The organism is Pedobacter jaeyakensis (assembly GCF_054461315.1).
The window spans coordinates 2,074,334-2,535,706 of sequence record NZ_CM136921.1; the positions used below are offsets into that span (position 1 = coordinate 2,074,334).

407 protein-coding genes, 5 tRNA genes and 2 riboswitches (2 of these 414 only partly in view) are annotated in these 461,373 nt (G+C 39.4%); of the genes, 234 read left to right on the plus strand and 178 right to left on the minus strand.

The features are described 5' to 3' along the window. Together guaB and ACXZ1K_RS09280 are read left to right on the plus strand one after the other, a co-directional pair. Positions 1 to 339, plus strand: the 3' portion of a protein-coding gene (guaB, locus tag ACXZ1K_RS09275) for an IMP dehydrogenase (protein WP_458973105.1). 1,131 nt of this gene lie to the left of the window's left edge; 339 of the gene's 1,470 nt are visible here — the last part of the coding sequence; its start codon lies off the left edge, out of view; its stop codon occupies positions 337 to 339. 3 nt (positions 340 to 342) lie between these two features. Beyond that, a complete protein-coding gene (locus ACXZ1K_RS09280; protein WP_458973106.1) occupies positions 343 to 927 on the plus strand; it encodes an LOG family protein in 585 nt (194 codons plus the stop codon). Position 928: 1 nt separating this feature from the next. Here ACXZ1K_RS09280 and ACXZ1K_RS09285 read toward each other — a convergent pair whose 3' ends face one another. Together ACXZ1K_RS09285 and ACXZ1K_RS09290 are read right to left on the minus strand one after the other, a co-directional pair. Continuing rightward, the gene (locus ACXZ1K_RS09285) at positions 929 to 1,636 is read right to left on the minus strand and encodes a hypothetical protein (RefSeq protein ID WP_458973107.1); all 708 of its coding nucleotides are present in this window, start codon (positions 1,634 to 1,636) and stop codon (positions 929 to 931) included. A gap of 378 nt (positions 1,637 to 2,014) precedes the next feature. Beyond that, positions 2,015 to 2,332 (minus strand): hypothetical protein, encoded by a 318-nt coding sequence (locus ACXZ1K_RS09290; protein WP_458973108.1) that lies wholly within the window; start codon positions 2,330 to 2,332, stop codon positions 2,015 to 2,017. A gap of 231 nt (positions 2,333 to 2,563) precedes the next feature. Between ACXZ1K_RS09290 and ACXZ1K_RS09295 the strand changes: the two genes are divergently transcribed. Next, positions 2,564 to 3,823: a prephenate dehydrogenase/arogenate dehydrogenase family protein gene (locus ACXZ1K_RS09295; protein WP_458973109.1), complete on the plus strand. Its 1,260-nt coding sequence runs from the start codon at positions 2,564 to 2,566 to the stop codon at positions 3,821 to 3,823. A gap of 32 nt (positions 3,824 to 3,855) precedes the next feature. On the opposite strand, the gene ACXZ1K_RS09300 is transcribed toward ACXZ1K_RS09295, so the two are convergent. Then, positions 3,856 to 4,839, minus strand: coding sequence for a glycoside hydrolase family 43 protein (locus ACXZ1K_RS09300; protein WP_458973110.1), 984 nt, complete (start codon positions 4,837 to 4,839; stop codon positions 3,856 to 3,858). Between the two features lie 106 nt (positions 4,840 to 4,945). Here ACXZ1K_RS09300 and ACXZ1K_RS09305 point away from each other — a divergent pair, with 106 nt between their 5' ends. From ACXZ1K_RS09305 to ACXZ1K_RS09330, 6 genes are all read left to right on the plus strand, one after another. Next, on the plus strand, positions 4,946 to 7,051 hold the full coding sequence (locus ACXZ1K_RS09305; RefSeq protein WP_458973111.1) for a family 43 glycosylhydrolase: 2,106 nt from the start codon (positions 4,946 to 4,948) through the stop codon (positions 7,049 to 7,051). 115 nt (positions 7,052 to 7,166) lie between these two features. Beyond that, the gene (gene fabF, locus ACXZ1K_RS09310) at positions 7,167 to 8,417 is read left to right on the plus strand and encodes a beta-ketoacyl-ACP synthase II (protein ID WP_458973112.1); all 1,251 of its coding nucleotides are present in this window, start codon (positions 7,167 to 7,169) and stop codon (positions 8,415 to 8,417) included. 189 nt (positions 8,418 to 8,606) lie between these two features. Beyond that, the gene (locus ACXZ1K_RS09315) at positions 8,607 to 10,235 is read left to right on the plus strand and encodes an acyl-CoA carboxylase subunit beta (protein ID WP_458973113.1); all 1,629 of its coding nucleotides are present in this window, start codon (positions 8,607 to 8,609) and stop codon (positions 10,233 to 10,235) included. 103 nt (positions 10,236 to 10,338) lie between these two features. After that, a complete protein-coding gene (gene trxB / locus ACXZ1K_RS09320) occupies positions 10,339 to 11,301 on the plus strand; it encodes a thioredoxin-disulfide reductase (RefSeq protein WP_458973114.1) in 963 nt (320 codons plus the stop codon). 59 nt (positions 11,302 to 11,360) lie between these two features. After that, a complete protein-coding gene (locus tag ACXZ1K_RS09325; protein WP_458973115.1) occupies positions 11,361 to 13,268 on the plus strand; it encodes a beta-N-acetylhexosaminidase in 1,908 nt (635 codons plus the stop codon). 7 nt (positions 13,269 to 13,275) lie between these two features. Further along, the gene (locus ACXZ1K_RS09330) at positions 13,276 to 13,890 is read left to right on the plus strand and encodes a hypothetical protein (RefSeq protein WP_458973116.1); all 615 of its coding nucleotides are present in this window, start codon (positions 13,276 to 13,278) and stop codon (positions 13,888 to 13,890) included. On the opposite strand, the gene ACXZ1K_RS09335 is transcribed toward ACXZ1K_RS09330, so the two are convergent. Beyond that, the gene (locus ACXZ1K_RS09335) at positions 13,891 to 14,490 is read right to left on the minus strand and encodes a hypothetical protein (RefSeq protein WP_458973117.1); all 600 of its coding nucleotides are present in this window, start codon (positions 14,488 to 14,490) and stop codon (positions 13,891 to 13,893) included. Next, entirely contained in the window at positions 14,477 to 14,974 is a 498-nt protein-coding gene (locus tag ACXZ1K_RS09340; RefSeq protein WP_458973118.1) for an RNA polymerase sigma factor, read from the minus strand. The genes ACXZ1K_RS09335 and ACXZ1K_RS09340 overlap by 14 nt, the downstream gene beginning before the upstream one ends. A gap of 142 nt (positions 14,975 to 15,116) precedes the next feature. Between ACXZ1K_RS09340 and ACXZ1K_RS09345 the strand changes: the two genes are divergently transcribed. The 4 genes from ACXZ1K_RS09345 (at position 15,117) to rpmA (ending at position 17,920) form a co-directional block, all read left to right on the plus strand. Then, positions 15,117 to 16,502, plus strand: coding sequence for a dicarboxylate/amino acid:cation symporter (locus ACXZ1K_RS09345; RefSeq protein ID WP_458973119.1), 1,386 nt, complete (start codon positions 15,117 to 15,119; stop codon positions 16,500 to 16,502). A gap of 26 nt (positions 16,503 to 16,528) precedes the next feature. After that, positions 16,529 to 17,035, plus strand: coding sequence for a hypothetical protein (locus tag ACXZ1K_RS09350; protein WP_458973120.1), 507 nt, complete (start codon positions 16,529 to 16,531; stop codon positions 17,033 to 17,035). Positions 17,036 to 17,121: 86 nt separating this feature from the next. Then, positions 17,122 to 17,433, plus strand: coding sequence for a 50S ribosomal protein L21 (rplU, locus tag ACXZ1K_RS09355; protein WP_457288126.1), 312 nt, complete (start codon positions 17,122 to 17,124; stop codon positions 17,431 to 17,433). A gap of 49 nt (positions 17,434 to 17,482) precedes the next feature. Further along, complete coding sequence (rpmA, locus tag ACXZ1K_RS09360) at positions 17,483 to 17,920, plus strand: 50S ribosomal protein L27 (RefSeq protein WP_458973121.1); 438 nt, start codon at positions 17,483 to 17,485, stop codon at positions 17,918 to 17,920. A 67-nt stretch (positions 17,921 to 17,987) separates the two neighbouring features. On the opposite strand, the gene ACXZ1K_RS09365 is transcribed toward rpmA, so the two are convergent. Further along, a complete protein-coding gene (locus ACXZ1K_RS09365; RefSeq protein ID WP_458973122.1) occupies positions 17,988 to 18,956 on the minus strand; it encodes a polyprenyl synthetase family protein in 969 nt (322 codons plus the stop codon). Between the two features lie 12 nt (positions 18,957 to 18,968). Then, on the minus strand, positions 18,969 to 21,101 hold the full coding sequence (gene rnr, locus ACXZ1K_RS09370) for a ribonuclease R (RefSeq protein WP_458973123.1): 2,133 nt from the start codon (positions 21,099 to 21,101) through the stop codon (positions 18,969 to 18,971). Between the two features lie 111 nt (positions 21,102 to 21,212). Between rnr and ACXZ1K_RS09375 the strand changes: the two genes are divergently transcribed. After that, a complete protein-coding gene (locus ACXZ1K_RS09375) occupies positions 21,213 to 22,160 on the plus strand; it encodes a mechanosensitive ion channel family protein (RefSeq protein ID WP_458973124.1) in 948 nt (315 codons plus the stop codon). On the opposite strand, the gene ACXZ1K_RS09380 is transcribed toward ACXZ1K_RS09375, so the two are convergent. Further along, positions 22,157 to 23,875 (minus strand): ABC transporter ATP-binding protein, encoded by a 1,719-nt coding sequence (locus ACXZ1K_RS09380; RefSeq protein ID WP_458973125.1) that lies wholly within the window; start codon positions 23,873 to 23,875, stop codon positions 22,157 to 22,159. The genes ACXZ1K_RS09375 and ACXZ1K_RS09380 overlap by 4 nt on opposite strands. Positions 23,876 to 23,934: 59 nt before the next feature. On the opposite strand from ACXZ1K_RS09380, the gene ACXZ1K_RS09385 reads away from it, so the two are divergent. Further along, a complete protein-coding gene (locus ACXZ1K_RS09385; RefSeq protein ID WP_458973126.1) occupies positions 23,935 to 25,248 on the plus strand; it encodes a nicotinamide mononucleotide adenylyltransferase in 1,314 nt (437 codons plus the stop codon). A gap of 2 nt (positions 25,249 to 25,250) precedes the next feature. Here the strand turns inward: ACXZ1K_RS09385 and ACXZ1K_RS09390 are convergent, their stop codons facing one another. Beyond that, complete coding sequence (locus ACXZ1K_RS09390; RefSeq protein ID WP_458973127.1) at positions 25,251 to 25,694, minus strand: GNAT family N-acetyltransferase; 444 nt, start codon at positions 25,692 to 25,694, stop codon at positions 25,251 to 25,253. Then, positions 25,694 to 26,185: a YajQ family cyclic di-GMP-binding protein gene (locus ACXZ1K_RS09395; RefSeq protein WP_458973128.1), complete on the minus strand. Its 492-nt coding sequence runs from the start codon at positions 26,183 to 26,185 to the stop codon at positions 25,694 to 25,696. The genes ACXZ1K_RS09390 and ACXZ1K_RS09395 overlap by 1 nt, the downstream gene beginning before the upstream one ends. A 91-nt stretch (positions 26,186 to 26,276) precedes the next feature. Here ACXZ1K_RS09395 and ACXZ1K_RS09400 point away from each other — a divergent pair, with 91 nt between their 5' ends. The 3 genes from ACXZ1K_RS09400 (at position 26,277) to ACXZ1K_RS09410 (ending at position 29,922) form a co-directional block, all read left to right on the plus strand. Beyond that, positions 26,277 to 26,861 (plus strand): hypothetical protein, encoded by a 585-nt coding sequence (locus ACXZ1K_RS09400; protein WP_458973129.1) that lies wholly within the window; start codon positions 26,277 to 26,279, stop codon positions 26,859 to 26,861. A gap of 102 nt (positions 26,862 to 26,963) precedes the next feature. Continuing rightward, on the plus strand, positions 26,964 to 29,021 hold the full coding sequence (gene ppk1 / locus ACXZ1K_RS09405) for a polyphosphate kinase 1 (RefSeq protein WP_458973130.1): 2,058 nt from the start codon (positions 26,964 to 26,966) through the stop codon (positions 29,019 to 29,021). A gap of 4 nt (positions 29,022 to 29,025) precedes the next feature. Then, the gene (locus ACXZ1K_RS09410; protein ID WP_458973131.1) at positions 29,026 to 29,922 is read left to right on the plus strand and encodes a Ppx/GppA phosphatase family protein; all 897 of its coding nucleotides are present in this window, start codon (positions 29,026 to 29,028) and stop codon (positions 29,920 to 29,922) included. Here the strand turns inward: ACXZ1K_RS09410 and ACXZ1K_RS09415 are convergent. The 12 genes from ACXZ1K_RS09415 to ACXZ1K_RS09470 are packed head-to-tail and all read right to left on the minus strand — an operon-like array spanning position 29,913 to position 40,834. Beyond that, positions 29,913 to 30,377 carry a 4'-phosphopantetheinyl transferase family protein gene (locus ACXZ1K_RS09415; RefSeq protein WP_458973132.1) on the minus strand — a complete coding sequence of 155 codons (465 nt, stop codon included), beginning with the start codon at positions 30,375 to 30,377 and terminating at the stop codon, positions 29,913 to 29,915. The two genes, ACXZ1K_RS09410 and ACXZ1K_RS09415, sit on opposite strands and share 10 nt — an antisense overlap. Next, positions 30,374 to 30,628 carry an acyl carrier protein gene (locus ACXZ1K_RS09420; protein WP_458973133.1) on the minus strand — a complete coding sequence of 85 codons (255 nt, stop codon included), beginning with the start codon at positions 30,626 to 30,628 and terminating at the stop codon, positions 30,374 to 30,376. Before ACXZ1K_RS09420 ends, ACXZ1K_RS09415 begins: the two co-directional genes overlap by 4 nt. After that, the gene (locus ACXZ1K_RS09425) at positions 30,621 to 31,892 is read right to left on the minus strand and encodes a beta-ketoacyl-[acyl-carrier-protein] synthase family protein (RefSeq protein ID WP_458973134.1); all 1,272 of its coding nucleotides are present in this window, start codon (positions 31,890 to 31,892) and stop codon (positions 30,621 to 30,623) included. The genes ACXZ1K_RS09420 and ACXZ1K_RS09425 overlap by 8 nt, the downstream gene beginning before the upstream one ends. Then, complete coding sequence (locus tag ACXZ1K_RS09430) at positions 31,885 to 32,331, minus strand: 3-hydroxyacyl-ACP dehydratase FabZ family protein (RefSeq protein ID WP_458973135.1); 447 nt, start codon at positions 32,329 to 32,331, stop codon at positions 31,885 to 31,887. The genes ACXZ1K_RS09425 and ACXZ1K_RS09430 overlap by 8 nt, the downstream gene beginning before the upstream one ends. Positions 32,332 to 32,359: 28 nt before the next feature. Then, entirely contained in the window at positions 32,360 to 33,157 is a 798-nt protein-coding gene (locus ACXZ1K_RS09435; protein ID WP_458973136.1) for an SDR family oxidoreductase, read from the minus strand. Then, a complete protein-coding gene (locus ACXZ1K_RS09440) occupies positions 33,151 to 34,233 on the minus strand; it encodes a type III polyketide synthase (protein WP_458973137.1) in 1,083 nt (360 codons plus the stop codon). The genes ACXZ1K_RS09435 and ACXZ1K_RS09440 overlap by 7 nt, the downstream gene beginning before the upstream one ends. After that, positions 34,212 to 34,925, minus strand: coding sequence for a methyltransferase domain-containing protein (locus ACXZ1K_RS09445; protein WP_458973138.1), 714 nt, complete (start codon positions 34,923 to 34,925; stop codon positions 34,212 to 34,214). The genes ACXZ1K_RS09440 and ACXZ1K_RS09445 overlap by 22 nt, the downstream gene beginning before the upstream one ends. Beyond that, positions 34,925 to 36,052, minus strand: coding sequence for an NAD(P)/FAD-dependent oxidoreductase (locus ACXZ1K_RS09450; RefSeq protein WP_458973139.1), 1,128 nt, complete (start codon positions 36,050 to 36,052; stop codon positions 34,925 to 34,927). Before ACXZ1K_RS09450 ends, ACXZ1K_RS09445 begins: the two co-directional genes overlap by 1 nt. A 45-nt stretch (positions 36,053 to 36,097) precedes the next feature. After that, positions 36,098 to 37,129: a PorP/SprF family type IX secretion system membrane protein gene (locus ACXZ1K_RS09455; protein ID WP_458973140.1), complete on the minus strand. Its 1,032-nt coding sequence runs from the start codon at positions 37,127 to 37,129 to the stop codon at positions 36,098 to 36,100. Next, a complete protein-coding gene (locus ACXZ1K_RS09460; RefSeq protein ID WP_458973141.1) occupies positions 37,081 to 38,028 on the minus strand; it encodes a T9SS type B sorting domain-containing protein in 948 nt (315 codons plus the stop codon). Before ACXZ1K_RS09460 ends, ACXZ1K_RS09455 begins: the two co-directional genes overlap by 49 nt. 42 nt (positions 38,029 to 38,070) lie before the next feature. Further along, positions 38,071 to 38,838, minus strand: a complete 768-nt coding sequence (locus ACXZ1K_RS09465; RefSeq protein ID WP_458973142.1) for a hypothetical protein — start codon at positions 38,836 to 38,838, stop codon at positions 38,071 to 38,073. 52 nt (positions 38,839 to 38,890) lie between these two features. Beyond that, positions 38,891 to 40,834 carry a hypothetical protein gene (locus ACXZ1K_RS09470; RefSeq protein ID WP_458973143.1) on the minus strand — a complete coding sequence of 648 codons (1,944 nt, stop codon included), beginning with the start codon at positions 40,832 to 40,834 and terminating at the stop codon, positions 38,891 to 38,893. Positions 40,835 to 41,260: 426 nt separating this feature from the next. On the opposite strand from ACXZ1K_RS09470, the gene ACXZ1K_RS09475 reads away from it, so the two are divergent. Then, positions 41,261 to 41,830: a DUF4833 domain-containing protein gene (locus ACXZ1K_RS09475; protein WP_458973144.1), complete on the plus strand. Its 570-nt coding sequence runs from the start codon at positions 41,261 to 41,263 to the stop codon at positions 41,828 to 41,830. A 67-nt stretch (positions 41,831 to 41,897) separates the two neighbouring features. Here the strand turns inward: ACXZ1K_RS09475 and ACXZ1K_RS09480 are convergent, their stop codons facing one another. The 6 genes from ACXZ1K_RS09480 to ACXZ1K_RS09505 all read right to left on the minus strand — a co-directional run bounded on the left by ACXZ1K_RS09480 (position 41,898) and on the right by ACXZ1K_RS09505 (position 47,434). Further along, positions 41,898 to 42,215: a hypothetical protein gene (locus ACXZ1K_RS09480; RefSeq protein WP_458973145.1), complete on the minus strand. Its 318-nt coding sequence runs from the start codon at positions 42,213 to 42,215 to the stop codon at positions 41,898 to 41,900. 3 nt (positions 42,216 to 42,218) lie between these two features. Next, positions 42,219 to 42,866 carry an AAA family ATPase gene (locus tag ACXZ1K_RS09485; RefSeq protein ID WP_458973146.1) on the minus strand — a complete coding sequence of 216 codons (648 nt, stop codon included), beginning with the start codon at positions 42,864 to 42,866 and terminating at the stop codon, positions 42,219 to 42,221. A 134-nt stretch (positions 42,867 to 43,000) separates the two neighbouring features. Beyond that, the gene (gene pgl, locus ACXZ1K_RS09490) at positions 43,001 to 43,726 is read right to left on the minus strand and encodes a 6-phosphogluconolactonase (RefSeq protein ID WP_458973147.1); all 726 of its coding nucleotides are present in this window, start codon (positions 43,724 to 43,726) and stop codon (positions 43,001 to 43,003) included. Then, complete coding sequence (gene zwf, locus ACXZ1K_RS09495; protein WP_458973148.1) at positions 43,727 to 45,238, minus strand: glucose-6-phosphate dehydrogenase; 1,512 nt, start codon at positions 45,236 to 45,238, stop codon at positions 43,727 to 43,729. Between the two features lie 18 nt (positions 45,239 to 45,256). Beyond that, positions 45,257 to 46,669 (minus strand): NADP-dependent phosphogluconate dehydrogenase, encoded by a 1,413-nt coding sequence (gene gndA, locus ACXZ1K_RS09500; protein WP_458973149.1) that lies wholly within the window; start codon positions 46,667 to 46,669, stop codon positions 45,257 to 45,259. 3 nt (positions 46,670 to 46,672) lie between these two features. Continuing rightward, a complete protein-coding gene (locus ACXZ1K_RS09505) occupies positions 46,673 to 47,434 on the minus strand; it encodes an ROK family protein (protein ID WP_458973150.1) in 762 nt (253 codons plus the stop codon). Positions 47,435 to 48,091: 657 nt separating this feature from the next. Here ACXZ1K_RS09505 and ACXZ1K_RS09510 point away from each other — a divergent pair. From ACXZ1K_RS09510 to ACXZ1K_RS09560, 11 genes are all read left to right on the plus strand, one after another. Beyond that, positions 48,092 to 51,091 (plus strand): SusC/RagA family TonB-linked outer membrane protein, encoded by a 3,000-nt coding sequence (locus ACXZ1K_RS09510; protein WP_458973151.1) that lies wholly within the window; start codon positions 48,092 to 48,094, stop codon positions 51,089 to 51,091. A 49-nt stretch (positions 51,092 to 51,140) separates the two neighbouring features. Next, complete coding sequence (locus ACXZ1K_RS09515; protein WP_458973152.1) at positions 51,141 to 52,691, plus strand: RagB/SusD family nutrient uptake outer membrane protein; 1,551 nt, start codon at positions 51,141 to 51,143, stop codon at positions 52,689 to 52,691. A gap of 16 nt (positions 52,692 to 52,707) precedes the next feature. Beyond that, positions 52,708 to 53,934, plus strand: a complete 1,227-nt coding sequence (locus ACXZ1K_RS09520; protein ID WP_458973153.1) for an ATP/GTP-binding protein — start codon at positions 52,708 to 52,710, stop codon at positions 53,932 to 53,934. A gap of 35 nt (positions 53,935 to 53,969) precedes the next feature. Then, the gene (locus ACXZ1K_RS09525; RefSeq protein WP_458973154.1) at positions 53,970 to 55,082 is read left to right on the plus strand and encodes a DUF5007 domain-containing protein; all 1,113 of its coding nucleotides are present in this window, start codon (positions 53,970 to 53,972) and stop codon (positions 55,080 to 55,082) included. 25 nt (positions 55,083 to 55,107) lie between these two features. Then, on the plus strand, positions 55,108 to 58,272 hold the full coding sequence (locus tag ACXZ1K_RS09530; protein ID WP_458973155.1) for a SusC/RagA family TonB-linked outer membrane protein: 3,165 nt from the start codon (positions 55,108 to 55,110) through the stop codon (positions 58,270 to 58,272). 24 nt (positions 58,273 to 58,296) lie between these two features. After that, positions 58,297 to 59,919 (plus strand): RagB/SusD family nutrient uptake outer membrane protein, encoded by a 1,623-nt coding sequence (locus ACXZ1K_RS09535; RefSeq protein ID WP_458973156.1) that lies wholly within the window; start codon positions 58,297 to 58,299, stop codon positions 59,917 to 59,919. 18 nt (positions 59,920 to 59,937) lie between these two features. Then, complete coding sequence (locus tag ACXZ1K_RS09540) at positions 59,938 to 60,714, plus strand: hypothetical protein (RefSeq protein WP_458973157.1); 777 nt, start codon at positions 59,938 to 59,940, stop codon at positions 60,712 to 60,714. 73 nt (positions 60,715 to 60,787) lie between these two features. After that, positions 60,788 to 62,407 (plus strand): DUF5008 domain-containing protein, encoded by a 1,620-nt coding sequence (locus tag ACXZ1K_RS09545; protein WP_458973158.1) that lies wholly within the window; start codon positions 60,788 to 60,790, stop codon positions 62,405 to 62,407. A gap of 50 nt (positions 62,408 to 62,457) precedes the next feature. Continuing rightward, positions 62,458 to 64,275: a DUF4983 domain-containing protein gene (locus tag ACXZ1K_RS09550; protein WP_458973159.1), complete on the plus strand. Its 1,818-nt coding sequence runs from the start codon at positions 62,458 to 62,460 to the stop codon at positions 64,273 to 64,275. Positions 64,276 to 64,353: 78 nt separating this feature from the next. After that, entirely contained in the window at positions 64,354 to 65,835 is a 1,482-nt protein-coding gene (locus ACXZ1K_RS09555) for a hypothetical protein (protein ID WP_458973160.1), read from the plus strand. A 44-nt stretch (positions 65,836 to 65,879) separates the two neighbouring features. Continuing rightward, positions 65,880 to 66,908: a PKD domain-containing protein gene (locus tag ACXZ1K_RS09560; protein WP_458973161.1), complete on the plus strand. Its 1,029-nt coding sequence runs from the start codon at positions 65,880 to 65,882 to the stop codon at positions 66,906 to 66,908. A 99-nt stretch (positions 66,909 to 67,007) separates the two neighbouring features. Here ACXZ1K_RS09560 and ACXZ1K_RS09565 read toward each other — a convergent pair whose 3' ends face one another. Then, positions 67,008 to 70,343: a VCBS repeat-containing protein gene (locus ACXZ1K_RS09565; RefSeq protein WP_458973162.1), complete on the minus strand. Its 3,336-nt coding sequence runs from the start codon at positions 70,341 to 70,343 to the stop codon at positions 67,008 to 67,010. A 174-nt stretch (positions 70,344 to 70,517) separates the two neighbouring features. On the opposite strand from ACXZ1K_RS09565, the gene ACXZ1K_RS09570 reads away from it, so the two are divergent. Further along, complete coding sequence (locus tag ACXZ1K_RS09570; RefSeq protein WP_458973163.1) at positions 70,518 to 71,549, plus strand: PKD domain-containing protein; 1,032 nt, start codon at positions 70,518 to 70,520, stop codon at positions 71,547 to 71,549. 273 nt (positions 71,550 to 71,822) lie between these two features. On the opposite strand, the gene ACXZ1K_RS09575 is transcribed toward ACXZ1K_RS09570, so the two are convergent. Then, positions 71,823 to 72,527 carry a class I SAM-dependent methyltransferase gene (locus ACXZ1K_RS09575; RefSeq protein WP_458973164.1) on the minus strand — a complete coding sequence of 235 codons (705 nt, stop codon included), beginning with the start codon at positions 72,525 to 72,527 and terminating at the stop codon, positions 71,823 to 71,825. Then, positions 72,514 to 73,860, minus strand: a complete 1,347-nt coding sequence (locus ACXZ1K_RS09580) for a DUF6734 family protein (RefSeq protein WP_458973165.1) — start codon at positions 73,858 to 73,860, stop codon at positions 72,514 to 72,516. Before ACXZ1K_RS09580 ends, ACXZ1K_RS09575 begins: the two co-directional genes overlap by 14 nt. Positions 73,861 to 74,390: 530 nt before the next feature. Here ACXZ1K_RS09580 and ACXZ1K_RS09585 point away from each other — a divergent pair. The 7 genes from ACXZ1K_RS09585 to glf all read left to right on the plus strand — a co-directional run bounded on the left by ACXZ1K_RS09585 (position 74,391) and on the right by glf (position 83,317). Beyond that, positions 74,391 to 74,720 (plus strand): hypothetical protein, encoded by a 330-nt coding sequence (locus ACXZ1K_RS09585; protein ID WP_458973166.1) that lies wholly within the window; start codon positions 74,391 to 74,393, stop codon positions 74,718 to 74,720. Positions 74,721 to 74,980: 260 nt separating this feature from the next. Continuing rightward, the gene (locus tag ACXZ1K_RS09590; RefSeq protein WP_458973167.1) at positions 74,981 to 75,313 is read left to right on the plus strand and encodes a hypothetical protein; all 333 of its coding nucleotides are present in this window, start codon (positions 74,981 to 74,983) and stop codon (positions 75,311 to 75,313) included. 84 nt (positions 75,314 to 75,397) lie between these two features. After that, on the plus strand, positions 75,398 to 76,981 hold the full coding sequence (locus ACXZ1K_RS09595; protein ID WP_458973168.1) for a vitamin K epoxide reductase family protein: 1,584 nt from the start codon (positions 75,398 to 75,400) through the stop codon (positions 76,979 to 76,981). Positions 76,982 to 77,120: 139 nt separating this feature from the next. Beyond that, complete coding sequence (locus tag ACXZ1K_RS09600) at positions 77,121 to 79,298, plus strand: peptidase domain-containing ABC transporter (RefSeq protein WP_458973169.1); 2,178 nt, start codon at positions 77,121 to 77,123, stop codon at positions 79,296 to 79,298. Positions 79,299 to 79,312: 14 nt separating this feature from the next. After that, entirely contained in the window at positions 79,313 to 80,311 is a 999-nt protein-coding gene (locus ACXZ1K_RS09605) for an HlyD family secretion protein (RefSeq protein ID WP_458973170.1), read from the plus strand. Then, positions 80,308 to 82,212 carry a glycosyltransferase family 2 protein gene (locus ACXZ1K_RS09610; RefSeq protein ID WP_458973171.1) on the plus strand — a complete coding sequence of 635 codons (1,905 nt, stop codon included), beginning with the start codon at positions 80,308 to 80,310 and terminating at the stop codon, positions 82,210 to 82,212. The genes ACXZ1K_RS09605 and ACXZ1K_RS09610 overlap by 4 nt, the downstream gene beginning before the upstream one ends. Continuing rightward, positions 82,199 to 83,317: a UDP-galactopyranose mutase gene (glf, locus tag ACXZ1K_RS09615; protein ID WP_458973172.1), complete on the plus strand. Its 1,119-nt coding sequence runs from the start codon at positions 82,199 to 82,201 to the stop codon at positions 83,315 to 83,317. The genes ACXZ1K_RS09610 and glf overlap by 14 nt, the downstream gene beginning before the upstream one ends. Here the strand turns inward: glf and ACXZ1K_RS09620 are convergent. After that, a complete protein-coding gene (locus ACXZ1K_RS09620; RefSeq protein ID WP_458973173.1) occupies positions 83,283 to 84,164 on the minus strand; it encodes a hypothetical protein in 882 nt (293 codons plus the stop codon). The genes glf and ACXZ1K_RS09620 overlap by 35 nt on opposite strands. Positions 84,165 to 84,209: 45 nt before the next feature. On the opposite strand from ACXZ1K_RS09620, the gene ACXZ1K_RS09625 reads away from it, so the two are divergent. The 5 genes from ACXZ1K_RS09625 to ACXZ1K_RS09645 all read left to right on the plus strand — a co-directional run bounded on the left by ACXZ1K_RS09625 (position 84,210) and on the right by ACXZ1K_RS09645 (position 93,558). Continuing rightward, positions 84,210 to 85,157 carry a hypothetical protein gene (locus ACXZ1K_RS09625; protein WP_458973174.1) on the plus strand — a complete coding sequence of 316 codons (948 nt, stop codon included), beginning with the start codon at positions 84,210 to 84,212 and terminating at the stop codon, positions 85,155 to 85,157. Positions 85,158 to 86,298: 1,141 nt separating this feature from the next. Next, on the plus strand, positions 86,299 to 88,932 hold the full coding sequence (locus tag ACXZ1K_RS09630; protein WP_458973175.1) for a carboxypeptidase-like regulatory domain-containing protein: 2,634 nt from the start codon (positions 86,299 to 86,301) through the stop codon (positions 88,930 to 88,932). Beyond that, positions 88,919 to 89,743 (plus strand): hypothetical protein, encoded by an 825-nt coding sequence (locus ACXZ1K_RS09635; protein ID WP_458973176.1) that lies wholly within the window; start codon positions 88,919 to 88,921, stop codon positions 89,741 to 89,743. The genes ACXZ1K_RS09630 and ACXZ1K_RS09635 overlap by 14 nt, the downstream gene beginning before the upstream one ends. Before the next feature lie 138 nt (positions 89,744 to 89,881). Next, the gene (locus ACXZ1K_RS09640; RefSeq protein WP_458973177.1) at positions 89,882 to 90,988 is read left to right on the plus strand and encodes a DUF5013 domain-containing protein; all 1,107 of its coding nucleotides are present in this window, start codon (positions 89,882 to 89,884) and stop codon (positions 90,986 to 90,988) included. A 104-nt stretch (positions 90,989 to 91,092) separates the two neighbouring features. Further along, on the plus strand, positions 91,093 to 93,558 hold the full coding sequence (locus ACXZ1K_RS09645; RefSeq protein ID WP_458973178.1) for a glutaminase family protein: 2,466 nt from the start codon (positions 91,093 to 91,095) through the stop codon (positions 93,556 to 93,558). Between the two features lie 182 nt (positions 93,559 to 93,740). Here ACXZ1K_RS09645 and ACXZ1K_RS09650 read toward each other — a convergent pair whose 3' ends face one another. Further along, complete coding sequence (locus ACXZ1K_RS09650; RefSeq protein ID WP_458973179.1) at positions 93,741 to 94,043, minus strand: hypothetical protein; 303 nt, start codon at positions 94,041 to 94,043, stop codon at positions 93,741 to 93,743. A 1-nt stretch (position 94,044) separates the two neighbouring features. Beyond that, entirely contained in the window at positions 94,045 to 94,761 is a 717-nt protein-coding gene (locus ACXZ1K_RS09655) for a pirin family protein (RefSeq protein WP_458973180.1), read from the minus strand. A 145-nt stretch (positions 94,762 to 94,906) separates the two neighbouring features. On the opposite strand from ACXZ1K_RS09655, the gene ACXZ1K_RS09660 reads away from it, so the two are divergent. Next, positions 94,907 to 95,509 carry a sterol desaturase family protein gene (locus ACXZ1K_RS09660; RefSeq protein ID WP_458973181.1) on the plus strand — a complete coding sequence of 201 codons (603 nt, stop codon included), beginning with the start codon at positions 94,907 to 94,909 and terminating at the stop codon, positions 95,507 to 95,509. A gap of 5 nt (positions 95,510 to 95,514) precedes the next feature. Here ACXZ1K_RS09660 and ACXZ1K_RS09665 read toward each other — a convergent pair whose 3' ends face one another. After that, positions 95,515 to 95,643, minus strand: a complete 129-nt coding sequence (locus tag ACXZ1K_RS09665; protein WP_458973182.1) for a hypothetical protein — start codon at positions 95,641 to 95,643, stop codon at positions 95,515 to 95,517. A gap of 121 nt (positions 95,644 to 95,764) precedes the next feature. On the opposite strand from ACXZ1K_RS09665, the gene ACXZ1K_RS09670 reads away from it, so the two are divergent. The 3 genes from ACXZ1K_RS09670 to ACXZ1K_RS09680 are packed head-to-tail and all read left to right on the plus strand — an operon-like array spanning position 95,765 to position 99,847. Beyond that, on the plus strand, positions 95,765 to 96,769 hold the full coding sequence (locus tag ACXZ1K_RS09670) for a hypothetical protein (protein ID WP_458973183.1): 1,005 nt from the start codon (positions 95,765 to 95,767) through the stop codon (positions 96,767 to 96,769). A gap of 1 nt (position 96,770) precedes the next feature. Beyond that, complete coding sequence (locus ACXZ1K_RS09675; RefSeq protein ID WP_458973184.1) at positions 96,771 to 97,763, plus strand: glycoside hydrolase family 5 protein; 993 nt, start codon at positions 96,771 to 96,773, stop codon at positions 97,761 to 97,763. Continuing rightward, complete coding sequence (locus ACXZ1K_RS09680; RefSeq protein WP_458973185.1) at positions 97,763 to 99,847, plus strand: glycoside hydrolase domain-containing protein; 2,085 nt, start codon at positions 97,763 to 97,765, stop codon at positions 99,845 to 99,847. Before ACXZ1K_RS09675 ends, ACXZ1K_RS09680 begins: the two co-directional genes overlap by 1 nt. On the opposite strand, the gene ACXZ1K_RS09685 is transcribed toward ACXZ1K_RS09680, so the two are convergent. Both ACXZ1K_RS09685 and ACXZ1K_RS09690 read right to left on the minus strand, forming a co-directional pair. Further along, positions 99,844 to 100,230: a DUF6370 family protein gene (locus ACXZ1K_RS09685; protein ID WP_458973186.1), complete on the minus strand. Its 387-nt coding sequence runs from the start codon at positions 100,228 to 100,230 to the stop codon at positions 99,844 to 99,846. The genes ACXZ1K_RS09680 and ACXZ1K_RS09685 overlap by 4 nt on opposite strands. Before the next feature lie 50 nt (positions 100,231 to 100,280). Further along, complete coding sequence (locus tag ACXZ1K_RS09690) at positions 100,281 to 103,118, minus strand: TonB-dependent receptor (RefSeq protein ID WP_458973187.1); 2,838 nt, start codon at positions 103,116 to 103,118, stop codon at positions 100,281 to 100,283. Between the two features lie 160 nt (positions 103,119 to 103,278). On the opposite strand from ACXZ1K_RS09690, the gene ACXZ1K_RS09695 reads away from it, so the two are divergent. Further along, on the plus strand, positions 103,279 to 106,554 hold the full coding sequence (locus ACXZ1K_RS09695; RefSeq protein WP_458973188.1) for a glycosyl hydrolase: 3,276 nt from the start codon (positions 103,279 to 103,281) through the stop codon (positions 106,552 to 106,554). Here ACXZ1K_RS09695 and ACXZ1K_RS09700 read toward each other — a convergent pair. The 6 genes from ACXZ1K_RS09700 to ACXZ1K_RS09725 form a co-directional block, all read right to left on the minus strand. Further along, on the minus strand, positions 106,513 to 107,718 hold the full coding sequence (locus tag ACXZ1K_RS09700; RefSeq protein WP_458973189.1) for a hypothetical protein: 1,206 nt from the start codon (positions 107,716 to 107,718) through the stop codon (positions 106,513 to 106,515). The two genes, ACXZ1K_RS09695 and ACXZ1K_RS09700, sit on opposite strands and share 42 nt — an antisense overlap. 192 nt (positions 107,719 to 107,910) lie before the next feature. Then, positions 107,911 to 107,997 (minus strand) — tRNA-Ser (locus tag ACXZ1K_RS09705). A gap of 98 nt (positions 107,998 to 108,095) precedes the next feature. Beyond that, positions 108,096 to 109,091, minus strand: a complete 996-nt coding sequence (locus ACXZ1K_RS09710) for a YihY/virulence factor BrkB family protein (protein WP_458973190.1) — start codon at positions 109,089 to 109,091, stop codon at positions 108,096 to 108,098. A gap of 9 nt (positions 109,092 to 109,100) precedes the next feature. Next, the gene (locus ACXZ1K_RS09715; protein WP_458973191.1) at positions 109,101 to 109,505 is read right to left on the minus strand and encodes an acyl-CoA thioesterase; all 405 of its coding nucleotides are present in this window, start codon (positions 109,503 to 109,505) and stop codon (positions 109,101 to 109,103) included. A gap of 1 nt (position 109,506) precedes the next feature. Next, positions 109,507 to 110,562 carry an endolytic transglycosylase MltG gene (gene mltG, locus ACXZ1K_RS09720; RefSeq protein ID WP_458973192.1) on the minus strand — a complete coding sequence of 352 codons (1,056 nt, stop codon included), beginning with the start codon at positions 110,560 to 110,562 and terminating at the stop codon, positions 109,507 to 109,509. A 14-nt stretch (positions 110,563 to 110,576) separates the two neighbouring features. Next, positions 110,577 to 111,347, minus strand: coding sequence for a PASTA domain-containing protein (locus ACXZ1K_RS09725; protein WP_458973193.1), 771 nt, complete (start codon positions 111,345 to 111,347; stop codon positions 110,577 to 110,579). Positions 111,348 to 111,448: 101 nt separating this feature from the next. Between ACXZ1K_RS09725 and ACXZ1K_RS09730 the strand changes: the two genes are divergently transcribed. Beyond that, on the plus strand, positions 111,449 to 112,435 hold the full coding sequence (locus ACXZ1K_RS09730; protein WP_458973194.1) for a D-alanine--D-alanine ligase: 987 nt from the start codon (positions 111,449 to 111,451) through the stop codon (positions 112,433 to 112,435). A gap of 13 nt (positions 112,436 to 112,448) precedes the next feature. On the opposite strand, the gene ACXZ1K_RS09735 is transcribed toward ACXZ1K_RS09730, so the two are convergent. Continuing rightward, the gene (locus ACXZ1K_RS09735; protein ID WP_458973195.1) at positions 112,449 to 113,204 is read right to left on the minus strand and encodes a DUF3575 domain-containing protein; all 756 of its coding nucleotides are present in this window, start codon (positions 113,202 to 113,204) and stop codon (positions 112,449 to 112,451) included. A gap of 128 nt (positions 113,205 to 113,332) precedes the next feature. Here ACXZ1K_RS09735 and ACXZ1K_RS09740 point away from each other — a divergent pair, with 128 nt between their 5' ends. Together ACXZ1K_RS09740 and ACXZ1K_RS09745 are read left to right on the plus strand one after the other, a co-directional pair. After that, positions 113,333 to 113,914 carry a Crp/Fnr family transcriptional regulator gene (locus ACXZ1K_RS09740; protein ID WP_458973196.1) on the plus strand — a complete coding sequence of 194 codons (582 nt, stop codon included), beginning with the start codon at positions 113,333 to 113,335 and terminating at the stop codon, positions 113,912 to 113,914. A gap of 95 nt (positions 113,915 to 114,009) precedes the next feature. After that, a complete protein-coding gene (locus ACXZ1K_RS09745; RefSeq protein WP_458973197.1) occupies positions 114,010 to 114,417 on the plus strand; it encodes a DUF983 domain-containing protein in 408 nt (135 codons plus the stop codon). On the opposite strand, the gene ACXZ1K_RS09750 is transcribed toward ACXZ1K_RS09745, so the two are convergent. Both ACXZ1K_RS09750 and ACXZ1K_RS09755 read right to left on the minus strand, forming a co-directional pair. Further along, positions 114,407 to 115,834, minus strand: coding sequence for an MATE family efflux transporter (locus ACXZ1K_RS09750; RefSeq protein WP_458973198.1), 1,428 nt, complete (start codon positions 115,832 to 115,834; stop codon positions 114,407 to 114,409). The genes ACXZ1K_RS09745 and ACXZ1K_RS09750 overlap by 11 nt on opposite strands. A gap of 381 nt (positions 115,835 to 116,215) precedes the next feature. Then, on the minus strand, positions 116,216 to 116,635 hold the full coding sequence (locus ACXZ1K_RS09755; protein ID WP_458973199.1) for an acyl-CoA thioesterase: 420 nt from the start codon (positions 116,633 to 116,635) through the stop codon (positions 116,216 to 116,218). Positions 116,636 to 116,762: 127 nt separating this feature from the next. Between ACXZ1K_RS09755 and rpsO the strand changes: the two genes are divergently transcribed. The 6 genes from rpsO (at position 116,763) to ACXZ1K_RS09785 (ending at position 124,600) form a co-directional block, all read left to right on the plus strand. After that, positions 116,763 to 117,065, plus strand: a complete 303-nt coding sequence (gene rpsO / locus ACXZ1K_RS09760) for a 30S ribosomal protein S15 (RefSeq protein WP_458973200.1) — start codon at positions 116,763 to 116,765, stop codon at positions 117,063 to 117,065. A 117-nt stretch (positions 117,066 to 117,182) separates the two neighbouring features. Then, positions 117,183 to 119,324, plus strand: coding sequence for a polyribonucleotide nucleotidyltransferase (gene pnp / locus ACXZ1K_RS09765; RefSeq protein ID WP_458973201.1), 2,142 nt, complete (start codon positions 117,183 to 117,185; stop codon positions 119,322 to 119,324). A gap of 125 nt (positions 119,325 to 119,449) precedes the next feature. Continuing rightward, positions 119,450 to 120,124 carry a ribulose-phosphate 3-epimerase gene (gene rpe / locus ACXZ1K_RS09770; protein WP_458973202.1) on the plus strand — a complete coding sequence of 225 codons (675 nt, stop codon included), beginning with the start codon at positions 119,450 to 119,452 and terminating at the stop codon, positions 120,122 to 120,124. 4 nt (positions 120,125 to 120,128) lie between these two features. Continuing rightward, positions 120,129 to 122,525 (plus strand): TonB-dependent receptor, encoded by a 2,397-nt coding sequence (locus tag ACXZ1K_RS09775; RefSeq protein ID WP_458973203.1) that lies wholly within the window; start codon positions 120,129 to 120,131, stop codon positions 122,523 to 122,525. Between the two features lie 48 nt (positions 122,526 to 122,573). Then, a complete protein-coding gene (serC, locus tag ACXZ1K_RS09780) occupies positions 122,574 to 123,638 on the plus strand; it encodes a 3-phosphoserine/phosphohydroxythreonine transaminase (protein ID WP_458973204.1) in 1,065 nt (354 codons plus the stop codon). Positions 123,639 to 123,649: 11 nt separating this feature from the next. Next, positions 123,650 to 124,600, plus strand: coding sequence for a D-2-hydroxyacid dehydrogenase (locus ACXZ1K_RS09785; RefSeq protein ID WP_458973205.1), 951 nt, complete (start codon positions 123,650 to 123,652; stop codon positions 124,598 to 124,600). A 52-nt stretch (positions 124,601 to 124,652) separates the two neighbouring features. On the opposite strand, the gene ACXZ1K_RS09790 is transcribed toward ACXZ1K_RS09785, so the two are convergent. Both ACXZ1K_RS09790 and ACXZ1K_RS09795 read right to left on the minus strand, forming a co-directional pair. Continuing rightward, a complete protein-coding gene (locus ACXZ1K_RS09790) occupies positions 124,653 to 125,180 on the minus strand; it encodes a hypothetical protein (RefSeq protein ID WP_458973206.1) in 528 nt (175 codons plus the stop codon). Positions 125,181 to 125,228: 48 nt separating this feature from the next. Further along, entirely contained in the window at positions 125,229 to 126,008 is a 780-nt protein-coding gene (locus ACXZ1K_RS09795; protein WP_458973207.1) for an SAM hydrolase/SAM-dependent halogenase family protein, read from the minus strand. Between the two features lie 101 nt (positions 126,009 to 126,109). Between ACXZ1K_RS09795 and ACXZ1K_RS09800 the strand changes: the two genes are divergently transcribed. The 4 genes from ACXZ1K_RS09800 to ACXZ1K_RS09815 all read left to right on the plus strand — a co-directional run bounded on the left by ACXZ1K_RS09800 (position 126,110) and on the right by ACXZ1K_RS09815 (position 129,484). Beyond that, on the plus strand, positions 126,110 to 127,081 hold the full coding sequence (locus ACXZ1K_RS09800; RefSeq protein ID WP_458973208.1) for a PhoH family protein: 972 nt from the start codon (positions 126,110 to 126,112) through the stop codon (positions 127,079 to 127,081). 131 nt (positions 127,082 to 127,212) lie between these two features. Then, positions 127,213 to 128,166, plus strand: coding sequence for a phosphoribosylaminoimidazolesuccinocarboxamide synthase (locus tag ACXZ1K_RS09805; RefSeq protein ID WP_458973209.1), 954 nt, complete (start codon positions 127,213 to 127,215; stop codon positions 128,164 to 128,166). Positions 128,167 to 128,185: 19 nt separating this feature from the next. After that, positions 128,186 to 128,572, plus strand: coding sequence for an STAS domain-containing protein (locus tag ACXZ1K_RS09810; RefSeq protein WP_458973210.1), 387 nt, complete (start codon positions 128,186 to 128,188; stop codon positions 128,570 to 128,572). Further along, positions 128,573 to 129,484 (plus strand): ribonuclease Z, encoded by a 912-nt coding sequence (locus ACXZ1K_RS09815; RefSeq protein WP_458973211.1) that lies wholly within the window; start codon positions 128,573 to 128,575, stop codon positions 129,482 to 129,484. On the opposite strand, the gene ACXZ1K_RS09820 is transcribed toward ACXZ1K_RS09815, so the two are convergent. The 3 genes from ACXZ1K_RS09820 to ACXZ1K_RS09830 are packed head-to-tail and all read right to left on the minus strand — an operon-like array spanning position 129,485 to position 132,174. Continuing rightward, positions 129,485 to 130,438, minus strand: coding sequence for an MlaD family protein (locus ACXZ1K_RS09820; RefSeq protein WP_458973212.1), 954 nt, complete (start codon positions 130,436 to 130,438; stop codon positions 129,485 to 129,487). A gap of 1 nt (position 130,439) precedes the next feature. After that, entirely contained in the window at positions 130,440 to 131,285 is an 846-nt protein-coding gene (locus ACXZ1K_RS09825) for an N-acetylmuramoyl-L-alanine amidase family protein (RefSeq protein ID WP_458973213.1), read from the minus strand. A gap of 10 nt (positions 131,286 to 131,295) precedes the next feature. Next, positions 131,296 to 132,174 carry an N-acetylmuramoyl-L-alanine amidase family protein gene (locus ACXZ1K_RS09830; protein ID WP_458969486.1) on the minus strand — a complete coding sequence of 293 codons (879 nt, stop codon included), beginning with the start codon at positions 132,172 to 132,174 and terminating at the stop codon, positions 131,296 to 131,298. 83 nt (positions 132,175 to 132,257) lie between these two features. Here ACXZ1K_RS09830 and ACXZ1K_RS09835 point away from each other — a divergent pair, with 83 nt between their 5' ends. From ACXZ1K_RS09835 to ACXZ1K_RS09845, 3 genes are read left to right on the plus strand one after another with little or no spacing between them, the layout of a single operon-like run. Then, on the plus strand, positions 132,258 to 134,936 hold the full coding sequence (locus ACXZ1K_RS09835) for a putative LPS assembly protein LptD (protein ID WP_458969487.1): 2,679 nt from the start codon (positions 132,258 to 132,260) through the stop codon (positions 134,934 to 134,936). 11 nt (positions 134,937 to 134,947) lie between these two features. After that, positions 134,948 to 136,195 (plus strand): competence/damage-inducible protein A, encoded by a 1,248-nt coding sequence (locus tag ACXZ1K_RS09840; protein ID WP_458969488.1) that lies wholly within the window; start codon positions 134,948 to 134,950, stop codon positions 136,193 to 136,195. Positions 136,196 to 136,245: 50 nt separating this feature from the next. Continuing rightward, the gene (locus ACXZ1K_RS09845) at positions 136,246 to 137,577 is read left to right on the plus strand and encodes a dihydrolipoamide acetyltransferase family protein (protein WP_458969489.1); all 1,332 of its coding nucleotides are present in this window, start codon (positions 136,246 to 136,248) and stop codon (positions 137,575 to 137,577) included. A 68-nt stretch (positions 137,578 to 137,645) separates the two neighbouring features. Here the strand turns inward: ACXZ1K_RS09845 and ACXZ1K_RS09850 are convergent, their stop codons facing one another. From ACXZ1K_RS09850 to ACXZ1K_RS09865, 4 genes are all read right to left on the minus strand, one after another. Then, positions 137,646 to 138,887: a homoserine dehydrogenase gene (locus tag ACXZ1K_RS09850; RefSeq protein WP_458969490.1), complete on the minus strand. Its 1,242-nt coding sequence runs from the start codon at positions 138,885 to 138,887 to the stop codon at positions 137,646 to 137,648. A gap of 7 nt (positions 138,888 to 138,894) precedes the next feature. Then, a complete protein-coding gene (locus ACXZ1K_RS09855) occupies positions 138,895 to 139,953 on the minus strand; it encodes a homoserine O-acetyltransferase family protein (RefSeq protein WP_458969491.1) in 1,059 nt (352 codons plus the stop codon). A gap of 22 nt (positions 139,954 to 139,975) precedes the next feature. Continuing rightward, on the minus strand, positions 139,976 to 141,280 hold the full coding sequence (locus tag ACXZ1K_RS09860) for an O-acetylhomoserine aminocarboxypropyltransferase/cysteine synthase family protein (protein WP_458969492.1): 1,305 nt from the start codon (positions 141,278 to 141,280) through the stop codon (positions 139,976 to 139,978). Positions 141,281 to 141,493: 213 nt separating this feature from the next. After that, positions 141,494 to 141,606, minus strand: a riboswitch (SAM riboswitch). A gap of 158 nt (positions 141,607 to 141,764) precedes the next feature. Further along, positions 141,765 to 142,892 (minus strand): trans-sulfuration enzyme family protein, encoded by a 1,128-nt coding sequence (locus tag ACXZ1K_RS09865; RefSeq protein WP_458969493.1) that lies wholly within the window; start codon positions 142,890 to 142,892, stop codon positions 141,765 to 141,767. Positions 142,893 to 143,007: 115 nt separating this feature from the next. On the opposite strand from ACXZ1K_RS09865, the gene ACXZ1K_RS09870 reads away from it, so the two are divergent. The 6 genes from ACXZ1K_RS09870 (at position 143,008) to ACXZ1K_RS09895 (ending at position 149,345) form a co-directional block, all read left to right on the plus strand. Next, on the plus strand, positions 143,008 to 143,496 hold the full coding sequence (locus ACXZ1K_RS09870) for a hypothetical protein (RefSeq protein WP_458969494.1): 489 nt from the start codon (positions 143,008 to 143,010) through the stop codon (positions 143,494 to 143,496). Between the two features lie 105 nt (positions 143,497 to 143,601). Continuing rightward, positions 143,602 to 144,795, plus strand: coding sequence for an aminofutalosine synthase MqnE (gene mqnE / locus ACXZ1K_RS09875; protein WP_458969495.1), 1,194 nt, complete (start codon positions 143,602 to 143,604; stop codon positions 144,793 to 144,795). Beyond that, positions 144,796 to 145,407: a histidine phosphatase family protein gene (locus ACXZ1K_RS09880; protein ID WP_458969496.1), complete on the plus strand. Its 612-nt coding sequence runs from the start codon at positions 144,796 to 144,798 to the stop codon at positions 145,405 to 145,407. 5 nt (positions 145,408 to 145,412) lie between these two features. Continuing rightward, a complete protein-coding gene (locus ACXZ1K_RS09885) occupies positions 145,413 to 146,138 on the plus strand; it encodes a menaquinone biosynthetic enzyme MqnA/MqnD family protein (protein WP_458969497.1) in 726 nt (241 codons plus the stop codon). Positions 146,139 to 146,224: 86 nt separating this feature from the next. Beyond that, the gene (mutS, locus tag ACXZ1K_RS09890) at positions 146,225 to 148,834 is read left to right on the plus strand and encodes a DNA mismatch repair protein MutS (protein ID WP_458969498.1); all 2,610 of its coding nucleotides are present in this window, start codon (positions 146,225 to 146,227) and stop codon (positions 148,832 to 148,834) included. Positions 148,835 to 148,838: 4 nt separating this feature from the next. Next, the gene (locus ACXZ1K_RS09895; RefSeq protein ID WP_458969499.1) at positions 148,839 to 149,345 is read left to right on the plus strand and encodes a C40 family peptidase; all 507 of its coding nucleotides are present in this window, start codon (positions 148,839 to 148,841) and stop codon (positions 149,343 to 149,345) included. Here ACXZ1K_RS09895 and ACXZ1K_RS09900 read toward each other — a convergent pair whose 3' ends face one another. Both ACXZ1K_RS09900 and ACXZ1K_RS09905 read right to left on the minus strand, forming a co-directional pair. Then, positions 149,346 to 151,316, minus strand: coding sequence for a transglutaminase domain-containing protein (locus ACXZ1K_RS09900; RefSeq protein ID WP_458969500.1), 1,971 nt, complete (start codon positions 151,314 to 151,316; stop codon positions 149,346 to 149,348). A 197-nt stretch (positions 151,317 to 151,513) separates the two neighbouring features. Continuing rightward, the gene (locus ACXZ1K_RS09905) at positions 151,514 to 153,472 is read right to left on the minus strand and encodes a DUF3857 domain-containing protein (RefSeq protein WP_458969501.1); all 1,959 of its coding nucleotides are present in this window, start codon (positions 153,470 to 153,472) and stop codon (positions 151,514 to 151,516) included. A 120-nt stretch (positions 153,473 to 153,592) separates the two neighbouring features. On the opposite strand from ACXZ1K_RS09905, the gene ACXZ1K_RS09910 reads away from it, so the two are divergent. Both ACXZ1K_RS09910 and ACXZ1K_RS09915 read left to right on the plus strand, forming a co-directional pair. After that, entirely contained in the window at positions 153,593 to 154,606 is a 1,014-nt protein-coding gene (locus tag ACXZ1K_RS09910; protein WP_458969502.1) for an exonuclease domain-containing protein, read from the plus strand. Between the two features lie 25 nt (positions 154,607 to 154,631). After that, positions 154,632 to 156,491, plus strand: coding sequence for a M1 family metallopeptidase (locus tag ACXZ1K_RS09915; protein WP_458969503.1), 1,860 nt, complete (start codon positions 154,632 to 154,634; stop codon positions 156,489 to 156,491). A gap of 3 nt (positions 156,492 to 156,494) precedes the next feature. On the opposite strand, the gene queG is transcribed toward ACXZ1K_RS09915, so the two are convergent. After that, the gene (queG, locus tag ACXZ1K_RS09920; RefSeq protein ID WP_458969504.1) at positions 156,495 to 157,424 is read right to left on the minus strand and encodes a tRNA epoxyqueuosine(34) reductase QueG; all 930 of its coding nucleotides are present in this window, start codon (positions 157,422 to 157,424) and stop codon (positions 156,495 to 156,497) included. Positions 157,425 to 157,518: 94 nt separating this feature from the next. Between queG and ACXZ1K_RS09925 the strand changes: the two genes are divergently transcribed. Further along, positions 157,519 to 157,764 (plus strand): hypothetical protein, encoded by a 246-nt coding sequence (locus ACXZ1K_RS09925; RefSeq protein WP_458969505.1) that lies wholly within the window; start codon positions 157,519 to 157,521, stop codon positions 157,762 to 157,764. Between the two features lie 2 nt (positions 157,765 to 157,766). Here the strand turns inward: ACXZ1K_RS09925 and ruvB are convergent, their stop codons facing one another. The 3 genes from ruvB to pdxH are packed head-to-tail and all read right to left on the minus strand — an operon-like array spanning position 157,767 to position 160,364. Beyond that, positions 157,767 to 158,789 (minus strand): Holliday junction branch migration DNA helicase RuvB, encoded by a 1,023-nt coding sequence (gene ruvB, locus ACXZ1K_RS09930; protein WP_458969506.1) that lies wholly within the window; start codon positions 158,787 to 158,789, stop codon positions 157,767 to 157,769. 29 nt (positions 158,790 to 158,818) lie between these two features. Next, complete coding sequence (locus ACXZ1K_RS09935; RefSeq protein WP_458969507.1) at positions 158,819 to 159,703, minus strand: 3-hydroxybutyryl-CoA dehydrogenase; 885 nt, start codon at positions 159,701 to 159,703, stop codon at positions 158,819 to 158,821. A 10-nt stretch (positions 159,704 to 159,713) separates the two neighbouring features. Then, positions 159,714 to 160,364 carry a pyridoxamine 5'-phosphate oxidase gene (gene pdxH / locus ACXZ1K_RS09940; RefSeq protein WP_458973247.1) on the minus strand — a complete coding sequence of 217 codons (651 nt, stop codon included), beginning with the start codon at positions 160,362 to 160,364 and terminating at the stop codon, positions 159,714 to 159,716. Positions 160,365 to 160,412: 48 nt separating this feature from the next. On the opposite strand from pdxH, the gene ACXZ1K_RS09945 reads away from it, so the two are divergent. Then, entirely contained in the window at positions 160,413 to 160,976 is a 564-nt protein-coding gene (locus ACXZ1K_RS09945) for a YqgE/AlgH family protein (protein ID WP_458969508.1), read from the plus strand. A 180-nt stretch (positions 160,977 to 161,156) separates the two neighbouring features. Here ACXZ1K_RS09945 and purE read toward each other — a convergent pair whose 3' ends face one another. Both purE and ACXZ1K_RS09955 read right to left on the minus strand, forming a co-directional pair. Continuing rightward, positions 161,157 to 161,645: a 5-(carboxyamino)imidazole ribonucleotide mutase gene (purE, locus tag ACXZ1K_RS09950; RefSeq protein WP_458969509.1), complete on the minus strand. Its 489-nt coding sequence runs from the start codon at positions 161,643 to 161,645 to the stop codon at positions 161,157 to 161,159. Then, positions 161,645 to 162,784, minus strand: a complete 1,140-nt coding sequence (locus ACXZ1K_RS09955) for a 5-(carboxyamino)imidazole ribonucleotide synthase (RefSeq protein WP_458969510.1) — start codon at positions 162,782 to 162,784, stop codon at positions 161,645 to 161,647. Before ACXZ1K_RS09955 ends, purE begins: the two co-directional genes overlap by 1 nt. A gap of 17 nt (positions 162,785 to 162,801) precedes the next feature. Here ACXZ1K_RS09955 and ACXZ1K_RS09960 point away from each other — a divergent pair, with 17 nt between their 5' ends. Together ACXZ1K_RS09960 and ACXZ1K_RS09965 are read left to right on the plus strand one after the other, a co-directional pair. Then, on the plus strand, positions 162,802 to 164,031 hold the full coding sequence (locus ACXZ1K_RS09960) for a BaiN/RdsA family NAD(P)/FAD-dependent oxidoreductase (protein ID WP_458969511.1): 1,230 nt from the start codon (positions 162,802 to 162,804) through the stop codon (positions 164,029 to 164,031). Positions 164,032 to 164,309: 278 nt separating this feature from the next. Beyond that, positions 164,310 to 164,771, plus strand: coding sequence for an SRPBCC family protein (locus tag ACXZ1K_RS09965; protein ID WP_458969512.1), 462 nt, complete (start codon positions 164,310 to 164,312; stop codon positions 164,769 to 164,771). A 2-nt stretch (positions 164,772 to 164,773) separates the two neighbouring features. On the opposite strand, the gene ACXZ1K_RS09970 is transcribed toward ACXZ1K_RS09965, so the two are convergent. Then, positions 164,774 to 168,010, minus strand: coding sequence for an amidohydrolase family protein (locus ACXZ1K_RS09970; RefSeq protein WP_458969513.1), 3,237 nt, complete (start codon positions 168,008 to 168,010; stop codon positions 164,774 to 164,776). A gap of 104 nt (positions 168,011 to 168,114) precedes the next feature. Between ACXZ1K_RS09970 and ACXZ1K_RS09975 the strand changes: the two genes are divergently transcribed. From ACXZ1K_RS09975 to rplT, 8 genes are all read left to right on the plus strand, one after another. Further along, complete coding sequence (locus ACXZ1K_RS09975) at positions 168,115 to 170,007, plus strand: RecQ family ATP-dependent DNA helicase (RefSeq protein ID WP_458969514.1); 1,893 nt, start codon at positions 168,115 to 168,117, stop codon at positions 170,005 to 170,007. A 3-nt stretch (positions 170,008 to 170,010) separates the two neighbouring features. After that, positions 170,011 to 170,721 carry a head GIN domain-containing protein gene (locus ACXZ1K_RS09980; RefSeq protein WP_458969515.1) on the plus strand — a complete coding sequence of 237 codons (711 nt, stop codon included), beginning with the start codon at positions 170,011 to 170,013 and terminating at the stop codon, positions 170,719 to 170,721. Between the two features lie 3 nt (positions 170,722 to 170,724). Continuing rightward, positions 170,725 to 172,014 carry an MFS transporter gene (locus ACXZ1K_RS09985; RefSeq protein ID WP_458969516.1) on the plus strand — a complete coding sequence of 430 codons (1,290 nt, stop codon included), beginning with the start codon at positions 170,725 to 170,727 and terminating at the stop codon, positions 172,012 to 172,014. A gap of 8 nt (positions 172,015 to 172,022) precedes the next feature. Continuing rightward, positions 172,023 to 172,760: a (Fe-S)-binding protein gene (locus ACXZ1K_RS09990; RefSeq protein ID WP_458969517.1), complete on the plus strand. Its 738-nt coding sequence runs from the start codon at positions 172,023 to 172,025 to the stop codon at positions 172,758 to 172,760. A 75-nt stretch (positions 172,761 to 172,835) separates the two neighbouring features. Next, on the plus strand, positions 172,836 to 174,761 hold the full coding sequence (gene thrS, locus ACXZ1K_RS09995) for a threonine--tRNA ligase (RefSeq protein ID WP_458969518.1): 1,926 nt from the start codon (positions 172,836 to 172,838) through the stop codon (positions 174,759 to 174,761). A gap of 13 nt (positions 174,762 to 174,774) precedes the next feature. Beyond that, the gene (gene infC, locus ACXZ1K_RS10000) at positions 174,775 to 175,344 is read left to right on the plus strand and encodes a translation initiation factor IF-3 (RefSeq protein WP_458969519.1); all 570 of its coding nucleotides are present in this window, start codon (positions 174,775 to 174,777) and stop codon (positions 175,342 to 175,344) included. A gap of 28 nt (positions 175,345 to 175,372) precedes the next feature. Further along, positions 175,373 to 175,573, plus strand: coding sequence for a 50S ribosomal protein L35 (gene rpmI / locus ACXZ1K_RS10005; RefSeq protein WP_090783772.1), 201 nt, complete (start codon positions 175,373 to 175,375; stop codon positions 175,571 to 175,573). A gap of 74 nt (positions 175,574 to 175,647) precedes the next feature. Further along, a complete protein-coding gene (gene rplT / locus ACXZ1K_RS10010) occupies positions 175,648 to 175,992 on the plus strand; it encodes a 50S ribosomal protein L20 (RefSeq protein ID WP_048905003.1) in 345 nt (114 codons plus the stop codon). Positions 175,993 to 176,047: 55 nt separating this feature from the next. Here the strand turns inward: rplT and bioD are convergent, their stop codons facing one another. From bioD to ACXZ1K_RS10025, 3 genes are read right to left on the minus strand one after another with little or no spacing between them, the layout of a single operon-like run. After that, positions 176,048 to 176,665 carry a dethiobiotin synthase gene (bioD, locus tag ACXZ1K_RS10015; RefSeq protein WP_458969520.1) on the minus strand — a complete coding sequence of 206 codons (618 nt, stop codon included), beginning with the start codon at positions 176,663 to 176,665 and terminating at the stop codon, positions 176,048 to 176,050. Between the two features lie 4 nt (positions 176,666 to 176,669). Next, positions 176,670 to 177,797 (minus strand): aminotransferase class I/II-fold pyridoxal phosphate-dependent enzyme, encoded by a 1,128-nt coding sequence (locus ACXZ1K_RS10020; protein WP_458969521.1) that lies wholly within the window; start codon positions 177,795 to 177,797, stop codon positions 176,670 to 176,672. A gap of 9 nt (positions 177,798 to 177,806) precedes the next feature. Next, a complete protein-coding gene (locus ACXZ1K_RS10025; protein WP_458969522.1) occupies positions 177,807 to 178,583 on the minus strand; it encodes an XRE family transcriptional regulator in 777 nt (258 codons plus the stop codon). Between the two features lie 134 nt (positions 178,584 to 178,717). Between ACXZ1K_RS10025 and ACXZ1K_RS10030 the strand changes: the two genes are divergently transcribed. Further along, on the plus strand, positions 178,718 to 179,068 hold the full coding sequence (locus tag ACXZ1K_RS10030) for a GIY-YIG nuclease family protein (protein ID WP_458969523.1): 351 nt from the start codon (positions 178,718 to 178,720) through the stop codon (positions 179,066 to 179,068). A 15-nt stretch (positions 179,069 to 179,083) separates the two neighbouring features. On the opposite strand, the gene ACXZ1K_RS10035 is transcribed toward ACXZ1K_RS10030, so the two are convergent. The 3 genes from ACXZ1K_RS10035 to ACXZ1K_RS10045 all read right to left on the minus strand — a co-directional run bounded on the left by ACXZ1K_RS10035 (position 179,084) and on the right by ACXZ1K_RS10045 (position 186,134). After that, complete coding sequence (locus tag ACXZ1K_RS10035; RefSeq protein WP_458969524.1) at positions 179,084 to 182,230, minus strand: basic secretory protein-like protein; 3,147 nt, start codon at positions 182,228 to 182,230, stop codon at positions 179,084 to 179,086. A 117-nt stretch (positions 182,231 to 182,347) separates the two neighbouring features. Continuing rightward, complete coding sequence (locus tag ACXZ1K_RS10040; RefSeq protein ID WP_458969525.1) at positions 182,348 to 184,795, minus strand: transglycosylase domain-containing protein; 2,448 nt, start codon at positions 184,793 to 184,795, stop codon at positions 182,348 to 182,350. Between the two features lie 94 nt (positions 184,796 to 184,889). Further along, positions 184,890 to 186,134, minus strand: coding sequence for a serine hydrolase (locus tag ACXZ1K_RS10045; protein WP_458969526.1), 1,245 nt, complete (start codon positions 186,132 to 186,134; stop codon positions 184,890 to 184,892). 58 nt (positions 186,135 to 186,192) lie between these two features. Then, a riboswitch (cobalamin riboswitch) is annotated at positions 186,193 to 186,378 on the plus strand. 97 nt (positions 186,379 to 186,475) lie between these two features. Between ACXZ1K_RS10045 and ACXZ1K_RS10050 the strand changes: the two genes are divergently transcribed. The 5 genes from ACXZ1K_RS10050 to ACXZ1K_RS10070 are packed head-to-tail and all read left to right on the plus strand — an operon-like array spanning position 186,476 to position 192,558. Further along, on the plus strand, positions 186,476 to 188,536 hold the full coding sequence (locus ACXZ1K_RS10050) for a TonB-dependent receptor plug domain-containing protein (RefSeq protein WP_458969527.1): 2,061 nt from the start codon (positions 186,476 to 186,478) through the stop codon (positions 188,534 to 188,536). A 1-nt stretch (position 188,537) separates the two neighbouring features. Then, on the plus strand, positions 188,538 to 189,680 hold the full coding sequence (locus ACXZ1K_RS10055) for a YncE family protein (RefSeq protein ID WP_458969528.1): 1,143 nt from the start codon (positions 188,538 to 188,540) through the stop codon (positions 189,678 to 189,680). 15 nt (positions 189,681 to 189,695) lie between these two features. After that, a complete protein-coding gene (locus tag ACXZ1K_RS10060; protein WP_458969529.1) occupies positions 189,696 to 190,808 on the plus strand; it encodes a DUF5074 domain-containing protein in 1,113 nt (370 codons plus the stop codon). Between the two features lie 8 nt (positions 190,809 to 190,816). Beyond that, positions 190,817 to 191,920: a cell surface protein gene (locus tag ACXZ1K_RS10065; protein ID WP_458969530.1), complete on the plus strand. Its 1,104-nt coding sequence runs from the start codon at positions 190,817 to 190,819 to the stop codon at positions 191,918 to 191,920. A gap of 56 nt (positions 191,921 to 191,976) precedes the next feature. Then, positions 191,977 to 192,558: a DUF6580 family putative transport protein gene (locus ACXZ1K_RS10070; RefSeq protein ID WP_458969531.1), complete on the plus strand. Its 582-nt coding sequence runs from the start codon at positions 191,977 to 191,979 to the stop codon at positions 192,556 to 192,558. Between the two features lie 59 nt (positions 192,559 to 192,617). Here the strand turns inward: ACXZ1K_RS10070 and ACXZ1K_RS10075 are convergent, their stop codons facing one another. Next, positions 192,618 to 193,802: a multidrug effflux MFS transporter gene (locus tag ACXZ1K_RS10075; RefSeq protein ID WP_458969532.1), complete on the minus strand. Its 1,185-nt coding sequence runs from the start codon at positions 193,800 to 193,802 to the stop codon at positions 192,618 to 192,620. 39 nt (positions 193,803 to 193,841) lie between these two features. Here ACXZ1K_RS10075 and ACXZ1K_RS10080 point away from each other — a divergent pair, with 39 nt between their 5' ends. The 16 genes from ACXZ1K_RS10080 to ACXZ1K_RS10155 all read left to right on the plus strand — a co-directional run bounded on the left by ACXZ1K_RS10080 (position 193,842) and on the right by ACXZ1K_RS10155 (position 206,819). Further along, complete coding sequence (locus ACXZ1K_RS10080) at positions 193,842 to 194,054, plus strand: heavy-metal-associated domain-containing protein (RefSeq protein WP_458969533.1); 213 nt, start codon at positions 193,842 to 193,844, stop codon at positions 194,052 to 194,054. Further along, on the plus strand, positions 194,051 to 194,620 hold the full coding sequence (locus ACXZ1K_RS10085; RefSeq protein ID WP_458969534.1) for an AraC family transcriptional regulator: 570 nt from the start codon (positions 194,051 to 194,053) through the stop codon (positions 194,618 to 194,620). The genes ACXZ1K_RS10080 and ACXZ1K_RS10085 overlap by 4 nt, the downstream gene beginning before the upstream one ends. A 102-nt stretch (positions 194,621 to 194,722) precedes the next feature. Continuing rightward, on the plus strand, positions 194,723 to 195,418 hold the full coding sequence (locus ACXZ1K_RS10090) for an HAD family hydrolase (protein ID WP_458969535.1): 696 nt from the start codon (positions 194,723 to 194,725) through the stop codon (positions 195,416 to 195,418). Continuing rightward, complete coding sequence (locus ACXZ1K_RS10095) at positions 195,415 to 196,251, plus strand: phosphoribosyltransferase family protein (RefSeq protein WP_458969536.1); 837 nt, start codon at positions 195,415 to 195,417, stop codon at positions 196,249 to 196,251. Before ACXZ1K_RS10090 ends, ACXZ1K_RS10095 begins: the two co-directional genes overlap by 4 nt. A 1-nt stretch (position 196,252) precedes the next feature. Then, positions 196,253 to 196,807, plus strand: coding sequence for a TerD family protein (locus ACXZ1K_RS10100; protein WP_458969537.1), 555 nt, complete (start codon positions 196,253 to 196,255; stop codon positions 196,805 to 196,807). A 6-nt stretch (positions 196,808 to 196,813) separates the two neighbouring features. After that, positions 196,814 to 197,428: a TerD family protein gene (locus ACXZ1K_RS10105; RefSeq protein WP_458969538.1), complete on the plus strand. Its 615-nt coding sequence runs from the start codon at positions 196,814 to 196,816 to the stop codon at positions 197,426 to 197,428. Between the two features lie 28 nt (positions 197,429 to 197,456). Beyond that, positions 197,457 to 198,554 carry a toxic anion resistance protein gene (locus ACXZ1K_RS10110; RefSeq protein WP_458969539.1) on the plus strand — a complete coding sequence of 366 codons (1,098 nt, stop codon included), beginning with the start codon at positions 197,457 to 197,459 and terminating at the stop codon, positions 198,552 to 198,554. Between the two features lie 9 nt (positions 198,555 to 198,563). Next, positions 198,564 to 199,526 carry a hypothetical protein gene (locus ACXZ1K_RS10115; RefSeq protein ID WP_458969540.1) on the plus strand — a complete coding sequence of 321 codons (963 nt, stop codon included), beginning with the start codon at positions 198,564 to 198,566 and terminating at the stop codon, positions 199,524 to 199,526. 39 nt (positions 199,527 to 199,565) lie between these two features. Beyond that, positions 199,566 to 200,558 carry a TerC/Alx family metal homeostasis membrane protein gene (locus ACXZ1K_RS10120; protein ID WP_458969541.1) on the plus strand — a complete coding sequence of 331 codons (993 nt, stop codon included), beginning with the start codon at positions 199,566 to 199,568 and terminating at the stop codon, positions 200,556 to 200,558. Positions 200,559 to 200,568: 10 nt separating this feature from the next. After that, positions 200,569 to 201,393 carry an SDR family oxidoreductase gene (locus ACXZ1K_RS10125; RefSeq protein ID WP_458969542.1) on the plus strand — a complete coding sequence of 275 codons (825 nt, stop codon included), beginning with the start codon at positions 200,569 to 200,571 and terminating at the stop codon, positions 201,391 to 201,393. Between the two features lie 59 nt (positions 201,394 to 201,452). Continuing rightward, positions 201,453 to 202,841, plus strand: a complete 1,389-nt coding sequence (locus ACXZ1K_RS10130) for an MBL fold metallo-hydrolase (RefSeq protein ID WP_458969543.1) — start codon at positions 201,453 to 201,455, stop codon at positions 202,839 to 202,841. A gap of 212 nt (positions 202,842 to 203,053) precedes the next feature. Further along, on the plus strand, positions 203,054 to 204,379 hold the full coding sequence (locus tag ACXZ1K_RS10135) for an OmpA family protein (RefSeq protein ID WP_458969544.1): 1,326 nt from the start codon (positions 203,054 to 203,056) through the stop codon (positions 204,377 to 204,379). A gap of 103 nt (positions 204,380 to 204,482) precedes the next feature. Then, a complete protein-coding gene (locus ACXZ1K_RS10140; protein ID WP_458969545.1) occupies positions 204,483 to 204,668 on the plus strand; it encodes a hypothetical protein in 186 nt (61 codons plus the stop codon). 56 nt (positions 204,669 to 204,724) lie between these two features. Beyond that, a complete protein-coding gene (locus tag ACXZ1K_RS10145) occupies positions 204,725 to 205,204 on the plus strand; it encodes a YMGG-like glycine zipper-containing protein (RefSeq protein WP_458969546.1) in 480 nt (159 codons plus the stop codon). Between the two features lie 162 nt (positions 205,205 to 205,366). Then, positions 205,367 to 205,756, plus strand: coding sequence for a response regulator (locus ACXZ1K_RS10150; protein ID WP_458969547.1), 390 nt, complete (start codon positions 205,367 to 205,369; stop codon positions 205,754 to 205,756). Continuing rightward, complete coding sequence (locus tag ACXZ1K_RS10155; RefSeq protein WP_458969548.1) at positions 205,737 to 206,819, plus strand: sugar transferase; 1,083 nt, start codon at positions 205,737 to 205,739, stop codon at positions 206,817 to 206,819. The genes ACXZ1K_RS10150 and ACXZ1K_RS10155 overlap by 20 nt, the downstream gene beginning before the upstream one ends. Before the next feature lie 72 nt (positions 206,820 to 206,891). On the opposite strand, the gene ACXZ1K_RS10160 is transcribed toward ACXZ1K_RS10155, so the two are convergent. The 4 genes from ACXZ1K_RS10160 to ACXZ1K_RS10175 all read right to left on the minus strand — a co-directional run bounded on the left by ACXZ1K_RS10160 (position 206,892) and on the right by ACXZ1K_RS10175 (position 216,134). After that, positions 206,892 to 209,030 carry an OmpA family protein gene (locus ACXZ1K_RS10160; RefSeq protein WP_458969549.1) on the minus strand — a complete coding sequence of 713 codons (2,139 nt, stop codon included), beginning with the start codon at positions 209,028 to 209,030 and terminating at the stop codon, positions 206,892 to 206,894. A gap of 2 nt (positions 209,031 to 209,032) precedes the next feature. After that, on the minus strand, positions 209,033 to 209,962 hold the full coding sequence (locus tag ACXZ1K_RS10165; protein WP_458969550.1) for a PorP/SprF family type IX secretion system membrane protein: 930 nt from the start codon (positions 209,960 to 209,962) through the stop codon (positions 209,033 to 209,035). A gap of 1 nt (position 209,963) precedes the next feature. Beyond that, positions 209,964 to 215,315, minus strand: coding sequence for an Ig-like domain-containing protein (locus ACXZ1K_RS10170; protein ID WP_458969551.1), 5,352 nt, complete (start codon positions 215,313 to 215,315; stop codon positions 209,964 to 209,966). A gap of 201 nt (positions 215,316 to 215,516) precedes the next feature. Continuing rightward, positions 215,517 to 216,134 (minus strand): acyltransferase, encoded by a 618-nt coding sequence (locus ACXZ1K_RS10175; RefSeq protein ID WP_458969552.1) that lies wholly within the window; start codon positions 216,132 to 216,134, stop codon positions 215,517 to 215,519. A gap of 75 nt (positions 216,135 to 216,209) precedes the next feature. Here ACXZ1K_RS10175 and ACXZ1K_RS10180 point away from each other — a divergent pair, with 75 nt between their 5' ends. The 7 genes from ACXZ1K_RS10180 to ACXZ1K_RS10210 all read left to right on the plus strand — a co-directional run bounded on the left by ACXZ1K_RS10180 (position 216,210) and on the right by ACXZ1K_RS10210 (position 225,192). After that, on the plus strand, positions 216,210 to 216,911 hold the full coding sequence (locus ACXZ1K_RS10180; RefSeq protein WP_458969553.1) for a TolC family protein: 702 nt from the start codon (positions 216,210 to 216,212) through the stop codon (positions 216,909 to 216,911). Beyond that, a complete protein-coding gene (locus ACXZ1K_RS10185; RefSeq protein ID WP_458969554.1) occupies positions 216,911 to 219,061 on the plus strand; it encodes an exopolysaccharide transport family protein in 2,151 nt (716 codons plus the stop codon). The genes ACXZ1K_RS10180 and ACXZ1K_RS10185 overlap by 1 nt, the downstream gene beginning before the upstream one ends. 2 nt (positions 219,062 to 219,063) lie before the next feature. Further along, positions 219,064 to 220,251 carry a glycosyltransferase gene (locus tag ACXZ1K_RS10190; protein ID WP_458969555.1) on the plus strand — a complete coding sequence of 396 codons (1,188 nt, stop codon included), beginning with the start codon at positions 219,064 to 219,066 and terminating at the stop codon, positions 220,249 to 220,251. 126 nt (positions 220,252 to 220,377) lie between these two features. Next, the gene (locus ACXZ1K_RS10195) at positions 220,378 to 221,844 is read left to right on the plus strand and encodes an O-antigen ligase family protein (RefSeq protein WP_458969556.1); all 1,467 of its coding nucleotides are present in this window, start codon (positions 220,378 to 220,380) and stop codon (positions 221,842 to 221,844) included. Next, positions 221,831 to 223,048: a glycosyltransferase gene (locus ACXZ1K_RS10200; protein ID WP_458969557.1), complete on the plus strand. Its 1,218-nt coding sequence runs from the start codon at positions 221,831 to 221,833 to the stop codon at positions 223,046 to 223,048. The genes ACXZ1K_RS10195 and ACXZ1K_RS10200 overlap by 14 nt, the downstream gene beginning before the upstream one ends. Positions 223,049 to 223,070: 22 nt before the next feature. Beyond that, complete coding sequence (locus tag ACXZ1K_RS10205; protein WP_458969558.1) at positions 223,071 to 224,171, plus strand: glycosyltransferase family 4 protein; 1,101 nt, start codon at positions 223,071 to 223,073, stop codon at positions 224,169 to 224,171. 103 nt (positions 224,172 to 224,274) lie between these two features. After that, entirely contained in the window at positions 224,275 to 225,192 is a 918-nt protein-coding gene (locus ACXZ1K_RS10210; protein WP_458969559.1) for a glycosyltransferase, read from the plus strand. A gap of 4 nt (positions 225,193 to 225,196) precedes the next feature. Here the strand turns inward: ACXZ1K_RS10210 and ACXZ1K_RS10215 are convergent, their stop codons facing one another. The 3 genes from ACXZ1K_RS10215 to ACXZ1K_RS10225 are packed head-to-tail and all read right to left on the minus strand — an operon-like array spanning position 225,197 to position 228,290. Next, positions 225,197 to 226,009: an alpha-1,2-fucosyltransferase gene (locus ACXZ1K_RS10215; protein ID WP_458969560.1), complete on the minus strand. Its 813-nt coding sequence runs from the start codon at positions 226,007 to 226,009 to the stop codon at positions 225,197 to 225,199. Between the two features lies 1 nt (position 226,010). Further along, entirely contained in the window at positions 226,011 to 227,339 is a 1,329-nt protein-coding gene (locus ACXZ1K_RS10220) for a flippase (RefSeq protein WP_458969561.1), read from the minus strand. Positions 227,340 to 227,342: 3 nt separating this feature from the next. Next, positions 227,343 to 228,290: a hypothetical protein gene (locus ACXZ1K_RS10225; RefSeq protein WP_458969562.1), complete on the minus strand. Its 948-nt coding sequence runs from the start codon at positions 228,288 to 228,290 to the stop codon at positions 227,343 to 227,345. A 257-nt stretch (positions 228,291 to 228,547) separates the two neighbouring features. Between ACXZ1K_RS10225 and ACXZ1K_RS10230 the strand changes: the two genes are divergently transcribed. From ACXZ1K_RS10230 to ACXZ1K_RS10245, 4 genes are read left to right on the plus strand one after another with little or no spacing between them, the layout of a single operon-like run. Then, positions 228,548 to 229,357 (plus strand): glycosyltransferase family 2 protein, encoded by an 810-nt coding sequence (locus ACXZ1K_RS10230; RefSeq protein WP_458969563.1) that lies wholly within the window; start codon positions 228,548 to 228,550, stop codon positions 229,355 to 229,357. A 2-nt stretch (positions 229,358 to 229,359) separates the two neighbouring features. Next, positions 229,360 to 229,944 carry an MBOAT family O-acyltransferase gene (locus ACXZ1K_RS10235; protein WP_458969564.1) on the plus strand — a complete coding sequence of 195 codons (585 nt, stop codon included), beginning with the start codon at positions 229,360 to 229,362 and terminating at the stop codon, positions 229,942 to 229,944. After that, the gene (locus ACXZ1K_RS10240) at positions 229,944 to 230,783 is read left to right on the plus strand and encodes an MBOAT family O-acyltransferase (RefSeq protein WP_458973248.1); all 840 of its coding nucleotides are present in this window, start codon (positions 229,944 to 229,946) and stop codon (positions 230,781 to 230,783) included. The genes ACXZ1K_RS10235 and ACXZ1K_RS10240 overlap by 1 nt, the downstream gene beginning before the upstream one ends. A gap of 3 nt (positions 230,784 to 230,786) precedes the next feature. Beyond that, positions 230,787 to 231,692, plus strand: a complete 906-nt coding sequence (locus tag ACXZ1K_RS10245) for a hypothetical protein (protein ID WP_458969565.1) — start codon at positions 230,787 to 230,789, stop codon at positions 231,690 to 231,692. Positions 231,693 to 231,696: 4 nt separating this feature from the next. On the opposite strand, the gene ACXZ1K_RS10250 is transcribed toward ACXZ1K_RS10245, so the two are convergent. Next, positions 231,697 to 232,473 (minus strand): glycosyltransferase family 2 protein, encoded by a 777-nt coding sequence (locus tag ACXZ1K_RS10250; RefSeq protein WP_458969566.1) that lies wholly within the window; start codon positions 232,471 to 232,473, stop codon positions 231,697 to 231,699. A gap of 128 nt (positions 232,474 to 232,601) precedes the next feature. Here ACXZ1K_RS10250 and ACXZ1K_RS10255 point away from each other — a divergent pair, with 128 nt between their 5' ends. Then, positions 232,602 to 233,486, plus strand: coding sequence for a glycosyltransferase family 8 protein (locus ACXZ1K_RS10255; RefSeq protein ID WP_458969567.1), 885 nt, complete (start codon positions 232,602 to 232,604; stop codon positions 233,484 to 233,486). A gap of 2 nt (positions 233,487 to 233,488) precedes the next feature. Here the strand turns inward: ACXZ1K_RS10255 and ACXZ1K_RS10260 are convergent, their stop codons facing one another. From ACXZ1K_RS10260 to ACXZ1K_RS10300, 9 genes are all read right to left on the minus strand, one after another. Beyond that, entirely contained in the window at positions 233,489 to 235,162 is a 1,674-nt protein-coding gene (locus ACXZ1K_RS10260) for a hypothetical protein (protein WP_458969568.1), read from the minus strand. 96 nt (positions 235,163 to 235,258) lie between these two features. Beyond that, positions 235,259 to 235,654, minus strand: coding sequence for a GtrA family protein (locus ACXZ1K_RS10265; protein WP_458969569.1), 396 nt, complete (start codon positions 235,652 to 235,654; stop codon positions 235,259 to 235,261). A gap of 104 nt (positions 235,655 to 235,758) precedes the next feature. Beyond that, positions 235,759 to 237,837: an LruC domain-containing protein gene (locus tag ACXZ1K_RS10270; RefSeq protein WP_458969570.1), complete on the minus strand. Its 2,079-nt coding sequence runs from the start codon at positions 237,835 to 237,837 to the stop codon at positions 235,759 to 235,761. Positions 237,838 to 238,012: 175 nt separating this feature from the next. Continuing rightward, positions 238,013 to 239,569, minus strand: a complete 1,557-nt coding sequence (locus tag ACXZ1K_RS10275; protein ID WP_458969571.1) for a glycosyltransferase family 39 protein — start codon at positions 239,567 to 239,569, stop codon at positions 238,013 to 238,015. 226 nt (positions 239,570 to 239,795) lie between these two features. Beyond that, positions 239,796 to 240,449 carry a DUF6266 family protein gene (locus ACXZ1K_RS10280; protein ID WP_458969572.1) on the minus strand — a complete coding sequence of 218 codons (654 nt, stop codon included), beginning with the start codon at positions 240,447 to 240,449 and terminating at the stop codon, positions 239,796 to 239,798. A 226-nt stretch (positions 240,450 to 240,675) separates the two neighbouring features. Continuing rightward, positions 240,676 to 241,203 carry a hypothetical protein gene (locus ACXZ1K_RS10285; RefSeq protein WP_458969573.1) on the minus strand — a complete coding sequence of 176 codons (528 nt, stop codon included), beginning with the start codon at positions 241,201 to 241,203 and terminating at the stop codon, positions 240,676 to 240,678. Continuing rightward, positions 241,200 to 241,538: an STAS domain-containing protein gene (locus ACXZ1K_RS10290; RefSeq protein ID WP_458969574.1), complete on the minus strand. Its 339-nt coding sequence runs from the start codon at positions 241,536 to 241,538 to the stop codon at positions 241,200 to 241,202. Before ACXZ1K_RS10290 ends, ACXZ1K_RS10285 begins: the two co-directional genes overlap by 4 nt. Beyond that, positions 241,539 to 242,663, minus strand: a complete 1,125-nt coding sequence (locus ACXZ1K_RS10295) for a SpoIIE family protein phosphatase (RefSeq protein ID WP_458969575.1) — start codon at positions 242,661 to 242,663, stop codon at positions 241,539 to 241,541. Next, the gene (locus ACXZ1K_RS10300; protein ID WP_458969576.1) at positions 242,656 to 243,198 is read right to left on the minus strand and encodes a hypothetical protein; all 543 of its coding nucleotides are present in this window, start codon (positions 243,196 to 243,198) and stop codon (positions 242,656 to 242,658) included. The genes ACXZ1K_RS10295 and ACXZ1K_RS10300 overlap by 8 nt, the downstream gene beginning before the upstream one ends. A gap of 44 nt (positions 243,199 to 243,242) precedes the next feature. Between ACXZ1K_RS10300 and ACXZ1K_RS10305 the strand changes: the two genes are divergently transcribed. Together ACXZ1K_RS10305 and ACXZ1K_RS10310 are read left to right on the plus strand one after the other, a co-directional pair. Beyond that, entirely contained in the window at positions 243,243 to 244,157 is a 915-nt protein-coding gene (locus ACXZ1K_RS10305) for a glycosyltransferase family 2 protein (protein ID WP_458969577.1), read from the plus strand. Between the two features lie 2 nt (positions 244,158 to 244,159). Continuing rightward, positions 244,160 to 245,332: a glycosyltransferase family 2 protein gene (locus ACXZ1K_RS10310; RefSeq protein WP_458969578.1), complete on the plus strand. Its 1,173-nt coding sequence runs from the start codon at positions 244,160 to 244,162 to the stop codon at positions 245,330 to 245,332. Here the strand turns inward: ACXZ1K_RS10310 and ACXZ1K_RS10315 are convergent. From ACXZ1K_RS10315 to ACXZ1K_RS10335, 5 genes are all read right to left on the minus strand, one after another. Then, entirely contained in the window at positions 245,322 to 245,987 is a 666-nt protein-coding gene (locus tag ACXZ1K_RS10315; protein WP_458969579.1) for a 4'-phosphopantetheinyl transferase family protein, read from the minus strand. The genes ACXZ1K_RS10310 and ACXZ1K_RS10315 overlap by 11 nt on opposite strands. Before the next feature lie 2 nt (positions 245,988 to 245,989). After that, positions 245,990 to 248,572, minus strand: coding sequence for a non-ribosomal peptide synthetase (locus ACXZ1K_RS10320; RefSeq protein ID WP_458969580.1), 2,583 nt, complete (start codon positions 248,570 to 248,572; stop codon positions 245,990 to 245,992). 191 nt (positions 248,573 to 248,763) lie between these two features. Further along, a complete protein-coding gene (locus ACXZ1K_RS10325) occupies positions 248,764 to 248,979 on the minus strand; it encodes a hypothetical protein (RefSeq protein ID WP_458969581.1) in 216 nt (71 codons plus the stop codon). A 112-nt stretch (positions 248,980 to 249,091) separates the two neighbouring features. Further along, the gene (locus ACXZ1K_RS10330; protein WP_458969582.1) at positions 249,092 to 249,685 is read right to left on the minus strand and encodes a hypothetical protein; all 594 of its coding nucleotides are present in this window, start codon (positions 249,683 to 249,685) and stop codon (positions 249,092 to 249,094) included. A 165-nt stretch (positions 249,686 to 249,850) separates the two neighbouring features. Next, positions 249,851 to 250,102 carry a hypothetical protein gene (locus ACXZ1K_RS10335; protein WP_458969583.1) on the minus strand — a complete coding sequence of 84 codons (252 nt, stop codon included), beginning with the start codon at positions 250,100 to 250,102 and terminating at the stop codon, positions 249,851 to 249,853. Between the two features lie 246 nt (positions 250,103 to 250,348). Between ACXZ1K_RS10335 and ACXZ1K_RS10340 the strand changes: the two genes are divergently transcribed. The 6 genes from ACXZ1K_RS10340 to ACXZ1K_RS10365 are packed head-to-tail and all read left to right on the plus strand — an operon-like array spanning position 250,349 to position 256,340. Continuing rightward, positions 250,349 to 250,825, plus strand: a complete 477-nt coding sequence (locus ACXZ1K_RS10340; RefSeq protein ID WP_458969584.1) for a GAF domain-containing protein — start codon at positions 250,349 to 250,351, stop codon at positions 250,823 to 250,825. Then, a complete protein-coding gene (locus ACXZ1K_RS10345; RefSeq protein WP_458969585.1) occupies positions 250,818 to 251,423 on the plus strand; it encodes a DNA-3-methyladenine glycosylase in 606 nt (201 codons plus the stop codon). The genes ACXZ1K_RS10340 and ACXZ1K_RS10345 overlap by 8 nt, the downstream gene beginning before the upstream one ends. A 25-nt stretch (positions 251,424 to 251,448) precedes the next feature. Then, the gene (kynU, locus tag ACXZ1K_RS10350; RefSeq protein ID WP_458969586.1) at positions 251,449 to 252,744 is read left to right on the plus strand and encodes a kynureninase; all 1,296 of its coding nucleotides are present in this window, start codon (positions 251,449 to 251,451) and stop codon (positions 252,742 to 252,744) included. 5 nt (positions 252,745 to 252,749) lie between these two features. After that, positions 252,750 to 253,616: a bestrophin family protein gene (locus tag ACXZ1K_RS10355; RefSeq protein WP_458969587.1), complete on the plus strand. Its 867-nt coding sequence runs from the start codon at positions 252,750 to 252,752 to the stop codon at positions 253,614 to 253,616. Position 253,617: 1 nt separating this feature from the next. Then, a complete protein-coding gene (locus tag ACXZ1K_RS10360) occupies positions 253,618 to 254,517 on the plus strand; it encodes a histone deacetylase family protein (protein ID WP_458969588.1) in 900 nt (299 codons plus the stop codon). A gap of 2 nt (positions 254,518 to 254,519) precedes the next feature. After that, the gene (locus tag ACXZ1K_RS10365) at positions 254,520 to 256,340 is read left to right on the plus strand and encodes a DNA topoisomerase 3 (RefSeq protein WP_458969589.1); all 1,821 of its coding nucleotides are present in this window, start codon (positions 254,520 to 254,522) and stop codon (positions 256,338 to 256,340) included. A gap of 1 nt (position 256,341) precedes the next feature. Here ACXZ1K_RS10365 and ACXZ1K_RS10370 read toward each other — a convergent pair whose 3' ends face one another. Beyond that, a complete protein-coding gene (locus ACXZ1K_RS10370; protein ID WP_458969590.1) occupies positions 256,342 to 257,763 on the minus strand; it encodes an alpha-L-fucosidase in 1,422 nt (473 codons plus the stop codon). A 94-nt stretch (positions 257,764 to 257,857) separates the two neighbouring features. On the opposite strand from ACXZ1K_RS10370, the gene ACXZ1K_RS10375 reads away from it, so the two are divergent. The 8 genes from ACXZ1K_RS10375 to ACXZ1K_RS10410 all read left to right on the plus strand — a co-directional run bounded on the left by ACXZ1K_RS10375 (position 257,858) and on the right by ACXZ1K_RS10410 (position 264,462). Further along, a complete protein-coding gene (locus tag ACXZ1K_RS10375; protein ID WP_458969591.1) occupies positions 257,858 to 258,952 on the plus strand; it encodes an MBL fold metallo-hydrolase in 1,095 nt (364 codons plus the stop codon). A 56-nt stretch (positions 258,953 to 259,008) separates the two neighbouring features. Further along, the gene (locus tag ACXZ1K_RS10380; RefSeq protein ID WP_458969592.1) at positions 259,009 to 259,386 is read left to right on the plus strand and encodes a hypothetical protein; all 378 of its coding nucleotides are present in this window, start codon (positions 259,009 to 259,011) and stop codon (positions 259,384 to 259,386) included. Next, positions 259,377 to 260,171 carry a hypothetical protein gene (locus ACXZ1K_RS10385; protein WP_458969593.1) on the plus strand — a complete coding sequence of 265 codons (795 nt, stop codon included), beginning with the start codon at positions 259,377 to 259,379 and terminating at the stop codon, positions 260,169 to 260,171. Before ACXZ1K_RS10380 ends, ACXZ1K_RS10385 begins: the two co-directional genes overlap by 10 nt. After that, entirely contained in the window at positions 260,171 to 261,112 is a 942-nt protein-coding gene (gene miaA, locus ACXZ1K_RS10390) for a tRNA (adenosine(37)-N6)-dimethylallyltransferase MiaA (RefSeq protein ID WP_458969594.1), read from the plus strand. Before ACXZ1K_RS10385 ends, miaA begins: the two co-directional genes overlap by 1 nt. Before the next feature lie 95 nt (positions 261,113 to 261,207). Next, positions 261,208 to 261,717, plus strand: coding sequence for a hypothetical protein (locus ACXZ1K_RS10395; protein ID WP_458969595.1), 510 nt, complete (start codon positions 261,208 to 261,210; stop codon positions 261,715 to 261,717). Positions 261,718 to 261,908: 191 nt separating this feature from the next. Continuing rightward, a complete protein-coding gene (locus tag ACXZ1K_RS10400) occupies positions 261,909 to 262,436 on the plus strand; it encodes a hypothetical protein (protein ID WP_458969596.1) in 528 nt (175 codons plus the stop codon). A 127-nt stretch (positions 262,437 to 262,563) separates the two neighbouring features. Next, a complete protein-coding gene (locus ACXZ1K_RS10405) occupies positions 262,564 to 263,091 on the plus strand; it encodes a DUF3347 domain-containing protein (protein WP_458969597.1) in 528 nt (175 codons plus the stop codon). Between the two features lie 84 nt (positions 263,092 to 263,175). After that, positions 263,176 to 264,462 (plus strand): citrate synthase, encoded by a 1,287-nt coding sequence (locus ACXZ1K_RS10410; RefSeq protein WP_458969598.1) that lies wholly within the window; start codon positions 263,176 to 263,178, stop codon positions 264,460 to 264,462. Between the two features lie 69 nt (positions 264,463 to 264,531). On the opposite strand, the gene ACXZ1K_RS10415 is transcribed toward ACXZ1K_RS10410, so the two are convergent. The 5 genes from ACXZ1K_RS10415 to ACXZ1K_RS10435 form a co-directional block, all read right to left on the minus strand. Continuing rightward, positions 264,532 to 265,596, minus strand: a complete 1,065-nt coding sequence (locus ACXZ1K_RS10415) for a DUF3667 domain-containing protein (protein ID WP_458969599.1) — start codon at positions 265,594 to 265,596, stop codon at positions 264,532 to 264,534. Between the two features lie 62 nt (positions 265,597 to 265,658). Further along, entirely contained in the window at positions 265,659 to 267,044 is a 1,386-nt protein-coding gene (locus ACXZ1K_RS10420) for a nucleoside permease (RefSeq protein WP_458969600.1), read from the minus strand. A 65-nt stretch (positions 267,045 to 267,109) separates the two neighbouring features. After that, complete coding sequence (locus ACXZ1K_RS10425; RefSeq protein ID WP_458969601.1) at positions 267,110 to 267,727, minus strand: bifunctional nuclease family protein; 618 nt, start codon at positions 267,725 to 267,727, stop codon at positions 267,110 to 267,112. A gap of 42 nt (positions 267,728 to 267,769) precedes the next feature. After that, positions 267,770 to 268,741 carry an electron transfer flavoprotein subunit alpha/FixB family protein gene (locus ACXZ1K_RS10430; RefSeq protein WP_458969602.1) on the minus strand — a complete coding sequence of 324 codons (972 nt, stop codon included), beginning with the start codon at positions 268,739 to 268,741 and terminating at the stop codon, positions 267,770 to 267,772. Positions 268,742 to 268,775: 34 nt separating this feature from the next. Next, positions 268,776 to 269,513 carry an electron transfer flavoprotein subunit beta/FixA family protein gene (locus tag ACXZ1K_RS10435; RefSeq protein ID WP_458969603.1) on the minus strand — a complete coding sequence of 246 codons (738 nt, stop codon included), beginning with the start codon at positions 269,511 to 269,513 and terminating at the stop codon, positions 268,776 to 268,778. Positions 269,514 to 269,612: 99 nt separating this feature from the next. Between ACXZ1K_RS10435 and ACXZ1K_RS10440 the strand changes: the two genes are divergently transcribed. Beyond that, complete coding sequence (locus tag ACXZ1K_RS10440; protein WP_458969604.1) at positions 269,613 to 269,948, plus strand: tetratricopeptide repeat protein; 336 nt, start codon at positions 269,613 to 269,615, stop codon at positions 269,946 to 269,948. An 11-nt stretch (positions 269,949 to 269,959) separates the two neighbouring features. After that, entirely contained in the window at positions 269,960 to 271,159 is a 1,200-nt protein-coding gene (chrA, locus tag ACXZ1K_RS10445) for a chromate efflux transporter (protein WP_458969605.1), read from the plus strand. On the opposite strand, the gene dnaB is transcribed toward chrA, so the two are convergent. Next, a complete protein-coding gene (dnaB, locus tag ACXZ1K_RS10450; protein ID WP_458969606.1) occupies positions 271,160 to 272,734 on the minus strand; it encodes a replicative DNA helicase in 1,575 nt (524 codons plus the stop codon). A gap of 206 nt (positions 272,735 to 272,940) precedes the next feature. Between dnaB and rlmB the strand changes: the two genes are divergently transcribed. Next, a complete protein-coding gene (gene rlmB / locus ACXZ1K_RS10455) occupies positions 272,941 to 273,708 on the plus strand; it encodes a 23S rRNA (guanosine(2251)-2'-O)-methyltransferase RlmB (RefSeq protein ID WP_458969607.1) in 768 nt (255 codons plus the stop codon). On the opposite strand, the gene ACXZ1K_RS10460 is transcribed toward rlmB, so the two are convergent. Further along, positions 273,705 to 274,796: a mannose-1-phosphate guanylyltransferase gene (locus ACXZ1K_RS10460; protein WP_458969608.1), complete on the minus strand. Its 1,092-nt coding sequence runs from the start codon at positions 274,794 to 274,796 to the stop codon at positions 273,705 to 273,707. The genes rlmB and ACXZ1K_RS10460 overlap by 4 nt on opposite strands. A gap of 15 nt (positions 274,797 to 274,811) precedes the next feature. Beyond that, the gene (locus tag ACXZ1K_RS10465; protein ID WP_458969609.1) at positions 274,812 to 275,777 is read right to left on the minus strand and encodes a KpsF/GutQ family sugar-phosphate isomerase; all 966 of its coding nucleotides are present in this window, start codon (positions 275,775 to 275,777) and stop codon (positions 274,812 to 274,814) included. 89 nt (positions 275,778 to 275,866) lie between these two features. Between ACXZ1K_RS10465 and recQ the strand changes: the two genes are divergently transcribed. Continuing rightward, positions 275,867 to 278,056, plus strand: coding sequence for a DNA helicase RecQ (recQ, locus tag ACXZ1K_RS10470; protein ID WP_458969610.1), 2,190 nt, complete (start codon positions 275,867 to 275,869; stop codon positions 278,054 to 278,056). Between the two features lie 9 nt (positions 278,057 to 278,065). After that, positions 278,066 to 278,881, plus strand: coding sequence for a 3-deoxy-8-phosphooctulonate synthase (kdsA, locus tag ACXZ1K_RS10475; protein WP_458969611.1), 816 nt, complete (start codon positions 278,066 to 278,068; stop codon positions 278,879 to 278,881). On the opposite strand, the gene ACXZ1K_RS10480 is transcribed toward kdsA, so the two are convergent. Beyond that, on the minus strand, positions 278,878 to 280,773 hold the full coding sequence (locus ACXZ1K_RS10480) for an OmpA family protein (protein WP_458969612.1): 1,896 nt from the start codon (positions 280,771 to 280,773) through the stop codon (positions 278,878 to 278,880). The two genes, kdsA and ACXZ1K_RS10480, sit on opposite strands and share 4 nt — an antisense overlap. Before the next feature lie 49 nt (positions 280,774 to 280,822). Beyond that, positions 280,823 to 281,446, minus strand: a complete 624-nt coding sequence (locus ACXZ1K_RS10485; RefSeq protein WP_458969613.1) for a 7-carboxy-7-deazaguanine synthase QueE — start codon at positions 281,444 to 281,446, stop codon at positions 280,823 to 280,825. Positions 281,447 to 281,560: 114 nt separating this feature from the next. Between ACXZ1K_RS10485 and ACXZ1K_RS10490 the strand changes: the two genes are divergently transcribed. Beyond that, on the plus strand, positions 281,561 to 281,890 hold the full coding sequence (locus ACXZ1K_RS10490) for a Rieske (2Fe-2S) protein (protein ID WP_458969614.1): 330 nt from the start codon (positions 281,561 to 281,563) through the stop codon (positions 281,888 to 281,890). 9 nt (positions 281,891 to 281,899) lie between these two features. Here the strand turns inward: ACXZ1K_RS10490 and ACXZ1K_RS10495 are convergent, their stop codons facing one another. The 6 genes from ACXZ1K_RS10495 to ACXZ1K_RS10520 are packed head-to-tail and all read right to left on the minus strand — an operon-like array spanning position 281,900 to position 288,367. Then, on the minus strand, positions 281,900 to 282,778 hold the full coding sequence (locus ACXZ1K_RS10495) for a bifunctional 5,10-methylenetetrahydrofolate dehydrogenase/5,10-methenyltetrahydrofolate cyclohydrolase (RefSeq protein ID WP_458969615.1): 879 nt from the start codon (positions 282,776 to 282,778) through the stop codon (positions 281,900 to 281,902). A 2-nt stretch (positions 282,779 to 282,780) separates the two neighbouring features. Further along, positions 282,781 to 284,568 (minus strand): translation elongation factor 4, encoded by a 1,788-nt coding sequence (gene lepA, locus ACXZ1K_RS10500; RefSeq protein WP_458969616.1) that lies wholly within the window; start codon positions 284,566 to 284,568, stop codon positions 282,781 to 282,783. 30 nt (positions 284,569 to 284,598) lie between these two features. Then, on the minus strand, positions 284,599 to 285,330 hold the full coding sequence (locus ACXZ1K_RS10505; protein WP_458969617.1) for a copper homeostasis protein CutC: 732 nt from the start codon (positions 285,328 to 285,330) through the stop codon (positions 284,599 to 284,601). A gap of 15 nt (positions 285,331 to 285,345) precedes the next feature. After that, the gene (locus ACXZ1K_RS10510) at positions 285,346 to 286,383 is read right to left on the minus strand and encodes a N(4)-(beta-N-acetylglucosaminyl)-L-asparaginase (protein ID WP_458969618.1); all 1,038 of its coding nucleotides are present in this window, start codon (positions 286,381 to 286,383) and stop codon (positions 285,346 to 285,348) included. Between the two features lie 9 nt (positions 286,384 to 286,392). Continuing rightward, positions 286,393 to 287,196: a nitrilase family protein gene (locus ACXZ1K_RS10515; RefSeq protein ID WP_458969619.1), complete on the minus strand. Its 804-nt coding sequence runs from the start codon at positions 287,194 to 287,196 to the stop codon at positions 286,393 to 286,395. Positions 287,197 to 287,221: 25 nt separating this feature from the next. Then, on the minus strand, positions 287,222 to 288,367 hold the full coding sequence (locus tag ACXZ1K_RS10520; protein ID WP_458969620.1) for a methionine aminotransferase: 1,146 nt from the start codon (positions 288,365 to 288,367) through the stop codon (positions 287,222 to 287,224). Between the two features lie 67 nt (positions 288,368 to 288,434). Here ACXZ1K_RS10520 and ACXZ1K_RS10525 point away from each other — a divergent pair, with 67 nt between their 5' ends. The 5 genes from ACXZ1K_RS10525 to ACXZ1K_RS10545 all read left to right on the plus strand — a co-directional run bounded on the left by ACXZ1K_RS10525 (position 288,435) and on the right by ACXZ1K_RS10545 (position 291,711). After that, on the plus strand, positions 288,435 to 289,205 hold the full coding sequence (locus ACXZ1K_RS10525; protein WP_458969621.1) for a queuosine precursor transporter: 771 nt from the start codon (positions 288,435 to 288,437) through the stop codon (positions 289,203 to 289,205). 62 nt (positions 289,206 to 289,267) lie between these two features. Continuing rightward, positions 289,268 to 289,447, plus strand: a complete 180-nt coding sequence (locus ACXZ1K_RS10530; RefSeq protein WP_458969622.1) for a histone H1 — start codon at positions 289,268 to 289,270, stop codon at positions 289,445 to 289,447. Between the two features lie 52 nt (positions 289,448 to 289,499). Further along, the gene (gene mgrA, locus ACXZ1K_RS10535) at positions 289,500 to 290,492 is read left to right on the plus strand and encodes an L-glyceraldehyde 3-phosphate reductase (protein WP_458969623.1); all 993 of its coding nucleotides are present in this window, start codon (positions 289,500 to 289,502) and stop codon (positions 290,490 to 290,492) included. 4 nt (positions 290,493 to 290,496) lie between these two features. Next, entirely contained in the window at positions 290,497 to 291,150 is a 654-nt protein-coding gene (locus tag ACXZ1K_RS10540) for a YceH family protein (protein ID WP_458969624.1), read from the plus strand. Between the two features lie 306 nt (positions 291,151 to 291,456). Further along, the gene (locus ACXZ1K_RS10545; RefSeq protein ID WP_458969625.1) at positions 291,457 to 291,711 is read left to right on the plus strand and encodes a hypothetical protein; all 255 of its coding nucleotides are present in this window, start codon (positions 291,457 to 291,459) and stop codon (positions 291,709 to 291,711) included. On the opposite strand, the gene ACXZ1K_RS10550 is transcribed toward ACXZ1K_RS10545, so the two are convergent. Further along, on the minus strand, positions 291,701 to 292,093 hold the full coding sequence (locus ACXZ1K_RS10550) for a hypothetical protein (RefSeq protein WP_458969626.1): 393 nt from the start codon (positions 292,091 to 292,093) through the stop codon (positions 291,701 to 291,703). The genes ACXZ1K_RS10545 and ACXZ1K_RS10550 overlap by 11 nt on opposite strands. 118 nt (positions 292,094 to 292,211) lie before the next feature. Here ACXZ1K_RS10550 and ACXZ1K_RS10555 point away from each other — a divergent pair, with 118 nt between their 5' ends. After that, complete coding sequence (locus ACXZ1K_RS10555; protein ID WP_458969627.1) at positions 292,212 to 292,670, plus strand: low affinity iron permease family protein; 459 nt, start codon at positions 292,212 to 292,214, stop codon at positions 292,668 to 292,670. Position 292,671: 1 nt separating this feature from the next. On the opposite strand, the gene ACXZ1K_RS10560 is transcribed toward ACXZ1K_RS10555, so the two are convergent. Beyond that, a complete protein-coding gene (locus tag ACXZ1K_RS10560; protein WP_458969628.1) occupies positions 292,672 to 293,001 on the minus strand; it encodes a helix-turn-helix domain-containing protein in 330 nt (109 codons plus the stop codon). Positions 293,002 to 293,378: 377 nt separating this feature from the next. Here ACXZ1K_RS10560 and ACXZ1K_RS10565 point away from each other — a divergent pair, with 377 nt between their 5' ends. The 4 genes from ACXZ1K_RS10565 to ACXZ1K_RS10580 all read left to right on the plus strand — a co-directional run bounded on the left by ACXZ1K_RS10565 (position 293,379) and on the right by ACXZ1K_RS10580 (position 296,980). Then, the gene (locus tag ACXZ1K_RS10565; protein ID WP_458969629.1) at positions 293,379 to 293,615 is read left to right on the plus strand and encodes a hypothetical protein; all 237 of its coding nucleotides are present in this window, start codon (positions 293,379 to 293,381) and stop codon (positions 293,613 to 293,615) included. Between the two features lie 68 nt (positions 293,616 to 293,683). Further along, complete coding sequence (locus ACXZ1K_RS10570; RefSeq protein ID WP_458969630.1) at positions 293,684 to 294,046, plus strand: AAA family ATPase; 363 nt, start codon at positions 293,684 to 293,686, stop codon at positions 294,044 to 294,046. A gap of 19 nt (positions 294,047 to 294,065) precedes the next feature. Next, entirely contained in the window at positions 294,066 to 295,775 is a 1,710-nt protein-coding gene (gene pta / locus ACXZ1K_RS10575; RefSeq protein ID WP_458969631.1) for a phosphate acetyltransferase, read from the plus strand. A gap of 8 nt (positions 295,776 to 295,783) precedes the next feature. Next, complete coding sequence (locus ACXZ1K_RS10580) at positions 295,784 to 296,980, plus strand: acetate/propionate family kinase (RefSeq protein ID WP_458969632.1); 1,197 nt, start codon at positions 295,784 to 295,786, stop codon at positions 296,978 to 296,980. Here ACXZ1K_RS10580 and ACXZ1K_RS10585 read toward each other — a convergent pair. The 4 genes from ACXZ1K_RS10585 to ACXZ1K_RS10600 form a co-directional block, all read right to left on the minus strand. Further along, positions 296,977 to 298,230, minus strand: a complete 1,254-nt coding sequence (locus ACXZ1K_RS10585; protein ID WP_458969633.1) for a hypothetical protein — start codon at positions 298,228 to 298,230, stop codon at positions 296,977 to 296,979. The genes ACXZ1K_RS10580 and ACXZ1K_RS10585 overlap by 4 nt on opposite strands. A 139-nt stretch (positions 298,231 to 298,369) precedes the next feature. After that, on the minus strand, positions 298,370 to 299,665 hold the full coding sequence (locus tag ACXZ1K_RS10590; protein WP_458969634.1) for an esterase-like activity of phytase family protein: 1,296 nt from the start codon (positions 299,663 to 299,665) through the stop codon (positions 298,370 to 298,372). Positions 299,666 to 299,728: 63 nt separating this feature from the next. Further along, entirely contained in the window at positions 299,729 to 300,598 is an 870-nt protein-coding gene (locus tag ACXZ1K_RS10595) for an AraC family transcriptional regulator (RefSeq protein ID WP_458969635.1), read from the minus strand. A gap of 48 nt (positions 300,599 to 300,646) precedes the next feature. Beyond that, the gene (locus tag ACXZ1K_RS10600; protein WP_458969636.1) at positions 300,647 to 301,663 is read right to left on the minus strand and encodes a zinc-binding alcohol dehydrogenase family protein; all 1,017 of its coding nucleotides are present in this window, start codon (positions 301,661 to 301,663) and stop codon (positions 300,647 to 300,649) included. A gap of 196 nt (positions 301,664 to 301,859) precedes the next feature. Between ACXZ1K_RS10600 and ACXZ1K_RS10605 the strand changes: the two genes are divergently transcribed. The 7 genes from ACXZ1K_RS10605 to ACXZ1K_RS10635 all read left to right on the plus strand — a co-directional run bounded on the left by ACXZ1K_RS10605 (position 301,860) and on the right by ACXZ1K_RS10635 (position 309,301). Continuing rightward, entirely contained in the window at positions 301,860 to 303,515 is a 1,656-nt protein-coding gene (locus ACXZ1K_RS10605; protein WP_458969637.1) for an alpha-L-fucosidase, read from the plus strand. 74 nt (positions 303,516 to 303,589) lie between these two features. Then, positions 303,590 to 304,870, plus strand: coding sequence for a DUF2851 family protein (locus ACXZ1K_RS10610; RefSeq protein ID WP_458969638.1), 1,281 nt, complete (start codon positions 303,590 to 303,592; stop codon positions 304,868 to 304,870). A 2-nt stretch (positions 304,871 to 304,872) separates the two neighbouring features. Beyond that, positions 304,873 to 305,094 (plus strand): PspC domain-containing protein, encoded by a 222-nt coding sequence (locus ACXZ1K_RS10615; RefSeq protein ID WP_458969639.1) that lies wholly within the window; start codon positions 304,873 to 304,875, stop codon positions 305,092 to 305,094. A 90-nt stretch (positions 305,095 to 305,184) separates the two neighbouring features. After that, positions 305,185 to 307,728 carry an FtsK/SpoIIIE family DNA translocase gene (locus ACXZ1K_RS10620; RefSeq protein WP_458969640.1) on the plus strand — a complete coding sequence of 848 codons (2,544 nt, stop codon included), beginning with the start codon at positions 305,185 to 305,187 and terminating at the stop codon, positions 307,726 to 307,728. A gap of 17 nt (positions 307,729 to 307,745) precedes the next feature. After that, positions 307,746 to 308,396, plus strand: coding sequence for a LolA family protein (locus ACXZ1K_RS10625; protein WP_458969641.1), 651 nt, complete (start codon positions 307,746 to 307,748; stop codon positions 308,394 to 308,396). A 32-nt stretch (positions 308,397 to 308,428) separates the two neighbouring features. Continuing rightward, on the plus strand, positions 308,429 to 309,193 hold the full coding sequence (locus tag ACXZ1K_RS10630; RefSeq protein WP_458969642.1) for an MBL fold metallo-hydrolase: 765 nt from the start codon (positions 308,429 to 308,431) through the stop codon (positions 309,191 to 309,193). Positions 309,194 to 309,217: 24 nt separating this feature from the next. After that, positions 309,218 to 309,301 (plus strand) — tRNA-Leu (locus ACXZ1K_RS10635). Between the two features lie 47 nt (positions 309,302 to 309,348). Here ACXZ1K_RS10635 and ACXZ1K_RS10640 read toward each other — a convergent pair. Beyond that, the gene (locus tag ACXZ1K_RS10640) at positions 309,349 to 309,603 is read right to left on the minus strand and encodes a DUF3072 domain-containing protein (RefSeq protein ID WP_458969643.1); all 255 of its coding nucleotides are present in this window, start codon (positions 309,601 to 309,603) and stop codon (positions 309,349 to 309,351) included. A gap of 254 nt (positions 309,604 to 309,857) precedes the next feature. Here ACXZ1K_RS10640 and ACXZ1K_RS10645 point away from each other — a divergent pair, with 254 nt between their 5' ends. Together ACXZ1K_RS10645 and ACXZ1K_RS10650 are read left to right on the plus strand one after the other, a co-directional pair. Further along, entirely contained in the window at positions 309,858 to 310,973 is a 1,116-nt protein-coding gene (locus ACXZ1K_RS10645) for a sensor histidine kinase (protein ID WP_458969644.1), read from the plus strand. A gap of 430 nt (positions 310,974 to 311,403) precedes the next feature. Beyond that, positions 311,404 to 312,270: an alpha/beta fold hydrolase gene (locus tag ACXZ1K_RS10650; RefSeq protein ID WP_458969645.1), complete on the plus strand. Its 867-nt coding sequence runs from the start codon at positions 311,404 to 311,406 to the stop codon at positions 312,268 to 312,270. 40 nt (positions 312,271 to 312,310) lie between these two features. Here ACXZ1K_RS10650 and ACXZ1K_RS10655 read toward each other — a convergent pair whose 3' ends face one another. The 3 genes from ACXZ1K_RS10655 to ACXZ1K_RS10665 form a co-directional block, all read right to left on the minus strand. Beyond that, positions 312,311 to 312,757, minus strand: coding sequence for a DUF1810 domain-containing protein (locus ACXZ1K_RS10655; RefSeq protein ID WP_458969646.1), 447 nt, complete (start codon positions 312,755 to 312,757; stop codon positions 312,311 to 312,313). Between the two features lie 397 nt (positions 312,758 to 313,154). After that, positions 313,155 to 313,652 (minus strand): hypothetical protein, encoded by a 498-nt coding sequence (locus ACXZ1K_RS10660; RefSeq protein ID WP_458969647.1) that lies wholly within the window; start codon positions 313,650 to 313,652, stop codon positions 313,155 to 313,157. Between the two features lie 138 nt (positions 313,653 to 313,790). Continuing rightward, on the minus strand, positions 313,791 to 314,570 hold the full coding sequence (locus ACXZ1K_RS10665) for a DNA-formamidopyrimidine glycosylase family protein (RefSeq protein WP_458969648.1): 780 nt from the start codon (positions 314,568 to 314,570) through the stop codon (positions 313,791 to 313,793). 182 nt (positions 314,571 to 314,752) lie between these two features. Here ACXZ1K_RS10665 and ACXZ1K_RS10670 point away from each other — a divergent pair, with 182 nt between their 5' ends. From ACXZ1K_RS10670 to ACXZ1K_RS10680, 3 genes are all read left to right on the plus strand, one after another. After that, the gene (locus ACXZ1K_RS10670) at positions 314,753 to 315,595 is read left to right on the plus strand and encodes a chromate resistance protein ChrB domain-containing protein (RefSeq protein ID WP_458969649.1); all 843 of its coding nucleotides are present in this window, start codon (positions 314,753 to 314,755) and stop codon (positions 315,593 to 315,595) included. Between the two features lie 107 nt (positions 315,596 to 315,702). Continuing rightward, positions 315,703 to 316,173, plus strand: a complete 471-nt coding sequence (locus ACXZ1K_RS10675; RefSeq protein ID WP_458969650.1) for a hypothetical protein — start codon at positions 315,703 to 315,705, stop codon at positions 316,171 to 316,173. A gap of 3 nt (positions 316,174 to 316,176) precedes the next feature. Then, the gene (locus tag ACXZ1K_RS10680; protein WP_458969651.1) at positions 316,177 to 317,346 is read left to right on the plus strand and encodes a chromate transporter; all 1,170 of its coding nucleotides are present in this window, start codon (positions 316,177 to 316,179) and stop codon (positions 317,344 to 317,346) included. 28 nt (positions 317,347 to 317,374) lie between these two features. Here the strand turns inward: ACXZ1K_RS10680 and ACXZ1K_RS10685 are convergent, their stop codons facing one another. Genes ACXZ1K_RS10685 through ACXZ1K_RS10695 form a run of 3 tightly spaced genes read right to left on the minus strand, consistent with a single transcriptional unit; the run spans position 317,375 to position 318,365 of the window. Beyond that, positions 317,375 to 317,485 (minus strand): DUF1398 family protein, encoded by a 111-nt coding sequence (locus ACXZ1K_RS10685; RefSeq protein WP_458969652.1) that lies wholly within the window; start codon positions 317,483 to 317,485, stop codon positions 317,375 to 317,377. A 25-nt stretch (positions 317,486 to 317,510) separates the two neighbouring features. Further along, on the minus strand, positions 317,511 to 318,089 hold the full coding sequence (locus ACXZ1K_RS10690) for a DUF6597 domain-containing transcriptional factor (RefSeq protein WP_458969653.1): 579 nt from the start codon (positions 318,087 to 318,089) through the stop codon (positions 317,511 to 317,513). 30 nt (positions 318,090 to 318,119) lie between these two features. Continuing rightward, positions 318,120 to 318,365: a hypothetical protein gene (locus ACXZ1K_RS10695; protein WP_458969654.1), complete on the minus strand. Its 246-nt coding sequence runs from the start codon at positions 318,363 to 318,365 to the stop codon at positions 318,120 to 318,122. 618 nt (positions 318,366 to 318,983) lie between these two features. Here ACXZ1K_RS10695 and ACXZ1K_RS10700 point away from each other — a divergent pair. After that, on the plus strand, positions 318,984 to 319,523 hold the full coding sequence (locus ACXZ1K_RS10700) for a sigma-70 family RNA polymerase sigma factor (protein WP_458969655.1): 540 nt from the start codon (positions 318,984 to 318,986) through the stop codon (positions 319,521 to 319,523). A gap of 88 nt (positions 319,524 to 319,611) precedes the next feature. Here ACXZ1K_RS10700 and ACXZ1K_RS10705 read toward each other — a convergent pair whose 3' ends face one another. Both ACXZ1K_RS10705 and ACXZ1K_RS10710 read right to left on the minus strand, forming a co-directional pair. Next, positions 319,612 to 320,196 (minus strand): DUF4142 domain-containing protein, encoded by a 585-nt coding sequence (locus ACXZ1K_RS10705; RefSeq protein ID WP_458969656.1) that lies wholly within the window; start codon positions 320,194 to 320,196, stop codon positions 319,612 to 319,614. A gap of 139 nt (positions 320,197 to 320,335) precedes the next feature. Next, positions 320,336 to 322,738 carry a PAS domain S-box protein gene (locus ACXZ1K_RS10710; RefSeq protein ID WP_458969657.1) on the minus strand — a complete coding sequence of 801 codons (2,403 nt, stop codon included), beginning with the start codon at positions 322,736 to 322,738 and terminating at the stop codon, positions 320,336 to 320,338. Positions 322,739 to 322,864: 126 nt separating this feature from the next. Between ACXZ1K_RS10710 and ACXZ1K_RS10715 the strand changes: the two genes are divergently transcribed. Both ACXZ1K_RS10715 and ACXZ1K_RS10720 read left to right on the plus strand, forming a co-directional pair. Next, positions 322,865 to 323,872, plus strand: coding sequence for an SDR family oxidoreductase (locus ACXZ1K_RS10715; RefSeq protein WP_458969658.1), 1,008 nt, complete (start codon positions 322,865 to 322,867; stop codon positions 323,870 to 323,872). A gap of 199 nt (positions 323,873 to 324,071) precedes the next feature. Next, complete coding sequence (locus ACXZ1K_RS10720) at positions 324,072 to 324,458, plus strand: response regulator (protein ID WP_458969659.1); 387 nt, start codon at positions 324,072 to 324,074, stop codon at positions 324,456 to 324,458. Between the two features lie 29 nt (positions 324,459 to 324,487). Here ACXZ1K_RS10720 and ACXZ1K_RS10725 read toward each other — a convergent pair whose 3' ends face one another. From ACXZ1K_RS10725 to ACXZ1K_RS10740, 4 genes are all read right to left on the minus strand, one after another. Beyond that, on the minus strand, positions 324,488 to 324,844 hold the full coding sequence (locus tag ACXZ1K_RS10725; RefSeq protein ID WP_458969660.1) for a response regulator transcription factor: 357 nt from the start codon (positions 324,842 to 324,844) through the stop codon (positions 324,488 to 324,490). A 63-nt stretch (positions 324,845 to 324,907) separates the two neighbouring features. Further along, positions 324,908 to 325,984: a spore photoproduct lyase family protein gene (locus ACXZ1K_RS10730; protein ID WP_458969661.1), complete on the minus strand. Its 1,077-nt coding sequence runs from the start codon at positions 325,982 to 325,984 to the stop codon at positions 324,908 to 324,910. Between the two features lie 21 nt (positions 325,985 to 326,005). Then, on the minus strand, positions 326,006 to 326,317 hold the full coding sequence (locus ACXZ1K_RS10735) for a hypothetical protein (RefSeq protein ID WP_458969662.1): 312 nt from the start codon (positions 326,315 to 326,317) through the stop codon (positions 326,006 to 326,008). A gap of 448 nt (positions 326,318 to 326,765) precedes the next feature. Further along, positions 326,766 to 327,098 (minus strand): TfoX/Sxy family protein, encoded by a 333-nt coding sequence (locus ACXZ1K_RS10740; protein ID WP_458969663.1) that lies wholly within the window; start codon positions 327,096 to 327,098, stop codon positions 326,766 to 326,768. Positions 327,099 to 327,300: 202 nt separating this feature from the next. On the opposite strand from ACXZ1K_RS10740, the gene ACXZ1K_RS10745 reads away from it, so the two are divergent. Then, positions 327,301 to 327,684, plus strand: coding sequence for a DUF7674 family protein (locus ACXZ1K_RS10745; protein WP_458969664.1), 384 nt, complete (start codon positions 327,301 to 327,303; stop codon positions 327,682 to 327,684). Between the two features lie 53 nt (positions 327,685 to 327,737). After that, positions 327,738 to 328,076, plus strand: coding sequence for a DUF1493 family protein (locus ACXZ1K_RS10750; protein ID WP_458969665.1), 339 nt, complete (start codon positions 327,738 to 327,740; stop codon positions 328,074 to 328,076). 16 nt (positions 328,077 to 328,092) lie between these two features. Here the strand turns inward: ACXZ1K_RS10750 and ACXZ1K_RS10755 are convergent, their stop codons facing one another. Continuing rightward, positions 328,093 to 328,542, minus strand: a complete 450-nt coding sequence (locus tag ACXZ1K_RS10755; RefSeq protein WP_458969666.1) for a GNAT family N-acetyltransferase — start codon at positions 328,540 to 328,542, stop codon at positions 328,093 to 328,095. Between the two features lie 147 nt (positions 328,543 to 328,689). Between ACXZ1K_RS10755 and ACXZ1K_RS10760 the strand changes: the two genes are divergently transcribed. Then, a complete protein-coding gene (locus ACXZ1K_RS10760; RefSeq protein ID WP_458969667.1) occupies positions 328,690 to 329,631 on the plus strand; it encodes an NADP-dependent oxidoreductase in 942 nt (313 codons plus the stop codon). Positions 329,632 to 329,654: 23 nt separating this feature from the next. On the opposite strand, the gene ACXZ1K_RS10765 is transcribed toward ACXZ1K_RS10760, so the two are convergent. The 3 genes from ACXZ1K_RS10765 to ACXZ1K_RS10775 all read right to left on the minus strand — a co-directional run bounded on the left by ACXZ1K_RS10765 (position 329,655) and on the right by ACXZ1K_RS10775 (position 333,675). After that, the gene (locus ACXZ1K_RS10765) at positions 329,655 to 330,965 is read right to left on the minus strand and encodes an alkaline phosphatase family protein (protein ID WP_458969668.1); all 1,311 of its coding nucleotides are present in this window, start codon (positions 330,963 to 330,965) and stop codon (positions 329,655 to 329,657) included. 85 nt (positions 330,966 to 331,050) lie between these two features. After that, positions 331,051 to 332,298 carry a carboxypeptidase-like regulatory domain-containing protein gene (locus ACXZ1K_RS10770; RefSeq protein WP_458969669.1) on the minus strand — a complete coding sequence of 416 codons (1,248 nt, stop codon included), beginning with the start codon at positions 332,296 to 332,298 and terminating at the stop codon, positions 331,051 to 331,053. Between the two features lie 93 nt (positions 332,299 to 332,391). Further along, positions 332,392 to 333,675 (minus strand): MFS transporter, encoded by a 1,284-nt coding sequence (locus ACXZ1K_RS10775; protein ID WP_458969670.1) that lies wholly within the window; start codon positions 333,673 to 333,675, stop codon positions 332,392 to 332,394. 62 nt (positions 333,676 to 333,737) lie between these two features. Here ACXZ1K_RS10775 and ACXZ1K_RS10780 point away from each other — a divergent pair, with 62 nt between their 5' ends. Further along, positions 333,738 to 335,384 carry an FAD-dependent oxidoreductase gene (locus ACXZ1K_RS10780; protein WP_458969671.1) on the plus strand — a complete coding sequence of 549 codons (1,647 nt, stop codon included), beginning with the start codon at positions 333,738 to 333,740 and terminating at the stop codon, positions 335,382 to 335,384. Between the two features lie 28 nt (positions 335,385 to 335,412). Here the strand turns inward: ACXZ1K_RS10780 and ACXZ1K_RS10785 are convergent, their stop codons facing one another. Next, a complete protein-coding gene (locus ACXZ1K_RS10785) occupies positions 335,413 to 335,928 on the minus strand; it encodes an Lrp/AsnC family transcriptional regulator (RefSeq protein WP_458969672.1) in 516 nt (171 codons plus the stop codon). 181 nt (positions 335,929 to 336,109) lie between these two features. After that, positions 336,110 to 336,994 carry an AraC family transcriptional regulator gene (locus tag ACXZ1K_RS10790; protein WP_458969673.1) on the minus strand — a complete coding sequence of 295 codons (885 nt, stop codon included), beginning with the start codon at positions 336,992 to 336,994 and terminating at the stop codon, positions 336,110 to 336,112. Positions 336,995 to 337,128: 134 nt separating this feature from the next. Between ACXZ1K_RS10790 and ACXZ1K_RS10795 the strand changes: the two genes are divergently transcribed. The 7 genes from ACXZ1K_RS10795 to ACXZ1K_RS10825 all read left to right on the plus strand — a co-directional run bounded on the left by ACXZ1K_RS10795 (position 337,129) and on the right by ACXZ1K_RS10825 (position 347,777). After that, positions 337,129 to 338,478 carry a sugar porter family MFS transporter gene (locus ACXZ1K_RS10795; RefSeq protein ID WP_458969674.1) on the plus strand — a complete coding sequence of 450 codons (1,350 nt, stop codon included), beginning with the start codon at positions 337,129 to 337,131 and terminating at the stop codon, positions 338,476 to 338,478. 7 nt (positions 338,479 to 338,485) lie between these two features. Further along, the gene (locus ACXZ1K_RS10800) at positions 338,486 to 339,376 is read left to right on the plus strand and encodes a phytanoyl-CoA dioxygenase family protein (RefSeq protein WP_458969675.1); all 891 of its coding nucleotides are present in this window, start codon (positions 338,486 to 338,488) and stop codon (positions 339,374 to 339,376) included. 1 nt (position 339,377) lies between these two features. After that, entirely contained in the window at positions 339,378 to 340,220 is an 843-nt protein-coding gene (locus ACXZ1K_RS10805) for a sugar phosphate isomerase/epimerase family protein (RefSeq protein ID WP_458969676.1), read from the plus strand. Then, positions 340,204 to 342,006, plus strand: coding sequence for a right-handed parallel beta-helix repeat-containing protein (locus ACXZ1K_RS10810; protein WP_458969677.1), 1,803 nt, complete (start codon positions 340,204 to 340,206; stop codon positions 342,004 to 342,006). The genes ACXZ1K_RS10805 and ACXZ1K_RS10810 overlap by 17 nt, the downstream gene beginning before the upstream one ends. A 26-nt stretch (positions 342,007 to 342,032) precedes the next feature. Then, complete coding sequence (locus ACXZ1K_RS10815; RefSeq protein WP_458969678.1) at positions 342,033 to 344,603, plus strand: glycoside hydrolase family 2 protein; 2,571 nt, start codon at positions 342,033 to 342,035, stop codon at positions 344,601 to 344,603. Between the two features lie 97 nt (positions 344,604 to 344,700). After that, the gene (locus ACXZ1K_RS10820; protein ID WP_458973249.1) at positions 344,701 to 346,044 is read left to right on the plus strand and encodes a sigma-54-dependent transcriptional regulator; all 1,344 of its coding nucleotides are present in this window, start codon (positions 344,701 to 344,703) and stop codon (positions 346,042 to 346,044) included. A 92-nt stretch (positions 346,045 to 346,136) separates the two neighbouring features. Next, positions 346,137 to 347,777: a GAF domain-containing sensor histidine kinase gene (locus tag ACXZ1K_RS10825; protein ID WP_458969679.1), complete on the plus strand. Its 1,641-nt coding sequence runs from the start codon at positions 346,137 to 346,139 to the stop codon at positions 347,775 to 347,777. Here the strand turns inward: ACXZ1K_RS10825 and ACXZ1K_RS10830 are convergent. Further along, entirely contained in the window at positions 347,755 to 349,206 is a 1,452-nt protein-coding gene (locus ACXZ1K_RS10830; protein WP_458969680.1) for an alpha-L-fucosidase, read from the minus strand. The two genes, ACXZ1K_RS10825 and ACXZ1K_RS10830, sit on opposite strands and share 23 nt — an antisense overlap. A 700-nt stretch (positions 349,207 to 349,906) precedes the next feature. On the opposite strand from ACXZ1K_RS10830, the gene ACXZ1K_RS10835 reads away from it, so the two are divergent. The 5 genes from ACXZ1K_RS10835 (at position 349,907) to gloA2 (ending at position 355,775) form a co-directional block, all read left to right on the plus strand. Continuing rightward, positions 349,907 to 352,495, plus strand: coding sequence for a phosphatidylglycerol lysyltransferase domain-containing protein (locus ACXZ1K_RS10835; protein ID WP_458969681.1), 2,589 nt, complete (start codon positions 349,907 to 349,909; stop codon positions 352,493 to 352,495). A gap of 5 nt (positions 352,496 to 352,500) precedes the next feature. Then, positions 352,501 to 353,886: an AcvB/VirJ family lysyl-phosphatidylglycerol hydrolase gene (locus tag ACXZ1K_RS10840; protein ID WP_458969682.1), complete on the plus strand. Its 1,386-nt coding sequence runs from the start codon at positions 352,501 to 352,503 to the stop codon at positions 353,884 to 353,886. Positions 353,887 to 353,935: 49 nt separating this feature from the next. Beyond that, positions 353,936 to 354,367, plus strand: a complete 432-nt coding sequence (locus tag ACXZ1K_RS10845) for a DUF2147 domain-containing protein (protein WP_458969683.1) — start codon at positions 353,936 to 353,938, stop codon at positions 354,365 to 354,367. 104 nt (positions 354,368 to 354,471) lie between these two features. Continuing rightward, positions 354,472 to 355,383, plus strand: a complete 912-nt coding sequence (locus ACXZ1K_RS10850; protein ID WP_458969684.1) for a WD40/YVTN/BNR-like repeat-containing protein — start codon at positions 354,472 to 354,474, stop codon at positions 355,381 to 355,383. Beyond that, on the plus strand, positions 355,383 to 355,775 hold the full coding sequence (gloA2, locus tag ACXZ1K_RS10855; protein ID WP_458969685.1) for an SMU1112c/YaeR family gloxylase I-like metalloprotein: 393 nt from the start codon (positions 355,383 to 355,385) through the stop codon (positions 355,773 to 355,775). Before ACXZ1K_RS10850 ends, gloA2 begins: the two co-directional genes overlap by 1 nt. Positions 355,776 to 355,860: 85 nt before the next feature. On the opposite strand, the gene ACXZ1K_RS10860 is transcribed toward gloA2, so the two are convergent. Together ACXZ1K_RS10860 and ACXZ1K_RS10865 are read right to left on the minus strand one after the other, a co-directional pair. Next, positions 355,861 to 355,931: transfer RNA gene (locus ACXZ1K_RS10860), tRNA-Cys, on the minus strand. A gap of 112 nt (positions 355,932 to 356,043) precedes the next feature. Then, entirely contained in the window at positions 356,044 to 356,334 is a 291-nt protein-coding gene (locus tag ACXZ1K_RS10865) for a hypothetical protein (RefSeq protein ID WP_458969686.1), read from the minus strand. Between the two features lie 89 nt (positions 356,335 to 356,423). Here ACXZ1K_RS10865 and ACXZ1K_RS10870 point away from each other — a divergent pair, with 89 nt between their 5' ends. The 3 genes from ACXZ1K_RS10870 to ACXZ1K_RS10880 all read left to right on the plus strand — a co-directional run bounded on the left by ACXZ1K_RS10870 (position 356,424) and on the right by ACXZ1K_RS10880 (position 361,958). After that, on the plus strand, positions 356,424 to 358,061 hold the full coding sequence (locus ACXZ1K_RS10870; RefSeq protein WP_458969687.1) for a TldD/PmbA family protein: 1,638 nt from the start codon (positions 356,424 to 356,426) through the stop codon (positions 358,059 to 358,061). 7 nt (positions 358,062 to 358,068) lie between these two features. Then, on the plus strand, positions 358,069 to 359,406 hold the full coding sequence (locus ACXZ1K_RS10875) for a TldD/PmbA family protein (RefSeq protein ID WP_458969688.1): 1,338 nt from the start codon (positions 358,069 to 358,071) through the stop codon (positions 359,404 to 359,406). A 92-nt stretch (positions 359,407 to 359,498) separates the two neighbouring features. Then, the gene (locus tag ACXZ1K_RS10880; RefSeq protein WP_458969689.1) at positions 359,499 to 361,958 is read left to right on the plus strand and encodes a glutaminase family protein; all 2,460 of its coding nucleotides are present in this window, start codon (positions 359,499 to 359,501) and stop codon (positions 361,956 to 361,958) included. Between the two features lie 50 nt (positions 361,959 to 362,008). On the opposite strand, the gene ACXZ1K_RS10885 is transcribed toward ACXZ1K_RS10880, so the two are convergent. After that, positions 362,009 to 362,695: a substrate-binding periplasmic protein gene (locus ACXZ1K_RS10885; RefSeq protein WP_458969690.1), complete on the minus strand. Its 687-nt coding sequence runs from the start codon at positions 362,693 to 362,695 to the stop codon at positions 362,009 to 362,011. A 382-nt stretch (positions 362,696 to 363,077) separates the two neighbouring features. Between ACXZ1K_RS10885 and ACXZ1K_RS10890 the strand changes: the two genes are divergently transcribed. From ACXZ1K_RS10890 to ACXZ1K_RS10900, 3 genes are all read left to right on the plus strand, one after another. Further along, positions 363,078 to 363,560, plus strand: a complete 483-nt coding sequence (locus ACXZ1K_RS10890) for a regulatory protein RecX (protein WP_458969691.1) — start codon at positions 363,078 to 363,080, stop codon at positions 363,558 to 363,560. Between the two features lie 137 nt (positions 363,561 to 363,697). Next, positions 363,698 to 363,770, plus strand: a tRNA-Gly gene (locus ACXZ1K_RS10895). Between the two features lie 49 nt (positions 363,771 to 363,819). Then, positions 363,820 to 363,904 (plus strand) — tRNA-Leu (locus ACXZ1K_RS10900). 74 nt (positions 363,905 to 363,978) lie between these two features. Here ACXZ1K_RS10900 and ACXZ1K_RS10905 read toward each other — a convergent pair. Together ACXZ1K_RS10905 and ACXZ1K_RS10910 are read right to left on the minus strand one after the other, a co-directional pair. Next, the gene (locus tag ACXZ1K_RS10905; protein ID WP_458969692.1) at positions 363,979 to 364,584 is read right to left on the minus strand and encodes a hypothetical protein; all 606 of its coding nucleotides are present in this window, start codon (positions 364,582 to 364,584) and stop codon (positions 363,979 to 363,981) included. Positions 364,585 to 364,664: 80 nt separating this feature from the next. Continuing rightward, entirely contained in the window at positions 364,665 to 365,024 is a 360-nt protein-coding gene (locus ACXZ1K_RS10910) for a hypothetical protein (protein ID WP_458969693.1), read from the minus strand. A 93-nt stretch (positions 365,025 to 365,117) separates the two neighbouring features. On the opposite strand from ACXZ1K_RS10910, the gene ACXZ1K_RS10915 reads away from it, so the two are divergent. From ACXZ1K_RS10915 to ACXZ1K_RS10925, 3 genes are read left to right on the plus strand one after another with little or no spacing between them, the layout of a single operon-like run. Beyond that, positions 365,118 to 367,307 carry an alpha-L-rhamnosidase-related protein gene (locus ACXZ1K_RS10915; protein ID WP_458969694.1) on the plus strand — a complete coding sequence of 730 codons (2,190 nt, stop codon included), beginning with the start codon at positions 365,118 to 365,120 and terminating at the stop codon, positions 367,305 to 367,307. 13 nt (positions 367,308 to 367,320) lie between these two features. After that, the gene (locus tag ACXZ1K_RS10920) at positions 367,321 to 369,780 is read left to right on the plus strand and encodes a bifunctional UDP-N-acetylmuramoyl-tripeptide:D-alanyl-D-alanine ligase/alanine racemase (protein WP_458969695.1); all 2,460 of its coding nucleotides are present in this window, start codon (positions 367,321 to 367,323) and stop codon (positions 369,778 to 369,780) included. A 38-nt stretch (positions 369,781 to 369,818) separates the two neighbouring features. Next, positions 369,819 to 370,409 (plus strand): DUF502 domain-containing protein, encoded by a 591-nt coding sequence (locus ACXZ1K_RS10925; protein WP_458969696.1) that lies wholly within the window; start codon positions 369,819 to 369,821, stop codon positions 370,407 to 370,409. A 1-nt stretch (position 370,410) separates the two neighbouring features. Here ACXZ1K_RS10925 and ACXZ1K_RS10930 read toward each other — a convergent pair whose 3' ends face one another. After that, complete coding sequence (locus ACXZ1K_RS10930; RefSeq protein WP_458969697.1) at positions 370,411 to 371,118, minus strand: LOG family protein; 708 nt, start codon at positions 371,116 to 371,118, stop codon at positions 370,411 to 370,413. Positions 371,119 to 371,134: 16 nt separating this feature from the next. Continuing rightward, the gene (locus ACXZ1K_RS10935) at positions 371,135 to 372,643 is read right to left on the minus strand and encodes a sodium:solute symporter (RefSeq protein WP_458969698.1); all 1,509 of its coding nucleotides are present in this window, start codon (positions 372,641 to 372,643) and stop codon (positions 371,135 to 371,137) included. A gap of 250 nt (positions 372,644 to 372,893) precedes the next feature. Between ACXZ1K_RS10935 and recR the strand changes: the two genes are divergently transcribed. The 7 genes from recR (at position 372,894) to trpA (ending at position 378,999) form a co-directional block, all read left to right on the plus strand. Beyond that, positions 372,894 to 373,511 (plus strand): recombination mediator RecR, encoded by a 618-nt coding sequence (gene recR, locus ACXZ1K_RS10940; RefSeq protein ID WP_458969699.1) that lies wholly within the window; start codon positions 372,894 to 372,896, stop codon positions 373,509 to 373,511. Positions 373,512 to 373,516: 5 nt separating this feature from the next. Beyond that, complete coding sequence (locus ACXZ1K_RS10945; RefSeq protein WP_458969700.1) at positions 373,517 to 374,332, plus strand: SDR family oxidoreductase; 816 nt, start codon at positions 373,517 to 373,519, stop codon at positions 374,330 to 374,332. A gap of 3 nt (positions 374,333 to 374,335) precedes the next feature. Then, on the plus strand, positions 374,336 to 375,178 hold the full coding sequence (locus tag ACXZ1K_RS10950) for an alpha/beta hydrolase (RefSeq protein WP_458969701.1): 843 nt from the start codon (positions 374,336 to 374,338) through the stop codon (positions 375,176 to 375,178). A 263-nt stretch (positions 375,179 to 375,441) separates the two neighbouring features. Next, entirely contained in the window at positions 375,442 to 376,428 is a 987-nt protein-coding gene (gene trpD / locus ACXZ1K_RS10955) for an anthranilate phosphoribosyltransferase (RefSeq protein ID WP_458969702.1), read from the plus strand. 26 nt (positions 376,429 to 376,454) lie between these two features. Further along, entirely contained in the window at positions 376,455 to 377,057 is a 603-nt protein-coding gene (locus ACXZ1K_RS10960) for a phosphoribosylanthranilate isomerase (RefSeq protein WP_458969703.1), read from the plus strand. Further along, positions 377,054 to 378,235, plus strand: coding sequence for a tryptophan synthase subunit beta (gene trpB / locus ACXZ1K_RS10965; protein ID WP_458969704.1), 1,182 nt, complete (start codon positions 377,054 to 377,056; stop codon positions 378,233 to 378,235). The genes ACXZ1K_RS10960 and trpB overlap by 4 nt, the downstream gene beginning before the upstream one ends. Further along, the gene (trpA, locus tag ACXZ1K_RS10970) at positions 378,232 to 378,999 is read left to right on the plus strand and encodes a tryptophan synthase subunit alpha (RefSeq protein WP_458969705.1); all 768 of its coding nucleotides are present in this window, start codon (positions 378,232 to 378,234) and stop codon (positions 378,997 to 378,999) included. The genes trpB and trpA overlap by 4 nt, the downstream gene beginning before the upstream one ends. Positions 379,000 to 379,010: 11 nt before the next feature. Here trpA and ACXZ1K_RS10975 read toward each other — a convergent pair whose 3' ends face one another. After that, on the minus strand, positions 379,011 to 379,634 hold the full coding sequence (locus ACXZ1K_RS10975) for an L-threonylcarbamoyladenylate synthase (RefSeq protein ID WP_458969706.1): 624 nt from the start codon (positions 379,632 to 379,634) through the stop codon (positions 379,011 to 379,013). A gap of 77 nt (positions 379,635 to 379,711) precedes the next feature. Between ACXZ1K_RS10975 and ACXZ1K_RS10980 the strand changes: the two genes are divergently transcribed. Continuing rightward, positions 379,712 to 381,379: an FMN-binding glutamate synthase family protein gene (locus tag ACXZ1K_RS10980; RefSeq protein ID WP_458969707.1), complete on the plus strand. Its 1,668-nt coding sequence runs from the start codon at positions 379,712 to 379,714 to the stop codon at positions 381,377 to 381,379. A gap of 96 nt (positions 381,380 to 381,475) precedes the next feature. Here ACXZ1K_RS10980 and asnS read toward each other — a convergent pair whose 3' ends face one another. Both asnS and sucC read right to left on the minus strand, forming a co-directional pair. Next, positions 381,476 to 382,924, minus strand: coding sequence for an asparagine--tRNA ligase (gene asnS / locus ACXZ1K_RS10985; RefSeq protein WP_458969708.1), 1,449 nt, complete (start codon positions 382,922 to 382,924; stop codon positions 381,476 to 381,478). Between the two features lie 537 nt (positions 382,925 to 383,461). Continuing rightward, complete coding sequence (gene sucC, locus ACXZ1K_RS10990) at positions 383,462 to 384,652, minus strand: ADP-forming succinate--CoA ligase subunit beta (protein ID WP_458969709.1); 1,191 nt, start codon at positions 384,650 to 384,652, stop codon at positions 383,462 to 383,464. Between the two features lie 65 nt (positions 384,653 to 384,717). Between sucC and ACXZ1K_RS10995 the strand changes: the two genes are divergently transcribed. From ACXZ1K_RS10995 to ACXZ1K_RS11015, 5 genes are all read left to right on the plus strand, one after another. Beyond that, the gene (locus tag ACXZ1K_RS10995; RefSeq protein WP_458969710.1) at positions 384,718 to 385,368 is read left to right on the plus strand and encodes an ABC transporter ATP-binding protein; all 651 of its coding nucleotides are present in this window, start codon (positions 384,718 to 384,720) and stop codon (positions 385,366 to 385,368) included. 4 nt (positions 385,369 to 385,372) lie between these two features. Then, positions 385,373 to 385,690 carry a hypothetical protein gene (locus tag ACXZ1K_RS11000; RefSeq protein WP_458969711.1) on the plus strand — a complete coding sequence of 106 codons (318 nt, stop codon included), beginning with the start codon at positions 385,373 to 385,375 and terminating at the stop codon, positions 385,688 to 385,690. Between the two features lie 6 nt (positions 385,691 to 385,696). Continuing rightward, positions 385,697 to 386,311 carry an HAD hydrolase-like protein gene (locus tag ACXZ1K_RS11005; RefSeq protein ID WP_458969712.1) on the plus strand — a complete coding sequence of 205 codons (615 nt, stop codon included), beginning with the start codon at positions 385,697 to 385,699 and terminating at the stop codon, positions 386,309 to 386,311. A gap of 101 nt (positions 386,312 to 386,412) precedes the next feature. After that, a complete protein-coding gene (locus ACXZ1K_RS11010; RefSeq protein WP_458969713.1) occupies positions 386,413 to 388,047 on the plus strand; it encodes a S41 family peptidase in 1,635 nt (544 codons plus the stop codon). A 120-nt stretch (positions 388,048 to 388,167) separates the two neighbouring features. Continuing rightward, complete coding sequence (locus tag ACXZ1K_RS11015; protein WP_458969714.1) at positions 388,168 to 388,434, plus strand: hypothetical protein; 267 nt, start codon at positions 388,168 to 388,170, stop codon at positions 388,432 to 388,434. Between the two features lie 2 nt (positions 388,435 to 388,436). Here ACXZ1K_RS11015 and ACXZ1K_RS11020 read toward each other — a convergent pair whose 3' ends face one another. The 4 genes from ACXZ1K_RS11020 to lpdA form a co-directional block, all read right to left on the minus strand. After that, positions 388,437 to 389,378, minus strand: a complete 942-nt coding sequence (locus tag ACXZ1K_RS11020; RefSeq protein ID WP_458969715.1) for a M28 family peptidase — start codon at positions 389,376 to 389,378, stop codon at positions 388,437 to 388,439. An 87-nt stretch (positions 389,379 to 389,465) separates the two neighbouring features. Continuing rightward, positions 389,466 to 390,326: a sigma-70 family RNA polymerase sigma factor gene (locus ACXZ1K_RS11025; protein ID WP_090992569.1), complete on the minus strand. Its 861-nt coding sequence runs from the start codon at positions 390,324 to 390,326 to the stop codon at positions 389,466 to 389,468. Positions 390,327 to 390,519: 193 nt separating this feature from the next. Next, positions 390,520 to 391,362 carry an MBL fold metallo-hydrolase gene (locus tag ACXZ1K_RS11030; protein ID WP_458969716.1) on the minus strand — a complete coding sequence of 281 codons (843 nt, stop codon included), beginning with the start codon at positions 391,360 to 391,362 and terminating at the stop codon, positions 390,520 to 390,522. Between the two features lie 237 nt (positions 391,363 to 391,599). Continuing rightward, the gene (gene lpdA, locus ACXZ1K_RS11035; RefSeq protein WP_458969717.1) at positions 391,600 to 392,988 is read right to left on the minus strand and encodes a dihydrolipoyl dehydrogenase; all 1,389 of its coding nucleotides are present in this window, start codon (positions 392,986 to 392,988) and stop codon (positions 391,600 to 391,602) included. Positions 392,989 to 393,325: 337 nt separating this feature from the next. On the opposite strand from lpdA, the gene ACXZ1K_RS11040 reads away from it, so the two are divergent. The 16 genes from ACXZ1K_RS11040 (at position 393,326) to ACXZ1K_RS11115 (ending at position 417,619) form a co-directional block, all read left to right on the plus strand. Continuing rightward, on the plus strand, positions 393,326 to 396,517 hold the full coding sequence (locus ACXZ1K_RS11040; RefSeq protein ID WP_458969718.1) for a TonB-dependent receptor: 3,192 nt from the start codon (positions 393,326 to 393,328) through the stop codon (positions 396,515 to 396,517). 560 nt (positions 396,518 to 397,077) lie between these two features. Continuing rightward, entirely contained in the window at positions 397,078 to 397,725 is a 648-nt protein-coding gene (locus ACXZ1K_RS11045) for a DUF6266 family protein (protein WP_458969719.1), read from the plus strand. A 2-nt stretch (positions 397,726 to 397,727) separates the two neighbouring features. Continuing rightward, a complete protein-coding gene (locus ACXZ1K_RS11050; protein ID WP_458969720.1) occupies positions 397,728 to 398,420 on the plus strand; it encodes a DUF6266 family protein in 693 nt (230 codons plus the stop codon). Positions 398,421 to 398,498: 78 nt separating this feature from the next. Beyond that, a complete protein-coding gene (locus ACXZ1K_RS11055) occupies positions 398,499 to 399,068 on the plus strand; it encodes an RNA polymerase sigma factor (RefSeq protein ID WP_458969721.1) in 570 nt (189 codons plus the stop codon). A gap of 83 nt (positions 399,069 to 399,151) precedes the next feature. Further along, positions 399,152 to 400,312: a FecR family protein gene (locus ACXZ1K_RS11060; RefSeq protein ID WP_458969722.1), complete on the plus strand. Its 1,161-nt coding sequence runs from the start codon at positions 399,152 to 399,154 to the stop codon at positions 400,310 to 400,312. 291 nt (positions 400,313 to 400,603) lie between these two features. Then, positions 400,604 to 403,984: a SusC/RagA family TonB-linked outer membrane protein gene (locus tag ACXZ1K_RS11065; RefSeq protein ID WP_458969723.1), complete on the plus strand. Its 3,381-nt coding sequence runs from the start codon at positions 400,604 to 400,606 to the stop codon at positions 403,982 to 403,984. An 11-nt stretch (positions 403,985 to 403,995) separates the two neighbouring features. Beyond that, positions 403,996 to 405,486, plus strand: a complete 1,491-nt coding sequence (locus ACXZ1K_RS11070; RefSeq protein WP_458969724.1) for a RagB/SusD family nutrient uptake outer membrane protein — start codon at positions 403,996 to 403,998, stop codon at positions 405,484 to 405,486. A gap of 13 nt (positions 405,487 to 405,499) precedes the next feature. Beyond that, complete coding sequence (locus ACXZ1K_RS11075) at positions 405,500 to 406,354, plus strand: DUF4843 domain-containing protein (protein ID WP_458969725.1); 855 nt, start codon at positions 405,500 to 405,502, stop codon at positions 406,352 to 406,354. A 10-nt stretch (positions 406,355 to 406,364) separates the two neighbouring features. Beyond that, positions 406,365 to 407,795, plus strand: coding sequence for a PKD-like family lipoprotein (locus ACXZ1K_RS11080; protein WP_458969726.1), 1,431 nt, complete (start codon positions 406,365 to 406,367; stop codon positions 407,793 to 407,795). A 10-nt stretch (positions 407,796 to 407,805) separates the two neighbouring features. Next, a complete protein-coding gene (locus ACXZ1K_RS11085) occupies positions 407,806 to 408,957 on the plus strand; it encodes a redoxin domain-containing protein (protein ID WP_458969727.1) in 1,152 nt (383 codons plus the stop codon). Between the two features lie 158 nt (positions 408,958 to 409,115). After that, on the plus strand, positions 409,116 to 409,466 hold the full coding sequence (locus tag ACXZ1K_RS11090; protein WP_458969728.1) for a hypothetical protein: 351 nt from the start codon (positions 409,116 to 409,118) through the stop codon (positions 409,464 to 409,466). Positions 409,467 to 409,551: 85 nt separating this feature from the next. After that, the gene (locus ACXZ1K_RS11095; protein ID WP_458969729.1) at positions 409,552 to 410,190 is read left to right on the plus strand and encodes a 3-keto-disaccharide hydrolase; all 639 of its coding nucleotides are present in this window, start codon (positions 409,552 to 409,554) and stop codon (positions 410,188 to 410,190) included. A gap of 103 nt (positions 410,191 to 410,293) precedes the next feature. Continuing rightward, the gene (locus ACXZ1K_RS11100) at positions 410,294 to 413,161 is read left to right on the plus strand and encodes a PVC-type heme-binding CxxCH protein (RefSeq protein WP_458969730.1); all 2,868 of its coding nucleotides are present in this window, start codon (positions 410,294 to 410,296) and stop codon (positions 413,159 to 413,161) included. 73 nt (positions 413,162 to 413,234) lie between these two features. Further along, positions 413,235 to 415,877 (plus strand): DNA ligase D, encoded by a 2,643-nt coding sequence (ligD, locus tag ACXZ1K_RS11105; protein ID WP_458969731.1) that lies wholly within the window; start codon positions 413,235 to 413,237, stop codon positions 415,875 to 415,877. Between the two features lie 44 nt (positions 415,878 to 415,921). Further along, positions 415,922 to 416,524, plus strand: coding sequence for an RNA polymerase sigma-70 factor (locus ACXZ1K_RS11110; RefSeq protein WP_458969732.1), 603 nt, complete (start codon positions 415,922 to 415,924; stop codon positions 416,522 to 416,524). Positions 416,525 to 416,590: 66 nt separating this feature from the next. Beyond that, positions 416,591 to 417,619 (plus strand): FecR family protein, encoded by a 1,029-nt coding sequence (locus ACXZ1K_RS11115; protein WP_458969733.1) that lies wholly within the window; start codon positions 416,591 to 416,593, stop codon positions 417,617 to 417,619. On the opposite strand, the gene ACXZ1K_RS11120 is transcribed toward ACXZ1K_RS11115, so the two are convergent. Together ACXZ1K_RS11120 and ACXZ1K_RS11125 are read right to left on the minus strand one after the other, a co-directional pair. Further along, positions 417,606 to 419,390 (minus strand): glycoside hydrolase family 15 protein, encoded by a 1,785-nt coding sequence (locus ACXZ1K_RS11120; protein WP_458969734.1) that lies wholly within the window; start codon positions 419,388 to 419,390, stop codon positions 417,606 to 417,608. The genes ACXZ1K_RS11115 and ACXZ1K_RS11120 overlap by 14 nt on opposite strands. A 2-nt stretch (positions 419,391 to 419,392) precedes the next feature. Further along, positions 419,393 to 421,597 (minus strand): bifunctional alpha,alpha-trehalose-phosphate synthase (UDP-forming)/trehalose-phosphatase, encoded by a 2,205-nt coding sequence (locus tag ACXZ1K_RS11125; protein ID WP_458969735.1) that lies wholly within the window; start codon positions 421,595 to 421,597, stop codon positions 419,393 to 419,395. A gap of 72 nt (positions 421,598 to 421,669) precedes the next feature. Between ACXZ1K_RS11125 and ACXZ1K_RS11130 the strand changes: the two genes are divergently transcribed. After that, a complete protein-coding gene (locus ACXZ1K_RS11130; protein WP_458969736.1) occupies positions 421,670 to 422,413 on the plus strand; it encodes a hypothetical protein in 744 nt (247 codons plus the stop codon). Here the strand turns inward: ACXZ1K_RS11130 and ACXZ1K_RS11135 are convergent, their stop codons facing one another. Next, complete coding sequence (locus ACXZ1K_RS11135; protein WP_458969737.1) at positions 422,414 to 424,204, minus strand: PQQ-dependent sugar dehydrogenase; 1,791 nt, start codon at positions 424,202 to 424,204, stop codon at positions 422,414 to 422,416. 156 nt (positions 424,205 to 424,360) lie between these two features. On the opposite strand from ACXZ1K_RS11135, the gene ACXZ1K_RS11140 reads away from it, so the two are divergent. The 3 genes from ACXZ1K_RS11140 to ACXZ1K_RS11150 all read left to right on the plus strand — a co-directional run bounded on the left by ACXZ1K_RS11140 (position 424,361) and on the right by ACXZ1K_RS11150 (position 429,584). Beyond that, positions 424,361 to 425,794: a 3-keto-disaccharide hydrolase gene (locus ACXZ1K_RS11140; RefSeq protein ID WP_458969738.1), complete on the plus strand. Its 1,434-nt coding sequence runs from the start codon at positions 424,361 to 424,363 to the stop codon at positions 425,792 to 425,794. Between the two features lie 13 nt (positions 425,795 to 425,807). Beyond that, entirely contained in the window at positions 425,808 to 427,781 is a 1,974-nt protein-coding gene (locus ACXZ1K_RS11145) for a hypothetical protein (RefSeq protein ID WP_458969739.1), read from the plus strand. Positions 427,782 to 427,898: 117 nt separating this feature from the next. Next, positions 427,899 to 429,584, plus strand: a complete 1,686-nt coding sequence (locus tag ACXZ1K_RS11150; protein ID WP_458969740.1) for a sodium:solute symporter family transporter — start codon at positions 427,899 to 427,901, stop codon at positions 429,582 to 429,584. A gap of 75 nt (positions 429,585 to 429,659) precedes the next feature. Here the strand turns inward: ACXZ1K_RS11150 and ACXZ1K_RS11155 are convergent, their stop codons facing one another. The 3 genes from ACXZ1K_RS11155 to ACXZ1K_RS11165 are packed head-to-tail and all read right to left on the minus strand — an operon-like array spanning position 429,660 to position 433,433. Further along, on the minus strand, positions 429,660 to 431,018 hold the full coding sequence (locus tag ACXZ1K_RS11155; RefSeq protein ID WP_458969741.1) for a Gfo/Idh/MocA family protein: 1,359 nt from the start codon (positions 431,016 to 431,018) through the stop codon (positions 429,660 to 429,662). A gap of 4 nt (positions 431,019 to 431,022) precedes the next feature. After that, positions 431,023 to 432,384, minus strand: a complete 1,362-nt coding sequence (locus ACXZ1K_RS11160; protein ID WP_458969742.1) for a 3-keto-disaccharide hydrolase — start codon at positions 432,382 to 432,384, stop codon at positions 431,023 to 431,025. Positions 432,385 to 432,407: 23 nt separating this feature from the next. Further along, entirely contained in the window at positions 432,408 to 433,433 is a 1,026-nt protein-coding gene (locus ACXZ1K_RS11165) for a DUF6807 domain-containing protein (RefSeq protein WP_458969743.1), read from the minus strand. Positions 433,434 to 433,607: 174 nt separating this feature from the next. Here ACXZ1K_RS11165 and ACXZ1K_RS11170 point away from each other — a divergent pair, with 174 nt between their 5' ends. Next, complete coding sequence (locus ACXZ1K_RS11170; protein ID WP_458969744.1) at positions 433,608 to 434,636, plus strand: S66 peptidase family protein; 1,029 nt, start codon at positions 433,608 to 433,610, stop codon at positions 434,634 to 434,636. Here the strand turns inward: ACXZ1K_RS11170 and ACXZ1K_RS11175 are convergent. The 3 genes from ACXZ1K_RS11175 to spt are packed head-to-tail and all read right to left on the minus strand — an operon-like array spanning position 434,631 to position 437,946. Beyond that, entirely contained in the window at positions 434,631 to 435,623 is a 993-nt protein-coding gene (locus ACXZ1K_RS11175; protein WP_458969745.1) for an NAD-dependent epimerase/dehydratase family protein, read from the minus strand. The two genes, ACXZ1K_RS11170 and ACXZ1K_RS11175, sit on opposite strands and share 6 nt — an antisense overlap. Next, a complete protein-coding gene (locus ACXZ1K_RS11180; RefSeq protein ID WP_458969746.1) occupies positions 435,620 to 436,738 on the minus strand; it encodes a hypothetical protein in 1,119 nt (372 codons plus the stop codon). Before ACXZ1K_RS11180 ends, ACXZ1K_RS11175 begins: the two co-directional genes overlap by 4 nt. After that, entirely contained in the window at positions 436,738 to 437,946 is a 1,209-nt protein-coding gene (spt, locus tag ACXZ1K_RS11185) for a serine palmitoyltransferase (RefSeq protein ID WP_458969747.1), read from the minus strand. The genes ACXZ1K_RS11180 and spt overlap by 1 nt, the downstream gene beginning before the upstream one ends. A 640-nt stretch (positions 437,947 to 438,586) precedes the next feature. Between spt and ACXZ1K_RS11190 the strand changes: the two genes are divergently transcribed. Together ACXZ1K_RS11190 and ACXZ1K_RS11195 are read left to right on the plus strand one after the other, a co-directional pair. Then, positions 438,587 to 439,435 carry a dienelactone hydrolase family protein gene (locus tag ACXZ1K_RS11190; RefSeq protein ID WP_458969748.1) on the plus strand — a complete coding sequence of 283 codons (849 nt, stop codon included), beginning with the start codon at positions 438,587 to 438,589 and terminating at the stop codon, positions 439,433 to 439,435. Then, entirely contained in the window at positions 439,432 to 441,267 is a 1,836-nt protein-coding gene (locus ACXZ1K_RS11195; RefSeq protein WP_458969749.1) for a glycoside hydrolase family 127 protein, read from the plus strand. Before ACXZ1K_RS11190 ends, ACXZ1K_RS11195 begins: the two co-directional genes overlap by 4 nt. A gap of 4 nt (positions 441,268 to 441,271) precedes the next feature. On the opposite strand, the gene ACXZ1K_RS11200 is transcribed toward ACXZ1K_RS11195, so the two are convergent. Continuing rightward, entirely contained in the window at positions 441,272 to 443,185 is a 1,914-nt protein-coding gene (locus ACXZ1K_RS11200; RefSeq protein ID WP_458969750.1) for an AAA domain-containing protein, read from the minus strand. 70 nt (positions 443,186 to 443,255) lie between these two features. On the opposite strand from ACXZ1K_RS11200, the gene ACXZ1K_RS11205 reads away from it, so the two are divergent. Beyond that, positions 443,256 to 443,627, plus strand: coding sequence for a hypothetical protein (locus ACXZ1K_RS11205; RefSeq protein WP_458969751.1), 372 nt, complete (start codon positions 443,256 to 443,258; stop codon positions 443,625 to 443,627). Here the strand turns inward: ACXZ1K_RS11205 and ACXZ1K_RS11210 are convergent. From ACXZ1K_RS11210 to ACXZ1K_RS11285, 16 genes are all read right to left on the minus strand, one after another. Next, complete coding sequence (locus tag ACXZ1K_RS11210) at positions 443,624 to 444,085, minus strand: DUF4268 domain-containing protein (RefSeq protein ID WP_458969752.1); 462 nt, start codon at positions 444,083 to 444,085, stop codon at positions 443,624 to 443,626. The two genes, ACXZ1K_RS11205 and ACXZ1K_RS11210, sit on opposite strands and share 4 nt — an antisense overlap. Before the next feature lie 73 nt (positions 444,086 to 444,158). Further along, on the minus strand, positions 444,159 to 444,743 hold the full coding sequence (locus tag ACXZ1K_RS11215; RefSeq protein ID WP_458969753.1) for an RNA polymerase sigma factor: 585 nt from the start codon (positions 444,741 to 444,743) through the stop codon (positions 444,159 to 444,161). 98 nt (positions 444,744 to 444,841) lie between these two features. Further along, positions 444,842 to 445,336, minus strand: coding sequence for a molybdenum cofactor synthesis domain-containing protein (locus ACXZ1K_RS11220; protein ID WP_458969754.1), 495 nt, complete (start codon positions 445,334 to 445,336; stop codon positions 444,842 to 444,844). Next, positions 445,333 to 445,749: a cyclic pyranopterin monophosphate synthase MoaC gene (moaC, locus tag ACXZ1K_RS11225; protein ID WP_458969755.1), complete on the minus strand. Its 417-nt coding sequence runs from the start codon at positions 445,747 to 445,749 to the stop codon at positions 445,333 to 445,335. The genes ACXZ1K_RS11220 and moaC overlap by 4 nt, the downstream gene beginning before the upstream one ends. Before the next feature lie 2 nt (positions 445,750 to 445,751). After that, a complete protein-coding gene (locus tag ACXZ1K_RS11230; RefSeq protein WP_458969756.1) occupies positions 445,752 to 446,195 on the minus strand; it encodes a molybdenum cofactor biosynthesis protein MoaE in 444 nt (147 codons plus the stop codon). Next, positions 446,192 to 447,307, minus strand: a complete 1,116-nt coding sequence (moeB, locus tag ACXZ1K_RS11235) for a molybdopterin-synthase adenylyltransferase MoeB (RefSeq protein WP_458969757.1) — start codon at positions 447,305 to 447,307, stop codon at positions 446,192 to 446,194. The genes ACXZ1K_RS11230 and moeB overlap by 4 nt, the downstream gene beginning before the upstream one ends. A 3-nt stretch (positions 447,308 to 447,310) precedes the next feature. After that, complete coding sequence (locus tag ACXZ1K_RS11240; protein WP_458969758.1) at positions 447,311 to 447,547, minus strand: MoaD/ThiS family protein; 237 nt, start codon at positions 447,545 to 447,547, stop codon at positions 447,311 to 447,313. Position 447,548: 1 nt separating this feature from the next. Further along, on the minus strand, positions 447,549 to 448,046 hold the full coding sequence (locus ACXZ1K_RS11245; protein WP_458969759.1) for a molybdopterin-binding protein: 498 nt from the start codon (positions 448,044 to 448,046) through the stop codon (positions 447,549 to 447,551). Position 448,047: 1 nt separating this feature from the next. Beyond that, positions 448,048 to 448,788 (minus strand): sulfite exporter TauE/SafE family protein, encoded by a 741-nt coding sequence (locus ACXZ1K_RS11250; protein ID WP_458969760.1) that lies wholly within the window; start codon positions 448,786 to 448,788, stop codon positions 448,048 to 448,050. Positions 448,789 to 448,791: 3 nt separating this feature from the next. Continuing rightward, entirely contained in the window at positions 448,792 to 449,970 is a 1,179-nt protein-coding gene (locus ACXZ1K_RS11255) for a molybdopterin molybdotransferase MoeA (protein ID WP_458969761.1), read from the minus strand. Positions 449,971 to 449,974: 4 nt separating this feature from the next. Beyond that, complete coding sequence (gene moaA / locus ACXZ1K_RS11260) at positions 449,975 to 450,988, minus strand: GTP 3',8-cyclase MoaA (protein WP_458969762.1); 1,014 nt, start codon at positions 450,986 to 450,988, stop codon at positions 449,975 to 449,977. A 253-nt stretch (positions 450,989 to 451,241) separates the two neighbouring features. Further along, positions 451,242 to 451,595 carry a hypothetical protein gene (locus tag ACXZ1K_RS11265; RefSeq protein WP_458969763.1) on the minus strand — a complete coding sequence of 118 codons (354 nt, stop codon included), beginning with the start codon at positions 451,593 to 451,595 and terminating at the stop codon, positions 451,242 to 451,244. 108 nt (positions 451,596 to 451,703) lie between these two features. After that, positions 451,704 to 452,648, minus strand: coding sequence for a DUF5777 family beta-barrel protein (locus ACXZ1K_RS11270; protein WP_458969764.1), 945 nt, complete (start codon positions 452,646 to 452,648; stop codon positions 451,704 to 451,706). A 10-nt stretch (positions 452,649 to 452,658) separates the two neighbouring features. After that, positions 452,659 to 453,204 (minus strand): YceI family protein, encoded by a 546-nt coding sequence (locus tag ACXZ1K_RS11275; protein ID WP_458969765.1) that lies wholly within the window; start codon positions 453,202 to 453,204, stop codon positions 452,659 to 452,661. Positions 453,205 to 453,214: 10 nt separating this feature from the next. Further along, positions 453,215 to 453,583, minus strand: a complete 369-nt coding sequence (locus ACXZ1K_RS11280) for a c-type cytochrome (RefSeq protein ID WP_458969766.1) — start codon at positions 453,581 to 453,583, stop codon at positions 453,215 to 453,217. Between the two features lie 10 nt (positions 453,584 to 453,593). After that, positions 453,594 to 454,469 carry a hypothetical protein gene (locus ACXZ1K_RS11285; protein ID WP_458969767.1) on the minus strand — a complete coding sequence of 292 codons (876 nt, stop codon included), beginning with the start codon at positions 454,467 to 454,469 and terminating at the stop codon, positions 453,594 to 453,596. A gap of 222 nt (positions 454,470 to 454,691) precedes the next feature. Here ACXZ1K_RS11285 and ACXZ1K_RS11290 point away from each other — a divergent pair, with 222 nt between their 5' ends. The 3 genes from ACXZ1K_RS11290 to ACXZ1K_RS11300 all read left to right on the plus strand — a co-directional run bounded on the left by ACXZ1K_RS11290 (position 454,692) and on the right by ACXZ1K_RS11300 (position 457,012). After that, a complete protein-coding gene (locus tag ACXZ1K_RS11290; RefSeq protein WP_458969768.1) occupies positions 454,692 to 455,261 on the plus strand; it encodes an RNA polymerase sigma factor in 570 nt (189 codons plus the stop codon). 24 nt (positions 455,262 to 455,285) lie between these two features. Then, positions 455,286 to 456,449, plus strand: coding sequence for a porin family protein (locus ACXZ1K_RS11295; RefSeq protein WP_458969769.1), 1,164 nt, complete (start codon positions 455,286 to 455,288; stop codon positions 456,447 to 456,449). Positions 456,450 to 456,652: 203 nt separating this feature from the next. Then, the gene (locus ACXZ1K_RS11300) at positions 456,653 to 457,012 is read left to right on the plus strand and encodes a YtxH domain-containing protein (protein WP_458969770.1); all 360 of its coding nucleotides are present in this window, start codon (positions 456,653 to 456,655) and stop codon (positions 457,010 to 457,012) included. A gap of 12 nt (positions 457,013 to 457,024) precedes the next feature. On the opposite strand, the gene ACXZ1K_RS11305 is transcribed toward ACXZ1K_RS11300, so the two are convergent. Next, positions 457,025 to 457,345 carry a hypothetical protein gene (locus ACXZ1K_RS11305; protein WP_458969771.1) on the minus strand — a complete coding sequence of 107 codons (321 nt, stop codon included), beginning with the start codon at positions 457,343 to 457,345 and terminating at the stop codon, positions 457,025 to 457,027. Positions 457,346 to 457,524: 179 nt separating this feature from the next. Here ACXZ1K_RS11305 and ACXZ1K_RS11310 point away from each other — a divergent pair, with 179 nt between their 5' ends. The 4 genes from ACXZ1K_RS11310 to ACXZ1K_RS11325 are packed head-to-tail and all read left to right on the plus strand — an operon-like array spanning position 457,525 to position 460,652. Further along, entirely contained in the window at positions 457,525 to 457,893 is a 369-nt protein-coding gene (locus ACXZ1K_RS11310; protein WP_458969772.1) for a hypothetical protein, read from the plus strand. Positions 457,894 to 457,928: 35 nt separating this feature from the next. Next, the gene (locus ACXZ1K_RS11315) at positions 457,929 to 458,699 is read left to right on the plus strand and encodes a phosphatase PAP2 family protein (protein WP_458969773.1); all 771 of its coding nucleotides are present in this window, start codon (positions 457,929 to 457,931) and stop codon (positions 458,697 to 458,699) included. A 1-nt stretch (position 458,700) separates the two neighbouring features. Beyond that, on the plus strand, positions 458,701 to 459,375 hold the full coding sequence (locus ACXZ1K_RS11320; protein WP_458969774.1) for a response regulator transcription factor: 675 nt from the start codon (positions 458,701 to 458,703) through the stop codon (positions 459,373 to 459,375). After that, a complete protein-coding gene (locus tag ACXZ1K_RS11325) occupies positions 459,372 to 460,652 on the plus strand; it encodes a sensor histidine kinase (protein ID WP_458969775.1) in 1,281 nt (426 codons plus the stop codon). Before ACXZ1K_RS11320 ends, ACXZ1K_RS11325 begins: the two co-directional genes overlap by 4 nt. 61 nt (positions 460,653 to 460,713) lie before the next feature. On the opposite strand, the gene ACXZ1K_RS11330 is transcribed toward ACXZ1K_RS11325, so the two are convergent. Then, positions 460,714 to 461,373, minus strand: partial view of a sensor histidine kinase gene (locus ACXZ1K_RS11330; RefSeq protein WP_458969776.1) — the 3' portion only. Its footprint extends 579 nt past the window's final position; 660 of the gene's 1,239 nt are visible here — the last part of the coding sequence; its start codon lies off the right edge, out of view; the stop codon is at positions 460,714 to 460,716.

Sequence of the window (461,373 nt, forward strand, 5' to 3'; positions counted from 1 at the left end):
ATCATTTACGAAGGTCGTAAATTTAAATCTTACCGTGGCATGGGTTCTGTAGAAGCCATGCAACAAGGTTCTAAAGACCGTTATTTCCAGGATGAGGAAGATGTAGTGACCAAATTGGTGCCAGAGGGAATCGTTGGTCGCGTACCTTACAAAGGCACCCTAGCCGAAGTGATTTACCAGTATGTAGGTGGCTTGAGAGCAGGTATGCATTATTGTGGCGCAGCTACTATTGCTGATCTTCAAAAAGCGAAATTCGTTCGCATTACCGCTGCCGGAATGAGAGAGAGCCACCCTCATGATATTTCCATCACTAAAGAAGCACCAAATTATTCAAGATAAGAGATGAAAGCAATATGTGTTTATTGCGGTTCTAATTTCAATGGCGATCCACAACTGCGGACCGCCATTGAAGTTTTAGCTGAAACCTTTACCAGTCAGAATATTAAATTAGTCTACGGTGGCGGAAGCGTAGGGGTAATGGGTGTAATTGCTGATGAGGTTATGCTGCGTGGTGGATCCGTAACCGGTATTATTCCTCAATTTTTATTAGATAAAGAGGTAGGGCATCAATCCATTACGGAAATGATCGTTGTGGAGAACATGCATGAGCGTAAGCAAAAGATGGCAGACCTCAGCGATGGCTTTATTGTGCTGCCTGGTGGGTTTGGTACTTTAGAAGAATTTTTTGAGGTATTGACCTGGCTGCAATTGGGCCTCCACAATAAACCAATTGGCGTGCTTAATGTTGGTGGTTTCTACGACCCGCTTTTTGCGCAAATGGAGGTAATGGTAGCACATCGTTTTTTAAAGCCCGCCAATAGAGATCTCGTTTTCAATGAATCTGATCCGGCCGTCTTGGTGGAAAAAATGAGCAAGTTTGATGCGGTGCCAGATGAGGTTTGGTTTAAGGATAGAAACCTAACCTAAGCTATAAAAACTCTCCCGGATCTATTTCCCAGGTCCAGGGCTTTTTAAATGTGGTAAAGGTCTTCAATTTAGCCAGTTTAATCGGCTTAGCGAATGAAGTGTTTGCCTTTTTGCGGTTATTAATGGTACCGGAAACAGTGGTCCTGGTCTTTGCAATAAAATCATAATCTTTATTATTCATTTCTCCGGAAGCATCGTGGAAAGTATAATTGCGTGCCGTAGTGAGCTGCCACTCCTGGTTGTAAAACCGAAAACTGTAGCTCAGCGACCATTTCCAATTGCTTCCTCCTTCAAAATTCAAACCTAGCTTTTCATCAGCAATGGATAGGGGCCTAAGTGGATCACCCATGCCTCCGCCTTCCTCAGACCGAAGTATGAAATTGTTATTTTGGAGTGCAAGTTTATAATTCTTACCAGATTTAAAGTATACGGCAAGTATTCTTGGCCGTTGGATTTCAGTGATGAGTTCAGTATCGTTATCGCCATAAGCCCTGCCTTCTTTAACAGGAGCATAGAACTCGAGCACCATAGCAAGGTCTGCTATTTTATCTCCATTCAAATCGCCGCTTACTGAATCAATGATTTTCCATTGGGAAGGGGGTAATGATTTGACCGACTTGGCTTGTTCCGTCATTTGTGGGTACTTGAAGTCTTGAGAAAATGTGGCTTTAGCGAAAAAACCTAACAGAACGAGGGGGAATATTTTCATAGGTATTTAAAGAACGTAAAAATAAAGCTAAAAGTTTATAACGTGGCTTTTATTATGTCGGCGGGAGATGCATCAGGATAAAATCGGGATGGTTTCGATTCGTGTTATTATAAAAATAGGACTTATAAAGAATTTAACTAGGACTTAACTCGAAGCAAATAAGGAAATTGTCCCTGTTATCTCCCTGCTAAGTCCCTGGTAAATCCCTGTTATCTCCCTACTTTTTATTACCAAATTATCTTCTTTTTTCAAAGTCATACCTTGTTTGTTTAATTAAAGGTTAAAGTTATCCGGCATATTGTAAAAATACAAATTCCTTAATAGCATACAAAAAAAGCCGGATTGCTCCGGCTTTTAGGGTACTCGATAATATAGGGATTATTGAATGATTTTACCGTCTTTATCAATTTTTAAAGAGCCGGTTTCTTGTTCTTTTTTAACATTGATCAGATAGTACGAAGTTTTATCCGCGTTGGTAATCAGGAATGCCGCAGTAGGCGTCCATACTTTCACCGGCTCGGAGGCAAGTGTTGCTTTTACGGAGTCTGGCAGGTCTTTCAACTCAACCGGAGTCTTGGTAGTACTATCTTGTTTCACAGCAACGTTATAATATGATGATGATTTGATTTCGTTCGCGTTTACTGTAGTGAATCCTGCTAATGCTAAAAATGCTGCTGATAAAATGATCTTTTTCATAACTTTTATTTTAATGTTTAATCAATATTTATTGTTAATACTGATTAGACTATAGTTCATAATGGTGCCAATGAAATGCTTTTTTGGCATATGGTTGGTTTTCAGTAAATTGTAGTTTTGTTGCAGATTTAAAGCTGTGGAATAGCGCTACACTATGTTGCATAAAGAAGCATTTTCTTTTTTTATATCGGTATATTTACAATCTTTAGATTCGAACTTTTAACCGAGATAATGAAAATTGGAATGATTGGGTTGGGAGATATGGGCTGTTTGTATGCCATATCTTTTGCAAAGGCGGGTTACCAGGTGTTTGGTTGCGATTTGCCCCAGCAGCTGGAGGCCTTAAGAGAGAAGCTAGCTCCTTACGATATAGAACTCATGGTCGATGGCAAAGAGGTTTCCCGACAATGTGATGTGATCTTCTATTCTGTAGAAGCGGAAAAGATCGCAGATGTAGTAAGACAATATGGTTCTTCGACCAAGTATGGAGCTATTGTTGCCGGTCAGACTTCTGTAAAGCATCCTGAAATAGAAGCCATGGAGAGATATCTCCCTAAGGATGTCCACATCATCCCGTGCCATTCTTTGCACGGGCCTGTAATCGATACAAAAGGACAAAAACTGATTGTAATTCCCCATCGTACTACTGATGATGCTTATCAGCGTATGCTTATTGTGCTTTCTGCATTAGATTCTGTTTTGGTGGAAATTGAAGATTATCATTACCATGATAAGATTGTAGCAGATACACAAGCTGTAACACACTTCGGTTTTGAAAGTATGGGCACAGCATGGAAGGAAGCGGGTTTCTTCCCATGGGAAAACGATTCCTATAATGGGGGTATAGACAACATTAAGATTTTGACCACGCTCAGGATATTTAGCAGTAAGGCGCATATTTATGGCGGACTGGCGATTCTTAATCCTTATGCTTCTGCACAGGTAAAGCAGTATGCACAGTCTGAATCTGAGTTGTTTAAACTGATGATCAAGGAAGAGGCTGATGAGTTTCGGGCCAGACTCTATAAAGCAAGGGATTTTGTTTTCGATAAACAAAACAAACAGATCATGCTAAGCAATGAGATCATTCAAGAATTCTCTTTGGCAGCGGATGGAGGTTTGAGAAAGCCAAACTCGCACCTAAGTTTGTTGAGCATGGTGGATGCCTGGTGTAAACTGGGAATCAATCCCTATCACAATTTGATTTGTGAGACGCCACCTTTTAAATTGAGGCTTGGTATTGCAGAGCTTTTGTTTCAAAACGAGGAATTGCTGGAAGAATCTATAGAGACTGCACTGTTTGATAAAAGTATTCGTGCCGATGATTTGGAATTCCACTCTGCAGTTCGGGAATGGTCCTCTTTAATCGGCTATGGCGATATGAATGGATACAAGCAGCATTTTGATGCTACTAAAGAGTTTTTTAAAGATAAATTGAGCCATGGTAAGCTACAGAGCACTGAACTGATCAGGAGGCTCGATTTAGCTTAACTAAATAATTATAGTTTATCTTAATGGCCTGGTTATTTGATAGGGCTTGGTGCAACGCCTTCAAAGGTGATTTTTACTGGCTTAATCAATCCGTTTTCATCAAATTCCATTTTATCAATACAAGTTACTCTATGGTTTCCGTTGGTTTCCGTTAATGGCCTGCGGTGATAGATGATGTAATATTCTTTGGTTTTTGGGTTTTGAACTACAGAATGGTGACCAGCCCCAGTTGCTACATCAGGATCTTGCTTTAAGATTTTATCGATCCTGGTAAATGGGCCCATTGGAGAATCTGCTATGGCGTAGGCTACAGAATAATCAGGACCTGTCCAGCCGCCTTCAGACCACATGAAATAGTATTTACCGTCTTTGATGAACATGAATGGACCTTCCACATAACCTTTAGGCGTAATTTCTTTGTAAGTGGTTCCATCTGGAAAAGGAACTACACTCTTGAAGTCGTCGCTTAATTTAACTACGTTGCAATGGCCCCAGCCACCATAATAAAGATAGTATTGACCGTCTTTATCTTTGAATACATATTGATCAATAGGTTGGGCTTTGTTATAAAATTTATCGATTAAGGGCTTGCCGATAAGGTCTTTAAACGGCCCATTGGGTTTATCAGAAACTGCGACACCGATACCACCAACTTCTTTGTCGTTCTGGATATCGTTAGCACCAAAGAACAGATAATATTTATTGCCTTTTTTTGTGATAGAAGGTGCCCACATGGCTTTATTTGCCCATTTGATATTTTCTTTTACCAATATGTTAGGGTGTTTTGTCCAGGTTACCAAATCCCTGGAACTGAAAGCATCCATATGAGTTTGCTCCTCGTACTTAGCAGAATAAGTAGGGTAAATCCAATATTCTTTGCCAAATATTGCGCCTTCAGGGTCTGCATACCAGCCGGTAAACAAAGGATTTCCAGAGGTTTTTTTCTCTGCTGGCTTTTGGGCGAAAAGTGAAACAGCCAAAAAAGGGAGGGCAAATAGTAAGGTAAGTTTCTTCATCACGTACTTCAATTATGTGTTAAATGCAGTATTGTCAGTTTCGAAGGTATCATTTTATTTATGTATTTCTATTAACTTGCATCCAAAATTTAAAGATCCCTTATCTGTGTTTAATAAAACGAGTGCAAGAGTATTTCTCTTAATAACGGTATGTTGCTTATTTTCATTTACCATTACCTCTCCAGTGATTCCTCCTGTGAAAGTTGTGAATAATTTTACGGCAGAATTGCCAGTTAAAAAAGATAAGCATATTGTTTGGGATCAGACTACACTAACTAAAATATCTTCTTCAAAAAAGGAAGCCCGGTATGCTAGTTATCCAAGGATGATCCAGTTGCATGATCAATCACTTTTTTGTGTTTATGAAGCGGCGGGCGAAATAGTAGCTGCGAAAAGTACAGACCTGGGGGAAACCTGGTCTGAGCCGGAGGTACTTGCAGCGAAAAGGAAACAAGTAAATATGTCTGTTCCGGATTTACTGGAATTGAAGGATCATACCTTATTGGTTTTTTATAATCCAAGACCGCGACGGGATAATGACGATCCGGAAAGCGGTAATTATGCTATAAACTACCTGCGAAGTGTGGATGGCGGTAAAAGCTGGTTGCCGAGCGAGACTCTTTATAAAGCCGACAGTAAATTTGAAAATGGTTGCTGGGAACCTTCTGCTGTGCAATTGCCAAATGGAGAAGTACAATTGTTTTTTGCCAATGAATCTGATTATCGCAGTTCTAATGAGCAAAATATTTCCATGCTGCGTTCTAAAGATGGGGGAAAGAGCTGGACAAAGAAGCCCGAGGTGGTTAGTTTTAGAAAAGGAGCAAGAGACGGAATGCCTGTTCCGCTCCTTCTAAAGAATAGGCAGGAGGTTGTTTTTGCAATAGAAGACAATGGTTTTAAGAATTTTAAGCCTTACATTATCAGGAATACCATTGGTGAAAATTGGAAAACTACTGTTGATGCCAATAGTACAAATAGAAGTTATGCATTGGCGGATAGGATTGACGAGCAGTTATACGCTGGCGCGCCTTACCTAAGGCAGCTAAGTACCGGTGAGACAATTCTTTCTTACCAGGGAACTGAGGGCAGGGCCAATCAGATGAATTATGCAGATATGAAAGTTGTGGTGGGGGATAGTGAGGCCAGGAATTTTGGCAGTAAATCAACCCCATTTGTCATCGCCGCCGGCAACTCTTGCCTTTGGAACAGTTTGGCTATTCTGGACGACGATACTATTGTTGCTTTGACCAGCACTTCTGCATTTGGTTCTCGTAGTGGAATTTGGATGATAAAGGGGCATCTGGTGGACGATCAGCAGGTGGACAGTACTTCCATTCCAATGGCTGATCCTACCATTTTTGCAGATAAAGGAAAGTATTACTTATATGGAACCAGCAGCAATAAAGGTTTTGAAGTCTATCAATCTTCAGATCTTAAAACCTGGAGCGGACCAGCGGGTAAGAACAATGGATTTGTGTTGAGCAAAGGGCAATCTTTTGGTACTGGAGGATTCTGGGCACCACAGGTATTTAAACGTAGAAGTAAATACTTTATGGCCTATACTGCGAATGAGCAAATCGCGATTGCCAGCAGCGATAGTCCGCTAGGCCCATTTAAACAAAAAGTATTGAAAGCATTGTCAGGCACCGGAAAGCAGATTGATCCATTCCTGTTATTTGACGATGATGGCAAAGTTTATTTGTACCATGTAAAACTGCAGAACGGGAACAGGATATTTGTTGCAGAGATGAAGCCCGATCTTTCTGATGTAGTGATGGGAACGGAAAAAGAGTGCCTAAGCGGTACCGAGCAATGGGAAAATACGCAAAGGACGGAATGGGCCGTAACTGAAGGGCCAACGATTATCAAACACAAATCACTGTATTATTTAATTTATTCGGCCAATGATTTTAGGAATAAAGATTATGCGGTTGGATATGCAACTTCGGCTTCTCCCTATGGTCCCTGGAAAAAATATTCAGGCAACCCGATTGTTAGTCGCGCCAACGTTGGCTTTAATGGTACAGGTCATGGAGATTTGTATGTAGATTTAAGCGGCAATATGCAGTATGTGATGCATGTACATCATTCAGATGTGAAAGTTTCGCCGAGGGTAGCGGGTAATGTCGGGCTAAAGTTTGTGAAAAAAGGGGATGAACCTGATGTTTTAACCGCAGATGCTGCAGGTTTTAAATTGCTGAGGTTGAAGTAATCAGCTAGCTGAACAACGTTAGGATCAATTGTTAATTGTATGTTATGGTTAAAAAGCCTTAATTTTATAAAATATTTAGAAACCTGGTAGCAGGATTAATCAATAAATAGTAAATATGAAAAGAGTAGTAGTAACAGGTTTAGGTGCCGTGACCCCCTTAGGTAATAGTGTAAATGAATTCTGGGAGAACATAGTTGCCGGCAAGAGTGGTGTTGCCGCAATTACAAAATTCGATACGTCAAAGTTTAAAACCAATTTTGCTGCTGAGGTTAAAGATTTTGATGCTACTGTTTATGTAGATAAAAAGGAATTAAAAAAATACGATCTGTACACGCAGTATGCGATTGCAGCAAGTGATCAGGCAATTAAAGATTCAGGTTTGGACTTTGAAACGATGCCTGAAACGGAACGTTATGAAGTAGGTGTGATCTGGGCATCCGGAAACGGCGGTATTAGCACTTTTGAGCAGCAATTAAAAGAGTATCATTTGGGAGATGGAACGCCAAGGTTTAGTCCGTATTTTATCCCTAAAATGATTGTCGACATTGCTGCTGGTGTAATCTCTATCCGCCATAAACTGCATGGCCCTAATTATGCAACGGTTTCTGCTTGTGCATCATCAAATACAGCAATCATCAGTGCGTTTGATACGATCAGGTTAGGAAAAGCGACCATTATGGTAGCTGGTGGATCTGAAGCGGCCATTACAGAATCATCTGTTGGTGGTTTCAACTCTGCACATGCACTTTCTAAAAGAAATGATGATCCGCAAACTGCTTCACGTCCATTTGATGTGGACAGAGATGGATTTGTAATAGGTGAAGGGGCTGGTGCATTGATCCTTGAAGATTTAGATCATGCGATAGCACGTGGTGCGCATATTTATGCAGAGATGGTAGGTGGTGGTATGGCAGCTGATGCTTATCACTTAACTGGCACTCCTCCAGATGGATTGGGTGCTTCTTTAGGTATTTCTAAGGCACTAGCTGATGCGGGAATTGGCCCTGATAAAATAGATTATATTAATGCGCATGCGACGTCAACCGGATTGGGTGATGTGGGTGAGCTTAACGGCATAAAGAAAATTTTTGGTGATCTGCCTGTCGCGATCAGTGCTACCAAGTCTATGACCGGTCACTTATTGGGTGGTGCAGGCGCGATTGAGAGTGTGATCAGCATCATGGCAATTGTGAATGATACGATTCCAGGTACCATCAATACGCAAACCCTTGATCCTGAAATTCCTGCAGGATTGAATATTATTATCGGTAAATCGATACACCAACCGGTTAATTATGTATTGAACAATACGTTTGGCTTTGGCGGGCATACGGCTACTTCAATCTTCAAGAAGTATACGGAGTAATACGGTCTTTTCGACAGTTGATTCGTCATTGTGAGTACGAAGCAATCTCAACATGTAAGAAGAGATTGCTTCGTACCTCGCAATGACGTTTTTTTTGTATATCGGTGTAGTATGCCAATGCCTGCTGATTGTGTACCAAAGTCCGTTCTGGACTTTTGTTAAGAAGAAAAATAGATTTAACTTGCTCAAATGGATATAGAATTTAACAAGAACGAGGATGTTAACAAGCAGTCTGTTTATGAGTTAAAGACAAAGCTTAAGACGATATTTAAAGGTGGCGGAGATAAGAATGCGGCTAAGCAAAAAGAAAAAGGTAAGTTATTGGCGCGGGAACGTATCGCGTATCTGATAGATAAAGAAACAAAATTTTTAGAGGTGGGCGATTTTGCCGCAGATGGCATGTATAAAGAGCAAGGTGGTTGCCCATCTGCAGGTGTGATTTGTGGTATTGGTTATGTTTCTGGCAGACAATGCATGATTGTTGCCAATGATGCTACGGTTAAGGCTGGCGCATGGTTTCCGATGACGGTAAAAAAGAACTTACGTGCTCAGGAGATTGCAATGGAAAACAGACTTCCCGTGATTTACCTTGTAGATAGCGCTGGAGTTTTTCTGCCGATGCAAGACGAAATATTTCCTGATAAGGAGCATTTTGGAAGGATGTTCAGGAACAATGCAATCATGTCTTCCGAAGGTATTGTACAGATATCGGCAATTATGGGATCTTGTGTTGCCGGAGGAGCTTATCTACCAATTATGAGCGATGAGGCGATGATTGTGGAAGGCACGGGCTCTGTGTTCTTGGCAGGTTCCTATCTTGTTAAATCTGCAATTGGTGAGGACATAGATAACGAGACGCTTGGAGGGGCTTCAACGCATTCAGAGATATCTGGGGTTACCGATTACAAGCATCCAAATGAAGAAGCTTGTCTGGACAGCATCAGAAATATCATGAGCATGCTGGGTGCACCTGAAAAAGCTGGGTTCGATCGCATTAAACCAGCACTGCCTAAAGCAAATCAGGAAGAGATTTATGGAATACTTCCTGAAAGCAGGGAGAAGCAATATGATATGCTGGAGATCATCCACAGATTGGTGGATGGTTCTGAATTTGAAGAATACAAACAACTTTACGGACAGAGTATTATTTGCGGATTAGGCCGAATAGATGGCTGGGCAGTCGGAATAGTTGCTAACCAGCGAAAAGTAGTTAAATCTAAAAAAGGCGAAATGCAATTTGGAGGCGTGATCTACTCTGATAGTGCAGATAAGGCTGCACGTTTCATCATGAACTGCAATCAGAAAAAAATCCCTTTGGTTTTTTTACAAGATGTTACCGGATTTATGGTTGGTAGCAGGTCTGAGCATGGCGGAATCATCAAAGACGGCGCCAAGATGGTGAATGCGGTAGCAAATTCTGTGGTCCCTAAGTTTACAATTGTGATCGGTAATTCCTATGGCGCAGGTAACTATGCCATGTGCGGAAAAGCATATGATCCAAGATTAATTTATGCCTGGCCTAGTGCTAAAATAGCGGTGATGGGGGGTGCACAGGCTGCTAACGTATTGGTTCAAATTCAAGAAGCATCGTTGATGGCAAAAGGAGAGACCATTACGCCAGAAAAAGAGGCAGAAATGTTAAAGGAGGTGATGGATCGTTACGATAGCCAGACTACGCCATACTATGCAGCATCAAGATTATGGGTAGATGGGATCATTGATCCTTTGGAGACCAGAAATGTGATTTCTATGGGAATAGAGGCAGCTAACCAGTCGCCAATTACAAAAAAGTTTAATGTTGGGATGATTCAAACCTGATTTGATTTATAATTATTGTATCACAATGTCATGTTGCTAATGATTTGACGCTTGATTGAGAACGGGATAAAGCTTAATTTTGCAGGGTAATATGATAAAAGATATGTCACAAGAAATAGAACATGTTCCCTGTTTAATTATTGGTTCTGGTCCGGCAGGTTATACTGCCGCAATATATGCTGCGCGCGCAGATCTTAAACCTGTAATGTATACAGGAATGGAACCTGGCGGTCAGCTTACGCAAACAACAGATGTTGATAATTTTCCGGGTTATCCGAGCGGTGTTATGGGTCCGGAGATGATGGAAGATTTTCGTAAGCAGGCGGAGCGTTTTGGAACAGATATACGTTTTGGATATGTGAGTTCGGTTGATTTCTCGTCTTTGCCACATAAAGTAGTTGTTGATGAGATTAAAACCATCACTGCTGATACGGTGATCATATCTACAGGAGCTACTGCAAAATGGTTGGGTTTACCTAGCGAGCAACAATACAATGGCTTTGGTGTTTCTGCTTGTGCAGTATGTGACGGATTCTTTTTTAAAGGACAAGATGTGGCTATTGTTGGTGCAGGAGACACTGCTGCTGAAGAAGCTACTTATTTGGCCAAGCTTTGTAAAAAGGTTTACATGCTGGTAAGACGTGATGAGTTCAGGGCATCAAAAGCAATGGTTCACCGTGTGTTGAATACGCCTAATATTGAAGTGGTTTACCATACAGAAACCAAAGAAATTTTGGGAAATGGAAAAAATGTGACCGCAATTAGGGTACTAAATAACGAGACCGGTGTTGAATCTGATATTCCAGTAGAAGGATTTTTCGTGGCTATTGGTCACAAACCAAATACCGACATCTTTAAAGGCTGGTTGGATATGGACGAAACAGGTTACCTTAAAACCATTCCAGGATCGACTAAGACTAATGTAGAAGGTGTTTTTGCAAGTGGTGATGTACAAGATCATTATTACAGGCAAGCAATTACTGCTGCGGGTTCTGGCTGTATGGCTGCTCTTGATGCAGAGCGCTATCTTGCTGCCAAGGAAGATCAGGTTGTTGCGATGCAATAGTATTTTTTCGAGGTTTTCTTTATATTGGGCTTGAATTAAATTTAAGCTTAACCATCCGTATGAGAAAACTACTTATACCTGTTGCGCTACTGGCAATTGTTTCTACATCCGTGCTAGGGCAGACTGACGCGAACATGGGAATAATTCCTGTGCCAGTTTCTGTTGTGAAAAAATCAGGATCATTTTTATTGGATAAGACTGTTGTTTTGGTAGCTGCGGACGCTGCCAATGCACGCATGGCCGACTTACTCAATGGATTTTTAGTGACAAAGGCTGGTTTCTCATTGCGAAAAGCTATTGTGTCAGATCCAAATGTTAGATCAATGGTATTGACCTCGAATGGTGCTGATCAACTTCCTGCTGAGGGTTACAAGATTGATATCACCACTAAGAAAATAACCATCACCGGTAAAGGGGCGGGGCTATTTTATGGTGTTCAATCTGCGATGCAACTGATGCCTGAAAAGAAAGGAAACACCATTGAGATTTCAGCGGCGTCCATTAATGATTATCCAAGATTCAAATACAGGGGATTGCATCTGGATGTGGGCCGTCATATTTTTCCCGTGGCCTTTGTAAAGAAATACATCGATATGATGTCTCAATACAAGCTGAATAATTTTCACTGGCACCTTACCGAGGATCAGGGCTGGCGAATTGAAATAAAGAAGTATCCAAAACTAACAAGTATAGGGTCTAGCAGAAATGGAACCATTATAGGGAACTATCCTGGGGTTGGTAACGACAATATAGTTTATAAGGGATTTTATACACAAGACGAGGTAAAAGAGATTGTGGCTTATGCAGCAGCCAAGTTTATCAATGTAATTCCTGAAATTGAACTTCCGGGGCACAGTTCTGCTGCCATTGCAGCCTATCCTGAATTGAGCTGTTTTCCTGATCGGGATACTTTTATAAGCGACAGGACACCGTGGGCCGGATCTAGAAAAGGCAAGCAAGTCCAACAACAATGGGGAGTATACCAGGATGTATTTGTTCCATCTGAAAATACTTTTAAATTCTTAGAGAATGTACTGGATGAGGTCATCGCTTTATTTCCCTCTAAATATATACATATAGGAGGGGATGAGAGTCCGAAGGAGTTCTGGAAAGAGAGCGAGTTTTGTCAGAACCTGATCAAACAACTTGGGTTAAAAGATGAGCATGAGTTGCAGAGTTATTTTATTCAAAGGATTGAAAAGTATATCAATTCTAAAGGAAGATCAATTATTGGTTGGGATGAAATATTGGAGGGTGGATTGGCGCCCAACGCAACAGTGATGTCCTGGCGAGGTGTAGAAGGTGGAATTGCGGCAGCCAAGCAAAATCACGATGTGATCATGACGCCTGGTGGTCCGATTGGTATGTATATTGACCATAAGCAATCCAATTCGCCGGATGAACCAACGAACATTGGCGGGTTCGCTCCTTATTCACTGACCTATTCCTATGATCCTGTGGCGAAGGAACTGACACCGGAACAGCAAGCCCATATTATAGGTGTACAGGCGAATTTGTGGACAGAATATATACGTACTCCAGAGAAGGTTGAATATATGTTATTGCCAAGGATGTACGCCTTGGCAGAGATTGCCTGGAGCCCGGTTTCGCGGAAAGATTTAAAGAATTTTTCTGAGGAAAGATTGCCGGTACATCTCGCCAGGTTAGATAAGACGCTTACCAATTATTGGGTTCCTACACCAATTGGGCAGACCGACGCCGTAATGAACGGAGAGAATTTTAGTTTAGATTATAAAGCTCCTATTCCGGGTTCAAAAATCTATTATACATTGGATTTGTCGCGCCCCTCGGTAAATGCAACTTTGTTTACCGGACCATTAAAAATTAATGTGCCAGCCGGGCAGAAACGTATATTAAAGACTATAGTAATTACACCCTCAAATAGAACTAGTGTAGTTACGGAAACTGTTTTGAACAATGGTGTGGCAGATGTTAAAACGAAATAATTATAGTATGAGATTTATAAAATATTTAAATAGAGGGATGGTTTTCGGTTTAATCGCGATTGCAGTTACATCGTGTGGTGACGGAGCCAAGGAAAAGCTCAGTGCAAACAGCAGCCCTGCTGTGCCGGTTAAAAGAGATCAGTTTCCTTTCTATAAAGATATTCAAATACGACCTGGGCTTAATTTTGAGGTAGTAAGCTGGGGTAAAGGTGTGGATAGCGTTGGTGGTTATCTTGTCCTGTTGTCCGACTCGTTGAAAAGTAATTTTAAATCGCTTTCAAATGAACGGGAAGGCATTATTACAGATGCCTGGAATATGGATTTGGATAACGATGGCAATCCGGAAATCTACATAGAATTGCTTAGTAAAAAGAATGTGTCGGATTTGAACGTTTTCGAATATTCAGGTGGTAGTTTTAATAAAATTACGTTTCCAAGTCTGAGCAGTAATATGAAAAAAATCTATGGAGGAAATGATAAGTATTTGATTAAAGAGGGAGATCTCTATCGTACTTTCCCAATCGTTAATCCCAGAGATACTACAGAAAAAGCAGGAGAAATTAAGAAAATAAAATACCGTTTATCAGGAAACAGCTTTTCAACTTCGGAAGTGAAAGAGTAGCTATTGCGTGTCTTTAAATTGCTCGCTGATGCGCTCGAATTTTTCGATTAGGAGATCAATACGTTCCTTTTCCTTTTTAATATAAGCACGGCGTAAAATTGTGCCACAGAATACCATCCAGAAAACCGTAAACGCAACGATACCAGCCTGTGTAAATAAAGTAAGATGATCCAGCATTTCATAGAAATACAGGATAAAGCCAACTGATATCGCAATGGCATAAAACCAATACAGTTTATTGTAAATAACCAGTTTATTAAGCTGGTAGGTTTTAAGATTATTTAGGAATGCATTAGGATGTTCTGTGAAGTCGTTATTTGCAATAAGTTTATAGTCCTTGTAAAGGATATAGGTGGAAACAGCAACAGCAAGCACGATGATACTTAAGCCGGCCAGGGTAGTCCAGGAGGCGAATTCAGCAAACAAAAGCAAACCTGCAATGGCTGTTAGAGAAAGTACCATTCCAAAAATATTTAGACGTGACTTGGTCTTAATGGCCGATACTTCTTTTTTTGCCTGCGTCAGCATTTCATCAGCTGAGATCTTTACCTCAACAGAATGGGATTGCCAAAGTGATTGTATATGATCAAATTCTTGCATGCTGATTGTATAGTTCTGTAAGTTTTGTTTTAATGCGGTGTATACGCACTCTTAAATTACCTTCGCTTATTCCAGAGATCTCTGCGATTTCATGATATGGGAGCTCGTCTAGTACCATCGTGATGATCAGACGATCATTCTCTTCCAGTTTCGCAATGGATTTATAAAGTAATGCCACCTGTTCATTTTTCTCAGAGAATTCTTCCGGGCGGTTTTCAATTATGCTTTCTGTAAGCTCGTCTTTAGCTTGTCTTTTTTCTGAGCGCAGATAAGTTAAACAGGTGTTGACAGCGATTCGGTATATCCAGGTGGAGATGAGCGATTTGTTCCTGAACTTATCCAGATTTTGCCAGACCTTAAGAAAGGTTTCCTGCAGCAGATCATTAGCGGAATCCTCATCACCTGTATAACCATAACACAAGTGGTAGATCTTCTTAGAATTGGTGTCAAAAATTTCTTTAAAAAGCTTTTCCTTATTCTCCACTGAGTATGCTTTGTTCTTTTTAGAGGCTGGTTTGAGATGATTGTTACGGCTAAGTTGCAAATTTAATTGCTTTATCAACAAAGTTTATAGAATAATTTAATTATTGTAGTTTTACACGCTAATTGACCCTAAATTAAGATCAATGTCGAAAAATAACCGCCTAACGTTCTTTATCTTCCTTGCACTCGTTCTTGGAGTTGCTTTAGGGTACTATTTAAATGTGCGCTCATTTACCACCTATAATGAGAATATTGCGAGTGCCGATTTACGGGTAAAGATTATCGATGGGCAGATTTTGAAGCTTAGTGATACCAATGCGGTAAATTATTCTGCGCTAAAGGCGGAGAAAGTTGAGGCGCAGAAAACAAGGAAGGACAATGAGACGCTAAGGGAAAAGAAGCTGGAGCCGCTTACCTTGTTAAGCGACATATTTCTTCGTTTAATAAAAATGATTGTTGCTCCATTGGTATTTACAACTTTGGTAGTAGGTGTGGCAAAAGTAGGCGACATTAAAGCGGTCGGTCGGATTGGTGGTAAAACCATGCTTTGGTTTTTGAGTGCGTCACTATTATCATTGGTATTGGGGATGATCATGGTAAATATCTTTAAGCCGGGGGAAGCGATGCATTTGCCATTGCCGCCAAGTAATGTTGATACAGGTATACATAAAGTTGCATTGTCACTAAAAGATTTTATCTCCCATATTTTCCCGAAGAGTATGGCTGAGGCGATGGCTACAAATGAGATCTTGCAGATTGTGGTTTTTTCTTTATTTTTTGGAGTTGCAACCGCCGCGATTGGAGAGAAGGGACAAGTGATCATTACTTTTTTTGATAGTGTTGCCCATGTGATTTTGAAAGTTACTGGGTATGTCATGAACTTTGCACCATTTGCTGTTTTTGGCGCCATGGCCGCTATTGTGGCTAAGCAAGGTTTAAGTGTATTGTCTACATATGCCTTATTTATAGGTGAGTTTTACACTACTATGCTCATGCTTTGGTTGTTGTTGATCCTGATTGGGTTTCTGGTTTTAAAAGGAAGAGTATTTACGCTGATCAATAGAATGAAACAGCCGGTGATGCTGGCTTTTAGCACTGCGAGCAGTGAAGCGGCATATCCAAAAACCATGTTGCAGTTAGAACGATTTGGCTGCAAAGATAAAATTGTAAGTTTTGTTTTGCCCTTGGGCTATTCTTTTAACCTGGATGGATCAATGTTATACATGACATTTGCTTCATTGTTTATTGCGCAGTCCTACGGCATCCACTTGTCATTTGAGCAACAAATTACGATGCTGTTGATTTTGATGCTGACCAGTAAAGGGATTGCGGGAGTGCCAAGGGCTTCATTGGTAGTAATTGCAGGGACGATAGCAACATTTAATATACCAGAAGCTGGATTGGCCTTGTTGATCGGTATTGACCCGTTATTGGATATGGGAAGATCTGCAACAAACGTTATTGGAAACAGCCTTGCTACTGCTGTGGTAAGCAAGTGGGAAGGCGAGTTAACGGAATCACTAGATTAAAATATTTCAAATTATATACTTATCAAATGACTTTTAAGGGTAAAAAAATCTTCCTTGCACTAACTATAGTTGTACCGTTTATCATTTACTGTGTGATCTATTACACACCAATGCTTAGAAATGCCAAGTTTAGATCTAAGGAGTTTGTATCTCTGCAATTTAAGTGGGGTGTAGGAAAAGATTTGCAGAACACTTACGATTCTGCAACCGGAAATTATCAATACGTAAATGACAAAGATTCTTTAGTTAAAACTAATGTTAAATTAAGGCATAATGACATTATTTATTTGCACAATAAGGCGAATGAGCTTGGCCTTTGGAACTTTCCTGAAGTAATTGCCAATGAAGGGGAAGACTTAAAATCTGATAAGGTTTTAAGGTACGAGATTCAATTTAACTATAAACGTAAATCTAAGAAGGTTATTTATATGACAGATTACAGCGAAATGCCGAAATTGAGAGATGTTGCCGGACAAATGCAGAAACTCATTACACAGAGCATTAATGATGCAGAGGAACGCTACGGGAAATAATAAGATTTGGTTTGTGTATTTAGAAAGTAAATTCTATATTTGCACCTCGTTAAAAATAAACAATTTAAAATAATAAATATTTAACAATGTACGCAATAGTAAATATAGCAGGACAGCAATTCAAAGTTGCAAAAGACCAGCACCTTTTTGTACACCGTTTACAAGGAGATGAAGGCGCTAGTATTGAATTTGACAATGTATTGTTGGTTGAAGATGGTGGTACCATTTCTGTAGGCGCTCCTTTATTAAAAGGTGCTACAGTTTCAGCTAAGATCGTGTCTCATTTGAAAGGTGACAAAGTGATCGTTTTCAAAAAGAAACGTAGAAAAGGTTACAAAAAGAAAAACGGACACCGTCAGTATTTCACTAAAATCCAGATCTCTGGTATCAGTTTATAATTATTGTTAAACTCAAGTTACCCAAAAGGTAGTTTATAAAATATAAAACATGGCACATAAAAAAGGAGCCGGTAGTTCGAGAAACGGACGCGAGTCGCATAGCAAACGTTTAGGTATCAAAATTTTTGGTGGACAAGAAGCTATCGCTGGAAACATTTTAGTACGTCAGCGCGGTACAAAACATCATCCTGATAAAGGAGTAGGTATTGGTAAAGACCATACTTTATTTGCTTTGGTTGATGGTACTGTAATCTTCAGAAAGAAGCAAGATAACAAATCTTATGTATCTGTTCTTCCTTCTACTGTAGCTAAAGAAGTTGTTGCTGAGCAGCCAGTTGCTGTTAAAGCTGCAAAAGCTGAAGCACCAGTTGCGGAGCCTGTAGTTGCTGAGGAAGCACCTGCGAAAAAAGCACCTGCTAAGAAAGCGGTTAAGGCAGAAGCAAAAGAAGCCGAAGCTACTGAGACTGAAGCTGCACCTGCAGAATAGTTAAAAAGCATTTATGAAAAAGCCCTTAACATTATATGTTAAGGGCTTTTTTGTTTTTTGTGTATAGTTAATATTCCCTGTTCATCAATTGATTGGCAATTGTTGTAAGCTCAGTTTTGCGACTCAACTCCACATTAATTTCATCCATAGCTTTGAAAGCTTTATCCAAATACTCTCTCATCACTGCCTCAGCTTGTTCCCGGATGTTGTATTGGTCATAAAGGGCGGTAATATTTGCAACTTTAAGGTTGTGATCTGCATTCAGTGACATTTCCTGCAATGTAGTTCGGCTTTCTTCGCTTGCAAGTTCCTGTAGTTTTAATCTGAGGTAAGTTTTTTTATCTGATATGATATCACCACCTACCTGCTTTCCAAATTTAGCAGGATCACCATATACATCCAGGATGTCGTCTTGCAATTGAAATGCAATCCCTAGATTTTCTCCAAATTGATAGATCAATTCCGCGTGCTCAACACTGGCATTCGATACTATCGCACCAAGTTTCATAGCACCACCAAGGAGTACTGCGGTTTTTAATCGGATCATATCAATATATTCCGGAATAATGACATCATCACGCTTTTCAAACTCCATGTCCAGTTGCTGACCTTCGCATACACCTTGTGCAGTAGCATTAAAGGTATCCAGTGCGGGTTTTAAGACGTCGACATTAACATTTGTCAAATGCTTATTGGCCTCAACCATCATGACATCGCCACTTAGAATGGCGGTATTATCGCCCCACTTTTCATGTACAGTTTGCTGACCTCTTCTCAATGGAGCATTATCCATGATGTCATCATGCACCAATGTGAAGTTGTGAAATGTTTCAATAGCGAGCGCTGCCGGTAAAGCTGCGGTGATAGAGCCTTCGAAAAGATCGACAGCCATAAGCAGCATTGTAGGTCTGATGCGTTTGCCACCTAAGCTCATTATATAGCTTATAGGTTCATATAATGAAGCTGGATATGTTGGATATTGTGTTTCTGTTATTGACTGCTCTATGTGCTTTAAAAGCTCTGATGGAGAATGCATTCTTTACTGTTACTAATCTTGGATTAAAGTGAAATCTATTTGTCTTTTGGCCAGGTCTACTTTTTTAACTTTAACTTTTACTTCATCGCCCAGCTGGTATTTTTTCTTTTTGCGCTGACCAACGATGCAATAATTCTTTTCATCCAGAACATAGAAATCGTCTGAAATGTCTCTTAGTCTGATCATTCCTTCACATTTGTTTTCAATAATCTCGACGTACATCCCCCATTCTGTAACCCCAGAAATGATGCCCAAGAAAATATTGCCTACGTTCTCTTCCAGGTATTCTGCCTGTTTATATTTAATGGAGGCGCGTTCTGCATCAGCAGCGCGTTTCTCCATAGCAGAGGAATGTGAGGCTGCATTTTCATATTCGTCCTCATCAGCAGATTTCTCATTGTTTAGATAGGCCGCCAGGAGACGATGAACCATTACATCGGGATAACGGCGGATAGGAGAGGTGAAATGTGTGTAGTAATCAAAAGCCAATCCATAATGGCTGGTTTTCTTAGTGGTATAGATGGCTTTTGCCATGGACCGGATGGCCAGTTGGGTAAGGACGTTCTGTTCTTTTTTGCCTTCTACATCCTCCATTAGGTAATTGAGTGATTTTGCGATTTCTTTATCGGTCTTCATATTGATCTTATAGCCGAATCTTGCTGCGAAAAGCGCAAAGTTACCCAAGTTCTCGAGGTTTGGGGAATCGTGCGACCGGTAAACGAAAGTCAACTTCTTTTTGCCTTTGCTTTTCTTCGCCACGAATTCTGCCACACGCCTGTTGGCGAGTAACATAAAGTCTTCAATTAGTTTATGCGCATCCTTTCGTTCCTTAACAAAAACACCTAATGGCTTTCCTTTTTCGTTCAGTTTGAATTTTACCTCTGTACTTTCAAAACTAATTGCGCCATTTTTGAACTTCCTGTCGCGCAGGATATAAGCCAGTTCATTGAGTTTAAGCAATTCTTCAGCATGATCCCCGGATTTATTTTCGATAACCTCCTGTGCTTCTTCATAGCTAAATCTTCTGTCTGAATGTATCGCTGTTCTTCCGAACCATTCCGTTACAATATTAGCCTGTTCATCAAGTTCAAATACGGCTGCGAAGCATAGCTTATCTTCGTTGGGGCGTAGCGAGCAAACTCCGTTACTTAATCTTTCCGGTAACATTGGAATCACCCTATCTACCAGATATACTGAGGTTGCCCTGGCATAGGCCTCTTTGTCCAGGTTGCTTTTTGGTGTAACGTAATGAGAAACGTCTGCGATGTGTACGCCAATTTCATAATTTCCGTTTGGAAGTTTTTTAAAGGAAATTGCATCATCAAAATCCTTTGCGTCAGCAGGGTCAATTGTAAATGTGATGGTCTCTCTGAAATCGCGCCTGCCTTCCATATCTTTTTCAGAAATTGTCTCCGGAATGGCTTCTGCTTCACGCTCTACTTCCTTTGGAAACTCCAATGGAAAGCCATACTGAGCAAGAATTGCATTCATCTCTGTATTGTTCTCGCCTTGTTCTCCGAGAATTGTAGAGACCTTTCCAATTGGATTTTTCGCACCTTCAGGCCAGTCTGTGATGCTTACCTGAACCTTTTGCCCATTCTTAGCACCATTTAAGTCACTTAGGGGAACGAAGATGTCATGAAGCATTTTGCGATCGTCTATATTTACAAAAGCAAATCTGTCTGATATTTTGATGACCCCAACAAAGTCTGTTTTTGCACGCTGGATAATCTCAATGACTTCTCCCTCGTTCTTTCTCCCGCTTTTTTTAGCAAAAATGTAGACCTTTACTTTATCACCATTCAAGGCATTGTGTAGTTTGCGCGCGCTTACGAATATGTCTTTCTCAAATTCATCATCTGGTATCACGAATGCTGATCCATCCGCTGTCATGTCCACCCTACCAGTAACAAATGTTTTGAGGTCTTTAAATTTGAACTTGCCTTTTTCAGGTTCTACAAAGACGCCTTTTTTTACTTGTTCTTTTAGGACCTCTAATATGGTTTCCCTTGATGCAGGGTCTGTAATATTTAATTTCGCCGAAACCTGCTTGTAATTTAAGGCTTCATTGTTGCTTTTCTCCAGAACGTCACTGATCAATTGAGTCAGTACGACTTCCAAATGAGAAGATTTCTTTTTTGCCATAGTTAAAATATGAATCAATCGAAGGTAACAAATTGAAGTGATAGATTGTTGTATTTTGTACCTTAGCTGGTGCAGAATCCAAATTTAGTTAACTAAATATTGATAGAATAAATGATTGAAGACAGAGAAAGAAAAACTGGAAAAGAATTGCTGATGATAGGATTTAAGGCGCTAATCTTCGGTATACTTGTCTATTTCTACATCAATCAGCAAGTGTTGTACGACTTCAATCCGGGCGTTGGAATGATAGCCAAAACAAGAATAGAAAGTATTGCCAAAGCACTTATGATTTTTCTTGGGCCTAGTTTAGCCGTTTCTACATTGAGATTGGTAGTTATCTACTGGTATATTCGAAAGCATAATTTTAAAAACAATATCAAAGACAATTTTATACTTGGAATAAACAGGATCGTGTCCATCTTTAACACCGTTTTTCTTGTTATTGCTGTGATTACACTTTTTCATGTTGACCCTAAAGAGTTCATTTTTAGTGTATCGATTGTAGCGGCAGCAATTGCGGTTACTTTTAAAGAGTATATCAACAATATGATCAATGGCTTAATTATCATGTTTTCCGATCGACTTTCCTTGGGTGATCATATCAAGTTGGGGAATAATGAGGGGAAAATACTAGATATCACCTTGATCAATATGATTCTTCAGAATGAGGATAGTGATATGGTCATCGTGCCCAATTCCATTGCGTTTAGTTCTGTGATCATTAACCAATCTAAACAAAACACGAAGAAATTATCTGTGGAGTTTGATATGGCTTTAGAGAATGGTTATACACCAGAGTATTTGGAAAATCATTTGAATAAGGTAATAGAAGGCTATACTGCAAACATTGTTCCTGGCGGTTTGTCTGTTAAGACGCTCGAGATCAATAAAGATGTGGTGATATTCAAAGCAATGGTGCTATTGAAGCATTACGATAAGATCAAAGAAAGGGAAATAAGGCGTGCAATAAATACTGCTCTGATCAGGTTATCTGCCACTTTAAAGAAAGCGAATAAAGAAGGAAGCGGCGAGGGAGCGGAAGCGACAATGACTGGTTAGTTGCCGCTTGGATTGTGGCCAGGAATTGCGGCGATCAATTTTTGTGTATAGGCAGTTTTGGGATTGTAGTAAACATCTTCTGGAAATCCTACCTCCTCAATCTTGCCGTTGTTCATGACCATCATCCTGTCTGATATGTGTTTTACTACAGATAAATCGTGAGAGATGAAGATGTAGGTAAGTCCTAATTCCAATTGCAGTTGTTTGAGCAAATTTAAAACCTGCGCTTGTACGGAGACATCGAGTGCAGAAACAGATTCATCACAAATGATGAATTTGGGTTGTAATGCGAGTGCCCTTGCGATGACAATCCGCTGGCGCTGCCCGCCCGAAAACTCGTGTGGATAACGGTTAAAATGATCGGCACTTAATCCCACGCGTTCCAATAGGTTTAGAATTACCAGTTTTCTTTTTTGGTCATTTTCAAACAGGTGGTGAACCTGCAAGGGCTCCATCAGTGCACTACCAATGCTAAGACGCGGATTTAAAGAAGAATAGGGATCTTGAAAAATGATTTGCACATCTCTTCTTAGTGCTTTAAGTTCCTTTTGGTCCAAGGACCTGATTTCTCTGTTTTCAAAAATTAATTCACCAGAGGTAGGTTCTACGAGACGTAAAATACTTCTTCCAAGTGTAGTCTTGCCGCAACCAGATTCGCCGACGAGTCCCAAAGTCTCACCAGGATAAACTTCAAATGAAACCTGGTCTACCGCCTTAACATGATCTGTAACCTTGCCAAATAATCCTTTTCTAATGGGATACCAAGTGCAAAGCTCAGCTACTTTGAGCAAGGGGTTCTGTGCGTAAAGCTGTTCCCTGCGTGTACTTATTTCAATATCAGAATAAGTATTTTCAGCAACGAGGTGACTTACTGACTGGTCTTTTTCATCATTTAAGAAATCTGCTACGACGGGTAATTTTTTTAATCGCCTGTCAGGTGTAGGCCTGCAGGCTAATAAACCTTTAGTATAAGGGTGTTGTGGGTTTTTAAACAGTGCGCTCGCGGAGCTATATTCCACGATCTCGCCTTTATACATCACGGCGACTTCATCTGCAATTTCGCTGATCACGCCTAAGTCATGCGAGATGAAAATCATCGCCATCCCACGTTCTTTTTTTAAACGTAATAGTAACTCCAAAATGGTTTTTTGAACTGTTACATCAAGAGCCGTTGTTGGTTCATCTGCTATTAGTAACTCAGGATTGCAACTTAAAGCCATAGCAATCATTACCCGTTGCTTTTGTCCGCCTGATAGCTCATGTGGATAGCTGGTGAAAATTTGATCCGGTCGCGGCAGCTGCACTTCATTAAAAAGTGCAATTGTCTTTTGAATCGATATTGATTTATTGACACGCTGGTGCAAGATGATCGCCTCCTTTACCTGCTCTCCGCAGGTAAAAACAGGGTTGAGTGAGGTCATTGGTTCCTGAAAGATCATGGCAATTTTGTTGCCCCTGTACTTCCTGATCTCTTCAGTTGAGATTTTCAGTAAGTCAATGTCTTCAAAGTCAATTTGTCCTGAAACATCTGCAGACGATGGGTCAAGCAGCCTCATGATAGAAAAGGAAGTGACGGATTTTCCTGAGCCGGATTCACCCACGATGCCAAGAACTTTACCTTTGCCAACATTAAAACTGATATCATTTACGGCAGTTAGCCATGACCTGTTTTCCTTGTTCAGGAATTGTATCTTGAGATTTTTTACTTCCAGCATCCGGATACTAAGATACGATCCAGAATAATAATATCCGCTGATTTTGCTATTTTTGCAGCATGGAAAGAGAAATCCTTGACACCAAACGCAAAGCCCTCAAAATAAACTTAAATCCCAAAATCTATGGAACATTTGCGGAGATTGGAGCAGGACAGGAAGTTGCTCGTAATTTTTTTACAGCAGGAGCAGCCTCAGGTACGGTGGCTAAAACGATGTCGGCCTACGATATGACGTTTAGCGACGCCATTTACGGTGTTGAGGAATCAGGGAGATATGTAAGCCAGTCGCGTTTATTGAAGATGTTAAATCATGAATTTGGCTTGCTTACTGAAAGATTAAGTGGGGAAAAGTATGATGACCGAACTTTTTTCGCATTTGCGGATACAGTAACTACGCTGAATTATAACAAGTCTAATGATCCGCATGGTTGGATTGGCTTGAAATTTCAGGTAGAGCCTGAAGGGGAGCCAAATGAAATATTTTTTCATGTTAGATTGCTTGATACCGATGCTGCTTTACAACAGAATGTATTGGGCATTATAGGAGTGAATCTTGTATATGCTGCATTCTATTATTACAACGATCCCAAAACGATGATCGAGTCGTTAGCGGATAACTTAACAATAGGTTCTGTGGAAATCGATTTGATCTCTGTTAACGGACCTGCATTTAAAAATATTAATAACATACTGCTAAACCTTTATCTGATCGTGAAGGATTTTTCTGATGCTGCTATATTTGACGCGAGCAGTAAACCAAGACTACCGAAAGACCTACTTTATAAGAAAGACATTATGATTTTGAGGACGAAATATCTTCAGAAATCCAACCCGAACTTTAGTATGCTTAATAAAGCGGTAGATCAATTTGAGCGCACGGAAAATGTGCAAAAAGAAAATCTAAGTGTTTTGATTGAAGTACTGATGTCTAACGTTTTATCCAGTGATGATGAATTGCCTGAAGATATCGATTTGGAGGCAGTAGCGAAGCGTGCAGAGGAAATGTGTAATACAGGAAACAAAGTTATTGTATCGAACTTTGCCAGGCACAATAAGCTTGCAAAATATCTTGACCGTTGTCGCCCAAAAAGTGTTGGAATCTCTACGAATATCAATAACCTGAAATTTGTGTTTAATTCTACCAATTTTGGTGAGAATTATTCCAGTCAGCTTTTGAGCTATGTAAGTGACATGTTTAGTAAAAACGTTAAACTGTTTGCGTATCCCTTTTTGGATAAAAAAACGAATGAGGTAATTACTACTGCGAATATGCCAGTAACTCCTGATGCCAGACCTTTGTTTGACTTTTTAATCATTAATGGATACATCACAGACATAAAGGACTACAGTGAGGATGATGTGAAAACCGTTTAAATTTAGTATTCCTTATAGGGGTCTTTAATGGCAATTCCCATTAATCTATCAGGATGTTCCATAGTTTCAAAACCAAATTGAGCGTAAAGTCCGTGAGCATCCAATGTTGCTAACATGTAACGTCTCAATCCCTGTAAATCCGGATGAAACAACATCAGAGACATCAACTTTTTAGATAGCCCTTGACCGCGGTAGATTTCTTCAACGTAAACATCCGCTAACCAGGCAAATGTTGCTTTGTCTGTTATCCATCTGGCAAATCCAATTTGTAGGGTATCTTTATAAATGCCAAAACATAGTGAATTATCTATAGAACGTCTCACCGTATCCATTGGAATATTTTGTGCCCAGTAGGATTGCATGCTTAGGTAATGGTGTACCGCAACTGCGTCTATTTTCTGTTTATCGTCAGAAAAAATAAATCCATTATCAGAAATCTCAACCATTAGTTTCTCATGTTAATGTATTGCAAGGGTTGGCCGAAATCTTCTTTTTTGCATAAAGAAATTACGGCTTGAAGATCGTCGATATTTTTGCTTTGAACCCTAACCTGGTCATCCATTATCGAGGCCTGTACTTTTAAACCACTGGCTTTAATTTTTGCTACGATTTTCTTTGCCGCCTCTTTGTCCAGACCTTCCTTTATGGAAATCTCCTTTCTTATCATATTTCCTGAAGCATATTGCTCTTTTCCAAAATCTAAACTTTTGGCATCAAGCCCTTGCTTAATCATCCGGGAAATAATAGCATCTTCGATAGCTTTCAATCTCATGTCATCTTCGGTTACGATGGTGATTTGATTCGTTTTTTTATCGTGATCAATGGTGCTTTTTGAAGTGTTGAAATCGTAGCGGTTAAGGATCTCTTTTTTCGCGTTATTCATCGCGTTATCAAACGTTTGTGCATCAACTTTGCTGACAATATCAAAAGTGGGCATGATTATAGCTTTATGGTAAAAATTATGTTAGATTTAGATGTAATTTGACCTAATTAAAAGTCTAATAATTTTAAAATTTAAATATACAAATATGAAAACCAATAAACCTAAAGCACAAAAAAAAGACGCGAAAAAGGCGGTAAAAAAGGAACTTGAACAAAGCCTTACTGCAAAGTTATTTGAGGTGGTGAAGCACTTTGGTCAGGACGCTGAAAAAGTAGGGAAGGAAATTGAATTGGTGAGTAAGTTTGTTGCAAAAAAATTGTCGAAGAAGTTTAAAGAAGTGAAAAGTGCGGTGGAAGAAAAGATTGAAGAAGTTACGACCAACCCAGAGGTAGAAAAAAAAGCAGCGGCAATTAAGAAGTCGGCCCTGAAGGGCACTAAGAATGCTAAAAAAGTAGTAGAGAAGGCTGTTAAGAAGGCAAAGCCGGTGGTTCAGAGTGTTAAAGTTGCTGCGATAGAAACAGAAGAGAAAGCAGCTAAGGCAATAGCGAAACCAGTCCAAAAAGCTGTTGATAAAGTTGTGAAGGTTGAGAAAGCTGCGGTTTCAGAAGCCAAAGAAGTTGTGAAAGAAGTTGTTAAGAAAGTGGTGCCTAAACCCGCAACTAAAGCAGCACCAGCTAAGACGACTCCAGTTAAAAAGCCAGCAACTAAAACTAACACGCAATCAAAATAACGGTATTAATTTCTGGGTAGTATTTTTGGTAATAATTAACAATTACTTAACAATAAATATCGCAGTTTTGATGCACAGGGTTTCCTGATCTTTAATTCATCAATGACGAAAAAAAAAGCACCTTTTTTAAATAGAGAAATCAGTTGGTTATATTTTAATGACCGGGTTTTGCAAGAAGCTGCGGATGAAACCGTCCCTTTAATTGAGCGGATTAAATTTTTGTCTATATTTTCTTCCAACCTGGAGGAATTTTATAGGGTGAGGGTAGCAACGATGAATAGGTTGGCTAACTTGAATGATAAGGCAAAGGAGCTTTTAGGTTTCAATCCAAAAAAAGTACTTAATGAGATTAAAAATATTGTTGTAAAACAAGAGCGGAAGTTCGAACAATTGTTTCAGGCGACACTAATTAATGAGCTTGCACAAAACAGGATATTTATTCTTAATGAAACACAACTCAATGTTTCAAGGGGAGAATTTGTAAGAAACCATTTTAGAGATAGGATACTTTCTAATCTCGTTCCAATCATGCTGGATATGGATAAACCCTTTCCAGAATTAAAGGACCGATACCTTTATTTTTTTGTTAGGCTCTCCAGATCTTCCTCAAAGAAAAATGAGAAGTACGCATTGATTGAACTGCCAAAGGATTTGCCAAGATTTCTTGTTTTACCGGAAACGAATGGTTTAAAGTTTATTATTCTGGCGGAGGACATCATTAAATATTGTCTTGATGATATTTTCTATGTTTTTAACTACGATGTGCTTGATGCTTACAGCATACAACTAACAAGGGATGCAGAACTGGATATTGATAAAAATGTAAGCGACAAATTTGTTGATGAGCTTAAGGCTAGTTTGGATAAACGAAGAAAGGGAAAACCCATGCGTTTGTTGTACGATACAGAGATGCCATTTGAGATGCTGACTGTACTTGTTAGCAAGATGAAAATAGAAGCAGAAAGTTTAATTCCGGGCAATAGGTATCATAAATTTGGCGACTTCATCGCTTTTCCAAATGTTGGTGGCAAGGAATTGGAATACGCACCTAATGTTCCATTAAAGGTTGCCGGTCTGCATCGGACCGAGAGTATTTTTAACAAATTACAAGCGCGAGATTATCTCATCAACTTACCTTACCAGTCATACGACTACATTATCCTTTTTCTCAGAGAAGCCGCGATAGATCCAAAGGTTACGGAGATTCATATTACGCTTTACCGTTTGGCAGAAAATTCAAGAGTGATCAATGCATTGATCAACGCTGCAAAAAATGGGAAAAAAGTACATTGCCTGGTAGAACTAAAAGCCAGGTTTGACGAACAGGCAAATATTTTCTGGACAAGTAGGCTACTTGAAGAAGGTGTAGCGGTCAATTATGGATTGACAGATTACAAAGTCCACTCAAAAATTTGCCTTGTTAAAAGAATGGAAAAAGGTAGGCCTAAATATTACGCTAACCTTGCTACTGGCAACTTCAATGAAAAAACCGCCAAGCTTTATTGTGATCATAGCATCTTCACAGCTAAAAAAGAGATTACCAATGATTTGATTAAACTTTTTGGAGCGCTCAATAAAAAGACAGTTACGAAAGGCTTTAAGCACCTGATCGTATCGCCATTGGAATCAAGAAATAAGATTTACGGGCTTATAGAACGTGAGATAAAAATAGCAAAGCAAGGCAAGCCGGCTTATATGATTTTGAAGGTAAATAGTTTGGCTGACGAGGGTATTGTAGAAAAGTTATACGAGGCCAGTAATGCAGGAGTTAAAATAAGACTCATTGTGAGAGGTATTTGCACCTTGGTACCAGGCATTGAAGGATTTAGTGAAAATATCACTGTAATTAGTATCATAGATAAGTTTCTTGAGCATGCCAGGGTTTTTATTTTTGGGAATGCAGGAAAAGAGGAAATGTTCCTTTCTTCCGCCGATTTAATGAGCCGTAACTTTGAACATAGAGTAGAAGTTGGTTTCCCAGTTTTAGATATCGATGCCCAACAGGAGATAAGAGATATTATTGAATTTCAGCTTCAGGATAACGTGAAAGCCAGAGATTTAACAAAGACAAATAGTAACAAATACCATAAGAACCGTTTGAGCACAAAGATTAGGGCACAGGTTCAAACCTATAACTACCTTAAAAATAAACACCAATAAAGTAATGCTAAGATACGCTGCGATAGATATAGGTTCAAATGCTGTTAGGCTGTTAATTGCCGATATTTCAAAAGACGATGAGGGTTTTAAGTTTAAAAAAAATACTTTAATCAGGGTGCCTCTGCGTTTGGGTGATGATGCTTTTCTTGACCATCATATATCCGATAGGAAGGTTGATGATTTGCAGAAGACGATGTTGGCGTTTAAAAATTTGATGGATGTGTATGGCGTGTCGAAATATCTTGCTTGTGCTACATCTGCCATGCGAGAAGCAGGTAATGGTGCAGAAATTATAAAGAAAGTAAAGGACTACGCTAATCTCGATCTCGAGATTATTGAAGGACAACGTGAGGCAAATATTATTTATGCCAATCATATTGAAGAAAACCTGGATGCGAAAAAGAGCTATTTGTATATAGATGTGGGTGGTGGTAGTACTGAACTGTCTGTATTTGTAAATAAAGTGCCGGTCGCATCTAAGTCATTCGATATCGGGACTATAAGGATTTTGGATAATCAGGATAAGGAAGAAACCTGGGACGAGATGAAACATTGGGTGAAAGAGCATACAAAAGACTTAAAGAATGTAGCCGGCATTGGAACCGGTGGTAATATCAATAAGCTGTTTAGAATGTCTGAAGAGAAAGAGGGATTGCCACTTCCTTATTTAAAACTAAAAGGCTTATATAATTCTCTGAACAGCCATTCCTTAAAGGAAAGAATTAGCATTTTCGGTTTAAATCCAGACCGTGCCGATGTAATTATTCCTGCATCCGAGATATTTATTACGTTAATGAAATGGACAGGTATTAAACAGATTTATGTACCTAAAGTTGGTATGGTTGATGGAATAATTAATTTGCTAATTGAAGAAAATCTTACAAACGCAAGTTACTCATAAGCAAGGGCAAGATACTTTCCATGGTGACTAATAGAAGATGGGTTAGTGACTCTGAAATTATCATTTACTGGTGTTGTGATAGCTATCCGCACCATATATAATTCTTCGCTTGTGAATGCGGCAATTGTATGAATGTACTCGTCTAAAATTACGCTATTGGTAAAGTAAATCTGATCGCCATATGTCACATTACCTGTGGCATTATTTTCATGAATAATGAGGTTGTTACAAACGAGCCTGACAGGTGCAAACTCTCTTAGTTTATTGCTTCTTGATTCTATTTTATAAGCAGATTCTTTCATCGTCCAAAGTAGCCATACCATGATTTCAGGTTGAATTGCAGAGGAAATTAGAAATTGTTCTTCCGTTGTAAATAGCTTATCGAGGTAGCCAGGACGTTTCCAGTTGCTTTCATGCGCTGCTTGTTGCAGATCAACGATATCATTTCCTATCATTTATCCTTTAATTTATCCTCTATAATTTCCACCGCCGCGCCAACACTAAGCATTTTTTCCATCGATTCATTGTCTATTACGATATCAAACTCTTCCTCTACGTCCAGAACTACATCTACCAAATTTGCAGAGTTAATTTTTAGGTCCTTAATGAAGTCTGTTTCCTGATTAATGTTTTCAAGCGCTGCCTTGTTTTGTGCATAGTTCGAAACAATTGGTTTTAGTCTTAGAATAAGTTCTTCGTTAGTCATATTTTTTAAAAATTACGCATGCATTTACATCACCAAAGCCAAAGTTTGCTTTAGCAATAATATTTAGGTCTTTCCTTATCAACACCTGAGGAATGGTATTGGCGTCGATAATTTTGGTTATTTCGGGATGAAGGTCTGAACAATTGATATTGGGGAATAGGAAGCCTTCTTTTAGTTGAAGTACACTGGCCACGCACTCTATGCTTCCTGCGGCACTTAAGCAATGTCCAGTAGTAGATTTTAATGAATTAATGTAAGGAAAATCTGTACCGTTTCTTTGGAGGGCTTTACTCCAATTTTCAATTTCTAATGAGTCTTTGGATGTTGCAGTCATATGGCCATTTATAGCATCGATATCAATAGCATTCACCTTAGCATCTTTTAACGCATTTGTGATACAGCGCTGAACTGCAATAGGATTTGGCGCTGTCATGCTACCAGTTCCAAGTTGTCCGCCACAGTTGATATTCCCACCAAGAATTTCCGCATAGATTTTTGCACCCCTTTGTAATGCGCTTTCCAGTGATTCCAATACCATTGCCCCGGCACCACTTCCCGGAACGAAGCCGCTGGCTGTTGCACTAAAAGGTCTGGATCCTTGATCAGGGTTTCCATTGTGTTTGTAGGTGCATACTTTCATTGCATCAAAACCACCCCAAATAAAGGGGCCAGAGTCGCTCGTACTGCCTGCAAGCATTGTTGTCGCCGCTCCGGCTTTTATTCGCTCATAACTCATCAAAATGCTTTCTGTGCCAGTAATGCAGGCTGATGAATTTGTGCTGACCTGATTGCCAAGGCCTAACTTGCCACCAAGATATGCACTGATACCACTGGCCATGGTTTGTGAAACAGCGGTACTCCCTAATCTTCTAACCTCCAGGCCGTCGATTTTATAGATGGATTCTCTAAATTTATCGATACCAGATGTACCCGCACCAAAGATAGTTCCGCTGAGCCAGTCGGGTTCCCGGTTTTGAGCAGGCTTGAGTCCTGCATCATTCCATGCTTCCATACCGGCGATAACACCATATAGTATTCCACTGCTATTGAAATTTCTGAGTTCCAATTCCGAAAAACAGGAGCTGATTTGTTCTGCCGTAAGAATGGGTTTGCCTGTAATCTGACAAGAAAAGCCAAGAGCCTCTAATTGTGGATCGCGTTTAATACCCGAACGGCCTTCTTTTATGGCTTTGGTAAAAGCGCTGATCCCCACACCATTTGGTGCTACCACACCCATTCCGGTAATGACAACCCTGCTAGTCATTCATTTTATCAGTAACCATACCAGCAATTATGCCTTTACAAACAACTTCTCCAGCTTGATTGATCATCTTGACGTTGCAGTTCAGTTTTTTGAAGCGGAAATATATTTTTTCTGCCTGGACCGTCACCTTTTCGCCTGGAAATACCGGTTTTAAAAAATCTATTGCTGTTGAAGTTAACATGATATGGCCGGGTAGTCTGTTTTCCGAACTTCCAGAGAGATAGATACCAAGACATACCAACCCAATTTGCGCCAGGGTTTCTGTCAAAATTACTCCAGGAGTGATGGGGTAGTTGATAAAGTGACCTTTATAGAAGTCCATGGACGGGTCATAGGTGAAAGTGCCGGACACACTATTTTCGTTTATATCCAGCAGCTCGTCCACAAATAAAAATGGGCTTCGGTATGGCAAATGTGTTAACACCTCATCTTTGTTCATTTGATAAATTTGATTAAAAATAGGTTTTTTAATTAATTTGTTCGCCTCCATCTACCGGAATTATAGCCCCGTTAATCCAGGAAGCTTCATCTTTGCACAATAAGAATACAACGTTTGCTACATCCTCAGGCAAGGTTAGTCTCTTAAAAGGATTTCTTTTTAGTGTAAAGTTCAGCAACTCTTGATTTCCAGGGATCATACGTAGCGATCTTGTATCTGTAACGCCGGGCTGGATGGTGTTGCTTCTAATACCAAGTGGCGCGAACTCCAACGCCATACTTCTGGTGAGTGTTTCGAGGGTTGCTTTTGCAGCCGATACCGCGGCATAATTATTCCATGCTTTTTTACTGCCTTCACTCGTGAATGAAAGTATTCTGGCATCGTTAGCAAAGAGCTGAAGAGTAATGATTTCCTTCGCCCAGTCGTACAAGCTGAGCGCCATATTTTGCAGGGTAATCGTGAAGTCGCTATTGTTCAATTCTAAACCATTAACATTTAGCATTTGTTTCAGGTTTCCTTTGGCAATACTGTGCAATATGCACCTTACCCGGCCTTTCTCACCCATTTCTTTTTTTAGCTGGGTTAACGCTTCAAATCTTTTTTCTGCCTGAAGGATATCTATGTTAAACGTAAGCAGTTTTACTCCAAGTGCCTGTATTTGGCTAAATGATGCGTCAATTAGCTCCATTTCGGAACGGGTATTTCTGTGGATAATGCAGATGTTCATACCATGACCAGCAAGCTTTATGGCAGAGGCAAGCCCTAATCCGCTACTCCCTCCAAGAATAACGGCCCAATATTGATGTGCTTCAAATTCCTTTACCATTTTATCAAAATTCGCTGAGCTGAGAATCCGGGGCCAAAACTAAGCATAAGGCCGTACTCATCTTTTTGCGGATTATTGTCGATGATCCGTTCCAGTACGTAGAACACTGTAGCACTGGACATATTACCATACAGATTTAATACTGCTTTAGTATCATCGATATTTTTACCGAGTGCCCCGAAGAGTGATTCAACAATTTGAACTATTTTTTTACCACCAGGATGAAAGATCAGATGGTCAATATCTGAGATAGATAAGTCGTGTTTCTTTAAAAACGGATGTATGATATCAGGAAAATGAGATTCTATTGTGTCAGGAACGGCAATATCCAAAACCATTTTTAGTCCGGAATTGGTTAGCTTAAATCCCATCATTTGTTCCGCGTTATAAAAGTGATACATCTCTCCTGCAATCAATTCCGGACCATCATCATCAATATGAGAAGACAACAATACACAAGCAATGCCATCTCCAAATATTGCGGCACTGACCATGTTTGCCATCGAGAAATCGTCAAGCTGTAAAGTTGCCGTTGGTGATTCATATGCGATGACGGCAGCCCGCTTGCCGGGATTCGACTTTAAAAAATTTAAGGCGTAGGTCATCCCAGAGACTCCAGCTGCACATCCCATTTCAGTTACAGGTAATCTCATGATGTCTTGCTTTAGGCCCAGAGTGTTGATCAGATAGGCGTCGAGCGAAGGAATCATGATGCCTGTACAGCTAACTGTAATTATATAGTCCAAATCTTGCGGCTTCCAACCGGCTTTTTGCAAACCTTTGGTGAGGCATTTTGCAGATAAATTTAGGCCTTCCTGAATATAGATGTCGTTACGTTCTTCAAATGAGGTTTTTGTAAAAACATCTGCAGGAGGCATGATGGAGTACCTCTTGCTAACACCTGCATTTTCAAATATTTTTTTTACTTTTCTAATGAACCTATCGTCTTGCCCTTTGAGCCATATGTCGATAAAAGGAAGTATTTCTTCAGTTGTTCTGGAGAATTCGGGAAGGACTTTTGAAACAGATTTAATTTTTACAGATGCACCAGGGCTCATAAAGTTGGAATTATCCATTGGTAACGGAATGCCCATCGCCAACGCAGAATGTGTTTATCAATATTTAAACGGTCTGCATATTGCATAATGTCGTTCATTTTAAATCCCCTTAAGATCGAAACCAGCCCATCATCTTTAGACATCTTATTTAGCCTGAAAACGCTACATATTATCATAAATAAATAATAGGCTAATCTGCTTCTGTGTAGGTCATTAATCACCACTCCCAAAATTGCCTGCTTTCTAAATCCGTTAATCAACCGTACAATCTCATCGTCCTTAAAATGATGAAGGGTTAATGTACATAAGATAACATCGAAATGGCGTTCTTGTTTAATCTGGTTGAAAATATCAGCACATGTATAACTAATGTTTTGGTAATCCTTAGAAAGTTCAATGGCATGATTGATGGTGTACTGATTGGCATCTATACCAATTAACTTAAATTTATAACCTTTTTCAAGCCCATAGTTTGCCAGCGCCCTTAACATGTCACCGTTACCACAACCTACATCAAGGATACTGATCTCGGAAAACTTGTGTTTATTTTTTATCAAATGTTCGACGCCTTCTATTGTAACCTTATTTCCACCAAGCAACCGATTGATGTCGGCAATCTTATTCAACGCGTCCTTTAAAACTTCACCTTCTAAAGAAAAATCGTCCATTAATTCGTCAGCATCACTTCTAAATCTGGTGTCTACAGGCATTATATATTTGGTTTTCCATGCGTATTTCTAATGACCATTCGCAATAGGGCAGGGAATGTAGCCATTAGACGTAACAAAATATTAAATAACTTTTCTTTTTTTATAATTGTGGATAAAATTCTTCCCATACGTAATCGATCTCGAAAGTTTGATTTCCAAATTGATTTATATTTCTGTTCAAGCAGACCTCTTGTTTTGATATTTCCGTCGAGGAACTGTGCGCAGAGGCCTGCGCAAATTTTTGCACTGTGAATGGCCATGGCCATTCCATTTCCGCACAGCGGGTGGATCAAACCCGCAGTATCGCCAATCATTAGTATATGTTCATTAACCTGTTCTTTTTTTGCGAATGAGATTTGACTAATGCTGAGCGGTTCAGGAAACATCGGTGTAAAGTTTTCAAATATGTTTTTCAGTTGCGGGTTTTGATACAAAACCTGCTGTTGAAAATCAGCTATGGATTTAAATTTTTTGAAATATTTATATTCAGCTAAATAACAGACGTTTATAATATTATTTTCGACCCTTGAAACTCCACAGTAGCCACCTCTAAAAAGATGTAGGGAAACGATGTCGTCTTTAATCTCTCCCTTGTAATGGCCTTTTACAGCAAGCCATGGGGATCTTTTGATGATAAAGTTTCTTTTAAGTTTCTGGTCAAGCTTGGCCCTCTTTCCAAACGCCCCAATTGCCAAAGTGGCTTGGATCACTCCGTTATGTTGGGTTTGTACAGCAAATCTGTTTTCTGAAAAAATGATGTTTTCTGCTTGATCATTTATGATCTTACAGCCCGCCAGCAAAGCTTTTTGGTAAAGGAAATGATCAATTGTAAATCTGCTAACACCAAAACCACCCAAAGGTAATTGGCAGCTTATTGTTTTTCCATTTTGAGTTGATAGGGTGAAATGTGAGATTTCAGCCGGTTTTAAGGTATAAATGTCAAGAGCTAATGAAGACAAATAAGCGCGTATTTCATTTGAAATAAATTCGCCACATACCTTATGATTTGGATATGTATTTTTTTCGATAAGGGTTACAGCTTTTCCTCTTTGAAGAAGATCTATTGCGCAAACTAACCCGGCAAGGCCGCCCCCAATAATTACAACCTCTTCTTCGGGTACCTCCATTTCATTATGAACATAGGGATTAAACTTTGCAAAGCCTAGAAATGTTTAAAAATCATAACATCTAAGTTGTCTGTCTTTCTTTAAGTGACGGTTGTTGTTGATATATATTCCTGCGGAGATTTCATGACTGCCGAAGTTGTAATTGCGCAGTGCATTTAGTGAGTAATCATAGGAATATCCAATTCTAAAATTTTGAGAAACAAATAGTTCGAACATTCCGCCTAAGGCACTTTTTTTTGTCAGGTTAGCCTGTAGGTTGTCCTTATTGTATATAGTAATAGCGGTTCTATAGAAAGTACCAATCCAGACTTTTTGACTTAATAGAACGAAAGCGTTAATATCTAATGAGGTAGGTCCTTTGATATCATCTTTAATTAATATGGTAGGTTTGATGTCTATACCCTCTGTTAGCGGAAATAATGCTCCAGCAGTAAAATAAAAATGGGGTTGTGGGACAGGGACTAGCAGATTGCTGATGTTGTTTCTTGCCGCATATTTTGCCAGCATATTTGTTGCAGAAAACCCAACAAAGAATGTTGGGTCGGTATATAGTACACCAAATCTGGCGTCAGGTAAAATTCTGTTTTGGTTGGTAGTTGCTATTGATTCATCATTTTCATCTATTGCTGACAGTTTATTTCCATCCAGGCCAAGTTGCATGAATCCAGCAGCAATTCCAAAACTGAGACGGGAGTCATCATTATATCCTAACCTTAACCGATAAGCATAATTTGCATACACGGAGAGGTTGCTCTGTGCCCCAAGCTGGTCGTTAGCAGCGATGAGTCCAAGGCCAACATTTCCTGAATTGGTTGCGAGATCTCCTGCTACAGAAAAGCTTTTAGGCGCTCCTTTAACGCCAACCCATTGTGATCTGAAAAACGATTGCAGAAACAGGTCCTCCTTGTTTCCTGCATATGCCGGGTTGATATGAATCCCGTTAAAAATATATTGGGTAAACTGACTGTCTTGTTGTGCGGTAGCACAGGTACAATACATTGCAAATATTAGTAAAAAGAACTTTTTCATCATTTTTTTGTCCTTAATAGCGTGACATAGCCCTTGTAAATTTCCCATTTTCCACCTGCTGGCCGTAGCTTGATTACGTAGTAATAGGTTCCTTCATTAAGGCCTTCACCTTTCCAGTCGTTTTTATAGGATTTGCTATAATAAACTGTTCCGCCCCACCTGTTTACTATTGTTACTTCATTTTCATAATTCTCAACTCCGGGTATTTCAAATGCATCATTTTTGTTGTCGCCATTGGGTGTGAATACATTTGGAATTACGATTCCAATGATTGATTTGTCCTCTTCTGAAGTATTGTTATTTTTATTCGGGTCTGTTTCGCTCGCTGAAACCGTAGCTGTATTTCTGATTATTCCCGGAGTGATTGCCCTAACCTGTATCTTCAACTCTGCACTTTGTCCGTTAACCAACGTATCTATCTGCCAAGAAACTGTTTTTGTACTGGTGTTATAGTTTGCATAGCCAAGTTTCGGCGTATTGAGTTTCTCAAAATTTAATGCGCCTGGCAAGACGTCGATCACATTAATTTTAGTAGCGTTATCAGCGCCATTATTGGTGACAGTTAACAAATACTCGAATGGATCATTTACAGTTACAGATCGTTTTTCAGCCGTTTTTTTGATCATGACATCGGCAACTAACGTGGTAATTGGCTCTGCAATAAATACAATTGGGTCAGATATTTCTGACTCACAGCCCTGGGCATTAAATGTGACTACCGCATAAGTTCCAGGGATTTTTACTTCATATGTATTTTGGTTGGCCTTCTCTAACATTTGCCCATCCTTTATCCATTGGTAGTTAACTGCATTGGAGGAATTTGCCTGCATTTTTATGGTCGAACCTGCTGGAAGCTTTATAATTTGCTGACTAGAAGATTGCGCAAAGCATGGCGCCGTAAACAACGACACCATGCCCAGCACAAGACTTTTTTTCCGGGATGTCATTTCAGCTAAATTCCGCTCTTAATAATTACTCGGTTTGAATTGCTAAGAGAAAGTAACTGATGGTTTTCCAGGCTTAGGTGTTACTACAATTGTTCGTGTACTTGATCCTGCTTGTACACAATCAAGTCCGTCTCCTGACTTTAATGTACTCCCTGCAGGTACTTTGTATTTAACACTTGCTGCAATTTCATAGGATCCAGCTACCGTTGTGTTGACTGTTAATGTGCCTGTAGTTGCATCAGAAGTAGCCGTGCCAATTGTAGTTCCATCAACCGCAGTTGCACCATTTTTAGAGGCGGTCCATGCATAAAGGTAAGTTACATCCTGAGGTAATGCAGCTCCGGGAGTTGGAGTAGCCACAATTGCTGATGAGGGTGAAGCCACACTCTCGCAATAAGTTGACGTAGTAGGTGCCGCAAGCGCTAAAGTCTTATTTGGTAGTACATAGAACTTGAATGGATCTGATACGTCTCCACTACAAGTAGTTGGATTTACGGCGGTCACAAAAACCTTCCAAATGTGCTCTCCTACAGTTGCCGCCGCACTTGTTTGTAACGCCGGAGCGGTACCGACAACCGCTACAGTGAGCACAGTTGCCGCGCCGATTGGGACATCAGCAGCCGTAAATTCCTGCCATGTTACCTTATCACCAACTAGCAAAGCTCCTTCAACAGTTGCGTCGGGTTTTAGATTAGCAATTGCACCTCCGCAGATGTAAAGCGGGTATGTTTCAGCCATTGCCAAGAATGGAGAAGCAAACAAGAATAGCATAATAGCTATCATTTTTGGGGTTGTAAAAATTGTTTTCATGTTATTGGGGATTTAGTGGTAAATAATATTGTTAGTTTAAATTGACAAGTGCCTATTCTACAGCTACATGAGGTGTTAGAGGTTTGGGCTGAACCACCAGACTGAAGAGTGCTGGAGAACTTTCACACCCTGATGCATTTTTGATGATCAGAGAACCGCTATATGATGCGGCAGGAATGCCGGTAGGAATGTTTATGGTAATTGGTGACGCCGGAAGGCTCTGGTTATTTACCCCAGTTAATAACGGTGAAACCCAAGTTATAGAGTAAGTCAGCGAAGTTCCCGTAACTGCTGTGTAACTTAAGTTTGTGCTTCCAATTCCTCGGCATACGATGGGATTGCTGCCAAGGGTAATTGTAGGAAGGGGCTGAACCGTTAATGGTACAGGGTTAGAGGTAATGTCCTGCAAACAACCAGCAACGCCTCCAGTTATTTTGACACGAAACAGCCTGTTGTTCATTGCTATTGTTGTAGCTGTTACGTTAAGTGTGGGTGAATTTGTGCCCATACTTATCCAATTGGTTCCATCGTAATATTGCCACTGATATCCTGTTATCGAGGCACCGGACGGCACTGTTGCTGTTACGGAAAAATTTGCACTAGCTCCTTCGCAAACATTGCTTGCAGCTAGCGTGGATGGCTGAACTGTAATTGTAGGAGCTGATGGGGCGAGACTTACATCATAGATCCTTAATGCATCTCCCAATACGCCAATGCCGAGCAGGCCCTTATCAAATTCAATCTTGAAGCGGTCGAAAGCAACACCTGGCTTTATGCTCAGGTCTAAGTCTTTATGCGTACTTCCGATATTGATGAGGTTAAGCACATCCAGTCCTAGCAGCGATATCAGGCTGCCAAGAGGTTGTGTGTATACCGGGGTTTCAGAAATACCGGAATATGCATAGAATTTAATGCCATTTAACTGGGCAAGTGAAAGACCGATCAGGCTTTTTTCTATTCCTAGATGTAGGTGAACGCCATCATTGGTTGTAGCTACGTGATCATAGAAGAACGATTGTGACACTTTACTTGCTACGCCCACGCTTGCCAGTCCACTTGAAAAGGAAGAATATTGGTTCGCAACTCCATTAATGGCATACTGAGGGTTGGCCACAAGTTGACTCAAGTCCAGGCCGCCAACTAAAGCACCCGAATTAATTGTGATGCCTGAAGCTTCCCCTGCGTTAGTGAATTGAGGTAGGGTGCTGCAGGCGTTGCCTGGCGACTGCGTAAATGCGTGATAGACATTTACCTCTAATTTACGGGCGACATCAGCGACTCGGAGGTCAGATGGTAAAGCAACATTTAGCCTAACGGAATTGTAAGCTGCATCTGGGGTCACTGAAAGATACCATTCGCCATCTTTGTCTATTAAAGTACGGGTGATTGTATTGGCAGAAGAGCCTGCTACAGTACCTACATTTTCCGTTCCGTTGTATGCGGCCCCTGCAGTTGTATTGGCTGTGTTTAGGGTATAATTTCCAGATGAAGAATAACCTCTTCCTATAATATTTTGGATTTCTACTAATCCCAATAAACCACCCACGGCTACCGACGCTCCACTTAGCGTTGGTTTTTCTTTTAATTTAAAGTATGTGGTTGTGCCAGATGAAATAATTGAGTTGCCGGTATTTCGAAACTGAATATAGACATCTGCTCCTGCGCCTAATAATCCAACAACTCCTAAGTCTTGTGCTGCAGTTAGTTTCACAGGTGTAGTGCTTACTCCTGTGAGCACTGTATTGTCACCATAGTAGAATCTGAAGGTAGTACCTAAACCAGCAAAGTTTGTAGTACTGTGGGAAGATAGGGGAGGTACGCTTACGGATGCGCTACCGGTACCTAATGAAATCGCAGCCCCACCACCAAAAAAGTTCCCTGTTTTTTGTCCTGTTAAGTATGTTTTTGATTGGGCAATCGCAATATACAAGTTACCAACTAACAACATACCTGTGAGGAGCAATAGTTTTACGGAAATCTTAATTTTTCCTGGCATTTCTGTAAGCGATAACAATATGTATATGCTCTACAACTGAATGATATCTTTGAATAATAATTTCTTACTTGTAGATTTTGTCAAAATTATTGCTCTAGTGGCAAATATTTTTATTCATAATGTTCATTTTTGTTTGATGAAAGAAAAAGATCAAGTTTCGATTTTCGCTTTTGAATAATGCGGGAAGTTGAGGTAATGTATTGACAATCAGGTAATTTTATCAAGATGTATTGAATGTTCATTTTGTTCATAAAAATGAACTGCAAGATGAATGTTTTTTGAGTCGATATTGTGAACAAGATTTGTTCACATAAGTTCGTAATCAGTATAGAACAGGAGGAAAATCAGCAATTTATCATTCACATAATGTCTGAACACTGACATTTTTCTTGTGCTAATTTTGTTTGTTGTTATTAACTTTGCTGTATGATTACGTTAAGTTTAAATAAAGTTCTTTTGGTGGGACTATTTGTAGCCTCTTTTGTTTCTTCAACTTTTGGTCAATCTGACAAGAGCAACCCGTCTCCGTTGAAATTTCCTGCGCCGAAAGGCATCAATAATCAACTTTTTTATTTACAGCGTGATCCAAACATAAATACACTCATTTATGCCTTAAATATTAAGGACAATGGAGATATAGATGAAAAAGAGCCGGTATCGGCCTATTGGATCAGATATACTGAAGGGGGTGATAAGAAAGACCTATCTTATGTTCAAAAGAAATTTGCTTATGGTGTGGATTCGAAGGTAATAGGAAAAGACCAGTTCGAGCTTCGATTTGTTTCTCATAAAAAGCTGCCATTATATCTACTTAAATCTATCGTAGATAAAAAATACCATGTTTACGTTACAGTGAATAATACAAAGCTACTGCTAGACCGTATTTTTGTCCGTATTGAAGGAGGGTCTTTTTGGATTCCTAATGTTAAGTATGTAGAACTTAGAGGAATTAATCAAGAAACTAATGCTTTGGTTACGGAACGTATTGCAGTTTAGTAATTAGTTTTAATTTAAAAAGCACCTGTTATTAGGTTTGTTTTTAGGTGTAAAAGCAAACCTAATTTTACACATTAAACTTCTTCCTCTCTTTGTCTATTTTCTCTTGTATCGCTTCAAGGAGCCAGTCTTTTTTGGAGAATCCGATGATTCTTCCTGGTTTTTTTGGTCGCCTGTCGCACAGTTCAGCTATAGTCTCAAGGTCACTTTCCAAAATTAGAATATTAAAATTTTTGACTTTATCTTCGGCGGGTCTGTCAACTTGTTTAGGGCTGCCACCTTTATTGATGATTTCTTTGATTTTTTTTTCACTTGCCCTTGAGGTTGGGCGTTCTTCTACCTTAATTTCAGGTGTTCTTTTCGGAGGTAATTGTATTTTTGACATGTTCTAAGCTAATTTCATCACTTCGTTAAACAATGCGTTTAGTTCACTAATGGCCTTATCATCTGCTGGCTCGTACTCGAATACTGAAATTCCTTTTCCTGCCGCATTCGAGAAACATTTGCGGTTAATTAGTGGCTGGTTAATATATGTTAATCCTTCAGCTTCTTCCAGAGCAGCAGCAGTATCTCTGTTGTCTGCACTTCTTAAATCCGCGCGATTTAGGAATGCAAATACCTTTAGCTCGTGATTTACTGATTTGATGTCTTCTATCAGTTGCTGAACTTTAGTTACCGTCCAGAAGTCGAAACTGCGCGGGTAGAAGGGAACCAAGTAGGTGTCTGCAACAATAAGTGCAGCACGCTGACTTTTAGTGTCTCTACCACCTGTATCAATTATGATGTCATCATACTTTTTTTTAAGATTTGGCATTTGAGACCGAATTGCATCGCCTGTGAGCTTTATTGCCGTAAACCCTAAGTTGCCCTCCAGCGTTGCGTCACGCCAGGCCGTGTAGTCTGTTGCCGTTTCCTGGTCGTCTGCATCGATCAGCAGGATGTCTCTTTTATGTTGTTCTGCCAAATACTGGATGAAGTTTACAGCTACAGTTGTTTTTCCAACTCCTCCTTTGATGCCTCCAAATACGTAGATCATATAATGCTAATGGTGTAAAATTGAACCTGTTTTATGGTGTAAATATACACCTTTTTTCAGTGTAAAATTGAACCTGTTTTTCAGTGCAAAATTGCACCTAATAATAAGGTGTAAAATTAGGTGCTTTTAAACACCTAATTATTTAGTAGATTTGCAGCCTCCTGATCAATGAAAAATGTCAACGTTCCCTCTATTGGTTCAATTAGTTGGGAAGGATACAGGCTGGTGTTCTTCTCCTGATCTTCTATGACATGCTTGATCGCATTCGCCTTCGATTCTCCGAAAACTAGAAATGCAATATTCTTAGATTTATTAATGAGTGGAGCAGTGAAACTGATGCGATACGTGGATAGTTTGTCGACATACACCGAATCAATAGTGACATTGTTGTTGGTGAGAATGGTCGTTTCAGGGAACAGGGAGGCAGTATGAGCATCATCACCCATTCCTAGAAGTATAAGATCAAATGACAGGTCTGCACCGTTGAAGTGTGCTGTAATTGCCTTGAAATATTCAATTGCGGCTTTCTCAGGTTCTATACTGGTATCCACATAGAAAATATGATCGGCAGCGATTTTAAGTGGTTCTAAAAGCGTAGTCTTAGCCATCAAACCGTTGTAGTTTTCATGTGTTGCCGGTACATTACGCTCATCTCCGAAAAAGAAAAATACCTTTGTCCAATCTGTTTTGTCATGGTAATTAGTAACCAATAATTCGTATAATTTCTTTGGCGAATTACCGCCAGTAAGCACGAAATTAAAATGGCCTTTTTCCTTGATTGATTGATTGGCGATATTGATAATATAATCGGCCAGGTCCCTGAACAATTCCTGGCCGGTATGATAGATCAAAAGATTCATCTAGTCTTTGTTTAGTGGTAAGGTAAACCAGTGAAAGCCGTCTCTCGCAATAAGCGCTTCGGCATCTTCAGGTCCCCATGAATCAGCAGTATAGTTAGGGAAACTCAAAGACTTTTTATTTGCCCATGCATTTACAACAGGCATAAGTAGTTCCCATGCACTTTCGACCTGATCCGCACGCATGAATTGCGTTTGGTCGCCCGTCATAACATCTAATAGGAGTGTTTCATAAGCCTCTGGTGTTTCAGTACTGTATGTACCCTTATAATCGAAAACCATATCGACAGGGTTAAGAACCATATCTAAGCCTGGTCTCTTACCTTGCACTTGCAAACGAATACTCATCTCTGGTTGTATGCTGATTATCAATCTGTTTTGTTGCCAATGCTCAGTAACTCCTGCCGGAAAAATATGATGTGGGACATCTTTAAACTGGATGGTGATCAAAGAAGAGGTCTGAAACAGGCGTTTACCGGTTCTGACATAAAATGGAACGCCCTGCCATCTCCAGTTGTCTACAAAAAATTTAATAGCTGCAAAGGTTTCGGTATTAGAATCCGGATCAACGCCGGTTTCATGACGATACCCAGGAACTTCTTTCCCTTCAACCCAACCTTTGGTATATTGCCCGCGAACAGTGCTAAAACGTATATCCTCCGGGCTAAATGGCCTCATCGCCTTTAATACGTCAACCTTCTTATTTCTGATCTCGTCAGCATCAAAGTTTACCGGTGTTTCCATACCAATCAGGCACAATAGCTGCAGTAGGTGGTTTTGGATCATGTCCCGCAATGCACCTGCTCCTTCGTAGTAACCACCTCTATCGCCAACGCCAAGTTGTTCAGTAACAGAAATTTGAATATGATCAATGTATGTTCTGTTCCAGAGTGGCTCCAAGAATGAATTAGCGAACCGGAAGGCCATAATATTTTGAACGGTCTCTTTACCCAGGTAATGATCTATGCGGTAGATTTGTTTTTCTGTAAATATGCCGGTAAGAATACAATTGAGGTCTTTAGCTGTCTGTAAATCGCGACCAAATGGCTTTTCGATTACGATTCGACAATTATCTTCGTTGCCAGCAAGTTCGTACTTGGAAAGACATTGTGCAATAAGGGGAAATAGATTGGGAGCAACAGCTAAGTAATACAATACTTGTGTTGTTGGGCCAAATTCTGCCTGATATTTTTCAATGTTTTTCTTGAGGTTGCCAAAAGTTTCTGGCGACTCTACGTCTACAGACGTGTAGTGGATATGCTCTGCAAATTTAGACCATTTGTCTTGTTTTACTTTACCAGATCTGGAGAAACTATTTACGCCGTCCATAAGTGCGGTGCGGAATTTCTCATCGTTAAGCGGCTTTCTTGCAGTACCTATAATGGCATATTTCTCAGGCATATAGCCATCTGCATAAAGGTTATAAAGCGCAGGAGCAAGTTTGCGCAAATTTAAATCGCCTGTTCCTCCAAAAATTACAATAATTGTGGGGTTTAGACTGATGCTAGTTTTCATCTGTTAAGGTTTGTAATGCTAATTATTGGTATTCCAGTTGGCATGAAAAATGCCTTCTTCATCAATGCGTTCAAAGGTATGCGCTCCAAAAAAGTCTCTTTGCGCCTGAGTTAAATTTAGTGGTGAATTTGCAGTTCTTAGCGAATCGTAATAAGTAAGCGCTGAAGCATAGCAAGGAATGGCGATGCCATTTGCTATGGCAGCTATAACTACTGATCTGGTGTCACCTATTATGTCTTTTAATTGATGCTGTATGCCCGAATCACTAAAAAGGTGAGGTAATTTCGGTTGTTTGGTATAAGCTTGGAAAATATCCTCCAATAATTCTGCTCTTATGATACATCCACCTCTCCAAATTTGAGATATTTCTTTTAGGTTAAGGTCATATTTAAATTCAGCAGATGCCTGTTCAAGCAAATGAAGTCCCTGTGCATATGAAGTGATCATTGCGAAGTAAAGTGCCTGCTCCAGCTGAATTTCGAAAGTTGCAGCATCTGAGATCGCAGCTTTCTCATGTGGAAGCGCTTCGGCCAGATTGATTCTGAGTGACTTAAATTTTGACAGATCTCTCGTGCTAACTGCTTCATTTATAGTTGGAATAGGTAGCTGTAAATCTACAGAAACTTGCGTAGTCCATTTTCCAGTGCCCTTTGATTTTGCTTCATCTTTAATAAAATCAATCAGCATCCCACCGGTTTTCTCATCTTTGACTTTAAAAATGTCTTTAGTAACTTCAAGCAGGAAGGACTTGAGTCTGCCTTGGTTCCATTTGTCAAAAAGGTTATAAATCTGTTCGTTATCGTATTTAAGACCATTTTTCAACAGATCATAAGTTTCTGCAAGGATTTGCATCATCGCATATTCTATTCCGTTGTGCACCATTTTAACAAAGTGGCCAGAGGCGCCAGGACCGATATAGGCGACACAAGGATCCCCATTGACTTTCGCAGAAACAGCCTCTAATATAGGTTTTACAGAATTATATGCCGTTTTATCTCCACCAGGCATCATACTTGGTCCAAAACGTGCGCCTTCTTCACCACCAGAAATTCCCATTCCGAAGAAATGGATCCCTTGTTCAGAAAGTTCTTTAGCCCTGCGGCTTGTATCGGTAAAGTGTGAGTTACCACTGTCAATAATCATATCATCTTTATCCAGGAGCGGAACAAGTTCGCTGATTACGCTGTCCACTATGGCGCCGGCTGGCACCAGAAGCATGATCCTTCTTGGTAGTTCCAAGCTGTTTATGAAGTCATTAAGCTCTTCAAAGCCCTTCAAGTTATGTTCAGCTCCGTCTTCGGCAAGTTTCTTCAACATTTTAGGATCCTTATCGTATCCGGTAACTCGAAATCCGTGGTCTGCCATGTTGAGCAATAGGTTGCGGCCCATTGTTCCCAGGCCAATCATTCCTAAAGTAAATTTATCATTCATTTTTTATTTTTTATCAGGATGGATAGTGTATACATGATATTTTTCAGCGGCTTGCCAAAGTTTAGCACCTCCTTTGATGCCATCTTTATTGGTAACCAGATGAATATTATGGTCCAACTCAAAACTAATATGCTTGGAATTACCACCGCCAATATATAACGTATCATAGTTAAATACTGTCTTGTAAATCTCAATGATTCTTTGGAGGCGTTCGTTCCATTTTTTTTCACCTATTTCTTCAAAAGCGGAGGTACCGATGTAAGCATCGTAATCCTTTTTCTTTGTTACAGGCAAGTGTGCAAGCTCTAGGTGGGGCAGGAGCTCGCCGTCATATACTAAAGCGGTTCCAAATCCTGTTCCTACAGTAAATACGATCTCGAATCCTTTGCCCTTTACAAGCCCCAGTGCTTGTTGGTCGGCATCGTTAATTAGTCTTACAGGCAGGTCCAGCAAATTGCTGATCTGTTGAGCAAGATTAACGTTTGCCCATTGATTTTTGGCAAGGTTTGGCGCAGTTTCAACCACACCTTTTTTTACGTATCCAGGAAAACCGACAGACACCCTATCAAAATCGTCGTCAAAAGAAGAAACCAGTTGTTTGATGATTTCTATAATGTTCTCAGGAGTTGATTTCTTTGGGGTAGGAATCTTTTTGAAATCGGTAAGAAGTTCACCTTCTTGAGTTAAAATACATGCTTTAACACTTGTGCCGCCAATATCTATAGATAGAATGTTGCTGCTCTTTTTTTTAGGATTAACTGGCATATTTGATTTTTTGTAAAATGGCCTGTTGTTATAAACAATCCAAAATAACAAATTTTAGTCCGATTACTGGCTAAGTAATTTTTTATAAGATGGAATAATTACTGATAAGAAACAATTGTCTGAAAAAGTATGCGCTATAAAAGTCGGATTTTAGCGTTGTGTATATATTGTGTATAGTTTTTAGTTCAAATTCAAAACCTTTGGGAGTAAAACAAATAAAATGATTTAGCTGTTAAAAATTGTTAAAAAAAAATCAGTTAAAACATTTGCAATTAATTTTTTCTTTCGTATCATTGTTAAGGGAATAATCGATTTAGCACAAATGGTCGGTTATTTAACAAACCAAGTATATAATTTTATAAACCAAGCTATGAATCGAACTTTTACAAAAAATCTAGGGAGTGATGCCTCACTTCAGCACTACAATCATTATCAGAAGCACAATAGAGCAGCCTTAGTTGAGTCTGTTTTGCTTATGACTAATTTTTAATAGTCCAAACAAGCTAAAACGATTTAACCTATATCTTAAATAACAGCTGATAGTTTCAAGCCTTCAATTTCCCAGGGCTAGGAGTTGTTTTCTTTGTTTACGGTATTTCCATTACATCAAACAATTAATAAACAGTTTTTTAATCAGTTAATACTTAATTATCTGTTATGCGCATTATTGCAACTATAACTTTTCTGGGTGTGCTGTGTACAACAACATACTCCTTCGGCAATACGGCTAGGTCTGCCTGTGTTTCGAATCACTTCTCGTTAGTGCGAAGCTTCCAACAGACGGATACGGCTAAGTCGGACACCGCTAAGAAGGACACTGCTACTGTAGGTATTAAGCCTTTGCCAAAGACTATTGCTAAAAAGCTTGAATCTAAAGGCAGTAATCTTGATCCTAAGAAGCTATCCACATTTCCGGCGATCTCTTTACAACAGTATTTAAAAGGAGAAGCTGCAGGTTTATATGTTACCGAACCATCTGGTGAGCCAGGTACCGTTCAAAACATGTACATTCATGGAACTTCACAACCATTATTATCACAACGTGAAGTTTTTCAAACACAACCATTAGTAATATTAGACGGTGTTCCATTAATTGGCGAGCATCCATTTGCATTTGACATCCAGCAGTACAAGTATGATAGACTGGGTCCGGCTACAAATCCTTTAGCTAATATCAATATGGCCAACATTCAATCTGTTCAGGTTTTAACAGGTTTAAATGCGACTGCCATATATGGACCTAAAGGAGCAAACGGTGTTATCTTATTGACAACTAATTCTCCAAGTACCAAAAGAAGAATTACTTTCGATAGTTACGTTGGCGTGGCTACCCCAAATGCGGTAACTACGGTTAATGGTAAATTTGAAAATGATTTCAGAAGACAGTTCTATAACAAGTATACTGCCAATGGTGTATATGGCGATAATGATGTTTATCCATTATACTTAAGTGATTCATTGAATAACGCATACTATGGTCCGGCTAACTGGAGTGAAAGCTACTATGGAAAAGAACTTCAGTATGGCATCAATGCAAGTATAGCTGGTGGTACTGATCGTGCTAACTTCCGTTTCTCTGTAGGTTCCCTTCGTAGCGCTGGTATTGCAGATGATACTAAAGCTGATCGGTATGACACGCGTTTCATCATCAATATGAAACCTGTGCAATGGTTAACTTTTAGCGCAATGGTAAATGCCAACCGTGTTCAGCGTGATCGCAACCGAAATGTGCGTGACCGTTTCGCAACTGTGAACTACATTCCGGATTTGACTTCACCTATCGCTCCAAATAAAGATAAGTATGACTCCTATTTGAGCGAGTTCAATAAAGGCTTTGACAACAATAGGTCAAATATTATCGAGGGCTATGCCAAGGTTGGTGTTGATCTGGGTAAATTTAAATTCATTACCACATTTGGACTAGATTATTACGAGGGTTATCGTGATATTTTCTATGCACGTACTTTGTTACAGACAACCAACTTTGCTTCCAATTATTTTGGGTACAATCAACGTTCGACTATTGATAACATTGCTACTTATGATTTGGATTTAAATGAAGATAACAAGTTTACTTTCACTGTAGGAAATACGATACAAAACGATTTATACCGTTATACTAATGCTTATGCATATAAAGGTAGTAATGACTTTATTAAGTTAAATTTATTGTATTCTGATCCTAACCAATCTAACTACTTAGAGCCTTATGTTTATTCAAAATTCTTGGTTTATAAGTTTTTAGATAGAACAAAAAATAATCAATTGTCATTCTACGGAAAGGCAGATTATAGCTTCAAAGATAAATACAATTTCTCAGCGATCTTACGTGCGGATGCTTCGTCCAATCAACAACCAACCAATCGCTGGTATTATTCACCTATTGTTTCAGCAGGATGGGATATGAAAAAGGAATTCTTTGCTGATGATGATACTTTCTCTGAGTTGAATCTTCGTGCAAGTGTAGGCAGGATGGGAAGATTTGAGAACTTTGACAATTATGGACAAGGTCCTCAATACACTGCTTTCATCGGGTTTACTGGTAACCTAATATCTCCGGGATACAATGGTATTGCTACTTTGACTCGTCCTTACAACTTCGGTTCTGTAGGTTATGATATTAAATGGGCTTATACCGATCAGGCAAATCTAGGTTTAGATGCTTCTTTCTTGGGTGACCGTGTTCATGGAAGTATTGATGGTTACTACAAACATGATAAAAACATGTTGTTAGGCGTTCCATCTGCAGCTGAGTATGGTTATACATCGGTGATCAAAAACGGTATGGCTATCCGCAATATGGGTCTAGATCTTGTATTGAGTGGAGATGTGTTTACTAAAGCTAATACAGTATCTTGGACATCAGCTGTTAATGTTAACCTTAACAGAAATGAGTTAACTGCATTACCTGGTGGTTTGAACCAAATCGTTATTGGCGACAGGATGCTTAAAGTTGGAGAGTCTGTTGATAGCTACTGGTTATTAACTAACCAAGGAATCTATAATACTGATGCTGAAGTTCCTTCAAATGGTGCAGGTGGCAAAATGGCTTATAATGGTATCACATTAAAGGCAGGTGATCCTAGATGGCTTGATGTAAACGGAGATGGCGCAATAAGTGATGCTGACAGAACTTTGCAAGGACATTCTTTACCAACACTTTCAGGTGGATGGAATAACGAATTTGGCTACAAAAACTGGTCATTGAACCTAAACTTCTATTACAATGTAGGTCGTGATTTAATCAATCAGGAAATGGCGAACAGATTTGATTTTGTTAACCGTGAAGGTCAAAATAGCATTAACTCTGTGAAGGAAATTACATTTTGGGAAAAAAGAGGAGATTATTCTAAATACCCAATTTATAACCCTTGGAGTTCAGTTTCACCTTATCAAGTTGGACAAGATTTATTCCTAGAAAATGCATCTTTTATCAAATTACGTACCGTGTCGATCGGTTACGATTTGACCAGCATGTTTAAGAAAAAATCTCCGAATGTTGAGCGATTCTATGTTTACGGTGCTGTTAACAATGTATTTACACTGACTAATTATACAGGTCAAGATCCTGAACTGGCTGGTTATTCAGGTTATGATACAGGTTATGGAATGCAGATTCCAAGAACGTATACAATTGGTGTTAAAATGGATTTTTAATTCCAGGAACGTAGACAAATAATATTGAGTACCATTTAAAATTGAGAAAATGAAAAAAATAATTTTGCTGAGTCTTGTCTTCTTTACCCTCCTTGCAGGAAGTTGTAAAAAAGCGCTGGACATCAACTCGACCCGTGTGGTAAGTGAGGAGAACTACTGGAACACCCTTGAGGATGCCAGGGCAGGAATCATGGGTGTATATGGCTTGACCAGAGCAGCTTTGGCTGATAATAATGGCCACTGGATCTACGGTGACGTGCGCATGGGTAATTTTGATTCCCCAGTTCGTCAGGATCTAAAAGCAGTGATCAAAAATGATTTAAATGCATCATATCCAGTTGTAAATGCACTTTCTAACTGGAGGAGATTTTATGCGATCGTTAATGCTGCAAATATCTTTTTGGAGCGTATTCCTGAAGTAAAAGCTAAAGATCAACGCTATACACAAAATAATATGGATGTAGATGTTGCACAAGTTCGTTTTTTAAGAGCTTATGCTTACTTCTACATGGTTAGGATTTGGGGTGATGTTCCATTTATCATTTCTTCTAGAGATGGTAGTTTTGAGAACCGTCCAAAATCAAGTAAAGATGCCATTTTGGAATTTGTTCAGTCTGAAATGCTGGCCGCTGCTGTAGTTTTACCTTACCGTTACAGTGTTAACGACATACAACAACCAGGCTTGTATTACAATGAGTATGAAAGCAGATGGAATGGGGCCTTGATCAGAAAACTAACTGCATACGGTATGCTGGCAAATGTTGCGGCATGGCAAGGAAAGTATACAGATGTTATTAAGTATGCAAACATTGTAATTACCGATTATGGTAAAGCAGCAATGAATTATACTTCCACATCGTTTTTAACTTCGAGGAACGGATTCTTTTACGATAAAAGAAACGAACACCTTCTGGCTTTCGGCTTTGTTTGGGGCCATCAAGATGCCACTTTTACCGGTAATATGGAATCACTAGCGTTGGCAGAACCTGTTGTTAATAAAGCTATACCTGATGTATATGTTCCAAAGGATTCAATTTTAACAATTTTCAAAGAGACCAACGATGGAAGGTTTAACATTGATACAACTGGTACAACACACTCCCAAGCTTATTTCACCAATTTCTTAGGCAGGTATCCAATCTTCAGTAAGATCAAAGTAATACAAGATGGCCAAGTGGATCCTACTTTCAGGATTTATTCTAGCGCTATTGTGGTGACCAGATTGGAAGACATCACCTTATTACGGGCTGAAGCTTACGCCGCTTTAGGTGAGAATAGTAATGCCATTAATGATTTGAATACCATCAGGCAATTAAGGTATAACGTAGATAATAAAGGTGTTCAAAACGAGAGTGCGAGTACTTATCTAGCGTATGATGCAAATAGAAACGGATCTGTATTGGATGCGATATTCTTAGAAAGACAAAAAGAATTTATGGGAGAGGGGATGCATTTCTATGATCAGGTTCGCTACAATAAGATCAAACAGACCAATGCTAAGTTCATGGACCTAATCAATAGAGGAGGTATTTACTGGCCGATTTCTCGTGATATTCTTGCTCAGAACCCGTTGTTAGTTCAAAATTCATATTGGAAGTAATTAAGGAAAGATAGACATGAAAAGATTAAATTTTTACGGAAAATTTTTAGGAGCAGCATTGTTTTCTGCACTAATGTTTCAGGTAGGGTGTAAAACCGAGGATACATATAAAAATGCACAACCGGTTAACAACACTACTTCACAGAATATATATGAGTATTTAAAAAGCAAACCAGGTGTTTATGATTCATTGGTTTTCTTGATCGACAAATTGAATTTGCAAAAGACTTTAACTGATAGTACTGTTACGCTGTTTGCACCTTCTAATTTGAGTTTCCAGATTGCGATAAAGAACTTAAATGAAATTCGCAGGTCACAAGGAAAGCCATCTGTTTACTTAAAGGACATTACTTCTGGTCAAGCATTGTTGCCAAAAGATATCTTGAAAGCTCAGGCAGACTTAGCACACATTGATACCATGACCTCCAGGTACATCATCCGTAAGGAGTTCTTATCTTCGGATTTTTCTGTGGGAGATGGGCAAACCATCACTAGTGTGAGAAGTGCTTATCCGATGCACGGTCAGCGTTTATATGCAGATGCTCAAGGCTGGCAAAATGGAGGTTCTGAGGTTATTGAATTTGCCAACACGAAACGTAGTGTTTTTGTCGCCAATTGGTCGAAAACAACTACTACTTCGGTTAACATTAAAGCTAAAAATGGTATCATCCATTTGTTGAGAGCAGATCACGTATTCGGGTTTGACGAGTTTGTGAGAAGGTTGACATTGGTTCCACCTCCTGTGAATTTAACTTTTGCAGACATGAATGCTTATAATGCTGCATTACCTAAGCCTACTACCCCACCTTATAGTGTTAAATTTAATGGCGATTACCAAGATGGTGGAGTTTCTGGTGGTGAGCGTATTGATAAGTTATTTGACAATAACGTATTAACCAAGTTTATTGCGCGTTTCACTGATGGTAATAATGCACCTACCATCATTACCTACAAACCTTTTACAGGACCATTTCTTGCAAACGTTTATACCGTTACCTCGGCAAATGATGCTGGAGGAAGGGACCCGAAAAGCTGGAGGTTAGAAGGTTCACTAGACGGTACAAATTATGTACAGTTAGATACACGTCAGGATATTGATTTTTCATCCAGGTTTGAAACTAAGATATTTGATTTCAAAAACACAGTATCTTATAGTTATTATCGATTGACGATTTTGAGCAATCATGGTGATGGTTTGTTCCAAATGGCTGAATGGACATTGAACTACAGACAAACCTTTTAATTAACGAGTAAGAGATTTTAAACCAAAAGACTATTATGCAAAACGCAATTAAATATAAGGCTTTGATACTGTTAACAGCAGTAATTGCTTTCTCCGGTTGCAGGAAGATTTTTAATCTGCCGGATGAGCGGGATTATCTAAGCACCCGAGCAGATTTCACCAGGAAGGATTTTGATCCGATTTTGGGCAGAACTAATGACTACAAAGACATTTTCAATGCTGATAATTCCACTTTTCCAATGACCTTTGAGATTTTAAATCCAAGGTTTGGAGATGGTAGACCAGCAACAGATATGTTGCAAGCTAAGCCGGTTCTGGTTTGGACAGGTGAATATACTGGTAAAGAAACCAGTTTAGCGGAAATTGAAGCAAAGAGAAAAATAGAGAATCATCCAATTTTGGAAATGAAGAACTCTGGGGAGCTGATATTTTGGAATTCAGCTACAAGAGACATTATTGCTCCGAGAGATTCGGTTGTTTATCCTCAGAATGTTCGTTATTTTGATGTTCGTGTTACCAATTCAGGTGGATCAAGGGTTATAAAGAATCTAACAGTTACGCCAAGAATTGATGTACCTTATGAGCCGGCTGACGACTATAATCAAATTACTGGATTACCAAATACTACTACTCCAGGAGGAAAGGCAAGAATATATAACTATCCAAATGTTTCAGGAATCATTAGAGGCGCTACCACAAATACACAGTTTGATGGCGCGAGAAATCCAAATACAGGTTTGATATATATGTATATCAGAAAGTACACTGGAGATGATGCAAATGGTAGTACATTAAGATTTAAATTCCTGGATAAGGATTCTGTTGCCATTGATCCTGTCAAATTTGGAGATACCAAGTGGGATCAATTGGTTCATGGATTTAACAAGAAGATGACTAAAACCTATGTTAAATATGACGTGGCTTACCCAATACCGTTGGCTAGGGTACCAAGTATGTACACAGCCGGTGGTGTAACAAGTACAACTGGTGGTGACCAGGCTTATGTTGAGTTTAGCTTTTCCCGCTTAGGATTTGGTAACGTCAGAGAGACAGGAAAGATCTCTACCAATTTCAAAATTTTTGAAAAAGGAGATTGGGAGATTGTATTCCATTTCAAAACTGTTAACCCGAAATTCGAGAACGATTAAATCCTAATGATAAAAAATTAATACGATGAGAAAACAAATTATTTTGCTATCAATTTTTTTCAGTTGCATTTTTATGTGCGTGGATTTGATAGCGCAAACTAAAAAGGTTACCGTTAGGGGAACCGTTATAGATGCGGCGTCCAAGGAACCGATGGTTGGAGCCTACGTATCGACGGGGTCGCCATTAAAGGTTGTAGCTACAGTTAACGCAAATGGTGCCTATTCAGTAACTGTGGATGACGGTGCTACACTAACATTCAGTTATATCAGCTATGATAATATACAGGTTAAATTAAAGCCTGGTCAAACTATTGCTAACGTTTCATTATCCGAAACCAAAAACCAGTTAAGTGATGAGGTTGTAATTCGGGGTTATGTTAAAAGAACCCGTGAAACTACAACTGGTTCATCTTATATCGTATCTGGTAAAGAGGTGCAGGATGTTCCGGTAGGTAACGTGGAGCAATTGCTACAGGGTAAGGTTGCGGGTTTGAACATTCAGAACAATACTGGTGCTCCAGGTATGCGTGGTAGTACCAATATTCGTGGTCTGTCTACCATTACCGTAACAGGTACTGGTGAGAATGCTTTCTTACAACCAACATCACCACTATATGTAATTGATGGTGTACCTATGGATGCAGACAAAGCATCAGAATTTGGTTTTGATCAGCAAGGTCCTGGCGTAAGTCCACTTTCCTTAATTCCTCAGGAAGATATCGCCAGCATCGAGGTATTGAAAGATGCAACTGCAACAGCATTGTATGGTTCCAGGGGTGCTTATGGAGTTATCTTGATCCAAACTGTACGTGGTCAATCGGAAATTCCTAGAGTTGTTTATACTTCTAATTATTACCTTTCGAAAGTTCCAAAACTTCGTGAAACTTACGGAGGTGTTAATGAGCGTAATTTCAAGTTGGCACAGATTAATCAGTATGGCATATTTTCTGATAAATATTTAATCTCCAATACGCCGTTCTTAGCAGATAGTTTGAATGCGTTTTATAACAACTCTACAGACTGGCAAGATATTTTCTACAGCGATCAATTCAATACTACTCATAACGTTGCTTTGGATGGTGGTGATCAGAAATTCAACTATAAAACTAACGTAGGTTACTATTCGCAAAATGGTATTATTGCCAATACTGGTTTTGAGCGTTACAGCTTGAACATGAACATGGAGTTTAAACCTACTACCAGATTGCGTTTTTATGGATCATTAAGAGGATCATTAGGTAAGGTTCAATCGGGTTCAGGTACTGGTGTTTTACAACGTGTAGTAGATCAAAGTTCACAAAGATCTTCATTGCTGCCTGGCCCATCATTCTTATTAGCTACCAGTGATGTACTGACTACCTTGCAAATCAGGGAAAGTGCCGGTCCAAGAAACATTAACGCGCAGATGGACGCTAGTTATGAATTGTTTCCTGGAGTTAATGCGAGTACCACGACCAATTACGATTATACTACTGAGATCAAAGATACTTTCCTTCCTGCGGCTGCCAATCAACAATTCGCTGCAGTTTATAATTACAGTGGCTATAGCTCTCAATTGTATAACAGAAATAACATCTCCTATGTTAAATCAATCAATGAGGCGCACAACTTTTTCTTAAACTTATTTAGTGAGTTGTATGTAAGAAAGAATCAAATTGGTATCACTTCCCTAACGAGATTGCCAAACGATCAATTCGAAGGTCCTTTGGGTTATGACGGTTACTTTTCAAGAGGTGGTGGTATCTTAACCAGTTTTTACGATTTAAAAACTGTAGCTATTGCTGCTGCATTTACGTATGACTATAAAAAGAAATATGTAATGGACTTAACTTACCGTATAGATGGTTCGTCAGCAAGTGGTCAGTTAGACCCTTACTCCAGAAACCCATCAATTGGTTTGAAGTGGAATTTTAACAAAGAAGAGATCTTCAAAAATTCAAAATGGTTGTCTTATGGTGACTTGAGGTTAACCGCTGGTCAGAATATCTATCCTAACGGCGCCCTTACAGATATCTATGGTCAATATGTTCCAAGACAGTTTTACAATAATTCACCGCGGATCGGGGTTGATTTTGACCGTGTACCGAATCCTTATTTGAAGGCAAAAAATGTTATCCAGTACAACTTAGGATTTGATGTTGGCCTTTTCGATGGTAAATTGGATGTGATCTTTGACACCTATTACAAAAAAGTAGATAATGAGTTATTTAATAATAAACTATCAAATGATCTAGCTTTTACTAATTATACAAGTAACGGTGTTTCCCTTGCGAATTATGGATATGAGTTGTCATTAACCAGCCGTCCGTTATCTAAGCAAAGTAAATTACAATGGACCATCTCTGTAAACGGTGCATGGAACCAGGATGTGTTGTTAACCTTGCCTGAACAATATAATGGTCAGTATATAGATCAAAGAAATCAGGATAATATTGCGCAGTACATCGCGTTGAGAGTTGGCAGAAACTCGTTATCAAACTATTTGTTTGTTAATCAGGGCGTGTACGCAAATACTTCTGATGTTCCAATTGATCCTGTAACTGGTTTAAGAATGAGAAATGGAGGATTTGGTTCCACATTGAATTCTTACCAAGGCGGTGATGCCCGTTTCTTTGACGCAAATGGTGATTATTTGATCGATAACAGAGACAGATTGATTTCTGGAAACACGCAGCCTTTGATTACTGGTGGTTTTACCAACACCTTCACCTACGGACAGTTTTCGCTGAATTTTTACGCGTCATTTACAGCTAAACGTTCAGTGCTGAACAACGCACTTGCAAAAAGATTGTTGTTATTAAGCAACCCATTTGGATTCTCTGCGGTTCCACCAGCTGATCAATTGAACATCTGGACTGGACCTGGTGATTCTGATGCAACGTATGCTAACGCATTCAATTATGCACATGAGCAGTATATGGGTAACTTTAGGTTTGAGCAAACTTTATGGCAGGAGAATGGAAGTTACTTTAAAGTAAATCAGGCAACTTTATCTTATAATGTACCTAAAAAGACTGCTAAGCGTGTTGGTTTAAATGGTATCCGTACCTATGTATCTTCAGCTAACTTAATTACCTTCTCTCCATATTCTGGTCCAAATCCTGAGAATGTTACAAATTTAGGTAAAGATTTATCCAGCGGTTATCCAAACCCAAGAACATTTACGCTTGGTTTTAACGTTACATTTTAATTGAAGTCACGAAAAACATAAGACATGAAAAAAATTATTATTTGCTTATTAATTGTGGTAAGCGCTTCACAATACGGTTGTAAGAAATTCCTGAGTATAACCCCAATTGACAAGTTAACAGGAAATAACTTTTACCAAAATGCCACTGATATCGAGAGTAATATCTCAGATATGTATGGTCAGATGTTTGATAAATATACCCAAACTTCGTTTGCAGGAGCAACCGGTGAGTTTCGCTCTGGTGAGGTAATCCCAGCAGTTCAGGGTGGTGATGGTAGAAGGGGAACAGGCCGACTTGGTGGTCACACCAGGCAAACTCCAGATCCTCAGGGTAACCTTGCTCCGCAGGTAATTCCTTTGACCACCGTTAACGACCGACTTTTATTAGAAGGTATCGATAACAGCCGTCCATGGGGTGGCTATAATTTCGCATCATTAACACAGTGGAAAGAGTGGTATCAAATTATTCAGCAAGCTAATATCTTGGTTAGCAAAATTGAGGAGGGTATCCCAGCCTTAACCGATGCAGAAGCTAAGAGATATATTGCTGAGGCGAAATTTATCCGCTGCATGTGCTATTTCCAAATGGTTAGGTTATATGGTGATGTAGTTTATTATACCACACCTTATCAGAAAGATCCGCTTCCTCGTGAAAACATGGTGTCGGTGATCAATAAATGTATCGAAGATTTGAAGGGTCCTAGAAATGATTTGCCGCTAACCATCTCAGATCCATCCTTGCGAGGAGTTAGGGCTACTCGTGGTGCTGCAATTGGCTTGTTGATGAATATGTACATGTGGAATGCTGGTTTTGATCCGGCTAATAAATCCAGAAACTATACTGAAACTGCTGCATTAGGTGAGGAAATTGTTAAGAGTGGTGCGTTCAGGTTATTACCAATGAATGAGTGGGCTACAGTAGCGAAAGGTCGTTCAGAGGAAAGTTTGTTTGAGTTGTTCAGAACATTGAACTATAACCAGGATTTGAACAACCCATTTGCGCAGGCAAATGCTTACTCGCCTTTCGGTGATGCATTTATCCACTTCCCGTACAAAGTGCCAGAGTACACCCACCGTTATAGTTTTTCAGTTTTCACAGCTGAGTATATGAACAAGCTTTTTCCTGATTTGAATGATCCTAGGTTAGCCATATGGTTTACAGCACCATTTGACCAAAATGCGGAGACTTTCCAATTGAAGAAATTCGCTGTAAATACTTTTGTGGATGCAAACAATCCTAATTTGGATATCAACCCGGATAACACCTATTTAATCATGCGCTATTCAGATGCTATTTTATTAGCGGCAGAAGCCTATGCGGAAATGAATATGACTTCACAAGCAGGTACAATGTTGAACCTGGTAAGACAGAGAGCCTTGGGTGCACCTTTATATCCTAATGGAGCAAAAGATGGTGATCTTAAAGACGCAATCTTCTGGGAACGTGCAAAGGAGCTTTTGGGTGAAGGTAGTCACTACTACGATTTAGTAAGAACCAAACGTGTTTTAAGCAAACTTTATACTGATAACCCGCTTACTTCAGATAAATTTAACCGTGGCGGTTGGACATATCCAATCAACTCATCCGCTTTGGAAAATAATCCGTATATGACTTTGAATTCATATTGGATAGGTACTGGTCTTTAATCTAATTGAATTAAATAAATGAAAAATTTTATAAAGAGATATTTTACACCAATTGCAGTATGTTCAGTGGCACTGATCATGATGGTGTCTTCTTGTGCCAAAGATGATTATTTTATTGATGGCGGGCTTGCTAAAGCCCAGTATGATGGGAGTGTATTGCAGTATCTGCAAACACACTCTCAATTTGATTCCATTGCGCAAATTGTTAAGCTGGCGGGTATGGAGGATGTGTTCACCAATGAGGACATCACTTTCTTTGCGCCTACTGATGAGGTGATCAGGAGAACAATTGGTCAGGTTAACAGTACAGTTGATAATTTAAGGGGTGGATTGAACCAGCGTTTGTTTGATGCACGTAAAGATACTATTAAAGTATTGGGAGATGTGCCTTCTGCAACCTGGAAAAAATTCTTGATGCGCTATCTATTTAAAGGAAAATTAGTTTTGAAAGATTATCCTCAATTGGATTTTAACTTAAAACCACTTTATCCTGGAGGATATTATCTTGGCTATAACAATGACTTATCCAATATTGGTGTGGTATATAATAGTGTTGCAGGTGTAGCCTATACAGGTTACCGTCAATTGCATATTTCCTTTGTTCCTGATCCATCAGATAAGAGTAAGTTTATTGCGGTACCTGTAGCTTCGTCCGATATACAACCTAAAAATGGTGTCGTTCATTCACTTTCGATCTACCTTGGGTTCTACAATGGACAAGGATTTATTTCGCCAGGAGCTAACTTGTTTGGATTCAATGACGACTTTAATACGGAGGTGCTTTTAAGCAAATAAAAAATTTGATCAGAATACTTATATTTATATAGTGACTGAGAAATATTGATGTAAATAAATTAAAATAAGCATTATGAAATTTAAATATACCAGTTTAGTGATTGTTGCAGCCGGGTTGTTGATCGGTGGCTGCAAGGACAAGGGTACAGACTTCCCCAACCCTTATGATGGAGGAAAATCTGCGCTGGGTATCGTGACTAACGAACAACAAATTCCTGTACCGGAATCTGGTGAAGTTGGAACAACTGTGAAGATTGCTGTTACCGGAGCTAAATCATATTTTGACAAGGGAGAACTGGTTTTTCAGTTCAATGGAGAGAAGGCAGATATCGTATCGGTAGATGCAGCAGGTATAACTGTGAAGGTTCCAACTAGGGCAAGTACAGGTGTTACTACTTTTAAAGTTGGTAATGAATTGGTATTCGGACCATTATTTACTGTAACTGGTAAAGTTAAGGTAGACCCAACATGGAAAAGTACTATTGGCGCTGATAATACGGTTGTAAAAGCTTACAGATTGCCTGATAACAACATCATGATCATGGGAGATTTCCAGAATTATGACAATAAAGGTATTGTTAAACCAATCCGCAGGTATACCAGATTATTGAAAGACGGAACCTGGGATCGTACATTCCAACCTGGAGCCGGTGCGAACGGTACTGTAAATGATATGGTAATCTTGAATGGTAAGTATTACATTGCTGGTGATTTTAGCGGATACGCTCAAAGAGGTGGCGATATTAGTAAGATTACCCAGATTAATAGCACAGGTGTTATTGACACCATTGGTGTAACTACCTATTTAAAGAAAACAAAATATGTATCGCCTTTCAATGGTGGTGTAGACAAGGTTATTCGTAGCCTTTACACTTTCAATGGAAAGTTAATTGCAACGGGTGACTTTAACTATTATTTGTCTCGTCGTTACGATCAATCCAGCTATACTTATAAAGACAGTACTGTAATTGATAGTGTTGATGTGAGACAATTGGTTCGCTTTAACTCTGATGGTACCTTAGATAAAACCTGGAGATTTTTACCGAATGCACCAGGTTACAAAGGCATTCTTGGTAAGAGCTTACCGGGTGGAACAGGTAGGTTGATGTCAATTATGCATACTGATGGTAGAATTCTTTGCTATGGAGAGTTTCCTAAGTTTGATGATGCTACTGTTGGCCGTATCATTAGATTAATGGCTGATGGTACCATAGATCCTACATTTAATGCAGGCGGTGCCGGTGCAGATGATAACATCTCTTCGGTAAGTTATAATGCCACTACCAATAAGTATGTTGTAGTTGGAAGGTTCAAAACGTTTAACGGTGTGCCTGCATTAAATATGGTTCAATTGAATTACGATGGATCAGTTGATGTTTCGTTCAAACCAAAAGCATTTATAGGAGGTCAGCCTTATTTTGTTAAGCAGTTATCTGATGGGCTTTCTGTTGTAGCGGGTGACTTTAAAACTTATGATGGCGTATCCAGAAGTGGTTTCGTGATTGTTGATAAAACTGGAGAGTTAGCTGCAGGATATAATACTATAGGTAACGTAATCGGATCAACACAAAAATTAAATGATGTGTTGGAAATGCAATCTGAAGATGGTAAACGTGCGTTATTATTGATGGGACGCTTCAACACTTTTGATAGCAGACCGTACAATAACATCATCAGAGTAACGATAGAGTAATCATGAGAGATCAGTTTAAAACTAACCAATTGAAAAATAAACTAAAGAGTATGAAAAATTTTAAATACCAATCTTATATTGGTGCATCTCTCTTTGTATTGGCCCTGGCGAGTTCGTGTAAGAGCGATTTCGATAAAGTTGTACCAGGTGCTCCTGCAATTAATACAGGTGTGGAATATAAGGTTCCTAAAGTACTTTACATCATCGCTGATGGTGCTAGGGGAACATCTGTAAGGGATGCAGAGAGTGTGAATATTAAGTCACTAATTCCTAATTCAATTTACACCTGGAATGGATTGGCCGATACCAGTAAGGTTGACGCAACCAATTGGGCAGATATGATCACTGGTGTAAAGAAAGAAAAACATGGTGTTTTGACTGAAGATTTTGCTGCAAATCGGTTATCACAATATCCGGCAATTTTCCAACGCATTAAGTCAGTAAATCCAAAATTACGTATCGCTACATTTGCCGCTTCTTCTGTGTTTAAAACACAGTTGACGGGTGGTGCGGATGTTTCAGAAGCATTAGCAAATGATGATGCAGTTAAGACAAGAATGGTTGATTTCTTGAAATCTGATACCGCTTCGTTGGTTTTGGGACAATTCTCAGGTATTGAGGCAGCTGGTAAACAAGCAGGATCTGGTTTTGATAATTCTTTTGCACCATATAAAGCGGCAATTAATGCATTTGATGCTAGAGTTGGTGAGTTATTGACCGCAGTAAAAGCCCGACCTAATTATCTTAAAGAAAATTGGTTGATCATTATTACCTCTAACCGAGGCGGTCAATTTACTTTGCCGGCGAATCAAGATGATAAGACAGTATTTAGTAATACCAATGCAAACGTATTTACCATTATCAATAATTCTGGTTTCAAGAACACTTTCATTGGCAAACCTTTCTTAGGAAATTCTTTCGCAGGTGCTGCTGTGCGTTATAAAGGTGAGCCTGATAAAACTCAGGGTTTAACTGCTTCTACAGTATCTCCAAACTTTAATTTTGGCAACAGTGACTTTACCGTTTCTGTAAAGGTCAAGAAGAGCAAACCAAGAAATACGAGTAGAGGAGACTATTTCTATCAGTGGCCTTCGATTCTAGGTAAACGTGATCAAGCTGGCTGGGGTAATGAAAATCCAGGATGGGACATTTGCTTATTCTATAATGGATGGAGGTTCTTTGGTCAAGGAGGTACTGGCTTTGACAGAGGCACTGAGATTGGAGGTTTAGATTTTAGTGGCGGTACCTGGCATGATTTGACATTTACGGTGGAGAGAAAAGCGGATAATTCCAGATACGTACGAATGTATACTGATGGTGTTAAAGGCGTTACTAATGGTCAGGATGGAAGTAACCGTACTTGGGACGGTCCGGGTGGATCTCCATCAAGTCCCGTTAACGTGGAAGTAAAACTTACCGGTCAACCAAACTTTGACAACAATGCACCTTTACGTGTGGGTTATAGCCCTGGTGAAAGTGATGGTGATCTAGGTAGTATTAACATCAATCTTGCGGAACTTAAGATCTGGAAGTATGCTTTACCTGAAGCTACTATTAAACAATATTCTTGTGATCCAAGCATGGATTCGAGTCACCCTTATTACGATTATTTAGTAGGTTACTGGCCTTTAAATGAAGGCAGTGGCGCAACTATGAAAGATATTGCTGGACCATACTCAGCTAACTTTACGTTACAGGGAACATATGCCTGGGAGAGTTTTAGTGATCTATTATGCTCACCAAGCATAACAGCTTTAGGTACATTAGTTCCTAAAAACTCCGATATTCCAGCGCAAATTTTAAGCTGGTTTAATATTGCTCGTCAAGATGCTTGGGCTTTAGACGGTAAGGTTTGGATCTCTAATTAATTATACAGGGACCTGTATTTAATTTACAGGTCCCTTAATATTTGTTTACATACACTACCTAAATAAATCGAACAAAAAATGAAAAAAATTTTTACTTACTCGCGCTTTGGCCTTTTGGCTTTAGTCGCACTTTTCACAGCTTCTTGTGAAAAAGAAAAGCTGGACGATGTGCTCTCCAAAGAGCAATTTTCTTCGGTTGGTATCTCTGTGGCGAGCAGAACTGACGTAGGTACAGGAAGTACCTTCACTTTAACTGGTGGTGAATTAACGGTGCCTGTTACCGTGCAGTTTTCTGCAGCCACGACGCGCGCATTCTCTGTTCAATTGGTTGCCAATGTTGACACTATTGCTGGTTTAGTTGCCTCATCGGCATTGCCTGCAAATACTGTTGCTTTACAAAACGGGACCTTTTCTATTCCTACAGTTCTTAATGTACCCATTGGTGTTACAAGCGCTACTTTTGATTTGGTAATCAGCAGGTCGTTCTTAGAAACCAGATATGGTAAAGGAGTTGCTTTTGCTTTAAAACTTCAGTCTCCAGGGAAAGGTAACAATATCGCTGCTGGAAAGAATGTTTCCATTGTTGTTGTTAAAACTGGCGAAACGATTGCACCAGAAGCTGTTCATTATGTATCATTTGGAACTAGTAAGACTTTATTAATTCCAGATTCAAAAAGCTATTCTATTGGATCTCAAGATATCACTGTCAATGTTCCATTATTGTTGTCTTCTGTTGCGGGTCCGTCATTTACGGTTGACGTAGTTCAAAGTGACTCTGCTGCTAATGCTGCAATTGCTAGTGGTGCGATCACCAATGCTGAATTGCTTCCATCAAGCCGCGTAGGTTTAGGAACAGGTAAAGTATTGTTTGACGTGAATAAGAATACGGCTAATTTGGCATTAACTACCAATTTTGCTACATTGATGTCAAGAACTAATCACAAGTGGGTAGTGGGTTTAAAAATTACCAATCCTACGAAATATCAAGCCAGTTTAACTAACAAAACCATTGTAGTTGTGATTGATGCTAATTATTTAACCAGACCTTATGTTGGGAACGATCCAAATTTGGCCAGGGTTTATACAGGTACACCTTTCTTGATACCAGGTACTATCGGAAAGGCATCAGAAATGATTCCAGCGGCGATTTACGACGAAGGTGGTGAGGGTATCGCGTTCCACGACAATGGTGGTAAAGATGGTGTTTCAGCATTCAGACCAAACGACCAGGTTGATATCGGTGATTATATCCCAAGAAGTGTCGTAGGATGGACTGGTGATGGTGAGTGGTTAACTTACACCATCAACGTTGAAACTGCCGGTACTTATGAACTCAACTCAATCATTGGTTCTAACGGTAATGACGGTAAGTATAAAGTGTTAATAGATGGTGTTGACATTACTGGAGATAAAGCGGTGAAAGGCACGCCAGGCGCTTACGGTGATCAACAACCAAATTACATTAACATACAATTGCCGGCTGGAAGACATATCTTTAAGTTTTATATGGTGAGAGCAACTTACGATGTACGTGGTTGGATCTTTACCAGAAAGAGCTAACCACTCCAGCAGCAAAAAAGTAAAATAAACCAAACCACAATTTCATGAAAAACTTATTAAAGCCAATAGCGCTGTTAATTTTCGCGGGAGCATTAGTCTCCTGCGAAAAAGACAGGCTGGTGTCGATCGAAGACACAGGAGTGATTACCAATCCTCTAGCAAATTATGATATCGTTAAAGGTGACGATGCATTCACTTTCCAATTTAAAAACACCTCAAAAGACTACGCAAGATTAGAGTGGAGATTTGGAGATGATTCTTTATCAACTTCAGTTAATCCAAGTCATGTTTATTCCACTACAGGTAAGTATCAGGTAGATTTAAAAGCATTTTCTTCTACCGGTGCAGTTACCAGGAAACTGGTTGACATCAATATCATTCCTGACAGTGCGGCGAAGATTACGGCGACTAAAACCGGTGTAGCTAATCAAGTTAAATTTTCTGTAGTTGTAAAGGCTACAGTGAAAAGTATTGAATGGACTTTTAACGACGTATCTCCGGCGGTTAAAAGCCAAGAGTTATCGCCTGTTAGAACTTATAAAGCAGGTTCTTTCAACTCTTTCAGCGTTAAAATTATCACCAATAAAGGATCAGTTATCAATTTGAGTAAGTTTGTTACTCCGGAAGGAATAGCAGAAAACATTACCCAAAATAATATTGGTTTCACACCTTCAAGAAACAATACCAATACAAATGAAAATGCTGCGAAGTTAATTGACAACAATTTGGAAACTAAGATCTATCTAGGTGGGCCTCCGTTTCCGTTGACATTTACATTCCAATATGCGTCAGCCCAAACAGTAAAAATCTATGCTATTGGTAATGCGAATGATTCTGAAACCAGAGATCCAAAAGTTTGGACGATTGAAGGTTCAATGGATGGTAACGCATGGACTATACTTGATTCGAGAAGTTTGTCAACTACATTATATGTGGCTGGGGGTAACAAATTCAAACAGTTGTTTTACTTTACAATCGCGGATCCAAAACCATTCGTATTTTACAGATGGAAAATTACCTCAACTTCTGGCAGTGCAAACTTCCAGGCGTCTGAAATTAGGTTGTTTAGATAACGAATTTTTATAGGATAAGAAAGGCAGCTTGTATTTTATCAGCTGCCTTTTTTTGTTTTAAGCTAGTCAGATATTTAGCTTTCGAAGCTGGCTGCTAGATTATTTGTTTAATGTAAATGCTCTCATTTTCTGCTGGTTGATGCCAAATAGCAACGTATTATTGAGTTGAATCACACTCCTCACGTCACCCTTAAGGTTTAGCCCACTATTGGTTACATATTTAAATGAACCTTTACCATTGCCTGCTAGTAATACGCCGTGATTGGCATCATATTTTCCAAAACGGATACGAGACTGGTTGATGTTTCCGCAAAGGAGTAAATCTTTGTGTCCATCATTATTAAAATCTAAAGAGTTGATCGTGAATACCGGCGCAAATTGTGCCTCAACAGGTAGGGGTTTCTCTGCAAACTTCCCTTTACCAGAGTTTTCAAAATAGGCGGTTTTAAAGTAGGTAGCTTTTAATTTCTTAGCGCCTTGCAGCTCTTCAGGGGTAAACAACTGAGTCAAACTTGCGTTAGCAAAACTTGAATAATTTGGAAACCTTTGCCGCATCAGGCTGATTTGGTCTAACAATTCATCCCTGCTGAGGTAAGGACAACTTACCCCCATAATTGGTAAACACAAAATTGGGTCTATGGCCCCATTGTCGTCAAAGTCTTTATAAACCATTTCAGCGGGCAGCTTTTCGCTGGCAACACATTGACTGTTTAAACCAAGATTGCCCACCAAAAGATCAAGTTTCCCATCGCCATTCATATCCTCAACCTTTAGAGTATTCCACCAACCTGAATAGTCTCTTCCGAAATAGCGCTTAGTTCTGTTTTTCAGTTTTCCGCCTTCATTGATATATATCGTAACTGGCATCCAGTCGCCAACAATAATCAAGTCGTCTTTTCTGTCATCATTTAAGTCAAGAACAGCCCCATCAGTTACCATACCTATACGTGCCAAATCAGGAGCAATCTTTGTAATTTGGTTGGTAAAATGACCTTTCCCATCATTAATCAACAGAAAGCTTTCCGGTGTTTCAGGATAGGAACCTGGCATCACGCGACTTCCGACAAACAAATCAGGTTTACCATCTCCATTAAAATCGCCAACCTTGGCGCAACTCTTACTTATATGCATTTCAGGCAGTGCATCTATTGCCTTTGTCAACTTCCCTTTTCCATCATTCAGGTATAACCTATCCTGAAAAAGAGGATCACCATCTTTATAGTTTCCGTAACCCCCACTCACCACATACAGGTCTGTGTGACCATCTCCATTAGCATCAAAAAATAATGCGTCAGTATCTTCACTCATCGCATCCGCTTTAAACGGACGATCATCTTTCAGGAATTTACCGCCCCGCTGTTGGATAAAAATAGCCCCGGGCTTATTTACATCACCACCTACAAATACATCTTCCAGTCCGTCATTATTGAGGTCAGCCTTGGCCATACATGGCCCGTCAAAAGATAACGAATTGACCAGCAGTGGCAGACGTTTAAAGTCGTTGATGTCATTTTTAACTTGTGCCGCCAGGATAGGAGAGGGTATCTCTTTAAATACCGGATTTTCTTTTTTAGGTCTTTGATAATTTTCCTTTGCATCGCTTTCACTAAGTATCAATTGCTTGTTAGCAGTTACCTGAGTCAGTACTTGTTTCTTTCCGCTTAGCCAAACCACCCTAACAGAGTCAACAATCTTCTCGCTGCCTAATCCGAAATGAATGTTCTGTGAAACACTAGATAAATATCCTTTTGATGGCATTTGTTCGATACACTGCTGTTTTCCTTTGTTAAATACCGTAACTAGTGCGCCCAAACCATCTGTGTTCTTACCAGATCCTTTTAATCTTACCTTCAGGTAATTCTTTGAAGAATTGGTTTGGTTTTGATAGATAAATGGAGTCTTATTGATATTATTTACAATGAGATCTAAATCCCCATCATTGTCCAGGTCGCTGTATGCGGCACCATTACTATTAGAAGGAATGTTTATTCCCCAGTCAGCCCCCTTGTTTTTAAACAAAGAATTCCCTTCATTCTTGAAGATGTAATTTTTTACGTTTGAAGAGGGAACATGCTTTAACATGGCAACCAAATCTGAAGGTGCGATATCGCCATTCTTGCTCATCATGTACTCTTCATTGTATTTAAGCACGTCCATATTAGTAAAGTCGCGCATATAGCCGTTTGTAATAAAAAGATCTTTCCAGCCATCATTGTCATAATCAGCAAACAATGGAGCCCAGCTCCAATCTGTATTTGAAATACCGGCTAGCTGACCAATTTCACTGAAGGAGCCATCTCCGTTATTGATTTGGAGCATATTGCGCTGATACTGATAATAGAAACCGTTTCGAAGATTGATATTAAATACTTCGTAATTATCCAGGCCGGCAAGCAGCTTCTGTCTCCTGTCATCCTCTGGAAGCATGTCTAATGTAAAAATATCCTGCAGTCCGTCGTTGTTTACATCCGTTATGCTGTTTCCCATTGAAAAGAGAGAAAGGTGGTCTAGCATTTTGGGTGCCTGATCGGTAAACGTTCCGTTTTTGTTGTTGATGTAGAGCCTATCCGGAACCGCATAATCATTAGACAAGTAGATGTCTGGCCATCCATCACCGTTGATGTCTGCAACGCCGCCAGCCAGGCCGTACGACAAGCTAGACATATCTATTCCAGCCTCTTTGCTTACATCCTTGAAATGACCATTGTCATTTCTAAACAATTTTGACCTGGCAGCAGGGTCCTCCTGCGTTTTCAATTGTTTGATGGTGATGTCGTCCAGGTTACTTAACACTTTAGCATTGTCATTACATAAGAACAGATCCAGATCACCATCCTTATCGTAATCGAAAAAGATGGATTGCTCACTGTAGGAAGGATCATCTACACCGTACTTTTCAGCCTCCTCAACAAATGTTGGAATTCCCTGGGCATTTGGACCCTGATTGATGAACAATTGGTTTCTTGTTTTCGGACTTACCTCCCTTCCGGAATAGCAAACATATATGTCCAGCAATCCGTCTCCATTTACATCCGCCATGTTTACCCCATTCTTCCAGCTGTCGGCCCTGCCGACTACTCCGGCTTTTTCAGTGATGTCTTCAAACTGCATGTTACCTTTATTTCGGTACAATCTGTTTCCGGTCATGTTCCCGGAAAAGTAAATCTCATCTGTACCGTCATTATTTAAATCGCCAACAGCAACACCACCACCGCTGTAAAAGCCCTGATAAAACCCACCCACATTGTTATTGAAATCTTCCTTTACCACATTATTAAATAAAATCTTTGTACGTGAAGAATCAAGAAGGACAAATAGGGGTTTTTCAGACCCTTCATTTGAGGCTTTTTCTTTTGTTTGCCGACAAGAAAACAGGAGGGTTAGCGCTACGAAAAAAAAGGTAGAATATCCGGCGAAAATTATTGGTGACTTCATGAATGGTTTATAATTGGTTATTAAATATAGCAATCCTTTTAGTAAGCGCAATACGATGTGTTTTTTCGATGACAAAATAATGTAATAAACTAGCTACATGGGATACTAAATCGTTTTATGGAGCAATATTTGTTTATTTTCGTTTATTATTAATTTAATATCCCCCCAAGGAAAATGAAAAAAATATTTACACCAATGTTATTGCTGCTTTTTGCAGCGATATTAACTTCCTGCGAGAAAGATCAGGTAATTGTTGAGGACCAAACGGGTTCTGAAAAACTTCCATTAACAGATTTTCAGGTTGTACCTGGAGACGATCCGTTCACCTTTAGTTTTGTGAATAAATCTAAGGATTTTAACAGGCTAGAATGGCGTTTTGGAGACGATTCTCTATTGACAACAGTATCTCCATCACACGTTTACAAAACTACTGGTACTTATCAGGTAGATTTGACATCTTTCAATACGGAAGATGGAAGCACAAGAAAGTTGGTTGACATTAAGATTGTTCCAGATAGCGTTGTTAAAATTACAGCTACCAAAACTGGAGCAGAGAACGAAGTTAGGTTTAATTTGACGAGCAAAGCAAAGATTGCTTCTGCTAAATGGACATTTAAAGATGTTAATCCAGGAGAAACGTCTACCTCCTTATCACCAACCAGGAAATACGAAGCAGGGTCGTTTAACAATTTCACTGTTACTGTTACCACAGATAAAGGTTCTGTGATAGAACTAGATAAATATGTTACTACTGAAGGAATAGCTGATAACATCACTACCAGCGCATTGTCCTTCGTAGGATCTACCGACAATACGGGCAACACGAATGAAAATGCTGCCAAATTGGTAGACAACAATTTAGAAACTAAGATATTCCTTGGCGGTCCTCCATTGCCATTGTCATTTACATTCCAGTTTGCATCTGCTGAGACGGTTAAAATCTATGGTATTGGAAATGCGAATGACTCTGATGGAAGAGATCCGAAAACATGGACTTTAGAAGGCTCAATGGACAATATTGATTGGACGGTATTGGATTCAAGAACGATGACCAGCAGTTTATATACCTTGGGCGGAAATCAGTACAAACAGTTATTCTATTTTACCGTTGCCAATCCGAGACCATTTGTGTTCTATCGTTGGAAAATTTCTGCAACATGGAACGAGAACAACTTCCAGGCTTCTGAGATCAGGCTGTTTAGATAGTTGACTTATTTTAAGTAAGACATTTAATTTATATAGAAATAGGCCCGTTGGAATTTTCCATCGGGCCTATGTTATTTGAGTAGCTTTCTGTATAAGAATATGAACCAGACATTGGTGACCAAGATTTGATCTAATCTTGCTCACCATTTTATTAAATATCTGCAAAATGTTATGTTAAACAAGGAATGCTGTTTCGCGATTATAAAGTTGCATTCTTTTTTTCAAGGGAACCTGAACCACCCAAGCTCTCTTAGTCATCCTTAATTGATAGATTTAGCGTTGACTTTGGTTGACTAATAGATATGTATTAATAGATGCATCAAATCCAGCAATATTTTCCGGAATGGAGCATACAAGCTTCTCAATTTTACAGTTGAACGGTTCCCGCTCTAGGTATATTCCTGAGTTAAATTGAATTCTGTTAGTTGCATCTGTTTTTTTATCTATGTTAGGTTTGATCACGGATTCATATTTTTCAGCAACCTGATGTTCGCTGATGATAATATTCTTATAGTTTTCGAATTTATTAATAATTTTTTTAATTGATTTATTATTAAGGTGTTGGAGGACCTGTCTTATAATTAATAAATCTGCATGTTCAAGATTTCCACTTGAAGAATCTTTAAAAATAAATTTGATCTTAGGGGAACTATAAAGCTTATTATTCCTAACAATCAAATTTTTAACAACATCATATCCAACATAGCGGTAATTAAAATCAGACTGATCCAGAAGTGTTAAAATTTTTGAGGATACGTTAAAATCACCACATCCTATCTCTACGATAGTTTCTAGTTGATTATCTTTAATATAATTAGCTATGGCATCCGTATATATTGAAATATGAGAATTATGTGATCCCGTTCCCGAATAGAACTCACCCTTTGATCCACCCCACAAATTATTTTTATATACATCAGTGAAGATTGTTGAACTATAAAGCTCGCTAAAACTAGTTCTTTTCCTATGTTTCCTCATGTTTAGCAGTTTGATTAATATTATCTGTAACTATATGAAAAATATTATTTTCGCAACCTCGCCTAATTTTTAATTTAAGAAGATCTAATAGATCTTTCTTCTCTTCTTCCTGTAGATTAGTATCAAAGTATTTACTTAGTTCTGTTAAAAGGCCTTCAATTGTTTTAGGCGTTCGCAATACATCAAGAATTATGCATTCCATTTCATCGATGGTTAGGTCTATTAATTTTCCCTCTAAGCTGCAAATAGTTTTAATACTCGACGGCATGGTATTTAGGTCGTAATTTTCGATAATATAAGAGTTTGTAGTAAATGTTGCTTCTAAAAAAAACTGCGTATTTGAAAATACAATTTCCCCCGCTTTTTGTTGATTTAATTGGTCATCATAAAACGAAGTAATGTTTAAATCTAATTTGGTTGAGATAGAAAGATCGTTTAAATTATACGCGCCCATATACATTTTAACATTTTCTTTTTGTAAAAAATTTATAATATTATAGTAATGATCTGGAAAGCTTAAACGTAGCCTTTTTGCTAGCATTTTACAAGCTTCTGGATTTTGCTTGTATTTGCCCAACATGTGTATGTATTTTGTTTTGAAAGGTACATCATGAAAGTTTGCTAAGTCGGGGTAGTTCATGTCACTTATTTCTTCTGGAATGAAACACGCTATAGCTTTTTCATTTTTTATTGCGAGGTGGTAGAAGAAAAGTTGCTCAAATACCATGTTTACGTCTTTTTGTCCAGTATCTAGAATTTTGTCATAATTGTTATTTACAAATGAAAATACAAGACTCGCGTATTCTGAAAAAAAGTCGGTATCTGTACCCCCAAAAACACCCGCATTACACGATTTAATATTCCGGTTATCTCTAATCTGGTCGAATATTTTTTTTGGAAAATCAACTCCTTTTGAAATTAGCTCATTTATAATGGTTCTATAAAAGAGATCACAATTTTCGATGTTTTGCGAAATTAATTCTGAATTGACTAGGCTAGTATCAAATTTCTCCCAGATAAATACATCGCCGTCAATATGTATAAAAGGTTCTTGTTGTAAGGAGTAGGTGTGAATCTTATTCAGCGCCCAGAGCTTTGGATGATAGTTCAATTCATTAATTATTACATTTGTATATGGCAGCTTGAGTTTTTCGATTAAAATTTCATTGCCAAGATTTGATGTATATAGCGTAACAGATCCGTAAAGTTGAAAGATTTGAAGACAGCTGAGGCTCCAACTCATCCAATTGAATTCTGGAGAAATAAATCCTTGTTTTGAGGAAATCAAATCAGATTCTTTATGATCTGGATAGAAGCTGTGAATAAAATTCATATTTCTTGTCAGGTCTTTTTAATTTATATATCAACTGATAACCACCTTCATTATGATTAACTAATCATTAATAACTTAAAATTGCGTTAGGTAATATTTGATTGGCAATCAAATTAATGGTGTTAATATAGGTTTATTTTTTTTACTAATTTTTTTTTAAAAAAATTGTTATTAGATTATATTTTTTTAATTTAGGGTAAGTGATTTAAGATTTGGCTTTCGGAATACTCCCTGCTGACTTAGACGCCTCTAACCAAATATAAAAGCTCTCATTATGACGCTCGCTCATTCATATGTGAAATCTTCTCTTGTAAGATCATCTTTTGATAATTTATTGGGTATTGGGAACCTGCTCAGTTATCCATTAGATATTCAATTTTTGCGAGCTAGAATAATCCGTTTATCTATCAAATCATTTGTTAGTCTTAAAAATGGCAGATTCACCTCTCTAAAAATCTTTATTTATTCTCTGATAATCATGTTTGTGTTTTTCAATAAATCGATTAAGAAATTGTTGGCCGACGATAAAGATGCCTGTCTTTGGTAAAACAGGAACGGGAGAAGCCAAACCCGGAAAATATGGGCGTAAATCTAAAATAATGAAAAAATTAAATTTGAAGCTTGGGGGCATTAAAGAAATGCTAACAAGAGAGCAGATGAAAAGGATTACCGGTGGTTATGGTAATCCGCCGATGGGTAATTGCACCATTACTTGCGGGGGAGTAGTTCACCCTGCATGTGCTTGTCACACCGGCGAAATGCACAAACGATGTGGCTGTGGGCAGAGTGGTATTTGTACGGGTAGTGACTGTGATACAACCACTGAAAATACGCCCTGGTGTGGACCATATTATTGCTAACCGATTAAATCTTACTTTAACGGAGTTTCTGTTAAAGTAAGATTTATTCTTTAAATTAATGTGTGCGCCAAAATTTACTGTTTACTTTTAAATTAAAGCTAATATATTCTAATAAACGTAAGATTAACTTGGTTTGATAAATTTGTTTATGAGTGATCGGACTTGTGACGGTTCTCGAAATATATTTTCTATTTATAATAAGCTCTGAAAAAGAGATGATTAGTCAAGAAATTGTTGGCCGACAGTAAAGATGCCTGTCTTTGGTAACACAGGATCGGAGCAGCCCTACCGATAAGAGGGGCACTAAAACTGAATTAATGAAAAAATTAAGTTTGAAGCTTGGCGGCATCAAAGAGATGCTAACCAGGGAGCAGATGAAAAAAATTACCGGTGGCTATGGTAGCGGACCAGCAGGTAATTGCACAATAACCTGCTCAGATGGTGTTGTTCACCAGGCGTGTGCTTGTCACACCGGTGAGCGTCATAAGTATTGTGGATGCAGTGGCCAACTTGGAAGCGGTATATGTTCGTTTGGGAGTGATTGCGACACGACTACTGACAATACTCCTTGGTGCGGACCATATTACTGCTAACCAATTTAATTTTACTTTAACAGAATTTTCTGTTAAAGTAAAATTTCGGCAATTAATTTATTCATTTGTAAAATATTAGTCAATATGACTCTTAAATCCCTTTCGAACCTAGTATATAAGCTGGTTAATGAACTAAAGTTTCCAGTTTCTCACTCCTCAATTTATGGGGAGCTAGAAAAGCATCCAGATCAATTCTCCTTCTTAGGCATCAGTGAGGTGCTTAGTGGTTTTCAGATAACCAATGGTGCGTATAATTTAGAAAGTTACGAGTTGGATAACGAAATGTGTCCATTCATTTCTCACATTTCCAGGAATGGTGGAGAATTTATACTTGTACGTGAAATTATTAATGATAAAGTTACAATTTCGAGTGAAAATTCCAAAAAGGAAGTCCTTTCCAAATCAAGCTTTGATCAATACTTTACCGGATCAATTTTAGTTGTTGACGAAGAAAGTGAGGCGGTGGAAGATGAATATGAGATAAACAAAAGGCGCGATATTGTTCATTCCCTTCGCTATCCTTATATAATAAGTTCTTTTGCGATAATTTTATTATTAATCTTATTTCAAAATCTTGAATATGTTTATTCGTTTTCTTTTTCAGTAATAGGTTGGACTATAGTGAAGCTAATGGGTCTGGTAGTTAGTATTTTACTGCTGATACAAAGCATAGATACAAATAATAGCTTTATTAAAAAGATTTGTGGTGGTGAAAAGACAGATTGCAAAAGCATTTTAGCCTCGAAGGCCGCAAAACTTACAGAAGAGATTAGTTGGTCCGAAATTGGTTTTTTTTACTTTATATCAACTTTTCTTATCATTCTATTTTATGCTAATTCCACAGCAGTTCTCCAAATATTGGCGCTCATAAACATCCTTGCATTACCCTACACTTTCTATTCTATTTACTACCAATATTTTGTAGCGAAAAAATGGTGCGTTCTGTGCGTTAGCACACAGGTGATCTTGTGGTGCGAGTTTTTGTTTAGCTTTAAAGTATTTTCAGAAAGTTTCTCATTTCCGTCAGCTTCGGACTTAATTGGAGTTATAATCTTATTCCTTGTCCCAACTACAATATGGATTTTAATAAAGCCGTTTTTGAAAACAAAGCAATATGTTGTAGCTGCGAGGAATAGTTTAAATTCTTTCAAAAGGAATCCAGCAATATTTCGATCAGCCCTATTAGCGCAAGAAAGGTTTGCAGAACCAGATGAAGAATTTGCAGTAATATTTGGTGCTAATGAGCCAAAGAACATCATTACTATTGTTTCAAGTCCTAGTTGTTCTGCCTGTAGAAGATCGCACAAGACAATTGAAAAATGGTTACATTCTGATGAAACACTACAAGTACGATTTGTATTTTCATTATTGGGCGACCCTTCAGATTCAGAAAATTATCACGTGGGGGAGAGAATCATTTCACTAAAATTAGAGCAAGCAGATATAGCAAGAAAAGCATTAACCAATTGGTATAGTAAAGAGGGGCAAAATTTCAATAGTTGGAGTGAAAAATTTCCACTATTGGGATTTGTATATCCTGATCCCCTCTTGATGAAGCAAGAAAACTGGTGTCGCAGCACTAAGGTAATTTTTACTCCAACAATATTAGTTAACGGGTTTAAACTCCCCGAACCCTATCAGCTCGAAGACATTAGATATTTGATTTAATCAAATATGTTTGGCCAACAAAAAGATGCCTGCTAAGAAGAATCAGGTTTTGGGAGTCAAACCGTGTGTAAAGTTAATGAAACTCATAACATCAGTCTATTAATTAAACCATAGAAGTACATTTAATCTAAAAATTAGGGTGAAATTTACACTTTATAAACAACATGATCAGATGGATTGTGGGCCTACTTGCTTAAGAATGGTTGCAAGGTACTATGGTAAGTCATACTCACTCCAGCGGCTAAGGGAGTACTGCCAGATTAGCAGAGAAGGTGTATCGTTACTTGGTATCAGTGAAGCTTCTGAAAAGATTGGTTTTAAATCATTAGGCGTCAAACTGAGTTTAAGTCAACTCAAGGAGATTGAACTGCCTTGTATTCTTCATTGGCGTCATAATCATTTTGTGGTGCTGTTTAAAATAAAAAATGGTAAATACCACGTTGCTGATCCATCTGAAGGTATTTTAGTATACTCTGAATTAGATTTCAAGAATAATTGGATTAATACAAAAGAACTTCATGACGGAATTTCCTTAGTGTTGACTCCTACACATACATTTTACAAGCAAGAGGAAGACAAAAGCACCGGAGTCAAGTGGTCATTTCTATTCAAGTATCTCTATACTTACCGGAAATTAATCATACAACTTTTAATGGGCATGGGAGTTGGGAGTTTACTGCAGCTTATAGCGCCATTTTTAACCCAGGCAATGGTGGATGTTGGAATAAATGGAAAGAATATAGATTTCATCTACGTTATTTTATTTGCACAAATCATGTTCTTCTTAGGTAACATGAGTGTTGAATTTATTAAATCGTGGATCATTCTCCACATTACCACAAGAATAAACATTTCTATATTGTCAGACTTTCTAATTAAATTGATGAGACTACCAATGGTCTTCTTTGATACAAAAATGACAGGTGATATTCTTCAAAGGATGGGCGATCAAGGGCGAATACAAAATTTTTTAACTGGATCATCACTTAGTATCGTTTTTTCTGCATTTAACTTGGTGACATTTTCTGTTGTACTTGTGTACTATGATGCAAAATTATTTATGGTTTTTTTGATCAGTAGCACACTATATGCCGGATGGATTTTACTTTTCTTAAAAACGCGTCGCGAACTGGATAATAAAAACTTCGAATTGTCATCCTCAAATCAAGATAATACTATCCAACTTATAAATGGTATGCAGGAGATTAAGTTGAATAATTGTGAACAAAAGAAAAGGTGGGAGTGGGAACATATTCAAGCAAGCTTATTTAAATTTCGAATTAAAAGTATGGCTCTCGGTCAGTATCAGCAAGCCGGTTCGATGTTTATCAACCAAGGAAAAAATATTTTAATTACTTTTTTGAGTGCCAAATCTGTAATCGATGGCGATCTCACGCTCGGAGGAATGATGGCCGTCCAATATATTTTTGGTCAGTTAAATAGTCCTATAGAACAGTTTCTGGGATTCATTCAAAGTTTTCAAGATGCTAAAATAAGTTTGGAGCGTCTAAATGAGATTCATGAAATGGAAGATGAAGAAATAATTAACAAAACTTATCAAAAAGAACTTCCTAAGGATAGGAGTATTAGCATAAGTAATCTCACATTTACATATCCGGGTGCCGGCAACGAATCAGTACTTAGAGACATCGAAATGTACATTCCAGCTGGGAAGACTACTGCAATAGTCGGTATGAGCGGAAGTGGTAAAACAACCATTCTTAAGTTGCTGATGCGATTCTATAAATGGGAAAAGGGTGAAATAAGAATCGGAAATTTAAAGTTAGCTGATATAAGTTACAGAACTTGGAGGAGCAGATGCGGGATAGTAACTCAGGATGGCTACATCTTTTCTGATAATATAGTAAAAAATATTGCTGTAGGTGATGAAAATCCAGACAAGTTCCGGTTGGAGCAAGCAATTCGCATCGCAAATATTGAAGATTTTATTTCTGGACTTCCTAACGGTCTGGCAACTAAACTTGGCGCAAGTGGTAATGGAATTAGTCAGGGGCAGAAGCAACGTATACTTATTGCTAGAGCCGTATATAAAGATCCGGATTATATTTTCTTTGATGAAGCAACCAATGCATTAGATGCAAACAATGAAAGTATAATTATGAATAATTTACAGCAATTTTTTAATGGTCGTACTGTCGTTATTGTTGCTCATCGATTAAGTACAGTAAGTAATGCAGACAATATCATAGTCATGGAATCTGGAGAAATAGTTGAGCAAGGTACTCATGATCAGTTGATCTATCTTAAGGGATCTTATTTTGGTTTGGTTAAAAATCAATTAGAACTTGGATTGTAACTAATAAGTTAATTATGCCGTCATTATACAGTAAAGACACAGATTATACAGAGGAAGTTCAGGATATTATAACTGCACCACCATCATGGTTGTTGAGATGGGGAATTAGTATTTTTTTTGTTGTCCTATTGTTTATTATAATTATATCATCCGTTGTACGTTATCCCGACTTAATTAAAACGACATTGACTATTAAATCTGAAAGTCCTCCGGTTACAATCAATAGTTTAGGCTCAGGAAAAATATCGAAAGTATATGTTAAGGACAATCAGTTTGTTAAAGAACGGGAGATTTTAATTGCGTTTGAAAGTATAGCTGACAAAAAGCTGATTCTCTCGCTAGATGATAATTTATCGCAACAGCGTTTGGATGTGATGAAAGGTGGAAAGGTTAATTTAAAGATGTTGAACACGTTAGGGGAAGATGATTTTGGTGAATTAGATAATGATTATCGAGGTTTTCTTGTCTCAACATTAAATTATAGTTTGTCAAGGAAAGAAGCTGCAAGCGGTAATTTAATTCACGACTGGAATAGGCATAGATTTTTACACTATTTGGATCAGTTTATGAATAAAATACGAAGATGGGAAAGCCAGTATTTAATTAGAGCTCAGATGGATGGTAATTTATCTCTTTTGACTAACTTAAAAGAGGGACAATTTGTCGATAGTGGCCAACCGCTATTTTTCATCGCTCCAGAAAATTCTTCGTTTTATGGAGTTGTTTCAATTTCACAACAAAATATTGGAAAGATAAGAGTGGGGCAGCAAGTTCACATAAAGGTTAGGAGTTATCCATTTGAGGAGTTTGGAATATTAACTGGGAAAATTCAAAGTATCAATGGTTTCATCGTGAAGGACTCATATTCTGCAGTGGTTGCAATTAGTGATGGCAAAAATATATCGAGAAAAATGCTGTTAAAAAATAATATGCTTGCTGATGCAGAGATTATTACAGAGGATCTTTCAGTATTTAAGCGGATAACTCGGTCTTTAATTAAAATATTAAAATGAAAGATTCAAAAATTAAATTTGAAGGTCTATCTGGCATTTCGGTAATAATGCCAACTTATAATCAGGGATCTTTCATTGCAAGGGCAATTACAAGTCTCATAGAGCAAACTTTTAAGAACTGGGAGTTAATAATTGTTAACGATGGCTCCACTGATTATACTAAAGAAATTATTGGGCATTTTATACAAGATGCCAGGATTATATATTTGGAAAATGATATCAATGAGGGACTTGGCTTCTCGGTCAATCTTGGGATCAGATCTAGTAAATTTAATCTTATTGCCTATCTTCCGTCAGACGACATCTATTTCAAAAGCCATCTTCAATCACTTTATAACAAATATCATGAAAATAGAAATGCAAAGCTGATTTATTCAGGGATTAGATTTAACTATCAAGATAATCAGATGAGTAGTGGCAGTTCATCGAGCCAAGAATTAATAGAAGGAGAAACACTTCAACTGGTTCAAGTGCTACACCAGAAATTACCCTGTTATTGGATGGAAAGAGACGAATTGGTTACTGATGATCTAGAAAAAATGTTCTTTTCAAAAGTATGCGACGTCGCTTGTCGTATACCAACGTACGAAGTCACGTGCGAGTGGATTGAACACCCGGAGCAGAGACATAAAATAATTAGAGAAAACGAAAATGGAGGCATAAATCTTTACAAACAATTTTACAACGTCAAAGGACTAATAAAATTTCATTCCTCAGTTGGTAATTTCATTGATGAAGAAGAGAACTTTAGTGAGTTTAGGAGTCCGCTTATTAGGAATGAGCAAAGTTTAAAGATCTTATTAGTTGGAGAACTGGCTTATAATGCTGAGAGGATAATTGCCTTCGAAGAAAGAGGGCACAAGTTATATGGACTTTGGATGACGGCTCCTCATTGTTACAATACAGTTGGACCTCTACCGTTTGGGAATATAGAAGACATTTCTATAGATAACTATGTTGAAAAAATAGCTGAAATTAAGCCGGATTTAATTTACGCACTATTAAATTATCAAGCTGTGCCTTTTGCACACTATATTATGATGCAGAACTTAGGCGTGCCATTTATATGGCATTTTAAAGAAGGCCCTTTTATCTGCCGGGAAAACGGGATATGGAAAGAGCTCATGGAATTACAAATTAATTCTGATGCGCAAATTTATACTAATCCGGAGGTAAGGGATTGGTTCAACCAGTTTTTATATATGGACAGTTCAAATTCGTTTATACTAGACGGTGACCTCCCAAAAAATAATTTTTTCACAGATGACCGGTCATCTTTGATTTCTGAATTAGATGGCGAAATTCATACAGTTGTTCCAGGTAGACCGTTAGGAATTTCTCCCAAGGATGTTGCTGAATTGGCACAGCATAAAATACATTTCCATTTTTACGGTGAGTTTCAGCAGAGTTTTTGGCAAAATTGGATTATGATGGCTAATTACCAAGCACCGGGTTATTTTCATTTGCACCCCAACTGTACGCCAAAGAACTGGGTTAGCGAATTATCCAAATATGATGCAGGATGGCTTCATATTTTAAAGAGTAAAAATCAAGGAGAATTGTTAAAGGCTAGCTGGTACGATCTAAATTATGCTGCCCGAATGACAACCTTAGCCGCTGCCGGGTTACCAATGTTGCAAATGGATAATTCTGGTAATATTTCTGCAACATATTCTTTAATAAATAAATTGGGAATGGGCATCGATTTTAATGATTTTTCAGAACTGGGAGTCAAATTAGCAGATAAAGCAAAGGTTAAGGCAATTCGGGAAACGGTTTGGGAAAAGAGAATGGTTTTTACATTTGATTACCACGTTGACGATCTTATAGCTTTTTTCAGAAAAGTAATGGCAGACTACAGTTATAAAAAAACTATAGAAAAGGTCGATGAAAAGATATGATTTTCTTATAGTAGGGGCTGGTCTTTTTGGTGCAGTTTTCGCACACGAAATGAAAAAAGCTGGAAAAAAATGCTTAGTTATCGACAAAAGGCGTCATTCGGGAGGGAACACTTTTTGTGAGAATATAGAAGGTATAAATGTCCATTGTTATGGGGCGCATATATTTCATACTGATAGCAAAGAAATTTGGAATTATGTTAATTCGTTTGTTGAATTTAACCGATACACTAATTCTCCAATCGCTGTCTTTAATGGCGAAATTTACAATTTGCCCTTCAATATGAATACATTTTACAAACTTTGGGGTGTTAGCAAACCAGATGATGCTAAAAAGATAATAGAACATCAGACTAAAAGCTATCAGTCGAAAAATCCCAGGAATTTAGAAGAGCAGGCTCTTGCCTTGGTCGGGGAGGATATTTATAGTCGATTAATAAAGGGATATACTGAGAAACAATGGGGACGTCCTGCGACTGAATTGCCTCCGTCTTTAATAAAGCGAATACCCCTAAGATATACTTTCAACAATAACTATTTCAATGATAGATATCAGGGAATACCAATTGGAGGATATAATAAATTGACAAACGCTCTGTTGCAAGACATTGAGATAAAACTTGATGTTGATTTTTTTGAATCAAGAGACGAACTGGAAAAATTGGCAGATAAAATTATATATAGTGGAAAAATAGATGAATACTTTGATTACAAATTTGGTCATCTTGAGTATCGAAGTCTGAAATTCAAGCATAAGCATTTGGGTGTGTCTGATTTTCAAGGTAATGCAGTAGTTAACTTCACGGCTAATGATATACCATATACTCGGATAATTGAACATAAACACTTCGAATTTGGAAATCAAAAAACAACTATCATTACTGAAGAATATCCAAGCTATCACGATGCTACAAACGAACCATATTATCCAATCAATAATATGCAGAATGATATTATTTATGGAAAATATAAGTCACTTGCGGATGGATTGGAAAATGTGATTTTCGGAGGCAGACTTGGTGAATTTAGATATTATGATATGCACCAAGTTATAGGTTCTGCACTCAATAAGGCTAAGAAATGCCTTCTAAATCATAAGGGGTGTTAATTATTCTATTGATTAGGTAACATTGTAAAAAAATGAGATCTTTTGAAAGGCCAAGTTGCATATTAATGAAATTTGGGATCATATAATTAACAATATCTAAAACTACAGGGTTTGCTGGATAATTTGCTTTGTTTTGCGCTGATTTTAAAAGACAATGGTTAAACCATTTATCAAACCATGATGGTAAACTTTGGCTTTTGTAATTATCGAAATTCATAATCGAGTCAAATATAACAGCAAGTTGTTCCTTGTTTTCTTCATATAAATCAGACATAAAATTCAAAACTTCTTTTGAATCCTGACCATCATTAACGGTAATGCAATATCCTTGTAGTAACAGCGTTTTTAAATTTGTTTCGTCAATCATTGCCCGATTTTTAATCAAACACAAATGAATGTGTAGAGAAAGTTCAAGTATTTTTTCCCGTTCCATCATGTCCTTATCAGCAATTTCAAACAACAATTGAGTCAGCTCTTTCGCAAAATAAAAGTTTATTGGATTAGCTATGGGATTCGACAAAAACAATTGGGCAACATTATGTGTAATTTCGACTTTGACAGAATTTTTTGAAGACAACTGGAATATTTTATTTTTTTTAAAGTATTCTGCTAGCAATTGTAGCAGTTTTATACTTTCCGAATCGCAAAGCAAGTGAAGGCCTAAATGGGGTCTGTTACTATTATTAACAGTTAAAAAATAATAATCAAGTTTACGATCTATTGTCTCGATAAATGGCCTGATATAATTTGATATTATCGTGCCTAATTGCTCTTCAAGACAAAATATATCTATACGTGTCCAAGTTTGATTATTTTCACAATTGAATTGGTAATCTGCGTTATTCAAGGTAATTCTTTTATATTTAAAGTTAAAATACAAAAATAAGATCAAATGTCGAAGTTGAGAAATGGCGAAGAATTCGAATTAGAACATTCGTTAGTTGCTTCAGCAAAATTCAAGATAAATGCGTCTATCCAACGATTTAATAGTAGGCTATTTTGTGCATATAGAACAGACAGTTTGGATGACTATGATGCTAGAAATTTTTTAACTGAACTTGATGAGAACTTTTCGCCTCTTTCTCATATTCCAATGATTCCAGAGAATGGTAATTCAGCGTTCGAGGACGTTAGGCTATTTATTTTTCGTGATAATTTGATGGCGATTTATACTTATCTTCCTAAAAAAGACTCTAATGTTTGGACTTTTCAGTACGGACTGGGCATTGGTATTGTAGATGTAAAAACCGGAATTATTAGCCAACAGACATCGTTAAGGAAGTATACTAAGAGCTTACATTCTAAAAATTGGATTCCCTATATTTTCAATGATAATTTATACCTAGTAACGGATTTTGAACCACATGTTAGGGTGCTTGAGTTTAAATATGGAAAGGATAGTTTCTGCTTTAGTGAGATCAGTTTAGAAGTTAACAAAACTGGCTCCTGGGCATATGGTCAAATACGTGGAGGCACTCCATTCATAGCCGGTCCGAATGAAAACTCTAGTTGGCAGTATTGTTTCGTGCATTCACATATAACATTACCAAACGGAAATATCAATACCCGGTTTTATGTATATACTGTATTGAGGTTTTGTCCTGTAACTAAAAACGTTGAATACCATAAAATACCCATTGATTTTTCTAAATTGGTAGATAATAGAAATTATGAAGAGCTATGGCTATCCGCTACCAGAGGTACTGCTATGAGAGTTGTTTTTCCAATGGGATTGATCAATTTTCAAGATGGGGTAGTGATGTCTTATGGTAAGGATGATTGTGTCAGCCGATTAGTATATTACGACTGGGATTTCCTGATCAAATTATTTGACCATTAATATTATTTAATCTTTTAACGCTCGCTATGCGCAACAGAAATTACCTATCTTTTACTATTTAGCGATTCGCAATGCGAATGACTCTGATGGAAGAGATCCGAAAACTGGACATTAGAAGGCTCAATGGACAATATTGATTGCACGGTATAGGATGCAAGAACGATGACCAGCAGTTTGCACACCTGCGTTGAAATAAGTACAAACAGTAATTCTATTTTACCGTTGCCAATCCATGACTATTTGTATTCTATCGTTGGAAAATTTCTGCAATATGGAGTAAAAATAACGTCCAGGCTTTGGAGATCAGGTTGTTTAGATAGTTAAACTTAGTTGAAAGGCTGCACGGCTAAAAATGATTGTGTACCACTTTCTTTTAATGATTGATATTTAAAGCGATCAAGTGAAATTCATATCTACTTGGTCGCTTTTTTTACGTCTATTGTTTTGCTAATTGATTTTAGCACCTGTAGCACTCGTGTAGCACTGAAAGTCACTTTGCGGGTATTCCAGTGGGCAAAGGTAGGTTTTTTACCGCACCAAGATACCTAGTGTCCTGCACCAAGATACCTCTAAGTGCCGCAAATGCTACATTTTAAGGAGGTGTTTCATCTCAATGTTTTTTGAGCACAATTTCGGGTAAAAAAAATTGTTTTTGCGACTGCTATGACTTGAAAAAATAGTTTCAAATATGTATAAATCAGATTATTATATAAAATAATAACTCTAATTTTACTTGGATTTATCGCTGCTTTCTCACACCTTTATATTTGAAATTAAGCGCTCTTTTATAAGTTATTCTCACTCGTATTAACCCATTTAATTCAGGTAACTTAAAGGACATTCCGAACAATTTTAGCTTTTGCTGATCAGCTGAAAAATATGCTATCGTTGTGGTTTTAAATTTCCAATCGAAGACAAATTTGTTTTAAGCTGTCAGTTGTGATAATTGGCTGTGGAAGTTCTTTGACGTTTGGAAAAGGAGCAGGTTGCTCTTGGCGAAATGTTTAGATTAAATGCCTAAATAATATTTTTAAGTTTTGTACCCTTTTGTAACTTACCAATTGCCTTACTAATAACCATGTATATCCCTTAACTGAATAATCTTAAGAAGTATTATTAACGTTTTACTAAATTACTATTCATGATCGCTCTCCGGTATTTAATCATTGTCTTTTTATTTGTTTTCGTAAAATATGCCCAGAATGAGCGTGTAATCCCAATTGTTCACGAAAAGGTTTATATTCAAACTAACAAACAGAACTATACCGTCGGAGATACGCTTTGGTTTAAGGCCTATGTGACCAATGGGCAAGAAAACAGGCTAAGCGGCCAAAGTGAAGCAGTTTACGTAGAACTGATCAATCAAAAAGATTCTGTTCAGAAAACCATCAAAGTCCAGGTTAATAAAGGAGTTGGTTTTGGAGACATCATCTTAGAAGATGAAATAAAACAAGGCGCTTTCAGACTTCGGGCCTATACGCAGGCCATGAGAAATAGTGACCCCGTTTATTTTTTCGACAAATCATTTTTCATCCGCGGGTATTCTGTAAAAGGAATTAAAGCAAAAGCCAACTATGAATTCGTAACCAAGGGAAATCAGTCTTCCATATTGCTTAAACTTAATTATAAAGGTTTGGAGGGTAATCCCCTGTCGGGACAGCAAATTCGGTATAATATCGTTTCTGAAAGAGCGCTGGTATCTAAAGGGACAAGCAAAACTGATGCACTCGGTAATATAACGGTTGAGGTACAGCAATCTGATAAAATAAATTTGGAGGATAGTTATTTAGAATCCTTTGTAGACCAAAAGCGGGGAGGTGTTGTCACTAAAACTTTCCCATTGTTTGGAAAATGGTCAGAATCTGATGTTCAGTTCTTTCCGGAAGGAGGGGTCTTACTGGCTGGAGTTAAAAATAGAATAGGTTTTAGGGCATTAGGGCAGAATGGAAAAGGAATCGCTATAACAGGTAAAGTTGTTGATGGCGCTGGTCATTTGGTCGGTAATATTCTTGCATCACATGCAGGAATAGGGAGTTTTGAAATTGATATGAAAGCTGGTGTGGATTACTCTGCTGATATTCAACTACCCAGTGGACAGCAGGTATCTTATAAACTTCCAAAAGCAAGAACCGATGCTTATCAATTGAGTTGTAGTTTGCGGAATACCCGTCAACTTATTTCAGTGCGGACGAATGATCCCGGTTTAGGCAACAATAAAGATTTAAGTGTAGTGATTAAATCTGGGGGAGCAACTGTATATGAAAAATCTGTTTCGATGATTTCCCGACAGGCCACCGTTGAAATGGAATTAGACAGTCTTCCTATGGGGGTAGCGAGAGTAGAATTGATCAATAAGAACGCTATAGTTAATTCGAGGACCATTTTTATAAATAACAGAAAGATCTTGACTGCAAAACTAAAGCTAAATAAGTCGGCCTTTGTAAAAAAAGAATTAGTGCGGATTTCTGCGGAATCGATGGATCAAAAGGAATTGAACGGCAACTTTAGCGCTACGGTAGCGCGTTTGGATACTGTACAAAACAATAAGAAAAATGAAGTAACGATTTTTTCCAGCTTGTTACTTTCTTCTGATCTGAAGGGATACATAGAAGAACCTAATTATTATTTTTTGGATCGGGGCGAAAGAAGACTAAAAGCATTGGATGACCTCCTATTAACACAACAACTTGATAAATACGAGAAGACAAAAGGGTCTGCAGTTAATCAACTTTTTGACGTTGAGAAAGCCAGGACTGTTGTTAGTGGTAAAGTAACCACTTTAGATGGCAGGCCAGCCGTAAATGCAAAAGTGACTATGGTTTCGCTGAATAGTAATATTATGGAAGAAACCAAGTCTGATGAAGCCGGAAAATTTGCCTTCGACGGGATAAAGATCAATCAGGGGACAAGGTTCACCATTCAAGGCAGATTGGCAAACAATTCAGATCGGTTAATCATTTCAGTTGATGAGATGCCACCAATGAGCCTCAGTTTAAATCCGAACAGAGCTGAACTAAACATGGCGATGCTGGACATGGAACAGAATGATATAGAGGCGCCTCTATATTTTGGAGCGAAATCCAGAAGCCTAAAGGAAGTTAATATTAGGGCGCAATTGAAGACAGAGATAATTTATACGAAGCAAATTGGAAATGTTGTACCTGATGGACATGCAGATCAAACCTATATTATGAGGGATGCAGAACATTGCGCTTCTTTAGGTCAATGTTTGCGGGGTATGCTTCACGGTGTTGAATTTAAAGAATACCAAGACGTTATATACTGTCCATGGGCGGCGCGTGATCCGGTTCCAATGAATGTGTTTTTAGATGGGCGGAAAATAATGACCACCGCAGAACTGAAAGACATTTTCGATAATAATGTATTAGATCCGCTGGATATTGGAAAGATAGAAGTTGTTAGAACAAACTTAGCGTTAAAAGCGATGTTAGGTGGAGAATCTCTTTTGATCATCACTAAAAAAAAGGAGAAGAGGGATAAATTATATACGCCGAATATAACTAACTACTACCCATTAGGTTTTGCTAAGCCACATTCTTTTTTTCTACCCGACTATAGCTCTGGTCAATTTGAATTTATTAATGATTACAGGACTGCAGTGTACTGGAACCCGAAGCTGATTGGCAACGGAAGCAATAAAATTGATTTTAGTTTTTATACCTCCGATCAACCGGGCATGTATGAAATAGTGTTTGAGGGGATTAATGATTTAGGATATTTATGCAGACAAGTGGCTTATTATGAAGTTAAATAAACTGTATTTGGTAAAGAGAATTCTTTTGTTGGCTATGTTCATGCTGAATTGGGGATCTATTTTCGCTCAGTACCCATTTAATACGCCCGTTAAAATGCCGGCTGGAAAAATAAGTTCATTTACGGAAAGTAGCTATGATCAAAGCTCAGGTCATCCCGTCCTGATTAAAAAAAGCACTTTTACTTTTGATGTCAGAGGAAATCTAGTTGAACAGCTGATTTATGATACTATTGATAGCAATGTTATTGAAAACAAGATTGTCTATAATTACGAAAATGATCAGTTGATAGCCGAAAAGGATAAATATTCCGTTAAAAAATACTTGTACGACGTTTTAGGGAATAGGACGGCGATGAAACAAACTACGGATTCAAGCAGCATTCTCATTCGATATTTGTATAACTTAAATAAGTTGGTGGAACAGCGTGTTCAATATGATGAGGATGGTAAGTTAAATTTCGAAGAAAAGTTTGGATACAATTTACAAAGTCGGCTTATATCAAAGGATGTGTTAATTCCTGATTCGCTTGCAAAAAGCTATTATGCGAATTATACCTACGATTTAAAAGGGAACGTTGTGAATGATAGGATATATGCGTTAAACAACCACATCAGATGGTCAAATGTTTACGATTATGATCAGTACGGCAATCTAACTGAACAAAAAAGGCTAAATGAGACAGGTGCAGAGCAGTGGAGAATCTCTTGCAAGTATGCATTTGACAAATTAGGGAACTGGTCAACCTTGACAATTCGGCGCGACAAAAATCATTTTTTCATCACTAGAAAGATAAACTATCGCCCTAATTAGATTCCAAAAAGTTTTAAATCACATAAATGTTACAAAAAATTTTGTAGTGAAATATAATATTCTTTATCTTTATGTATTAGTACTTTCCAATAGGGTTGGAAGACTAGTAAACATAAACCAAATATAAATTTCTCCCCCATGAACAAAATCCTTAAACCGATTTTATTTTTGCTTTGCGCAGCGAGCATAGTAGCATGCGAAAAAGACCGTATTTTACCTGTAGATCCATCTGACTCAGGAAACTTACCCGTTGTAGATTTCGAGTACACAGGTAAAGCAGATCCTTTTACCTTCGATTTTAAAAACAAATCTTCTAATTACAAAACGGTGGAATGGCGTTTTGGTGACGACAGCTTATCTTCCGATCTTTCTCCGACACATATGTTTCCAAGAGATGGAAAGTATGAGGTTATTCTAACAGGAACTTCTGCTGATGGCGCCAAAGCCAAGAAATTAGTGGTCGTTAATATTGATGCTAATCAAGTTGCAAAGATTGTAGCTTTACCAAATGGTACGGCTAATACAGTAAAATTCAGAATTAATACTACTGCTGAATTAAAATCTGCGAGTTGGGATTTTGGTGACGGTACCAAGTCTACTGACCTTGAGCCGGTAAAAACTTACGAAGCGGGAAAGTTATTTACTGCTAAAGTTGTTTTAACAACAAAACTCGGCGCACAAGCAAACGTAGTTAAATTGGTTTCGTCAAATGGTACTTTAGAAGATGTTACCAATCAATTCTTGAAAAATACCGGACGTAAGTTTATTGCATCTGAGCGTGTAGGAAGCAGATGGGGCGTAGTGGCTGATTGGCGAGTAAATGCTGCTGTTAGACAACGTGAAGGCAAAATGGGTGGATGGGACGAATGGGAAGGTAACACCATGTCTATGGAGAAATGGGGTGGAGAAACCGATATCGTTAATGGTAAAATTGAACAGACTTCTTTAGCGCCACTTCCTGCAGGGCAGTATTATTACGAGTTGCAATTCCATGATTTCCAAGTAAAAGATAGGCTATACAATGTGATATCTAAAGCAAATAGTTTGCCTGATGTTACAAATGTTGAAACTGATCCTAATGTTCTTGCTTGGTTGAGGTTTAGTGGAAATGGACCGCTGAACTCTACAACTGCTTTCTTGTTGACTGAGCAGAGAACGGTTACTTTTGGTTTCGTTGCCACTTTCCAACAATCTGATCAAAACTTCAAACTTTATCAAATTAGATTATACAGACAAGACAAATAATAATTTATATCTTTAAAAAGCTTAAGACCCAGCTGCCTCAAAGCAGCTGGGTTTTTAGTGATATAATAATCCTTGAACCATTTATCTAAAATCTTTAACCACAAATGATTAGAAAAAAAATCTTGTTTCTTTTTGCTTTTGGCATAAGCGCTTCAGCTTTTGCTCAAGAAACGAAAGCCCCTGCTTACCCTTTAATTACGCATGATGCTTATTTTAGCATTTGGTCTAATACAGATAAGCTTAACGAATCTGTAACTAAGCACTGGACCGGTGCCGAACAATCACTTCTTGGCATCATTAAAGTAGATGGTAAGGCTTACCGTTTCCTTGGTGATACGGAACAGGCTTATAATGCCGTTCTGCCTGCATCTGATGATAAAGATTATAACTTTAGCTATACGGAAACGGCTCCTTCTGGTGATTGGAAAGCAGCTGATTTCTCGGCGGGTGATTGGAAGACTGGTGCTGCGCCTTTTGGTGATGTATCAGCATTCGCTAAAACAGAATGGAAAAGCAAGAACCTATGGGTTAGACGTTCTTTTGATTTAGCAAATCCGGCATTGAAAGATTTGGCTTTAAAGCTTAGTCACGATGACAATGTAGAAGTTTACCTAAATGGGAACCTAATCTATAGCACTAAAGGCTGGACGAATAACAAGTTTATATACGTTCCGATTAAAGCGGAGGTTTTGCAAGGATTGAAAAAGGAAAACAACATACTGGCGATCCACATTGCCAATACCGCAGGTGGCGCATGGTTAGATGCCGGTCTGGTCACAAAAGCTGTCGACAGCAATCCAGTTGCAGCCGCGCAGCAAAAAAGTGTTGTCATCACTGCTACGCAAACTAAATATGAGTTTAAATCGGGAGGTGTAGATTTGTCGCTAACCTTTACTTCGCCGTTGTTGCTGGACGATCTGCATATGGTTTCCAGACCAATCTCATACATCACTTATAAAGTAAAGTCTAACGACAAAAAAATCCACAATGTTGAAGTACTATTTAATGCGTCAACAAATATTGCGACCAACACATCCGGACAGGAGGTTAAGGCAGAAATAGCAAATGCTGGTCCGCTAGCCATATTGAAAGCTGGTACAACTGAGCAACCCATATTAAAGAAAAAAGGGGATGACATCAGGATAGATTGGGGCTATATGTATGTAGCTACTCCTTTGGCAAACAAAGCTGTTCAATACATCCTTCCGCAAAAGAATGCCATTGTAGAGTTTACGAAAGGGTTGAAGATTTTTCGGCCTACTTCACAAACTGATACCAAACTATCTTTAAGTACAGTGCTTAATTTTGGTAAGGTAGCAGCAGCTGAAAAGCAACAATATATCATGCTGGGTTATGATGATCAGGAATCGGTTCAATACTTTGGACAAAACTTAAAAGCTTACTGGAACAGTGATGGAAGCAAAACTTTTACAAGTGAGCTCATCAATGCGAATACTGATTACGCGAAGGTAATTCAAAAGGTAAATGCTTTTGATGCCTCTATGTATAAGAATGCATTGGCTGCAGGCGGCGAGAAGTACGCGAAACTTTGCGTTTTGGGATACAGACAGGCTATTGCTGCTCATAAATTGGTAAAGAGCCCCTCTGGAGATTTACTTTTTATGTCTAAAGAGAACTTCAGTAACGGTTCCATATATACGGTAGATGTAACTTATCCTTCAGCACCACTGTTTCTGGCTTATAATCCAGAACTTGTAAAAGGTTTGTTAAATGGAATTTTTGCCTACAGTGAAAGTGGGAGGTGGGTTAAGCCATTTGCTGCGCATGATTTAGGTACTTATCCATTAGCGAATGGACAGACTTATGGTGAAGATATGCCTGTAGAGGAGTCTGGGAATATGATTATCCTAACCGGCGCGATTGCAAAGGCTGAGGGAAATGCAGAGTTTGCCAGGAAGCATTGGAAAACACTTGGCATTTGGGCAGAATACCTGAGTCGCGAAGGGTTCGACCCGGGCAATCAATTGTGTACTGATGATTTTGCCGGTCACCTGGCCAGGAACTCCAACTTGTCGGTTAAAGCCATTGTAGCTTTAGGTACTTATGGTATGCTTGCCGAAAAATTAGGTGAAACAGCTGAAGCGAAAAAATATACAACCATGGCTAAGGAAATGGCCTTGAAATGGATGACCATGGCTGATGATGGTGATCATTACGCATTAACTTTTGATAAAAAAGGAACCTGGAGCCAGAAATACAATTTGGTATGGGATAAGCTGTTGGGATTGAATTTATTTCCAAAAGAGGTTTATGCTAAAGAGATCAAATTCTATTTGACCAAACAAAACAGTTATGGTTTGCCATTGGATAGTCGCAAAACTTATTCGAAATCTGATTGGATCTTATGGACTTCTGTATTGGCAGATAATGATCCAGATTTTCAAGCACTGCTTGCACCTGTTTATAAATATGCAACGGAAGCTACTTCCCGTGTGCCGTTAAGTGACTGGCATGAAACTACTGACGGTAAAATGGTTGGTTTCCAGGCAAGAAGCGTGGTTGGCGGATATTTTATCAAAATGCTGGAGAAAGACTGGAAGAAGAAATAAGTCAATCTGAAATAAAAAAAGAAAAGCTGCTTCGCAATTGCAAAGCAGCTTTTCTTTTTTTTAAAGGGAGCCGGAACCACCCAAGCTCCCTAAGCATCGTTCCATTTGGGGGGGATGCTAAAATAAACCGAGTTAAAGTTAATATTTTAATTATTGAAAATCAAGTAACAGATTCGATACGATTACTTACCTAACGCCTGGTAGATTTCTGTAAATAAAAGCCCGCTTCCGCCACCATAATGAGCTATAACGGGAACTTTTAATCTTGAACTTTTCACTTTAGCAATTAGGTCTGATTCTTCCTGTTCTGTTAAGCCTGCGCCGATCAACACCAGGCTGAAAGATGCAGAACTAAACAAAGTTATTGCCTGCTCCTGTGAAACAGCTGCTGTGGCATTCATTTCAGGGTTCGAGTTGATGAGCCTGACAATGGTTTTCAGGATCTCTTCGTGTGTACAAACAATAAGAATTTCAGTTTTTCCCATTTTAATAGCTCATAGGTACTTCCATTAATAAAATCTGGCTGTCTTGACCGGCTTCTATAAATATACGTTCTGTTTCCCAAATTCCATAGCCATCGCGCTCATTTAGTGTCTGTTCGTTAACAGTTGCTGTTCCTTTTAAGATGAAAACATATAATCCGTTTCCTTCATTTTTGAAAGTAAATTCCGACTTAGTACCCGTTGTAAATTTACCCATGTAAAACCAGGCATCCTGATAGATCCAAACACCTTCATCATCAGGATTTGGTGATAGTATTTGTGCAAATTGATTTGGTTTAAGCAAATCTTCGTAACGTTCCTGCTGGTACCTGGGCTCCACATTCCTTTGATTTGGGAACAGCCAGATTTGTAGGAATTGGACCGGGGCTCCACCGCTTTTATTGAACTCTTTGTGATAAATTCCTGTCCCGGCACTCATCACCTGGATCTCTCCAGATTCAATTACCGCAACATTATTCATACTGTCTTCATGTTGCAAAGAACCCTCGAGTGGGATGGAGATAATTTCCATATTATCATGAGGATGCTCCCCAAAGCCACCGCCACCGCTTACCCAATCGTCATTTAATATCCTCAATGCTCCAAACTGAATGCGTTCAGGATTGTAATTTCCGCCAAAGCTGAAGGTATGAAAACTCTTAAGCCATCCATGATTAGAATGATCTCTGCTTGCTGCTGTATGTAATATTGATTGAGCCATCTTTTTTGTTTTTAGTTTACCCTACAAAGGTATAGGCTGCGTAAAACATTAGCATTAACCTAGATTAAGAAATTGACACGCGGATAATAAAATAAAATAGATAAAAGGCTTATTTTTGTTCATCGTTGAATAAAATGCCAGAGCGATGAAGAAGAATTTTATTTCCAATTCTCCTGAATCAGTGAGAATGTTTAAGAGCCCGCTACTTGAAGGGTTATCTAAGGTGCCCTATTTCGTGCCGCTGATCATTTTTGTGCCAACAATTTTATTCTTTTGCTGGAAATCAGTACAAACTAATGGTCTAATGCTTTTTATTGGCTATTTATTAGTAGGACTTTTCATCTGGACATTGACGGAGTATATTATGCACCGTTTTGTTTTCCATTTTTATCCAAGCTCTGATTGGGGAAAAAGAATTCATTTCATTTTCCATGGGGTACACCATGATTATCCCAATGATGCGCAAAGGCTTGTGATGCCGCCATCTGCGAGTATCCCACTAGCATTGGCCTTCTATTTTCTTTTTAAATGGTTGGTTTATCCAGTTATGCTGGATGGATTCTTTGCCGGATTCCTCCTTGGTTATTTGTTTTATGACATGACACACTACATGCTTCATCATGCCCAATTCAAAAGTGGGTTTTGGAAGAAACTAAAACAGCAACACATGCTTCATCATTATGATGATTCTACCAAGAAATATGGTGTTACTTCTGATCTATGGGATAAAGTTTTCAGAACAAGATAATCAAACTAAGATTTTTTCTTAACGGGTACCTTTTTTGCATCCTTTGCCGATGTGTTGTTCTCGGGCTCCGCACCTTTAGGTTTTTTCTGATCTGTTATTTCTGCTTTTTCGGTTTTTGTCTTGCTAGTTTTCATGATGCTTTAGTTTAAGGGTTGCCTATATCATTAAGATATTGTTAAGCAATAACAAATTGATGGTGCAATAAGTTTCCGATCCGTCAAAAAGCCATATATTTAAGCCGTTAAATATCATTCTATGAGGATAAAACTCCTATTGACTATTGCTTTTATATTTGGTGCCACAAACTTTCTGTTTTCGCAGGATTTAGAGGGTGCATTGAACTTACATTCTTTTGCTGATAACCGGGAATACGGAAAATCCGGACGTTACCCGCAGACTATTTTTGGGGTTAGGTTGTCGCCCGAGATTGGATTGTCAATCGATAGTATGCATAGAATACGTGTAGGTTTTAATGCGTTGCACGAATTTGGATCGCCTAAATTCACTAATAAAATTGATCCTGTTGTTTATTACCAGTTTACCAAACAAAACTGGAATTTTTATATGGGTGCTTTTCCGAGATATAAGCTGCTAACTGATTATCCAAGGGCAATACTAACGGATACTTTAAATTACTACCGGCCAAATGTGGAAGGTATGCTGGTAAAATATGAAAACGAGCACTGGCGCCAAACAGTTTGGATAGACTGGACAAGCAGACAAACCGCCACCGCGCGTGAGAATTTTCTCTTCGGACTTTCAGGCAGTTATAAAAACGGGGTTTTCTTTGCATCACATTATGCCATGATGCTGCACAACGCTGGTCCGGCTGTAAATATTGTTGGCGATCATATTGAAGATAACGGTGCCCTGGCCATTAAAGCCGGGGTAGACCTTACTGGTAAAACTGGCTTGGATTCTTTAACCATCAATGCGGGCGGTCTCATGTCTTTCGAACGCGTGAGAAGTGTTGGTGGCTGGCATACACCTAAAGGGTTGTTGTTAGAGTTTCACGCAGCGTATCATCGCTTTGGTATCATCAATTCTTACTATAATGGTGAAGGGCATCATATCCGTTTTGGAGACCGCTTCTATACTGCAAAAGCATACAATAGAACTGACTTAACCTGGCGTCCAATTCTTTTTAAGAACGTAGAGGGCATTCTTGATCTTTCTTTCCACTTTGTAGAGGGCGTGGTAGACAGTCAGCAAGCTTTTGGTTTACGATACAACATCAGCGGAAGTAAAAAACTCAAATAGTATGAAGCAGCTGTGCCTATCCCTGATTTGTTTTATTGCCTTCATCACTACCAATGCACAACCGAAACCAGTTGTGGAACATGGACAACTTCAGGTTGTTGCTGGAAGAATTGTTGATAGGAAAGGTGAAGCTCCGCAATTGCGAGGAATCAGCATGTCGTGGAGTATTTGGGGAGGTAGAAAATATTACAATAATGACGTGGTGAATTGGTTGGCCAGCGATTTTAAAGCCAGTGTTCTCCGCCTTGCGATGGCCATTGAACATGAGGGTGGTTATCTTGCGGATTCTGCCAGGCAAACGGAGTTAATTACTGCCGCTGCAGATGCGGCCATTAAAAATGGTATATATGTGATCATCGATTGGCATGACCATCATGCGAATCAACATCAGGATAAAGCAGTTCAGTTTTTTAGCGCAATGGCTAAAAGGTATGCAGGTAAATCAAATGTGATTTACGAGATATTTAACGAGCCGGAGCGAATTCCATGGACTTCCATTAAAAGTTATGCAATCCCGGTCATTGAAGCTATTAGGAAAGTCGACAGTAAAAACCTGATTATTGTAGGCAGCCCCGCCTGGGACCAGGATGTAGATGTTACTGCAAAGGATCCAATCACAGGTTTTAGAAACATCGCCTATTCTTTTCATTTTTATGCTTCTGATCCCAATCATCAGGAAAACCTGATGCGTAAAGTGGAAATCGCTATTGCAGCAAAGCTTCCGCTCTTTGTTACGGAATGGGGAGTTGGGGAATCAGATGGTAATGGGCTATTTGATCTTGATAAGACAAATAAGTGGGTTAATTGGATGGAGAAGCACCAGTTGAGCTCCGCGAATTGGAATGTAACTGATAAAGCGGAAACAACTGCCATATTAAAGCCTGGGGCAGCTGTTTCTGGTAACTGGACTCAAGATGATTTAACTCCGGCTGGTCAATACATCAGGATGAAACTCATTGAGTTTTCTGCATCCGGGAAATCAAAAGATAAGTAATGAAAAGAATTTTAGGATCTATCCTTCTCCTTATAGCCTTAAATACCACTACAATTGTTGCACAACAGCAAAATTATTCGCCGGCAAGGGGTAAACCAGCTGATTTGGTAAATGTATTTCTTGGTTCGTCTGGCGATCATGGACAGCTTTCGCCCGCGGCATCATATCCTTTCGGTATGTTGAGTATTGGTCCGCAAACCTATCCAACAACACATATGGGCTATGAACACCTAGCTAAAAAGTTCAATGGATTTACGCATACCCGTTTTGAGGGCGTGGGCTGTACGGGAAGCGGCGGACTCCTTTTAATCAAACCTTTTCTAGGCGCAGAGGCTGCTCAATCTACTTTAATAAAGGTGTCTGAAAATGCCGGACCAGGGTTCTATGAGGTGGGTTTTGACAACCAGATTAGTGCTAAACTGACTGTGTACAAAAACGCCGGTAAGCATGTTTATCAGTTTCCAAAAGGTAAAAAGGGTTTTTATCTGGATTTATCTCATGCGTTTTCAGGTGGATTTGTCGCTGAAGAACACACCATTTCAAAAAATGCAGTTAGCGGTTGGATTGATGCCAAAACTACCTGTGGAGTGGGTAAATATAGAATTTTTTATTACCTGGAACTGGTAGGTGATTACGTTTGGCAGGAAAAAGGCGATCATAAATTAAATACAGCATTAAGTGATGAGGCTACCATAGCTGAATTGAATATAGCGCTATCATCAGTAAGTATTGAAGCGGCGAAGGCCTCTGTAAACAAGAACAATTTCGATCAGTTAAAAAACCAAACCACTGCAGATTGGGATGCTTTACTGAGTAAAGTTGCGGTCGAGGGTGATATGGATAATGCAAAACTATTCTATTCGCTTTTATACAGAACAATGCAATCGCCATTTATGATCTCTGAGCCGGATGGTCAATACCGTTCAACCAAAGGTGAATTAAAAAAGAGTAAAGAGATAAGGTACAATGGTTGGGCAATATGGGATAACTACCGCACGCAGTTACCCCTGTTGTCTTTGATTACCCCGGATAAGTATGCTGGGATGATCACCTCAATTGCCGATATGTACAACTCTGGGAAGAAAGATTATGCCACTCAAACAGAACCTTCCAATACGGTTAGATCTGAGCATGCCATTGTAGTATTACTTGATGCCTATCGCAAAGGATATAAAGTAGACTTTAAAAAAATTGCCGATTCTTTAGCAGGAGAGGTTAACCGGCTAGATTACAAAGCGCCTGATAAAGCTTTGGAATCAAGCTATGATACATGGGCTATGTCTGAGATTTATAGTATTTTAAAAGATAAAGTGAAGGCGGACGAGTATAAAAAGAGGGCTCTGGAATATAGAACCTTCTGGCAAAAAGACTTTAGTGATATGGGTAGGAGAGATGTTGATCAAATGCAGGCCAGGGGTCTTTATCAAGGTACGATTTGGCAATACCGTTGGTTTGTCCCTTATGATGTGACAGGTTTGATCGCTTTAAATGGAGGTGAAGAAGCATACTTAAGCAAACTAGATGAGTTTTTTGATCGCGATTTATATAACCATGCCAATGAGCCAGATCTTCAGGTTCCTTTGATGTACAACATGACTAAAGAGTCCTGGAAATCACAAGATTGGATGCACCAGATTGCTACAGATACCGTGATACAGAATTATTTTAACGACAACAGCAGGGGGATTGGTTCAAACATCGGCAAAATCTATCAAAATCAACCAGAAGCTTATTTAAGAACTATGGATGATGATGCCGGAGCTATGTCTGCCTGGTATATCTTTACCGCTAGCGGCTTTTCTCCTGCTTGTGTAGGTTGGCCTGTATACTACTTAAACGTACCTTTGTTTAAATCGCTGACTTATCAATTGCCTGGCAACAAAACTTTCAAGGTTGAGGTTGAAGACTTTAGTCTGCAAAACAAGTTTATCAAGGCTGTTTACTTGAATGGAAAGGAATTGAAACGTAATTACCTCACACAAAGTGATATTATGGCTGGTGGGGTACTGAAGGTTGTTGCCTCTAAAACTCCTGTAAAAGATAGGCTTGTGGAAAATTGGATAAGTTCGATTGAAAAAAGTTAACCCTCTTTTTTCTTGACCGCAGTATTCTTTACCAATTTAAAAGAAATTGCTTTAAAACGCCCGTCAACTATTTTGCCGGTTACTTCAGCTTTTCTGATCGAATTGCAAAAGCCATCTTTGGCATGCGCATCGCCATGGTCGTCTATGCCGGTGCCGTCAACAAAATAAGCTTTTCCATTTATCCGAACAGCAAGATCACAATCTTCACCTTTTAAATGGAACTGGCACTCACCACAAGCTGTTTCTACTAATTGAGGCTTTGTAAACGCCACAGAATCTATTTTGGGATTTTCTTGTGCTACTGCTGTTAAAGTTGCAGTAGCTAACAACAAAACAACAAATAGGTTCTTGAGGGATATGAAGTTATAAGTAAATGCTTTCATCTCTTTTTTATAAAGTTAAGAAAATTTTAAGGTTTAAGCGTTTCCCCTAACTAATCTGCATCTACTCTGAAATTCTTTCCGCCAAATCTGGATAAATTGTAGTTTAAATTTACAGAAAATACCCTTGTTATCTGGTTACTGCGGCTGTCGATAACTGTATTCCCCGCAACCATTCTAGAAATGTTATTCCCCTGGTTCAATAAATCGTTTGCTGAAATGCCCATATTCAAAGACCTGTCTTTAAAAAAGCTTTTCTCTAATCCGGCATTGATCACAAGCGGGTTCGTGTTGGCAAACGCGTAACCATAATTGATTTGTTTCGATGTGCTGAAATTAACAAAATAGCTTTTTCTAATGGTCATACGTCCGGTTATGTTCATGGTTACCGTACTGGTATTTCTTAAGGGCTGATCTGTAGTTGCGCTGTTCTTGCTATTGTTGTAATTAACACCACCCCTCAAGGAGAATTTTGGTAACCGCAAATTTCCGTCAATATTTGCTCCCAGGGTAGTTGTTCTGAAAAATGTTAGAGAACCTATCTGACCAATGCCGAGCGACTGATAATTTCCTGCTCCATATAGAGAATTTGAATTGTTATTATTGGTTATTGCATAGCTGGTTTGCGTATTTAATGTTAATTTTTTGCCGGTAAATGTACCAGACAAATTTTGCGAAAAATTTAGTCCCTTGCCATACACCTTCTCGTTATTAAAAATTACTGCACGATTGGAAAATCCCAGTGCACCTGAATACCTGATGCTGTACTTGTTTTTCCTGAATGGCGCATAAATAAAATAATTGCCGTTTATCTGATAATTTCCATTAACATTTTGATACCTGGTAATTTGCTTGAGACTATTTAAGGTGTCGGAAACCAAAGATACATTGCTCACAATCTCTCTTTGTGTTGCAGATGAATTGATGCCTAATTGCAGGGACCTTCCTGTTTTTAATTGGGAATAATTAAAATTTGCATTTAGATTGTGATGGAATGAGGCCTTAAGCTCAGGGTTGCCTACCACAATATTTTGCAGATTTTGAGCATTTCGTATGGGTTGTAATTGTGAAATATCTGGATTTCTTGTGGAACCATAATAGTTTAGCGAAACGGTTTTCCCCTGCGTCAGCGTTTTACTGTAATTTACGGATGGAGAGAAGTTGAAGTTATTAATTTGTATTTTCTGACGTAACCTTAAATCACGATTGGTAAGCAGATTTGGCCTGGCATTCACGGCAATATTGTACCTGCCTTTATTCGAGTCATAGTTATAATTGGCCCCAACAGACTGGTTAAAATTTACGGTACTGAAAGATGTACTTAGGGAATCTACAAATGAAATGCGATTGCTCTTATTGTCGAATACAAACGTAGAAACCTCATTTGTATTATTACCAGCACTAGCGTTATAGGATATATTTAAGCTTTGCCTTGCCAGGGAATCTTTAGGTTTTTTTAAACCGATACTATAATTGAATCCGAACTCGAAATTGCTGTTTGCAGATTTGCTGGTTAGATTTCTGTTTAATACAGAATCTTTCAATAAATCTCCAGAATCTTTATTGTAATAGCGTGTATTTGTATTGATATTTTGATCTGAATTATTATTTGCGAATGAAAATGAACTTTGCCCGGTAAAAGAGTTTTTATTATTTTTTAATTTCTTTGAGAATGAGGCACTACCAGACAAACTTGGAGCAGAACTGCCGGAGCTGTTTCTGCTTTTTAAGTCTTGTCGCAATAGTCCATATTGATTAACCAATGAGCTATTGCTATTGTCTGATTGATTGTAACTGCCACCAATATTACTTTCTATAAATACCTTTTTATTATTGTAATTGGTGCCTATGTTTAACCTATGATTGTTGCCTTTGTTATCGCCCTGGCTTTGAGAGTTGGTGTTAAATTTACCTTCGGGGTTTATTGATTCAGAAACCTGCTCTTGCGAAAAGGCATTCCCGTTATTATAAAAATTGTAATTGAATCGACCTTCCATAAACTCGCTTATTTTATCATTGTGATTTATTCCGACACCGAGCGACCTGCTATTTCCGGCCCCATTATTAGCCGTGTTGCCGTTTAAGCTAACCGAGCTTTGTTTGGTGTTTTTCCAGCGGCTCAGCTCCGCACTGCTTCCAATCATTTCATTTGTTCCCGCACTGCCGTAAATCCGGCCAAATGAACCATTGTCCATTCCCGGTTTGGTTATCAGGTTAAGTATCTTCCTGGGTTCACCTATTTTAATTCCCGTAAAATTTGCCTGATCGCCAAAATCATCGATGATCTGCATTTTTGAAACGATACCTGCCGGAAGTGTCTTAATAAATTCATTTACATCGCTGGTAAAAAAAGTCTTCCCGTTCACCCTAAGAACTTTCATGCTTTTACCCATAGTAGTGGCGTTGTAATTCTCGTCAACCTGCACTCCTGGCAATTGCTTAAGCAAATCAGCTACATTGTCCCCTTCGTTAACCTGAAATGCCCCGGCATTAAATTCTACAGTGTCTTTCATAAACCTCATGGGATTCGCCTTTGCTGTTATTTCAACTTCCTTGAGCATTTCCTTTGAAACTTTAATAATAAAAGCACCCAGCTTTTTGTGCTTTTCTTTTTCATGGAAGGAAAATTGTGCTTCCTGATCAATATATCCAAAGGAGGTTATCTGTATAGTAAAGCTATTGGAGGTAACTTTTGAAAAACGAAAATCTCCAAAACTATCCGTTTCTGTACTCAAAGTATCCTGACCGGAAATCAGTAATATTGTGGCGTTTGAAATTCCTGTCTTAGCAGAATCTATGACTGATCCGGAAACTTTTCGATTGGTCTGTGCCAATAAACTGCAGGTACAGAAGCAAAGCAATAAGAGGCTGAGGGCGCTTATTTTTTTCAATATATCAGGTTAAATACAAACTTATATTTTTTAATTCAATATGGAGAACTAACGAAGTATTTGTGCCCAATTAATTTTTGTATTTGCAAACTACATGACGGCACATGACAGTTTAATAAACTAATCATCTTATATTGTCATACACCAAATGTAAAGCTTAATGAAAATTGCTCATTTTTCCGGATCGTGTTTATTAGCAATCTTGATCATCATATTTTCTTCTGCAGCAGCCCAGGTTGCAAAAGTACCATTCATCCCCTCAAAGCAAGAACTTAACCGCCCGTTTGCCAAATATGATGAGGTCTCTTTTCTGCATCCACCAAAAGTATATCATCCAGAAACCTGGTTCCATTACATCGGCGGAAACGTGTCTAAAGCAGGTATCACCAAAGATTTGGAGGCAATAGCTAAAGCCGGGTTTTCTGGTATTCAGCTTTTTCACGGACAGTTCGGCGGACCATGGCCAGGAGTTACGCCCCAGATCACGAGTCTGAGTGCCGATTGGGATGATGCGGTAAAACATACGGCACAAGAATGCCGCCGCCTAGGTCTTAGATTTACCATGAATAATTGTCCGGGATGGGCAACATCCGGTGGTCCCTGGATTGAGCCCGCTAATGCCATGCGTACCCTTATATGGAATCGCACAGATGTGTTAGGTGGAAAATTGATCACCCAGTCAATACCTGTTCCCGAACCCAATGTTGAACCATGGCGCGATTACCGCGAGATTACCTTACTTGCTTTCCCAACACCGATTGGGGATACTGGTAGACCCCTTGTGCCGGCTTCTATTAAAAGCAATACCAATTATAAATGGGAAACCTATTTTGCCGGTGTGGCAGCAGGACCGCTACGCTTATCGCCAACTACTTCCGATAAACCAAATTGGGTTGAGGTAACATTTGATAATGATGTTCCCTTAAGAACTGTCGAGTTTTCAAGTGTGCAGGCCTTTAACCACGGACAGAGTTACGAGCCGGGGGTCAAGATTTCCATACAGGCCATATTAGCAGATGGAAAAATTAAAGATATCCTTAACGCGGAAATGCCACAGTCGAACTGGCAGGACGACCGGCCAATTACCTTTGCTTGCTCTGAACTAGCCCGGGTTAAAAAATACCGAATCTCTATCATCAATAAATATGATATGGCTTTGTCATCTTTAAAACTCTTTTCCGCCGCTAGGAAGAATAGCTGGGAATCTGAGGCAGGTTGGACATTGCGCAGTATAGAGCGCGCAGGGCAGAATCCTATTCAATCCCCGGAGGCATTTTTAAAATCCGATCAGATCATTGACCTTTCCACCAAGATGGATAAGAACGGAAAGCTGAATTGGCAAGCGCCTAAAGGAAAATGGACCATTCTTCGTCTCGGTCATGTGAATTCAGGCAAAGAAAATGGTCCGGCGCCTAAAGAAGGTACGGGTTGGGAAGCAAATAAATTTGCAAAGTCTGGCGCTGATGCACATTTTGCAGGGTACATCGGCCGACTGTCAGGGGTAAATGGGCCACTTTCCGGCGGGTTGTTGAATGGGATGTTAATCGACAGCTGGGAATGCCATACGCAAAGTTGGACACCAGCTATGGAAGAAGAATTTATTCGGGTATCCAAGTATGGCCTCCGCAAATGGCTGCCTGCTTTATTTGGTTATGTTATTAAGGATCATCAAACCACAGCAAGGTTTTTAACAGACTGGCGGAAAACACTTAATGATCTAATGACAAATAACTACTACGGGCAGATGGCCTCACGTGCGCATGACAATGGCTTATATGTAACCTTCGAAACCTCGGCAGGAGATGTTGTTCCTGCAGATATTTTGGAGTACTTTAAATATGCTGATGTGCCAATGTGTGAGTTCTGGGAGCCGATGGCTGATGGCTTTGTTGGATCAATAAATTTCAAGCCTATAAAGCCTACTGCATCTGCTGCAAGGATGTATGGTAAACCACGTGTGGCCGCTGAAGCATTTACTTCAATGAGCCTGACCTGGGATGAGCATCTGGATATGCTGAAGGAAGTGGCTAATGTGAACAGTATACAAGGCGTTTCGCATTTTGTATTCCATACTTATACCCACAATCCCCAGATGCCTTTTCTGGCACCCGGTACTTCATTCGGTGCTGGAATCGGAACTCCTTTTTTAAGGGGACAAACCTGGTGGAATTATATGCCAGATTTTACTGATTACCTGTCTCGCTGCAATTACATGCTGGAGCGAGGAAGGCCGGTATCTGATGTGCTTTGGTATTTAGGTGATGAAATCAATCATAAGCCTAATCAGAATGCACCATTTCCTGAAGGATTTAAGTATGATTACTGCAATCCTGATGTATTGTTAAATCGCTTAAAAGTAGAAAATGGTCTATTGGTTACTCCTGAAGGAATCCGTTACCGCGTGCTGTGGGTGCCTGATGCACCGAATATGTTACCAGAAACGCTGGAAAAGCTACAGTTGTTACTGCGCCAAGGTGCAACAATAATAGCAGAAGCCCCGGTAGGATTGGCAACACTCTCTGGTGGTGATGTGGCTAAAGAACGTTTTGATGCCGCGGTAAAGGACATTTGGGGAGGCGCTAATAAAGGAATTAAAAAGATTGGAAAGGGTAATTTGATTTCTGGCATTTCCCTGGAAAAGGCATTGTTCGCCCTAAAGATAGTTCCTGATGTTATAGGTGGCGAGGCACTTTGGGCGCACAGGCAAATTGATGGCGCTGATTGGTATTTTGTGACTGCCCCACGCGGGAAAGGGTTTTCAGGCGATCTCAGTTTTAGAAGCTCTGGGACGGTAGAACTTTGGGATCCGGTAACGGGAACTTCTAAGCCTATCGAAAATCATCGCATAGGTAATCGCACCATTGTCAAACTCAACTTGGTTAAATCGGCCTCCTGCTTTATTGTCTTCCGCAAAAGCGATAGCAAACCCGCTGCTTTTAGTGTTCCTAAATTGGTAAAATCGTTAGCTATAACGAGCCCATGGACGCTAACTTTTCCTTCCGGATGGGGAGTTGCTGAGCCTTTATCAATTGCTGAGTTAAAACCATGGAAAGACCTGGACATATCCGCTGAGGGGAAAGCCTTTTCTGGAACAGCAACGTATACTACATCATTTGAAATCGACAAGCCAGCCATTGGTCAGGATTACCTTTTGGATTTAGGAGAAGTAGATATGGCTGCAGAGGTTTCGATTAATGGCAAAAGTATAGTTAAGCTTTGGGCCCCGCCTTATAGAATCAGTTTGAAAGGAGTGGTGAAGCCCGGTAAGAATATTTTAACGGTAGCGGTAACCAGTACATGGTTCAATCGTCTTGCCTATGATGCTGGCCAACCTGAAGATAGGCGTAAAACATGGACGATATCCGGACCGGGTAAAGAGTCTGGATTGAGAAACTCAGGCTTGATGGGCCCGGTGAAGATCGATGTGCTGAAGTGAAACGAGCATATGGATCATCTCGCGCCCACTCTTCCACCTCCTTAAGCGATTAGCCTGCTGTATCCCCTTTCGATCTTTGATTTCACGGTTGGGTTGGTAATAATGGGGCATTACGTCCTTCATTGCATTGTGAATGTCATTTATGGCACCGGTCAACATCAATAACGGATTGCTCTTTACAAGTACGGCTAACGCATCTGCCATGCTTGACGTATAGTAAGGGCAGTCCCAGTCGTGACGATAAGGGTTATCTCCTTTTATATTCACCTTTTGCAAGGGATGGGAAAGGTCTTCAATGCCTTCCGCAACTGCACATCCAAAAACATTGGTATACTCATTAATAAAATGATTCCACCAGCGAGGGTGATGGGGTAGTTCCTTTAGCAGTGTATCGCAAACAAGGATTCGCTTTGGAAAATTAACATTGGCCGGATCCATCAATACTAAAGAAACACCAAAATGCCCTTCTTCAGGAGAATGCCTGCTGTAAATTAAAAAGAATTGAGTAGCGGTTTCACCAGACTCATGTAACGCTGCGGTAAGTATCTTCACTTCTTGAAGGCGATCCTCCAGAAATCCGCGCTTGAAGAGTACATGAAACGAGCCGCTTGACTTTGCCCGGCAACGTATACTGTTTTCATCAAATACATTCCCGTTAGCTGGTCGACTGGTAAAATGATTTCCGCTGTTGTAACGTATTTCTTCAGACTCTGGTGGGTAGGTGTCAATGTGCGCAGTATCGCCCGTCTCCGTTTGCTTATTAGGGTGAACCGACCTAAATGGGACATGCATTCTTTCACTATCCATTCTTCGCGCCAGGTTGTAAATTCTTTGTTCTGTAATCGCCAATAGAGGATCCCCGGTTACAGGATCAAAATAAACCCGCTTAGCGCGTCTGCCCAGATGTCTTGCTATGAAACGATGTCTTAAAAGTTTTTGGATAGGGTGTGTGGTATTTAAAAAGAAATCTCTTAAAGCATCGTTTCTTAGATACTCATCCAGTGGTTGATCAAATTGTAATAATGGCTTTTCCTGGTTTTTTACTGCCCAATTTCGCAAAAACCTGTATACTTCGTTGTCGAAACGAATGTTAGTCTTCTCTGCTTTTTCTTTATCACCAATGCGTTCTACCATTTTATCCCCCAGACTAATTACTTCAAGCAATATCGTTGGAAAAATTCAATTAATAGCAATGCTTTTTAAATTTTACAAAGAGATAATGATAAAATACATTAATATTTAGATTGGAACGGAGAATTTGCTAATTCTGATCTTTTTTTTTCAAAAAGATCGTTAAAAGCAAAAAGGGTTGCCCGTTTTAGGCAACCCTTTTGTTGAGAAGTCACTCTCATTACGCGGAGAGTGGGGGATTCGAACCCGCGGACCCTTTGACAAGTCAACAGTTTTCAAGACTGCCGCAATCGACCACTCTGCCAACTCTCCGGCGCAAAAGTACAAATACTCCTTTATTCTACAAATAATGAAGTGAATTTTTTAACAAAATGTTGTTAACGGCTTAAAACAGAGCTAGAAAATTTTGCTTAGTGTTCTAATTTGTCCTCAGCTGGAGTAGGTTTTTTAAATAGGTTGAAGTTTGGCTTGATGATTTTTACACTGCGTTTAGACAAATCTACGCTGGCATTAAGCTCAAAACCTACCAATAAGATCAAAGAGTTAAGGTATAACCAGATCATAATCACGATCAGAGTACCAATAGAACCGTAAATTTTATTGTAGGAGCTAAAGTTGTTAATGTAAAAGGAAAACCCCCATATGGTCAAAAAGGCAAGAATTGTTGCTAACCATGATCCTGCACTAAAAAACCGCCATTTCTTGGCATGTGCTGGTCCGTAGCGATAAAGAATGGAGATGGTTACAAAATATAAAGTTCCCAACAATGCCCACCTGCTCAATTGAATCACAAAAGTAGTTAGTCCGTCTTTGACGTGTAGTTCCGTATTGAGGTAATTTAATGCAAATTCCCCTACAGTCATTGCAATAATGCAGACGATCACGGAAAGTGCGATGACGATAGTTAAAATTATTGCAATCAACCGCTGCTTAAACCAACTTCTCGTTTCTATAATTAGCGATGATTTGTTGAATGCCATCATCAGGTTGTGCACGCCATTGGTAGAGAAGAACAGAGCAAGGATGAAACCAAAGGAAAGTAGTCCGCCATTTTGCTTCAGGACAATCTCTTCAAGTGTCGTTTTAAAGGCTCCATAAGCATCCTGCGGTAGAATAAGTATAATAAGTTCCATCAGCTTGCTCTGGAAATTCATATCGCCCCATTTAGGTATGAAAGGGATGAGCGTAAATAAAAAGATGATGCCTGGAAAAATGGCAAGCATGAAATTATAAGCTAGGGAAGAAGCCTTATTTACCAGGGAATCCTTTCCAATTTCCTTGAAAAAGAAGGTAGCAACAGTATAAAGTGGAAGCGGACTAAAGCCAGGCAGAATACAAACCTTTGTCCAGTCTATAAACAACGCATATAGCTTTAACTTTAAGAGTTGTCTGTGTACCCAATTCATATTATCCTATTAAAACCACTGCTTTAACCTATCCATAAAGTCGCTAGGTGGCAGGCACGGTTTATTCTTTGCCATATCAACAAACACCAGTGTTGTACTTCCAATATTGATCAGCTCTTCGTTGGCATTAAAAAGCTCATATTTAAAATGTATCCTGATGCCTGGCAACTGCTCTACTGTCGTTTTAACTGTAATTTCCTGATCGTAAAGTGCAGGTTTGATAAATTTACAGTTTAATTCCAACACGGGCAGCATAATACCGCTCGCTTCCATCGCAGCATAATCCATGCCTAAACTTCTCAGCATTTCCACCCGGCCAACTTCGTAGTATTGCGCGTAACTGCCATAATACATATAGCCCATTTGATCGGTTTCGCCATACCGCACTCTTATTTTTGTGCTGTTTGTATACATGTTATTTGAAGATGTTCCTCTTATTTAATGCATCCCTATATTTTTTTGCATTTTTTTCGTGTTCTTGAACAGTAACCGCAAAATTATGGTAGCCGGAAAAATCTTCTTTTGCACACATATATATGTAGTCGTTGTTATTCTTGTTCAACACCGCATCTATTGCATTAATGCTAGGCATCATAATTGGTCCCGGTGGTAAACCAGCGTATTTATAAGTATTGTAGGGAGAAGATACCGATAACAGCGAGTTGGTTACTCTTTTCACTGTAAAATCACCATTGGCAAAGATTACGGTTGGATCTGCCTGCAATAAGATGCCTTTGCTTAGGCGGTTAAGATATAAACCTGCAATAATTGGCATTTCTTTATCGTACAAAGCCTCGGCATCAACAATGGAAGCCAATATAGAAACCTGGATAGGAGTAAGGTTTAAAGCTGCGGCTTTAGCTTTACGATCGGCATTCCAGAACTTTCCATATTCTTTATGCATCCTTTCAAAAAACTCTGAGGCAGAAGTGTTCCAATACATTTCGTAAGTGTTTGGAATGAACATCACATAGCTGTTTTCTTTGTTAAAGCCATACTTTTCGATTAGCGCAGCTGAATCCAGTAAGTTTATAAACGTAAGCGAGTCGGGCTCAAGACTTTTAGAGAGGTAACCGGCAAAGCTGTCTTTCTTCCTGATATTCTGGAATTTTAGTTTTACTGGTTCCTGGTTGCCCGCCTTTAACATATTGATCAGGCTGCGGTTGTTCATCCCTTTTTTGATGCCGTACCTGCCTGGCTTTAAAGATTTGGCTAAGCCCATTTTGGCTGAAGCCTTTTTAAATGTACCAATGTCTGTTAAAATGTCTTTGAACTGGAGTTCTTTAATCAGGTCGTCCAGGTTATACCCGGTCCTAACGTAGAGGTACTTTTCCTTACCTGTAGTATTTGGGGCAAAGTATACTGAGTAAAATTTAAACCCATAGTAGCCGCCCACTACTAAAATTGCCATAAGCAGGGCTAATATAACTTTTCCCTTTGAAGTCTTACTTTTCTGTTGCTCTTCTGCCATAAATGTGCGACTAACTATTTTTTACTTGATAACGTAATGTTAACTGGGGTGCCAATCTTTACTTTAGTAATTGAGTCTGTCGGGAATGGGTCTTGCTTAACAATCACCGCAGTTGCTGAATCCGTTATCAGACCATCCCAGGTAACTAGTCCGAGGTTAAGCATTGCACCGTTACGCAAGGCGAATAATGCCTCGTCTTTCGTCAACCCAATCAGTGTTGGAATGTCCACTTCTTCATTTCCTTTTCCGTCTCCCAGAAGGAAGTCAATTCTTGATCCCTTAGGGATGACCTGGCCCATAGTTACAGGCTGACCGCCAAATGATGCCTGTAAAACAACGTCCCTGGCCACATCAGATTTGTATGTAGTATCACCCAATTTTAATCCGAAACTTTCTATAATGGCCTGTGCCTGACTAAAAGGTTTTGATTCCACATCAGGGAACTTCACATTAGGTGCCGTATTCATACTTACTGTTAGATAAATGGTACGGTTATCCTTAACGAAAGTGTTTGCGTTAGGGTCCTGATCTATCACGGTACCCGGAGGCGTGTCCATAATGTAAACAGAATCAACCTCATAGCGTAAGCCAAGTTCTTCTAGCTTACTAACTGCCTGCGTAAAGGCGAGCCCTTTTAATGGAGGTACATTTAGCCCCTGGCCGTGTTTGGTATAATACCTTAAACTAAAAAAGGCTACAAACAAAATCACTGCTACAGTTATAACAGCTGCTATTAAATTTGACCTAAAGGATTTAGTTTTAAGATAGGATATGAATTTAGCCATCGTGCTTTGTTTTCTCAAGGTGTAAGCCTCAAATTTAGACTAAAAAAATATTTTAATGGAATTAAAATAACATCTGCACCAACTAATTTATATTTGTGAATATGAAAAAAACGATAGCATTATTAACTGGCGGCACTACTGGTGAGTGGGTTGTGTCGGTAAAAAGTGCAGCTACCATTGCTCAAAATCTTGATCAGGATAAGTTTGAAGTTTATAAGATCATGCTTACCCAACAGGGCTGGTTTTATGAACCGGCTGATTCGGTAAAGATTGAGGTAGATCGTAATGATTTTTCATTAACCATCAATGGTAGAAAGATAAAGTTTGATGGGGTGTTTATAGCCATTCATGGCTCTCCAGGAGAAGATGGTAAGCTACAAGGCTACTTTGATATGATTGGACTGCCGTACACCACTTGCGATGCACTTACTTCGGCTATCACCATGAATAAGGGCTATACCAAAGCAATAGTTCAAGATATATCTGATCTACACATCGCCAAGTCTGTACAGATCTTTAAGGAAACACCTTTTGATCTTAATGATATTAAAGCAGACCTGAAGCTTCCTTACTTTGTTAAGCCAAATAATGGGGGAAGTAGCATAGGAATGAGCAAGGTAAACCTCGCCGATGATCTGGAATTGGCAGTTGATAAGGCATTTAATGAAGACAGTCAGATCTTAATTGAAGAGTTCATATCTGGCCGTGAATTTACTGTTGGCGTAGTCAAACTGGATGGCAAGATAACCGTATTGCCTGCCACAGAAGTACAAACTGCAAAAGAATTCTTTGATTTTGAAGCGAAATATACTCCCGGTGTCGCGACAGAAACAACTCCTGCAGAGATCAGAGCTGAAACTAGGGAGCGGGTTGCAGCAATAGCTGAAGCCGTATATGTAAAACTAAACTGCCGAGGGGTTGTGCGGATAGATTTTATCCTATCCGGAGATGAAGGTGATTTCTATTTTATAGAGATCAATACCATACCAGGACAAACCGCAACAAGTTTCATACCCCAGCAGGTAGCTGCTATGGATATGAAACTAAATGATTTTTATACCAAACTGGTTAAAGAGACGATAGGCTAATCAACCGCATTGCTTAAAATTTAAAGGACACACTGATGCCACCCCTAAGGCCTGGCCAGTTGCCGTCAAGATCAACGCTAGCACCATTACCAGTAACAGTATATTTGGTTTTAATCATCGGAATTTTTTCCAAATCATTTAGTCCGTCCCTCAATCCGTTTTGTTCATCGTTATTTAATGTTTTGGTGCCGTCAATTGTTCCAGATAAAGAACCATAATTTGGTCCGATGAAAATGTCCAATCCAATTCTTTTGGCCAGGGTAAACTCAGAACCAATGTACACTCCTCCGGTAACTGTTTTAATATCACCACTGAGCGGCATTTCTATGTTACCTTGAGAACTCTGAAACAAGAATGGGCCCGAGGCGTTAAAATTAGAAAAGCTGGCAAAAGGTGCAAGATAGAATCCTTTAAAAGCACGCTCACCAAGATAGAACCTTACCTCAGGTGTGATCGCAAAGTTGCCTGTCTTAAAATTCTTAATTCTGTTGTATGCTTCTGCGTCATCAACCAAGCTTTCTATTTGTCCTTGAAATGGTAGGGTAGAAGATGGGGCAAATCTTACGCTTAAACCCACAGCAATTTTGCTGGCAACCGCACGCTGGTACTGGAATGAAAAATTCTTTAAGACAAGTGCTGCAACATTCATTTTTACCTGGTTTTTAAATTCTGTATCTGATCCGCCGTCTTGTGCGTACGACAATTTGGTACATAAAATAAATCCTATTAAAGTCAATACTTTCAGGGAGTTAATAAATTTTTGTTTCATGGTTTATTTGGTTAATTGAATTTGGTAATGGTAAAGTTAATTAAAATAAGTTTTGAAAAAATACTACTTAGTGGGTATTTTTTCAATGCTATCCTTAACTTGTGGCAACTCGTGGAGTGCATTTAATTATGAACATTAAATATTTAACAGAACATCAATTTAAAATTAGACAATATCGTAAAGGAGAAGTGATTTACCATCCTGAAAGTTTGCCTAAAGCAGTCTACTTTATTAAATCAGGAAAGATAAAGATGGTAACAGTTAATAGCGATGGTCACGAGTTTATACAAGGCATCTTTAAAGCGAACGAGTATTTCGGAGAACCCGCACTCATCTTAGGCAAACCATATCTCGCATACACCATTGCCATTCAGGATTCGGACATTATTGCAGTAAATAAAGAAGAATTCTTTAAATTTCTTCAGATAGATGCCGCCTTCAGCTTAAAACTTATTCAAACATTGAGCAATAGACTATTTTATAAGTCAATGATGCTGGAGGAATTGGCCAATGAGCACGCCGACCACCGGGTTAACACCTTGCTAAATTACCTGTTAAAAGATCTGGAAAGTGGCTCAGAATTAAAGGTAACGCGGCAGCAAATGGCAGATATGAGTGGATTACGTGTGGAAACTGTTATTAGATTGATCAAAAAACTTTCGGGAAGCATTTCCTTCAAACTTATAAAAGGAAAGATTGTTAAACTTTAGAGAAAGATGATTCTATGATCTGGATCATAAATTATATGAACGCTACAACGTAACTTTGGTGTATGACAGTTCAGGATAACCACACAGCGATTCTCATGAAAAATATTTCCAAATTCCAGGCAGTAGTACAATGTAAATGTCCCAGGTGTAGAACTGGCGCAATCTTTTCAGGCCCGATTTATTCTTTTAAAGGACAGGTGACCAATGAGTACTGTTCATATTGTAATCTGCGTTTTGAACGTGAGCCCGGCTTTTTTTATGTGGCGATGTTTATCAGTTATGCCATGAATGTTGCCGAAATGATTGCGATAAGTATTGCTGCTTATACCTTTGGCTTAGCTTTAACTTATGAAAACTTGTGGGCATATGTTGTTGTCCTCATCATAGGGGTATTTTTATTTTCACCTATCAATTATCGCTACTCCAGGGTGATGTTACTGCACTGGTTAACGCCAGGACTAAAGTTTGTGCCGGGTATTAAACCCAGCGCTGTTAAACCTTGATGGTTTTCCACCTGCCCCTTTTAAATAAGATGAATCCTGCAAGCGAGATTCCCAACTCTGCCACTGGAATTGCAATAAATACCCCCTGTGGCCCTAATTTAAAGTAGTCGGCCAACACGTAAGCCAATGGAATTTGAAATAGCCAGAAACCAAAGAAATTTACTTTTGTAGGCGTCCAGGTATCGCCTGCTCCGTTAAAGGTGCTGATCAGTACCATCCCAATTCCATAAAATATATAACCGGCACTCATGATCTGCAATGCCTTTCTTGCAACTGTTTGAATCAAAGGATCGTTGGTGAAAAATGCTACCAGATAATGACCAAATCCGAAGGTAATGGCCATCACTAACAGCATGTAAATGACTACGTATTTAGCAGTTTTCATTACAGAATCTTCTGCACGGTCCAGCTTTTTGGCGCCTAGGTTTTGTCCTACAAGTGTCGCAGCTGCATTGCTCATGCCCCATGCAGGTAGCATAAAGAACATCATCAGTCTGAGTGCTGTCTGGTAGCCTGCAGAACCATGATCACCTCCCGTTCTGGCAACGAGTTGTGCTAAAAATATCCAGCTGCATGAGGCGATCACAAATTGAAATATACCAGGCGTTGCTATTTTTAACAAGGCCTTAATTTGTTCCCAGTTGGGTTTAAAGTAACTGAGCTTCACCTTGAGGATTCCTCTACCATTACTGAGGTGATAGATTTGATAAGCTACTCCTAGCCCTCTGCCAATTGTTGTGGCAATGGCTGCACCTTTTAGTCCAAATGCCGGGACCGGGCCTAATCCATTTATTAATAGCGGGCATAGGATGATGTTAGCAATGTTTGCAATCCATAAGCTCTTCATTGCAATTGCTGCATTTCCTGCCCCCCTGAATATCCCATTAATTAGAAATAGGAGAACAATAACAGTACTTCCGCCCATCATAATCCTGGTAAACGTAACCCCATCTCTGGCAGTTTCATTACTTGCACCCATGAACAACAAGATGTCAGTAGCATAAATAAAAGCCAGTACGCTGAGGACCAAGTTAATGGCTATAGCAATAAGTATAGCCTGCATTCCGGCTTTTGCTGCTGCATCGGGGTCTTTTTCTCCAATTCGACGGGCAACCACAGCGGTAGCGGCCATGCTCATGCCTATAGCTAGTGAGTAAATAATAGTGATCACTGATTCTGTAAGCCCTACAGTTTGTATGGCTACGCTGCTGTTGTGTAGGTGACCCACAAAATATAAATCTACCAGGGCAAATATGGATTCCATTGCCATCTCCAGCATCATTGGTATGGCGAGTAATATTACGGCCCTGCGAATGCTGCCGTTAGTAAAATCGAGTTCCTCGCCATTTAGCGACTGTTTAATGATTGAAAATATTTTGGAAAGCTTAGTTGTTGAAGCTCTGCTGTGTTGTGACATGATAGTTTGAAAAAAAGTGTGGTATAAACCGTTTTAGCCATTGGCTATTTGAGAATTGGAAGAATGGAGTCCTCGGTTTTTAAGACCTTAGGCGGACTGCAAATACTTTCATCGTTTGCGGTTTTTGTGAGATGATAAATATATGACTTATTTCAGTTCTTCAAAATAGTAGATACCAATTTCTTCTTATGTAGTTTAGATTGAGTTACAATATTGTTCTGTACGAGTTCGATATGACTCCACAGTGAGAGCACAATGAGGGCACAGTGAGTCCACGTTTTTACGGAAAAAACATGGACTCAACGTAGTTTCATAGTGTGGTGATTGTAGATTCGTACAGAACGCATCTCGAACGAATATGCAACTGTATTAAAGACCTTATTAAATGCTATAGGCCTGGATCATTTCATCGTTGACCTTGCAGCCTTTGCCTGTAGCTGTATCAATCATCACGTAGTCAAACCATCCGTCGGAAGCGATCTTACCAGTGCGTTTGTTTTCTATTTCAAACTGCACCCGGCAACCCTTTTCATTGATGGTTAAAATACCTGTTCGTATTGCGATTAGGTCGCCCAAAATCAGTGGGCGTTTGAAATCTACAAGGGCTGTACGTACCACCCAGCCAAACCCGCTGCTTAAAAAAGACTCCATTGGCATTTTGTAAAACTCGGCCATCTGGTCGTACCGGGCAGCGAGAACGTAATCAAAATATTTGCTGTTGTGCACATGATTAAACATGTCGATATCATCAGGTCTTACCTTTAATTCACTTTCAAATATGCTGTATTGCGTCTTTTCCATAATGGGGCTAGTTATACTTACAAACTTAATACAAAATTCAATCGGATATAGTGTTGCTAATCTTTAAAACTTACAGTATCTTTGCACTCAATTAATTAATCCATAAACACTTTAGTATCATTCAAGAATGTATTTAAGTAAAGAAAAGAAAGCCGAAATCTTCCAAAAACACGGCGAAGTAGAAACTAACACGGGTTCTGCAGAAGGTCAGGTAGCGTTATTTACATATCGTATTGCGCACTTAACAGAACACTTAAAGAAAAATCGTAAAGATTTCTCTACCCAGTTATCACTACAAAAATTAGTAGGTAAACGCCGCGGAATTTTGGCTTATCTATTTAAGAAAGATATTGAGCGTTACCGTGCCATCATCAAAACCTTAGGTTTAAGGGATATCATTAAACCTGTTGGTTCAAAAGACAGCAAATAAGCGTACTTATATCAAGAAAAGCCATTCTTTAGGGATGGCTTTTTTACTTTGAAAAGTAAAATAATATATATAAATCCGGTGTGTAGAAAGAGGAAAACACACCACAACTAATTTTAAATGAATGTAATAAAAAAATCGTTCGACTTGGGCGATGGAAGAACAATTGAAATTGAAACAGGGAAATTAGCTAAACAGGCCGATGGTTCTGTAGTAGTTAAAATGGGTGATACCATGCTTTTAGCTACAGTAGTATCTACTGTAGGTGCAAAATCAGGTGTAGATTTCTTACCATTATCTGTTGATTACCAAGAGAAATATGCTGCTGCAGGCCGTATTCCAGGTGGTTTCCTTCGTCGCGAAGCAAGATTGTCTGACTATGAAGTGCTAATCTCACGTTTGGTAGACCGTGCTTTACGCCCGATGTTCCCGGAAGATTACCACTCTGATACTCAGGTAATGATCTCGTTGATCTCTTCTGATAAAAATATAATGCCTGACTGTTTAGCTGGTTTAGCTGCTTCGGCTGCTATTGCAGTTTCTGATATTCCTTTTAACGGACCAATTTCAGAAGTTCGCGTTGCCAGGATTGACGGTAAGTTTGTAATTAATCCCTATGTGAGCGACCTAGAGCGCGCTGATATAGAGTTTTTGGTAGCAGGTACCGAAAGAGACATCGTGATGGTGGAAGGTGAGTGTGATGAGATTTCTGAAACTGAAATGGTTGAAGCGATTGAATTTGCGCATAAAGCAATCATTATCCAGGTACAAGCTCAGAAAGAATTGGCAGAACTTGTTGGTAAGACTGTTAAACGCACCTACTCTCATGAAGATAGCAACCCTGAATTGAAAGAAAAGGTTTATGCTGCTACTTATGATAAGGTTTACGCGATTGCTAAAAGCAACACCAGTAAAGGTGAGCGTGGTGATGCGTTTGGCGCTGTATTAATGGATTTCATCGCAACATTAGGTGAAGACATTGATGACGTGACTGGCTTTTTGTCTAAGAAATATTTCCACGATGTGCAGTATGATGCCATCCGTAACTTGGTTTTAGACGAAGGAATTCGTTTAGACGGTCGTGATGTACGTACTGTACGCCCTATCTGGAGTGAGGTTGGTTATTTGCCAGCTGCTCATGGATCAGCAGTGTTTACCCGTGGCGAAACACAATCATTAACCACCGTTACTTTAGGCTCTAAAGACGATGAACAAATGATTGATGGTGCTTTCATCAATGGCTACAATAAATTCTTATTGCACTATAATTTTCCTGGTTTCTCAACTGGAGAAGTTCGTCCTAACAGGGGAGCTGGTCGCCGTGAGATTGGTCATGGTAACTTAGCAATGCGTTCATTAAAGAAAGTATTGCCAGGTTTGGAAGAGAATCCGTACACCATCCGTATTGTTTCTGATATTTTAGAATCAAATGGTTCATCATCAATGGCAACTGTTTGTGCTGGTACATTGGCACTTATGGATGCAGGTATTAAAATCAAAGCGCCTGTTTCAGGTATTGCAATGGGATTGATCACTGATGAAAAAACTGGTAAATATGCAATCCTTTCAGATATTCTAGGTGATGAAGATCACTTGGGAGATATGGACTTTAAAGTAACTGGTACTGAAAAAGGTATTGTTGCTTGCCAAATGGACTTAAAAATTAATGGTTTGAAATGGGAAGTGCTTACAAATGCACTTATCCAGGCTAAGGAGGCGCGTTTACACATCTTGAATGAGATGAAGAAAACAATTTCTGCTCCTCGCGAAGACTATAAAGACCACGCGCCTCGTATTGTATCACTAAGTATCGATAAAGAATTTATCGGTGCGGTAATCGGGCCCGGCGGTAAAATTATCCAGGAAATGCAACGTGAAACCGGCGCTTCTATCTCTATAGAAGAGGTTGGTAACAAGGGTATTGTTGAGATTTTTGCAGATAACAAAGCGGCTATTGATGCTGCGGTTACCCGCATCAACGCAATTGCAGCTAAACCAGATATAGGTGCTATTTATGATGGTAAAGTGAAATCAATTATGCCATTTGGTGCATTCGTTGAAATCATGCCAGGTAAAGACGGACTATTGCACATCTCTGAGATTGCATGGGAGCGTTTAGAGACTATGGACGGTGTGCTTAAAGAAGGCGACAAGATCCAGGTTAAATTATTGGATATTGATAAACAAGGTAAAATGAAACTTTCCAGAAAAGTATTATTGCCTCGCCCTCCAAGACCTGAAAATGCACCTGCTGCAAAGTAATCTGTTACAAGCTTATTAAGGTTTCCAAACATAAACTACCCCGCACTTTGCGGGGTTTTTTTATTTAAAACGGGTTAAATAAATTATATTTACTTCCGTAATAGCGCCGAATAAAAATACTTATCATGAAACACCTAATAGCTCCATCTATTCTTTCTGCTGATTTTGGTAACCTGCAACGCGATATGGAAATGATCAATTCCAGCGAGGCGGACTGGTTTCATGTTGATATAATGGATGGTACTTTTGTGCCCAATATCTCATTTGGCTTTCCGGTAATGGAAGCATTGAAGGTACATGCAAAGAAGCCATTGGATGTTCACTTAATGATTATTAATCCCGAGCGTTATATTGATCGCGTTGCCCAAGCAGGTGCATCAGTAATTACAGTACACTATGAGGCTTGTACTCATCTTCACAGGATTATTCAAAGTATTCATGATGCCGGATGTAAAGCTTGTGTGGCCTTAAATCCGCATACGCCGGTGTCTTTGCTGAAAGATGTGCTGACTGATTTGGATATGGTACTAATCATGTCTGTTAACCCTGGATTTGGCGGACAAAAATTTATTCCAAATACACTTGATAAGGTACGGGAGCTTAAAGCCATGGCTGCATTGGTAAATCCAAATTTGCTAATAGAAGTTGATGGTGGAGTTGGAATAAATAATATTGGAGAGCTGTTAAGAGCAGGTGTTGATGTCTTTGTGGCGGGAAATGCCGTTTTTGCCGCATCTTCTCCTGCGGAAATGATCTCTCTTTTGAAAAACCATGATGCCGGAATATTGACCACATCTTAAGCCAATGCTTAAAATACGCTTGTTGCTTTTGACGCTTTTGTTGAGTCTTACATATGTAAGTGCACAGCCATTGGTAAAAGTTACGGGCTTAGTAACCGATAGTTTAAACATTCCTTTGCCTAGAGTAACTGTAACGGTAATGGGACAAAGTCAACTTAGCACTACAGACGATAAAGGGAATTACAGCATTTATTCAACTGCTACTTCTTTTACCCTCAAGTATACATTACTTGGTTATCGTCCTGTTTTAATAGAGGTGAAACGGGATAAGGCGGGTAGAATTATTCAACATGTTGTCCTTACTACAAATATTAATGAGTTGGAACAGGTTACCATAACTAATAAGCAAAACCAACTAAGTAATAGCGTACTCATCAATGTTAACGAAATTTCGGCTATGCCTTCAGTTTCCGGGAACTTTGAGGTGATATTAAAGTCGCTTCCCGGCGTATCAACCAATAATGAACTCAGTTCTCAATATAGCGTTAGGGGAGGGAATTTTGATGAGAATTTGATGTATGTCAATGATGTGGAGATCAGTCGGCCTGTGTTGATTAGAAACGGACAGCAGGAGGGTTTAAGCTTTATCAATAGTGACTTACTAACTTCAGCGAAGTTCTCTGCAGGAGGTTTTGAATCCCGTTATGGCGATAAGCTTTCGTCTGTTCTGGATGTAAAATATGACAGGCCAGATAGTAGTCAGCAATTGATCAATATCGGTTTGATGGGAGGCGCTGTAAGTTCAAAGATTTTAGGGAAACACTATTACCTGTTAGCCGGTATTCGTTATAAAAACAACAGCAGTATTTTAAATACGCAAGACAATAAAGGAAGCTACGCACCTAATTTTAAAGACATACAACTGGTATTTTCTCAAAGTTTGTCAGATAAATTTACCCTCAGTTTTATGGGTAACCTAAATAGTGGCGTATTTAAGCTGCTTCCAGAAAGTCGTGAAACCCAGTTTGGTACGTTAAGCACACGTTTACGTTTGCAAACGGAATATAGCGGTAAGGAAATTGATGACTATACCAATGCGGGGGCAGCAATCACAGCTACTTACTTTCCAAAATCTAATTTGGTTATAAAATGGATCAATAGTTATTTCAGTATACTGGAGAGCGAGAAAATTGATATTGAAGGCCGCTACATATTTGATGAGTTGAGTAACAACTTTTCAGGAGGTAATTTTGGAGTCATCAGAACTAACCGCGGTTTGGGCGGTTACATGAATTACGCAAGGAACAGGCTATTTTCTACAAGCTTTAGCTCTGGTGTAAAAGTTGATCAAAGTTATAGTAACCATACATTTTCTCTGGGCGCCAGGTTTGAGCATAAAAATTATGTGGACAACCTTAATGAATATAGCTTGATAGATTCTGCCGGTTATATCATTGAAGAGCCGAAGAACTTCTATCAGGATAATGCCATTAGTGTGGAGAATAATTTGTCAATCAATTACCTAACTGCCTACATCCAGGATAGTTATGCGGTTAGTGCAAATTCGGACCTGCAGTTAGGGGTTCGTGCTAGTTATAACAGCTTGAGTGGGCAGCTTTTGTTGAGTCCGAGGATGCTTTTGGCGTACAGACCTTTGAGTAATAACAAGATCATCAGGTTTACAGCGGGTGTATATCAGCAAGCGCCAGACTACAGGAGCATCAGGGCTTTTGACGGTACATTGAATAAAGCACAAAAGGCTCAGCGTTCTTATAATACTTCTGTTGGGATTGATTACGCATTTGACGGTTTGGGAACAAGATTGAAATTTACATCAGAAGCCTATTTTAAATATCAGGATAGATTAATTCCTTACATGATGGATAATGTCCGGATTAAATATCTGGCAGGCGATATGGCTAAAGGAAATACTTACGGTGCAGATTTTAGTATCGGAGGAGAGTTTGTGAAAGATTTGTTGTCGTACTTCCGGATTTCCTTAATGAAATCAAATCAGGATATCAAAGGTGACAATCTAGGTTATTTGAAGCGTCCAACAGATCAGCGCGTCAATTTCTCTGTCTATTTTCAGGACAGGCTGCTAAATAGTCCAACGTACAAAGTGCACCTGAACCTGTTATATGGTTCAAGGTTACCGGTAGGGGCACCATTACTTCAAAGGTATTCAGATGATTTTAGCATCCCGGCATACAAACGGGTAGACATTGGCTTTTCCAAAGATTTTTTGGATGATGCTGTTAAATGGAGGGCAAGGTTTCTGGATAAATATTTTAGTTCGTTTTCTTTACATGCAGAAGTATTTAATTTGCTGAATATTGATAATACTGTTTCATATCTGTGGTTAAAGGATGTGAATAACGTACAATATGCCATTCCAAATTACCTAACCGGTAGGCAATTCAATCTCAAACTGATCATAAAGTTCAAGAATTCGAAATGATAAATAATATAAAACTGTTACATTTACCAGTAATAAACAAATAGTTAAATGAGACATAATTTTGGCGCAGGCCCCTGTATTTTACCACAGGAAGTATTTAAACAAGCATCGCAGGCAGTTTTAGATTTTAAGGACGGCTTATCTATTTTAGAAATCTCGCACCGTACGCCAGAGTTTGAAAGCGTGGTTGAAGAAACCACAAAGCTTATCAAAGAACTAATGAATATACCAGAAGGATATTCAGTTCTATTGCTTCAAGGTGGTGCAAGTTTGCAATTTGCAATGGTTCCTATGAACTTATTGCCGGAGGGACAAACAGCGAGTTATTTGGAAACAGGCGTTTGGGCAAACAAAGCTATAAAGGAAGTAGCTTTTTTTGGAAAAGCGAACGTAGTTGCATCCTCTAAATCGGCAAATTTTACTTTTATTCCTAAAGACTTCAGTATTCCGGAAGACAGTGCTTATTTCCATTGTACATCAAACAATACCATCTACGGGACAGAGCTTTTTAATTTTCCTAAGACTTCTGTGCCAGTTGTTTGTGATATGTCTTCTGACATTATGAGTCGGGTAATTGACGTATCTCAATTTGACCTTATTTATGCTGGTGCGCAAAAGAACATCGGTCCGGCAGGTTTAACTGTAGTGATCGTTAAAGACGAGATTTTGGGTAAAAGCGGAAGAAAAATTCCATCGATGCTGGACTATCAAGTTCAGATAGATGGAAGTTCAATGTATAACACGCCTCCTGTATTTTCAATTTATACCGCAATGCTTAACCTTCGCTGGTTGAAATCAAAAGGTGGTGTTGCTGAAATCGAAAAAGAAAATATAGCGAAGGCACGTGCGCTATATGCTGAAATTGACAGAAACCCTTTATTTAAAGGGACTTGTGAGGTTGAAGACAGGTCCAGAATGAACATTTGTTTTGTAATGGAGAATCCTGAACTCGAAAAGCCTTTCTTAAAATACGCAGAAGAAAATGGTATTGAAGGTATTAAAGGTCATAGAAGTGTAGGCGGTTTCAGGGCTTCGATATACAATGCACTTCCAATCACAAGTGTACATACCTTAGTTGAATTAATGCAGATTTTTGCTGAAAAACACCAATAATAAATAGATTGATGATTAAGATACTTGCAAACGATGGGATAGATCCCATCGGAAAAGCGTTATTAGAGCAGGCTGGTTTTGTTGTGGATACAGAGACTGTGCCTCAGGATAAATTAGTTGAAGCACTTCAGAACTACGATGCCATCACAGTTAGAAGTGCAACTCAGCTTCGTAAAGAAACAATAGACCAATGTCCTACTATTAAATTGATAGGCAGGGGTGGAGTTGGAATGGATAACATTGATGTAGATTATGCCCGTAGTAAGGGTGTGGCTGTAGTTAATACTCCAGCAGCTTCTTCATTGTCTGTTGCAGAACTTGTTTTCGCGCACCTTTTTACAGGAGTTAGGTTTTTACAGGACGCAAACAGGAAAATGCCTGTTGAGGGAGCTACCAAATTTAACGGACTTAAGAAGGCTTACGCTAAAGGAATTGAACTTAGAGGAAAAACTATCGGTATTATCGGTTTCGGTAGGATTGGTAGAGAAACGGCTACTGTTGCATTAGGTTTGGGAATGAATGTTTTAGCATATGATCTTTACCCATTTGAAGATAATTTGACATTAAACCTTCAAGGTGGAATCAAAGTTGATATTCCAGTAAAGACTGTTTCGCTGGATGAGGTGATCAGTAATAGTGATTTCATCAGTTTACATACTCCTTTTGCTGATAGACCTATTTTGGGTGCGGATGAATTTGCGAAAATGAAGAATGGCGTTGGTGTGGTTAACTGCTCAAGAGGCGGAACAATTGATGAAGAAGCACTAATTGCAGCACTTGATAGCGGAAAGCTTTCTTTTGCCGGCTTAGATGTGTTTGATAATGAGCCGACTCCACTAGCTGCAATTTTACAGCATCCAAAGATTTCCTTAACACCTCATATTGGAGCTTCTACTAATGAAGCACAAGAGAGAATTGGAACCGAGCTTGCCAATCTTATTATAGAACACTTCACTAAATAAATAGTTCCTGCGTACTCATTCTTCTCATTAGCAAAAGAATGAGTACGCTTTTTTATTTAGCGGCTGCAGATTGCTTTAATTTATTTTGGAAGTAAAAATAGGTTCCTGCAAGTGCTGCCAGCAATAAGAGTATAATAATGTTTGACATTCCTCCGAGCGTAGAACGGGAGTGTTCTTTAGTCAACAATTCATTTTGGTCTTGGAGCTTTTTTATCGACTGCATGTAATTGAGCATTCTGCTATTCACCGTGGAAGCTGTGTTTTTTGCCTGCTTGACTTCCTGATCTTTGTAATCCATCAATATCTTCAGTTCCTTGAAGATGTTATTGTCGTTCAGCACAATCTGTCTTAATATTTCATTAGAGTTTTTGATGTCTCCTTTGGTTTGAAAACCGAAAATACCTGTCCTTGCATTAAGACTTTGATCGTATTGTCCGAATCTGATGCTTCGCTGATTCAATAAGGCATTGACTTTTAACCGTTGTGTCTGATAGGCACTTGTGTCAGTTTGCGTGACGATCGCGCTTGCACTAATGGCAATTCCCATATGGAAGAACAAAATGATTGATTTTAGAAGCATTGTGATTAAGTTATTGTTACGCTCAATCAAGATAGCAAACTCTATGCCCTAAGGGTGGAATTCAATACGAATAATATCATTGAGGTGTAATCCCAGCAACCCACTTGCTTTACCCTTATTAATTGCGATTTCAAGATGGTTACTAATTCCAAATAAACATAGCTTTTCACCCTCTTGCACCTCATTGTAGTGCCAACTTAATTGAGTTATGGTTTCACTCTTTCTAAAGTAAAGGGTGAAATCTCTATTTCTCTGTATTTTGGTGAAAAGATCTTTGGTAATGTTAGTGATCACATTACAGAACGTATCAATATAAATTACGCTACCGCGTATGATATCGCGCTCAATTACCGGGTTAAGCAACATCCTTTGTTCCACGCTCTCTGTAGGCACCCCAATTTCTTTTAATTTTGCGCCTTTGGCCAAATGAACCGCTGCTTTCACAAATATATCAACAAGTGGGAAATGAAGATATTTTAAATCCTGCATAATATTAAGTTCTACAATTTCGTCTGGTGCAGCATCAAATAACAAGGAGAATATGCCATTGTCAGCACCTACAAAGAAATGATCTTTGTATTTTAAGGCCAGATATTTCGTGTTTTCGCTAAAGACAGAATCAATACCTATCAAATGTACTGTCCCTTTTGGGAAATAAGGATACACATTCTTCAATACGAACGCGGCGTATGAGATGTTAAAAGAGGGAACTTCGTGTGTTACATCAACAATGTTCGCTGTAGGCAGGATACTCAGGATACTGCCTTTGAGAGCAGCCTGGTAGAAATCCTTCGAGCCTAAATCTGTCGTTAATGTAATAATGGCCATTAAAAATTGAATATTTATTCTTAATCTTGCGTATGCGGTCAGCCGCGTACAAATATTCAACTTTTATATCAAAATATACACTTCTTAAAAAAAACAATATTTTGAACGAACTAAAATTAACATTAGAATCGGTAGATCCGGTACAATTTTGGGGTCCCAATAACGAGCATTATGAAATCATCAAGAATGCGTTTCCAAAATTGAAAATTGTAGCAAGGGGTAACGACGTTAAGGTGCTGGGTGAAGAGCAGGAGCTTAGTTTGTTCGAAAAAAAATATAACCAGCTGATCAGTCACCTGGAACAATTCAGCGCCCTGACGGCCAATGACGTCGAAGGTATTTTACAGTCCAGAAAGACACCATCTGCCGAAGGTTCAGGAACATCTGAAAAGCCTAGCGGCCAAGGTGGCGGCGGTGAAGTGATCGTATTCGGTACAAATGGACTAATGATAAAAGCCAGAACCGCTAATCAGCGGAGAATGGTGGATAGCATTGGTAAGAGTGATGTATTATTTGCCATTGGCCCTGCAGGTACAGGTAAGACCTATACTGCTGTTGCACTGGCCGTACGGGCATTGAAGAACAAAGAAATAAAGAGGATTATATTAACCAGGCCGGCAGTTGAGGCTGGAGAGAACCTGGGCTTTCTTCCAGGTGATCTTAAAGAGAAGGTAGATCCTTATCTGCGCCCGCTTTATGATGCGCTTGATGACATGATCCCTGCTGAAAAGCTGAAGTTATATATTGAAAACAGAACTATAGAAATTGCACCACTGGCGTTTATGCGTGGGCGGACATTAGACAATTGCTTCGTAATCCTGGATGAAGCACAGAACTCTACAGATTTACAGTTAAAAATGTTCCTGACCAGAATGGGCCCTTCTGCAAAATTCATTGTAACCGGAGATGTGACTCAAATTGACCTTCCAAGAAAGCAGATGTCTGGATTGAACAATGCATTGCGGATACTGGATGACATCCCTGGCATTGATATCATTTACCTTACAGGAGAAGATGTTGTGAGGCATAAGCTGGTAAAACGGATATTGAAAGCATACGGAGATATTCAATAGGAGAAATTAGTGTTTAGCTGTTAGTATTTCTATATCGATCGTTAGATTTTGTTTTTAAACATGTCTTGATGCCAATTACTAATTACTAACTGCTATATCCTAACTACTAACAACTAACTACTTAAATAGAAATGACAGCGATAAAAGAAACTCATTTTAATTTTCCTAAACAATCAAATTATTATAAAGGTAAGGTAAGGGATGTCTATACTATAAATGACCAATATATGGCGATGGTTGTTACAGATAGAATTTCAGCTTTTGATGTGGTACTACCTGAGGCAATTCCTTTTAAAGGACAAGTGCTAAATCAGATTGCAGCTAAATTCCTTGCTTCCACAAAAGATATTATACCTAACTGGGTTCTAGACGTTCCAGACGAAATGGTAACCATAGGTAGGATTTGTGAGCCTTTTAAAGTGGAGATGGTGATAAGAGGTTATTTGGCTGGTCACGCATGGAGAGAATATAGTGCTGGCAAGAGAAGCGTTTGCGGAGTTTCCCTTCCTGATGGCTTGAAAGAAAACGATAAATTGCCAGAACCCATCATCACTCCAACAACAAAAGCAGCAGTTGGTCACGACGAGGATATATCGAAAGAAGATATTTTAGCGAAGGGAATTGTTTCTATTCTGGATTATACCCAGCTTGAAAATTATACCCGATCCTTATTTAAGCGAGGTACGGAAATGGCAGCAGATAGGGGCTTGATATTAGTTGATACGAAATATGAGTTCGGTAAGGTTGGTGATGATATCTATTTAATCGATGAAATTCATACTCCCGACTCATCCAGATATTTCTACGCAGACGGTTATGAAGAAAGACAGAAATCTGATGAACCTCAAAAGCAATTGTCTAAAGAATTTGTTAGAAAATGGCTAATTGAGAATGGTTTCCAGGGAAAGGATGGACAGACCGTTCCCGTTATGGATAAAGCGCGTGTGGATTCCATATCAGAGCGCTACATTGAACTATACGAGCAAATAACTGGCGACAATTTTGTGAAAAATGAGACCGTTGATGTGTTAAACAGAATAGAGAAAAACGTTATTAACGGGATTAATTCGTTACTTTCGCATTAATAACTAAATATTTGATACTATGAAATTTTCAGTAGACAAACACGAAAAATACGTTGTTATAAAGCTAAAGGAGTCAAAATTGACAAATGATAATACACCTAAGCTTAAATCTGAATTCATATTATTGAATGCAGAAGGCTACTGTAATATTGTTCTTGATCTTTCACTAGTTAAGGAGTGTAATGATTCTCAGGACCTAAGCAGTTTGCTGGTAGGTAGCAGACTTTGCAAAAAAGCTAACGGACTTTTCATTATTACTGGAGTCAATGCAGCAGTATCAAAAATACTGGAAATGTCTAGTCTGGACCAGTCGCTAACTATTGTTGCTAAGTTGGAAGAGGCAACTGACCTGATCTTTATGGACGAAATAGAGAAGGAACTTTTGGGTGGAGTAGAAAGGGATTAGATGAAACTTGAGGTTACTATACTGGGCAGCAGTTCTGCAACTCCGGTTCACAATAGAAATCCCACCTCCCAATTATTAAATTGCAACGAGAAATTTTACCTGATTGATTGTGGTGAAGGTACTCAGCAGCAGTTAATCAGGTTTGGTTTTAAAGCAAATAAGATAGATTACATTTTTATTAGCCATCTACATGGCGACCATTACTTTGGTTTGATAGGCTTGTTATCCAGTTTGCATTTAAATGGCAGGATAAAACCTATGAAGATCTTTGCTCCTCATGCTTTACAAGAAATACTTGCATTGCAGTTTAAGCATTCCGAAACGTTATTGAGATATCCCATCGAGTTTACCGCTATTGAAGCTAATCAGTCTTTAGTTATTTATGAGAATGCCGATGTGACAGTGGAAACGGTTATTCTAAACCACCGTATACCTTGCACGGGTTTTAAATTTAGTCAGAAACCTAGAATGCGCAAGCTGATCGTTGAAAAATTGGAAGAGGATCAAGTTGGCATTGAGTATTATCCGCTCTTGAAGCGCGGTGCGGATCTTGATCTGCCCGGTGGGAAAACGATATTTAATAAGGACTACACAACAGATCCTGCACAACCTAAAGTTTATGCTTATTGTTCAGATACATTAGTTGATGAACGCTATTTCAATAGCATTCGAAATTGTGATCTGCTTTATCATGAAGCGACTTTTTTACAGGAGATGTTGGAACGGGCCAATCAAACACATCATACAACTGCTTTACAAGCCGCTCAGGTTGCCCAAGTTACAAAGGCTAAGAAATTACTAATTGGCCACTTTTCATCACGATATAAAGCGCTACTTCCACTTTTGGAAGAGGCAAAGTCAGTATTTGAGAATACTGAGCTTGCGCTAGAAGGCATAACTTACGAAATCTAACTATTTATCTTTCTTGTTTCCTCCACCAAATACTGAAAAGTGCACATAGCGCTTAGGGTTCTCTTTTAGATCTATTATCAGATTATCGAGATTTTTAGAGGCATTATTCAGATTATCATACATCTTCGTGTCATTAACCAATTGGCCGAGAGTTCCCTGTCCGTTGTTAACTTTAGTAACAATTGTTTGAAGATCTGCTACCGCTTTATTAGCGTTGTCAATGGTTTGTTTAAAATTTGCAGCAGCAACCTGATCAGTAATGGTATTGATATTATTCAGTATTGAATTGATTTTTTGATTGTTTTGCTTCAGGTTATTCGAGATCGCCTCCACGTTAGATAGGATTGACGAAATTCTTGAACCCTCTGATCCGACAAGGTTATCTACTTTTTTAGATGTCGCTTCTAAAGAAGCTAGGGTAGATGCAATGCTATTGAAACTTTTGTCAACATTTTTCTGGAAATTGGGATTAAGGATAGAATTAACACTGGTAAGGATAGAATCCATTTTAGCAATGATCAATTCTGCTTTTTTCTGAACTGGTTCTACTGTTTCCAAAAGTCCTTTTGCGACATTGGCATTTAACGTATCACCATCTTCTGCAAAATCATTACCCGTTCCTAATGCCATCACAATCGCTTTGCTGCCTAATAGGTCAGTGCTTTCCAACTTCGCTATACTGTTCTTAGGTATTTCATACTTCCCTTTAATTTTAAGCGTAGCGAGAATGGAACCGTCTGGTTGAAGCTGTAATTTATCTACACGGCCGATCTGAAAACCATTGATAAGGACCGGTTTTGAAACACCAAGCCCGTCTACATGCGAGTATTTTGCATACAGAACAGTCTCACTTGAAAATATGGCATTGCCTTTCAAAAAATTATACCCAATAATTAACAGTGCTATAGAAAAGGCTGCTAAAATGCCTACTTTGGTTTCGTTTGCTATCTTCATTCTAATTTGTTTCAGTTTCTTGTCTATAGCTTTTTACAGCTTTAAAAATGGAATTTACAATTTCATTCTGCCCACTTTCAGAGTTTAGGTATTGCTCTTCGTCGGGATTGGATATAAAGCCTATCTCTGTTAAAATTGCCGGCATTCCACATCTCTGTAGGATTAACAGTCCTTGTTCCTTAACTCCCCTATTAACCCGGTTGTCGTTATTTGTATAATTATCCTGTACAAGACGTGCTAATTTCAAACTTTTATCCCGGAATACATTCTTAAACAAAGATAGTATAATAAATGTTTCGGGATCATTAGGATCATAACCATTATAATTCTGTTTGTAGTTCTTTTCCAGTTTGATGTCCTCATTTTCTCTTATTGCAGCATCTTGCTCATTCAATCTGTGGGAGCCAGCTACAAATGTTTCCGTTCCTTTTGTTGTTTTATTTTTAGTGATCGCGTATTTAGGGATCTTTTTGCCGCTTTTAGTTTTCGTGTACCCAGTCAATACACGATTGTCTGGCATTGAGTTGCAGTGGATCGAAATGAATATGTCAGCATTGTTATCGTTTGCCAGAGCGGCCCTTTTGTAGAAGTCGACATCTACATCGGTTTTTCTGGTATAAAGGATTTTAAGTTCTGGCATATCCCGTTCAAATTTTTTTCCTAGCCTTAGTGCTACTTCAAGTGCGATATTCTTTTCGAGTGAGGTAGTCCCGCGGGCTCCAGGTTTATTACCTCCGTGGCCTGCATCTATCACGATGGTACGTACTTTATATCCTTGCGATATTGAAAAGAGCGGGAGTACTAGAAATAGGAACAATATAAGAAATGCACTTTTTTTTTCTATCATACGCAATTAGTTATCCTTCTATAACCTTTTTATAGTTTTTAATAGCTTCTATAAGGCAATTGACAATTTCGTTTTGTCCAGCTTCAGAATTCATGTAATCCTCCTCTTCAGGATTGCTGATAAATCCAATTTCTGTAAGTATCGCAGGCATTCCGGCGCGGGCTAATACAGCAAGACTTTTCTCTTGAACACCCCTATCAATACGTCCTACATTAACATACTGATCTTGAACCAGTTTTGCAAGTCTTAAGCTCTGGGTTCTAAAAGTATTTTTCATCAGGGAGAGGATAATGAAGTTTTCAGGGTTATTGGGGTCAAAACCTTCGTAGTTCTCCTTGTAGTTGTCTTCCAGGAAGATAGAAGCATTTTCTCTTTTTATGGCTTCATCTTGTTCGTTTACTCTTCCCATACCCGATACAAAGGTTTCTACACCTCTGGTGCTTGTACTTTTTCTGGATACTGTACTGGTTATTGGTATTCTTTTTCCCTTGCTATTTCTTCTATACCCAGTGACGACGGTTGATCTCCTCACAGGCATATCGTTACAATGGATAGAGATAAAGAGATCAGCTTTAGCATTATTAGCAATTGCAATCCGTTCATATAGAGGAATAAAAGTATCATCTGTGCGGGTGTATATTACTTTTACGTCTTTCAGGTTAGCCTCGATCGCTGCTCCGAGGTGAAGGGCCGTTTTCAAAGCAACGTCTTTCTCTGTAGAATACAGGCCTCTGGTGCTACCATCTTTACCTCCGTGACCAGCATCTATTACAATAGTTTTTATTTTGTATTCCTGCGTAAAGGCCTGATAACTAGATATAGTATTGATCATTGCCGAAATAAATACGATCAAAATAACATTTGGCCTAAGCAATGGTATATTTTTCATTAATTTTGAACGTTTTGGATTAAACATAAATGCAAAAATAACATTCACACACGAATTTGAAACTTTTACTGAATATCATTTTTTTGAACTTAGTTGTATTATTGGTTTCTACTGGTAATGATGTGTCCGCTCGTTCTCTATTTGCTGCGCGCCAAGACCCAAGTACACGTACAAGAAGTCAAGCACCGGTAAGGTCAGAATCGTCATCCCCAAGAACTAACGCACAAAGTAAGCCAAAAGATACAGTTGCATCAGAAAAGGTTGAGTATAAAGCAAAAGATTCTACACGCGTTGATAAAGAAAAAGAAATTGTGTACCTCTACGGTGAAGCCAGAGTAATTTACCAGGGCTTTGAGTTAGATGCAGATTATATCGAGTTTAATACGAAGACGAATATAGTTTTCGCCCGTGGAAGAAATAATTCTAAAGGCAAATATGTAGGAAGACCTATTCTGAAAATGGAAGGGCAGGGTACATCAAAAGCAGATTCTCTAAGATACAATATTAAAAGCGGTGCAGGTAATATTTTTGGTGTATTTACAGAGCAGGAAGGTGGATTTTTTTCGGGTGGTAAAGCAAAGAAGCAGCCAGATGATGAAATACATAGTAAGGGCCAGACCTACAGTACATGTAATCTGCCACATCCGCATTTTGGTATTTATATCACCAAAGGCATCGTCACAGAACATCAAATAATCACAGGCCCAGTATATTTAAAGATTGAGGACATTCCCTTACCTCTCGGACTTCCATTTGCATTTTTTCCCAAACCAAATAAAAAGAGTTCAGGGTTTATTCTTCCCAGTCCGGGAGAAGATTACACAAGAGGATTCTTCCTTCGCGATGGTGGATATTATTTGGGTTTAAATGATTACTGGGATGCAAAAATGACTGGTAGTATTTACACCCGTGGTTCTTATGATGCCTCACTGCTTTCCAATTATATGAAGCGGTATAAATATACAGGTAACATTAACTTAAGGTATTCGAATTCCCGGTATGGCTTAGAGGGTACAGCCGAGTATTCACCAAAAAAGGATTTCAACATACAGTGGACCCACAGTCAAAATCCAAACGCCAAGCCCGGTACAACTTTCTCTGCATCTGTTGACGCAGGTACAAGTTCTTACAATCAGAATACTGCCGGTGGTAGCAGCTATGATTATTCGCAAATTGCCAAAAATACGTTACGATCCAGTATAGCTTACGGCAGGGTCTTCGATAATGGTATTACCCTGGGTACAGATTTTTCTGGATACCAGGAAACGGCTACCCGGTCAGTAAGTTTGACATTGCCTAATATTAGTTTGTCTGTTCCAACTTTTAGTCCCTTTGATTCAAAGAACAGATTGGGCGAACAAAAATGGTATCAGAAGTTGACCGTTGGTTATTCTATGCAGGCAAGTAACAGCATCACTTCAAGAGAGGATTTGCTTTTTAAGCGGGAGAGTTTAAATAAGTTTAAAAATGGGGTTAGCCACCAAATCCCTGTTAGTTTGGCCTTTACATTATTTCATTTCAATTTTACAGCAAATACTTCCTACCAGGAGCGCTGGCATTTCCAGACCATTGAGAAGACCTACTTTAGGGTAGTGAACGGTTCTGATATTCCAATTACTGATACGATACCTGGCTTTAAGAGGAACGGAGAATATAACGTGGGAATGGGTTTGTCTACCAAAATTTACAGTACCGCACAATTTACCAAGTTTGGGAATTTTCAGGCCTTAAGGCATGTAATGACACCAAGGATCAACCTGACCTACACGCCGGATTTTTCCAACCCTAAGCTTGGTTATTACAAAGAGGCTAAGTACTCAGACGGAAGTTTTGTTAAAGGACCTGATGGTAAGAATTTGCTTTATTCCATTTTTGAAGGATCTTTATATGGTGGTCCTGGTTTAGGTAGAAATGCAACGATCTCATTTGGCGTAGATAACACTGTGGAAGCAAAGTTTACTTCGCCTAAAGATACCACAGGCAAAGGGGAGAAAAAAATAGCGATTATACAGGGCCTCGGAATCAATGGGAGTTACAATTTGCTGGCAAAAAGTTATAAACTATCTACGCTTAGTCTCAATGGAAGATCTCAATTCACGGATAAGCTGGGAATTAACTATTACGCTACTTTAGACCCTTATCAGGTTAGGGATAGTTTGGATTTAGACGGCCGTGTAGTTAAAGGGCCTAATGGAGCGCCTATTAGATTGCTACGCGACAGGTATACCTGGCAGGATGGAAAACTGCCAAGATTGACCACTTTTGGTTTTTCATTCGATTATAGTTTAAATCCAGAAGCCCTAAAAAGAAGAAACATGAATGAGACTGATCTTCGTAATGACCTTACGAAAAAAGGAACCATGACAAAAGAACAATCTGATGAATTGGCCAAGGTAAGCAGAGATCCAAACGCTTTTGTAGACTTTAACATCCCCTGGAATTTTGCTTTTGCTTATAGCTTCCTTTATACTAAGGATCGAACAGGATCAACTAGCAGTATCACAAACACTTTAAATTTCAATGGCGATGCAAATATTACCAGAAATTGGAAGGTACAGTTTAACTCAGGCTGGGATTTTAAGGCCAGTACATTTTCGCAAACCTCACTGGCCATATATCGCGACCTCCATTGCTGGGATATGAGTGTGAGCTGGATCCCTTTTGGTGCATATCAGTTCTATTCAGTTGATATTAAGGTTAAGGCATCTGTTTTGCAGGACCTAAAATTGAGCAAGAGAAAAAATTACTATACCCGTTTCTAACATTTTTTATTATGCTAGCAGAAATAATATCCATCGGCGATGAGATCCTGATCGGTCAGATCATTGATACTAATTCCGCATGGATGGCCCAACAACTCAATTTGATAGGGCTAAAAGTAAAGCAGATTACTTCAGTCTCTGATGATGCTGCACACATAACCGCAGCATTGGAAGAAGCGCAAAAGCGTGCGAAAGTAATTTTTATTACCGGGGGACTTGGGCCTACAAAAGATGATATTACTAAAATCACTTTGGCTAAGTATTTTCATATGGACTTTAGAAGGGATGAAGAGACTTTAAATCATATTAAGGGAATTTTCGAAAGGTCGGGCAGACCTATGATTGAGTCAAATATGAAGCAAGCTGACGTACCCGATGGTTGTGTCGTAATTCAAAACAAGAATGGTACAGCGCCTTGCATGTGGTTTGAGCAGGATAGCAATATCATCGTTTCTATGCCAGGTGTACCTTTTGAAATGATGTACCTGATGGAAGAAGAAATCATTCCAAGATTAAAAAAGGTATTGAACCTGCCATTTATCGTCCATAAAACTATCTTAACCGCGAATATTGGAGAATCATTTCTTGCTGCCGAAATCGAGCCTGTGGAAGATCAATTGCCTTCTCATATTAAGTTAGCCTATCTACCTAAACTTGGCCAAGTAAGATTAAGATTAAGCGGGACAGGAGATGATGAAGAAATATTAAAGGAGGAAGTAGAACTGCATGCACGGCAGCTTATAGCTCTTATCAAACCATATGTAGTCATCGAAGATGATGTTGCATTAGAAAAAGCCGTTTTGGATGTAATGGAGTCCAAAAGATTCACTTTATCTACAGCTGAAAGCTGCACAGGAGGGTATATTGCTCATTTGATCACAAAGCATCCAGGTTCATCAATAGTCTATCATGGCGGGGCAGTAGTATATGCAAATGATTTAAAGATATCCGCCCTCGGGGTATCTCCTGAAACCATTCAAAATTTTGGCGCTGTAAGTGAACAAACAGTTATCGAAATGGCAAATGGGGCATTAAATAAATTTAAAACAGATTACGCAGTAGCAGTTACGGGAATAGCTGGTCCAGGTGGTGAAATGCCGGGCAAGCCCGTTGGCACAGTGTGGATTGCGGTAGCGAGCAAAAATCAAACGGTTGCGAAGGTGTTCAAATTTGGTAATAAACGTTTGCAGAACATTGAACGGTCTGCATCCTCAGCACTAATGATGCTACTTAATGAACTTAAAGGGAATGAGGTTTAAGTCTCCAAAATACTTTACTTTTGCATTTAACACCAATTATAGAATAAAAAATGGCTCAGTACGAATTATTGTTACCTAAAATGGGGGAGAGTGTTGCAGAGGCAACTATAATAAAATGGACTAAACAGGTTGGAGATCAAATTAAGCTGGATGATACCGTTTTGGAGATCGCTACAGACAAGGTGGATTCTGAAGTCCCTTCCCCTGTTGCCGGAAAGTTGGTAAAGCAATTATTTAAAGAGGATGAAATTGCTCAGGTTGGTGATGTAATCGCTATAATCGAAACAGAGGGTACGGATAATTCACCAAAGAAAGTTGTGCCTGAGGCTCAATCGAGTGAGGATTCAAAAGGTGTTGGACAGGTTTCCGGAAATGAACCAGAAGTTTCTGCGGTCAAAGATATTCCAGGCATTGATCAGTTGCCGGTTTCAGATCGGTTTTATTCGCCATTAGTAAAAAATATTGCTGCTCAGGAAGGTATTACTCATAATGAACTTGATAAAATACCAGGAACGGGCGCCGAAGGAAGGCTTACTAAAGATGACCTTTTGAATTATATCGCCAATAGAACGGGAGATAAGGAGGCTTTCGGAAGTCAGACGGAGACCAATTCAATACAAATCACCGAAAAGAATAAGGTAACGCCCGCCAAGCCTTTAGTAAGCGTGAGTGGAGGTGATGAAATCATCGAAATGGACAGGATGCGAAAAATTATTGCCGATCATATGGTAATGAGCGTAAGTACTTCGCCGCATGTGACCTCCTTTGTTGAAGCTGACGTTACCAATATGGTATTATGGCGCGATAAAGTTAAGGCGGGTTTTGAAAAACGTGAAAACGAGAAGATTACTTTTACACCGATTTTTATTGAGGCAGTTGCAAAAGCCATTAGAGATTTTCCAATGATCAATGTATCTGTAAACGGTACCCAAATCATTAAAAAGCGAGACATTAATATTGGCATGGCTGCAGCCCTGCCAAGTGGAAACCTCATTGTTCCAGTAATAAAGAATGCAGATCAGTTTAATCTTGTTGGCCTTACAAAAGCGGTTAATGATCTTGCAGGTCGCGCAAGAAGTTCCAAATTGAAGCCAGATGAAACTCAAAATGGAACATTCACGCTAACAAATGTTGGCTCATTTGGGAACGTTATGGGTACACCGATAATTAATCAGCCGCAAGTAGCTATATTAGCTATAGGTGCCATAAAAAAGAAACCTGCAGTTTTGGAAACGGAATTTGGCGATGTTATTGCGATCAGGCATATGATGTTCCTGTCGTTATCTTATGATCATAGGGTAGTAGATGGAGCCCTCGGTGGTTCCTTTATAAGGAGAATAGCAGATTACCTGGAAAATTGGGATACCAACAGGGAGATTTAAGAGATATTATGAAATACATTGGGCCTCAAACTGAGGCCCGAATGATATCAAAACAAAAACAAAGTATACTAATTAAATAAAACCTCTTCTTCAGAAATTGCACTAATCTGCTGCTCAGTGTAAGTGTATCGTCCTGTATGTGCAATAAATATGTCTTTTTGTTCTAAAAGTTCGCGGTTTGCCAATAACGTCTTCAGACTTACATTGCCGATAACATATTTATAGTCATTTCTTGAAAAACGCTCTACGATCTGATCAACCTTTAATTTTTCTAGAGTATATTCATGCTCATACCTTAGGTACACCTCAATGTTTACATTATCAGTATGGATAAGTCCATTCTGCTGATGGTATTTCTTGTATTCATAGCGATAATCATATCTCAAAGCGGCGATGTCTGAAAGCACAGCGGCGCCTGTCGGGTGTCCACCAGCACCTTTCCCAAAGAAAAACTGTTTATCAGCAAATGCAGCCTGTACCGTTACGCCATTATATTCATTTTCAACGTTGAAAAGGAAGTCGTCAGATTTCACAAACTTGGGAAGAACATAGGTGACAACTTGTTTGGTGCTAATTTTTCTCGCGGTTGGAACTAGTTTGATTTTAAAATTCTTTTCTCTAGCATACCTAATGTCATTTTCGTTCAGGTTCTGGATACCGATATTCAGAATTTTGTCGGGATCAATAAATAGACCGTAAGCGTGTGCGGTTGCAATGGCAAGTTTAAATTTAGGGTCATATCCTCCTACATCGAGAATTGGGTTGCTTTCTGCAAAACCCAGGTCCTGCGCCTGTTTAAGAGCTACTCCATATTCTAGGCTCTCATTGAAAATTTTGGATAAAATGTAGTTGGATGAACCATTAAATATCCCACTGATCCCGTGCAGAAGTTCGTTGTCATAATATTCTTCAAGATTTCTGATAATTGGAATACTACCGCATACCGCACCTTCGTAAAGCAAAGAAGATCCATGCTTTTCTTGTAAAGTCACAAGTTCACTCAAATGTGTGGCAATCATTTTCTTATTGGCAGAAACTACGTTCTTTCCGCTAATTAGTGCCTTTTTCACGATATTGAAAGCCACTGCAGCATCATCTATCAGTTCTACAATAGTGTTGATTTCCGGGTTATCGAGAATCTCATTGTGGTCTGTCGTAAAAAGATGTCCATCTAGCGATCTCTTTTTTTCAGGATTCTTAATAGCAATCTTAACAATTTCTAGATTAAGATCCTGGCCGCGAATGATATCGTGTAGGCCTTGTCCTACAACTCCAAACCCAAACAGGCCTATTTTAAGTTTTTTGCTCATTGACGTATTATGCTGTTTTATGTAATTTTATTATTTTTTTGCCTGCAGTTTCTTTGAAGAAATTGCCGATTATGTTTGTTAACGTATCCGTTTCTATTAAAAAGCCATCATGGCCATAGGCAGAGTTGATGCTCTTAAAGGAAGCATTTGGAATGTTTTTGCCCAGAAAATCCTGTTCAGAAAAGGGAAACAAAACATCATTTTCGATTCCAATTACCAGTGTATTTGCATGTACCAGTTTTAATGCATCAATAACGCTTTTTCTACCCCTTCCCACATTGTGGCTATCCATGGCTTTTGTCAGATACCAATAGCTATAGGCATTGAATCTATTGCAAAGTTTTTCTCCCTGATAGTTTTGGTAGGAAGCTGCTCTAAAATTGGTGGTTTTTTCGTTCACACTTTCCAACTGCGTAGTGGCATAGGCTTCGTATGTTCTATAGGATAGCAAAGCAATACTTCTTGCAGTTTTGAGCCCTTTCAGCCCACCTTCCGGCTGTTGTGCATAAAAAGTTCTATCAGTAGCAATGGCCATACGCTGACTTTCGTTGAAAGCAATGCCCCATGGAGAATGTACAGCGTTGGTTGCTACTAGTATTAGATTTTCAATTCTGTTGTTCTCAATGATCGACCATTCCAATGCTTGTTGACCGCCTAGTGATCCGCCAATCAGTACTTTGATATTTTCAATCTCCAAATGTGCTGCTAACAATCGATGAGCTGCTACAAGATCCCTTATGGTAAATTCCGGAAAGGAAAGATAATAAGGCTGACCGGTTACCGTATTTTCACTTAATGGGTTGCTTGTACCATAATGGGAGCCTAATACGTTAGCACAAATGATGTAATGCTCTTCTGGATTAAAAAGATCATTGTTGCCGAAGAGGCCTTTCCACCAATCTAAAACATCAGCGTTAGCAGTTAAGGCATGGCAAACCCAAATAACATTATCTTTATTTGCATTTAATTTACCATAAGTCTGATAAGCGATTTGAAGGCCGGGCAGGGTTTTACCACTCTCAAATTCGAAAAGTTCATTATGAAAATATGTAGAAATAGTACTCATTCAGTTGATGAAATAATTGATTTTAGTGATGAATCGCTGCAAATGCTTGTTCTAAATCTGCTTTAATATCATCGATATGCTCAATACCCACAGAGATTCTCAATAAACTTGGTGACACTCCAGAGGCGATCTGCTCGCTTTCACTAAGTTGCTGATGAGTTGTTGCTGCGGGCTGGATAATTAGTGTTTTTGCATCGCCAACATTTGCAAGGTGGCTAATTAGTTTTAGACTATCCACTAGCTTAGATGCATTTTCAAGGTCGCCATGAAGCTCAAATGATAATACCGCGCCAAAACCGTGCTTTAAATACTTTTTGGCGTTGGCATGATATGGGCTACTTTCAAGACCTGGATAATTAACTTTTTTTACCGATTCATGGCCTTCTAACCAGTTCGCAAGGTCAAGAGCATTGTCTACGTGTCGTTGTACCCTTAGAGAAAGTGTTTCAAGTCCTTGAGTCAGTAGAAAAGAATTAAAAGGTGATAGCGCAGGACCGAAATCCCTCAATCCCTCAACCCTTGCACGGATAATGAACTGAATATTGCCAAAAGGCCCGGCGGCACCAAAAACATCGCTAAATATTAAACCATGATAGCCTTCGGAAGGTTCGCTAAACTGAGGAAATTTTCCATTGCCCCAGTTATAATTTCCTCCGTCAACGATCACTCCGCCTATACTTGTTCCATGACCGCCAATCCATTTCGTAGCAGATTGAACAACGATGTGCGCGCCATGTTCCAACGGTCTGAACAGGTAGCCCGCAGCACCGAAAGTATTGTCAACAATTAAGGGGAGATCGTACTTATTGGCAATTGCAGCTAATTTTTCAAAGTCTGCAACACTAAATGCCGGATTGCCAATGCTTTCCAGGTAAATGGCTTTGGTGTTTGCATCGATTTTTCTCTCAAAATCTTGCTCGTCATCGCCATTGGCAAATCTCACTTCTATCCCTAATCTTTTGAAAGCAACTTTAAACTGGTTGTAAGAACCACCATACAAATGAGAAGAGGAAACAAAATTATCACCAGCTTGTAGTATGTTATTCAAAGCGATAAACTGTGCCGCCTGCCCAGAACCAACTGCCAAGGCCGCAACACCACCCTCCAAAGCAGCTACTCTTTTTTCGAACACATCCGTGGTCGGATTCATGATACGTGTATAAATATTTCCAAACTCTTTTAACGCAAAAAGGTTCGCACCATGCTCAGAATTTTTAAACCCGTATGAGGTAGTTTGATAAATAGGTACTGCTCTGGAACCAGTTGTCGGATCAATTTCCTGACCAGCATGTAATTGTAATGTTTCGAATTTATATGAGGTTGACATGTTTTCTTTTTTATAGTGAACTGTTAAAATGAATTTGCACCCAGTGGGGGCATACTTAATTTCCGTACCCTTTTTAAGGGCCTTCCGAATGAATGGGTAATACAGATGGAAGATTTACAAACTATAGCATGCAACAGCACATACAACGGGTATGTTGGGCTATAAAACAATTCGTTTGATCCGGTGAGATTTTTACATTTTTCATCTTGTTTCAATTTATCTTTCCAAATAGCACCATGCTTTTTGGTCAGGAATTGGCACCTTCTCCATTTGGGAGGGTTGCCAGTGGGTCATTGAGCCTGTCTCTCGCCACTTCTTTATAAATCAAACCTGAAAATAGGATTGACTTTCTTAGCTATTGCTAGATATTGATACAAATGTAATAGGGTAAGCTTCAAAAACCAAAATATAATTCTGAAAATTTAGCAAATATCTGTTTATTAGATATATAATTTATTTTTTGTTATACAAACTTCATCGTTGTTTATGTAGAATATTGATTTAAAGCTTGGTTCAAATCAGCAATAAGGTCGTCAATATGTTCCAGTCCAACAGATATCCGAATTAAATTCTGTGGTGTTTTAGTGTCTGGGCCTTCTACTGAAGCGCGGTGCTCTATCAGACTCTCAACGCCCCCTAAACTGGTAGCCTGTGCAAATATTTTAACGGCATTTACAACACGCCTTGCTTCTTGAGCGCCACCTTTAACTAGTATGGACAACATCCCGCCAAACGCAGACATTTGCTTTCTGGCTATTTCATATTGTGGATGTGACGACAATCCTGGATAAAAAACTTGTTCTACCGCTGCATGTGTTTCTAAAAACTTGGCCAATGCATATCCATTCTCACTATGGGCTCGCATCCGGTATGGCAATGTTTTGATACTTCTTAATAATAAGAAGCAATCGAATGGAGAAGGAACTGCGCCTCCAATTTGTTGAACATTTCGTATTGCCTGCCATAGCTCATCCTGTTTAGCTGTTATCAATACTCCACCTAAAACATCGCTGTGACCACCGATATATTTCGTAGATGAATGCATTACAATGTCAGCACCTAGTACAATTGGGTTTTGAAGACATGGAGAAGCGAAAGTACTATCGCAGGCCAGTATGAGGTGGTGTGCTTTTGCAAGCTTAGCAATTGCTTTAATATCGGTTACCTTAAGCAAGGGGTTTGATGGTGTCTCAATCCAAATCAATTTGGTGTTTGATTTAATATGGGATTGAATCAGTTCCAGATTTGTTTGATCAATGAAATCAAATTCCAACGTTTCTGCAAAGATAGATTGAAGCTGTTTCTTGAATCCCCAATACATGTCATCCGGGGCGATGATATGACTACCAGGCTTCAATGCTTGAAACAGGCTCATGCCGGCCGTATTACCTGAAGAAAATGCGCATGCATCCACACCTTTTTCCAATTCGGCAAGAGTTTTTTCCAGGTTAGAGCGATTTGGGTTACTAACGCGGCTATAAATATGTCCACCAGAATAGCCACCATCTTCATCTCTTAAGAATGTAGTCGACAAGCTGATAGGTGTAATGACATCTTTCGTGCTTGCTTTATAAAGATTTCCTGCGTGAATAGCAACGGTTTCGGGCTTCATTATATGAATGTTAAATGTGAAAACTTGGTCTCAAATACTGTAATAGTAAAGGTATAGAATAATATTTCTAAGTTTTGGCAAGATTTATGTAATTGGTTAGCAAAATAACATTCACATGAAAAGAATATTCCTAATAGCAGCCATTTTATGCAGTTCATTAATGGTTTTGCAAAGTTGCTCACCTAAAGGTGCAGCTAGTACCACTGTATCGAGAGGAAAAATTACAGGTAATTGGGTTTTAAACGACATCACATTTGAGGGACTACCTCAATCTGCCGTTAAATCGTTGTTCGACGACGGACCATATACTTGCTTTATAGGAAGTACCTGGAGTCTAACAAATAGTGGTAATGGAACTTACACGCTTCCTGGTGGTGGCGCGTGTGCGGCAAAAACACAGTCTATTTATTGGTCTGCCTCGCCTGCTGATCAAACTTTCCAGTTTAAAAAAATCTTTGAAGGGGATAAGGCTAAAAATGTAACATCTGGATATCGCTTATTACTTTCCTCTGGAAATGGTGACAACCTGGTTATCAAATCACCAGTTGAATATGGCACGTCGCCAGCATACATCGTATTAAATTTTACAAAAGCGGTAAAATAAGCTAATGTAAAAGTAAAGTAAATTGGGCGCCTAATAGGTGCCCTTTTTTTTTGTATAGCCCGATCTTTCTTGTTTTTATCTTACTTTTGCTGCATATCAATAATTATGGATACTACTTCAAAATTAGCGGTGATTATAAATGATCAGGATCTCCCTGAGCAGCATAGACTAATTGCACAAAAAGTATTAGGCCAGCAAAGAATTACTTTCAACGAAGGGGTCTATCTATACCAAAATGCTGAACTTGGCTATCTTGGAACCTTAGCAAATTACATTAGAGAACAAAAGCATGGCGATCGTACCTATTTCAATAAAAATTTCCATTTAGAGCCTACTAATCTCTGTGTATACGATTGTAAATTCTGTTCTTATTCTCGTTTAATTAAGCAAAAAGATGAAGGTTGGGCATTGACCCTGGAAGAAATGCTTGATGTAGTTAAAAAATATGATGGAGATGCAGTTACCGAAGTACATATTGTAGGTGGAGTATTGCCACAGTACGACGTCGCATTCTATTCAGCACTTTTTACAGCAATAAAAAAACACCGCCCTGAATTACACGTTAAGGCTTTAACCCCCGTGGAATACCATTACATCTTTAAGAAAGCTAAAATAGACTACGCCACAGGCATGAGGTTAATGAAAGAGGCTGGACTAGAATCCATTCCTGGAGGCGGTGCAGAGATTTTTCATCCCGAGGTAAGGGAAATTATAGCCAAAGATAAGTGTACAGGCGATCAGTGGCTGCAAATTCATGAGGAATGGCATAAATTAGGGATGCGTTCAAATGCGACTATGTTATATGGTCACATCGAAAAATTTGAACATAGGGTAGATCATATGGAACAACTCCGTCAGCTTCAAGACCGTACAGGAGGATTCCAGACTTTTATCCCTCTTAAATTTAGAAATCAACATAACCAGATGGAAAATGTACCAGAGGTATCAGTTATTGAAGACCTTAGGAACTATGCAATATCTCGGATCTACCTGGATAATTTTGATCATATAAAAGCGTATTGGGCCATGATCAGCAGACAGACTGCTCAACTTTCTCTAAACTTTGGAGTGGATGATATTGATGGTACATTAGATGATACTACCAAGATTTATTCGATGGCAGGAGCTGAAGAGCAAAATCCAGCTATGAGCACTAAGGAGTTGGTAGCCCTAATCAAACAAGTAAGGCGTAAGCCAATTGAAAGAGATACATTGTATAACGTAGTAACTGATTTTACAGATGTTGTATTCGAGGAAGACGTGAAGCCTCAATTTTATAAGTTGCCGGTAATTAATTAGATGGATAAAGAATTATATATCATCAGGCATGGTGAAACAGATTTAAATAAACAGGGAATAGTACAGGGTAGGGGAATCGACAGTGATCTAAATGATACCGGCAGAGCTCAGGCAGCAGCCTTTTATGCGGTGTATAAAGACGTTCCTTTCGACAAAGTATATACATCAACGTTAGTTAGAACACATCAAACCGTAAAGGGTTTCATTGAGGCCGGGCTTCCATGGCAACAGTTGTCAGGTTTGGACGAGCTTGCATGGGGAATTTGGGAAGGTAAGCCCAATGATGCCAATGCCATTACGGCTTTTAAAGCGATAATGGATAGATGGCAAGGTGGAGATTACGATGCTTTTTTTGAAGGTGGCGAGAGCCCTAATCAAGTATTAATCAGGTTAAGGGATGCTGTTGATGTCATTACAAGCAAAACTGAAGAGAAACGAGTGCTGATTTGCATGCACGGACGTGCTATGCGGCTGCTGTTATGTTTGTTATCCAATAAACCACTATCAGAAATGGGAGATTTTCCCCACTTAAATACCACATTATACAAAGTTAATTATACCGATGGTCAATTTCACATCATCGAATTTAACAACACAGAACATCTAAAATAATTTCTTTGAATAAGCTTAAAATCTCTGCAGTTGCATACACCAATACCAAACCTTTTATTTACGGAATATCACATTCAGATATTGCAAATAAAATAGACCTAAGTCTTGACATTCCGTCAGATTGTGCAGCGAAACTGATAGCTGGTCAGGTGGATATCGGGTTGATACCAGTTGCAGCTATACCAAATGTGCCTAATGCAAATATTGTTGCCAATTATTGCATAGGATCAGTTGGCGCCGTCAATTCCGTATTCATATTCAGCAATGTACCAGTCGATCAAATAAAATCAGTTAGATTAGACAGTCATTCCAGAACCTCTAACAATCTGGCCAAGGTTCTCTTAAAATTCTATTGGCAAAAGGATGTTGTTTTTACGACAGATATTAATGCAGTATCTGATGCGATAGTGCTCATCGGCGACCGCACATTCGGTAAAAAGGACACTTACCCTTTTGCCTATGATATGGGTGCGGAATGGATGAATTTCACAGGTCTTCCATTTGTTTATGCTGCCTGGGTTGCGAATCGGACAATTCCTGATGATTTCATCGCAGAATTCAATACTGCATTGGCATTAGGACTTGCGCATCGTAAAGAATTACTTAATGATTTGCCTGTTCATCAAGGATTTGATCTGGAAGATTACCTCTTCAATAAGTTGGATTTCGAACTCACAGACAAAAAGCGTCAAGCATTACAGCTTTTCTTATCCTACATTTCAAAACTTTAAACCTATTCACAATATTTAACTTTTCCACAAATCATGAAGCCTACTCATCAAGGTAGTATATTTACGATTTTGTAAACAGATATACTTTGGCTAAAGATACTTATAAGGAAACTCCCTTAATGCAGCAATACAATGTCATCAAGGCAAAATACCCGGGTGCGTTGTTGCTATTTAGAGTGGGCGATTTTTATGAAACCTTTGGGGAAGATGCAGTAAAAACTGCGCAGATTTTGGGCATTGTACTTACTAGACGGGGTACCGGTCCAAATGGGGCATTAGAACTTGCCGGATTCCCGCATCATTCTTTAGATAATTACCTTTCTAAGCTGGTACGTGCCGGGCAGCGTGTTGCCATTTGCGATCAGCTGGAAGATCCCAAGACTACAAAGACAATTGTAAAAAGGGGAGTAACTGAACTTGTTACACCAGGAGTTGCCTATAATGACAACATCCTAAGTCAAAAGTCAAATAATTACCTGGCAGCGGTTTATTTCGACAAAAATTCCATTGGCGTGTCTTTCGTCGATATTTCCACAGGCGAGTTTTTGGTAGCACAGGGGGATGCTGAATACATTGATAAGCTATTACAGGGTTTTAGACCAAATGAAGTAGTTTATCAAAAAAGTAAACGCAAAGAGTTTCTGGAGTTATTTGGTGATAAGTTTTATACTTTTCACTTGGACGAATGGGCCTTCACTGCCGACTATGCCAACGAGATTCTTATTAAACATTTTGAAGTCAATTCCTTAAAAGGTTTTGGTGTAGATAAACTACAATCAGGTATCGTTGCTGCAGGGGTGGTGCTACATTATCTAAACGATACTGAACATCGTAACCTAAAGCACATCAGTGCTATTTCAAGGTTAGAGGAAGATAAATATGTGTGGCTGGACCGCTTTACCATCCGTAATTTGGAATTGGTAAGTTCCCCTCACGATAATGCCATTACGCTTTTTCAGGTACTAGATCAAACATCAACGCCAATGGGTGCCCGTTTGTTATACAAATGGATTATCATGCCATTGAAGGAGTTGAAGCCTATTCAAGAGCGCTTAGGCATGGTAGAATTTCTGGTCAAAGAGGAAGTTCTACTAGATGGTTTTTTAAACCATATTAAGCAAATAGGTGACTTGGAAAGGCTCATTTCGAAGGTTGGCCTTCAAAAAGTTGGTCCTAGGGAGTTGTGTCAATTGAAAAAGGCGCTTTATCATATAGAGTCGGTTAAGAAACTAGCAGAGGAAACTAAAAATCCTTTTTTATGTACTCTGGCAGATCAGCTCAATCCTTGTTTAACGATAAGAGAAAAGCTGGAAAGAGAACTTCAGCAGGATCCACCCGCGCTTCTAGTTAAAGGAAATGTTATCGCTGATGGCATTGATGAAGATCTTGACCGTCTCCGTAAAATTGCATTTGGCGGCAAAGACTACCTTGTAGAAATACAAAAGCGGGAAGCTGCCTCTACTGGTATACCTTCTTTAAAAGTAGCGTTTAATAATGTATTTGGGTATTATCTGGAGGTTACCCATACACATAAGGATAAAGTACCTGCAGATTGGATTAGGAAGCAGACCCTGGTAAGTGCGGAACGATATATTACCCCAGAATTAAAGGAATATGAGGAGCAAATACTAGGAGCAGAAGAAAAGATCCAGGTGATAGAAGTTAGGATGTATAATGAACTGATGTACCAGGTTTCTGCCTACATCAAACAGATACAGCTCAATGCTTTCTTAATAGCTCAATTAGATGTTCTGTTGTGTTTTGCGCAATTAGCCATTAAAAATCACTACGTAAAACCAGAAGTAAATAAAGATAAAACGCTTGATATAAAAGGTGGCAGACATCCTGTTATTGAACAGCGTTTGCCAGTTGGCGAGGAATACATTACTAATGATGTGTTTCTTGATAATGAGAGTCAACAGATCATTATTATTACAGGTCCCAATATGTCGGGTAAATCTGCAATACTGAGACAGACCGGCTTGATAGTCTTAATGGCACAAATGGGTAGTTTTGTTCCGGCGAAGACAGCATCGATAGGCTTGGTTGATAAAATATTTACCAGGGTAGGCGCTTCAGATAACCTTTCCTCTGGAGAAAGTACATTCATGGTAGAGATGAATGAAACTGCAAGTATCCTGAATAATATATCAGACAATAGTTTAATATTATTAGATGAGATTGGTCGCGGTACCAGTACTTATGATGGAATCTCCATTGCCTGGGCAATTGCAGAGTTCCTTCATCAGCATCCTACAGCAAAGCCAAAAACGCTTTTCGCTACTCACTATCATGAACTTAATGAATTGGCCAATACCATGGGCCGGGTTAAAAATTTCAATGTTTCTATTAAAGAAGTTGGCAATAGGATAATCTTTTTAAGAAAGCTAGTTCCGGGTGGAAGCGAGCATAGTTTTGGTATCCATGTCGCAAAAATGGCTGGAATGCCGCCGAGGTTAATTAGCAGAGCCAATGAAATATTAAAGAAACTCGAGATTGATCGAACTGAAGGTCAAAGTATCAAGGATAGTATCAAAAAAGTTCAGAATCAGGCCTATCAATTGCAAATGTTTGCCGTCGAGGATCCTATTTTAGTGAAGATCAGGGATTCCATAAATAACCTGGATGTAAACATACTTACACCTGTAGAGGCGTTACTTAAACTTGATGAGATTCAACGAATTATAAAACAATAAGCCTATGAGTTCATTAGCAAGAATCTGCCGACTTCCAGTCTTGTTGCTTATGCTGGTGTTCGTATCAGCTTGTAGTTCCAGAAGACCAACCATAAACACCAATGCTGCTGCTGCAAACATTGCCAATACGATGGCAAACCTAAAAAGTAAGAATCTATATCGTTTTATTACGGATTGGACTGGCGTTAAGTATCGCCTTGGTGGGCTTGATAAATCCGGAATTGATTGTTCCGGTTTTGCACTTCTTTTGGAGAAAGATATTTACGGCATAACTTTGCCCCGCAGATCAAGAGATCAAGCTGAAACGATTAAGGAAAAGAATCCCGGACAACTAAAGGAAGGAGATCTTATTTTCTTTTCTTTTGGTGGCACAGAGGTAGATCATGTCGGTGTGTTCCTAAACAATAACTATTTTGTCCACGCATCAACAACAAGGGGCGTAGTGGTAGATGATTTGAATTTACCTGTTTACCAAAAGGCTATGGTCAAGGCCGGCTCTTTTAAGAACTAACTATTTGCCCTTTTTGAACACAAGATCCGATTTTTGCGATTGGATAATATGATTGAAAAATTCTTTCAGAGCAAGATATTCCTCGGGTAGGTAAACTGGTCTGCCAATTTGTAAGGATTGATTGAAATTCAATGTATTGTTTTCAAATGTTGCTGTGGAACTATATTTTCCACCATTCTCCTCCATAGATATATTTGTGTTTTTTGGTTTTTCTGCTAATTCGAATTTTTCCGGCAACTTTATCCTCATGATTACCTTTTCACTGCTTGCTGCGCCAAAATCTACGGGATATGATCGCTCATTTAAGTTGAAGGGGTTTTTTGTGACATGGCTAATGAAATATGGATTAAAGAACAGTTGGTCAACCTTCGCCCCATCAAACACATTCATCGAAATTTCATAAGTCTCTGTTAGTGAATTGTCCAAAGAGTCAATGTTTTCTATTTTATGGTTCAGGATGTTAAACTGCGTCATTCTTTCATCCAATTTTTCTACATAGTCATCTATCGAACTTGCAGAAAGAATCTCCTTTCTTTTATTTAGGGCATCATAGCCCAAGGAATAGATTACAAGGCTACCTTCTAATTTTCCTTGCGGATTTATTTCGCCGGTAAGCTGATATATGGTAGATCTTTTTTGATTGGCTTTAACATCTAACCAATAGGATTTTTTCTGACCGATTACCCTCGCTTTCCCGTTGATACAATACAAAGGTAGTAAGCCAAATGGCAGATATGGAGCTGAACCGTCTAACAGGTAGACTTCTTCTCCAATATTTAATTTAGCAATTACATAATTATAATTGTTTAAAACAGGAAATAGTTCGTTTACAGTCCCGTTCTCCCTTGTAGAAAGGATAACAGCTTCTGCGTCTAATCCAGCTGCCTTTAGTGCAGCAATCAATGCCAAATTTATATCAGCAACATTTCCTGAATGACTTTCTAACGCTGTCTTAATAGTAGACATACTATAAATCCCATTGAAGCCGTTGGCTTTAATGTTTTTGCTGATGTAATAATAAATCGCTCTGGCTTTACTAAGGTCATCGGTAGCATTACCAATTATTTTGGGCAACAGGTCTTTAAATAGATCTTGTCTTTTTATCTGAGATCCAAAGGATTTTTCAATACTTAACTCTTTTTCAATATCTGACCAATCTTTTCTTAGGTTGATTTTTTGCCCCACTGGAGTCTCGAAAACAGCTAGTTCATATCGTATTGATGCCCGGTAATTCGACGGAGAAGTCATGTATTCCTCCTCCACTAAAGCAGGTACATCTTTCATGATGTAGGTAATTTTTGAACAGTCCATTCCAGTGGCCCCTATCATAAAGCATCCTTGTTCTAAAACATTTGTTTGAGAAGTTAGTTTCCTTCCACCTCGTAATGATGCATTGTAATTAAACATAGCTGGAATTCGGGCTACGTACTCACTATGAAGTTTGGGTATGTCTGATTGAAAATCCCAACTGTGAAAATTATCTATTCTGGGTATCTTCATCTTATAGCTGAATTCAATGATGCTTCCCTCGCTCAAATTCGGCATGGTGAACTTCATCAATTTGTAATACTTGTTGACTTTTTCAGTAAAAATATTACTCTTGTTTAGTTCTGTTCTGGTTGTTATACCATTAAGATTTGTGAAAGTTGTTGCTTTGAGGTCATTGACCTCATCGTCCATATCCTTATGGATCATCAACGGTATCTCTATATTTCCTTTGTTGAATCCATCTTTATTAAAAACCTTAATCTTCACATGATAATAATAGTCAACAAAGTAATCACCCATTGCATAGTTTATAAAAGCTGTCCCATATTCTCTAATCACCATTGCGTTAGCATTACTGTCTAGTTTTTTGCTAGTTAAGGAAATATCTGAAGATGTTATTTTTCCAAACTCAAAATCCTGGGCTACAACTTGCCCTGTCAAAAAAAATAATAATAGTAGTAGTGCTGGAATAAAACGTCTCATGTGAAGCGAAATTTAGAAATTGTTTAGTTTATAAATTCAATTGATATAGTGCTTGATGCTAATGTATTTTGCGATATTTGTAAAATCATGGAAATGGAAAAGTCTTTTTGGTCAAAGTATAAGAAATTTGCTACAACAGAAATCTTAATGTATTTAATCATGATTATTGGAATTACCTTAGGAATTATCTTCTTGAGCTAATCTGTTTTGAATACAATTTTACTGTTATCGACACTGCTAATTGTATTGATGAAATTAATTAGCTCTAGATAATTTGAGGCGTCATAAATTCCATTTTTTAAAACCAACTTCCTTTTGCAAATCAATTTATTATTTTGGATTTCTAATGAGAAATTATAAGTGCCAAACATAGAGTTGATCACCTTGTCTTCTGGTTTCAGTTCAATCTTATAATTTTCTGGTAATTGATAAATTAAAACATCTTCATCTGTAAACCCTCGGTTAATGGATATTGGTGCTTGCCTATTTCTCAATTCAGGAATGGAAAACATTTTGTTAAATATATTTGGAAACAGGTAAATGTGATTATTTGCTTTAGAAGCGTATTTCTGGATAGTTAGATTTAACGATTCGATAGTAAGTGGATTTGCATCTTTGACCTGGGTTAGTTTAAAGTCCGAGAAATTAATATTATCGATATCATATTCACCTTTCAATAATTTTATCTGCTCAGTATATGGCTTATTGAACAGGCGTTGGTAATTCTCATACTGTGAGCCGGAGAAGTTGGTTTTAAGGGCGCCGGATATGTTTCCGTCATTGTCTAAAGTTAATTCAGCAATCCTTTTAAGTAGGTTATTTTCGGTACTCAACAAAGGTGTTCTTAGCAGTTTTCCGCCGTCTGGAGTGCAGGCCAGGATCAGCCTGTCATCCGTAAAGGAGCCAAGATAACCAAAAGGGATATCCTGGCTAGTGCATTCCAGCCAAGTGGTATCGTTTTTAAGAGGAACACAAAGAATAATGTGATTTGCCTGATCCATACTCGAAAATTCTGGATCCAGACTTTGTTTGATGTCCCCTGCATTAACTACGCAATAGTAACTGTTTATTTCTGCCGCTTTTAATAAGCTCTGTGTATAATTTACTAAGGCTTTACAATCGCCATAAGACAACTGGTCTACATCAGATGCGGGAAAGGGCTGGTAACCGCCAATACCCACCTGCACACTGATATATCGAGTCTTCTTTTGAACATAATTATAAATTCGCCTAACCTTTTCTTTTTCACTGGGCGCATCTTTAACCAGGCTTTTAATCTGTTGAACGGTTTTTTCGCTGAGCTGCTGCCTGTCCTTTATCAAGTCGTCGTAAATCCATTTCCCAAGCTCCTCCCAGTTGTTATAAGAGCCTGTGTGACCGTAGTAAGTAAACTTTTCTGGAGCTATCTTTACATAAGTTAAAAAATCTTTTTGTCTTGCATATGGTTCGGGCCGTAGGGCAACGATGTTTTTTAATTCCCAAGTACGGCTTATCACTTTGTCTTTTTCAATAATTTGTGGTTTCCCGCTGTAGTTATACTCCTTTATTCTTACTTTATCGTCAATTCGACTTATAAAAGTGTAGGTGCTTTTTTCTACTGCAATATTTAGATCAGGGATAGCGTACCAAACTGGTATGTTAAGATTTTGCTTAAACCTTATTTCATAATCGTAAACAATCGTATAGGGGTAAGCATTCGAGTTAGGAGCATAATACTTAACTCTGGCATCCTCAAATAGAGAAAAATCACTTACCGCACTTTGGTCTATAAAGTTGCTTAGCGTAAACTTAGCTACCTGCTCACCTGAGGAATTTAGAATCTGGCCCTTCACACTTTTTATAGTTGTATTTTTATCGTAATTCAATACGAGTGTGGCAGCACGTTCCGCATTTTTGTTTAGAACTGTTATGGCTTGTGTTACTGTTAATATCACATTGTCTGGTGCGCGCATGTCAACTACAGTCGCCTCACTTCTTACCACTGCATTTGCACGCTGTTTTAAATTTGCCGGGATCAGTGCTGCATTGAATTCTGATATTTTTTGCGCTTGTATATCAGTTCCAGTGCAAATTGTGAATATTAGAAAAAAGTATCTAATTGCATAGCAGTTTTTTTGGCAGTGCCACCGTTGCAAAGACGCAATCAGAGTTTTCATATGGAGGTCAGTTTTATAGTTTGGCTGACGCAAGATAGCGCAACCAATAGAAATAAAAAAACATATTTAATGATTAATGAATCATTTTTACGACTTTTGAGAGGCTAGAAATTCCTGCACATGAAATTAAATTTAATACGTCCTCTCGCTTTTTTTGATCTTGAAACTACTGGTGTTAATGTTGGAGTTGACAGGATTGTGGAAATCGCAATTTTAAAGGCTATGCCTGATGGTACCGAAGTTGTTAAAACTTTAAGGATCAATCCCGAAATGCCAATACCTTTACAATCGTCATTAATTCATGGTATTTATGATGAGCACATTGCTAACGAACCATCGTTCAGGTTGGTGGCACAGGAGATCGCAGATTTTATAGGTGATGCTGATTTAGCCGGCTACAATTCCAATAGATTTGACATACCTGTATTACTTGAAGAGTTTTTAAGAGTAGGTGTAGATTTTGATATGGCCGACAGGAAGTTTGTTGATGTACAAAATATTTTTCACCAAATGGAACAGCGCACTTTGCGTGCAGCCTACAAGTTCTATTGTGATAAAGATATCATTAATGCCCACTCAGCTGAAGCTGACATCACCGCAACTTACCATGTGCTCTTAGCGCAAATTGAACGCTATAAGGATACTGATTTCGAAGATAAGCAGGGTAATTTGAGTAAGCCGGTACAAAATAACGTAGACGCCCTTCATATCTTTACAAATATGAACAAGCCTGTAGATTTTGCTGGCAGAATGGTATTTAATGATCAGGAAGAAGAGTGCTTCAATTTTGGAAAGCATAAAGGAAAAACTGTAGAGCAAGTGTTCGATCTTGAACCAAGCTATTATGCGTGGATGAAACAGGGTGACTTTCCATTATACACTAAAAAGAAGTTAACGGAAATTTGGGAGCGATGGAACAAGAAGAAAGACCAGCTTAAGCTGCAAAAGCAGCAAAATGACAAGCGAAAAATAGAACAACCACAAAGCGAGCCGCAACCTAATGCCGCAGTTGATACACCCGCCCGCCCCGTAAATACGCAATCCCGTCCGCATTTTGCGCCAAAGAAAGATAAGCCAGCAGCTCCAGTCACTAATGATATGTTGGAGCAGTTGAAAATGAAATTTGGTAAATAGCCATCATTATTTAAAGATTACATTTATGAAGAGATTCCTGGTGGTTTTCGGACTAATCCTATCAAGTTGCCAGCTTTTTGCCCAGGAACTTCCCTTACTGCAATCAATGCAGTCTGCGTATAAGAATCAAACTCGTGATATTTCTGGTCGGCCAGGCAAAAATTATTGGCAAAATAAAGCAACCTATCTTTTGAAGGCTGATTTTAATCCTGATACTCGCTTACTGAAAGGTGTTGAGGAAATCGTATATGAAAACAATAGCCCTGATACGCTCAAACAGCTATGGTTTAAACTATATCCCAACATTTATACTAAAGCAGCCATAAAAAAAAGTAAGATTGCGGCGGCTGACCTTGGTGATGGCGTATCAATATCCACCCTAAAGATTGCTGGCAAAAATTATGATGCCTCTAAGTATGTCATTGAAGGGACGAACATGTATGTGGATATCCAGCCCATTGCTCCCGGAAAAACAGTAAAGGTGTCTGTCATCTATTCTTACATACTTAATAAAGGCTCACATCTGAGAACTGGTGAAGTTGATAAAGGCGCACATTTTGTCGCTTATTTCTTTCCAAGAATCGCAGTATACGATGATGTAGATGGATGGAACAAATATCCATATACCGGTGAGGAGGAGCTTTATAACGATTTTTGCGACTTTAATGCTGAGCTCACTGTTCCAAGGGAATATATGGTTTGGGCCACTGGCGACCTAACAAACGGAAGTAGTGTACTTCAACCTAAAGTTTACGATAGGCTTCTTCAAGCTGAAAAGTCTGACGAAGTTGTAGACGTGATTACTGCTGAAGATTTAGAGAAAAAAAATGTAACAGCGGCGAAACCGCAGAATACATTCAAATTCCAGGCAAAAAATATAACTGACTTCGTTTTTGCAGTAAGTAACCATTACCTATGGAAATCAACCAGCCTCGTAGTAGATCCTGCATCTGGTAGAAGAACCCGTGTTGATGCTGCATTTAATTCCGAACACAAGGATTATTTTGAAGTAATTGATTTTGCCAGAAAATCTGTCCATGCCATGAGTTACGATTTTCCTAAATGGCCATTCCCATATCCTCACATTACAGTTTTCGACGGGTTAGACCAGATGGAATACCCAATGATGGTAAATGATAATCCTGTTGATAGCCGGGAAGATGCGATAACACTTACAGTACATGAAATATTTCATACTATGTTTCCCTTCTATATGGGGATTAATGAAACTAAATATTCATGGATGGATGAAGGCTGGTCAACAATTGGCGAATGGGTAAATGGTCCGCGTATCGATACCAATATGGTAGATACCTACGGAGTTCAGCAGACAGCTTCCTCTTCAGGTAAAAAGGATGACTTGCCAATTATAACTTTTACTACAGATCTTAAAGGCGTTTCAACTTTCACAAACCCTTATCCAAAACCAGGTATGGGATATTTGTATGTTTGGGATTACCTGGGTGAAGACTTATTTCATAAAGCGCTGCATCACTATATTTCTCAATGGCAGGGCAAACATCCAATTCCTCAGGATTTCTTCTACAGTATGAATGAAGGATCTGGAAAGAACCTGAACTGGTTCTGGAAGCGCTGGTTTTTTGACGATGGAATAACTGATATGGCAATCACGGCAGCTGTTAAAATTGATACAGGCTACCGAATTTCTATACAAAATAAAAGTAACAAGCCATTACCTATAGACCTTATGCTGTTTTTTAATGATGGGTCTAGCGAAAAAGTGCATCGAAATATTGGTGTTTGGGAGAAAGGTGATCTGCTCATAAAAATCGATGTGAACACGAAAAAGACGTTGAAAAAGATAGTAATGGGAGATCCTCATACACCTGATAAAGACAAATCAGATAACACCTTTACACTGTAATTATCATATTTTCTTAAGGAAATCGATATTTCTGATTAGGCCTTTGAACTTGGTCCTTTTCACAGCAGAATTTTTAAACAGCTTGGTAAAGACTTCTTCAGTAATGTCTTCCCAATCTTCCTTTTTCATTTTTACGAGGGAATCAACAGGAGCAAATTCAGGTATTTGGTGTGGTACAGAAAACTTGTTCCAGGGACAAACATCCTGGCAGATGTCACAACCAAACATCCAGTTGTCCATCTTGTCGTAAAATTGTTCTGGTATCTCGTCTTTCAGCTCAATTGTTAGATAAGAGATGCATTTTGTGGCGTCAATTATGGCAGGAGAAAGAATTGCATCAGTAGGGCAGGCTTCTATACATCTATTGCAAGTTCCACAATGGTCTGTAAAGAAAGGAGAGTCATATTCCAGTTCCAGATCAATAATTAGTTCAGCCAGGAAAAAGAAAGAACCACTTTTTTTATTGATTAGATTACTGTTTTTTCCAATCCATCCCAGTCCAGACCGTTTGGCCCATGCCCTGTCTAAAACCGGGGCAGAGTCTACAAATGCCCGACCAGATACTTCACCAATTTCTTCCTCGATAAACGCTAATAGTTGAAACAGCTTATCTTTAATAACTAAATGATAATCCTTACCATAAGCATACTTCGAAATCTTAGGAGTATTCGGATCAGACTGCCCTTCTTCTGGGAAATAGTTGAGGCTTAGTGAAATGACTGATTTTGCGCCTTCAACCAATAACCGGGGATCTAATCGTTTGTCAAAATGGTTTTCCATATAGGCCATTTTTCCATGATGATTGTTATTCAACCACTGCTCCAGTCGCGGTGCTTCTTCTTCCAAAAAAACAGCCTTCGCAATACCGCATTGCATAAAGCCCAATCTGAGTGCTTCATCTTTAATGATTTTGCTGTATCCCGACTTATTCATGATCTCTCCCGCAAAGATAAACTTTAGGAATAAAACATTTTATGCAACCTGCTGTTATTCTATTTATCTGAATACGAATCAAAATTAAGAAATCATGGAAACTAAAGATCCCAACAATACTGACGACCTTATTTACAACGAAGATCCAAATCACGTTGAAGATCCTAACAAGCCTCATAAGCCGATAGAGCATGACTATGCAAAGCATGAACAGGATCCAGGTCCATCACCACAGGCGGTAAAAGAATCTAATGAGAATGGTGCAGGTCCGGTTATGAAATGGATCATACCAGTTATCATTGTTATTTTACTTGTTTACTGGTTTATCATCAGAAAATAGCGTTAAAACAGCTTGCCTGTTTGGCCGGGGAAATTCCTTTTAAGATGCTTATACGCAGCTTCGGTAGCTTCCCTTCCTCTTGAGGTACGCATTAAGAATCCTTCTTGTATCAGGAAGGGTTCATATACCTCCTCAATAGTTCCCTCGTCATCTCCTACAGCGGTTGCAATGGTTTTCAGCCCAACCGGACCACCTTTAAATTTATCGATTATCGTAACCAGGATTTTATTGTCCATTTCATCCAGGCCGTGTTCATCAACGTTTAACGCATTAAGTGCGTAGCGGGCAATTTCGGTATCAATTTCTCCATTACCTTTTATTTGAGCAAAGTCTCTGGTTCTTCTCAACAAGGCATTTGCAATTCTGGGTGTTCCTCTGGATCTTCTTGCAATTTCATATGCTCCCTCATCTGTAATTTTGGTCTTCAAGATTTCAGAAGATCGCAGAACTATGGTTGTTAAAAGCTTTGCATCATAGTAAGCTAACCTGGAATTAATACCAAACCTGGCTCTTAGCGGCGCGGTTAATAATCCGGATCTGGTAGTAGCACCTACTAAAGTGAACGGATTAAGGGTGATTTGAACAGAGCGCGCATTTGGGCCGCTTTCCAGCATGATGTCAATCTTATAATCCTCCATGGCAGAGTAAAGATATTCTTCTACCAACGGACTAAGCCGGTGTATTTCGTCTATAAAGAGGATATCCCCGGTATCCAGATTGGTCAATAAGCCTGCTAAGTCGCCTGGTTTGTCCAATACCGGACCTGACGTCACCTTGATGCCTACGTTCATTTCATTAGCAATGATGTAGGACAATGTAGTTTTACCTAATCCAGGAGGGCCATGTAGTAAAACATGATCAAGCGGCTCACCTCTTAATTTAGCAGCCTGAACGAAAATTCTGAGGTTTTCCATCACTTTTTCCTGACCGGTAAAGTCTTCAAATGCCTGTGGGCGAAGCACTCTTTCTATGTCCCTTTCAATTGGAGATAAGCTATCAGATGATGGATCAAGGTTCTCGTTCATTCTTTCAAAAGTACTGTTTAAAATTAGAATTATAAAAACTTGGCAGCTACTACTGCCGCTTTGATTCCGAGACTGTAATCGTAAAATCCTACACCTGTTTTTACACCTGTTTTTCCGGCGGTAACCATATTTACCAAAAGCGGACAGGGCGCATATTTAGAGTTTCCAAACCCACTGTACAATACCTGTAAAATGGCTAGGCAAACGTCAAGGCCAATAAAATCAGCAAGTTGCAAAGGCCCCATAGGATGGGCCATACCTAACTTCATTACAGTGTCAATCTCTTCAACACCGGCAACATTTTCATATAGCGTATAAATCGCTTCATTAATCATCGGCATCAGTATCCTATTGGCCACAAATCCGGGATAGTCATTAACCTCTACAGGAACTTTTTCTAATTTCCTTGATAGATTCATTACCGTTTCTGTAACCTCATCACTTGTTGCATAGCCCCTTATCACCTCAACTAGTTTCATTACCGGAACTGGATTCATAAAATGCATTCCAATTACCTGCTGTGGGCGATTGGTTACCGATGCTATTTTAGTAATGGAGATAGAGGAGGTATTGCTGGCTAATACGGCCGAAGGCTTAGCAAAAGTATCCAGATCTTTAAAGATCTTTAGCTTCAAGTCTATGTTTTCTGAAGCAGCTTCAACAATCAGGTCGGCTTCTGCTATACCGGTTGCCAGGTTTGTAGATTTGCTTATATTTTGTAGCGTACCTGCTTTTTCAGCATCTGTAATGGTGCCTTTTATTACCTGGCGGTCCAGATTTTTGGAAATGGTGGTCAAAGCTGTTTCCAACGCATCCTGACTAATGTCTATCAACATTACCTCGTATCCAAATTGCGCAAAAGTATGGGCAATGCCGTTGCCCATAGTTCCCGACCCAATAACAGCAATTTTCATATTCACAAATTTAAGGTGCTAATCTATTGATTTCCCAGGTGCCGTCCACAAGTTGGTAAACAATTCTGTCGTGCAACCTGCTGCTTCGCCCTTGCCAAAACTCAATTAAAGTAGGCTCCAATAGATATCCACCCCAGTTCAACGGCCTTGGTATTTCCTTATCTGCAAATTCTGCACTCAGTTCTTCAACTTTGCTCTCCAGCACAGTACGATCCTGGATCACGCTACTCTGGGGTGAAGCCATCGCGCCAATCTGGCTGCCTTTTGGTCTTGAATGAAAATAATCTGATGACACCTGTTCATCAACTTTGCTAACGATACCATCAATCCGAACTTGGCGCTCTAATACTGCCCAGAAAAATACCAGTGCAGCCTGTGGGTTTTCCTGTAAATCTTTCCCCTTTTTACTATCGTAATTGGTGAAGAATACAAAACCATCCTGGTCAAAACCCTTTAGTAATACGATTCTTGCAGAAGGCTTGCCTTCCGTATCAGCTGTAGCCAGAGTCATCACATTAGGCTCATAAAGTCGCGCATCTACGGCATCAGCGAACCACTTTTTAAACTGTAAAATTGGATTTCCATCCACATCATCCTCAGAGAGGGATGCGGCGCGGTAATCTTGGCGTAAGTTTTGTAAGTTTTCTTTAGTAAGCTCCATATACAAAAATAGGGTTACTTTATTTAATTTCACTCTTAAATATTTAACATGTTAAGCAGACTGGAACCATCATTAGGTAAATTGTTAATCTCAGAGCCATTTTTGATGGATCCAAATTTTAAACGCTCTGTTATCCTGATCAGCGATTTTGAGGAGGAAGGTACTGTTGGCTTTGTACTTAATCACCCAAGCATGTTGTTACTTAAGGATCTGATTCCAGAAATGCCGGAGGCAGATTTTCCAGTATATATAGGTGGTCCAGTTGCAACGGACACCGTGCATTTTATACACCGCTGTTATGATAAAATTAATGATGGACAGGAAATTGCCAAAGGTATCTATTGGGGAGGCAATTTTGAAGCGCTTAAAGTGTTGATCGACAACAAAGCTATTGATCCCGCCGAGATCAAATTCTTTATAGGGTACTCAGGATGGGGCAAAGCGCAATTAGACAATGAAATTAAAGAAAATACCTGGATTGTATCCAATCAATACCATCCTGATCTAGTATTTTCCTCCAATGAAGAAGAGGTGTGGAGGGAAGTCATCGTCAACTTAGGGCCGAAGTATGCCCATGTGAGCAAATTTCCCCAAGATCCAAGTTTAAATTAGCTTTATTAGTATTTAGATGTGAGTATTTAGTATTTAGACGTTAGCATTTAGTATTTAGATATTAGTATTTAGATGTTAGCACTGATATGATAATAAGTAAAACATATTTACGGCTTTATTTTTTCTAAATACTAAATACTAAATACTAAATACTAAATACTAAATACTAATATCTCAGTCTTATCCTTCCAATTCTGCTGCGGTTTCCTCAACTTTCTTTCTTAATTCGTCTTTGTACGCTTGCATCTTATCTGCAAGGGTAGAGTCAGCTGTCGAAAGAATTTGTACTGCCAGTAATCCTGCATTCTTTGCAGCGTTAAGGGCCACAGTAGCCACTGGTATCCCGTTTGGCATTTGTAATATGGATAGGATGGAATCCCAGCCGTCAATGGAATTTGAAGACCTCACAGGCACACCAATTACCGGTAAAACCGTTATTGAAGCGACCATCCCGGGAAGGTGCGCTGCGCCACCTGCACCAGCAATAATTACTTTTAAACCACGGGAAGCCGCATTTTTAGCATAATTGAACATCCTCTCTGGCGTACGGTGGGCGGAGACAACAGTCATCTCAAATTCTACCCCGAAATCTTTAAAAATATCTGCAGCATCCTGCATAACTGGTAGGTCAGACTTGCTGCCCATAATAATGCCAACTTTTATAGCCATTAGGAGATTACCTTTAATGTGTTTTTAATATAATTTGCTTTTTCAATTGCGCTGTCCCTATTTTGATCAACCACGGTAATATGCCCCATCTTACGGAAGGGCTTGGTGTATTTTTTACCATAAAGATGGACATATACGCCATCAAGAGCCATTACTTTTTCCAGTCCGTCATATTTGGCCACGCCATTGTGCCCTTTTTCACCAAGCAAATTGATCATCACCGCGTTGTTAATTGCTCTTGTATCACCAAGAGGCAAGTTAAATATTGAACGTAAATGTTGTTCAAATTGCGAAACATAGTTGCCCTCTATAGTATGATGGCCACTATTATGAGGTCTGGGAGCTAATTCATTTACTAGTATTTCACCATTTTTAGTGACAAACATTTCTACTGCAAGCAGTCCGGTGATGTTTAAACAGGAGGCAATATGTTTGGCAATTTCCTCTGCTTTTTCCTGTATAGCCTCAGGGTACGTAGAGGGCGAAATCAAAAACTCAACAAGATTGGCTTCTGCGTTAAATTCCATTTCTACCATTGGAAAAGTTTTCACCTCACCTTTAGCATTTCTAGATACAATTACAGCTATTTCTTTTTCAAAATCTACCAATTCCTCTATTAAGCAAGGTGCATCAAAAGCCTGATCAATCTCTGCAATGTTGTTCATCTTCATAACACCCTTGCCGTCGTACCCGTCCTTACGTTGTTTTAAAATGTATGGGAAAGAAAAATTACTCTTGCGGATATCTTCTTTGGTATTTACCAATTGGAAAGGGGCGGTTGGAATGTCATTCTCTTTAAAGAACTGTTTTTGCACACCTTTATCCTGAATTAAGCGAATTACCCTTGCTTGCGGGTAAACATGCTTACCCTCTTTCTCGAGTTGATCTAAAGCCTCTATGTTTACTTTTTCTATTTCAATGGTAATGATATCGGCCTTTTTGCCAAAATTATAAACAGTGTCAAAGTCAGTGATTGATCCGCATTCAAAATAATTTGCAATGTGCTTACACGGAGCGTCTGGATCGGGATCTAAAATTAAAGTAGTGAGATTGTAATTAATGGCTTCCTGTATCAGCATCCGGCCCAATTGACCGCCACCCAGTATTCCTAATTTCAAATCACTTATTTGTTTTGCCATATCTATATGAAAAAGTTATGCTTATTTTGCACAAAAATAACAATATTAACGGATTGATGGATGCAGATGCTATAATTATTGGAGCCGGGGCTTGTGGACTGATGTGTGCGGTGCAAGCGGGTTACATGGGTAAAAAAGTAATTCTGCTGGAAAAAAATGATAAGCCAGGGGCGAAAATCCTCATATCAGGCGGTGGGAGATGCAATTATACCAATCTGATGGCAAGTGATGACCAATTCATTTCTAACAATAAACACTTCCTGAAATCAGCTTTCACACAGTGGACTGTGGAGGATACCATTAGTTTTTTTGAAACTTACGGGATAACGGGAAAAGAGAAAACACTCGGACAGCTTTTTCCCGACGGCAAAAACGCCAAAGACGTGGTAGAGGTTTTTACTACCATATGTGATGATTTTGGTCAGCAGATAATCTGTAATGCTGAATTATCTGATATTGAGATATTAGAAGATCATTTTCAGGTGCAATTTCAGGTGCAAGGCAAGAGCAGAAAGTTAACTGCTCCAAAGTTGGTGATCGCTACAGGCGGACTACCCATTCCAAAAATGGGGGCAACAGACTTTGCATTGCGATTTGCTCGAAAACACCAGTTAAAAATCGTAGAAACTGCTCCGGCATTAGTCCCTCTAACCATTACGGGCAAAGATGAAGAATGGTACACTCAGCTCTCTGGCAATACGGTATTTTGTGAAGTGAGCAATGAACGCATCTCATTTGAAGAGAATATTCTATTTACCCATTGGGGATTAAGTGGGCCTGCAATTTTACAGATTTCCTCCTATTGGAAGCCTGGAGAAGTTTTTAATATCGACTTGCTTCCTGGCAAAGATATTTTACACCTTATAGAAGAGGAGCGTATTAGCAATGGTAAAAATATGTTGAGTACTGTGCTTAACCGATATTACGCAAAGAAATTTACAGAAGCTTTAGGTAAGTTTTTACCTACAAATAAGACTGTGGCTTCACTAACCCGTGCCGAATTGGATAATATTGCAGAGGTAATCCACCTCTTTAAAGTGAAACCCGCGGGAGACAAGGGCTATGATAAAGCTGAAGTGATGCGCGGCGGGATTGATACCAATGAAATATCTTCAAAGACCATGGAATGTAAAAAGATTCCCGGTCTTTATTTTGGGGGAGAATGCGTTGACGTTACCGGTTGGCTTGGGGGATATAATTTTCAATGGGCCTGGGCAAGTGGTTTTGTTATTGCACAAAATCTCTAGTGTAAACTTATTCCCGTGTAGTGCAGCTGTTAGAAATCTCCTATATGGCTGTTATAAAAATAAGACTTTAATAGGAGGTGCATAGGAATCTGATAGGACTTGAAAGGACTGTAGGTCCTATGTAACTCCTATGTCGATCCTACAGGATCCTTATTTGGTTGCCAGCTACATACAATATTAGTGAATGCCTCCTGCAACAGCTTTATAAATTTTAGCTTAGAAGGCAAACATTTTTTGGTTACAATCGTTAAACTTCAGTATTAAAGAAGAGATAAATTATGGCAACCGAACCCGAAATATTAAACAATACCGATCAGCCTGACTGGATAAAGAAAACTGTAGAAATTAACGCTTCCGATGATAAGATCTGGAACGTCTTAACCAGCACCGAGATGATACGTGAATGGGCAAATGCTTTTGAACCAGGAACTGGCGTGCAATCAGAATGGACAGAAGGTGCTGTGGTACACTGGACCGACGGAAGCAATACTAAGGTTATGAAAGGCCGGGTAGTAGTCAGTTACCCGGCAAAAATGCTTAAAATAGGTTATTTCGAAGACCTTAATGCTGATGATGATGCAGAACTTGGGGAATATGAAGAGCATTACCTACTTACTGAAGAAGCAGGTAAAACTCAACTTACCATTGAAACAGGACCACTAACCGACAGTTATATCGAAAAGCTAACTCCTCAATGGGACCAGGCACTAAGTATTATTAAAGCTCTTGCAGAAAAATAAATCTAATCGCAATGAGGAATGGTATACGTCCAGGTTTCAGATTCACCAGCCGGAAAATTGTATATCATTCCCTTACCACTTTCAAACCATAATTTGCCTCTTAGCTTCTCGCGACCACCAATTTCATTCATAGAAAGGCTGTCGTACAGGCGACCGTTGATCATTACATACTTGATCTTTTCTGAATTCCTGATATCCTCTAGTGGATTTGCATCCATAATAACCAAATCAGCCAATTTGCCTGCTTCCAGTGAACCAATCTCTTTATTCATGCCGAGGTAAGTCGCGCCATTTAGCGTCGCCGCTCTGATGGCCTGAAGGGAAGTCATACCACCTTGCACCAACATCCAGAGTTCCCAATGCGCGCCAAGCCCTTGTATTTGTCCGTGTGCGCCAAGATTTACCTTTGTTCCTCCATCTGCAATTTGCTTTACTGCTTTTGATACTTCTATATGACCGTAATCTCCATACTCTGAAGTTGTTCTACGTCTGGCGCGCGAATCAATGATGGAACGGGGTGTAAACGCCATTAGGCGTTCATTTTCCCAAACGTTTGTGCGGTCGTACCAGTAATTTTCGCCCCATTGGCTGCCATAACTTACAATGAGCGTTGGCGTGTAGGCAACGTTGGTCTTATTCCAGAACGAAACCACATCCTTATAAACCGGGGCCACAGGAATACTATGCTCAATACCTGTATGGCCATCTGCTACCATATTCATATTGGTGAAAAATGTTGATCCGCCCTCTGGCACCACTTCCATTTTTAGGATTCTTGCAGCCTCCAATATTTGCTGTCGTTGTTCTCTCCGCGGCTGGTTGTATGATTTAACGGAAAAAGCACCAACTGCTTTCAATCGGCGCAAGTGAGACAAGGCATCGTCTAAGTTGTTAATCACCACTTTAAAGTCGCCATCAGCCCCGTATAAAATGGAACCGGTTGAGTAAAGACGAGGACCAACCATGCGGCCAGCTTTGATCATTTCAGACTGACTAAAAACCATTTCAGTGTTACTGGAAGGGTCGTGTGATGTCGTTACCCCGAAGGCAAGGTTGGCCATGTACGACCAGTCCTGCTGAGGTGAAATGCCATCAGGACTGGTACGCAAATGTGCATGCACATCTACCATTCCCGGCATAATTGTTTTTCCGGTTACGTCAATAACTCTTGCGCTGGAAGGTATGCTTAGCTCTGATGCTTTTCCAACAGAAATGATTTTATTATTTTCTATTAAGATAGTTCCCTCTTCAATCACATCATCGCCCTTCATGGTAATAATGCGCGCGCCTTTTAGGGCAGTTAATCCGGTCGGAACGTCTGTCTTGAGCACTAAGCCCATAGCAATACCCGTACTGTCAGGAGCTGGTATGTTTTGCGGTGCGCCATCAATAAAATTAAAGGTGTTCTTAATTTCTCTACTAAAATACTGTTCGCCCAGCGTCCAGAAGAGTTTATTGCTATCACCACTCCAATGCAGGTAAGTGCCCGCATCCTTTGTAACTCTTGTCAATGGGATAGATCTATTGCCAGATGATAGATCAAGTGCAGTTCCTGCTGAGATCATTGGTGTGATGTACACGTTAAACAACTCTGTAAAAGCCATCCATTTACCATCCGGACTAGGGCAAAATTGCGTGGCATAGGTTGAAGTATAGTGCGTGCGTTGATTGTTACCGTTTAAATCCATGCTCTTAAACGCCTTTTTTCCGTCTTCGTTTCCTTGAAAATAGATTCGCGTATCATCTGAATTAAATTGAGGCTTGATGCCACTTTCTGAAATCAGGGTTTTAGCCCCTCCATTTGCAGACATCACAAAAATACCTGTTCCTCTGCCGTAGGTATATCCCAACACGTCATTACCCACTCCTTTTCTGAAAACAATTCTATCACCTTTTGTAGAATAGGAAGGAGAATAGTAAAAGCCTTTTTCATCTGTTAAGGTCACAGTTTTGCCAGTTTTAAGGTCGGCCTTTTTAATGGCGCCTTTAAACTCATCACTCCAGGCAGAATAGATAACCGATTTACCGTCAGGACTAATGTCTGGCTCAAATTCAAAATCAAAGCCAGCGGTAACGCGTTCCGGTTTTCCGTTTGGTAATTCTTTCTTATATAAAAGCCCTGCTGCGTTGAACACTACAAACTTTCCATCAGGAGATGTGGTGAGCTGTCGGATCATTTTTGAAGTAAACTCTTGTTCAAATACCTGATGAGGAAAATGAAGCGATTCCTGTACCGTTTGTTTACTGCTTACCTTAAAAGGTATTTCTGAAGTAACCATAGAGGCCAATTCAATTTTTTTAATCTTTCCTTTAGCATAAAATACAATATTCAAGTTATCCGGTGTCCATGCAAAGTTTGGATAAACACCAAAAATAGCCCAGGTTTCCTGTTGGTCGTGTGTCAGGTCTTCTGTTAATGGCCATTCCTCACCAGTCGCAATGTTTTGGACATAGAGTACGGATTTTAACCGCACTCTTTTTACGTAAGCCATCAGCTTGCCATCCGGAGAAATTTGCGGGCGTGCAGCGCCGCCAGCCTGTGCAATGAGGTTATTTAATTTTCCTGTATTTAAATCTAGCTGCCTGATTGCATAAATTAAACCATTTGGGTCTTTACTGTATTCGAAATTAGGTCCCGGCGACACGTCTTCGCTGAAATATAAATATTTGCCATCTGGAGATACATTGGGTTCTCCAGCGTCCTGCTGATCATTTTTTCTTTGGGTAAGTTGTACACCGTCTCCACCATAGATACTGTACATCCACATCTCACCGGCGCCAAGAGAGCGTGTGCCTGTGAAATGCTTACGGGCGACTATATAATCACTTTTGGGCATCCAAGTAGCATTGTTGAGCAATCTAAATGTTTCTTTGGTGATTTGCTTTTTATTGGAACCATCACGATTCATGATCCAGATGTTATCCGCACCGCTTTTATCGCTAGTGTAGGATATGTATTTTCCATTGGGACTAAACCTGGGCTGCACATCGAATGCTATACCCCCGCTTAATAGCGTAGCATTTCCACCGGCAATCGGCATAATGTATATGTCGCCCAAAAGATCAAAAACGATGTCTTTTCCATCAGCACTAACATCGAGGTTCATCCAGGTACCCTCATCGGTGTCAATGGTGAAATTTTTAGTGGGTCCTTTATATTTTTCTATATCCCAGGATTTTTCTTGGGCGTAAGAGATTTGAGCTAAAAACAGTGTTGCTAACAGTAAAAATCTTCTCATATGAATAAGGGCTAGTTTATGGCCTGTAACTGAATAAGGATAGTTAATGGCCGCAATTTACAATAATATCGGTTCATTTTTATAGTTTTGAAGACTACCTGTTTATGAACGAAGCTGAACTATTAAAACGCTATTGGGGATTTGACAATTTCAGACCGCTGCAGGATGAAATCATTCATGCCGTCCTATCCGGTAAGGATACGTTGGCCCTAATGCCAACAGGCGGGGGTAAATCGCTGTGTTTTCAATTGCCGGCACTGGCAAAAGAAGGAATTTGCATTGTTGTATCGCCGCTTATTGCTTTGATGAAAGATCAGGTAGAGCATCTAAAAGCAAAGGGTATAGAAGCAGTTGCCATTTATGCAGGTATGGGTAAGCGTGAAATAGATATCCTGTTGGATAATTGTGTATACGGCAACATCAAATTTCTATACCTTTCTCCGGAGCGTTTACTTTCTGAACTGGTCCGGGTCAGGATCTCTTATATGAATGTAAACCTAATTGCAGTTGATGAAGCGCATTGTGTTTCGCAGTGGGGCTATGATTTCAGACCACCGTATTTAAAGATCAACGAGTTGAGGGATATTCATCCTCAGGTTCCAATTTTAGCGCTAACAGCTACTGCTACTCGTAGGGTAAGAGATGATATTACCGATAAATTGCAGCTTAAAGATGCTCAGGTTTTTGTTAAAAGCTTTGCCCGCAAGAATTTAAGTTATGTAGTGCTAACGGATGAAGACAAATACCGCAGGCTAATATCCATAGTGAAAAATGTAAAGGGTAGTGGCTTGGTGTACGTAAGGAATAGGAGAGAAACATCTGAAGTCGCCTTGTTTTTAAAACGCAATGGGATTGCTGCTGATTTTTATCATGCTGGAATTGAAAGGGAGGAGCGTTTTACCAAACAGGCCGATTGGATGGCGAATAAGATACAGGTTATGGTAGCCACGAATGCGTTTGGAATGGGGATAGATAAGGCAGATGTTCGGTTTGTGGTACATTTGGACTTGCCTGAAAGTCTGGAAGCCTACTATCAGGAAGCCGGTAGGGCAGGGCGGGATGGCAATAAATCTTACGCAGTGTTGCTGGCCAACAAGTCTGACCAATTGGCTTTGGAAGCTAAATACAGCAATAGTTTTCCATCAGTTGAAGAAATTAAAAAGGTTTACCATGATTTGGGAAGCTTTTTTCAGCTTGCCTATGGTGCAGGTGAGGGGCTGAACTTTGATTTTGACCTGGCTGATTTTTGTAAGCGATTTAATATTGGCGTGGTTAAGGCAATGGCTGCCCTTAAGTTTTTAGAACATGATGGGTACCTAACTTTGTCTGAAAATATTTTTCTGCAGTCGAGGGTAATGTTTTTGGTTGGCCATGAAGATGTATACCGTTTCCAGATTGAAAATGCCGGTTACGACAGGTTAATAAAAGCGATTCTCCGTTCTTATGGTGGTGCGTTTGATGTGTATGTCAAAATTCAGGAATCAGACATCGCTAAGAAAACGGGAATATCTTTCAAAGATGTGGTAAGACACCTGAACTTTTTTCAGGAACAGGGCTTGTTGTCTTATCTTCCGCAAACAGATCAGCCCCAGCTACAATATGTACGTCCAAGGGTGGACCGTTTACATCTGGATATCGATACCAGGTATATTGAATTGAGGAAAGAAGTGCAGGCTGACCAAATCAAAGCAGTATTGGCCTATGCTGCAAATTTTGAATGCAGGAGCATACAGTTATTGAGCTATTTTGATGAAATTGGGGCAGAAAAATGTGGTGTTTGTGACGTGTGTTTGGCAGAGAAAAAGGCTGATGACGATGAGCAGCTAGATGACAGGATCGATTTCGAGATCGCTACGTTACTTCAAACCCAGTCGCATGCGTTAGCAGATCTGGTGAATGAACTAACCATTGGTACAGAACAAGAACGCTTAGATAGAATAAGAGTGCTGCTTGATGCAGGGAAAATTAAAACAGATAGTAAAAATTATTACCTTTAAACTATGAAAAAATTATTTGCTATTGTACTTTTCATTCCAGTTTTACTAGCAGGATGTTCTTCTGGATGCATTGAAGATTCTGGTGTTCATATTGCTAAAGGACTTACCGTTAAGCCGTTTGATAAGATTGATGTTAGCGGGGCCATGAAATTGGTGCTAAAACAGGATAGTACTTATGCCATCAAAATTGAGGCTGATTCTAACTTAATGGAATATATTAAGGTTGATGTAAGCGGTTCTGAGCTGAAATTGGATATGAAGAAGGGTCAATATTGCGGAACTGATTCTATAGTAATTTATGCTGGTATAGGTGAGCTGAAAAAGCTCAGCGCAGCAGGTGCAGTTGATGTGCGCAGTGAAGGTGCTATTTACGCAAAAGATGTTTCCATGAGCTTGGCAGGTGCCAGTAATGCGTCACTTAGTCTGAATGCAGCTAACTTGATTACTACTATTGATGGTGTAGGCAAGTTGAAGTTAGCCGGACAAGCTGGTACTCATAAATTGACCACCACGGGATCTGCTGAAATAGATGCATTTAATTTTGCATCAGGGGTATATGACATCAGTATCACCGGAACGGGGAAAGCGAATATCAATGTCTTAAATGAATTAAAGGTGAAAACCGAAGGCTCTAGTGAGGTCTATTATAAAGGCAACCCGAGCAGCATAGATGAGAAAAAAACTGGCGCTGCTAAATTAGAGAAGGTAAACTAATCGATGAAGGACGATAAAAAGACCATCAGGTCATGGGCTTTCTTTGATTGGGCCAATTCTGCATATAATCTTGTTATTACCTCTACTATTTTTCCTGCTTATTATGTGGCCATTACCGCCAATAAAGCACAGGGTGATCAGGTAACCTTTTTTGGTAAAACCTTTATCAATACCGCACTGTCTAATTATGCATTGTCCTTCGCTTATTTGGTGATGGCGATTGTGTTACCCATTCTGTCATCGATTGCCGATTACAGAGGAAATAAAAAAATCTTCATGAAGGGTTTCACCTATATGGGTGGTTTAGCCTGTATTGGTCTTTATTTCTTTAAATTAGAAACATTGGAATGGGGCATTATTTGCTTTATTATCGCAGCGATGGGATATATAGGAGGTGTTTTATTCAATAACTCTTATTTGCCAGAGATTGCTAGCCCCGAAAATCAGGACGCTGTAAGCGCAAAAGGCTATGCCTATGGTTATGTAGGTAGCGTAGTTTTACAGATCATCTGTTTTGTTTTTGTGTTGAAGCCAGAGTCATTTGGAATTACCGATGCATCATTCCCGGCGCGTTTGTCTTTTTTACTGGTAGGAGTATGGTGGATCGCCTTTGCGCAAATACCTTTTAGAAATTTGCCTAAAGGGAGTCCGAATTTTAAAGGCTTAGAAAAGAGTATAGCGAAAAGCGGTTTCCAGGAACTGGCGAAAGTTTGGAAACAGCTGAAAAGCATGAAGTTTATGAAGCTTTACCTGCTGGCGTTTTTCTTTTACTCTATGGGAGTACAAACCATTATGCTTGCTGCTGCGGGTTTTGGTGAGAAAATTTTGCAATTGGGTACAGCCAAACTAATTGCGGTAATTTTGATTATCCAATTAGTGGCTATTTTGGGTGCACTGGTGATGTCTTACTTCGCTAAAAAGGTAGGGAATATTCAGGTGCTGGCTTGGGTAGTTGTGGTGTGGATTGTGACTTGCATATGCGCTTATTTTGTGGTTAATGAATTTCAGTTTTATGCTTTGGCAGCCCTGGTGGGTTTGATTATGGGAGGAATACAATCTTTATCCAGATCTACTTATTCAAAATATTTACCTGAAGATACCGCAGATTCTGCTTCTTTTTTTAGTTTTTATGATGTTACTGAAAAACTAGCTATAGTTATTGGTTTGTTTAGCTTTGCGCTGATTGAAGAGCTTACTGGTAGCATGCGCAATTCAATTATTATCTTGGCAGGATTTTTTATAATGGGATTGATATTTTTGCTGCTGCTTAGGAGAGTTGAGAAGAAATTTTGAAAGATTAGATGAGAGTAGAATTATTTGTACCATGTTTTGTTGATCAGTTATATCCGGAAACTGCTTTTAATACCGTTAAATTACTTGAAAAGGCAGGTTGTGAGGTTTTCTATAATACAGAGCAAACTTGCTGCGGACAGCCGGCATACAATGCGGGTTATTGGGAGCAGGCAAAAGAGACCGGTAATAAATTTTTGAGTGACTTCTCTGAAACTGATTACATCGTTGCGCCATCCGCCTCATGTGTGGGTATGGTTAAAAATGGATTCAATGATTTGTTTACCAATACGATTGTACATAACAAATGCAGGAATATCCAGGGTAATATCTTTGAGTTGTCTGACTTTCTTGTGAATGTTTTGAAAAGAGATTATTTCGGAGCAGAGCTAGATGGAAAAGCCGTGTACCATGATTCCTGCAGTGGCTTGCGTGAATGTAAAATAAAAGAGGAGCCCAGGCTATTGCTGTCTAAAGTTCATGGCCTGGAAATGGTGGAAATGCGGGATACAGATATGTGCTGTGGCTTTGGTGGTACGTTTGCGGTAAAGTTTGATGCCATCTCTTCGGCAATGGCCGAGCAAAAAGTTAATAATGCACTGGAACAAGGGGCTGAGTACGTGATATCAACGGATTTATCTTGTCTGATGCATCTGCAGGGCTATATTGATAAAAACAATATTCCCCTTAAAACCATGCACTTAGCGGATGTGCTGGCGAATGGGTGGCTGGAAAGTACAGAATATTAGTTAACTTTGGAATGATGATCACATTGTAGGTGATCTTGTTATATATTTTTTATTAATTATAAATCATAGTTGTAGATGATTACCATTACTTTACCTGATGGCTCCAGCCGTCAGTATGAAAAGGGCACAACTGCCCATCAAATCGCATTATCCATATCAGAGGGCTTGGCCCGTAATGTTTTAGCTGCAGAAGTTAACGGTGAGGTATGGGATTCTTCAAGACCGATTGAATCGGATTCTTCTGTTAAGTTGCTGACCTGGAATGATACTGCAGGGAAATCGACTTTCTGGCATTCATCGGCCCACATTATGGCTGAGGCGCTGGAAGCTCTATATCCAGGTACCAAGTTCGGTATTGGACCGGCTATTGAAACAGGCTTTTACTATGATGTAGATTTCGGCGACAGAGAGTTCTCTTCAGATGACTTTAAAGCGATTGAGAATAAGATCCTGGAGCTTTCAAAGCAAAAAGAAGTATTTGAACGCAAATCAGTGACTAAAGCAGACGCCATCGCTTATTTCAATGAAAAAGGCGATGAGTATAAATTAGACCTTTTGGAAGGTTTAGAAGATGGCAAGATCACGTTTTATAGTCAGGGACAATTTACAGACCTGTGTCGCGGTCCGCATATTCCAAATACAGGCTTCATCAAAGCTGTAAAGCTGATGAACGTTGCTGGTGCCTATTGGAGAGGCGATGAGACCAGGAAACAATTGACTCGTATTTATGGCGTTACTTTTCCTAAGGCAAGTGAGCTGACTGAATATCTTCATATGATTGAAGAGGCTAAAAAGAGAGATCACAGGAAACTGGGTAAGGAACTGGAACTTTTTGCTTTCTCTGAGAAGGTGGGCATGGGCTTGCCACTATGGTTGCCTAAAGGAGCCGCCTTGCGTGAAAGGTTGGTTCAATTTTTAACAAAAGCACAAGGAAAAGCCGGATATGAGCAGGTGGTAACTCCACATATCGGACATAAAAATCTATACATCACTTCCGGCCATTATGAAAAATATGGTAAGGATAGTTTTCAGCCAATAAAGACCCCTCAAGAAGGTGAGGAGTTTTTCCTGAAGCCAATGAACTGTCCGCATCACTGCGAAATCTATAAAGTTAAACCAAGATCTTACAAGGATCTGCCGTTGCGCTTTGCTGAATTTGGTACTGTATATCGTTACGAACAAAGCGGTGAATTGCATGGATTAACCAGGGTACGTGGCTTTACTCAGGATGATGCTCACTTGTTTTGCAGACCAGACCAGGTGAAGGAAGAGTTCAAAAAAGTTATTGATCTGGTGCTGTACGTGTTTAAGTCGCTGGGTTTTGACAACTATATTGCGCAAGTATCACTAAGGGATCCGGATAATAAGGCTAAATACATTGGTAGCGACGAGAATTGGCATTTAGCAGAATCGGCTATTATTGAGGCCGCTGCTGAAAAAGGATTGCCTACCGTCGTGGAATATGGCGAGGCCGCATTTTATGGTCCGAAGCTCGACTTCATGGTTAAAGATGCGCTGGGTAGAAAGTGGCAGCTTGGAACAATCCAGGTTGATTATAATTTACCTGAGCGTTTCGAACTGGAGTACACAGGAAGTGACAATCAGAAACACAGACCGGTAATGATCCACAGGGCTCCGTTCGGATCGTTGGAAAGATTTATCGCGGTATTGATTGAACATTGTGCTGGTAATTTCCCATTGTGGTTATCACCAGAGCAATTTATTATTCTTCCAATCTCTGAGAAGTATGAAGATTATGCAAAAAAAGTTTCAGATGAACTAAATAATTCCGATATTCGCGGGCTGATTGACTTTCGAGATGAAAAGATTGGAAGGAAAATTAGAGACGCAGAAGTTAAAAAAATACCTTATATGTTGATTATTGGCGAAAAGGAGATGGCTGATGGCCAGCTTTCAGTAAGAAAACATGGTGAGGGTGATTTAGGTTCGATGACATTGCAAGAGTTCAGTGAATTATTAATTAAAGAAATAACAGTTTAAATAGCATATAAATTTGGCATTAGGCAGACCAGGATTTAATAGGGGACCACGTCCTCCTTTTAAGAAGAAAGAAGCAGAACATAATATTAATCAGTATATCAGAGCCCAAGAGGTGAGGTTGGCTGGTGATAATGTTGAACCAGGGATCTATCCTTTGGCAAAAGCTTTAGCCCTTGCCGAAGAACTGGAACTTGATCTGGTTGAAATATCACCAAATGCTGTTCCACCTGTTTGCAGAATAATCGATTACAGCAAGTTTGTTTACGAACAAAAGAAAAAGCAGAAAGAGATTAAAGCAAATGCAAAGCAAACTGTTATCAAAGAGATTAGATTTGGGCCTAACACCAATGATCACGATTTTCAGTTTAAACTAAAACATGCGGTTAGTTTTTTAGAGAATGGTGAGAAAGTAAGGGCTTATGTTCACTTCAAAGGAAGGGCAATTGTTTACAAGGAGCAAGGCGAAATCTTGTTACTGAAGTTTGCTCAGGCATTAGAAGATATAGGTAAAGTGGAATTGCTCCCTAAATTGGAAGGAAAGCGTATGTTTTTAACGCTTGCGCCAAAAGTTGTTAAGAAATAATAATAAATTAAATAAATAAAAACAGGTTATGCCAAAAATGAAAACCAATTCCAGTGCTAAAAAGCGTTTTTCGCTTACTGGAACAGGTAAAATCGCTAGAAAGAACGCATACAAAAGCCACATCTTAACCAAGATGTCGACTAAACGTAAGCGTAATTTAGGTCACACCTCAATGGTGTCAGATGCTGACATGGGCAACGTTAAACGTATGCTTGCAATCGGTAAATAATTAAATTTTTAACCAGGTAACAGGTTGTAAGTTTGCTGAGATACGCAACGCCTCTTATCAAAAACAATTAAAACATGCCACGTTCGGTAAACGCAGTAGCTTCGAGAAGAAGAAGGAAAAAAGTTCTTAATTTAGCCAAAGGCTATTGGGGATCAAGAAGCAAGGTTTTCACCATTGCTAAAAATACGGTTGAAAAAGGTTTGCAATATGCATACCGTGACCGTAAAGTTAAGAAAAGAGAATTTCGTGGATTGTGGATTCAGCGTATCAATGCTGGAGCACGTCAGCACGGTATATCTTACTCACAATTAATTGGTAAATTGGCAACTAAGAACATCGGTTTAAACCGTAAAGTTTTAGCTGACTTAGCAATGAATCATCCAGAAGCTTTTAAAGCTGTAATTGATGCAGTAAAATAGACGTCATAACTTATGTTTGAAAAAAGGGAAGTTTAACACTTCCCTTTTTTTATATTCAAATATTTAGGTTCAGCAACTCTCCTGCACGGTTAACAGTGTCTTGATTCAAGGCCACAAGATCAGGTATCCTTCCTAGAACTGGTAGCTTGCTATACTGTTGGATATAGCGTTCACTGTGCTCATTAGATGAGCCATTGAATATGATGCCACACACCGGTATCCCGTTGAATTGCAATGCTTGCAGGCTCAATAAAGTATGATTAATGCTACCCAGGTAGTTACTCGAGACCACAATCACTTTTGTTTTTAAAGCTTTAATTAAGTCTACCATCAGTTCCTCGTCATTCAACGGTACCAGTAGCCCACCCGCGCCCTCTATAATTAAATTGTTTTCTGTTATTGGCGCTTGGAAGTCTGCCACCCTAATCTGCATATCATCAATCTTTGCTGATAAATGGGGTGATAGTGGTTGGGTTAGCTGAAATCTTTCTGGATGGATAACGGTCTTGGAATTGCTGACCAAGCGCTTTACCATCATGCTGTCGCTTTTGTCCAAATCCCCGGATTGAATAGGTTTCCAATAATCTGCGTTAAGTTTCTGGGTGAGGATTGCACTGACTATGGTTTTACCGATTCCTGTTCCAATTCCGGTGACGAAATATGTACTTGCCATTGTTTTACTGTAGTTTTTCTATTTCTTTAGCCAGGTCAACAATTTGCTGATCCGAATTGAACAAATGTAAGCAAATTCTGATGCGTTCCTTTCCTTCAGGTACAGTAGGACTTAAAATCGCCCTCACGTCATACCCTTTGTTTTGTAGCTTTTGGGCTGCTAACTTAGCTTCAGAATTGTTATCGAATAAAATTGTTTGAATTGTGCTACCTGAATCCTTTTGCGCTGATAAGTTGGACTTACTTAGTTGATTATGGTATAATTTAATTTTCTCAGCTATAAGAGGCGTGTAGTCAGTTTCTAATAAACGCTGGTAGGCACATTTAACGGCTGCGATGTTATGTAAAGGTGCTGCTGTAGTATAAATAAAGGATCTGGCAAAATTGATGAGGTATTGGCGCAGGATGTCACTCCCCAAGACTATCGCACCATGACAACCAAGAGCCTTACCAAATGTCATTATTCTAGCGAATACCTGATGCTCCAGGCCTAAAGACTGTACAAGTCCGACTCCATGTTTGCCAAAAATACCAAGCGCATGTGCCTCATCTACAATAAGATTTGCGTGATATGCTTTACAGATCAGGGCAATTTCTGTTAAGGGAGCCAGATCGCCGTCCATAGAATATACGCTTTCTACAATGACATAGATATTTCCTTTAGATCGCTGCAGCTTTGCTTCCAGCTGGTTGATGTCATTATGCCCAAATGTATGTCGATTAGCGTGAGATAGTCTCGCGCCATCTATTAAACTGGCATGTATCAGTTCATCAGAGATGATGGTATCTCCACGTTGCGGAATGCTCGACAATAGCCCTACATTAGCATCGTATCCGGAGTTGAAGATTAATCCCCCTTCTGCATGATGAAATTTGGCGATGAACCGCTCTGTCTCTTCTGTAAATGCATGATTGCCACTTAACAATCGAGAACCACCTGATCCATTTTGATGACTAGGGAAATCTTGTAAGGTCTTTTCGATTTGTTGCTTCAGCTCTTCAGACCTTGCAAAACCCAGATAATCATTAGAACAGAAATCTACAGGAGGCATATTAATGGAAAGGTTCCTTTTGGAGCCATTTTCTACTCGTTGTGCTAACCGTGATTTAATAAACTCCTCTGCCGTGCCCATCTAAACAATTTAGTTTTTATTGAGCTGTGAGATGGATTTCTGCATCTGCGACATCATGGTCGTTAAAGTTTCTATGGTTGGTTCTGGTGTGGGATCAGGAAGTGTAGAAGATATATAGGCTTTAGCTTTCCAGATTTCCAGGATATCATCCGAAGAAACGGTATACGGATCGTAAACCTTATTGTCGGATATTAGCTTAAGCTCTTTGTTTTCCTTAAAGCGATTGCCCGCTCGTTTGTAAACAACACCTTCATTCTTGCTAATAATTACATAGGTCTCCCCAGTTTTAACATCATTCCAGTTGTCCAGGTATTCTCCAAGTATAATACTGCCTGATTGAATAGGAAGCATAGAATCTCCTATAATTTCAAAAGCCCTGAAGGTTCCATTTTTTAAGAAAGGAAGAGGCAATTGAAATTTTGGAAGATCCTGGACGTATTGAGGATCTGAAAACCCATTTAAATAACCCGCGCTGGCTTTGACCGGAACCATTTCAATATTTTCATTATCGTCTTTATCAACTGTGATACTGAGAATACGAAGGTTGGAGCCCTGACTTTTTGGTTTTGGCTTCCAGCTGTCATTAATATTTTCGTTGATAAACTCATCTATAGTCAAGTCAAAGTAGTCTGCTATTCTTTTTAGTAAATCATATTTAGGTTCTGCTCGGTCTTCTTCATAAGCACCAATCAGTGATCTTTTAATTTCCATTGCATCAGCGAATTGCTGTTGTGTATGGCCCTTTTTCTTTCGTAGGTACTTCAGGTTTGAGGAAATGTTTGACATAAAATAAAAGTTTAAAATAAATTTGTTTTTACTAAAATAATTAGTATTATTGTGCCAATAAAGTTAGTAATATTTATTTAAATATCCAATAAGTAACTAATTTAATTAGTTTATCACTTTTAATTGCGTTGGCCATGAAAAAATTCGTTTACATTGTTACTGATAGAAACCGCACAAGTTTACACGTTGGTATGAGCTCTGATCTGATTAAAACCTTAGATTTTTACAAACAGATGCCTTGTCTATTTTTCGATAGCGGTCAGCAACTGACACGTTTGGTTTACTTTGAAGAATTCAAAACTGAAGCCCAGGCGTTAAATCGTTTTAAGCTAATGAGCCGTTTCACCAGAACTCAAAAAGAGCGTGTGGTTAGGTCTTGCAATCCAGATTGGATCGACCTAACTATAGGATTGGATTTTGAACACATCATGTCTGCAAAGAAACTCATCAATCAAGTTAATTTGCCATTTACCATCATGTCATAATGCACCGGCGGTTTATTACCAGCCAGGTGCAAAGGTTAAACCAAATACGCCAGCTTTAACATCTTTACGTTGAAAAGGAATCGCGTAATAAGGCTCAAGTACAAAATATCCAAATACATTTACTCTTAAAGATATACCAACACTTAAAGCAGGTACACGTTCATTGGTTGATTGTGTGGTTACCGGATTCCCACTGGAATCTAAAACAGGGGCACCATTTTCATCTAGTACATTTTCTGTGATGTAGGTCGGCTGACTTTTAAAAGCAACTTTTGTTCCCTGGGTCCAGGCTAAACCTGCGTCAAAGAATAGGTTTAGATCACTAAATAAGAATTTAGAAGGAATTTGTGCTAATTTCTTAGGACCTGTAAATGGCAATCGTACCTCAAAATTGAATACGGCCATTTTACTACCTGATAACTGATTGATATTAAAACCCGAACCAGAATTGCTGTTATAAAGTGAGTTGGCCTCGTAACCACGGATAAAATATGGATATCCTACATAAAGCGGATAGAGGTTTTCACCATCTTTACCAATCCGCAAGTAATTGTAGGTACGGGCTGCCAGTGTTACAGGTTTTAATCGAACGTATTTTCTGGCATCCACAGTAACAGCAGAAAACTTATAGTCTCCAAAGTATTGTTCTGCCCCGATACGGTACCTAAACCCATCAAGAGGAGAAGTCATCCCACTAATTGAGTTGTCTCCAACAAACGAAGCATTTAGCTGAAATATATGAAACGGATTTAATGGTATCCCAAACTCTGTTGTCGCATCGTTAGTTTTTACTTTTGTCTTTTCTGAAGTGATATAATATCCATTATAATCGTAATAATTGCTAATGCGATCTACGCGATAGCTGTAATAGGATACTGCCGCACCAGTTTCAAAACGATGTACCTTATTGAAGGGATAGGAACCGAACAGTTGTACCTGATCTTCAAAAGTTCTGATCAGGTTAGTCCTATCGTTAATGACATCGACTTTAGTGCCATCTGTGTACGTCAGCTGATCTGCAACGATTTCTCTAAATCCTGTAATGTATGGAATATGTGAAAGTGCTATTCCCCAGTTGATCCTTTTTTGCTGATTGATGTAGCCTACTAGTCCACCAAAATCATAGATCTCACCATTTACGGAAAGATTAGCAATAATTTGATTTCTGCCCAGAATATCGCTAAACATTCCGACAATACCACCTTGAACTCCAGTTCCAAAGCGGCTGGTAGAAACACCTACACCACTATTTGCTAAATAGTCTAACGTGAATTTTGGCTTGTAAGGTACCAATCGCATAGAATCTGCGCTTGTCTTCTCAAATCGCTCAAAATTACCAAGATTGGAATTAACCACATCCACACCGGTACTCTCTTTCGGAGGCAGTATTGCGGCGTCAAAGTTAACCGCATTGGCATCTACCGGCTTAGATCTAAAGTTGCTTACCGGAGAGTTATAAAGCGTATAGCGCTGCGATCTGTAGTAGCTATATATAATATCATCATTATTGGAAACAGTAAGGGCTGGGGAAAACTCAGTTATCCCGCTAATACCTGTAAAATAATCTGTTAATTGTTTAACGGAATTATCTGCCAAGTTATATTGATATAAATTCCTGAAACCGTCACGGTTAGACAGGAAAAACAATGATTTGCTATCTCCAGAGAACTGTGCGTTAAGATTGTTGGCACCAGGAAAAACTGGTATATCTGTAACAACTTTAGTTTCAATATTATAAATGCTCAGGTTAATCGGGTGAACGGCATTGTTGCCATTCTTTAACCTGGAAACCCTGTCCGTAGAGAAAGCAATTAGTTTTCCATCCTTAGAGTAACTTGGTGCATAGTCTGAGAAATTATCATTGGTAATCTGTGTGATTTTCTTGTCTTTTAAGTTATAAGAGAAAATATCGCCCTGACCCTCTATCATTCCTGAAAATGCAATGTCTTGGCCGTTTGGAGACCAGGTCAAGTTACCGAACTGTTCAACACTTCCCATATCAGTAGACAGCAATTGTTTTCCGCTTGCAACATCAATGATCATCAATTGATTTTTACCCTTGCTGAAAATACTAAAGGCAAATTGCTTACCGTCTGGCGACCATGTTCCTGCAGATTCCAGGAAATTGAAGTCGTCAATATGTGAATTAGAGATCTGGCTACTTAACTTTCTAATGATCTTGCCCGTTTTTGCATCCGCGAGAAAGAGGTCTATTCCAAAAAGATCCTTTTCAGATAGGAATGCTAAATATTTACCATCAGGACTAATTGATGGCGCTACGTTCATGTTACCTGCATTCTTATTGTCAATAATTCTGGTACCGCTGATTTTTATCTGTGAACTGTCTGCCTTCAACATAGGTCGGTAATGCGACTCGATTGCATTTTTCCATAAACCAGACAAGGTATTGTCGTCGTAGCCAAAAGTATATTTCAACCCATTTTCGTAACCGAAACGAGCGGTAGCTTTAAATAATGGAACAATGGTAGTATCTCCATAAACGGATCCTACGAATGTCCAAAATGCCTGGCCGTATCGATAAGGGAAGTATTTATTCGAGTTGGTCAGGTCTTTCAAAGAAGGAATATCCCGGTTCAGTAAAGCATCCCTCATCCACATGGACGTAAATGCATCAGTTTTACCTACAGATAGGTATTCTGCCATACCCTCGATCATCCAAAGTGGTATCTGGCTGATGTTTTCAATGCCAACAGAATCCTTTTCCAGTAAAATATGATATTGAAACGCATGAACCAATTCGTGGCCTAATACGTGCCTGGTCTGGTTGTTAAGTTCCATCACAGGCATAATTACCCGATTTTTAAGGGCCTCTGTAACACCGCCAGTTCCTATCCCAATTTCGCCCTGTAGGGCAGTAGTTTGCTGGAAGTCGGGATGGTTGCTATATAAGATAATGGGATTCTTTTTCAAGAAAGTATCCCTAAAAACCTCTTGATGCATTTTGTACCAGGTTTCTGCATCTTCCGCTAATTTTCTAACCAACTTCTCATTCTTAATGTAATAATAAAGCTCAAAATGAGGAGTTTGGAGTACTTTGAATTTTTCATTCTTGTACCGTACCTTGTTCTGACCGAAATACTGGGCCTGAACAGAAACCACAGATATTAATGTAAGGATCAGTAATGGAATAAATCTTCTCATGAATTTAGAGGTCATTATCATAGTTAGTTAGTTTATAGCGTATTAAATCTACGGAAATTCCAGTTAAGCAGTTTATAGAAATTGGGTAATAAAAGTATTGTTGATATTTTATACCAGTTACTGACCATTCTTCTTTTTTTCTTTCTCTTCCTGACGTTGTTTGCGTTTTAATTCTCTTTCTTCTTTTTTTGTGAGCGGCGCTTCAGGAGCTGGTTGTTTAACCGGTTCTGCGGGTTTGGTTTCTTCTGTTTTTTGTGGTTGAACTTCTTCTTTTGGAATTGTTTGCTGTTCTTCTGGTGCCGGCACATCAAACACAGTTGAATCTACCGCTAAGCTATCAGTCGATGTCGTATCCGCTGAGTATTCAGGAGTAGGGCAGTTGATGTCTACCGTTATCTTCACCTTTGCCTTAGGAAAAGGGCCCATAGTGTATCCTGTAGATGGGTCTTTGTAAACCTTTTCCATAAACTTGGCAAAGATCGGTAGGGCAGTTCTAGACCCTTCACCCGTTTCACCGTTTTTAAAATGCGCAGTGCGCTCGTCACAGCCAACCCAAACACCCGTAACCAAGTCTTTTGTGATACCCATGTACCAGGCGTCAACATAATCAGATGATGTTCCTGTTTTTCCACCAATCTGATTGTTCTTTTTCCAAAGGTCCCATTCCCACAATGCGCGTGAGGTGCCACCAGGTTCATCCATACCGCCTCTAAACATGTAAAGCATCAGCCATGAAATCTCTTCTGAAAGCGCACGTGTTGCTTTTGCTTTAAATTCCTCGATGATATTATCATCCAGGTCTGTAATCTTTTCTACTAAAATGGGATCTGTTTTCATCCCTCCATTCAAAAAGGTACCATAGGCTTTTACCATCTCATAAACGGATACATCATTTGGACCAAGGCTTACTGAAGGAACGGTGGCAAGGTGACTATCAATTCCACAGGCATGAGCCCATTTCACTACATTTTCTGCACCCACAGCCTCGGTAACTTGTGCGGTTACTGTATTTACAGATTTGGCCATTGCCCAGCGCAGCGACATTTCCCTGTAACTATTGCTCCAATCCGCATTCCTGGGTTCCCAGTATTCTGTTTTGCCGTTTTCCTGATAGGGAATGCGGACAGGTTTATCTACAAATGTGGTACATGGACTCATTCCTTTTTCTAATGCTGCCAAATATGCGAATGGCTTAAATGTAGAACCCGCCTGACGTTTTGATTGATTTACGTGATCATATTTAAAGAATTTATGATCAATACCACCAACCCAAACTTTAATCTTCCCACTAAAAGGATCAAGCGTCATCATTCCTGTATTTAATATTTTACCATAATAGCGGATGGAATCGATGGTAGAGAACATGGTGTCTCTATCGCCCTTCCAGGTAAATATCTTCATTTTCTTTTTTCTGTTGAAATAGGCCTCCAGGGAATCGGGATTATCTTTAAACTTCTTTTCCAGCAAAGCATAAATCGGAAGGTTTTTCATCGCCCTATTTGGGTAGTCTACCTTCTTCTTTTCAGAATCTTGCCATGGATCTTCATCACCCCATACATTATAGAACCTGCGCTGCAAAGATTTCATCTGGTCGGCAACAGCTTCCTCTGCATATTTTTGAAGTTTAGAATCAATTGTAGTGTAAATTTTTAAGCCATCTTCATAAAGATCATAATTGTTGTCTGAACACCACTTCTCCAGGTATTTGTCTACAGCCGCTCTTAGATAAGAATCTCCGTCGCTGCCCGCATCCACTCTTCCTTGTTTTAAGTTGATAGGGGTTTTCTTAAAAGAATCCAGCTGTACGGCATTAATATAGTTGTATTTGTTCATCTGAGACAAGGCCACATTTCGTCTTTCCAGGGCTTTATCAGGATTTTTTATTGGATTGTAAGTGCTTGTTCCTTTTAGCATCCCAACCAATAATGCTGATTCAGGTACGTCCAAATTATTCGGTTCCTTATCAAAATAAGTACGTGAAGCAGTTTTGATACCATAGGCATTGTTACCGAATGAAACCGTGTTTAGGTACATGGTAATAATTTCGTTTTTAGAATAGTTAGATTCCAGCTTTACAGCGGTAGACCATTCCTTAAGTTTAGCAACTATTGTGCGCACCACGGGAATACGACTTAAAAAGCCCTGCGATTTATTGTAGCGCGTTCGGTATAAGTTCTTTGCAAGTTGTTGGGTGATAGTACTGGCGCCACGTTTATCACCAGTAGCGGTCGAGATCCCACTAGATAGTAGTGAGCGAAAATCTATACCCATATGTTTGTAAAAACGAACATCTTCAGTAGCTACCAGGGCATTGATTACACTTGGTGTAATCTCTTCAAAGCTAACAGGGGTACGGTTCTCTTTGTAATAACGACCTATCAGTTTTCCATCGGAGGTATAAAGTTCAGAGCCGACGCGTTGTGTGGGCAACTTAATGTCCTTATAAGAAGGCGAGTAACCAAAGAGCCACAAAAAGTTGATTTGGAGGGCGCAAAAGAAAATTATGATGGAGTAAACAAATATGGTAATGTAACGAATATATTTATTGCGAATTTCTTTAAACATGGGTATAAAGATCAAAAAAACGTAAAACTGTTAGTGTTAAATATTGTTAAAACTGCAATACAAATAAACGTAATTAATTTACTTAAATTTAAGCCTAATATTTAATTATAAATTTCTTTAGATCGGGTTCTATTTTACGTTTGCGCTCTAATTCATATGCATAGATCGTCCGACCTAAATTTTTCATAAAGGGGTAGCAGACAGTTTCATACTCGTACTTATCATCGTTATATATTCCATCGTCGTTGGACTGAACAACGGCAGTCAGGAAAAACTCGACCTTGTTCTTAAAATCTACGAAGTAGGAATTATCTATTATAAATCCATACGAATCCCCGTATTTGTTAAAAATCCTGATGTTTTTAACTGGGGGTGAAATATTATCTCTGCCGTAAAAGAGCATTTTTGAATAAGTTGCCCAAAACTTGTCAGCATCATACTTTGGATAGTCGCTTTCCGTTGGGTATTTACTCATATAAGTGTAGATCAATTGATAATCCGCAGCCTTCAAATTGAATCTGTCTTTAATGGGAAAAGCCTCAGGAAATATAAGCCTTCTCATTAGTGATTGCTGGTCAGAAATACTAAAAGTGTTTTTATTTTCTAAACTAAATGGCTCATTTACCAGCTTTTCTCCACTGTCCAGGTAGCCTTTTCCCAATAAGGTATTGGTTAGTTTTAATGGGTAATCTTTTGAATCGTATTGTGGCGGCTGACTAAAAATCAATTGTTCGTCATGATAGAACCTAATTGGATTGGTGTGTTTTGCCGTTTCTCCAGCATCACCAATCGCTAGTCGGTTTAAAATTCTGCTATCAAGCAAACCATATTTTTTAAGTTTAGTATTGATCTCTTCGCGACCTATAAACTCGAATAGACGATTGAATGCGTCATTATCGCTTGTTAGCAATATTTTTTTAATGTAATGCGATATGGAAGGGAGCCCATTTTCCGCCGAGGTGTCTTTTACAACTTTAGTTTGTTGGGTAAAAGCACTATCAGTGATCATCGTACTATTAGCCGTCAGTTTGGGAATATGCAATTCATTGATCTTCTCTAATGCAAAAATTACTGCGGCCAGCTTTACTGTACTAGCAGGATAAAAATACCGCTGGTTATCCAGGTTATAGCTAAATGATTTGAATGAAGGCTTATTTTTTTTATCACGGTTGATTTGAGTGTACAGCACCTGTACCTGATTTTTCTGAGGGTGATTGAGCACATGGCTAAAAAGTTCAGAATTGTCTTTCACTAGCTTTTCAATTAGCACTGTATCAGTTTTTTGAGCCATCGCACCAAAGGTTGTAAGTAGGAAAATCGCAGTGCATATTTTCTTCATGATTAAGCCATTACCAGCATAAATATAAGCAAATGAGTTTAAAGCCGTAGAAATTGAATATATTTGCACCGCTTTTGGTTCCCGGTAGCTCACCGGGATTAAAAGGGAATACGGTGTAATTCCGTAACTGTCCCGCAGCTGTAAGCTTCATAACGGTATCCAAATCACGCCACTTTTCCGCAGGAAGGGGAAGGCAGGATCACCGGAAGTAAGTCAGAAGACCTGCCACTTGCATTAAGATTTCATAGCTTTCGGGGATTGAAGCTTGGAGTGAGTGCTTATTTATTGTATTTCATTTCCTTGATCTAACTGTTTGCTGTGGGTTATTAACTCACAACAAAATGAGAAAAAACAACAGCGCTTTTTTTAGCGCCAATTGTACGATTAGTTTTTCTATAGCCATTTTGTGGACAGGCATTCTTACGCCTACATATTTGCAGGCGCAAGATGCCAATCTAAAGCTCAGCAATGACTCTTTAAAACAACAGATTGAACTGAAAGAAGTAGCCATACGGTCGGCAAAGAACAATAAGCGACAAACTTCTTCCACCCCCTTACAAATCCTTTCCGGTAGCGACTTGCAAAAACTGAACAGTCTATCTGTAGCTGATGCGATGAAATATTTCTCTGGCGTGCAAATTAAAGACTATGGTGGCATAGGAGGATTAAAAACGATCGATGTAAGAAGCTTGGGTACTAACCATACCGGGGTTTTTTACGATGGTGTTGAGCTTGGCAACGCTCAAAACGGGCAGGTGGATCTAGGAAAATATTCATTAGACAATATTGACGAGATTGAATTGTACAGCGGCCAAAAAAGCACCATATTCCAGTCGGCCAAAGCCTTTGCATCAGCAAACACCATTTATTTAAAAACAAAAGATCCAATTTTTACAGATGATCAAAAAATAAACTTATCTGCCTCAATAAAATCAGGTTCTTTTGGTTTGTTTAATCCATCTCTCCTTATACAAAATAAACTATCAGAAGCGCTATCCAGCTCGATAAGTACAGAATACACAAAGGCAAATGGCAGGTATAAATTTAGGTATACCAATGGGGTGTTTGACACTACCGCGATAAGGAACAATGGAGATGTTGAACGGTTGCGACTAGAGCTGGGATTGAAAGGCAATTTTAAGGACAGCAGCACGCTATCCACAAGAATCTATCTATACACAGACGAAATGGGTTTGCCGGGGGCGATAGTAAGCAACAAATTCAATTACCTGCAAAGAACATGGAATAAAAATGCCTTTATCCAATCAACCTACCAAAAGCACTTCAGTAAAAATTATAGCCTGCTTGCTACTGCCAAACTTGGATACGATTACAACCGCTATTTAGATCCGGAAAGTGTTTCTTTAAACGGTTTCCTGGACAATACCTATAAACAACAAGAAGCCTATATTTCACTGGTGCATCAGTACAGCATTACAAAAATATGGACAGTAGCACTGGCAACAGATTACCAGTTCAATAAGCTTGATGCTAATATATACCGTTTTCCTTACCCTACCAGAAATACGTTGCTGGGTGCTTTTGCATCACACCTTAACCTTAATCGCTTAGATCTGCAAGCCAATGTGGTCGGCACACTCGTACAGGATCATGTAAAAGATGGAAGTCCGGCCGGAAAGAGCCAGAAAATTACGCCGGCACTTATGTTGTCCTGGCAGCCTTTCGAAAGTAAAGAATTTAGGATAAGGTCATTCTATAAAACAGCGTACCGACTACCCACTTTTAATGATCTGTATTATACGGATTTCGGGAGAACTTACCTTCGACCGGAATATGCCAGGCAGTATGATGTGGGGCTAACTTATATTCGCACATTCGATAAAGTACTTAAACAATTGTCCATCCAGTCGGACGCCTACTTTAATAAGGTAAAAGATAAAATAGTGGCCGTTCCAGGGAATAACGCACAGCGATGGAGTATAGAAAACATCGGTGATGTAGACATCAAAGGGCTGGATGTCAACCTCCAAACCACTTGGCAGGCTAACCAGGTTGTGTTAACCTCCGGACTAAACTATACCTATCAGGATGCAAAAGATTTGACCCGAATTCCGGCAGTAGTATCCTACAAAAGGCAGTTGCCTTACATTCCAAGACATAGCGGATCTGTAGTAGCCTGTGTAGTTTTAGATCAGCTGGCACTCAATTACAGCTTTATTTACACCGGAGAAAGGTACAACCAAAAAGCAAATATAGTGGCCAACCATGTTGAACCCTGGTATACGCATGATGTTTCCGTTAGATATGCCGCTGTAGTCAACAAAAGCACGTTAAAATTATCTGCAGAGGTGAATAACCTATTTAATCAATATTACGACGTGATGGCCAACTTCCCGATGCCAGGGCGTTCTTATCGTATCACTTTAAATCTTAATTATTAATATGAAATTCAACACACTGCTACTATATATTTTGCTAATCACTTCAATAGGGTTGAGCGCCTGTCGCAAAGACCCTGTGCCAACTCCAGAAGAAGTTGTCAATACACTTTTTCCAGCAGAGCCCTCGGCTTCAGTTAAAGGGCTTTACCTGGTTAACGAAGGCAATATGTACATGAATAAGGCATCAATAGATTATGTAGACTTTACGGCAGGCAACTTTAGAAGAAATATTTACAATCAGGTAAACCCTGAAGTAACCAAAGGACTTGGTGATGTAGGAAATGATGTAGGTGTTTACGGCTCAAAGCTATATGTAGTGGTAAATGGTTCCAATAAAGTGGAAGTAATGAATGTGAAAACAGGAAAACGCATTCAGCAGATCGACCTGTTAAACTGTCGCTACATTACCTTTAGGAATGGCAAGGCTTATGTGAGTGCTTATTTCGGACAAGTTGGAGATCCCAACGCACCAAATGGGATTGTTGCCGAAATTGATACCACTACTTTAAAGGAAACGCGAAGAGTACAAGTAGGCAGGCAGCCCGAAGAAATGGCCGTTGTAGGGAATAACCTTTATGTCGCCAATTCAGGAGGTTATACTCCTTCCAATTATGAGCACACAGTTTCTGTGATCAATTTAACCACTTTGAAGGAGACCAGCAGGATTGAGACAGGTGTTAACCTGCACAGGCTGAAGGCAGATCAATATGGGGATTTATATGTTACCTCAAGGGGCGACTATTTGGATGTTCCGTCTAAACTCTATGTGATCAGTACGCAAACCGCGCAGGTAAAAAAGGTCTTTGATATTGCCGCAGGTAACCTGGTAATAGATGGAGATCTGGCCTATATCTACAGTTCAGAATTCAATAGCACTACTGGTAAAACCACAGTGAGCTATGCCATGCTTAATGTTAAAGATGAAACCTTGCTAACCAGGAAATTCATTACCGATGGTACAGATAAAGAGATTAAAGTACCATACGGGATCGCCGTTCATCCAATAACAAAAGATGTTTTCGTTACCGATGCTACAGATTATGTAACCCCAGGAAGATTGTACTGCTTTGATGCATCCGGAAAGAAAAAATGGTCGGTAGAGACAGGAGATATCCCTGCTCAATTCGCATTTGTATATAAATAAAATAAATTAAACAACATGAATAAAACAGTTACAAACTACAGTAAACTTGCAGCTATCCTGCTTATGGGCACGTCGTTATTTAGTGCATGTAAAAAAGACAGATTAGTGATCACAGACCGTTATGCTACAGGGACCCTAGGTGCATACGTCCTTTGTGAAGGTCAGTATGGCGGCACTAATAACAGTTCGATCACGTATTATGATATTGCTTCGAATACCGCTACAAAAGACTTCTTTAAAAAGCAGAATGGAACCGAGTTGGGTACCAATGCTAACGACTTAAAAGCGTATGGCAGCAAAATGTATTGTGTAATCACAGGAACCACTGCAGCGGCTAAAGACTCCTATTTAGAAGTGATTAACATTACTACAGGTAAATCTGTGAAACGAATTTCTTTATCAGATGCTACTGCAGGATTTTTACCAAGATATATCATCTTCAACGGAAGTAAAGGCTACATTTCTGGTTATGATGGCAGTATTACTAAAATTGATACAGCAAATTTAACTGTAGAATCCAGACTTAAAGTTGGCGGCGCACTGGAGGAAGAAACAATTGTAAACAATAAGTTATATGTGACCAATTCTGCACATTTCCAGTTTGGTACCGCAAACAATTCTTCTGTATCAGTAGTTGACCTGGCTACATTTACCAAGATAAAAGACATCGCTGTTGGTTTCAACCCTACACGTATTGCCGCAACAGCTGCAGGTGATGTTTTTGTATTGACAAAAGGTGATTATGTAAACATAAAACCTTCACTTGATAAAATCAGCAGTCTAACCGATAATAAAGTGAGCTCAAATGATAAGGTAAGTTTGGAATTTTTAAGAGTTTCTTCAGGAAAAGGCTTTGTAATTGGAGATTATACTGACCCTTACCTGAAAACATTTAACCTAAACACTGGCGAGCTGGTTGGCAATTTCATTACAGACGCGACCGCTTTAACTACAGCTTATGGTGTAACCGTAAACGGCTTTAACGATGATGTTTACGTTTCGGATGCGAAATCCTATGCCGCAGAAGGTAAAGTGATTGCTTTTGGTGCAGATGGAAAGAAGAAATTTGAATTTACTACTGGCGCAGTACCTCAAACTGCAGTATTTAATTATAGTTACAACAGATAAATAACCACATGAAGATTAACAATCAAATCCTTATTGCAATATTAGCGATTACACTATTCGGTGCCTGTAAAAAAGACAAAGAAGAAGTGTTGCTTGCGCCCTCCATTAAATTAGCTACAGAAACTGCTGCCATTACTGGAAAGGTGAATGAAAAAATAACATTGAAAGCTAATAATAACCTCGGTAATCACATAGATCAGGAATGGAAGGTAAATGGAGAAGTAAAGAGCAATACAGGAATATTGGAGTTTACGGCACCAAAATCTGGTACCTATACAATAGATTACAAGGCCAGCAACACTGCGGGTGTTTTCAGTTTTCAATATATACTGCAGGTTGCAGTGCCAGAAGTTCCGGTTTCCAGCAACAGTAATAAATTTGTAACCACATTATTTGAATATGCACCTGCAGCGGGTCAGTTTATGAATGAAGCCAGCTGGGGCAACGAGCTCAGTGGCAATTCTATCGTTGGCAAGCAGGCAACCCCGGGTGTTTGCCTTGGCGCTTTCGGCGGATATGTAGTATACGGCTTCGACCATACGGTGGTCAACAGAGCAGACGATGATGACATTATCGTTTATGGAAACGCGTTCGCCAATTTCTCTGAACCTGGAGTGGTTTGGGTAATGCAAGATGAAAACGGGAATGGCAAACCAGATGATACCTGGTACGAACTTGCAGGTAGTGAGTTTGGCAAAGAAGGATACATCCGTAATTATTCAGTAACCTACACCCGCCCAACGCCACCATCTTTAAGCGTGGCCTGGAAAGATAACAAAGGCGGTAGCGGCGTAGTTAAGCAAAGTTTTCATAAGCTGAACCATTATCCATTGTGGATCACTGCTGATGAATTTACCAGAACGGGAACATTGCTTCCATCCACTGGTATTAAGGGAAGTGTATCTGCGGCACTGGCATTCGGTTATGCAGACAATAAAGCCGGTGGTGATAAAGTAGATATAGCCAATGCCATTGATAAGGATGGTAAAAAGGTAGCATTAAAAGGTATCGACTTTATTAAAGTACAAACTGGTATCATGGCAGACCTTACCGTTTTTGGTGAGTTGAGCACCGAGGTTACCGGTATTGCCGACCTAAGCCTGGTTAAATAATCACCATTTTTTAATAGGCAGAAATAACATAACTTTGCATTTATAAATGATTAACCATGTCTGAGTCGAAATTTAACCCGCGTACTGCTATCCTTTTATTGATCATTGTGCTGGTCAGCATCATCCGTGTAGCTGCTCCCTTTAGTGATAACTTTAAGGAAATTGCCAATTTTTCGGCAATAGGAGCAATAGCTTTATTTGGTGGCGCATACTTTAACAGTAGTTTGAAAGCTTTTGGACTTCCATTGCTGATTTTATTGTTGAGTGATGTATTTATCGCAAAAACATCAGGTTATGGATTCTTTTACGGCGGTTGGTATTGGACTTACCTGGCTTTTATCCTGATGGTTTTTGTTGGCAAAGTAATGCTGAAAAAAGTTAATGTACAGAATTTGGTATTTGCGAATATCGTGATGATCTTGATTCACTGGATCGTATCAGACATTAGTGCGATGTACATTCCGGGATTGTATGAGCCTACGTTTGCTGGTTATCTGACTTGCCTCGTTGCTGCTATCCCTTACGAACTGAATTTTGTATACGGATCGCTAATCTATAGCATCTTGATGTTCGGTTCATTCGAATTATTAAAAGCAAAGTATCCATCGTTTAGCCTGTCGGGCAAAGCAATGTCATAAGTATTTTATCTAGCAAGAAGGAGGCCGATTCATTATTGAACCGGCCTTTTTTATTTCTATTATTTTATTCTTCGCCTGCCAAATAGTAATATCGTACAGGCAATAACAGAACAGGTGGTCATGATCACCAGCATCGGTACAATAGACTTAACATCAAACAATCCAATACCAACTGATGCCAATGCACCAAGTCCCATTTGTATAGCCCCCATTAATGCAGAAGCACTACCGGCATTTTTAGAAAATGGTGCAAGCGTTAAGGCTGAAGCATTCGGACTAACAAAACCAAGGCAGCATAAGAATTTAAACAGCAGAAAAATGGTGGTTGCCAAACCAAACCAGCCATTAATGCCACCAAACAAGAAAAACACAATGGTGATTACCTGGGCAAGCATGGCGAAAACAATAATCTGTTCACTCTTAAATTTATTGAGCAATAAGGTGTTTACCTGACTAGAGCCAATGAAGCCTACAGAAAGGAGTGCGAAGATCCATCCATAGGTTTCTTCACTTACCTTAAAAATATCCATGAACAATAACGGCGAGCCTGATATGTAGGCGAACAGGCCGGCAAATGCGAATGCACCTGTTAATGCATAAGTATAGAATTGAGGTTCGCGGATTACGGCTATAAAATTCTTTAAAATAGGCTTTGGTTTTAAAGACATCGTTGTATCCGGCTTGTAAACTTCTGGAAGCCACAGCCAGCTTCCAACCAGATTAAAAACGCCAATGCCAAGCAATATCAGAAAAATGGTATGCCAGCCAAAAGTAGTAGTGATGTAACCCCCAAGCGTAGGTGCAATCATTGGAGAAACGCCAAGTACCAGCATCAGTAAGGCGAATACCTTCGCGCTGTCTTCTACAGGAAACAGATCCCTTACCATAGCCACTGCAGCTACTGTTGCTGCGCAACTTCCTATGGCTTGTATAAATCGCAATGCGATCAATGCGTCTATAGAACTGGCAAACATACATCCAGCAGAAGCAATAATGTAGATCACCAAGCCTGCATATAATGGTTTTTTTCTGCCAAAGCGATCCAACAGCGGACCATATAGTAACTGACCTGCAGATATACCAATGAAAAAGCTGGAGAGTGACAAGGCAACTTTGGCAACGCTGGTATCCAGATCTTTCGCAATTGCGGGAAAACCGGGCAGGTACATGTCAATAGAAAAAGGAGCTAAAGCAGTCAGAGACCCCAATACAAGGATCAGTGAGAGGTATTTTTTATTTGTCATTAGCACAAAGATAGGATTTGAAATCGTTAGCTTTACGCTATGCATACTTTCAAATTTAAAACGAACATTAAATGCGATGCGTGTATCGCAAAGGTAACTCCATATTTGGATGGTTTAGGTAGTATCGATAACTGGAAAGTGGATCTTCAGAATCCCGACCGAGTACTGAGCATTGAAACAGAAGAGGCTTTAAATCCAAAAGAAGTGATTATGCTGCTGGACCAGGTGGGATATCACGCTGAAAAGATATGATCCTGCATGTAAAGAATATGGTTTGCGACCGCTGTATTCTAATGGTTAAGCAGCAGGTAGAAAACCTGGGTTTTGGCGTAGAAGAGATTAGTTTGGGTAAGGTACAGTTAAAGCCAGATCCGTCGGCCGTCCAGTTAGATGAGATTTCAGCTGCATTAACTAATCTTGGATTTGAGTTGATTGATAAAGAAAAGGACCAGCTAGTTGAGGCGCTTAAGACAGAAGTGATCGCGCTTATTCATCATGGTGGTATACAAGATCATAAACAAAGCATCATACACATGGTTGCAGAAAAGCTGCATAAAGATCAGGCTTACCTGAGCAGGCTATTTTCTGATAAAGAAGGGATAACTGTAGAGAAATACATCATCCAGCAGAGAATAGAAAAAGTGAAAGAATTGCTGCAATATGGAGAGCTGAATCTGAATGAGATTGCCTATCAGTTGGGATATAGCAGCAGCGCACATTTGTCCACCCAATTTAAATCCGTTACGGGGAGTTCTCCCAGCGCCTACAAAACCAGTACTACCGGGAGCAGAAAGCCACTTGACAAGGTGTTAAAGTAATTTTAGTTTAAGGTTAATTCACCACAATAATTTTGCGGCTAGCCGGGAAATTTGTAACATTAAGGGTAAAAAAACTACTAACTGAAAAAGCACGCTCAACTAATGCCAGTTTATAAACACTATTCCTTTGACCTGTGGCTAACTTTAATCAAGTCTAACCCCGCCTTTAAAACGGAACGGGCCAGGTATTTTCATCGCAAATTTAACCCTTCTGGGAAGTCCATCGAAGAAGTATCCGCTATCTTTAGAAAAGTTGATTTGATGGTGAACAGCATCAACGAGAAGACCGGAAAGAATATCGATGCTGAAGAGATGTATCTCATGGTAGTCAGCATGATCAACGATTATTCAACTGATTTTTCTGATGTAGATGTAGAACAGTTATATCAGGATATGGAAGGTGTGGTAATGAATCACTTGCCCGAAGTCTATTGTTCCAATAGTTTAAATGTGCTTAAAAGCATCCGGGAAAGTGGGAATAGCACTACAAGTCTGCTAAGTAACACTGGTTTCATTAAAGGAAGAACGCTTCGTAAAATTTTGAGTCAGCTGGGCATAGCTGAACTGCTGGATTTTCAATTGTATTCTGATGAGGTCAGGATGTCCAAGCCTAATCCTAAATTTTTTCAGTTGATGCTGGACAACATCGATCGCAAGAAACACCGCGAATTGGAACTTCATGAAATCATCCATGTGGGGGATAATGTTATTGCAGATCATAAAGGAGCTGAAAAAGTAGGCATCAAAACCTTGGTAATTAACTCTAACCACCTCACCATTAATCAGCTTATCTTATGATTCCTTATACCTACTCACTTCATAAAATAGATTGCACTAACAATTTCGGATTTAATCCTGATGATTACAGCAGATTTAAGTTTGGAGATGACCAAGTGGCCAAATCCTTTGGAAAAGCCCTCGCAAACGGATTTATAAAAGATTTCCTGGAAGACAGTAATATCAATGAGCAGATCGTGGTGATCTCTAGTCCGTATTGCTTCATTCCAACGGCTACATTTGCCATGAAGAATTACTTTGTATACCAATTAAACCACTGGCTTGCAGAAAATAACAGGTTAGTGGTGCAAGAGGCCAAAATCCACAGAACAATTACCTACAAAGAGGACTACGGAGAGTTGAATGCAGAGGATCGGTTAAAGCTAATTGGTAACGACTCCTTTCACATCGATAAGGATTTCCTGAAGGATAAGGTTCTTTTTTTTCTGGACGATATTAAGATTACTGGAAGTCACGAAAAAATGATTCTTAAAATGGTGAGGGAATACGGTTTGAAAAACAGTGTCTTCATGTTGTATTTTGCGGAATTGGTTAACAGCGAGATCCATCCAAACATAGAGAATTACTTAAATTACCATTGTATTAAAAACGTGTTTGATCTGGATGAAGTGATTAAAAGCGGTAATTTCTGTTTTAATACCAGGATTGTTAAATATATATTAAATTGCGATTTCAATAGCTTTAAAATCTTTCTGGAGCGCCAGGATGATCAATTTGCACAGGATCTTTACAACCTTTCTTTGGGCAACAGTTATCATTTGATTGAGAGCTATAGCAATAACTTTGATTTTTTAAAAAATTACATCATTAACAAAAACTATAAATACATATAACATGGCCATTAACTTACAAAAGGGGCAACGTGAAAACATTGATGCACCTAAATTTACAATAGGTTTAGGTTGGGACACCAATAGTTCTTCTACCGGAAGCGCATTTGATTTAGATGCCTCCGTTTTTATGCTTGATCAAAATAAAAAGCTTGTATCCGACGAGCATCTTGTATTCTATAATAATCTAAAATCTCCCGATGCAGCCGTTGAGCATACAGGCGACAACCTTACCGGCGACGGAGATGGTGATGATGAGCAAATCAAAGTAGACCTCACTAAAGCTGATGCGAGAGTTTCGGAGATTTGTGTGGTTGTGACGATTCATGAAGCAGAAAGCAGAAGACAGAACTTCGGACAGGTTAGAAATTCGTTTGTACGTATTTTTGATGCGGTAACCAATGAAGTATTGTTAAAATACGAACTGGAAGAAGACTTCTCAATTGAGACTGCAGTAGAATTTGGCAGAATATACAAGAGAGAAGGAAAATGGAAATTTGAAGCTGTTGGGGTAGGTATGAAGGGTGGACTTCAGGATTATTTAAACAAATATCAATAAGAAATTATGGCAATTAATCTTCAAAAAGGACAGCGCATCAGTCTGGAGAAAACCAACGGTAACAAACTTCAGAACATCTGTGTAGGCATTAACTGGGGCGCTATAGAAAAGAAAGGTTTATTTGGCTTTGGAAAAACAAAGGAAGCAGTAGATCTTGATGCAAGCTGTGCACTGTACGGTGAAGCCAAAAATTTAACGGAAGTAGTTTACTTCGGAAACCTTGGTTCTAAAGATGGTGCTGTAAGACATAGTGGTGATGACCTTACGGGAGATATGGGCGGCGATGATGGACTGGATAACGAGGTAATTACGCTTGATTTTTCCAGATTAAACAGCAATGTAAATTATGTTGCTTTCGTGCTGAATAGTTTTAGAGGTCAGGATTTTGGGACGATACCCTTCGCTTCCATCAGAATCTATGAAGGCAGTCCAAAGCGTGTAAATGAAGTTTTTGCTAGATATGACATTGCCAACGGTGCAGGTTTTGCAGGCCATGTTTCTATGGTACTTGGGGTGTTCTATAAAAAGAATGGTGAATGGAAATTTAATGCTATAGGTGAGCCTACGAAAGACAAGAAGTTAGAAGAAACTGTTAAAACCGTAACACAAACCTATCTCTAAGGTCTAATACCCGATCAAAATTAATACTATGGAAACCAATCAAAATGAAACCCAAACCATTACTCCTGTTAAACTGGATAAGGATGGAAATGTAAATCTTGCGGTGATTACCCCGGAAGAGGAAACCAAATATAAGGAGATCGGGAAATCCTTAGAGCCTTCTGATGTGAATTCTATACTAAACTATGGTTCTGATGCACAGAACTCTATGGAGAAATATAGTAATGATTTTCTATCGTCTGTACGTACCTACAATAGTGGCGAAGTGGGCGGGCTGATCAATGAACTGTTAACAGAACTGAACTATATAGACGTTGGTGAGCTGGAACAAACAGGTATCAAAGGCTTTCTAGCTAAGATCCCTTTTCTTAAAAACTTGTTTGTGGATGTTAAAAAGCTGTTCCAGAAATATGATGTGGTGATCAATAACGTTGATAAGATCACCAATAAAGTTAAAGCAGGTCGTTTAAATTCCATCAAGGACAACAGCTCTCTTCAAACCATGTTTGATAGCAATGTGGGTTACATCCATCAGATGGAAGAACTGATCATATCTGGTCAGCTGAAATATAACGAGCTAAGTTTAAAGCTCGCGGAAATGGAAGGTCGCCCGGCAGACTATCAGGATTATGAAATTGCAGATTTAAGAGATTTCTTGAGCAGACTGGATAAGCGCCTGGCCGATATGAAAATTGTTAGATTTATCATGATTCAGTCACTGGCCCAGATCCGTGTCGTTCAAAACAACAATACCTCAATTGCAGAAAAGGCACAATCGATAGTTTCTACTACAATACCGGTGTGGAAGAACCAGTTGACTCTTGCTGTAGCATTGCAAAGGCAAAAAGCCAATGTGGAGATGCAGAAGAAAATCTCTGATACTACAAATACGATTTTACAGAAGAACGCTGATATGCTAAAGCAAAACAGCATAGATGTTGCTAGAGAAAATGAGAAAACAGTAGTTTCTATTGAGACGCTAAAAATGACTACAGCCTCACTTATTGAAACTTTAAATGAGGTTAAACAGATCCATGAGGCAGGTGCACAAAGTAGAAGGGTATTGGATGGAGAACTTAAAACCCTTGAAACCGAGCTTAAAAAGAATGTTACCCGCGTTAACTAATCTTAACAGATGGATGAACGCCGTTCAAATATATTAAAAGCCTCGCGCACAGAGATAAGTCGTTTACAACTGCTCTCTGTGTTTTTTGAAGAAGAGGCGCTTTATAAAATATTTTTACGCAGCCAGGTAATCCACCAGATGTTCGAAAACAACGAAGATTTGGATATTGATAAGCTGGAAATTTTTCATATTCAGTTTACTGCCAGTCTGATTGAGCTTTTAAAAAAGATCAAAAAGAGTAATGAAAAAAATGTAAGCTTGATTTACGATGAGATCAGTCTGAACAAGGAACTGATCGAAAAAATGAGCAGTTCTGTATTTTCTGAAAAGAACTTTAATCTGGACAGACAGCAGCAATCGCTGAAGATTAACTTGTCGCTCAGGAAGCTCTTTCAGGTCCTGTCAGATCAAACAGAAGAATTTCCTTTCTCTAAAAACATTAACTCATTCAGTTCACGCTATGCGGGAGATTTTTATTACGACATCAGTTCGGCCCAATTGGGTGAATTGATCGATTTTGTGCCAAAGGATATGTATGTTAATGCACATGCAAGTATCCAAAGGAAGCTGATGGGGCAGTTGTGCAAATTTGATTTCCGTACAGAATTTTATTGCGGATTGAAATCCGGACAATTGATCATTGAGGTTTACAAGTTTTTGGATCAGGATAGGTACTTTCTTTTCTTCCCCAGCAGGAATTTGTTTTTGTTTTGTGAATTGAACGATCTGAAAGGAATTGACTTCGCGAACCACCAATCGGAAAAGGCGAGAATTATCCAGGAGCTCTCTTATAAAAATGACACGCTGTCCAGTAGTTCGGCAGCGCTGAAAACTTACATACCTGCCGAGATTATTAATTTGCTTAAAGAAAATTATCATAAAATCTCAGATATAAATTTCATGGATCACCTCAACAATTATGATGTGCAGGCCAATATTTTAAAAGCAATGCTTAAAACCGATCTTTTTTAGCATTTTTAGACAATAATTACGAACGGAATAATACATAAAATGGATAATAATTTAATCAATCACCCTGGAGTTATAATTGGGTTTGCCTTATTGGTGCTAGTGATGCTACTACTGGATCTTGGTGTGTTTAATAAGAAGGTACATGCTGTTTCCAGCAAAGAGGCAGCCATCTGGTCCGTGGTTTGGATCTCGCTTTCTATGGCATTCAGCGGGGTAATCTATTATGTTTCCGGTTTTGAGAAATTTACGCAATTCCAATCTGCTTATTGGATTGAGAAAGCACTTTCAGTAGATAACCTCTTTGTGTTTATCCTGGTTTTCGGCTTTTTTAACGTGCCAAAAGAACTGCATCATAAAGTTTTATTTTGGGGAATCATTGGCGCATTGATCTTTAGAGCGATATTTATATTCGCGGGTGTGGGATTGATTAACCTGACTTACCTTCCTGAAATGAATATATTCGGGCATTTAGTAAGTATCAATGTGGTCATGTTGCTATTTGGACTCTTCCTGATCTATGCAGGTATAAAATCGGGTATCAGCAGTGATGACGATGATGAGGAAAAGGACTTCAGCAAAAGCGCTGGGGCCAGACTGATTTACAAACTATTTAAAGTAAGCAAGGAGTTTGACGGTGGCAATTTCTTTACCATAGAAAACGGTATTAAAATAGCGACCCCACTGTTGGTAGTGGTTGCAGTTATTGAATTTACAGATGTTTTATTTGCGGTGGATTCTATTCCTGCAATTTTTGCTATTGCCCCAGATGATCCGTTGATTCTTTATACCTCTAACATTTTTGCCATTCTGGGACTTAGAGCACTATACTTCCTTCTGGCGAATTTCATACATATGTTTAGTCTGTTAAAATATGGACTAGCGGTTATTTTGTCTTTTATCGGTGTGAAGATGGTAATCGCTCCAATCTACCATATATCTTCTCCGCTATCGCTTTCTATAGTTGGTGGTGTTTTGATTTTGTCTGTCATTGCATCGCTGCTTTTTGTTCCAAAAGCGACGAACGAGCAATAATCCACTACAAATGAGTAATACAGTAAGTATACTCGGCTGCGGCTGGTATGGTGTGGCCATTGCTAGAAAGCTGGTTGATTTAGGATGGACAGTTAACGGGTCAACTACTAGTGAGGATAAACTTCAAAGCCTTGAGGAAGCCGGCATTACTGGGTATTTGGTAAATTTTAGTGCGGATCAAGAACAATTTGATCCTGAATTTTTTACATGTGATGTCCTTATTATATCCATACCCCCACAAAGAAGTGCGGGTTTGCAAAGTGAATACCCGGAAAAGATCAGGAAAATTGCTAAAGTGGCGAAAGCCGCAGGCGTAAAAAAGTTGCTGATGATCAGCTCTACTTCGGTTTATGGTGATACAAATGGTGAAGTAGATGAAACCAGCCCTTTGAAGCCTGATACGGAGTCTGGGCGGGCCATTGTTGATGCAGAGCATATTGTTAGGAGTTACGCAGGTGTAGCAGTTACGGTGCTTCGTTTTGGAGGATTAATCGGTCCGGGCAGAAACCTGGCCAAGTTTTTTGCAGGTAAAAAGGGTATATCAAATGGCCTTGCACCGGTTAACTTAATTCACCTGGATGATTGCATAGGTTTAACCGTTCATGTTTTAGAAGCTGATGCATTTGGCTTTACCTTCAATGCATGCTCACCAGACCATCCCACCAGAGCGGAACTCTATACACTTGCCGCAGAGGTTAGCAATTTACCAAAACCAGGCTTCTTAAATGAACTAACTAAATGGAAGCGAATTAACGGAAATTTGGTTACGAAGGAGCTTAATTATAAGTATCTGGTAAACAAATGGTCAGATTTTTTGACGGCTGATAAGTTGTAAAATGAGATTAAGCTAGTAATTAAAATATTAACTTGCTTTACAATACGACAATACAACCTATGAAACTAACGATTTGGGGGGCAGCACAGCAAGTTACAGGAAGCATGCACCTACTGCAACTTAATGATTACAACATTCTGATTGATTGCGGCTTAGATTATGAAAAGGAAACATTTCAGGAAGAGAATCAATATTTTCCCTTTGATCCCACATCGATAGATCTTGTTATTCTTACTCATGCGCACATAGACCACTCCGGGAACCTGCCAACACTGGTAAGGATGGGCTTTCAGGGACAGGTTCTTTCAACACCGCCAACAGCAGATTTAACAGAATTGTTGCTTCTGGATTCCGTCAATATTTTTATCAGTAAACAACATAAACATTCAAAAGGTAAGCACAGAAGATCGTCTGGCCCGCAGCCCTTATACCTACAAAAACATGTAATGGAGACAATGGAGCGTTTTGTTACCATTGCATTTCATAAAGACTTTCACATTAACGATCAAGTCTCCCTAAGGTTTATCCCAGTTGGGCACTTATTGGGTGCTGCTGCGGTGGTGCTAACGGTTAAGGAAGGTGAAGTAATTAAGAAAATTGCTTTCACTGGCGATATTGGAAGGCAAAATTACCCAGTGCTTGTTAATCCGGATCCCCTGCCTCAGGTAGATTACCTGGTGACAGAATCAACTTACGGGGGAAGATTGCATACGACAGATACCACTTTGCAAGACAAATTAATTGAAACAATTAATGAAGCTTGTGTGAAATTTCCGGGCAGATTAATTATCCCTGCTTTCAGTATTGGGCGTACACAGTCGCTCGTATACAGCCTAAATAAAATATTTAGTGAAGGATTATTGCCGCCTGTTAAAATATTTGTTGATAGTCCGTTAGCCAGTTTTGCTACAGATATCTATCGCAAACATCAGTTGCTTTTAAACCAAGAATCTCAGGAGTTTTATAAAAGAAAGGGAGATGAGTTCGAATTTGAAGAATTGACTTATGTGCATGATAGAAAAGAGAGCCTTTCTGTATCAAACTACCATGAGCCTTGTATCATTATTTCTTCCGCAGGTATGCTGGAAGGAGGGAGAATTCAGGATCACTTGTATTACAACATTCAAAACTACTATTGTACCATATTATTTATCGGGTATTGTGCTAAAGGAACACTTGGTAACCGCCTTTTGAGGGGTGACCCAATTGTAAGATTGAGGAATCGCGAATTGATGGTATATGCTAGTATTAAGCAAACTGACTTATTAAGCGGGCATGGCGACCATAAAGATTTGGTCAATACGGTCAAACAGCAAGATCAGCATAAGATCAGTCAGGTATTCCTGGTTCATGGCGAAATTAATAGCATGAATTTGCTTAAAACTGCCTTGGAAGAGGAAGGTTATCCGGTTAGTATTCCGGAGCGCGGACAGGTCTTCGAACTGTAATAGCTAATTTTTTGTAGTAAAAACTGGACATATTTATCCACATCGTTCACGGAATTTCGTTTGATATCACGTTAGCTTGATTGTAACTAAAACATTGATAGTGAATCGTTTTTTTTAATTAAATGCCAATAAAGCGGCTTTGGCAGGATTATTACGTATAGCATTTCGTTCACACAATAAAATGAACGATTTATTATCTAACTATTAAAACGATGAAATCAAAATTTACTAAAGCGGCCCTTGTACTTTCCCTGGTTGGATTGTCGTCGCAATTATTTGCGCAAACAGATAGCGTAAGTTCAGCAGACAGGTTCTCAAAAAAAGAATTCCGTACATGGTCAATAGGACTTAACGGTGGTATGTTAACACATTATACCCCATTCAACAACAGAACTAATGGCGACTTCAGTACACCTTATGAGGAATGGGGTTACGGCGGTTACATTAAAAAACAAATTGTTCCTGGATTTGGCTTACAGGCAGATTTCCTGGCTGGTAAGGTTAGAGGTGGAAGACCGAATGCAACGCCAGGAAGCGCAGCAACTTTTACTACCAGAATTGACTGGTCAGCAGCCGTAACTGGTGTGTTCACTGTTGCAAATTTAAGTCTTAACCAAAAAAGAAATATACTTTCACCTTACGCGAAGATCGGTGCAGGATATATGTCATCAAGTGCTAACACTAATGCAACCGTAAACGCAGCAAACACTCCATATCAGGAGAACTGGTTTGTACCAGTTGGAGCGGGCTTTAAATTAGGTGTTTCTAAAGGCGTAAACATTGATCTAGGTTATACTGTAAACTTTACTAAAGCACAAAACTTTGATGGTGTAACAGGAGGAGCAAATGACAGGTTCTCTTATGCTCACGCAGGTATTGAGATTGCTTTAGGACGTAAAGGAACATCTCAACTACAGAATTTCAGCGCAATTGCGGCACTCCGTGAAGCAAGTGCAGCAGAAAGTGCTGAATTAAAAAGAGCTTTGGCAGCTTCAGAAGAGGCGGCTAGAAGAGATAGAGATGCAGCAGCTGCAAAATATGCCCAAGATTTGGGAGATGATGATGCTGACGGTGTAGCAAACAAATTTGATAAATGTGCGGGTACTGCTGCCGGAACCGTTGTAGACGGAGCTGGATGTCCATTAAAAGCGCCTGCACAAGTAATCAGAGAGAAAATCGTTGTTACAGAAGCAGATCGTAAAGTGGTAGATGAAGCTATCAGAAACTTAGAATTTGACTTAGGTAAAGCAACTATTCGTTCTACTTCATATGCTACATTGAATAAAGTAGCTGCCTTATTAGTAGAGAAAAACTTTAGCTTGAAATTGGCAGGTCATACTGATAACACTGGTTCAATGGCTTTAAATCTTCGTTTATCGAAAGACAGAGCAGAATCTGTAAAAGCATACCTGGTATCTCAAGGAGCTAATGCATCAAGAATCGAAGCAACAGGATATGGTCCAAACCAACCAATAGCTTCTAACAAAACTGCTGCAGGACGTCAACAAAACCGTAGGGTTGAGTTCTCATTGTTCTAGTAGCAATATTTGATAACTAAGGAAGGCTGCCTGATATGGCGGCCTTCTTTGGTTTTTACCAAACCAAGTTTGTTTTGCTTTGTTATATGACAAAGAAACTATTATGGCAAAGGAAAAATCTAAGGATTACTTAAGTAAGCATCCGGAACTGAAAATTGATGATACATTAAATCTGGGTTTAGATGCTGATCAATCATCAACAGGTGATTCAGATTGCTATAATAATGACAATGACCAAGTTTCAGGTAATGGTGATGCGAAAGTATATTCTCCATTAGACGACAAATGATAAGTTTGGCATCATTTTTTCTTATGTATATATAATACACACTAAATTTTAAAATCATGAAACATTTATTTTCAGTACTAGGAATCGCAATCATGCTATCAGCGTGTAGTAATAATGCAAAGCAACAAGAATTGGCAAGACAACAGGAAATTGCAAAACAACAAGCAGTTGCTGCTGTTAAAGACAGTTTGAAATTAGATAGCTTCAGAAGAGCAGAAGCCATGAAGGTAGAAAACGAAAAAGTTGCCGCAAGAGTACGTGAAGAAAAACGTACATTGTTGCTTGCAGAACGTAATGAAGCAGCTCCATCACCAAGAACATATAGCGAAACTGAAACTACCACAAAGAAAAAAGGTTGGAGTTCAGCTGCCAAAGGTACCGTAATCGGCGCTGGAGCAGGAGCGCTAGGCGGTGTTTTGATCGATAAAAAAGATGGTCGAGGTGCTATAATCGGAGGGCTTGTAGGAGCCGGCGCAGGATACCTAATTGGTCGTGATAAAGACCGTAAATCAGGTAGAGTTCAACCGAAAAACTAATTTTAATTACCTTATATCTCGTAAAGAGCCATTTAGTAAAATAAATGGCTCTATTTTTTTGTCAAAAATGCAGGATTTTTCAATTTATAAATTCAAATTGTTTAAATATTTCGTATGTTCGTTAGGTATTAAATGATTCCTAAAGGCGATTAAAAATTTCAAATGGCTAAGAAGCAAATATTAGTTGTGGATGATGAAGTAAGCATTTTAAAGCTGTTGAATTTTGTTCTTTCTAATGACTATGATCTGGTGATAAAAAACAGTGGTGTAGAAGCACTTACATGGTTGGAAGAGGGAAACTCTCCGGCACTTATACTATCTGATTTAGAGATGCCTTATTTTGATGGAAGTTCATTTATTCACAATCTGAAAATTAGTGGGTTTTACAGGGATACACCAGTTATCATTTTGTCTGGAGCCATTAACCTTGAAGAACGGGTTTCTCAAATGTCCTTTACGCTAGATGCCTACATTCCAAAACCATTCAATCCAGTGCAGTTAAAAGAAGCGATTTCAAATGTTTTCAAAAAATATGAGTCCATTGGAAACTAATTACAACATGCAGAATAACCAACATTCCATAGCGTTACTTTTTTCTTCACCAACATTTGAGCACAGTCTCTTACCACAGCTCAATTCAGCTTTTACAGTGCACTCGGAATCAAATGTGAACTCGTTGGAAAGCTATTTAAAAGAGCAATCTCTGTTTAGCTTACCAGATGTGATCCTGCTTGAAGTAGATGAAGAGCTCAGGTGTTTTGAATTTGTTCGTATGCTTAAAGCTAATGCCTTATTAAAAGGTTTAGTTATTATTTTGCTGTCAAAAGATAAGAAGGAGGAAGTGAGGCAGTTGGCTATGCAATATAAAGTGAATGACCTATATGTTTCGCCCATTCCTGTAAAAGACCTTTGCGAGCGTATCGTGTTCCTGGTTAAGTTCAAGTTGATTAAACCCCAACTGGCAGATCTTTCTCAGATTGATTACAGCTATAAAATACCTACATTAAAGCGTGTATTTGATATTGTTGTGTCTGGCTCAGCTTTACTTATACTGTCACCCTTATTTCTTGTTGTGGCAGCCGTTGTGGCACTCGAATCAAAAGGTCCGGTATTTTTCAAAAGCAAACGGGTAGGTACTGGTTATAGGGTATTTGATTTTTATAAATTTCGTTCCATGCGCACAGGGGCAAGTGCAGAACTTAACAATCTGAGCAGTCTAAACCAGTATAAAGGTGAGGACGCGGCGAAGAGTGTATTTGTTAAACTTAAGAATGATCCGCGTGTGACCAAATTCGGCCAATTTATCAGAACATACAGCATTGATGAATTGCCACAGTTGTTAAATGTATTAAAGGGTGATATGTCCTTAGTTGGTAATCGTCCTTTACCTTTATATGAAGCTGAAATGCTGACCTCTAACGAGTGGACTATGCGTTTTCTTGGGCCAGCTGGATTGACAGGGTTATGGCAGGTAAGTAGGAGGGGTAAGGCTGACATGTCTGAAAGAGAGCGCAAACGTTTAGATAACTTCTATGCGCAGAACCATTCCTTCTGGCTAGACCTTAAAATCTTGATGAAAACATTACCGGCAGCTGTACAAAAGGAAAAGGTTTAATAATTACTTATTCACATAAAAAAGGGGATGAACTGATAAAGTTCATCCCCTTTTGGTTTTAACAATTTTTGTCTATTTGGTCTTATCGTCACAATTTTGTCTGGTGATGTTCACACCATTCAGTATCACATCAAATTCAGTGCGTCTGTTTAATTGCTGATACTCTTCCGGACAAGGAACACCATCATAGCATCTATTTACCAATCTGGTTTTTCCGTAATACTCTACTTTCACTCTTGAAGCCGATATCCCTTTACTTACCAGGTAAGTTTTAGATTGTTCTGCTCTCCTCAATGACAAACTTCTATTGTACGCTTCTGAAGCGCGACTATCGCAATGACTGGAAGTGATCACAGTAATCTCCGGGTACTTATTCATCAAAGCGACTAACTCATCTAAAGCAGGTCTGGCATCAGGTCTGATATCAGACTTATCCAGATCATAATAAATGTTTTGTACAGCAAATATCTTTTTAAGAGAATCACAATTGTTTAACACATATTGTTGAATATTTTCGGTCTTAAACAAATAAATGTCTTTCTTGATTACTGAATCCTGCTCTATGCCTACTGAAGAAGCAAAGCCAATTTGGTTCACAAAGCCTAATTTTTGGCCTATCAATTCATAGTCCATATCTCTTGGGAGCTCCCTGCTAAATTCACCTTTTGCATTTGTGCGCACAGTATCAGTTCCATCAAGATGCCTCATTAGTAGCCTGCTGCCTGCAAGTGGAAGCTTTGTTCTACCATCACGTATTGTTCCTTTTAACAAAATCACATAAGAAGATTTTTTGAAACTGTAGATGTCATCATTCCCTCTTCTGTTGGAGCTGAAATATCCACTTTTCTCATCAGTATCTCTGATCAAGCCAAAATCATCTTTCGAAGAGTTGATAGGTGCGCCCATGTTTTTAGGCTCAGTTGTGGGCTTCATTTCATTAAGCTTAACTTCGAACACATCAAGGCCGCCTAAACCAGCATGGCCGTTGGAAGCAAAGAACAGTACATCATTCTTATCCAGATAAGGGAACATTTCGTTGCCTTCAGTATTTATCTTTTTACCCATGTTTACCGGCCTGGTCCACTGACCGTTGCCAGAACGAACACAGTAATAAAGGTCGGAGCCCCCATAACCACCTGGTCTGTCAGATGAGAAGATTAGGATATTTCCACCTTTATTCAGTGCTGGGTGACCAGTTGAGAATTCATCACCATTATAAGGGAATTCGGTAATCTTACCCAAATCATGACCAGATACCGTGTACATTTTTAGCTTCGTAACACCTTCCCGACTCGTACCGGTACTGCCTTTGAAAAAGTTATTACGGGTGAAGATGATAGACCCATCAGGAAAAACTGAAGCAGAAGCATCATGATATTTTGAATTCAATGCGCCTTTCAATAACGTTAAATTCAAGTCCTTTTCCAACAATAAACCTAATGTGTCACGTTCTAAAGAATTGTTAAAATTACCAATCGTCTTGGTATCGTTACTTGTAGGAGCAGTATCATCATCGTTAAACCTGTAATTCTTGTTAGTGGAGTTTTTGGCCACTGCTAACAGGCTATCTGGATCAATAATTTTAATTTGCTTTAAAGTAGGAATAGAATAAAGATTGGAGAAAGGTGTATTGTCCCATTGGAATATCCTTCTGGCGAATTTTTTGGAATTCCTGTTACTGGTAAACATCAATCCATCTTTATAATAGATAGGAGAGTAATCAGAACCTTGAGAATTCAAGTTAGTAAAACCAACTTTCCAGTTACCAGTATTTTTGTTAAACAAACTGAGGTTAGCATTCGCAAACGCTGCTGCGCGCTTATCGGTAGGTATTAAGCTATAGTATGCCCTGTATAAAGCCTCAGAACGTTCGTATTGCTGGTTATTTGCCAAAGCCTCTGCGTAGTAAAGAAACCATTCAGGCTTTGCATTCTTTTGTTTAGTTAATTTCTCGTACCAATATTGTGCCTCTTCATAGTTATTGATCATTTTATAACTATAAGCGATCATTTCCTGTGCCTTAACGTTCGCCGTGTCAGCAGCCAAAATTGGGCTCAACTCTTTAATTGCAGAAATGTATCTGAAAGAGGAAAACTCTGTGGTGGCCTTGGTCAAATCTGCTTCTTTTTTCGTTTGGGAGAAAGCAGTACCAAAAGCAACAATTAAAAATAATGAAAGAGTCAGCGCTTTATTAAATGTAGAATTCATCATAATTAAAAGTATCTTGGAGATAAGATTTTACCACTGCTGAAGCCAAATTCGTACCTCAGCATTATTTCGTGACTACCTTTGTTGAATTGCTGCAAAGCAGTAGTACTGTAATCGTAGCTATAACCGATCCTGATTTGAGGAGTTGCCTGGATTTCAATCAATCCTGCAACGTCAGCACTCGTTCTGTATTGAGCGCCGATACCAACAATATCTTTAATCCAAAGCGTTGCATTAAGGTCACCTTCAATAGGAGCACCCTTCACGCCTTTAATCAGGAAAGAGGGTTTGAACTTGAAGTCATCGCTCAAGGTAAACACATATCCACTTGAGAAGAAAACGTGCATGGCTTGGGTATTTCTATAATCAGAATTATTTGACGTGTAATTGGTAAGCCTGTTTTTTACAATGTCCTGCAGGGATAAACCGATGAAGAACCGATCAGAGTTATAGTAAACACCGGTACCAAAATTAAACAACATTTTATTCTCTGTATAGGCAAATGCAGGGTCGTAAGTGTTGGAATTTAGATTTACGCTGTTGTAATCTGCACGAAATTGGTTAATGTCTCCCTGAAGTCCAAAAGCCAGCGTGCCCTCGTCCATTCTTATCCTGTAGGCGCCACTGATTACAGCACCGTTGTTCTGTACTACACCAAGTTTATCAGTAAATACTTGGACACCTAAACCAATTCTTTTATCAAGAATCGGCGCATCTAAAGTAAGTGTACCTGTTCTTGGCGCACCATCAATTCCAGTCCACTGATTCCTGAAAAGGGCAGTAGCAGAGGTTACGTTTCTACTACCAGCATATGCCGGGTTGATAGCAAGCGTGTTGAACATATACTGAGTGTACATGGCGTCCTGCTGAGCATTTGCTGCAAAAGAAGTAATGATCAGGCAAGCGGTAAGTATGATTTTATGTATTCGTTTCATGTTATCTGTTAATTGTAAGGACTCCCACTTTTTTCTCTGTTCCATCTATGATGATCACGTAATAATAAGTACCAACTGGAACTTCATTACCAACGTAAATACCTTCCGTAGTTTTACCATCCCAGGTGTTCTTGTAATCTTTAGAACGGTAGACTCTATTACCCCATCTATTGAAAACTTCAAGGTTAATAGTTTTACCTAATGCATTTTCTACAACGAAGAAGTCGTTGATACCATCACCGTTAGGAGAGAAACCACCAGGGATCTTCAACGGATCTTTAGTTAAAGTAATTGGTGTTAATTCAGAAGGAGACACATCACCAGGTTTAGTCGCATCAGGATCGGGAACTAATCCATTGGTAGATTGATCCTGAGTTAAAGTACCTGTGCTAACCGAATAGCCATCAGCAATTGCAAAATTGTTGAATTTTCCGGCTTCAGTTCCTAACACTAATCTTAGTTTTAACGTAGCAGTTTCAGTTCCTTTTGCTGCTAATGTACTTGTAGCAAGTAACAGACTTGAAGTTCCAGATCCATTATAGGCAGGATTTGATTTCAATGTTCCAGTCGCCGAAATACTAACAACTTGGTAATTTACCCCTGGGAATGCTAGACTGAGGTTGTCAGTCAAACTAAGGCGCTCCAAACCAACATCACCGTAGTTCTTTAAGGTAAATGTGTAGGTAACATCGTAGCTGCCATCAAAGTTCTTCACAACTGCAGCAGCTTTTGCAAGACCAATCTTAGCTGGTGTAGATACTGTAATTGTTACTGTTGCGGGCTGAGATTCGTTACCGTTAACATCTCTTACAATATAAGTGAAATCATCAGGACCTGTATAACCTGGTGTAGGTGTATAGATCGGTTTACCAGTTGCCGGGTCAATTGTTATTGTACCATGTGTCGGTTGTTTAGTAATAATAACAGTGCCTCCGGCAGGAACAGGCACATCTATAACTTTAGGTGTACCGGTATTTACTGGCACTATAATGTTCGGCGTTAGAATAACGATCGTTGGAACTTGAGGTGTTACATCCGAAGGCGAATTCGGATCTGGGTTCAAACCGTTAGTAGAAATATCCGTTGTGAGCGTTCCTGTTCCTGTAGAATTACCTTGAGTAACTGCAGTATTAGAGAAAGAACCACCAGTTTGATTTGCAGCTATGGTAACTTCTAGTTCTACTTGTTCTTTAAAGTTGGCAGCAATGGTGCTTGTCGTTAACAACATTTCTTTAACAGTGCCACCATTAAATAGTGTGTTTGTTCTTAATGTACCCGAAGCATTTAATCTTGTTATGGTGAAAGTTTTGCCAGGGAATGCAGCACCCAGATCATCTGTTAAGCTCACCCTTTCCAAAGCAACGTCACCATAGTTAACAATATTGAATAAGTAAACTAACTTATAGCTTCCATCAGCATTCCTTATGCTTGAAATTAAGCTCTTTGCAAGGCCAATTTTTGCAGGTTTAGTTACCGTGATCGTTACTTTACCTGGTGTTGAAACAACACCATTTGGATCTTTGATGGTGTAGGTAAATTCATCAGGACCAGAATAACCAGGCGTTGGTGTATAGATTGGTTTACCGGTTGCAGGATCCGTGGTTATAGTGCCATGCAGTGGGGGAGTTACAATTGTGTAAGAACCGCCCGGTAAAACTACAGGGATGTTTATAATCACTGGAGTTCCACTTGTCGCAGGTTGATTGATATCTGGTGCAGGTACCGCAGGATTGATCGCTACAGTTACAGAAATTGGATCAGATTCAATTCCATCACCTGTTCTTAATTTGTAAGTGAACACATCATTTCCCGTGTAACCAGTTGTTGGCACAAAGACAGCATTTCCAGAAGCATCAATAGTTACTGACCCATGTGCAGGGTTAGAAACAATGATTGGTGTTGTACCCAAACTGCTTGGGTCGTTCGCTTTAATGTTTATGGTAACTGGAGTGTTTAATGGGGTAGTGCGGCTATCTGCCAAACCTACAGGTTTAACATTCACGGTTACTAAAATTGGAGTTGATTCTAAACCGTTCGCGTCTCTTAGTTTATAAGTAAATGTGTCCTTTCCAGAGAAGGTGTCGAAAGGTGTGTAAATTGGTACTCCAGAAGGGTCAAGTACTACTGTACCATTTAATGGTACCGCAACCAGCACGACAGTAGTTCCTGTTTTACTTTGATCATTGTCTTTTACTGGTATAGTTATAGGCGTCTTAGCTGGCGTTGTGGCAACATCCGGTGAACCTGCAGGGTTTGAAGTAAGCGTCACCGTAATCGGATCCGATACCAAACCGTCCGGAGTTCTCAATGTATAAGTAAATACATCCGTACCGGTAAAACCAGGATTTGGTGTATAAGTCACAATACCCGATGGGCTTACTGAAACTGTTCCGCTGGTAGGCGTTGTATTGATAACTACCGTTGTATTCGTTTTACTTGGGTCGTTACTCTTCACGTCGATAGGAGTTACGCCATTTACTGCGCCGATATTATCGTTAACACCAACAGGTTTCACATTTACTATTACAGTTATCGGATCAGAGGTAGCACCATCCACTGTTTTAAGCGTATAGGTAAACACATCCTTACCAGAAAAATCTGTACTTGGTGAGTACAGTACCTTGTTGTCTGCACCTACAGTCACACTACCACTTGTTGGTACCGTGGCAATAGTCACTGTTGTTCCGGTATTACTGATGTCATTATCCTTAACGGCAATCGAAATGGGAGTGTTGGTTGGAGTAGTAACCTCATCGTTACTGCCCACTGGCTTTATGGTAATATTAACTAAAATAGGATCTGACTCTAAACCGTCGGCTGTTCTTAAAGTATATACAAAGCTATCAGGTCCTGAATAACCAGCTGTTGGAGTAAATGTTACCACATTGGTTGTGGTATTTAATGCAAGTGTTCCATGAAGAGGAGGGGTACCTAAAACTACAGAAGTTCCGGTTTTACTCAGATCGTTGTCCTTAACAGGTATTACAACAGGAACATTGATTGGTGTAGAAACTACATCATTAGATCCAACTGGTTTTACGTTAATCGTAACTGTTATCGGATCGGATTCCAATCCATCATTTGTCCTAAGCAGATAAGTGTAGGTGTCTTTACCAGAAAAACCTGCGATTGGCGTATAAGTAACGGTATTGGTGCCGTTTACAACTATCGCACCATTAGTAGGTGGAACTACGGGAATCACTGTCGTTCCTGTTTTGCTCGCGTCGTTATCTTTAACAGAAGTGGTAAGTGCAATGCCGGCAGGAGTAGTTCCTGTGTCTGGCTGACCAGTTGGTCGAACACTTACTGTAACAGTAATCGGATCAGATTCAACTCCACCTGGGGTTCTTAATTTATAGGTGAAAGAATCACGTCCGCTAAATCCTGCAATAGGCGAATAGGTAACCGTATTATCGGGGTTCACGACGATATTACCATTAACAGGCAAGGTAGCTTCTACAACAGTGGTTCCCGCTCTTCCGGGATCATTATTTGCAACAGGTATTGTTACAGGCGTTGAAGCTAGTGTCGCTGCATTATCATTGGTACCAATAGGCTTTACGCTAACCGCTATATTTACTGTAGCAAAATTCGAAGTTAGACCTCTAATATCTTTTACAGTATAGGTAAAAGAATCAGGACCTGTGTATCCGTTATTTGGCGTATAGAGTGCTATACCAGTTGCAGGATCTACAAACACGGTTCCGTTGGTCGGAGCGCTAATAATAACTACTGATGCAAGGTCAATAGTCGGATTTCCTTCGGGATCTGTATCGTTGTCAAGAATGGGAATGTTTACAGGGGAATTCAAGTTGGTACTCACCGCATCATTAACTGCAGTCGGTCTCCTGTTCACATTTACGACTACGTCGTCAAAAGTAGAACAGCCACCAGCAGTTGTGATTGTCCATCTGAAAGTATATACACCGCCTAATAAATTACTTGCAATAGTATTAAAGATGGTGTTGTTAGCAAAAATAGCTGTACTAGGTCCAGAAACTTGAGTCCATAGACCGGTATTCCCTGCACCTGGATCATTTGCCGCTAGCGATGTGGAAACAGATGGATTTGCAAAATTTATAAAAATATCAGGGCCAGCATTCGCGCTAATAGAAGGAGCCACATAGTTAAGCGTGTATGTTGCGTTACTTGAAGTTATGCCATAATTATCTTTGACATTATAAGAAACTGCAACAGGTCCAATGAATGCCGTAGAAGGAACAAAAGAAACAGTGCCGTCATCATTAGCTGTAAATATACCTTTTCCAGCGACCGAAAAAGTTTTTTGGATTCCGATCGTAGCGGGGTCTAAATCGATAGAATTTTTGCTAATTGCTGCACCAGCATTCGGCGTGGTATCATTTGCCGTAACATCAAATGAAACGGGGGTATTGAAACATCCGTTTGTAGCATCAGGATTAGCTGTTGGGGGATTTAATCCATTTGTGTTGAAAACTGAAATCGCAACATTTCTTACTTCATGAAAGTTAACATTATCACCTGTCGAAGACGCAAATCCATATCGCAAGTTTGCGGGAGCAACAGTCATGTATGGATATCGATCTATCATGGTCACCGTATTTAATGTAGGACCACCTTGTGTCAATCTAACAGTAACAAAATAACCCCCCGCAGGATTAGGCTCCATTTCCATTGAAACTTTTCTGTAAGCATCAGATGTTGTTTCAGGAAATCTACGTGAATCGTTTCCTGCCAATGGAATTCCTTTATCAACTGTTCGTTGAGAGATTAAAAATGGATAATTATTAGCAGTAAGTGCATCTCCAGTACCCTTTCCTCTCAACGTGATGGACCCAGGTCTTAAGCCAGGTATTCCTCCTTGTCTTCCCTCTATGGGGTTTGAAAAATTACCATACTCATCTAATCCAATGCCTAGGTATCCACCATTTACTCCTACGGAAGTAGGAGTTGTATTGGTATATTGCGCGTATCCTAATGATCCTCCGAAACCACCGATAGTAAATGGAGTGGCTGCAGCGTCGAATAAAAAGAAACTGATCCCGTCGGCACCAGTTCCACCATAAATGTAATATTCGAACTCAACTCTTAAACCATTGGCTGAAGGAAAGTCTGAGTTACTGTAGGCAAATCCTTTCTGATCAGTTGCATTACTAGTTAGCCTCAAATAACCCTCTCCAACTGGATCAATAGGAGTTCCGCCATTGGCAGAGCTACCTGCGGCAGTTAAAAATGCGGATGGTGCGCCACCGAATGTTATACCAGGCGCTGTGGCCGCGCGGAAACTTTCAATGTAAGGAAATTGCGCATATACGGAGGGAGATATAAGCTGTATTAGAAAGAGAAGTACGAGATAACGTATAAGTCTAATCATATTTAAATTAAGATAATTGCCATTATATGCATCATGCAAGCCAAAAATAGCGCCATGAAACTAAAAGTGGCGTCAAATAGGGCATAACACGATGAAAATCCCGTAAATATACGAAAAATCAATAAATTAATAATATATACGAATCTAAATTAGGGACTGTCGGTGTGGAATATAGTCCCGAATCATTACTATAAATCCACGCTATAGCTTATCCCAAATCCCAGAATGGGGATTATATTGCTTTATAACCTTCGCTGGGTTTCCTGCGACAACTGAGAACGGTGGAACGTTTTTTGTGACTACTGATCCTCCTGCTACAACTGAATGTTTGCCTATTGTTACTCCTGCGGTTATTACAGAATTCGCAGCAATCCAACAGTCATCTTCAATACTTATTTGTTTGGTAGTTACTGGTTGCTTTGAAATTGAAAGAGTCGAGTCCTGATATTCATGATTTAATCCACTTAAAACGACATTTTGTGCCAAAATAACGTTGTTACCAATTGTAACAGGTCCAATAATTACATTACCCATTCCAATTAGAGTTTCTCGTCCAATCATGACATTGCCAACTCCATTGTTAATGGTTGAAAAATCTTCGATTACTGATTTATAACCTAATTCAAATTTGTTGAAAGGTAAAACGTCCATCCGTGTTCGTTTTCTTATTATGCTATTGCCAGCAACTTTGTGAAAAAATGGGTTAACAAAAAGTTTAACCCAAAACCTTGGTCGGGCTTCTTCCGATGGAATTAACATCCAGTGAATGAGTTTTTTTAATTTTGGATTATTTTTAATAATGTGGATTAGTCGGGGCATGTTGATAAGTATATGATTGACGTGACTAGCATATCATAAAGTTGTAATATATATTTGACTTTTACTATTTCTATTATGAATAACTCTAGAAAAGCTAAATCACTTCTGTTATTTTTGCTTTTAACTTGCTTATTTACAAAGCAGTCTATGGCTCAGGAAAGTGTTCTAAGTCAAATCTCCGACCTGTACGTTAACAAACTTATTGCTACTGCTAAGGAGAATTATCCAAGAATTAAGGTTTTTAGTGGCCAAGTTGCAGCCTCAAAAAGCGAACTTTCTACCGCAAAGGCTTCCTGGCTTGATCCGTTTTCATTTCAATATGTGGCGAGATCAAACAAAGCTCAAGCAAATTTAGTAGATGTCACAACCCAAGACATATTGACCGGGTATCAATTTGGAATTTCTGTAAATCCTGGGTCACTATTTAGTAAGCCAGGGCAGGTAAGAAAAGCAAAGGAGCAGGTCAAAATTGCAGAATTCAACCAGCAAGAATATAATTTGACATTGGAAACGGAGGTAAAGCAACGTTATTACCGTTACTTACAAGCTAAGTTATTTCTTAAACCAACAAACGACGCCTTAATCGATGCCGAAAGTACATTTAAGGTTGTAAAATTGGCTTACCAGAAAGCGGAAATTACGCTTGTGGAGTATAATAATGGATCAACAGCCTATAATCAAGCCTATAGTTCGAAGGTTCAAGCAGAAGTAGATTATATGACAGCTAAGGCGTTGCTGGAAGAGTTAACTGTAAAAAAACTTGAAGAAATTAAGTAATGGACGAGATAAAAAAGTTTTTATCGCTTATTAAAAGATATATGCTGGCTTTGATAATAGTTCCTATTGTCACTGTTATCATAACATATTTTCTTGTAAGGAACCAACCAAATTCATACATTTCAGAATCCCAAATAGCCACAGGAATTGTTGATGAAACTAAGCAGTATCAACAAATTTCGATTTTGAATGAAACTATGCTTCAGGGACAGCAGATTACCCAAGAGTTTAGTAACCTAATGTCAATGATGAGAATGAAGAAGTTGCTAGATCAAGTTTCTTACAAACTCATTTTACATGATTTGACGTCAAAAGATAAGTTTCGAAAAGAAAGTAAGTTGTTATCCACTTTGAATAGTGATGCTCGAAAACACGCGGTCGAAACTTACACAGAATTATTTGCTAAAGGACAGGGCTTAGATCTTTCAAACAGCGATCAAAATGGATTAAACAGCGTTTTGCAGTCGATGGGCTATGACTCAGAAAGCCTGAATTCAAAATTGAACATTTTTAGAGCTGGAGACAGTGATTTTATTTCTATACAATTTGAGTCTGAAAGTCCAAATCTGTGTGCCTTTGTAGTCAATGAACTTTCTATCGAGTTTGTTAAATATTATTCAAATGTCGTTAAAACAAATAAGGTAAAAGCCACCAATTTTCTTGGTGTCTTACTGAAAGAGAAAACGGACACCCTCGCAAGTCGGATGTCAAATCTTCGAACATATAAAATTAGAAATAGAGTATTAAATTTAGATGAACAGTCTAAGCAATTATATTCTAGTATTGTTGAATATGAGAACCAAAAGCAGCAGATTATTCAGAATACTTCATCATATGCCGGCGCCTTAAATGAAATTGATCGAAAGTTTTCTCCTGGTGAAAGAAAATATATTGAGTCAATTTTATCAAAAGTTAATCAAGATATCATCGACTCAAGAGAAGAATTAAGCGCCTTGTATGAAGCGCAATTCAATAACGATTTTGATTCTAAATACCAAGTTTCCATTGATTCTGTGAGACAAAAGATGAGTTCTGAAATTGCCAAATCGTCGGATCAATATTTGACTAGTCCACTCGCAACTAAACAAACGCTTGTACAGCAAAAGCTTGATCTGGAAATTAAACTAGACTTGTCCAGGTTTAGCGTCAATGCGTTGGAGAATAAGCTTCGTGAACTTAATGCTAAGTTTGACGCAATGGTACCAAAGGAGGCAGAAGTGCAAACATTACAAATGGGTATTGAAATTGCCACAAAAGAATACATGGATGTATTGGACAAATACAATCAGAGCAGTTTAGAATCGGGTATTTCTGTCAAACTTAACATTATCCAAGTTGGTATGCCAGGTGCTGCTCAACCTTCCAAAAAAATGCTCCTTGTGATACTAAGTGCAATTATCAGTTTGATCTTTTGCATGGTGATTATTTTTGTATTTTTTCTTTTTGATAGAAGTATCATTTCACCTGAACAACTCGCAAATAAAACTGCATTACCTGTTTTAGGAACAATTAACGAACTAAATATTAGTTCGATTGATTTAAAAGAAATTTGGACAAGTAACAATCTTGAGCCAGTAGTAATGGACTTGAAAAATCAGTTAAGATCCATTAGATACGAAATAGAAAATGATCTTCAGGGCAAAATTCTTGTAATAAATAGTTTAAATAGTGGTCAGGGCAAAACATTTTTGGCTATGAGTCTAGCCTTTGCTTGGATGATGACTAATAAAAAGATATTGGTAATTGATGGGAATTTTAATAATCCTAAAATTAGTGATCTTTCCAGCGCTAATTATTATATCGAGGATTATTTACAAGGCAAGATTAATCTCGATTATATCAGTAACGAATCAATAACTATTTTAAAAAACCGGGGTGGCGATAAATCTCTAATAGAATTAGCAGATTATAAGCAAATTAAAAATCAGCTTGAATTAGCGAAAGAGAAATTTGATTTAATATTGATTGAGACTGCACCATTAAATGTTGTGAATCAGTCAAAGGAATGGCTATCTTTTGCTGACAATATTATAGGAGTATTTAAATATGGTAACAGTCTTAGCGATAAGAAACGGGCTCAAATTAATTATTTAAGCAAAACAGGAATGTATCTTGGTTGGATTATGAATCAGGTACCACAAAAAAAATAAAGATGTCTTTCGTTCAGTATCTATGGTTGTTCATTCAAGTTATTATAGGATTTAATTTATTTTTTCCGGCAACTTGTTTTTTGCTATGGATTTTAATTAAAAGCAAAAGGCCGATAATCGATGCTAAATCAGAATCTGATTATGCAATAATTGTTACCGCTTACGAACAAACTCATACCATACCCCCGGTTGTGAATTCTATTTTGAATTTAAAATATCAGAATTTTTTAATATATGTGGTGTGCGATAAGTGTGACATTTCTAATCTTCATTTTTCAGATGATCGTGTGATTATCCTGCAACCTCATGAAGTATTAGCTAGCAATACAAAATCGCATAAATTTGCTTTTGATAATTTTAAAAGGAATCATGATAGAATTACCATCATCGATAGTGATAATTTAGTAGATAAAAATTATTTGACTGAACTTGATAGAGCCTTTGATAAGGGCTTTATAGCTGTTCAAGGTATCAGAAAAGCAAAGAACCTTGACACAAATATTGCACGACTAGATGCGGCGAGAGATATTTACTATCATTTTTACGATGGAGAAATTCTGTTTGATTTAGGCTCTTCTGCAACTCTTTCCGGTTCCGGTATGGCCTTTGATCGGAGTACCTATGCTAACTTTTTGGAAACTACAGAAGTATCTGGAGCTGGATTTGATAAAGCGCTTCAAGCTTGGTTATTACGAAGAAATAACCGCATAGCATTCGCAAAGAAAGCAGAGGTATATGATGAAAAGACTTCTAAATCAGAGCAGCTCATAAACCAAAGAAGTCGATGGATAAATACTTGGTTCAAATATTTTTCATTAGGATTTGGTATTATCTTGAGAGGTATTAGAAATCTAAGCCTAAATCAGTTTCTTTTTGGGATAGTTTTATTGCGTCCACCGTTGTTTATATTCTTGATATTTTCTTTCTTGGCATTGTCTGTAAATATTCTGTTTGGATCGTACTTTGTCGCATTGATTTGGATTTTCGGATTTATATTATTTATTTGTTTTTTCCTAGTTGCTTTAATTTTCAATAAAGCTGATCCTAGAATTTATCAATCTCTCAGAAATATCCCAACATTTGTTTTTTATCAAATTAGCTCTCTGTTAAGAGTTCGCAAAGCCAACAAGATATCTGTGGCAACAAAGCATACTTTTATCGAAGAAAAGGAGGATAGCGATGAAAGTTGAACCAAAAAAAAGGGAAGATTACACAATTACTTTTAATCAATTAAAAAGAAAAGCTGCGCTTATTTATGTATTCGTAATGGCATTTGTCTGGGTATTTAAAATTTTATTTTTTTAAATTAGGTCGCGATGCATGCATTAGTCTCTAGGATAAAAGATAAGCAATCAGTTGGTATTTTTGCGGCTGCGATTCTTCTTATTGCCCTCCTTGTTTCCAGTTTAGTGGCGACCATTGGTGTAAGTGGAGGTGTTTTTTTACTTGTGGTCACAATAACACCGATAGCTATTTTTTGCATTATAAAATTCCCAAGATTTGGAGTCATAGTTTTTATGATTTCCGCCTACTTTATTATGTTTATTATTAAGCTGGGCTTAGTAAATTTCCCTCTGGGAACATTAATGGACGGCATGCTCTTGCTTCTGCTAATAGGTTTTTTTGTAAATCAAAAAATGGACCCAAATTGGGAAATTCTTAACAACTCAATTTCATTTATTGTTATAATTTGGATAGTATATAATGTGATTGAGGTTGTTAACCCTAATGCAGAGTCAAGGCTAGCCTGGTTGTATACCATAAGATCATTAGCAGGAGTAATGTTTTCATATTTCATCTTTATGTATCAAATCAGAACAATAAAATTCGTAAGGTTTATAATAAAGATTTGGTTACTCATGTCAGTTATTGCGGCAGTGTATGCACTAAAGCAGGAATTTATCGGTTTTTCAGCATTTGAGCAGAGGGATCTTGATAACAATCCTCTGTTAGCAGACCTATTGTTTATTGATGGACATTGGCGTAAATTCTCTGTTTTTGCAGATCCAATTTCTTTTTCTTACAACATGAATGTAAGTAGTATTCTATGTATCGGGTTATTATTTGGTCCTTTTTCGAAAAAGCGCAAGATTATCCTGGTTTTAATGATTATATTATTTACAACTTCTATGCTATTCTCTGGAACGAGAGCTGCCTATATTTTAATTCCAGTTGCATTGAGTTTATTATTTATTTTAAATCTCAATTTCAAGATGATAGTTGTGGGGATATTTGTCGCATTTACATTTGTATTCTTAATATACGTCCCGACTTCGAACTACACACTTTATAGGTTTCAGACTGCATTCAAACCAAGTAATGACGCTTCCTTCAACGTTCGAAAAAAAAACCAAAAAAAAATTCAGCCCTACATTCAGAGTCATCCTATGGGTGGTGGGTTAGGCTCATCGGGAGCTTCTGGAGCAAAATTTTCTCCTAATTCAGTTCTAGGTAGCTTTCCTCCGGATAGTGGTTATGTTAGAGCTGGAATTGAACAGGGTTGGGTAGGTCTGATTCTTTTATGCACCTTGTTTTTTGTTGCGCTTCGAAAGGGTATAAATAACTATTTTAAAATTAAGGATTCTGAATTAAAGTGTTATTGTCTTGCAATGACGTTAATCATATTTGCATTATGTATGGGAAATTATCCACAGGAAGGTCTGATACAATTTCCGCTCAATATTTATTTTTGCCTTTTTATGGCTTTAATCAATATCACTCTTACATTAGATCAAAAAAAAGAAAAGGAAGCTTTGATTGTTAAAAAACATGTTGGAGAATAAGACAATTTTTATTTTTGGCGCGACAAAGTTTGATGGTGTATTTGAGTCTACCAGTTACACAACCGCAAAATTTTTTGCAAAAAACAATGACGTTTACTATATTGATTTTCCTTACACAATAAAGGACTATTTCTCTAAAATTGAAAAGTATTCCATCGATAAAAGAAGAGATTTTTTTTTTAATGGCGGTAAAAATCTGATTAAAACTGATATTCTCAGACTTCATATTGTAATATTGCCGCTCTTGCTTTCTATTAATTTCCTCCCCGAGAATAAAGCTTATAGATGGTTGTTGAAAATTAATGAAAGCCTAATAGCCTCCAGGTTAAATGCCGTTATCAGAAGGCAAGATTTAAAAGATATAATATTTATCAACTCTTTTAATTTTCATTATCCGAGCGTTGGAATTTCATTAAAGCCGATTTTGTCTGTTTATCACTGTGTAGATGCGCTAATAGTTGATTATGATATGAAGCATGGGTTTATATCTGAACGTTTATTGGTGGAATTAAGTGACTTAGTTGTATGCACAAGTAAGCAACTTTTTCTTGAAAAAAAGAAGTACAAGGCTAAAACATTCTTCATTCCCAATGCGGCAGATCTAACTCTTTCATCCGAAGCTTTAAATGACTCTCTGGAAGTACATTCATTACTGAAAGATATTCCAAAACCAATTATTGGTTATTTTGGGCACGTGGAAAGAAGAATGGATTTCGAACTGCTCAAACAGGTTTGTGAATCAAATCCTCAAAAAAGTTTTGTTTTTGTAGGGCCGGTTTCAGATGAATTTGTGCCGGATGATTTCAGAAGGCTTTCTAACGTATTTTTTGTTGGCAGAACTTCCTATCCTGAAATGCCCTCGGTAGTTAAAGGGTTTGATGTTGCTATTATTCCTTTCAAAAAAGATAAGGTAAGCAGCACAATTTTTCCGCTCAAATTATTTGAGTACCTCGGAGCTGGAAAGCCTGTAGTTGCTACAGATTTCAATCCTGATCTCAAGGACTTTACACACGATACTGTTACATACTGTCAAGATTCGATTTCGTTTAGTTCAGCGATTGATTTTTATTTGCAACATGATACGACTTTGCTAAAATCGAAACGAATCCAAGTCGCGGAAGAAAACACCTGGGATAGAAGACTCGGAGAATTAAGTTCCTTATTATCTCGAGAGTTAGTAGTAAAATTTAATATACCAACATAGTTATAGTTGAAATCCACTTTACATGATAAAAGTATTTTTTGATCACCAGAAATTCACTACACAAAGGTATGGCGGCATTAGCAGATATTTTGCAACTATAATAAAGGAAATTCAAAACAGGCCGGACTTCGAATACCTTATTGGAGTATTATATTCTGATAATTATTATATCGCCAATGAGAAAATCCCTCTTAATAGTGGCCTTTTCGAAAAGATATTTAAATTCAAGCAGGGTTCATTAGCATATAAAACCAATCAAGCTTATTGTAGATATTTATTGAACAAAGGGGATTTTGATGTGTTTCATCCAACTTACTATAATCCTTATTTTCTTGAAAATCTTAAAAAGCCATTCGTTACTACTGTTCATGATATGACATATGAAATGCTACCAGAGTATTTTTGGGCAAATGACAGTCTAAGTTATGAAAAGCGGCTGAGTATTGAACGAGCCAATCATATCATAGCTATATCTGAAACAACCAAACGGGACATTGTAAAATTTAATGACATTAATCCAGATAAAATAAGTGTTATTTATCATGGAACAGACGTTGAAACTCCGTTATCATTCGAAGAAGTTTCCGGCCTGCCAGAGAATTATTTACTATATGTCGGCGACAGAAGTGGGTACAAAAATTTTTACCTTTTCATAAGAGCTTATGCAAGAATTAAAAAGGAATACCCAGACATTAAGGTGGTGATGGCGGGCGGAGGAGCATTAGGCATCGGCGATGTCGAATTTTTACGAAGAATGAACCTTTCTGAAAGCGTCTTGCATTATCAGGTTAATGATCAACAACTTAATACTTTGTATAAAAATGCCTTGGCTTTCATCTACCCATCTTTATATGAGGGCTTTGGATTACCAATACTTGAAGCCTTTAAAGCGGGATGTCCTATTTTATTATCTGATACAGATTGTTTTAGAGAAATTGGTGGTGATGCATGTCTCTACTTCAATTGTCATGATGAAGACGATCTGACAGAATCGATTAAAAAACTAATAGGTGATAAGTCAATAGGTGCTAGTCTAGTTACGAATGGTAAAATAAGACTGCTTAATTTTACACTCGAAAATTCCATAAATAAGACTCTTGATGTTTACAAAAAAGTAATTTAATTGCTTTGGGAAAGATTTAGGTTTTTTATTAACTTGAGCGTAGATTTGATTTGTTTCAAGCCTTGGAAGCTATTAGATAGAAGATTTACAATAACTGGCCCGTATGGAGAATGTTACAATAATAACCCCGTGTTTCAACGAAAATTCGACAGTGATAGCTTTCTTAACAGAGCTGGAAAAAATTGTTAGCACACTACTATTTAATTTCAATGTTGTTGTTGTAGATGATGCTTCAACAGACAATACATTATCGATGCTTAAGGAGTTGAAACCAACCTCCCCAAACGTCAAATTTACTATCTTAACTCTTGAGTATAATGCAGGGCATCAGAGAGCTATTTTTCAAGGTTTGCTGTATGCAAATGAGCTTGAAAATTGCGATCGATTCATTATCATGGATTCAGACGGAGAGGATGATCCTACTGCAATAGGAGAAATTCTTGCAAAAGATAAATTTGATATTATTCACGTTGCAAGAGGGAGGAGAAAGGAGAAACTGTCCTTTCAACTTTCATATTATATATACCGATTTATATTCAAAATAATCACTAACAAAATTCTGAATTTCGGAAATTACTGCATGATTAGTAAAAAGGTTTTGAACACAACTTGTCGTACTTCTTTTGTTCATTTCGCTGCCTACTTATCTAAGCAAAGAGTTAAATCGCTCAGCATCACGTACGATAGAAAAAAGCGACTGGACGGTAAATCCAAAATGAATTTGACCAGCCTAGTGCATCATGCTTTCAAATCTTTTATAGAGTATGCGGAAGAATTGCTTATGATATTTCTAAAGCTCTTTGCTGTCATAGGCGTAGCATTTGTTGCAATGCTGACATTTGTAATCTACAAAAAGATTTTCACCAATGAAGCAATTTTAGGATGGGCCAGTACCATGGGAGTAAGCCTCATAAATATGGCTTTAATCTGTTTGGGCTTTTTCATAACAGGCATCCTATTATTAAACATTATGTCCAAGACAGGTAAAGGAAAAAAAGAAGTCTTTTACAAGGAAGCTTAACGAATTACTCTAGTACATCACACCAGATAAATTTATCTGTCATCACCTTTTTTGGGTGCTCTTTGCCAATCCTGAAACCAAGCCAGTTTTTCGGAGCATAAACTTCATTTTGCTTTTCAGAGAGATATGCAGCCCACCATGCAAAGCTGCTATTGGAGATAATGGCAATATCAGCATTTTTTATAATCTGAAAGTCGGTGATTTCGTTATTTAAAGAATAAATATAATTAGGCTTTTGTTCAAAAAAACTCTTTACATGAGGCATATCATCACTCACGAAATAAACTAAATAGTCATCAATGTTCCCTAATGCATCTAAACGCCTTTTAAAATATTCCATAGGTAGCGAAATATCTCTCTTACCGTAATTTAGGTAATCGGTTCTCCTTATATGTACAACAATAGTTTTGTTATTTTTAAAAGCATCCCCAAATTCTTTATCAAATTGATCAGTAAATTCCTTCTTTATTTTAATATTAAGGCCGCCTATAATTTGCTTCACATAGAAGTCGGTTTGAAAAAATCCTTTATAAATTGTCCAGTCCTTTACCTCAACTTTCTTTGGAACCTGAATACTTTCCAGGTAAATCTCATTAAACTTAAACACCTTTGGTGTGACGCGAGTAAAAACGGAGTAAATTTTAGAGCTGAGAATGGTATTTTGATAAGCGCCCAAATCAAAATATTTGGGTAAATAACCATGGTGCGGATTTACAAAAAAGAAAGTCTTGCCCGGGTTGTTTGTTTTTAAATATTGAAAAAAAGCGTATTGAAAAATCTGGTTACCTAATCTTCCTATAAATTTAACACCAACCATATCAGCCTTTTTTTAATATATATTTGTTAATAAACTCAGGATAAAACCTATAAGCATAAATGAAAGAATTTAGTGCATTTACCCTTAACTCTTTCCATAAAATGTATTGCGCAATTGTAAAACCAAAAATGTTAGATATTAACGTTGCATAAGCAGCTCCAATGGTGCCATATTTCCTTATGAAAAAATAATTTAGAATGAGAATCACTGCGGTGTTTGCTAAAACGATGAAAAATGTTACTCTAGTCTTTCCAATTGAATCGATGATTACACCAAATTGTCGCCCGAATGGACCTAAGACGCAGTACAACAAGGTAATATTTAATATTGGAACTGTGTCTGCATATTTATTTCCTGCCAGCAATTCAATGATGTAGCCATCAAAAATATAAATAAAAATTAGGGCGGGTATCACCATGGCCAATATCGTTCCTACAGATTTCTCATAAAGATATTTAATTGCTGGTTTACCTTCCGTTTCTATTCTTTTGGCACTTTGCGGAAAGACAATAGTCGCAACTGCATTTGTGGGAATATCGACTAAATTAACAACTTTAACAGCGATATTGAATGAGCCAGAAGCTGCAGGAGATATAATCCCTGCAAGCATCCATTGATCTATTGTTCCACTTAAAATTGAACTTAAAGATGTGGCGAACGCATATTTACCGTAATGAAAAATCTTTTTAATCCAATCTTTGCTGAAATGATATGCAAAATGAATGTATTGCCTCGTGTAGAACCAGGCGACACCAACGCTTATAATTACTGCCCCAATTTGAATATAAACTAGAAATAGGAGGCTTGTTTTGTATCCAAATGAAAAATTTGCTATTATAAAGATAAGTAGTATTGAAGACCTGATTAGCCCGCTTGCAAAAACGCCGTTATATTTGAAATTCGCCTGTTCAATACAATTTAGTTGTGTTAGGAAGCCTGAAAATAAGAAAACAATATTATACATATACATCATCGGTTCCAAAGAAGGAGCATTTAGAATCCTGGACAGGTACCCGGCAAATATGAAGTTAAATAAAATGCATGCAATAGTAAGTGTTCCACTTATAGTCAATGAAGCTGAAAAAATATTATTATGTTCGGATTTATCAGAACCAGACATGAATTTAATCATCGCACTTTGAATAAGGCCGCTGCGAACAATTTCTAATATAGTTATCGTCTGCATGTAAATACCCCAAACTCCGTAGTCGTCCTTACTTAATAACCTAATCAGAATAAAAAAGGTAGCAACGTTGATTAACGTTCCAGAGAAGTTTTGAAGAATATTGATAAATCCTGACTTAAGCCAGTAATTGTTTTCTTTTTCCATAGGTTAAAAGGACTTTTGAGCAAATTCGAGCACTTCTTCGTAAGTTTTTGCGTGATAGATTGTTGCTCCGGAAAGCTTTGGATACAACTTGTGATAACAACCAAAATGATGCTCTCCTCCGGCTTTCGAAAGTAGAACATTCGTTCCGCCAAAGTAGCTTGCTAAAGCGCCGGTACCACCGTGAGTACTGATAAAATTACTCGCATTGGCATAAACCATCATTTGTAGATGGTTAAAATTACGTGCCTTTCCTTTGTTTTCTTTCCATAGATTTTCCATCAAGATTACTTCCGGGAATTCTTTTTCAATCCAATCATATTCGTCCAGATCATAAATATCACTATTGTCGTTCGTTATATTTTGAGGTCTTGGTCGGTTGTAAATAATCTGATATTTTTCTTTATATTTATTGAAAAGAACTTCGAGAAAATCGACACCTAAAAAGCTTATGGGTGGTCCGTCCCATTCCATGTTATATCTGTTTGCAATTATCAATATTTCTTTTTCATACAAATAAATGCCATTCTTATACATCTCTTTTAATGGAACCTGCTTCCATTTTCTCATGTTATAGTTTTGGCTATATAAAATACGTGGAGTTTCAAAATTGTAATTACCCTCAGTAGTTCTTGTTTCAAAAGATTCCAAGTGATGCGGAGAAAAGTAATATAATTCTTTAGTGTATTTTGCACCATCAGTAGTTAGAAGAGTTCCATTATGATAGTGCCAATAAGCAAAAGGTAAGACGAAAGTTAGATCTGGAGTAAATTCTCCATTAAACGCAATTTGCTTATAGGGTTTTTTTATAAAATAATCTTTAAAGATATACTTAAGTTGTGTCAATTGGCAAATGTAAGTATCTCTATAATAATATCGGAGGCCTTTGGGTACTTTTGGATATCTAAGCACCAAGTATAAGCTCAATATTTTATTGATTATTTTTTTAAGCATATATAATTGTTTAAGCTAAGGACGGTAAAAAAGTGGTTATTTAACTATTAGAAATAAAAAAAAATGGCTTATTAGGTTTTCTTGGTCTAATATACAATAATGAATAACTATGGCAACAAAAGTTCCAAAATAATCAATATAGATAGATTTTAATGCGAAAAACAAACTTCAAAATTATGAAGTAAGTTAACTATTCATAACTTTACTAACCGAATGTAGCGTGCCTAATTTATTTATAGATATTTAATGAAACATTGATGAGACCGGTACAAGTTCCTGAAACCATTTTGAGATATGCAAACCCAAAGATTGAAAAGTCTCAGCTATGTGAAATGGCAAAGACCGACTATCAACTAATTTCCAAGAACGCAGGACCTGAAATTAGTGTTGTTATACCGGCGTATAACGAGCAAGAGAATATTGTACAGACACTCGCTTCACTTTGTGCCAATAAAGTGAATAAAAGTGTTGAGATAATTGTGGTTAATAATAATTCAAATGATGATACACAAAAATTGGCTTTGGCGTGCGGGGTGACTTGTATTTTTCAACCAGTGCAAGGAATAACAATTACTAGAAATTTTGGATTGGCTCACGCTAAGGGTAAATATATTTTAAATGCGGATGCTGATACTATCTATCCATTAAATTGGATTGAATTAATGGTCAGACCTCTTGAAAATTCAAATATTTGTTTAACGTATGGCCGATTCGGTTTACTTCCAACAGTCGGAGCAGGAAGAGCCGTTTATTTCATATATGAATATATAACTGAGATTTCTCGATGGATCAATAAAAAGATAAAGGACGAAGCAGTAAATGTATACGGATTTAATTCTGCATTCCGTAGAGAGCAAGGATTAGCGGTTGATAGTTTTAATCATCCACCAGGAACTAATGAGGATGGTTGGTTAGCATTGAAGCTAAGAAATAATGGTTATGGCAAACTTTATCAGGTCAGGGATATTCGAGCGATGGTATGGACAACTGATAGGAGAATCCAACTAGATGGCGGATTACTGAAGGGAGTTGTTAAAAGGTTAAAAAGAACGATATTTAGGAGATAGATATGCTATTTAATTCATTAAACTTTTTATTATTCTTTTCTTCGGTATTAATCCTATATTATTTCCTGCCCCGTAAGTACACATGGATCATGTTGCTTGTTGCCAGCTTGTTTTTTTATATGTGTTGGCGTTGGCAGTATATTTTCCTGTTATTTTTCCCGGCAACTATAGATTTTTTTGTAGCCAGAAATATTGAAGATACTGCGAATAAAAGGAAAAGAAAAATGTTGCTGCTTTTAAGCATCGTTACTAATCTGGGTTTACTTTTCTACTTTAAATATTTTAATTTTTTTATCAGTAGCATCAATTCGGCAAGTTCGCTGATGAACATTCCATTTTTCTTAAACAGTGCAAAAATATTACTGCCTGTAGGGATTTCATTTTATACCTTTCAAAGTATTGCCTATACTGTGGAAGTTTTTAGAGGTACGATTAAAGCTGAAAGGAATTTTGCCCGGTTTGCATTATTTGTTTCCTTCTTCCCGCAGTTAGTTGCCGGACCCATTAACCGCCCTCAGGTGCTCATGCCTCAGCTCAGAAATCTGGAACCCCTGCAGGCAACGAATTTTATAAAAGGGGGAGGCTGATTTTATGGGGGCTTTTCAAAAAGATTGTTGTTGCAGACCGGCTGGCATTTTTTGTAAATATTGTTTATAACAGCCCGGAATCATATCATGGCATGGCTACCATTCTAGCTACCATTTTCTTTGCTTTTCAAATCTATTGTGATTTTTCAGGCTACTCAGATATTGCCATTGGAGTAGCAAAAACAATGGGAGTAGATTTAATGAAGAATTTTAACAAACCTTATTATTCGCATTCCATTAAGGAATTTTGGAGTAAGTGGCACATATCCCTTTCAACTTGGTTCCGCGATTATCTGTATATTCCATTGGGAGGTAACAAAGTGCGTGTTGGAAAATGGATCTTTAATCTCTTTATCACATTCCTGGTATCAGGTATCTGGCATGGGGCAAGTGTTAATTTTATCATTTGGGGAGCAATCCACGGCCTGTTAATTGTCCTCGAATCCCTAAACTCAAAATATAAATTTATTCCTTTTAAATTGCCAAAGGCATTTAGTATGGTATGGACTTTTACCATCGTCTGCTTCGCCTGGATATTTTTTAGAGCAAATACGTTAAGCGATTCTTTCACGATCATCAAGAACTTATTCGATTTCAATCATTCTTTTTTAGCTGAGATTAAGCAGATGACGGGTGCAGATATGTATAATATGGCAGTAGGAATTCCATTAATTATCCTATTAATCCTGTTTGAAAAGGGATGGGAACTTCCAGTTGCGCAAAGATATTTCAACGGTTTTAGACCTTTTCGTTTTGCGTGTTACCTGACGTTGATTGTCTTGATCGCATTATTTGGCGTCTTTGTATCGCAAAGCAGCTTCATTTATTTTCAGTTCTAGGGTATGAAAAAGTTTTTTAAACACTTAACAGTTTTATTTCTTATCTGCCTACTGGTTTTTTGGCTATTAGATCTGGGTTTTACTTACGTATTTCAAAGGGGATATTATACAAAAATCCAGTGGCTGTATGGTATGAAAGACAAGGAATATGATTTTGTAGTTCACGGTAGTTCAAGAGCATTTACCACCCTGGACATTCCAATGATCGAGCAAGCGACCGGTAAAAAAGGTATCAATATCTCAGTGGATGGCAGTTCAATTCCAGACCAGTTTCTCATGCTTAAACTATTTCTGGCAAATCACAATAAAGTGAAAAAGGTATATCTTCAAGTCGATCCATTTTCTTCCGACACAGAGGATATCTTTGACTTTGCCATCCCTAAGTTTTTACCTTACATCAAAGAAGATATCGTCTTTGATCACTTCAAGCAATTTGGTTATGAATGGTATGCTTATCGTTATATACCATTTTACCGTTATGCTAAATATAATACCTTATGGGGAATACACGAGGTATTGATTGACAAGTTCAGAATCCTTCCTCAAGATTTTGATGCTGCTGGAGATTTCTTTTACCCCGACGTGAAGTATAAAGGGCCTGATTCATTGAGGCACATGACTTTCAATATCAAAGGCAAATACAAGTTCTTAAACCAAATCATAGATCTTTGTAAGCAACAACAAGTTGAATTGATCTTATTTACGGCTCCGGTCGCCGACATCATCATTGATGCAGACTATAAGAAAAATGCGATAGATTTCGCTGCACTAATGAAAACGAAAGGGGTAACCTACTATAATTATGGCGACTTGTATGGTAATGATCCGAGATTCTTTTATAATCAGATTCACATCACTAAAGATGGAGCTGAAGATTTCACAAAAAAGATCATCCCAATTTTTAAGTAGAACACTAAGAGAAATAATCTATATTAAATTTAGCGTGTCTGTATAGATGTCTGGCAACTCTAATCAATAAATTATTAGGGTTGCGTTTCCAGTTTCTTTTAAAAGTACTGGGCTCGTCAGCGGAATTCTTCTGATCAAATAATCCTTTGTAATCTTCGTAAAATAATCCTCTTCCTTTTTTCTTTAAAAAGGACATCATCATACTATACTCAGCTTTTTCAACATTTACACCTTCTTTATACTCTCCAAATTTTCTGAGGAATTCAGACCTTCTTAGGTGGGGATGATCACTATAAGCATAAAATTTATTGTAAGTTCCTAAAATATTAGTTGGATTAAATATCATTTCAGAAAAACCATTTCCAACCGGTATTAGATATGGAAACAATTGATATGCATAAAAACGAACAACATCCAATTCTTTATCTGTTTCCAAAAAATTTATCGCATCCACTAATTTTTCGGGGAATAATGGGAGGGGTACAAAATCCTCCTGCACGTATAAAGTATATTTTTTATGTACTGCCGCTTGACCTTTATTAATGTTATTACCTAACCCTTTATTTACAGGCGTTGTAACTAAATTGAATTCAAATTCATCTTTCAACAATTCCAATTGTTTTAAGTTATCTGGCTTACTGCAATCATCAGACACCACGATCTCTCCAAAATTACAATTCAATTCGTTGAAAGACACTAACAATCGCTTAAGAGAGTCTGGCCTGTTGAAATGAGTGATAAGCAGTGAAATCTCTGGAAAATCTCGAGTAACTGAATTCATAATTATTGATCGTTTTCAATAGATAATTGTGCTAATTTAATATTTTTATATTATGATTTCTATTGTTTGCATAAGTATTATCAACTATATTAGTAACGTTCTACACTATATTTATTAAAGGTCATTGTATGAATAATAACATCTCAATTTTTGTTGCTAGTGATAATTTTTACGCGGTATTAATAGCCGCACTGCTGAAATCTCTCGATATTAATCACAAAACATCAGAACACATTGATTTTCATATAATAGATGATGGAATTTCTAAATCAACTAGAGAGAAACTAGAAACGATTGTTAGTCCGTCTCGCTTTTCATTATATTGGTATAAGAGTAAAAATGTAATTCCTACCGATCTTGCTATCCCAATAGATGGATCTGGATTTCCTTTAACAACTTACTTACGCTTATTCGGACCTGGAATACTTCCTGCAGAACTTGAAAAGGTAATTTACCTTGATGTCGATGTTGTAGTACAAGATGATATATCTAAATTTTGGAACATGCCTCTGAATGGAAAGACAGTCGGAGCTATTCAAGATATTGCTAAGACAGTTGACTGTGTTTGGGGTGGTTTACCGAACTATAAAGAACTTGGTCTTGAACCTGAAACAAAGTACTTCAACGCCGGTGTGTTGTTGATAGATGTCAAAAAATGGAGAGAGGAAAATATTGCCAAACAGGCAATTAATGCATTAATTGAGCATCGAGAACATGTTCAACTTGGGGATCAATATGCTTTAAATGTAGTATTCGCTAAGAAATGGAACGAACTGGATCCAAATTGGAATTGGTTTGCATCCCTGGAGAATCCAAACCCGTCATTAATTCATTATTTAGACATCAAGCCAATTTTTAGTACTTATAAATCGCAACCAGTCTTTAAGGATATTTTTTTTGAATATCTTGCTCAAACTCCTTGGAAAAATTATAAAGTGATTAGCGGAAAAAATAGGATTATCAGAAAGTTGTACAACAAACTGAAGAAGGCTTTTTTGAAACGTCTAAAATAAACTTAATTTTTAACCAGTAAAGAATTTTTTGAGAAGGATTGTTTTTTATACACGGATAGTATTTTTATCCCATCAACGTATTCTGCATAAATTTCTTTAAATGAACCGTCGTTGGGGATTTTATAGGATTTATACAATGTAGATTTAAGATACCTATGATTTGTAATTAAATAATCGCAGGTTTGTTCATCTGGAGACCAGATAATTTCAATTTTATCTTTAGCTGTTTCCGGCATTATCTTAAGAAGAGTGCCAATGTTTATAGCGCTGCTATTTGCTATCTTAATCTTTTCAGACTTATCATGCTCCAATATAAATTCTAGTCCTGCCCGACTTGATAAGGCCCAATAGTCTTTTTCAAAATTTTTGCTAGCATAATTGTCTGATAGAAAACTAAAGTAGACATTTTGATAAGGATGGTTTCTAATCATGAAGTAGGTTGTTACCCCAAAATTTACGGTCAAAGCGCCAAATAATAAAACTCTTTTTACTTTTGAACTAGGTGAAGCAACCCCAATTTTATTGATATTATCTATAGCTAAATTTACACCTCTTAATGACAAAAGAAGAAAGTACGGATAGATAAAATACATTTGTCTCCAGCCATCGTAAAGCACTGAATGTAAGACGATGACCGAGATTAGTGGACAGATAAATAAACTCAAGAAAAGCAAATCAGTCTGATTATCCAGATCTAAGTAGAATTTTTTAAAATTCAAATTCCCAAAAATTGACTTTATTGCAGTCAATGAGCCTAAAAAAAATAGAATAGTATATAAAATTGGTGTGCTAATGACTATCCACACTAAACAATAATGCCAGGGAAGATCAGTTGCTATTATTTCTTTTCCAAAATAGAGGACATGATCAGGCCATCTAAAACGACCCATATTTTTTAGCGCTGTAATAAAATTACCTATTGGATTTTCCCATAGATATGGCCAAAACATTATTGTCAGAAAAACGGCGGCAGAAATATAAATTATCCCAGTTTTAGCTATTAATTTCCTTCTTTCAGTCGCCTGTTTGTAAAATACGCTTATTAAAATGAATCCAATAGTGATTACGAGAATAATAATTCCAAGTATTCGAATGTTAATCGTTGCTGCTGTAGCGAATCCATGCCATAATGCACTACCTATAGTTTGCTTCTTGAAGAAGTTCACACACGTAAATGTACTGATGATACAGAAAGACATGAATACTAAATCCTTTGAGTTGTAGAAAGCATCAGCAAAAATCCTGGGGCTAATGATCAACATTAAACACCCGATTAACGCAAGACGCCAATCTTTAAAACGTAAAATTTGTAATTTGTAAAAGAAAAATACACTTACAAAAAATATTAGGAATGTTATTAAGTGGCGCATATAATATATATCTCTATCCGCTTTAAGCTTAAGTGCCACTTCAAGGCCAACCATAGGTAACTCGACAAACACGCCATAGTCTTTATCTATATAATCGTGTAAATCTGGTAGTTCCGTTAATGTAGGATTTTTCGCTACGTAGCCTGGTGCAATTTTTTTTGCAAGATATTTTGCAGTAACAGCACCATTTCTCCTGTTAGTACCTTCATCAGAAGAAATGCCGAAGTCTTTAAAAATCAGAAGACCTAAGATTAAAAAGCTGATAAAAAATAAGGAAATGTAAATATTTTTAAGATTAAATTTCATAGAGCTTTAATTGTCTAAAAATGAGATAAATATAAAGTTATACAATCGTTTATTCAAAAGGGCAAAACGCATTTTGTATTTTTTCTCAGTAGTGGTCTACTTTCTAAAAACTATAAATTTCTTTGTCAAGTAATTGAAAGTTGCCACTAAACCTATACTAAACGCTTTCGCTATTTGAATTTGAATTCCAACGGTCTCTACAAAAAACACTAGTAAGGTCTGATTTAGTCCTATACCTAGTGCTGAAAAGAAAATAAAAGCTATAAATTCCTGCCGCTTAGAAAATTTTCCCTTATCAAATACATATGCTCTGGATAGAAAATAATTTATTGTAATGGCAAGAACTACAGAAAGTATGTTAGCTATAAGATAATGAAGACCTGTAAAATTAGTCAACAAATAAAAGCTGGTGAACTCAATGGCAGCACAAAATGCCCCTACAAATGCAAACTTAACAAGTTCCGATTTAATGATCTTTTTAGGAGTTTTCAAACGATTGATTTTAACACACAAATATAAGTAACGGATATTATCTGTTAGCTAATAAAAAAGGCGTTGCAATCTGCAACACCTTTTTGTCTGTGATTTTCAAACAATTAATGATATAAACCAGCAGGGTTAGCATAACCCGTCATGTAATCGAAATACCAATCAGGATAGGTTGTACCGCCTGATAAAGCCCACTCCGCAAAATGATTATAAGCATTAAATATTGCTGTCTTTTCTACCGGATACTTAAAGGGACCGAAGAAATCTAAAGCAAAAGGTCTGTTTAATGATGTTATGTAATAACGTCCGGTTCCAACATTTGAATCGTCAGCACCTAGGTTAAACCATTTTGAGGCAGCTAGATCAGTAGGTGCTTTGTTCACCAAGTGAACTTCACGTCCACGATCCAGATTACTAATCATGAAAGGATTAAAAGGTACAAGTGCAGTAAAATCGTCAGAAACAGGTGCAGTTAGAAGAACATTTACGGTAACCAAAGGAGATTCCAATTTAGGAGAACCAACAGTTGTATTAATTTGAGTTGATCCAGGACCAAAAAGATTGCGGTAATGATCAAATGGAATGATAACCGCTTTATTTTGATTTCTTTCAATTCCTTTTCCATCTAATAATACACCCGCATTACCAAAAACACTCATTCCTGAAACACTTTGGATTTGAGAAGGAGTAAAAGGAAGTTGCACACCAAAACCGTTTTCAAAATCTGCACCAGCAGCTAGCGCTTTATATTCTCCTTTGATATCAACAAGCATATTAGATGGGCTCATTGCAAAAGTATATCGATAACTTACAACTAAGTCATTTAAATCATAATCACCTTCATAAGGCCAGTTGTCTTCGAAAGCAGTCGTTCCCCAAACCAATTCGCTAGGATAGTAACGTTTATAGGCTCTTGCAGGATCATTCGGGTAATCGTCAATCGCATCAGGAACGCCGTCTAAATCAGCATCACCGTAAGTTTCATCTAATAGTGGAACATTTACTGGAGAGATTGCCTCAACAGGATTTGATTGCGCATAAAAGATCAAATCGTTAAAATCCTGATCACTTCCCTGACCCGGCATCCTATTTATATCTTCAAATCCGATTAAGAAAGTCCTTTGAGAAACATTGTGAAGCACGACATTATGTCTTCTCTTCGCTGGATCTCCCTCAGGGTTGATTCCTTCAGTTGAGAAAAATTTAGTGGCATCAAAATTAATGGCTCCATTACCTTGGTATGCGTTTTGAAGCAACACAAACCCTACTGATGTTCCTGCAGGGAAGCGGCCAATTTTTACCTTATCACCTGATAGCATATTACCTTCGCCAATTCCACCTAGCAAAGAACAGTTAGGGAATATAACTTTTGCATTGGTTATTTGATCCTCATTTTGAGGAGGATTTCCGGTGGGATAAGTATAGTATGCTAAAGTATTTCTATAATCTGCACCTTCGTGAACGAAAGTGATCCAAACGTCAGCTAAACGCTCAATTTTTAAGTCGGACGGAACTTGAGTGGCAATGTATTTTGGTTTTACTTCAATTGTATTCGGTAAAGTTGCGTCAATTTGATTCATTAATTCAGCGAAGCTGATATTGTCAACTGGAAGTAAGTCATTAGGACGTCCAAGATTGTCAAAATCCCCAGCATTGTAGCCTGTAAAAGCTGATGGACCCATTCCTGAAATAGCATTGAATCCATGGTTTCCTATCGAACTTGTTCTGCTACTTGAACTCTTAGTTTTCGACAAAATTACATTCCCACTAAATCCCGTTTTACCGCCAATTACCGCAGTAAGATTATTGTCCTTGATATAAGTCGTTACAAATGAAGCTAACCCGATGTGATTTGGATCAACAACTAAGTTGGATAAGCCAGCTGGAATGTTAACTTTGGTTCTAACGTATCCATTTTTATCACTTATCGCTTTTGTAAGCGCTTGACCTTTTCCAACAGAAGCGGGATCATAGATCGAAACCATAACACCGCTGACTGGCTCATCAGTACGACTTAGAAGTCTAATATTGATGTCGACTTGTTTAGTTGTATTATAAGCAAATCCATCTGGTGCATATTTTTTACCAGCTTCAGTAAGCTCATCTGTTTTAGTCTGATTTTTTTTGCATGCCCCTAGAGACAAAATTGTAGCGGCTAATACGAGTGTTAGTAGTTTTTTCTTCATAAAAATTTCAATGCTTAATACGCGTGTAGAAAAAATTGTACCATATATATAATACGCCTCTAAATGCGCTTACAGGTCGTTTTATGAAATTAAGGATGTGGAATTACGGGTAAATTATTTTATTAATTTCCCAAATTGGGGAAATTAATTTACATTTTGGATAATAGGTTAGATTTTATCGGCTTTTATATACGAAGATATCGTATGCGCCAATTTGTTTTTCTAAAACAAAATAATTTTCTCTAATATTTTCTAAATCGTCAATGATTTTAAATTTAAAGATGGGTCTGGATTCAATAAAATACTTCACCTCTCCAGATTTTAATAGATTTGCAAACGCCTGATAGTCAAGTACAGCTGATTTAACATTAGATGACTTATAAATATCCATTTGTGGAATCACAGCGTGTTTGAATAAAATATTATTGATACCACGGCGGCTATTTACCGAATCCAAAACAACTTCATCGTCTAAATTAGCAAATACGTAATCACTTTTACCGGACAACTTTTTCAAAATGTAATTTGCCGCATCTGAGGCTTCGGTTTCTTTACGTACCAAGTTGGCCTTATTTTGAAACTCTAATTCTTTGACCTGTTTATATTGGTAAAAAGTATTCATCAACGAGACGATAAGAAGATATCCCACAAAAAGAACAAAAGTAGCTTTATGTATTAATTTGTCAATGTTATTTTCCATCAAAGTAACATGCATAATTAAAAGAAGAGACATCAGGCAAAATGGGAAATAATATTCAACATTGGAGCCACTTTTTAAAATGGTCACGCTAGCGAACGCGAACATTCCCAACGCACAGAAAATCATGAAACGCGTAATCTTAGATCCCCTAAAGGCCCGTAGTTTGTAAAATGATACTATGATCACAATAATAAAAGGAATCAAGATTTTAATCTTGAAGCCATTTCCAAAAATGTATTTCCAAAACCAAGAAGTATCAATTCCATTCGCTAATCCTCCGACAACATTCAGGAAAAATATATTTCCATACATTAAATAAAAGATTCCGCATGCCAATATAAACGAAATTAGCGCTGTTAAGATTCCAATTTTTAAACGATGCCAATCACCTGTAAAAACTAAAAATCCAAGTAAAATGATCGGCATTTGTATTGCACTTTGTTTTGAAAAAATTGCTAATACAGAAATTATTATAGAGGCTACAAGTTCCTTGTTACCGTTTTGTTCAGACTTAAGATTTTTGGCGAAAAAATATGCGGAGGATATTAACATCATATCCATCATAGAATCCGGGCGTACAGTAAATCCTTGACGGAAAACAAAGATAAATCCTGAAAACGCCAAAATAATCGAGACAAGCTTCGGTACATTTAAAATCTTTGTTGCGAATTGAAACAAGATATATGACGTTATCAGATTGAAGACGACATTCCATAACCTTCCAATTATATAGATTTCATGAATTCCTTCGGATGGACTAATATTTAATATTTTTGCAGTCAGAAAACAAATAATATGAAATAAAGGAGTGTACTGAGTGATTGAAAATGGAGGTTTACCAGGATCAGTATAAATCTGTCCGTCATATAGTAATTTTTGAATACTAAATACTACATTTTGCTCAATACCACCTAAATCAGTATGCAGACTACCTGCAATAATAATTCTCATCAAAAGCATCGCTACGAAAAGAACTGCCAAGAGATAAAATGTTAGCTTTAACGAAATGCTATTCGCAAATTTTTGGGTCATTTAAAATAAAATTTAATATCTAGTACTTATCCGCTTCCCAAAATAGCAATTATTTTTTTCCAAACAATAACTTTGTCACAAGTTGTAGTATCTAGCGACTCTATTGAAGACTAATATCGCGATTTCTATAGTATGCCTATGAACTTTCCGGCATCACAGAAAATTTAAAACCTAATTTTATTTATTAAACTCTAATTATCAATGATTTAATGAAATATATTCAAGTCTATACAGCTGTCACTAATGACTCAGGCATAGTAATCACTCCCAAATATTTGCTGATACTTCTTTTCTTCCTATCCTCTGATACGAAACCTATGTAAATATGCATTTCCCTTCCAGCGTACTCTGGACTCACATCTAAAGTTGCTTTTCTAGCTGATCTTTTGGCAATTGAAGTATCATAAACTGCTTGACCATTTTTAATATCGTAAGCAACAACAATTGCTCGGTCGTTGTAGGCAGCAACCGAGTACTGCCAGGTAAAATCAATGGTATAATTTTCTCCTAATGTAGCTGTCTCCCCAAAGCCAGGGCTGAGTGGGCCATGACTAATACACGCTAGAGCCGGATCAACATGAAATCCTGCATCGTCTTCAACAAGTGCATTTTTCGATAAGAAAGATTTAGCTGCTACAAAGCCGTGGCAATAGGGCATATATTCAGCAAATCCAATCCGCAAAACACTTGTTATTGGTTGAAGCCAAGCTTGGGAAACTGCAAACTTTGCACGGTTCGCCAATTCTTTTGGACCGGCTTTTTTCTTGCGTGGTTTACGGTCTTTTCCACGCATAATGTCCTGGCCCATCAATTGGTATCCAGTAACGGTGCCTGCAGTTCCTTTGAAGCCACCTAAAATTCCTTTTTTTATAACAGCCATACTTGGTTAAGGTTAAATTTAATCCAAGATCATTATAAATTATTATATATACAAGACTTATCAGGTATTTAATTAGGAGTTAACAAGAATAAAACAGGGATATTGTCCCTGTTATCTCCCTGCTAAGTCCCTGTTATCTCCCTGTTAAATCCCTATTTTTTAGTACTTCAATATGAAGTGTTCTCGATTTAGTCTATACTTTAAGTTAAATTAGTTACCTAAATATTTAAAAATTCAGATGAACGATATAACTGTTTTCGCCTAGTTCAGGGTTATACTGATATTCAAAATGATCCGAGGCCATAGTAATGATATACAAACCAAAGTGCTCAGGTATATGATCTATGGTCATACTTTCGTCTTCAGCAGGTTTTAGGAACTTAAACTTAAACTCACTTAGCGGCTGGATGTGGTGTTTATTGGCTTCTGAAAAACTAACATTTAAAATGTTGTCCAGTTGCTCAAACGGTAGTTGAGGAGATGATGCGCTGAATTCGATCTTAAGGCCCTTCTCAATCTTTTGTATGCTCAAATGAGGGTGGTCAATCGTCATCTGAATAGTGGTATGCGATTCAGATGAGTGCTTGATAGAGTTGGTGATCAATTCTATCATAATCAATTTTATTCTCCGCTGATAACCGAGATCCAAGGCCACATGCTCCTGGATATTAGCCAGAATCGTTCTGGTATACTCAGAAATTCTGTCAGGATCATTTGGAATCTCCAGATTAATGGTTATAGGCAATGCGTTCATTTAAAGCCCTCTAACGCTGTCTCTAATGAATTTTTGAGGTCGAATATTTTATCCAGCCTGGTCAATTCAAAAAGGTTTCTAATGTCATTGTTCAATTCGATCAGCATAAGTTGACCATCCTTTGGGACAAGGTTTTTTAAAATGGCGACTAACGCTCCGAGAAAAGAGCTATCCAGGTATTCAACATGCTCAAATGAGATGATCAATTTACGGGTACCTGATTCAATTTCTTTAAAAACAATTTCTTTGAAGTTTTCTGATTTGGAAAGGTTGGCGTCTTTGTCAACTATCGTCAGTAAAACGAGGTCATCAATGTTTTGTTTCTTTACGTTCATTTATAATTTGTTTATAATGATGATGCTGCAGTCATCAACCTGTGAAACATGTTTGTCGAACAGCCTGTTTTTAATGTTTTGTATGGTTTCTTTATTCTTTTTAAAATTAAACAACTTTTCTTTAAACAAGTTGATGTCTGATTTTTTTTCTCCATTTATTTCAAAATCAATCATCCCATCTGAAATCATATAGATTTCTTCGCCTGATTTAAGTTCAATATCCATCTCTGTGTAGTCACCTTGCTCTGAAAAGCCCAATAGAATGCCATCTGAACGAAAATATTGAAGTTCTGTTTCTTTAGCTTCAAACTTCAGCACGGGAAGATCGCCTGCACCTGCATATTTAACGGTTCCCAATTCATCATCTAGCAGGATGATGCTTAATGTTGAGAATATATCGCTTAGCAACTCGTCTGCAAAAATAACCCGGTTTAACTTGTTCAGGATTTCTGATAAAGAGTAGTTCTCGTCAAAAACACAAAGTCTGATAGCGGAGCGAATGTAACTTAGAAAGCTAAAGGAGAAAAACCAGGCGCCCCATTTTTTTCCCATCACGTCGCCAAGTATAACGAACGTATAGCGGTCATTGATTTTCACAAAATCAATAAAGTCTCCTCCGGGCTGGTTTTGAAAAGTCTGGTTATAATAATCTATTGTAAATTTTTTAAGCTTTGGCGCTTGCTTAGGGATGTTCCTCAAATTCAACCGCTCTGCGATGCCTTTAACTTCGCTTAATGAACGTTCATAATGCTCGCGTACTGCCTGTAATAAGTTGTCTATCTTTGATAAGATGTGGGATGGGGGAGTGTTTTTTGCGATATAGTCAATGGCTTTAAGATCGAGGCCCTGCTGTACATTGTCTTTGTCGTTAATAGAGGTTAAAAACAAGAACGGTATGTTCTTAAAAGAATCTGCTTTGAGCAAACGCCTTCTAAATTCAAACCCATCTTTACCTGGCATTTCAAAATCAGATACAATGAGGTCTGGGGTTTCCGATTCCAGGATTTTTTCTGCCTCATCAACGGACAAAGCAATCTTGCAATTATAACCATTGGAGGTTAATAATTTCTCAAATAAACGCAGCTGAAAGATATCATCATCTACGAGAAGGATGATCCTATTCATTTGATTTTAAGTTTAATAAAGCATTAATCATAATATATATCCCTACTGCAACGATGATCAGTGATATTAGATCCATCAGCGTTACCCCGTCATTATTGTTGAAATAGTAAATAGTGAACATTTCAAAATACGGCGGGGCCGGCATGATGATCATTGCAAAGCCTAATGTAACAAATAATAGTCCAATTACTCCTCTAACTAGTCTGCTTATTCCCGATTTGATATTGATCTTCTTTGCATCTGACGAATCAAAATGGTTGTTGTTTAGTAGCATTTCGAGTTTGTCCAACTGTTCCATCTTGTCCAAATTAGAAAGGGCTACGCCTTTAACTTCTTTAATCAGCCCCTTGCCTGCAAGCTTTCTTTCTATGGTGTGGTCCAGCTTTCCTTTAATGTCCCTGATATTTTCAGAATTCAGATCGCTCTTTTCGAGGAGCAGGATAAACTCATCCAGTTTTTGAAGAAGTACTTCATTATTGCCTTCAAGGGCTTCAAAACGCTTTAATTCGTCGGTAAATTTGGTTTTGTTAGGCAAAATATACTACTTTGATAATTCTTAATACAAGTTAAGTTTTTAAAATGGCTTTAATCTCAATAATCACAGTAAATTTCAATCAGCCACAGGCAACTTTGGAATTTCTGGGGTCAATTAACAATCTTTATCCGAAAGCGAATATAGAGATTATTTTAGTCGACAATGGGAGCAGGGAAGATCATGAAGCTGCCTTTAAAAATTTTGATTTAAATATTATCTATATCAAATCTGCAAAAAATCTTGGCTTTGCAGGAGGCAATAACTTGGGCATAAAATCCGCAAAAGGTGAATATTTATTCCTAGTAAACAATGACACAGAGTTTACTCCAGGTTTGCTGGAAACACTAACCGAAACGTTAGATAATAATAGGCGGATTGGCCTTGTTTCTCCGAAGATCAACTACTTTGACAATAAGGAAGTTATACAATATGCCGGCTTTACGCCAATGAACTATTATACCTGTCGCAACGCTTGTATAGGCCAGTTTGAGATAGATAATGGGCAGTTTGACAACCGCATCGAACAGACTGGTTATGCTCATGGAGCTGCGATGATGATTACACGAACTGCGTTGAAGAAGGCGGGTACAATGGCAGAAAATTTTTTCCTTTATTATGAGGAAATGGATTGGTGTGAGATGGTCAGAAAGGCAGGTTTTGAGATATGGATAAACACCAATGCCTTAATTTACCATAAGGAATCACTCTCAGTTGGTAAAAACAGTGCCATCAAGGAGTTTTTCATGAACCGCAACAGGATTTTGTTTATCAGGCGAAATGCAGTGTTGCATCAGCGTTTGTTCTTTTATCTATATTTTGTTGCTTTTGTTGTGCCCAGGAACATCCTGAATTATATAAAAAATGGGACTGCTGGATTTATCCCTATATTGTTCAGGGCGATCTCCTGGAATATTACCCAAAAAACATCTAGTAACGAATTAGGCTACACCATCAAATAATTATGATCATCACCTTCTGGATTGCCGTCTTTTTAGTGTTTTATACCTTTTTCGGGTATGGGATTTTATTGTTTCTGCTGGTTAAATTAAAGCGAATTTTCTTCCCTAAAAAACGTAAGCAATACGCTTTTAATGAGTTGCCTTCTTGTACCTTAATTGTAGCCGCCTATAATGAAGAAAATTTTATAGAAGAAAAGATAAAAAATACCTTGTTATTAAATTATCATGAAGGAAAGCTGGACCTAATTTTTGTTACCGATGGTTCATCTGATACAACCCCGGAAATTATAGCAAGGTACCCGCAGATTACTTTACTGCATTCAGCAGATGAACGTAGGGGAAAGATTAGCGCAGTACACCGTGCAGTATTACAGGTTAAAACAGATTTAATGGTATTTACGGATGCTAATACTTTTTTGAATCCTGATGCGCTTGTATTTTTGTGCAGGCACTATGCAGATCCTAAAGTTGGCGCTATTGCGGGCGAAAAACGGGTAATGATTGAAGAATCTGCCGACGCTACTGCTGGTGAGGGTTTTTACTGGAAATACGAGTCTAAATTAAAAGCCTGGGATTCTGAATTGTATTCTGTCGTTGGAGCGGCAGGAGAGCTGTTTAGTGTACGCAAGGACCTGTATGAGCCTGTTCCATCCAACAGTGTTCTTGATGACTTCATGATATCTATGCGTATAGCGGAAAAGGGTTATGTAATTGTGTATGAACCGGAGGCTTATGCACAGGAAACTTCTTCAGCAAATGTAACTGAAGAACTGAAACGCAAGGTGAGGATCGCCGCTGGTGGAATGCAATCTATTATCTGGTTAAGTGCTTTGTTGAACCCATTTAAATATCCTGTCTTGAGTTTTCAATACATCAGTCACCGGGTATTGCGATGGACGATTACGCCTTTCTTGATGATTCTGGCTTTTGTACTAAATGCTGTTATTGCTTTTTCTGATCAGGCTACTTTGTTTTTTCAGTTGTTATTGCTGGCTCAGGTTTTCTTTTATGGGGCAGCGTGGCTTGGTAAGCTGTTGGAAGACCGGAAGATTAAGGTGAAACTGCTTTTCATTCCTTATTATTTTTGCATGATGAATTATGCGGTGTTCGCGGGCTTGATCAGGTACTTTAAAGGTAATCAGTCGGTAATTTGGGAGAAAGCTATCAGAAAGTGATATTGAACAGTTTTACAGCTTCCAAAGAATATGGAGTTGCCAAACTTAGCATCAGGTCGTTCATGTCAAAAGAATGCATTTGCCAGCTTTTATCATTATCTCCAGAAATCTCAATGGATAAGAAATAGTTTCCATCTATGCTCGGAACGGATTGCAATTGTTCAACCAGGCCGATACCTGTTGCCTTTAAAATGGCTTCCTTTCTTGTCCAAAGCAAAAAAAAATGTTGATGACTTTGAAGTTTTAACAACCTGGCTTCTTCTGATGAAAAGTATCCTTCAACAATTTCATGATAATTGAAGCTGGTATTGACCTGTTCCACATCTATGCCAATTGGTTGATCGGAAATGGCTAGAGCCATTATCCCTTTGGTATAGGAAATATTGTAATGTAAAGGTTGAATTCCATTTATGCGCAATTCTGGTTTTCCATTCGGCTGATTTGAAAAAATAAAGTCTGAATCGTTTAAAAAAGCATAATGTTTGCGCAGTAATTGGGAAAGTAAGGATCTCGATAAAGTCCGCATACTTTTCCGGTCGGTATCGTTCCCAAAGCTTATAAGCCAGATATGTACCGCTCCGGAGCAGGAAAGCTGCTCGACGGCAATATCTGCTTCGATACGAATTAACGATCCTATGCTTAAACTACTTGCCAATTTTACGATGCTGCCTTATCCAGTAATGCCTGAAGTGAGGCCGCGAATGATCCAATATATTGTTCATCAAACATGGTGATGTGATCACCTTCTACAATATGGATATTAACTTTTTTCACATAAGGCTTCCATCCCAAATATTTGAAGTCGTTCATATATCTTGATGCTTTAGCTGCTTTGAACAGATGTATTTCTTTGTCGTAATAGGAAAGCTTATAGTTTTTCTCGGCAATCTCATGTACTTTATTCAATTTATTGATGATGGTGAAGTCTTCATCTAGTCCATTTTCATTTCCTGCTTCCAAACCCCGCAATTTTTTGATAGCCCTGTTTATCATAAAAACCTTATGATCAATAGTACGTTTGGGTTCTAAAGCCAAGAGATAAAATGTATAAAAGAACTTTGCCACCCTTGCAGAAATCCAATGAGCTGATTTATATAAGCCTTCGTCCAGTTGGTTGTTTTTTACGATAAACGTGTCAAACATCGCAAGAATAGCAACCTTTTTACCTGCTTTTTCCAGCTGTTTTGTCATTTCAAATGCGATTAAACCTCCCATGGAATAGCCAGAAAGTAAATAGGGCCCATCAGGGTTCTGAGCAATGATTTCCGAAACGTACTGTGCAGCCATCTCTGGGATAGTTCTGGCAGGTTCCTCAATTCCGTCAAGACCACGCGCCTGTAGTCCGTATACAGGCTGTTCTATATCCAGCTGATGTGCAAAATCCCAAAACTTGAACACGGTTGCGCCGAGTCCGTGTATGATATAAAGCGGCTTTTTAGAGCCATATGGTTTTATAGGTACTAAGGATTCAAACGTACTTTTCTTGTTGTCTTTTAATAAGCCGGCTAATTCAGCTATAGTTGGGTATTTAAATAAACTTCCGAGCGGCAGGTATTTACCGGTTTCCTTTTTTATTTGCACAATTACTTTTACCGCTGATAGCGAATGCCCACCCAGGTCAAAGAAATTGTCATGAATACCCAAATCGTCGATACCCAATTGATCTGCCCATAATCTCGCAATCAATATTTCAGATTCATTTCTGGGTATGGCATCGTTAGGAGGAGAAGGCGTATTTTTTAGGCTCGGTAACGGAAGTGACTTCCTGTCGATTTTCTGACTGGCATTTAATGGCAATTTGTCTATCAGTACAAAGTCATTTGGAACCATATAAAATGGAATTGATCGTCTGAGGTAGTTTTTCCACCTCGCGATATTTTCCGATTCATAGGCTTGAGAAATTTCTTGTTCCGGAACAATATAGGCGGCTAGACGTGTATCTCCCGTTGGACCCTCCCAAGCTACTACCAGTGCCTCCCGTATGTCTGGTTGCTGTTTTAAAAAGTATTCAATTTCCCCAACTTCAATTCGGTAACCACGAATCTTGATCTGATGATCGATCCGGCCGAAACACTGGATTTCCCCATTAGCTAATATTTTCCCAAGATCACCAGTCCTATACAGCCTTATCCCATTACCATCAGGTTGTTGAAAATCGAAGAATTTTTTGTCGGTGAGTTCGGTGTTTCCAAAATAGCCTATTGATACACCTGCACCGCCAATGCAAATTTCTCCAATCTCCCCATCGCTAACGGTTTGCTGTTGTTCGTCGAGGACATGAATAATGGTATTGTCAATGGGTTTTCCAATAGTTATAAAAGCGTCTGATTCAAGAATTTCCTTTCCGGTAGAGTAGATGGTGGTTTCAGTTGGACCATACATATTATAAAGTCTGGCACAACGTGAGAGAATGTTTTCAGCCAAATCTTTAGGTAATTGTTCTCCACAACAAATGGCTTTAATGTCGCAACGTTTTTCCCATTCTGCCGCGATCATCATCTTGTAAGTAGCCGGGGTGGCTTGCATAAACGTAATGCTTTCTTTGTCGATTAGCTTCAAGATGGCCTCTCCATCCTTAGCTAATTCAGCATCCGTAATAAATAAAGTGGCACCCACAGTGAGTGGTAGAAACAGCTCGAGAACAGATATATCGAACGAGATGGTGGTAAGCGACAATAAACGATCCTTCTCTGTTAAGCCGGGAAATTTTTGTACACTTTTGATGAGGTTTAGCAGGTTGCTCTGCGTAATCATCACACCTTTTGGAAGCCCTGTCGACCCTGAGGTATATAAAATATAGGCAAGATCATCTCCCTGAACAATCGCTGGATTTAGTTGGGGGTATTTATCCAGTTCATTCCATGCATCCTCCATGATAATGATTTTAGCGTCTGTATGAAGATCATTTTGGTAACGGCCATTGGTGAGCAGGAACTGTGCTTTTGAGTCGCTAAGCATATATTCCAAGCGCTGATCGGGATATTCTGGGTCCAGCGGTACATATGCAGCACCAGCTTTGAATATAGCCAGTAATGATACTACCATTTCTATCGACCTGTCTACCGCTATACCAACCACAGTTCCGCGTGCTACACCATTGGCTTTCAGCAATGCTGAAAGCTGGTTCGCTTTCTTATTTAACTCCTCGTAGCTCAATCGCTCGTCTTCGTAACTGATCGCCGTTTTGCCAGGAGTTTGTTGAGACTGTATTTCAATTAAATGAACTGTCGTTGAAATCATTTACTAAAACTAAAACTAATTTTTATTGAATTAATGTGGTCCCTTCGTTCGATTTGTTCAAAATCATGCCAAAACCAGAACAGTTGCTGTTTGGTTACGTGTAGTTACGAGGTTTTGACAATAAGGGTTTTTTAGTTTTATGTATTGAGGTTTAAAACCTGCGGTTTTAAATAAAGAAAGAGAATAATTGATTATTCTCTTTCTTTTCTTTCCGGGCGGACCGCCGGTTTTTCTGGTGGGGTTGATACGATCTCTCCAAATTCGTTTACGTAAGCCATCATGCTTTCCAGGTCTCCGCCTGATGAATTTTGCTGACGCTCCTGTTTACGTTGTTCTTTTTCTTCTTTTTTCTTTTGTCTATTTTTTTCCAGTTGCTTCTTCATGAAGGTTGCCTGAGATTTAGCCATATTTATTTGTTTAAGTGAAGCCCGTCCAATGAGCAGACCGGGCGAAATGAGGGACCGCAGATCGCGTGAGATTGTCCCGATTTATGCAAATATAGCAAAATTTTGGCAGCAATCAAAGTGAGAGCTGGACGCGATAAGTTGCGGAAGCTTTCGCTCTTAAAACTTTGGTGGTTGCTTTTCGAAGTTTTCCGATCAGCAGATACTTAACCTGACCTGTGTTTAAAAAAGCCTTTAAGTCATTGTCTGTTGCGGTAACTGGAATGGCTAGTAAACCTGACATGGTATCGGTATTACTTATCGCCGCGACAGTGTTTGAAGTTTGCCCGTTCCCTTGAATAGAAACGGCTACGTTCTCTACGTTTGCAAAGTTATTTTCCGTTCTAACCGTGTCTACTAAACTTAATGAAAAACTGGTGATTTTCATGCTGGTAATATTGGCGGAAGAGAACCTTGGTGCCTGTAGTTTGATCAAGGAATCAAGGTTGATTGCAGTAGTAATTTCGGCAATGCTGTTACCTGTTGTTAAACTGGAATTTATGGATATATTGAAGGCTACAGTAGGAGGGGAGAGCGTGATGTCCATGTGGGTTGAATCATTGATTTTACTACAACCGGCAAGTAGCAGGTTAAGCGCCAAAAAACATCCAAATAGCCCCAAACCTCTCATATATTTGGCTATTTTGGTTTGCAAAATTATATTCTTCATGTATATTTAAATTGTTGTTAATCAATTATTTTTAATCTGTTTATATAAAGTATTACCTCATACCTGTTTCATATTTTTGCCCTTCGCTACCTCAATATTCAGAATAATATTCTGTTTAATGACTAAATCTATTGTTTTGCAGTCAGTTATAATATTTTATATCAACTAATACTGCTGACGATTGTAAGCGGCTGAAAAATCGCTTCTCATTGACTTAAAGCGTTCAATTACCGTGCCTATAAATTCTTCATCAAGGATCTCAAAAATCTCATTTGCGCCACCGCCACTTAGGTCAAGTTCAGATAATTTATAGCTTTGTTCCAGGGTTCCTTGTTCAAACTTTACAATGTACTTTTGGTTCATATTGAATAGGGTGATCTTACATTCTGGATGGGGTAGTTCTGCAATTACTCTCATGGTTATATTGGTGTTTATTGACTAAAAATCTCAGCTGGTTAAACCGTAAAAGTAATGGTTCGTAGACGCTCAGGCAAATGGTATTTGGTTTAATGCCATAAGTTACTATTGACATTAAAAAATGAATTTTTTGGAGGTCAACGAGTTGTTTCATTCTGAATTGTATTTAAGCAAAGTAATTAATACTTGCATTCGTGTTACATTTAATGGAATTTCAAGATGTAATTTTACTTAATTTATTAAATTATGGCTGAAGATTTAACCATCATAACTGATACCAGTAAAGAGGAACAATACCTTTCTCTGATTCCTCAGATTAAAGGATTGCTAACCGGAGAGGACGATCAAATTGCTAATCTGGCAAACGTAGCCGCTGCGCTCAAAGAACAGTTCAACTGGTTTTGGGTGGGGTTTTATTTGGTGAAAAATGAAGAACTGGTTTTAGGTCCTTTTCAGGGACCGGTTGCCTGTACCCGGATTAAAAAGGGTAAAGGGGTTTGTGGTGCATCCTGGGAGCGCGGGGAAACTATTGTTGTCCCTGATGTGGATGAATTTCCAGGGCATATCGCTTGCGCTTCTGCATCCCGCTCTGAGATTGTATTACCGCTTTTTAGTAAGGGGAAAGTTATTGGTGTTTTGGATGTAGATAGTGAACACCTCGCTCATTTTGACGAAATTGATGCACTTTATCTAAATCAGATTATAGTGCTGTTGAATGACTAAGCTACCCTTTTCTTATTATCAGGGCCAGGATGTGAATGCATTAGCCGGTGATCTTCTGGGTAAATACCTCTTTACTTCCATAGAGGGAGAAGTTACAGGCGGAATGATCGTTGAGACAGAAGCCTATAAAGGAATTGAAGATAAGGCGTCTCATGCCTATGGTGGCAGGCTTACTAACCGTACACAGACCATGTTCGAAACGGGCGGCTTGTCATACGTTTACCTGTGTTACGGTATCCATCATTTGTTCAATGTAGTTACTGCGCCTAAAGGCATTCCGCATGCGGTACTGATTAGAGGATTGGAGCCTGTTGAAGGGCTGGATGTGATGCTGAAGCGCAGGGGTATGCCGGCGTTGAAACCAAATCTGACTGCAGGGCCTGGTGCTTTGGCCAAGGCGCTTGGTATTGACAAAGGGCTAAATGCAAAGGATCTTTTAGGCGATGAAATCTGGATTGAAGACCGGGGTATTCATTTCCCTGAACATCAAATAGTAGCATCTCCGAGAGTTGGAGTTGCCTATGCGCAGGACCATGCTTTACTGCCCTGGAGATACTATGTAAAAGGCAATAAATTTGTGAGTAAGCCGAATAGTTAAGCCATTTTTCTCTAAGTTTGGGGTAATGAATTTTGAGCACAAACTAACTTATGCGCAAGATCTTGATCAGGCCGACCCACTGCGCGGACTGAGACAGGATTTCCTGTTTCCAAAACAAAATGGCAAACCATTTATTTACCTCTGCGGCAATTCTTTAGGCCTTCAACCCAAAGCAGCAAGTGCTGTTTTACAGCGGCAACTGAGCAATTGGGAAAACCTTGCTGTTGAAGGCTGGTTTGAAGGAGAAGAGCCATGGATGTTCTATCACAAAGCACTTAAAGAAATGATTGCGCCGCTGGTTGGTGCAAAGCCTGCAGAGGTGTGCCCAATGAACACGCTTACGGTTAACCTTCATTTGTTGATGGTCAGTTTTTACAAACCTTCAGGTAAACGTTTCAAGATCATTATGGAGGCTGGTGCATTCCCATCTGATCAATATGCGATGGAAAGTCAGGTCAGGTTTCATGGTTATGATCCTGCTGAAGCGATCATTGAAGTGAAACCGCGTGAGGGAGAATATATTTTACTTACGGAAGATATCGAAGCGCAAATCAGGCTTCATGGCGACGAGATCGCATTGGTACTTTTTGGTGGTGTAAATTATTTTACCGGCCAGTGGTTCGATATGCCGGCGATTACCAAAGTTGGTCATGAAGTTGGTGCGGTTGTCGGATTTGACCTCGCTCATGCCGCGGGCAACGTGCCAGTACATCTGCACGATTGGGATGTGGATTTTGCCTGCTGGTGCTCCTATAAATACCAAAATTCTGGTCCCGGTGGCATTAGTGCAATTTTCGTTCACGAAAAGCATTTCAAGGATACCTCTCTAAACCGCTTTGCCGGATGGTGGGGTTACCAGGAGTCGCAACGGTTTAAAATGGAAAAGGGTTTTATTCCTGAAGCAGGAGCCGATGGATGGCAGGTCAGCTGTACCCAGGTCATGCCGATGGCTCTTTACCATGCATCTTTGCAGCTTTTTGAGAAAGCAGGGTATATGGAACCGATCAGGGCGAAAAGCAAACTGTTAACGGCCTATCTTTTTTTTACCGTAAATAAGATAAATGAACTTTTAGGAGATGAATACTATCAAATCATCACCCCGAAAGATGAAGATAAGCGCGGTGCCCAAGTTTCTATCATTGCAAAACAAGATGGCAAAAGAGTATTTGAGGAACTCGTGGCCGCCAATGTTTTGGGGGATTGGCGCGAACCTAATGTGATTAGGTTGAGTCCGGTACCCTTGTATAATTCTTTTGAAGATGTATTCCGAACGGGAGAACTTTTGTTGGAGATTAGCAACCGGATATTTAAAACTCAATAGGTAGTATGATTAATTATAACCCTAAAGCTTGGTTTACTTTTATTTTCCATGTCCATAAAGCGGATACCATAAGGAAATTGTGGCCGCTGATGATCAGTGTAGCCATATTCTCGGGTCTCATCGCTTTTTTAGAATTGAGCTATTTTAAGCTGGGCCAAAGTGGCAGTGGGTACGTAAAAAACGTAGGCATGATGCATACGCTTTTGGGCTTGGTAATTTCGTTACTATTGGTATTTCGTACCAACACTTCATACGACAGGTGGTGGGAAGGTCGCAAACTACTGGGGGCATTGACAAATGTGAGCAGGAACCTCGCAATCAAAATCAAGTCTTTAAAGCTTGAGGATAAACATATCGAATTTTTTGAATATGCCATTCCCAAATATGCCTTCGCATTGAAAGAACACCTCCGCGAGAAACAGTATTTCGGTAAGAACAGTTTCCTGATAGAAGTTGATGGAGGCAAACATATCCCAAACCAAATTGCCGCGCGTATTTCTACCCGCATATTTGAATTGCAAGCAGATGGTACCATTAGCAACGAACAGCTGATCATCCTTAATGCTGATGTGCAACAGTTCACGGATATTTGTGGTGGATGTGAAAGGATCAAGAAAACCCCAATACCATTTTCTTATAGCACCTTTATTAAGAAATTCGTGTTCATTTATGTGTTAACCCTTCCAATAGGATGGGTATTTAGCCTGGGCTATTTTGTGGTTCCTATTGTTCCCTTTATTTTATATGTGCTGGCCAGTTTAGAACTGATTGCAGAAGAAATAGAAGATCCATTTGGCCATGATGCAAACGATTTGCCGGTTGATAGCATCTGTGAGAATATAGAGAAGCATGTTGGGGAGATCTTAAGGTAACATGATCAGAATTGCCTGGGATCCCATTTACGCTCATCCTTTACCAGATGGACATCGATTTCCGATGCTCAAATACGAGCTCATTCCAGAGCAATTGATCCACGAAGGCACCTTTATCACTGCCAATTTCTTTTCACCCGGAGCAGTGGAGGAGGATGTGATATTAATGTCTCACCAGCGCGCCTATTGGGAGCAGTTGAAGAATCTTACCTTACCTGCAAAAGAGCAGCGGAGAATCGGATTTCCACTGTCGCAGCAGTTAATTGATCGTGAAGTCAGGATAGCTAAAGGAACTATCGATGGCGCTTTATCCGCTAAAGAAAATGGCATTGCCTTTAATGTTGCCGGTGGAACACATCATGCAGGTAGTAATTGGGGTGAAGGTTTTTGCATGCTCAATGATCAGGCGATTGCAGCAAATTATTTGTTGGCGAATGGCTTGGCGAAACGGATATTGATCATCGACCTGGATGTACATCAGGGTAACGGTACAGCGGAAATTTTTTACAATGAGCCTAAAGTATTTACATTTTCCATGCACGGTGAAAAGAATTTCCCATTTAGAAAGGAAAGATCTGATCTGGACATCGGGTTGGAAGATGGGACAGGTGATGTGGAATTTTTAACAAAGCTACAAGGCGTACTGGCCGAATTGCTGAAGCATAGGCCAGATTTCGTGTTTTATTTAGCTGGCGTTGATGTACTTGCGAGTGATAGCCTTGGGAAACTGGGATTATCTAAAGAAGCATGTAAAATGCGCGACAGCATGGTGCTGCGGTTTTGTAACGACAATGGTTTACCGGTACAGGTGAGTATGGGAGGTGGATATTCGCCAAATATCCGTGATATTGTGGATGCGCATTGTAACACCTTTAAGGTAGGAAAAGATATTTTTGATTGATTATGAAGATTGTAATTGCAGAAAAGCCTTCGGTGGCACGTGAGCTGGCGAAGGTATTCGGTGCGACGACAAAAAAAGACGGTTATATTGAAGGCAAGGGATATTCTTTTACCTGGGCATTTGGGCATTTGCTGCAATTAGCCCCGCCTCAGGAATATGGTTATATAGGATGGAGGAAGCAACATTTGCCAATGCTCCCTGCCAAGTTTAAGCTGGGCATCCGAAAGATTAAAACTAAAGATGGCATGGTTGAAGATCCTGGAGTAAGGAAGCAACTTGACATCATTAAAAAATTATTTGATGAAGCGACAGAGATCATTGTAGCCACAGATGCCGGGCGGGAAGGTGAACTCATTTTCCGATACATTTATTACTTCCTGAAATGTAAAAAGCCGTTTAAACGCCTCTGGATCTCTTCTCAAACTGATGAAGCCATTAAAGAGGGATTCAGGAATTTGAAGCCTGGTACAGAATACGATACCTTGTTTAATTCTGCACATTGCCGGTCAGAATCTGATTGGCTGGTGGGAATGAACGCTACTCAGGCTTTGAGTATTTCTGCCGGGTCGCGTGCGGTTCTGTCTTTAGGTAGGGTGCAAACACCGACTTTGGCGATGATCTGCTCCCGCTTCCTGGAAATCAAAAATTTCGTACCGCAGACCTTTTATCAGCTGGCCATACAGGTGGATAAAGACGGACAATTGTTCAGGGCAATGTCTTTTAATAATTTCAATAAAAAGGAGGAAGCCGAAGTTTTTTTTTCAAAAATTGAGGACTTGGAATCGGGCATTAGTAACGGTGGTAAAATTGTTAGTGTGGAAGCCAAGCCAAGAAAAGAACCGCCACCGCTCTTGCATGACCTCAGTTCTTTGCAACAGGAAGCAAATAAAAAGAAAGGCTTTACCGCTGATCAAACCTTAAATATATTACAGGGTTTGTATGAGAGTAAGCTAATCACCTATCCTCGTACAGGCAGTCGCTACATCGGAGATGATGTTTTTGCGGGTGTTCCTTCGCTAATTGAAAAGTTGAAAGAACATACCGATTTTGGCAAGCAGGCGGAATTTCTAACTACTGTGGCGCTGAACAAAAGAAGTGTGAACGCAAAAAAGGTAACAGATCACCATGCCATCTTACCTACAGGAGAATCGGCTTATCAGTTAAGCGGTAACCATAAGGCAATTTATGACATGGTAGCCGGTCGCATGCTGGAAGCGTTTCACCAGGAGTGTGTAAAAGAGATTACCAAAATCACGGTAGAGTCTGGTTCTTTATTTGTGGCCAACGGTACCGTGGTTCGTGCTGCAGGCTGGCGCGCTGTTTTCAATGATAAAGATGAAGAAAAGAAAGATGAAGAGAATCCTTCCCTGCCTAAAGTTAAAGCAGGGGAGGAACTGCCTATCGTTAAAAAAGCCTTGCTGGAAAAACAGACTAAACCTAAATCCCTTTATAACGAAGCTTCTTTATTAAAGGCATTGGAAACATCGGGCAAAGATATTGAAGATGAGGAACTGCGTTATGCAATGAAAGATAGCGGACTGGGTACTCCGGCAACTCGCGCAGCAATTATTGAAACGCTGATTAACCGTGAATATGTAATCAGGGAAAAGCGAAACTTGGTGCCAACCACGAAAGGACTCGCTGTATACGATGTGGTGAAGGACAAAAAAATTGCCCAGGCAGAACTGACCGGGCAATGGGAAAAGCGTTTGGAAGAAATTCGTTCCGGTGCCTCTGTTGCTGATTTCAAAGCGGAAATAGCAGACTACACACGCACCATCACCAGTGAATTATTGATTGCCGGTGTGGGAATGTTGGTTTAGCCTATTTGGTTGTTTCCTTGTAAACGCCCAGCTCAGCAATTTCTGCGGGTTCGTTTGAACCATCAATGAGTATCCTTATCTTATCTGCTTTAACAGATGGAAAGCGGTGCACTTTGATGCGCTGCTTATTTGTTCCCGTTAATAAAGGCATCCATTTACCACCGGTAAAATATTCAAATCTGTAGCTATTGATATTTGGCTTTTTTTCTGCCAGGACGATCATATTGAAAGTTTCGGCCTTGCTGAATGAAATTTCATGCCATGGATTTTTTACCTGAGGATTCGATCGCCATGCAGTGCTGAAGCTATCGTCGTTAGCGAAATCCATCAACCACATGTCGTTGCTCCAACTGGAATTGGTAGGCTGGCGTTTAGCCAGGTTATGTGAAATGATTGGGGCATCATAAATTGGCAACTTCGCTACTGGTCCGTCGTTTTTCCAAAGCCTGCCGATTTCTTTCAATGCAGCCAAGGCATTGTCATCGATCAATCCATCTCTGTTTGGTCCCACATTGAGGATAAAATTACAGTATGCCTTGTTGAATGGGATTAAGTTATCATTTACCAGTGTTGCAGGATCTTTAACTGCAGTGTTTGGGAAAGATGTTTTGTAAAACCAATTTTCCTGTAAAGGCAAGCAGGACAAAGCAGGCAGTTTGTTGGTCTCTTTAGAGATGTGCTGACCAGCCCCTTGTTCGTACGACTTGATATCTGTGTAATATAGTGCTTCTGCGGGATATTTGGCTGCGTTCAGATCCATCACCAAACAGTTGGGCTGTAAGGATTTGATCAGTTTGTAGATTTCTTCGAAAGGGACATCGTCATAAGAAATTCTGGACCATGGGGCATCCCAGCCGTCGATGATCAAAGCTTCGATCTCTCCATAATTGGTTAACAATTCTGTGATCTGGTCTTTCACCATTTTAATATGGTTTGGTTTGATCTGTCCGGGCCTAAGCTTGTGGTGGGTATCAAGAATAGAGTAATACAACATTACCTTTAAGTTCTTTTTGCGGAAGGCATCAACATATTCTCTGACTACGTCTCGCTTCAGCGGACTGTTCATGACATTATATTCTGTAGTCTTAGTGTCCCAGATGGCAAAGCCACTGTGGTGCTTGGTGGTTAAGCAACCGTACGACATGTGTGCCGATAAAGCAGCATCCGCCCATTGGTTGCAATCCAGTTTTTTTGGATTAAAAAGGGCGGGTGAGGCTTCTGGGTCTGCCCAATCATCTTCCATATAGGTAGGAATGTTATAGTGTATGAACATCCCAAACCGGAGGTCGACAAAATCCTGCTGTCTTTCTGTAAGTGATTTTGCTTTTACGATTGATTTTAACTGGGCATCGATAGGTGTTACAAAGCCTAATGCTATTAAAAAGAATAGGTATTTGCCTAAGAAAAGTAATCTTTGTTTCATATCTTTTGAAAATGGGTTCTGGATAATGCTTACCACACAAACCTATATCATTTTGTAACTATATTCGTCAACGGTCTTTACTAAACATTCAACTGTGTATACATTATTTGCTGTTATTTTACTGATTACCCTGCTTAGTTATGGCATTTTAAACCTGCCTGTTTTTGGGGCACTACCTGCGGGACGCAGGTTGGAAAAAATTAAGGCACTTCCAAACTACCGTGATGGAGAGATACAGAATTTATCACCAACCCCAATGAAACCTGAGGATGTCAGTTATCTGACCATCTTTGCTGAGGTTTTTAAAAAGAATCCCAATAAATCTCCTCAACATGCTATCCCACATATTAAACCTGATTTCTCTGATATTGAAGGAGTAAAGGTCATTTGGTTCGGCCACTCTTCTTATTATCTGAACATAGCAGGCGTTAAAGTGTTGGTAGATCCTGTATTTAGCCAAAGGACTTCTCCTTTTTCATTTGTAGGAACAAAGAATTTTAAGGGCACAGATTTTATCAGTGCAGATGAATTGCCCGATCCTGATGTTATTTTGATAACCCACGATCATTATGATCATCTGGATTATCCAACCATATTGAAGTTGAAAGATAGGACGAAATTATTCGTGACTTCAGTCGGTGCGGGAGCACACCTGGAGCGCTGGGGTATTGCGACTCAAAAAATTAAAGAGCTAGCCTGGGGCGAATCAGCTGAAGCAGAAGGTTTGAAATTTACGGCTACCCCTGCAAGGCATTTTACGGGCAGAAAGTTTAAAAGAAATCAAAGCGCATGGTCTGCCTTTGTACTTGAAACAACGAAAGGCAGTCTTTATCTGGGTGGGGATTCTGGATATGATGCCCACTTTGCTGAAGTAGGTAAAAAATATGGGCCTTTTGAACTGGCGATTCTGGAATGTGGACAATACAATCATTTTTGGCCGTTGATCCATATGTTTCCTGAACAAACTGTGCAGGCGGCAAAAGATTTGCAGGCAAAAGTGCTTATGCCTGTGCACTGGGGTAAGTTTACGCTGGCGGCACACAATTGGGACGATCCGATCCTTAGGGTATTTGCGGAAGCGGCCAAACTAAAACAGGAGATGGTTACACCAATACCGGGAGAATCTGTCGAATTAGGTAAATCTAAACCCAACAACGAATGGTGGTTAACAGTTGATCACCCGGAGTAAACAATATTCTTTAATAAGATGTTATCTTTAAATACTTTTATATTTAAATGAACAACATGAAAACGGACTTAATAGAGATTTTCCAAACCGTTAGGGCATCATTACAGCCATATGCAAGCATGGGTTTTGATAACCGTACCAATAGTGAAACGGTTTACGATCTATGGAGCAATAAGAACGTAAAGATTGGTGGCGAAGAAAAACACGAAGTATTTTTTGCTAGCGTAAATATCGAAAAGACATATGTTACTGTCTGCCTACTACCTGAAGAGAAAGAGGCTAGTCTTAAAGATTTGGTAGATCCTAACCTGATTAAACTGTATAAAAAGAAATCTGGTTTTCAAATAAAAGAACTCGATGATTTCCTCCTGAAACACATTGAAGACTCCGTTGCAGCATGCTACAAACTCTATAAGGAAGAAGCTTGGGTATAACTTTCAATTGGCATGAAGATGTAATTTCGAGCATTAAGCTGCTTAATATTGAGGTAGAAATTCTTGAAGATACAAATTACTCGTTGCTTGTACTTGGCGCCGATCGGCTGCTGGTTAACCTGGTTAATCTTCATACTTGCCATAGCGCTAATGATTTTATCTTACTTCAGGATCAATTTCTAACCAGAGGAAAACAAATGGTACACTTGTGGGAAGATGTTTGGCGTACAAGAAAGGTTCAGGTTTTGAGCCGTTTGCAATCTATGCTAGGACTCAATTCGCGGATCCACGCCCGAAAGACCCAAATTATTTCCATCACCCAGCCCCAGGCTGATCAGTTCATGTATGAAAATCATCTTCAGCTTTCTGTAAAGGCCAGATACAAATACGCATTGGTAGTTGGTACTGAGCTATATGCTGTGGCATGCTTTAGTGGATTAAGAAAGATGAAGAATAAAAATTTTCCGTATAAATCAGCAGAATTGATCCGTTTTGCGAACCTCAATGGCTATACGGTGACCGGCGGATTTACAAAATTGTTACAACACTTTATTAGAATGCATAGGCCGAATGATCTGATGAGCTATGCCGATAGAGATTGGTCGCTGGGTGCGGCATACCTTAGGGCGGGTTTTAACCTCGCGGAAACCACCTCTCCTTTAACTATTCTTGTTCATAGGCATACGATGGAACGGTCATTTCCCCACCGGGTTGCAGAGGAACAAACAAGCGGATTTGTTGAGGTATTTAATACTGGAAACCTTAAATATATATTGGACTTGTGATGGAAGCGCAGCCTTTGGTAATTATTTTGGGACCTACCGCTTCGGGTAAGACAAAACTCGCGGTTAAACTTGCGGCGGCAGTTGGGGGAGAAATCATCAGTGCGGATAGCAGGCAAGTATTTCGCGGTATGGACATCGGTACTGGAAAAGATCTGGAGGAGTATAACGCACCATCAGGTTTGATCCCATATCATTTGATTGATATTAAGCAGGCGGGCGATCATTACAATGTCAATGAGTTTAAGGAGGATTTCTATGAAGTTTTTGCAACGCTGGTGAAACAGCAACAATTACCGATACTTTGTGGGGGTACCGGCATGTACATTCACGCCCTTCTGCAACACCAGCCTTACACCGCGGTTCCGGTTAATCAGGCCCTTAGAAATGACCTGATGATTTTGGATGATGAGCAGTTATTAGACAAGTTAGCGTTTTATCCTGTTGCTTTTACTGGACATGCAGATCGGACTTCGAAAAAAAGGCTGATACGTGCTATAGAAGTTGCTGATTATCTAATGAGTAACCAGCTGCCGGAGGTATCAAGAATACCTATACGAGCCTTAATAATTGGCTTAGATCCAGGTCGTGAGCTGAGACGAAAGAATGTGTCTGAAAGATTGAACATCCGTCTGGAAAATGGCTTGATAGAAGAGGTGGAGCGTTTGCTGAAAAATGGCGTAAGTGATGAAATGTTAACGTTTTACGGGTTAGAATATAAGTTTGTAGCTTCCTACATCAGAATGGAAATAACTATGGATCAGCTAAAGGAGCGGCTTACGATAGCAATCTGTCAATTTGCAAAAAGACAAATGACCTTTTTTAGAAAGATGGAAAAAGATGGGGTTGAAATAAATTGGTTCGATACCAATGCTAACGATAAATTGCTGTTTGATAATGTTTTAAGTCTTTATCTATCTTATCGGAAGACCTTTAAAAACTAGCTTTACAACCCTGATGTTTGGCTATGGCATACAATTTGTAATTGAGGGGTTGTACAGCACAATGCTGATACAGAAATTTAAATAAACGAACAAAAATGAAATTTTCTACAAAAGTTTTAGCATCTGCAGTAGCTGCGATTGCTTTATTTATGACCACAAATGTTAATGCTCAATCTGGCGATTCAAAAGCTACCCGCTTAGGTGTAGGTTTAAATGTTGGTGTTCCAACTACAACAGGTTACAGCTTCGCAGTGGGTGGAGATCTACGTTTACAAAAGGACTTCAGTTCAAATATTTCAGGTATTCTTTCTGCTGGTTACAATAGCTATTCATTAAAAGATAGCTATGGTGGTGGTAGCGTTGGTTTAATTCCGGTTAAAGCTGGAGCGAAAATTTTCTTCGCAGAAAGCGCTTACTTCTCTGGAGAACTTGGTGCCGGATTTTCTACTGAAAATGGCGGAGGAACAGCTTTCTTATGGGCCCCTGGAATTGGATACGGATTTGATAACGGTTTAGACCTGGGACTTCGTTACGAAGGAGCAGAGTTTAAGAGCGGATCTATAGGCCAGGTAGCATTACGCATCGCTTACGGATTCAGATTATAAAAGAAACCAAGTATTAGAAATGCCTTGAAGGGTAAATATTCCTTCAAGGCATTTTTTTTATTTTTAATTATTCTAAACTATCTGCAATAAATTATTTATTTCTTTTATTTTAAAAACCGATATGCACTTTGCATCGTATGTCAGATATATAACAGAACATTTTTTAAAACGGACATCTAAAATCACAACTTATGAAAACGATTACTAAATTTTTTACAGTGGCAGCAGTTGCTTTGGCCATTGGAACTACAAATGCAAATGCACAATCAATGGACCGCACAACCGGTGTTAGGCTTGGGTTTGGCGTTAGTGGCGGAGTGGCAGAAAAAGGCTCTCCTTTTGAATATGGAGTTGGCGCAGATGCGCGTTTGCAATTTGACTTAAGCAAAGAACTTTCTATCACCGCAACCGGTGGTTATACGCGTTTAATGGCAAAAGACAATATGGGCGATGATTATGATTTTATCCCTGCAAAAGGTGGTGTGAAAATCTTCCCGATAGGTAACATGTACACCATGGGAGAAATTGGTGCCGGATTTGGCATTAAAGATGGTTCTAAAACCTCATTGATCTTCGGTGGTGGTTTAGGATATGCCTGGAATGGTGGTGTTGACATCAGTGTTAGATATGAAGGTTACAAACAAGATAGTGCATCAAGTACTTACAGGCCTCAAAATGGACAGTTTGCACTTCGTTTAGCTTACGGATTCAAATTATAACACTTAATTATCATATTTTTAAAGCCTCCCGATAAAATCGGGGGGCTTTTTTAGTTATTTAAAATTAAAGTAGTATTTTAACCAAAAAACAGCCGGGAGGCTATTTAACCAAATTACTGACCTTATTATGAAAAAATATTTTACTGTTGCTGCGCTATTCATTTTGTTTTCGTGTAACAATACTGAACAAAAAACCGGAGCAAGTAAAGACACTTCCGCTGTAACTGAAACCAAATCAGATAACGCGGCAGTTAAATTGGCGGATCCGAAGGTTCAGGCCATCTATAACAATTACATCTCATTAAAAAATGCCTTGGTAGATGCTAAGTTTGAGGTGGCGAAAAGTGCTGCTACAGAATTGAAATCCAGCTTGTCTAATTATGAAGGATGTGAAAATACTGCCCTTGTAGCAGGTAAGATTTCGGAGGCAAAGGACCTGGTTGGACAAAGAAAAGAATTTACTTATCTAAGCGCCGATGTGATCGCCATGTTTAAACATGCAACGCTGACAAGCGGAGCTATCTACGTGCAGCATTGCCCTATGGCGAATAGCGGTGATGGAGGTGATTGGCTTTCTTCTGAGAAGAAGATCCAAAATCCTTACTATGGAAGTGAGATGATGGAATGCGGCGCAGTGCTACAGGAAATTAATTAATAATTTAACAGCAATGTTATAGTAAGTAAAGCAGTTTTAATAAATGATTATTTAGTTTTGTTAATATAAATTTAGAATATATATATGTCAGATATCGCAGAAATTAAGATTGATGGTAAAGTGTACGAGTTTCCTGTAATCACAGGATCTGAAGGGGAGAAGGCCATTGATATTTCAAAATTGAGAGATTTAACCGGTCACATTACATTAGATTTTGGATACAAAAACACAGGTTCAACAAAAAGCGCGATTACGTTTTTAGATGGTGAGCAGGGAATATTGAAATATAGGGGGTATCCAATTGAAGAACTGGCTGCAAAATCTACCTTTTTGGAGGTGGCTTATCTGTTGATATATGGTGATTTGCCTAAACAGACAGAACTTAATGAGTTTCAAAAGAAAATAACGGAGCATACCCTGATTCATGAAGACATGAAGAAGTTCTTGGATGGTTACCCTTCTAAGTCTCATCCAATGGCTCAGCTGGCATCACTAGTTTGCTCACTGTCTACATTTTACCCGGAATCTTTAAATGCCAATTCCTCTCCGGAAACCATGAATCTGACCATGATCAAATTGTTGGCTAAATTTCCAACTATTGTTTCCTTCATTTATAAGAAATCACTTGGCCACCCGCTGATTTATCCCAAGAATAAGTATGATTACGTAAGTAATTTTATCAATATGATCTTCGGTCAGCGTACTGAAGAGATTGAAATTGATCCGGTTGTAGTCAATGCGATGAATACCTTGCTTATTCTTCATGCCGATCATGAGCAGAACTGTTCTGCTTCAACGGTAAGGATGGTGGGATCGTCTGATTGTAATTTATATGCTTCTGTTTCTGCTGGTATTGCAGCCCTGTGGGGTCCGCTACATGGTGGTGCTAACCAAGCGGTTATTGAAATGCTTGAGTTGATCAAAGAAGATGGCGGCGATACAGAGAAATGGATTAATAAAGCCAAGGATAAAAATGATCCTTTCAGAATGATGGGTTTTGGACACAGGGTTTATAAGAACTTTGATCCTAGAGCGAAGATCATTAAAAAAGCTTGTGATGAGATTCTTGATAAACTAGGTATCGACGATCCGGTTTTAGAAATTGCTAAAAAATTAGAAGAAGCCGCGTTAAGCGATCCATATTTCGTTCAGCGTAAGCTTTATCCTAATGTTGACTTTTATTCTGGTATTATCTATAGGGCTCTAGGTTTCCCAACAGATATGTTTACCGTATTGTTTGCATTAGGCCGTTTACCAGGATGGATTGCACAATGGAAAGAAATGCATGAAAATAAAGAACCTATCGGTCGCCCACGCCAGATTTATACTGGACATACAGATAGAACAATTGATACTATTGAAAACAGGTAGTATAATTTAATACAATAGAAAAGCCGTTCAGATTTCTGAACGGCTTTTCTATTGTATACTAAACCGGTTTTAGGTCATGAAATAATAAATGAAGTTCCTAACCAGAGATTCTGTTACATAAAGTGAAAACGTATACAGGAAGAACAGGCCGATCATTTTGAAAATAGTAGTTCTTCTGCTCCTGTTGTAAAATACTTTAAGTCCTTTGTATAAGTACCAGCATACCCACACAAATATTCCAAATTCAATAATATCTCCAACGGTCGAGTCAATACCGAATACATATTTAATTATGGGATAACAGACAATAGAAATGAGAAAGTAGGCTGTCATGCCGTGTATGGTGAAAATTAAATGGTCCAGGTAATAGATATGGTTTTTTCTAAAACTGATCATGATGAAGAAAGCCAATAAGGGCATTAATAGGAAATACTGTTTAGGCTTATATTTCTTGATCTCATCACCAATGGTCCAATCGCCTTTAGCAGACTTCACATTTACCCTAATTTCTCTCTTTTTTGACTGCCTTTCGAACCAATTGTCCCGTTCGTCCTCAGGTAATTTTTGTTGCCTTGCCAAATAAGACTCAAACGTGCTGTCTTGCTTCAAAATGTGCAGACCTTCCAAGTCCTCTACTAAATCATCTATATTCTCTGACTTCGCAGTATCAGTAATCGTCTTGAGGCTATCAAGGTAAGCTTGTTGCCTGGAAAACGTTAAGGTTTCAAAGTATTTTTGTATGACTAAGGTTTTCGCCTTGTCTAAACCGTATTGAACCATACCATTTCCTTTCTGAGTTTTGACCTCATTTGTAAGATTGGCTATGGTTGCAGGCGTAGCAATTGTAACATGGTTGTTTTCTTTTTCATGCTTATCCCTCGCAGCCGGCACAATTAAAAAGTAAACAATGGAAACGAATATGTAAAGGTTTACCGGGTTGATGTATCTGGCCCGTTTTCCCGCAAGATATTCCTGAGTAACTAAACCTGGTTTTGTCAATAAAGGCTCAAGCGTTTGAAAAAATTTGGAATCAAAATGGAAATAATGTGCCACACTGTGTCCTATAAAAGCCCAAAAGGATTCTTTCAATTCTAAATTGGCTTGTCCGCAGCTACTGCAGTAATGCAGTTCCACGTGGTGACCGCAGTTTAAACACGTATGTTCTTTTCTATATTTACCGGTAGACATGGCGTCAATTAATGGTTCATTGCTTCTATAGCCGCTTCTTCAGCGCGGTTGTGTTTGTGCTTGAAAATTAAGGCAAAAAGTATGGTAATAACCAAAGCATAGATGGTAAAAGACAGCCAGATCTGGTGCCAGTCTTTAACGTCCAGTGCGCGACTAAGGCTACCGTTCTGTAATACTGATATTCCTTTATTGCTTAAAAAGTTCAACAGATGGGTATTCCCCGAATCAGTATCTACATACTTGGAAAGAGACTGAATGTCACTATATGATTTTGTGAAGTATTTGTCGATCATCCATCCAGAAAGCAAACTTCCGAATACGGCACCGAACCCATTGGTCATCATCATAAACATGCCCTGAGCAGAAGAACGCATCTTTGGAGTAGTTGAAGTTTCTACGAATAGAGAACCTGAAATATTAAAGAAATCGAATGCCATGCCGTAAACAACACAAGAAAGCACGATCATCCATAGATTTCCGGCAGGATCTCCGAACGCAAACAGACCGAAACGCAGTACCCATGCGAACATCGCAATTACAATTACCTTCTTGATGCCGAAGCGTTTTAAAAAGAAGGGGATAGCCAGGATAAATAGTGTTTCTGATACCTGGGAGATGGACATGATGATGGTAGAGTATTTGATCACAAAGGAATCAGCATACTTAGGAAGTAACTTAAACTCATCTAAAAATACATCACCATAGGCATTTGTTAACTGCAAAGAGGCCCCTAAGAACATGGAGAATATGAAGAACAAGGCCATCTTGTAGTCGGCAAATAATCTGAACGCGGTTAAACCAAAGGTTTGCGCAAAAGATTTCTTTTCGTCGATCAATTTTTGAGGCGGGCACTTAGGTAGGGTAAGTGAATAGATTCCCAGAGTAATAGCAGCAATTCCAGCGATGTAAAATTGATACGCTGTGGCTTTGTTACCGGTAAGGTTAGTGATCCACATTGCAGCTATAAATCCCACAGTACCCCAAACCCTAATGGGAGGGAAGTTCTTAACCACATCGATGTTGGTAGATTTTAGTGTGGTATAAGAAATGGAATTGCTTAATGCGATGGTTGGCATGTAAAAACTCATTGCAACCAACATCACCCAGAAGAAAGCATTGGGGCTTTCCACTTGAGGAATATAAAAAAGCACTAAGCCATAAAGAATATGTAGAATGCTGTAAAGTACTTCCGCATTAACCCATTTATCTGCAATAATCCCTGTAAGTGTTGGCATAACCAGCGACGCGAAGCCCATTGTTGCAAAAATAGCTCCGAATTGGGTGCCATCCCATTGTTTTGTGCCAAACCAGTAGTTCGCTATCGTGATTAACCAGGCCCCCCAGACGAAGAATTGCAAAAAATTCATCAGCGTTAAGCGAAACTTAACATTCATAATAATAATTTAGTTTGTTTTCGAAAGTAATGCCTGAATATAGGACAATTTTAAAATAAAATCTGTTATTCGCCCTTATTTCTTTTATTTATCTCGTCACGGATACGAGCAGCTTTCTCATAGGCTTCTTCAGCAATTGCTTCTTGTAATTTTTCCTGCAATTCCTCGTTTGTCAAGGTTTTATAGCCTGATCCAGGAATAGAGGTGCTGATGTCTTCAGAACCTTGTTCTTTTGGAATATTATCCATGTTTTCTAAAAACAGCAGGTCATTTCCTTCTATTACAATTCCGGCTGATGAAAGTATAAACTCATAAGTGTAGATCGCAGCATTGAACCGGACTGCCAAAGCAATCGCGTCGGAAGTACGTGCATCAATTTCTTTAGTTGTGTCGCCGTCTGTACAGATGAGTTTAGCAAAAAAAACACCCTCAACAAGATTATAGATCAAGATTTCCTGGATCTGTATCTCGTAGGCTTCGGCCAGTGTTTTGAAGAGGTCGTGCGTAAGCGGCCTGCTGGGTGTCATTTGCTCAATCTCTATTGCAATTGCCTGTGCCTCGAACGCACCAATAATAATTGGAAGTCTTCTTCTGCCATTTACCTCACCAAGAACTAGTGCATATGCACCGGATTGTGTTTGGCTATAGGATAAGCCAACGATATCTAGTTTTACTTTTTTCATATGATAGTAACAGGGCTGGCCGGAACGGTCAGCCCCATTCGATTACCCTTTGTGGGCTTTTAATGCTTCAATTAATTTTGGAACCACTTCAAACGCATCTCCAACTATTCCGTAATCTGCCACTTTAAAAAACGGCGCTTCAGGATCCTTATTGATCACAACGATCACTTTTGACGAGCTTACGCCAGCCAAGTGCTGTATGGCACCGGAAATGCCTATGGCAATATAAAGATTTGGACTAATGGCTATACCTGTTTGTCCAACGTGCTCAGCGTGTGGTCTCCAATCGGCGTCAGATACTGGTTTTGAACAAGCGGTTGCGGCACCCAGCAAACCGGCAAGTTCTTCGATCATTCCCCAGTTTTCAGGACCTTTTAGTCCGCGACCAGCTGATACTACCAGTTCTGCATCAGGAAGAGAAATTTTATTGGTTGCCCTCACAATTTCTTTAACCACAGCGCTTAAATCTGTAGATTTTACTGCTGGACTGAACTCTTCAATTACAGCCTCTACTGGCGATTCTTTAGTACCAAAGGCATTTGGATTTAGTGCGATTATTTTATTTGAAGATGTTAATTCCGTTATGGCAAAAGCCTTCCCGGAAAACGCCGTTTTCTTTACCAGGAATTTTCCTCCATCTAACTCAGGAAGCTCAACTGCACCATCTACCAAGCCTGCTTCTAATTTTACCGCAACTCTGGGAGCAAGGCCTTTACCTGAAAAGGAGTTTGACAATACGATAAGATCAGCACCTTCCTTTTTTGCGGCTTCAGCGATTATCGAGGCATAAGCCTGGTTAACAAAATTTTTAAGTTGATCATTGGTTACTTTTAGCACCTTGGATGCGCCATAAGTACCCAGATTTTTTAGTTCGGTATCTTCAACATTTCCGATAGAAATTGCTGTTAAATTACTGTTTTGCTGATCTGCAATGGCTTTTGCATAGGAAACTGCTTCGTAAACAGATTTCTTGAATTTGCCATCAACTTGTTCTACATATACTAAAACTGACATACGGTCTTCATTTAAATTTAATTAGGAAAAAGGCTTAGATTACTTTGGCTTCCTGGTGTAAAAGATCAATTAATTTAGAAGGGTCTTCTGCTGGTATTAATTTTACCGTTCCTCTGGGCGGAGGTGTTTCAAATTGCTGAACCTTTGCTACTGCTGTGATTTCCTTTGCTTCAATCACTTGCAATGGTTTTGTTCTTGCAGACATGATACCTCTCATGTTTGGGATTTTAGGCTCTGCAGTACCCTCAGCGCAACTGGCGACAAACTTTCCTGTAACTGATATCACTTCTTTTCCACCCTCGATTTCCCTGTCAATCGTTGCTGTAGCACCATCGTAATCCAATTTCTTAATAATGGAAATGGAAGGTATATCTAAAAACTCCCCAATCATAGCGGCTACTTGTGAACCATTATAATCTATTGATTCCCGACCGCAAAGAATCATATCAAAGTCGGTCGTTTTTGCGTATTCTGCAATTTGGTAGGCCACAAAATAGGCATCTCTCGGAGCTGCGTTGATCCTTACTGCATCATCAGCGCCAATTGCCAGCGCTTTTCTGATGGTTGGGTCAGTCTGACTCTCTCCTATATTGATTACTGTCACGGTGCCTTTTCCGCCTTCACAAAGTTCAATTGCTTTTGATAAAGCGATCTCATCATATGGATTGACTATAAATTGCACTCCGGCTGTATTGAATTGTGTATTATTGTCGGTAAAAGTTATTTTTGTCGTTGTGTCTGGCACATTACTGATACAAACTAATATTTTCATACGTTTAATATTTATATAAAAGGTTATTCAAAAGAACTTAGAAGCGTTTCTGCCGAAAATGTCTTTTTGCAAATCTAGTTAAAAAAGCAGGGATAAAAAATGCAAAATACCCGATTGACCAAGTTATTGGAGTTTTTGGAAAGTGACCCCAACGATCCTTTTGTTTTATATGCGCTTGCTACAGAATACAATTCTGCAGGGCAAACTGAACAAGCCTTTGCGTACTACGTCAAGCTGGTTTCTGAACATCCGGATTATGTAGGAACCTATTATCATCTTGGAAAACTGTATGAGAAAAATGACAGGACGGAGGATGCCATCAAGACCTATCAGTTAGGTATGGCTGCGGCAAGAAATAAACGCGATATGCATGCGCTGTCAGAACTTCAAGGTGCATTTAATTCTGCATCAGGAATGGATTATGAAGATGATTAAATCCTTTTAAGTTGAACAGAAATCAATTGTTGTTTTTAAGGGATGTGCTGTTTTTCACTTTTACCGCCTTTGGCGGTGCTCAGGCACATTTATCCTTATTGCTTAAGTACTTTGTGAAAAATCGGAGGTATGTTTCTGAGGAAGACCTTTTGGAAATCAATGCGCTGGCCCAGGTATTGCCTGGCCCTGCTTCTACGCAAACCCTGGTGGGTATTGCCTATAAAGTGGGGGGATTGCGACTTTCCCTAATCTCGTTTTTGATATGGATTTTACCTTCCGCGGCGATGATGACGCTCGCCGCAATCGGCTTTGCTAAGCTGGATCAACAACAAAAATTTACGGAGATACTGGAATATATCCAGCCCATCGCCTTGGGTATTGTAGCATTCGGTGCCTACACTTTATCGAAAAGGGTGCTGCGGTCACAAGTTTCTGTATTTTTAGCCGTCTCTGCTGCGATCGCCACCTTGGTTTTAAGAAATGCATATGTGTTTCCACTCGCAATTTTAATAGGGGGGATGATCTCGTCTGCATTGGAAACGCCAAAAGAAGAGAGCGAGATCCGGGTGAAGCTGTTTTCCAATATCAATCCTAAAAAACTAATTTATTTTATTGGCGTGCTGCTTTTTCTTGCCCTCATGGGTGCAATCATCAACAGGACTTCACCGTTTAGTTTGCCGATAAGACTTTTTGAAAATTTTTACCGCAACGGTATTTTCATCTTTGGTGGCGGACAAGTTTTGGTTCCGCTGATGTTTACAGAGTTTGTTGAGATGAAACAATACCTGCATGCTTCGGGCTTTCTTTCCGGATTTGCGCTTCAACAGGCTTTGCCAGGGCCAACTTTTTCCTTTACAAGTTATATTGGCGCCCTAAGCATGAGGAATTTCGGCTATGGAATAGGGGGGCAAATTCTTGGAGGTGCCGTAGCAGTAATTGGCATCAATTTACCCGGATTGATTTTGGTTCTTTTCATAGTTCCCTTCTGGGATGACCTTAAAAAAATCGCCCGTATTAAGCATTCTTTATCGGGAATCAATGCGGTGAGCGTAGGTTTTATTATAGCAGCTTTTGTCCTCCTGGTTGTTCCAATAGGATTGGACCTGATGTCTATCTCGATTATGATAGTGACTTTCCTGGTATTAAACTTTACCAGGGTTAGTCCGACATTAGTTGTACTTGCAGGAATTCTTCTTGGTTATTTTATCTGATTAAAACGGCGCATCATCGTCATGCATGTCATCCATCCTTGAAGGTTTGATAATCACATTGCCGGACGGCCTGTCGAAGTTAGCCGATGGCATCATTCCTGCACTTGGATCAGTCATAGAAAATGAAGTTGGCGGTGCAAAATTGTCTTCCAAATCTGTAAATTTAACATACTTGCCAATAAAGCGCAATGGTACGATTCCTGTTTCCCCATTACGGTGTTTCGCAATGATTACCTCTCCAATACCAGCCTGTGACCGACCTTGCTCATCTTCTGTAATCCCGTAATATTCCGGACGATAAAGGAACAATACCATATCCGCATCTTGCTCGATGGAACCAGACTCTCTCAAATCCGATAGCATCGGCCGCTTTCCATTTGCACCTGGTCTGCTTTCAACTGCACGACTCAACTGAGAAAGTGCCAGAACGGGTACGTTTAACTCCTTAGCTACTGATTTAAGCGCTCTGGAGATGCTACCAATTTCCTGCTCCCTATTACCACCACCGCTTTGGCCTTCACCTTTTCCATGCATCAGTTGCAAGTAATCGATGATAATCAGTTGCAGGTCGTACTGCGATTTTAGCCTACGGCATTTGGCCCTGAATTCAAATATGTTTAGCGCGGGTGTGTCATCTATCAAAAGCGGGGCTTCAGTGAGCGTTCCTATTTTACTGTGCAATTGCTGCCATTCCCATTCTGCCAAATTTCCTTTACGGATCTTTTCTTGTTCTATTTCAGTTTCTCCTGAAATTAAACGATTGACCAGCTGAACGGAGGACATTTCCAGAGAGAAAACAACAACAGGCCTTTTGAAGTCAACAGCAGCATTTCTGGCGCATGTTAATACGAAAGCTGTCTTACCCATGGCTGGTCTTGCTGCGATGATTACCAAATCTGATGGCTGCCAACCGCCGGTCATACGATCCAGGTCTGTAAACCCGGAAGGAACACCTGTAAGTCCATCACTTTTACCTCTTAGTTCTTCCAGGGTGGCTAAAGATTGTTTAATGATCTCGTCCATCTTCTGGGTGTCCCTGCGGAGGTTATTTTGAGCGATGTCGAACAAGTTTTTTTCGGCATGATCCAGGAGGTCAAATATATCGGTGGTGTCTTCGTAAGCGCTTTGAATGATCTCTGAGGAAATCCTGATCAGTTCCCGCTGTATGTATTTTTGAGAGATAATACGTGCATGGTATTCGATATTTGCTGCGGAAGCTACCCTGTTGGTTAAATTGGTGATGTAGTATGCACCGCCAACCATTTCCAGCAGTCCCAGTGTTCTTAGTTCTGCGGTAACCGTTAAAATATCAACTGGCTTTGATTTTTGGAATAAGCCCTGTATGGCTTCAAAGATTTTTTTATGAGCTTCGTGATAGAAAATATCAGGTTTAAGGATGTCGATAACCGTAGAAAGTGCATCTTTCTCCAACATGAGCGCACCGAGCACAGCCTCCTCCAGATCGATAGCCTGAGGTGGAATTTTACCAAGGGTGCTCATGGAATTGGTGAGCCTGTTCTTCCTCGCTGTAAAGTTTGTCCTGTCTTGTCCCTGTGTTCCGTTCTCGATACTCATAGGTACAAAAATAGTTAAAAATTAAGGTCGACCTCAAATTCTTTATACACATTCGGGAGTTGGCAGATGTTCTGTTTTAACAATCGGCAAAACAATTTATACAAATTGCTAACAACATTTTGTTAATAAGGGTATTTACCGCCGCCATAAATTAGCATTACCTATTACCCATTATTTCAGCTATTTTTGCGCTTCAATTTTAAGAAATGGAAAATTCCAGAAGAGCGCCAAGGCAAAAAGAAAGCAATGAATTTATATTTGGTATCCGTGCGGTTATAGAAGCGATAAAGGCAGGAAAGGATATTGAGAGCATTTATTTGCAACGCGGACTTACGGGCGGGATTATGCTGGAACTGAAGGCGCTCCTAAAAGAAGTTGATGCTCCGGTGCACAATGTGCCGGTAGAAAAATTGAACAGAATGACCCTTAAAAATCATCAGGGTGTTATTGCGGTCATCTCTTCCATTGCTTTTCAAAAAATTGAGGACATTATTCCAACGATTTACGAAAAGGGGGAGACGCCGCTGGTGCTCATATTGGATGGGATTACCGACGTAAGAAATATGGGTGCCATAGCCCGTACTGCTGCGTGCGCAGGTGTTCATGCCATTGTTGTGCCTACAAAGAATTCAGCGCAGATCAATGCAGACGCCATAAAAACTTCGGCAGGAGCGCTATTTACCATTCCAGTATGCAGGCATCCCAATCTTCATAAGACAGCGCTTTACCTGCAAGAATGTGGCTTACAAATAGTGGCGTGTACTGAAAAAACGAATGACCTTATTTACGCACCTGACTATTCTGCACCCACTGCAATTGTTATGGGCGCTGAAGACGAGGGAATTTCTAACGAAATTATGCGCATGGCCAATCACCTGGCCAAGATCCCGATGATAGGAGAAATCAGTTCGCTTAACGTTTCCGTATCAGCTGGTGTAATTCTCTATGAAGCGATCAGACAGCGCCAGTCTTAAATATATTTTGTTCCGAACTTTGATTTAACGTCTGCAACAATCTGTTTGATGCTTTGTTCTGCATTTCGAGGACAAATCAATAGTGTATTGTTAGATTCTACAACGATATAATCATGCAAGTCCTGCAGGATTACCAACTTCTCTTTCGGAACATTTACCATGCAGTTGGACGAATTGAACATCATCACCTTCTCTGACGGGATGACGGCATTTCCAACATAATCATGTTCTGCTATGTCGTAAATTGAAGCCCAGGTTCCAAGATCAGACCATCCAAAGTCAGCAGGCAAAACGTATACGTTATCTGCTTTTTCCATGATTCCAAAATCTATAGAAATATTGGTGCATTGCTGATAGGCATCACCTATAAATTCAACTTCAGTATCGGTGTTGTAGGAAGAATTACCCTGATAAAATATCTCATGCATTTCAGGTAAGTGTCTTTGAAATGCTTTGTTAATTGATTTTGCCGACCAGATAAAGATACCTGCATTCCATAGGAAATCACCACTTTGAATAAATGATTTGGCCAGGTCGATATTCGGTTTCTCTGTAAAAATCTTTACTTTGAATATTTGCTCGTCAGTTTTTAATGCGCTTTCTGTATACTGAATATAACCATATCCAGTATCGGGCCTGCTTGGTTTAATTCCTAGAGTGATTAGGCAATCATTTTCTGAGGCAGCTTTTAACGATTGTTCAATCGCTTCTACAAACGCATCAGGATTCGTGATCGTATGGTCCGAGGGCGCTACTACAATGGTAGCATTGGGATTAAGTTGGGCAATTTTCATAGAGCCATAAGAAATGCAAGGTGCTGTGTTTCTCATGATAGGCTCTGCCAGGATCTGATTGCTGCTGATGCCCGGCAATTGCTCTTTTATGATGTCTGTATAAATTTCATTGGTTACAATAAAAATATTTTCGGGTGGGCAAATTTTCAAGAACCTGTCATAGGTGCTTTGGATCAATGTTTTACCAACGCCAAAAAAATCAATAAACTGCTTTGGATATTCTGTTCTGCTTACTGGCCAAAACCTGCTTCCAACTCCGCCCGCCATGATCAGGGCGTAATTATTTTTATTCATATTCGATTATTCTCTTTAAATAATTCCTTCCTGAAGAAGGTCATGTAAATGCACCATTCCGAAATAACCGTTCTCATCAGTTATCAGCAGTTGGGTAATGTTATTTTCTTTAATTATTTCCAAAGCCTGCATGGCCAATACATTTTTGTCGACACGCTTTGGATTAGCACTCATCAAATCACCGGCGGTAATATTGCTCAGGTCGGAATGTTGCTCAAGCATTCTTCTGATATCGCCATCGGTTATAATTCCCAAAATCTCATTGTCCTCTATAACAACAACTGCTCCCAAACGGTTTTGACTAATTTCGACAATTACATCCTTAACCGAAGCTGTAGGGTGTATACTGGGTTTAGCATTTTTTGAGGCCAAATCACCTGCTTTAAGGTATAGTCTTTTTCCCAATGCACCGCCAGGGTGAAATTTGCCAAAATCATCCTCATTAAAATTGCGTGCATTAAGGAGGCAAATCGCTAAAGCATCGCCCATAGCCAATTGTGCAGTTGTGCTGGTAGTAGGGGCAAGGTTATGCGGACAAGCCTCTTTTTCTACAGCGGTATTCAACACGTAATCCGCCTGTATGGCAAGGTCAGAATTTAGCTGACCCACCATCCCAATAATGACGTTGCCAGTTTGTTTTAATAAGGGGGTTAGGACTTTGATTTCCGGTGTATTTCCACTTTTGGATAAGCAAATGACGATATCGTCTTCGCGAATCATTCCCAGGTCGCCATGAACAGCATCTGCAGCGTGCATGAAAATGGAAGGTGTGCCTGTTGAATTTAAAGTGGCAACAATTTTTTGAGCAATAATGGCACTTTTACCAATACCTGTTACGATCACTCTGCCTTTGCTGCTAACGATCAGCTGAACAATTTTTTCAAAATCCTCATTAATATTTTGGACCAACCCAAGAATAGCTTGTGCTTCTAAATTTAAAGTGCTGACGGCGTCCTCTATTATAGATTTTTTACTTTTCAAACAGAATTATTTAGTATATTGATGCTTTGTATTTGTGCAAAATTATGTTATTTTGAAGTAAAAATAGCACTGAATATTTTATACACGAAATGGATGTGAAAAAGTCGTTGTTTGACAACTTACAAACCTTTTTTGGTTTTGATAATTTTAAAGGTGATCAGGAGTCTATAATCACTAATGTCCTGGAAAAAAGGAATACTTTCGTTATCATGCCAACTGGCGGTGGAAAATCTATCTGCTATCAACTTCCTGCATTGATGCAGGAGGGTACTGCGATCGTCATATCGCCCTTAATTGCGCTAATGAAAAATCAGGTGGACCAACTTCGGGCATTTGGTGGAAGCGACAGTATTGCACATTTTTTAAATTCTTCATTAAATAAAAGTGAGATCACCCAGGTTAAAAGTGACCTTTTGGCCGGCCAGACCAAATTATTGTATGTAGCACCAGAGTCACTTTCTAAACAAGAAAATATAGAGTTTTTAAAGCTTATCAAAATATCGTTTGTTGCAGTTGATGAGGCACACTGTATTTCTGAATGGGGTCATGATTTCCGGCCTGAATACCGTAAGATAAGACAAGTTATACAAGGGTTAGGAGAGGATATTCCGATTATCGCACTGACCGCAACTGCAACTCCGAAAGTGCAGCAGGACATTATAAAAAACCTGCAGATGGCTGATGCAACACTATTTAAGTCGTCCTTTAACAGGCCAAACTTATTTTATGAGATTCGCCCAAAAAGGGATGTGATCAAGGAGATCATCAGGTACATCAAGCAAAACACAGGTAAGTCGGGTATTATTTATTGTTTGAGCCGAAAAAAGGTAGAAGAAGTTGCCGAAACCTTAAATCTGAACGGGATTAAAGCTTTGCCTTATCACGCCGGACTGGAACCAAAGGTACGTGCAGATACTCAAGATAAGTTCCTGATGGAAGATGTGGAGGTTATTGTTGCAACAATTGCTTTCGGAATGGGTATAGATAAACCGGACGTTCGGTTTGTGATACACCATGATATTCCAAAAAGTATGGAGGGTTATTACCAGGAGACCGGCAGGGCAGGTAGAGATGGCGGCGAAGGCGTCTGTGTGGCTTTTTATGCGCAGAAGGATGTAGACAAGCTTGCGAAGTTTATGAAGGATAAGCCTGTTTCTGAGAGAGAAATAGGTACGCAGATATTGAAAGAAGTTATTGACTATGCTGAATCTGCAGTATGCAGACGTAAGCAGATTCTGCATTATTTTGGAGAAAACTTTAACGAAACAGGTTGCAATTGCATGTGCGACAACTGTAAGAAACCAAAACAACAATTTGAGGCTGAAAATTCATTATTGGTCTTGCTAAAACTGATCAAAAAGGTAGGAGAGAAGTTTGACGATACCCATGTTTTAAACGTGATCATGGGTTCTGAAACCGCTCAAACTATTGCTTATGAGCATAGCAAGCTACCTGAATTTGGTGTGGGAGTGGTGGAAGGCGAAAATCATTGGAAATCTTTAATTAGACAAGCTGTGCTCAATAACTTTCTATCGAAGGATATTGATAACTACGGCTTACTTGGTTTGACCAACATCGGACTAAATTTTATTGAAAATCCTTATAGTCTTAAATTCATCTTAAATGAACCTATAGAAAGTGCAGCGGATGACGATGAAGACGATGTAAAACATGGCTCTGGCACCCTTGATACACAGCTACTTCAATTACTTAAAGACTTACGCAAGAAGATAGCCAAGCAAAAGAATGTTCCGCCTTTCGTCGTATTCCAGGATCCATCTCTGGAAGAAATGTGTACGCATTACCCGATCAGCATGGAAGAGCTAAAGCAAATCTCTGGAGTAGGTAATGGTAAGGCATTGAAATTTGGCGGACCATTTTTGGAGTTGATCAAAAAGTATGTGGAAGACAATGACATAGAGCGCCCAATTGATTTGATTATTAAAACTCAGGCCAATAAATCACAGCTCAAGGTGTCAATTATCCAAAACATCGACCGTAAGATCGGGCTTGAAGATATTGCTAAATCTAAGGGTATAACTTACGATGATATATTGAAGGAGGTAGAAGCAATTGTAAATTCAGGGACAAAACTTAACCTCACTTATTTTGTAGACGAGCTTATTGATGAAGATCGTCAGGATGAAGTGTTCGATTATTTTCAATCTGCAGAAAATGACTCTATTGACGAAGCCTTAAAAGAGCTGGGTGAATCTGACTATTCAAGAGAAGAAATCCAATTGATGCGCATTAAATTTATGTCAGAACTTGGCAACTAACAACAAATCATGATCAACTTTCCTTTAGATAAATTAAAAAACCTGCAATCCAATAACTTTTTTTTAATGGCCGGACCCTGTGCGATTGAAGGAGAAGATATTGCCATGAGGATTGCTGAAAAAATAGTAACCATTACGGAAAAACTGGCAATCCCCTATATTTTTAAAGGTTCTTACAGAAAAGCCAACCGTTCCAAAGGCAGTTCTTTTTGCGGGATTGGTGATGAAAAGGCCTTAAGAATATTGGAGAAGATTGGCAAGACCTTCGAGGTACCAACAGTGACAGATATACACGCGCACGAAGAAGCAGCGATGGCTGCTGCGTATGTTGATGTGTTGCAAATTCCTGCGTTTTTGTGCAGACAGACTGATCTATTGATCGCTGCTGCGCAAACTGGGAAAGTAGTGAATGTAAAAAAAGGGCAGTTCCTTTCTGCAGGATCTATGAAATTTGCAGTAGAAAAGATTGTAGAAGCCGGCAATAATAAAGTTATTCTAACCGATAGGGGGAACACTTTTGGTTACCAGGATCTTATTGTAGATTACCGGGGTCTACCGGAGATGCAGGGTTTCGGCGTACCTGTAGTAATGGATTGTACGCACTCATTACAACAGCCAAACCAAAGTAGTGGTGTTACAGGTGGGAAACCTGAATTGATTGGGACTATCGCGAAAGCGGCAATTGCAGTTGGAGCAGACGGTTTGTTTATAGAAACACATCCCGATCCGGCTAATGCGAAATCTGACGGCGCAAACATGTTGCATCTTGATCTTTTGGAAGAGCTATTGGTTAAGCTGATTAGAATTAGATCAGCCGTGATTTAAATTTTGGTGATTACAAAAGAGGTACGCCTGTTTTTCCCGCGACCCTCTTCAGACTGGTTGTCGGCAATCGGTTTTTGCTTTCCAAATCCTTTATAAGTTAGTCTTTCGGCATTTATCTTATTGGTTATCAGATAATCGTAGACAGCTTTTGCCCTATTCAAGGAAAGCTTTTCGTTTAAAGCGTCGTTTCCAACGTTGTCTGTATGTCCCTGAATTTCAATTGAAAGCTTTGGGTTGCTTTTTAGTAAACCGAGCAATTGTTTCAATTCTGTTATTGATTCTGGGAGTAGCGCGAATTCATTAATATTGAAGAAGATATTTTTTAATACCACATCACCACCGGCCTTTAATTTTAACAATTCGATATTTAAGTCAAATGGTTTTGCTGTTGTCGTTGCTGTTAGGTTGTAATTTTCCGAGTAAAATAAGTATCCATCAGCCCCCACATTAAATGCGTAACTTGTTCCTACAGGCATCACAGCCATAAAAGCACCGGTTTGTGCTGATGTGTAGTCATTGTACACAACAATTCCTTTCTTTAAATCAACGATCTGCACTTCGGCATCCAAAAAAGCTCCGGTTTCTTTATCTTTTACTGTTCCTTTAACATATGTGATTGGGTTTGGCTTCTTGCCTTCAGGAATTTTAAACCTGTAAATATCCATATCACCATATCCACCTTTAAGATCAGAAGAGAAAAATCCTTCAGTTCCATCGGGACTTACAATCAGTCCGGTTTCTTCATTAAAAGTGTTTATTGGATAACCCAGGTTTTCTGGAGTTGTGAAGCCTCCCTTCTCATCTATTCGGCTTAAAAAGATGTCTTTATTACCTAGACCCGGCCATCCATCGGATGAAAAATATAAGGTCCTGCCATCCGCATGAATAAAAGGAGTGTTTTCATCGTAAGGGGTATTGATTTGCGGACCAAGATTAACTGCTGCACCCCAATAGCCGTCGCTTTGCAGCGTGCATTTCCAGATGTCGTAACTTCCAGAGCCGCCAGGTCTGTTGCTTACAAAATAAAGCGTATTCCCGTCAGGACTTATGGAGGGTTGAGCATCCCAGTATTCAGAATTCACTTTATTGCCTAAATTAAATGGTTCGCCCCAGGAATTACCTTCCTTGTGGCTTAAGTAAATATCACAGCGGCCAATCCCATCTGGTCTGCCGCATCCGGTAAAGTATAGGTACATCCCATCCGGGGATATAGATTGAGCTCCCTCATTAAAATTCGGCGTGTTTATTTTTGTGCTAAGGGGTACAGGCACCGACCATTTTTCTCCTGTTTTTTTAGCTATGTAGAAATCTTCATTATCGTTAATCTTTCTGCTAAAGATCAGTTGTTCTCCATCTGCCGTGATAGCGGGGAAATAATCCCGGTAAGCAGAATTTATTTCCGCACCCATGTTTACAGGCTGATAAACTACCGGCTTTTTCAATGCTTCGATAGAGAAAGAACAATCTCTCAGGTATTTATTTGCTTTCGCTAAAAAATCTTTATCGGTCCCTTTGTAATCCGCAATAAATCTGGTAAAATGCTGGAATGCTTCACTATAATCACCGGTAAAAAGTTCCGACTCACCGAGGCCATAGTACACACGCGTGTCTTTTATATTTCCAATGGAAATGGCTTTATGGTAGGCGGTTTTCGCTTCTTGAAATGCTTTGAGTCGTCTGTTGATATCACCTATCTGGATAAAAGCGTATTGAAATAATGGATCTGAAATTGTTGCCTCATTTAATGATGATAAAGCAAGATCGAAATGGTCTTCCTTCAAGTAAACCTGGGCCTTATCGAAACTGGACTGTGCTTTTTTAACTGTAGTAATCTGTGCGTCTACACCTAAAGAAGATATAAAAAAGAAGAAGATGATTTGCCACTTTTTCATTTATGTTAGCTTAGCACAGCTTTAAATCTAACATAAATACCTGGAAAAGCTAAGGGATGTTTAGAAATTTATGTGTTTGCAAGGAAATTTCCCACTTAGGATTGGCCATTACGTAGTCTATGATCAATGGTGTAACTTCTTTGGATTTTGACCATTCAGGCTGGAGATAAAGCTTACAGGTAGGAGAAACCATTTCCGCGTATTCCTCCGCCCATTTGAAATCGCTTTTGTTGAAAACAATCACTTTAAGTTCATTCGCAAAAGGTGTGATGTCTGGTCTTGGCGCTTTAAACTTTTTAGGCGAAAGGCAGATCCAATCCCATTCTCCAGAGAGGGGGTAGGCACCTGAAGTTTCAATAAAAGTGAGGATGTTTCGCTCATGAAGTTTTTTTGTCAGGTAATCCATGTTGTAAATCAGTGGCTCACCTCCGGTGATTACCACAGCCTTCCCTGGAAAACTGTCTGCTTTTAACGCGATGTCGTCAGCTAAAGTTAAAGGATGAAGCTCTGCATCCCAACTTTCTTTAACATCACACCAGTGGCAGCCCACATCGCAGCCGCCCAAACGAATGAAGTATGCTGCCTTTCCAGTATTAAATCCTTCGCCCTGTATTGTGTAAAACTCTTCCATTAAAGGAAGTAAAGTGCCGTCTTCTGGTATCTGATGTGCCATATTTAAGGTCGCAAAGGTAAATAAAATAATATAAGCAATGCTTAAACTGCGTATATTGAGCTTATTAATGACTGAGCAATGAAAATCACTAACCTGTTAAATTCCTAGTACGCTTTGAAATGGATTAAAGTAAATGAAGAATTGCCGGAGCACAACTTTGTTATGCAAATTAAAGTTGAGGGAAGAAAGCTCTGCCTGATTCGGGACGAAAATAAATTTCACGTTGTTCAAAATACCTGTCCTCATGCTGGAGGGATCTTAAGTGGTGGATGGTGTAAAAACGGGCATATTGTCTGTCCGATCCACAGATGGGAATATAACCTGGAAAACGGCAGGGGGGCTGCGGGTCAGGGAGATTATATTGACATATATCCAACAGCGTACAGAGCTGACGGCTTATACGTTGGATTAAAGGAAAGTTTTTGGAAAAAGATTTTTGGCTAACTTAATTAATCAATAGATCTCGCCTTTGGCTGAAGCCAGGGTATTCTTAAGTAAACCAACTATAGTCATTAATCCAACACCTCCTGGTACCGGGGTAATCCATGATGCTTTCTCAGCAACTGCATCGAAGTCTACATCTCCATATAACTTATAGCCAGATTTAGTTTGATCTGAAGTTTCGCGGTTCATACCTACATCTATCACTACAGCACCTGGCTTAATCATATCTGCGGTAATGAAATTCTTTTTACCAATCGCGGCAATCACAATATCGGCCTGCAAAATCATCTCTTTCAGATTTGCCGTTCTGCTGTGGCTTAAGGTAACTGTGCAGTTGCCCGGATTGGCATTACGAGCCATTAGTATGCTCATAGGACTGCCGACAATATTACTTCTACCAACTACGACACAATGCTTCCCGGCAGTCTCTATTTGATAGGCCTGCAGCATCATCATGATGCCATAAGGAGTTGCCGGAATAAAGCAAGGTAAATTACGCATCATGCGACCAAGGTTAACCGGATGAAACCCATCCACATCTTTACGGTGATCAATAGTTTCAGTTACTTTTTCGGGATCAATGTGTTTAGGCAGTGGAAGCTGAACAATTAGCCCGTCTACTGTCTTGTCTTCATTGATCTCTTTTATCTTTAGAAGAAGTTCTGCTTCAGTCACCTCCAGCCCGTAACGGATAAGGGAAGATTGGAAACCCACCTTTTCACAATTCTTCATTTTGCTGGCTACGTAAGTTTCACTTCCGCCGTCATTACCAACGAGTATGGCAATCAGGTGCGGTTTTCTACCTGTATCTGCAAGAAAAGCTGCCGCTTCTTCGGCAATTTCCAGTTTAACTTTTTCTGATACGTATTTTCCGTCGAGTAACTGCATTATTAATCTAATTTTAAAACTGCCATAAACGCGGTTTGCGGGATTTCCACATTGCCTACCTGGCGCATTCTTTTCTTACCTTGTTTCTGTTTTTCCAGTAATTTTCGTTTACGGGAAATATCACCACCATAACATTTGGCAGTAACGTCTTTACGCAAAGCACTGAGGGTTTCCCTTGCAATTACTTTTGCACCTATCGAAGCTTGTATTTTAATTTCAAACTGCTGACGGGGGATGAGCTCTCTCAATTTCTCACAGATTTTCTTACCAAAATCATAGGCATTGCTGCGGTGGATTAGCGAAGATAATGCGTCAACAGGCTCCTCATTAAGAAGCATATCCAATCTTACCAAGTCGGATTTACGATAGCCGATCTGGTGATAGTCAAACGATGCATAGCCCTTGGAAATGGTTTTCAATTTATCATAAAAGTCGAAAACAATCTCGCCCATTGGCATTTCAAAAATAAGCTCTACGCGGTCTGAGGTCAAATAAGATTGATTGGCTATTATTCCTCTTTTTTGGATACATAGTGACATTACCGGACCTACAAACTCAGCCTTAGTGATGATGTTTGCCCTGATAAAAGGTTCCTCCACAGAATCCAGTTTACTTGGGTCAGGCAAATCTGATGGATTGTTTACAGTCACTTCTTCGCCCTTTGTAGTTCTTGCAATGTAAGAAACGTTTGGAACGGTTGTAATAACCGTCATGTCAAATTCCCTTTCCAGGCGTTCCTGTATGATTTCCATGTGCAACATGCCCAGGAAACCGCAACGGAAGCCGAAGCCTAAAGCTGCAGAGCTTTCAGGTTCAAAAACTATAGAAGCATCATTTAATTGCAGCTTGTGCATGGCCTCTCGCAGTTCTTCAAACTCGTCCGTGTCTACAGGGTAAATTCCTGCAAAAACCATGGGTTTAACTTCTTCAAAACCCTGAATGGAATCCAATGATGGTCTGTCAACCGTAGTAATAGTATCACCAACTTTAACTTCACGCGCTTCCTTGATACCGGATATGATATAACCTACATCACCAGTTTTCACTACGGTACGTGGCGACATATCCAATTTCAGAATTCCCACCTCATCAGCCAGATATTGTTTTCCGGTATTGATAAATTTAACTTTATCTCCTTTTTTGATCTCACCGTTTACCACTTTATAGTAGGCGATAATCCCTCTGAAAGGGTTGAAAACAGAATCGAAGATTAGCGCTTGCAATGGCGCATCCGGGTCACCAACAGGTGCTGGAACGCGGTCTACAATTGCTTGAATGATATCAGGGATCCCCATTCCGGTTTTGCCGGATGCAGGAATAATGTCTTCACGTTTGCAGCCAATCAGGTCAACAATTTGGTCTTTCACTTCCTCAGGCATAGCGCCCGGTAAATCCATTTTATTTAGAATGGGAATAATTTCCAGATCGTGTTCTAAAGCCAGGTATAGGTTAGAGATGGTTTGCGCCTGGATACCTTGCGAGGCATCAACGATCAACAATGCACCTTCGCAAGCAGCAATTGAACGGGATACTTCGTAAGAAAAATCTACGTGTCCGGGAGTATCAATAAGGTTGAAATTGTATTCAATTTCATCAACCTTATAGTTCATTTGTATGGCGTGACTTTTTATCGTGATTCCACGCTCACGTTCCAAATCCATATTATCCAATAATTGAGCCTGCGCTTCGCGCGAGCTAATGGTCTTGGTGTACTCCAGTAAACGGTCGGCTAAAGTGCTCTTCCCGTGATCAATATGTGCAATTATGCAAAAATTACGTATGTGCTTCATCAGTGGCGCAAAGATAGGATTTTGGCGGAACTATTCGGCACTGTTGGCCAGTTCTATTAAATTTTTAACTGTAGCCGCATTCGTAATTTCAGTAGAAAACTCGTCTCTGCCCGATCCCATGTTTAATTTGGGGTTTCTATATTTCATATCCCCGGCAACACTTGATTTTGCAGAACCGTGAAATTCTTTTACACCGGTTTGGGTTATTATTGTCGCAATATTTTCCAGGGAAATCCCTGCACCGGGCATAATACTAATCCGATCGGCTGCTTTTTCCACTAATGCGGTAAGTTGATTGATACCCTTTAGCGCGGTGTCTTCTCCTCCTGAAGTCAATATCCTGGAAAAGCCAAGGGAAATGAGTTGTTCCAATGCAATATACTGATCTTTGCACATGTCAAACGCGCGATGAAAAGTAGCCTGCATCGGCTTTGCTAAATTTAACAATTCTGCACAGCGGACTGTATCTATATTTCCTTCATCGGTTAAAATACCAAACACTACTCCTTCACAGCCCAGCTTTTTACATTCCAGGATGTCTGCTTTCATGATCTCGAATTCCAGATCGGTGTAAAGAAAGTCGCCACCCCTTGGTCGGATAATTGGGAAAACCTGAATTTTAAGGATCTTCTTTGCCAGACTGATCTGTGCAAAGCTAGGGGTTGTGCCGCCCTCTACAAGGTTATCACAAAGTTCAACACGTACAGCGCCCCCTCTTTCTGCCTCAATAGCAGATGTTAATGAATTGGCGCAAACTTCCATTTGGACCATCTTAGGTTATTTGTAAAAACTTTTTCCGGGAACCAGTAGATCATCTTTTTCTGCGGTGCAAACCGCATAACTGAAACCAGTCTGGATTGCGTAAGCTCCATACTCACCTTTTTTGTTTAGGGCAAGAAAGCCAACCTGTATCTTCTTAGCGATGTCTGGCTTCTTCTTTACAATTCGCATTACCGCCTCTTTACAGGCATCTTCCGGCGAAAATCCCTGACGCATCAATTCTACAACTAAAAAACTGCCTACATTACGAATCACTTCTTCACCCACACCAGTAGAAGTTGCACCGCCCACTTCATTATCCAGGTAAAGCCCCGCACCTATAATTGGGCTGTCGCCAACCCGTCCATGTAATTTATACGCCATCCCGCTTGTGGTACATGCTCCAGACAAATTCCCCTTGGAATCAAGCGCCAACATACCTATGGTGTCATGATTATACTGATTACCAGGTAATTTGGTAGGCGCAGCTTTATCGTACAACTTGTTCTCTATATTCATTACCGGCGAATATTTAGCGGTTTTAAGCCATTCCTTCCAGGCTTCCTCACTCTCTTTCGTAAGCAAGTTTTCTTTTTTAAATCCATTTTCTAAAGCAAACTGTAGCGCACCATCTCCAACCAACATGACGTGTGGTGTTTTCTCCATCACCATTCTGGCAACAGAAATAGGATGTACGATATGTTCGATGCCCGCCACTGAACCACAATTGCCAAACTCATCCATAATACAGGCATCGAGTGTAACATGTCCATCACGGTCTGGCAAACCTCCGTAGCCAACGGTTTGTATAGATGGATCAGCTTCAGGTATGTGAACACCCTGTTCTACAGCATCCAATGCCCGACCGCCTTTTTCCAATACTTTCCACGCCGCCTTGTTGGCAGGAATACCAAAATCCCAGGTGGAAATTACGATTGGTTTTCCAGCTAAAGCTTCCGTTGCAGCAGGAACCATAGCAGCAGCGCTAGATTTGTTCACAGCGATGGCCGCTGCGGAAAGCGCGGTTGCTTTTATAAATTTTCTACGGTCAAGCATTATCAAAGATTATAAAATTTCAAATTTATCAGCATCCCTTAAAAAAGGGAAGCTTCTGCGTGTTTTAACCAATTCCTCATAATTGATACTAAACGTATACAAATCCTCATCTTCTGGTTTGTAGTAAACCGTTTTACCCATTGGATCTATACATTGTGAATGGCCGCTGTGGTAAACTTCCTTTCCGTCATGTCCAACCCTGTTTACACCGATAACATAGCTTTGGTTTTCTATAGCCCTTGCGGGTATCAGCGCATTCCAATGAATTGATCTTTTGTCTGGCCAGCTTGCTATGAGTAGGAGTATATCGTATTCCTCGTCCTTGTTTCGCAACCATACCGGGAACCTCAGGTCATAACAAATTGCCAACCTAATCTTCCAACCCTTCAGTTGGACGATAACTTTTTCCAGGCCTGGAGTATAGTTCTTGTCCTCATCGCCCAGGCCAAATAAATGCCTCTTGTTGTAAAAGCTGTATGTGCCATCAGGCAGCATCCATATCAGTCTGTTAAAATAGTTGCCGTCTTCTTTTATGATGATACTTCCGGCAACAACACACTCGTATTTGCGGGCAATTTCACTCATCCACTTCATGGTTTTTCCGTCAGTTTCTTCTGCCAGTGCTTCAGCATTCATGCTAAACCCTGTAGAAAACATTTCGGGAAGAATGATCAGGTCGGTTTTTTCTTTGATGCCCATTGATAATCTTAAAGCCAGGTTTTGAAGATTTTTGTCAATGTTCTCCCAAAATAGGTAAGCCTGGAAAATGGTTATTTTCAGGTTTGGAATATTCAGGTAATGCGGCTGTTCCATATATACATTTGAGGGGGGGTGAAAATTATAACTTCATAAGCCTTTTAACAGCTTCAGTTAAGGTGCTTTCTTTTTTTGCAAAGCAAAAGCGCAGCACTTTATAATCTGTATTTCTAATATAAAAGGCGGAAACAGGTATACTTGCCACACCATAATCCTCTACCAGTCTTATAGCCATTTCCTTGTCATTCGTGTCTGCAATGTCTTCATATGTAACACATTGGAAATACGAACCATTACAAGGTAATAATTTAAATTTAGTTTCTAAAAGCATCTCCCTGAAGATGTCCCTTTTCTGCTGAAAAAAGGAAGGAAGACCCTCGTACCTGGAAGGTTTGGACAGATAGTTGGCAATACCAAGTTGCATAGGTGTATTAACGCTAAAAACATTGAATTGGTGCACCTTCCTAAATTCTTTCATCAAATAATCCGGCGCCATGCAGTAACCCAGTTTCCAGCCAGTGGTATGCAGCAATTTGCCAAATGAGGCCACAATGAAGCTTCGCTCTTTTAATTCCGGGTAGCTCGCCATACTTAAATGCTTTTGCCCATCGTATACAATATGTTCATACACTTCATCACTGAGGATAAGCACGTCAGTATCTTTTACCAGCTTAATGAGCGATTTGATGTCATGCTCAGTCAGCATCCTTCCAGTTGGATTCTGCGGACTGTTTAAAATGATCATTTTAGTTTGGGCAGAAAATAGTTTTTTTACCAGCTCCCAATCGATATCGTAATTAGGCGGTGCCAGTTCGTAAGACTTTACCAGGCCACCCAAAAGCTTTATAGCAGGTGCATAGCTGTCGTAAGCGGGTTCGAATATGATCACCTCGTCGCCAGCGTGGATCACGGCTGCTAATGCAGTAAATATTGCCTGCGTGCCTCCGGCGGTAACCGTTATTTCATCTTCCGGATGATAAGTGGCAGCGTAAAGACTTTCCGTTTTATTGGCAATTACTTCACGCAAGGCAACATCACCACCCATGGGTGCGTATTGATTAGCGCCTGATTTCATAGCTGCTGTTACTAGCTCTACAAGTTCAGGATCACAGTCAAAGTCTGGGAAACCTTGAGAAAGGTTGATTGCGTTATGTGTAGCGGCCAGTTTAGACATCACCGTAAAAATAGTTGTGGCTACTCCTGGAAGTTTCGATTGAATTGGTACCATGTGGGGTGCAAAATAGAAATAATATTTCTCCCCTTATATCAGAATAATTTAATAATTTCAACCTGATATGAGTTTCAAAACAAAAGAAAGCAGATTGCTGCTAATACTAGGGTCGTTTTTTGTTGCCAATGCCATACTTTCTGAATTTATAGGTGTTAAAATATTTTCCGTTGAGGGTACTTTGGGCATTAAGCATTTCGATATTAATTTGCTTGGTGTTCCTAATCTTTCATTTAATATGTCGGCCGGAGTACTCACCTGGCCAATAATTTTCATCATGACTGATATTATTAACGAGTACTATGGTGTAAAACAGGTGCGTTTTTTATCGATACTCACAGCAGTGCTGATCTCTTATGCTTTTGTTATAGTGGGCGCAGCTATGCATTTGACAGCTTCAGATTTCTGGATCACGCAGACCATCAATGGTAAAACACTGGATATGAACAATGCCTTTGCAGGAATTTTTGGTCAGGGTATGTGGATTATAGTCGGGTCAATCATCGCGTTTCTTGTCGGGCAAATCGCAGATGTGCTCATCTTTCATAGAATTAAAAAGATTACTGGTGAAACGGCGCTTTGGCTCCGTTCTACTGGTTCTACATTGGTATCGCAGTTGATAGATAGTTTCGTTGTCATCTTCATCGCGTTTTACTTAAATCCACAATATCACTGGAGCTGGCAAATGGTAGCCGCGATAGGGCTGGTTAATTACACCTATAAGTTTATAGTGGCCATCATCATGACGCCAATTCTTTATCTGGTTCATTCCTTTATTGATGGCTATCTGGGCAAAGACCTGGCTCAGCGAATGATTACAATGGCTGGCCGCCGTTAGACATTAATCTTGGAACTTCGTCTGCAAATGATATATTTGGCCCACAAATAAAAATATCATACATGGAAAAGTTTTCAAAAGTTAAAGAATTGTTAGCGGCTGTTGAAGCAGATGCAGAGAAATTCTACAATGCAGGCAACAGTGCTGCAGGAACAAGAGTACGCAAAGCGATGCAAGATTTAAAGGTATTGGCACAGGATATCCGTGCTGAAGTAACCGAAAAAAAGAACAGCGCTAAATAGTATATCGTTAATAACAGCGGTGGTGACAACCACCGCTGACTATTTACATCATATGTCATATACACCTCATCCAGAACGTTATCAGAAGATGCAGTACAGGCGCTGTGGAAAAAGCGGCGTAATGCTGCCAGCAATTTCTCTTGGTCTTTGGCACAACTTCGGTCATGTAGATCAACTGGAAAATAGCAGCAGTATTTTAAAACTTGCGTTTGATAATGGAATCACACATTTTGATCTGGCAAATAACTATGGTCCGCCTCCCGGATCTGCAGAAGAAAATTTTGGAAAGCTGCTAAAGCGCGATTTTAGCAGATACCGTGATGAGCTGATCATCTCGACCAAGGCAGGATATACGATGTGGGACGGTCCTTATGGAGATTGGGGCTCGAAGAAATATTTGGTTTCCAGCTTAGATCAAAGCTTAATGCGAATGGATTTGCAGTATGTTGACATATTTTATCACCATAGACCCGATGCTCAAACACCTCTTGAGGAAACAATGACTGCGCTGGACCTAATTGTTCGTCAGGGTAAAGCACTTTACGTCGGCATTTCAAATTACAGGCCCGAAGAAGCCGCCAAGGCTATTGCCATCTTGAAAGACCTTGGTACTCCCTGTTTGATTCATCAACCAAAATATTCAATGTACGAACGTTGGGTTGAAGATGGACTCTTAGCATTGCTTCAAACAGAAGGAGTAGGGTGTATACCATTTTCGCCGCTCGCACAAGGGCTGTTAACTGATAAGTACTTAACAGGCGTGCCAGAGGGTTCGCGTGCGGCAAAGGAACATGGTGCGCTCCAAAAGGAACAGATTACGCCAGCCAGGGTTGCACAGCTTACTCAGCTTAATGAGGTTGCTCAAAACAGGGGACAAAAGCTTGCACATATGGCTTTGTCTTGGATACTTAAGGATGACAGGATCACCTCTGTTTTGGTAGGAGCCAGCAAACCAGAACAATTGGCAGATTCTCTTAAATGTCTTGACAATACAAATTTCAGTAAATCAGAACTTGAAAAAATAGAGGCGATCCTCGCTAGTTAAACCAATGGAAGATCAGAAGCAATTGCCGATTTTAAGTGCCGAAGAGGTGCGCGTACTTGGGGTTTTAATGGAAAAATCTAAAACTACTCCAGAGTACTATCCCATGACTATTAATGCCATCACAGTTGGATGTAATCAAAAAACATCACGCAAACCTGTGGTTCAGTATGATGACCATGTTGTGGTTTTAGCTCTGGATACATTAAAAAAGAAGGGGTTGGTATCCACCGCTACCGGCGGTTCAAGTAGGGCAACCAAATATAAGCACAACTTTGCAATCGTTTTTCCAGTCCTGCCACAAGACGTAGCCATTCTTTGTTTGCTCTTGTTAAGAGGTCCTCAAACGCCTGGAGAGCTAAACACCAATTCTGGTAGATTATATGAGTTTGAATCATTAGATGATGTGCAGTCCGTTCTGGAGCGCTTGTCGCTACCAGAAATGCCATACATTGTGCAAGTTCCAAAGCGTCCCGGTCAGAAGGAAATCCGGTATGTCCATCTTTTAAGTGGTGTGCCCGACTTCTCACAAATGGAGGTCGAAGATGAAGCTCCAGCGAAAGGATCTGCTGAACTTGAAGCCAGGTTAAGTAAAGTTGAACAAGAGCTTTCAGATCTGAAAACTGAATTTGAAAAGCTAATTAAAGAATTAATGGGTTAGTTTTTTGCAGAGACTTTTCCAGAATCAGACTTCACTGTGTCTGGAACTGATTGTTGAGCAGTTTTGTGTTCCGGAGCCCTAAGTTTTATTTTGGGTTCAGTACACGAACCAAGCATTAACAAAACCAACATAGAGAGTAAGGATATTTTCATACGGTTTGACTAATTGAATTATTTAGTCAAAAATATGAACATAAATATTAAGGTAGTGTTATTCCTACATATTTGACAAAACTGTGGCGAATCATGGCCGTCAAAAACATTCTTTGAGCGTTCTTGTTAAGCATATATACCAAAATGTTTAACAATGGAAAATACATCAACCCCAGTTCCAGGTTCTAAAGACTATAATGTGGAGAAACCTGAAGAACTCAATATTCCTCAATTCAACAGCAGTACAGAGAAAAGAAAAGGAGAAGAATTGCCTGCTGTGGAAAATATGAATGACCAGGCCGAAAAGGTTGATCCGGAAGATTCAAATAGGGTTAACATGCCACATGCCGACCTCGGTAATAATCCGTCAGATGACGAAAAGGATAAAGAGCGAATTATCAGGAGGTAAAATCTCCATGCTTAATTTTCTCTTCCTCTTTCTGAGCGATGAGTTTCCCTTTTTTAAGATCAATTCTAATGAGGTTATATATGCTCATGTAAACGTTTGCGATCCAGACGATTGAAAACTCTGCAATGATGTAACCTCGCCAGTTGGGATAAAGCAGGGTGTAATTGGTTAAAATTAACACAGCCAAGGTAACGTAGTGGCTAAAGCAGTATTCGCAAGTAAATACATAAAACAGCTTTCGTTGGAAGAATGACCTGCAGGCTTTTGATCTTTCAACACAGAATTCTCTGGGTTCTCTAAAAATTTCCTCTTTTGTAACAGTCCATGCAATGCAAGCAACGGGTAGGGCTAGAATAAAGATCCAGTAGATGGGAGTTTCCATTAATTTTTTTGAAGATGTTCTACTAAAGAACAAAGAGCGTTAAACTTTGTTCTGTGATTTTGTTCTTGCCCTCATTAAAGTTATTATTTGCATCTTGTTATCCTTAATTTACAAGGAAATGAAAAAGAGCAAACACAGCATTTTTGAACAGGTATCCAACAGGATCACCAATTGGACAGGAAGTCCTATGGCGTTCGGCACCGCTGCCGCTATCGTACTTTTATGGATACTAACCGGGCCAATTTTTAAATATTCAGACACCTGGCAGCTGGTGATCAACACAGGAACAACCATCATTACTTTTTTAATGGTCTTCCTTATTCAAAAGTCTCAGAACAAGGATTCAAAAGCCATACAATTGAAACTAAATGAACTAATTGCTGCAAGTAGACACGCCAGCAATCGAATGGTTGATATTGAAGACCTGACGGAAGCTGAGTTAGATGTACTGCATAAGTATTATCAAAAACTCTCAGATGTTGCTGAGGCGGATATTGATATTCACAAATCGCATTCTATTGATGCTGCCGTGATCAGGCACAAAGCTAAAATGGCCAGGAAGGATGAAGAAATTTAAGCTAACGCTTTCTTACTTCCTCATAAAGTTCAATAAGTAATCCTTGTAATTTTAGGATTTCCTCTTCTCGCTTATTCAATCTTTCGGTTAGCTCCCTAATCTCCTGAATACGTTCCGCTTGAAGGTGATCGCCATCATGAGAAAGCAGGGTTGACAATGGCACTTCGAACAGTGTTGCAATTTGTTCTAATCGTGAAAAATTTACATCGGTGATACCCGTTTCGATTTTTGAAAAGGCAGGGGTAGAAATGTTAAGTTGCTTAGCTACATCACTTTGGTTCCAATTTTTTCGCTGTCTTAACTGCTTTATATTCTTGCCAATGTGTTCCATCGTTATATATTTTTAGTTGTCGGTATAGTTAAATTATGAAGAAATTAAATTATTTACGAAATAAAAACAGGTCCGGATTTCCAACGCGGTCGCTTTTTTGACAAACTAATTAACACAATACCATAAATCTTTCATTGAAGTTAAGGAATGTGCTGTAAATCAGGTCTCGTAATATTATAGCTAAGCTTATAATGCTTAATTTTTAGACAGAAAGTTTTACCGACCGATTCTCTCTGTTCACCGATGTTTTCATCCAGATAAGCCTCAATAATCTTTTTCCAAGTGCACTTATCACTGATCTTTGATGTAACATTTTTTTATCGCATAGTCTAAAGCATGTAGCTTTCAATTATGCTGATCATTTAAATCATAAAGCAATGAATATCATGATTTTTAAAACTTCGGTACGGGACAAAAATGAATTGACATATGTGCGCCCTTTAATGAATATCCTTTTTGGAGAAAAAAACTGGACATTTGCCTTTGAAGATGAAGACAAAATCCTTAGGGTTGTTAGCTCCATTCCCTGCGGACCTGTTATTGAAGAAATCTTCAGAACACGCGGTTTTATGTGTGAAGAATTGCATTATTCGCTAAGCGAGTTCAATGTGTAATCTGTTTAATTAAATTTTTCCAACTATATTGGAAGCAATTCGTTATTGTTGTAAACAATTGCTCCTTTATGACTAAAAATATCTTCATAGCATCTGCAGAGCCGTATACCGGTAAATCGGTTATCGCTTTCGGAATGATCAATATGCTTCTTGCCAAAACCCAAAAGGTAGGATATTTTAAACCCATTATTGCACAGGAAGACCCGTCAAAAAAAGATGAGCATGTTGAGGCCATGCTGGATTTTTTCTCTCTGCCAATCAGCTATGAGGACGCTTTCGCATTTACCAGGCAACAGATGTTGCATCAATCGGACAATGAAAATACCAGCGACCTCTTAAACACCATTATCAGCAAATACAAAAAACTGGAAGATAATTACGATTTCACGGTAATTGAAGGAAGTGATTTTTTGGGAGAAGATCGCCTTTGAATTCGAATCTAATGCATTGATGGCCAAAAATCTTGGCGCACCTGTTTTGATCGTTGTTTCCGGTAAAAATAAAACCGCTAGTCAGTTGTTCAAAACGGCCATTAATATTTATCGCAATTTCCTAATGCGAGATGTTCAGGTGCTCGGGGTAATCGCGAACATGGTTAATTCAGAAGAAGCGGAGCGGATTAAACAGGCCCTGAGCAATCAATTGCCAAAGGAATTGCTCATCGCAGTTATTCCAATTGAAAGTGGACTGCAAAGTCCAACAATGAAAGAAATTACTGCCGCTTTAGGAGCTGAGGTACTATTTGGTGGAGATTTGATGGACAATCAGGTAGATAACTTTGTTACCGGTGCCATGATGTTGCCCAATTTTTTAAGGCACATTAAAGATAACCTGCTGATTGTTACACCTGGGGACAGGGGCGATATTATAGTTGGTTCTTTACAAGCTAATCTTTCTGCCAATTACCCTAAGATAGCCGGAATTGTTCTAACCGCAGGTAGCTTGCCAGACGAGCCTGTGATTAGGCTGATTGAGGGACTTCAAACCATTATCCCCATCATTTCGGTTCAGAAGGGTACTTTCGAAACCACAACAACCATAGGTAGTATCCACTCTAAAATCACTATAGACAATAGAAAGAAAATTGAGTTAGCAATAGATATATTTGAAAAATACGTTGATCTTAAGGCGCTTGATGATAAGATCATCACTTTCAATTACGAAGGTATCACTCCACACATGTTCCAGTACCAACTGGTTAAATGGGCTAAAAGTCAGAAAAAACACATTGTGCTTCCTGAAGGAAATGACGAGCGGATATTAAAGGCAGTGGAAAAGCTAATCGCACAGGATATTGTTGACATCACCTTATTGGGAGATCCTGCTGAAATTAGTGCATCGATCAAACGCCTTGGACTCAATTTAGACCTTAACAGTATCCATATTCATAACCCTGCCGTATCAGAAAACTATAATGATTATGTAGAAACCCTTTACGAATTGCGTAAAAACAAAAACGTAAACATGGAGATGGCTACAGATATGATGACAGACGTATCTTATTACGGCACTATGATGGTTTACAAGGGCCATGCAGATGGTATGGTTTCAGGTGCGGTACACACCACCCAACACACCATAAGACCGGCATTGCAGTTTGTAAAAACCAAACCAGGCGTATCTGTTGTTTCCTCCATATTCTTCATGTGCCTGCCGGAGCGTGTGGCTATATTTGGAGATTGTGCAGTAAACCCAAACCCAACTGCGCAGCAATTGGCAGAGATTGCCATATCCTCTGCAGAAAGCAGCGCCAAGTTTGGTATTGAGCCACGTATTGCAATGCTCTCGTACTCTTCCGGTACTTCTGGTGAAGGAGAGGACGTAGAACGTGTTAGGGAAGCTACTGCTATCGTTAAAGCCAGGAATCCAGCATTAAAAATCGAAGGCCCGATACAATATGACGCAGCGGTTGACCCTTTGGTTGGTCAGCAAAAGCTTCCGGGATCAGAGGTTGCGGGTCGCGCAAGTGTACTGATTTTCCCCGACCTAAATACAGGAAACAACACCTATAAAGCAGTACAGAGAGAAACAGGAGCGTTGGCCATCGGGCCGATGTTACAAGGATTAAATAAACCTATTAACGACTTAAGCCGGGGTTGTACGGTAGACGATATTTTTAATACCGTTGTCATTACCGCCATTCAAGCTCAGGAAGTTTAATTTCAATTATGAACATATTAGTTATCAACTCGGGCAGTAGTTCTCTAAAATACCAACTTTTTAAAATGCCCGTTAAAGAGCCAGTTTGCATGGGACTGGTAGAACGCATCGGTATAGCAGGTTCATTTGTTAAACACAGTGTCTTTGTTGGCTCAGAAAAACATACACAAGAAAAGGAAGATTTTATCGCTGATCATGGCGAGGGATTGAAGCATGTGCTCACTTTGCTTACAACCGGAGCGTATGCTGTAATTGGAAGTCCGGATGAGGTAGTGGCTGTTGGGCATAGAGTAGTTCATGGTGGCGAGCACTTTTCAGGGCCTACCATCATCACTGAAGAAGTTAAAGCGCAGATTAAAAAGCTTTTTTCTTTGGCACCATTACATAACCCCGTTAACTACAAATGCATCGAGTTTGCAGAACAGACCTTCGTAAAGGCAACGCAGATAGCCGTATTCGACACCGCTTTCCATCAAACCATACCAGAGCATGCCTATCGCTATGCCATTCCACAAAAATATTATAAAGAAGATGGCATCCGTGTCTATGGGTTTCATGGAACCAGTCACAAATACGTAAGTGCGCAGGCGGCCGACTATCTCGGTAATTCCAATTCCAAACTGATCAGCGTTCATTTGGGTAATGGTTGCAGTACCACCGCCATCAGGGATGGAAAGTCAATTGATACCAGTATGGGTTTTGGGCCCTTAAGTGGCTTGATGATGGGTACCCGGTCTGGTGATATAGACCCTTCGGTAATCTTTCACCTGATGGAGCATTCAGGATATAGCCTTGAGCAATTGAGCAGGCTAATGAACAAACAATCTGGTCTGCTTGGTGTAGGGGGCTCAAGTGACATGCGCGACATCCGGAAGCTGGTTAGCGAAGGTGATGCGACAGCTAAACTGGCATTGCAGCTTTACGCCTACAGAATTAAGAAATTTATAGGTGCTTACGCTGCGGTATTAAATGGCATTGATGCGGTTATATTTACTGCTGGGGTAGGAGAGAACGATGCTGCAATGCGGGCTAATGTCTGCGAAGACCTTAATTATTTGGGTATTCATTTAGATGCCGCAAAGAATAATGATTACAAGGGTGTTATGAAAGATATAAGTGCGGAAGGTGCTGCTGTAAAAATTTTAGTGATCCCAACCAATGAGGAATATGAAATTGCAGATCAGTGTTATCAATTGAAACATTAAGTTTGTTTGGTCATATTTCTAAAATAAGGAGCGTCAGCAAGATAACGTTCAATAGATTCTGAATCTTTGTCATTTACATCAATTTGAGAATACGCCTTCAGGTGACCTAGTTTTAACAGCGACCCACAACCAGCCTCTGTAAACAGTTTGCTGAGTGCTTCATTCTCGTAGATTCGATAAGCATTAAAGGCAGGCAGGTTGTCAATTTCCAGGTATTTCTTGTCCGTTTTTTCTACAGCAAGCAGCTTTTTTAGCTTATCACCTTCCGGAGTTCTATCATTGGTAAGGAACAGAAATGTATGAATTACCAGTTGATTGCCATGTAGTTTTACCAAAAAGTAACCTGCCTTCTCATCGGATATGCGGTACTCTACCAAGCTTTGGCCGTTTTTAAAAACATGGATGATCTTATCTTCGGCAAAAGTAAGAAACAGAATTTCATGCATTACTCCGGGGGTAATATTGATCCGTTCCTTAAGTCGCATCAATGCATGTTTTTGAACGAAGATATCCAATGGGATATCCAGGCTGCCTACCTTAAACCCAAGCTGCGAGGGTTTAACTTTTAACATGTGCCATTTCATGTATGGGTTAACCCAGCCCAGTTGTATTGCGCTATGCTTTTCGCCGTTGATCAGCAAAGTGACAGTTTCAGGTTTAAAGGCACGAACAAATAAATCATTTTTGGGTTCATAGTCTACAAAAACTGCTGAATGTGTAGTGTCAACTTTGATGATTTCCGTATTCAGGTCGCTCAGATATCTTGTTGCATCCAGCAAGATATCTTCAAATCTCAGTTGAATATCCTCGTAGTGTTTTGTTTTGGGTAGGTATTGTTTAAAATGTGGGAGAACTTTTATGGCTTCAGGAATGTCCGGATCGAGGTTATCTATCGTATAAATTAGCGTTAAACCTTCTGATGGATACCAACTTAAGGGATATTTATTCCCGTTGTCCAGTGCCACGAACTCATCTTGCATAAAATAGTTCAGGAGGCTGTTAAATTGAACTACCTTCTCTTTCGCGATTGGATAATCAGGAGAGGCTTTACCTTTTAGAACTGCGTAGCGGAGCTGAAATAGCTTTTCTCCAATAAATGCAGGAGGGAATATTTTTGTAGCGCTTTTGCCCCCGTAGTGCTCCAGCAATTCAGTGATCCGTCCAATAAACCGTTGTTTAAGTGCTTTATGTTGTTTTTCTATCTCGAGAGCAGCTTTAGCCGCGGCTTCTTTTTTCTTTTTCGAGGCCATACCAATTAAGTTGATTAGGCAAACTTATGTATATCCAGATAAAGTGTGGTAATAATTCGACAAAACAACGGCGGCGGCCCCTTTTGGATGCCGCCGCTAATTGATTTCTATATTGGAGAGCGTACGTGGCTTTTGCTATTTATAACTTCAATTTAAAGAAATACAATCTATTGTGGTCCACTGTTCCGGTCAATGGAAGATTTTTTACCATAAAGCCGCTGGCTCCGTTATCAACCACGCCAAAGTCGTCGTCATTTGAGATCACCAGGATATTGCCTGGTAAAATCGCCAAACCTTCAGCTTTATCATGTGGGTATACTGATGGAAGGTCCTTAAGTAGATCCACTGCTAATGTTTTTGTTACCGGGGTAATACCAGCTGCCAGCAGACCTGCTGCATTGTTCAGCTCTTCGACTGTTTTTCCGCCATATAGTTTTCCAGTTGCGCCGTTAGCCGCATCAGAAATATCAGTAGCCGCACTTAGATCAATTTTGAATACTTTTTTAAAGGTAGCAGGAGCAGTGGTATTGCTAGCGAACAGGCCATCGCGCTCAATGGTCAGGAACGTTGTACTGTTTACACAAACGATATCGCTAACGCCGGTAAGGCTGATGTTATCCATCAAGTAGGCATATTGTTTGGTTGCACCGGTTGCGATATCGAAAGTCAATATGCGTAGCACTACAGAATTCGCCGTTGCTGCTTTTGTAGGATTGTACATTGGCGATTGCATCATCCCTACCAGGGTTTTTCCATCTGGAGTAATGGCCAAACCTTCCATACCTCTATTAGCCCTGCGGTTGGCAAAAACAGCGGGTAATTTACGTCCACCGGTTCCAGTTCCAAAAGGATTGATTCGCTCTATGGTTTTTCCATTGGCATCAAAATGGGCAATATGCGGACCATATTCGTCACTAATCCAAAAAGTTCCGTCTGACGCTAATACCAAGCCTTCAGAATCAATTCCATCAGCACTTGGCGTTAGCACTGCTCCGTTTAAGTCGTAGGCGGTCTCACCTGAGGCACCCATGCCAGCAGGATTTGGAAGACCGTTTAGTTTTCCGCCTGCAGCGTTTTTAAGCTCTATAGTTTGTTCCAAGTATAACTTTCCATCTTTCAATCTGAACTTTCCAATTTGAGGATCAAAATCAGGCTTACCAATGATGATGGAGTTTGCAGCCTGACCAGCTACGTTTGAACCACGATCTGTAAGCATGTAAAATACACCCGGGTTTTTTGGGTCTGCAGCAACTGCCGATCCGAAGCCTCCGTTGTATACTTTAACACCTGTTGAGGTTGTAAATAGGATAGCCGGGTCTACAGTTTCAGCCATATCAGGATAAGTAATTTCAACAGGTATATCTGTGTCTTTCTTTTTGCATGCGGTTATTGCAACGGCAGCGGTTACCAGTAACGTTAGTAGTCGTTTTTTCATAAAATTCTATTTCATGCAAAGCAACCACTGTGGTGTGAAGCCAATGTTAACAAGGGAATAAGATTACCTCATCAAATGTACGTTCATGTAATCTTTGGGTGTAGTTCCGGTAAGCGACTTAAATTGTTTGTGAAAACAGGAAAAATTGTTGAAGCCTGATTCAAAGCAGATTTGCTTGATGTCCATCTGGTTTTCAATGATCAGCTTTCTGGCATAGCCTATGCGTACGTCTATCAGGAATTGAGAAAAGGTTTTTCCCGTTTTCTTTTTGAAATACCTGCAAAATGAATTGGGTACCAGGTCTGCCACTTCAGCAACTTGTTCTAAAAGTATTTTACTTCTAAAGTTGTTGAGTACAAAATTGTAGATGTTATTTAAACGCTTTTTCTCTGAGGCACTTAGATCGTATTTAAAGCCAATAGAGGAAAGTGAAGACAGCTGTTTAAGACCAGAGATTTTTAAGAGGCAGTTTAAAAGTGCCAGTATTTTCTCCAGTCCGTTCGCCAGGTAAATAGCCTCCATTTTTTCGGCTATTCGTACTGCATCGTCACCGGTAATGAGTATTCCATTTTTTGCTTTTTCGAGTAAAAACTTAATAGGTGCAGCTTCTGGCAGATGAAGGAATTTTTCTCCCATAAAATTATCCATGAAATGAATTACGGTGGAATAGGGTGTGTCGGAATCAGTTTCTTCTAAAAATTTATTGTCATAACGCCAGTAGTGGGGCAATTCTTTTCCAACCAATACAATATCGCCGGCGGCAAAAGATTTGATATGATCGCCTATGAATTGGGTGCCGCTTCCCTTATGAAAGCAGATCAGTTCAATTTCCTGGTGATAGTGCCAGGTATTATTAATGTTCGGTATCGTTTCTTTTCTGATACTGAAAGAATGATCTGCCTGGTTTAAAATGGTTAGGTGTTGTGGTTTCATTAAAGAAATGCTTTCCTTATCACTAAAGTAGTTAAATTTTTGCTGCCGCTAACTAAATTCGATAACTGCTTTAACTACTTGGCTTTCTGGTTTCGTTAACGATACAAATTTATCCTTCACCTCTTCAAAGCCAATTTTGTGGGTGATGTAATGTTCAGGTTTAACTTTGCCAGTCTTTATACATTCAATCACATACTTAAAATCCTGTGGAAGGGCATTGCGGCTACTCATCAAGGTACCTTCCCGTTTATGAAATTCCGGGTGACTGATCACAAGAGGCTCTTTTTGGAGCCCGATAAGCACAAATCTTGCTCCATGTGCCATGTACTGCACCGCCCCATTGATGGCTTTCAAATTACCGGTACAGTCAATCACTACAGTGGGCATGTCCCCATTGGTAATTTCCATTAGTTTCCCTGTCACATCATCACCAAGCGCATCAATTGTATGGCTTATGTCTAATTTTTCTTGGCAAAATTCCAGTCTTTGTTGGTTTACGTCCATTGCAATTACAACTGCTCCTGCAATTTTCGCGAAATTCATCGTTGCCAATCCAATCGGGCCTGCCCCTATAACCAGTACAAACTCACCCTTTTTAATTGCGGCTCTGGAAACACCATGTGCACCTATAGCCAGTGGCTCTACCAGTACCAATTCATCTGCCGTTAAGCCATCGCCTTTAATTAAATATTGATCATGAACCAGGAAATATTCTGCCATTGCGCCGTCAACATGTACCCCTGCAACCTGCATGTTTGTACAACAATTGGTCTTTCCAGACCTGCAGGCAATGCATTTACCGCAATAAAAATAGGGGCTTATGGTCACCAGTTCGCCCTGCTCAAATCCACTGTCGGCATGAGTAGCTTCTACGGTGGCAGCTATTTCGTGCCCTAATACTCTTGGGTAGTTAAAAAAAGGCTGTGTGCCTTCGTAGGCATGATAGTCCGTACCGCACAAGCCTATGTTTTTTACTTTAAGTAGTGTGTGTTTCGGCTTAAGCTGGGGTATTTCTTTATCCTGATAAGTGAACTGGCCGGGAGTAGTACAGGTTAGTGTTTTCATAGTTTATTCCTTAATGAACGTTTTAAGGCATCGTAAAGGACTGAATATTTTAATTTACCGGAATATTAAGGTTTAACCTCTTAGTAAGGTATTTTAACGGTTGTGGAATGTTAAGATAGCTTAAGCACTGGTTAATTGCTTCTTCAATGGAATTTGCAAATGTATTTACTTTGAAAACCAGATTTAAACACACGTTATGAACAGAAGAAATCTTTTAAAAGGACTTGCCACAGTTATACCGGCAATGGCGCTTTCTAAAACCATGGCATCCACCAGTTATTTTTTGGATCCATTGGGCACACCGGCTTTTGCCAAAGTTCCATTTGATCCAACCTGGGATTCTTTAAAAAGTTATGTGGTACCGCAATGGTATAAAGATGCCAAGTTTGGTATTTGGGCACACTGGGGGCCGCAATGCCAACCAGAGCGGGGCGACTGGTATGCACGTGGAATGTACGAAGAAGGTTCTGATCAATATCAATACCATGTGGAGAAATATGGCCATCCCAGTAAGTTTGGCTTTAAAGATGTGATCAACGAATTCAAGGCCGAGAACTGGGATCCGGACTATTTGGTGGGACTTTACAAAAAGGCCGGGGCAGAATATTTCGTTGCATTGGCCAATCACCATGATAATTTTGATCTGTATGATAGCAAATTTCAGAAGGATTGGAACTCCGTAAATATGGGGCCAAAAAAGGATTTGGTTGGAGGATGGGCAAAGGCAGCAAAAAAATATAAGTTGCCATTTGGAGTGAGCGTTCATGCTGCACACGCCTGGAGCTGGATGGAAACTGCACAGCGTGCCGATAAAAAAGGGCCAATGGCAGGTGTTCCATATGATGGAAAGCTAACCGCGGCTGATGGAAAAGGGAAATGGTGGGATGGAAAAAATCCCCAGGACCTTTATGCCCAAAATCACGAATTGAGTAAGAATAGCGAAAACAACGGTACTATACACAGTCAATGGAATTGGGGTAATGGCGTTACACCTCCAAGTAAAGAATACATCGATAAGTTCTATAACCGTACCATCGATCTGATTGACAAATATGAGCCGGAACTGGTCTACTTTGATGATACTGCGCTTCCATTATGGCCTATTAGTGATGCGGGTTTACGCATTGCCGCACATTTATATAATAAAAGTATAAAAAAGAATGGTAAGAATACCGGAGTAGTAAACGGTAAAATACTTGACGAACAGCAACGTAAGTGCATGGTATGGGATATAGAGCGCGGACAAAGTAATGAAATTGAACCTTATACCTGGCAAACGGACACTTGTATAGGTGCCTGGCACTACGATCGCAGAATCTTTAATGACCATCACTATAAATCTGCGAAAACGGTAATCCATACCCTGGTAGATGTGGTGAGTAAGAATGGAAATTTATTGCTCAATGTTCCGGTTAGGGGAGATGGAACTATTGACGCTGATGAGTTAAAAGTGGTGGAGGAAATTGGCGAGTGGATGAAAGTTAACAAAGAAGCCATCTTCGCAACGCGGCCATGGAAGATTTTTGGAGAAGGACCGGCTAAGGATAGTGCAGCACCGCTGAGCGCTCAAGGTTTCAATGAAGGTAAGGGAAAGCCATTTGAAGCTCAGGACATCAGGTTTACCGTAAAAGGAAAAGTTTTGTATGCAACTGCATTGGGCTGGCCTGTCGATGGAAAAATTACCATAAAGAGTTTAGCACAGGGGAATACCTTATATACAGGAAAAGTTAAAGATGTACAGTTGCTGGGAAGCGGAAAGTTAAAGTATGCGCACGGAAACGAGGGACTGGTAATCACGCTTCCGAACGAAAAAACAAAGCTTCCTTATGCATTGGTTTTTAAAATTAGCTAAAGTTGAAAGGGTAGCGATCAGAAATTTAAAAATAGGCTTGTATTTTCTCAAATATTCCACGGTGTTTAGCCGGCATGGAAATATCAGAGAATTTTTTGTTCTTCATCTGGCAATTCAGGCTTTTTGATCACCGCGATTTAAAATGTGCAGACGGGAGGCGCTTACGCATTTTAAATCCGGGGAAGCTGAATAAAAACGCCGGTCCTGATTTTACGGAGGCAAGAATAACTGTCGACCATATTCTTTGGGCTGGCGATGTGGAAATACATGTGAAGGCGTCTGACTGGAAACTGCATAACCACCAGGACAACAACGCCTATGAAGCAGTTATACTACATGTGGTTTACGAAAATGATTTGGCGGTTTGTCGGCCTAATGGGCAGGTCATACCTACCCTCATTATTAAAAACATTTTTAGCGAAGATTTGGTTGCAAATTATTCCAACCTCTTAAAGGAAACAAATCGATTTCCTTGTCGGCAGCAAATTGCAGAAATTGACCAGGTAATCGTCAATAGTTTTCTATCCGAGCTTTTGATTGAGCGTTTGCTGCAAAAATCTGAAGAAGTGCTGATTAAATTAGCAGAAAGGAAAGGAGATTGGAATGAAACATTTTATTTTTTCCTGGCGAGGAACTTTGGGTTTAAAGTAAATGCAGGGGCTTTTGAGATGCTTGCAACCAGCCTGCCAAAGCAGGTACTGGATAAATGTAGTCACGATCCCACCGATGTGGAAGCGCTGATATTTGGTCAGGCGGGTTTTTTAAATGAGCAAATAAATGAAGATTATCCCACGCAACTACGTTCAGCCTACCATTTTCTCAGGAGCAAACACAAGCTTAATCCAGTACCAGTATCCATCTGGAAATTTTTAAGGATGCGTCCGCTTAATTTTCCAACCATCCGGCTGGCGCAACTTGCTGCACTCCAAATACGCTCCAGAGATTTTTTCTCAGCAATCCTGGCGGCTGCCACCCTAAAAGACTTGCTTAAGCATCTGGAAGATTTGCCCGTCAACAGGTATTGGGAAACTCATTATCACTTTAAAAAAGAGGCTGATCATGTTCCATTACAGCTTGGTAAAAAGACTATCGAAAACATTTTGATCAACACGGTATGTGTTTTATTGTTCACTTATGGCAGGTATACCGCAAATGATGCCATGGTTGACCGTGCAGTCAATTTTTTGGAACAAATTCCCCCGGAGCGCAATTCAATTGTAAATCAATACGTTGAATCCGGGTTAACGATTAGTAGTGCTTTTAGCTCCCAGGCCGTACTTCAATTAAATAAATATTACTGCGCTCAGAAAAAATGTTTAAATTGTGGTATCGGAATCAAGATTTTAAAGAAATAGCTATGTTTCAAAGAATTGTTACCTATTTTGAAAAGCAGAGTTTTGGCGTATGTACTTACCTGGCAGAGCGCTTTAATATGTCTATCAGTAAGATACGGCTGTTTTTTATCTACTCATCGTTCCTGGCTGTAGGATTTCCGATTGTTTTCTATGTACTTGCTGCTATCGTACTGGACGTGCGGAACTACGCAAAGAAGATCCGCATGCGTATCTGGGATGTCTAAAAGCTAATACCTCTAAAATAATTCTTGTTCACGATAAATGCTTAAGCACTTTTATTTAAGTTTGTTGATTAAACAATATTAGTAAAGAAAATGTCGGTAAGGGGAAATCAATTTAAATCCAATTCTTTCAAAAATGAGCCAGCAGATAAGGTAAATTCACGGTCATCGGCATCTAAAAGACCAATTGAAAGAGCTGATATTATGCCCCGACTGGATTTTCAGAACGGGAGGTTTATTAAGATAGCCGGACTGGTTTTCATCATTCTGGCCTTATATTTTCTAATTGCTTTTACGTCCTATTTATTTACCTGGCAAGAAGACTACAGCTACGTAATTAAGGCAAATGGTGGCTGGAGTAACCTGTTTAAGTCCTACGAAGAACTTCAACAAGTAAATATCCCTCCGGTGGTTCAAAACTGGCTGGGTAAATTCGGTGCCTTGCTTGCTCAGCAATTTATCTATGAATGGTTTGGTGTTGCTTCTTTTCTCTTCGTATTTGTTTTCTTTGTGATCGGCTACCGCTTGCTGTTCAAAGTGAAGATTTTCTCTATCGAGAAAACGCTAGGTTACAGTTTCTTTTTCTTGCTTTTTACCTCGTTGGTTTTTGGTTTTGGCCATTCTTTTTTAAACAATGCCCCACATTTCCTGGAAGGTAAGTTTGGCTTTTGGAGCAACCGCTTGCTCGTTGCACAAATTGGAAATGCAGGAGTAGGAGGGTTGATCGCGTTTCTCGCCCTAACGGCCCTAATTATTGCCTACAACATAGATTTTAAATTTCCAGAACGTAAACGCGAAGAAGCATTTATTCCTGATGTGCCTGAGCATGTAGAGCTGGTAGACGAGATCAAGTCTGAACCTGTAGAGTTTACCCTTAACGATAAGTTGGGAAACCAGCGTAAAAGAGAACAAAATGTAATCATTACCCCTTCCAGATTTGAAGAGCAGGAAGAAGATGAGGTGATCATTCCGGCATTTACGCCTGCTGTGAATGTGATGCACCCGCCGGCCGCAGTGGCAACAGCAACAGAAGTAATCTTATCTCCCGTAAAAGCAGAGCCGGAACTTACCATTGAAAAGACCGAAGAGGACAAGAAGTCGGAAGAATTGGTAGAGCAATTTGGCAACTATGACCCAACACTTGATTTGGCGAGCTATAAATATCCGCACCTGGACCTGCTTGAAAATTACGGGTCTAATAAAATACCCGTTAATGCAGAAGAGCTGGAAGCCAATAAAAATAAAATTGTTGAAACCCTTAATCATTACAATATAGAGATCGACAAGATTAAAGCTACCATCGGGCCTACCGTAACCTTGTACGAGATCATACCTGCCCCTGGGGTTCGTATTTCGAAGATTAAAAACCTGGAAGATGATATTGCCTTAAGCTTAGCCGCATTGGGGATCAGGATCATTGCACCGATGCCCGGTAAAGGTACAATTGGTATTGAAGTACCGAACCTGCACCCGGAAATGGTCTCTATGAGGAGTATCCTGGCCACAGAGAAATTCCAGTCGACCACCATGGACTTGCCTATTGCGCTCGGTAAAACGATCTCTAATGAAGTCTACATTGCTGACCTTTCTAAAATGCCCCATTTATTGGTGGCGGGAGCCACAGGTCAGGGTAAGTCGGTAGGTATCAACGCCATCCTTGTTTCTTTACTTTACAAAAAACATCCCTCTCAATTGAAGTTTGTATTGGTGGATCCCAAGAAAGTAGAATTAACGCTATTCAATAAAATTGAGCGTCATTTCCTGGCCAAGTTACCTGGCGAGGCCGATGCCATCATCACCGATACCAAAAAGGTAATCAACACGCTGAATTCCTTGTGTATAGAAATGGACCAGCGTTACGACTTGTTAAAAGATGCTCAGGTAAGAAATTTAAAAGAATACAACGAGAAGTTTATCAAGCGGAAGCTTAATCCCAATAACTCGCACCGGTTCCTTCCGTACATTGTTTTGATTGTGGACGAATTTGCAGATTTAATGATGACTGCCGGAAAAGAAGTGGAGACACCGATTGCCAGGTTGGCGCAGTTGGCCAGGGCGGTAGGTATCCATTTGGTATTGGCTACACAGCGACCATCCGTAAACATCATCACTGGAACCATCAAAGCCAACTTCCCTGCACGTTTAGCATTCAGGGTGCTTTCAAAAATAGATTCACGTACCATTCTGGACAGTGGGGGTGCCGACCAGTTAATTGGTAGGGGAGATATGTTGCTATCTACAGGTAACGACCTGATCAGGTTGCAGTGCGCATTCGTAGATACACCGGAAGTGGATCGGATTTCTGAGTTTATAGGTAACCAAAGGGGATACCCAGAGGCCTACCAATTACCGGAATATATTGATGAGGCTTCGGAATCGGCAAAGCTGGATTTTGACCCTAACGACAGGGATAACATGTTTGAGGATGCCGCCAGATTAATCGTGATGCACCAGCAGGGATCAACTTCATTAATACAGAGAAAACTAAAACTTGGTTATAACCGTGCAGGTCGTATTATCGATCAGTTAGAAGCCGCCGGTGTTGTAGGCCCGTTTGAAGGGAGCAAGGCCAGGGAAGTTTTAATTCCGGATGATTATGCTTTGGAACAGTTCTTGAATGAACTGAATAATAAATAATCATAAATAGATAATTGATGAAGAAGATAGTCGTGCTGCTGGGAATTACACTAGCTTTCGTGTACAATTTAAATGCGCAAACAGATGCAAAGGCGAAAGCTATACTTAACGAACTGAGTAAAAAGTATAGAACCTATAATAGCATTAAAACAGATTTTACTTTTACCCTTGATAACCCGCAGGCAAAAATCAAAGAAACGCAACAGGGTTCTTTGATTGTTAAAGCTAGTTCTAACAAGTATAAAGTTGTGATGACCGACCAGGAAATGTTTAGCGATGGTAAGAGTCAGTGGACTTATTTAAAAGAGAACAAAGAAGTACAGGTAACAGATCTGGACAATAACGCTGATGCCATTAACCCTGCAAAGATCTTTACCATCTATGAAAAGGGCTATAAATACCTTTATGTAGGAGAGAACAAAGTAGGTGCAAAAACCTATCAAACTATAGATTTGACCCCTTTGGACATTACCAAGACGATCTTCAAGATCAGGTTGAGCATAGATAAAGCGGCAAAGCAGATCAGCAGTATGCTTATTTTTGATAAGAGTGGCAATAAGTACACCTACAACATCAAAAGCTTTACACCTAATTTTAAGGTAGCAGAAACTGTTTTTGCTTTCGATGCGAAGAAATATCCCGGTGTGGAGGTTGTGGATTTAAGGTAACATAGTTACATTTGAATCTTAACAAATCCATTTTGAAAATCACTTTTTTAGGAACCGGCACTTCTCAGGGTATACCCGTAATTACTTGCCAATGTGCCGTATGCCAGTCTGCCGATAAAAGGAACAATCGACTAAGGGTATCCATGTTGATTGAAACTGGAGATCAAACGATCGTGATAGACAGCGGTCCGGATTTTAGGTATCAAATGCTGCGGGCTAAAGTGAAAGATCTGGATGCGATATTGTTTACACATGAGCATAAAGACCATGTGGCCGGGCTGGACGATATCAGGCCATTCAACTATCTTTTAAAAAAGAACATTGATATTTATGCTACAGATCGGGTTCAAGACGCCTTAAAGAAAGAATTCTCTTATATTTTTTCGGAAACGAAATATCCCGGACTGCCGCAAATCGATCTACATACCATCAATGATCAACCATTTCATATCGGGCAAACAGAGATTATTCCTTTACCCATCATGCATTATAAGCTTCCGATCTTAGGGTTCAGAATTGGAGATTTTACGTATATCACTGATGCTAAGACAGTGTCTGAAGAGACAATTGTCAAAGTAAAGGGCTCTAAAATACTGGTGATAAATGCCTTACAGAGAGAACAGCATGTTTCTCACTTCACATTAAATGAAGCCTTGGCTTTTGCAGAAAAGATTGGTGCGGAACAAACTTACTTTACGCACATCAGTCATAATTTAGGTTTACATGGTGAGGTTGAAAAAGAATTACCTCCCCATATTAATTTAGCTTATGATGGTTTGACATTATATTCCGAATAAGTATATATTTGCACCAATTATTATACCCGGGTGGCGAAATTGGTAGACGCGCCAGCTTGAGGGGCTGGTGCTGGCAACGGCGTGGCAGTTCGAATCTGCTCTCGGGTACTCGTAATTTTTAAATGCCCTGTAAAGTATAATTTACAGGGCATTGTTTATTGATCGGCATCTAATCCCCTGCCAGTTTTATGCTGCAGTTCGTCAATACGCTTTGATGCCTCAGATTTGCTCAGGTTGTCATCAAATGATTCCCCAGCCTCATCAGATAAAGTTTTTAAATAGGATTTCTGAGCACCAGTCATTGGCTCATCGCCGGTTGTCCAATCATCCGGATTTTTAATGGTGTTATCACCTTTTAAGCCGTTGTTATTATTTGTTGCGTCGGTCATGTTTTTTTCTTCGTTATTCATAGTCACAGTAGTTTAGATCAATAACAATGAACAGCGTATTTTGTGTTTGTAAACATATTTGTTAGCGCAAACAATCTCAACTTGAAGCTTTAGATCTATTAATTTTTCCCATTTGAATACGGTGGTATTGTGGAAACCTTAGGCAATTAAGGTACATAAGTTGGCATGCCCCTTGTAGTCCTGATCAACGGGGATTCCTTTGGCCAGAACATCGGATGCAATTCAATATATTTTTTCAGATCTAAGCAAAATACATGGACCATCAGGAGAAGCATGCATTTACAATTTTATTAGTAGACGACCACGAAGAAAATTTAATATCATTACAGGCTATATTGAAAGCGCCAGGCCGACAATTTCTAAAGGCGCGCTCTGGCAATGAAGCACTAAAGCTTGTGTTGAAATATGAGGACATCGGGTTAATTATGCTGGATGTTCAAATGCCTGATATGGATGGCTTTGAGGTGGCATCAGTATTAAAATCTAATATAAGGACAAAAGAAATATCCATCATATTTGTCACTGCAATCAACAAGGAATTGCAATACGTACTGAAGGGTTATGAAGGGGGGGCTGTTGATTACCTCCAGAAGCCACTTGATATGAAATTAATACAATCGAGGGTTAAAGTATTTCAGGATTTATATGAACAACGGCAAGAGTTGAAAAAGACAATTGAACTAAAGGCAGTGATTAACGATCAGTTGGAACGGTTCATGTTTATGGTGGCGCATGATTTAAAGTCGCCGCTGGCCGGGGTAGTTGGTCTACTTCAACTGATGAAGGATGATGAGCGGATTACATCGCAGGAAGATTTAAATGAATATACAGGATTAATGCTCAATGCATCAAATAACCTGATAGATATGATCGGGTCGATTTTAGCTTATAGTCGCCAGAATTCAAAAAATCAAGTCGTTGAGGAAATTGATGTTCATGTTATGCTACGCGAAATGAGCCGGTTATTATTTCCTCCCAGCCACATCAAGATTATTTTAGCAACCAGATTGCCTGTGATCGTTACCAACAAACCAAAATTACAGCAGGTGTTTCAAAACCTTTTATCCAACTCAATAAAATATATGGACAAGGAAAATGGCGAAATTTCAATTGGCCATGAAGACGATGGAGATTTTGTTAAATTTTATGTGAAAGATAATGGTTCGGGAATTCCAGAGGAAAATCGTAAAAGAATATTTAATTTGTTTGAAACTGGTGATCAGGCATCTGCACGTGATTCCAGTACCGGAATAGGTTTAAATATTATGAAGATGCATGTGGCAGAACAAGGCGGGAAAATTACGGTAGAATCGACACCTGGTGAAGGCAGTACATTTTACTTTCAATGGTTAAAAAAGATGATGATTTAATGCCGCTTAAAAGCTTAGATGAATTGGCGCTCAACATATTGAAAATATTTCGTTACTTTGAAAAGGTATATATGCGAAGGAAATAACTTGTTTGTTTTAACCGTTATGTGATTATAAACAATCAAGAATAATCAAGTTCAAGAATGGAAGTGCCGAAAAGATGTGGGGTATTTTTAATTACTGTTATATCAGTTTTGTTAACTGTCGGATTTATTAATATGATGATTAACAGTTTAGAAGAATCGAAAAAATTTGCTCATATCCAAATCAATACTCCGAAAACTAAAACGGTTCATGCGGATTAATACCGAATCTATATAAATTAACATCACACAGCGATGAGTACAGATCTTTATCAGGAAATTGATCTACTAAAAATTGATCTACTAAAACGGGATGAATTGTGAAGATTTTCTTAAGCTTGTAGGTAATGAAAGTCCTCAAACAAATTATATCAGAAATAAGAAGTACTTCGGGCCAGGACAGCGATAAACTTCAAGACCTGATTTTAAAATATATCTGCTATTCTCCAAAAATGCCTTTAAGGATTTTTCAAGAAAGCTTGCTTGAACGTGCGGAAAGGCATACTTTAAAAGTATACGACCAGTATTTCTCTGGAGAAGATTTAAATTTTCAAACCTTCAGGTGGGGAAAGGGTGGCCGGAAAATACTGCTTACCCATGGATGGGGCTCAAAGGCCGCAGATCTTTGTGAAGTTATCATCGCGTTGGAGCAGATCGGTGATGTTGAAATTATCGCGTTTGATGCTCCCGGCAATGGTGCCTCTGAAGGGGAACTATCAAGTCTGATCTTATTCGTGGAAGGCATTAAAGTTCTTGTCTCGCACTATGGAATACCAGAAGTAACGATTGGACATTCTCTAGGTGCAACGGCGAATATCATTGCCATGAAAGACTTAGAAATCCATCCAAAGCAAATCATCAGCATTGCTCCTTTAATTGATCTTGGGAAAAACTTCGAAGCGAGTATGGATGCAATTGATATCCCCAAAAACAGTCAGAATGTTTTTTTTCAGAAGTTTGAATCACGCTTTAAAAAGCCAGTTTCAGAATACAATCTTGTCGATTGGTCCGCTTTTTCCGCGGAATCATCCAAGCATTGGGTAGCATACGACGAAAATGATTTGATTTCCCCTTATTCATATTTGAGCACCTTTTTGAATTCAAATTCTGACATCTCATCTACAAATTATATTGGTGCCGGTCATGAACGGATCATTAAGTCGGCAATGATGATCCAGGATGTACTAGGAAAATTATCCGGAAGCATCCATTAACAACCGACAACAATTTGCTATTATTAACAATTTCCTTTTATTACTCCCCATACGCCTGTAGGTCAAGTATGCGTTTTGTTTTCTGATCTTGTTGCCCATCGAAAAATTGATCAATAATACTCTGGAATATTGGATCAGTGTGTGGAACTGCAGCAAATAAAGTCATGCAAGAACGGAGTTTAAGATCATCAGGATTGCCAAAAATCTCCGTTGCGCTCCGACGATTATGTTCAAGTAAGGCTTTCGCAATCTTAACCAGCCGGGGTCCAAGGACCGGATGGGCGTAATATTCGCCCGCCTCTTTTAAATCTTTAATGCCGTAGTATTTTGCGGATTCAGAAAACCCGAGTCCCTGAATTTGAGGAAATATATACCACATCCAATGGGTCTTTTTTTTACCGTAGCTGATCTCCGTCAGTGCATTTTCGTAATCTCTTTCCTGTGCTAAAATAAACCTGTCCAGGCCTGGCATAGCTGCTGTGTTCATAACTTTGTTTTTTAATAGGTTAGAACTGCTTAACCATTTTCTGGAGAATTGGTTTTAAGGAAATGATTACTTTAAATATTTTTTAATTTTTTTCTGATCATACTGAGGAACACGGGAGTAATACCAAGATACGAGGCAATTTGCTTTTGCGCAATGCGTTGTTCGAGTTTAGGATACAGGCACTGAAACTGTACATAACGTTCTTCGGGATGTTTCTGTCTTTATAGGTAATCTGATCAGCTAAAAATAGCTGAAAATGCAATTTTAACTTCTGCTTTAATCTTTTCATTCCAGGCGTTTGTGTAGCGCTCACCTGTTTTTTTCATACGCCAAAATTAGCGCCTTCGTTTCAGTTGAAAATTAAACTACTTTAATAATAGAAAAAAGAATGGTGCTGCTAAAACCTCTTACCGGCGCTAATGCCCAGCAGCGGTAAAAAGCCATGATTATTAATTACCGGCGTGAAATTAATTCTCCATGAGAAATCTTTCGATGTGTAATACCTATAACCAAAGTTGGGTACAAAGTTAACCAGTTTGCTGCGGGTATCCCTGTATCCTTCTGCGTAATCAATTATAGCTCCTAAGCGTACATCGGCTTTAGTATAAGTTGCGCCCAGGCCGAGGTTTAGAAAACCATGTTTACTGCCAACATTAATGATGTAGTTTAAGGCAACAGGAACAGTGAGGTAAGTTTTAGGATCAGAACCATATGCACCTAAACCAACACGAAGTTCCAAAGCAGGGCTATTGGTAAGCTGCCTTGAATAATTGACAGCGCCCAGCAAACCATTGCCGCCCAATTCAAGAAATATTTCATTTTTCTTGCTTAAGTCTTGCGCAATCGCGCTTTGAAGAAAAAATACAGTTGCCAATAACAATAAGAGATAACGCATGAAGTTTTGTTTGGTACTCAAAACTATAAAATAGTTGGTAACTACAACTTAAATGGAACATTTATTATTTACAAAAACAGCACTTCAACTATGGTCTTTTTCGCTATGATGGCAAAAAGCGTGCGCACATTGACCAGGTCATTTAAAGAGTTCCTGTTCTTCTGTGAAATAAGTTTTTCGACCGCCTGAAACATCAGTTTTAATTTCATATCCGGTGGTGCTTTTCTCCAATTTATAATTGTGTATTTTGAGGAAATCCAAAACCTCTGCATCAAAACTTTCATGCATTGCCTTAGTTAAATCCATGATTTCCCTGCGCAATACTTCTTCAATAGATTGGTATAAGTCTTTTACGCGTTTTTCCGGAATGGCCTTAGCCACAGAAAAAGGAGAGATGCGGGCATGCCAAAGGATTTCATCTGCATACGTATTGCCGATGCCCCTGATTAGTTTTTGATTCATTAACAATTGTTTGATTTGGATGCCTTTTTTAGCCAGGAGCTCTTTGAAGTAGGTAATGCTGAGATCAGTACCTAATGCGTCCGGAACTTTGGAGATTTCTGGATTTAATGTCGCAGCAGCCTGTTTCTGAAAGTCAGTAAATGCAAATCCGTCCTCTTCACCAAAGTAAAATGTTAGCAACCGATATTTAACCGGCTCGTCTGCATCCAGTGGTTTAATCCTGCCATGTAACATGAGGTGCAATCCAAGGATGGTATCGCTACCAAAATGTAGTTGCAGGGTTTTTCCTTCACGCATTACGGCTTTCAGTTTGTGCCCTTCCAGCTTTTCCTTTAATTCCTTTTGGCTAACGTTGAGTTTTTTGCCATAGTCAACGGTCAGATTTTTTAAAGTTTTATTTTTAAAACGCTTTTCTAAGTTTGCAGCGAAGACCTCCAGGTCCGGTAATTCAGGCATAAGCTATTTATAAATTTTCAATTGGTTCCATAGTACTGGTTCTCGTATAGGTTAACAGTTAGTTTGCTGATGTTGTTTGTGTTGTTCTAAGTTAGTTCAGTACGGAGCTCTGTGCTTTGAAATATCATGTTTTTTCATCATTTGATGTCATACCATATCTCATTATTTTCAATTAGTTTTGGATGATGAACTGGATCACCCGAGAAAGACCAAAGATTGACCGGATAGCTTGCCCCTGGCTGATTAAGAATTTTATTGATCCTGATGCCGTTTTTTGTTATGTGCCTTTCGATACAGTTATAGAGAAAGCCAGTGAAATAAATGCTACCCCATTTGATGTACCCGGCGTTGAGCTGACCCATAAAAACGGTCTTTGTACTTTTGATGTTCTGCTTAACAAATATGAGCTGGATGATCCGGCTTTGCAGGTTATGGCGCCCATCGTGAGGGGGGCAGATACCGATCAGCATGGCCTTGCAAGCCAGGCTTCCGGACTATGGGCAATTGCCGCAGGGATGGCGTATAACATCAAAGATGACCATGAATTGCTAAATGCAGGAATGGTCATTTATGATGCCTTGTACACCTGGGCCAAGCACCTCCAGGATGTCAGGCACACGGAAAGCCCGGTGGAGCAGCTATTGGTGGATGTTTATCAAAAGTTTTTAAAGCAGGGCAATGGTACAAAGATTCCGTCTTGGGCTAAGGAATTGAAGACCATTATACAGGATCAGATCGATACCAATCTGGCATTGACCCTGACTGGAATCTCTAGTGAGCTCAACATAAACCCGGCCTATGTATCAAGGGAATTTTCCAAATATTTTGATAATCTTTCCTTCGGTGAATACATCCGTAAAATCCGAATTGAGAAAGCTATTACGTACATCCAGACCTCAAATTATTCCTTATCTGAGATCGCCTATCTGACGGGATTTTCTGACCAGAGCCACTTTACACGTATTTTCAAGCTGGAACATGGAGTTACTCCGTCTGAATTTAAAAAAAATAGAAGCAAAAGGTAAGTTATATACCAAGAGTAAATCCTGTTCTATTTTGGCAGCGGAGAATCTAATAATCTTGTGGTATGCAAACACAAGTAAACAAAATTCTTATCTGTTTAGTCCTGGTTATGATAAACGCTTGTATCAGTTCAGGGCAGACAACGCAAACCTATCCCAAATTGGCCGGCTATGTAGGGATCGTGCATCCTATCGTTACGTTTAGTTCGGAAGGCACGCACACCAACTTTAAAGATAGTTATACGGTAGGTATGCCAATTGGAATCAATATTTGGAAAAGTGCCAAAATTGGTTTCTCCAGTGAAATTGTCCCAACAATTAAGGCCGCAAATAGTAGCAGCAAAGTAAGTAATGTGCTTTTTCATCCGGGTATACTCGTCGTTCTGGGCAGTGGCTTTACTTTTGTGGGACGCGCCGCTTTTGAAACTTCAGGGCGTTACGGGCTGACTCCAGTTATTAATAAGACGGTGAAGAAGAATAAAGGCAGCAGCTATTTTGTCGCTATTCCGCTTCCGGTAAGATTTGGCAATGATCAGCCTTCATCATTTGGTATTGGCTTTCAATTTGGTATTGCTTTTTAGCTTATGGAAAAATCACATGCACGATATAGGCTAACCGACCTGATCCTGTATTTTCTAAAATTGGGTACATGGGGTTTTGGAGGTCCAGTTGCCCTCGTCGGATACATGTACAGGGATCTTGTTGAGAGCAAGAAATGGCTTACCGAAGAAGAATATAAGGAAGGTCTGGCGCTGGCACAACTTGCACCTGGTCCACTTGCGGCACAACTCGGCATATATATCGGCTTTGTGCATTATCGCTTTTTGGGTGCGACACTAGTCGGATTCGCTTTTGTGCTGCCCTCTTTTGTAATGGTAGTTCTGCTCGGGATGGCCTATAAACTTTATAGCGGACTATCCTGGATGCAGGCCGTTTTTTACGGGGTAAGTGCAGCAGTGATCGGTATCATTGCCATCAGCGCATACAAGCTGACGATAAAATCCGTTAGCGGGATAAATCTAAATGCAATACTTTCTAAGTGGTTGCTCTGGCTTTTTTATCTGATCGGCGTTGTCGTTACTGTGATTACCCAAAAAGAGGATATACTGCTCTTTGCCGGGTGTGGTGTTATCTATATGCTGGTCAAAGCACCTCCGAAGTGGATCAGAAAACCATCTGCATTGCCGGTATTGATATTGACGGGAACAGGTTTCTGGCAGTATGAAGGTGAGACTTTACAGGAACTTGGCTGGTTCTTTCTAAAAGCTGGTGCTTTGGTCTTTGGCAGCGGACTTGCTATAGTGCCTTTTTTGCACAGCGGTTCGGTCGAGCAATATCACTGGTTGAATGAACAGGAGTTTGTCGATGCGGTAGCGGTAGCAATGATTACACCCGGCCCTGTTGTGATTACAGTCGCATTTATCGGCTATTTGGTGGCAGGCTTTCCAGGTGCCTGTGTTGCAGCTTTTGCTACCTTTCTTCCCTGTTATTTGTTTACGGTAGCTTTAGCCCCATCTTTTAAAAAAATCGCCAGGAACGCTAGCATTAAAGAGTTTGTAAATGGGATAACAGCAGTGGTAGTCGGCGCTTTGGTCGGTGCGGTGATCATTATTGCCAGTAGGGCAATTGTTGATATTCCAACTGCGATGATATCTGTTTTTGCTGGCTTGATATTGATCTTCAGCAAGAAAATCAAAGAACCTCATATTATATTGTTCGCTGCCGTAATTGGCTTAATGATCAAGGGTTTATGAATACCAGCGTATAACTTTTCCATTTATGCTACTGAGGAATGTTTTCTATCAGGATTTCAGTTCCCGACTGGTCGTAATAAGTACAAGTCATTTGATCCATATACACGGTCCATTTATTGATACCTGTTTCGGCATACATTCTAATGAAAGTTAAGTAATCAGTTTTACCGCGCTGATGGGTCAATAGCCGCGCTGGCGCTAATCATTAGCTTGTCATTGAGTTCTTTAATGCGGATGGTACCCTGACTATCATAAATCAGCCTAACAGCTTCAACAATGAGTTTATCGGCATCAATTTCTCGGAGCTGCGAAATTAAAAAGCGTTCTATCAAGTTGATCCGCTGCTGATCCGTAGTGGCAGCGGATAACTTTTCTTCTATGATCGATACGTCTTGTTTGCTAAAGATATCATGGAGAGAGAGGCTTAGGTTGAACAATTCATTTGCGGGATGGGACGCAAAATGAGCAAACCCAGTCTCGGTAAAATAGACCAGTACCGTTCCTATGTGGACAGAGCTTTTAAAGATTTTGTAGGTATCTGAAATTCCGGTAATACCCGAGCGGCCCAACTTCTGTTGAAGCCCAGCCTGGCTGAGCGCTAGCTCTCCCTGGTACTGGAAGCCGATCACCAAACCTGGAGAAGGTAAAACCTTATACTCATTCTCCCTTTCCTGCGCTGATATCACTAAGTATTTGATGTACGGCCTTAGTCTTTCGGCGGGAAGATACTTGACAAATTTCATGCAGTTGGATAATGACTAAAGACAAAGATCCTAACCGATATCCTCTTTATTAAAGATTTTATGAATATAAATCTGCTCTCGTATTGCACTCATAATTGGAAGATCCAAAACACATTCTTCATATTCGCAATGTTCGTGGTTTTCATGGTCTATTTTAATTTTGCCTATTAGCATACCGCTTAGGTCTGAAATTTCATACCATTGCCTTTCGATTTGCTTTACATCAAAATCGCAGATTTGATTGTCTTTTTCTATTTGTATTTTGAACTGATCCATTGCGTTTGAATTATTGAGTCAACACTGCAGGTTACAAAATGTTTAACCAAATCTAATTTGGTAAAACATCCTTTTCATTACAATCTTTTTCTTTTTCAAAAAATATTTGGTTTGGGTGATTGGTAATGCACAATAATCTTCAGGCTGGCCACATTAGGCCTAAATTTTGCCTAAAGACTGTAGGTTTTTTATTGTCCTTGGTTAATCTTGTGATGTGTTTCTTATATGGCTGTAATACATAAAGGGGGTTCGTAAGAGTTACATTCGGGCTTCGTAATTGTCAGACACTTTATCGATACCTATCATACTCCTTTGTAAGTGGTATTATACTCCAATTTTTAAGCCTGTCATGTAGAAGGTTTCTAAGTCGCACCTGAACCCATTCCTACGCAATTCATAGCTACTTTTCTAAAACCTATTGGGAGGCCACTTTGAATGGAAAGAGCGGGTCATATTCATTGTAATATACATTTACAGTTGTCTGTTTCTATTTGGATTTTAAACTTTTCCATTCCAATAATTATTTAGTTAATACTGCTGGTTCCAATATCTCCTTGAGCCCAAGTTTCAAAACTGGCAAATATATTGATAAGAATACTGTACCTAAAACTCCCTATTATGAACAACGCCATATTAAATCATCAAATCTGCGCTCAACAATCAAAATTGCAATCACTTGCCAGAAAGTTTTTATCTGATGATGAAGATATCAACGATCTTGTCCAAGACACTATGATTAAAGCTGTACGGTATTCCCACCTGTACAAGGAGGGGACGAACCTCTCTGGCTGGCTGTACACCATCATGCGCAACACATTTATCAACAGTTACAGACGCCTTACCAGGAAAAACAGTGTGATTGATACTACAGAAGAATTGAGTTCAGCGCAACTGCAGCATGGTGCCTCAAGAAATGCAAGTGAAGATAAATTTTTGATAGAGGACGTAAATAAGGCGATAAAATGTATTGATCCCGTATACTCAACGCCTTTTCTACGTTATTTTGAAGGGTATAAATACTATGAAATTGCGGAAGAACTGAATATACCTATAGGAACGGTTAAGACACGTATTCATATGGCACGAAAAGAATTGAAGTCGCATTTATCTATGTATGCAGATCAATTCAGAAAATCGTCACCGGCAGTTGCTAGTTAACATAAAACTCTGTTTAACAAAGCCTGAAATGATGCTTTAAAAAAAAGCCCTTTGCGAAAGCAAAGGGCTTTTCTGCATTAATGAATCCTTATTTCATTCCGGCCTGGATCGAAGTAATCATATCCAAATGGGCTTTCACTACCGGAGCAGTTTTTGCTGCAAAAGCTTTCAATTCTGAATCTTTACAGTTTTGGGCAGCATCCTGCATTAAGGCTAATGTTTTGTTATGGCCTTCAACCATAGCAGCTACATAAGCTTTGTCAAAATCCATTCCTGATTTGGATTGCAACTCTTCTTTCTTTTTCATGTGCTCATCATCAAGTGATGTTGGTAAAGCGATGCTTTTGCTGGTCGCGATGGCCATCAGTTCGCCGTTTGCTTTGCCATGGTCATTCACCATCATTGTGGCAAATTCTTTGACTTTCGCGTTGGTTGATTTTTCCTGGGCAAGTTTACCAAATTCAACTTCGGCCATTCCGCCTACGGCTGCTTTTTTAGCAAAGTCTATGTCCATTTGATCTACCGCCATTGCCGTGGTATCCATTGATGCCATAGAGTCGGCCGCCATTTTTGAAGTGTCTGAAGTGTCGGTCGAACTTCCTGAGCCACTCCCGCATCCCTGGAACACGAATCCGGCCGCAGAGAAGGCTAGTACGTAAAATATTTTTTTCATAAGGTTAAGTTTTGTTACCTACTTAACCACCTGACAGTTACAATGTTTTAAAAATTTACAGTTGATTGCCTTTCCAATACTTTAACGCTCAGGACGTACTAGCGATATCAAAAATGATGAAATTTACATTCCTGTATGCTTAACTCGGCAGGGTAAACCAAAAGGTACTTCCTTTTCCCAATTCACTGTCCACACCAATCTCCCCGTTATGGCGCTGTATGATTTCTGCGCTGATGTACAATCCCAGTCCAAGGCCTGATACCTGCTGGGACATGTGGTCAACCCGATAGAAACGCTCAAAAAGGTTTTTTATTTGGTCATCTGGAATTCCGGGTCCTTGATCGATAACGGACACCTTTACCTGGTTTTCTCCTTTGCTGACCTCGACTGTGATCAGCGTAGAATCAGGAGCGTACTTGATGGAATTGCTGAGCAGATTGGTCACCACTTGGTCTATTCGCTGTTCATCGGCATGAACCTCTGCAAGCACATCCCCGGTGATTTCGATGTGCTGACCGCTGCTCAAGGCAATCGGACTGGCTATAGTTGCTAATAGTTCCGCTATCCGGAAAGTGGTCTTCTTAAGTGCAAGTTCCTTGTGCTGTAACTTGGTTACATTCAGCAAGTCTTCAATTAATGTACTTACACGGTCAACACTCCTCACTGCTTGTTCCATTAATTTGGGGACTACAGGATTATTTGGCTGTATGCCCAACCTGTTAAGTAACTGTACTGATGCTTTCAGGCTTGTGATCGGGGTTTTAAGCTCGTGACTGGCAATGCCAATAAAATCATCTTTTTGCTGCTGAAGGTCTTTTTGACTAGTAATATCGGTACATGACCCAACAAACCCATTGAAATGGTGCTCACTATCCAGCTGCGGCTTACCGCTCGCGCAGTACCAGCGGTTTTTTCCCGGATTGCCTTCTATTCGAAACTCTGCCTCAAAAGGCTGCTTTTGTGAAATCGCTTCTAAGTAAGTAGCCATCACCCTTTGCTGGTCTTCTGCAACGATTGCGTTGATCCAGCCCTTACCCATATTTTCCTCATAACTGATACCCGTCCAGTCGATCCAGGTTTGGTTGACGTAGGTAATGTTTCCTTTTTTATCTGTCATCCACAAGGCAGTCGGCGCGGCCGAGGTCACGTTTTGCAGCTTTTGCTCGCTGTCTGCCAGTGCTTTCTTGGCCATTAGTTCGGGCCTGAGGTCGCGCATGATGGCCCCGATCCCGATTGTTTTACCACTCAGTGGGTCATCAATCCTTACCGTATAGTTGAGCACAGGGAAAATTTCACCAGTCTTAAGGTGTCTCACGTGCATGTTCCCAATCCACATTCCTTCGCTCATCACAGCAGGTAACACTTCCCGCTGGACCATTTCAAAATCTTCCGGGGTATGCAGTTCTGAGATAGGGGTACTGGTCACCTCTTCATCGCTTTCAAATCCAATCAATTTCTTTCCAGCCTTGTTAATGTAGCTATTCTTTCCGTCCAGATCCAGCAGCGACATCAAGTCGCCGCTATTGTCCGACAGCGCTTTCAGCTTGCGTAGTATTTCTTTATTTTCTCTTTCTTCGGTAAAATCCAGTACCGTACCGAGCAGCCGTAGGGGTTTGTTTTCTTTGTCGTACAGCACTTTACCTTCTGCGCGGATCCAGCTGATGCGCTGGCCCGCCTTAATCAGCCGTACCTCATAGAACAGACGCCCGGTTTCCAATGACCTGGCCATTGCCCGTTCGCGAATTTCGATATCATCGGGATGGATGGCGTGCGTATAAGCCGTTGGATGATCACCACTTTCTACGCCAAAAATGCTGTCGAGTTTCCTGGAAGTGACGACTTTTTGAGTGATCAGGTCCTGATCATACATACCCAGGTTGACTGCTTCTGCTGCCAGCAAGAGGCGTTCCTCGGAATCGGCCAGTTCGGCAACTGATTTTTCCAGCTGTACCTTTGTGTCGAAGAGCTCCTCGTTCAAGGCACGCAGTTCTTCGCTACCCGATTCGAGTTCCTCATTCAGGGAAAGGTATTCTTCATTGAGCGCAGCGAGTTCTTCATTGGCAGCATACATCTCTTCGTTCAAAGTCTGGTATTCTTCGTTGAGTGCGGTTAACTCTTCGTTCGTAGCGGCCAGTTCTTCAACAGTTTGTTTGAGTTCTTCTAGTGCCGCGATGCGTTCAGAAATGTCTACGGCAGTGGTTACTACACCATAAATGGTGCCGTCCTTATCGCGCAGCGGCGCAAAAGAAAAGTCAAGGTATACGGGCTGGAGTTGTCCATTGTTCAATATGCTCACGACTGCGTCCGGGTCGCGATACTCTTCTCCACTCTCGTACACACGCGTTAGTAATTCATGAAAATGATGTGCACTCAATTCCGGCATTCCGGTGAGCAGTTGCTGTCCAATAACGGTCTGATCCCTATTGATAATCCTAAGCATTTGCCGGTTTGCAGCGGTAATAATATGTTCCGGTCCGGTAAATACACATGCTGCGATCGGCAGGGTATCTACCATGGTTTGTTGTGCGTATAGAGTCAGCATTCTTCAAAGATAACAATTGCCTATACAAGCTAAAATACTTTCGCATAGTAGATGAGATTTTGAATAAAAATTAAAAACCATTGCCCTCAAGAACGGTTAAACTAGTATACCTATTGAAATTATTTTATGAATACAGAAGACAAAATGAGCCGCCGCAAAGCATTAGGCGGACTCGGTGTAGGCATAGCCGCGCTAGCTGCCGCACCGGTATTTAGTGCATCCGGAGCCACGGCAGGAGGATCAGGATTACCACAAGGACTGGACGATCCCACCACTAAATACCCAAAGCCACCTTTTAAGGAACAGTCGCAGCCCTGGCCAGGGCTGGCAAGTAAAATGGAACCAAAACCAGACCACGGGGAAAGCAGCTATAAGGGTTCGGGCAGATTGCAGGGACGTAAAGCGCTCATCACTGGCGGCGATTCAGGAATGGGTAGAGCGGCCGCTATTGCTTATGCAAGGGAAGGTGCGGATGTGGCCATCAACTACTTGCCGGATGAAGAACCGGATGCACAGGAAGTGGTTGCGCTGATCAAAAAAGCAGGAAGAAAAGCAGTCGCCATTCCAGGAGATTTACGTGATGAGGCATTTTGCAAAAAGCTGGTCGAGGATGCCGTTAAGGCCTTGGGCGGTTTGGACATCCTAGTTAACAATGCAGCCAGACAGCAAACACATGAGTCGATTCTTGACATCAGCAGCGAACAGTTCGACTGGACCATGAAAACGAATATTTACGCGCCTTTTTGGCTGACCAAGGCTGCGTTACCACATTTGAAACCCGGATCAGCTATTATTTCTACGACATCAGAACAGGCAAATGATCCATCAGCAGAACTGTTTGATTATGCGCAGACCAAAGCAGCCAATACTAGTTTTGTGCGTTCACTGGCGAAACAATTGGGGCCGAAAGGCATACGCGTTAATGGTGTAGCACCCGGGCCGATTTGGACGCCTTTGCAGGTAAGCGGTGGCGCCACCATGGAAAAGTTGAAACAATTTGGCGGGGCCACACCATTGGGCAGACCTGGGCAACCTGTAGAATTGGCTTCCATTTATGTGCAGCTGGCTGCCAGCGATGCGAGTTATGCCACTGGCCAGGTTTATGGCGCCATGGGTGGTGGTGGTCAACCGTAAGTTACCTAAATGGCATAAAAATAATCAACTCAAATTTTGCGCCCCGAAAGGGAGCAAAATTTTTAAGTGCCGCTTTGAGGGATACCTGAAAAATAGTCATTGATGATATGGTGTTGTTTGGTAAAAGAAAATTCTTTAGATTTAAGTATCCCTAAAATTTTCACCAGGTAGGTGGATGTACCTTTTTCGGAGCCTTGCCATGAAAAGGATATGCCTACATGAGCCTGACGCCGCGATATTCGAAATTGTAACCCTGACTATGCAAGAGGAGGGGTACCAGATCAGGCCCTTATTACAACCTGACCATCCCAAATTTATTTTTGAGCTCAACAAATTTTGCCCCGAGCTGGTCATTATGGATTTTTATCGTGACTTAAATGCCAGTATTGCCTGGTGTAAATCCGTTAGGTCGGTAGTTGCCGGAATTTGTATTGTCGCGTTCAGCTGTAATAATGATATTGATCAGACCTACCGTTCCATGGGCTTTGATGCTTATCTTAAAAAACCATTTGATATTAGCCAAATGACAGGTCTTGTACAACGCTGTGTTGCTCGAAAGCAACAAGGTTTTCAAACCCAATTGTAAAAACCGATGCAAATGATAAATTAAGTGCCCTAGGCATTCCCTAAAGTACTGCCGATCTTTTGGATCAAAACATCCAGGTTGAAAGGTTTTGCTATATATCCTTCTGCCGGACAGTCATGATTACGGACATGCCAGTCTGCAGACATCATTAAGATAGGCGATTTAAAAGTTTGCCCGTCCTTAAGTTCGCGACACAAGTCCATACCACTTCCATCTGGCAGTCGCACGTCCATGAGCAGCAAATCAGGCATCCCTGAAACCAAGGCAAGCCTAATACTGGCAAGCGTTTCAAACAAACGCACCCGGTATCCTTCTTCCAATAAAACTTCTGTTAAAATAAATCCAATGTCCCTGTCATCCTCAAGGATGAATATTTCTTTCCCCATACTCCCTCCACGTCTTAATGAACGAAGTAAAGCGCTCCTTAGTTTGTTGATAATCAATTATTTTTAAAATGCGTAGCGAATTTTACAGTAGGGGATCATTTCATGGCATAGGGCGACAAGTTCGTTGACGATTTCTCGTTTCAGGTTGTTTTTATATCGGACGTTTCTTTGTCCGGTTTGGCTGTATTTAACTTGTTGTAACTCCGGTGTCCAGAGTACTTCTTCGGCTTTAGGGTGCCAGAGCAGGTTGACTTCGTGCAGTAGTTGATTGTGGGTTAAAAAAATGATTTCGGTCCAAAGCCCTGCCTTGGTTTGCTCATCCAATATCTGGTTCATTTCATCAAACAATTTACGCCAGTCATCAAGCCATCCCGAATAGTAAATTACCGGGGCAAAGCTAACATTGACTTCGTAGCCTGCCCTGCGAAAATCATTCATGGCGGCGATACGGTCGGAGATAGGGGTAGTCCTTACGTCGACCAATTTGGAAATCCCGTGTGGCATCAGGCTGAACCTGATCCTGGTTTTGCCTTTCGGTTGATATTCGAGCATTTCCCTGTTAATGAATTTGGTAGCAAAGCTGAGTTTGGCATTGGGTAACCCCGCATAGAGGTTGATTAGGTCTTTGACGTTATTGCATATGGCGGCGTCTACACTGCAGTCGCCATTTTCTCCGATCTCATAAACCCAGTGGCTCGCATCAATCAGGTCTTCCGTTAATTTGGGCCCTTGCCTTGCCGCATGCCTGCTGAGGTAGCCCATGATTTTTTCGATGTTGACGAAGGTAGTGATGGGATTGGCGTAACCCTTACGCCTGGGAACATAACAATAGGAGCAGGACATCGTGCAGCCGTTGGAATGGGATGGCGCTACCCAGTGCGAGCTGCGCTCATTTGGCCGCGCGCTCAGCGCTTTTTTTACGCCCAGAATCAGGACATTTTTCTTGTTCCAGAGCCAGTCCTCAACCGAGCCTTCAAAGCCGAAAAGTTCCGGAATCTGGTTATGGGCAGCCACCTCAATGAGTTCCGCATTGGGGTATTGCTCTCTGATCTCTCCTGCACGTGCGTATTGCCAGATGTCCGGCTCATGATAGATTTGGTGGATACTCAGCAGCTCTGCTATTTTTTTCTCGTACAGCATAGATTCAATTGGTTCTGATACTTAACTTTTTTGAGGAGGCGCTTCCATTTCATCATCGGTATCAAATTCGATGTTTTCCAGCTTATTAAAATGTATTTTATGGGGATGATGCGCCTGAATCTGTTCGGCCAGTAGGTGTAGCACTTCTAAATCGATAGCTGCCGGATTTTTGCATACATGCAGGAAGTCCTGAGCATCCGGTTCCAGGCTGGCCACGAAATCACCGTTCTGATAAATCTTGTATTGGCAACCACCACTGGCATGATGGGGGTATTGGATAACCTGAAAATGGTGCTGGTGTTCTGGTGTAATGCTAACTGTATAATTTTCCATAGTTTTATGACTTTAAGTGTTACAACAAAATGCAGCATTGCTGGTTTTGGTAATATGAAATTGGATAGGTTGGGGTTGACCAGAGAAATATTGGAATTTTACTTCAATGTTTTCAACTTTCAGAATATTATTCTGAAAAATTCAATGATTTCTGAAAAATATCCAAAACATTGATTTTATCTTGAAAGACGTGTAAGTAATTTTCAACTTTAGCATCGAAAGCACTACGGCGCATTCAGAGAGAATTTAAGTTTAATTATGATTTAGGCAAGTCAACGACTTGCCTTTTTCAATTACTGGAAATTTATTTTTTGAAGACTTGGACTTTTACCATGAAGTAGTTCCTATTTGTTGAGCGATACAGCCAAAGGATAAATATTTGATTATAAAGATTATAGCAAGTATAAGATACTAGCACGATCACCTCAGCTCATTTATTGGAACCGAGCTATTTTTCTTTCTTAGGCTTCTTTGGTTTTGGATCCGGCAGCTCATTAACTGTGACTCTAACCAGATTGGAAAGCCATTCATGGTCTTCCAATTCGTCTTGAATTAAAAAATAAGACTTCGCTCCGGGAAATGGTGAAGCCAAAGTTGGCTCTCCAATAAATAATTTGCCCGCTTCTGTAGGTTTAATCAGTAATCGGTTGTCGCACACTAATGCAAAAATTCTGGCGCCAGCATACAGCCCATATTCTCCAAACATTTTCTTATAGGTAATTCCAGCCGGGTGGTGTATCTGGTCGATGATGAAATCAATATATTTTTGATCGGTTGCCATTGAGGTAAATATATAAATTATCAAAAAATTATAACATTATTCTATTCATCTAAGCTAATAGTAAAAGGGCCTTCTTGGAGGTGTGTAGTAAATATAAATTTATTTAACAATTTTGAAATCTAAACTTAAAGAGGTTATTAAGCGGCCTTTTGTAATTTCGAAATGATTATGTTAGTGGTACACATTCTAGGTGGGTCAACAAATGAATAATAAGGAGTTCATAAATTATATGGTTTCGACTTTCCCAGAAATCGAAGATGATGTTCTAGATGAGGACAATGACGGCCTAATAACTTTGCAATTAGGCTATTTTATGAGGTACGTTCAGAATGCATTAGATAAAAACGATGAGAAGATCATAAAGAAGTGTTTTGATTTTGTAGAAGAATGTGCTGGGCATGTTGAGTTTAAGGTTGAAAATGCATTATATTTATCAGTTTTAAATAAGCTTGATTTTAAACAAAATCATCGCGCGATGAGCTTTCTGTCAGAAAAATTAGTGTTAGCAAAGTCTGAACTTGCCGCCTATGAACTTTCTGGACAAACTAATAAGAAAGTGAATGAATTTTTAACTGGGTTAGATTAGTTCAAAATCCTATTCAACTGCTCGGTTTATTTGTTTAATATGTATTCACGGCTATGAAAAGCAATATAGCATCTTTAAATGAAATTCAATTTGGCGAGTTGATTGCCTTTATACGTACTCAGATACGAGAAGACGTTATGCCAATTACCCGAGAAACATTGATCGAGAACGATTTGGGAGTAACTGGAGATGAAGCTGAAGAGTTGATAAAGAGCTTCGCAAAAAAATTCAATGTCAATATTGACTGCTTTGAGTTTGCTTCTTACTTTTATGATGAGCCTAGCTTTATTGATTTACCTAACAGGATAGTTAAGCCGTTTACTATTAAATACTTGGAGACTGCAATTATTGAGGGAAGATTAGATGAAGAGATAATTAATATGGCGCATTAAGTGGAACGATAGTTTATCAAATTTGCTTGCGGTAAACAAGAAAATCCTCATCAGGTAGTTGTTTAGCAAATCCGATATATTCATACAAAGATTGCGCTTTCAGGTTATCAACTGCCGTTTCCAGTTGAACGAATTTTGCGCCCGTTTCCTTTGCGAATTCCAAAGCCGCTTCAATAAGCATGCTGCCTGCACCTTCACTTCGGTATAGCGGTGTTACGAAAAGATCGTTGAGAATCCAGTTTTTTTGGGCCTGCCCCGAAGAATATTTTGGGTACAATTGTGTGAAACCAATCGGAGATTCACCTTCCATAACGACAAAAATCACCGACTCGTTGTGGTCCAAACGTTCATTGATAAAGCTTCTTGCCAGGGCTAAATCACTTTCTTTTTTATAGAACATGCGGTACTGATTAAACAGGTCGATCACCAATTCTGCGTCTTCTCTAAATATTCTTTTAATAGTCATGTTGATAAAGTATGATAATAGCTGCCAAATTTAGAAAAAGCTAGTTAAATTGGGCCGTATTTTAACAACCACGCTAGTATTTTAATGCCAACTTTACTGGCAGATCAGGCGCATGGTTGGCAAGATATTTAATCTTAACTTACCAAGATGAAAGCAATTATTATAGAGAAACCAGGGGATGTAGACGAACTGATCTACACCGAAATCGATAAGCCTGTAGCTGCTGAGGGAGAAGTCTTAATTAAAGTGAAAGCAATCAGTATCAATCCTGTTGACGTTAAAACACGCGCTGGAAAGGGAGTTTACGGACGGATCAAAACAGAAAATCCATTGATTATTGGCTGGGACATTGCCGGTGTGGTAGAAAACGTAGGTGCTGGAGTAACCGAGTTTAAACCAGGTGATGAAGTATTCGGTATGGTCAACTTCCCAGGTCATGGTAAAGCATACGCTGAATATGTTGTGGCACCAGTAAACCAAATCGCCGTCAAGCCAGAAAATATTTCATTCGAAGAAGCCGCTGCGAGTACGCTGGTCGCTTTAACGGCTTGGCAGGCACTTGTTAAAAACGCCAATGTGCAGGCAGGGCAGCATGTACTTATTCATGCGGCCGCAGGTGGTGTTGGGCATTTCGCTGTTCAAATTGCAAAATATTTGGGTGCTATAGTAACCGGAACTTCGTCTGCAAAAAACAAAGATTTCGTTTTGGGATTAGGCGCAGACGCACATATAGATTACCACAATTATGATTGGGCAAACCATGCAGAAGAATTTGATTTTGTGCTGGATACAATTGGCGGTGATAACATCGATCATTCCATCCTGGTGACTAAAAGGGGAGGAAGTATCATTAGCATTCCAACGGGTTTAAACGAGGCAGTTACTGAAAAAACGAAGGAAAAGGGGATAAATGGCTACTTTATTCTTGTTAAATCTGATGGTGAGGACATGAAACAAATTGCCTCCTTATCGGAACAAGGTCATATTAAAGCATTTATTGAGCAAACATTTCGGTTTGAAGAAATGAAGCAGGCCCATTTACAGCAAGAGACCGGTAGAACTGTTGGTAAATTGGTGTTATCCATATGATAACACCAGCTATTTCCATAATTTTACTTCAATAACCCCGCTGGTATCTTGCCATCAATCTTAGGAAAAGGTAAGCCTAATAGCTTTACAATAATCGGAGTCATGTCGCTCACGTTCATCATTTCAATGACAGCACCTTTTTTAATACCAGCTCCATGAGCTACTAAGCCGGTACGGATGTTTTTGGTATCAGGAAAATGCCCATGTGTACCGCCTTTACCGCTTTTTAAAGCATCGCCCGTGGTTGATCCACCAAATGCAGCGTCATGTTCTCCGGTAAGCGCTAATGCAACATTGGGGTTGTAACCGCCTTTGTCCAATTGTTCTTTGCTAATGATGCGGTAATATTGCTTTACACTATCGGGCTGAGCATCCAATATTGTTTTTACTTTTGCTAGCGTTGCTTTGTCTGCTGGGTCTTTTAGGTATAAGAAAGCGGAGCCACCGCCCGAATTGAATTGGGCTTTCCAATCGCCAGTTTTAAGATCGGTAATTAAACCGGCCTCTTTCAACCACACGTTAGGGAAAATGGTCTTTCTCACATCATAGAATCCGTGATCACCACCAATAAGGAATACTGTACTTTCCCATATTCCTGCTGCTTTTAAAGCATTTACAATAATGCCTACGGCTTCGTCTGCATCGGCGACTGCTTGCTGTACCTCTGGTCCTGTGCGACCGACGTTATGCTGTGCACCATCTGCAGAAAATAAGTGGATGGTCATTAATTGAGGCTGGCTTTTCTTGATCACATAGGCTGCAATCTTACCGATGTTCTGGTTTTTGCCATGTTCTATCTTTTCCGCACCTCCAAAGATTTCTTTTTTCACTTCGGCATAAAAGCCTTTTGGTAAAGAATATTCTTCGCGTACGCCATCGCCAAGATTGCCGATGTCTGGAATGTTATAGTCTACCGGTGCATTTGCAGAAACTGGCCAATAAAGCGAAGCTACAGTCATCCCTTTTTCTTTTGCGGCTTTCCAGATGGTCTGCACATGAATAGAACTATCCTGCCAGTAAGGTTTTTGTGGCGCACCATCAGAAGTAAATATGTTATTATAAAATATGCCATGTTTGGCCGGTTGTACGCCTGTAATAATCGTAGTATGAGAAGGGTAGGTTACTGAAGGAAACACGCTGTTTACGCCTTTCGCGTACGCTCCATCTTTCATCAGCATCCGCAGGTTAGGCGTTCGCCATTCGCTATCCAAATAAAAATCAGGGCGGAATCCATCAATTGTCAAGAAGATAACATGTTTGGCAGTTTGTGCCATAACTTGCCCTGTTACCATCAATAAAGCAATGATGGTGATTGATACTAGTTTTTTCATCATAACAGGACAAAGGTGTTTGTTATTTTGTTAAGTCCTTATGAAGTTACGATTAATATAGCTTGCAGAGTAGGTTGCTTGCGTAAGCTCAATTGGCAAATGCACGCTTTGCTAACGGAACGTAATCCATAGGTACCATATCCGCTACCTTTTCATAGGCCCAGAAACCACTGTAAAGTAAAGACCTGGCATCATGAACTCCACCATTTTCATAGAAGCGTACAAATGGTTGTGTCATGTTGACTACTGAGATCTCGTAGTCTGGTACGTTTAGCGGCCTAAATATCCAAAATCCTGTATTGGAATACAGCAGCGATTCCCGTTCTTTTGTATAAATTACCGCAAGGTTATCACCGGGCACCATGTATTTTAAGTTCCGATCGTAGAAATGTACCAGGGTGTCTGGCAGGACTTCCTTCTGATCTAAATGATCAATATATTTAGGCATCTCCTGTTGCTTGCGCCAAAAGGATATCATCGCCGTATCTAAACGTGGTTGTGTTTTAAAAAGTGGATTTTGCTTAGGTAAGGTACGAAGCTTTACCAAAGTTTTATTGATAACGCTATCGGGATACCTGTTGGGGTTAGGGATTTTGATCATTTTATTGATCACAAAACCTTCCTGCTGACTGCTGCCATTGTAAAGTGACTTAAAGAAATGCTGTGTGGATCCGTAATAAGCAATTTCCCTCAGTTGAACATACTTTTTTTTCCGACTGGCTGATGCCTTGAGCTCTTCAAAAAAGGGATGGCCAGAAAAGTAAATGATATGGGTTCTGGAGTTGTATTCAAAATAATCCAGCATGTACTTTAGTCGGTAGCCCAATGCTTTGTTTTCAACAATTAAGAACTCATTGGTTTTTACGGTTAAAAGGCTTTTTGTGACGTCGTAATCGATGTTTAATACCTGCGGATTCAACATTTTGCACTGTGCTGCATTAGGGCTTGTGCCAATGAAGAACTCTTTAAATTGCTGGATGTATTTGGCCCTGTTTGGATCTGCCCGGATCACTACCTCGTTGAGACTTACAGTGTTTTCTTTTAAAACCAGATCTACAGTTACCGATTTATCAGCTATAATGATGCTCTTTGAGTAGGGCAGGTAGCCCAGCATTTGTACCAAAATATCGTAGTTTCCTGGAGCTAGGTTAGAGATTTTGAAATTTCCATTATTATCTGCCTGAGTAGCAATTTTGAAACCGCTGATATAGACACCTGCACCCGGAAGTGTTTCCTTATTATCGCGTACTGTTCCGCTTATGGAAAAGGTATTTTGGGCACTGAGATGAAGCCCTGCAAATAGGATCAAAAAAAAGGTGAGCAGGGGTTTTGCCATCGAGGCGAATGTACAAATTAACTTATTTATTTTTTCTAGTAAGAATTGTATTCAGTGAGAAACTGTTAAAGCTCTATTTGGATTCCTGTGATTTTATTCAGCCTGTTGCTTCATTATTTTCTTTGCTGCCAGTAATGCAGTTAGGGTGACTCCGGCTGCAAATGTCAAATAGTAACCTACATATTCCAATCCAAAATTGTGTGCTAAAGTAGTAGCGAGGTAGGGTGTGAGGGAGGCGCCCAGGATGCCGGCAATGGTGAAAGCCAAAGATGCACCGGTATAACGTACTGATGCCGGAAATATTCCCGCCAATGCAGTGCCTATTGGGCCATAAGTAAGGCCCATGAAAAACATTCCGAGGGATAAAACTACTGCGGTGATTATGGAATTTCCGGTACTAAATAATGGCGCGAAGACTAGTCCAAATGCCATGATACAAATGGTAGCGGCAATTAACATCTGATTGCGCCCGTATCGGTCTGCCAACTTGGCTGATAAAGGAATCCCTAAACCAAAAAATAGCATAGAGATCATTTGTATAATAAGGAATTGACTTTTAGGATAATGCAAAACGGTAGTGCCCCAGCTCAGGGTAAATACCGTCATCAAATAAAACAGCAGAAAGGTAGTAATGGTGGCCAGCGTACCTAATGTAATGGCTTTGGTATGTTTTAGGAAAACATCTGCTACCGGAATTGCGGATCGCTCATTATTGTTTATGATTTTGAGGAAGTCGGGCGTTTCAGATATTTTTAGACGTACATATAAACCCAACCATACCAGCAGCGCACTGGCGATAAATGGTATCCGCCAGCCATAGTTTATGAAATTGCTGTCGTTCATTGTTTTACTCAGTATAAAGAATGAGCCGCTGGATAGCAAAAAACCGATAGGTGCGCCTAATTGCGGAAACATGCCGTACCAGGCTTTTTTATTGGCTGGCGCATTTTCTGTTGCTAATAATACAGCGCCTCCCCATTCTCCACCCAATCCTAAACCCTGACAAAAGCGAAATATGGCCAATAAGATTGGAGCGGCAATGCCGATAGTGGCATAACCCGGCAATAATCCTATAGCTACAGTGGCTGGCCCCATGGTCATCAGTGCAGCGACTAATGTAGCTTTGCGACCATTGCGGTCGCCAAAATGGCCAAACAATGCTGCGCCTAAAGGCCTTGCAAAAAAGGCAAGTGCAAAGGTAGCCAAAGATTCCAGGATAGCTGAGTTGGGATCAGCTGCTGAAAAAAATAACTTCGGAAAAACAAGTACTGCTGCAGTGGCGAATATATAAAAGTCGAAAAATTCAATAGTTGTGCCAATGAGGCTGGCCATAAGAATACGGCGTACTGGATTTGTGGTGGTAGTTTGCTGGCTCATAGGTTCAAACATATAAAATCCTGATCGAAATCCCTATCTTGGTTTTTAAACTTTTGAAGGATATGTTGAAGTGCCCTGTTATGATTGCCCTATTGGCTGTTTGTTTTGTTGCTCCTGTTTTTGCCCAGAAGACAAAAAAGACTTATGAAGCCGACATCATCGTTTACGGTGGTACGTCTGCAGCGGTTACGGCATGTGTGCAGGCCAGTAAGCTCGGCAAAACGGTAATTATGGTTTCTCCTGATGTGCATCTTGGGGGCTTATCGTCTGGTGGTTTAGGTTTTACGGATACAGGAAACAAGGAAGTTATTGGCGGACTGGCGCGTGAATTTTACCACAGGATTTACCTGCATTACAATACCGATTCTGCCTGGAAATGGCAAAGGAAAGCAGAATATGGTAAACAAGGTCAGGGTACGCCCGCAATTGACGGATCGGATCGAACCATGTGGATCTTTGAACCGCACGTTGCAGAACAAGTGATGGAGGGATTTGTAAAAGAAAATCACCTGATAGTACACCGCAATGCCTGGTTAAACCGGGAAACCGGGGTAAAGATGAATCAGGGCAGAATTATATCCATAAAAACTACAGATGGAGAAACTTTTAAAGGAAAAGTATTTATTGATGCTACGTACGAGGGTGACTTGATGGCAGCGGCGAAGGTGAGCTACCATGTGGGTAGGGAAGCGAATAGCGTTTATGGTGAGCAATGGAACGGTGTACAGACCGGAGTGTTTCAGCACGGCCATTTTTTTTCTAAAAAAATTGATCCTTACAAAATACCAGGTGATAAGACCAGTGGGTTACTGGATGGTATTTCTGGCGCTGCCCCAGGTAACTATGGTGAGGGAGATGACAAATTGCAGGCCTATTGTTTTAGGATGTGTTTGTCTAATAACGCAGCTAACAGGATCGTTTTTCCGAAGCCGGAAAACTACAATCCACAACGGTACGAATTGCTGGTAAGGGTTTTTAATAGCGGATGGAACGAATTGTTTAGCAAGTATGATCCGATACCCAACCGTAAGACAGATACCAATAATCATGGTCCTTTTAGTACAGATTACTTAGGAATGAATTATAGATATCCTGAAGCATCTTATAAAGAACGCAAGCAAATCATTAAGGAACATGAAGAATATCAAAAGGGTTTGATGTATTTTATGGCCAATGATAAACGGATACCAAAGGTTTTCCAGGATAAATTAAATACCTGGGGTTTAGCTAAAGATGAGTTTACCGATAACGGAAACTGGCCCCACCAGTTGTACATCCGTGAAGCCAGGCGGATGGTGAGCGACTATGTGATGACCGAACACGAAGTATTGGGTAAACGCGCTGTCCCTAAACCTATTGGTATGGGTTCGTATTCCCTGGATTCGCACAATACCCAGCGGTATGTTACAGTCGAAGGATTTGTACAGAATGAAGGTGATATTGGCGTAAAGGCCCCAAAACCTTATAGTATTGGTTACGGCGCTATCGTTCCCAAAGAAAAGGAGTGTGTTAATTTAATGGTGCCTGTTTGCCTTTCCATCTCGCACATTGCTTATGGTTCTGTAAGGATGGAGCCTGTTTTTATGATTTTAGGAGAATCTGCCGCCAGTGCCGCATCCATAGCAATTGATAGAAATTTAAGTGTGCAGCAAGTACCATATGCGCAGTTGGAGCAAATGCTTTTAAAACAAAAGCAAAGACTCAACTAGGTTTGTTTCGGATAAACTATTACTTATCCTATGATTTTGCCTTTATTTTATTGAACCCATAAATTTCATTAAGCTTATCTACAGAAAAGCTTAAGCTGCGTTTGACCTCTTGTATAACCATACCACTTTGCAAAGCGCCAACATGGGGTAAACGCCCTAATTTTTCTGAAAGAAATTTGCTGTAATCACGCATGTTTGGTACTGCTACCTTCACCAAAAAGTCTGCATTGCCGGTAAGGTGAAAGCATTCCTGTACTTCTTCAAATTTTATAACCTCCAGCTGGAATTGATTTAATGCAGTTGAACTATGATCTGTTAAAGTTAAATTTACGAAAGCCGTAAGCAGATCACCGAATTTATTGTGATCTATTAACGCCACACTTCCTGTTATAAATCCAAATCGCTTAAGCCTGCTGATGCGATTATGTATTGTCGTACTTGACTTAAGTAAAATGTAGCCAATCTGTTTGGTGGAGATCCAAGCGTCTTTTTGCAAGATTCTCATAATTTCCAGGTCAACCTGGTCTAAATCGATTTGTTCCATATAACTTATTTGTTATCAGTTAAAGTGATAATAAGAAAATGGTTAAGTCGGTTGCGATATTCTGCGCTGCAAATAAAATAAAATAGTGGCATATCTCCAAATCTTAATGCCTTACCGAATTAAATTACGTTTTTGTGGTGTTATATTAAAAAATGAATAGCTATTGTGATATATGCTGTTGCTAAATAATACCTATGTTGTTTTGCGGAAGCGGTAGTTTTGCATTTACGTATTTCCTGTATTGAAGGGGCGTAAAGCCCTTAGCTTTTTGAAACTGTTTATGAAAGTTGGCCATCGTTTGGTAACCGCAATCGTAACAAATATCTAAAACTGGTTTTTTGGTATTGCGCAGAAGTGTGCAGGCATAGCCGATGCGGACTTCATTCAGAAATTCAATATAGGTTTTTTTGGTGCAGCGTTTAAAATAATTGCAGAAAGCAGGAACTGTCATGCATGCTAAGCCGGCAATGGTTTCCAGTGTTAAGGGTTCCCGGAAGTTGGCGATGGTGTATTCGAATATACGATCGATACTGGCTGCATCTTTGGTGTTTAGTGCTTTGAGCTGTCGCGTTGATACCTGTGTATATTCTCCATTTTGTGAGATGATGGTTAGGCATTGGAGCAAAAGAAGCAGACTGGTCATTCCTGAAGCTGTTTCCAGTTGTTTGATAAGCGGAGACAGCAAATTCAAACTTTCGCCTGAAATCCGTAGACCGGATTGTGAGCTGGCCAACAAATTCTGCATCTCCTGAGCTTCCGGAAGTTCAAGAAATGTATTTCCTAAAAAATCTGGTGAGAACTGAACTACCACTGCACTTGCCGTAGCAGTTATCTCCCGTTTTTGAAACGTATGAGGAAGATTAGAGCCTAATAAAAAGATGTCACCTTTCTCAAAAACGCCAACGTAGTTGCCAACAAAACTTAGTCCGCTGCCGCTTGTAAAAAGTATCAGTTCAAATTCTATGTGCTGATGCCATCCAACCTCAAAATTTGGGCTGCGGTATGTCCGTGCAACAAAGGACTGGTTATCGTTAAGCGGGAGTTTTTGAACTAGTGGCTTCATCATAATTTATGCAAAAATATACATATATGTATATTTTCGATTAAGATAGTTTAGTTTTCAATTAATTGGATCAAATTTTTTTGTTTCTCCTTCTTCTATCTTTACCCCCGTCATCTAGCTGACAACTAACCATTTCTATGAACACTGAAGGAACTCTGGGCCATGATCGGCTATTTATATGGAAATTAAGCGGGGTAGCAGCCCTGGGTGGTCTGCTTTTCGGGTTTGATACCGCCATTATTTCTGGCGCAATTCCTTATATCAGTACTTATTTTAACCTAAATGGATATCTGTTAGGCTGGGCGGTTAGCTGCATTCTGATCGGATGTGCTGCCGGAGCGTCACTTGCAGGTAAGCTGGCCGACAAATGGGGGAGACGCTATGTGCTTCTTGTTTGTGCTTTACTTTTTGCGGTTAGCGGCTTAGGCGCCGGACTAACTGATAGTCTTATGTTTTTTGTAGTTTTTAGAATTGTAGGTGGTTTAGGAGTGGGTGCTGCCGCTATGATTTCTCCAATGTATATAGCGGAAACTGTTCCTGCATTTCTTCGTGGTAAGATGGTTTCGTTATATCAGCTTGCCATCGTTTCAGGTATTCTATTGGCCTATTTTTCCAATTATATTTTTGATGGGTTTGGCACAAATAATTGGCGTTGGATGTTCGCTTCACAGGTTGTTCCAGCGCTGCTGTTCTGGGTCAGTCTTTTGTTTGTTCCGGAAACTCCACGCTGGTTCATGAGCAGAGGCATGAAAAGCGATGCTGCTTTAGTGGTGGGTAAGATTAACGGAAGGGATGCAGTAGATGCCGAACTGAAAATTATAGAAGAGAGTTTTAGAGGTACTTTTGATGCCTCTTTAGCTGATTTATTTAGCAAAAGATACCGGCCAATACTATGGATTGGTATTTTGATTGCCGTATTTCAGCAGATTACAGGAATTAATTCGATCCTGTATTATGCCCCTGTAATTTTTAAACAGACTGGCCTTGATTCTCAATCGTCTCTACTGCAAACTGTAGGTATTGGTGTGGTGAACGTACTGGCAACTTTTATTGCGATTGGTTTAGTAGATAAAATTGGCAGAAAAGCGTTTTTGCTGTTTGGTAGTATATTAATGTGCCTATGCCTGGCAGGTGTTGGTCTTTGTTTTAAGTTTAATTACTTTGACAATTACCTCGTACTGGCTTTTGTGATGATTTATGTAGCAGCCTTTGGCTGTACACTTGGAGCAGTGACTTGGGTCTATTTATCAGAAATATTTCCCAATAGAATTCGCGGTCTGGCAATGTCTACGGCGACGCTCGCATTATGGCTTGCGGATTTTTTGGTGACTTACACCTTTCCAATTATGACGGCTACACTTGGAACATCCTGGACCTTGTTCAGCTATGCGGGATTTTGCGCAATTGCATTTGCCTATGTGTGGGTGAAAGTGCCGGAAACGAAAAATAAATCTCTCGAAGAAATTGAATCCTTATTGATCAAATAAATTAAATATGAAAACTAATAACATAGCGGATTCAAGAATATATGGTGACTTATCCGTGGACAATATTCGGTTTTATCAGGAGAATGGTTACCTAGTGGCGGATGGTTTATTGAACCTGGAAGAAGTAGCAGAACTGAAAAGTGAGACTGCGGCGATTTTTCGCGGTAAACGGGGTTTAATTGATGGCCTGCTGCATATTAGAGAAGATTGCACTGATCAGGAAGCCCTGGAAAAATATGTTGCGATCCACTTTCCGCACAAGATTTCGCCACTTATAAAGGAATATTTATATCATACCAAGATTGTAGATGTCTTAAAAAAAATCGTAAGTCCGAATTTGAAGTGCATGCAAAGCATGCTCTTTGTAAAGGCCCCAGGTAAGGCTGGTCAGAGCTGGCACCAGGATGAATATTACATTCCAACCAGGGATAAATCCTTAACAGGGGTGTGGATTGCGATCGATGATGCAACCACTGAGAATGGCTGCTTGTGGATCATTCCAGGATCTAATCAGTCAGGATATATGATGAAGCGGGTACTAAGTGATAGTAGTGAATATGCTGATGTAGATACAGTAGACGTATCTACTTATCATGAGGAAGACATCATTCCTGTGGAGGTAAAAAAGGGATCAGTCGTTTTCTTTAACGGCTATACTTTGCACAGTTCAAGACGCAATAAAACTACTGCAGAATTTAGAACAGCATTAGTAAACCATTATATGAGCGCCGAATCGATGTTGCCCTGGGACCAAGATGGTAAACTTGCTGCGACTGAAGATCTTCGGGATATTTTAATGATTGCAGGTGTTGATCCCTATGCTTACAAGGGGATTGTAGATGCAAACCAACCTTTTTTGAGACCCGAAATATTAAAAATTAAAACAGATATAGGATAGAATGGGAATTCAGTTTTATTGTCCGCGTTGGGGAAGTGAAGGATATGATTGGCTTAGTTTAATGACCAGGGCGGCTAATGCAGGTTATGATGGGCTAGAAGTAGCAATTGGCAGAAATATGCATTCAGGGGAATTAGATGAATTGTTCAATACTGCAGAGCAGTGCCACATGAAGATAATTGCCCAACATTTTGATACCACTGAAGCGGAATTTAACGCGCATACGGATCAATTTTGCCGCTGGCTTGACAAGATGAATGATTATTGTCCTGTAAAAATTGACTCCCAGACCGGTCGCGATTTTTTTTCATTCCAGGAAAATTTTTCCCTTTTCAGTATTGCCTCTGATTTTACAAAAAGAACAGGAGTGCAAGTTTGTCATGAAACCCACCGCAACAAAGCGCTGTTTGCTGCGCATATTTCCCGCCCCTATTTGGAAATGGTACCTGATTTATCTATTACGCTTGATGCCTCACACTGGGTGTGTGTTGCAGAATCGTTATTGGAAGACCAGAAAAATACCATGCAGTTGGCTATTGGAAAAACTGCACACATACATGCCCGTGTCGGTTATCCAGAAGGGCCGCAGGTTCCGGATCCAAGGATGCCCGAGTATAAGGATACGCTTCAGGCTCACTTGGTTTGGTGGGATGCGGTTGCGGAGAGGTTTGCTGCTGAAGGAAGGGTATTGACTGTTACCCCAGAATTTGGACCTTTTCCTTATATGGTGTCACTACCATACAACGGTATGCCTATTGCCAATCAATGGGACATTAACATATACATGATGAGGCTGCTTAAACAACGCTTTAGCTTAATTGATACTTATGAATATTCGGCTTAGACCTATTTATTCCATCCTGTTATTGCTGCTTTTATGCAGTCCTGTCTTTGGGCAGCGGGTGTTGCATGTTGCCGTAACAGGTAATGATAACGGTAAGGGGACACCCGAAAGTCCATTCCGTACCATTTCAATGGCTGCGAAAATAGCCCGTGGTGGTGATGAGGTAAGGGTGCACCAAGGTATTTATCGCGAGCGGGTTGATCCATCATTTGGTGGCACATCAAATGATAAAAGAGTCATTTACAGCGCCGCAAAAGGGGAAAGGGTACAAATTAAGGGGTCTGAGATCATGAAAGGCTGGAAAAAGACCATCAAAGGGAATTGGCAATTAATAATTCCCGATAGTTTTTTTGGGGCATACAATCCTTATAAAGTCGCCATTTATGGTGACTGGTTTTTTCCTTCTGAAATACTTCATACGGGCGAGGTTTTCCTAGATGGGAAAGTCCTGGTGGAATCTAATAACGGTGGATCCTTAACATGGTCTGCAACCGCTTTAAATGATAGTACCAGGATAACTGCTGATTTTAGTGATAAGGATCCTAATGTCGCTATAGTAGAGATAACTGTTCGGGAAAGCTGTTTTTATCCCAGCAAAACAGGGGTGAACTACATTACCGTCAAAGGTTTTGAATTGTCACAAGCAGCTACACAGTGGGCTGCACCAACTGCTGAGCAGGTTGGCTTAATAGGAACCAATTGGAGCAAAGGCTGGATGATTTCGGGGAACACCGTCTCCGACAGTAAATGCGTTGGTATTACCTTAGGTAAAGATCGTGCTTCAGGACAGAATCCGTGGTCGGCCAATATGTCCATTGATGGCTCTGTTCTTTACAATCAAGTAATTGAAAAGGCAATTTTAAGCAGCAATTGGAACAAAGCCCATGTGGGAGGCCATGAGGTATCTGGGAATACTATTTTCAATTGCGGTGCTGCAGGTATTTGTGGAAGCTTAGGGGCTGTATATTCCAGTATATTAGATAACAACATCTACGATGTGTACACACGGAGGAATTTTACTGGCGCTGAAATGGCGGGTATAAAAATTCACGGTGCGATAGACGTCCTGATTTCAGGAAACAGAATACGCAATAGTTTTATTGGAATTTGGCTTGACTGGATGGCGCAGGGCACCCGGATAACCAGAAATCTGATGTACGATAATGACTATGTTGATTTTTTTCCAGAGGTAAACCATGGTCCTTACTTAGTAGATAACAACCTTTTTCTATCGGATTTTTCGCTTCGTGACTGGTCGGAAGGGGGTGCTTACGCACACAATTATTTCGCGGGCATAATCACCAGAGCACCACAGGAGCGAAAGACTCCATACTTTAAACCGCATACCACAGAGATTGCCGGGTTAGTGGACGTTAAGGGTGGCGACAATCGATTTTATAATAATGTCTTCCTCATGAAAAGTGATATTTTGAAATATGTTCAGCCTAAAATGCATGCATATGATCAGATGGATTCTTTAAGAAGCTACGGATTGTCTGTCTATGACCATTCGGTGATGCCGGTGATTGCCAGTGGTAATTTGTTATTGAATCGAGTTAAAGTCGAATCATCGGTAAATAATGAGTTGCCAAGACGGTTGATTAATACTGATCAATTCGGAAAAGCGATTGTTCCTGTTCAAAGTTTTACCGGATTAAAGGGAAAGGGTGTGTTGCTGAATACTGACTTTTTCGGTAAGAAACGGACGGAAAAAAAACTTGTTCCAGGACCATTCGCGGATGGGATAATACCCATAGAAAAACAGATCATCCCATTATTGAAATAGAATAAATACTACATAGAACAAATAAGATGAAAGTAACAAAACAAGTACTTCTAGCCACTGCTTTGCTCGCTTTTTCCACTGGAATAAGCTTCGGACAAAATTATCATATGCAGCCCGTCGCAATTCAAAGTCGTTGGGCAAAAGAGGTTTCTCCATCAAACGCGCTTAAGGAGTATCCGAGGCCGCAATTGACAAGAAACAATTGGGTTAACCTCAACGGTCTATGGGATTATGCAATCACCGTAAAAGACGCACCTCAGCCAGAAAAGTTTGACGGTGAAATCCTGGTTCCTTATCCATTAGAGTCGGCTCTTTCAGGTGTAAAAAAATCCCTGATGCCCAACCAGAACCTTTGGTATAAGCGTACCATAAACTTCAGCCCTAAAAAAGGTCACCGCACACTATTACATTTTGGTGCGGTCGACTGGCAAACCACTGTCTATCTAAATGGTAATGAGGTTGGCGGACATACAGGCGGCTATGCCGAGTTTACAATAGACCTGACTGCGAATTTACGGCAGGGTGAAAATACGATTGTTGTTAAGGTTTATGATCCTACAGGAAGCGGTATCGGTCCGCATGGTAAACAAGTCCTTAAACCGGAAAACATTTACTACACACCAACGTCCGGCATCTGGCAGACAGTATGGATGGAATCTGTACCGGAGGCATTTGTTTCAGGTTTGAAGATTACACCAGATATAGATAAATCTGTAGTCAATGTGGTTGTGAGGTCAGCATCAAAATCTCCAGTTACGCTTGTGGTTGAAGGAAAAACGATCAACGGAACCACAAATAGCAATATCGCTCTGCCGGTAAAGAATGCAAAATTGTGGAGCCCGGCCAACCCATACCTATATGACCTGAACGTAAAAATGGGTAAAGATGAGGTTAGCAGCTATTTTGGTATGCGTAAAATTTCGGTGGCTAAGGATGACAAGGGAGTAGATCGTATTATGCTTAACAATAAGCCATATTATAACCTGGGAACCCTAGATCAGGGTTTTTGGCCAGAAGGACTTTATACTGCGCCAACTGATGAAGCTTTGGCTTTTGACATAAAGGCAATTAAGGCGATGGGTTTTAATACCATCAGAAAACACATCAAGGTAGAACCTGCCAGGTGGTACTACCATGCAGATAAATTAGGTATGTTGGTTTGGCAAGATCTAGTTAACCCGAATCAAGGCTTGCCTGAAGGAAGTAAGCCGCAGTTTGAAAAAGAATCACTAGAGGAACTGAACCAGTTACATAATTATCCGAGCATCGTAACTTGGGTATTGTTCAATGAAAAATGGGGACAATACGATCAAAAGCGGCTGACCAATTGGGTGAAGCAAACTGATCCTTCCAGAATACTGAATGGGCATAGTGGGGAACTACTTTATGTAAATAATGTACTCAGGAGCCCTTCTCCAGATGCATATATAGATGCAGATATGACAGACGTGCATGCTTATCCTGATCCAATGATGTCTGTAAAACAGAAAGGGAAGGCGCAAGTGTGCGGAGAGTTTGGTGGAATAGGAGTTTTTGTTCCAGAACATCAATGGTTGACCGGCTCGGCATGGGGTTACATCCAGGAGAAGCCAGCAGCACTTCAAGCTAAATATCAGGTAATGAATCAGCACTTGCAATTGTTTCATCAGCAGGGATTGTCCGGTTCAATTTATACGCAGCCTTTTGATGTGGAAGGTGAGCAAAATGGATTGATGACTTACGACAGAGCAGTAGTTAAAATCCCTTTTGCTGAATTACGTAAGATCCACAGTGCTTTAAACCCTGAGATGGGAGCTATATCTGAGGTTTCTGCGCAGAATGCAGATTTGACAGAGCCAGCTGCTTTATATTCTGTACTGTTGGAAGAATACATCAATGGTAAGCGTGAACCAGAATTCCTAAAAAGAATGGCGATGATGGCCATTCAGGCCGGGGATAAAGATGGCGCTGCATGGGCTTCGGATGCTTACATCGCAACAATGAAAGCGCCTTATACTGAACAACAGTTGGCTTATATTTTACAGGTTACTGAAGGAATAAAGGATAAGGGCTTTGGCATCATTCAGTCGGAAGCAAATGCTATCAATCATTTTATGGGCCCGAGGAATGCTGAAATTAAAATGATGAACATCATTTATAAAGATTTGATAGCACCAGTGGTAACAGGACCAAATGCCAATCCTGACTGGGATTTATTGTCGGCGTCCATAAATGTCTACGGAATGAGTGGAAAGGAAATTCTCAGTCGTGCAAAAGCCTTTCATTATTTAAACCATCAGGATTATAGTGCGTTCATCGCAGCAGCGGACGAATATATCGCTGGTTTTTCAGCTACAATCAGTCCGGAAGAGTTAAATCAGTGGGCCTGGACTATGTTTGAAAAGGTGGATGACAAAGCTTTGCTGAATAGGGTGGTAGTTTGGAGTGAACTTTCTGATAAGGAAGGCAAAAATCCAATGTTTATGGATACACGAGCTAATTTACTATATAAGCTGGGAAAGAAAGATGAAGCTATCGCCATTCAGGAGAAGGCTGTTGAGCTATCAGGAAATGCAGAACTAAAAGCCACCCTGGAACAGATGAAAAAAAACAAATAAAATATAAGTTTTGGTTAAGTCAAGCTGGCGAACCCCGGATAGGGTTCCCAGCTTTTTAGGTATATTGCGCCATGTTAATCAAGATGGCTCATTAGACATGGAAGATACAGTCCTCATCATTGATGATGAAAAGAAAATAAGCAGTTTGCTGGCGCGGATAATTGAACTGGAAGGCTTTGTAGTTTTTCAGGCAAACACTGGAAAAGAGGGTTTAAAAGCCTTAACTGTCCATGATGTTAAGGTAGTGATCAGTGACGTAAAATTGCCAGATGTGAATGGTGTTGACCTGGTAAAAGAAATTAAGAAGGTTAAGCCCTATGTAGAGGTGATTAATCTAACTGCTTTTGGTACAATTCAGGATGGTGTTATGGCCATGCGTAATGGCGCCTTTGATTACATCACTAAGGGAGATGATAATGATAAAATCATTCCGCTGGTTTACAAAGCAATGGAAAAGGTTAAGCTGCAACAGCGCGTGTATGATCTGGAGAATAAGATCGTTAAGAAATACAACTTTAATGCGATATTGGGACAATCCCGTCAAATAAAGGAAGCACTTGATCTTGCAGCAAGAGTAGCCACAACCGATACCACAGTGTTGCTATTGGGAGAAACAGGCACGGGAAAAGAGGTTTTTGCACAATCCATACATTATGAAGGCCCTCGTAAAATGAAACCTTTCGTTGCGCTAAACTGCAGCGGATTTAATCCGGAATTATTGGAAAGTGAATTGTTTGGTTATAAACTTGGCGCATTTACTGGTGCTATAAAAGATAAACGCGGCTTATTAGAGGAAGCTAATGAAGGTACTTTATTTCTTGATGAAATTGGGGAGATGAACTTAGACTTACAGGCGAAACTGCTGAGGGTTCTCGAGAATCAAACATTTATAAAGGTGGGGGACACCCAAACCAGCAAGGTGAACGTAAGAATTATCGCAGCAACCAACAGAAACCTCAAAGAACAGGCTGAGGCTGGAAGGTTCAGGCTTGATTTGTATTATCGACTTTCAGTTTTTTCTATTGAATTACCTGGCCTTTCACAAAGAAAGGGAGATATTATTTTGATTGCCAAACACTACCTTAAAGAATTTGCAGCCAAAGTAAATAAACCAAACTTTACGATGGATGAAGGTTTTTCAAACTTGCTGTTAAAACACAACTGGAAAGGAAATATTCGAGAGTTGAAGAACATGATGGAACGTGTAGTTATTCTTGCTGATGGTAATTTGCTCACTGCAAGCCTGCTTCCATATGAGTTCCATAATGTCGAGGGACAGGATAGTAACATGAGTTTGCAGGCGATAGAAAAGCAACACATCATCAAAGTATTACATTATACACGCGAAAATAAAACGGAGACAGCACGGCTCTTAGGTATCGGTTTAACCACTCTTTACCGTAAGTTAGAAGAATACAAAATTGATATCAAGGTTAGTTAAATCCGAGCAGTTTTATTTCCTATATTACACTTTTATTCAGGAGATTACCTGATATCCTGAAACAATTGTGACGAATAATAGTTAAATCAGAAATGAATCCTCAATTAACGCTTTTAGAGAACAGCACGGATGGAATTATTCTTTTAAATGCCCATTTGGATATTGAGTTTCTAAGTCCATCGATCAATAAAGTTTTGAGTTATCATGAAGTTATTGAGAATTTGACTATTAATCAGCTTCTATATCCCGAAGATCTTCCCGTTTTTATAAAGCAACTTGAAATCAGTATGCAGCTGCCAGAATTACCGTTAAAAGGTTTGGAACTCAGATTTTTGAATTTGGATGCAGAGATAGTTTGGGTTGAATTGTCCATAAGTAATATGCTGAAAGAGGCTGAAATAGGGAGTTTAGCAGTTGCAGTTAGGAATGTGTCACAGGCAAAAAAAACTGAACGTAAATTAGTTCATGCCAATCGTCTTTATGCTTTCATTAGTCAAATTAATCAGGCAATTGTACGTGTGAAGACAGAACAGGCACTTTTTGATGAAGCCTGCAGGATAGCCATCGAATACGGAAAGTTTGAAATGGCTTGGATTGGTGTTTGCGATCGTGAAAATGGTGTGATGAGTTTGGTTGCCAGTAGCGGGACGTCTGAGGATGAGCTTAAACTGTTTAAACATTATAAATACGACGTTGGTGGTCCAATTGAAAAGGTAATAGAAGGCCTTGACTATTATGTTGTAGGTGAGTTGGATAGGGAAAACAGGGGCGCATGGAATAGGATCGCAGTTATAAGACGATACAACTCTGCAATGGTTTTGGCGTTAAAAAAATCTGGCCAACTCATAGCTACTTTTAATATCTATTCAACAGAAGCCAATTTCTTTAATAAGCACGAAGTTAAATTATTGGTGGAAGCCAATAATGACTTATGTTTTGCGCTTGAGGTTTTTGAAAAGGAACGATTGCGAACCCTCGCTGAGGAAAGTAGAGAAAAGGCGGAGCTTCGTTTAGAAGAACTCAATAAAGATCTTAGGGAATATACCAATGAACTGGTTAGCACGAATACGGGACTACAGCAATTCTCTTATATTATTTCACATAACCTTCGTTCGCCGGTCGCGAATATTATGGCACTTACTAGCTATTTAAGAGATGAAACTAACACCCCTGAAACCAATTTGGAGCTGCACAGTGCATTAGATACCTCTGTAAAACTGCTCAATAATGTTATCATCGATTTAAATACCATACTGACTGTAAAAAACGAAATTTCTGAAAAAAGAGAAAACATCAGCCTTACTTCACTTTTAAAAGATATTCAGTTGAGCATACAAACAATGATACTCCAATCTAAGACAGTTATTACCACTGATTTTCTGCTTGGTGACCAGTTAAATTCTTTAAAAACTTACCTGCATAGCATTTTTATCAATCTCATTTCCAATAGTATTAAATATAGTAGGCCAGGAATTGCACCAGTTATTCACATAAAATCTGAAAGATCAGTTAATGAAGTGATCATCCTTTTTAAGGACAATGGAATGGGAATAGATTTAGAAAAAAAAGGAGATCAGGTGTTTGGCTTATATAAACGTTTCCATGAAAATATTAAAGGAAAAGGTATGGGTCTTTTTATGGTAAAGACCCAAATTGAAACACTAGGTGGAAGAATTTCAATTAAAAGTGAAGTGAACAAAGGAACCGAGTTTACAATGCATTTGCCAATTTAAGAACAATAAGGTCACTCGATAGTTCACTTGGTTTGAGGTCAGATATATCTACGATACAGTCTTTGCCAGATTTCTTAATCTTTAGCATTTTATTACTCCCTAAAATTGTCGCTCGCATTTCCGATTTGCATGCTAAATTCCTGATTTTTAATTCGCTGTTATAGATGGGATAAATACAGTATAGGTCTTTACCTTTTACTGTAAAAAAAGTTTCAACATGTGCCAGTTCCCCAGCAGGTTTAATCATTTTCGCGATATCGTACCCAGCCATGAATGCTTCTGTTTTTTTCTCAGGCATTTTGCCTTCACTCCATTGGTAGGAGGTTTTATAAGCCTCGGTTCCATAAATTGCTTCTCCGTTTACTTTAAGCCAAGAACCTATATCGGTGAGCCGCTGTTGCATAATAACAGGAATTCGACCATCTGCAGTTGGGCCAATATCTAATAGTAGGTTTCCGCCTTTGGATACAATATCTATAAGCATTAATATCAAATCATGACTGGTCTTATAATCTTCCAGTTTTTCATTACGATTGTACCCGTAAGAATGTCCAATACCCCGACTTTCTTCCCAGATTACACTTGAGTTCATACCACTACCATATTCGGAGGTAGTATATGTTGATTCTGTATTCTTCTCTCTTGTGTTTTTACCCCAGCGATCATTAACAACAACAGTTTTCCCAACAGGTGATTCGTTGTAAAGCCATGATAAAAGCTCCGGACTACGCCACTCAGCATCAGTCATGTCCCATTCCCCATCAGAAAATATAACCTGCGGCTTATACTTGTTCACCAAGTCTTTAAATTGTGGAAAGAGGTGCTCGTTTACATATCGTTTTTTGTCTTTAAGATAAAGTGGATTGAACCATTCATACAACGAATAATAGAAACCCATCTTTAATCCTGCATCATTAACTGCGTTCGTTAGGTCGCCCAGCAGGTCTCTTTTTGGAGTGCCGCTTACCGCATTCCAAGGATGGCCCCAGCTTTTATCTGCCTCTTTACTATCCCACATGGCGTAACCTTCGTGATGCTTAGAAGTTAGTACTACATATTTTGCTCCCGACCTCTTGAATATATCTGCCCAGGCTTTGGGATCATAAAGTTCAGCCTTAAAGCTTTTTTCAAATTGCGGATATTCAAAATCTGCTCCATAGTTTTTAATGTGGAAGTCCATAAAGTTCTGTTGTTTAGTATGGATTCGCCACCAATACCACTCAGAATAGCTATCTCCACTGTTTTCGATAACTGGTGCGTAGGATGGGACCGCATATACTCCCCAATGAATAAATATTCCAAACTTATCCTGATGGAACCAGGCGGGTATTTTCCGTTGATTTAGTGAATTCCAGTTGGCTTCATACTGTTGAGCTTTGGCAATAAATCCTGCAAAACAAAACAGGATAAAGATTATCGACCTTTTCATATACGAGGGTTTCTATTTGGTTTTAAGTAATTGTATTCAATTTACCAATTTAAAAATAATATTTAAATAACTTATCCTTAATAGCGTATTGATACTTTTGCACTGTTATAGTCTATAAAATACACTAATCGTAATTCGATAAATTTTATTAAAACTTTTGTGTTTTTTTAATTTATTCTTGTGAATCGTTTTTTTTTGATATCGAATTGTTTCAATTCCTTACATCTGTTATGGAATTTGCCATAAATATTCAAATATTACAGTGATTTATGTTTCTTTAGTAATTTATTCATGCTTTTTAGGCGATAATAATGATTGATATATCTTTTTATCTATTTAACTCACTTTATTACCAGTTATTTTATGATTTTTCAGGAGTTATAGTGCTGTAGGTTGTTTGTTATTTGATTTTAGTGCGCAACCTTTGCCAATTATCATAGAAATGTAATATAGAACTAATATTGAAAAATACTTAGTGTAATTTATACACTAATAAATATTATTCTTACATTTGTAGAGTCAAACAGCAAACGCTGTTATCTTAAAAAGAAAAGATAGGTAAAGTGCTTTTACCTTAAAGACAAAAATCCCGTTCATACAGGGTTTATATTTGGTTAGAAAGAGGTAGAGCTTGGATGAGTCTACCTCTTTTATTTTTTAACTAAATCGCATAATTTTACAGGAAACAATATCTTTATCCATGCAGCAACTCAAGTTCATTGTGCCTTTTATCAGGGAAAATGCAAAGATAATTTCAAGTTACCTTTTTACGCTATTTTTTGTTGCCCTTGGTATCTGGTTTATCAAACATGAAGGTTCTGAGCTTAAACAGGTTAAGCCATTATTGCTAACCGCAAACTGGGTTTGGCTAATTTTAGGTCTCGGTGTTAGTGTTGCTTATGTGTTTGTGCATGGACTGATGTATCGCGCTTCCTTCGCTGCAGTATCGGCTAAAGTTTCTGTTTGGGATGGTACTATATTATACCTTAAGAGAAATTTTGTAAGCGTTTTCCTTCCTGCTGGTGGCGTTTCCTCTTTAGCATTTTTTAGTGCCGCTATTGAGAAAAAAGGAGTTGGGAAGTCGCAAATTAATTTTGCATCCTCTATATATGGATTCGTAGGTATTCTCTCAGTGGTGGTTATTGCGATTCCGGTTTTCATTTATGGCATAATTGAGGGTACGATTGGTTATGGAGAGTGGTTTGGACTTATTACCGTGCTGTTTCTGATTGCTGGCTTGTATCTCATGTTTAGGTCAGTATTTAAAAAAGGTAAGATTTACAAATTGCTGATCAGATATATTCCGGCAGCAGAGGTTTATGCTGCGGAGTTTGCTTCAAATAAGATTGAACGGAAACATTTTCTAGCTACTCTTTATTATAGCTTGTTGATTGAAGTGATAGGTATTGTTCATATTTATATAGCAATGTTAGCGCTAAATATTGAGCCCTCATTGGTTTTTGCACTGATTAGTTATATAGTGGCGGTGGTTTTCCTGATTATTTCTCCGTTTTTAAGGGGACTTGGTGCAGTTGAAGCGTCTATGACATTTATACTGATCCGACTTGGTTATTCTAGTCCGGAAGCTGTTTCTCTCACGTTAGTCTATCGCTTTATGGAGTTCTGGGCTCCAATGGCTTTGGGTGCATTAAGTTTCTTGCTGAAGATTAATAAGCTATTGATGAGGGTAATTCCGGCTTTGTTACTTTTGGCTTTGGGATTGATCAATATCATATCTGTACTTACTCCAGCGATTCGGGAGCGGCTGTTATTTCTGGAGGATTTTTTACCGCTAGAAGCCATAACTGCATCCAATTATTTTGTGCTTGTAGCTGGGTTGTTTTTATTAGTAACAGCAGCTTTTATGCTGAAAGGCTTAAAAATGGCATGGTACTTTTCAGTCGTACTTTGTTTGGTTTCGTTGGTTGGTCACCTCGGAAAGGCGATTGATTACGAGGAAGGCTTGTTCTCTATTTTGGTTTTATTTATTCTATTCGCCTCTAAAAAGGAATACTACATCCGCCACAATAAAAAGTTACGTACCCTTGGGATCCAGACCACTTTACTGGGGATGGCAGGTATTTTTATATACGGATGTATCGGGTTCTATTTTTTAGATAAAAGGCATTTTAATATTGATTTTAATTGGCTGCAGTCCATCAGGTTTACGTTGCAAAATTTCTTTTTGGTTGGTAGTTCGGAACTTCAACCCGCAGACACATTCGCAAGAGATTTCTTATATTCTATCAACGTAAGTGGGTTCCTGTCACTTGCTTTCCTGGTATATACATTGGTTAGGCCATACATTTCCAAGCCTGAAATTAATGCAGATGAGTTTGATGAGGCTTTAGCGCTTCTTTCAAAGTATGGTGATTCATCTGTGGATTATTTTAAAACATATGCTGATAAGCTAATATACAAGGCGGAAGGTATAGAGGGCTTTATTGCTTATAGGATAGCAGGTAATTTTGCGGTTGCGCTTGAGGGACCGGTGGCATCGCCAGAGCAAAAAATAGAGCTTGTGAAAGCTTTCGATAAATACTGCTATGAGAGTGGTGTAAAAAGTATTTACTACCGAGTTTCAGAAGAGAGTTTGAAAAGCTTCAGTGCTCTTGGCAAAAAAAGGTTATTTCTTGGTCAGGAAGGTACTGTCGACTTAACCAGTTTTTCGCTGGAAGGCGGGAGTAGAAAATCTATCCGCAATGCGCTAAAAAAAGTATCTGACCAGGGTTTTGTGACTAAAATTTATGAAGCTCCGATTTTAGATGGCCTGCTACAAAAACTGAAATCTGTTTCGGATGAATGGTTGTCGGACACAGGACGTGAAGAAATAATTTTCTCACAAGGAATGTTTGACCATCTTGAGTTGAAGCAACAAACGATCATCACTATCGAAAATGCGGAAGAAAAGATAGTTGCTTTTCTAAATGTTATTCCAGATTTTGTAAAAGGTGAGGGCACTTATGACTTGATCCGTAAAACTGCTGATGCGCCGAATGGTTCAATTGATTTTATTATGGTTGCGCTCTTTAATTATTTAAAGGCCAGAGGTTATTTGGCAGTAAACCTCGGTTTTGCACCTTTGTCGGGTTTGGCCAGTCCAGAAAACTTCCCAGAGCGGTCGATGAAATTTGCTTATGAAAAAATTAGCTCATTTTCGCACTACAAGGGATTGAGAGCGGCGAAAGAAAAATTTTCACCGGCGTGGAGCAATAAGTACCTGATTTATGATCATCACTACGATTTGCTGCAGGTACCCGCAGTATTAAGTAAAGTAATTAAGCCGTAACAACTATGAAAAAAATCTGGATCACCATTTTCATGTTGCTATTCCTATGCAGCAATATATTTTCCCAGGTCACCGATTCTGTTAGTTACGGAAAGTTTGGGCGGATCACTATTTACAAGCCCTATGGTACTCCGTCCTCAGTTGCGCTATTTGTTTCCGGAGATGGTGGTTGGAATAGAGGCGTGTTTGAAATGGCCAAAAACCTGGCGAATCAAGGCGCATTGGTACTCGGTATAGACGCAAGGCACTATGAATACTATCTTTCAAAAGTAAAAGACGATTGTTTGTATCCGGCGGCTGACTTTGAAGAGTTGAGTATGGATATCCAGAAAAAATATAAGTTAACTACCTATCATAAGCCTGTTTTGGTAGGATATTCTTATGGAGCAGTTCTGGTGTATGGTATTTTGGCGCAGGCTCCGGCTAACACTTTTAAAGGGGCGCTTGCGTTAGGATTTTGTCCAGATATCAATATGGTTAAGCCTATGTGCAAGGGAAATGGTTTGACACAACGTGTGCTAAAGCCAGGTAAATCCTATTATTTAGAAGCAACTAAGACTTTAACCGCACCATTTATTGTTCTGAATGGTGTGAAAGACCTCACCTGTCCGTTTGAAGCCACCGAATCATTTTTAAAAGACATGCCAAACGCAGAACTAGTGGCCCTTGATAAAGTTGGTCACGGTTTTGGTGTAGGCAGCAACTGGTTACCTGAATTTAATGCGTCTTACAAAAAAATTGTTGGAGGTACAGGAGAGGCTAAAACCTCGGTAGGTGAAAGTTTGCCGTTGACTGTTGTTTCCGCTGCTAAGAAAAATTCTTTACCCTTTGTCTTCATGATTTCCGGCGATGGTGGTTGGACCAGTTTTGATCAGTCGCTCGCAGAAGCGCTTGCTGCCAAGGGACTTTACGTGGTTGGTCTTGATGCTCAGAAGTACTTTTGGAATGCAAAGACGCCTGAAGAATGCGCTACAGAGGTAAATAAAGTAATCTTTAAATACCAGGAGCAGTTTGGGAAGAAGAACTTTGTGTTAGCCGGCTATTCTTTTGGGGCGTCGGTAGTGCCATTTTTGGCGAACAGGTTACCGGAAGAACTTGCAGCGGATTTGAAAGGTGTAATTTCTTTATCTCCAGACGCGGTAGCTGATTTTGAAATCCATATCGCGGATATGCTCAATTTTGGAGGTTCAAAAGGTAAATACGATGTTGTATCTGAAATGAAGAAAATTAAGAAAATCAAACCTGTTTGTGTTTTTGGTAAGGATGAGGATGACGATGAAAGGGATAAGTTCTTAAAGTATGGAATCAAGGTGATCAATATTCCGGGAAATCATCACTACAATAAAGATTACCAAGGAATAGCGGCATTAATTAGCGGTATTGCAGATTAATATTTCTTTTAGTCGGCCGATTCGTTAACTTTATTAGCAAATACTACTTATGAAAAAGATCACATTTTTACTACTGTTAGTGGTGTCTGGAGCTGCAGGGTTTGCACAGAAACAGGATGCGGTACTTGGCCGGTGGGTGAATTCTACAGGTGAGGCGCACATAGAGATCACCAAAAGATCAGACAAATATTTCGGAAAAATTATATGGCTGAAGGATCCGAAAGATGAGAAAGGAAATATAAAGACAGATTACCAAAATCCTAATACTGCATTGAGATCGAAACCAATAGTGGGATTAGAGATCATGAAAGATTTTGTGTACGAAGACGGAAAATGGACTAATGGAAACATTTATGATCCTAAATCTGGTAAAACTTATAGTTGCAATATGAACGTTAAACCTAATGGTGATCTAAATATGAGAGGTTACATTGGTATTTCTTTAATTGGTAGAACTGAAGTTTGGAAAAGGGTAAAATAATGATGAGGCTAATCTTTTTTCTTTTTTACATTCCCTTTGTATGTTTAGGGCAAACCTTTAGTTTAACGCCTTTAGTCAGCGGCAGTACGATAAGCATAAGAGGGATGTCTATAGTTTCAGATCAGGTAGTTTGGGTAAGTGGAACTAATGGTAGCATTGGCAAGACGATCGATGGCGGACTAACCTGGCAATGGTTTAAGCCGACTGGCTATGAGAAACTGGATTTTAGGGACATTGAGGCATTTGGTAGTAATAAAGCCATTGCGGTCAATGCTGGTTCACCAGCCTACGTATTGCTTACGACGGATGGAGGCAAAAATTGGAAACAGACTTATAAGAACCTCGATTCGGCGATATTCCTTGACGGGATGGATTTCTGGGACGCAAAGCGCGGGATCATTTTTGGAGATCCAATCCTCAACAGAATGCAAATATTATCAACAAAAGATGGTGGCTTATCCTGGCAAAATATTTCGGCAAACTTGAGGTGGAACCTGCTCACCGGAGAAGCAGGCTTTGCCGCTAGTGGAACAACGATCAGGGCAGTTGGTAACGGTAAGGTTTATATTGCAACCGGAGGCGCGGCTTCAAACCTATATTATTCCAGTAATTACGGCCTTACCTGGGATTTCTATAAGTGCCCTATCTTACAGGGCGAGAGTAGTACCGGGGCATTTTCAATGGCATTCTACGATAAAAAGACAGGGGTTATTGTAGGAGGGAATTACCTAAAAGATGGCGAGAACACAAACAATATTTTGCTAACCAACAATGGTGGCAAAACCTGGACTAAGCCACTAAAACCGGTAAGCGGTTTCCGCTCAGGTGTGATCTATGTAAGTGATAAAGTATTGATAGCTACTGGTTCCTCAGGCACGGATGTGAGTACAGATGCCGGTATTAGCTGGTATAACATTTCAAAACTAAATTTCAATGTGATCCAGAAATCTAAAACAGGCAAACTAATTTTAGTAGCTGGAAATAAAGGACAGATATACAAACTAACATCAAACTGATGGCTCTACCCTTAAATTCAGTTCATCATATTGCAATTATTTGCACTGATTATGAAATTTCGAAACGCTTTTATACTGAGGTCCTTGGTTTAGAAATCTTACGCGAAGTATACCGTGAGGAAAGGCGATCTTACAAATTGGACCTGTCATTAAATGGATCATATGTGATAGAACTTTTCTCGTTCCCTGACCCTGCCTTGAGACCTTCGCGACCAGAAGCTGCGGGTTTACGCCATCTTGCTTTTGAAGTGGACAATCTTGATGAAGTAGTGAACGGGCTAATAGGGTATGGTATTGTTGCAGAGCCGGTACGGATTGACGAATTTACAGGAAAACGTTTTACATTCATTGCCGATCCAGATCAGCTGCCATTGGAGTTTTACGAGAAATAATAAAGCCAGGTCATCCAACCTGGCCTATCAAACAAAACTTAGATCTAACCAAACATCTAAAGATTAAAACAATTAAATGTTTTAGACGTCAAGGGCGGATTCGAACCGCCGTAGAAGGTTTTGCAGACCCTTACCTCACCACTCGGCCACATGACTATAATGCAAATATAATAAAGTCTACCAAATTAGTATACTTTATTTGCATTTTTTTTTACAAGAAATTTTAAGTATTTAAAAAAGAGTCAATTAGCTGTTTACAGAATTGTGTTTAATCCTCTTCGTTGCGCAGAATATGTTCAATTTCATCGCCTATTTCATCTACCGTTGCTTCATTGAGGATGATGTTCGGTCGGCCTGAACTCAGATCATGCTTATAAAATGGTAGATCGCCAGCTATAATATCTTCTTCAGGAACCAATTCCCAATCGTCAATATCTAACTTTACGGCACCAATAATGCCACCATAATAAATTACTTTATAACAACCATTGTCTGCAGGCAGTATGGTTAGAGTAACTTCATTTACTCCATAACCGATTTTGATATTGAAGGGCTCCATAAATGTGTAACCTAAAATACTTGCAATTGTTTTTAATGGCGCTTCTTTTCTTGTATATTTAGGAACCTAACAACCTAAATTTTATCATTTTGAAACGTAGAAATTTTATTTACCTGACCGGGGTAGGTGCCGCTGCTGCAATGCTGCCAGCCATACCAGTTTGGGGGAACGAAGTGCCCCTTGAACGATCTCTCGAATTTATAGACCCTGCCGCTAAAAAGATTATGGCCGATGTAGCATTAAATGCTGCGAGGAGCAAAGGCGCAACTTACACGGACGTACGAATCGGTAGGTACTTAAATCAATATGTGGTTACCCGGGAAGATAAAGTAGAGAATTTGGTAAACACTGAATCTTTCGGCGTAGGCATTCGTGTGATTGCCAACGGCAGCTGGGGCTTTGCTGCGACGGATAAGGTGGATAAGGAGGGTATTGCAAAAGCCGCCGAGCTTGCGGTAGCAATAGCTAAAGAGAATTCCAGGTTGTTGATTGAACCCGTACAGCTCGCACCACAAACAGGCTATGGTGAGGTGTCCTGGAAGGCTCCTATAGAAAAGAATTCATTTGAGATTCCTATGAAAGAAAAGGTTGATCTTTTACTTTCAGTAAATGATGCAGCGATGAAGGGGGGTGCAGACTACATGAACTCAATTTTGTTTATGGTAAATGAGCAAAAGTATTTTGCTTCTTCAGATAACTCTTATATAGATCAGGACATACACCGCATTTGGCCCACTTTTTTTATCACTAAGATTAATAAAGAGTCTGGAAAGTTTGAAACCAGAAATGCGCTTAGCGCTCCTATGGGTATGGGATATGAATACTTGGATGCGAAACCGGAACACAAAATTGTAACTGCTTCAGGTACGTTGTACAAAGGCAGATATGATATGCTGGAGGATGCAAAGCAAGGTGCGGCGCAGGTTGGGGAGAAATTGAAAGCTAAATCTGTAGAACCTGGTAAATATGATTTGGTATTGGACCCATCGCATCTATGGCTCACCATACATGAATCTTGCGGTCATCCTACTGAATTGGATAGAGTGTTGGGATACGAAGCAAATTTTGCGGGAACTAGTTTTCTAACGCTAGATAAGTGGGAATCGAAGAAATTTAATTACGGAAGTAAGGAAGTAAATATCACTGCGGATAAAACGGAAAAAGGTTCTCTTGGTGCAGTGGGTTATGATGATGAAGGCGTGAAATGTGGTAAGTGGGATGTTATTAAGGAGGGGATTCTTGTGAACTATCAGGCCATCAGAGATCAGGCGCATATCGTGGGTTTGGATCATTCTCAGGGATGCTGTTATGCCGATAACTGGAGCAGTGTCCAATTTCAGCGTATGGCAAATATTTCTTTACAACCCGGTAAAAAGGCATTGTCCATTGCAGATCAGATCAGGAATGTCGAAAAAGGGATATATATCGTTGGTGATGGTTCTTTCTCAATTGACCAACAACGCTACAATTTTCAGTTTGGCGGACAACTATATTATGAGATCAAAGCTGGTAAAATTGTAGGTATGCTTAAAGATGTGGCTTACCAGTCGAACACCCAGGAATTCTGGAACTCCTGTTCGGCGATTTGCGATCAAAGGGATTATCGTCTTGGCGGATCATTCTTTGACGGAAAAGGTCAGCCATCACAATCTAGTGCAGTATCCCATGGTTCGGCCACTGCCCGTTTCAATCAAGTTAATGTAATCAATACTGGAAGAAAAATCTGATAGACTTATGCCAATACTAACTAAAGACCAAGCAAAAGCGCTATTGACTAAAGTGCTTGCTTACTCAAAAGCCGATGAGTGCGAAATTAACCTGAGCGGATCAGATGGCGGCAATATCCGTTATGCACGAAATTCTGTTACTACAAGTGGTGGTGTGAGCGCTACAAGCCTTGTGGTCAGCTCTGCCTTCGGTAAAAAACTGGGAGTAGCCACAATTAATGAATTTGATGAAGTGTCATTAGAAAAAGTGGTTCGCAGATCAGAAGAATTGGCTAAACTGGCGCCAGAGAACCCTGAATTTATGAGCTTTCTTGGACCACAAAATTATGGGCCAGATACCCCAACTTTTTCAACGGCAACAGCTGCGGTAGGTCCGAAGGAACGTGCTGATGCCGTTGCTGACAGTTTGAAAGTCGCTAAAGATGAAAAGTTAAATGCTGCCGGCTTTTTGGAAAACAGTACCGGCTACAGTGCCATGTTAAACAGTAAAGGTTTGTTTGCTTACAATACCTCATCTGATGTGGCTTTTAACATTACCGTTAGGACTTCAGATGGCAAAGGATCTGGCTATGCCACTAAGGGGTATAATGACTTTAGCAAACTTAATGCTAAAGCAGATACAGAAATTGCAGCACAAAAAGCAACAGCGTCAGTAACCGCCAGGGCCATAGAGCCGGGTAAATACACAGTTATATTAGAGCCCACAGCGGTAGCTGTTATGCTGGAAAACTTATTCTTCGACATGGATGCCCGCCAGGCAGATGAAGGAAGGAGCTTTTTAAGCAAGCCAGGTGGAAAAACTAAGTTAGGAGAGCAACTGGTTGATCCTCGTGTTAATATTTATTCAGATCCCTGGAATCCGGAGCTTCCCGGACGCACCTGGGCTGGAGATGGCCGCGCTCAGGAAAAGGTGAACTGGATTGAAAAAGGTGTTGTTAAAAATCTTTATTCTTCTCGCTATTGGGCACAAAAAACCGGTATTAAAGCCATACCTCAGCCGGGCGGAGCTATTATGCAGGGCGGTACTAAAACACTTTCAGAGTTGATTAAGGGAACTGAGAAGGGCATTCTAGTTACACGTTTATGGTATATTAGAAGTGTAGATCCCCAAACCCTTCTTTTAACGGGGCTAACTCGCGATGGTACTTTCTATATAGAAAACGGCGAGATTAAATTTCCGGTAAAGAATTTTAGGTTTAATGAAAGTCCGGTGATCATGTTAAACAATCTGGATGAGATTGGAAAATCAGAACGGACTGTTAGTGCAGAATCGAATCAAAACTATCTTTTGCCACCATTAAAGATTAGGGATTTTACATTTACTTCGCTTTCCGACGCAGTGTAAATACATCCGTAATACCTGATTCATCCACAAAATGAATCAGGTATTAAATAAAGTTCTTAATTTGCTTCACCATTTAAAACGGTTTAGCATACATGAAAAGAATATTATTCCTCATTTTACTTAGCTCTGCAACTGCCTTCGCTCAGAGGCGCTTGGCGCCCGCATATCCTTTGATCACTCATGATCCGTATTTCAGCATATGGTCTTCCTCAGATTCTCTCAATAACGGTGTAACCAAACACTGGACCGGTGCTAACCAATCTTTAACCGGTATGATTAGTGTTGATGGACAGATCTATAATTTTTTAGGAAAAAGAGAAAAAGTTTATCATGCCATTTTGCCTGCTGCAGACGAAAAACCCATGCAATTGAGTTATACAGAAAGCAGGCCTGGTGCAGATTGGGCTACAACTGCTTACAATGATCAATCATGGAATACTGCTGTTGGTCCAGTAGGAAGCGAGCCTTCACAGGCCAAAACTCCATGGAAAAAAGATGAGATATGGGTGCGAAGAACATTTAATCTCTCTTCCGTTAGTCACAATAAATTGTTTCTTAAAATCCGGCATGATGATAATGCCACCGTTTACCTCAATGGTAAAGAGATTTATAGCAAGGAGAAATTGGAAGGGAAATTTGTGTACGTTCCAATAGGTGATGAAGTTAAGTCACTATTAAAAATCGGAGACAATGTGTTGGCAATCTACGCAAAAAACACCGGTGGTCCATCATATCTAGATGGCGGCTTGGTAGAGGAGCCAGATCAATCAGACGAAGTCAAAGTGAATGAAGCAGTGCAGAAAAGCTTGGTTTTTAATGCTACTCAAACCATCTATACTTTTAAAGCAGGAAAAGTGGATCTTAAAGTCACGTTCACCTCACCGTTGCTAATGAATAATCTGGATTTGTTGGCAAGACCGGTTTCTTATATTTCAAGTGTTGTAAAATCAAACGATGGTGCTACGCATGATGTAAAATTGTATTTTGGAGCATCCACCAATATTGCCACGCACACCCCGTTCCAAGAGGTTGAAGCAAAAAAGTATAGCACACCACAACTTGCTATTTTGAAAGCCGGTACGGTAGCGCAGCCGATGTTAAAGCGGACCGGAGATGATGTTCGAATAGATTGGGGATACATGTATATGTCCGTTCCCCAGCAATATAAAAGCGTGCAGACATTGTCTGATTTAGCTGGAGCAGCTGCGAATTTTCTTGGAAAGATGACCACAATGCAGGAAATTACTGATCTAAAGGGTGAAAGTTTAATCCTAAATACAACCTTGACACTGGGGAAAGTAGGCGTTACGCCAAAAGAACAATACATCATGTTAGGATATGATGATATCTATGCACTTACCTACTTTAAGAAAAACCTGAGGCCATGGTGGAATACCAGCGGCAAAGAAACTATTGAAAACCAGATGGCATTAGCTTCAAAAGAATACACGCTTACCATGCAAAAATGTGCTGCGTTTGATAAGCAGCTATTTGCGGATGCTTTAAAAAGTGGAGGGGCTGCTTATGCCAACTTATGTGTACTAGCTTATCGCCAAGCTATTTCTGCACATAAACTGGTCAAGGGACCTTCTGGCGAAACGTTGTTTTTGTCGAAAGAAAATTTTAGTAACGGTTCCATAGGTACCGTAGATGTAACTTACCCTTCAGCCCCTTTGTTTTTATTATACAACCCCAACCTCTTAAAAGGGATGATGAATGGTATTTTTTATTTTAGCGAAAGCGGAAAATGGACTAAACCGTATTCTTCACACGATTTAGGGACTTATCCTATAGCAAATGGTCAGACTTATGGCGAGGACATGCCCATCGAAGAATCTGGCAATATGATGATTCTCGCTGCTGCGATAGCAAAAGCAGAGGGTAATGCAAATTACGCAAAGCAACACTGGAAAACTTTGAGCATATGGGCAGAATATTTGAGCAAGAACGGTCTTGATCCAGCCAACCAATTGTCTACGGACGATTTCGCCGGACACCTGGCCCGCAATGCTAATTTGTCTGTGAAGGCAATTGTTGCACTAGGTGGTTACGGAATGCTGGCAACCATGATTGGCGAAAAAGCCACCGGTGCTAAATATACGGCTATGGCAAAAGACATGGCGTCAAAATGGATGCAGATGGCAGATGCAGGCGACCACTATGCGTTAACTTTTAACAATAAAGATACCTGGAGCCAGAAATACAATATGGTTTGGGATAAGGTGTTAAGCTTAAACTTATTTCCGAAAGAGGTTTATGACAGGGAAGTTAAGTATTACTTGACCAAACAAACAAAGTACGGAATACCGCTGGATAGCCGGAAGACCTATACTAAGTCGGACTGGATTATTTGGTCGGCCACTTTGGCCGACAACAGGAAAGACTTCGAGACACTAATTGCTCCAGTTTATACTTATGCGTTGGAAACACCGGACCGGGTTCCTTTGAGCGACTGGCATGAAACTAAAGATGCTAGAAGGATGAACTTTACCGCCAGGAGCGTAGTTGGTGGGTTTTACATTAAAATGCTTGCAGATAAGCTGCGAAAGTAAATGAGAAAAATCTCTTAGATCCTCGATCATACTGGGAGGATCTAAGAGATTTAAAATTGGATGTCGTTAAACCATTTTTTGTAAATACTTTGATAAACACCATTTTCCTTTAAAAGAGAAAGCACTTCATTAAACTGTTCTTTAAGCTGAACATCCCCCTTTTTCATGGCGATAGCATATTGCGAATCCGTCCCTGGCAAATACATGCCTACTTTCAGTTTCTTGTTTTTCTGCAAAAATCCGCCCGCAATAGGCGAATCATCTATCAATAAATCTATTTTCCCAGACTGCAGTTTTCTGTAAAGGTCTTTGTTTGTTTCAGCGTGCACCATATTGTTCGCCGGAAAATTAGTGTGCACATATCTTTCAGCCTCTGTCGCCTCCCGTATACCGATGGTCTTATTTTTTAAGTCGTTAATGCTTTTTAAAGAATCTTCCTGGTTAATTACAGCACATAATCTAAAGTGCAAGTATGGATTGGTAAACTCAAGAATATGCCTTCGTGATGGTGTGACTGTTACTGCAGAGCAAATCAGATCTAGCTCTCCTTTAAAAAGTTGTTCAAGTATATTAGACCAAAGAGAAACTTCATATTCAATTTCTAACCCTAAATGATCAGTGATTGCCTTCATCAAATCAACTTCGAATCCTTCAAAGGTTTCCGAATTGTAATCGGAATGCATAGGAAAGGGAGCGGCAGAATCTAATCCGACTTTTAAAACCTTTTTTTGAATCATTAGTAGAGAAGGTAATTAAATGGTTTTTAATCGGTGACAATTTACGTCTTTTTGGGCATAAAGGAGGTTTATATGGCTAGTCTTGCTAAAATTTTATCCACATTACTAAATTTTGTTGAAAATAGCATCTTTCTATCAGTGGTTTACAGCTCTTTCCTGTGATTGATATAAGCCAGCTAGCCAATTCCTCAAATTGTCTTTTGCGTTAATGGTCTTTTTGAACTACCTAAAACTTTATCTGTTCTTCCAATCATTTGCACCTAATCATTCTTATGTTGTAAACGCCAAGCAGGAAAAAGCTTGGATTAAATCGCGTAGCTGTCGAACTATAAATTGGTTTCCATACATGGATAATTACGGCCGAGATTAGTAATATTGTATATTGGAAGAGCAGAATAAAATAAAACTGGATAAAAGGCAGGCATTAGTAAAAGCGGAGCACTATTGTGCGTATCAGGAACGCGCGCAACAAGAGGTTCGAGATAAGCTTTACGATTGGGGGCTTTGGTCAAACGAAGTAGAGGAGGTGATCTCTGAATTGATAGAGAATAATTTTCTAAACGAAGAGCGTTTTGTAAATGCGTATGTATCCGGCAAATTTAAAATCAAGCATTGGGGAAAGATAAAGATCAAACAAGGTTTGAAACTAAAACGGATTACAGATAAAATGATTTTAGCTGGATTGAAGACCATCGACTATGATGAATACATGCAAACCATTCTGGCTACTGCGGAAAAAAAGCTACCCTCAATTAAGGAAAAAGAACCTTATAAAAGGAAATATAAGCTCGTAACTTATTTATTGAGCAAGGGCTTTGAAAATGATTTAATAATAGATGTGCTGAAATCCAATAACTTAACGTGAAGGTTAATTTTTTTATTAAAAATAACTTGACAACAATATAAAACTGTTTATATTTGCATTCCCAAACGGAAAGACAGGGATTCTAATCAAAGCCTTTCCAAAGTTTGGAAACATCGGATGATGTTGATTTATACCATGCGAAAGTAGCTCAGTTGGTAGAGCACGACCTTGCCAAGGTCGGGGTCGCGAGTTCGAATCTCGTCTTTCGCTCTAAATGCCTTCACTACCTGAAGGCATTTATTTTAAAAGGTTAACACCTGCTCAGATGGTGGAACTGGTAGACACGCAGGACTTAAAATCCTGTGACCTTAAAAGTCGTGCGGGTTCGATTCCCGCTCTGAGTACTCAAAAAGCGAAGAAAAAGCCGATCATATCCTGATCGGCTTTTTTGTATGTTAACAAAATCAAACTCCTGCTCTTAGTTCAGTTTTTTGTTATAAATCAATTCGATGGTGCTGATGCTGCCAACGGGAGCTATCTTTATATTTCTACTTCCTTTATTAACATAAAAATAGAAGGAACTATTTGAATCAAACACGTAAGCCTCCTCAGTTTTCCCAGTGCCAAAACTAATTTTGTAATTGTTGCGAAATTTACCCTGAGAAATTTCTCTGGATATTTTTCTGCCCTCACCTATTCCTAAGCCAACAAATAGAGACAATATGAGATAGGCAAGAAACAGGATAGATATAGGTAAAAGAGCACTTTGAATTTCTTTTTTAGTCGCTTGCGAATCGAACCTGTTTTGACCTAGTATCCTTTTAGCCCAGCTTTTATCTTTGTACTTGATTAACAACAGCTGAAATACATATAATAAGATAAAAACTAAAATAACAACGCCAACTACAACAGGGCTTGAAGATAGCTCGGAGATTGGGCTAATCAGAATATCAGTAATCGACGAGTACTTCAATATATTTATCCCTAGCTGATAGTATTGTACACTTTCTTTTAGAAGGCCCATAAGGATAAGGTACAGATAGCCCAGAGGGAGCAATGTTTGAATTCTATCTAGATATTTCATTTACTACAATTGTTTTTCCGGCTTAAAGATAACGCTGTCTTAAACTTTTTTCAGTCATGCACAATTCTTTTAAAATTCCACTAGGCTAAAACCCCTAGCGACTTAAGCTCCTCTGATGTAACTTTGCGTTGAGGCCGGTATCCAATTAACGCCAAATTGATCTTATCTTGGGTATTTGGATTAATTAAGGTCGAGTAATACCCTTTACCGTCCGCATAACAGAAGCTAATTACAGTTCGCTCAGCTTTGTAAGCAATTTCTGGCAATTTATCCAGCACCTGAAAAAGGCCGTCAGCTATTTTTTTTGAATCTTGATCTTCTGGTATTACAAAAAGCAACTCGTCTTTTCCTCCCTTAAAATTGGTTATAGTACGCCATAAAGGCTCTTTATAGTGCTCCTTCAGATTCAGAAGCAATTGCAGTTTGTATGAATTAGGCATTTGTTAGTTGTTTGGTAAGCACAATATAGGGATTTACTAACTACAAAAAATTCATTATTTTCATTACATTGACTGCTTCGCCAAAAAAATGAAATGAAAATAATCATAGCCATCTTTCTGTTGTTTTCTAGTGTGATTTATTCTGGGAAGGCACAAAAAAAGCCCACAGGATTGTTGATTGATTTACTAGCTGGGCCATCTAGTTCTCTTGACACTTCACCACAAATAGTTGTACTTTCTAGTTATCCTTCATTCAGTTGGGTAGTCCCTGGAAAGCAGCAGGGAACCGTACAGACGGCATATCAGATATTGGTATCCAAATCCAAAAATGCATTAACTAAAGACATAGGAAATGTGTGGAACAGTGGCAGGGTTGCCAGTGCCAATTCTGTTTCGGTAATGTTTAAGGGAATAGCACTAAAACCTCTTACCAATTACTTTGTTAAAATAAAAGTATATACCAATAAAGATGGAGAAAGTAATTGGTCTGATATTAAAGCCTTTTCCACTGGAGTCATATTAGACGACTATAAATCTTCTTCAGAAAGGCTAGTTAAAACAGGACAAGAAGCTAAACTACTACCCACGGCTAGTAATAATTACCAACTGTTTGATTTCAAGAAGGATGCTTTCGGCCAAGTAAATGTAAGATTATCGTCTTCTACAGGATCAGATTCTGTAATAATACATATGGGTGAAAATTTGTTGAACAATAAAGTAGATCCAAAGCCAGGTGGAACAATTCGTTACCGAAGGCAGGTGCTCACCTTGTCTAAAGGCACTCATTCTTATCAGGTAAAATTAGAGCCCGACAAGAGAAACACAGGTCCAGCGGCCATCAAAATGCCTGAATACATTGGGGAAGTTCTTCCATTTAGGTATGTGGCTATTGAAGGATATGGTCATAAAATACCTGCTCAAAATGTAACAAGAGCTATGGTTCATTATCCATTTAATGATCAATCCGCTTATTTCAAAAGCAGTAATGACACCCTAAACCAAGTCTGGGAGCTTTCAAAATATTCCATGAAAGCTACTTCTTTTGCAGGTATTTATGTAGATGGAGACAGAGAAAGGATTCCATACGAGGCAGATGCACTTATCAATCAATTGGGACATTACGCGGCCGACAGAGAATTTAGCATAGCGCGCTCAACATCAGAGTATCTATTACAGAAGCCCACCTGGCCAACAGAATGGATACTGCAGGCTTTAATCATTTCCTGGAATGATTATCTGTATACAGGTGATAGCAGATCCCTCGCTTCAAATTATGAAATACTGAAAAACAGAACGTTAGTCCAGCTGATAGATAAAAATGGGTTGATTTCTACAACCACCGGCCTGCAAACCCCCGCTTTTTCTGCATCAATAAAATTCAATGATAAAATAAAAGACATTGTTGACTGGCCACTAAGCGAAACAGATGGGTTTAGGTTTACCAATTATAATGCAGTTACCAACGCCTTCCATTACAAAGCCTTACTCATTATGGAAGAGATCGCCAAACTATTAAAACATACGGAAGATGCTGATTTCTATCATGATAAAAGTGATAAGCTCAAGTTAGTTTATAATCGAACATTTTTAGATAAGGCAACTGGCTTGTACAGAGACGGTGATACCACTTCCCATTCTTCATTACATACCAATATGTTTGCAGTAGCATTCGGGCTGGTGCCAAAAGAGAATTTGCCAAAGGTGATGGATTTTATACAGTCACGCGGAATGGCCAGCAGTGTATACGGTGCACAGTTTTTATTGGAATCGCTCTATGAAGGCGCATCTGCGGATTATGCACTGTCATTACTCTGTTCAGGTGGAGTAAGGAGCTGGTATAACATGATCAGAGTTGGTTCTACCATCACACTAGAGGCTTGGGATAATAAGTTTAAACCAAATCAGGACTGGAACCATGCCTGGGGTGCGGCTCCAGCAAACATCATTTCAAGAAAGTTGATAGGCGTTGAGCCTGCCAATGCAGGCTGTAGTACGATTTCTATAAAGCCGCAAATAGGAAAGCTTAGTTACGCAGAAGCTCTGGTACCAACTATAAGAGGTGGCGTAACCGTCAGCATTAAAAACCAAGCTGAAGAATATGTTTTGAATATTAATATTCCTGCCAATATGGAGGCAAACGTATACCTGCCGCTAAGAGCGGGTAACAATAACATCTTTTGTAATGGCAAGAAAATGACAGTAAAGCAGGCTGCTGGCAAGACAAACATGGAGGCTATTAAAATTCTTTCAGGATCGTACACCTTCACTATGAAAGCAAAATGATTAATTTTGAACTATGAGTCACGTCACCTATTCCATTAACCAGATTGCTGAAATCTTAAACCCAAGGTCTTTTAGTTTTGTGAAGGACTCTGTAATCAGTCAGTTGGTAATTGATACCCGAAGTGTGATAGATCCTGACGAGTCATTGTTTTTTGCACTTTCAGGAAAGAGAGATGGTCATGAGTATCTTAAAGATGCATATGCAAATGGAATTAAGAATTTTGTAATTAGTAGCGCAGCCTATATTAGCCAGTATCCAGATGCTAATGTGATTTTAGTTAGCAATGTTCTCGAGGCGCTGCAAATTCTGGCGGCATACAACCGTTCTCAATACAATTTAAAAACTTTAGCAATCACCGGGAGTAATGGTAAAACCATTGTTAAAGAGTGGTTGTACCAATTGCTGGCAACAGATTTCAATATTGTAAAAAGTCCTAAAAGTTTTAATTCGCAAATAGGGGTTCCATTATCTGTATGGCAAATTGAAGAAGACCATACGCTTGGCATTTTTGAAGCGGGTATTTCCAAAGTCAACGAAATGGAAGCACTTGCGCACATCATTAAACCTACTATAGGTATCTTAACCAACATAGGAGAGGCACACGCTGAAGGTTTTGAATCACACTACGAGAAATTGACAGAAAAGTTAAAACTGTTTGAGCATGCCGATTTGTTGATTTACAGTCCGGATTACACTGTGGGACTAAAAGAGGCAGACCTGCCAGGTAGGGTCAAATTCTCCTGGAGCATAAAGCAGAAAGCTGATCTTCAGATTTTATTTTTAGAGCCCATAGACGGCAGAACTTATATCCGCGCCAGATTTGAGGGCGATGAAATAGAGTGCCTCATTCCGTTTATAGACAAAGCTTCGGTTGAAAATGGCGTGATTTGTTGGGCTACAATGTTGGCAATGGGCTATACCGCTAAGGAGGCTGATCTGAGATTGGAAAAACTTTCTCTGGTGAGTATGCGACTTGAACTAAAAACCGGAATCAATCAGTGTTCTATAATTGATGATTCCTATAGTGCAGATACTTCATCATTGGCGATAGCCCTCGATTTTTTAAATCTTCAAAATCAACATATTAAAAAGACACTTATCCTTTCAGATTTAGTTGAAACTGGTAAAACCAGCGATGTGCTTTACGGTGAGATAGCCGCTTTACTGAAACAAAAGAACTTAAGCAGACTAATAGGCATCGGTCCGCAAATATCAGGTTGTGCCGACTTATTTCAATTAGAAAGCACTTTCTTTGAGAGTACGCAAGCTTTTATAGACAGCTTCCCAGCACTTCATTTTAGTAATGAGACCATTCTGGTAAAAGGTGCAAGGCGATTTGAATTTGAAAGAATCAGTTCACTCATATCTCAAAAGATTCACGACACGGTTCTGGAAATTGATTTAAATGCCTTATCTGGAAACCTACAGTTCTATCGAAGTAAATTGAAACCAGGGGTTAAAGTAATGGCGATGGTCAAAGCATTCTCTTACGGTAGTGGTAGTTTTGAAATTGCCAATTTGCTGCAATACCATAAGGTAGATTATCTGGCGGTTGCTTATACAGACGAGGGTGTATCCTTAAGAAAAGCCGGGATCACTATGCCTATCATGGTAATGAGTCCGGAACCCTCTGGTTTTGATGCGATCATAAAGCATCGACTTGAACCTGAGATTTATAACCTGGAAATCCTGAAGAGCTTTAGCGGCTATTTAAGCGACAACGAATACGATTACCCCATCCATATAAAATTGGACACCGGAATGCACAGGCTAGGCTTTGAGGAACTTGACGTGGCAGATATGCTGCGCGCCCTTAAAGAAGGTAAAAAGCTGAAAGTTGCCTCTGTATTTTCGCACTTGGTGGGTAGCGAGAATCATGAACACGATGAATTCTCAAGATACCAGTTGGCCAGGTTTACAGACATGGCAAATGTGATTGAACAAGAGTTAGGTTACTTCTTTATAAGGCATATTTCCAACACTTCAGGTATAACCAGGCATCCCGAGGCACAATTGGACATGGTGAGAATTGGAATTGGTCTGTACGGTTTTGACGGCGGTATGGCCAATTCTCAGGTATTACAAACCGTAGCTGTGTTGAAAACTACAGTTACTCAGGTAAAGCACATTAAATCTAATGAAAGCGTTGGGTACAGTCGTAAGGGTACGCTTCCTGATGGTGGTGAGATTGCAACTGTAAAGATCGGTTACGCTGACGGATACAACCGAAGGTTTGGGAATGGCGTAGGGCATATGCTCATCAACGGTAAAGCGGCCAAAACCGTTGGTGTAATTTGCATGGATATGTGTATGCTGGATGTTACTGGTCTCAACGTAAGAACAGGAGATGAAGTCATCGTTTTTAACGACGAATTGAGCATTGCGAAACTAGCTGAACAAATAGATACCATCCCTTACGAAATACTGACCAATATATCACAACGGGTAAAGCGCGTGTATTTTTACGAGTAGGCTTACCTTGCCCAATTAATTTTTTTTAAGTTTGCAGCATGAATAAAATCGGCAGAATAGTATTAAATTATTTGATCAAAGGTTTATTGATCGTCCTGCCCATCGCTTTAAGCGTTTTCATCGTCATATGGGCAGTAACTACGGTAGATAGCTGGTTAAACGTCAACAACATACTCGGGGTCGACCCAAATACTGGTGCTAGTCGTAATATTCCCGGCCTTGGTTTAGCTCTTGTCGTGGCAATCATTCTTGCCGCCGGGATTTTTGTGACGAACTTTGTTACTGAGCCAATGTACAATTGGTTTCAACGGATATTGGATAGGCTTCCAATTTTAAAGTTTATTTATTCTTCTATAAAGGACCTGACAGAGGCGTTTGTTGGGGACGAAAAGAAGTTTAATACACCAGTGCTTGTCGAAGTAGAAGGGGAATTAAAGAGAATAGGTTTTTTAACTCAAAATGATCTTACTGCCATAGGTCTTCCTGGCGAGTCAATTGTATACTTTCCATTTTCCTATTCATTTGCAGGACAGGTATATGTAGTGAAAAATGAGAAAATTAAACTGCTGGAAATGAGTGCAGCTGACGCGATGAAGCTCGTTGTATCAGGCGGCGTTACACATTTCTAGCCTAAAAGTTCGGCTTCAATACATACTTATCATAGAATCTGAAGATATGCTCTGTTGCCTCTTCGGCCGTATCGACTAGCCTGAAAAGATTTAAGTCTTCTTCATGGATGTTATGCTCTATATTTAACATGGTTTTTGTAATCCAGTCTACCAGTCCACCCCAGTAATCTTTGCCCACCAGTACAATAGGGAATCTGGCAATTTTTCCGGTTTGAATTAGGGTAATGGCTTCGAAAAGTTCATCCATCGTACCCATGCCACCTGGAAGTACAATAAAGCCTTGCGAGTACTTCATGAACATCACCTTGCGGATAAAGAAATAATCAAATTCCAGAAGTTTATTATGATCAATGTATTTATTATGGAACTGTTCAAAAGGGAGCTCTATGTTTAAACCAACAGATTTACCTCCATTGGTATGCGCGCCTTTGTTACCGGCTTCCATAATGCCCGGTCCACCGCCTGTGATTACTCCGTAGCCGCGGTCCGTCAAAAGCTTACCGCATTCTACCGCTATCTCGTAATACTTATTGGTTTCTGCAGTACGTGCGGATCCAAAAATTGATACACAAGGTCCTATTTTGGCAAGTTTCTCAAAGCCGTCAACAAACTCGGCCATTATTTTAAAGATCTGCCAGGAATCAGTTACTTTAATTTCCTGCCAGTTTTTATTTTCAAATGCACTTCTTATTTTCTCTTCACTAGTCATTCTTATGCGCTTCTAATTAAAATTTAGTTTGCAGATCTGTTTTTTTACTGATCAGTAATAATCCAATAAAGGTAATCAGGCCATTTACCAAAATCAACTCTACACTGAACTTGTAACCGGCTAATAATTGTGCCGAATACTCATTTAGCAAATAACATATGCCCGGAGATATAACGCAAATTAATGGAACAAGTTTGTCATGCAATCCTCTGTTTCTTACAAATAACCCGAAGCTGTATAAACCCAATAATGGGCCGTAAGTATATGACGCTACTTTAAATATCCCTTTAACAATAGATTCATCATTCAAAACATTGAAAACAATGATCACTAAAAACATTAGCATAGAAAAACCTACGTGTACTAAATGTCTGGTGTTTACAGCTGTTTTTGAATTGGTGTTTTCACCCTTGTCCATTTGCAGAAAATCTACACAAAAAGACGTAGTTAGGGCGGTAAGGGCTGAATCGGTGGTTGCAAAAGTTGCCGCTGTTAAACCCAGCATAAAGACAACTCCTGGTATTAATGCAAGGTGGTTAAAGGCAATCTCAGGAAAAAGAAAATCTGTACGAGGTTTACCTGTTATGTGATCTAGTGGGATCGAAATTCCGTTCTTAGTGGCGTATATGTATAGCAAAGCGCCCACACTTAAAAAGAAAATATTTAGGACTACGAAAACTGCGGTAAACGTAAACATATTCTTTTGGGCTTCGCCGATGGTTTTCATGCTTAGGTTCTTCTGCATCAAATCCTGATCCAGTCCAGTCATGGCAATGGTCACGAAAATCCCACCCAGTAATTGCTTACTGAAATGGAAATTGCTGGTTAGAAAGTCCTCATAAAAGAAGATCTTGGAATAACCGCTGGTTTTAATGGTCTCAAATGTTTGAGGGATGTCTAAGTTAAGGCTGCTGCAGATAAAGTAGAGTGTTAAAAAAACAGATAAGACCAGGAAAAAGGTTTGCAGGGTATCGGTGATGATAATGGTTTTTAATCCGCCTTTAAAGGTGTACGACCAGATTAAGATTAGTGAAATCATCACTGTTGCCCAAAAAGGTACACCATAACTGTCGAATATAAATCGCTGCAATACGATAACTACGAGATATAATCTGAAGGCAGAACCGATGGTTCGACTTATTAAAAAAATAGAAGCTGCGGTTTTGTAACTGTAAAAGCCCAATCGTTGCTCAATATAGCTATATATCGACGTTAGCTTCATTCTGTAATAAAGCGGTAACAGTACGGTGGCAATAATGATAAATCCTATTGCATTTCCTAAAATAAACTGAAAATACTGAAATTGATTTCCGGCAGGAGCACCGACTTCCCCTGGCACAGAGATAAAAGTAACTCCTGAAAGGGCAGTGCCAATCATTCCAAAAGCCACGAGGTACCATTTCGAATTGCGATTGGCTATAAAAAAAGTAGAGTTATCTGACGATTTTTTAGACGTTGCAAACGCAATGACAATCAAAAGCAAAAAGTACCCGATAAGGAATGATAAAAGTATAGCCGGACTCATAGGATGTTTTTAGCTTTTAAATGTAAGAAATCATATTATTAAATATTGCTTTGAGCAGCAATTATTCACAAGTATTCAATTTAATTGTGTTCCTGGATACTTACGTAACTTTATCTAAGTTTTGGCTAATGATGGATTTTTTCAATGGAAGCCAAGAGATCGATAAAATTGCTTTCAGCAGCAATTATTCACAAGTATTCAATTTAATTGTGTTCATGGATACTTACGTAACTTTATCTAAGTTTGTAAGATGAACTTTTCTTCCAAATTACTTGAAGATGCTGTAAGTGAATTTGCCAAGTTGCCGGGTGTGGGACAAAAAACTGCACTCAGACTGGTATTGCACCTACTGGGTAAAGACAAGGAAGAAGTGTCGCATTTCGGTAATACCTTGATCCGTCTTCGGGAAGAAATCAAACACTGTAATGTTTGTCATAACATTTCAGATCACAATACCTGTGAAATCTGTACCGCCAATAAGCGTGATAAAGAAGTGATCTGCGTAGTAGAGGATACGAGAGACGTAATGGCAGTAGAAAACACCTCGCAATATTTTGGTGTGTATCATGTATTGGGTGGCTTAATCTCGCCGATGGATGGGATAGGGCCATCAGACCTTTACATCGATTCGCTGGTACAGCGCGTTGCCACAACACCTGTAAAGGAAGTTATTCTGGCACTTAGTGCCACCATGGAAGGCGATACCACACTTTTTTACTTATATAAGAGATTAAAAGATTTCCAGATACCCATTACCACTATTGCCAGGGGGATAGCCTTTGGTGGGGAACTGGAGTATGCCGATGAGATCACATTGGGCAGATCTATCGTAACCAGGGTTCCTTACGAAAACTCATTAATCAAATAACTAGAATGAATTTTAAGAACAAAGTTATCATCATTACCGGTGCATCATCAGGTATTGGAAAGGCATGCGCCGAAGAGTTTGCAAAACGCGGCGCCAATTTGGTATTGGGCGCCCGTCAATTTGTTACCCTTTGCGAAATAGCTGCCGGTTTAGAAAAAACCTATGGTATTAAAGCCATCGCTGTGCAGAGCGATGTAAGCAAAGAAGAGGACTGCGCAGTTTTGGTTAAACAGGCAGTTGATACCTTTGGTAAAATTGATATTCTAGTGAATAATGCAGGCTTGTCTATGCGTGCACTTTTTAACGACACAGATATAAATGTTCTAAAAAACCTCATGGATGTTAACTTTTGGGGCACCGTTTACTGTACAAAATACGCTTTACCTGAAATTCTGAAAACCAAAGGCAGTATAATTGGCGTATCTTCTATTGCAGGCTACAGAGGTTTGCCTGGTCGCACTGGTTATTCTGCTTCCAAGTTTGCCATGAATGGTTTCATGGAGTCGCTGAGAACGGAACTTTTAAAAACTGGTGTTCATGTAATGGTGGCTTGTCCGGGTTTTACTACCTCCAATATCCGCGCGTCAGCTCTGGCTAAGGACGGGGCATCGCATGGCGAAACGAGTATGGATGAAGGTAAAATGATGACAGCCGAGGCGGTTGCAGAAATTATGGCTGAAGGGATTGCAAACAGGTCGCGCACGTTGGTGATAACCGGACAAGGAAAATTAACTGTCTGGTTAAACAAATTATTTCCTGCACTGGCAGACAAATTGGTATTCAATCACTTCACCAAGGAAAAGAATGCTTTAATTAAATAATAAATGAAACTGACATTAACGCTTATGTTATTTGCCTTTTTAGGTCAGCTATCGGCCTTATCGGCAAAGGTTAAGGTTGAAAAAAATATAAATTATAGCTCGGCAACTGGCGATATCAGGAGGCAATTGAACATCTATCATAGAACTGGTGTTGATACTGCACAAGATGTAATAATTTTTATTCATGGTGGCTCCTGGAGTAGTGGCAAAAAAGATATCTATTGGTGGTTAGGGAGAAACTTCGCACGCAAAGGCGTTGTTACTGTAACCATCAATTATGGCTTGGCGCCTGAAAATAAATATGGTCAGATGGCGGCCGACTGTGCCAATGCGGTAAAGTGGGTAACGAATAACATCAGTAGCTACGGAGGAAATCCAAACAGAATTTTCATGATGGGTCATTCTGCGGGCGGGCATTTGGCTGAACTGATCAATGCAGATCCGCAATATTTTAAAGCCGCAGGAATAGCCAATCCGATCAAAGGAGTGATACTGGATGATTCATTCGGACTCGATATGCATGAATACCTGACAATGGCAGAAAAGGACAATAGCTATTATGATTTTTTGAGGACCTTTAGTAAAGATCCTAAAGTTTGGACAGCGGGTTCTCCACTCAATTACGTTAACAACATTCACAATCCGCATATCATCTTTTACGGAGAGAAAACATACCCCGCCATACAGATTCAATCTGAGCGATTAAATAAGCTACTTCAAGCCAACAAAGTAAATGTAAACATGCAGGTTATTCCGGGTAAGAAGCATGTTGGAATGATTACGCAAATGATTTTTGGATGGAACAAGTTGTATGACTATACGTTGGATTTTATAAAACGGAGCTAATTATTTAATTTTTTTTAGGAAAGATTTGCTGCTTTGCAAAAACAATTCCATATTTGCCAGAGATGATAATCATAAACGGACTTAATAATTGGTGGTGGCACAACGCAATTGCGTAGTGTAACCCTGTATTTAAACGTTTTTTATATTTAAAAAAATTTAGGGTTGCTACAAGGCAGCCCTTTTTTTGTTTACAGCATTCTGAAACATAATGGGTTAGCTAATATGGCCCCGGAATAGCTTGTGACGATAAAAACACTAGAAACATGAAAAAAATATTAAACCACCTATTTGAAAATAAAACCTTTAGCAGAGAAGAGGCGCAAAAAATCTTAACCTCTATTGCTTTGGGTGAATTTAATACCTCCCAGATTGCTGCTTTTATTACCGCTTATGGAATGCGTAACATTACCGTTCAGGAACTTCAGGGCTTTAGAGACGCGATGCTTGATCTTTGTTTAAAACTTGATTTGTCGGATTATGAGCTGGTTGACCTTTGCGGCACAGGTGGTGACGGTAAGGATACGTTCAACATTTCTACACTCGCTTCTTTCGTAGTTGCGGGAGCAGGCTATAAAGTTGCAAAGCATGGCAATTACGGTGTTTCATCCGGATGCGGCTCATCTAACGTAATGGAATACCTGGGATATACTTTTACCAATGACCAAAATATACTAAAACGCAGTTTAGACACCGCTGGTATTTGTTTTATACATGCCCCGCTGTTTAATCCTGCAATGAAAACTGTAGCTCCAATACGTAAAGAATTGGGTGTTAAAACTTTCTTTAATATGCTTGGGCCAATGGTTAATCCGGCACAACCAAAGAACCAGATTGTAGGAGTATTTAGTTTGGAGCTGGCCAGGCAATATGCCTATCTATACCAGGATACTGATAAGAATTATACCATTCTTCATGCAGTAGATGGTTTTGATGAGGTATCACTTACATGCGACTTTAAAACGTTCAGCAAATCGGGCGAAGCTTTGAGAACCGTGGCAGATCTTGGTTTTTCTGAGATTAGCGAAAATGAAATAAAAGGTGGTGACACGGTGGAATCATCTGCAACAATATTTCAGGATGTATTAAATGGTAAAGGTACGGCTGCCCAACAAAATGTAGTGCTTTGTAATGCGGCGCTGGCCATTAACACCATTGATAGCGGTAAAAGCTTTGGCGACTGCTTCTATGAAGCCGAAGAATCATTAATGAACAAGCTGGCTTTACAAAGCTTTAAAAAGTTAATTGCGTAGTGGAAGCAAAACTTAAAATATGCGGGATGAGAGATCCTGCCAATATCCGTGAGGTATCACAAATAGCGCCTGATTTTATGGGTTTTATATTTTATAAAGAATCCAAAAGGTATGCAGGCAATTTATCACCTGCCAACGTTTTAGCATTGCCTAAAAACATCCACAGAATAGGGGTGTTTGTTAATGAAGACTTGAACGAGGTGTTGCGTATTGTAGATCAATTTAAACTTTCCGGGGTACAGCTGCACGGATCAGAGTCGGCAGACTACTGCATGGCGCTAAACAATAAATCGAGTGCTTCTCTTATGATCATAAAAGCATTCGGAATCGATGAACATTTCGATTTCAACTCGTTGAATGAATATGTTGATGCAGTAAACTATTTTTTGTTTGACACACAAACTCCTGCTCATGGAGGTTCTGGTAAAGTGTTTAACTGGAAATTGTTACAACAATACAAACTAGCTGTTCCTTATTTCCTAAGCGGAGGAATCAGTGAGGATCAGGTAAATGAATTACACCAAATTAATGATGACCGGTTTTATGCCATAGATGTAAACAGTAGGTTTGAATTACAACCGGGAATAAAAGATTATAATAAATTAAAGCATTTTAAAACACAGTTATGAGCTATTTTGTAAATGAAAAGGGTTATTACGGGGATTTCGGAGGGGCATACATTCCTGAAATGCTTTATCCAAACGTAGAAGAACTTAGACTAAACTATTTGAAAATAATTGAAGATGCCGATTTTCAAAAAGAATTTCATCAGTTGCTAAAAGATTATGTAGGCAGACCTTCACCGCTTTACCTCGCTAAAAGGCTTTCTAAAAAGTACAATGCAAACATCTTCCTGAAAAGGGAAGACCTAAATCATACCGGGGCACACAAAATCAACAATACTATTGGACAAATTCTCCTTGCGGAGAAATTGGGTAAAAAAAGGATTATTGCTGAAACCGGTGCGGGACAACACGGTGTGGCTACGGCTACCGTATGTGCATTGCGCGGCTTAGAATGTGTGGTTTATATGGGTGAGGTTGATATCAAACGTCAGGCTCCTAACGTGGCCAGAATGAAAATGTTGGGCGCCAGGGTAGTGCCGGCCACCTCTGGCAGCAAGACGCTTAAGGATGCAACTAACGAAGCTATGCGCGACTGGATCAACAATCCGATAGACACGCATTACATTATCGGTTCTGTTGTTGGTCCGCATCCATATCCAGATATGGTAGGGATATTTCAATCCATCATTTCCGAAGAAACTAAAAAGCAGTTAATAGAGCAAACCGGGAACGATCAACCTGATTATGTACTGGCCTGTGTAGGCGGAGGAAGTAATGCCATGGGTATGTTTTATCATTTTATTGATGATGAGCAGGTAAAACTTATTGCGGTTGAGGCTGCGGGAAGAGGGGTAGATACCGGATTTTCTGCGGCAACTACTACTTTGGGTAAAGAAGGTGTTTTACATGGTAGCAGAAGTATTTTGATGCAAACTCATGATGGTCAGGTTGTTGAGCCGCATTCTGTATCGGCTGGTTTAGATTATCCCGGCATCGGTCCTCAACATGCACATTTGTTTAAAACGGGAAGAGGTTTGTATGTCTCGATAACAGATGATGAATCGCTGCAAGCCGGCTTGCTTCTGACACAAATGGAAGGAATAATTCCAGCTATTGAAAGCGCACATGCACTTGCCTACCTGGAAAAAATGACTTTTACCGGAGATGAAAATGTAGTGGTATGTCTTTCTGGTCGCGGCGATAAGGACATGGATACTTATATGAAATATTTTAATTTATGAGCAGACTAAAACAACTCTTCGAAGAGAAGAAAAATATACTCTCTATTTATTACACGGCCGGCTATCCCAATCTTGGTGATACCATGACGATAGCAGAAGAATTAGAGCAAAGCGGTGCAGACTTACTGGAAATCGGATTTCCCTATTCAGATCCTGTAGCAGATGGACCAGTAATACAGGCCAGCAGTAAACAAGCATTGGATAATGGGATGGATTTAAAGCTGTTGTTTGAACAGTTAAAAGATTTGCGAAAAACAGTAACTATACCGGTGCTCCTAATGGGCTATGTAAATCCAATGCTGCAGTTTGGAGTAGAAAACTTTTGTAAAGCCTGTGCAGAAGTAGGGGTAGATGGTTGCATCGTACCCGATCTACCAATGGTGGAATTTGAAGAATTCTATGCGGATACATTTGCCAAATATGGATTAAGCAATATATTCTTGATTACTCCGCAAACATCTCCAGAGCGCATTCAAAAAATAGATGGAATCAGCAATGCATTCATCTACCTGTTATCCTCATCTGCTACAACTGGTCAGAATTTACAGGTTTCAGATCAAACCGAGGCTTATTTTTCCAGGATTGCTGCACTCAAGCTTAAAAACCCAAGTGTTATCGGTTTTGGAATCAGCAGCAAAGAGACGTTTGATAAGGCCTGTAAATATGCGCATGGTGCCATTGTGGGGAGCGCATTTGTAAAAAGCCTGGAAAGTGACAATGTCCGTGGCAGTGTAAAAGAATTTATGAAGGCATTTAAGGGATAATACCAGGTAACCTAACCGATCACACTTTCCAGATCGCCCTTGCCCTGTCTAATGATCTCAAAATCGCCTGATGTACAGTCGACCACAGTAGATGGTTCGTTATCCCCATAACCGCCATCTACTATTAGATCTACCTTATCCTCGTATTTTTCATGGATAAGTTCCGGATCTGTAGAGTATTCAATCACCTCGTCATCATCGTGTATAGAGGTGGAAAGGATAGGATTGCCCAGCTGCAGTACAATTTCCCGGGCTATGTTATTATCAGGCACCCTGATGCCCACCGTTTTTTTGTTAGAGCTTAATAATTTTGGAACATTATTATTGGCGTTAAATATAAAGGTAAAAGGGCCCGGTAAGGCCTTTTTTAACACCCTGAAAACTGTTGTATCAATTGGTTTGATGTAATCAGAGATGTGCCTCAGGTCAGAACAAATAAAGGAGAAATTGGCTTTCTCCGGTTTAATACCTCTTAGCTTGCAAATCCTCTCAATAGCTTTCTGATTAGTGATATCGCAGCCCATTCCATACACGGTATCAGTGGGATAGATCACGATGCCTCCTTTTTTCAATACCTCTACAATCTGCTCAATTGCTTTTGGGTTTGGATTCTCCGGATATATTTTGATAAGCATATGTAAAATTACACAAAACTTGAGCCGAAACCGGATTATAATTGTTCTATTGCTATGATTTTATTAAATTAACCAGTATGAGAAAAGCATTTATCGCCATAGCTGCATTTTTAGTAACCCTCACTATTATGCTGGGACTCACTTATCCGCCTCTATGGTGGATCGCCATTTTTACAGGCCCTATCGTACTCTTGGGTATTTATGATCTTTATCAGCCCAAACACAGTATTGTTAGAAACTATCCGGTTATTGGAAGACTTCGATATTTTGCGGAAGACCTTAGGCCAAAAGTATATCAGTATTTTGTGGAGAGTGATACCAATGGGAAACCCTTTAGCAGGTTAAGCAGATCGTTAATCTATCAGCGTGCAAAAATGGAAAATGACACCATCCCTTTTGGTACTCAGCTGGATGTATATGAAAATGGTTACGAATGGCTTAGCCATAGCATAGCGGCAATCAGTCACCATGAACTGGATGAAAACCCAAGAGTATTGGTTGGCGGGCCAGACTGTGCTCAGCCATATTCTGCCAGCATCTACAATATTTCGGCGATGAGCTTTGGGTCACTAAGTCAGAATGCAATTCTATCCCTAAATGGAGGTGCAAAGATGGGAGGTTTTGCCCATAATACAGGAGAAGGCGGTATTAGTGATTATCATGCCAATCCCGGTGGCGACCTGATCTGGCAAATTGGTACAGGATATTTCGGCTGCCGGCATCATGACGGCAGGTTTAATGACGAGGCGTTCGCTGAACGTTCCAAATCTGAACAGATCAAAATGATCGAAATCAAACTCTCTCAGGGAGCTAAGCCAGGTCATGGTGGTATTTTACCAGCCAAAAAGGTAACGCCGGAGATCGCAAGAATAAGATTGGTAAAGGAAGGCTTTGATGTGATCTCCCCTCCGGCACACTCCGAATTTAAAACGCCTGTTGAAATGATGCGCTTTGTTAAAAAACTCAGAGATCTTTCTGGAGGCAAACCAATAGGTATCAAGCTTTGTATTGGCAGACGAAGTGAGTTCTTCGCTATATGCAAAGCTATGATAGAAACTAATATTTATGTTGATTTTATCACGGTAGATGGAGGTGAAGGTGGTACAGGAGCTTCTCCGCAGGAATTTTCAAATGCTGTGGGCATGCCTCTGCGAGAAGCTGTAGCATTCGTGTTCGATGTGCTAACCGGTTTTAACTTAAAAAAACACATTAAAATTATCTCTTCTGGTAAGATTGCCTCCGGCTTTGACCTCGTTAAAAACATAGCCCTTGGTGCTGATCTTTGCAATTCTGCCAGGGGAATGATGTTCGCCCTCGGATGCATTCAGGCGCTGGAGTGTAATAGCAATACTTGTCCTACAGGTGTAGCAACTCAAGATCCCAGTTTAATGAAGGGACTAGTTGTAGAAGATAAAACAGTTAGGGTATTTAATTTTCACAGGTTAACTGTAGCTAGTGCAGTTGAACTATTGGGTGCTGCGGGTTTGCACCATACTTATGAACTTACCAGAGCCTATATCAATAGGAGAGTTGCACCTAATGTGATGCAGTCTTACATGGAAACTTATCCTTACATACCAGAAGGTAGTCTGCTGAAATCTCCTTATCCAATGAGGTTTGAACTGGGGATGGCTTTAAGCACATCTGCGAGTTTTGCACCTACAGATTATAAGGTGTCGCTCGTAGATTATGCGCATGCCAATTCGTTTAGCGATAGTCTTGAAAACAATACCGGTGCATCTTAACAGGTAATTTTAACATTGCGAGGTACTAAGCAATCTATTATTGGGCTTGCTTAGCACCTCGCAATGACGTGACTATCTAAATGATGAAAATGTTATTTAAAATTCCGCATTTCTAGGGAAACGTGGGAATGCAATAACGTCCCTGATGTTCGTCATTCCGCTAACAAATAGTACTAAGCGTTCAAACCCTAGTCCGAAACCTGCATGTGGGGCAGATCCGAACTTCCTGGTGTCTAAATACCACCAAAGTTCATCCTGAGGAATGTTCATTTGTTCCATTCTTTTCGTTAGCCTGTCCAAACGCTCTTCACGTTGAGAACCACCAATGATCTCACCGATACCTGGGAAAAGAATATCCATAGCTGCCACAGTATTTCTGCCTTGTGCATCTGGCTCATTTTGGCGCATATAGAACGACTTAATATCGGCAGGGTAGTCTGTGAGTATAACAGGTTTCTTAAAATGCTTCTCCACCAAAAATCTTTCATGCTCTGATTGCAGGTCTGCACCCCATTCGTCAATTAGGTACTTAAATTGCTTCTTCTGATTTGGTTTAGAAGATTTTAAGATCGCAATTGCTTCTGTATATGTTAAACGTTCGAAGTCATTGTTTAAGCAGAAGTTCAATTTCTCCAGTAACGAAAGTTCTGAGCGTTCCGCTTGTGGTTTGGATTTTTCTTCTTCCAGCAGGCGGCTATTTAAAAAGTCCAACTCATCTTTACAGTTCTTCAGCGCGTACTCAATCACATATTTCAGCATATCTTCAGCCAGCTGCATATTGTCTTCCAGATCAGCAAAAGCTACTTCTGGTTCAATCATCCAAAATTCAGCGAGGTGGCGGGTAGTATTTGAATTTTCAGCCCGGAAAGTCGGACCAAAAGTGTAGATCTGCCCAAAAGCCATAGCTGCAAGCTCGCCTTCTAATTGTCCTGAAACTGTTAAGTTACTTGCCCTGGCAAAGAAATCTTCAGAATAGTCAACTTTGCCGTCTTCAGTGCGCGGCACATTGTCAAAATCCAGCGTAGTCACTTTAAACATCTCACCAGCGCCTTCCGCATCTGATGCTGTGATGATAGGTGTGTGCATGTATACAAAACCACGTTCATTGTAGAACTGATGAATGGCAAATGCCAACGCATGTCTCAATTTGAAAACTGCATTAAATGTATTCGTGCGGAAACGCAAATGGGCTATTTCCCTTAAAAACTCCAGACTATGCTTCTTAGGTTGCAATGGGAATTTCTCTGGGTCACTGTCGCCCAATATTTCAATAGATTGTGCCTTAATATCAACACGCTGACCTTTCCCTAACGATTCTACTACAGTTCCCTTTACAGAAATAGCAGCCCCTGTAGTAATGCGTTTTAATAAATCTTCATTTGTATTATTGAAGTCTACTACGATTTGAATATTACCCATGCAAGATCCATCATTTATGGCAATGAACTGGTTATTACGAAACGTACGTACCCAGCCCATAACGGTAACTTCTCTATCAAATTCGTTGGTCTCTAGCAGATTTTTTACTTTTTCTCTTTTAATCATAACTTTTAGTGGAGCGCGTCAAAAATAAGAAAATCAAACAAGAAATGGCAGCAATTGATTAACTAATAGGAGGGAGTTTGTATAAACTATTAAAGATACTATAGATGGCAAATCAAGGGTGTATTTTTACTAAAATTAATATAAAAGTGTTTTTGTTTCTATTTCTTCTATATAATTCTGATCGTTTATTGAAAATTGTGAGTTTTATTGGCTTGAAATAATATAAATAAGCTTAAATATTGATTTATACCTTAAAATACGCTTGTTATTTGTTAAAAAAATCGATTAAATAGCTTGTTTGCAGCTTATTTGCTCTTGAAAAGTTATTAAAATCAATTTTTTTATAAAAAAATATATGATTTTTTAGATTATTTAGAAAAAAAGTCATATGTTTGTATTGCTCGTTTAATTTATATTTGGTTAGAGAGGCCTACAATTGGATAGTTGTAGGCCTTTTCTTTTTAATCCTTTTTTCAAATCAGTATAAAACAAAAAAAGCCGCCATTGGCAGCTTTTTTAGAAAATATTTTGTGATTTTTACGCTAAAACTTGGGTAACAAGTGCTGCAGCATCTTTTAACGCAATTGCTGAGAATACTTTTAATCCAGAATCATCAATTAATTGTTTTGCCTCAACTGCATTTGTTCCCTGCAAACGACAGATAATCGGAACTGGAACATCGCCAATTTCTTTATAAGCATCAATAACACCTTGTGCTACCCTGTCGCAACGAACTATACCACCAAAAATGTTGATCAAAATCGCTTTCACATTTGGGTCTTTCAGTATGATGTTAAAACCAGCTTTCACGGTTTGAGCGTTCGCAGTTCCACCAACATCTAAAAAGTTAGCTGGTTCACCACCTGCAATTTTAATGATATCCATTGTTGCCATTGCAAGTCCCGCACCGTTTACCATACATCCAACGTTACCGTCAAGTTTAACATAGTTCAGGTTTGATTCGCTAGCTTCTACATCTGTAGGATCTTCTTCCAGTTTATCACGCATTGCAGCATAATCAGCATGACGGAACAAAGCGTTCTCATCTAAATCAACCTTTGCGTCAACAGCAATGATTTTATCATCTGATGTCTTTAGCACTGGGTTAATTTCAAACATCGAAGAATCTGTGCTGTCATATGCTTTATATAAAGCACTAACAAATTTCACCATTTCCTTAAAAGCAGCACCGCTTAAACCAAGGTTGAAGGCAATTTTGCGTGCCTGAAATGCCTGAAGACCTACTTTAGGGTCAATTTCTTCTTTAAAGATCAAATGAGGTGTGTGTTCTGCAACTTCTTCAATATCCATTCCACCTTCGGTAGAGTACATAATGATGTTCCTTCCGCTTGCACGATTTAAGAGCACACTGATATAAAATTCTTTAGTTTCAGAAGCACCAGGATAATATACATCCTGAGCAACCAATATCTTATTTACTTTTTTACCTTCAGGACCAGTTTGAGGAGTTACCAATTGCATTCCCAAAATTGCAGTTGCTCTTTCTTTTACCTCGTCAAGGTTCTTGGCAAGTTTTACACCGCCGCCTTTACCTCTACCTCCAGCATGGATTTGTGCTTTAATCACCACCCAGTCTGAATTGTAATCAGTTTTCATTTTTTTAGCAGCTTCAACGGCTTGTTCAACAGTATCTGCAACTATGCCTTCTTGTACGGCTACACCAAAACTTTTAAGTATTTCTTTACCTTGATATTCGTGGATATTCATTTGCTGAAAAAATTTGCTCAAATCTACAATTTCAGATTGGTTTTAAAAACACTAAGTTTGCATTTATGCTAAAAGCCACGGGTATAAAGAAAGCTTATGGGAATTTGCCCATTTTAAAAGGAGTTGATTTTACAGTCGAAAAAGGAGAAATTGTCAGCATCATTGGCGCATCCGGGGCCGGTAAAAGTACACTGCTTCATATACTTGGAACCCTGGATAAACCAGATGAAGGTGAGGTATCCTTAAATGGTACCAAAATCAATAAGCTAAATGGCGAGCTGCTCAGTGTTTTCAGAAATAAGAACATCGGTTTCGTATTTCAGTTCCACCATTTGCTTCCGGAATTTACTGCTTTAGAGAACATTTGTATTCCCGCATTTATCGCACGTGTCCCTAAAAAGGAGGCAGAAGAACGGGCATTGGAGTTGTTGGGTTTACTTGGGCTGAAAGATAGGGCAAATCACAAGCCAAATCAATTATCCGGCGGAGAACAGCAACGAATTGCCGTAGCCAGAGCATTAATTAATCGCCCGGCAATTGTATTGGCAGATGAGCCTTCAGGTAACCTGGACTCAGCCAATGCCAATTCACTTCATCAGTTTTTTATCACCCTGCGTGATGATTTTAAGCAAACCTTTGTGATTGTGACGCACAACGAGGGATTGGCAAAAATTAGTGACAGGGTAGTCACCATGAAAGATGGATTAATTATTTAAGATTTTGAAAATACTAATTACAGGAGGGAAATCTGCTCAGGCGTTAAAACTGATCAAGCAATTTCCCGAAGATACTATTGTGTTGGCCGATTACGGAGAAGTGCCTTCCTTTCCTTCAGCAGCCTATCGGTTTATTTCTCTTGGCGTTCAAAACGACGACATCATCGCTCACAATTTATTGAGTTCCTGTTTGGACGAGTTGGTAGATGCAATTTTGCCGGTTAATCAGATCGAATTTCAAGAAGTACAGAAATCAAAAGTACTTTTTGAAGAATTTAACATCGACATTATTACTGCACCAGGTTCCAATACCACCAAATAATAAGTTATGGACTTTGAAAATTATTTAAATGAAGCCGATGCCTTTATTTTTGGTTTTGATGACATTCTTTATCCAGAAAAGGATTTTCTGCTCCAAGTGTACTATTTGTTTGCTAATTTTATAGAATACAGTGAACAGATACCCGCAAATGATGTTCTTCAGTACATGAAAGCTGATTATGAACAAAATGGTCACGATGGGATCTTTGGTAGAACTGCCGAAAAGTGGGGTATCCCTGTTAAGTATCAATTGAATTTTAATTTATTACAAGCTGGTGCACGTCTTCCTTTAAAGTTGGAAATGTTTCCTCAGATGTTAAGCTTATTAAACGAGATAAAACGCGATAATAAATCGATTTTCCTTCTGGTAAATGGAAACCCGGAGCAACAGCTCAATAAAATCAGGCAAACAAATTGGGAAGGGTTAGCAGAAAATCTGGTAGTTTATTTTACCGAAGAAAGCAAAGAGCAGTCCATTTCATCTGGTCTTTTTGACATTATAAAGAAACATAAACTCGATTCAAAACATGCTGTTTTTGTCGGCAAAACAGAAGTTGATTTCGACGCGGCGTTTGTTTGTAAAATAAAATATTTAAATGTTAGTGAACTATTGACATATTAATTACGTTAATACCTAATCAAAGTCGTAAATTACGTCTTAATGCGCTCTAAACAACTAATTTATCTACCCCCTCGTTTATTTTAAAGAAACTGAACCGTTAAATGAAAAACATGCACTTCAAAAACTGGGTACTATTCACTGCAATGTCTTTAACTTTGACATTATCCGCTTGTCGGAAAAGTAAGACTCCTGCGCCTACCACACCAACAACAGAATCAAATACGAAGCAAACGCCAACCACCAATAGGATGGAGCTTAGCAACGATTCTTTATTTCTCTATGCGAAAGAGATTTATTTTTGGAATGAATCATTGCCAAGCTATGATACTTACGTGCCTAGACAGTACAATACTTCAGGTAGTACTTTACTAAACCTCGAAAGTAATTTATATAACCTCGTTAAAGCTGCCGCGAAACCAGATTATTTAAGTACCTCTACAGAACCGAAATATTCTTTTATAGATGATATTTCTACCGCCAACCCTACGCCTACTGCATCAATTCGTAACGAGCAAGCTTCAGTAGATTTAGAAGGTAACGGTAATGATGTCGGTATATATGCCATTAGCGCTGTGGGCGTAAGTTCTACCGTATATAAATTATATATCCAGGCTGTATTTGAAAATTCGCCTGCTTTTAAGGCTGGATTAACCAGGGGAGCTTACATTACTGAAATAAATGGCACTCCGGTAGGTACAGTAACTGACGGTAATATAGCGCCGTCTGAAAGGACCTTAATCAATTCAACAATCTATGGCAACCCTGCTGTGATCAGTCTGAAAGGATTTAAAACTGATGGAACTGCTTTCAATGTATCGTTGACTAAGGCCAGCTATAAAAGCAGCCCTATCTATAAAAGTAACGTAATAACTGCAGGAACACATAAAATTGGATATCTGGCATATGCACGCTTTTCTAATGAGGGTAACTCGGTAGCGGCGTTAACTGCAGTTATTAATGATTTCGCAGCAAAAAATGTTACAGATCTGGTTGTTGATCTTCGCTACAATGGGGGTGGATATGTGAGTACCGCAGAACAGCTTACAAATCTTCTTGCACCATCAAGTGCAACGGGTGTAATGTATATAGAGCATTTCAACAACAACCTCAAAAACAGAAAAACTACAGATCCAAGTATTTTAAAGAACCAACCTTATTTAGATGCGAACGATAAACAGGTATATCAGTCCGGGAGGGCACTTACTTATGCGGACCTTGATTACTCAGTCGCTGGAAATACCAATTCGTTTGCAAAAACAGGAGATCTAAAAACTGTGACCAATATCGTTTTTATCGTTTCTGGCAGAACAGCTTCGGCTAGTGAACTGGTAATTAACAATCTAAAGCCTAAAATGAAGGTGAGTTTAGTAGGTAAGACTACTTACGGTAAACCAATTGGATTTTTTCCATTTAGATTAGAGAATAGGTATGACGTTTATCTTTCTCTTTTTGAAACCAGAAACTCAGCCGACCAAGGTGGATATTACACTGGTATGGTTCCCGATGTTGATGGGGGAGTGGATTACGGAGATTACGACTGGGGCAATCCATCAGACGGTTATCTTGCTAAAGCAATCGACGTAATTTCTCCAGGAATAAAAGGCGTTATATCAGCAAACAGGATATCAGGTGCTACTGGAATAAAAAGTAATGTCGCATTATCGCTTGCTGGTGATTTTCAAAATGATAAAGAATTTGTGGGTATGATTGATGATAAGCCCAAGATTAAAAAATAAGTTAAAGCCCGCGAAAGCGGGCTTTTTTTTTAACATCATTTTTTTGTAACTCTTTATTTATGTATTGATATTTCTAGGAATTAAATGCATATTTAGTTAAACGAATAGCCAATATAATTTATGTTAGGGGAACTAATTGCCAAAGAATCTATCGAGATCAGTAAGATCATACCAGCAGAACAAAACCATACCGAAGAGTTAAGAAGCAAATTAAACTCTGCACAGAGGTTAGGGAACGAATTTAAATCAAAAGCAGACATCACCTTCAATACCAAAGATGGACCTAAAACTGTAAATACCACGGTGTGGTCGGTAACAGAGAAATATGTGCAGCTAAAAAGTGGGGTGCATATTCCACTTAGCAGCCTAATAGATATAGACTTTTAAACTTATTGCTTTTTCATCTTCAGCTTTTCCTTAAAGATTTGCTGAATATCACGCTCCTTGTCAATGTTGTTGGTAATTGACAAAACAGCTGCAACAGCATTTATATAGAATTGTTTATTGATATTTTGAAACTCGTCTGAAGCTTTGTGGTAGTCTTTATGATCCTCCACACCAAAATATAAAAAAGGAATGTTTTTCGCATTAAATGCACCTTGATCACTTTGATCTGTCCAGTCCTCCGCTTTACCTAGTTTAGGGTCATCATGCCCAGGCAAGATTTTAATAGCTGCATTGTTGATGTAAATATACTTTTTAAGCTCAGGATATGTATAGGTTCCACAAACGTAAAGCTCGCCTTTGTCGTTGTGAGCGATCATATCCATGTTGATGTTCAGCTTAATTTTCTCAACCGCAACAGGAGGGTTGGCAACAAAAGCCTTTGCACCCTGTAGGCCCATTTCTTCTGCGTCAAACGCAGCAAAGATGATGGTGTGATTAGGTTTGTTCTTGGAAAAATAAGAAGCAATTTGTAAAAGTCCACCCACCCCCGAGGCATTGTCATCGGCTCCATTGAATACTTCATCTTTTACAACTCCCAAATGATCATAATGCGCGGAGACCACAATGACCTGATCTGATTTTCCTTGTATATAACCAACAACATTTTTACCATCTACAGTCCCTGTACCACGTTTAAAACTAAACGCTTGTTCATAGCCAACTAAGCCGGAGAAAGCCTTAACACCAATTGCTTTGAAACGTTCAATAATATACGTTCTAGACATTTCTGCCCCCTTAGTTCCCGTTTTGCGGCCCTGGTAAGCATCAGAAGACAATACCTGAATGTCTTTTAGTAATTGAGCGTTATTATCCTGAGCACCCGTCTTTTTAACAGAGCTGCAACCTAATAATAGGGCCAGCGGATATATATAATATGATTTCATGGGCTGATAAATTTGACCTAAAATTACGATAAAAAAAAGATCGAGTGTTGAACTCAATCTTTTATCAATTCGATAATGAATATATAATTAGCCCAGATAAGATTTAAGGATCTTACTTCTGGATGTGTGTCTTAAACGTTGTAAAGCTTTATCTTTAATCTGACGAACACGTTCGCGGGTAAGGTTAAACTTTTCACCAATTTCTTCTAATGACAAAGGATGATTGGTGCTCAAACCAAAGAAAAGAACGATGATTTCGCGTTCACGTTCAGTTAAGGTAGATAATGAACGTTTGATCTCTTCTGAAAGCGACTCATTGATCAAATTGCTGTCTGTATTTGGCTCATGGTTTTCCAATACATCTAACAATGTATTTTCCTCACCTTGAACAAATGGCGCATCCATAGATACGTGCCTTCCTGAGTTACTTAAAGTATCAGATATTTTGTCAACTGTGGTTTCCAAAATATCGGCAAGTTCTTCCGGGGACGGCTCACGCTCAAATTCCTGCTCTAATTTTGAAAAAGCCTTGCTGATCTTGCTTAAAGATCCTACCTGGTTTAAAGGTAATCTAACGATACGGCTCTGCTCTGCAATCGCCTGTAATATAGATTGACGAATCCACCATACTGCGTATGATATAAATTTAAATCCTTTAGTTTCGTCAAAACGCTTAGCAGCCTTGATCAAACCAAGGTTACCTTCATTAATTAAATCGCCTAACGTTAAACCCTGATTTTGGTACTGTTTTGCAACTGAGACAACGAAACGTAAGTTGGTTTTTGTTAAGCGTTCTAGTGCTGCCTGATCTCCTTCGCGTATTTTCCTTGCTAGTATTACTTCTTCTTCGGCTGTAATTAAATCTACCTTACCAATTTCATGAAGGTACTTGTCTAAAGACTGACTTTCGCGATTGGTAATCGATTGGGTGATTTTGAGTTGTCTCATTTATATGCTTTGGTACTCGTTATGTGTTTGAACGTGCAAAAGTAAGTATTTAATGGGTAATCTAAAAGATAAAATCCTGAAAACGTTACACTTTACACAAGTTATTTGTACTATAATTCCATAGCAAAAATTATTCCAAAGTAGTTTTGTCAGCTACTACTTTACTGTCTCCATAGCATCAGAGATGGCATTTTTAAGCAATTTCTGTAAGTGAAAAAACACGTTCAACTCTTGCTCCCTTTTCCGTTTGTTGCAACGTACAGCACTCATTTTCAGGGTCATGTTCCAAGTATAGTATATAGTTATTTTCTATTGCCTCTTCAAAAAATGTTTTCTTTTCGGTTAGTGTTTTTAATGGAAACATATCGTATGCCATCACATAGGGTAGAGGAATATGTCCTACAGATGGAAGTAAATCTGCCATATAAACAATCGTACTGTCCTTATAACTAATCTGTGGCAGCATCATGGCGTCCGTATGGCCATATGCAAACCTGATTTTGATGTCCTTATGGAGCTCTACACCATCAGCTTCCTCAATAAACCTTAACTGTCCGCTTTCCTGTATAGGCAGGATATTATCTTTCAAAAAAGAAGCTTTCTCCCGCTCGTTCGGATTAACCGCCCAGTCCCAATGCCTTTGGTTGCTCCAATAGAAAGCATTTTTAAAGGCAGGGCGCAACTTGTCGCCGTCCCTAACAATTGATCCTCCACAATGGTCAAAATGAAGGTGGGTTAAAAACACATCAGTAATGTCATCCCGGGAAAAACCATTCGCTGCCAGTGATTTATCAAGCGTATCATCACCATGGAGGTAATAGTGACTAAAAAACTTTTCATCCTGCTTGTTGCCCAGGCCATTATCAATAAGAATAAGTCTGTCGCCATCCTCAATCAATAAACAGCGCATGGCCCAACTGCATAAATTATTAGCGTCTGCCGGATTGGTTTTCTGCCATATAGATTTCGGTACCACACCGAACATAGCGCCCCCATCCAACTTAAACATCCCGGTGTTTATCGTATGCAAATTCATCTGTCTATTCTATGTAAATTCATATTCGTGTCGCTAAAGTTTCATCTCTCTATGGTTGTTATTCATATCCCTTTGTATACAAATTACCAGGTTAAAATTAACAAAAAAGGGCCACTAAATAATAGCAGCCCTTCCATAAACTGGTAGCAAATTTAGTGTCTGAAAGAGGGCCTAGCGTTTATTGTGCTTTTTCAGCACAATTAATGCAGCCCGAAAGCAGATCACTCCATTTGCCTTTTATAAATGTATCACTTCGCCGTAAGCATCAGCAGCAGCTTCCATTATAGCTTCACTCATGGTAGGATGCGGGTGTACTGACTTAATCATTTCGTGTCCTGTTGTTTCCAGTTTGCGTGCAACCACAATCTCTGCAATCATTTCAGTAACGTTATTACCAATCATGTGCGCACCTAATAGTTCTCCATATTTGGCGTCGAAAATTAATTTTACGAAACCATCTTTAGCTCCGGAAGCACTCGCTTTACCAGATGCAGAGAAAGGGAATTTACCGATTTTAAGCTCATACCCTGCCGTTTTGGCTGCTTTTTCAGTATAACCAACAGAAGCAATTTCCGGACTGCAATAGGTACATCCTGGGATGTTATTATAATCTAAAGGCTCTGGTTTATGACCAGTGATCTTCTCTACACAAATGATACCTTCGGCAGAAGCAACGTGAGCAAGGGCTTGTCCGCTTACAATATCACCGATAGCATAATAACCTTTAACAGACGTGTTATAGAATTCATCAACAACAACCTTTCCTTTTTCAGTTTTGATGCCAGTTTCTTCCAAACCGATGTTTTCGATATTAGCTACAACACCAGCAGCAGAAAGAACGATATCACATTCTAAGGTTTGCATACCAGAAGCGGTTTTAACCTGAACTTTACATCCTGTGCCACTGGTATCTACAGATTCAACACTGGATGAAGTCATCACTTCAATACCAGCCTTTTTGAAGCTGCGCAGCAATTGCTTAGAAACGTCTTCATCTTCTACAGGTACAACATTGTCCATAAATTCAACAACAGTAACCTTAGTACCTAAAGTTGCATAGAAATAGGCAAATTCAACACCAATAGCACCAGATCCAACAACAACCATAGATTTAGGTTGCTCATGCAAAACCATCGCCTGTCTGTATCCGATAATTTTTTTACCATCCTGTTTAAGGTTAGGCAATTCTCTTGATCTGCCACCGGTAGCTATAATAATGCTTGTTGCAGAATATTCCTTTGAAGTACCATCTGCGGCCTTAACATCCACCTTGTTGCCAGGTTTCACTTTTCCGGTACCCATGATCACATCAATCTTGTTTTTCTTCATCAGAAACTGAACACCCTTGCTCATACCATCTGCAACACCTCTGCTGCGTTTAATTACCGCTGCAAAATCTGCCTCAGCTTCGGCTGTTTTAATTCCATAGTCAGCAGCGTGGTTGATGTACTCAAAAACCTGCGCACTTTTTAATAAAGCCTTTGTTGGGATACAACCCCAGTTTAAGCAAATACCGCCTAAAGATTCGCGCTCTATCACAGCAGTCTTTAAACCTAACTGAGAAGCTCTGATTGCGGCTACGTATCCGCCAGGACCGCTGCCTATAACAATTAAATCGTAGTTCATATCTTATATTAAAGGAAAATAATCTTTCTAAACGCCCAAAATTAAAAAAAAATGTTCATTAAAGCAGGTTAATCTGAATTGCAGTGTAACGATTTTCGGTCATTTCAATGTCCGCTTAATAGCGGTTCCTATCACAACTTAATTAGAATCACTTTAAATAGCTGGTAAGCTGAGCCTTAGATGTTTCTTTTGCGTGTGAATTGTGGAAAAAAAATGAGATTATTAATAATTATTTAACATTGAAACCAAAATCTGATATAATTTAATCTATACCTTTGTGGCACTTACACTAAGTTTTATCAATTCACTAAAAAAACAACAAACAAAACAAAGAAGTATGAATAAATCTCTACTATTTAAGATTGTAGTCATGTTATTCGTTTTTGTAGGCTCAATTTCTGCAGTAAATGCACAAGTAACTACATCAACATTGACAGGTACAGTAAAAGACGCCAAAGGTGTATTACCAGGCGCGGGTGTTAAAGCTACCCACACTCCAACAGGAACTGTGTATAGCACCACTACAAGTGCAGATGGCCGTTTCAACATCGTAAACATGCGTGTTGGTGGTCCTTACACTATTGAAATTAGCTACATTGGTTACCAGGGAGAGAAAGTAACAGATCTTTTCCTGAAATTAGGTGAGCCATATGTATTAAACACAACTCTTAACGACAATGCTAATCAGTTGACTGAAGTTGAAGTTGTTGGTACTAAAGATGCTAACTTCAACGGTAAGCGTGTTGGTCCTTCTACTAACGTAAGTAAGGAGCAATTGCAAAATCTTCCAACACTATCTCGTTCATTAAATGATTTTACGCGTTTAACACCTCAAGCTAGTGGATCAATCAATGGTGGTTCTGGTCAATCATTTTCAGGTGTAAACAACAGATACAACAACATCTCTATTGACGGTGCTGTAAATAACGACGTATTTGGTTTAGCTGCAAACGGTGCACCGGGCGGCCAGGCAAACACTCAGCCAATATCACTAGATGCGATCCAGGAGATTCAAATCGTGCTTTCACCTTATGATGTAAGTAACGGTAACTTTGCTGGTGCTGGTATCAATGCAGTAACACGCTCTGGTTCAAACAAATTTGAAGGTTCTGCATATTTCTTCGGTAGAAATCAGAACTCAGTAGGTAAAAGCCCTGATGCTGCAAGATTGAAAGCAACAGAATTTTACAACACGCAATATGGTTTCCGTTTAGGTGGACCAATTATTAAAAACAAATTGTTCTTCTTTGTTAACGGAGAGCTAGGCAGAGTTCAGCAACCAACTACCTTTAACGCTGGTGAACTTGGTTCAGTCCTTTCAGTTGCTGATGCTCAATCTATTGTAAATACTTTACAAACCAGATATCAGTACAACCCTGGAGCATTTGATGCGATCAATACACAGACAAGAAGCGATAAAGTATTTGCTCGTTTAGATTGGAATATCAATGCAAAAAATCAATTAACATTACGTCATAACTACATAAAGGCATTTGACGATAACATGTCCAGAAGTGGTACTTCATTCCGTTTTGGAAGCAACCTCTATCGTTTCAACGATAAGCAGAACAACTCGGTATTGGAGTTGAGAAGTTCAATTTCAGATAGATTATCGAACAATTTGATCATTGGTTATTCTAGAATCAGGGATACAAGAGCTTATGAAGGTCAGTTGTTTCCTCAAATTAGAATCAATAACGTGAATGCAACAGGTAACTCTGTATTCTTAGGTTCAGAAGCGAGTTCAACTGCTAACGAGTTGGATCAGGATGTTCTTGAGTTTACTGATAACTTCAAGATCTTTGCTAACAAACATACGTTCACTATTGGTACACATAACGAGTTCTTTAAATTTAGAAACTTGTTCATGAATAACTTCGCAGGTGCTTACGCATACAATTCGTTAGCTGATTTTACAAACAATGCAAAACCGAATACTGCAGCTTCTACTTATTCTATTGTACCTGGTGAAACAAGGCCAGCTGCCAGATTTGATGCAGCACAATTAGGTTTTTATTTCCAGGATGAAATTGACGTATTTACTGGTTTCAAATTGGTAGCAGGATTAAGAGCAGACATTCCGTTTATTAATGATACTCCTCCTGCAAACCCTTTGGTTGCTTCAACTTTCGCGTTCCAAAAAACTGATCAGGTTCCTAGCGGACGTATTCAGGTTTCTCCTCGTGTTGGTTTTAACTGGGATTTAACTGGCGACAGATCAATCCAATTAAGAGGTGGTACTGCGTTATTAACTAGTCGTGCACCATATGTTTGGTTATCTAACCAGTTTTCTAACAATGGTATGCTAACAGCTAATATCAATGCAACAAATGGAACAGGAACTTTCATTGCTGATCCTGCAAATCAAAAAGCAGCGGGTGGTACTGTAGGAACAACCTACGAGGTTAACTTAGCTAATCCTAACCTGAAAATGCCTCAATTGTTTAGAAGTAATCTTGCTGCCGATTTCAAACTGCCTCTTGGCATTATGGCAACGTTAGAAGGAATCTACTCTAAAACCATCAATAATATCCTTTACAGTAACATCAATTTAAAGAGTGCCGTAGGAAGAATTAATCCTAATCTTTCAGCTGGTAACGATACTCGTCCATTGTTCAATTATCCTTTAGCAGCTGGTAAAGTTAACCCAACTTTCACTAATGTATTTTATTTAGATAACAGTAGTAGAGGTGATTCATACTCATTAACTGCACAATTGCAAAAAGCATTTGGATCTAATTTCTATGCTACTGCAGCTTATACTTATGGTCAGGCTAAGGACGTAAACTCTGGTGCAAGCAGTACTGCTTCTTCAAACACCAACTTCGTTCAAACTTTAACTGGACCGAATAACCCACCGTTGGCTATTTCCAACTATGATATTCGTCACAGGGTTATTGGTAGCTTAAACTACACCATTAACTATGGTAAGCAAAAAGCTTCTGGAACTACAATTTCGTTGTTCTACTCTGGTAAATCAGGTACTCCATTTACATACTTATATGATGGTGACTTGAATCAGGATGGTGCGACTGGAAACGATCTACTTTATGTTCCTCGTAACCTTTCTGAAATTAAATTAGCAGATATTCCTGCAACAACAGGAACAAACCCAACACCTTTAATTCCGGTTGCAACACAGTGGGCTAACTTAGATGCATTTATAAATGCAGATCCTTACTTGAGCAAAATCAGAGGTCAGTATACCGAGCGTAACGGCGCAAGAATGCCTTGGGAAAACTTAGTTGACTTAAGAATCATGCAGACTTTAGGTGCAGTAATTAAGGGTTCAAAAAATAATATTCAATTATCTTTTGATGTGTTTAACGTAGGTAACTTGATCAATAAAGACTGGGGTAGATCTTATTTCTTATCTAATCAAGCGTCTACAATTATTAAGTATAATTATAATGCTACTACTGGTGGTACATACAATTTCACTCCACCTGTTAATAACAAAGCATATTCAGTGTCATCATTTACTTCTAGATGGCAAGGACAAATTGGAGTTCGTTACAACTTCAACTAGTCAATACCTAATTAATATTAAAAGGTGGCCCCAAAAGGGCCACCTTTTTTTTATTTGTTTTTCCGCGCCAACCGATTAATAAGCTCAGGCCAGTAAGCGGTAAGGAATAAGGCAGGGTTCTTAGAACCTCCATTCAACCGCCATACAACTCCCGTGTATCTCCCGTGTTTGCGTCAGGTTATGTTCAGGTCTTCTTCAGGTCTTCTTCAGGTTATGTTCAGGTTTTAGTGAATCTCACCTGACGAGAACCTGTAGCAAACCTGAAGAAGACCTGAAGATGATAGCGGACTTGTCTGGGTGTTTGACGGAAGATGCCGGGCAGTTCTCAGAGTGCAGTCCTCTCACAGGCATTCCTCAACCTTTTGGAATTTTAGTATATAGGATACAGGAGTTAAGCGGTTGATATAAGTGCAATTATATAAATTTTGTAACAAAATTTAACCAAGGGAGTCTCAGAAAAAATAATTAATTTTATTCTTATAAGGAATAATAATGTATGGACCGCCGTGATGGATGTTGCGTTAAGGTTCTTTTTGTAAACAATTTAAATTTTATCAATTATGGCATTTTCGAATGACGGCCTTCATGGCAACACAAATGGCAAGGTAGGGAACTTTGTCTATTACACCCGTATGGGTAAACCCATCGTGCGTAGCAAAGGGATTAATTTAGTCCCTCCAACAGTGGCACAGCTTTCCTGTCGCATGCAGATGAGCGTGGCCAGTGCTTTCAGCAAAGTCGTTAAAGGTTTTATTAACGTGGGCTTCGCACTTGAAGCAAAGAAGCAAAACAAAATGGTGAATACTTTGGTAAACTCCATCAACAAGGCAAAGGCCTTAAAAGGCATATATCCAGATATCGAGCTGGACTATACGAAAGCCGAGGTAAGCTTTGGTGACTTGGCAGTTGCCGATAATCCAGATGTAAGCATAACACCTGGTGGATTGCAATTCACCTGGGCAGTGGATGAACATTTGACCTGGCCAGATACTGCAGATCAGGCAATGTTGCTTGCATTTTTGCCGGAAGAGGGCAAGGAGGGCAAAGCGTATTTTACATTGTTCGGGAATCTGCGGTCAGCTGGTACCGCGCTATTGCACATCAATCAACCGATGCTTAACAAGCGTATGGAAACCTACATCTCGTTCATTTCGGCTGATGGAAAGCGCGTTTCTAACAGCGTATTTATTAAAACTTTAAACGGGTAATCATGGGAATTCAGTTAAACGGACTGTTAGGCACCTTTTACAACAAGACAGGTGCAGTAATTGGTCGCCGTTACCGCGGTATGAATGTGATTACAGGTTTGCAGCGAGGTGGCAACAAGAAATTTTCACCGGAACAACAAGAACAACAGTTTAAACTAGGGGCATTGACAGAAATGCTGAGTTATCTGGCGGAGGAAGTGTACGTTGGCTTTAAAAAATATAGAAAGAAAGGACATCCACTAAATGTAGCTTTTTCCTATAATTTTGAGAACGCCTTTACCGTACTGCCCAGAGTGGAAAAAACAGTACAGGCTCACGAAGATGCGAAACCGGTGGTCATGCTGGATTTTCCAAAATATATCTTACTTAACTACCCGAACTTGGTGTTAACCAGAGGAGATATTTTTAGTCCGGATTGCCCCTCTATAAACTTAGCACCCGATGGTAATTTTACTTGCAGCTGGCTGGCCACGCCAGAATACGTATACAATTGGGGAACAGATTTGGTTACCTTGTTGATTTGGAACGACACGCTCAAACTCTCTATGCATTACAGGTGTATGGCTTCGCGCGCAGCGCTTAGTTTTTCAGAAAGCGTTCCCAAAAATTGGGTGGGCCAAAATTTGCATGGTTATCTTTTTTGCTGTACCGCTGATGGTAAGCAAATGGGTGAAAGTGTTTACCTGGTGATATAGACAAGTTAAATAGGCTAATTTACATACCCATATTGAATTGCAGGAAAATATTTCTGATATTGCCCTCAGGGAGAAAGCATGAGGGATTTCAGCGACTTAGACGATTCTACAATTTTGCTGCAGCTTAGTGGGGGTGATCAATCAGCCTTCGATGCTTTGTATGACAGGCATTGGCAATTGGTGTTTAACACCGCATTTAAAAGGTTAGGAGAGGTCGAGAAAGCCAAAGACATCACGCAGGACGTATTTATACAACTGCTGACCAGGAAAGAAACCTCTCCTATACAAAATTTGCGTGCTTATTTATTGGTTGCTACCCGTAATGCGGTTTTCAAAGCGATGGAAAAAGGAAGCCGGATTACCTTTACCGACGAATCTGCAACGGAAGTCCCTGATCAGTCTGGCAGTGCAGATGCTGCGATCAAACATCGTGAGTTTTTACAAAATTTTAATGAGCTGGTCAATAATTTACCAGAGCAGCAGCGTATAATTTTTAAAATGCGGTTTGAAGAGGAGTTGACTAGTGTCGAAATTGCCGATCGGCTGCAAATATCTCCGAAAACGGTACGCAATCAGTTGGGTAAAGCATTGAACACACTCAGATCTACGCTTTATTTGCTTCCTTTCTTTATTATTTTTTCTAGCTAGCCGGTTCTTTACGTTTATTTTGAAAATAAATCAATTTGGCGTGGGCTATTTCAAAATTTTAGACTCATTGTATATATAGGGACATGAATAATCAAATAAAAAGACACTTTCTCGAAATTTTGTATAGGTACAATAGGGGTATCGCTAGTTCTACTGAGCAGAAATTCCTTGAATCATTCTACGACTTGCACGAGCATAGCGATGATTTAATAATTGAAGCTAATGAAAAAGATTATTTAGTGCTTAAAAATGATATCAGGACAGGAATTCAGCAAAAAGCTGGATATCTTCAGCGTCCAGGTAAGTCATTAAAGCTTAAATTGTGGGTTCGATATGCAGGTGTTGCGGCTGTGTTGTTGGTCATGTTTGGTTCGTTATTCATTTTTACTAAGCAAACTTCTAATGCTGATGCGATCGCTAATGCAGATAAATTTATCAAGCCAGGTGGTAACAATGCTATACTAACATTGGCCAACGGAAAGAAAATATTACTGAACACTTCAAATACCGGGAGGATCGCGATCCAATCTGGTGTATCTATAGTTAAAACTGCTGATGGTTTGATTACTTATCAGGTTTCTGATCAGCATGGTGATGAGGAAAGTAATTTAATCAATACCATTACCACACCTTCGGGCGGACAATACGCCGTTTTGCTTCCTGATGGAAGCAGAGTTCAACTTAATGCTTCGTCTACCTTGAGTTTTCCAACTCAATTTAAAAGCAATGAACGGGTGCTTTCGTTACAGGGAGAAGCTTATTTCGAGGTTGCCAAACAACCTGGCCGACCATTTAGGGTATTATCTGGCGATCATACAGTGGAAGTACTAGGTACCCACTTTAATATCAATGCCTATAAAGATGAAGCCGGTATCAGGACTACACTTATTGAAGGTTCTGTAAAAGTTTCTCAGGATACCAGAACTGAATTTTTAAAGCCTGGTCAGCAGTTACTTGCGGTGCCAGGTCGGCAGTTTGTTAAACGTGATGTAGAAGTAGAGAAATACATAGCCTGGAAAAATGGTTTGTTCAATTTCGAGAATGACGACATCAAATCGGTAATGCGCCAAATTGCGCGATGGTATGATGTTGATGTGAAGTATGAAGGCAACGTGTCCGGTCTGGAATTTTCCGGCGATCTCTTCCGTACCAGCAAACTTTCTTCGGTACTGAACATTCTGGAATTAAACAATGTACACTGTGAATTAAATGGGAGGACCATTACGGTTTCCTACAAAGAATAATAGTTTAAACACAACAGTTTAGCAAAAAGAATAACAACTAAATAACCGAAATATTAACCACCTAAACCAAACCACATGACAATACAGCTACAGCAACCTTAAAGCGCATTTTTCTTAAAAGAAGAAGCCGAAAGTATCTCACCTCTTTCGGCTTAAACAGGAAAGCAGGCCCGGAGTACCAGCAACGGTCTGCCATTTTTTAACCTTATTCAATCCAAAAGTATGAAATTAACTTTTCTTTACAAGGTCGCGTGCAATATTCGGCTTGTGAAGTATAAAACTTTAGTAGTGATGAAATTAACTGCTATACTGCTACTTGCAGGAACCATGCACCTTACGGCTGCGGTTTATTCACAGAACGTGACCATTTCCCGTAAGAATACGACGTTGGAAACCGTTTTTAACGACATTAAGAAACAAACCGGGTATATCTTTTTTTACAGTGATAAGGTAGATGCCCGCAACCAGTTCCTCAATGTAAACTTGCGTGCTGCCCCTCTGGAAGAGGCTTTAAAAGCTTGTTTAGATGCCCAGAACTTAACTTACAAAATTGTAGACCGCACCATAGTGATCATGAAAGACCATGAAGACCTGGTTGGTGCCGCTGTTGCGCAGATTGCTAAGAACCGAATTGAACTAACCGGAAAGGTAATTGATAAAACTACCATGCAAGGAATGCCCGGCGTAAACATTTCCTTTAAAAACAGTAAATCGTTTTTGGGGCAAACAAACGAGAAGGGTGAATTTAAAGTGAACGCACAACCCGGAGATATTCTTGTTTTTACATATGTAGGTTACAAGGAGGTAGAAATAAAAGTAACCAATGGTAAGCCGCTAACCATTACTATGGAAGACCAGGTAAACACCATTGACAATGTGGTGGTAACTGGTTACCAGGTGATTAAAAAAGATAGTTATACTGGTAGTGCGATAACGATTAAAGGGGAAGATTTGAAAAGATCCAATCCACAGAATTTGCTAAAAGCAGTACAAAGTTTCGATCCGTCTTTCCGTTTGCTGGACAACAACCTTGCAGGTTCTGATCCAAATGCTATGCCGAGGATCAATGTGCGTGGGGCAACTGCCTTACCGTCAATTCCTACCAGTGCTGATGATTTGGTAAATAGAGAAAATCTTTCTGCGCAGTTTAATCTACCTGCTTTTATATTGGATGGATTTGAGGTGAGCTTGCAGAAGGTGGTAGATTTGGACATCAACAGAATTGAATCTGTTACCCTGTTAAAGGATGCTGCAGCTACTGCTGTATACGGATCGCGTGCTGCCAACGGTGTAATGGTTATTACCACTAAGGCTCCAGTTGCAGGAAAGCTTCAAGTTTATTATAATGCCGAGCTTCAGGTTACTGCACCAGATCTTTCGGGATATCATGTATTGAATGCAAAGGATAAAGTAGCGTATGAGCAACAAGCAGGTCTATTCACAAATTTAACCCCTGGAGTTGGTGGCGATACACAAGATAATTTGGATGCACAGCTTTTTACCAGGCTTAAAAATGTAGCCAGTGGGGTTAACACGTATTGGTTGTCTCAGCCTTTGCGTAACACCTATGGTCAGAAACATTCATTAAGTGCTCAGGGAGGAGACCAAAGTTTCCGCTATGGTGTTGATTTGCGTTATCAAACCATGCCAGGTGTAATGAAAGGTGCTACGAGAGATAGATTTAGTGGAGGTATGAATTTTAATTACAACCCTTCTTCAAGACTATTGATCAGGAATGATCTTTCTGTAAATCAAACCAATGGTGTGAATTCAAATTATGGAAGCTTTTCTAACTATGCTTACATGAATCCATACTATCCAATAACTGATAGTTTAGGCAGAACGATACAAGAACTGGCCAACTGGCGGGTGGACACTTTTGTGAATGGACCAGACCAGTATCAAGATAGGTATGTTTTTAATCCATTATACGAAGCCAGCTTGAGCAATTTTAGCAAGGACTCTTATTTTGAGATGATAGATGCGTTGTCTGTAGATTACAAGATATTAGAGAGTTTGCGCTTACGGGCATTGGTAAGTTTGAACAACACAATGGCTAAATCAGATAATTTTGTGTCACCTTATAGTAATGAATTTTATGGCACTTCTACCAATGATTTGAATAAGAGGGGTCGTTATGATGCCAACACTACTAATACCCTTAAATTAGATGGAACTTTCTCACTCAGCTATTTCAAGCAGCTAAATGAGCACTCCATCAATATGGTGTTGGGTTCTAATATACTATCATCAAAGTCCGACTACAAAGGATTTTCTGCTCAAGGCTTTTCTAACGACAAATTTACCAATGTTGGCTTTGCGCGTATTTATAAAGAGAATTCATCACCTGATGGTAATGTCTTGATCAGCAGAACGCTGGGCGCTTTCTTTTCAGGTAACTACGCCTTTCAGAACAAATACTTATTGGATGCTACATTTAGGTTAGACGGTTCATCCGCTTTTGGATCTGATAGCCGGTTTGCACCTTTCTGGTCTATCGGTTTAGGATGGAACTTGCATAACGAGGAATTCCTGAAAGATAGTAAGGTAATTAGTCAGGTTCGTTTAAAAGCAAGTACGGGTATTCTGGGTTCCATTGGTTTCCCGCCATATATGTCCCGCTCCATCTACAATTACTATAACGACAACTGGTACTCAACGGGTATTGGTGCTGCAACACAGAATTATGGAAATAGCAACTTGCAATGGCAGAAAACCAGAACCTATGATGTAGGTGCTGATATAGGCTTCTTGAAGGATCGTTTTGTGGTTTCTCCCCGTTATTATTACAAGTTAACACAAGGACTAATTACTGATATCAATCTTGCCCCATCCACAGGTTTCACGACTTACAAAGAGAACCTGGGAGATATGAGTAATAAAGGTTATGAGGTTTACTTAAGGGCTAATCTGTACACCAGGCCTGACAGGTATATCAATATTACAGGTAACATTGCTCAGAACAGAAACACGATTGTAAAGATCTCCAATTCGTTAAAAGCATTTAACAGTCAGATTGACAACATTCAAAATAATTTAAGCAACAATTTGTATGCTACGCCACTGTTACGTTATAACGAAGGTCAGTCTATTAACACCTTATATGGCGTAAAATCTATGGGTATTGACCCTGAGAATGGTAAAGAAATCTTTCAAAAATTAGATGGCTCTTTAACTTACGATTATGACATCAGGGACCAACAGCCTATTGGAAATACGGAAGCTTTGGCTGAGGGTAATATCGGTACCACAATTAATTATAAGGGCTTCACATTAAACGTGAATTTCTGGTACCGCCTGAACGCAGATATCTATAACCAAACTTTGGTTGACCGAATTGAAAATGCAGACCCAAGGTTCAATGTTGACAGAAGAGCGATGACCTTACGTTGGTCGCAACCTGGAGATAATGCTTTGTACAAAAACATCAAAGATCTAACACCAACCAGGGCAAGTTCAAGATTTGTGCAGAGCGAAAGCTTGATTGATTTGCAATCTGTAAATCTTTCTTATGATTTAAAACGTGAATTGGTTCGTCGCATGGGTTTCCAGAATATAAGGGCGTCCATTACCGCTAATGATTTGTTCAGGTCTTCAACTATACAGATTGAAAGGGGTATTAACTCTCCATTTGCCAGAAGTGCAACGTTTTCTTTATTGGCTTCATTTTAACCTTACTACATATGAAACATTATATTTATTTCATCATCATCGTCCTGACCTTCTCGTCTTGTAAGAAATTTCTGGATGTACAGCCCGAATCGGACGTAACTAAGGAGGATCTTTTTAAAACCGAGGAAGGATTTAAAGAAGCACTCAATGGCGTGTATAATTTAGCTTCGGAACAAAAGTTATATGGAGGTAACTTAACGTTTGGCCAGCTGGACATTATGGCGCAGAACTATGAGTTCACCGATTTGGACAATAGATTAACGCAATCTCTTACCTATACAGACGCAAATATCATCAAAAGGAACGATGAAATTTGGGCAGCCGCTTACAGCACAATTTCTAATGTGAACACCATTTTGGATGCTGCGGAAAAGAATAAAGGCATTTTGTTTGACAAGAACTACGAGCTTATTAGAGGCGAAGCGCTGACCTTAAGGGCCTATCTGCATTTTGATTTGTTGCGCATGTTTGCTCCGTCTTACGCAAGCAAACCTAGTGCACCTGCGATTCCTTATGTTACGGCAGTAACAATTAAGAGTACACCTTTTTCCACAGTAAGCCAAGTACTTGATAAAATCATTGCAGATTTAACAGAAGCCAAGCAATTGCTTAAAGTTGCTGATCCGATTCTTGCTTCATCTTACGTGGTTGGGTATGCAGATAAGACCTATCCTGCTGGATTTCCAGAAAACAAGAAATCAACTGAAACGAGCAGCGGATCACTTTTTTTACAGAACCGCAGGCACAGGATGAATTACTTTACAGTTTGTGGAGAACTGGCCAGGGTTTACTTATATAAAAATGACCAGATCAATAGCTTAGCCAATGCTAAAGAGGTAATTGATTCAAAGAAGTTTCCATGGACAGCGCAGGCAGATTTTTTTAATTTAAATAGCGAACAGAGGGATAAAGTATTTTATCCTGAAATTATTACTGGTTGGTTCGTTCCAAAATCACAAGACTTGGTGAGAGATCGATTCTGGAGAGACGTGCCAGATTATGCCCCGACCATTAGTCAGAAGGACTTGATTTATGAAAAAGGGAGTGTTGGTGCAGATGATTGGAGATTCAGACAATGGTTCCGTGATGTTTCTTCTACTACCTCGGCAGGTCGTTCTCTTTTTCTGAAATATACATGGAATGGTAGTGGCTTAAGAAACCTACATCCATTACTTGCTCCCGCAATGCGCCTGTCTGAAATGTATTACATCGCTGCCGAGGCGAGCTTTGACAGTGATCCGGTAAAAGCAACAGCTCTAGTAGATAGCGTACGGTTCCACAGGGGAATAGGCACCATCATACCAAAGAACATTACCAAACCTGATTTTATTAAAAAGCTGGTTGAGGAAGCACGTAAAGAGTTTTACGGAGAAAGCCAAATCTTTTATATGAACAAAAGGCTAAACCGTGATATCATTAACACCAATGGGATGATCTATCCTGCGAGCGACAAGATCTTTGTGTTGCCTATACCGATAGACGAAATAGGTTATAGAAACTAAAACTGAAGAAATCATGAAAAGATATATTCCATTTACTTTTTTGCTGGCCGTGTTGCTGTTTGCATGCAAGAAAAACGATGTTTACCAATACGATAGCGAGACCGATAACATTTATTTCCGTTATTTGGATGCTCAGGGAAATAAAGATACCACATCGGTTACGTACTCCTTTGCTACCAGTCCGGGCAAGGTTAGCGATACCATATGGATACCTGTAAGTATTGCTGGAAAACGTGTAAACAGAAGCCGTAGTTTTGTCATTACCGTAGTGGATTCGGCAACGACCGGTAAGGTGGGCACGCATTATGAGGCACTGAAGCCTTCTTATGTAATGCCTGCAGATTCTGGTAAGGTACGTGTACCTTTTATCATTAAAAATACAGATCCTGAACTGGCTAATCTAACGAAGAAAGTTACGCTTAGAATAGGAGAAGGCGGAGATTTTAAAGGTGATCTTCCTGTAATCGTGAGAACGAAAAGTTTCCTGTTTTCTAACAGATTGGAGCAGCCGTCCTGGTGGATGTACTGGCAAGGAAATTTAGGGCCATACAGCAGAACTACGCATAAGCTATTTTTAATATCTGGCGGTCAGGATTTGACAAATCCAGCAGCACCTAATGGTTACCTTGGGATACCAAGAACGTTATATTATATAGAGAATGCCAAGAACTTTGTGAAGGATCCGTTTACCTGGGTAGCCAGAAATCCTGACAAAGGATATGTGCTTACCAAAAGAACTGATGGCAGCCAGGATTATGATTTTTACCAAGCATCAGCACCGCTTGTTAAAATCCAGCTGAAGTATTTTCCTCAAGTGAACAGCTATTTCTTTATCAATGAGAATGGCGGTCAAATTATCATCAACTAAATAGCAGATCATGAAATTAAGATTTATATATATATTAGTTCTGGCGGCATTCTGCTTTGCATCCTGCAAAAAAGACCTTGGAAATTACACCTACTCAGCCCCATCAGAGCCCATAGTAGAAGGTATTCAAGATGCAAACATTAATGCGCTGATTGGCGATTCGCTGATTATTAAACCAAAAGTGAGCTTAGCCGGTGCAGATCCGCTAAAGGATCTAAACTTCGAATGGCGGATCCTTATATTGGAAGACCTGCGTGAATTGAGCTTTACCGGTTACCCGTTTAAAATGTTGTTTAACCTTGGAACTGGTGAGCGTGCTGCAACGTTAATCGTTACAGATAAAAGAAACGGACTGATATACAAATACAAGTTTAAGATTACTGGTACCACCCAATTCTCAAATGGAACTGTAATTTTGAGTAATGATGGTGGAAAAGCTAAGCTTTCTTTTGCCAAGCCTGATAATAGCATACTGGCCAATATTTACGAAAGCTTACAGCCTGGCAAATCATTACCCAATAATCCTGTGCAGTTATACTATTCGAAACCTTTACCTTATCAATTGTTGAGTAAGGAAGAGTACTGGATCATGTGTAATGACCCAGTTGCCGGAAGCGTAATTGTAAACCCAAGTACGTTATTGCGTAAAGATGATTTTAAATCGCAGTTTTTCCTGCCGCCGCCCGTTATCGTTCCAGGATACCTGGAGACCGATATGGGTACCTTATCGCGTGGGGTGATTAACGGTAAGTTTTATTCCGGTGTGTATACTACCGCTCCGTTTGCACCTGATTACGGAAAATATGCAAATGAATTTCTAGGAGATTACTCGCTATCGCCTTATTTTAGTAAAGAAGGCGGTTATATTTTTGGATTTGATACCAAGACTAAGGGCTTTGTTGGATTTGATGGTGGGGGCACATATTTCGGTACAAATTATACCTCAGCCGTTTTGCCTTTTGATCCTAAGAATATTGGTATGAGCAATCTGGTTTATATGAAAGCTGTTAACGGGCAAACTACTTATGCTTTCTTCAGAGATGAAACAGGAACCTATGAATATCAATTCACCATACAGTTTAACAGCATTCCGAGGGGAATTGTACCGCAATCTAAACGGTTGTTTACCGGTTCTGCTTTGGTGATGGCCGATTCGAAATGGTTAAGGAATTCGATTAATGTATTCTATTTTTCATCGAACGACAAGATTTACCGGTACAATCCAATTAACCAAGAGGTAAGGGCGCTGGATGCCAATTTTAACGGTAAGAAAATCACCATGATGAAGATCAGTGCTGACGACAATACCCTAACTGTGGGTGTTCAAGGATCGCTGTATTCCGTTGATGTTACAGTAGGTAAGAACGGAACCATCATAGATAGCAAAACCATCAACGGCATTCCAGGAGGTCCTGTCGATGTACTCATAAGAACTAATTAAGACAAATCACATGAAATATAAATTTATAGTAATAGCTGTTTTCTTGCCATTCGTGGTTGCAGCACAGAAACCCGCCCCTAACTTTACCATGACTGGCAAGATTGGCAGCTTAAACAAACCTGCAAAGATTTACCTGGACTATAGTTCCAACGGTGTTGGCGCAACTGATTCTTGCGAACTGGTTAATGGTACATTCAAATTTAGCGGCAAGCTTGATGGTGATTACGCATCATCAAGGATGACCTTGTCCAGGGATGGAATTCGCGACAAAGAAATCTACAGCAAAGGAACAGGAGACGTAATTTATCCAAGCTTTGGCAGGGAAAACATCAGCATCAATTCTGCTGATTCTCTTTACAATGCGAAATGGACAGGATCAAAAGTTTATAACGAACTGGTAGCATTTACCAAGGCTGTTGGTCCGCCGGTGATGACCATTCATCACAATGCAAATGTGGCTCTACAAAGAGCAACTCCTGAACAGCAAAAAGATACCTTATTCTTTAAGGCACTCGATAAAACGGTAAGGGGGATGCAAGCGTCCAGAAGAGAAAAAATACTCACTTTCGCCAAGAATAATCCCAATTCTTATTTTGCTTTGCAGGGTTTATCTGAAGCATTTGGTGGTCAGGCTTCTAAAGTCGCTGAAATTAATCCATTGTTTAATGCGATGAGTGAGGGGCTTAGGTTATCTTACGAAGGCCAAAGCCTTTATAAAATGCTGAGTGCGAATACCATCACCGCAACAGGTGCTGTAGCTCCTAACTTCACGCAAAAAGATGTAGATGGCAAATCTGTTTCTCTTTCAGACTACAAAGGTAAATATGTATTGGTAGAGTTCTGGGCAAGCTGGTGCTCGCCATGTCGTGCTGAAGGGCCGAACTTATTAAAACAATATGCAGCTTACAAAGATAAGGGCTTTGAAATACTGGGTGTTTCTGTGGATAGTGACAGAGCCAAATGGTTAGAGGCGATCAAGAAAGATGGTTATACCTGGACTCAAGTGTCAGATTTAAAAGGTTGGGAAACTGATGTGCGTAAGGTTTACGGCATTTCAGGAGTGCCAGCTAACTTTTTAATTAGTCCTGATGGCAAGATCATTGCCGCTCATTTAATGGGAGAGAAACTAAATAAAAAGCTTCAGGAACTGTTCGTGAATTAGGCTTAGTTAACGGATTTTTGAACAACGGGCCAATAAAATGGCCCGTTTTTTTTAATCTATAAACCGTCATTAATTACTAATTGTAAAATGAATTAAAACAATTGTGCGATAAAACCAGTACATTGTATAAATCACCACTAGCACATAGAGGTTAAATTATGGGAATAGTCATATTTGGAGGTATCATTACCTTACTTTTTGGGTTAAGCGTTTTGTTCTATAAGTTTATTGTAAGTCAGGCAATGAAGTATTTTATACTCCCTGCGCTGCAGAAAACGAAGTACGTACTCAAAGATTTCGGCTTTGCCGGGTTTTTTACTATTGGCGATTTCCAGGAAGAAGCCCTATCTATTCGTCCAATTTCTACAAACGGATCTGTTATGAATTCCATTTACATTTTCCTATATATTTCAACAGCCAATGCTACTGAAACATTCAGGATGACTGCCAGGATTGAAACTGTATTTTTCTGGATTAGTAAGGTAGAGTATAGTCACGAGTTGAGTTAAAGTTCTTATTTAAGGAAAATACAATTATCTTGAACTTTGTTTACGTACTGGATGATTGTTAACCGAATATTAACTAGATTTTGCAATGAAGATTTTATGCTTATGCCTGGCGATTTTGCTGGCACAGAGCCCGTTTTTAAAGGCTCAGGATGTAAAAAAGAAGATCAAACTATTTGATGGAAAAACATTTAATGGCTGGCAGGGAGACACTGCCAAGTCCTGGCGGATTGAAAATGGCGCAATTGTAGGTGGCCGACTGGATTATATGGTACCTCATAATGAATTTATTTCCACTACATCAAAATATTCAAACTACATATTGAAGCTTAAATTTAAACTAACCGGCACTGAAGGTTTTGTGAATGGAGGTGTACAGTTCCACAGCGAGCGCATCGCTAATCCGGATTTTGAGATGAAAGGTTATCAGGCTGATATTGGAGATGGTTTCTGGGCATCGTTATACGATGAGTCGCGCAGAGACAAATTACTCATTACTGCCGATCCAGAGTTGGTGAAACAACTTTTAAAAAGAGGGGAATGGAACGATTATGAGATTAGAACCCAGGGCCGTAGAATTCAAATCTTCTTAAATGGTACCCAAACCGTTGATTACACAGAAGAAGACCAATCCATACCACAATCTGGACTTATTGCATTTCAGCTCCACGGCGGTGGAAAGACAGAAATATCCTACAAAAATATGATGCTTTATCCCAATAAATAGTCAATTTAAAGATATAATTGTATCGGTATTTGATACAATTATGCTACTCTTGAATGTGTAAAATGATTAATTTCGTTATTGCACAAATAAAACCAAATATAATATGAACTTGAAACGGTTACTTTTTACCCTTCCCTTTGCGCTCTTCATTGTTACTTTAAGCTTTGCCTTCAAAGACATACAGCACCACGTTCTGCATCAGGCAAAGGATGAAATTAAATACGACCGTGAGTACACACTGGAGACGACGATGCTGGGCTATATGAGTCCGGAGGGAAAACGTAATCCGACTTTAAAAGTGAGCAAAGGTGAACTTGTTCGCATAAAAATTGTGAATGGTGAGTTGATGACTCATGATATTGCGTTAGAAAAGGCAGCTATCAAAAGCAAAACCCTGGTGCAGAAAGGCGATACCTCGAGTGTTGTTTTCCGTGCAGATAAAAATGAAATTTATTATTGTAGCATTCCAGGGCACCGTGCCGCCGGAATGGTAGGGAAGATAGAAGTGGTGGAAGGCGCTATTAAGAAAGATGTAGCGATAGCCGGGATTGTTCCTAAAAAGGGCAATAAGGTACTCAACCTTAATTTCGAAAAAGGAACTTTGGAAGACTGGACTGCTACAGGCGATGCTTTTAGCAACCCATTGGTAACCACCGATCAAACTACGGTGTATGAAAAAGATATGAATACAGGCATTGCAGGCAAGTATTTTGTAAGCAGTGGTGGTACTAAAAACTATAAGAGAACTGGTACATTGACATCTGTGCCTTTTACAGTTACACAACCGTATGCATCTTTTAAGGTCTCTGGCGGAGCCCTTCAGGATACACGAGTGGAATTGGTTGAGGCAGATAACAATAATGTGATCTTCCAAATTACCGGTGCTGGTCGTGCTACTTTGCAGCCTGTAATTGTTGATTTGAGAGCCCAGTTGAATAAAGAGATCTATATCCGTTTGGTGGATAGTGAGACCGGAATTTCCCAGATTCCGTACATTGGTGATGACGTATGGGGACATATCAACTTTGATGATTTCTTGTTTTACCCAGTGAAACCTAATTTTCCGAATGAACTAAAAAAAGAAGACATCATTATTTTGCCACCGCTTGATCCAGTAATCAATGCTGGTTTATCGCCACAAAAAGCTGCAGAGGCGATGAGCCCTAAGCCTGGCTTTACCGTTAAACTGGCAGCTGCCGAACCTGATGTGGTACGTCCGATTAGTTTTACTATTGATGCCCGGGGCCGATTATGGGTAGTGGAAGCGCATACCTATCCGGTAAGGGCTCCGGAAGGACAAGGTAAAGATCGAATTTTGATACTGGAAGATACAAATGGAGATGGTACGCTAGATAAAAGAACTGTTTTCATGGAAGGTTTGAATTTGGTTAGTGGAATTGAAATTGGAATGGGCGGTGTTTGGCTTGGCGCTGCACCTAACTTGCTGTTTATTCCTGTTGATATGAAAACTGATAAACCTACTGGTCCGCCTCAGATTGTACTGGACGGGTGGGGCTATGACGATACGCACGAGATTCTTAACAATTTAAGGTGGGGTCCAGACGGGTGGTTATATGGCACGCATGGTGTATTTACTCAATCTAACGTAGGCGCTCCGGGTGCTCCTAACGAGCAACGTGTTCGTTTAAATGCAGGGGTATGGCGCTATCATCCGACTACTAAGAAATTTGAATTGTTTGCGGAAGGTACGAGTAATCCATGGGGTATTGATTTTAATGATTATGGACATCCCTTTGTTACTGTTTGCGTAATCCCGCACATGTTCCACATTGTTCAGGGAGGGCGTTTCTTACGCCAGGCGGGTAACCACTTTAATCCTTACACTTATGATGATATCAAAGAATCTGGTGATCACGTACATTGGATTGGAGATAGGGGTCCGCATGCCGGCAATTTCCGTTCGGCGTCAAAAGGTGGTGGTCATGCTCATGCTGGTGCTATGATTTACCTGGGTAGTGAAAACTGGCCTGCGCAATACAGAAATACCATTTTTATGAACAATATTCATGGCAGCCGCGTAAATGTCGATATTCCAAACCGCAAAGGCTCTGGCTATTCTGTAAGTCATGGAGAAGATTTCTTGCTGACAAATGATACCTGGTCGCAGTGGCTTAATTTTAAATATGACCAAAGCGGATCAGTATTCGCGATTGACTGGTATGATAAGAATCAATGTCATAGTCCTAATCCGGATGTTCACCAAAAGACGATGGGCAGAATTTTTAAAATCAGTCACGAAACCGATAAATGGGTAAAAGTAGATCTTTACAAGGCTACTGATAAAGAATTGGTGAATTACCAGCTTACAAAAAACGAATGGTATGTTCGCCAGGCGCGTCAAATTCTTCAGGAACGCGGACCAAACAAAAAAGTGCATAAGATGCTAAAGGAAATACTGACAAACAACCCTGATGTAACCAGGAAACTGCGGGCACTATGGGCATTGCATGTGACTAAAGGTTTGGAAGAAAAGGATTTGCTTGATTTGTTGAACAACGAAAGCGAATACATCAGAAGCTGGGGCATCCAGCTGATTGCCGAAGATAAAAATGTTTCGGACGCAGCATTGAAGCGCTTTGCAGAATTGGCAGTTTCAGATTCATCACCTTTAGTAAGGCTTTATTTAGCCTCTGCTTTACAACGTGTAGAGCCTGCGAAACGCTGGGCTACACTAGAAGGTTTGGTGCAACATGCTGAAGATAAGGATGACCATAACTTGCCATTGATGCTTTGGTATGCTTTAGAGCCTGCCGTGCCGCTGGATGTGCCTAAAGCTTTAGAGTTGGCCAACAAAGCTAAAGAAGCGAACATATTGCCATTTACCAAAAGAAGGATAGGTGCGATGAATTCTCCTGAATCAAAAAAGGCCTTATTGGACTTTGATAAAAAGAATGGTAAACCAGCTGCGGAAGGGCATATGGACCACAATATGCACGGAGGAATGCGTTAATTCTTTACCGTGTGGGCGTTTTGAAACATTAATTTTTAAAAAGTGTTGTAGCTAATACCTAAGGTGATTGGTTATGGGACTTCATAAATACAATGAGAAACGCGACTTTAATAAAACTGCTGAACCAAAAGCAGGCAAGAGTAAGGACAAGAACAAACTGCTGTTTGTAATACAAAAGCACGATGCCACGCGCCTGCACTATGATTTCAGATTAGAGATGGAAGGGGTTTTAAAAAGTTGGGCGGTACCGAAAGGTCCGTCCACTGATCCTAAAACCAAGCGGCTGGCAATGATGGTAGAGGATCATCCATTCGATTACCGGAGTTTTGAAGGCATCATTCCACAGGGAGAGTATGGGGGAGGTACGGTTATCGTATGGGATGAAGGAACATATGAGCCAATTGAAGAGATTAAAGGAAAAAAAGCCCAGGAAAAACACCTGCTTAAACAACTTGAAGCAGGCTCATTAAAAATTAAACTCCATGGTAAAAAACTAGAGGGTGAATTTGCTTTAGTGAAAACTCATGGAATGGGTGAGAACGGCTGGTTGTTAATAAAACATAAAGACGAGTTTGCCTCTGTCAAGGACATCACCAAAGCAGAGAAATCAGTTTTATCAAATAAAACACTTGCGCAGGTAGAAAAAAGTAGCGATAATGTTTGGCACAGCTCTAAGACGGATGAGGCAAGAGCAGCAGCTCCACCCGCGAAAGGGGGTAAAAAAGATAAAATGCCGACGGGTATGAAACCTATGCTCGCCACTTTAGTGGATGAACCTTTTCATGATCCGGACTGGGTTTATGAAGTGAAATGGGATGGATACCGCGCCCTGGCATTTTTAAACCAGGGAGATGTTGAACTACTCTCCAGGAACAATAAAAGCTTCAACGAAAAGTTTTATCCCATTTATGATCTTTTAAAGGAGTTTAAAATAAACGCAGTCCTTGATGGCGAAATACTGGTGTTAAATGAAAAGGGTATTTCCAATTTTGGCGATTTGCAGAACTGGCGTAGTGAGGCGGATGGAGATTTGGTTTTCTACGTTTTTGACATCATGTGGTACGATGGTAAAGATTTAAAAGACTTGCCCCTAAATGAGCGACAGGCCATTTTGGAAAAGGTGCTTCCCGTTGAGAATGACAGTATACGACTAAGTAAAGTATTTAAGGCTAACGGAATCGAATTTTATCAGGCTGCTGAGAAAATGGGTTTGGAGGGTATTATTGCCAAAAAAATAGACAGTACCTACAGTGCCAATTACCGGTCTAAAGAATGGCTGAAAGTGAAAGTTCATAAAAGGCAGGAAGTCATCATTGCCGGTTATACAAGAAATGAAGATACTTCAAAACCTTTTAGCTCCCTGCTGTTAGCAGTTTATGAAGATGATGCGCTAATCTATGTTGGAAAGGTAGGAACGGGCTTTTCGGTAAAGCAACAAAAGGAAATGATGGAAGAATTCAAGGCGTTAACGACCAAAGAAAGTCCCTTTGATCAGATTCCGGATGTGAATAAACCTTCTCGCTTCAGGCCAAATCCACCGAACGCGAAAGTTACCTGGTTAAAACCTAAATTGGTTTGTGAAGTAGCGTTTTCTGAAATAACCAGTGATGGAGTATTTAGGCACCCATCGTTTCAAGGAATGCGAATTGATAAGAAGGCGAAAGACGTTGTTAGAGAAAAAGCGGAGCCGACAGATAAATTGGTAGAGGAATTAGAAGCGACAGCGGATAAGGGATCACCTGTCCATGAAGATGTTGTAACGCCGCCCAAGGGTAAGCAAAAAAAGACGTTGCTCAATCCAAAAGAGGAAACCCAAGTAAAGAAAGTGAACGGGCATGAATTGAAATTTACCCACTTGAGCAAGCTTTATTGGCCGGAGGACGGCATCAGTAAAAGAGATATGTTCAACTATTATTATCAAATAGCAGATTATATTTTACCTTATTTAAAAGACCGGCCGATGTCTTTAAACCGCTATCCTGGCGGTATTCATTCCAAGAGTTTTTATCAGAAGAATGTGAAAGATACGGCACCCGACTGGGCGGCGACTTTTCCATATAGCACCGGTGACGGTGAGGCTAAGGAATACCTTTTAGGAGACGATGAAGCGACACTGCTTTGGATGGCCAGTTTGGGCTGCATTGAAATGAATCCCTGGTTTAGCAGGGCAGAGACACCCGATAATCCTGATTATTGCGTAATCGATTTGGATCCGGATAAAAATACTTTTGACCAGGTTATTGAGGCTGCAAATGTAGTTAAGGAAGTTTTGGACAGCATTGGCGTTCCATCATTCTGCAAAACGTCAGGTTCAACAGGCATGCACATTTATGTGCCTTTGGGTGCAAAATACGATTATGATCAAAGTCAGTTATTCGCACGAATTATAGTAGATATTGTGCATAAGCAAATTCCTAAGTTTACCAGTTTGGAAAGAATGATTGCTAATAGAAAAGGTAAAATGTACCTGGATTTCTTGCAAAACAGGCCCGGAGCTACTATAGCGGGTCCGTATTCTTTGCGGCCAAAGCCGGGTGCAACCGTTTCTATGCCTTTGCATTGGGAAGAGGTTAAAAAGGGATTGACTATGAAAGATTTTACAATTTTGAATGCAGTTGACCGAGTAAAGAGCGAAGGCGATTTGTTTAAGGGTGTGCTTGGAAAAGGAATTGATTTAGAAAAGACAATAAAAAAAGCGCAGTCAACGTTTGGTTAAAGCCGTTAAATCAGTATTTTGGCGTTTCTTACCAAATTTAAATAATGGATATAGTCGGACGAAAAATATGGGATGACACTGCACTAATTATTGCTTTTAAAGAAGGCAATAGGGAAGCGTTCTCTCATTTGTTTGAAAAATTCTATAATGCGCTCTGTTTTTTTACCAGGAATATAACTGCTGATGCTGACCATGCGGAAGACATAGTGCAGGAGGTTTTTTTTAAGCTTTGGCACAAGCATGCTGATTTTGTCGATCTTCCTGCAATCAAAGCATTTCTATACATCAGTTGTAAAAACGCGTCCCTTAACTATTTGGAAAAGGAAAAGAATAAGGGAAGTCACCAACGGGAGCTTTTACGTGTTTATGGCGAAACGGAAGATTTTGTACTTAACGAAATCATTTATTCAGAATCTCTAAGAGAGATCAGTATTGCTTTAGACGAATTGCCCGAACAATGTGCTGCAGTGATGAAACTGCTATTTCAGGAAGGGCTTAAGCCACAAGAGGTTGCGACTGAATTGGGTATCACTGTCAGCACTGTTTACAACCAGAAAAGTAAAGGAATCTCGATTTTGAAAGAGCGACTTTCCCTTCAAAGTTTCGCTTTACTGGCCATCATGTTATCAGATAAATTTGTCAATTGAAAAAATATTTTCATTTGGCATAGAGATTTTGGTAGGGCAACGGTTTTTATATTATAAACGAAAACAATGCCCGAACAAAAAATCATTTCATCCTTTAAGATAAGCGCCTTGTTGGCACTCGATTTAAGGGCGGAGCTGAATGCAGAAGAGCAGGGCTTTCTTGATAACTGGCTGAAACAATCTCCAGCAAACCAATCAATTTATAACAGGCTTAAAGATGATAAGATTAAACAGCAAGATCTGGCTGTGTTACAATCTTTCAATATGCCTGAAGCTTTGCGAAAGGTTCAAGATCGGATCAATACTAATTTAAAAAATTCAAAAAACTATAGGCCGTTATTTTATGCTATCGCTGCTGCAGTTGCATTGATGACGGTGGCGACCTTTTTCTACCTATCCAGCCGAAACAGCGATCTATTAGACAGTGCTATTGTAAAGAACATTACAATAACTACTTCTAAGGGTATGGATAAGGACATTACATTGCCGGATGGCACCAAAGTTTGGCTAAACGCCGTTTCAACGCTTTCATATTCCCCCGGGTTTGATAAGTCAGATTATCGAACCGTTTCCCTGATCGGCGAAGCCTACTTTGTTGTTACTAAAAATCCCAAAAGACCTTTCATCGTCAAAACCAAACTACAGAACATTGAAGTGGTTGGAACAGAATTTCTTGTAGAAAGCTATCCTGAGGACTCTGAAGTTAAAACGTCATTATATAATGGCATCGTTAAAGTCAAGCGAGCCAATAAACCCGATATTGTTCTCTCACCTGGTCAGCAAAGTTTGGTATCAAACTTTGCTATCAGGATTAAACAAATAGAGAACGTTAATGAGAATATTAATGGTCAAAAGAACGATATTTCGTTTGACAAAGAGCCACTTGACCAGGTTATGCGTAAAATAGCCAGGTGGTATGATATTGAAGTAAGTTATCCGGAAAATGTGAATGCAGGCAATATCTCGGGATCAATATCAAAAAATGCCAGTTTAGCTGAACTTCGGGAAATCTTAGCTGCATTATATCCTAACCTGACCGTTGCAGCCAGGAAAAACCAAATCATCATTACTGAAAAGCCGATTACAAGAAAATAGGTCGGTCCAACTTTATTGCGATGCGGTGAGCGGCATTCATCAAACCAACGTGACTGTAAGCCTGAGGGAAATTGCCCCATTGACTGCCATCAACTTCATCAACATCCTCGCTAAACAACATGAGGTGATTTGCATATTTGATGATTGATTCGAATTCTTTAATTGCATCATCTAAACGACCAACACAGGCAAGTGCTTCAACATACCAAAATGCGCAGATTAGAAAAGTAGTTTTTGGCTTTCCAAAATCATCGGTATGCTTATAACGATAGAACAAGCCATTTTCTGCCTTTAGTTCCTTCTCCAGTGCAATCAGATGGTCTTTAGCTTTCTGTGAGTTTGGATCAAGATAGTTCATTAGTATTAATTGTAGGGTGCTCGCGTCGAGATGGGCGCTTCCAACTGCATGGTTGTAAACTTTTCTTTCAGGATCATAACAATCTTCAATATGCTGAGCAGCTTTCTTTACCAATATGCTGGCTCTTTCTTCAAATGCGCTGTTTCCTATTGTTTTGGCCATCTTCAAGGCCGCATTGGCTCCGGCCCACTGGAAAAGGTTGGTATAGCAATGGATGTGGGCGAGATTTCTAAATTCCCAAATACCCGCATCTTTCTCATCAATAGTACGTTCTATCTTGCCAAGCAGATAATCCAGCCATTGTGTTGAATCCTGTCTTTCGCGAAAGATAAAACGGTGGTCTGTATAGAGCGGAAGCATAGAAACCAGCACCTGGCCATAAATATCGTTCTGAATATGTTCATAAGCCTGATTACCAATCCGAACGGGTTGATTGCCTAAATAGCCACTAATGTTTTCCAAAATACTTTCTGTAAGTATGCGCTCTCCCGCTATACCAAATAATGGCTGGTAACGCTCGTCATCCCGGAAGGAAATGTCTGTGACGTAACCAAAGTATTTTTCCATCTCCTCGAAATGACCAATGTGATTTAGAGCGGTGATGACGTAATAGGTGTCTCGCATCCAGCAATAGCGGTAATCCCAGTTGCGTGTGCTTCCGGGTGATTCCGGTAGACTAGTGGTACTCGCAGCTATAATGGCACCGGTATCTTCATACTGATGAATTTTTAGCACAAGAGAAGACCTGATCACGATATGTTGATAGAATCCGGCAATGTTGGAATGCTTGATCCACCGTCTCCAATACTTGATGGTTTCTGTAAGAAAACGATCAGCGGTACTGCTGATCGGTGCATCAAGCTTGTGCCCATAGGTTAGGATGAGGTATTTGGTTTCATTTAACGCGAAGTACTTTTCATCTTCAATATAACTCAAAGAAATATTTGTACTGAGCTGCATATCTTCATCCGCGCCTGTAAACTCAATATGGTTGCTGCCACGGTGTTTTTCTTGTTTAATGCTACCATAATCTGCAACCGGCTTGCAAATAACCCTCACACGAGGATTACCTTCCAAAGGTTCTATTTTCCTGATCAGCATCAGGGGTTTAAAGTAACGTTCATATTGGAAAAACCGGGGAGCAAAGTCGGTAACCCGATATTTGCCTTCAGCGTTTGTAATTTCTGTGCAAATGACGTTGGTGTTTTCAAGATAAAATTGTGTAGAGCTGAATTCACCCGCAGGTTTAACCGAATATTCTCCACCTTTATCCCGATCAAGAAGGCCACCGAAAACGAAGGTGCTATCAAAACGCGGCCAGCACAACCAGTCTACATTTGTGTTTTTATTGATGTGTGCCAGGTAAGCACAATTTCCGATGATGCCGGTTTGGTAGGTATGTCTTTCTTGCATAACTAATATTTTATAGCTGGTTCTGAGTAAATGGTAAAGCTTCTTAGCAAGTCGCGGACTTCCTTATAATCTTTTAAATAATACTTGGCTGCGGATATGTTACTTCCTACCTTTATGGTATAGGCGCTATCTGGCAACGCTTTAAAAATGTCTTCGTCTGTGTGGTCATCACCCAGGGCAATAATAAAATCGGGATTATTTTGATGCAGCCAGTTTTGCGCTGCTTTTCCTTTGTTAACTTCGATATTCTTGAACTCTATAACTTTATTCCCTTCCATCATTTGCAGTCCTTTATCTGCAATGAACATCCGCATATGATTGGAAATTTCATTCGCCCGCAATTCGCCTAACCCTTTCTCTACTTTACGATAATGCCAAACCAACGAAAAGCTTTTTTCTTCTATAAATGAGCCCGGAGTACGATCAGTGTAAGTGTCAAGCACAGTACGAACCTCCTGTTTCCATTTATCTGTGAGCAGGGGTAAGGATCTCCATTCTTCACCCAGGTGTTTTTGCCAGGCTCCATGCTCTGCGATCATATCCAGTTTCAGGTGGCCAAACCATTTTTCCAGCGTGATGTAATTACGGCCGCTAATCAATATTACCCGGTTTGCAGGATCTGCAGTGAGGTCATTTAATATTTGATAAAGCGCGTCATCTGGCATGGCCTTGTTAATATCAGCATTAAAACCAACGAGGGTACCATCGTAATCCAGAAAAATAAAACGTTGTTTTGCCTGTGCGTAATCAAAAGCAATTGTTGCACGTATAGATTGTGCTGCGTGTTTTGTTAAGAGCGATTGTTGCATTTGTTTAACCTCTGCTAGTTTGTCCATAAAATTTTTAACCCAAAGGTTGATGTTGAATTTGTTTACGATGTAACGCATGCTCGACATGCGGATTTGTTGTTCTTCAAGGGGCATATTGATGGCGGCAACAATTGCACGTGTGATGTCGCCAACATTATTGGGATTTACAATAAGTGCGTCATTTAGCTCCTTTGATGCCCCCGCCATTTCACTCAATATCAAGACTCCGTCGTTTTTAGCCCGTGACGCTACATATTCTTTGCTGACTAAATTCATGCCATCTCTCATGGGTGTAACCAGGCAGATATCTGAAATGGAGTAAAGTGCTGATAAAAATTCTACAGAAAATGAACGGTAGAAATAGTGTATAGGAACCCAGTTCATCGTGCGGAACCTAGAATTGATGTTTCCAACCATTTGATCGATGTTGTCCCTAAGTTCTTTGTATTTTGGGACAGTATCCCTGGATGGAACCACGATCATGAAAAGTTCAATTTTCTCAACATATTCCGGATATGTCTGAAGTAAGAGTTCTAATGCCTGCAGGCGTTGAAGTATTCCTTTGGAATAATCAAGCCTGTCTATGGATAAAATTACTTTTTGATTTTTGTGGGCGTCTCTAAATGCGACTACATGCCTGGCTACTTTAAATTTTTTAGTTAGATTTTCAAACTTTTCACTATCGATGCCCATAGGAAAGGCTTCCACAACAATTTGCCTATTTTTATGGATAATTACATTGTCGACTGGTTTGGCCGCCGAGAGTCTTGATGCCGCACTTAGAAAATGCCTAACATCATCGAATGTATGGAACCCAAGAAGATCTGCTCCGAGAATTCCTTCAATTAGTTCTTCCCGCCAGGGAATAAGCCTGAATATTTCGTAGGATGGGAAAGGGATGTGTTGGAAAAAGCCAATAGTAACCTGAGGCTTTACAGACCGGACATAACAGGGGAGCAACAGTAGCTGATAATCATGGATCCAAACAGTATCTCCGTCATTCAAATGATAGATGATTTCCTGACTAAATTTTTGATTTGCTGACTTGTAACTGTCCCAGTATGTTTGATCTACATTAGCATACGTAGATACGTAATGAAATATTGGCCATAAAATTTCATTGGAAAATCCTTCGTAATACAGGTTTATTTCTTCATTGGTTAAAAATACTGGGATTAGGTTTAGGGAAGCCAGTTGATGTCTTACTTCTTCTTGCCTTTCCTCAGGTATTTCAATTCCGGGCCAGCCAATCCAAACATTGTTTCCTTGTTTGTATACGGATCCCAAACCTGTTGCCAGCCCTCCTTCACTAGGTCTTAAAATGTATTCACCATTGTGTTCGGTAATCTTTACGGGGAGGCGATTTGATACTATTATAGTTTTATTATCAGCTATCATATCACTTAAAACAACGGCATACCGCCCAAATTGTTTAATTTCTTTTAAATTTGGCGAAACAGAGCCCTTAATATGAAGCCTATTTCCTACGTTTTTGCTACCATTTTAGTCACTATTTTTTTTAGTTCCTGCTCATCCATTTATATGCCTAATGTGCCTAACACCCCTATGCTTAGTCAGCAAGGAGAATTTAGCGGCGGATTGCATGTGGCTTATAATGGGAACCTAAGTTTAAACGGAGCATATGCTGCATCGAGCCATTTTGGAATCATCGGTAGCGGATCATATATCAATAACCACAGCAGGCGGAAGGATTTTAAGCAAAAGCTTATAGAAGTGGGAGGAGGTTACTTCAACACTTTCGGCCCGGACGATAATCGTATTATTGAAGTTTACGCCGGGTATGGCGGTGGAAGTACGGACCGTTCCTTTTACAGTTATGACAAGAATGACGTACTTACTGGTATAGATTTACAGGAAGTCACCTGCAAAAAAACGTTTATACAGGTTAATTATAGTTCAAGGTTATCAGATAACCTCAACCTGTTTGGTAAGAAATTTCCAATAAGTTATGGAACTGCTATTAGGATTAGTCAGGTAGATATGAAAACGTTTCTGCGTAATGGGATAGGGCAGGCTAGAGAAGGAAACTTGTTTTTAGAACCTGTATTTTTTACCCGTATGAAGTTGAACAACCAAGTGCAGCTTCAATATACCTCCAGCGGGAACTTCGGGCTAAATAGCCGGAAGTTCATAAGTGCTGGAAATTCTTTATTTACAATTGGAGCAGTTGTAAATTTAGGGGGTAAAAAATAATTATTTACTCAACGTTAAGATCCACTTAACGATTGTTTGTAAATCTGCTTCTTTCATTGAAGTGTGAGGAGGCATTGGAACTTCGCCCCAAACACCTGCGCCACCTTTGGCAATTTTATTAGTTAAATACGCCATTGCTTTAGGATCATTTTTGTACTTAGCTGATACTTTTACAAAAGCAGGGCCGATAGATGCAGTAGAAGTTTTGTGACATACCGCGCAATCAGATTTTGCGATTAATGCAGCTGCCGCAGCTGCTACGTTAGCCGGCCCGGTCTGATGGCCCATCGTGGTAGCTTCCGCTGCTTTCGGAGCTGCCGCTTTTGCCACTGTTGCACTGTTGTTATAATCAATCCTGATCAAGGCAGCGTCTGGGTTTTTGGCAAACCAGCCCTTACCATATTCAAGGATGTATAGTTTATTATCTGGACCCAGTTCCATATCAATTGGAGCAGCCAGGTCTATGTTTGCCATAAATGGCTCCATACTCTTGTAGTCACCGTTTGGTGCCATTGTAACAGCTTTAACCCAACCACGAACCCACTCATAAATAAGAAGTTTGCCGTTGTAATAAGCAGGATAAGAAGGAACGCCAGGTTTTGCATAGTAAACCGGACCTGCCATGGCTGTACGACCACCTTCACCAACTTCAGGGAAGTCAGGAGATTTTGCATAAGGATACCAGATAAACGCAGGCTGCGCAGGTGGCAGTTGAGTTAATCCTGTATTATTTGGAGAATTGTTGATAGGTGCTTTAGGATCAAAAGCATCTCCGCTTGTTCCCGTATTGTAATCGTAGGCACGGTAAGGATAGTTATTCCCGATGAACAACGGCCATCCGAAATAACCAGCTTTGCGGGCTTGGTTAACTTCGTCATAACCTCTTGGGCCGCGTTCCGGATCATCATTTTGAGCATCCGGGCCAACTTCACCCCAATAAAGAAAACCTGTCTTTTGGTCGACAGAGATTCTGTAAGGGTTTCTGTTACCCATTACAAATATCTCAGGTTTAGCTTTCGGATCGTTCTTGCTGAACAAGTTTCCATCAGGAATGCTGTACGATCCATCTGCGTTCATCTTTATCCTAAGGATTTTACCTCTTAGGTCGTTGGTGTTTCCAGCCGAGCGTCTTGCGTCGTACTGATGAAGATCGGTACGGTTATCAAGCGGGGCGAATCCCTTGTTTACGAATTTTTGGTTTGGCGCATCAAATGGTGTAGAGTTGTCGCCAGCTGATACATATAACAAGTTGCCTGGACCAAAAGCGATAGAACCACCGGTATGGCAGCAAATTTCTCTTTGAGAATAGAATTCCAGGATCGTTTTTTCTGATGCCAAAGAAATTTTATCATCAACCAGTTTGAAACGGGAAAGTCGGTTTACAGATTTACCAACTGGGCTGTAAAATGCATACACAAACTTGTTGGTAGCAAAGTTAGGATCTACAGCTAAGCCAAGCAGGCCTTCCTCTGCATTAACGTCTTTAACACTGGTTTTAAAGTAAACATCTAGCTTACCCGCATCTTTTACTGTTTTAGTGGCGTTCTTGTAGATCAGAAATTCGCCTCTGCGCTGAGAAATCAGTACGTCTTTGTTTGGGAGTACTGCAATTTCTGTTGGCTCCGTAAACTGCCCCTTTGAAAGGGTAACCTTAACGAATCGGTTCTGGTCAGGAGTATCAATGGCTAGTTTGTTTGTTTTTGCGCTATTTACAGGATTTCTGAATTCTGTAAACGCGAAAAGTGAAGTTAGGGCAACGCCCGACAACAGGAGTTTTAATGGTGCTTTCATTTAAAGTCTAATGTGTGTTGGTTTCAAGGATTAAATATAGAAAGATATCTTCAAGATTTTCACCTATATTGGTTATTGTAACAAAATCATTATTTTGCAATTCTTTTAATATATATGAAATTGTTACTTTTAAATTTTTAATCCATAAAACACAGTATGAAACTTAATTACTTAAAGTTCGGAACAACGGCTTTTGTCTGGTTGTTAGGAACTGCGCTTGTATCTGGTCAGCAGCTTGCCGATCAGTCAGGTATTGATCTTAAAGATCTATCTGCATTTAAAAATCCCGGACAGACCTGGTCTGTAGCTGGAGGCGTTACCGCAAACTTGAATGAGGTAAACGTTTTAAATGTTATTAAAGGAACAGGGGTATTGGTTAACCAGCCTACTAAGAAAATTGCAGGATCAGACATTTTTACCTTAGGTGAACATGGTGATATTGTTCTTGAATTAGATTACCTGATGGCCAAAGGCGCTAACTCCGGTATCTACTTACAGGGAAACTACGAGATTCAATTAGAAGATTCTTGGGGTATGCTTAGTCCGACAGCAGCAAACAATGGCGCAATCTATGCGAGATGGGATGACGCAAGAGGAGAGGGAAAACAAGGTTACGAAGGACACGCTCCACGTCAAAATGCAAGTAAAGCACCTGGTTTATGGCAACACATCAAAATTGCATTTCAAGCAGCAAAGTTTGATGGCTCTATGAAAAAGACCGCAAATGCAAGAATTATCGCAATCGAATTAAACGGTGTGCTAATTCACGACAATATTGAGTTATTTGGTTCTACAAGAGGATCTGCTGGTTTTGAAAAACCACTAGGCCCATTGCGTTTACAAGGTGACCACGGTGCTGTAGCGTTTAGAAACATCAAGTTTTCTAAACTTCCAGCTGACGCAGTAAACAGACAACGTGAAAATGGTACAAATCCTATTTATATAGACCCTGCCACTACGCCAAATATTCGCAGTTTTGTGGATATCCAGGGTGGTCCTAAGGTTGTTCACGCAATTTCAGTAAGCAGTCCGACACAAGTGAACTATAGCTATGATTTAGACAATGGCTATTTGTTTCAGGCATGGCATGGAGAGTTTGTAGATGCAACACCAATGTGGGACGGTAGAGGTAACGGTACTTCAAGGCCTCGCGGAAGTGTGACTACTTTTACTAAAAAACCAGTTCCAGCCTTGGCAAAATTAGCTGATGCTAAAGCTGCCTGGGTTGCAGATACAACCGGCACTGGATTTAGAACCAAAGGTTATATGGTAGATGCAGACGACCGTCCGACGTTTACTTATAATATGTATGGTACAAAAGTAACTGATGCGATTAAAGTATTAAATAATGGGCAAGGGTTAAATAGAGAGATTACTTTGACTACTCCGGTTGACAATGTTTATGCATTAGTTGTTAGCGGTGCTTCAGATATTCAAGACCTTTCTAAAGGAGTTTATTTGGTTGATGGACAGTCTTATTACGTGAAATTTGACGACATCAAAGACAAACCTGTGATTAGGGATGTAGATGGCAAGAAGGATTTAGTTGTTCTTGTTCGTGGGAAGTTAAATTATTCTATTTTATTTTAAGAAGGTTTAGATAATGAAATATACTTTTAAAATGCTGGCAATGCTGGCTTTAAGCTTTAGTTTTACAACGGGGTTTGCGCAGGAAACGCCAAAAGAAGAAGATTACTTCAAAATAAATAAGGTAAGGACACCAGAAGGAGTAATCCTTGAAGTTGGCGGGTTAGTTACTTTACCTAATGGAGATCTTGGTATATCTACCAGGAGAGGAGATGTTTACATCGTACAAAATCCAACAAGTTCAAGACCGTACTTCCGTAAATTTGCAAGTGGATTACATGAGATATTAGGTTTAGCTTATAAGGACGGTGCTCTATATTGTGCACAGCGAGGTGAGTTAACGAAGTTGGTTGATACCAATATGGATGGTAAGGCAGATGTATATGAAACAGTATATGCCTGGCCTTTAAGTGGACACTACCACGAATATAGCTTTGGGCCAAAGATTGCTCCAGATGGATCTTTCTTTGTAACTGGTAACGTTGCATTTGGTGATGAGATGTGGTACCGAGGCGAAAGTCGCGTGCCGATGCGCGGATGGGCAATGAACATCACTGAAGACGGTAAAATGCAGCCTTGGGCTACTGGTATGCGTTCTCCAGCTGGACCAGGAATGATTGATGGTCAGTTTTATTATACTGATAACCAGGGAGACTGGGTGGGTTCTGGAGCAATCTGGAAAGTTAATAAAGGTGATTTTATTGGTCACCCAGCAGGTTTAAGGTGGACTGGAAGATCAGATTCTCCAGTGAAACTAACTGAAGAGTATTTCCGTTCTAAAATTGACGAAAGAAGAGAAGTTACTGCTGAAGGAAGGGCTATAAAACCTGAAAATCGGGTAGACGAAAAATTCAAAATGCTGTGGGAAATGAAAAAGGATTTTCCTGAATTAAGATTGCCTTCTGTTTGGCTTCCTTATGGTATTTTGGGTATTTCTACTTCAGAGCCTGTTAAAATTCCTGCTGGTGCATTTGGTCCATTTGAAGGACAAATTCTGGTAGGAGACCAGGGAATGAGTATCATTTCACGTATTTTCTTTGAAACGGTTAATGGAGTTGAGCAAGGTGCTTCGTTTATGTTTAGAAGTGGATTCCGTTCCGGTGTATTGAGACTGGCATGGGGTACAGATAATTCATTACTTGTAGGAGAAACGAATCGTGGATGGGGTTCAGCAGGAGATGCGAACGAGGGTTTAGAACGTTTAGTTTACAATCCAAGCAAATCAATATTCGAAATGAAGGCGGTTAGAGCGATGCCTGATGGATTTGAGGTTGAATTTACCAGTCCGGTTGATGCCAAGACAGCAAATGATATTGCATCGTACAATGTAGAAAGCTACCTGTATAAATATCACCCAGTATATGGTTCGCCTCCAATCAATAAAGAGACTTTAAAGATCAAAGGTGTTAAGGTATCTGCTGATGGTTTAAGAGCACGTTTAGTTGTAGACAACCTTCGTCAATATTATATCCACACCATTACTATTGAAGGTGTAAAGGAGAAGAATAATGGAACTTCATTACTTCACCCAATTGCTTACTACACGTTAAATAGCATTCCTAATGGAGATAAGCTTTCGATGAGTGAATTGAGTACTAAAAATTCTGGAAGTGACAAAACTGCTTCTACAGTACCAAGTTCACCAGCTAAAACTACGTTAAAGGGTAAAGTATTGTCGCCATCTAAAAATGCGCCTGAACTAAAAAGCCCAGAGACTGCTACAACAGCTGCACCTACTTATGCGCAAGTTAAGGGATTGTTAACAACATATACTTGTGTTGCTTGCCATAACCCTTCAAAAAGACAGATTGGACCAGCTTTCGCGGATGTTGCAAAGCGCAAATACACTGCAGAAAAAATCCTTTCTTTAATACACAATCCACAGCCACAAAACTGGCCAGGCTATTCAACTGAGATGCCCCCAATGCCTCAGGTAACTAAGGCTGACGGATTAAAAATTGCTGCCTGGATTAATTCACTAAGCAAATAAACCTTTCTGGTTTAGTTTAAACGATATTTATTTGGTATAATCATTAACAATTGATGGTTATACCAAATAAATATTTTATTTTGGCCCCCTCACATAATCAAACAACCAATATAGACGATGAATAAACTTCAAACCTACGATTACATTGTATTTTTCATATACTTTATAATCGTTTCCTCGTATGGATTTTGGATCTATTACAAAAAGAAATCTGCAATTAGCGATTCTAAAGATTATTTCCTTGCGGAAGGATCTTTAACATGGTGGGCAATTGGGGCCTCACTAATTGCATCAAATATTTCTGCAGAACAAATGATTGGAATGAGCGGTTCTGGTTTTAAACTGGGTCTGGCTATTTCAGCTTATGAATGGATGGCAGCAGCTACGCTAATCATTGTGGCGGTATTCTTTATGCCGGTTTATCTTAAAAATAAGATTTTTACCATGCCTCAATTCCTGAGTCAGCGGTATAATGAGAAAGTAGCCATGATTATGGCTGTTTTTTGGCTGATGCTATATATTGTAGTAAACTTGATGTCCATTTTATATTTAGGCGCATTGGCAATTAGTGGAATTTCTGATTTACCAATTACCATGTGCATACTTGGGTTAGCGGTTTTCGCGATTCTGATTACCCTTGGCGGTATGAAAGTTATTGGTTACACAGATGTTATACAGGTGTTCTTTTTAGTATTAGGAGGCTTGGTGGCTACCTACATCGCGCTCAACTTGATATCTAATAACGGAGGTATAGTTAAAGGCTTTTCTATATTAACCAATGGCGCTTCTGAACATTTCCATCTGATCTTCAAAAAGGATAACCCGAACTACATGGACTTACCAGGTTTGAGCGTCTTAATCGGGGGTATGTGGATTGCCAACCTTAGTTACTGGGGATGTAATCAGTACATCACACAAAGGGCGCTCGGTGCTTCACTGCCAACTGCGCGTGCGGGCCTGCTATTTGCAGCGTTTCTTAAAATGTTAATGCCTGTAATTGTAGTTATTCCCGGAATTGCAGTTTACTATATCATTAAAGAAAAAATTCCTGGCATAAGCGGTGCCGACTTGCTAACATCATCTGGTGTTCAGGATCCTAATAAAGCATATCCTGCATTATTAGGCTTGTTGCCAATTGGTTTGAAAGGATTGTCGTTTGCAGCCCTTACTGCAGCTATAGTTGCCTCACTTGCAGGAAAAGCAAACAGTATTGCTACCATTTTCACTTTAGACATTTACAAAAAAGCATTTAAACCAGCAGCTAGTGAAAATAACCTGGTAAATGTTGGGAAAGTTACTGTAGTAGTAGCCATGTTACTTGCCGTAGTACTTTCGCTTATCGTAGGTGATGCGCTGATGGGTGAGGGCAAACAAGGGTTCCAATATATTCAAGAGTATACAGGTTTTGTATCTCCGGGTATATTTGCCATGTTCATCTTAGGTTTCTTCTGGAAAAAGACGACATCAAATGCAGCGCTATTTGCTACTGTCGGTGGGTTTATCGTTTCTGTTATACTTAAATTTTTACCAGGATGGGTTGATCTTTCTTCTCTCAACGAATTCGGATGGGCGATTGCGAATGCTAAAGGAGTTTTCGAAATTCCGTTCATGGATAGAATGGTTATTGTATTTGTTGTGTGTATCATCGGCATGTACTTCATCAGTATCTATGAGAACAAGAAGGGTATTAAAACGAATGGATTGGAAGTTGACTCCAGTATGTTTAAGGTTTCAACTTCTTTTGCAGTTGGATCGTTAATTATTGTTGCGATGATTGTCGCACTTTATTCTGCATTCTGGTAGCAAATTATATCGTAAACCAAATGGGCCGGATGATTTTGTCATCCGACCCTTTTTTGTAATCGCTGGTCGTTAAGGTTAGTATTTAAATACTTTTCCGCCTACCATCACTTCTTGTTTTGCTTTATCAAACGTTGCTTTCTGACCGGTTCTTGCAGCAGCATTCGCCATAATGTTTGCAATGGAATGGTAGTAACCAGCTTCAACTGGTGCATTAGGCTGTTGTCTGCTACGCACACATTCCATCCAGTTCCTCATGTGGGCTGAAGTAAGTTTATCACCACCGGTATTTGCAGAGGCAACTACCTTTTCCATCATATCCGTTAATTTTAACTCAGGAAGCAAGTTTGGTTGCATATTCATTGCTTTTGCAGCACCCGCTGTTAGCCCGCCTCTGGGCGAAACCGTATTGGTATTGAGATTTAATTCTCCACCATTGGCGTAATAGATTTCTGTAGGATTTTCATCGCCATTGTGCATTCTTGAGGTAAATACCACCTGGAAACCGTTACTTGGGTCATTTTCCTTTCCATAATCAAATACTGCTGTTGTGGTGTCCCAATTACGGCGACCATCCTTCCATTGATAGATTCCTCCATTTGCAACTACGCTTCTTGGATGCTTTAGGTCTGTAAACCAGTGAACTGTATCAATTTGATGCGACATCCATTGACCAGGCATTCCGGATGAAAATGGCCAGAACAAGCGGAATTCTAAATATTTACGTGGATCGAACTCTTCGAATGGCCTGTTTAGTAAAAAGCGCTTCCAATCGGTATCTTCCTGTTTCAATCTGGCAACCATCTCTGATCGGCGCCAGCGTCCTGGCTGGTTTACGTTCCAACTCAGTTCTACCATAGTTATATTTCCAAATTTACCATCCTTAATAAATTTGGAAGCAGCTTTGTAATTTTCGCCGCTCCTTCGCTGCGATCCAATCTGGAGAATTTGTTTGCCTGAACGAACTGCCTTTAAAGTCGCGCGAGCATCTTCCATGGTTTCTGCAAATGGCTTTTCACAATAGACGTCACATTTGTTATTAACGGCTTCTGCGGCATGTGATGCATGCGCAAAATCAGGAGAGCTGATGATGACAGCGTCAATATCTTTGGTGCTGTACAATTCATCATTATTTCTGCAGGCCTTAATGTCGTGACCCATTTTAGATTTCAAATGATCTACGCCCAATCCTCTGCGGTAATTCCAAAGATCAGACACCGCTACCATATCAAAATTTAATTCTTTGTTATGGTTTAGGAAACTTGGTAACAAAGCGTCTTTAAATCTGTCGGAAAAGCCAACTATTCCGACCCTTACTCTGTCGTTAGCACCAATAATGTTGCTGTAGCTTTTTGCACTCCAACCCATTGTGCCCAAGTAGGTGCCTGCAGTGGCAATAACCGACTGTTTGAGAAATTTTCTTCTGGATTCTTCCATGATCTTATAATTCTTTTATTTTGATACTTCTAAATGAAACTCTATCTCCGTGATCCTGCAAAAGGATGTGTCCTTTAGGCGCCATACCAAAGCCTTTCCAGTCCTTATACTTACTCCCCGCCACTAACTCATAGAACTCTGGTGTTCCTCGTGTAAATTCCGTTACTTTAATACCATTTAACCAGTATTCTATACGATTGTCTTTATAAACTCTTATGAAGCCTCGGTTCCATTCGCCAATTGGACGATCTGCCCCTACGTTTTTCTTACTGGCAATTAAGTCATACAGTGAACCCAATGTTCGGTTACCATTTTTACCAAGCTTGGCATCAGGATGGCGCGCATCATCAAGAATTTGATATTCCATTCCGATTGCTGAGCCTTTGTTACCTTCAGAAAGGGTGACAAAATACTTTACCCCACTGTTTGCGCCTTCAGTTAATTTGAAGTCGAATTTCAGCTCGAACGCACCATATTCTTTTACTGTTACGATATCTCCACCATTGGTAGATTCTGCCCCGGTAGACTTATCTACGCTTAACTCTCCATTTTGAATATTCCAGCCTTTTTCAGGAAACTTGTCTTTATAAGCACCAATCCAGCCATTGGTTGTTTTTCCATCCCATAGTAAAGAAAAGCCTTCTTTTTTCTCTAGTGGAGACAAAGTGTTGGGCACCATATTAACTACAAAAATATCATCAGGCTTGGAAGGCTTTAGGCCACTGGTTTGGATGCGGATATTGCGCCAGCGAATTTGTTTTCCTGGAGTATCATTTTTTCCAATGGCGTGAACTTGCAACGCAATGAAGCCAGATTGAGTTGCTGCATCAATTAGGTTGGCTGTTGGGATACCATTTATCCATGTCCTGATGGAATTGCCTATGCACTCGATTCGATATTTGTTCCAGGAATCCTTTTTAAAGGCCGCTTGCCCAATAGGGTTTATGCCAAGCGGGTAAAGCCAGCCTCTTCTCGCCTCATCATAAATCCCTCCGCTCCATTTTCTGTCAGAAGGATCAACCTCTACCTGATATCCATGGACTCGGCCGTTTTGGTATTCTGGAGTACTTTCACTCCTGATCTGTATGCCAGAATTCATGGAATTGTCTACCAATAACTCTAGTTCGAGAATAAAATCGCCATAATTTTTTTCAGTTGCCAAAAATGAGTTTGGCTCATTGCTAACAGTAGAGCCAACGATCTCTCCCTTTTCTATGGTGTATTTCGCTTTACCATTGAGCTGCTTCCAGCCTGTGAGATCCTTTCCATTAAACAAATTTTGCCACTTTCCGCTCTGCGCAAAGAGTGAAAAAGGGGAGGATAAAAATGCCAACACGGCAAAAACTAATATTCTTCTTGATTTCATTTCTATGTTGTTATGTATTCTATTTATTTTCCGAACTCCTGAGCTTGCTTGTCAAGTGTTTCAGCTTTAACTTTCTCATTCGACGTAATGATCATCCGGTATCTAAATGTAACTGATTGCCCAGGGTTCAGTGTTAAGTTGAGTTTCTCTTTGCCATTGCTAAAAATTTCCTGGCCTAGCGGATTAGCCGCAAAGAGCCCATATTCACGGGCATGCCAATATGTAGGATAACCAGGATTTTTTGGATGATCAATAATTGCTACAGAAAGGGGTTTACCTTCTTTAATTCCCGTTAACATACACCAAATACCGCGAGTAGCCCAAACTGCTGTGCCTGTTTTTCCCTCACTGGTTAAATAGTCTCCACTCGCACCATTGCCAGAAGCAGGAATTTTTGTAATGTTGCCATGGCTGTCGGTAAATTCTTCTATTTTATCTGATGCGAACTCGAGTTCCTTGGTTACCCGAAGCCCAAGCATCCCGTCTTTAATATCCTTGAAGAATACTGTGTCATTTTGTGCCGTAAGTGTTGTTGTCCGATCAATAGTTCTCGTATCAGTAGTGCCGCTAAAAATGAATGTTGTGTTTTCCTTTAAAAGGATGTTTTTTTTCTGGTTCTCCCAATTGGCAGTGTAGCGTATCTGTCCGCTTTTTGCGCCACTTTTGGTATCGGTTACCTTAACATTTCTTATCCAACCATATTTTGATTTTCTTTCTGCTGGGATAGCGTAAGAATTGTTCCAGAAATCTAACCCGTTTACGCTCTCATAATTAAGCCAATAACCAACATGATGCGGATGGTCGGTTCTTTCACCATCCCTGCTTTTTAATGGGAACCCACGAGTGACAATGGCACCATTTGCTGCATTGATGGGATATAGAATTGGCTTTTCCATGTTTTCCGGATAGATTAGACTGGTAAAAGGTCTGCCATCAATATTTACATCTACCTTATTTTCATTTGTGCTTTTAACAATATCAACTTTTTTGGTTTGAGCATTTAAGCTAAAACTGAGACAGCAGCAGGTGAAAAGGATGAAATTTCTCATAATATTTGGTTGAGCCACTTCCGGGTGCTTGCCAAAAGTATGTTTAAATATAGCCTTCTAATCCAAGAATATGTCCATTAAATACCTTTTACAATTGAAAAATTACGAAAACGATTGCGCGTGAATATATTGGTTATTATCAATAAGCCCTATATTGTCTTTCAATTTGTATTTATGAATCGTAAAGATTTTTTCTCACTCGTAGGCGTTGCAACACTGTCGGCTTCTCCAGTATTGGGTAGCAGTATCTATAGCGCTGATCGCGGATTTAGAGGCGTAAAAATTCCTCCTTATCTAAAGCCTGGCGATGCGATTGGTATTTGTAGTCCGGCTAGCTATATAGCGATCGAAGAAATACAGCCATCAGTGAAATTAATCCAGGAATGGGGTTTTAAAGTTGTTATAGGCAAGTCGGTAGGACAAAAGGATTTTTCTTTAGGAGGAACAGATGAGGTGAGACGTGCGGATTTTCAGGAAATGTTAGATGATACCTCAATAAAAGCTATTATGTGTGCAAGAGGCGGATACGGGGTAGTGAGGATGATTGACAGCATAAACTTTAAGTTTTTTAGGAAGCATCCTAAATGGGTCATTGGTTTTAGTGACATTACTTTACTCCATACTCATATTAATAGCAAATTTGGCATAGCAAGTATCCATTCGAAGATGTGCAATAGTTTTCCAGCTGACTGGAACCTGGCAACTCCGATGCAGATTGAGACCATATTGTCGATCAGGCAGGTTTTGAGTGGCGACCCTGTAAAATATGTAGCAGCACCTTCCCCATATAATCGTTACGGCAACATACAAGGTGTAGTTGTAGGCGGTAATTTAAGTATGATAGAAACAGCCAGCGGAACGGATTCAGATCTTGATACCTCAGGTAAGATTCTTTTTCTCGAGGATACACAAGAGGAGCTTTATAGTATCGATAGAATGCTTTGGAATATCAAGCGAAGCGGAAAGCTTGACAGGTTGAAGGGGTTAATTATAGGAGGGTTCAAAATAAAGTTAGAAACACCGGGTAATGAATTTGGCAAAACAGTTTACGAGTTGGTGTCGGAAAAAGTAAAAGAATTTAATTACCCGGTATGCTTTGATTTTCCTGTTGGGCACCAAGTCAACAACTATGCGATAAAATCTGGTACACCACATATATTGAATGTAGACAGTTCAGGAAGTTCTATAACGTCTATTTTATAACCAGTTATTTTTCTTGTACCAGGATACCGTTTCAGCCAAACCACTTTCCAGGTCATATACTGGTGAGAAGCCTAGGTCTTTCTTCGCTTCCTGAATACTGCAGACCCAGTTAATTGCCGTTAGTTCCGCCATCTTTTCTTTATTCAATGTAGGCGTTTTTTTACTATTGGAATAAACCATGTCCAAAAAAGAAGCAAGAGAGGAAACAACCAGCAACGGCAAGTGAAAAATCAATGTTTTTTTAGCCATGGCTTTCTTAATGAAAAGTGCCAGAGCATACCGGTCGTATGCCTTACCGTCAGAGATATTATAAGCATTTCCCGGTTGAACGTTGCTTTCCAGCGCTCCAACGATTACCTTGGCTAAGTCCTTTACATAAATAAAACTAAGCTGTTGGTTAAATTTACCGATGTAGGGTTCAATTCCATTTTTGATCGTCTTGAATAAAATAAACAAATCTTTTTCTCTGGGTCCATAAACTGCAGTAGGGCGAATGGTGATTATTGGCAGACCTTTAATTTCTGATAGATATTTCTCTGCAAGTATTTTACTTTTGCCATAATTGGTTACAGGATGGGGTATGGAATTGTCCTGAATTTCTGAATCTATATCATGGAGCGGCCCTATGGCAGCCAGACTACTAACAAATACAAATTTTTTAATAGGATAACTTAAGTTATTAACCGCTATTGCGAGGTTGCGGGTGTACTCGGCATTTACTAAATTGTAATCCGCTTCTGTTCTAGCTTTAGTGCTTCCTGCGGCATGAATGATATAATCTAATCTTTTAGCGCCTAATTGACTGCTAAGTGAAGTTGGATCGGCATAATCCAACTCCAAATAATTAATCTGATAATCTTTAAGATGACTAGTATCACTATTCGAGCGAATGGCCGCATATACTTCGTATCCAGCTTGCAAGCAATGTTCTATCAAATGAAAACCTACAAATCCAGTGGCACCGGTTATCAGTACCCTATTACTCATATCGCTTTTTCGTAAATACGGTATTTCTTATATGGATCGCCTTTTATGGCTTTAATCGCGTTGTTTACCATGTCATTGTGTTCCAGGGTCCAGCCAGCTTCAGCGTATTTCAAACCTTTTTCACGGTAAGCTTTAATAATTCTGGCATAAATACAGGCCTCAATTCCCATTTTTCGATAACCATCAATAACACCTAATAATAAAATCCTGATGCCCGTAACGTTTTTCTTTCCAAAAAGCAATTTAAATATACCTGTGGGTAATAAGCGGCCTTTTTTAATCTTAATTTGAATTTGATTCATGTCTGGGATTGCAGCTCCAAAACCTACCAGTTTACCATGTTGCTCGGCAACCAAGCAGAAATCCTGATCCAGTACTAGTTTTAAATCTTTTGCCTGATAATCAAATTCTTCGTCGTTTAATGGAACAAATCCTGTATTCTTATCCCATGCCTTATTATAAACCTCGCGGAGGCTGGCAGCTTCTTCTTTAAATTTCTTTAGATTGATTTTTCTAATTGTGATATCTGCACGTTTCAACCGCTCCTCAAGTCGGTCCAGTAATTTTACAGATCGGTCATCATAATCATCACCAGTAAATCTCCAGGCTATCAGGTCTACTTGCTTAGCTAAACCAGCACCTTCCAGCAAACTGATGTAATATTCAGAGTTATAAGGCATCATTACAACAGGTGGAGAATCAAATCCTTCAATTAACAACCCACAACTTTCATTAGTTGAAAAGTTAACAGGGCCAATAAGTTTATTTTTAACCCCTTTCTCTTTCAACCATTTTGCAGCAGTTTCAACTAAAAGGTTGGCTGCGTCCTGATCGTTAATGCAATCGAAGAAACCAAAGAAACCATCACTAGTGTGGTTTAATTCATTATGGCTGTTATTTAAAATTGCAGCAATTCGGCCGATCACTTTGTCTCCATCAAAAAGCAGGAAGCACTGTAGGGAAGAGTGCTTATGGAAAGGATGGGTAGTTAATAAATCTCTCTGAGCAATAAAGAGTTCTGGTACATAATTTGGATCACCCTTGTACAGGTCATGTGGGAAATCGATAAACGTGGCTAATTCTTTTTTAGTGCTTACTGCAACTACCTTTTTCATTAAATGCTTACTTGCGATGTGAAGTGAACCTGTACTTGTTTTGCAGCTGCAGATAGTTTTTCTACCGCCTCTTCAATTTGTTTGAAGGTATGAGTTGCCATCAAAGAGAACCTAATCAGTGATGAATCTGACGGCACTGCAGGGGATACAACCGGATTAACAAAAATTCCATTATTGCTAAGAATATTGGTGATTAAGAAAGTTTTGTCGTTGTCCCTGATGTATACTGGAATAATTGGACTATCCGTGTGTCCTATATCGAAGCCAGCCTCAAGTAAAAGTTTCTTCGCATAGTTGGTATTAGCCCAAAGCTGGTCAATACGCTCAGGTTCTGATTCAATAATATCCAAAGCAGCGATGACACTCGCAACTGCTGCCGGCGGCATACTGGCACTAAACATTAATGACCTTGCCCTGTGTTTAACAAATTCAATTGTCTCCTCGGTTCCTGCAATAAAACCGCCAAGTGATGCTAATGACTTACTGAAAGTTCCCATAATAAGGTCAACCTTATCAGTAAGACCGAAATGCGATGCAGTACCTGAGCCGTTAAATCCGATAACACCTAAACTATGTGCATCGTCCATCATGATATTAGCGCCGAATTCATCAGCAATTTTAACAATTTCAGGGAGGTTAACCAGATCGCCCTCCATGCTGAATATTCCATCAGCTACAATAAGTTTCGCGGCATCCTCTGGCAGTCTGCTTAATTTCTTACGCAGATCGTCCATGTCATTGTGGGCATACTTTATGGAGCGGGAAAAGGATAATCTGCTGCCATCTATAATAGAAGCATGATCATACTCATCCAAGATCAAATAATCATTACGGTCCAATAGGCAAGAGATGACGCCCAGGTTAACCTGAAATCCAGTGCTGAATAGCACCGCGGCTTCTTTACCAACGTACGCTGCTAATCTGCGTTCCAGTTCAATATGTATATCTAAAGTTCCATTTAAAAACCTCGAGCCAGCGCATCCTGTACCGTACTTGTCTATTGCTTGCTTAGCTGCTTCCTTAATTTGAGGGTGATTTGTTAATCCAAGATAGGAGTTAGATCCGAACATTAAAACTTTCTTCCCGTCTATTATCACCTCCGTATCTTGTCCAGATTCTATTGCGCGGAAATATGGATAAAGTCCCTTTTCCTTGATTGCATTAGCGTCTTTAAAAGCGGCTATCCTATCGTGTAATTTTTTATGCATGCTAGTACTATAATTAGATTACAAAGCAGATTGTTTGATGTTCGATTTATCATTAAGGGATCATTTGCTCTGTTTAATAACACCTTTTTTACATTCAGTTAAAAGTCAACATTTATGCCAATAAATAAACTTCCCAAATCTAAGATCATAAATAGAGAAAACAAAACATAAAGGTGACCAACCTTGAATATATTACTTTTTGATTTAAAAATTACAATTTACTTATAATTTGTTAATACTTACGGCAGGTGTTAATAAATAGATAAAAAAGTCTGTGTAAGTGTTAAAGAACAGATGTTAAAAAAAAACGGAGGTAAACCTTCCGATCTACCCCCGCTAAATTAACGCTCTCAATTATATAAACGAAATAATTTCTGAAACAGTTTTAGCAAAATAAAAAAGTTATAAAAAGGAAACAGGGATATTCTATCCGAAGTATCCCTGTTATAATAGATGGTTAGTCCACCACAGACTAACCTAAACCAAACAAACTACACCTATAACGTTCACCATTTTGATTTTGTTTTGAGAAAAATAAATTAAACAAAAATATGACAATTCATTTCTACACCACCAAATTGATTGATTTAAGCACTTTTAAAAGTTTTTACTATATTGTTAAATCAAACCAATTGTCAATATGGATCAGAAAATCATTAACTTATACGATGATTACACTCATAGTAATCTTAGCAGAAAAGAATTTATGAAAAGGCTGGCCATCCTTACTGGTAGTACTGCTTTGGCGCTTACGTTGTTACCCTTATTAGAGAATAACTATGCATCTGCGGCTATCTTCAGTGACGATTCTATTGTTACTGAAGATATCACTTACCCTGGTGCGGATGGAGATATAAAAGCTGTTTTGGCAATGCCAAAGGATAAAATGAAATTAGGAGCAGTTTTGGTAATACATGAGAACCGGGGTTTAAATCCACATATTATTGATGTGACAAAAAGAGTTGCTGCTGCTGGATTTTTGGCGCTTGGCGTTGATGCGCTATCACCCTTTGGCGGTACCCCAAAAGATGAGGATAAGGGACGGGAACTGATCGGTAAGCTTGATCCGGAAAGAAATCTTCAAAACTATTTAAATGGTTTGCAATTTTTGCGCACTCATAAATATGGAAATGGTAAAGTGGGTTGTGTAGGCTTTTGCTGGGGAGGGGGTATGGCCAATAAACTTGCTGTTAATGATCCAAAATTACAAGCCGCAGTTGCCTATTACGGGGCACAACCTAAAGTTGAAGAAGTTTCCAAAATAAAGGCCAGTGTAATGATGCACTATGGTGGACTCGATGATCGAATCAACGCCGGAATTCCGGCTTATGAGCAAGCATTGAAAGAGCATCATATTGACTATAAGATATTTATTTACGACAATGTAAATCACGCATTTAACAACGACACTTCTCCGACAAGATATAACGAGGCTGCCGCTAAATTGGCCTGGGAGCGAACTGTTGGGCTTTTTAAAAAGGTTTTATGATGAACAAAGTTATTGTTTTTGTTTCGCTTTTGCTTTTGGTTGACAGTGTACAGGCGCAGGATAAGCTAAGGTTTGCAGATACTGAAACAATTACGGGTTTTTTAGGCAACAGGCTGGCGCAGGCATATGATAACCGGATTCTTTTACAAGATGCCGGGGAATTAATTGAACCCTTTAAACACAGGAACGAAACCTCACAGTGGCAGAGCGAATTCTGGGGAAAATGGTTTACTTCCGCAGTCTTAGCCTTTAAATATCACCCAACCTCAGCATTGAAAACAAAGCTTAAAGCTGCTGTCGAAGGCTTAATAGCGACTCAAACCCCCGATGGCTACATTGGCAATTATACTGAGAAAGCCCGACTGCAGCAATGGGATATTTGGGGAAGGAAGTATTGTATGCTCGGTCTGCTAGATTACCATCAGCTTACTGGAGATTTGAAAAGCCTCAAGGCTGCCAGGGGAGTTGCGGATAACTTGATGGCTGATCTCAAAAAGACTGATGGCATATTGGTAAACAAAGGTAACTATAGGGGAATGGCTGCATCGTCCGTCCTGGAGCCAATTTGTGTTTTATATAAGCTAACGAAAGATAAAAAGTATCTGAATTTTGCCGAAGATATTGTTCGGCAATGGGAAATGAAAGATGGGCCGCAATTGATCAGTAAATCTAAAACAGAGGTTGCTAAGCGATTTCCGAAGCCTAACAATTGGTACTCTTTTGAGCAGGGGCAAAAGGCTTACGAAATGATGTCCTGTTATGAAGGGTTATTGGAACTTTACCGAATTACTGGAAAGCCGGAATATAAAGCTGCAGTTGAAAATACCTGGCAAAATATACACGATACAGAAATTAATATTGCAGGCTCAGGTGCTGCTTCTGAGATGTGGTTCGGTGGAAAGCATTTACAGACAGACCCGATACAGCATTATCAGGAAACTTGTGTGACTGTTACCTGGATCAAATTGAGCCATCAATTGTTTAGGTTAACTGGCGAGGCCAAGTATGCAGACGCAGTGGAAACAAGCTTCTATAATGCACTGTTGGGCTCAATGAGTGCCGACGGGCTAACCTGGGCTAAATATACACCGTTGTCTGGTCTACGGTTACCAGGTGATGGTCAGTGTGGTATGGGACTAAATTGTTGCGTTGCTAGTGGACCAAGAGCTTTATTTAATTTCCCGGAACATGTGGTCATGAAATCTGTCGATGGGATATTTATCAATTACTATGCTGAAGGTTCGTATAGCACAACTTCACCAAAAGGCAATGTCGTGCTCATTAAGCAGCAAACAACATATCCCGAATCCGGGCATATACGTATTGTTGTTAGTCCTTCTAAATCTGAAAACTTCTCTATCAATGTAAGAGTTCCGGGCTGGAGCGTTTCCAATAAGTTGACGGTTAATGGTGAATTGGTAGATAATATATTAACTGGCTATAACAAAATAACCAGGTTATGGAAAGATGGTGATGTGATTGACATTACGCTTGACATGCGGGGAAGGTTAGAAAAGCTTGGTGATTATCCCGCTTACCTTGCTATTCTGCGAGGCCCGATTTTATTGGCTCGGGACGAGCAACTAAATGGTATCAACATAGGCTCAATCATTAACCCACTCAGTAAAGACGGATTTGTATCTCTTGAACAGGTTCCCGCAGTTGGTACTTGGTTGCGTTTTAAAATGAAGATTATTCCAGAGTCTTACAAGGAAGCAGGAGATCCCGCGGTGATGGTCGATCTGTGCGATTATGCATCTGCCGGGAATGGAGGACATGCAAGCTACTTTAGATCCTGGTTTCCAGAGCTCATTGATCCGAAGGAAATGTGATGTGCTATTCTATAAATTCCCATGCGCTGTGATAAGCCGAAATCGTGTCTGTATAGTCAACCAAGCCTGAATAGAATGATAATTTCGATAATGTAGCACTATCTCCAATTACTACGAGCTTCATCCTGGCCCGTGTCATAGCTACATTCATTCTCCTGGTGTCAGCCAAAAATCCAATATTTTGGTCATCATTACTTCTGGTTAAGCTTAAGTAGATGATCTCACGTTCCTGTCCCTGAAACCCATCAACAGAATTGATGGAAATACTTTTGAAATACGCTGCGGGGATTGAACTTTCATTCAGAAGAGATCTGAGTAATTTTACCTGTTCCTGATAGGGAGCAATTATTCCAATTGTAGGGAAAGACGCTAAGGGATAACGTTCACTCAATTGCTCAATATAATTTCCTAAGTGCCTGATTAAAAATGTGCCTTCGTCTATGTTGACTACGCTAGTTCCTTCAATTTTTTCTTCATATCCGCAACCTGCTGTGTCAATAAATAGGAGTGGAGAATCTTCGGGAAGTAAGGTACTGTTAGCTACAGAATGGTGGGCTTTTAATTTCTCCTGATAAAAAACCTTTGAGGAGTACGTCATAATTTGCTCATGCATTCGATATTGTTCCTCTAACAAAACAACGGATTGGGGGTGCTGCCCAATACATTTCTCCAATAATGTCATACTTAATCCTTTCCGTGCTGCTTCCGCTGATTTTATGGTTGGACTCAACTGAAAATGATCTCCGGCCAATATCAATTTTTGCCCCTTAAGCGCAGGAATCCAGCATGCGGGCTCAAGAGCTTGCCCAGCCTCGTCAATTACCACTGTCTGGAAAGATAGATTTTTTATGGTATAATGGTTTGCGCCAACAAGGGTGGCGGTAATTACTTCCGCCTTTAAGATAAGTTGGTCAATAAGGTGTTGTTCCGTGTCATCTGCTTCTTTTCCAATTTTATGCGCTTCATTGAACAGCGCCTTTCGTTGTTCCTGTTCGGCTCTACCAAAATTGCGCTTATATTTATGCGCCATTTTCTTGTACTCCGCAGCTTGTTTCTTTAATTTCTTAATTCCTTTATTATCCTCATGTTCTGCCAGTTTCCTATCCAATGTAAGGGATAGCAATTTATCTGAAACCCGGGCTGGGTTCCCAATTCGCAAAACACTCAACCCTGCATCACTAAGCTTCTCACTCAAAAGATCTACGGCTGTATTGCTTGGTGCAACTACCAAAATTTGTTTGCCCTCTAACTGATTTAAAACTTTAATGGCCGCTACCAAAGTTGTCGTTTTTCCAGTTCCGGGTGGTCCATGTACAATAGATAGCTCGTTTGCAGATACTATTTTTTCTACTGCCAATTGCTGCTGCTGATTGAGATCTGTATGGAGATTATACTTGGTGGACGGTTTAAAGGTTGCAGGTGTAGCCCCAGTTAGCACGCAAGCCAGCCTGGATTTTGGATTTTTGGCTGGTTCTTTAACAATTTCGCTTGCCAGTTTAAGCGCATCACCCATTTCATTATAGGTATAATTGTCAAAAAGAAGGTCAATGCCCAATTTTCCCTGCCTTGCCCAATCAGGTAATTCATCTATTTTCAAAACAATCTTCATGTAGTTTCCACCTACAAAACCAACAACACCGGCTATTCGACAGTTGGCAGGATCATGATTTGAAAAAAGAACGGCAGATGAACCAAATCGGAACTGGTGCGACAGTTCCTGGTGTGTTGTGCGTTCAAACTCTACATTTAAGTAGTCCCCTCTACCCAATTCTGTATTCCTTATGGCTACAGGATACCAGGACAAACCATTTTGTCGCCTATCTGCTGCTGATGAAGAGGAGGTAAGAGCCTCATAAATCTTAAAGTCTTCCTCTTTTTCAATTTTTAGTAATTCAAGCAGGTTGTCAAAATATCCCATTGCTCCAAAAATAGTGGTTATTTATGATTTGAATAAGAATATATTTGAGGAGTAATTTAGTCAAATTTTCATGAACAGGATTTCCAGAGAAATTGCAATAACTGAAGGTATGGCCAACAGTTTGCAATGTACCAACAGTATTGATCGCCGAAAGTTTATTACAGAAGTTGAGGCGACCAGGTTATTTTATTCTCTAATACTCGACTATGAGTATGGTAAAGGTAATCTTCAAAATGTTAAGCCTGATGTGGATAGCTTGATAATCACAAACAATTTAGAGGGGTCATTATTGGTTGGATATGACATCAATGAATTTTCACTATGTGCAGCAATAGATTACACTGCTGCTTTTGCCATGAAAATTGATTTTAAAATTGACTTTAGATTAGGAAAAATCATTTTTACCGGGGAAGAACGTTATGAAAGAAATGACGAGTTTTAGGCAAACAGACTGAAGCTGTCTTTTGCGTCATTCCAAAAATTGTCTAGTGCAATTATTCTCGGTTTCAAAAACGCTATCAATTCTGGCCAGTCTTCTTTTTTAAAAATACTTATTCCTTCCTTCGCCATAAAAATTCTGCTGATTGATTTACCGTACTCGTCAGTTGTGTTTAGCTGCCAATGCCATTCTTCACCTAAACTGGCGCCTAAAAGTGTCTTGAATTCCTTAAACTGCTCGAAAATAAGTTCTTGTATCGCAATGTCAGGATGCCTCATTTCAATGGCAATTGAAGCAGCTTTTCCATCAGCATCCATTTTGAAATACAGATGTTTCAAGCCAGTTTTGTAATTTATCCAGTTAATTTTTTGATCGTCGCTAGAGCGCTGAAGGTTCATGTATTGTCCAAATGCGGTCCAGAATTCCTGCCTAAGTTTTGTCGTCTCGTCTTTCGAATACAAATCAGTAAGTTTTTATGCGAAACTAACAAAACCTCATCAAATGTCTGTGCTAACTTCTGAAGAATTGCGAACCTTATTTGAAATACTTCCTTAGTACTGATATTGCCATTCTTAGACGGGTTTTAACTGTGCCCAATGGTATATTCAGCTCGTCTGCAGCTTCTGATTGTGAATAGCCCTGAAAATAAATAAGATCTAATATTGCCCTTTGAGAAACAGGAAGCATTAAAGTCAATTTTTTAACGCCGATAGTTTCCGGGTTAAATAGCATTTGATTCTTTAAATCGATTTCTTCGCAAGCATTCTCGATATCATCATTTTTACTCGTATTTATATAACCACGACCTCTCAAATGATCAATTGCAGTGTTTTTTGCCAAACGGGCCATCCAGGTAAATAGACGCCCTCTAGACTCCTGATACTGGTCTATCGATCGCCAAATTTTCACAAACGTTTCTTGTAGCACATCTTCAGCAATTTCATCAAATTTTATAATTCTGGAAATAATCCCATATAATGCAGGTGAATACATGGTATACAACATGGAAATTGTTTTTTGATCGCCGGATTTAATTCCTTCAACTAAATTTTGCTCCGAACTACTTAAATGCAGTACCAGGTTTTGTGGGGCGATTGGGTAATTAGAAGTAGCAACCATTTTTATTAATCAGATATATTTGATTGTTATACAAATGTTAAGCCTTTTCTCAATATTATTCCCGCAGAGAGTGCGATAATAATTTATTGTGCTGTTTGCTAGTGTTTCTCGCCCTTTTTTATTTTTAATAAATGCAAAACATGTGGGAACAGGGCATCCATACTTTCTTCTGCGCCTGACTTAGAACCTGGTAAACTCATCGTTAGCATTTCACCTATGAAGCCGGCAATTCCTCTGGACAACATTGCATAAGGCATCCGATCCTGACCGTAACGCCGCGCAGTCTCCATAATACCTGCTACAGGTTTGTCAATTAATGGCGCTAATGCCTCAGGTGTTACATCTTTAGGAGATAATCCCGTTCCGCCAGTAAATATCAATAGCTGATAATTTTCATCTGCTAATTGTTGTGCTTTGCTTCTAATGGTTTCGATCTCGTCAGGCACGATTTCATATTTCCTGACTACTATCCCATACTGTCCTAATTTCGCAATGATTGCTTTTCCAGAACTATCCTGTCCTTTTCCTTCAAACACACTGTCAGAACAAACAACCACTGCAGCCGCTACTTCAGTAAAATCGTCTTTATTCAAATCAGTTTTTCCCCTGATTTCTTTAATAACCTAATATTTTCAATTTCTACACCTTTGTCTATTGGCTTTAACATATCGTAAATAGTTAACGCAACTACAGATGCACCATGCATGGCTTCAACTTCAACTCCTGTTTTATAGATGGTATGCACCTCAACTTGAATAATGATGGTTAGGCCTTCTATTTGATACGTTATGGCAGTGTATTCAATTGGTAAAGGGTGACAGTCTGGAATAATATCACTTGTCTTCTTTACACCAAGCAAGCCTGCAGCTCTGGCAAATTCAAAAATGTCTCCTTTAGGAACTTTACGTTCTTCAATTGCTATAATTGTTTCTGGCTTTGATACCCTTACAATTGCAGTGGCAATTGCGATACGTAATGTGTTTGATTTTTTGGTGATGTTTACCATGTTTAGCTATTTTCTTTCCATTGATGGGTATTGTCTTCAAAAATCTCTTTACCCCATATAGGCAGTTCAGCTTTAAGACGTTCTACAATTTCAGCGCAGGCATCAATCGCCGGTTTACGACGTTTTGAAGATGCAAATACAAACAGGCAGATTTCTCCAACATTTACACTTCCTAAACTATGATGAATGTGTAAGCATTCCAGTGGATATTTCTCAAATATATTTTCTCTTATTGATTCCATTTTCTCCAATGCAAGTTCTTCGAAAGCCGAATATTCAATGCTCGACACATATTTATCACCCACCTGATCCCTGCGTACCTGGCCTATAAAAATACTATGACCCCCAATATTAGTTTTTGAAGAATGTTTAGCAATGCTGTCGGCTATGAAAATAGGCGCGATTGGTCCTTTGGTGAAGATATTTTTAATTTTTTTTTCGTTCATAATAATGCTGTCAAGTGTTTGCGCCATCTTGATACGCCGCCCTTAAGGTTGAAAATGTTTTTATCAATGCCAAACTTTTCTTTCATGGCCTCCGCAGCAGCCTCGCTTCTTATTCCATGCTGACAAATCAAAACAATATTTTGCGCCTTGATATCCCCATTCATAAATTCAGGCAGTTCAGATACAGGAACCTGTCGGATAAGTGGGCTGTTGAGTTTTGGATATTCATGTCGCTCCCTCACGTCAATCAAAATCGTAGATCGCTTATTTAATATCGAAAGAAGTTCTTCGCCGTCAATATCAATAAAATGTAGGTCAGTACCGGCTTCAACGCCTTCATCAGTTGTATTTAGGAATTCCGCTTCATTTTTCGGAATCGTATAATTCTCGGGAGCTGCAGAGATTGAAATTTCATAGAACATCTGGGTCAGCAGGTTATAGTTGAGCAGTTTGTTGATGAGTGGCGTGCCAATTTTGGTAATTAATTTAATGACTTCCGCAGCTTGCATCGTTCCTATAATACCTGGTAAAACTCCGATCACGCCATTTTCTTCACAATTGGGTATTTCATTTTGGCTGGGCTGAACGGGGAAAATATCACGGTAATTCGCTCCGGGAAATTCATCGTTTCCGACATTAAATATTGCAATCTGACCCTCAAATCCAGAGACAGCACCAAATACAACTGGCTTTTGCATAACGTGGCATGCGTCATTGATCAAATATCTTGATTCAAAATTATCTGTTCCGTCGAGAACATAATCATATTGTCTTACCAACTCCAATATATTATGTCGTTGAATTCGCTGGGAATAGGCAATTATATTTATATCCGGATTTAAATCTTTTAATTTTCTTGCCGCTGTTGTTGCTTTCAGTTTTCCGATGTCGTTGCTGTCGTAAAGCACTTGTCGCTGTAGGTTGCTCAACGAAACTTGATCATCGTCTACTATCCCAATGCGCCCTATTCCTGCTGCTGTTAGGTACTGCAATGCCGGACAACCTAGACCCCCAGCACCAATAACCAACACACTTGCTGCATTCAATTTGGTTTGTGCCTCAATTCCAAATCCTTTCAGAATAATCTGCCTATTGTAACGTTCGCTATCCATAGGTTAGCCTCCAGAAAAGGGAGGCATTATTGCAATTACGGGTTGCTCGCCAAAATTTGTGTTCTGTTGAACAAGTCTATTGTTTAATGCCAACTTATACTTAACCTGTTTTAGTTTAGGGAATTTTTCCTGAAGATAGGAATGAAACGTGTCAGTGTCTGAAACGCCTTCAACCATGATCTTTTGGCTTTCAATAAACTCAGCTATTTTTCCAAAACTAATAATTTCGATTTCCATCATACTAATTTACCTGAAATACTGTAATGCTGCTTAACCCCTTAACAAATCTTCTACCAGTTGCGCGGTCGGTAGGAGATATAATCGCAATGTTCCCGCCTTGTTTCCCGGAATCCGTTTCGTAGCTAATCAGAACCATTACCTGATCTCCAATTGGAGAATTAAAAAGCTCGTTCCAGGAATACACAACTTTATAATTGTCATTAGCTGTACAAACAAAATAGTATTCACTTAATGTCTTCGGTGAATCTGAAATTATTTCTACTTTTGTTAGAATCTCTTTAAGCAATACGCCTTTAACGTTTAAAATCTTACCTTTTCGTACCATTAGGTGATTGTATACGGTCATACTATCAAGGCTTGATATTTTGTATTTTTTTAAAGAAGCCAGATTAATCGTTATGGGTTGTTTTACTTTGCCGCTGATTACAAACTGAGTACTTTCCTGAGCATGAACAGCCGATATCATTACTGATAACAACAAAATAAAAAGAGATCTCATTTTAAGCATGTGTGAATAATAATTTATAGGCCGCGAGCGCAAGAACGCATGCCAGAACATTTTTTAATACATTTTGATGAAACTTCAATGCTCCAAAATAGGCACCCAAAATACCACCTGTAAAGGCAACAGCAACATAACCAAGCATATGGATATTGAATTCAAAACCCTTAATGAGCTGTCCGCCCAAACCTGCTACCGAATTTACAAAAATAAAAGCTGCGCTAATGGCAGCCGTTTGCTTTTGGTCGGCCCATTTGAGCATCAATATAACAGGAGATAAAATAATTCCTCCTCCGATACCGATCATTCCCGATAAGAGGCCGATGATTCCACCAATTAACAAAGATAATGGGACATTGGCCGATCTAAGATCTTTTGGGTCCGTATTTTTAAAAAATATAAAACGAACAACGGGAACCAGTAAAAGCACACCCAATATTTTTTTATAGATCGAGCTTTCTATGACCATCATGCCTCCGATAAAAGAGAGAGGTATGGAGGCGAGTGCAAATGGCCAGAATAATTTCCATCTAAAATGACCGCCACGATAAAACTGAAGAAACGAAGTAGAGGAGACAAAAAGATTAAGTAATAAGGCTGTCGGCTTCATAACCGCTGGAGCAACTGCAAATAAAGCCATTAATGCGAGGTATCCACTAGCACCGCCATGTCCAACAGAGGCATATAGAAATGCAACGATAAAAAGCAAACAGTAAAATAGGATAAAAGTTGTTTCCATAAGTTAATTGGGTAATAACATAACAGTGACAACATCGCCAGTCTGAAAGCGGTCTTTGTTAGCTTCTAAACGAATCAAACAATTTGCCTTTGCAAAAGAACTCAACTGGTATGATTCCTGTGCACTTAATGGCGTCGCCGACCCATCCTTATAATATCCTTTCAAAAAATGTGTTAGTCCAATTGGTTTACCGTAATCATGCGTCAAAGATGCGCTAATCTCCAATACACTATTTTCTTTATTTGATAATATCGCAAGTGCTGGAAGCACGTAGTTGTAAAAACAACTCAAAACAGATGATGGATTTCCAGGTAGTCCGAAAATCAGTTTATTCTCCTTTTTCCCAAAATACAAAGGCTTTCCTGGTTTCTGTTTAACCTTGTGAAAACATTGAGTTACATCAGATAATTTGGTTGCCTCGACCACAAAATCGTAGTCGCCTACGCTAACTCCCCCTGTAAGGAGTACAACATCACTGCTCGTTAGTGCTTTGCTAAGCGCATCCGTAACAGCACTCAGGTTATCCTTCGCTTCTAATATTTTGATGTTTGTTATTCCTCCTTGTTTTAGTGCAGCACTCAATAAAAAGGAATTGGATTCGTAAACCTCGCCATAGGCTAATTTCTTCCCCGGTTGCTGTAACTCGTTGCCAGTTAAAATTATTGAAACACTGGGCATTGGATATACATACAACTCAGCAATGCCGATACCAGCCAAAAAGCCAACAGCCGCCGGACTTAGGTAACTTCCTTTTTGCATTGCCAATGCTCCCTCTTTAATTTCACTGCCTTTTTCCCTTACATTTCCTCCGGCCTTAAGTTGCGTGTCCAATATTTTGATTTTACCTGAGATAAGCTCCACCTTTTCTTGCATCACCACCGTATCTGCACCTTCTGGTAAAGGTCCTCCAGTAAATATTCTTGTTGCCATTTGGCCACTTATAAAAAGGGGAGTGGAGGTTCCTGCAGCCATTTCTCCGGAGACAAGCAATTCCTCTGAAACATTACTAAAGTTAAATGCATATCCATCCATAGAAGATTGCCGGAACGCAGGAATGTCCAAAGTACTGATTACATCACAAGCCAAAGTGTGCCCAAAGGCATTAGCCAGTTTAACTTTTATGGGACTTAGTGGACTTACGTTATCTATAACAAGGGCTCTTGCTTCATCAACAGAAATCATTCATTTATCCTCCAATGGTAATCATACTTCTATTTACAATAGCGTCTGCAACAACCTGTTCAAAATCTTTATTCAACTGTCCACCCAGCTCTTTCTTCTTACTCCATATGCCAGCATGGATCAAAGGAATCACATCGCAGCCGGTTCTCAAAGCAGTAAGTAAATCTGTTTCACTATCAGAAAAAAGGCAGTTTTTTAATTTCCCGTCAGCCGTTAAGCGCATGCGATTGCAAGTTTCACAAAACGGAGCTGTCATTGTGCTTATTATGGCAAATGAACCTTCATGTCCGGGAATCATAAACCTTTTCGCGGTGTCATGTAATTCGCCTTTTACCGGCAATATTTCATATTTTTTTTCAACGGCAGTCTTGATTTCTTCCAATGAACACATTTGGTTACTTGTCCACTTATTTCCACTGAAAGGCATAAACTCTATAAATCTAACTTGTATAGGATTGTACTTTGTCCAGGCAATAAAATCAGGTATTTCGCCATCGTTCATACCCTTCATAACTACCATGTTCACCTTAACTGCAATTTCATGCTTTAAAAGCAGTTCAATATTATTCTTTACCTGATGGAAAACATCCCTTCGCGTGATCAGTAGAAATTTTTCGGGTTGAAGTGTATCCAGGCTGATGTTCACACTTTTTACTCCTGCAGCGATTAATGCAGGTAGCATTTCGTGTATTCTGGTTCCGTTAGTGGTAATGACCAGCTCCACGGGCAATTTTCCTAGAGCAGTAATGATTGATGCTGCATCTTTTCTAACCAGTGGCTCTCCACCAGTTAAGCGTATTTTTTTTACCCCCTGCGCTACAAAAATTTCTGCAAGTTTGATAATTTCATGGGCCTGCATTAATCGCGATGCGGGAGTGAAGTCATATTCTTCTTCCGGCATACAATAAAAACATCGGAAATTGCAATTGTCGGTCAATGATATACGCAGGTAATCATGTACCCTTCCAAAAGAATCTGCTATCATCTGTCCAGTTGCTTTAGTGAAATTTAATGCCATAATGCTGCCCAATATGACATTTCAAAAATAGCTGTTTCCGAATCATATTGATGAAGTTTAACAGGTTTTTATAAAAATAAAGGAATTTCGGGGTTGGGGGATGGTTGAGAAACAAAAAACGGGGGAAAAATCTTTAAGAAAAAGACCAAACTCCCCCGTCTAAATTAACGCTCTCGAGACAAATGTAGAACTCTTGTCTTGTATATACAAATATTTCCAGAAAGAAAATTTAACCCGCTGGTAGCCAGTTAAATTAAATTTTGTAAGCTTTTAGAAAATTGTCCACGTAGGCAACCATCTCAGGAGATAAGTTTTCCGCCCCTACATTAGTCAGTTTGTGTTGAGCAGAATTAAATTTCTCAATAAAGGTGCCTGTCTCACTATTGAATTTTAAATACCCTTGTTCAAAGTATCTTTCTTCAATATCACCGGAGGCATCCATGGAATTGAAGGTTAGCTGTACCACTTTACCCGAAGCCCGGTCTACACAAAGCCATTTGTAAATATCAGATTTGGGTGCCTGCACAGGCAGGTCTGTTTGCTTGATCTCAAGTATGGATATCGAACCATTCTCGAGAAGATAAAGGCAGTTAAAAGAAAGTTTCATAGGATCCCCGAAAATACAAAAAATACGGCTGCCCAGAAGTTTTTTTTAAAATGTTTAATACCTGTAAAAAAGTAGGTATTAAACGCAACTATTAGTGGTAACTAACGACTATCCTTTTTTGCTCTTGTTGAAAGAAAATCTTCTCGAAATACTAAAGCCCCATCTGTATTGCCCCTTTAACCAAGAACTTGTCGTTTCAGGGATGTATTGCATTTCCTGGATGGCCGTAGCGTTGGTGAAATTCAGGTGAAACACATGGCCTCCGGTTTCCATTTCTAGACCAACACCAAGGGGATTGTAGAATTTAGTTAGACTGGTATTTTCCAGGTAACTTTGATCGTCTTTATTCCTAAATGGGAGGAAATAGTCTACAACGATAGCCATACGCTTACTTAATTTCATACGGCCGCCTGCCCCAATTGCAAACAAATCATTCTGATCTCTAAATCGCGTAAAGTTCCGGTGTATATAAGTCGGGATTACGGTAATAGATAAATTCGATTTAAACTTCCTCGCGATGATCATTTGGGTAACATAGTTCATACGGTTGCTAAAATTTTGATAAGCGGTGGCGGATGCAGGGTCATCATGATTAGTAGCAACGGCAGCTATCGTATTACTGCCAAAAAGTGTTACACCCACAGGTATATAATCATCTGTTGTTTGTTCAATCAGTTTGAATTTTAAGCTTCCCTCATACAATTGCTGTACAGCCGTGGCACCTTTTGATCTGGCAAGGCCAATGGTTAGCCGGTCAGACAACCCGTATTCAAAACCAATCCGCACATCAGTTGAATTGTCAAGCCCAAAAAATTGCCGTATTCCGCCATTCCCTCCGGCAATATCACCAAATCTATGATCTACCTTAAAATCGAGTTCATTTTTATAAATGGTTTCATTGGTATGACCGTTAATTAATTTAGTAGACTTAAAGGTTGCCATCACTTTTTCATGGCCAGGTCCGTTATCAATTTCTTTCTCAAGATCAGTCTGAGCAGTACATATTAGCACTGGTAATATGAAAATTAGCAATAGTAGTGTTTTCTTATTCATACAATTTGGATTAGTTCTTGGATTGGTATAGTGCCAGTATTTTAACTTCTACGAACTCGGCGATATTTTTAAATACAAGGGATGGAATTTGGATTTTATGGTCGGCAATCCTTACTTTAAATGACGTACTGGCTGTCATTTTCCCTCCATTCACCACCAGTTCCGCCGCATTCTGGTAAATCTTACTCACCCCATGGATAGATAATATACCTTCAACCTTTACAGGGTAAGTTCCATTTACAACTGGGTTGTAGTCGCCGATGATCTTCCCCTTAAATTCTGAGAAGGGATACTTTTCTGATTCCATGTAGTTTTCGTTGAAATGCTCCTGCATTAATTTCTTTTTGAATTGAAAGGAGGTATTGCTTACTTTAAAAATTAGTTCGCCTGTCCTCAGGTCTAAAGCAGAACTTGCAGTATTGCTTTTGGCTTCGATATCTTCCAGGACGGTACTGGAAAAAAACGAAATCGATGCATTTTTGCTAGTCATGATGTGCTGCGCTTGAAGCGCATGGCCGATAAGAAAAAACACTAATAGGAGGAAGGGATGTCTCATAAATAATAAATTAGTTTTCTGGTAAACCATTTTCAAACCATTTGCTGAGGGAGGCTAACTCTGTAGCAGTCAGACTTCCGCCCTGAGGCATTCTTTTGGAAACTATGACAGCTTGTTTAATTCTTTCTGCATTCGCTTTAACCGAAGCATAGCCGTTCAGTGTAAAGAAGCCTGCATCGGCTTTTCCTGGCGCGTGACAGCTACTACATTTACTCTGAAAAAGTGCCTCAGTAAAATTAGCGTAAGTTATTTCAGTGCCGGGTGTTTGCGGAACGTCAGGTGCATCTGGCGTCATTTCTTGCGCTTGTTTTTTTGTACAGCTCGCCAGTATTAAGTACAATACAATTAGTGTAAAGTACACGAAGTGATGCTTTTTCATATTTTATGAGTTAGTTGTTTAGTGGAACAGTAGTTAACGTTAATATTGGCCAAACGCCTGGGGTTGGTACACTTACACCCTTGGTATCACCTCTTTTTGCATCGGGGCCAAAATAATAAAGCGGATGCCCTTTATAGGTCAGCTGTTTTTTTCCAACCGAGGTGATTTCCATAACTGAAGACTTACTAATTACCGATGGAAGGTTTAATGCATCAGATTCGAAAATAGGCCAGGTGCCATTATTGCTCAGATCTGCTTTAGTATATGTGTTTAAGTTATAGGTGTCCGGGGAATAAGCATATAGGGTTCTGCCTCTTGAATCTGTAAGAAATTGGGTAATACCAACTCCCTCTTTATGATCCGCTACATAATTTTTTCCATCATTGCCCACAAGCTGGATGTTAGCCAGCATCATGGAATAATCTGGTTTTGCCACAAACCAGTTACCTCCAACACCGTCACCCTTTACGTCGGCTACTGCTGCGTCAGATGCGTAGTAATATAAAGGCCAACCTTTATAGGTGGTTTGCTTTTTGCCATCTGCCCTAACGATAGTGGCGATGTCGGCACTGGCTATTCCAGTGGGCAAAGTGGCATCTTCTGCATAAAACACAGGCCAAACCAGCTCACAATTTCCCGTACACCCTGAAGTGCCGTTTGCATCATTTGCGAAGAAATAGAGTGATTTTCCTTTGTTATCTGTTAGTATGCTTCCAAAAGTAACACTCGTGGTCAGCTTAAGACTAGTTTTTAGAACTGGTTGCTGCTCAACGGGGGTAGGCGCTGCGGGGGTTTCCGGCGCAGATTCATTTTTAGAGCAAGCGGTTGCCAAAAGCACACCGGGCAAGAATAAATAAACCAGCAATTTTTTCTTAGATTGTAACATTTCAAATCAGATTTTAGTGAGGTAATTTGTTGATTGATAAGGTTACGGAGACGACTGAAAAATAGTTGCCAGTTAAATTTAAAATGGGTTAAAAATATTTGTTAACTAATTAAATTCTAGTGTATTAAATGTTACAAATATATTTTTTCCAGTGTTGGCAACCTTTTTAGCATAGCACACGTATCACTAGAAAAATGATTAATAATTAAGCTCAAAACTTAGGTGCAGGGAATAATTAAAGGATGCCTTAGTAACGACAGGAATAGTCAATATCTGCTCTATAAAGAATTTTATAGTTATGGAATGGCTATATGCCGGAGGTATGCCATGAACGATGACGATGCAGCAGATGTTTTGAACGATGGATTCCTGAAAATATTTAACAACATCCACAAATACGATCCGGACCGGCCATTCAAAAGTTGGCTAGGGAGGATACTAACAAATACAGCGATAGACCACTACAGATTGAATCTGAAATTTAGTGATCATGTCGATATATCTGAATATGAACAAATAGGAACAGGTGCTGTAGTCTACGATCATTTGGCATATCATGATTTACTAAAGCTAGTTCAGGAGCTTTCTCCTGCTTACAGGATGGTGTTTAACCTATTTGCGATTGATGGTTATTCCCACGAAGAAATTGCGGAGACACTGAATATCTCGGTCGGAACCTCAAAGTCAAACCTTTTCAAAGCGCGACAAAAGCTGCAGGATAAAATTAAACAGCTAGATAACTCCGGAAATCACACTCCGTTAACAGAAATTAGGATACAATACGGGTCGTAAGACTTTGAAAATATACACCTACCAATGAAGAATGAAAATGAATTTGATCAATTTTTTAAAACGGGCTTAGGAGATCCTGAGATTCCATTTAACAAATTGGATTGGGAAAAAATGGAAAACCTATTGAATTCCCAACAGAAGAAACCCATGGTGCCACTATGGGTATATACCGTTAGTGGTATTGCTGCGGCTTTGATAATCGTTATGTTTTGGCTACTGTCCGATACTCAGCAACCAATACCCGCAAAAACAGTTGTAAAACTAAAGGCCAACGTTAAGCCATTATCTCCACAGACTCCAGATACTAAGACGCCGTATCAGGCTGTTGGAATAAAAGATGATACAGGGACTTCCACTAAAAAACATGCTGTGGTTAGAAGGTTTGGGAAAATGGATGCTATTCCGAATTCAATAGATTCAGCTGGGCAATCGTTTGCAAATATCAAGGCAGATCAAATGGTTTTAGATGCGGTTATAAAAAACTCGACAAACACAGCAACTATTGAAACAACAACAGTAGCGGATGCAGTGATTTCACCTACAGCGGCAGAAGCTACAGCTGTAGTTCCTGTTAAGGAAATGTCCGCAATCAAACCAATTACTAAGGAAAGTAAAAGTCCATTAAGCTTAACTCTTGTAATTGCACCAGATATTTCCAGAGTAAGCTCTGGCCTAAACTCAAAACTCAGTTCAAATTTTGGCGTGTTGGTTAATTATTTGGCTGCTAAGAAATTGGGTATAACAACAGGTGTAGTTTATGCAAAAAAATATTATAACTACGCGGGAATAAATAAAGGCGCATATGGTAATGCAGACAAGCCCTGGGAAGTAGATGCAGATTGCGACGTATTGGACATTCCGCTGAATGCAAGCTATAGCGTATATAGCAAAAAAAATATATCAATCAGCCTCAATACAGGTCTATCCAGCTATTTTATGTTAAAGGAAAAATATAAATACATTAATCAGGACCAGAATGGCACAAATATTTCTACACTCGTAATTGATAATAAGAATCAGCATTTATTTGGAGTAGCCAACTTTTCTGTCAGCTTTGAGCACAAGGTTAGCCAGAAGTTGAGCATTGGATTACAGCCATTCTATAAAGTTCCTTTAACTGGTATTGGCTACCACAACAGCAATTTGAACTCCAAGGGGGTTGCGTTTAGTCTAACGTTAAATAAATAAAGCCGGTGATTTCCCTTTCACCGGCTCATTACTAAACATCAAAACAGAGTTTTTAATACGAGATGAATTATCCTCTTTTACACATTGATTTACGAGAAATGGTGTCGGGCGGATTTAACCTTTAGAAGCTTTTTATTAAAAGTGCTAATAATTGTTTTAAACAAAATCAAATTCTTAGTGTTCATTAAAAAAACGAAAAAGTTATGAAGTTTAAAAAATTAGCAGCAAGTATAATTGCTCATAAAAACAATAACGGAGAGGTTGCAGTGGCTGTTATTGCCGGTTTGGCTATAGGTGCTGCGCTTGCAGTTTTATTAGCTCCTGAACGCGGCGAAGATTTCCGCGAAGGTATCGCCGGAAAAGCAAGAGGGTTTGGGTCGAATTTGAGAGATGAGTTGGCGTCACTAAAAAAGAGAATTTCTGGTGAAGAAGTGGAAGAAGAAACCGTTGAAGAAATTCCACACTACCAACAAACAACGGTTAAAAAGCCAAAGTCCGATATCAAAGACTTAATTCATGAGGCTCACACCAGCGCTCATCACACAGAGCACTCAATCGGCTAACGATTAAGGAAGTTAGGCATTTGCTGAATGGAGGGTATCATTTGCATCGCATAGCGCTGCATCCAGATATCCTCTAAAATCTTCGAAGAATTCAATTTTCTCTGAAAAATTTGTGGCCTCACCGATGCGGGAATAGTGTTCTCGGAGCTCGGCTAGACCCTGTTCAAAAAAGTTCTGAAAAGAAGTTGGGTCGATTTGGTTCAGCTTCTCTATCACCAGTTGATAACTGTTAAAAATCGCGGCTATGGAAGTCATGTCTGAATTGAGATTTGACTCAGAAGAGTCTTTGCATAGCAAGTTTAAAAGGTCTTGAATTTCCGTTTTTTGTTTCATTTGGTTATCTGGTTAAAGCGTTGAAATAAAGATAATTAATCAAATCCTATTGCATCGCTTTTTTATCTTAGTAAGTTCTTCAAGGATAACAAATGGCGTATAAACCGCAATCAAGAATAATATTATTCAAAATTTATTCAGAATTCAATCTGACCTTGTCTGTTCAACTTAGACAAAGAATGCGAGTACATATTGGAATGATGGTTTGGAAGGAAGCGAAGAACCATGGAATCACTCAAGCCCAGTTTGCAAAGCAATTGAAAGATAGAGGTATTGCTTATGCCGATTTTTTTCAGAGCGAGGTCATTGATGCAGACATATTAGTTCATATCAGCGATATTCTTAATAAGAATTTTTTTTCGTATTATGAGCCTGCGGAAATGCCGATCGCATTATCAAATAAAAAACTTCATCAGCTTAAAGATAAATTGGTTGCGTTGCGTGAAGTACTGGAAAAGAAAGATAAGCTGATCAGGTCGCAGGAAAAATACATTAAATCGCAAGAAAATTTGATCAAAACTCTGGAGAAGAAGTGGTCTGAAGATTAGATTGTAATTGCAATTGCTTAATTAAATAGATACAGATGTTTAAACGATTATTCACAATAATCCTTACTCTGGGCATTATCACAAATAGCTTGGCCCAAACTAATGATACCATTGCGCTTCCTATGGATACCGGTTCGGTGAAAGGTCCAACTAAAGCGAATTTCAAATCATTTATAGTTCCGGGAGTTTTCATAGGCTATGGTCTGATCTCACTCACAGGAGATAACGTAATCAGGAGATTGGATTACACGACAAATGCTGAAATGAGGGAAGATTATCCTGGCTTTGCCTTAAAAGTGGATAATTATACACGCTATGTTCCGGCAGTAGCGGTTTATGCACTGGATATTATGGGTGTCAAAGCAAAAAATAATGTGGTCGACAGAAGCATTATGTTGGCCACGTCGTTCGCGGTTGCTTCTGTAAGTGTGGGCGCTGTGAAAGTCATAGTGGGGAGAACTCGTCCAAATGGGGCAAATAACGTGTCCTTCCCGTCCGGGCACACTGCGTTGGCATTTATGACGGCCGAATTTTTAAATCAGGAATATAAAGATCGTTCCATATGGTACAGCATTGGTGGATATGCCATGGCAACTGGTACCGGTATATTGCGTCTGTATAATAACGCCCACTGGGTTAGTGATGTTGTTGCCGGAGCCGGTTTCGGGATTTTATCTACCAAAATAACCTACCTGGTGTATCCCTATATTAAAAAGAAGTTGTTTCATAACAAGCCAGTAAATGTGATGGTAAGTCCTGACTATCAAAACGGGAGCCTTGGCTTTAATTTAGTCAAAAGGTTTTAACATGAAAATACTGATAGTCGAAGATGAGCGTGAACTAGCAAACAGCATGGCAATCTACCTCTCAGGGCAAAATTACCTTTGCGAGATGGCGGCCGACTATCACCAGGCTATGAAGAAGATAGCATCTTATCAATACGATTGCATTTTATTAGACATCATGCTCCCTGGTGGAAGCGGTATGGCGATACTTACCGAGCTTAAAGCACAAAATAAGCAGGACGGTGTAATCATCATATCGGCAAAAAATGCCTTGGAAGATCGGATCAGCGGACTGGAGCTGGGCGCAGATGATTATCTGTCTAAACCATTTCACCTATCAGAATTATCCGCTAGGATTCACTCCGTAATAAGGCGTAAGAATTTTGCTAATTCCAATACAATACAGCAGCACGAAATCAAGATTGACCTACTGGCTAAAGCCGTTACTGTGCACGATAAGCCTATTTCCCTAACCAAAAAGGAGTTTGATTTGTTGTTGTTTTTTATTGGAAATAAGAATAGGGTGCTGTCTAAAAGTGCATTGGCAGAGCACCTTTCCGGAGATTTGGCGGATATGCTGGATAACCACGACTTCATTTACGCGCACATTAAAAATCTAAAGAAAAAACTTACGGAGGCCGATAGCGGAAGCTATTTGAAAACTTTGTACGGGAATGGTTACAAATGGGAAATATGACCAAACTGCTTGATAAGCCACTTAAAGCATTTACCATCTACGCCTTTTTGGTATTGCTATGCAGCATTCCTGTTTATTTCTTTATGGTTGATCGGATTTGGATTCATGAAGTAAATGAACATAACCTAATCGTTAGCGAATCTACCAAGCAGAACTTGATACGCTTAAAGCTTAGCAATGCTGAACTAGATACTGCAACTCAACTTTGGAACAAATTAACACCGGAAACAAAATTACAGGAAGAGAAACAGTTGCGATCAGATAGTTCTTACACCGTATACCGAAATAATACTTATTTACCTGAAAAGGGATATGACCGATATCATGGTTTGGTTACCTACTTTAAGTTAAACGACAGGATATATAGCTTAACAGTAGAAACCAACATTGAAGAAAGCTATGAAACTATTGCGGACATCACCTTTCTCACAGTAGTGTTTTTCATTATTTTGCTGCTGGGTTTTGTGAAGCTGAACAAGAGAATTTCGGCCAAACTTTGGCGCCCTTTCTACAGCACGCTGGAAAAAATGAAAGCATTTGATTTGAACAAAGAGCAACACATCTCTTTTGAAATTACAGATGTTAACGAATTTGAGGAAATGAATAACAGTATCAATAAGCTCGTTTCCAGCAATGTTGCGGTATTTAGACAGCAAAAGGAATTTACTGAAAATGCTTCACACGAGTTGCAAACACCTCTGGCAATTGTACAAGCAAAATTGGATTTGTTGGTACAGGATGCATTCCTAACAGAAAGCCAGTCGGCCATAATAGAAGATACCCAGAAAGCCTTAAGCAGAATTTCAAGGATCAATAAAAATCTGTTGTTATTGGCCAAGATCGAGAACCAACAGTTTATGGACAAAGAACTGATCACGATGTCTGAACCGATAAATGATATACTCAATTTATTGTCTGGCCTGCTTGATGAGAAAACGATCAACCTGAAAGTCCTTCAGGATGTACAGGTGGAAAGCAACAAAATCATGGTTGAAATACTGTTAACGAACTTGATGATGAATGCAGTGCGTTATAGTGGGCCAAATGCAGAAATAAATATGATATTGGCTGATGGTCAATTGAGTGTCAGTAACATTGGTTCAGAATCGCTGAATGCCAGCAAACTCTTTAAACGTTTCAGTACTGCCGCTTACCAAACGCCTGGTAGTGGTCTGGGCTTATCAATTGTTAAACAAATCTGTAGTAGATACGGCTGGGAAATTCTATACGATTATCTGAATCAGCAACATACATTCACCATCATATTTAACCCATAAATACATAAGAATCTAAGTCATAAGTAGTCCCATTTCTAAATGGTCAGGGAACAATTTATATTTAGAATACTATTGTAAAACTGTGTTTACCGCCTGCATAGCAATAGGCGATCTCCCAGTTATTGTTAATGCAAATTTGTTTGATGATTGCTAAACCAAGGCCATTACGTTTGGCATCTCGACTACCCTTAGTGAACCTTGTGAACAATAGTGATTCTGAAAATGTCAGCAGCGGACCATCGTTAACCATCACTAGTTTTTTTTCATTCAGTTCAATAAGTACTTCAGCACCTGTCTGAGCATGGTTAATGATATTAGAGAACAGGTTGGTGATTAAAATGTCTATCAATGATGCACTTGCGAAAACTGCCTTGTCCTCCAGCTTTAAACTCATCCGGAGCTGCTTGTGCGATAACAGATCTTCCAATAACTCGTAGTTTTTCTTAATGATATCGGACAGCTGTAGCCAAGCCTTATCCTCAAAAACATCGTTCTCCAGTTTGGCCAGTAACAACAATCCTTTATTTACTTTACTTAACCGGCTTACCGCTGTTTTAGCATCGTTAAGTAACGGAATCAATGCCTCATCAAGGGGATGCTGGCCCATATTTTCTAATCTGGTCTTTAGGATACTAAGTGGTGTTTGTATTTCGTGGGATGCATTTTCTGTAAATTGCTTTAATGCGGCATATTCTCGTTTACTTCGATCAGCAAGATCTGT

What these genes read in the sequence shown, in the direction of transcription:
- ACXZ1K_RS09280 (WP_458973106.1), top strand. Translation starts at nt 343, where the DNA reads ATGAAAGCAATATGTGTTTATTGCGGTTCTAATTTCAATGGCGATCCA.
- ACXZ1K_RS09285 (WP_458973107.1), bottom strand. Translation starts at nt 1,636, where the DNA reads ATGAAAATATTCCCCCTCGTTCTGTTAGGTTTTTTCGCTAAAGCCACA.
- ACXZ1K_RS09290 (WP_458973108.1), bottom strand. Translation starts at nt 2,332, where the DNA reads ATGAAAAAGATCATTTTATCAGCAGCATTTTTAGCATTAGCAGGATTC.
- ACXZ1K_RS09295 (WP_458973109.1), top strand. Translation starts at nt 2,564, where the DNA reads ATGAAAATTGGAATGATTGGGTTGGGAGATATGGGCTGTTTGTATGCC.
- ACXZ1K_RS09300 (WP_458973110.1), bottom strand. Translation starts at nt 4,839, where the DNA reads ATGAAGAAACTTACCTTACTATTTGCCCTCCCTTTTTTGGCTGTTTCA.
- fabF (WP_458973112.1), top strand. Translation starts at nt 7,167, where the DNA reads ATGAAAAGAGTAGTAGTAACAGGTTTAGGTGCCGTGACCCCCTTAGGT.
- ACXZ1K_RS09315 (WP_458973113.1), top strand. Translation starts at nt 8,607, where the DNA reads ATGGATATAGAATTTAACAAGAACGAGGATGTTAACAAGCAGTCTGTT.
- trxB (WP_458973114.1), top strand. Translation starts at nt 10,339, where the DNA reads ATGTCACAAGAAATAGAACATGTTCCCTGTTTAATTATTGGTTCTGGT.
- ACXZ1K_RS09325 (WP_458973115.1), top strand. Translation starts at nt 11,361, where the DNA reads ATGAGAAAACTACTTATACCTGTTGCGCTACTGGCAATTGTTTCTACA.
- ACXZ1K_RS09330 (WP_458973116.1), top strand. Translation starts at nt 13,276, where the DNA reads ATGAGATTTATAAAATATTTAAATAGAGGGATGGTTTTCGGTTTAATC.
- ACXZ1K_RS09335 (WP_458973117.1), bottom strand. Translation starts at nt 14,490, where the DNA reads ATGCAAGAATTTGATCATATACAATCACTTTGGCAATCCCATTCTGTT.
- ACXZ1K_RS09345 (WP_458973119.1), top strand. Translation starts at nt 15,117, where the DNA reads ATGTCGAAAAATAACCGCCTAACGTTCTTTATCTTCCTTGCACTCGTT.
- ACXZ1K_RS09350 (WP_458973120.1), top strand. Translation starts at nt 16,529, where the DNA reads ATGACTTTTAAGGGTAAAAAAATCTTCCTTGCACTAACTATAGTTGTA.
- rplU (WP_457288126.1), top strand. Translation starts at nt 17,122, where the DNA reads ATGTACGCAATAGTAAATATAGCAGGACAGCAATTCAAAGTTGCAAAA.
- rpmA (WP_458973121.1), top strand. Translation starts at nt 17,483, where the DNA reads ATGGCACATAAAAAAGGAGCCGGTAGTTCGAGAAACGGACGCGAGTCG.
- ACXZ1K_RS09365 (WP_458973122.1), bottom strand. Translation starts at nt 18,956, where the DNA reads ATGCATTCTCCATCAGAGCTTTTAAAGCACATAGAGCAGTCAATAACA.
- rnr (WP_458973123.1), bottom strand. Translation starts at nt 21,101, where the DNA reads ATGGCAAAAAAGAAATCTTCTCATTTGGAAGTCGTACTGACTCAATTG.
- ACXZ1K_RS09375 (WP_458973124.1), top strand. Translation starts at nt 21,213, where the DNA reads ATGATTGAAGACAGAGAAAGAAAAACTGGAAAAGAATTGCTGATGATA.
- ACXZ1K_RS09380 (WP_458973125.1), bottom strand. Translation starts at nt 23,875, where the DNA reads ATGCTGGAAGTAAAAAATCTCAAGATACAATTCCTGAACAAGGAAAAC.
- ACXZ1K_RS09385 (WP_458973126.1), top strand. Translation starts at nt 23,935, where the DNA reads ATGGAAAGAGAAATCCTTGACACCAAACGCAAAGCCCTCAAAATAAAC.
- ACXZ1K_RS09390 (WP_458973127.1), bottom strand. Translation starts at nt 25,694, where the DNA reads ATGGTTGAGATTTCTGATAATGGATTTATTTTTTCTGACGATAAACAG.
- ACXZ1K_RS09395 (WP_458973128.1), bottom strand. Translation starts at nt 26,185, where the DNA reads ATGCCCACTTTTGATATTGTCAGCAAAGTTGATGCACAAACGTTTGAT.
- ACXZ1K_RS09400 (WP_458973129.1), top strand. Translation starts at nt 26,277, where the DNA reads ATGAAAACCAATAAACCTAAAGCACAAAAAAAAGACGCGAAAAAGGCG.
- ppk1 (WP_458973130.1), top strand. Translation starts at nt 26,964, where the DNA reads ATGACGAAAAAAAAAGCACCTTTTTTAAATAGAGAAATCAGTTGGTTA.
- ACXZ1K_RS09410 (WP_458973131.1), top strand. Translation starts at nt 29,026, where the DNA reads ATGCTAAGATACGCTGCGATAGATATAGGTTCAAATGCTGTTAGGCTG.
- ACXZ1K_RS09415 (WP_458973132.1), bottom strand. Translation starts at nt 30,377, where the DNA reads ATGATAGGAAATGATATCGTTGATCTGCAACAAGCAGCGCATGAAAGC.
- ACXZ1K_RS09420 (WP_458973133.1), bottom strand. Translation starts at nt 30,628, where the DNA reads ATGACTAACGAAGAACTTATTCTAAGACTAAAACCAATTGTTTCGAAC.
- ACXZ1K_RS09425 (WP_458973134.1), bottom strand. Translation starts at nt 31,892, where the DNA reads ATGACTAGCAGGGTTGTCATTACCGGAATGGGTGTGGTAGCACCAAAT.
- ACXZ1K_RS09430 (WP_458973135.1), bottom strand. Translation starts at nt 32,331, where the DNA reads ATGAACAAAGATGAGGTGTTAACACATTTGCCATACCGAAGCCCATTT.
- ACXZ1K_RS09435 (WP_458973136.1), bottom strand. Translation starts at nt 33,157, where the DNA reads ATGGTAAAGGAATTTGAAGCACATCAATATTGGGCCGTTATTCTTGGA.
- ACXZ1K_RS09440 (WP_458973137.1), bottom strand. Translation starts at nt 34,233, where the DNA reads ATGGATAATTCCAACTTTATGAGCCCTGGTGCATCTGTAAAAATTAAA.
- ACXZ1K_RS09445 (WP_458973138.1), bottom strand. Translation starts at nt 34,925, where the DNA reads ATGCCTGTAGACACCAGATTTAGAAGTGATGCTGACGAATTAATGGAC.
- ACXZ1K_RS09450 (WP_458973139.1), bottom strand. Translation starts at nt 36,052, where the DNA reads ATGGAGGTACCCGAAGAAGAGGTTGTAATTATTGGGGGCGGCCTTGCC.
- ACXZ1K_RS09455 (WP_458973140.1), bottom strand. Translation starts at nt 37,129, where the DNA reads ATGGGAAATTTACAAGGGCTATGTCACGCTATTAAGGACAAAAAAATG.
- ACXZ1K_RS09460 (WP_458973141.1), bottom strand. Translation starts at nt 38,028, where the DNA reads ATGACATCCCGGAAAAAAAGTCTTGTGCTGGGCATGGTGTCGTTGTTT.
- ACXZ1K_RS09465 (WP_458973142.1), bottom strand. Translation starts at nt 38,838, where the DNA reads ATGAAAACAATTTTTACAACCCCAAAAATGATAGCTATTATGCTATTC.
- ACXZ1K_RS09470 (WP_458973143.1), bottom strand. Translation starts at nt 40,834, where the DNA reads ATGCCAGGAAAAATTAAGATTTCCGTAAAACTATTGCTCCTCACAGGT.
- ACXZ1K_RS09475 (WP_458973144.1), top strand. Translation starts at nt 41,261, where the DNA reads ATGATTACGTTAAGTTTAAATAAAGTTCTTTTGGTGGGACTATTTGTA.
- ACXZ1K_RS09480 (WP_458973145.1), bottom strand. Translation starts at nt 42,215, where the DNA reads ATGTCAAAAATACAATTACCTCCGAAAAGAACACCTGAAATTAAGGTA.
- ACXZ1K_RS09485 (WP_458973146.1), bottom strand. Translation starts at nt 42,866, where the DNA reads ATGATCTACGTATTTGGAGGCATCAAAGGAGGAGTTGGAAAAACAACT.
- pgl (WP_458973147.1), bottom strand. Translation starts at nt 43,726, where the DNA reads ATGAATCTTTTGATCTATCATACCGGCCAGGAATTGTTCAGGGACCTG.
- zwf (WP_458973148.1), bottom strand. Translation starts at nt 45,238, where the DNA reads ATGAAAACTAGCATCAGTCTAAACCCCACAATTATTGTAATTTTTGGA.
- gndA (WP_458973149.1), bottom strand. Translation starts at nt 46,669, where the DNA reads ATGAATGATAAATTTACTTTAGGAATGATTGGCCTGGGAACAATGGGC.
- ACXZ1K_RS09505 (WP_458973150.1), bottom strand. Translation starts at nt 47,434, where the DNA reads ATGCCAGTTAATCCTAAAAAAAAGAGCAGCAACATTCTATCTATAGAT.
- ACXZ1K_RS09510 (WP_458973151.1), top strand. Translation starts at nt 48,092, where the DNA reads ATGCGCATTATTGCAACTATAACTTTTCTGGGTGTGCTGTGTACAACA.
- ACXZ1K_RS09515 (WP_458973152.1), top strand. Translation starts at nt 51,141, where the DNA reads ATGAAAAAAATAATTTTGCTGAGTCTTGTCTTCTTTACCCTCCTTGCA.
- ACXZ1K_RS09520 (WP_458973153.1), top strand. Translation starts at nt 52,708, where the DNA reads ATGAAAAGATTAAATTTTTACGGAAAATTTTTAGGAGCAGCATTGTTT.
- ACXZ1K_RS09525 (WP_458973154.1), top strand. Translation starts at nt 53,970, where the DNA reads ATGCAAAACGCAATTAAATATAAGGCTTTGATACTGTTAACAGCAGTA.
- ACXZ1K_RS09530 (WP_458973155.1), top strand. Translation starts at nt 55,108, where the DNA reads ATGAGAAAACAAATTATTTTGCTATCAATTTTTTTCAGTTGCATTTTT.
- ACXZ1K_RS09535 (WP_458973156.1), top strand. Translation starts at nt 58,297, where the DNA reads ATGAAAAAAATTATTATTTGCTTATTAATTGTGGTAAGCGCTTCACAA.
- ACXZ1K_RS09540 (WP_458973157.1), top strand. Translation starts at nt 59,938, where the DNA reads ATGAAAAATTTTATAAAGAGATATTTTACACCAATTGCAGTATGTTCA.
- ACXZ1K_RS09545 (WP_458973158.1), top strand. Translation starts at nt 60,788, where the DNA reads ATGAAATTTAAATATACCAGTTTAGTGATTGTTGCAGCCGGGTTGTTG.
- ACXZ1K_RS09550 (WP_458973159.1), top strand. Translation starts at nt 62,458, where the DNA reads ATGAAAAATTTTAAATACCAATCTTATATTGGTGCATCTCTCTTTGTA.
- ACXZ1K_RS09555 (WP_458973160.1), top strand. Translation starts at nt 64,354, where the DNA reads ATGAAAAAAATTTTTACTTACTCGCGCTTTGGCCTTTTGGCTTTAGTC.
- ACXZ1K_RS09560 (WP_458973161.1), top strand. Translation starts at nt 65,880, where the DNA reads ATGAAAAACTTATTAAAGCCAATAGCGCTGTTAATTTTCGCGGGAGCA.
- ACXZ1K_RS09565 (WP_458973162.1), bottom strand. Translation starts at nt 70,343, where the DNA reads ATGAAGTCACCAATAATTTTCGCCGGATATTCTACCTTTTTTTTCGTA.
- ACXZ1K_RS09570 (WP_458973163.1), top strand. Translation starts at nt 70,518, where the DNA reads ATGAAAAAAATATTTACACCAATGTTATTGCTGCTTTTTGCAGCGATA.
- ACXZ1K_RS09575 (WP_458973164.1), bottom strand. Translation starts at nt 72,527, where the DNA reads ATGAGGAAACATAGGAAAAGAACTAGTTTTAGCGAGCTTTATAGTTCA.
- ACXZ1K_RS09580 (WP_458973165.1), bottom strand. Translation starts at nt 73,860, where the DNA reads ATGAATTTTATTCACAGCTTCTATCCAGATCATAAAGAATCTGATTTG.
- ACXZ1K_RS09585 (WP_458973166.1), top strand. Translation starts at nt 74,391, where the DNA reads ATGCCTGTCTTTGGTAAAACAGGAACGGGAGAAGCCAAACCCGGAAAA.
- ACXZ1K_RS09595 (WP_458973168.1), top strand. Translation starts at nt 75,398, where the DNA reads ATGACTCTTAAATCCCTTTCGAACCTAGTATATAAGCTGGTTAATGAA.
- ACXZ1K_RS09605 (WP_458973170.1), top strand. Translation starts at nt 79,313, where the DNA reads ATGCCGTCATTATACAGTAAAGACACAGATTATACAGAGGAAGTTCAG.
- ACXZ1K_RS09610 (WP_458973171.1), top strand. Translation starts at nt 80,308, where the DNA reads ATGAAAGATTCAAAAATTAAATTTGAAGGTCTATCTGGCATTTCGGTA.
- glf (WP_458973172.1), top strand. Translation starts at nt 82,199, where the DNA reads ATGAAAAGATATGATTTTCTTATAGTAGGGGCTGGTCTTTTTGGTGCA.
- ACXZ1K_RS09625 (WP_458973174.1), top strand. Translation starts at nt 84,210, where the DNA reads ATGTCGAAGTTGAGAAATGGCGAAGAATTCGAATTAGAACATTCGTTA.
- ACXZ1K_RS09630 (WP_458973175.1), top strand. Translation starts at nt 86,299, where the DNA reads ATGATCGCTCTCCGGTATTTAATCATTGTCTTTTTATTTGTTTTCGTA.
- ACXZ1K_RS09635 (WP_458973176.1), top strand. Translation starts at nt 88,919, where the DNA reads ATGAAGTTAAATAAACTGTATTTGGTAAAGAGAATTCTTTTGTTGGCT.
- ACXZ1K_RS09640 (WP_458973177.1), top strand. Translation starts at nt 89,882, where the DNA reads ATGAACAAAATCCTTAAACCGATTTTATTTTTGCTTTGCGCAGCGAGC.
- ACXZ1K_RS09645 (WP_458973178.1), top strand. Translation starts at nt 91,093, where the DNA reads ATGATTAGAAAAAAAATCTTGTTTCTTTTTGCTTTTGGCATAAGCGCT.
- ACXZ1K_RS09650 (WP_458973179.1), bottom strand. Translation starts at nt 94,043, where the DNA reads ATGGGAAAAACTGAAATTCTTATTGTTTGTACACACGAAGAGATCCTG.
- ACXZ1K_RS09655 (WP_458973180.1), bottom strand. Translation starts at nt 94,761, where the DNA reads ATGGCTCAATCAATATTACATACAGCAGCAAGCAGAGATCATTCTAAT.
- ACXZ1K_RS09660 (WP_458973181.1), top strand. Translation starts at nt 94,907, where the DNA reads ATGAAGAAGAATTTTATTTCCAATTCTCCTGAATCAGTGAGAATGTTT.
- ACXZ1K_RS09665 (WP_458973182.1), bottom strand. Translation starts at nt 95,643, where the DNA reads ATGAAAACTAGCAAGACAAAAACCGAAAAAGCAGAAATAACAGATCAG.
- ACXZ1K_RS09670 (WP_458973183.1), top strand. Translation starts at nt 95,765, where the DNA reads ATGAGGATAAAACTCCTATTGACTATTGCTTTTATATTTGGTGCCACA.
- ACXZ1K_RS09675 (WP_458973184.1), top strand. Translation starts at nt 96,771, where the DNA reads ATGAAGCAGCTGTGCCTATCCCTGATTTGTTTTATTGCCTTCATCACT.
- ACXZ1K_RS09680 (WP_458973185.1), top strand. Translation starts at nt 97,763, where the DNA reads ATGAAAAGAATTTTAGGATCTATCCTTCTCCTTATAGCCTTAAATACC.
- ACXZ1K_RS09685 (WP_458973186.1), bottom strand. Translation starts at nt 100,230, where the DNA reads ATGAAAGCATTTACTTATAACTTCATATCCCTCAAGAACCTATTTGTT.
- ACXZ1K_RS09695 (WP_458973188.1), top strand. Translation starts at nt 103,279, where the DNA reads ATGAAAATTGCTCATTTTTCCGGATCGTGTTTATTAGCAATCTTGATC.
- ACXZ1K_RS09710 (WP_458973190.1), bottom strand. Translation starts at nt 109,091, where the DNA reads ATGAATTGGGTACACAGACAACTCTTAAAGTTAAAGCTATATGCGTTG.
- ACXZ1K_RS09715 (WP_458973191.1), bottom strand. Translation starts at nt 109,505, where the DNA reads ATGTATACAAACAGCACAAAAATAAGAGTGCGGTATGGCGAAACCGAT.
- mltG (WP_458973192.1), bottom strand. Translation starts at nt 110,562, where the DNA reads ATGGCAGAAGAGCAACAGAAAAGTAAGACTTCAAAGGGAAAAGTTATA.
- ACXZ1K_RS09725 (WP_458973193.1), bottom strand. Translation starts at nt 111,347, where the DNA reads ATGGCTAAATTCATATCCTATCTTAAAACTAAATCCTTTAGGTCAAAT.
- ACXZ1K_RS09730 (WP_458973194.1), top strand. Translation starts at nt 111,449, where the DNA reads ATGAAAAAAACGATAGCATTATTAACTGGCGGCACTACTGGTGAGTGG.
- ACXZ1K_RS09735 (WP_458973195.1), bottom strand. Translation starts at nt 113,204, where the DNA reads ATGAAACAAAAATTTATTAACTCCCTGAAAGTATTGACTTTAATAGGA.
- ACXZ1K_RS09740 (WP_458973196.1), top strand. Translation starts at nt 113,333, where the DNA reads ATGAACATTAAATATTTAACAGAACATCAATTTAAAATTAGACAATAT.
- ACXZ1K_RS09745 (WP_458973197.1), top strand. Translation starts at nt 114,010, where the DNA reads ATGAAAAATATTTCCAAATTCCAGGCAGTAGTACAATGTAAATGTCCC.
- ACXZ1K_RS09750 (WP_458973198.1), bottom strand. Translation starts at nt 115,834, where the DNA reads ATGTCACAACACAGCAGAGCTTCAACAACTAAGCTTTCCAAAATATTT.
- ACXZ1K_RS09755 (WP_458973199.1), bottom strand. Translation starts at nt 116,635, where the DNA reads ATGGAAAAGACGCAATACAGCATATTTGAAAGTGAATTAAAGGTAAGA.
- rpsO (WP_458973200.1), top strand. Translation starts at nt 116,763, where the DNA reads ATGTATTTAAGTAAAGAAAAGAAAGCCGAAATCTTCCAAAAACACGGC.
- pnp (WP_458973201.1), top strand. Translation starts at nt 117,183, where the DNA reads ATGAATGTAATAAAAAAATCGTTCGACTTGGGCGATGGAAGAACAATT.
- rpe (WP_458973202.1), top strand. Translation starts at nt 119,450, where the DNA reads ATGAAACACCTAATAGCTCCATCTATTCTTTCTGCTGATTTTGGTAAC.
- ACXZ1K_RS09775 (WP_458973203.1), top strand. Translation starts at nt 120,129, where the DNA reads ATGCTTAAAATACGCTTGTTGCTTTTGACGCTTTTGTTGAGTCTTACA.
- serC (WP_458973204.1), top strand. Translation starts at nt 122,574, where the DNA reads ATGAGACATAATTTTGGCGCAGGCCCCTGTATTTTACCACAGGAAGTA.
- ACXZ1K_RS09785 (WP_458973205.1), top strand. Translation starts at nt 123,650, where the DNA reads ATGATTAAGATACTTGCAAACGATGGGATAGATCCCATCGGAAAAGCG.
- ACXZ1K_RS09790 (WP_458973206.1), bottom strand. Translation starts at nt 125,180, where the DNA reads ATGCTTCTAAAATCAATCATTTTGTTCTTCCATATGGGAATTGCCATT.
- ACXZ1K_RS09795 (WP_458973207.1), bottom strand. Translation starts at nt 126,008, where the DNA reads ATGGCCATTATTACATTAACGACAGATTTAGGCTCGAAGGATTTCTAC.
- ACXZ1K_RS09805 (WP_458973209.1), top strand. Translation starts at nt 127,213, where the DNA reads ATGACAGCGATAAAAGAAACTCATTTTAATTTTCCTAAACAATCAAAT.
- ACXZ1K_RS09810 (WP_458973210.1), top strand. Translation starts at nt 128,186, where the DNA reads ATGAAATTTTCAGTAGACAAACACGAAAAATACGTTGTTATAAAGCTA.
- ACXZ1K_RS09815 (WP_458973211.1), top strand. Translation starts at nt 128,573, where the DNA reads ATGAAACTTGAGGTTACTATACTGGGCAGCAGTTCTGCAACTCCGGTT.
- ACXZ1K_RS09820 (WP_458973212.1), bottom strand. Translation starts at nt 130,438, where the DNA reads ATGAAGATAGCAAACGAAACCAAAGTAGGCATTTTAGCAGCCTTTTCT.
- ACXZ1K_RS09825 (WP_458973213.1), bottom strand. Translation starts at nt 131,285, where the DNA reads ATGATAGAAAAAAAAAGTGCATTTCTTATATTGTTCCTATTTCTAGTA.
- ACXZ1K_RS09830 (WP_458969486.1), bottom strand. Translation starts at nt 132,174, where the DNA reads ATGAAAAATATACCATTGCTTAGGCCAAATGTTATTTTGATCGTATTT.
- ACXZ1K_RS09840 (WP_458969488.1), top strand. Translation starts at nt 134,948, where the DNA reads ATGCTAGCAGAAATAATATCCATCGGCGATGAGATCCTGATCGGTCAG.
- ACXZ1K_RS09845 (WP_458969489.1), top strand. Translation starts at nt 136,246, where the DNA reads ATGGCTCAGTACGAATTATTGTTACCTAAAATGGGGGAGAGTGTTGCA.
- ACXZ1K_RS09850 (WP_458969490.1), bottom strand. Translation starts at nt 138,887, where the DNA reads ATGAGCAAAAAACTTAAAATAGGCCTGTTTGGGTTTGGAGTTGTAGGA.
- ACXZ1K_RS09855 (WP_458969491.1), bottom strand. Translation starts at nt 139,953, where the DNA reads ATGAGTACTATTTCTACATATTTTCATAATGAACTTTTCGAATTTGAG.
- ACXZ1K_RS09860 (WP_458969492.1), bottom strand. Translation starts at nt 141,280, where the DNA reads ATGTCAACCTCATATAAATTCGAAACATTACAATTACATGCTGGTCAG.
- ACXZ1K_RS09865 (WP_458969493.1), bottom strand. Translation starts at nt 142,892, where the DNA reads ATGAAGCCCGAAACCGTTGCTATTCACGCAGGAAATCTTTATAAAGCA.
- ACXZ1K_RS09870 (WP_458969494.1), top strand. Translation starts at nt 143,008, where the DNA reads ATGAAAAGAATATTCCTAATAGCAGCCATTTTATGCAGTTCATTAATG.
- mqnE (WP_458969495.1), top strand. Translation starts at nt 143,602, where the DNA reads ATGGATACTACTTCAAAATTAGCGGTGATTATAAATGATCAGGATCTC.
- ACXZ1K_RS09880 (WP_458969496.1), top strand. Translation starts at nt 144,796, where the DNA reads ATGGATAAAGAATTATATATCATCAGGCATGGTGAAACAGATTTAAAT.
- ACXZ1K_RS09895 (WP_458969499.1), top strand. Translation starts at nt 148,839, where the DNA reads ATGAGTTCATTAGCAAGAATCTGCCGACTTCCAGTCTTGTTGCTTATG.
- ACXZ1K_RS09900 (WP_458969500.1), bottom strand. Translation starts at nt 151,316, where the DNA reads ATGAGACGTTTTATTCCAGCACTACTACTATTATTATTTTTTTTGACA.
- ACXZ1K_RS09905 (WP_458969501.1), bottom strand. Translation starts at nt 153,472, where the DNA reads ATGAAAACTCTGATTGCGTCTTTGCAACGGTGGCACTGCCAAAAAAAC.
- ACXZ1K_RS09910 (WP_458969502.1), top strand. Translation starts at nt 153,593, where the DNA reads ATGAAATTAAATTTAATACGTCCTCTCGCTTTTTTTGATCTTGAAACT.
- ACXZ1K_RS09915 (WP_458969503.1), top strand. Translation starts at nt 154,632, where the DNA reads ATGAAGAGATTCCTGGTGGTTTTCGGACTAATCCTATCAAGTTGCCAG.
- queG (WP_458969504.1), bottom strand. Translation starts at nt 157,424, where the DNA reads ATGAATAAGTCGGGATACAGCAAAATCATTAAAGATGAAGCACTCAGA.
- ACXZ1K_RS09925 (WP_458969505.1), top strand. Translation starts at nt 157,519, where the DNA reads ATGGAAACTAAAGATCCCAACAATACTGACGACCTTATTTACAACGAA.
- ruvB (WP_458969506.1), bottom strand. Translation starts at nt 158,789, where the DNA reads ATGAACGAGAACCTTGATCCATCATCTGATAGCTTATCTCCAATTGAA.
- ACXZ1K_RS09935 (WP_458969507.1), bottom strand. Translation starts at nt 159,703, where the DNA reads ATGAAAATTGCTGTTATTGGGTCGGGAACTATGGGCAACGGCATTGCC.
- pdxH (WP_458973247.1), bottom strand. Translation starts at nt 160,364, where the DNA reads ATGGAGCTTACTAAAGAAAACTTACAAAACTTACGCCAAGATTACCGC.
- ACXZ1K_RS09945 (WP_458969508.1), top strand. Translation starts at nt 160,413, where the DNA reads ATGTTAAGCAGACTGGAACCATCATTAGGTAAATTGTTAATCTCAGAG.
- purE (WP_458969509.1), bottom strand. Translation starts at nt 161,645, where the DNA reads ATGGCTATAAAAGTTGGCATTATTATGGGCAGCAAGTCTGACCTACCA.
- ACXZ1K_RS09955 (WP_458969510.1), bottom strand. Translation starts at nt 162,784, where the DNA reads ATGGCAAAACAAATAAGTGATTTGAAATTAGGAATACTGGGTGGCGGT.
- ACXZ1K_RS09960 (WP_458969511.1), top strand. Translation starts at nt 162,802, where the DNA reads ATGCTTATTTTGCACAAAAATAACAATATTAACGGATTGATGGATGCA.
- ACXZ1K_RS09965 (WP_458969512.1), top strand. Translation starts at nt 164,310, where the DNA reads ATGGCAACCGAACCCGAAATATTAAACAATACCGATCAGCCTGACTGG.
- ACXZ1K_RS09970 (WP_458969513.1), bottom strand. Translation starts at nt 168,010, where the DNA reads ATGAGAAGATTTTTACTGTTAGCAACACTGTTTTTAGCTCAAATCTCT.
- ACXZ1K_RS09975 (WP_458969514.1), top strand. Translation starts at nt 168,115, where the DNA reads ATGAACGAAGCTGAACTATTAAAACGCTATTGGGGATTTGACAATTTC.
- ACXZ1K_RS09980 (WP_458969515.1), top strand. Translation starts at nt 170,011, where the DNA reads ATGAAAAAATTATTTGCTATTGTACTTTTCATTCCAGTTTTACTAGCA.
- ACXZ1K_RS09985 (WP_458969516.1), top strand. Translation starts at nt 170,725, where the DNA reads ATGAAGGACGATAAAAAGACCATCAGGTCATGGGCTTTCTTTGATTGG.
- ACXZ1K_RS09990 (WP_458969517.1), top strand. Translation starts at nt 172,023, where the DNA reads ATGAGAGTAGAATTATTTGTACCATGTTTTGTTGATCAGTTATATCCG.
- thrS (WP_458969518.1), top strand. Translation starts at nt 172,836, where the DNA reads ATGATTACCATTACTTTACCTGATGGCTCCAGCCGTCAGTATGAAAAG.
- rpmI (WP_090783772.1), top strand. Translation starts at nt 175,373, where the DNA reads ATGCCAAAAATGAAAACCAATTCCAGTGCTAAAAAGCGTTTTTCGCTT.
- rplT (WP_048905003.1), top strand. Translation starts at nt 175,648, where the DNA reads ATGCCACGTTCGGTAAACGCAGTAGCTTCGAGAAGAAGAAGGAAAAAA.
- bioD (WP_458969520.1), bottom strand. Translation starts at nt 176,665, where the DNA reads ATGGCAAGTACATATTTCGTCACCGGAATTGGAACAGGAATCGGTAAA.
- ACXZ1K_RS10020 (WP_458969521.1), bottom strand. Translation starts at nt 177,797, where the DNA reads ATGGGCACGGCAGAGGAGTTTATTAAATCACGGTTAGCACAACGAGTA.
- ACXZ1K_RS10025 (WP_458969522.1), bottom strand. Translation starts at nt 178,583, where the DNA reads ATGTCAAACATTTCCTCAAACCTGAAGTACCTACGAAAGAAAAAGGGC.
- ACXZ1K_RS10030 (WP_458969523.1), top strand. Translation starts at nt 178,718, where the DNA reads ATGAAAAAATTCGTTTACATTGTTACTGATAGAAACCGCACAAGTTTA.
- ACXZ1K_RS10035 (WP_458969524.1), bottom strand. Translation starts at nt 182,230, where the DNA reads ATGAGAAGATTTATTCCATTACTGATCCTTACATTAATATCTGTGGTT.
- ACXZ1K_RS10040 (WP_458969525.1), bottom strand. Translation starts at nt 184,795, where the DNA reads ATGTTTAAAGAAATTCGCAATAAATATATTCGTTACATTACCATATTT.
- ACXZ1K_RS10045 (WP_458969526.1), bottom strand. Translation starts at nt 186,134, where the DNA reads ATGAAGAAAATATGCACTGCGATTTTCCTACTTACAACCTTTGGTGCG.
- ACXZ1K_RS10050 (WP_458969527.1), top strand. Translation starts at nt 186,476, where the DNA reads ATGAGAAAAAACAACAGCGCTTTTTTTAGCGCCAATTGTACGATTAGT.
- ACXZ1K_RS10055 (WP_458969528.1), top strand. Translation starts at nt 188,538, where the DNA reads ATGAAATTCAACACACTGCTACTATATATTTTGCTAATCACTTCAATA.
- ACXZ1K_RS10060 (WP_458969529.1), top strand. Translation starts at nt 189,696, where the DNA reads ATGAATAAAACAGTTACAAACTACAGTAAACTTGCAGCTATCCTGCTT.
- ACXZ1K_RS10065 (WP_458969530.1), top strand. Translation starts at nt 190,817, where the DNA reads ATGAAGATTAACAATCAAATCCTTATTGCAATATTAGCGATTACACTA.
- ACXZ1K_RS10070 (WP_458969531.1), top strand. Translation starts at nt 191,977, where the DNA reads ATGTCTGAGTCGAAATTTAACCCGCGTACTGCTATCCTTTTATTGATC.
- ACXZ1K_RS10075 (WP_458969532.1), bottom strand. Translation starts at nt 193,802, where the DNA reads ATGACAAATAAAAAATACCTCTCACTGATCCTTGTATTGGGGTCTCTG.
- ACXZ1K_RS10080 (WP_458969533.1), top strand. Translation starts at nt 193,842, where the DNA reads ATGCATACTTTCAAATTTAAAACGAACATTAAATGCGATGCGTGTATC.
- ACXZ1K_RS10085 (WP_458969534.1), top strand. Translation starts at nt 194,051, where the DNA reads ATGATCCTGCATGTAAAGAATATGGTTTGCGACCGCTGTATTCTAATG.
- ACXZ1K_RS10090 (WP_458969535.1), top strand. Translation starts at nt 194,723, where the DNA reads ATGCCAGTTTATAAACACTATTCCTTTGACCTGTGGCTAACTTTAATC.
- ACXZ1K_RS10095 (WP_458969536.1), top strand. Translation starts at nt 195,415, where the DNA reads ATGATTCCTTATACCTACTCACTTCATAAAATAGATTGCACTAACAAT.
- ACXZ1K_RS10100 (WP_458969537.1), top strand. Translation starts at nt 196,253, where the DNA reads ATGGCCATTAACTTACAAAAGGGGCAACGTGAAAACATTGATGCACCT.
- ACXZ1K_RS10105 (WP_458969538.1), top strand. Translation starts at nt 196,814, where the DNA reads ATGGCAATTAATCTTCAAAAAGGACAGCGCATCAGTCTGGAGAAAACC.
- ACXZ1K_RS10110 (WP_458969539.1), top strand. Translation starts at nt 197,457, where the DNA reads ATGGAAACCAATCAAAATGAAACCCAAACCATTACTCCTGTTAAACTG.
- ACXZ1K_RS10115 (WP_458969540.1), top strand. Translation starts at nt 198,564, where the DNA reads ATGGATGAACGCCGTTCAAATATATTAAAAGCCTCGCGCACAGAGATA.
- ACXZ1K_RS10120 (WP_458969541.1), top strand. Translation starts at nt 199,566, where the DNA reads ATGGATAATAATTTAATCAATCACCCTGGAGTTATAATTGGGTTTGCC.
- ACXZ1K_RS10125 (WP_458969542.1), top strand. Translation starts at nt 200,569, where the DNA reads ATGAGTAATACAGTAAGTATACTCGGCTGCGGCTGGTATGGTGTGGCC.
- ACXZ1K_RS10130 (WP_458969543.1), top strand. Translation starts at nt 201,453, where the DNA reads ATGAAACTAACGATTTGGGGGGCAGCACAGCAAGTTACAGGAAGCATG.
- ACXZ1K_RS10135 (WP_458969544.1), top strand. Translation starts at nt 203,054, where the DNA reads ATGAAATCAAAATTTACTAAAGCGGCCCTTGTACTTTCCCTGGTTGGA.
- ACXZ1K_RS10140 (WP_458969545.1), top strand. Translation starts at nt 204,483, where the DNA reads ATGGCAAAGGAAAAATCTAAGGATTACTTAAGTAAGCATCCGGAACTG.
- ACXZ1K_RS10145 (WP_458969546.1), top strand. Translation starts at nt 204,725, where the DNA reads ATGAAACATTTATTTTCAGTACTAGGAATCGCAATCATGCTATCAGCG.
- ACXZ1K_RS10150 (WP_458969547.1), top strand. Translation starts at nt 205,367, where the DNA reads ATGGCTAAGAAGCAAATATTAGTTGTGGATGATGAAGTAAGCATTTTA.
- ACXZ1K_RS10155 (WP_458969548.1), top strand. Translation starts at nt 205,737, where the DNA reads ATGAGTCCATTGGAAACTAATTACAACATGCAGAATAACCAACATTCC.
- ACXZ1K_RS10160 (WP_458969549.1), bottom strand. Translation starts at nt 209,030, where the DNA reads ATGATGAATTCTACATTTAATAAAGCGCTGACTCTTTCATTATTTTTA.
- ACXZ1K_RS10165 (WP_458969550.1), bottom strand. Translation starts at nt 209,962, where the DNA reads ATGAAACGAATACATAAAATCATACTTACCGCTTGCCTGATCATTACT.
- ACXZ1K_RS10170 (WP_458969551.1), bottom strand. Translation starts at nt 215,315, where the DNA reads ATGATTAGACTTATACGTTATCTCGTACTTCTCTTTCTAATACAGCTT.
- ACXZ1K_RS10175 (WP_458969552.1), bottom strand. Translation starts at nt 216,134, where the DNA reads ATGCCCCGACTAATCCACATTATTAAAAATAATCCAAAATTAAAAAAA.
- ACXZ1K_RS10180 (WP_458969553.1), top strand. Translation starts at nt 216,210, where the DNA reads ATGAATAACTCTAGAAAAGCTAAATCACTTCTGTTATTTTTGCTTTTA.
- ACXZ1K_RS10185 (WP_458969554.1), top strand. Translation starts at nt 216,911, where the DNA reads ATGGACGAGATAAAAAAGTTTTTATCGCTTATTAAAAGATATATGCTG.
- ACXZ1K_RS10190 (WP_458969555.1), top strand. Translation starts at nt 219,064, where the DNA reads ATGTCTTTCGTTCAGTATCTATGGTTGTTCATTCAAGTTATTATAGGA.
- ACXZ1K_RS10195 (WP_458969556.1), top strand. Translation starts at nt 220,378, where the DNA reads ATGCATGCATTAGTCTCTAGGATAAAAGATAAGCAATCAGTTGGTATT.
- ACXZ1K_RS10200 (WP_458969557.1), top strand. Translation starts at nt 221,831, where the DNA reads ATGTTGGAGAATAAGACAATTTTTATTTTTGGCGCGACAAAGTTTGAT.
- ACXZ1K_RS10205 (WP_458969558.1), top strand. Translation starts at nt 223,071, where the DNA reads ATGATAAAAGTATTTTTTGATCACCAGAAATTCACTACACAAAGGTAT.
- ACXZ1K_RS10210 (WP_458969559.1), top strand. Translation starts at nt 224,275, where the DNA reads ATGGAGAATGTTACAATAATAACCCCGTGTTTCAACGAAAATTCGACA.
- ACXZ1K_RS10215 (WP_458969560.1), bottom strand. Translation starts at nt 226,009, where the DNA reads ATGGTTGGTGTTAAATTTATAGGAAGATTAGGTAACCAGATTTTTCAA.
- ACXZ1K_RS10220 (WP_458969561.1), bottom strand. Translation starts at nt 227,339, where the DNA reads ATGGAAAAAGAAAACAATTACTGGCTTAAGTCAGGATTTATCAATATT.
- ACXZ1K_RS10225 (WP_458969562.1), bottom strand. Translation starts at nt 228,290, where the DNA reads ATGCTTAAAAAAATAATCAATAAAATATTGAGCTTATACTTGGTGCTT.
- ACXZ1K_RS10230 (WP_458969563.1), top strand. Translation starts at nt 228,548, where the DNA reads ATGAGACCGGTACAAGTTCCTGAAACCATTTTGAGATATGCAAACCCA.
- ACXZ1K_RS10235 (WP_458969564.1), top strand. Translation starts at nt 229,360, where the DNA reads ATGCTATTTAATTCATTAAACTTTTTATTATTCTTTTCTTCGGTATTA.
- ACXZ1K_RS10245 (WP_458969565.1), top strand. Translation starts at nt 230,787, where the DNA reads ATGAAAAAGTTTTTTAAACACTTAACAGTTTTATTTCTTATCTGCCTA.
- ACXZ1K_RS10250 (WP_458969566.1), bottom strand. Translation starts at nt 232,473, where the DNA reads ATGAATTCAGTTACTCGAGATTTTCCAGAGATTTCACTGCTTATCACT.
- ACXZ1K_RS10255 (WP_458969567.1), top strand. Translation starts at nt 232,602, where the DNA reads ATGAATAATAACATCTCAATTTTTGTTGCTAGTGATAATTTTTACGCG.
- ACXZ1K_RS10260 (WP_458969568.1), bottom strand. Translation starts at nt 235,162, where the DNA reads ATGAAATTTAATCTTAAAAATATTTACATTTCCTTATTTTTTATCAGC.
- ACXZ1K_RS10270 (WP_458969570.1), bottom strand. Translation starts at nt 237,837, where the DNA reads ATGAAGAAAAAACTACTAACACTCGTATTAGCCGCTACAATTTTGTCT.
- ACXZ1K_RS10275 (WP_458969571.1), bottom strand. Translation starts at nt 239,569, where the DNA reads ATGACCCAAAAATTTGCGAATAGCATTTCGTTAAAGCTAACATTTTAT.
- ACXZ1K_RS10280 (WP_458969572.1), bottom strand. Translation starts at nt 240,449, where the DNA reads ATGGCTGTTATAAAAAAAGGAATTTTAGGTGGCTTCAAAGGAACTGCA.
- ACXZ1K_RS10285 (WP_458969573.1), bottom strand. Translation starts at nt 241,203, where the DNA reads ATGAACGCATTGCCTATAACCATTAATCTGGAGATTCCAAATGATCCT.
- ACXZ1K_RS10290 (WP_458969574.1), bottom strand. Translation starts at nt 241,538, where the DNA reads ATGAACGTAAAGAAACAAAACATTGATGACCTCGTTTTACTGACGATA.
- ACXZ1K_RS10295 (WP_458969575.1), bottom strand. Translation starts at nt 242,663, where the DNA reads ATGAATAGGATCATCCTTCTCGTAGATGATGATATCTTTCAGCTGCGT.
- ACXZ1K_RS10305 (WP_458969577.1), top strand. Translation starts at nt 243,243, where the DNA reads ATGGCTTTAATCTCAATAATCACAGTAAATTTCAATCAGCCACAGGCA.
- ACXZ1K_RS10310 (WP_458969578.1), top strand. Translation starts at nt 244,160, where the DNA reads ATGATCATCACCTTCTGGATTGCCGTCTTTTTAGTGTTTTATACCTTT.
- ACXZ1K_RS10320 (WP_458969580.1), bottom strand. Translation starts at nt 248,572, where the DNA reads ATGATTTCAACGACAGTTCATTTAATTGAAATACAGTCTCAACAAACT.
- ACXZ1K_RS10325 (WP_458969581.1), bottom strand. Translation starts at nt 248,979, where the DNA reads ATGGCTAAATCTCAGGCAACCTTCATGAAGAAGCAACTGGAAAAAAAT.
- ACXZ1K_RS10330 (WP_458969582.1), bottom strand. Translation starts at nt 249,685, where the DNA reads ATGAAGAATATAATTTTGCAAACCAAAATAGCCAAATATATGAGAGGT.
- ACXZ1K_RS10335 (WP_458969583.1), bottom strand. Translation starts at nt 250,102, where the DNA reads ATGAGAGTAATTGCAGAACTACCCCATCCAGAATGTAAGATCACCCTA.
- ACXZ1K_RS10340 (WP_458969584.1), top strand. Translation starts at nt 250,349, where the DNA reads ATGGCTGAAGATTTAACCATCATAACTGATACCAGTAAAGAGGAACAA.
- ACXZ1K_RS10345 (WP_458969585.1), top strand. Translation starts at nt 250,818, where the DNA reads ATGACTAAGCTACCCTTTTCTTATTATCAGGGCCAGGATGTGAATGCA.
- kynU (WP_458969586.1), top strand. Translation starts at nt 251,449, where the DNA reads ATGAATTTTGAGCACAAACTAACTTATGCGCAAGATCTTGATCAGGCC.
- ACXZ1K_RS10355 (WP_458969587.1), top strand. Translation starts at nt 252,750, where the DNA reads ATGATTAATTATAACCCTAAAGCTTGGTTTACTTTTATTTTCCATGTC.
- ACXZ1K_RS10360 (WP_458969588.1), top strand. Translation starts at nt 253,618, where the DNA reads ATGATCAGAATTGCCTGGGATCCCATTTACGCTCATCCTTTACCAGAT.
- ACXZ1K_RS10365 (WP_458969589.1), top strand. Translation starts at nt 254,520, where the DNA reads ATGAAGATTGTAATTGCAGAAAAGCCTTCGGTGGCACGTGAGCTGGCG.
- ACXZ1K_RS10370 (WP_458969590.1), bottom strand. Translation starts at nt 257,763, where the DNA reads ATGAAACAAAGATTACTTTTCTTAGGCAAATACCTATTCTTTTTAATA.
- ACXZ1K_RS10380 (WP_458969592.1), top strand. Translation starts at nt 259,009, where the DNA reads ATGAAAACGGACTTAATAGAGATTTTCCAAACCGTTAGGGCATCATTA.
- miaA (WP_458969594.1), top strand. Translation starts at nt 260,171, where the DNA reads ATGGAAGCGCAGCCTTTGGTAATTATTTTGGGACCTACCGCTTCGGGT.
- ACXZ1K_RS10395 (WP_458969595.1), top strand. Translation starts at nt 261,208, where the DNA reads ATGAAATTTTCTACAAAAGTTTTAGCATCTGCAGTAGCTGCGATTGCT.
- ACXZ1K_RS10400 (WP_458969596.1), top strand. Translation starts at nt 261,909, where the DNA reads ATGAAAACGATTACTAAATTTTTTACAGTGGCAGCAGTTGCTTTGGCC.
- ACXZ1K_RS10405 (WP_458969597.1), top strand. Translation starts at nt 262,564, where the DNA reads ATGAAAAAATATTTTACTGTTGCTGCGCTATTCATTTTGTTTTCGTGT.
- ACXZ1K_RS10410 (WP_458969598.1), top strand. Translation starts at nt 263,176, where the DNA reads ATGTCAGATATCGCAGAAATTAAGATTGATGGTAAAGTGTACGAGTTT.
- ACXZ1K_RS10420 (WP_458969600.1), bottom strand. Translation starts at nt 267,044, where the DNA reads ATGAATGTTAAGTTTCGCTTAACGCTGATGAATTTTTTGCAATTCTTC.
- ACXZ1K_RS10425 (WP_458969601.1), bottom strand. Translation starts at nt 267,727, where the DNA reads ATGAAAAAAGTAAAACTAGATATCGTTGGCTTATCCTATAGCCAAACA.
- ACXZ1K_RS10430 (WP_458969602.1), bottom strand. Translation starts at nt 268,741, where the DNA reads ATGTCAGTTTTAGTATATGTAGAACAAGTTGATGGCAAATTCAAGAAA.
- ACXZ1K_RS10435 (WP_458969603.1), bottom strand. Translation starts at nt 269,513, where the DNA reads ATGAAAATATTAGTTTGTATCAGTAATGTGCCAGACACAACGACAAAA.
- ACXZ1K_RS10440 (WP_458969604.1), top strand. Translation starts at nt 269,613, where the DNA reads ATGCAAAATACCCGATTGACCAAGTTATTGGAGTTTTTGGAAAGTGAC.
- dnaB (WP_458969606.1), bottom strand. Translation starts at nt 272,734, where the DNA reads ATGAGTATCGAGAACGGAACACAGGGACAAGACAGGACAAACTTTACA.
- rlmB (WP_458969607.1), top strand. Translation starts at nt 272,941, where the DNA reads ATGGAAAATTCCAGAAGAGCGCCAAGGCAAAAAGAAAGCAATGAATTT.
- ACXZ1K_RS10460 (WP_458969608.1), bottom strand. Translation starts at nt 274,796, where the DNA reads ATGAATAAAAATAATTACGCCCTGATCATGGCGGGCGGAGTTGGAAGC.
- recQ (WP_458969610.1), top strand. Translation starts at nt 275,867, where the DNA reads ATGGATGTGAAAAAGTCGTTGTTTGACAACTTACAAACCTTTTTTGGT.
- kdsA (WP_458969611.1), top strand. Translation starts at nt 278,066, where the DNA reads ATGATCAACTTTCCTTTAGATAAATTAAAAAACCTGCAATCCAATAAC.
- ACXZ1K_RS10480 (WP_458969612.1), bottom strand. Translation starts at nt 280,773, where the DNA reads ATGAAAAAGTGGCAAATCATCTTCTTCTTTTTTATATCTTCTTTAGGT.
- ACXZ1K_RS10485 (WP_458969613.1), bottom strand. Translation starts at nt 281,446, where the DNA reads ATGGCACATCAGATACCAGAAGACGGCACTTTACTTCCTTTAATGGAA.
- ACXZ1K_RS10495 (WP_458969615.1), bottom strand. Translation starts at nt 282,778, where the DNA reads ATGCAGTTACTCGACGGAAAATACGTATCAGAAAAAGTTAAACTGGAA.
- lepA (WP_458969616.1), bottom strand. Translation starts at nt 284,568, where the DNA reads ATGAAGCACATACGTAATTTTTGCATAATTGCACATATTGATCACGGG.
- ACXZ1K_RS10505 (WP_458969617.1), bottom strand. Translation starts at nt 285,330, where the DNA reads ATGGAAGTTTGCGCCAATTCATTAACATCTGCTATTGAGGCAGAAAGA.
- ACXZ1K_RS10510 (WP_458969618.1), bottom strand. Translation starts at nt 286,383, where the DNA reads ATGCTTGACCGTAGAAAATTTATAAAAGCAACCGCGCTTTCCGCAGCG.
- ACXZ1K_RS10515 (WP_458969619.1), bottom strand. Translation starts at nt 287,196, where the DNA reads ATGGAACAGCCGCATTACCTGAATATTCCAAACCTGAAAATAACCATT.
- ACXZ1K_RS10520 (WP_458969620.1), bottom strand. Translation starts at nt 288,367, where the DNA reads ATGGTACCAATTCAATCGAAACTTCCAGGAGTAGCCACAACTATTTTT.
- ACXZ1K_RS10525 (WP_458969621.1), top strand. Translation starts at nt 288,435, where the DNA reads ATGAGTTTCAAAACAAAAGAAAGCAGATTGCTGCTAATACTAGGGTCG.
- ACXZ1K_RS10530 (WP_458969622.1), top strand. Translation starts at nt 289,268, where the DNA reads ATGGAAAAGTTTTCAAAAGTTAAAGAATTGTTAGCGGCTGTTGAAGCA.
- mgrA (WP_458969623.1), top strand. Translation starts at nt 289,500, where the DNA reads ATGTCATATACACCTCATCCAGAACGTTATCAGAAGATGCAGTACAGG.
- ACXZ1K_RS10540 (WP_458969624.1), top strand. Translation starts at nt 290,497, where the DNA reads ATGGAAGATCAGAAGCAATTGCCGATTTTAAGTGCCGAAGAGGTGCGC.
- ACXZ1K_RS10545 (WP_458969625.1), top strand. Translation starts at nt 291,457, where the DNA reads ATGGAAAATACATCAACCCCAGTTCCAGGTTCTAAAGACTATAATGTG.
- ACXZ1K_RS10550 (WP_458969626.1), bottom strand. Translation starts at nt 292,093, where the DNA reads ATGGAAACTCCCATCTACTGGATCTTTATTCTAGCCCTACCCGTTGCT.
- ACXZ1K_RS10555 (WP_458969627.1), top strand. Translation starts at nt 292,212, where the DNA reads ATGAAAAAGAGCAAACACAGCATTTTTGAACAGGTATCCAACAGGATC.
- ACXZ1K_RS10560 (WP_458969628.1), bottom strand. Translation starts at nt 293,001, where the DNA reads ATGGAACACATTGGCAAGAATATAAAGCAGTTAAGACAGCGAAAAAAT.
- ACXZ1K_RS10565 (WP_458969629.1), top strand. Translation starts at nt 293,379, where the DNA reads ATGAATATCATGATTTTTAAAACTTCGGTACGGGACAAAAATGAATTG.
- ACXZ1K_RS10570 (WP_458969630.1), top strand. Translation starts at nt 293,684, where the DNA reads ATGACTAAAAATATCTTCATAGCATCTGCAGAGCCGTATACCGGTAAA.
- pta (WP_458969631.1), top strand. Translation starts at nt 294,066, where the DNA reads ATGGCCAAAAATCTTGGCGCACCTGTTTTGATCGTTGTTTCCGGTAAA.
- ACXZ1K_RS10580 (WP_458969632.1), top strand. Translation starts at nt 295,784, where the DNA reads ATGAACATATTAGTTATCAACTCGGGCAGTAGTTCTCTAAAATACCAA.
- ACXZ1K_RS10585 (WP_458969633.1), bottom strand. Translation starts at nt 298,230, where the DNA reads ATGGCCTCGAAAAAGAAAAAAGAAGCCGCGGCTAAAGCTGCTCTCGAG.
- ACXZ1K_RS10590 (WP_458969634.1), bottom strand. Translation starts at nt 299,665, where the DNA reads ATGAAAAAACGACTACTAACGTTACTGGTAACCGCTGCCGTTGCAATA.
- ACXZ1K_RS10595 (WP_458969635.1), bottom strand. Translation starts at nt 300,598, where the DNA reads ATGAAACCACAACACCTAACCATTTTAAACCAGGCAGATCATTCTTTC.
- ACXZ1K_RS10600 (WP_458969636.1), bottom strand. Translation starts at nt 301,663, where the DNA reads ATGAAAACACTAACCTGTACTACTCCCGGCCAGTTCACTTATCAGGAT.
- ACXZ1K_RS10605 (WP_458969637.1), top strand. Translation starts at nt 301,860, where the DNA reads ATGAACAGAAGAAATCTTTTAAAAGGACTTGCCACAGTTATACCGGCA.
- ACXZ1K_RS10610 (WP_458969638.1), top strand. Translation starts at nt 303,590, where the DNA reads ATGGAAATATCAGAGAATTTTTTGTTCTTCATCTGGCAATTCAGGCTT.
- ACXZ1K_RS10615 (WP_458969639.1), top strand. Translation starts at nt 304,873, where the DNA reads ATGTTTCAAAGAATTGTTACCTATTTTGAAAAGCAGAGTTTTGGCGTA.
- ACXZ1K_RS10620 (WP_458969640.1), top strand. Translation starts at nt 305,185, where the DNA reads ATGTCGGTAAGGGGAAATCAATTTAAATCCAATTCTTTCAAAAATGAG.
- ACXZ1K_RS10625 (WP_458969641.1), top strand. Translation starts at nt 307,746, where the DNA reads ATGAAGAAGATAGTCGTGCTGCTGGGAATTACACTAGCTTTCGTGTAC.
- ACXZ1K_RS10640 (WP_458969643.1), bottom strand. Translation starts at nt 309,603, where the DNA reads ATGAATAACGAAGAAAAAAACATGACCGACGCAACAAATAATAACAAC.
- ACXZ1K_RS10645 (WP_458969644.1), top strand. Translation starts at nt 309,858, where the DNA reads ATGGACCATCAGGAGAAGCATGCATTTACAATTTTATTAGTAGACGAC.
- ACXZ1K_RS10650 (WP_458969645.1), top strand. Translation starts at nt 311,404, where the DNA reads ATGAAAGTCCTCAAACAAATTATATCAGAAATAAGAAGTACTTCGGGC.
- ACXZ1K_RS10655 (WP_458969646.1), bottom strand. Translation starts at nt 312,757, where the DNA reads ATGAACACAGCAGCTATGCCAGGCCTGGACAGGTTTATTTTAGCACAG.
- ACXZ1K_RS10660 (WP_458969647.1), bottom strand. Translation starts at nt 313,652, where the DNA reads ATGCGTTATCTCTTATTGTTATTGGCAACTGTATTTTTTCTTCAAAGC.
- ACXZ1K_RS10665 (WP_458969648.1), bottom strand. Translation starts at nt 314,570, where the DNA reads ATGCCTGAATTACCGGACCTGGAGGTCTTCGCTGCAAACTTAGAAAAG.
- ACXZ1K_RS10670 (WP_458969649.1), top strand. Translation starts at nt 314,753, where the DNA reads ATGATGAACTGGATCACCCGAGAAAGACCAAAGATTGACCGGATAGCT.
- ACXZ1K_RS10675 (WP_458969650.1), top strand. Translation starts at nt 315,703, where the DNA reads ATGATAAACGCTTGTATCAGTTCAGGGCAGACAACGCAAACCTATCCC.
- ACXZ1K_RS10680 (WP_458969651.1), top strand. Translation starts at nt 316,177, where the DNA reads ATGGAAAAATCACATGCACGATATAGGCTAACCGACCTGATCCTGTAT.
- ACXZ1K_RS10685 (WP_458969652.1), bottom strand. Translation starts at nt 317,485, where the DNA reads ATGTATGCCGAAACAGGTATCAATAAATGGACCGTGTATATGGATCAA.
- ACXZ1K_RS10690 (WP_458969653.1), bottom strand. Translation starts at nt 318,089, where the DNA reads ATGAAATTTGTCAAGTATCTTCCCGCCGAAAGACTAAGGCCGTACATC.
- ACXZ1K_RS10695 (WP_458969654.1), bottom strand. Translation starts at nt 318,365, where the DNA reads ATGGATCAGTTCAAAATACAAATAGAAAAAGACAATCAAATCTGCGAT.
- ACXZ1K_RS10700 (WP_458969655.1), top strand. Translation starts at nt 318,984, where the DNA reads ATGAACAACGCCATATTAAATCATCAAATCTGCGCTCAACAATCAAAA.
- ACXZ1K_RS10705 (WP_458969656.1), bottom strand. Translation starts at nt 320,196, where the DNA reads ATGAAAAAAATATTTTACGTACTAGCCTTCTCTGCGGCCGGATTCGTG.
- ACXZ1K_RS10710 (WP_458969657.1), bottom strand. Translation starts at nt 322,738, where the DNA reads ATGCTGACTCTATACGCACAACAAACCATGGTAGATACCCTGCCGATC.
- ACXZ1K_RS10715 (WP_458969658.1), top strand. Translation starts at nt 322,865, where the DNA reads ATGAATACAGAAGACAAAATGAGCCGCCGCAAAGCATTAGGCGGACTC.
- ACXZ1K_RS10720 (WP_458969659.1), top strand. Translation starts at nt 324,072, where the DNA reads ATGAAAAGGATATGCCTACATGAGCCTGACGCCGCGATATTCGAAATT.
- ACXZ1K_RS10725 (WP_458969660.1), bottom strand. Translation starts at nt 324,844, where the DNA reads ATGGGGAAAGAAATATTCATCCTTGAGGATGACAGGGACATTGGATTT.
- ACXZ1K_RS10730 (WP_458969661.1), bottom strand. Translation starts at nt 325,984, where the DNA reads ATGCTGTACGAGAAAAAAATAGCAGAGCTGCTGAGTATCCACCAAATC.
- ACXZ1K_RS10735 (WP_458969662.1), bottom strand. Translation starts at nt 326,317, where the DNA reads ATGGAAAATTATACAGTTAGCATTACACCAGAACACCAGCACCATTTT.
- ACXZ1K_RS10740 (WP_458969663.1), bottom strand. Translation starts at nt 327,098, where the DNA reads ATGGCAACCGATCAAAAATATATTGATTTCATCATCGACCAGATACAC.
- ACXZ1K_RS10745 (WP_458969664.1), top strand. Translation starts at nt 327,301, where the DNA reads ATGAATAATAAGGAGTTCATAAATTATATGGTTTCGACTTTCCCAGAA.
- ACXZ1K_RS10750 (WP_458969665.1), top strand. Translation starts at nt 327,738, where the DNA reads ATGAAAAGCAATATAGCATCTTTAAATGAAATTCAATTTGGCGAGTTG.
- ACXZ1K_RS10755 (WP_458969666.1), bottom strand. Translation starts at nt 328,542, where the DNA reads ATGACTATTAAAAGAATATTTAGAGAAGACGCAGAATTGGTGATCGAC.
- ACXZ1K_RS10760 (WP_458969667.1), top strand. Translation starts at nt 328,690, where the DNA reads ATGAAAGCAATTATTATAGAGAAACCAGGGGATGTAGACGAACTGATC.
- ACXZ1K_RS10765 (WP_458969668.1), bottom strand. Translation starts at nt 330,965, where the DNA reads ATGATGAAAAAACTAGTATCAATCACCATCATTGCTTTATTGATGGTA.
- ACXZ1K_RS10770 (WP_458969669.1), bottom strand. Translation starts at nt 332,298, where the DNA reads ATGGCAAAACCCCTGCTCACCTTTTTTTTGATCCTATTTGCAGGGCTT.
- ACXZ1K_RS10775 (WP_458969670.1), bottom strand. Translation starts at nt 333,675, where the DNA reads ATGAGCCAGCAAACTACCACCACAAATCCAGTACGCCGTATTCTTATG.
- ACXZ1K_RS10780 (WP_458969671.1), top strand. Translation starts at nt 333,738, where the DNA reads ATGTTGAAGTGCCCTGTTATGATTGCCCTATTGGCTGTTTGTTTTGTT.
- ACXZ1K_RS10785 (WP_458969672.1), bottom strand. Translation starts at nt 335,928, where the DNA reads ATGGAACAAATCGATTTAGACCAGGTTGACCTGGAAATTATGAGAATC.
- ACXZ1K_RS10790 (WP_458969673.1), bottom strand. Translation starts at nt 336,994, where the DNA reads ATGATGAAGCCACTAGTTCAAAAACTCCCGCTTAACGATAACCAGTCC.
- ACXZ1K_RS10795 (WP_458969674.1), top strand. Translation starts at nt 337,129, where the DNA reads ATGAACACTGAAGGAACTCTGGGCCATGATCGGCTATTTATATGGAAA.
- ACXZ1K_RS10800 (WP_458969675.1), top strand. Translation starts at nt 338,486, where the DNA reads ATGAAAACTAATAACATAGCGGATTCAAGAATATATGGTGACTTATCC.
- ACXZ1K_RS10805 (WP_458969676.1), top strand. Translation starts at nt 339,378, where the DNA reads ATGGGAATTCAGTTTTATTGTCCGCGTTGGGGAAGTGAAGGATATGAT.
- ACXZ1K_RS10810 (WP_458969677.1), top strand. Translation starts at nt 340,204, where the DNA reads ATGAATATTCGGCTTAGACCTATTTATTCCATCCTGTTATTGCTGCTT.
- ACXZ1K_RS10815 (WP_458969678.1), top strand. Translation starts at nt 342,033, where the DNA reads ATGAAAGTAACAAAACAAGTACTTCTAGCCACTGCTTTGCTCGCTTTT.
- ACXZ1K_RS10820 (WP_458973249.1), top strand. Translation starts at nt 344,701, where the DNA reads ATGGAAGATACAGTCCTCATCATTGATGATGAAAAGAAAATAAGCAGT.
- ACXZ1K_RS10825 (WP_458969679.1), top strand. Translation starts at nt 346,137, where the DNA reads ATGAATCCTCAATTAACGCTTTTAGAGAACAGCACGGATGGAATTATT.
- ACXZ1K_RS10830 (WP_458969680.1), bottom strand. Translation starts at nt 349,206, where the DNA reads ATGAAAAGGTCGATAATCTTTATCCTGTTTTGTTTTGCAGGATTTATT.
- ACXZ1K_RS10835 (WP_458969681.1), top strand. Translation starts at nt 349,907, where the DNA reads ATGCAGCAACTCAAGTTCATTGTGCCTTTTATCAGGGAAAATGCAAAG.
- ACXZ1K_RS10840 (WP_458969682.1), top strand. Translation starts at nt 352,501, where the DNA reads ATGAAAAAAATCTGGATCACCATTTTCATGTTGCTATTCCTATGCAGC.
- ACXZ1K_RS10845 (WP_458969683.1), top strand. Translation starts at nt 353,936, where the DNA reads ATGAAAAAGATCACATTTTTACTACTGTTAGTGGTGTCTGGAGCTGCA.
- ACXZ1K_RS10850 (WP_458969684.1), top strand. Translation starts at nt 354,472, where the DNA reads ATGTCTATAGTTTCAGATCAGGTAGTTTGGGTAAGTGGAACTAATGGT.
- gloA2 (WP_458969685.1), top strand. Translation starts at nt 355,383, where the DNA reads ATGGCTCTACCCTTAAATTCAGTTCATCATATTGCAATTATTTGCACT.
- ACXZ1K_RS10865 (WP_458969686.1), bottom strand. Translation starts at nt 356,334, where the DNA reads ATGGAGCCCTTCAATATCAAAATCGGTTATGGAGTAAATGAAGTTACT.
- ACXZ1K_RS10875 (WP_458969688.1), top strand. Translation starts at nt 358,069, where the DNA reads ATGCCAATACTAACTAAAGACCAAGCAAAAGCGCTATTGACTAAAGTG.
- ACXZ1K_RS10880 (WP_458969689.1), top strand. Translation starts at nt 359,499, where the DNA reads ATGAAAAGAATATTATTCCTCATTTTACTTAGCTCTGCAACTGCCTTC.
- ACXZ1K_RS10885 (WP_458969690.1), bottom strand. Translation starts at nt 362,695, where the DNA reads ATGATTCAAAAAAAGGTTTTAAAAGTCGGATTAGATTCTGCCGCTCCC.
- ACXZ1K_RS10905 (WP_458969692.1), bottom strand. Translation starts at nt 364,584, where the DNA reads ATGAAATATCTAGATAGAATTCAAACATTGCTCCCTCTGGGCTATCTG.
- ACXZ1K_RS10910 (WP_458969693.1), bottom strand. Translation starts at nt 365,024, where the DNA reads ATGCCTAATTCATACAAACTGCAATTGCTTCTGAATCTGAAGGAGCAC.
- ACXZ1K_RS10915 (WP_458969694.1), top strand. Translation starts at nt 365,118, where the DNA reads ATGAAAATAATCATAGCCATCTTTCTGTTGTTTTCTAGTGTGATTTAT.
- ACXZ1K_RS10920 (WP_458969695.1), top strand. Translation starts at nt 367,321, where the DNA reads ATGAGTCACGTCACCTATTCCATTAACCAGATTGCTGAAATCTTAAAC.
- ACXZ1K_RS10925 (WP_458969696.1), top strand. Translation starts at nt 369,819, where the DNA reads ATGAATAAAATCGGCAGAATAGTATTAAATTATTTGATCAAAGGTTTA.
- ACXZ1K_RS10930 (WP_458969697.1), bottom strand. Translation starts at nt 371,118, where the DNA reads ATGACTAGTGAAGAGAAAATAAGAAGTGCATTTGAAAATAAAAACTGG.
- ACXZ1K_RS10935 (WP_458969698.1), bottom strand. Translation starts at nt 372,643, where the DNA reads ATGAGTCCGGCTATACTTTTATCATTCCTTATCGGGTACTTTTTGCTT.
- recR (WP_458969699.1), top strand. Translation starts at nt 372,894, where the DNA reads ATGAACTTTTCTTCCAAATTACTTGAAGATGCTGTAAGTGAATTTGCC.
- ACXZ1K_RS10945 (WP_458969700.1), top strand. Translation starts at nt 373,517, where the DNA reads ATGAATTTTAAGAACAAAGTTATCATCATTACCGGTGCATCATCAGGT.
- ACXZ1K_RS10950 (WP_458969701.1), top strand. Translation starts at nt 374,336, where the DNA reads ATGAAACTGACATTAACGCTTATGTTATTTGCCTTTTTAGGTCAGCTA.
- trpD (WP_458969702.1), top strand. Translation starts at nt 375,442, where the DNA reads ATGAAAAAAATATTAAACCACCTATTTGAAAATAAAACCTTTAGCAGA.
- ACXZ1K_RS10960 (WP_458969703.1), top strand. Translation starts at nt 376,455, where the DNA reads ATGAGAGATCCTGCCAATATCCGTGAGGTATCACAAATAGCGCCTGAT.
- trpB (WP_458969704.1), top strand. Translation starts at nt 377,054, where the DNA reads ATGAGCTATTTTGTAAATGAAAAGGGTTATTACGGGGATTTCGGAGGG.
- trpA (WP_458969705.1), top strand. Translation starts at nt 378,232, where the DNA reads ATGAGCAGACTAAAACAACTCTTCGAAGAGAAGAAAAATATACTCTCT.
- ACXZ1K_RS10975 (WP_458969706.1), bottom strand. Translation starts at nt 379,634, where the DNA reads ATGCTTATCAAAATATATCCGGAGAATCCAAACCCAAAAGCAATTGAG.
- ACXZ1K_RS10980 (WP_458969707.1), top strand. Translation starts at nt 379,712, where the DNA reads ATGAGAAAAGCATTTATCGCCATAGCTGCATTTTTAGTAACCCTCACT.
- asnS (WP_458969708.1), bottom strand. Translation starts at nt 382,924, where the DNA reads ATGATTAAAAGAGAAAAAGTAAAAAATCTGCTAGAGACCAACGAATTT.
- sucC (WP_458969709.1), bottom strand. Translation starts at nt 384,652, where the DNA reads ATGAATATCCACGAATATCAAGGTAAAGAAATACTTAAAAGTTTTGGT.
- ACXZ1K_RS10995 (WP_458969710.1), top strand. Translation starts at nt 384,718, where the DNA reads ATGCTAAAAGCCACGGGTATAAAGAAAGCTTATGGGAATTTGCCCATT.
- ACXZ1K_RS11005 (WP_458969712.1), top strand. Translation starts at nt 385,697, where the DNA reads ATGGACTTTGAAAATTATTTAAATGAAGCCGATGCCTTTATTTTTGGT.
- ACXZ1K_RS11010 (WP_458969713.1), top strand. Translation starts at nt 386,413, where the DNA reads ATGAAAAACATGCACTTCAAAAACTGGGTACTATTCACTGCAATGTCT.
- ACXZ1K_RS11015 (WP_458969714.1), top strand. Translation starts at nt 388,168, where the DNA reads ATGTTAGGGGAACTAATTGCCAAAGAATCTATCGAGATCAGTAAGATC.
- ACXZ1K_RS11020 (WP_458969715.1), bottom strand. Translation starts at nt 389,378, where the DNA reads ATGAAATCATATTATATATATCCGCTGGCCCTATTATTAGGTTGCAGC.
- ACXZ1K_RS11025 (WP_090992569.1), bottom strand. Translation starts at nt 390,326, where the DNA reads ATGAGACAACTCAAAATCACCCAATCGATTACCAATCGCGAAAGTCAG.
- ACXZ1K_RS11030 (WP_458969716.1), bottom strand. Translation starts at nt 391,362, where the DNA reads ATGAATTTGCATACGATAAACACCGGGATGTTTAAGTTGGATGGGGGC.
- lpdA (WP_458969717.1), bottom strand. Translation starts at nt 392,988, where the DNA reads ATGAACTACGATTTAATTGTTATAGGCAGCGGTCCTGGCGGATACGTA.
- ACXZ1K_RS11040 (WP_458969718.1), top strand. Translation starts at nt 393,326, where the DNA reads ATGAATAAATCTCTACTATTTAAGATTGTAGTCATGTTATTCGTTTTT.
- ACXZ1K_RS11045 (WP_458969719.1), top strand. Translation starts at nt 397,078, where the DNA reads ATGGCATTTTCGAATGACGGCCTTCATGGCAACACAAATGGCAAGGTA.
- ACXZ1K_RS11050 (WP_458969720.1), top strand. Translation starts at nt 397,728, where the DNA reads ATGGGAATTCAGTTAAACGGACTGTTAGGCACCTTTTACAACAAGACA.
- ACXZ1K_RS11055 (WP_458969721.1), top strand. Translation starts at nt 398,499, where the DNA reads ATGAGGGATTTCAGCGACTTAGACGATTCTACAATTTTGCTGCAGCTT.
- ACXZ1K_RS11060 (WP_458969722.1), top strand. Translation starts at nt 399,152, where the DNA reads ATGAATAATCAAATAAAAAGACACTTTCTCGAAATTTTGTATAGGTAC.
- ACXZ1K_RS11065 (WP_458969723.1), top strand. Translation starts at nt 400,604, where the DNA reads ATGAAATTAACTGCTATACTGCTACTTGCAGGAACCATGCACCTTACG.
- ACXZ1K_RS11070 (WP_458969724.1), top strand. Translation starts at nt 403,996, where the DNA reads ATGAAACATTATATTTATTTCATCATCATCGTCCTGACCTTCTCGTCT.
- ACXZ1K_RS11075 (WP_458969725.1), top strand. Translation starts at nt 405,500, where the DNA reads ATGAAAAGATATATTCCATTTACTTTTTTGCTGGCCGTGTTGCTGTTT.
- ACXZ1K_RS11080 (WP_458969726.1), top strand. Translation starts at nt 406,365, where the DNA reads ATGAAATTAAGATTTATATATATATTAGTTCTGGCGGCATTCTGCTTT.
- ACXZ1K_RS11085 (WP_458969727.1), top strand. Translation starts at nt 407,806, where the DNA reads ATGAAATATAAATTTATAGTAATAGCTGTTTTCTTGCCATTCGTGGTT.
- ACXZ1K_RS11090 (WP_458969728.1), top strand. Translation starts at nt 409,116, where the DNA reads ATGGGAATAGTCATATTTGGAGGTATCATTACCTTACTTTTTGGGTTA.
- ACXZ1K_RS11095 (WP_458969729.1), top strand. Translation starts at nt 409,552, where the DNA reads ATGAAGATTTTATGCTTATGCCTGGCGATTTTGCTGGCACAGAGCCCG.
- ACXZ1K_RS11100 (WP_458969730.1), top strand. Translation starts at nt 410,294, where the DNA reads ATGAACTTGAAACGGTTACTTTTTACCCTTCCCTTTGCGCTCTTCATT.
- ligD (WP_458969731.1), top strand. Translation starts at nt 413,235, where the DNA reads ATGGGACTTCATAAATACAATGAGAAACGCGACTTTAATAAAACTGCT.
- ACXZ1K_RS11110 (WP_458969732.1), top strand. Translation starts at nt 415,922, where the DNA reads ATGGATATAGTCGGACGAAAAATATGGGATGACACTGCACTAATTATT.
- ACXZ1K_RS11115 (WP_458969733.1), top strand. Translation starts at nt 416,591, where the DNA reads ATGCCCGAACAAAAAATCATTTCATCCTTTAAGATAAGCGCCTTGTTG.
- ACXZ1K_RS11120 (WP_458969734.1), bottom strand. Translation starts at nt 419,390, where the DNA reads ATGCAAGAAAGACATACCTACCAAACCGGCATCATCGGAAATTGTGCT.
- ACXZ1K_RS11125 (WP_458969735.1), bottom strand. Translation starts at nt 421,597, where the DNA reads ATGATAGCTGATAATAAAACTATAATAGTATCAAATCGCCTCCCCGTA.
- ACXZ1K_RS11130 (WP_458969736.1), top strand. Translation starts at nt 421,670, where the DNA reads ATGAAGCCTATTTCCTACGTTTTTGCTACCATTTTAGTCACTATTTTT.
- ACXZ1K_RS11135 (WP_458969737.1), bottom strand. Translation starts at nt 424,204, where the DNA reads ATGAAAGCACCATTAAAACTCCTGTTGTCGGGCGTTGCCCTAACTTCA.
- ACXZ1K_RS11140 (WP_458969738.1), top strand. Translation starts at nt 424,361, where the DNA reads ATGAAACTTAATTACTTAAAGTTCGGAACAACGGCTTTTGTCTGGTTG.
- ACXZ1K_RS11145 (WP_458969739.1), top strand. Translation starts at nt 425,808, where the DNA reads ATGAAATATACTTTTAAAATGCTGGCAATGCTGGCTTTAAGCTTTAGT.
- ACXZ1K_RS11150 (WP_458969740.1), top strand. Translation starts at nt 427,899, where the DNA reads ATGAATAAACTTCAAACCTACGATTACATTGTATTTTTCATATACTTT.
- ACXZ1K_RS11155 (WP_458969741.1), bottom strand. Translation starts at nt 431,018, where the DNA reads ATGGAAGAATCCAGAAGAAAATTTCTCAAACAGTCGGTTATTGCCACT.
- ACXZ1K_RS11160 (WP_458969742.1), bottom strand. Translation starts at nt 432,384, where the DNA reads ATGAAATCAAGAAGAATATTAGTTTTTGCCGTGTTGGCATTTTTATCC.
- ACXZ1K_RS11165 (WP_458969743.1), bottom strand. Translation starts at nt 433,433, where the DNA reads ATGAGAAATTTCATCCTTTTCACCTGCTGCTGTCTCAGTTTTAGCTTA.
- ACXZ1K_RS11170 (WP_458969744.1), top strand. Translation starts at nt 433,608, where the DNA reads ATGAATCGTAAAGATTTTTTCTCACTCGTAGGCGTTGCAACACTGTCG.
- ACXZ1K_RS11175 (WP_458969745.1), bottom strand. Translation starts at nt 435,623, where the DNA reads ATGAGTAATAGGGTACTGATAACCGGTGCCACTGGATTTGTAGGTTTT.
- ACXZ1K_RS11180 (WP_458969746.1), bottom strand. Translation starts at nt 436,738, where the DNA reads ATGAAAAAGGTAGTTGCAGTAAGCACTAAAAAAGAATTAGCCACGTTT.
- spt (WP_458969747.1), bottom strand. Translation starts at nt 437,946, where the DNA reads ATGCATAAAAAATTACACGATAGGATAGCCGCTTTTAAAGACGCTAAT.
- ACXZ1K_RS11190 (WP_458969748.1), top strand. Translation starts at nt 438,587, where the DNA reads ATGGATCAGAAAATCATTAACTTATACGATGATTACACTCATAGTAAT.
- ACXZ1K_RS11195 (WP_458969749.1), top strand. Translation starts at nt 439,432, where the DNA reads ATGATGAACAAAGTTATTGTTTTTGTTTCGCTTTTGCTTTTGGTTGAC.
- ACXZ1K_RS11200 (WP_458969750.1), bottom strand. Translation starts at nt 443,185, where the DNA reads ATGGGATATTTTGACAACCTGCTTGAATTACTAAAAATTGAAAAAGAG.
- ACXZ1K_RS11205 (WP_458969751.1), top strand. Translation starts at nt 443,256, where the DNA reads ATGAACAGGATTTCCAGAGAAATTGCAATAACTGAAGGTATGGCCAAC.
- ACXZ1K_RS11215 (WP_458969753.1), bottom strand. Translation starts at nt 444,743, where the DNA reads ATGGTTGCTACTTCTAATTACCCAATCGCCCCACAAAACCTGGTACTG.
- moaC (WP_458969755.1), bottom strand. Translation starts at nt 445,749, where the DNA reads ATGGTAAACATCACCAAAAAATCAAACACATTACGTATCGCAATTGCC.
- ACXZ1K_RS11230 (WP_458969756.1), bottom strand. Translation starts at nt 446,195, where the DNA reads ATGAACGAAAAAAAAATTAAAAATATCTTCACCAAAGGACCAATCGCG.
- moeB (WP_458969757.1), bottom strand. Translation starts at nt 447,307, where the DNA reads ATGGATAGCGAACGTTACAATAGGCAGATTATTCTGAAAGGATTTGGA.
- ACXZ1K_RS11240 (WP_458969758.1), bottom strand. Translation starts at nt 447,547, where the DNA reads ATGATGGAAATCGAAATTATTAGTTTTGGAAAAATAGCTGAGTTTATT.
- ACXZ1K_RS11245 (WP_458969759.1), bottom strand. Translation starts at nt 448,046, where the DNA reads ATGAGATCTCTTTTTATTTTGTTGTTATCAGTAATGATATCGGCTGTT.
- ACXZ1K_RS11250 (WP_458969760.1), bottom strand. Translation starts at nt 448,788, where the DNA reads ATGGAAACAACTTTTATCCTATTTTACTGTTTGCTTTTTATCGTTGCA.
- ACXZ1K_RS11255 (WP_458969761.1), bottom strand. Translation starts at nt 449,970, where the DNA reads ATGATTTCTGTTGATGAAGCAAGAGCCCTTGTTATAGATAACGTAAGT.
- moaA (WP_458969762.1), bottom strand. Translation starts at nt 450,988, where the DNA reads ATGGCATTAAATTTCACTAAAGCAACTGGACAGATGATAGCAGATTCT.
- ACXZ1K_RS11265 (WP_458969763.1), bottom strand. Translation starts at nt 451,595, where the DNA reads ATGAAACTTTCTTTTAACTGCCTTTATCTTCTCGAGAATGGTTCGATA.
- ACXZ1K_RS11270 (WP_458969764.1), bottom strand. Translation starts at nt 452,648, where the DNA reads ATGAATAAGAAAACACTACTATTGCTAATTTTCATATTACCAGTGCTA.
- ACXZ1K_RS11275 (WP_458969765.1), bottom strand. Translation starts at nt 453,204, where the DNA reads ATGAGACATCCCTTCCTCCTATTAGTGTTTTTTCTTATCGGCCATGCG.
- ACXZ1K_RS11280 (WP_458969766.1), bottom strand. Translation starts at nt 453,583, where the DNA reads ATGAAAAAGCATCACTTCGTGTACTTTACACTAATTGTATTGTACTTA.
- ACXZ1K_RS11285 (WP_458969767.1), bottom strand. Translation starts at nt 454,469, where the DNA reads ATGTTACAATCTAAGAAAAAATTGCTGGTTTATTTATTCTTGCCCGGT.
- ACXZ1K_RS11295 (WP_458969769.1), top strand. Translation starts at nt 455,286, where the DNA reads ATGAAGAATGAAAATGAATTTGATCAATTTTTTAAAACGGGCTTAGGA.
- ACXZ1K_RS11300 (WP_458969770.1), top strand. Translation starts at nt 456,653, where the DNA reads ATGAAGTTTAAAAAATTAGCAGCAAGTATAATTGCTCATAAAAACAAT.
- ACXZ1K_RS11305 (WP_458969771.1), bottom strand. Translation starts at nt 457,345, where the DNA reads ATGAAACAAAAAACGGAAATTCAAGACCTTTTAAACTTGCTATGCAAA.
- ACXZ1K_RS11310 (WP_458969772.1), top strand. Translation starts at nt 457,525, where the DNA reads ATGCGAGTACATATTGGAATGATGGTTTGGAAGGAAGCGAAGAACCAT.
- ACXZ1K_RS11315 (WP_458969773.1), top strand. Translation starts at nt 457,929, where the DNA reads ATGTTTAAACGATTATTCACAATAATCCTTACTCTGGGCATTATCACA.
- ACXZ1K_RS11320 (WP_458969774.1), top strand. Translation starts at nt 458,701, where the DNA reads ATGAAAATACTGATAGTCGAAGATGAGCGTGAACTAGCAAACAGCATG.
- ACXZ1K_RS11325 (WP_458969775.1), top strand. Translation starts at nt 459,372, where the DNA reads ATGACCAAACTGCTTGATAAGCCACTTAAAGCATTTACCATCTACGCC.